Raw genomic sequence first — 456348 nt, 5'->3', positions numbered from 1 at the left:
AGCAGAACAGGGCATACCGAGGCCTGGTTACCTCGTAAATACACCCAGAAATCAATAACTGCAAACGATAACTCGTACGCACTGGCAGCTTAATTGCTGTTAGCTCCTCAACGCTTCTTCCCTGGGGCGGGCCGTTAAAAGCTGAGGAGTCATTTACAGGGAATCGCGCTATAACGGGTCACTTGAAGTAGCGCTAAATCTAAGGTGAATCGCTGGTACGTAACGTGCACGTCCGTGCCGTACTGGTTAAATTAAATGATAGTGCTAAGTATGTAGAACTGTCTGTAGAGTGCTTGCGGACGCGGGTTCGATTCCCGCCGTCTCCACCACCGAACAAAAAAAATGGGTTCCAAACGCAAGTTTGGGGCCCATTTTTTTTGTTCGATTGCGCAGACTGTGGAATCGAATCCGCGTCCGTCCCCGACGGACGCGGGGCTTTTGCGGGAATTCGGCGAGCACTGCTCGCCGCCGCAAAAGCGGGTTGCGCTTGCAAGCGCAACCCTCTCCGATTCGTCCATTCCGAAAATCGCCTTTGGCGATTTTCCGCGTGCGTTATCTATCTCTGTAGCGACCCACTGAATTCCTGCTCACGTCATAACTGAGGAAATTACCAGCACGAAGATCCGCGCATCCCCATATCAATACGCCCCATTAAGTAGAAAAAATCTTCTACTTCATTTCTATTCTTGCTATCATGGCCCGACTCCTCCCCCACTACGCGGCCAGCGTACCTTATGCGAAAAATACTCTTCATGATTCTTCTGGGCGCCGCCCTCTCGGCGCAAGCTGCCGAAAGCTGGCTGCTGCAACTTGACCGCTGGGGCAATCCTTCCTTCATGACCCTGCATCTGCAGGATGAGGGCGGAAAGCTGTCCGGCACGCTCGACGGCGACAGTTTGACCGGCACACGCAAGAATGGCCAGATTCTGCTGAGCGTCACCGACAAGGACGGCAAGCGCTACGAGTACAAAGGCAGTGGCGATGCCAGCCGCCTGCAGGGCAGCGCGAATTTTCCGGACACGAATGATGCAAAAGCGCGCGCCAGCCATACCTTCACCGCCCGCCGACTGCCGGAGCGGCCATCCAACGCGCGCCAGCGGCATGAGTTCCAGCCCAAGGACTATGCGAACGAATTCAGCGCCACCCGCACACCGGTGCTGACGGTCTGGCCCGGCGACACCATCCACACCACCACCATCGATTCCGGCGGCGGCGACGAGCGCGGCGTAACGCGTGCGCTGTACGGCAATCCGCAGACCGGCCCCTTCTTCGTGATGGGCGCGGAAGCGGGCGACACCCTGGTCGTCCGCCTGCTCAAACTGAAGTTGAACCGCGACTACGCGGACAGCCTGGACGACATCGTCGGCCGCGCACGGACGGTGGGCCTGGCGGCCCGCGCCACGGCGCTGGGCAAGCCGGTGCGCTGGAAGCTGGACCTCGAGCGTGGCCTGGCTAGCCCCGAGCGCCCGGGCGATACCTTGCGCGGCTTTGCCGTCCCGGTCCGCCCCATGCTGGGCGGCCTGGCGGTGGCTCCGCCCGATGGACCCGCCGTGTCCACCGGCGATACCGGCCGCTTCGGCGGCAATATGGATTTCAACGAAGTCGTCAAAGGCAACACAGTCTACCTTCCGGTGCAACAGCCCGGCGCCCTACTCTACCTGGGCGACGCGCACGCGCTCCAGGGCGACGGCGAAACCTCGCAGTACGCGCTTGAAACTTCGATGGAGGTGGAGTTCCGCGTGGAAGTCATCAAGGGCAAGGCGATCGGCATGCCGCGCGTTGAATCGCCGACGCACATCATGACGCTGGGCCAGGCAGGCTCGCTGGATGACGCCCTGCGCGCGGCCACTGCCGGCATGACGCAATGGCTGGAGCAGGACTACGGCCTCAGCCTGTCGGACAGCGCCGTGGTGCTGGGCAGCGCGGTCCAATACACGGTCGCCAACCTGGCCGGCCGCAGCGTCGGCGTCGCTGCGAAAATCAGGAAAGACCTGCTGCCGCGCCGCTGACTACCCATTTCTATCCAATTAAGCAGCATAGCCATCCTGAAAATCCAGAAAGATTGCGCAATCATGTAGCGAATTTATTGTGCTATTGTTCGATTCCCGTCAGTTCATGATTGCGCAAACATGTTCGCTTCCAAGATCAAAGGCCTCCGCTGGTGGATGATCAGCCTGATCATGCTGGGGGCGGTCATCAACTATCTCACGCGCAGCACGCTGGCAGTCTCGGCTCCCACCCTGCTCGCCGAACTGCACATCACCACCCAGGAATACTCATACATCACGGCCGCCTTCCAGGGCGCCATCATGCTGCAGCCGCTGTGCGGCTATGTGCTGGACGTGATCGGCCTGAAATTCGGCTTTGCCATGTTCGCGGCGGCGTGGTCCGTCATCTGCATGGCGCACGGCATGGCAACGAACTGGCAATCGCTGGCCGTCCTGCGGGGCCTGCTGGGCTTGGCCGAAGGCTCGGCCAACCCGGCCGGCATGAAAGCCGTGTCCGAATGGTTCCCTGCCAAGGAGCGCGGACTGGCGGGCGGCATTTTCAATATCGGCGCGTCCTTCGGCTCCATGCTGGCGCCGCCGCTGGTGGTGTGGGCGATTCTGCATTACAACTGGCAGTCGGCCTTCGTCATCACCGGCGCGCTGGGCCTGGTGTGGGTGGCGGCCTGGCTGCTGCTGTACGACGCGCCGGCGCGCCACCGCCGCCTGTCGCAAGCCGAGGCGCAGCATATCGCCGCAGGCCAGGAGCAGCACCTGCAAGGCGACGGCACGCGCCCGTCCATCCTCAGCATCCTCAAGATGCGCAATTTCTGGGGCATCGCCCTGCCCCGCTTCCTGGCCGACCCGGCCTGGGGCACGCTGTCGTTCTGGGTGCCGCTGTACCTGACCACGGTGCGCCATTTCGACCTGATGCAAATCGCCATGTTCGCTTGGCTGCCCTTCCTGGCCGCCGACCTGGGCTGCCTGTTCGGGCCGCTCGTGGTGCTGGCGCTGCAAAAGCGCGGCGTGCGCCTGATTAATGCGCGGCGCGGCGCCTTCACGCTGGGCGCCTGCATGATGATGGGCGTGGCCTTTGTCGGCTTCGTTGACAGCCCTTATGCGGCGATCGCCTTGCTGAGCCTGGCAGGCTTTGCGCACCAGACCTTGTCCGTCACCGTCATCACCATGTCGTCCGACCTGTTCCGGCGCAACGAGGTGGCCACCGTGGCGGGCATGTGCGGCACCTTCGGCAACCTGGGCCTGCTGATCTTTTCGCTGCTGATAGGCGGACTGATGGCCAGCGTGGGCTACACGCCGTTTTTTGTCAGCCTCGCCGTGCTCGACCTGCTCGCCGCCGCGCTGCTGTGGACCTTGGTCCGTGAACCTTCGCATACTCTGCAACACTAGCCATGATACAAAACCCCATCCTGCCGGGCTTCAATCCCGACCCGTCCATCGTCCGTGTGGGCGATGACTATTACATCGCCACCTCCACCTTCGAGTGGTATCCCGGCGTGCAGATCCACCACTCGCGCGACCTGGTGAACTGGCGCCTGCTAAGCCGCCCGCTCACGCGCGCCAGCCAGCTCAACATGCTGGGCGCGCCGGACTCCTGCGGCGTGTGGGCGCCCTGCCTGACCTACGCGGACGGCCTGTTCTGGCTGATCTACACCGACGTCAAGCGCTATGGCCGCACCTCCACCGGCGGCGCCAGCGGCAGCGCTTCGCTGCGCGACTTCCACAACTACCTGGTGACCAGCCCGTCCATTGACGGCCCCTGGTCCGATCCGGTCTACCTCAACAGCAGCGGCTTCGACCCCTCGCTGTTCCATGACGACGACGGCCGCAAGTACCTGCTGAACCAACTGTGGGACCACCGTCCGGGCAGCAACCGCTTCAACGGCATCGTGATGCAGGAATACTCGGTACAGGAAGGCAAGCTGATCGGCCGCCGCGAGAACATCTTCAAGGGTACGCCGCATGGGCTGACTGAGGGTCCCCACATCTACAAGCGCAAGGGCTACTACTACCTGCTCACCGCCGAGGGCGGCACCGGCTGGAACCACGGCGTGACCATGGCGCGTTCGCGCGATCTGCACGGGCCGTATGAGCTGCATCCCGACCAGACCATTCTCAGTGCGCGCAACCGCCCGGACGCCGCGCTGCAGCGCGCCGGCCATGGCGACCTGGTCGAGACGCAAGACGGCCAGACTTATATGGTGTATCTGTGCGGACGGCCGCTGCGCAACCGGGGCACCTGCACGCTGGGGCGCGAGACCGCCATCCAGCGCATGGTGTGGGGCGAAGACGGCTGGCTGCGCACCGAGGACGGGCAAGGCACGCCGCAGCTGCAGGCCGCCGCGCCCGGCTTGCCGGAGCACCGCTTTGCCGCCAAGCCTGAGCGCGAGGATTTCGATGCGGCCCAGTTGCCTATCGCTTTCCAGTGGCTGCGCACGCCGTGGCCGGAGGAGCTGTTCAGCCTGACCGAGCGGCCGGGGCATCTGCGCTTGTACGGCCGCGAAACGCTGGGCAGCCAGTTCCGGCAGGCGCTGGTGGCGCGGCGCCAGCAGGCGCACTGCTATAGCGCGGCCACCGTGGTGGAGTTCGAGCCCGAGCATTACCAGCAGCAGGCGGGCCTGGTGTGCTATTACGGCGGCGCCAAGTTCCACTACCTCTACATCACGCACGACGAGACGGTGGGCAAGCACTTGCGCGTGATGAGCAGCCTGCCCAACCACGTGCAGACCGACACCTTCACCGCCCCCATTCCGCTGCCGGCCGGCGTTCCGGTGCAGCTGCGGGTGGAAGTAGACGAGGAGCGCCTGTATTTCGGCTATCGAGTGGACGGCGGCGATTGGCAATGGCTGCCGCAGCAGTTCGACGCCAGCATTTTGTCGGACGAAGCCAACGCCCCCGGCCAGCCCAACTTCACCGGCACATTTGTGGGCATGGCCTGCCAGGACATGTCGGGCAGCGGCTTGCACGCCGATTTCGACTACTTCGAGTACCGCGAGCGGCCGTATTGCGTCAATCCCATGCTATAGGAGCTTTATCTGGACTTCGCCGGCACGAATCCTATACTCCTTGTACCCACGCGTAAGCAAATGAGGAGACCATCATGGACGCATATGAACCACGGCGCCGTAAATTCGAGCAACAGACCCACTCGGGCACCACTAGCGCCGGCAGCATGGGCGCAGGCGGCACGGGCGGCAGCAGCCAGTCCGGCGCCAGCGGCACGGCCGCGCCCGGCAACAGCCAATCCGCCGGCCGCACCGACGATTTGCTGTCCGGCTGCGTCAGCGAAGACCAACGCGCCGAAGGCTTCCAGCGCGACTGCAACGCCGACGCCCTGCGTCAGGGCCTGCAGACGCAAAGCACGCCCCGCAGAGGCGGCAATCGACAGTAGAAATCGACAGGATGCTGCAATTTAAAGGATCAGTGACTGCCAACACCCGCAGGACTTAATCCCTATCAAACGCGAAGCTATGGTGTCGCCATCAAGGAGAACACATGAGCGAAGTCTACCTAAGCCATGCCGGATATACGGGATCGGTGGAAGTCAGCCTGGAGGATGACTGCCTGTTCGGAAAAATCCTTCAGATCAGTGATCTGGTGACTTATGAAGCGGATACGGTGGGTGGCCTGAGAGCAGCGTTTATTGAGTCCGTGCAGTACTACATCGAAAAGTGCAAGCAAGATGGCCTCGATCCAGAGCGGCCCGATCCCGGACGGCCACTGGCCGCCACGCCGTCCTGATTGCTGGTATTGCAGCAACGGCCTGCATGGTTTTGTGCTTTCGGGCAAAATGGATGGATTGCCAACGAGAGGACCTGACCATGATTTACGAAGTTGCAGAAATCCAGATCAAACCGGACACCAACGCCGCCTTCGAAGCGGCCGTGCAGCAAGCGGTGCCGCTGTTCAAGCGCGCCAAAGGCTGCGAGGCGATGCGCCTGGAGCGCATCATCGAGCGGCCCGATACCTATCACCTGGTCATCAACTGGGCCACGCTGGAAAACCATACCGTCGATTTCCGCGGCAGCGAAGACTTCCAGGCCTGGCGCGCGCTGGTGGGCGGCTTCTTTGCGCAGCCGCCTAAAGTGGAGCACACCGAAACCGTCATCACCGGATTCTAAGCAAGGCCGAAAGCGGCGACACAGCGCGCCGCTTTCGCGCACAATCCAGCCATCACGCACACCAGGAGCACGCCGTCATGGCCCATACTATTCACCGCAATTTCATGTCGCAGGAAGACGCCGAGGCCGCGCATGGCGCGCTGCTGGCCGCAGGCTTCCCGGCCAATGCCCTCAAGCTCGCGCCGCACCGCGCGCGCGAACAGAGCACCACCGTCAGCGCGGTCGACAATATCTTCAATTCCCTCACACCGGACGACGTAGACCGCACCGACGAGCGGCGCCCGCGCCCGGTCGCCCTGCTCAGCGTGGACACGCTGGACGACGAACAGCGCGAACAGGCCGAGTCCATCCTGCAGCGCCACAACGCCATCGACGCCTGAGCCCGGCCCGCCGCTCACCCATCGCCGGCCAGCAGTTTCAAGCCGATCAGCCCGCCGATAATGGCGGCCAGGCAGGCCACGCGCGCCGGAGAGGCAGCGTCGCCCAGAAAAACGATGCCAACCAGGGCAGTCCCGACGGCGCCAATGCCTGTCCATACCGCATAAGCCGTCCCCACTGGCAGCGCGCGCAACGATACCGACAGCAGCCAGATACTGGCAATCCCCAGCACAGCGGTCGCCACGCCCGGCAGCGGCCGGGTAAAGCCCTGCGACCATTTCATTCCCAACGCGAATGCAATCTCCAACAGCCCGGCAATTGCCAGGTAAATCCAAGCCATGATCATTCCTTGAAAAACCACCGCAGCACGCGGTCAGGCAGCGATTGTGCGATGCGGCGGCGGGCGCGTGTTAGCGGCGCGTGGCGGCGCCAACGGCCAGACTGGCGCCGGTTTCGGCCAATGGCCAGCCTGCTGCTGCAAGCTCCCCCGGCATGGCTGGCCGCCGCGCATATTTGGCTGAAATTGACGCTTTGTATCACTTTCAGCCACAGCCTGCGCGGCAGATAATGAGTCATCGAAACCACTCCCAGGAGTTCTTCATGCAAGCTGCCAACCCCAATATCAGCGCCGCCGCCCTGCCCGCCGGGCGCTCATCCATCCAGCATCTGCCAGTCAACCTGTTTGCTTCGGTCATGGGTCTGTCCGGCCTGGCCCTGGCCTGGCGGCTCGCAGCCAAGACATTCGGCGCCGACATCGCAATCGCCAATGGCATCGGCATGCTGGCCATCACCGCCTTCCTGCTGCTCGCAGCAGGCTATCTGGTGAAAGCAGCCAGCTATCCGGACGCCGTGTGCAAGGAGTTCACGCATCCGGTCGCCGGGAATTTCTTCGGCACAATCACCATCTCCCTCTTGCTGCTGTCCACCTTGCTGGACCGCTACAGCCCCGTGCTGCAGCAGGCTGTATGGACCATGGGCGTGGCAAGCACCATCGTGCTCAGCTTTATCGTAGTCAACCGCCTTCTGCGCGGGAGCGCCGCAACAGGCAGCGCCGTTCCCGCCTGGCTGATCCCCGGCGTGGCCACGCTGGACATCGCCGTCACCGGCGCCACCATGCCGATGCCATGGGCGTATGAAGTGAATATGCTGGCCGTGGCCATCGGCAGCGTGCTGGCCGTGGTGTTCTTCGTACTGATCTTCTCGCGCCTGGTGCACAGCGAAGCCCTGCCCGCCGGCATGACACCTTCGCTGATGATACTGATCGCCCCTTTCGAAGTCGGTTTCCTGGCCTACGTCAACCTGATGCACCAAGCCGACATGTTCGCCTCCATGCTGTTCTACTTCGGCCTGTTCATGTTCGTGGTGGTGTCGCTGCGCGTGTTCCGCCCCTCGGTGCGGTTCGCCGCCTCCTGGTGGGCCATCGGCTTCCCGCTGGCCGCCCTATCGAACGCCGCCCTGAAGTACGCTGACGCCACCGGCAGCGGCGTGCACGCAGTGCTGGCCGCCGCCCTGCTGGCCTTCCTTACCGGCGCCATTGCCACTCTGCTGGTGCGCACGCTTCATGCGCTGTTCACCGGCAAACTGCTCACAGCCTGAGCCCAGAGGAGCACACCATGCGTATCGCCTTGTTGATCTTCCCCGGCGTGCAAATGCTGGACGCGGTCGGCCCGCTCGAAGTGTTCAGCGAAGCCGCGCGCCAAGCCGGCAAACCGGACGCCTATCAGCTTGAACTGGTGGCGCCGCAAGCGGGGCCGGTCCAGGCATCGAACGGCATGGCGCTGATTGCCAGCGCGGCGATGGATGCAGTCGACGGCGGCATCGATACGCTGCTGGTGGCGGGCAGTCCGCACATCGACGCGCTGGACGACCAGGCAGCACTGCTGGAATGGCTGCGCACCCAGGCAGGCCAGGTGCGGCGGCTCGGGTCCGTCTGCAGCGGCGCCTTCCTGCTGGCGCGAGCCGGCCTGCTGGACGGCAAACACGTCACCACCCACTGGAACAGTTCCGCCAAGCTGGCGCGCAAGCATCCCAAGGTGCATGTAGAGGCGGACCAGATTTATGTGCGTGACGGTACCCTGTACACCTCCGCCGGCGTCAGCGCCGGCATGGACCTTGCGCTGGCCCTGGTGGAGGAAGACCTCGGACGCGAAACGGCGCTGAACACCGCGCGCGAACTGGTGATGTTCCTAAAGCGGCCGGGCGGACAATCGCAATTCAGCGCGCACCTGGCCGCGCAATCGTCCGAGCGCAGTGCGATACGAGAGGTTCAGGAATGGGTGCTGGCCAGCCTGGCCGAACCGATGTCGGTGGACGATATGGCGGCGCGCGCCGGCATGAGCACGCGCAATTTCTCGCGCCTGTTCAAACAGGACACCGGCATGACGCCGGCCGACTTCGTCGAGGGCGCCCGCATCGACGCCGCCCGTCGTCTGCTGGAAGACACCGCCAATCCGCTCAAGCGCGTGGCCGCGTGGAGCGGTTTCGGCAACCCGAATGGACTGCGGCGCGCGTTCCAGCGCCGACTGGGCGTCACACCCGGCGACTACCGGATGCGCTTCCAGAAGACGGCGAACTAAGCCGGGTGGTGGAACACCTGGCGCAGATAGGCCAGGAAGGTCTCGTCCTTGCACATGGTTTTGCCCGGCGAATCCGACAGCTTGGCCACCGACTGGCCGTTGCAGCGCACCAGCTTCATGACGATGTTGAGCGGCGTAAGGCCGACGTCGTTGGTGAGATTGGTGCCGATGCCAAAGCCGGTCATGATGCGGCCCGCGAAATGGCGGTACAGGCTGAAGGCGGTCGGCAGGTCCAGACCGTCCGAGAACACCAGGCGCTTGGTGTTGGCGTCGATGCGCAGCGCCGCGTAGTGCGCCAGCGCCTTCTCACCCCACAGCAGCGGGTCGCCCGAATCGTGGCGCAGGCCGTCGAACAGCTTGGCGAAGTACAGGTCGAAGTCGTCCAGGAAGGCGTCCATGCCCACCACGTCGGTCAGCGCCACGCCCAGGTCGCCCCGGTACTCCTGCACCCAGTCCTCCAGCGCGGCCTTCTGGAAGTCGCGCAGGCGCACGCCGAAAGCCTGGAAGGACTGCATGTACTCGTGCGCCATGGTCCCGATGGGCACCGTGCCCAGGCGCTTGGCCAGGTAGACATTGGACGTGCCCTTGAAATACTGCGGCACCTCCGCCGCCAGGCGCAGCACCACCTCATCGTGCCACTCGGCCGAGAAGCGGCGGCGCAGGCCGAAGTCGGAAAACTCGAAGGGATGGCGCAAGCCCGGCTGCAGGCCGAAGGCCTTCAGCGACGCGATCTTGTCGAGCAGGCGCTCGCGGCCCTCGGCCAAGGCGCCGGGCTGGTCGAAGCGGCGGAAGTACAGTTCGTTGACGATGTAGAGCACGAAGATCTCGAAGCCCATCACGTGCACCTGCGGCCCCACCGCGCGGATGGCCAGCGTCTCGCCAACGACCTCCACCTGGATGAATTTGCGCTGGAAGCGGAACACCGCCAGGAAGTCCACGAAGTCCGGCTTCATGTAGCGCAGCGAACGCAGGTAGTCCAGCTCGTCGTCGGCAAAGGACATGGCGCACAAATGGTCCAGCTGCGCGTTGACCTCGTCGGCCAGCTCGGCCAGCGGGAACACCGGCGTATTCCGGCACAGGAACTCATACTCGGCATGCGCGCCGGGATGGCTGTGCAGCAAAGCCTGCCACATGCTGAATTTATACAGGTCGGTTTCAAGCAGGCTGCGTACTACGGGGATCATCAAATCGTTCTCCTGTCGGCCAGTGTAGGCATCAGCGGCCGGCATTGAGCAGCAGCTCCTGCAGCACGTCGCCCGACTGCGCCAGGCGCACGCCGGATTCTTCCATCTCCTCCAGGAAGTCCTGGTACTGGTCGCAGAAACCGGCCACGGGGCTCATGCAGTCGGTGATCAGCACCAGGCGGCGCAAGCCCTCCTCACCGAAGCGCGCCGCGAACTGCGCGGCGATATGCTCGGCGGTCGCCTTCACGCAATGGCTGCCGGCCTCGCCGGCGATGTAGACCAGATCGGCCTCGGCCAGGCGATCGATCAGCGCCTGGTTCAGCTGCGTGTCCGGATCCGCGCTGTCGGGCACCTCGGCCATCACGGCCGAATAGTGCTCGGTCCAGGGATTGGAGCCCTTGGTAATCTTGGCGACGGTGCCGAGCGCGGCGTCCTCCCAGCGGTTATAGGCCGAGCGCACGTCCTCGTGCACATTGTGGCCCCAGGAGCCGATCTCGCAGTGCACCGGCCAGATCATCAAGCGGTAGCGTTCGGCCTGTTCCAGCGCATCCAGATAGGCGAGCGCGCGCGGCAAGGCGGCGCTGTCGCGCGGCAGGAACTTCTTCTCGCGCACGTCGGCGGCGGTGATCTGTGTAAAGGGTTCAGGCGCGGCGCCCTCCGCGTTGAGCCAGAAGCCGGGATGCGCGATGTCGTAGCGGTGGTGGGAATCGAGCGTAACGCTGATGGCCGTCAAGCCGTGGCGGCCACGGTTGATCAGGCCGGCCAGGCGCAGCATATCCTGGTGCGCGCCGGGGACCGGCAGCGCGGGCGCATGCACGCCCTTGGTCGCCGGATTCTCCGGCAAATAAGCCGGCGGCAGATCGCAAAAATCATTTTGCGGATCAATAACGAGCAGATGCAGTTTGCGTTTCATGGGCAGGCTCCGGGGCACGATAGCCCCATGATACCTTCCGCCAAGAATTCCTACAAAACGCCACGGATTCCTACAAGCGACCTGAGCCGCATTTCCCCCAATTCGGGGTCAGACCCCGAAGTGGTGCGAATGCGGCTCAGCTTGCTTAGGCGGCGACCAGGTCGTCGATCGACTTCCGGCTCTTGGCCAGGGTGTCGGCGACGGCTTGCTCGCCCATGGCGACGCCTTCGGCCTGGATGAAGGTGACGTCGGTCATGCCCAGGAAGCCCAGCACGGCGCGCAGGTAGGTGCTCAGGTGGTCGTAGGCGGAGGCAGGGCCTTCGCTGTAGACGCCGCCGGCGGCGGTGAAGACGTAGACTTTCTTGCCTTTCAGCTGGCCTTCAGGGCCGTTGGCGCCGTACACAAAGGTCACGCCGGCACGGGCAATGTGGTCGATCCAGGCTTTCAGCGTGGAGCTGACCGAGAAGTTGTACATCGGCGCGCCGATCACGATCACGTCCGCTGCCTGCACTTCGGCTACCAGGGTGTCCGAGGTCTTGACGGTGTAGGCCTGGTCGGCGTTGCGCGCTTCGGCCGGGGTGAAGAAGGCGCCCATCATCTGTTCGGTCAGGTGCGGCACCGGGTTGGCGGCCAGGTCGCGCTCGACAACGGTGTCGGACGGGTTGGCGGCTTTCCATTTGGCGATGAATTCGGCCGACAGCTGACGCGACAGGGAACCGGAATTACGCACGCTGCTGTTGATGTAAAGTACGTTTGCCATGATGCTGCTCCTTCAATATGTGGGACCCGGCTGGGATTGCATGCATCTTAGTTCGGGTTTAATATCGAGGAAATACAGTAAATTTCTATCGATAGTATCGATTTTTTAGATCATGAGAGATCCCGGCCTTCCCTCCCTGGACCAGCTGCGCGTGTTCATCGCCGTTATCGACCATGGCGGTTTCGCGCATGCGGCGCGCGCGCTGCACCGCACGCAGTCGGTCATCAGCTACACCATCGCCAACCTGGAGGAGCAGCTCAATATCGCGCTGCTGGACCGCAGCAAGCGCAAGCCCACGCTCACCGAGGCGGGCCGCGCGCTATTGGCCGATGCACGCGCCGTGTCGATGAAGGTGGACAGCATGCGCTCGCGCGCCAAGGCGCTGTCGGCAGGGCTGGAGGCGGAGGTGTCGCTGGTGGTGGATGTGATGTTCCCTACTTGCCTGCTGGTGCGCATCCTGAACGACTTCCAGCAGACCTATCCCACCGTGGCGATGCGCTTGCGCACCGAGGCGCTGGGCGCGGTGACGCAGCTGGTGCTGGAGCGGGTGTGCCATATCGGCATTTGCGGCGGCGTGATCGCGCCGCCGGACGCCATCGAGCGCCGCGCGGCCGGCGAGGTGACCATGATGCCGGTGTGCGCACCGGACCATCCGCTGGCCAAAATCGAGGGCAAGATTCCGGCGGCGGCGCTGCGCGACCATATGCAGCTGGTGCTGACGGACCGCAGCCAGCTCACCGCCGGCAAGGACTTCGGCGTGGTGGGCCTGCGCAACTGGCGCCTGGGGGACCTGGCGTCCAAGCACGCGCTGCTGCGCGGCGGCCTGGGATGGGGCAGCATGCCGCACGCCCTGATCTACGATGATTTAAGCAACGGCCGCCTGGTGCAGCTCGATATCGCCGACGGCAAGGCCTTCCAGTATCCGCTCTTCGTGATCCACCGCAGCGACGAGGAGCCGGGGCCTGCCGGCCGCTGGCTGATGCAGCAGTTCTTCGACCTTGACCACAGCCTGCCGCACGGCGCCTATTGAAGCGCTGCCTGCGCGTCCTTAGCGTAGCGCGGTGGCGGGCAGCGAGAGCTTGCGCAGGCGGGCGCGGTTGCCCTTGATCCAGGAGGCGATCTCGCCGGCCGGCATGGGGCGCGCGATCAGATAGCCTTGCGCCAGTTCGCAGCCCAGCTCGCGCAGCAGCGCCCAGTCGCTCAGTTTTTCCACGCCTTCGGCCACCGTGGTCACACCCAGGCGCTGGCCCATTTCGATGGCGCTTTCCAGGATCACGCGCCGGTTCGGGCGCTGCGATGCGCCGTCCACGAACATGCGGTCTATCTTCAGCTCCGTGAACGGGCAGCGCGACAACTGCTGGATCGAGGAGTAGCCTATGCCGTAGTCGTCCATCGCCAGGCCGTAGCCTTTCAGCCGCAGCCTCGCCACGTTGGCCAGCGCCTGCGCCAGGTTGTTCATCACCATGGTCTCGGTGATCTCCCAGATCACCAGCTCGGGCGAAATGCCATACGACTCCACCAGCTCATCGAGCTTGTCGATAAAGCCGCGCTCGGCCAGGATGTCTGCCGAGAGGTTGATCGACACCTTCATCGACGTCAGGCCGATGCGCTGCCACTCCACCAGCCGCGCCAGCGACTGCTGCACGATGGACAGCGTGAAGCCCGCCATCAGCGGCGTGCCTTCGATGCAGGAGATGAAGTGCCACGGCGCCAGCAGCCCCTGCTCGGGATGCTCCCAGCGCGCCAGCGCTTCCAGGCCTTTGATCAGGCCGGAGCTCATCGATATCTTGGGCTGGAACACCGGCACGAACTGCGATGCGGCCAGTGCCTGCTCCAGGTCTTCCAGCCGCAGGTCGGGACGTTCCAGCACCGCCGCCGGGCTTTGCCGCACCTGGCCCACGCGCCGCAGCAGCACGTTGAGGTCGTCCATCATCACCGGCTTGAGCAGGGTGCCGAGCAGATTCAGGCCGGTGTTGTCGGCGTCCATGTTCTCCACGATCTCGAGCAGGCGCGGGTCGCGCGCGCTCATGACGATCAGGCTGTCGGTCTGTTTGCGTTCGTTCAGGTGGCGTATCAGTTCTATGCCGTCCATGCGTGGCATGTCCAGGTCGGTCAGCACCAGCTGCACACCCTGCTGGCCGCTGCTGCGCAGGTGCTGGTCCAGCACTTCCAACGCGTCCTCGCCGTTCCAGGCTTCCAGCACCAGGCCGAAGCCCAGCGAACGCAGCATGCTCACCATGTGGGTGCGCTGCACGGCGCTGTCTTCCACCACCAGCGCGGTATGGGTGGACCAGTCTTTCATGCGCCACCCCGCTGCGCCATGATTTCGCGGTCGATGGCGCCCAGCGGCACGATCTTGTCGACCGCGCCCAGCTTTACCGCCTCCATAGGCATGCCGTACACCACACAACTTTTTTCGTCCTGCGCCACGGTGCGCGCGCCGGCCTTGCGCATCTCCAGCATGCCGGCGGCGCCGTCGTCGCCCATGCCGGTCATGATCACGCCCAGCGCGTTGGCGCCCGCGCACTTGGCCACGGAGCGGAACAGCACATCCACCGAGGGCCGGTGGCGGTTTACCAGCGGGCCGTCTATCACGTCCACGTAGTACTGGTTGCCGTTGCGGCGCAACAGCATATGCTTGCCGCCCGGCGCGATCAGGGCCAGGCCGGGACGCAGTTGGTCATTACTTTCAGCCTCCTTGACGGTGATGGCGCACAGGCTATCCAGCCGGGCCGCGAAGGCCGCCGTGAACTTCTCCGGCATGTGCTGCACGATGACGATGCCGGGCGCATGGGCCGGCAGCGCCGCCAGCAACTCCTCCAGCGCCTGGGTACCGCCGGTGGAGGTGCCTATCGCCACCAGCGGTTCGGTGCGCACCGAGACGGCGCCCGCCGCCGGCGCGAGGATGGCGTCGGCGGTGAATTTTTCCGGGGCCGGCGGCAGCGGGCCGTATTTGCGGGTGGCCCCGGCAGGCGCCGGCTTGGCTGGCCGCGCGGTCTTTGCCGCCGGCGCAATCGCCGCTTTCGGCGTGCTGCCCGCAGCCATGCGCACCGCTGCGATCAGTTCGTCCGCGTGGCCGTGCAGGTATTCGCGCACGTTCAGGCGCGGGCGGTTGATCACCGCCACCGCGCCGGCCGATAGCGCCTCCACCGAGAGCTGCGTGCTGTCGGCCGTCATGGACGAGCAGATCACCACCGGCACCGGCTTGTCCGCCATGATCTTGCGCAGGAAGGTCAGGCCGTCCATGCGCGGCATTTCGATGTCGAGCACCACCACGTCCGGCCAGCTCAGGCGCATGCGCTCCATCGCCAGCAGCGGATCGGCCACCGCGTGCAGCACCTCTATGCCCGGCGCGCCATTCAGCAGCGCGCTCAGTACCTGCCGCACCACCGCTGAATCGTCAACGACCAGGACCTGGATGTTTTTCATGGTGCGGTCTTAGGGCTTGCGGTAGATCGACGGCGCCACCATGGCCACGTCGTTGTTGATGTCGTTCAGGCTTTCGGAGTGGCCGATGAACAGGTAGCCGCCGGGCTTGAGCAGCTGCGCCACGCGCGCCACAACCTGGCGCTTGGTGTCGGTGCTGAAGTAGATCAGCACATTGCGCAGGAAGATCACGTCGAAGCTGCCCAACTGCGGCAAGGCCGTGTTCAGATTCATCTCAAGGAACTGCACCCGCTTGCGCAGCGGGCGCTGCACCAGCAGCGTGCCCGCGTACTGGTCCATGCCTTTCAGGCAGAAGCGCTGCAGGTACTCGCGCGGGATATTTCCGGTGCGTTCCATGGGGTAGTGGCCGTAGCGCGCCTTCTGCAGCACGCGGGTGCTGATGTCGGTGGCGGTGATTTCCCAGGCCTGGTCGGCCAGCACGTCGGCCAGCACCATGGCGATGCTGTAGGGCTCTTCGCCGGTGGAACAGGCAGCGCTCCACACGCGCAGAGACTGGCTGCGTCCACGCGCTTCCTGCGCCACCTTGCGCAGCAAGTCGAAGTGCTTGTTCTCGCGGAAGAAATAGGTCTCGTTGGTGGTCAGCAGGTCCACCGCCAGCTGCGCCTCGCCCGGCTCCTGGCCGCTCGATAGCAGCTTGAAATAGTCGCCGTAGGACTTCACGCGGTGGTGCTGCAGCCGCTTGGACAAGCGGCCGCTGACCAGCGCCTTTTTGCTGGGCGCCATCGTGATGCCGGCGGCTTCAAAAATGAATCGCTGGAACTGCGCGAACTCGTGGTCGCTGATGGCGTCTGGCGTCATGGTGGGATTCCGGTTTGGCGGCAGTTCGGCGGTCAGGCTTCGACCGCCAGGGCGCGCTCGCCTACCCCGGCCAGCGCGCTGATTTCGTCCACCGACAGCACCTGGCTGGCGTCAAGCAGGATCACGAACTTGCCGTTCACCTTGCCCATGCCGGCGATGAAGTCGCTGCGGATGCGCGCGCCGAAGGACGGCGCCGGCTCGATGTCGGCGGCGGCAATCTCCAGCACTGCGTTGACGGCGTCCACCATCACGCCTATCACCTGCTGCTCGCCGCCCTGCGCCACTTCAACGATGATGATGCAGGTGCGCTTGGTGGCCACGCTGGCCTCGCGGCCGAAACGCGCCGCCAGGTCCATCACCGGCACCACGGCGCCGCGCAGGTTGATCACGCCGCGTATGGCTTCCGGCATCATCGGCACCGAGGTCAGTCCTGCGTATTCAATGATCTCCTTCACCGCCAGGATGCCGATCGCATAGATCTCGCCGCCCAGCATGAAGGTCAGGTACTGCCGGGGCTCCGCACCCAGTGCCGGTGCGCCTTGCGGCGCGCCGGCGGAGACATGGGTCATGGCGTTCATATGCTGGTCTCCCGCTCAGAATTTGGTGAAGTGCGCTTCATCCGGCTCGCCGTCCGGGAAGTGCGCTGTGCTCACATGGCCGCCCGATGGCGCGGCCAGCTTGCGGCCGCCGGCCTTGGCGGCGGGACGGCGCATGGGCGCCACGTTGGCGCGGTGCTGCACCGGCGCGGCCGACGCGCCGGACACGCGGAAGAAGGCGATGGCGGCCTGCAGTTCCTCGGCCTGGCTGCTCATCTCTTCGGCGGTGGAGGCCAGTTCTTCGGAGCCGGCGGCGTTCTGCTGGGTGGTGCTGGACAGCTGGCCGACGGCCGCGTTGATCTGGCCCACGCCGGACGATTGCTCTTCGGACGCGGCGGTGATTTCCTGCACCAGGTCCGAGGTCTTCTTGATGTTGGGGACCATGGAGTTGAGCAGCTCGCCGGCGCGTTCGGCCAGGCTCACGCTGCTGGCCGCCACTTCGCCGATTTCCTGCGCCGCCACCTGCGAACGCTCGGCCAGCTTGCGCACCTCGGCCGCCACCACGGCGAAGCCCTTGCCGTGCTCACCGGCGCGCGCCGCTTCGATGGCCGCGTTCAGCGCCAGCAGATTGGTCTGGTAGGCGATGTCGTCGATGATGACGATCTTGTTGGCGATCTGCTTCATGGCCGCCACGGTTTCCTTCACCGCCGCACCGCCTTCGGTGGCTTCCATGGCGGCCTTGCTGGCCATGGCGTCGGTCACTTTGGCGTTCTCGGTGTTCTGGGCGATGGAGGCCGTCATTTCCTCGACCGAGGCGCTGGTCTGCTCCACGCCGGCCGCCTGCTCGCTGGCCGCTTGCGACAGCGACTGCGCGGTGGCGCTCACTTCTTCGGACGCGCCGGCCAGCACCTGCGCGCCGTTGGTCACTTCGGCAACCACTTGCGACAGCTTGTCCACCATCTGCTTCATCGAGTACAGCAGGCTGCTGCGGTCGCCGTCCTTGACGCGGATGTCCAGCGCCAGGTTGCCGCCTGCGACTTCGCTGACGATCTGCGCAGCGTAGTCAGGCTCGCCGCCCAGCTGGCGCAGCAGGCTGCGGATCAGCAGCCAGGACAGCAGTATGCCGAAGGCCAGGCCGCCCGCGATCAGGCCCACATTGAGCTTGAAGGCCGCGTCGTATTTCTCCAGCGCGCCCTCGTATTCCTGCTTGGCGACGTTTTCCTGCAGGTCGCGCAGCTTGCCCAAGGCGTCGAAGGCAGGGTTGAACAGCTTGTCGAGCGTTCCGAAGTTTTCCTTGGCGGCGGCGCCATTGCCGCTCTTCAGCAGCGAGATCACCTGGTTGCGCTTCTCGTCATAGGCAGCCCAGGAGGTGGTGAAATCAGCCACCAGGCGCTTCTCCTCCGTGGTCAGGCTGGTGGCGGCATAATCGGCCCAGTTCTTCTTGACCACGCCGTCGTATTTGACGACCGCCTGCAGCGACTGATCCAGGTCGGCGGCGTTGGTCGCGCCTATGGCTTGCGACACGCGGTAGCGCACGCGCAGGCCGGCTTCGGTCACTTTGCCCAGCTGGACCAGGGCCACGGTGCGGTCTTCGTACACGGTCTTCAGTTTCTCATTGCTGAAGGACATGCCGCTGACGCCCGAGTAGCCAATACCCAGCATGATGACGGACAGGATCGCTACGAGCAGGCCAAGACGGACGGCTACCGATAATTTATTAAACATGTTCATCTCCAAAGAAATCCTGAAATTTTTAAGCTGCGTGCTGCTGAATCTGATGCAAGTGCGACTGCGACTGCGACTGCAATGGCGCATGGCCGCCGCCGGCCTGCTGCAGCAGCGCCGCCACGTCCAGGATCAGCGCCACTTCGCCGCTGCCCAGGATGGTGGAGCCGCTGATGCAGCGCACCCCGCTGAACACGGGGCTGAGCGGTTTGATCACGGTCTGGAATTCGCCCAGCAGGGTGTCGACCACCAGCCCGGCGCGCTGCCCGGCGTGCTTGATCACCACGATGGACTCGCGCCGCCCCGCCGTTCCCTGCGCGCCGAACAGCTCGCGCAAGCGCACGAAGGGCAGCACCTGGCCGCGCAGATTGGCGTAGTCCTGTCCCGGCTCGGCGGCGAACTCGATGCATTCCTCTATGGTGTCGAGCGGGATCACATAGGTGGACTTGCCCAGGCCGACCAGGAAGCCGTCGATAATGGCCAGCGTCAGCGGCAGGCGCACGGTGACGATGGTGCCCCGGCCTTCGGTGCTGTCTATGCCCACGCTGCCGCGCAGCGCGTTGATGTTGCGCTTGACCACGTCCATGCCCACGCCGCGCCCGGACAGATTGGTCACCTGTTCGGCGGTGGAGAAGCCGGGCTCGAAAATCAGCGCGTAGATTTCGCTGTCGCTCATCTTGCGATCCGCTTCCACCAGGCCGCGCTCGACCGCCTTGGCGAAGATGCGCTCCTTCTTCAAGCCGCCGCCGTCGTCGCTCACTTCAATGACGATGCTGCCCGAGTCGTGGAAGGCGTTCAGCTTCACCGTGCCGCGCGCGGGCTTGCCGGCCGCGCGGCGCTGCTCGGCCGGTTCGATGCCGTGGTCGATGGCGTTGCGCACCAGGTGCATCAGCGGGTCGCCGATCTTCTCCACCACGGTCTTGTCCAGCTCCGCATCCTCGCCGTTGACGACCAGGCCAATATCCTTGCCCAGCTCGCGCGACACGTCGTGCACCACGCGCTGGAAGCGGTTGAAGGTGGCGCCTATCTTCACCATGCGCAGCTGCAGCGCGCTGTCGCGCACCTCCTCCACCAGCGTGGACAGGCGCGAAGTGCTTTCCTGCAGTTCGCTGTTGCGCACGCGGCGCGCGATCAGGTTGGCCGAGGCGCCCGCGATAATCAGTTCGCCCACCAGGTTGATCAGGTGGTCCAGCTTGTCGGCGTCCACGCGCACGGTGCGCGCCTCGGCCGGTTTCTGTTCTGCTGCCTGGCCCTGCTTCTGCTTGTTCAGCGCGGCGGCCACCACTTCCGGCTCCACCGTGCCCTGGCCCACCAGGATGGCGCCCAGGGGCGCGCTGGCCGCTTGCGCGCTGCCGTTCCCGCCCGGGCTCCAGTTGGCGGCGTCCAGCTGCTGGTCCAGCGCCACGCTCAGTTCGCGCGCCGTCACGCTGCCGCAGCGCACCAGGATTTCTCCCAGACGGCCGGCGCGCTCCGGCAGTTCGCGGATCAGCTGCACGTATTCTTCGATGCGGCTGCGCGGCGGCACAATGCGCAGCGTGCAGTCGTCCTGCACGAACTCGAACACGGCTTCGATGGTGGCCTTGTCGGCCGCGCTGTCGAAGGCGATTTCAAAGCCCAGGTAGCAGGCTTCGGGGTCCATCTGCTCGTTCTCCGGCATCGCGTCCGGCAGGGTGGCGATGGCGGTGATGCGGCCGATCTGGTTCAGGTAGCGCAGGAAGGACATCGGGTCCATGCCGTTGCGCAGCACGTCCGGGCCGAAGCGCAGCGAGATATGCCAGTGGTCGCCGTCGGCGCCGCTGCCCGCCATGCGTTCCACGCTGTCCGTCTCGGCGCTTACGGCGACGGCGCCGCCGCCGGAAACGGTGTGCGCTTGCTCTGCGCCCAGGTAGGCGGACAACTGCCGCAGCAAGGGCGCGCCGCGCTCCAGGGTGGCGGCGTCGGCGCTGGTCTGGCCGGCTTCCACCGCGTCCGTCATGCTGCCGATATGGTCGCAGCAGGACAGCAGCAGGCTGACCAGCCGGCTGTCCGTCTCCACGGCGCCGGCGCGCACTTCATCGAGCACGCTTTCCAGCACATGGGTGAAGGCCACGATGTGGTCCAGGCTGAACAAGCCGGCCGAGCCCTTGATGGTGTGGGCGGCGCGGAAGATGGCGTTCACCGCTTCCAGCTTGTCGCCATGGCGCCCCAGCGACAGCAGCGCGTTTTCCATGTCCTCCAGCAGCTCGCGGCTCTCCGCGATGAAGGTTTGCAGTGCGTCGTCGAGGTTCATGCCGCGCTCCCTTTGCCGCGTTCGGCCGCCATCACCAGCGGGTCGCCGAACCACGCGGCCAGGTCCAGCAGCTCGAACACGTCCAGCACGGCGGGGCTGTGCGCCACCAGGCGCAGCTCGCGCTGCAGCTGCAGGGCGGTGCGCTTGGCCAGCATCAGCAGCTGCACGCCGGCGGTGTCGATCTCGGTCACGCCGGCCAGGTCCACTTCCAGCACCTGGGCGTGCGCATGTGCATGACGCACGGCGCCCAGCAGAGCATCTTTCAGCTCGGCTGCGCGGTAGATGTTCAGGTCGCCTTCAATAAACAGCAGACCCGGCTCGGTTTCACCTGGCATGGCGGCTCCCGGTTATGGCAGGCAGAGTTTTTGCACCGCGCCCAGCAGCACCTCGGGCTTGAAGGGCTTGACCACCCAGGCGCGCGCACCGGCCGCCTGGCCTTCGCGTTTCTTGGCTTCCTGCGACTCGGTGGTGAGCATGATCACCGGGGTGAATTTGTGGCTGGCCTGCTGCTTCAGCTCGCGCACAAAGGTGATGCCGTCCATATTGGGCATGTTCACGTCGCACACGATCAGGTTGATCTTCTTGTCGCCCAGCTTGCTCAGCGCGATCTGGCCGTCGGCCGCCTCGATCACGTCGTAGCCCGCGCTTTTCAGCGCAATGCCAACGACCTGCCGCAGCGAAGCGGAATCGTCTACTACCATTATGGTCTTGGCCATACCCTACTCCTTAAAAGAACGTGACTTCATCAGCCGGCGCGGGCAGCGCCGCCGCTTGTTGCGTGCCGGCCGGGCCGGTCTGCCGGTCCAGCGCGTATTCCTCCGCCATGGCATAGGTCTTTTCCAGCGAGGCCAGCAGCCCGGCCGCGTCGAGCGGCTGCAGCTGGCGGTCCTGGGTGTAGCTGTCGCAGTTCTGCTCCAGCGCGCTGCGCAGCAGGTCGATGTTCTGCTTCACATGGCTCATGATCTGGGTCACGCGGTCCTGGAATTGCAGCTGCACCAGCGCTTCCCCCACTTCGTACTGGATGCCCACGCTTTCTTCCTTCAGCAGATTGCTGGACTGGACCAGGGCGTCGGTCACGCCGCGAAAACCGTCGAGCACGCTGGCAATGGCTTCCTCGGACAGCCGTGTCGATTCCTCCTCCAGCGCGCCCGATTGCTGCGCCGCCTGGGTGGTGGCGACAATCGCGCTGCTGACCAGCGCCACCTTCTCGGCGATGCGGCGGCCGGTGTCGGCCGACTGGTTGGACAGCATGCGCACTTCCTTGGCCACCACGGCGAATCCGCGTCCGCGCTCGCCGGCGCGCGCCGCCTCGATGGCGGCGTTCAGCGCCAGCAGATTGGTCTGCGCGGCGATGCTGGCGACGTCGGCCGCCATGTCCTTCAGTTCGCGCACGAACTGGCCCAGGCCGTTCACCTTGTCCAGCATGGCGGCCTTGCTTTCGGTGGCCGAACGCAGCGAAGCGACCACGCCTTGCAGCTCGCGCTCGCTGTTGGCGAACACCGTCACCAGGCCGTCGCCGCCGTCCATGGAGGCGGTGGCCACGCTGGAGGCGCCCACCGCCTGGTCCAGGCGCTCGACAATGCCGCCGAAGCGGCCGGCCAGCGCCGCCACCGCCTCGTCCATCTGCGTAATGGAATTTTCAATATGGCGCGACCAGATCGGCGCCACCGACGCGCCCAGCGCGCGCTGGCCGTCCAGGTACTGGTCCACCGAGTCGTGGAAGGTGCTTTGCATGGATTTGAAATACAGGCCGCTGCCGTAGCCGCAGCCCACCAGCAGCAGCACCGTGAGCAGGCCGGCCAGGCTGAAGCCGCTGAAGGCCAGCACCGCGATGGCGGCCAGCAGGGCCAGGCCGAGCGGGAGTAGCAGACAGGAATGGCTGCGCACAAAATTATTCACTGCTGGAATTCTCCAAGGAAGGCGCCGCCCGTCCATTCGGGTGGCTAGCCTAGCGACTGTATCCAGCAGGGAACACTCTGTAACCTGTACTTTGGTACAGTGTGACATTTCCCGCATGCACTAAAGTACAAGTTACAGTACCCGCCCCAGCCATTACAGTGTCGTTATGGCTAGGGATAAAAACATGATCGACATTTTCCTGCTGCCCGGCGAGTACTTCGTCGGCGGGCCGGAATACCGCATCCGCACCCTGCTCGGGTCATGCGTTTCGATTACCCTGTGGCATCCGGTGCGGCGCATCGGCACCATGTCGCATTTCCTGTTGTCCGCACGCAACTCCTCGAAGGAAGCCGGCTTGAACAGCCGCTACGGCGAGGAGGCGCTGGAACTGATGCTGGCCGAGTTGCGCAGCATGGGGGTGGAGCCCAGCGAATGCCAGGCCAAGATTTTCGGGGGCAGCAAGATGTTCCCCGGGCTGGAGGACCGCAGGGCCGGCAATATCGGGCGCCAGAACGGCGAAGTGGCGCTGCGCCTGCTGCGCGCGCACGGCATCCCCATCGTGTCCGAGAGCCTGTACGGCGTGGGGCACCGCAGCATTATTTTCGACATCAGCAGCGGCCACGTGTGGAGCCGCCAGGCGCAGCCGGAGGAAGCGGCTACGCTGTTCCCGGGCTATGCAGCTTTGACTTGAGGCGGCGCACTTCCTCGCACAGGTCCACCACCAGGGCGGCCAGTTCCTCGTCGGCCTCGAAGTCGCGCTCCACGCGCAGCAGGTTGAGCGCGCGCCGCAGCTCGCCGCTGGCAAAGCGCCACGCCTGCGGCGACGCCATCGCCGCGCCCGCCGTATCGACCACGATGGCCGCCCCTTCCGCGCTGCACAGCAGCGCCCCGCTGCTGACATGGCGCAGCACCCATTCCGGTTCCACAGCGCAGGCGCGCGCCAGTTCTTCCAGGGTCAGCGCCGCGTCGTCCAGCAACTCGCCGTGTATCTGCATAATCACGCTCCCATGCCGGCGCGCGGGTTGAAGTCCAGCTCGCGCGCCATGGTTTCATACAGCTGGCGCGCCCGCTCGGTATCGGCGGGCGGCAGCACCAGCTCCAGCATCAGGTAAAGATCGCCGCCCGGCGTGCCGGCCTGGGCCTGCGCGCGCGAAGGCGGTATGCCGCGCCCTTTCAGCCGCAGCTTGCGCCCGCCCTGCGATTTGGGCGGCACAGTCACCGTCACCCGGCCCGAGGGCGTGGCCACGTCGATCTGCGCGCCCAGCGCGGCCTCCCACGGCGCCACCGGCACCGTCTGGTAGACGTCGCGCCCTTCGGCGCGGTAGCGCGGGTCGGGCCGGAAACGGATTTCCAGGTAGAGGTCGCCCGACGGTCCGCCGCCGCCGCCGGGGTGGCCCTGGCCGGACAGGCGCAGCTGCTGGCCTGCCGTAATGCCTTGCGGGATGTTCACGTCCAGCGTGCGCTCGCGCGTGACGGCGCGGCCATGCGCGTCCTCCTCCTGCAGGCGGACGCTGACGGTGCGGCTGGCGCCCTGGTAGGCGTCGGCCAGGTCGATTTCCAGGCCGGCGTGGCTGTCCTCGCCGCGCTGCTGCTGAGGCCGGCCCGGACGGCCCCGGCGGCCGCCGCCGATATTGGCGAACAGGTCGGCGAAGAAGTCGCTGTCGAAGCCGCCTGGCCCACCGCCCATGCCGCCCATGCCGCCGCCCTGGCCGGCGCGGCTGCCCCAGTCCGGCGGCGGACGGAATTCCTGGCCGGCGCGGTACTGGCCGTTGCCCAGCGCGTCGTAGGCGGCGCGTTTTTCCGCGTCGCCCAGCACGCCGTAGGCTTCGTTCAATTCCTTGGTTTTCTTGTCCGCGTCCGCTTCCTTGCTGACGTCCGGATGGTATTTGCGCACCAGCTTGCGGTACGCTTTCTTGATCTCGTCGGCGCTGGCGGTCTTGGGGACGCCCAGCGCCTGGTAGTAGTCCTTGTATTCCACGATGGCGTATCTCCCGCTGCCCTGTCCGGCCAAAATGCCGGGGTCAGACCCGATGGGTCTGACCCCAGATTCTACTGCAGCCTTAGCGGATGCGGCGCAGCGATGAGGGCTTGTCGTTCATCGGCCCCAAGTTGTCGTAGCGGCCGGGGCCGTAGACAACGCACTGGCCGCCGAAATTGTCATGCTCGCACAGCTGCCACTGGCCTTCGTAAATGACCATGGAACTGGCGCGGTCGTTGAAGTCGGCCGCGCGCAGGCTGCGCATCTCGCCCTGGAAGGATACGCGGCGGCCTTCAAAGCGCGCGTGCTCGAACAGTTCGATCGGGTCAGGGCGATTGAAGCCGGGCTGGCCGCCTGGGCCACGGTCGTCGCGGCGCTCGCGCCATTCTTCGCGGCGCTCGGCGCGGTCGTCGCGGCCATCGCCGTCGCGGTCGCGGAAGCCGCCGCCATTGCCGCGTCCGCCTCGCTCGATCTGGCGCAGCGAGGAAATGCTGTTGTTGAAGCGGCGCAGGTCATTGTGCTGGCCGCGCTCGAACACGGCGCAGTAGCCGCCGAAGTCCTTGTGTTCGCACACCTCCCACACGCCCGAATGCACGATCAGGCTCGAGGTGCGGTCGTTGAAGCCGGCGTCGCGCAGGTCGCGCGCGCCATCGCGGATGGTCACTTCCTCGCCGCGGAAATTATCGCGCGAGAACAGCGTGATCTCGCCGGCATGGGCGGCGGCGATCTGGCTCAGCAGGGCGGCCGCGAAGGCCAGGGTCTTGAGGGCAGTGTGTTTCATATTATTAGCTCCGTAGTTTTCTTCTCATCCAGCGCTCGATGCTTTCTATCAACGAATCAGCCGGAGCATCAGCCTACACGACTGTGTAACAAATTCCTACTGCGCCCATCCAGGTAGCTAGTAGAATCGTTGCTTTCGCTCCAAGATTTCCGTCCATGCCAACCACCTTCACCCTGCCCAATATCCGCACCGAAGCCGCCGCCCTGTGGAAGCTGGCCTGGCCGGTGCTGGTGGGCCAGCTGGCGACGGTGGGCATGGCCGTGGCCGACGTGGCCATGACCGGCCACGCCAGCGCGGACGAGCTGGCGGCCGTGTCGCTGGGCGCGTCGATCTGGTCCATCATCCTGGTCACCGTCAGCGGCACCATGATGGCGATTAACAGCGTGGTCGCGCACGAAGTGGGCGCCGGCGCCTTCGGCACCATCCCGCACTCGGTGCGGCAGGCGCTGTGGAAGGCGCTGGGCGTGGGCGTGATCGCCGCGCTGCTGGCCAACCTGGCCACGCTGCTGTTCAACCACCTCTACCTGGCGCCCGAGATCAATGCGCGCGCCTCGCTGTTCGTGCACATCATCAGCCTGGGCCTGCCGCCGTTCGCGGCCTACCGCGCGCTGTACGGCTACTCCACCTCCATCAACCAGACCAAGCCGGTGATGGTGATCGCCCTGCTGGGGCTGGCGTTCAACGTGGTGGTCAACTGGCTGCTGATTTTCGGCCGCTTCGGCCTGCCCAAGCTGGGCGGCATAGGCTGCGCGGTGGCCACCGCCGGCTGCATGTGGCTGATGCTGGGGGCCATGGTGTTCTGGATACGCCAGGCCCCCGCCTACCGCCAGACCTATCCCTTCACGCACTGGGAATGGCCGCACTGGCCGGAAATCCGCAGCATGCTCAAGCTGGGCCTGCCCATCGGCGTGACCTATTTCGCCGAGGTGAGCGCGTTTGGCGCCGTCAGCCTGCTGGTGGCGCGCTTCGGCGTGGTGGTGGTGTCGGCGCACCAGATCGCGCTCAACTTCGCCTCGCTGGTGTTCATGGTGCCGCTCAGCTTCGGCATCGGCCTCATCACGCGGGTGGGCCAGGCCATGGGCGAAGGCAATCCGGCGCGCGCCCGCTTCGCCTCCTGGGTCGGCGTGTCCATGTCGCTCATCTTCGCGCTGCTGTCGGCCATCTTCATCGCCGTGTTCCGGCACCAGATCGCCGCCGCCTACACCTCGGACCCGGCGGTGCAGGCGCTGTGCGTGCAGCTGCTGCTGTTCGCCGCGCTGTTCCAGCTGTCCGACGCCACCCAGGTGGCCACCTCCTGCGCCATCCGCGGCTACAAGGTCACGCGCCAGCCCATGCAGATCCAGCTGCTGGCGTTCTGGGTGTTCGCGCTGCCGCTGGGCTATGTGCTGGGCCTGGCGCCGCAATGGCTGCGCGACTTGCACCTGGCGCCCGCCGCGCCCATGGCCGCCGACGGCTTCTGGATAGGCCTGGTGCTGGGACTGACCATCGCCGCCGTGCTGCTCACCTGGTCGCTGCACCGGCTGTCGCTGCGGCGTTTGCAGGCCTGAGGGGCCGCGCTCAGGCGCCGAATGAACCACGGTTTTTCGGCGCGTTTTCCAAATCCCAGCAGTGCGCCACTCTGGTATTGTCTTGCCCACACGAACATTTCGGGACCACACATGCGCTTTATTCTCTCCTTCCTGGCATTGGCAGCAGCCATGCCCGTCCATGCTGAACGTCTGACCCTGGACCGCATCTACGGCGACCAGGCCCTGGCCGGCGCCGGTGTGCGCAGCCTGAAGGTGTCGCCGGACGGCGCCCGCGTCACCTTCCTGCGCGGCCGCGACGACAACCAGTACCAGCTGGACCTGTGGGAATTCAATATGAAGGACAAGACCCAGCACCGCCTGGTCGACTCCAAGACCCTGGTGCCCGAGGAAAACCTGTCCGACGCGGAAAAAGCCAAGCGCGAGCGCGAACGCACCGCCAGCCTGAAAGGCATCCTGAGCTACAGCTGGTCGCCGGACGGCAAGCAGCTGCTGGTGCCCATCGCCGGCAACCTCTACCTGATCGACACGGCCAAGCCGGACGCGGCCCGCCTGGTGGCCTCCGGCGCCGTGCTGGACCCGAAAATTTCGCCGCAGGGCCGCTATGTGTCCTTCGTGCGCAACCAGAACCTGTTCGTGATCGACCTGTCCACCGGCAAGGAGCGCCAGCTCACCACCGACGGCGCCGGCCAGGTCCACAACGGCGAAGCCGAATTCATCGCCCAGGAAGAAATGGGCCAGCGCACCGGCTACTACTGGGCGCCGGACGACAGCGCCATCGCCTACAAGCGCTATGACGAAAGCCAGGTGCCGGTGGCGCGCCGCTTTGAAATCTACGCCGACCGCACCGACGTGGTCGAACAGCGCTACCCGGCCGCAGGCGACCCCAACGTGACCGTGCAGCTGAAAATCGTTTCCCCGGCCAGCGGCGAAACGCGCGACGTGGACCTGGGCGGCAACCCGGACATCTACCTGGTGCGCGCCGACTGGAGCGGCAACAGCAAGGCCCTGCTGTACCAGCGCCAGAGCCGCGACCAGAAGACCCTGGAACTGGTGTCGGTGGACGCCGCCACGCTAAAACAGCGCGTGCTGCTGACCGAAAAATCGGACACCTGGACCACCATCCACGACGACCTGCGCTTCCTGAAAAACCGCGACGCCTTCATCTGGTCGTCCGAGCGCAGCGGCCGCAACCACCTCTACCTGTACAGCCTGGACGGCAAGCTGCTGCACGCCATCAGCAAGGGCGAGTGGGGCATCGACAACGTGCTGGCGGTGGACGAGAAGGCCGGCAAGGTCTACATCGCCTCCAACCGCGACGCCGTGGTCGACAAGCAGACCTACGTGCTGGCCCTGGACGGCAGCACGGCCGACAAGCCCAAACGCATCACCCAGGGCGACGGCTGGCACGACGCCTCCTTCTCGCGCAACGGCGAAGTCTTCGTCGACACCTACTCCAGCCCCAGCATTCCGCCGCAGGTCAGCATCCGCCGTCCGGACGGCAGCATGGTGGACTGGCTGGAGCACAACGAGCTGAACGACAAGCACCCCTACGCCAAGTTCCAGGCCGACCACCTGCCCACCGAGTTCGGCACCCTGCCCGCCAAAGACGGCCAGACCCTGTACTACTCGATGATCAAGCCCTACAAGTTTGACGCCAGCAAGCGCTACCCGGTCTACCTGTCCACCTACGGCGGCCCGCACTCGCAGCACGTGTCGCGTAAATGGGGCAACTACTTCGACCAGTACATGGCGCAGCAAGGCTTCGTGGTGTTCCGCCTGGACAACCGCGGCTCCTCGCGCCGCGAGCGCGTCTTCACCGACGCCAACTACAAGCGGCTGGGCACGGTGGAAGTGGAAGACCAATTGGCCGGCGTGGAATGGCTGGGCAAGCAAAGCTTCGTGGACGCCAAGCGCATCGGCGTATTCGGCTGGAGCTACGGCGGCTTCATGACCTTGCGCCTGCTGTCGCAAGCGTCGGACAAGATCGCCATGGGCGTGTCGGTGGCGCCGGTGACGGACTGGAAACTGTACGACACCCACTACACCGAACAGTTCATGAGCACGCCGAAGGACAACGCCGAAGGCTACAAGCAGGCCAGCATCTTCCCGCACGTGGACGGCCTGAAGTCGCCGCTGCTGCTGATGCACGGCATGGCCGACGACAACGTACTGTTCACCAACACCACGCGCATGATAGACGCGCTGGTCAAGCGCAACGTCCGTTTCGAGCTGATGACCTACCCCGGCGCCAAGCACGGCATCTCCGGCACCACCAGCCAGCGCCACGTGTACGGCAACATCGAAGCCTTCTTCAAGAAGAACCTCAAGCCCGATACGGTGCAATAAAACAAAAAAGGGGTCAGGGTTAATTAATCCTTCCGGAAAAACTAACCCTGACCCCATTTTGCTTGCCAGAGAGCCCGCGTACTGCGGGCTTTTTTATGGCTTAGCGGTTGCCGCGGTCGATGGCGTCCTTGACTGCTTCCTTGGCGTCGCCTACGCCTTTTTGCAGCTTGCCTTCGGACTGCTTGGCCAGGCCCTTGGCCTGCTGCTCGGAGCTGCCCACCAGCTTGCCAGCTTCTTCCTGAACTTTACCGGCGATGTCTTTCGCTTTACCTTTGACTTGGTCCTTGTTCATGATGCTCTCCTTGGTTGGTTAGGCTCACACGCAGATGCGGTGTGCTGGAGTGCATCCTATCCTTTGAGCATGCCTGCTTCTGTACGCCAGCGCACGCTAACGGTCCATCAGGCTATCGGCTTGCGCCACAGGCTGGCCAGCCAGGGCTGCTGCTCGCGCGGCAGGCCGGGCGGACGGTAGTAATGGCCGAGCGGCTCGAAGCCGGCGGCGGTCAGATAGCGTTCCCAGGTTTCGTAGTCGTAATAGCTGCCGTAGCGCGGGCCGTTCCAGCCTTCGCGGTTGTCGCCGCGCGGGTTGGAACTAAACAGCACGCCGTCCGGCTTCAGGGCGGCGTACAGGCGCAGCAGCACGTCCGGCAAGGCGGCGCTGGGGATGTGGAACAGGGAGGCGTTGGCGAAGATGCCGTCGAAGGCGCCGGCGGGCAGGTCCAGCGCCACGAAGTCCTGGCGCCAGACCTCGCAGCCGCTCCATTCCCGCGCCATGCGGACAAACTCCGCCGAGCCGTCGACGCCGACGGCAACATGGCCCAGTTCGGTGAAAGTCTTGAGATCGCGCCCCGGCCCGCATCCCAGGTCGAGGATGCGGTACGGGGTTGCGGACCGGATGGCGCCCAGCAGCGCCGACACGTTCTGGCTCACGTCGTGGTCGCGCGTGCCCTCGAAAAACTGCTGCGCGCTGTGTTCGTAGTGCCGCAGCGTGGCCTGCGTGATCCGCGTGATGCTGTCGATGTCTTTGTCCGGTTCCATCCCCCTACTTTACCAGACGCGCACGCGCTGCTCCGGCGCCAGGTACAACTGCTGCCCTGGCTGCACATTGAAAGCCTTGTACCAGGCGTCCAGATTGCGCACGGTGTAGGTGCGCCATTTCGAGGGCGCGTGTCCGTCCGTCATCACCTGGCGGCGCAGCGACTGCTCGCGCGCCAGCCCGCGCCAGCTCTGCGCGTAGCCCAGGAAGAAGTCGCGGTCGTCGGCTTGCGGATTGGCGGCCTTGAAGGCGTCGTAGGACGCGGCCAGGCCGGCCAGGTCGGACAGGTTCTCGCTCAGCGTCAGCTGGCCGTTGATGGGCAGGTCGGCAAACGGCTTGTAGGCGGAGTACTGCGCCACCAGCGCGCCGGAGGCGGTCTTGAAGTGCGCCGCGTCGGACGGGGTCCACCAGTCGCGCAGGCGGCCCTGGGAGTCGAACTGGGAGCCGGTGTCGTCAAAGCTGTGGCTGATTTCATGGCCGATGACCGAACCGATGGCGCCGTAGTTCAGCGCGTCCGGCCCTTTAGGATCGAAGAACGGCGGCTGCAGTATGGCGGCCGGGAAATTCAGCGCGTTCTGCATCGGCATATTCACGGCGTTCACCAGTTGCGGCGGCATGCACCATTCCTTGCTGTCGACCGGCTGGTGCAGCTTGGCCAGCTGCTGCTGGTAGTGCAGCCTGGAGGCGCGCTCGGCGTTGCCGTGGGCGTCGTCCGCTTTCACGGCCAGCGGACCGTAGGAGGTGAATTTATCGGGATAGCCGACGCCGACGTAGAGCGCGTCCAGCTTGGCGTGCGCTTCCTTGCGGGTGGCGGGCGCCATCCAGTCCAGCTTGTCGATGCGGACGTGGAAGGCTTGCACGATATTGCTGACCATGTGCTGCAGCTTGGCCTTGGCCTCCGGCGGGAAATAGGTGGAGACGTAGAGTTTGCCCACCGCGTCCGGCATGCCGTCGTTGACGGCGGCCAGGGCGCGCTTCCAGCGCACCGCCATTTGCGGCGTGCCGCCCAGCGTGCGGCCGTAGAAGTCGAAATGCTGCTCGGTGTAGGCTTGCGGCAAGTGGCCGGCGCTGGTGTTGATGGCGTGGAAGGCGAGGAAGTCTTTCCAGGCGTCCAGCGAACACTCTTTCACCAGCGCGGCCACGCCCACCACGGCGCTGGGGTGCCACAGGATGAAGCTTTGCTGCTTGCCCAGGCCTGCGTATTTGAGGAACAGCTTCCAGTCCATGCCGGGCGCTTTCTGGCTGAAATCGGCCACGGTCCAGGTGTTATTGGCTTTCATGACGTCGGCCGAGTCTTCGCGGCTGGCGTGGGTCAGCGCCAGCTTGCGCTCCAGTTCAAACACGCGGGCGGCGCGGGTTTCCGGGTCGCTATAGCCGGCCAGCTTGAACATGGCGGCGATGTGGGCCTGGTAGGCGGTGCGCAGCTTGTGCATGCGCTCGTTGTCTTCCAGGTAGTAGACGCGGTCCGGCAGGCCCAGGCCGCCCTGCAGCAGGTAAGGCATGTTGCGCTTGGGGTCGTTCAGGCCCTGGGCCACCCACAGGCCGAAGATGTTTTCGGTATGGAATTCGGTGGCGTTGAGCGGATCGACGTCGGCGCGCACGGTGGCGGCCAGCATCCTGGTCAGCTCGGTCTTGTCGGCGATGGCGCCGATTTTTTTCAGCGCCGGCCGCAGCGGCTCCACGCCCTTGGCTTCAATCGCGGCCTCGTTCATGAAGGCCAGGTAGTAATCGCTCACTTTGCGCGCTTCCGCGCCAGCGTGCTTGTCGCCCTGCACCGCTTCGATCAGCTTGATGATGCGCTGGTTGGTGTCTTCGGCCAGTTGGGCCATCGAGCTCCAGCTGCCCCGGTCGGCCGGGATCTGGGTGGTTGCCAGCCAGTTGCCGTTGGCGTAGGCAAAGAAGTCGTCGCCAGGCAGCAGCGCGGCCTTGGCGGCGGAGACCGGCGCGTCTGCCTGGGCCGCATAGCAAGGGGCCAGCGCCTGGAGGGCGCCGGCCAGCGCGAAGCCGAGTACGGTCTTGATGGGTGCGTGCATGTCTTGTTCCTGTTGTTGTGTTTTTAAACGGCGTGGTACGCCAGACTCCACTCTAAGCAAGCGCACAGCGGGAAGCCAGCGCCGCGCGACAGACTGCAAAATATGGGGATGCACTGCAGAATACGGGGAATGCGGTGCATCCATGCTACGCACAGTGCAAAAAGGCCACAACGAAACAAGGAATCCCTATATAGTTCACTTACAGCAACGCATACAAAACAAGGAGAGCCCCCTATGAAACTTGAAGCCCTTTTCCAGAACCCGACTGCGTTGCCTACGGCTCCCAAAGTTGTCGAAGAACTGATCAGCAGCTTTGATAAAGCCAGCGTTTCCACCGAGGAAATCGCGAAGAAACTGTCCGCCGATCCCGTCCTGAGCGCCAAGCTGCTGCGCCTGGCCAACTCGGCCTACTACCATGTCTCGCGCAGCATCGGCACGGTGGAAGACGCCGTGCTCATGCTGGGCTTTGTCACCGTGCGCACGCTGGTGATCAGCTCCGGCCTGGTCAGCGGCTTCAAAACGGTGCCCGGCCTGGACCTGAAGCAATTCTGGCGCTACAGCCTGTACACCGCCTGCTCGGCCAAGTGGATCGCCAAAAAGACCAAGGAAAATACCGACCTCGCCTTCACCATCGGCATGATGCACGCCATCGGCCAGCTGGTGATGCACGCCGCCATGCCGGAACAGGCCATGCAGCTGGACAAGGTCGCCGGCCCGCTGGACTCGCGCCGCCTGGACGCCGAACAAGCGTCGCTGGCCTACACCTTTGCCGACGTGGGCGCTGAGCTGGCCAAGCGCTGGAAGTTCCCGGAAGCCTTCTCCGAGACCATCATGGCCTTCCCCGACCCGATGAACCACGAGCACGGCACCCGCCTGGCCGGCATCATCCACCTGGCCGCCTGGCGCGCGCGGGTCGAGGAAAACAAGCTGACGGACGAGGAAATCGAAGCCTGCTATCCGACCGAGATCGCCGAAGAGCTGGGCCTGGAGCCGAACGCGCTGATCGACGACATGCCGCCGCCTAGCGAGCTGAGCGCCGGTCTGGAAGAACTGGTCAAGTAAGAATCACGCCCCGCCCCCGAGGCCGGCGCCGCCCTTCGAGGCCGCGCCGGCCTTGTCTTTTTCACCACCCCAAAAATAATTTCAAAATATTTTTAAAAAACCCTAAAGTTCCCGAACGGCATGACGTTAATCCAGACAAGCAGTAATCCATTTTTACTTTTCAGGATGCGCCATGACCTCCAACGAAGTGCTCGCCATGTACGAAAATGTTGCCACCTTGACCAATAACATGGTGATGGCAGCGCGCGCAAGCGACTGGGAGAGCCTGGGCCGCCTGGAAAACCAGACCGCCGTGGCCACCGCGACCGTAGCGGCGGGCGCCACCGTGGCCCCGCTGGAAGGCGCCGCCCGCCAGCGCAAGATCGACCTGCTCAAGCAAATCCTGGCCAACGACCGCGCCGTGCGCGACGTCACCGAGCCATGGCTGAACCGCGTTCCCGGCATGCCGCAATAAGCCGCCCCGCCCCAACGACAAAAGCGCCTTCACGGCGCTTTTTTATTTCCATAGCCGAAAAAAGGGGTCAGACCCCTTTTGGCTTTTCGGCAAGGCTTACATGCTTATTGGCTGATTGCTACGCGCAGGGAGAGGGCGATGCCTTTGGCGGCCTGGCGGATTTCGTCCAGCGAGGGGAAGCTGGGGGCGATGCGGATGTGGCTGTCTTCGGGGTCCAGTCCGTAGGGATAGGCGGCGCCGGCCGGGGTCAGCGTGATGCCGGCTTCCTTGGCCAGCGCGATGGTGCGCTTGGCGGCGCCCGGCGGGGTGACCAGGTCGATGAAGTAGCCGCCCTTGGGACGGGTCCAGCTTACGCCGGGCACGCTGCCGAGATGCTCTTCGAACAGGGCCAGCACGGTGTCGAACTTGGGCTTGAGCAGCGCGCGGTGCTGCTCCATCAGCGCTTCGACCGTGGCCTTGTTTTTCAGGAAACGCACGTGGCGCAGCTGGTTGACCTTGTCCGGGCCGATGCTGCGGATGCCGGAATGCTTGGTCCACCAGGCGATATTGGCCGGCGACGCGGCCAGCGCGGCCACGCCGGAGCCTGCCCAGCTGACCTTGGAGCTGGACGCGAACACGATGGCGCGGTCCGGATTGCCGGCCTTGGCACACTCGTCCAGGATATTGGCCATGCAGATTTTCTCGTCGCCCAGGTGGTGGAAGCGGTAGGCGTCGTCCCACATCAGGCGGAAGTCGGGGGCGGCGGTTTTCATCGCGGCCAGGCGGCGCACCACCTCGTCCGAGTAGACCACGCCGCCCGGGTTGCTGTACTTTGGCACGCACCACATGCCCTTGATGCTGGCGTCCGAGGCCACCAGGCGCTCGACCAGGTCCATGTCCAGGCCGTCTTCCGTCATCGGAATGTTGACCATCTTGATGCCGCGCTGTTCGCAGATGGCGAAGTGGCGGTCGTAGCCCGGTACCGGGCACAGGAAGGTGACCGGCTGCGCGCCCATCCACGGCGCATGGCCGGGCACGCCCAGCAGCAGGCTGTAGACGATCACGTCGTGCATCAGCGACAGGCTGGCGCTGCTGTCGACCACCACTTGCGCGGCCGGCACGTCCAGCAGTTCGCCGAACAGGGCGCGCGCTTCGGGCAGGCCCACGCCGCCGCCGTAGTTGCGGGTGTCGGTGCCGTCGTGCGCGGCGTAGCCGTCCAGCGCGGCCATCAGCGCGTTGGACAGGTCCAGCTGTTCAGGCGCGGGCTTGCCGCGCGACATGTCGAGTTTCAGGCCGAGTTGCTTGAATTCGTCGTATTGGGACTGTAATGGTGCGGTGCTCATGATGCCTTTCCTGGGGATTGAAAGCGGGTGCGCAGTGCGCGGGCACCACCCAGCGCCTGTCGCCAGGCGGGAGCGCTGGCGGATGCTGGTTTAGCTGGACTGAGGGGGATGGGTGCAGCAAAGCACGGCATGAGTATATCGCGTTTCGCGCCGCACTGCCGAGGCCGCCCTTATGGCGGTTATTCTTTTTCGGGTATGGCGGCTTCGGCAGGCGCAGGCTCGGCTTCGGCGGCTATTTTGTCCTTGCGCCAGCCTTGCCAGACCTTCAGCGGGGCGGTGGAGAATTTGATCTTCTTGCGGCGGATCAGGTAGTACAGCAGGCCGCCAAGCAGCGCCAGCAGCAGGACGCCGCCTATCACCATGGTGGTGGTGTTCACGCCGCCGGGCTCGCGTTTCTTTTTGCCGTTGGCCTTGGGCGGCGTGGACGCGGGAGTAACAGCGTCTGCCTTGTTCGCCGCCTCGGGCGCGCTGGCGGCGGCAGAAGCGCCGGCCGATGCTGCGGCAGCCGTCTCGCTGGCGGACGCGGCCGACGCCGCGGCTGATGCGGCCGAGGCAGCAGCAGGCGCGGCGGCTGTTGCGGCGCCCGCCCCCAGCGCGGCCTGCAATTGCTTGACCTTGCCTTCCAGATCGATCAGTTTGGTCTTCAGTTCAGCATTGGTCTGGTCCAGCGCGAGGCATTGCTGGGCCTCGCCGTCCGGCTGCCCTGCGGCGCAGACGCCCGCCTTGGCGCCGGCTTTGCTTTTGGCGACACGCGGCTCCGGGCCGAGCTTGATGGGCACAGCAGCCGGCCCCGGCTTAACCTCGGCGCCGGCCTGCTCAGCTGCGGGGCCGGTGTTGCCGACCGTGCCGCCGGCCGCATCACGCGCCGCGTTCGCCGCTGCGCGCATCCTGGCCGCGCGCAAGGCCGCTGCGCGGTTGGCCGCCGCTTGGGCGTCCTGCGCGCCGCGTTCCGCCTCGGACAAGCCGCCCGCAGACGGCGCGGCAAGCTGAGGCCGTGGTGCGGGCAGCGGCGCGGGCGCAGGCAAAGGCGCAGGTTCGGGCGTCAGCCACAAGGTTGCCGACCGCACGCTGGCCCGCGCCCCCGTCCCCAGTTCCACAAACAGATGCAGCAATTCCGCATCCACCGGCTGGAAAGTCGTCAAATGCAGAAACTGCCGGTTGTCGCGCTTCACCACCGTCATACGCAGCGACGACAGCACCGGATTCATGCGCACATTCGCGCCCTGGTACACATTCGCCCCCGCCAGCCTGACCTGCACGCCTGCCAGATCCTCCGGCGCCAGCATCACCAGCTCTATGTCGGCCGACAATTGCTGCCCTATGTGCGAACGCACCACCACGTCGCCCAGCTCGGCCGCCAGGGAAGCGGACGACAGGACGGCTGCCAGCACAAGGCCGCCGGCGCGAAGGGCAAGAAAACGGTAAGGACGACGCTGCATGTATTCGGGGTCGCTAAGCTGCGAATTTCTAAAGTGTAACAGTCTTAACGGCTGGAATTTTCCGTTTTGAAGTCCTGCGCCGGAAATTGGACTCTGCGCTACACTAATTGCATATTCCACCATGACAGAGGCATCCATGAGCATCCGTACCGAGCGCGACAGTTTTGGACCTATCGACGTCCCCGCCGGGCAGCTGTGGGGCGCGCAAACCCAGCGCTCGCTGGAACACTTCGCCATCTCCACCGAACGCATGCCGCCCGAGCTGATCCATGCGCTGGCCAGCGTCAAGCGCGCCGCCGCGCGCGTCAACCTGGACCTGGGCCTGCTGGACGAAGCCAAGGCCGGCGCCATCACCCAGGCGGCCGACGAGGTGCTGGCGGGCAAGCACCCAAGCGAATTCCCGCTGGCCGTGTGGCAAACCGGTTCCGGCACCCAGTCCAATATGAATATGAACGAGGTGCTGGCCAACCGGGGCTCCGAGATCCTGGGCGGCGAGCGCGGCGAAAAGCGCTTGCTGCACCCGAACGACCATGTGAACATGGGCCAGTCGTCCAACGACATCTTCCCCACCGCCATCCACGTCGCCTCGGCCAACGCGCTGGCGCACACCGTGCTGCCGGCGCTGCGCGACCTGCGCGCCACGCTGGACGCCAAGGCCAAGGCCTTCGCCGGCATCGTCAAGATCGGCCGCACCCATTTGCAGGACGCCACGCCGCTGACCCTGGGCCAGGAATTTTCCGGCTATGTGGCGCAGCTGGACTACGCGGACCTGGGCATCACCGCCGCCCTGCCCCCGCTGCTGGAACTGGCCGCCGGCGGCACGGCGGTGGGCACCGGCCTGAACGCGCATCCGGAATACGCCACCCGCATCGCAGCCGAGCTGGCGGACCGCCTGCAGCTGCCGTTCCAGACCGCCGACAATAAATTCGCCGCGCTGGCCGGGCACGACGCGCTGGTGGCGGCCCACGGCGCCATGAAAACCCTGGCGACCGCGCTGATGAAAATCGCCAACGACGTGCGCTGGATGGCGTCCGGTCCGCGCTCCGGCCTCGGCGAGATCACCATCCCGGAAAACGAACCGGGCAGCTCCATCATGCCAGGCAAGGTCAACCCTACCCAGTGCGAAGCCGTTACCATGCTGTGCTGCCAGGTGTTCGGCAACGACGTGGCCATTACCGTCGGCGGCGCCTCGGGCAATTTCGAGCTGAACGTCTACAAGCCATTGATCGCGCACAACTTCCTGCAAAGCGCGCGCCTGCTGGGCGATGGCATGCGCAGCTTCGATCACCATTGCGCCCAGGGCATAGAGCCCAATCTGGGCCGTATCAGCGAGCTGATGGAGCGTTCGCTGATGCTGGTCACTGCGCTGGCGCCGCATATCGGCTATGATCGCGCCGCGCAAATCGCCAAGAAAGCGCAGCATGAGGGCACAACGCTGAAGGAAGCGGCGCTGGCGCTGGGTTTTGTCAGCGCCGAACAGTTTGAACGGTGGATAGTTCCGCTGGAGATGACGCAACCCAACGCCCATGGGTGATTTTTTTAATAACTGAACTACAAGTCATCGCGACTGAGGATAAAATAAATGCAAAAGGTTAGTTTTGAACTGACGTCGGAATTCATCGAATTGAACCAGCTGTTGAAGAATGTCGGCCTGTGCGACAGCGGCGGCGCCGGCAAGGTGCTGGTGGCCAGCGGCCAGGTGAAGGTCGACGGCAAGCAGGAGTTGCGCAAGACCTGCAAAATACGCGCAGGCCAGCAAGTAAGCGTAGGCGATGTGCGCATCAGCGTTCTCGGCGACAGCGGTGCGGACGGCGCTTGATAGAGCAAATTTACTTGCATTTGAGCAATCTGCCGCTAAGCTGAAAGCGGGACGGGCCGTGCCTGTTCCGCAAAATAGTGCTCAACCAGCTGGAGGGGGAGGCGCCATGGACGGCCCTGAACAGAAGCTGCAAAACCAGGAGCGCCTGATCGGCGATTTGCGGCAGGTCATCGAGAACGCGGAAGAACTCCTGAAAAATACCGACCAGTGCACCAGCGCGCTGTACCAGAGCGCGCGCGCCAAACTCACCCAGGCGCTGCTGGCCGCCACCGAAGAACTGGCGCGGTTTGAAGACGCGCAACTGGCCCGCATGATCGCCGCCACCCACTCCGCCAACCTGCAATTCCACGACATCAGCGGCGAGGCCAAGCTGATGCGCGCCTTCCGCTAAATCCGGCCCTGGCGCTGGCGCGCAATCAGCGAGTCCAGCGAAAAGCGGCCCGGCCCGAACGCCACCAGCACCAGCAGCATCACGCCCCAGAAGAAATGGTCGTTGACCGCGGCCGGGCATTCAAAACTGAACAGCTGCGGGTAGGACAGCACCGCCACCGCGTTGACAAAGAACAACGCCAGCGCCGCCGGGCGCGAAAACAATCCTACGAACAGCAGCAGCGGCAGCACCAGTTCGCCGCCCGCGCCCATGTAGGCGGCCAAGTCCGGCGGCAACAGCGGCACTTTGTATTCGTCGTGGAACAGCGCCAGCGTGGCGCTCCAGTCGTTCAGCTTGGCCAGTCCGGCTTTCATGAACTGCCAGCCCACGTACAGGCGCAGCGCCAGGCTGGCCACGGAGCCGCCCCAGTCGCTCAGCGCGGCGTCGTAGCGGGTGGACAGGCGATGCAATGCAAACAGATTTTTCATGTTGGTCTCGTTTCAGTCGGGAGGCAGCCGGAGCTGCGGGTTCAAGCTATGGTGCTGAACACGGCGTGCTCCAGCCATTGCTGCAAATGCGCGGCAACGTCGAAGGTTTCGTCGATATCGAAGGAGGCATCCAGCGCGGCGCCGAAGTTGCCGCCGCCGTGCAGCACGGCCAAGGCGGCGTGGCTGGCCGGACTCAGGGGCAGCACTTCCGTCTTCCAGCGCGGGCGGGCGATCAGCGCATGGCTGGGCGCTTCCATCACCCCGGGGAACGGCGGGCCATCGGGCTGATGGGCTTGCCATAGCTGCACCACGCTGTAATCGAAGGCGAGCGGGATGCACGCTGGCCGCAGCGCCAGACAGGCGTCCTCGATTGCTTCGGGTGGCACGGCGGCCAGATCGGCGGCGGTCATGGCGGGCGCGTCGGCGGCGTAATGGGCGCGGTGCAGCGACCATTCCAGGCGGGCCATGTCGGGCAGGTAAGGCAGCTCGGCCGTGTGCGGGAAGGTGCGCAGGAAACTGGCGAATTCGGCGCCGAACTGGTTCAGGTCGCCGCTGGAGGACGGGTGGGCGCGGCCGTATTCGGCACTCAGCGCGTCGAAGAATTCCTCGCCCACCAGTTGCGCGATCACCGGGTAGGCGCTGGATAAAGTCTTGCGCCAGGTGACGGTGAGGTTGCCGCGATACAGGGCGTAGCCATGCTCCTTGCCCTCGCCCTGGAAGGCCGCCAGCGCCGGGGCGGACTCGGCAATGTTGAGCAGGCCGGCGGCGAAGGCTTGCTGAGAGGCGGCCAGCGCGTCGCCATCGGCAGAGGCGGCGGCAGGCGCCGCTTGCAGCGGCGCAAAGCTTACGCCGGCGCTACCGGCGGCACCAGCACCCTGCCCTGCCGCCACGCGCTCGGCGATGGCGGCGGCCTTGTCCGCTTCGGCCAGCAGCACGTCCAGCGCAGGAATATCGGTATCCCACTCAATCAGCGTGGGCAGCGGGCCGAAGCGGCGCAGGGCCGCCTCGTACAAGACCCAGACGGGCGCGGCGACTTGCGCGCCGTGGTGGTCGATCACCGCGTCCGGTGTCGCCAGGTGACCGGCCAGGTGGAACTCGCCCACCGTGCCCGGCGCAATCGCGGCGATGGCGGCCAGCGCGTCCTCGCCGTGGTTGCATTGATTCACATACAGATTATTGATGTCCAGCAGCAGCCCGCAACCGGTGCGCCGCGCCAAGGCTGCCAAAAACTCCGCCTCGCTCATCGCATCGTCGCGGAAGCGCACATAGGTGGACACGTTTTCCAGCAATATCCTGCGCTGCAGCTTGTCCTGCACGCGATGCACGCGCTCGCTGAGCAAGTCCAGCGCGGCGGCGTTGAGCGCCAGCGGCAGCAGGTCGTTCAAATGCCGCCCGAACACCGCGCCCCAGCTCAAATGCTCGGACACCAGCGCCGGCTGCACCGCCCGCACCAGCACCCGCACACGCTCAAGATGCTGCTCGGAAAAGCCGCGCGCAGAACCCAGTCCCAGCCCCACGCCATGCAAGCTGAGCGGATAGTCGCGCCGCAATTCCTGCAGCACATGCCAGTCCCATCCGCCCTGGTCGAGATAGTTCTCGGTGTGGACTTCCAGCCAGCCGGCGCGCGGCCGCTGCTCCAGGAACTGGCGGTAATGCGGCGCCCTCAGGCCGACGCCGGCGCCCAGGGCATGGGCCGGATGGGCGCTGTGCGGCATGGCGAGGGCTCCGTGGTCCGCAGGTGATTACTTGGCTGGCGCGGTGGTCTTGCCGCCGGCTTTTTCGCACGTGCCCTTGGCCACGTACTTCCACTCGGTCGGCGCGTTGTCGGCCTTGGCTTGTCCGGCGCAGGAATGCGAGCCGTTGGACGAAGCGCAATCATTCTGGCCGGCTTTGACCACGCCGAAGCATTTTTCCTTGTCGCCGGCTGGTTCCATGCCTGCCGAGGCGCTAACGGAAGCGGCGCTGCAGACGGTTGCCAGGGCTGCGGCGATCAGGGCTTGACGCTTGTTCATGTGTATCTCCTTTGGGTAAGTTATCGTTTCCAGTGCGCAGAAATCTGCGGCTGAAGCATAGTCGCGCACTGTGCCAGCATCCTTACACATTTTTTTAGATTTACAAAAAGAAAAAGCCCGGAGTCACCGAGGCAGTGAATCCGGGCTAGCTGGTGCGCGCGGGGCGCGTCAGGACATTAAGCGGCTGGTGCTGCTTTTTTGGCCTTTTTGTGTGCGGCTTTCTTGTGCGTTGCCTTCTTGTGCACGGCTTTCTTGTGCATTGGAGCGGCAGCAGGTTCAGCGGCGGCGACAGGCGCCTGTGCAAAAGCGGTGCCCATGGCGAAGGTGGCGGCGATAGCAGCGGCGATCAGTTTCTTCATTTGGTGTTCCCTCGATGTTGTCCGTAAGAATTCCTACGTAGGGCATTAACGCCGCACGCCGGGAATCTGTTGACGTGATTTTGAAGAGATTGTGAAACTTTTTTTGCGTTTGCAAACAATAGCGGGCGCGCCTGCCCGCAAGCAGGCAGGGTGCCGCCGGATACTACGCGGTGGTGTTGATGGTGTTGCCGAGATTCGAAGGCAGATTCGACGCCTTGGGTACGGGCGGGATCGCTTCAATCAGCGCCTGCGCGCTGGAAGCCTGGATGTCCTGGGCTTTTTTCTGCACGGCCACAGCCACGTCTTGCTTGGTGCCGGTATCGGCAATGCTGGTTGCCAACCGGGCAATTCCTGTAACGTCCATGACTTCCTCCACTATGGGCTATCCCCTGTTTACGGACGTTTTTTTGCAAGCTTTAGGCCGCCGGTGAAATAATTTTTATGCGCTGGGCCAGCCAGGCCAGGATGGTGGGGCGATGGTTCAGGTCCAGCCAGGCCAGGCCATCGCGCAATCCAGGGGGCGCAGGCTGGTCGGAGGCGACCGCCACGATGTTCGGGTCGGCCGGATACAGGGGCGCGCGGCCAGTGTCCGGGCGGTAGACCTCCAGCTTGTCGAAAGGATAGGACTTGAAGCCTTCAACCAGGGTCAGGTCGGCTGGCGCCAGGCGGGCCAACTGCTCGTCCAGCGTGGGCTCGGGCGCGCCGCGCAGCTCTTGGATAATGGCGAAACGGAATGGCGACGCCACCATCACTTCGGCCGCGCCCGCCATGCGCAGGCGGGCGGAATCCTTGCGCGGCGGCTCCAGTTCCAGGTCATGATGGCTATGCTTGATGACGTTGACGCGCAAGCCTTGCGCTGCCAGTTGCGCCACCAGAAACTCCAGCAGCGTGGTCTTGCCGCTGCCCGAAGTGCCGACGATGCCGACGACATTGCCGGGGAGCGGGGGATGTTCTGGATGCATCAGGGATTCTTTCAGTACGGCACGCGGTAGCGGTAGCCTTTGAAGGTGAAGATGGCGGCCTTGGGCAGCAGTTTCTCGAGTACCAGGCCGGGAGCCACCTCCTCGCCTTCGTGGCGCAGGATTTTGTCGATCAGCACCAGGCGGTCGGCGGGGTTGCGCGAGTACATATAGCCGCCCATGGTGATCTGCGGGATGCTGCGCTGGATAGGTTCGGGCAGGTCGCGCAGCAGCTGGACGGGTTCCTCGGGGGCTTCGGCGGCGCGCGGCGCGGGTGCCGGAGGCTGCGCCTTTGCCGGCTCGGGAGCAATCTGCGCTTGCGGCGCGGCGGGTGCGCTTGCAGCGGGCCGGGCCAGCGGCGCGGGAGCCGGGACTGGCACAGGCGCGGCCTGATGCGCCGGGGCAACAGACGCTTGCGCTGGAGCGGCAACGGGCGGCGCAGGCGGCACGGCGGAAGGCAAGGGCACCGCAGCAGACGGCGCTGCGGCGGGCGCATCCAGCGCGGCTGGCGGCACAGGCTGAGAAACAGGCGCAGGCGATGCCGCCACAGGTGCAGTGGCTGCCACTTGCGCCGCACTGGTCAGAACGGCAGGCGCAGGCTGCTGGCGCCAAAGCAGTACGGCGGCGCCCACGATTACAACGGCGCCGGCCGCCAGCGCCAGCGGCTTCCAGCGCGCGCCGCCTGTGCCGCGCGGAACGGCCGCATCGAGCGTCGGCGCATGGATGGTCGGCGTGGCGCCCAGCTGGCGTTCGGCCTGCGCCTTCTTGAGCGCTTCCAGAATGTACGACATATTATTTCCCCGCCACGGCAACGCCGGGCTTTGCTGGTGCCAGCAGGCGCGGTTCATTCACGCCGCCGAGCTGATTCAGCCTGATGAAAGTCTTCGGTCCCGCCACGCCATCGGCCTTCAGATTCTGGCTGAGCTGGAACTCGCGCAACAGGCGCTGGGTCTCCGCGTCCATGGGGCGGTTCTCCTGGGGCGGCTTGCCGCCGTGCAGGGACGCCAGCCGCTTGGCCAGCCAGTCCACGTCCGGCCCGTGATCGCCCGCCGACACCTCGTCGCGCCAGCCGCGCGGCGCGCGCCACAGCGTAATGAAGCTGCCGTCGAAGCGGCTGGCCAGCGCATCCAATCGCACGGTCTCGCGTTTGCCCGCGATGTCCAGCGTGGCGCCCTGCCCGTCCATCGCCGTCAGCATCGCGAAGCGCGGCGTGGTTGGGTCGTCGATCAGCTTCAACACGACCGGACGGTCCAGCAGGCGCACATCATCCAGGCCGCCCTTGCCGAACAGGCAGCGCAAATTCTGCTTCGCCGCCGCCGGGCAAAACTCCCCGGACGGAACAGTTTGTCCCCACAGCGCTGCCATCTGCCGCAACGCCACGTCCGATGTCGCCGCCACGGTGCCTGACCCCGCCAAATTGGCGACTCCTGACCCCGGCGCGGCGGCGCCGCCATTCACAACGGCGCCGGATTGCGGCATTTTGGCGGCGCCTGACCCTGCCACATTGGCAGTTCCTGGCCCCGCCATGGGCACGGAATGCGGCATCAGTTGCCAAGCGGCGATGGCGGTGAGGACGGCGCCGGCCAGGACGCCGGCGGCGATGGGGAGCCATGGCCGCGCCACGGTCGCTGCGCCCGTTTCGGTGGCGAACACTTCCGCTGCGGCGCGCCGCAGGATTTTGCGCGTGACTTGCTGCGCGTTTTCCACGTAGGCGCCCAGCATGGCGCGGTCGCACAGCAGGTTGATGCGGCGCGGAACGCCCTTCGTCAGCTGGTGGATCTGCTGCATCAGCCCGCCCGGGAACGGCGCCACGCCCACCGCGCCCGCCACCGCCAGCCGGTGCCCGATATAGCTGCCGGTTTCCTCCACCGACAGCGAGCCCAGGTGATAGCGCGCGATCACGCGCTGCGCCAGCTGCTCCAGCTCCGGCCGGGCCAGCATGGACCGCAGCTCGGGCTGGCCGATCAGGATGATTTGCAGCAGCTTGCGCTCGCTGGTCTCCAGGTTGGTCAGCAGGCGCAGCTGCTCGAGCACGTCGGCCGACAGGTTCTGCGCCTCGTCGATAATCAGCACATTGTTGCGGCCCTGCGCGTGGCTGGCCAGCAGGTGCTGGTTGATCGCGTCCACATAGCCCTTCACGCTGACCGCCCCCGCGCCCTGCGGCGGCAGCGTGATGCGGAACTCGTCGCAGACCGACAGCAGCAGCTCCTCCACCGTCAGCTTGGGATTGAAGATATAGCCCAGCTGGCAATTCTCGGGAATCTGCTCCATGAAGCAGCGGCACACGGTGGTTTTGCCGGCGCCGATTTCGCCGGTCAGCAGCACGAAGCCGCCGCCGCTGCCAACGCCGTACAGCAGGTGCGCCAGCGCTTCGCGGTGGCGTTCGCTCATGTACAGATAGCGCGGGTCGGGCGCGATGGAAAACGGCGATTGTTTCAGATTGAAAAATTGCGTGTACATGTAGTCCCTGGATGAGCACCACCGCAGCGCAGGCCCGCCGTCAGCGCAAGGCAGGCGGCAGCGGCTTGAACTTGGCGCAGTATATCTTCGCCCTGCGGTCGGCATACACGATGCGGCTGCCGGGCTTGGCTTCCCGCACCGGGTAGCGCGAACTGTCAATTTTCGCATACCGCAGCCCATCCTGGGCGATGATGGCTTCTTCCAGCTTTTCCGGCGTGCTTTCAACCACCGCGCCGACGAACACCATGGGCCAGCTGTCGTCGCTGACGATCACTTCCACGATCTCGGTGCCCCACAGCCGCGCGTCCTGGGTGCGGAACCACCAAGCGCCGCCTTCGCGCTTGTAGGGCGGCCCGAAGAACTTGACCATGTAGTCGTAGTAGAAACGGTTGCTGGTTTCGTCGCGGCACAGCAGGCCGCTGCCGATGACCGTGCCAAAGGTGGTGGGCGGCGCGGCCTGCGCGGCCGAAGCGGCCAACAGCAGGCTCAACACCAGTGCGCGCAGCGCGGACGGTGGGGTGTAAGACGGCATTGCTAGATTTTGGACATCCAGGCGCGGTTGGCGCTGATCTTGGCCTTGGCAGCGGCCGGCAAGGCATCGTAGCAGCCCGGATATTGCTTGAGCGCGCTCTCCCGCACCTCCTTCTGCAAGCCGTTAATCAGGAAAACATAGAGGATGCCGCCTTCACTCGTTTTCTTGGTCCCTATGTATTTGATCATGCTCTTTCTCCTTCCCGGCTTGGCATTCGCTCCGCCGGCGTCGCTCTGCAGCCATTATGACAGCTATAAGCGTGGCCATCAGCAATTGAGTGGCTATGCCGCTACACAACTTTACGGACTGAAACGGCAAAAGCTGTAGGGTGGTGATTATTGCCAGCAACAAAATTGTGCATTGCGATTATGCGTCTTTTTCTGCCCAATCCCGCTGTATACACTGGCAAGTATCGATGAGGAAACACCCCATCACCACACTTCCACAAGGAGCAAGACCATGAAATCGCTGAAACTGATCGCCGCCCTGACCGTTCTGGCCACTTCCTCGGCATTCGCATCCGACGCCCCCAAAGCCGAAGCTGAAGCCGCCGCCCGCCCTGCGCCCGTGTTGCTGGCCAGCGCCGCCACCCCGGCCGCCGCCGCCGCCGTGCCTGCCGCGCTGGCGAAAAAGGATGCCGGCCGCTCGCGCGCCGAAGTCCAGCGCGAAGCCGCCGAAGCGGTGCGTACCTATGAAAACACGCTGTCCAAGGACCTGAGCTTCTACACCAAATAAGCCGGCCCGGACCGGCCGCGCGGCCGGTTGTGGCCCGATCGCGGGCCGCATGCATTTCAGCGCCGCTATTTTGCAGTTGATCCCGCGAATTTGCGCTTTCGTCCCTTTCCGCCCACCGCCGCGCGCTTTTTATCTTATTGTTCACACACTTCCCCGCCCCTCCGGGCAAACCACTACAGTGAAAACAATATGAATAAGCTGATCAAACAAACAGCCCTGGTTACCGCCCTCGCCCTGGGAGGCGCCATCGCCCTGCCCGGCCACGCGGACACGCCCGCCGCCAACGCCCATGTCACCGAGTCGCGCCCCGTGGCCGCCTTTACGGCCATCGAACTGGCCGGCCCCTACAACGTGGAAATCAAGGACGACGGCGGCCGCGCCGTGGAAGTGCGCGGCACCCGCAAGCAGCTGGACGGCCTGGAAACCGTGGTCGAGAACGGCACGCTGATCGTGCGCCCCGTCAAGCGCAACGGCTTCTCCTTCCACTTTGGCAAAAGCATGGAACCGCCCACCGTGCGCATCAGCGCGGCCGGCCTGAAAAGCCTGATCGCCTCCGGCAGCGGCGACGTGCGCGCCGACCAGCTCAAAGGCACGCAGTTCGCCCTGACCGCCAGCGGCTCCGGCGACGTGGACGCCAGCGGCGCCGTGGGCAGCCTGGTGGTGCGCTCCGGCGGCAGCGGCGACCTGGACATGCGCCACCTGAAAACCGGCAGCATGAATCTGCAGATGAGCGGTTCCGGCGACGTGCAGGCCGGCGCCATCAGCCTGGACCTGAACGCCGAACTGAGTGGTTCCGGCGACCTGGAAGCGCAGGAACTGCACACCAACACCGTCAACGCGCTGATGCGCAGCTCCGGCAGCGTGACGCTGGGCGGCAGCAGCAAGGAAATCCGCGCCGAAATCTCCGGCTCCGGCGACCTGGAAGCCTGCGACTTGTCGGTGGAGAACGCCAGCGCCATGCTGCGCAGCTCCGGCAACGCCTGCATCGCAGGCAATATCAAGAAATTCGACGCCGAAGTGCATGGCTCCGGCGACCTGAGCGCGCGCGGACTGGCCAGCAACAATGTGCGCGTGATCCTGGACAGCTCGGGCAATGTGGAACTGTCCGGCAGCAGCAACACGCTGAGCGCGGAAGTGAACGGCTCCGGCGACCTGGACGCCAAAGGCCTGGTGGTGGCGCGCGCCGTCACCCGCAACCGCGGCCCCGGCAATATCTACCTGAAAAAAGTCAGCGACACGCTGGACGCGGAAGTGCGCGGCTCCGGTGAACTGAAAACCACCACCGAATGCCGCGACGTGAAAGTGACCATGAGCGGTCCCGGCCAGGTCCATCTGGACGGCAACACGGCCAACCTGAACGCCCGCCTGACCGGCTCCGGCAACCTGCAGGCGCGCGGCCTGGTGGCCAAGCAGGCCGACGTGGTGGTGCGCGGCCCGGGCACCGCCTGGGTCAATGTGCAGGGCAAGCTGAACGCAGAAGGCAAACCCTCCAGCGCGGACGGCGCCCGCATGGTGATGATAGACCGCAGCGGCGTCCGCCCCAGCCGCGACAATTAACGGTGGTGGCGGGCCTGCGGGTCCGCCCAGCCCGACTTACCCGAACGCCCGGCCCAGAGCCGGGCGTTCTGCATTTGGCCGTGCGGCGGGTTACGGCTTGCTCCTAAGCCGCCAAAATTGGCATTATTCAAGACCACATTCCCCGTCCGCGTCACAAAATAACTCTGCGTTATAAAACAATAACTTAGGCCGCAATTGTCGGCTTGGAAAGCAAGTCCACTTCACTCAAATACAATACCAGTTAAATACCTGTTGACAAGCTGGTTGGCCGACCATATAGTGCCCCACAGCTCCTCACACAGACATGAACATGATCGAATTCCTAATCGGCGTCGACGGCGGCGGCAGCGGTACCAGGGTGCGTTTAATGCGCAGCAACGGCGCCGCGCTGGGCGAAGGCGACAGCGGCCCTTCCGGCCTGCTGCACGGCATCAAGAACGCCTGGTCCTCGGTGGAGGATGCGGCCGGCAAAGCCTTCAAGGCCAGCGGCCTGGACTACCCGGCGCGCGAGCGCATCGCCATCGGCCTCGGCCTGGCCGGCGTGCACAACCGCCAGTGGGCCGCCAACTTCGTGGCCGCCAATCCCGGCTACGCGGCGGTGGCGCTGGAAACCGACGCCTACACCACCGTGCTGGGCGCCCACCAGGGCCAGCCCGGCGCCATCATCGCGCTCGGCACCGGCAGCGTGGGCGAGATCCTGCTGGCCGACGGCAGCCGCAAGGAAGTGGGCGGCTGGGGCTTCCCGGCCGGCGACGAAGCCGGCGGCGCCTGGATAGGACTGCGCGCCATCAACCATATCCAGCAAGTGATAGACGGCCGCGCCGAAGGCGGCGCCTTCGCGGCGTCCGTCATCAACGCCTGCGGCGGCGAACGCAACGCCATCCAGGTCTGGCTGGCCAATGCCACGCAGACGCACTACGCGCACCTGGCCCGCATCGTGCTCCAGCATGCGGACACGGACGAAGTGGCGCGCGCCATCCTGCTCGAAGCGGGCCGCCAGGTGGCCCTGATCGCACAGGCGCTGGACGCCGGCGGCAAGCTGCCGATCGCCCTGTGCGGCGGGCTGGGCGAGCCGCTGCGCAGCTACCTGCCGTCCGAGCTGCTGCGCCGCATCGTCGCGCCGCGGGGCGATTCCGCAGCCGGCGCGCTGCGGCTGATCCAGCAGCACCTGCAGCAAAACCAACCTCAATCCTGAACAGGGAGCAGCCGTGTTAGACCAGTTGAGCGACTTCAGGCCGGACCACGAAAGCGACACGCCGCTGTACATGCAGCTGGCGAACAAGCTGTCCGACGGCATCGCCAGCGGCGACTGGCGCGCCAACGAAGCCCTGCCGTCCGAGCGCGTGCTGTCCGACATGCTGGACATCTCGCGGGTCACGGCGCGCAAGGCCATCGACATGCTGTGCGACCGCGGCATGCTGACCCGCAAGCGCGGCTCCGGCACCTACATCACCCCCAAGCTGGAACAGCCGCTGTCGCGCCTGACCAGCTTCTCCGAGGAGCTGCGCCAGCGCGGCTTCACGGCCGGCTCGCGCTGGCTGCAGCGCGAGATCGGCGTGGCCGCGCCGCTGGAACTGCTGTCGCTGGGGCTGTCGCCCAACATGCCGGTGGCGCGCCTCAAGCGCCTGCGCACGGCGGACGACGTGGTGATGGCGATAGAAACCACCACCATCCCGGCCGCCTACATGCCCAACCCGCACAGCGTGACCGGTTCGCTGTACGGCTTTTTGGAAGCCAACGGCACGGTGCCGATGCGCGCGCTGCAGCACATCCGCGCGGTCAACGCCACCACGGAACAAGCCAAGCTGGCCAATATCCAGCCTGGTGTCGCCATGCTGCACATTACACGCGTGAGTTATTTGGAAAACGGCGCAGCGGTGGAGCTTACGCACTCCTACTGCCGCAGCGATTATTATGAATTTGTAGCGGAGTCGCGCAGATGAGCGATGTAACGATCCAAGGCAATATCCTGACCCCGGCCGGCTGGCTGAGCGGCGCAATCTCCTTCGGCGAACGCATCGCCGGCATACAAGGCGCAGCGGCCGACCCGCAACTGAACGGCGACGATTACATTATCCCCGGCTTTATCGACCTGCACGTGCATGGCGGCGCCGGCAAGGACGTGATGGAAGGCGGCGACGCGGTGCACGCCATCGCCCGCATCCATGCGCGGCACGGCACCACCAGCATGCTCGCCACCACCATGACCGCGCCGCCGGAAGACATCGACCTGGCGCTGACGGCCATCGGCAAAGCCGTGCGCCAGCGCGGCAAGAACGAAGCGCGCGTGCTGGGCGCCCACCTCGAAGGCCCCTACATCAACTCCGGCAAGCTCGGTGCGCAGCCCAATTTCGCGCGCGCCGCCACGCTGGCCGAAGTGCAGCGCCTGGAGACGATGGCGCCGCTGCGCGTGATCACCGTCGCGCCGGAAATCGCCGGCCACCTCGGCCTGGTGCGCGAACTGGCCGACGAAGGCATGCGCGTGCAGATCGGCCACACGCTGGGCTCCTACGAAGACGGCGTGGCCGCCCTCGAGCACGGCGCGGCCGGCTTCACCCACCTGTTCAACGCCATGAGCGGCCTGCACCACCGCGAGCCCGGCATGGTGGGCGCCGCGCTGGCGCACGCCGAATACGCCGAACTGATACCGGACCTGCTGCACGTGCATCCGGGCGCCATCAAGACCGCGCTGCGCGCCATCCCGCGCCTGTACTGCGTGACCGACTCCACCGCCGCCACCGGCATGCCGGACGGCGAATACATGCTGGGCCGGCACACCGTGCACAAGTGCATGGGCGGCGTGCGCCTGCCCGACGGCACGCTGGCCGGCAGCACCCTCACACTGGACCAGGCGCTGCGCAACCTGGTCGGACTCGGACTGGACCTGGCGGACGCCTCGGCCCGCGTCTCAACCCATGCTGCCGACTACCTCGGCCTGCAAGAACGCGGCCGCCTGGTGGCTGGCGCGTATGCCGATCTGGTGGTGCTGGATCGGGATCTCAAACTCAAAGCCGTATATATCGAAGGAGAACGTTGTGACCTCAATGATGCTTAAAGAAGCCCTGTCCGCCGCAGAATGCGTCGCGCTGCAACTGGCGAACGACGCTGACCGCTACGCGGAGCTGGGACGCAAATTGAGGAGCACGCCCTTCTCGACCGCACTGACCGTGGCGCGCGGCAGCTCCGACCACGCCTGCAACTACATCGCCTACCTGATCATGGCGCGCCTGGGCCGCGTGGTGGCCTCGCTGCCGATGTCGCTGGTGACGCTGCACAAATCGCCGCTGATCACGCGCGACACGCTGACCATCGCCGTATCGCAGTCCGGCCAGAGCCCGGACGTGGTCGAGCCTATCCGCTACTTCCGCGACGGCGGCGCCACCACCGTGGCGCTGGTGAACGACATAGCCTCCCCCTTGGCGGAAGCGGCCGAATGGTCCATGCCGCTGCGCGCAGGCAAAGAACAAAGCGTGGCAGCCACCAAGAGCTTCATCACCTCGCTGGTCGCCGGCGCGCGCCTGGTGGCCCAATGGCAGAACGACCCCGAGCTGCTGGCCGGCCTGCAGGCACTGCCCGAATCGCTGCTGAAGGCCACCGAAGCCGACTGGTCGCCTGCCCTCGAAGTGCTGGCCCCGGCCAAGAACATCATGGTGGTGGGACGCGGCATCAGCTTCCCGGTGGCGCTGGAATCCGCGCTCAAATTCAAGGAAACCTCGGCGCTGCAAGCCGAAGCGTTCAGCGGCGCCGAGATCAAGCACGGCCCGATGGCGCTGATCGAAGAAGGCTACCCGCTGCTGATCTTCGCCACGCGCGGCCCGACGCAAGCAGGCCTGCTGGCCCTGGCCGACGAAATGCGCGGCCGCGGCGCCCGCGTGCTGCTGGCAGCACCGGACGACGTCGCCCAGCGCGACCTGACCCTGCCGGTTGCCGCCACGCCGGACCTGGACCCCATCGTCGCGATCCAGGCCTTCTACGTGATGGCAGCCAAGCTGTCCGCCGCGCGCGGCCTGGACCCGGACCGTCCGCGCCACCTCAGCAAAGTCACCAAGACCAACTAAACACTGGCGGGTTACGGCTGCGCCTAACCCACCCTACGCCTCGCCCGGTTTCGCGGAGCATCGTAGGGCGGGTTAGCGCTGAAAGCGCGTAACCCGCCGCCCCTGGACCATCGATGAAAATCAAATTACTGCTGACAGCATTGATGGCCCTGGGCGCGGCAACGCTGGCGGCGGCTGTGCCGCCGATCCAGAAAATCGAATTCTGGACCTTCAGCATGAAGCCCAAATTCACGCCCTACTTCGAAGGCCTGGCGCGCAGCTATGAAGCAACGCACCCCGGCATCAAGATCGAATGGGTAGACTTCCCCTGGGACATTATCCAGACCAAGCTGGTGACGCGCATCGTGGCCGGCACGCCGCCCGCGCTGGTCAACCTGAACGTGCCGTGGGCCGACGAATTCGCGCGTGACGGCCTGCTCACGCCGGTGGACGAACTGCTGCAAGGCGCGCGCCACCGCTACCTCGCCAGCACGCTGGAAGACCTCACCTTCGGCGGCAAGACCTACGGCTTCCCGATGTACAGCAACGTCGCCGTCATCAGCTACAACACCGACATCTTCAAGGCCGCAGGACTGACGCGCGCCCCGAACAGCCTGGACGAACAGCTGGCCTTCGCGCGCCAGATCGCGCAGCGCACCGGCAAGGCCGGACTGTGCCCCGCGCTGTCCAAGATCGACGGCCTGATGATGCAGCAAGGCCTGGCCGTCATCAAAGACGGCCGCGCCGCCTTCAACTCGCCGGCGCACGTGGCGCTGGTGGCCAAGCTGGCGGCAACGTACAAGGCAGGCGGCCTGCTGAAAGACAGCCTGTTCGCCGAAGACAATTTCCCCGCCGCGATTGACGCCTACAAAGGCGGCCGCCTCGGCATGCTGCTCGCGCCGCCCACGGCGGTGAAGCGCATCGAGACCGATGCAAAAGACATCTACGCCAAGACCGGCGTGGCTCCCGCGCCGCTGGGACCGACCGGCATTGCCGACGGCGGCTGGCTGGTGCACTTCGCCGTGCCTGCCGGCGTGGACAAAAAACTGCTGCCGCAGATAGGCGAGTTCGCCCGCTACCTGACCAACGACGCGAACCAGCTCGCGTTCGCCAGGCTGGCCAGCGTCTACCCCGCCGCCGCCGAAGCGGCGCGCGACCCGTTCTTCCTGGCCGTGCCGCCCAAGGCCGGCGCCGCCGAAAAAGCCGTCAGCGCCGGTGCCGTCTCGATGCCGCACTCGCACACGCTCTACGTCTCCGGCGTGACCGACTACGACGAACTGCGCCGCTCGCTGGTGAAAGCCGTCGAAGCCGGCGTCACCGGCCGCCAGGACATCCAGCAAGCCCTCGACGCCGCCGCCGCCATCTGGAACAAAAAGCTCTCGCGCCAAAGCAAGCTGAGCCGCATTTCCCCCATCCGGGGTCAGACCCCAAGCGAAAAAAATGCGGCTCAGCTCGTTTCCGCGCAGAACGCAAAAAATGGCCCTGCGCGGCTTGCCGCAGCGACAGTTTTACCCGCGACGGCAGCGGCTTCACTCTGGGACGCAGACGAGCTGAGCCGCATTGCGCGCGCGTGGGGTCTGACCCCGGAGGTAAAAAATGCGGCTCAGGCTGCTTCGGTGGGGCAACAGTTTTGAGCGCGCGGCGGACAACTTTGACGGCGTGGCTGTTCCTGGCGCCGGCGCTGGTTTTGCTGGCGGCGTTTTCGTTCTGGCCGGTGGGCTTCGGCTCTTATCTGGCCTTTACCGATTACAGCCTGATCCGCCCGACGTCGTGGGTGGGGCTGGATAATTTCCGCTATATCTTCGATAACGAGATGTTCGTCACCGGCCTGAAAAACTCGCTGGTGTTCCTGCTCATGGTGCCCTTCGTGCAGGTCGGCGCGCTCGGCCTGGCGGTGCTGGTCAACAACCGCCTGCCCGGCATCCGCCTCTTCCGGGCGGCCTTCTATGTCCCCGTCGTGACCACCGTGTCCGTGGTCGGCATCATGTGGGGCTTTATGTTCCATGAGCAGGGCGCGCTCAATTATGTGCTGATGGCGCTGCGCTTCGTGGATGCCCCCATCGGCTGGCTGTCGAACGATACCCTGGCCCTGTTCTGCATCATGTTCGTCACCCTGTGGCGCGGCCTGGGCTGGTATATGGTGATGTACCTGGCCGCCTTGCAGGCCGTCCCGGCCGAGATGCAGGAGGCCGCCATCCTCGACGGCGCGAACCGCTGGCAGCGCTTCTGGAAAATCACCGTGCCCATGCTGCGCCCCACCATCATGGTCTGCACCATCCTGTCCGTGCTGGCCGCGCTGAAGGCTTACCAGGAGGTGGACGTGCTCACGCAAGGCGGCCCGATGAACTCCACCTTCACCGCGCTGTACTACTCCTATGACCAGGGCCTGAAGCACCTGAAGCTGCCGCGCGCGCTGGCCGCGAGCTTCGTGGTCTCCGTCTTCTGCGTCGGCATCGCCATGCTGTGCCTGCGCTACCTGAAACCGGGGCGGAAATGAAGACCCGCACCGTCCTGCACTACGCCGTGCTGTGCGCCATCGCGCTGGTGTGCGTGTTCCCCTTCTGGTGGACAGTGGTGACGGCCTTGTCCACCGAGGGTAATATCTTCGCCTTCCCGCCCACCTTCTGGCCCAAGTCTCCTTCGCTGGAGAACTTCGAGGAGGCCTTCCGCGTCATCCCCTTCCTGGCCTTTTTCAAGAACTCGGTCCTGATCGCGGCCTTCACGGTGTTCTGGAAACTGGCGCTGTGCTCCATGGCGGCCTATCCGCTGGCCCGCATGCACTTCAAGGGCCGCCGCCTGGTGTTCGGCCTGATCCTGGCCACGCTGGTGCTGCCGTCCGAGGTGAACTTCCTGGTCAACTTCATCACCGTCACGAAACTGAGCCTGGTCGATACCTACGCCGGCGTGATCCTGCCCAACGTCGTGACGGCGGTCGCCATCCTGCTGCTCAAGCAGGCCTTCGAGGAGGTGCCGCAGGACCTGATCGACGCGGCCCGCGTGGATGGCGCCTCCGAGTGGATCATCTTCACCCGCATCATGCTGCCGCTGATCGCGCCCTGGCTGGCCACGGTCGGCATCCTGACGGCGGTGGAGGCATGGAATGAATACATCTGGCCATCCATCGTGATGAGCAAGCCTGACGAGTTTCCGCTGTCGGTGGGCGTGCTGTATTTGCGCGGCACCTTCGGCAGCAGCACCCGCGTGATCGCCGCTGGCACGGTGCTCACCATCCTGCCCACGCTGGCAGCCTTCCTTTTCACTCAACGATATTTCATGCGCGGCATGGACGGAGCAGTCAAATGAATCACCAGGAATTACGCAAAATCGCCGGTCAACTGATTATGATCCGCTTCCCCGGCACCGTGCTGGATGCGGACACCGCTGACTTCATCCGCACCAACAGCATACGCGGCGTGTGCCTGTTCCGCGGGAACATGACCGACTCCGTCCAGCTGGCCAAGCTCACCGCCGACCTGCGCGCCGTGATGGGCCCGGACGCGCTGATCGCCATCGACCAGGAAGGCGGCGCCGTGGTGCGCTCGACCTGGGTGCCGGCGCCGCCTGCGGCCATGGGCCTGGGCGCGGCCGACGATACCGACCTGGCCTACCGCACCGGCGCCGCCGTGGCGCGCGCGGTCAAGTCGCTGGGTTTCAACTGGAACTTCGCGCCGGTGCTGGACCTGAACAACAATCCGCACAACCCGGTGATCGCAGAGCGTTCCTTCGGCGCCGAGCCGCAGCGCGCCGCCGAACTGGCCATGGCCTGGATGGCGGGCAGCCATGCCGAAGGCGTGGCCTGCTGCGTCAAGCACTTCCCCGGCCACGGCGACACCCACGTCGATTCGCACCGCGACCTGCCCACCGTGGACAAGCCCTTGTCCGTGCTGGAGAACTTCGAGTTCAAGCCCTTCCAGCTGGCCGCCCCGCTGGCGCCGGCGATGATGACGGCGCACATCGTCTACCCGTCCATCGACGCCGATAATCCGGCCACCATGTCGCCCGCCATCCTGGACGGCCTGCTGCGCAAGCAGTGGAACTACCGTGGCGTGATCATCACCGACGGCATGGACATGCACGCCATCGCCGGCCGCTACGGCGTGGGCAACGCCGCCGTGCGCGCGCTGGTGGCAGGCGCGGACATGGTGATGGCCCTGGGCACCCCGGAAACGCAGGATGAAACGCTGGACGCCATCGCCGCCGCGCTGGCCGACGGCTCGCTGCCGCAGTCCGCCGTGGACGAGCGCCTGGCGCGCCTGGCAGCGCTGGCGCAAGCCTATCCCTGCGCGCCGCGCGCCTACACGGAAGACGCGGCCGACCGCGTGGTGATGACCGAGGGCTGGCGCCGCAGCCTGAGCGCGCGCGGCGATCCGCAGCGCCCGGCCGCCGGCGCCAAGGTGCGCCTGGTGGCGCGCCAGGACGTGGTCAGCGACGGCGTGTCCGAGGCGGGCGTGCCGGCCGCCGTGGTGGCCGCCACGCTGGGCAAGCTGTACGACGTGGAACTGGTCACCTATTCCGACGCCGACGCCTTCGACTGGTCCACCCTGCCGCAGGACGGCCGCTACACCATGCTGGCCTCGACTTCACGCCTGCGCTACGGCGCCCGGCCGCGCGCGACCTGGAAGCCGGACCTGCACCTGGCGCTGTGGAATCCCTACCAGGCGCTCGACATCGACGCGCCCGCGCTGATGACCTACGGCTTTGCCGCGCCCGCGCTGGAAGCGGTCAACGCCTGGCTGTCCGGCGAGCTGGAAGCGCAGGGCCGCTGCCCGGTGCCCGGCTTCGAGTAAGGCAGGCATGGCGGCTTACGCGCGCTCTGCGCGCCAACCCGCCCTACGATATGACCAATAACCGCAAACCGTAGGGCGGGTTAGGCCATAGGCCGTAACCCGCCGTGCCGGCGCCGGAATAACAACGACAGGACGACACAACCATGGAAAAACCCGCCATCCGCAGCCCGCTAGCCTGGGTCCCCACGCTGTATTTCGCGCAGGGCCTGCCCTTCTTCGCCGTCGCGCTGATCGCCAGCCTGATGCTGAAGTCCATGGGCGTGCCGAACGACGACATCGCGCACTGGACCGCCTACATCGGCTTCGCCTGGGTGTTCAAGCCGCTGTGGAGTCCCTTCCTGGAACTGGCCAGCAGCAAGAAGATCATCGTGGTCGGCTTCCAGCTGGCCGGCGGCGTGTGCCTGGGTCTGGTGGCGCTGGCGCTGCAGCTGCCGTTCTGGCTGTCCGCCTGCGTGGCGGTGCTGGCCCTGGTGGCGATCTGCTCGGCCACCCACGACATCGCCTGCGACGGCCTGTACATCGCCAGCCTGAGCGAAAAGCAGCAGGCCGAATACGCCGGCTGGACCGGCACCTTCTTCAACGCCGGCCGCTTCATCTCGCTGGGCGGCCTGGTGATCCTGGCCGGCTACCTGGAAAAATCGCAGGGCGTGGTGCCCGCCTGGACCATCATCTTCTGCATCCTGGCCGCCACCATGATCGCGCTCGGCCTGTACCACAGCTGGGCGCTGCCGCCGGCGAAGAACGTCGTCGCGCCGGACACCACGGCGGCCGGCATCGCCAGCACGCTGAAGGACGTCATCATCGACTACGTCAGCAAGCCGGGCATCTGGGTCTCCATCCTGTTCATCATCCTGTTCCGCGCCGGCGAGGCGCAGATCCAGACCATAGGCCCGCTGTTCCTGCGCGAAGCGCGCAACCTCGGCGGCCTGGGGCTGAGCACCTCCGAAGTGGGCGCCGTGTACGGCACCACCGGCACCATCGCCTTTATCGTCGGCTCCATCGCGGGCGGCTACTTCACCTCCTGGCTCAGCCTCAAGCGCGCCATCCTGTGGCTGATTTTGGCGGTCAACCTGCCCAATGTGGCGTTCTATTTCCTGTCCACCTACCAGCCCACCGACCTCACCGTGATCGGCGTGGCGCTGAGCGCCGAAATGTTCGGCTACGGCTTCGGCTTCGTCGGCATCATCCTGTACATGATGCAGGTGGTCGCGCCGGGCAAATACCAGACCGCGCACTACGCCTTCTCCACCGGCGTGATGCAGCTCGGCTTTGTGCTGTTCAAGTACGTGAGCGGCACCATCCAGCTGGCGCTCGGCTACCAGAAGTTCTTTATCTGGGTGCTGCTCTCGGCCATCCCTGTGGCGGTGCTGTCGCAGCTGATACCGATGGTCTCGCGCGCGAGCAAGGCCGAACCGTCGGCGCCGGCGCAAGAGCCGGCAACCGCGAGCTAAGCCCATGTCCAGTGTCAGCCTGAAAGGCGTCGTCAAGCACTACGACGCCAAGCAGCCCGTCATCCACGGCGTGGACCTGGACATCGCCGACGGCGAGTTCGTGGTCTTCGTCGGGCCGTCCGGCTGCGGCAAGTCCACCCTGCTGCGCATGATCGCGGGCCTGGAAAGCATCAGCGGCGGCGAGCTGCGCATCGGCGAGCGCGTGGCCAACGAGGTGGCGCCGGCCGAACGCGGCATCGCCATGGTGTTCCAGTCCTATGCGCTGTATCCGCACATGACGGTGTACGAGAACATGGCCTTCGCCCTCAAGCTGGCTGGCCACAAGCCGGCCGAGGTGCAGCAGATGGTGGAGCGCGCCGCCGCCATCCTGCAGCTCACGCCCCTGCTCAAGCGCAAGCCGAAGGAGCTGTCCGGCGGCCAGCGCCAGCGCGTGGCGATAGGCCGCGCCATCGTCCGCAAGCCGCAGGTGTTCCTGTTCGACGAGCCGCTGTCCAACCTGGACGCCAGCCTGCGCGTGCAGATGCGGGTGGAGATCAGCCGCCTGCACCAGGAGCTGAAAACCACCATGATCTACGTGACGCACGACCAGGTGGAAGCGATGACGCTGGGCCAGCGCATCGTGGTGTTCAACGGCGGGCGCATCGAACAGGTGGGCACGCCGCTGGAGCTGTACAACAGCCCGGCCAATCTGTTCGTGGCGGGCTTCCTCGGCTCGCCGAAGATGAACTTCATCCCCGGCGAGGTGCTGGCGGCCGCGCCGCATTACGTGGCGGTGCAGCTGGCCGGCGGCGCCATCGTGGAAGTGGCGGCGCAAGGCTGCGGCGGCGCGGCGGGCGACGCCCAGCGCGGCGACGCGGTCACCATCGGCATCCGCGCCGAGCACGTGGCGCTGCGCCGGGCCGCCGTGCTGGAAGACCAGCTGCTGCCGCCGGAGGACAACCTGGTGGACGCCGCCGTGGGCCACGTCGAAAACCTGGGCGACCTGTCCATCGTCTACGCGGCCCTGCCGGGCGTGGCGGACATGGCGGCCGTCAAGCAGCCCGCCGACGGCATGCAAGCCGCGCCCGGCGCTGCGGTGCGCCTGCATCTGCCGGCCGCGCGCTGCATGCTGTTCAACACGGAAGGCCTGGCCTATCCCCGCGCCGTGTAACAGCGGTTACAATTCACGCACTTTTGAAACCCGGCGCCTATCCCGATTTATGGGAGAATACGCGTTTGTCTCTATTTAGATTGAAGGATTATCCATGTCCAAGTTTCGTTTCGCACGTACCAGCCTGATCGTGGCCGCACTCGGCCTGAACTTCGCACCGGCCCTGGTGGCCGGCGTGCACGCCGCCGAGAAGGCCGCGCCCGCACCGGAAGCACCGAAGCCCGACACCGTGCGTCCTGAACTGTTCAAACTGATGGACCCGGCCCAGATCAAGGAGCTGATGACCGCCAAGAATTACGCCGAAGTCCAGAACCGCATCACCCAGGCCGAAGCGCTGCCCAACCTGACCCCATACGAAGTGTTCGTGCTGAACCGCATGAAAGTGTCGCTGGGTTCGGTCACCGCCAACAACGTCATGACCATCCAGGGCCTGGAAGCGGTACTGGCCTCGGGCAAGCTGCCGGCAGCCGACCAGGGCGACTTCATCCAGGCGCTGGGCAATCTGTACTACAACGGCAAGGACTATCCGAAAGCCATCGCCACCTTTAACAAGTACGCCGAAGTCACCGGCGACAGCGCCAAGCTGCGTCCTTACGTGCTGCGCGCCTACTACTTCAACAACGACTTCGCCACCGCCAAGGCCGAACTGCTGAAGGACCTGGAAGCCAACACCAAGGCCGGCAAAGCGCCGTCGCTGGAAGAACTGCAGCTGCTGGCCAACACCGGCGCCAAGTCCAAGGACACCGCCACCTACCTGGTCGCCGTCGAGAAGCTGGTGCAGTACTACCCGACCGACGACTACTGGATCGACCTGCTGAGCCGCACCCAGGGCAAATCGACCTACTCGACCCGCTTCGCGCTGGACATCTACCGCCTGGAAAAAGCGGCAGTGTCGAAGATGTCGCAGGAAGACTATATGGAAATGGCTGAACTGGCGCTGCTGGCCGGCCAGCCGATCGAAGCGAAGAAAGCCATGGACGCAGGCTACGCCGTCGGCGTACTGGGCGTGGGCGGCAACGCGGACAAGCACAAGAAAATCAAGGCGCAAGCCGACAAGCAGGCTGCGGACGACGTGAAAAACATCGCCAGCGGCGAAGCCTCGGCCAAGAAATCGAAAGACGGCACCGGCCTGGTCAACCTGGGCTACGCCTACGTCACGCTGGAACAGTTCGACAAAGGTATCGACCTGATCCAGCAAGGCATCGCCAAGGGCGGCCTGAAAAACGCCGACGACGCCAAGCTGCGCCTGGGCTACTCCTACGCCATGGCCGGTAAGAAAGAAGACGCCATCAAAGTACTGGAAACCGTGCAAGGCGCCGACGGCCGCGCCGACCTGGCCCGCTACTGGATCCTGTGGGTCAACCGTCCAGCCGCTGGCGCAGCTGCAGCAGCCGCCGCCAAATAACTAAGTTGCTCCACCGCTAAATGGGGTCAGGGTTAATTATTTGATTAACCCTGACCCCTTTTTTTATCTGTCAATGCCACGCCTCCTCAGTCTCGACGCTTTCCGCGGCTTCGTCATCCTGGCCATGATCTGGGTGAACTATATCGCCGGCATGCCGGGCATTCCGTATTGGCTGGAGCATTCCAGCGCCAGGGCCGACGGCATTACCTTGCCGGACCTGGTGTTTCCGGCTTTCCTGTTTATCGTGGGGATTGCCATTCCGCTGGCGCTGAACCGGGAGCAAGGCCGCTTCAGTGCGGCGCTGATGGGACGCTTGCTATGGCGCGCGGGCAGCCTGATGGTGGCGGGCGTGGTGCTCGCCAACGCTTACCGCTACGACGCCTCCGCAGCCCTGCTGCCGCGCGCCGTGTACTTTATGCTGTTTTACGCGGCCATGATTTTGCTGTGGCGCCAGTCCGCACAGCGCGGCGCGGCCTTCTGGGCCGGGCTGGCGCTGATGCTGCTCCTGCTGGTGTCGTTCCGGGGTGAGCTGAACGCCGAGTTCAGCAGCGTCCACCTGCAGCATACGTGGTGGGGCATCCTGGGGATGATAGGCTGGGCTTATCTGCTGTGCAGCGTGGTCTATGTGGCCGTGGACGGCAAGCCGCCGCTGCTGATGGCGGCCCTGGTGCTGCTGATCGTGCTGTACATCGCCTGCACCGCCGGCATGCTGCCGCTGCCGCAGGCGTTGAATGATTTCGTCAATGTGCCGCAGGTGCTGGGCTCCACGTCGGCCAATGTGCTGGCGGGGACGCTGGTGGGAACGCTGTTCCTGCGCCGCGCACCGCAGGCCGCTGCTGGCGCTGTCCCGGCGGAGCTGCCGCCAGCCGCGCTTCATCGCCGCCGTATCGTGCTGATGGCAGCTTTCGCTATAGCGCTGTTCGGCGCGGGCATGCTGCTGCGCCCTCTGCACGGCATCAACAAGATCCAGGCGACCGAGGCGTACACGCTGGTGTGCTCTGGCCTGGTGCTGGCCCTGTTCCTGCTGTTCTATGTGCTGATCGACGTGCTGCAATGGCGCGCGTGGAGCGCGCTGCTGATGCCCGCCGGCGCGAACGCGCTGTTTGCCTATATCGCGCCGGACCTGTGGGAACAACTTGCGGCGCTGCTGCACTTGCCGCGCTTCTGGTGGCCTTTCCTGGCATCGGGCGGCGTTCCCGGTTTGCTGAACGCCGCCGCGATGAGCATGGCCATGATGGGACTGACCGTGCTGGCCAACCGCGCCGGCCTGCGCCTCAAGTTCTGAACTAGACCTTGACGTAGATCCTGCGGCGGTCCATCACGTAGCCCACCGCCCAGCAGGCCAGCATGAAGCTCACCGCGAACAGCAGCGACGCCACTTTGGGCGGCGCCAGGGACTGGAAGGTGTGCGCATAGAGCCAGTCATAGCCGTTGCCCTTGCCCGCCCGCGTCTTCACCAGGACCACCACCGCCAGCTCGGACAGCAGGTAGATGAACAGGGTGTTCTTGCCGAACACTTCGAAGAAGTAGGTCCAGCCACGCCGGCCGCGCATCTCGATCACATAAATCAGCAACGGCAGCACCAGCAGGTCCAGGCCTATCGTGAAGAGCACGTAGGAACTGGTCCACAGCTTCTTGTTGATCGGGAAGGCCAGGTCCCAGCTCAGCGCCGCGCCTACGCACACCACGCCCGCCATCATGAGCCTGGCCAGCGTTTCGTAGCTGGCGCCCTTGGCCAGTATCAGCCTGCCCGCGAAGTAGCCCGCGATGACGTTGACGGTGGCCGGGATGGTGCCCAGCATGCCTTCGGGATCGAACGGCAGGCCTTCGCCGTGGTACAAGTGGCGTTCGCCCAGCAGCCACAGGTCGAATCTGGCGGGCGCGTTGCCGGTGAGCGTGTAGTCGCCGCACAGCGCCAGCACCAGCCAGTAGCCAGGCAGCGCCAGCACGCTGTAGGCCAGCGCGCCCTTCTCTTTCCAGAAATGCAGGATCAACGTAGCCAATCCGAAGCAAAGGGCGATGCGCTGCAGCACGCCGGGGATGCGCGTGCCGGACAGCGGGATCAGGCCCCAGTTGCCTGCGCCGTCCACCGCCACGAAGGGGAACCAGAACAACAGGAAGCCGAGCAGGAAGATAATGGCGCTGCGCTTGCCCACCTTGGCCAGCACGGCGCCGTTGCCCATCTGCGCGTATTTGGGCAGCGCGAAGCTGAGCGCGTTGCCGACCACGAACAGGAAGGTGGGGAAGACCCAGTCGGTGGGCGTGAAGCCATGCCACTGGGCGTGCAGCAGCGGCGCGAAGACGGTGCTCCAATCGCCCGGCGTGTTCACGACAATCATCAGCGCAACGGTCAGGCCGCGCAGCACGTCCAGCGACAGGTAGCGGTTCGCAGCTGCGTTCACTTGCCGGCCTCCAGCGCGCGGGCATAGGCGCCGGGCGGCACGCCGGGCATGCCGCTGCAGGCGGCGTCCGCGCCCTTCACTTCGCTGCGGCAAGGCGTGTCGCGGTCCACCGACCAGAAATGCAGCCCGGCCAGTTTCAGCTTGCGCGCGCCGCGCGCCATCGCGTCCATGTCGGCCATGGTGAAGACGTTTTCCACCACGTCGTTCACGCCTATCATGGCGGTCAGTTCGATCTGGCTGTACGGCAGCTTGTACTTCTCATGCACGTTGCGCGCAGCCTGCAGCGCCGAGGCGCCCATGTCGCAGCGGCCCTTGCGCACCACGCACACGTCCTTCGCGGCGGGGCCGTAGTCCATTACCATGATGTTCAGCGCGTAGTCTTTCAGCCCGCTGCGGCGCACGGCGTCCAGCACGGTCTCCGCCATCTCGTTCAGGCTGCGGCGGCTGCCGTCCGACGCCGCATGTGTGGCGACGGTGAAGCTGAAGCGCAGCTGCGGGCGCCGCGCCTGGGCCGCCGCAATGCGCCGCACCAGCGAGTCCACTTGCTCCCTGGTCTGTCCCGCTTCGATATCGAAATCAATGCCGATCAGCTGCGGCGATTCGTAGCGCTTGATGAAACGCTCCATGCCCTCGTCACTGCCGCAGGTGAACACATTGCCCTGCCCGCCGGTGGAAATGATGTAGCCCACGCCGGCCGCTGCGAAAGCCGGCACGTTCGCATCCGCCACCGCCTGCGCCGGCTGCCCGCCCCAGTTCTCCTCGCCGCATTCGCCACTGGCGAAGGCCCAGGTCAGCGTCTGCTTGCTGTGGCCGAGGTAGGGCACGCGCTTGCCGTCCGGCGCCACGGTGATGACGTTGCTGGCGGGGTCGTTGTGCATCGCCAGGTGTTTGTAAGGGCTGTAGACCACGCGCGGCGAAGGCGAAGCCGCTTGCGCAGAACCGAGCACTGCGCACGCCAGCAGCGCCGTTTTAATCAGAAAATGCATTCCCGCTCCAATAAGAAAAAAGGCAGGGCCTCCGAAGAAGCCCTGCCCTGTATTGCGTCAGACTTCAGCCGGCATTACATCTTGCCGCGCACGCCCAGGAAGAACTGCTTGCCGTTCTTGTAGAAGGCGCGCGGCTGGTCCTTGGTGGTGGCGTAGGACTTCAGCAGCGGATCGTTCAGGTCCTTGCCTTCGAACGACAGCGTCAGGTTCTCGGTCAGGTTGTAGTTCAGCGCCAGCGACACGGTGCCCACGTCGTCCTGGTAGATCGCGCTGTTGCGGTCCAGGCCATTCAGGAAGGCCGAGCGGAAGCTGTAGTTCACACGCGCGCTGAACTTGTCGTTCTCGTAGAACACGCTGGCGTTGTACGAGTTCTTCGAGGTGCCGATCATGCTGCAATCGCCCAGGTCCGCGCAAGCCGATTTAGGCGCCTTGCCGGTTTCCTTGCCGTCAGCGTAGGTGTAGTTCACGCTGGCGCCGAAGCCGTTGCCCAGGTCCTGCGAGTACTGCAGCTCCACGCCTTTCACGCGGGCCTTGGTGTTCAGGGCCGAGCTCATGTTGTAGTTGGTGACCGAGTGCGTGGACTGGTTGAAGAACTGCGCAGTCGACGAACCGAAGGTCACGTAGGAGCCCAGGTGCATGTCATACACACTCATGGCGATCAGCGACTTCGGCATGAAGTACCACTCGATGCCCGCATCCACGTTGTTCGAGTAGATCGGCTTCAGGTTCGGATTGCCGCCGGTGCCCGAGAAGGTCAGGTCGTTCAGGCTCAGCGAACCGAGTGCGCCGAAGTCCGGACGCGCCAGGGTGCGGCTGGCCGCGCCGCGCAGCACCACGTTGCTGGCCAGGTCGGTGCGCAGGTTCAGGCTAGGCAGGAAGTCGTTGTAGGTCTTCGAGGTGTAGACCGGATTCCATACCGTGTTCGGCGAGCCGTTGGCCACGTCGATCTGGGTCTTCACGAAACGCACGCCGACGTTACCGGTAACCGCGCCCAGGTTCAGGTCGCCCATCGCGTAGGCCGCATGCGCTTTCTCGGCGATGGTGAACTCGTTCTGGTACGAATGGCTGTCGAACTTCACGTACTTGTCGCCCCATTCCTTCATCGAATCGGCGGTGAAGGTCCATGGGTTCTGCAGCACGTTGTCCAGCGGGCTGGTTGGGTAGGTCGTCAGGCCGGTAGGACGGTTGGCCAGCAGCGAACCCGCAGGCGCCACGGTGCCGGCCAGCCAGGTCAGCTGGCGGTCATGCTTGGCGGTGCGCAGGCCCATGCGGATGGTAGGCACCACGTCCCATGGGGTCTTGTAGGTGCCGTCCACCTGGCCGTAGGTTTCCTTGTCCTTGGCGGTGGTGTCCGATGCCCAGCCGCCGAAGAAGTCGGCGCCGGTGCGCGGGTTGAAGGTGCCGGCGTTGTCCACGGTGACGGTGGCCGGTGCGTCCAGGCCGTGCATGGTCAGGCTGGTGCCCGAGTAGGCCAGCCAGGCTTCGTAGCCATAGTCGCGCGCATAGCCGGTGCCGCGCGTGGTGCCGATCTGGCCGGTGATTTTCAGGTCGTCGCTGACGCGGTATTTCCAGTCCACGTTGACGAACTTCGAATCGCTGTACGAGCCGGGACGGGCGATGATGTCCTGCACCGACGGGCCCATATTGGCGCAGCTGGCGACCGGGCAGGTTTTCGGGAAGGTGATCGAGGTGATCTGGTTGCCCGAGATGGTGTAAGCCGACGGCACCACGCCGCCCACGCCGGACCAGTTGTTCGACAGCGGCTGGTATGGCGCCAGCATGAAGTTGGCGTTGACGTTGTCCGCGTCCAGGCGGGTGTACAGGCCGCTCACGTCGAAGCTGAAGTCGCTGTTGACTTTCACTTCCACGTCCACCATGCCGCCCTTGCGTTCGCGCTTCTGCTGGAACAGCGAGGAGCCGGTCAGCATGGACAGGTATTTGTTTTCGACTTCAGGATTTTTCGCGATCCAGTCCGGTGCGAAGCCCTTGGTCAGCTTGTCCCACCAGAGGAATTCCTGGCCCATGCGGCGCAGCGTGCGCTTCTCGTCGAACACCTGCACCAGCACGCCCAGGTTGTTTTCCTGGTTCTTCCAGTTGGCCAGCGCGCTCACTTGCAGGTCGGTCTTCTTGGCCGCGTCGCCGTAGGCGCCTTCGATGGAACCCATCAGGGTCAGCGGTTTCTTGAAGCTCAGCGGCTTGCGGGTTTCGATGTCCACGTTACCGGCGGCGCCGCCTTCGGTCAGATTGGCTTGCGCGCTCTTGTGCACGGTCACGCGGCCGATCAGTTCGGACGGGAACATCGAGTAGCTGACCGAACGGCCGCCGCCGGTGATGTTGGAGATGTACCAGTCGCCGCTGGAGACGGTGTGGCCGTTCAGCGTGGTCAGGGTCAGGTTGGACGGCGTGCCTTTCAGGCTGACGCGGTCGTTCTCGCCAAAGCCGCCTTCGGAGCCGCCGGCGGTGGCAACCGACACGCCAGGTACGCGCTGCAGCGAATCGGCGACGCTCTTGTCCGGCATCTTGCCCACGTCTTCGGCGGTGATCACTTCCACCAGCGAGTCGGCGTTACGCTTCTGGTTGATCGACTGCGCCAATGCGGCACGCACGCCGGTCACGGTCACGACCGCGTCGGGCGACTTGGATGCATCCTGCGCCATCGCGGCGGTGCTGGTGATCAGGATGGCGACCGCAGTGGCGATCGGTGTCAAATTGCGCTTCATGTACTCCCCCTTGATTGTGGCCTTCGTCGAAGGCCCTTCCGTTTTAAGTAGATCCTCTTGCAGACCGCCGCGCTCCCCGCGCCGCCCCGCAGATCCCTCTATACAACCACTTACAAAACCAATTCAACGCCAATATACAGCCATCCAATACCAGAGTACTACCAATTTTCGTATTTTTTTCACATGTTGTTTAAGCCACACAGACCACTTTGCCAATATTGACGTGCAGTTAGCGCTATCTCCCTCTGTACGGGCGAGGGCGTACCGCAAACCGCTGGCGTGCCGGTCTTTTTTTGGTATTATCGGATCGCCTAAGACGCAAGAAAGCGCACACGAATGCGCACACGGGGACAAGAGATGACATCGCTTGCAGAGATCATGCAGCACCTGGGGCAGACCAGTAGCCAGCCCCTGTACCAGCAGTTGCAGCGCGCGCTGCGCGAAGCGATAGACAAGCGCCTCTTCGGGCCGGAGGAGGCCCTGCCGGCGGAACGCCAGCTGGCCAACGACCTGTCGATTTCCCGCATCACGGTGCGCAAGGCCATCGACGGACTGGTGGACGAAGGCCTGCTGGTGCGGCGCGCCGGCTCGGGCAACTTCATCAACACGCGGATCGAAAAGAATTTCGCCAAGCTGACCTCTTTTTCGGAGGACATGCGCTCCCGCGGACGCACGCCGCGCAGCGTGTGGCTGAAACGTTCGGAGGGGACGGTGACGCCGGAGGAAGCGCTGCGGCTGCGGCTCAGTCCGGGCGCGCCGGTGTACCGCTTCAACCGCATCCGCTATGCGGACGACATGCCCATGTGCCTGGAATACGCCACCATCGTGGCGGACGCCCTGCCCTCGCTGGACGCGGTGGACGTGTCCATGTACGAGGCGCTGGAACTGGCCGGCAACCGCCCGGTGCGCGCCTTGCAGCGCCTGAGCGCCCTGCTGCTCACGGGCGAACAGGCCGCGCTGCTGCAGGCGAAGGAAGGCGATGCAGGGCTGGCGGTGGAACGGCTAGGCTTCCTGCGCGACGGCCGCGCCGTGGAGTTCTGCCGCTCCTACTTCCGCGGCGACATGTACGACTTCGTCGCCGAGCTGAGCACGCCGTAAAGCCGGCGGGTTACGGCGGCGCGCCGCCTAACCCGCCCTACGGTCCGCACACATCGCGCTTTCGTCACTTCCGTAGGGCGGGTTAGCGGCGTAGCCGCGTAACCCGCCATTGCGCCAACACTTACTTGGCCTTGGCCTGGTCGCCTGCGACCACCACGCTCAGCTTGTTCAGGTCCACCGCCTTGCGGAAGGCCGCGTTCACCTGCGCCGGCGTGAGCGCCTTGAGCTTGTCCTCGTAGGCCTGGCTCCAGGCGTAGGTGCGGTTCAGGTACAGGAAGTTGGCCCAGCCGCCGGCCAGCACATTGTCCTGCGAGCGATTCTGGATGCGCTGCTGCAGCATGCCGGACTTGGCGCCGGCCACTTCCGCCGCCGTAAAGCCGTCCTTCAGCGCGCGCGCCACTTCCTCGTGGATGGCCTGCTCCAGCTTCTTCAGGTTCTGCGGCGCGGCGATGGCCGAGATGCCCAGGTTGCTGGCGCGGTCCACGTCGCTCACACTCAGGCTCGAACCACCGCCATAGGACAGGCCGTCCTTCTGCCGGATGCGGTCCATCAGGCGCGACTTCAAGCCGCCTTCGCCGAGGATGTAGTTGGCCAGCTCCAGCGCCACGAAGTCCGCATCTTCGGTGTTCATGTCGATATTCACCTGCGCCGCGTAGAAGCCGTTCTCCTTGTCCGGCGCATTGATCGACGCGTGCAGCGGCGGGCGCTCCACGTTGACGCTCAGGATGCGCGCGTAATCGGGCTTGCTGGCCCAGTTGCCGAACTCCTCGGCCACCACCGCCTGCAGGGCCGCCGAATCGAAGTCACCCACCACGGCCAGCTCGCCGTGCGAGGCGCCGTAGAATTCGCGGTGGTAGGCCTTCAGCTGGTCCAGCGTCAGCGCCTTGATGGCCTCGATCTGCTCGTCCGTGTTCAGCGCGTAGCGCACGTCGCCCTTCGGATAGTTGTTGTAGTGCTTGGCCAGCGCCGTGGTGGCCAGCACCTGCGGCTCATTGCGCGACGCTTCCACGCCCACCAGCCATTGCTGGCGCAGCTGCTCGAACTCGGCCGCGTCGAAAGCCGGTTCCTTGAGCACGTGCGCGGCCAGGCGCAGCGCGTCGGCCAGGTGGCTGCGCGTAGTGTCGAACTGGTACACATTGCCGGACATCTTCAGCTTTTCCATCGCGTCCGCCAGTTGCGCGCGGCTGTACTTGCTGGTGCCGCGCGTGAGCATGTGGTTGACGGCGGCGGCCACCGTGGCCTTGCCGAACTGGTTCTTCTCGTCGCCCCAGTGCAGGCGCAGATTGACCGACACGGTCTCGCCCCGGTTCTTCTTGGTCAGCAGCGCCAGTTTCAGGCCGCCTATGGTTTTCAGTTCGGTGCGTTTCAGGATATTGGCCTGGCTGGGGTCGAACACCTCGGACACCAGCGTGTTTTCCTTGCCCTTGAAGTCCTGCATCACCTTCTCGATGGACGGCGCGGCGGTGATCTCGGCGCGCTGCGGCTCATCCTCCGGCAGGAAGCTGCCCACGGTGCGGTTGTCGCGCCGCAGGTAGTGCGCGGCGGCCTTGGCCACCTGCTGCGGCGTGACCTTGGCCAGGCTGTCGCGGCCCAGGAAGAGCAGGCGCCAGTCGCCCAGGGCGATCTGTTCGGACAGCGCCACGCCCACCTTCTGCGGGTCGTTCAAGGCCTTCTCTATGCTGTTGCCGACGTTGCGCCGCACGCGCTCCATTTCGTCCTCGCTGGGCGGCGTTTTGGCAAAGCCTTCCACCGCCGCGATCAGCTCCTCGCGCACCGGCTCTATGGGCTGGCCCGCCTTCACCACGGCGCCTATCAATTGCAGGCCCGGCGCGTAGCCGGTCTGGCCGAAGCTGAACACCTGCGCGGCCTTGCCGGTTTCCACCAGCGCCTTGTGCAGGCGGCCGTTCGGCGTGTCGTTCAGGATTTCGGACATGAAGGCGAGCGCGTCGCTGTCGTCATGCAGCGCGGCCGGGATCTTGTAGCCCAGCGCCACGATCTGGATGTCGCCCTTGCGGCGCACGGTGAAGGCGCGCTCGCCGTCCTGCGTGGGCTCCACGGTCCAGAAAGGCGGCAGCTTGCGCTTCGGTTTCGGGATGGCGCCGAAGGTCTTCGAAATCCAGGCCAGCGTCTGCGCCGGATCGAACTTGCCGGCCACCAGCAGCACCGCGTTGTCCGGCTGGTAGTAGGTGCGGTAGAAGGCCTGCAGGTTCTCGATCTTGACGTTCTCGATGTCGCTGCGGTTGCCTATGGTGGAGCGGCCGTAGCTGTGCCAGTCGTAGGCCACGCTCTGCATGCGCTTGAGCAGCACTTCGAAGGGGCTGTTTTCTCCGCTCTCGTACTCGTTGCGCACCACCGTCATTTCCGAGTCCAGGTCCTTTTTTGCGACGAAGGAATTGACCATGCGGTCCGCTTCCATATCGAGCGCCCATTTCAGGTTGTCGCCGCCGGCCTGGAACACCTCGTAGTAGTTGGTGCGGTCGTAGGACGTGGTGCCGTTGTACTCCATGCCGCGGTCGGCGAACTGCTGGGGTATGCTGCGGTTCTTCGGCGCGCCCTTGAACAGCATGTGCTCCAGCAGGTGGGCCATGCCGGTCTCGCCGTAGTTCTCGTGGCGCGAGCCGACCAGGTAGGTGACGTTGACGGTGACGGTGGGCTTGGAGGCGTCCGGGAACAGCAGCACTTTCAGGCCGTTCGGCAGCCGGTATTCGGTGATGCCCTCGACCGAGGGCCCTTTGACCGGGGCGGCCGGCGCGCTGCCGGCGGCGGAGGTGCTTGCAGGAAGCAGGGAGGCGCTGCACAGTAGCAGCGTAAAGGCGTAACCGGACTTGGAAAAATGCATAAGCGTTCGCAGGGCTGGCAAGTGAATGAGAGCCCTATCCTACGCCTATTTTTCTCCGGGCAGGGGCAGGAAGCAGGCGTCCACCACCTGCAAGCCGTTGTCCTTGGCGAAATTGAGAACGAAATGGTAGGCCATCGGTTCGAAGTCCCGCAGCGCTTCGTTCACCACCACCGCCTTGACGCCATTGATATGGGTCGGGCGCACGAAGGTGGAATAACCGAGATGCGAATCTCGGCCGCTGGTGCCTTCCGGACGGAAGCACGACATGACGCCGCACAGGCGGTCGGCCCAGTCGCTGGGACGGAACTGCCTGCCATCGGCGGTGATGCCAAGGATAAAGAACTCGTTGGCCAGTTCTTTGGGGGATTGAGCTGACTCGGCCATAGATACTCGCGGGACCTGGATGCGTGAAAAATCCTAGGTATTATATCTTATAGAAGACCTAAGAAGGTAAGTACTTGATTTGAAACACGCATTGGCGGCCGCGCTGTATGGTCCGCGACCGCCAATCCCGACATTGTAACCCGTTCCGGCTGTCGTTTTTCTTTCAGCACCGTTAGCCCAGCCAGACTGCGCCGGAAAGCAACAGCAGCAGCATCATCCACAACAGCAGCGCGCGCCAGACCAGGCCCACGGTGCTCTGCAGGGCGCGCACGCCCGGCTCCTCGCCCGGCAGCGCGTCGGACTCCATGTCCGAGCTGTCGACCACGGCCGCGTCGGCCGGCAGCACGCGCGCCGCGTTCTCGTGCGGCGTGCCCAGGCGCACGCCCATGGCGCCGCCGCCGGCGGCCAGGATGATGCCGCGCGCCTCGTCCGCCCAGCGGTGGGCGAAGTTGCGCCAGGCGTAGATGGCGTCCTCGAAATTGCCCACCACGGCGAAGGCCACGGCGGTCAGGCGCACGGGAATCCAGTCTATCCAGTAGAAGGCCTTGGTGGCGAACTCGCCGAAGGCCTCATTGCGCATGTGCTCGGGTTCGGTCCAGGCGCGCGCCAGGTATTCGGACACGCGGTACAGCACCGCGCCGGCCGGGCCGAGCGGCATCAGGAACCAGAAGAACACGCCGAACACATTGCGGTGCGTGGTGATCAGGGCTTTTTCCACGGCGATGCGCGAGATTTCGCCGGCCTCCATGCCCACCGTGTCGAGCTTGGTCCATTCGGCCAGCAGCGCGCGCGCGGCCGCCTCGTCGCCGGCGTTCAGGGCCAGCTGGATGGAGGTGAAATAGTGGCTGTAGTGGCGGAAGCCCAGCGTCAGGTAGACGATCAGCACATTCCATGCGAAGGCGGCCAGGAACCAGTCGTAGCGCAGCAGCACCCAGTAGATCAGCATGGTCGGCGCCATCAGGCTGAACATCATCAGGAACCAGCCCATGCGGCCATGCCTGGAGTCGCCCGCGTTGAACCACGCTTCCATGCGCACGGCCAGGCTCTTGATCTCGGCGTAGATGGGATTATCCGCCCGCAGGGGCTTCATCTGCTCGATCAGCAGCGCGCAAAGAATGGAAAGAAAAGTCATTAAACGTCCTTGAGATTGGCATTGCCGCAATGCCCGCTACGATAGCGCAGCGGCGCGCCGGAATCAAACTTATTAGCGATAACGTCACGCCCGCAAAAAGTGGAACAGGTTGCGCAGCATGCCGGCCGTGGCGCCCCAGATGTAGTAGCGCTGGTAAGGCATGGCGTAGAAGCTGCGCCGCCCGCTGGCCAGCTCGGCCGACAGGCGCTGGTGGTTGCTGCCGTCCATCAGGAAAGCCAGCGGCACCTCGAAGATTTCCGCCACTTCGCCGGAGTCGGCGCGCAGCTCGAACGGCGGGCGCAGCAGCGCCACCACCGGGGTCACGCTGTAGTTGGTGCCGGTGTGGTAGACCGGCAAGGCGCCGATCACTTCGGCATGGCGGCGGTCCAGGCCGATCTCCTCCCAGGCCTCGCGCAAGGCGGTGTCGGCCGGGCTGGCGTCGTACTCCTCGGTGCGGCCGCCGGGAAAGCTGATCTGGCCGGCGTGGCTGCTCAGGTGCTCGGTGCGCTGCGTGAGCAGCAGGCTCAGGCCTTCCGGGCGCTGCACCAGCGGCACCAGCACGGCGGCGGCCTTGGGCGCGGCCTGCGGCGTGAAGCTGGTTTCGGCGTCTTCCGGGGTCCACGGCGGCGGCGCGGCGAAGCGCGCGCGCAGCCAGCCCGCCTCCAGGCGCTCGGCCGGCACGGGAGGCTCGCCGGGAATGGCGTCGATGGGGAGTTGCTGCGGGTCGAACAATAGCTTGGCCATGCCACCTCCAAATAGCGAAAGGGCGCCAGCGGCGCCCTTTTGAAGGGACGCCACCCAGGCGCCCCTGCCCCAAACCCAAACGCGATTAAGCGCTTGCTTTTGCCGCTGCTGGGCGACGGTTTGGCAGTTTTTCTTTGATACGTGCCGATTTGCCCGAACGGTCGCGCAGGTAGTACAGCTTGGCGCGACGTACGTCACCGCGGCGTTTCACTTCGATCGAAGCGATCAGCGGGGAGTACAGCTGGAAGGTACGCTCAACGCCTTCGCCGGACGAGATCTTGCGAACGATGAAGTTCGAGTTCAGGCCACGGTTACGACGGGAGATGACCACGCCTTCGTATGCCTGGGCGCGCTTGCGGGTGCCTTCGACTACGTTGACGTTGACGATCACGGTGTCGCCAGGTGCAAATTCAGGGATGTTTTTGCCCAGGCGAGCAATTTCTTCTTGCTCGAGTTGTTGAATCAGGTTCATTTGATGACTCCAATTACCATCATGCCGGCGCGTACTAAACCCGGTAGAGGATGGGGTTAAACAAGCGGGCAACATGCCCGCCGTCTCTACTACAGTGCCGGTTTTTCTAAACCGGCCAAAAATTTCTCGTCCTGGCGCGTCAGCAAGCCTGCTGCGCGCGCCTTCGGCACTAAATCGGGGCGCTTGCGCGCGGTCGCTTCCAGCATGCGCTGGCGGCGCCATTTTTCTATCTCGGCGTGGTTGCCGCCCATCAGTACCGCGGGCACATCCTCGCCTTCGTAACTCACCGGCCGCGTGTAGTGCGGCGAATCGAGCAGGCCGTTGACAAAGCTGTCTTCGACCGCCGACGCCTCGGTGTTCAGCGCGCCCGGCAGCAGGCGCACCACCGCGTCCATCAATGCCATGGCCGGCAATTCGCCGCCCGACAGCACGAAGTCGCCCAGGCTGATTTCCTCATCGACGCAACGGTCGATCAGGCGCTGGTCCACCGCTTCGTAGCGGCCGCACAGTATCACCAGGCCGGGCTCGGCTTTGAGCTGCATCACGCGTTCGTGGGTCAGCTGCTTGCCTTGCGGCGACATGAACACCACGCGCGGCGCAGGCAAGCCGGCATCCACCTGGCGCTGCCTGGCGGCGCTGATCGCGGCCTCCAGCGGCTTGGCCAGCATCACCATGCCGGGGCCGCCGCCATAGGGGCGGTCATCCACGGTGCGGTGATTGTCGGTGGTGAAGTCGCGCGGATTCCACAGCGACAAATTCCACTTCTGCTGCTCGAACGCACGGCGGGTCACGCCCGATTGCGTCAGCGCGGCAAACATTTCCGGGAACAGCGTTACGACGTCAAATTGCATACAGGCTCCCGGATCAGTAATCCAGGCCCCAGTCCACCGTGATCTTTTTCGCTTCCTTGTCCACCGTAATGATGAACTGGTCCACAAATGGAATCAGGCGCTCTTGCGCCGCGGACTCGGCGTCGCCGGATTCCGCACTGACCGGAGCGGTGATGCGCAGTATCGACTGCGGACCATTGCTCATCATGTCGGCGACGACACCCAGGGCTTCACCCTGCAAATTCTCTACTGCCAGTCCGATCAGGTCGGACCAGTAAAACTCGCCGTCATCCAGCGTGGGGAACTGGCTGCGCGGGATGTACACGCCGGTGCCTTTCAGCGCCTCCGCGAGATCCCGGTCGGTCAGGCCGTCCAGCTGGGTCACGACGTCGCCGCCGTGCAGTTTCGCACGGCGCACGCTGACTTCGTGCAGGCTGGGTTTATCCAGCCACCAGGTCTGGGCATGCAACAAGGCATCCGCGTCGTCGGAAAAGGGGCGAACCCGGATTCCACCAGCTACGCCATAGGCGCCGGAGACAAAGCCCACTTGCACCAGATCGTCGGGGAGTTGCACCCCGGATGCCTTTATATCAGCCAAAACCTGAACGCCGAATTAGGCTGCTTTCTTGTTCGAAGCGACCAGGCGAGCAACGGCTGGGGACAGCTGTGCGCCGACGCCGATCCAGTGAGCCAGACGGTCTTCGGTAATCTTGAATGGTACTTCCTGACCCGAAGCCATTGGGTTGTAGAAGCCAACGCGCTCGATGAAACGGCCATCGCGGCGATTGCGCGAGTCGGTTGCAACGATGTTGAAGAATGGGCGCTTCTTGGCGCCTCCACGAGCTAAACGAATAACGACCATAATATTTCCAAAAAGTGTGCTGAGACGGAAAAAGCCGCAAATTATAGCGCGCTTTCTCATCCTCCAGCAAGCATTAATAACAATTGGGGTGGGTTTGGGGCAATCGAAGATTATCCCCCACTCTGTCCAGCAGGGCAAGCATTGTCTTTAAAAAGGGCTGGGCCGCGCGCGCATTTTGACCGATACTGGCCGTTCCGCCGTTTTTGCCGCCACTCCATGACTTCTAAGCACAAGAACAAGACTTTCGCCACCCTGCTGGCCTTCCTGCTGGGCGGCCTGGGCGCCCACCGCTTCTACCTGCGTGGCGTAAACGATACATGGGGCTGGGTGCATGCGTGCAGCCTGCCCGCCGTCGGCCTGGTGATGGCGGCCGCGCCGCAAGCGGACATTTACTACAAGCTGCTGCCGCTGTTTTTGTCCATGCTGGCGGGCTTCCTGCAAGCGCTGGTGCTGGGCCTGATGTCCGACGAGAAGTGGGACGCCACCTTCAACGCCGGCTCCGGCCGCAGCTCGGAGACGCGCTGGCCGCTGGCCGTGATCCTGGTGGCCACCATGCTGGTCGGCTGCGGCAGCCTCATCGCCACGATATCCCGGCTGTTTGACTTGCTGTACACTGGTGGCGCCTACGGCTGACCCAGCCTTCACCGCTTTCGCCACATGACGTTTCGCCTTACCGCCCTGCTGTGCGCCGCACTTTGCGCCGCCGCCCCGGCCCTCGCCGCCGACCGCCTGAACTGGGGCTGGTTCAATGCCGCCCCTTATATGATCGCCGAGGGCCCCGACAAGGGCCAGGGCATCTTCGACCAGATCCGCGTGCTGCTCAAGGAGGAAATGCCCGGCTACGAGCACAAGGACGTGCAGGCGCCCTTCCCGCGCATCTTCCAGGAGATCAAGAACGGCAATCCCTGGTGCTTTATCGGCGGCGTGAAAAACCCCGAGCGCGAGGCGCTGGCGTATTTCTCCGCCCCGGTGGCGGTGTTCTTGCCGTTTAAGGTGGTGGTGCGGCGCGACCGCCTGGCCGAGTTCGCCGGTCCGGCCGGCGCCAGCATCTCGCTGGCCGAGCTGATGGCACGCGACGGCGTGCGCACCAGCTATCTGCGCGGACGCTCCTTCTCGCCGCAGATCAACGCGCTGCTGGAGCAGCAGGCCAACCGCCAGTACCACTCCGAGTTCAACGAGGCGCTGCAGATGCTGCTGGCGCGGCGCCTGGACTACCTGCTCGAACTGCCCATTATCAGCACCTATTCGGCGCGCCAGCTGGGCCGCGACGGCGAGCTGGCCGCCATTCCCATCCGCGAGCATGGCGAACCGACCGTGAACCGCGTGATGTGCCCGCGCACCGAATGGGGCAAGCAGGTGGTGGCCAAGGTCAACGCGGTGCTGCACGCGCAGCGCAACACGGCACGCTACCGCGCCATCGTGGAGCGCTGGTCCGACGAGGAGTCGGTGCGCATCATCCGCGCCATCTACCCCACCCAGGTCCTGAAATCCGAATGAAAAGCAACCTGGCGGCGCGCCTGCTGCGCATTATCTTCGGCTGCTACTTCATCGTCACGCTGGTGGTCACCTGCGCGCAGCTGGCCGCCGAATACCGCCACACGCAGCAGCGCCTGTCCGAGGAGATCGGCGCCATGGAGCACACCTTCGGCCCCGGCATCACCGGCGCGCTGTGGCGCTTCAACGGCGAGGTGCTGGCCAGCATCGTCACCGGCGTGAAGGCGCTGCCCATCGTCATCGGCGTCAAGGTCGAGGACGAGCAAGGCAAGCTGATGCGCGCCATCGGCACCGTGGACGACGCGCAGGGCCGCCGCATGGAAGCCGGGCCGAACGGCGAGCTGGTGCCGGCCGCCGCGCCGGCGCTGCTGTTCGATCATATCTTCAGCCACAGCTTCCCCGCCGTCTACGTCGACGAGGCCGGCGAACGCCACCAGGTCGGACGCTGGACCATCTACTCCAGCCAGCAGGTGGTGGTGCGCCAGGTGGCCTACGGCTTCTTCCTGATCCTGGTGAACTCCGTCATCAAGACGCTGGCGCTGTGGTTCATCTTCCTCTACGTGATCAAGCGCACGCTGGGCCAGCCGCTGCGCCAGATGAGCGAGTTTGTCGGCCAGCTCAATATCGACAACATCGGCAACCGCCACTTTGTGCTCAAGGACAAGGGCGAGCACGAGCTGCACCAGCTGACCGACAAGCTGAACCAGATGGCCGACACCCTGCGCAAGTCCGTGGCCGAGAACGCCGCGCTGTATGCCGAACTCAAGCAAATGAACCACACGCTGGAGTCGCAGGTGGCCGAGCGCACCCGCGAGTTGCAGCGCGTGGCCAGCACCGACATGCTGACCGGCCTGCACAACCGGCGCAAGCTGGACGAGGTGCTGGGCCACGAGGTGGAGCGCGTGCAGCGCTACGGCGGCGGCCTGGCCGTGATCCTGCTCGACATCGACCACTTCAAGCAGACCAACGACAACTACGGCCATCCGGCCGGCGACCGCGTGCTGGCGGCGGTGGCCGCCATCCTGCGCACCGGCGCGCGCAGCATCGACAGCGTGGGCCGCTGGGGCGGCGAGGAATTCATGGTGATCTGCCCGCAAACCGAGCTGGACGGCGCACGCGCGCTGGCCGACATGCTGCGCCTGCGCATAGGGGCGGCCGACTTCCCCGAGGTGGGCCGCAAGACCTGCTCCTTCGGCGTGGCCGCGCTGGGTCCGGACGAAACACCGTCCTCGCTGGTGGCGCGCGCCGACGCGGCGCTGTACCGGGCCAAGCAGGCCGGCCGCAATGCGGTCGCGCACGATACGGTCGCATAATTGCTGTAAAGCTATTCTCAACGGTTATACTGGAGAAATAAACCAGTCACCGGAGAATGAAATGAATGTACGCGCCCTCACCCTGTCCTTGATGCTGGCCGGCATGGCAACCGCCGTGTCCGCCCAGCCCTACACCAAGGCGCAATACGCGGCCGACACCAAGCAGGCCGCCACCCGCTACGCTGAAGACAAAAAGCTGTGCGCCGAAGAAAGCAGCTCGAGCGCGCGCATGCAGTGCCAGCGCGACGCCAAGACCGAATACGACAAAGCGCTGGCGGCCGCCAAGGCCGACCTGAAGAACGCCGGCGCCAAGCCGGCCGCCTGCAATGACTGCGGCCGCGTGGTGGCGGTCAATGTGGTGGAGAAAAAAGGCGAAGGCAGCGCGGTCGGCGTGATCGCCGGCGGCGTGGCGGGCGCCCTGCTGGGCAACCAGGTGGGCGGCGGCAGCGGCCGCAAGCTGGCCACCATCGCCGGCGCGGCCGGCGGCGCCTACGCCGGCAACAAGGTGGAAGAACACGTCAAGACCACCAAGGCCTGGAACGTGAAAGTCCAGTACGACAACGGCACCCAGGGCGAGTTCAGCTTCGACAAGGATCCGGGCTACGCCAACGGCGATCTGGTGCGCAGCGCCAACGGCACCATCGTGCGCCGCTAAGCAAGCACCAGCGCCGCGCCTGGCTAGGCGCGGCGCGACAGCAGCAAACCGAGGCCGGCGCTGGCCAGCAGGCCGGCGCAGCCCCGGTTGAAGATGCGCTTGCCGCGCGGCTGCGCGAACCAGCGCCGCAAGTGCACACCCATCCACGCATAGGCGGCAATCGCCGCCATCTCCAATACCAGGAACAAAGCGCCCAGCACGGCGAACTGCGCCGCCATGGGCCGGGCCGGGTTGACGAACTGCGGCAGGAAGGCCGTGAAAATCAGGATGGCTTTCGGATTGCCCGCCGCGACCAGGAACTCCTGCCGCGCCAGCTGCATCAGTCCCACGGAAGGCGCGGCCGATTCCGCCTGTTCGCCCGGCGCCGCGCGCCACAGCTGGAAGGCCAGGTAGAACAGATACGCCGCCCCCACCGTCTTGATGCCGTAAAACAGCAGCTCCGACGTATGCAGCACCGCCGCCAGCCCGGCCGACGCCAGCGCAATCATGCCGCCGAACGCCAGCAAGCGCCCCGCTCCGGCGGCGCAGGCGCGCCGGAAACCATAACGGGTGGCATTGCTGATGGAGAGAAGATTATTCGGCCCCGGCGCCATATTCAGCGCGAAGCAGGCAGGCACAAACAGGGCAAGCGTGGACAGTTCCATGGGACCGCTCCAGAAAGTCGATCCCCATTCTACATCGTAGGGCGGGTTAGCAGGCTTTGCCTGCGTAACCCGCCAATACACGCGTTTCGACGGCGTCGGCGGGTTACGGCCCTGCCTAACCCGCCCTACGCCAGGGCTGGGATTGGCTTAGAACTGGTCTTCGCTCAGTGCCAGCACGCCGGCGCTGCCATCGATGATGGCGGTGCGCATGCCCGACGATTGCGCCAGGAAGTGGTCGGCGAAGAAGCGCGCGGTGACGATCTTGGCCTGGTAGAAGCTGGCGTCGCTGCTGCCGGCGTCCAGCTTCTGCTGCGAGATCACGGCGGCGCGCGCCATCTGCCAGCCGCCCAGCACGATGCCGGCCAGCTTCAGGTAGGTCACGCTGCCCGCGAACACGGCCTTGATGTCGGTCCTCATATTGCCCGCCACGTAGTCGACCACCGCTTCCAGGTCGGCCGCGCCTTGCGCCAGGTGCTTGCGGATCGCGGCGAAGTCCGCGCCGTCCAGCTTGGCCAGTTCCGCTTCCGTGGCGCGCACTTGCGCGATCAGGCCCTTGGCGACTTTGCCGCCGTCGCGCACGGTCTTGCGGCCCACCAGGTCGTTGGCCTGGATGGCGGTCGTCCCTTCGTAGATGGTCAGGATCTTGGCGTCGCGGTAGTGCTGCGCCGCGCCGGTTTCTTCGATGAAGCCCATGCCGCCATGCACCTGCACGCCGTCGCGCGCCACGTCCTGCGACAGCTCGGTCGACCAGCCTTTGATAATCGGCACCAGGTATTCATACACGGCCTGGTTCTCGGCGCGGGTGGCCGCGTCCGCGTGGTGGTGGGCCGCGTCGTACAGCGAGGCGCCGACGTAGGCCAGCGCGCGCGCCGCTTCTGTCTGCGAACGCATATTCATCAGCAAACGGCGCACGTCCGGATGGTGGATGATGGAGACCGGACCGGCGGAACCGGCCAGGTCGCGCGACTGTACGCGGTCCTTGGCGAAGGCCACCGCCTGCTGGTAGGCGTTCTCGGACAGGCCTATGCCCTGCATGCCCACGCCGAAGCGGGCCGCGTTCATCATGATGAACATGTATTCCAGGCCGCGGTTCTCTTCGCCCACCAGCGTGCCGATGGCGCCGCCGTTGTCGCCGAACTGCAGCACGGCGGTGGGGCTGGCCTTGATGCCCAGCTTGTGTTCGATCGACACGCAATGCGCGTCGTTGCGCGCGCCCAGCGAGCCGTCCGCGTTGACCATGAACTTGGGCACGATGAACAGCGAGATGCCCTTCACCCCTTCCGGCGCATTCGGCGTGCGCGCCAGCACCAGGTGGATGATGTTCTCGGCCATGTCGTGCTCGCCGTAGGTGATGAAGATCTTGGTGCCGAAGATCTTGTAGGTGCCGTCGTCCTGCGGCACGGCGCGGCTGCGCACGGCGGCCAGGTCGGAGCCGGCTTGCGGCTCGGTCAGGTTCATGGTGCCGGTCCACTTGCCGGTCACCAGCGGCTCCAGATAGGTCGCCTTCATCTCGTCACTGCCTGCGGTCAGCAGCGCTTCGATGGCGCCGTCCGACAGCAGCGCCACCAGCGCGAACGCCAGGTTGGCGCCGTGCAGCATCTCCACGCATGGCGTGCCGACCAGCTTGGGCAGGCCCTGGCCGCCGAAGTCGGCCGGATGCTGCAGGCCTTGCCAGCCAGCTTCGGCGAACTGCTTGAACGCTTCCTTGAAACCCTTGGAGGTGAAGACGTTGCCGTCCTTCCAGTAGCTCGGCTCCTTGTCGCCGGCGTGGTTCAGCGGCGCGATTTCGCCCGCGACGAATTTCGCGCTTTCTTCCAGCACGGCTTCCGCCGTTTCCGGGCTCGCGTCCTCGCAGCCAGGCAGCTGGCTCACGCCTTGCAGGTTGGCCAGTTCGTTCATCACGAACAGCATGTCTTTCAGGGGGGCTTGATAGCTCATCTTCTTCTCTCCAAGAAAAAGGCCACGCGGCGGCGCAGTGCCTTGCCAGCGTGGCCTCGGTACTTCCGCTTTGATTAACCCAGTTCTTTGACCAGTTCAGGCACGATGTCGAACAGATCGCCCACGATGCCGTAGTCGGCCACGGAGAAGATCGGCGCTTCTGGATCCTTGTTGATGGCGACGATGGTCTTCGAGTCCTTCATGCCGGCCAGGTGCTGGATCGCGCCGGAGATGCCGACGGCGATGTACAGCGACGGCGCCACGATCTTGCCGGTCTGGCCCACTTGCCAGTCGTTCGGCACGAAGCCCGCGTCCACGGCGGCGCGCGATGCGCCCATGGCTGCGCCCAGCTTGTCGGCCAGCGGCTCCAGCACTTTGAACGCTTCGCCCGAACCCATGCCACGGCCACCGGATACGATGATCTTGGCGGCGGTCAGCTCTGGACGGTCGGACTTGGCCAGCTCGCGGCCGACGAAGGACGATTTGCCCGAATCGCCAACAGCGGCGATGGTTTCGGTGGCGGCCGAACCGCCGGTGGCGGCAGCCGAGTCGAAACCGGTGGTGCGCACGGTGATGACTTTGACCTTGTCCGACGACTGCACGGTGGCGATCGCGTTGCCGGCGTAGATAGGACGCTCGAAGGTGTCCGGCGAGTCGACCTTGGTGATTTCCGAGATCTGGGCCACGTCCAGCTTGGCGGCCACGCGCGGCAGGATGTTCTTGCCGTAGGCGGTGGCTGGCGCCAGGATGTGCGAGTAAGCACCCGCAACCGCCAGCACCTGCTCGGCCACGTTCTCGGCCAGGCCATCGGCGAAGTGGGCGGCGTCGGCCAGCAGCACTTTGGACACGCCGGCGATCTGCGCGGCTTGCGCTGCGGCGGCGGCGGCGTTGGAACCGGCCACCAGCACGTGCACGTCGCCGCCGCACTGGGCAGCTGCGGTGATGGTGTGGTGGGTGCTGCCCTTCAGGCTGGCGTTGTCGTGTTCAGCAATAACTAATGCGACCATGTTGAATATCCTTTAGATGACTTTGGCTTCGGTGCGCAGTTTTGCGACCAGGGTTGCAACGTCCGGCACTTTGATGCCGGCGGAGCGCTTGGATGGCTCGGCAACTTTCAGGGTTTTCAGGCGCGGGGCCACGTCGACGCCCAGGTCTTCCGGCTTGACCACGTCCAGCGGCTTCTTCTTGGCCTTCATGATGTTGGGCAGCGTGACATAGCGCGGCTCGTTCAGGCGCAGGTCGGTGGTGATGATGGCCGGCAGCGTCAGCGCCAAGGTTTCCAGGCCGCCGTCCACTTCGCGGGTCACGGTGGCTTTGCCGTCTTCCAGCACCACTTTCGAGGCGAAGGTCGCTTGCGGCCAGCCCAGCAGGGCTGCCAGCATCTGGCCGGTCTGGTTGGAGTCGTCGTCGATGGCTTGCTTGCCCAGGATGACCAGCTGCGGCTGTTCCTTGTCGACCAGCGCTTTCAGCAGCTTGGCCACGGCCAGCGGTTCCAGTTCGGTCGTGGTCTCCACCAGGATGCCACGGTCCGCGCCGATCGCCATGCCGGTGCGCAGGGTTTCCTGGCACTGGGTCACGCCGCAGGACACTGCCACCACTTCGGTGACCTTGCCGGCTTCTTTCAGGCGGGTCGCTTCTTCCAGTGCGATCTCGTCGAACGGGTTCATCGACATTTTGACGTTGGCGATGTCCACGCCAGTGCCGTCGGATTTGACGCGCACCTTGACGTTGTAGTCGACCACGCGTTTGACGGGTACCAAGACTTTCATAGCTCTGCCTTTGGGAAAATTAATAAAGTGTGAACTGATATGTGGGCTAGATTATATGAGAAATTCAATCATCAGGCTGAATTAAAGCACGATCGTGCGTTTTTTTGCTAGTAGAAATCGTCTAATTACAACCTTGCGCATCACATCGTGGAGTGCCTGCCGACAAGGGAGCCAGCCCGGCTCCCTGCTGAGAAAGAACTGCTAGCTTACTTGCGTTGCATCAAAAATACAAATTCCGTACCGTGCTGTGCGTGCGACAGCAGCGCGTTGCCGGTTTGCTTGGCGAACGCCTGGAAGTCGCGCACGGAACCGGGGTCGGTCGCCATGATGCGCAGCACTTCGCCACTCTGCAGTTCGGCCAGGGCCTTTTTAGCCTTCAGAATCGGCAACGGGCAGTTCAAGCCCCGTGCATCGAGTTCTTTTTGAAATTCCATGATTTCGGTATCAACTAGGGTGTCGCTCATCAAAATCCCACAAATTGGTTGACCAGTTCTGCACAGTCTACTCCAATTCGGCGATTGTGACGCGGTGCACCAAAATAGTTCCTCTCTCGTTGCAAGTTCACAACGAGAGCAGTCATTAAATTAACAGTCCGCGCTTGCGCGCGGACTGCACTCTTGCTTGCTTTTCGCTCTTAAGCGCGCTGTTCCACCCATGCGGCAACGCCAGCCAGGGCGCCCGGCAGGGCTGCAGCATCGGTGCCGCCGGCTTGCGCCATATCGGGGCGTCCGCCACCTTTTCCGCCCACTTGCTGTGCAACAAAGTTCACAAGTTCGCCCGCCTTGACCTTGGAAGTGGCATCCGCAGTCACGCCGGCGATCAGGGAAACCTTGCCGTCGGCAACGCTGGCCAGCACGATGGCGGCGGTTTTCAGCTTGTCCTTCAGCTTGTCCATGGTCTCGCGCAGGGTGGCCACGTCGGCGCCTTCCAGCGTTGCCGCCAGCACCTTGATGCCCTTGATTTCCACGGCCTGCGTGGCCAGCTCGTCGCCCTGGCCGGAAGCCAGCTTCGATTTCAGCGCGGCCAGTTCCTTCTCCAGCGCCTTCACGTGATCCTGCACGGCGGCGATCTTCACGGTCAGCTCGTCCGGATTGGCCTTCAGCACGGCAGCGGCTTCGCCCAGCTTGCGGGTCAGGCCCTGCACCAGCGCCAGCGCGCCCTCGCCGGTCACCGCTTCCACGCGGCGGATGCCGGCTGCAACGCCGCCTTCCGACACGATCTTGAACAGGCCGATGTCGCCGGTGCGCTGCACGTGCACGCCGCCGCACAGCTCTTTCGAGGAGCCGATGTCCATCACGCGCACTTCGTCGCCGTACTTCTCGCCGAACAGCGCCATGGCGCCGTGCTTGACCGCGTCGTCAAACGACATATTGTGCGACTGGGTGGCCGCGTTCGCCAGGATCTCGGCATTCACGATGGCTTCCACCCTGGCGATTTCCTCGGCCGTCAGCGCAGCGTTGTGGCTGAAGTCGAAACGGGCTTTGTCCGGATCAACCAGCGAGCCCTTCTGCGACACGTGCGAACCCAGCACTTCGCGCAGGGCTTTGTGCATCAGGTGGGTGGCGGAGTGGTTGCGGATGGTGCGGCCGCGGCTGGCGGTGTCCACCTTGGCCGAGACGGCGTCGCCCACTTTCAGCGTGCCCTTGGACAGCACGCCGTGCTGGCCGAACACGTCCGCCTGGATCTTCAGCGTGTCTTCCACGTCGAACTGCGCGCCCGCGGTGGCGATCACGCCCTGGTCGCCCACCTGGCCGCCCGATTCAGCGTAGAAGGGCGTGGTGTCCAGCACCACGATGCCCTGCTCGCCCGCTTTCAGTTCCTGCACCGGCGCGCCGTTGGCGTACAGGGCGATCACTTTGGCGTCCTGCGCCAGCAGGTCGTAGCCGACGAACTTGGTCTTCTCGCCGCTGTATTCCACGTTGGCGGCCATCTTGAACTTGCCGGCGGCGCGCGCGGTCTTCTTCTGCTGCTCCATGGCGGCGTGGAAACCGGCCTCGTCCAGCGTCACTTCGCGTTCGCGGCAGATGTCGGCGGTCAGGTCCAGCGGGAAGCCGTAGGTGTCGTACAGCGTGAAGGCGGTGGCGCCGTCCAGGTTTTTCGCGTCCTTGGCCAGCTGCGCTTCCAGGATCTTCATGCCGTGTTCCAGCGTTTCGCCGAAACGCTCTTCCTCGGCCTTGAGCACCTGGGCCACGCGGGCGGCGGCTTCGTTCAGCTCGGGATAGGCGGTGCCCATCTCGGTGTTCAGGTCGGCCACCAGCTTGTAGAAGAAGGGCTTGGTCTGGCCCAGCTTGTGGCCGTGGCGCAGCGCGCGGCGGATGATGCGGCGCAGCACATAGCCGTGGCCTTCCGAGCCGGGGATGATGCCGTCGACGATCAGGAAGGAGGCGGCGCGGATGTGGTCGGCGATCACGCGCAGCGACTTCGATTCCAGGTCGGTGGCGCCGGTTTCGCGCGCGGCGGCCTTGATCAGGTTCTGGAACAGGTCGATTTCATAGTTGCTGTGCACGTGCTGCAGCACGGCGGCCAGGCGCTCCATGCCCATGCCGGTGTCCACGCACGGCTTCGGCAGCTTGTTCATATTGCCCGCTTCGTCGCGGTTGAACTGCATGAACACCAGGTTCCAGATCTCGATGAAGCGGTCGCCGTCTTCTTCCGGCGAGCCTGGAGGGCCGCCCCAGATGTCGGCGCCGTGGTCGTAGAAGATCTCGGTGCACGGGCCGCATGGGCCGACGTCGGCCATCTGCCAGAAGTTGTCCGACGCGTAGCGCGAACCCTTGTTGTCGCCGATGCGGATGATGCGCTCTTTCGGCACGCCGATCTCGTTGGCCCAGATGTCGTAGGCTTCGTCGTCCTCGATGTAGACGGTGACGGTCAGCTTCTCGGCCGGCAGCATGTAGACCTTGGTCAGCAGCTCCCAGGCGTAGTTGATGGCGTCGCGCTTGAAGTAGTCGCCGAAGCTGAAGTTGCCCAGCATTTCGAAGAAGGTGTGGTGGCGCGCGGTGTAGCCGACGTTTTCCAGGTCGTTGTGCTTGCCGCCGGCGCGCACGCAGCGCTGCACGGTGGTGGCGCGCGAATACGGGCGGCTGTCCAGACCCAGGAACACGTCCTTGAATTGAACCATGCCGGAGTTGGTCAACAGCATGGTCGGGTCATTGCCTGGCACCAGCGGGCTGGAACGGACGATCGTGTGACCCTTGGACTCGAAGAATTTAAGGAACTTCTCGCGGATTTCAGATGATTTCATGTCGTATTGGTTAAGTTGCTGGCTGGTGCAAAGGGTTGATTATACGTGAAGTGGCGGCCGGAAAATCAGAGCACAGCGTCGGATCGCCCGCTTGAGCGAAGCGCCGGGCGTTGCCGCCTTGCGACAAAGGCAAGAAAGCGCCGGCGAGCCGCAGCCAAGGGCCAGCATAATCCTTATACTGAAACTGCACTTGGCGCCCCGCCATCCGTCCCATCACACTGTGAAAGGCTGTCATGCTCAACCATCTCTTGCTGCGGACCAAGTTGATATTGCTGCTGGTGCTAGCCATCCTGGGCGTGGCCCTGGTGGGGGCGGCGGGCCTGGCCGGGCTGCGCAGCGCCAGCGCCGGGTTCGCCGAGGTGGCCGACGTGCGCCTGCCCTCGCTGGTGGGCCTGTACCAGATGAAACTGGGCAACCGCGAAGTGCGCATCGGCGCGCTGACCGTGTTCCGCCTGCTGGAAGACCCCAAAAACGTGGGCAAGATCGCGGCCCAGGCCGACGTGATGCGGGCCGGCTTCGCCGAAGTGGCGGCCGGACGCAAGATTTACGATCCCCTGCCCCAGACCGCCGAGGAAGCCGTGCTGTACAAGGACTTCCTGGCGGCGTGGGAACTGCGCCAGAAAGGCGGCGAGCGCGTGATCGCGGCGGCCGAGCGGCTGGCGCGCGGCGGCGACGCGGCCGCCATGAAGCTGGCCACCGAGGACTTCACCCAGGCCACCGTCGACGTGGCGCCCCATGTGGCCTCGGTGCAGGCGGCGCTGGACAAAATCGTGGCGCTCAACGTCAAGGTGGCCGAAACCGCCAACGCCGAAGCGGGCGCGGCCATTGCCGCCTCCCAGCGCAATATGGCGATTATCTTCGGCGTGGCGGCGCTGCTGGTGGCGGCGATGGGCATCCTCATCCTGCGCAACACGCTGCGCCAGCTGGGCGGCGACCCGGCTTACGCGGCCGGCATCGTCAACCGGGTGGCGGACGGCGACCTGACGGTGCAGATCGAGACCAGTTCCGGCGACCACGACAGCCTCCTGTACAGCATGAAAAACATGGTCGAGCGCCTGGCCGACGTGGTGGGCCGCGTCAACAGCAGCGCCGACGCGCTGGCCAGCGCCTCCGAACAGGTGAGCGGCACGGCGCAGTCGCTGTCGCAGGCCGCCACCGAACAGGCCGCCAGTGTGGAGGAAACCAGCGCCTCGGTCGAGCAGATGACGGCCTCGGTGGCGCAGAACACGGAGAACGCCCGCGTCACCGACAGCATGGCCAGCCAGGCCGCCGCCGAGGCGGTGGAAGGCGGCGGCGCGGTGGGCGGCACGGTGGACGCCATGCGCCAGATCGCCCGGAAAATCGGCATCATCGACGACATCGCCTACCAGACCAATCTGCTGGCGCTGAACGCCGCCATCGAGGCGGCGCGCGCGGGCGAGCACGGCAAGGGCTTCGCCGTGGTGGCGGCCGAGGTGCGCAAGCTGGCCGAGCGCTCGCAGGTGGCGGCGCAGGAAATCGGCGAAGTGGCGGGCAGCAGCGTGGACCTGGCGGAACGGGCCGGCAAGCTGCTCAGCCAGATGGTCCCCAATATCCAGCGCACCTCCGGCCTGGTGCAGGAGATCAGCGCCGCCTCGGAAGAGCAATCGACCGGGCTGGCGCAGATCAATTCGGCCATCAGCCAGCTCAGCCAGGCCACCCAGCAGAATGCAGCCGGCTCCGAGCAGCTGGCCGCCACCGCCGAGGAAATGAGCTCCCAGGCCGAAGACCTGCAGCGCACCATGGGATTCTTCAACACCGGCGCCGGCAAGGCCGCGCCGCGCCCGGCGCGCGCCGTCCGCAACACGGGGCGCCAGCCGGCCTCGGGCCGGCACAGCGGCGCGCCGCTGCAGGCGGCCGACTGGGAACCGGACCCGGCCAGCTTCGAGCGCTACTAGCCAGTCCTGGCGGGTTACGCGGCAGCGCCGCTAACCCGCCCTACACTGAGGACCAGGCGCTGGTGCATGTTGGCCCCCTCCGCAGCCGAGGACCAGGCACCGGGGCATGTAGGGCGGGTTAGCGCGTAGCGCGTAACCCGCCGCAGCCGGCAAAGCCCGGGCCGATCAGGTCGATGCGGTCGGTGCAGAAGCCGTCCACGCCCCAGGCCAGGATTTCCTGCGCGCGCTCGGGCGTGTTGACGGTGTAGCAGAACAGGCCGTAGCCGGCCGCCTTGACCGCCTGCGCCAGTTCCGGCGTCAGATGCTTCTGGTTGGTGTGGATGGCCACCGCCTCCAGCGCGGCCGCCTGCGCTTGCCAGCCGGCCGGAATAGTGTCGAACAGGCAGGCGCGCGGCACCTCCGGCGCGGCCTCGCGCGCGGCCGCCAGCGCCTCCATGCTGAAGGAGGACAGCAGCGGCACCGCCTTGGTGTCCCCGGCGCGCAGCTCCTCGCTGAAGCGGGCGCGCGTCTTCTGCGCCACCCAGCGCCCGGTGTCCGTTTCATGGCCAGGCACCGGCTTGATCTCGATATTCATCCAGATGCCCTGCGAGCGGCAGTAGTCGATGAACTCCGTGAACAGCGGCACCGTTTCGCCGGCGAACTGCGGCCCGAACCAGGCGCCCGCGTCCTTGCGCACCAGGTCCGAGGCCGGCGTGCGCGCCACATTGCCCTCGCCGGCCACGGTGCGGCCGAAATCCGGGTCGTGCATGATGACGCCGATGCCGTCCTTGGACAGCATCACGTCGAATTCGACCGCCTTGTAGCCGTAGGCCAGGCCGCAGCGCAACGCGGCTATCGTGTTCTCCGGCGCCAGCGTGCCGCCGCCCCGGTGCGCAAGTACTTTAGGATAGGGCCACATGGCGTCCTTTGTCAGAGCTCGGTTGATGTTGAAAACGCATGTCGCTTCTCTAGTATTCAAAACATACCACAAGACGTTAAGCTGGCGCTCTTGCTAAATCAACGAGGTGAAAGTGATGACTGTTGCCAAGGCCCTGGGCCACATCCGCGTACTGGACCTGAGCCGCGTGCTGGCCGGCCCGTGGTGCTCGCAGAACCTGGCCGACCTGGGCGCGGACGTGATCAAGATCGAGCGCCCCGGCAGCGGCGACGACACGCGCGCCTGGGGCCCGCCCTACGCGCGCGACGCGGACGGGCGCGACACCAGCGAAGCGGCCTACTACCTGGCCGCCAACCGGGGCAAGCGCTCCGTGACGGTGGACATCGCCAGCGCCGAGGGCCAGCAACTGATACGCGAACTGGCGGCGCAGTCCGACGTGGTGCTGGAGAACTACAAGGTGGGCCAGTTGAAGCGCTACGGCCTGGACTATGAATCGCTGAAGGCGGTCAAGCCGGACCTGGTGTACTGCTCCATCACCGGCTTCGGCCAGGACGGCCCGTATGCGCACCGCGCCGGCTACGACTTCCTGATCCAGGGCATGGGCGGGCTGATGTCGGTCACCGGCGAGCGCGACGACCTGCCCGGCGGCGGCCCGCAGAAAGCCGGCGTGGCGCTGGTGGACCTGATGACGGGCATGTACTCCACCATCGCCATCCAGGCCGCGCTGATGCACCGCGACCGCAGCGGCGAAGGCCAGTACATCGACATGGCGCTGCTGGACGTGCAGGTGGCCATGCTGGCCAATATGGGCAGCAACTACCTGAACAGCGGCAAGGCGCCCAAGCGCTGGGGCAATGCGCATCCGAATATCGTGCCCTACCAGACCTTCGCCTGCAGCGACGGCTACATCATCGTCGCCGCCGGCAACGACGGGCAGTACCAGAAGTTCGTGGAAGCGGGCGGACGCGCCGACCTGGCCACGCACGAGCGCTACGCCAGCAACCCGCTGCGCGTGCAGAACCGCGACGAGCTGGTGCCGATACTGGCCGAGATGGTGAAGGGCAAAACGCGCAGCGAATGGATAGAGCAGCTGGAAGCGGTGGGCGTGCCCTGCGGGCCGATCAACGACATCGGCGACGTCTACCAGAATCCGCAGGTGCAGGCGCGCGGCCTGGTGACGGAAACGCCGCATCCGTCGGCGGGCAAGGTCAAGCTGGTGCGCAGCCCGATGCGCTTGTCCGGCACGCCCACCGACGGCGGCAGCGCCCCGCCGCTGCTGGGCCAGCACACCGAAGAAGTGCTGCGCGAGCTGCTGGGCCGCAGCCCCGAAGACATCGGCGCGCTGAAAGGCAAAGGCGTGCTGTAACACATGGCGGGTTACGGGCTCCGCCCTAACCCGCCCTACGATACAACGATACAACGATACGCGATATCATACAAAACGTAGGGCGGGTTAGCACGCAGTGCGTAACCCGCCATGAGCCGCCGGCGGCCCCTCACCTCAAATCATGCTTCAACTCCGCCAGCTCGTCGTGCACGTGCTGGACCGCGCTGCGCATCTGCGCGGTCAGCGCCGGCATATTGCGGCACACGCGCTGCGCCCGCTCCCCCAATACATCCAGCTCATCCACCATCTTGCGCAAGCGCGTCACATCATAAGGCGCCACCACCTGCTGGGCCGCATCGGCCTGGCGGTCCAGCTTGTGGATGCAGTCGCGCAGCTCGCCCGGCAGATTGCGCTCGGCCGAGCAGGCTTGCGCCGCCTCCCCGATGGCGCGCCCCACCCGGTTGAATCGTTGCCGTATTTCATACTCTTGCAGCATGATCTCCTCCTTGCGGTGAGCAGGCACGGCGTGCCTGTCCGCTTTGGACAGCGATCTCAGCCCAAAGTTGCCGCAGCCAGCTTGAGCGGCCTCAAGCCGACCTGCCCAGCGAAGGTGTAAGCACTTGTTAAATTTATGACAAGCCGCCGCCAGCCGCGTTACATTTCGGAAATGACAATATTACCCCGCGACAAGTTCGGCCTGCTGCTGACCACGCTGCTGCACATGGCGCTGCTGGCCGCCCTGCTTGCGCGGCAGCACGCCGGCAGCCCGGCGCGCAGCGCAGACCGCAGCGCCATCGCGTGGATACTGCCTGCCGCGCCCAAGTCCAGTCAGGCCGCCGCCCCGGCCCAAGCCGCAGACCGCAGGCGGACCGCCATTACCGTGCCGCGCCAGCCGGTGCAGCCCAGCGTTCCCGCCAGCCGCGCGGCGGCGCAGGAGGCCGCAAGCGCAGACGCCGCAGCATCCGCGTTGCCGCCCGCATCCGCCACGGAAAACGAACCCGTCATCGGCGACCTGTCCGCCCAGCCCGCCGCTCCGCCCATGCCCGCAGCCGACCTGCTGCGCCTGACCTTGTACAACGCCGGCAAAGTGGACAATGAACTGCGCAAAGGCAAACTGGCGCCGCTGCTGCCAGCCAAGGACACCATACGAGGGAAGATCGACGCCGCCTTCGAAGCGGCGCACCAGGCCGTCAAACCCAAGTGGTACGAAGCGGCCAGAGTGAGCGAGATTTCCGCGCACGGCTCGCGCACCCGCGTCTACAAAATCCGCACCGCGCTGGGCACCTACTGCATCTCCGTGGCGGACCCCGGCAGCTCCATGGGCGGAACCAGGGGCCCGCTCTACAGCAACTGCCCCTGAAGGTCAGACCGCCATCACGCCGCCGCCAGCTGCGCAGGCTCAACCGGTGCGGCCGGGGCCAGATTGCGCAGGCGCAGGGCGATCAGCAGGGCGCCCGCCAGCCCGCAGCCGAGCACGGCCACAACGCCGGTCCAGCCCGCAACGCCCCAGGCCACGCCGGCCAGCCAGCCGATCACGGCCGAGCCGATATAGTAGAAGAACAGGTACAGCGCCGACGCCAGCGCCGAGGCCGACTGCGCACGCCGCCCCACCCAGCTGCTAGTGACGGAATGCGAAGCGAAGAAGCAGAACGTGAACAGCGCCAGCCCGCCGAAGATGAGCACCAGGTTGCCGCTCAGCGTAAGCAGCATGCCGCCCAGCATGGCCATCAGCAGCCACCACAGCACGCGGCGGCGGCCCAGCTTGTCGGCCAGGCGGCCGGCCCAGACGGAGCTGAACATGCCCAGCAGGTAAAGGAAGGAAATCGCGCCCACCAGGCTCTGGCTCAGGTCAAACGGCGCGCCCAGCAGGCGGAAACCGATAAAGTTGTAGGCGCTGACCATGCAGCCCATCAGCAAAAAGCCCATGCCGAACAGCCAGGGCATGCCGTCGTCGGTGAATTGGCGGCGCAGGCCGTTGCCCAGCTCGCGCAAGCCGCCCTGCGCAGGACGGAAATTGCGCGAACGCGGCAGGCTGCGGTAGAACTCGGCCGCCGCCAGCAGCCCGGCCACGCCCATGGCCGCCATGGCCGCGCGCCAGGAGAAGAAGTCGCTCATGACGGACACCAGGATGCGCCCAGCCATGCCGCCGAAAGCATTGCCGCCGATGAGCAAGCCCATCGACAAACCCAGCGAGCCCGGTTCCACTTCCTCGCTCAGATAGCTCATGGCCACGGCCGGCATGCCGCCCAGCGCAAAGCCCAGCAATGCGCGCATGACCAGGAACTGGCCATAGTTCTGCGCCACCGCGCACAGCACCGTCATCACGGCGGCGATGGTGAGCGCCGCGCCCATCAGCGGCTTGCGGCCAATGCGGTCGGACAACAGGCTGGACAGCAGCAGCGACACCGCCAGCGCCGCCGTCGAGACCGACAGCGCCAGGCTGCTCTGCGCCGCCGTCAGCGCGAATTCCCGGCCCAGCAGCGGCATCAGCGGCTGCACGCTGTACAGCAAGGCGAAACAGGAAAAACCGCTGAAAAACAATGCGCGGTTGGTGCGTTTGAATTGCGGCGACCCTGCGGTGATGCCCATGATGACGGCCCGGCTGATGAATGATGGCTTCATCTTAGGATTGTGCTGTATTACTGTCCAATATATATTTAAGTCGTTAGTAATACTTTAAAGCGATAACAATGGAACTGCGCCACCTGCGTTACTTCATCGCCGTAGCCGAAGAATTAAGTTTTACGCGCGCGGCCGAACGGCTGCACATCGGCCAGCCGCCGCTGAGCCAGCAGATCCAGGCGCTGGAGGCGGAAGTGGGCGCGCAGCTGCTCGAGCGCAGCAAGCGCTGGGTGCGGCTGACTGCCGCCGGGAAGCTATTCCTGGAAGACGCGCGCCGCGTGCTGGCGCTGTCCGAGCAGGCCAAGCTGACGGCGCGGCGGGCGCAGCGCGGCGAGGCGGGCGAATTGCGCATCGGCTTCACCTTCTCCACGCCGTTCACGCCGCTGTTCGCCACCGTCATCAACCGCTACCGCGCGCGCTACCCGGACGTGCTGCTGACCTTGCGCGAGCTGGCCACGCTGCCGCAGATCGCCATGCTGGAAAACCGCGAGCTGGACCTGGGCTTCGTGCGCCCTCCCGAGACCGCCATTCCGGACGCGGTGCGGCTGACGGTGCTGCGGCATGATCCGCTGATCGCCGTGCTGCCGGTGGGCTCGCCGCTGGCGCAAAAGGAGCAGGTGGAGATCCGCGACCTGCAGGGCCAGCCCTTCATCATGTATCCGAAGACGGCCGGCACCGGCATTTATCCGCAGATTTTCCGGCTGTGCAAGGAGGCGGGCTTTGCGCCGGACGTGGTGATGGAGGCGGGCGAAGCGTCCACCATGATCGGGCTGGTGGCGGCCGGCTGCGGCATCACCGTGCTGCCGGGCTCCTTCGACAGCATCCACATGGAAGGCGCCTGCTACCGGCCGCTGGCCGATCCCAGCGCCAACACCGTGCTGTCGCTGGCGCAGCGCAAGGACGCGCACGGCGCGCTGGTGGAAGGCTTTATCGCACTGGCGCGCGAAGCGGCCGGCGGTTTGTAAGCATTTGTTAATATGGAAAGATTTAACCGCCATCTCGGCTACATTGCCTGAATGACACATCAACGGCGCACGCCCACCGCATTCCTGCTGACCGCTGCGCTGCATCTGGCGCTGCTGTTTGCCTTGCTGTCGCCGCAGCACCGGCCGGCCCGGCCGCAGCGGGACGGGGACGCCATCCAGTGGCTGCTGCCAGCGCCGGCGCAGCAGAGCCGGCAGGCCAGCGCCGCGCCCGCTGTTCGCGCGCAGCGCCCTACCCCGCCGCCGCAGAGCGCAGCGCGCAAGGCAAAGCCGGACCCGGACCAATCCGCCGCCCCGGCGCCCGAGGCGGCTGCCGCGCCAGCGACGGCCCAGGCCGCACGGCCGGCGGACGACGTATTCGCGCCCGGCGCCCCGCCCGCCTCCGCCGGCGCGGCGCAGCTCGTGTTCAAATCAGGGTATGGGGCGGGATCGGTGGACCGCGACCTGCGCGGCGGCAAGGCGGCCCCGCTGGCGGACGGCGGCGGCGCGCTGCAGGCGAAAATCGACGAGGCCTTCAGCAAGGCGGTGGCGCGCAAATGGCACGATCCGGCCACGATACAGGAGATCTCCACGCCGTCCGACCGCGTGCGGGTCTACAAAATGACAACCAGCAGCGGCACGGTCTGCATCTCGATACCGGACCCCAGCCTGGAGAAAACCTACAAATACACCATCACCAACTGCCCGCGCGAAGACCGGCGGGGCACGGTCAGCCCCGCCGTCGCCAGGCCGCAGCGAACTCAGCCGTAGTCGGCTTCCAGCTCGGAACCGGCGTAGTTTTCCAGTTCGGCGAACAGGGTCTTCATGGCCGTGCGGCCGGGGATGTGCTGCAGCACCGTGCAGCTGTTGCGGTACACGGAGATGCGGTCCAGCAGCACCGGGTGGTGCTGCACCGGCACATTGGCCACCAGCGCGGCCCAGCCCGCCTCGAAGTCCGGCTTGGCCTTGCGCACCGCTTTCACGAAGCGCTCGAACTCCTTCTGCCCGGTGCGCGCCACGATGCGTCCGCCGCCCTCCACCGCGAAGATGATGGCCAGCGCGATCACGCCCTCGGCGTTCAGGTCGGTGTCGGTCACCGGGCCGCCGTCGTGGTGGCGGCGCAGCCAGCCCGCCAGGCGCACGATGGCCTGCACTTCCTTGCGCTGCTTGAGCAGCACATGGTAGCGCTCATGGCCGTTCCAGTTCTGGTTCGGGTCGGCCAGGCACAGGTCCACGAACAGGTCGCGCAGGCGGCGCTGCGTGTAGACCGGGTCCTGGTCGTATTCGCCCACCAGCGAGTCCTCCGGCATGGCGGCCAGTTCCTTGACGTGGCGGAAACCGGCCTGGAAGGCCGCCTCGGCGCCGTTGTCGACCAGGAAGTCCAGCGCCGCTTCGTCGCTGTCCACGCCCGGCACCAGCTCCAGCCCCAGCGACACGCCGCCCACCGCCAGCTGCAGCGCGCGCGCGATGCCGTCGGCGGTGCGGTCGTTGGTGAACTTCTCGGCCACCATGGCGGTGATGCCGGTCAGCTCGTCGGCCAGGATCACGGCCGCGTCCGGGCGCGTATCGCCCGGCAGCAGCTTGATGGCGCCCACCAGGCGCGGCAGGCTTTCCTTGACTAAAGCCGGCAGCATCAGGAGAAGATCCCCGTGCCCATGGAGCGGCGGGTGCTGGCCGCCTTCGGCGCGCTGCGGGTGCTCGGCACTTGCTTGCGCAGGCGGTACAGCAGTTCCTTGGTGCTGCGCTGCAGGAACTTCGGCTCCTCGTCCGGGTCGTCGCTGAACTCGGCGTCGGCCAGGTCGGCGCTGTGGCGGAAATCGGGGAACAGCTCGAACAGCGCGCGGTCCCAGCCGTCTTCGCTGGCTTGCGCCAGCGCCACGGCCAGCGGCACGATGTCGTTGTCGGCCGAGGTCAGGCCGCTCACGTAAGGCCCTTTCGAGATGATCTCGCCGGCCACTTCCAGGATCTCTTTCGGCGCCATCGAGAACAGCACGGCGAAGGCGGTGCAGCCGTGGTCGGTGGCCGACGCGGCTTGCAGCAGTTCCTGGCGGCGCGCCTCGTCCTCGGTGGAGAACACCACGCCGTGGATGTGGGCGAACAGCTGCTCGGCCAGGCGCTCCGGGTCGTCCTCGATCAGGTCGTCCGGGAAGGTGGCGGCGAAGAAGGCCAGGCTGTCGGCCCAGGCCTTGGGCGGCACCAGCAGCGTGGCCAGCGACATCTTGCCGCCGTCAAAGCCGGCCAGGTGCAGCGCGGTCACTTGCGGCGGGATGCTGCTCAGCACTTCGGCCACCGCGTAGTCGCCGAACTGGTCGGCCGCTTCGGCGAAGGCCTGCTCGGCATGGCCCAGCGAGCCGGCCAGCACCAGCTCGGTTACTTGCTTGCTCAGGGCGGGAAGATTTGCATCGGACATTAGCGGTCTCCTTCCTGGTCGAACATCTGCGCGAAATCGTCGGTCGCTTCGCCGGCTTCATCGTAGCCGTCCTCGTCGTCGCCGTCATCGTTGGCGGCCAGCTGGTCGAGCGAAGTATCTTCCTCGTCCCACAGGCGCGGATGCTTGTGCAGGCAGGCCGTGATGATGGCCTGGCGGCCGATTTCCGGGAAATTCCGCTCGATGGCGGCCAGCATCTTCGCCGGCTCGCCTTCCGGGCACTCGGCCAGCGCGAACACGCGCGCCGGGTCGCCGTCGTCGTATTCCTGGGCTTCGGCCAGCACCGCCTTGGGATTGGCGAACCTGATCACATCCACCAGCGCGAAAGCCATCATGTTCACGTCTTCGATGCCGCCGCCGCTGGCGTATTCCGACATCAGCGCATCGACCATCATTTTGTAGTTCTTGCGGTCCGGCGGGTCGCCCAGGATGCCTTCGATCTGGCCTTCCAGTTCGCGCGACTGGTAGGCGAATTCGTGGTGTACTTTTCTCATTGTTTACTCTTTTCCAATTACTCTGCGGGCAGGGTCACGCCGTGCAGGCCGAACACGGAACGCCACAGCTGGTAGGCTTCGGCTTCCGGGTCGATAATGATGCGGTGGTTGACGCTCTGGTTGTATTCTTCGCGTTTGACCGGGTCCGACAGGATCTCGTAGGCCTTGGTGATGGCCTTGAAGCGCACTTCCGCACCGGGGGCGGCGTTGCGGTCCGGGTGGTAGCGCATGGCCAGCGACCGGTAAACCTTCTTGATTTCCTCGTCAGAGGCATTAGGCGCCACACCCAGCACGTTGTATAAATTTTCCATTTGGGAAACTCCGTAAGGGTTGTATGCCAAGCTGTAAAGACGAATTATCCTATAGAAAAGCGTTCGCCGTCCCGCCACGCCGCTCGTCTACGGTAAAATGCCTGGGATCTGTCCCCTTTTCCCTGCCGCTTACATGAGCAACGACAAAAAAAATACCGCCCCTGCCGCACCGGCGCTGCCGTCCAATTTTCTGCGCGCCATCATCGAGTCCGACCTCGCTTCCGGCGCGCACGCGCGCGAAGGCATGCCCAGCGTGATCACCCGCTTCCCGCCGGAGCCGAACGGCTACCTGCACGTGGGCCACGCCAAGTCGATCTGCCTGAACTTCGGCCTGGCGCGCGACTACAACGGCCGCTGCCACCTGCGCTTCGACGACACCAATCCTGAGAAAGAAGAACAGGAATACGTCGACACCATCAAGGATAGCGTGCAGTGGCTCGGTTTCAGCTGGGACTGGCAAGGCCCGTCCGGCGTGGAGCACCATCTGCACCACGCGTCCGACTATTTCGACCAGCTCTACATCATGGCCGAGTACCTGATCGAGCAGGGCTACGCCTACGTGGACAGCCAGAGCGCCGACGACATGGCGGCCAACCGCGGCAACTTCAGCACGCCGGGCAAGAATTCGCCCTTCCGCGACCGTCCGCGCGCCGAGTCGCTGCAGATGTTCCGCGACATGAAGGCCGGCAAATACGCGAACGGCGAGCACATCCTGCGCGCCAAGATCAGCGAAGACGCGATGTCCTCGCCGAACATGAATATGCGCGATCCGGCAATTTACCGGATCCGGCACGAGCACCACGTGCGCACCGGCGACGCCTGGTGCATCTACCCGATGTACGACTACACGCACCCGATTTCGGACGCGCTGGAAAACATCACGCACTCGGTCTGCACGCTGGAGTTCCAGGACCACCGTCCCTTCTACGACTGGCTGCTGGAAACCCTGTCGGCCGGCGGCTTCTTCAAGATGCCGGTGCCGAAACAGTACGAATTCTCGCGCCTGAACCTGACCTACGTGATCACCTCCAAGCGCAAGCTGCGCCAGTTGGTGGACGAAAAAGTGGTGACCGGCTGGGACGACCCGCGCATGCCCACCATCGTCGGCCTGCGCCGCCGCGGCTACACGCCGGAAGCCATCCAGCTGTTCTGCGAGCGCATCGGCGTGACCAAGTCGGACGGATGGATCGACATGAGCACGCTGGAAGGCTGCCTGCGCGAAGACCTGGACCCGAAAGCGCCGCGCGCCACCGCCGTGCTGCGCCCGCTCAAGCTTATCGTCGAGAACTATCCTGAAGGCCAGAGCGAAGAGTGCACCTCGCCTGTCCACCCGCACCACCCGGAAATGGGCCTGCGCACCTTCCCGTTCACGCGCGAGCTGTGGATCGAAGAGGAAGACTTCATGGAAGCGCCGAGCAAGGGCTACTTCCGCTACTACCCGCCGGTCGGCGACCAGCCCGGCTCGCGCGTGCGCCTGCGCCACGGCTTCGTGACCGAGTGCACCGGCTATGACAAGGACGAGAACGGCAAAGTGACCGCCGTGCGCGTGAAATACTTCGAGGACAGCAAATCCGGCACCCCGGGTTCGGACACCTACAAGGTCAAGGGCAACATCCATTGGGTGTCCGCCGCCACCGCGCTGGAAGCCGAAGTGCGCCTGTACGACCGCCTGTTCACCGACCCGCAGCCGGACGCCGGCGGCAAGGACTTCCTGGCCGCGCTGAACCCGAACGCGCTGGAAACCGTCACCGCCTACCTGGAGCCGGGCATGCGCGGCACCGCCGCCGACCAGCGCTTCCAGTTCGAGCGCCACGGCTACTTTGTCGCGGACAGGGTCGATAGCCAGCCCGGCAAACCGGTGTTCAACCGCATTGTGACGCTGAAAGACAGCTGGTCAGCAAAATAGATACCAACTGCATACCTGTTTAGATTAAACCGCCTTCGGGCGGTTTTTTTTTGTGCGTAGCGCAACAGCCCCCCCTAATCGCCGGAAAAGATACTTGACGGAATCAATTGGCAATCTATATATTAAATTAACTTTTTACAAAGCAACATTGGGAACATGGGCGCCTTCATCGCACGAAAAAAACTGTTCTCACCCAGGCAACCTTTGTGGTGGACAGGCCTGCTGCTGTCGCTGGGTGTGGGCGCGGCGCTGCATGGCTTCACGTCCAATTCGCTGCAAGCCGAAGCAAGCGCGCGCTTCCGCACGCAGGCGCGCAGCAGCCAGTTCAATATTGCCACCGCCATCAAAGCCTATACCGACGTGCTGCGCGGCACGGCCAGCTACTTCCAGGCGGTCGACTCCATCACGCGCGAGAATTTCCACCGCTATGTGCAAGGCCTGGACCTGGCCCACAATTTCCCCGCCATCGTCAGCATCAATTTCGCCCAGCACGTGCCGGCCGGCCAGCGCGCCGCTTTCGAGCAGCATGTGCGCCGCAGCGCCCGCCCCGGCCTGGACGGCTACCCGGAGCTGGTGCTGAAGCCCGGCGACAGCCAGGCCGACGCGGCCATCCTGTCGCTGATCGAGCCCATTGCCGGCCTGGAAGCCAAGTTCGGCGTCGACATCGCGGCGCGGCCCGTCGTGGCCGAGTCGCTGGCGCAGTCGCGCGATACCGGCATGCTGAGCGCGTCGGGCCTGCCCATCGGCTTCGACCGCCTGCCCAACCGCCAGGCGCTGGCCATGCGGCTTCCGGTGTACCGCCCCGACCTGCCGATCAACACGGTGCCGGAGCGGCGCGCCGCCTACCTCGGTTCGGTGGGCATAGGCTTCAGCGTGAACCGGCTGGTGTCCGAGGCGCTGGCGGAAATTCCCGTGCGCAACGCGCGCCTGACGCTGCGCGACGTGAGCGAAGGCAGCCCCACCGCCGCCACGCTGCTGTACGACAGCGCCGACGCCAGCCCGGGCGGGGCCGGCAACGAGCGCATGATCACCTGCGTGCTGCCGATCGACTTCAACGGCCGCCAATGGCAGGCCACCTTCACCGCGCCCATGAGTTCGCTGTACTCGCGGGTGGACGCCCTGCTGCCGTGGCTGGCGCTGCTGACCGGTTTCGCCGGCACCATGCTGATGTACGCGCTGTTCCACACCCTGTCCTCGTCGCGCCTGCGCGCCATCCGCATGGCCAAGGACATGACGCGCGAGCTGCGCGAAAGTCAGGCCAAGCTGCAGCTATCGCACCACAAGCTGCGCCGCCTGGCCGCGCACGCCGAGCAGATCAAGGAGGAGGAGCGCAAGCGCATCGCGCGCGAGATCCACGACGACCTGGGCCAGAACCTGCTGGCGCTGCGCATCGAGGCGGACGTGCTGACCACCCGCACCAGCCACCGCCATTCGCGCCTGCACGAGCGCGCGCGCTGCACGCTGGCGCAGATCGACCACACCATCAAGAGCGTGCGCCAGATCATCAACGACCTGCGGCCCAATGTGCTGGACCTGGGCCTGAGCGCCGCCGTCGAGTGGCAGATCGAGCAGTTCCGACAGCGCAGCGGCATCGTGTGCGAGCTGATCGAACACAGTGCCGACATCGACCAGGGCATCGACGACAAGTGCGCCATTGCCTATTTCCGCATTTTGCAAGAGTCACTCAGCAACATCCTGCAGCACGCCAACGCCAGCATGGTACGGGTGGAACTGCGCCGCCAGGACGGCGTGCTCAGCATGAGCATCAGCGACAACGGCGTAGGGCTGCACGACCGCAGCCGCAACAAATTCGGCTCCTTCGGCCTGGTCGGCATCGAGGAGCGCGTGAGCATCCTCGGCGGCAGCTGCGCCATAGGCGGCAGTCCCAACGCCGGCACCACCATCCTCATTACCGTCCCCGTCCCCACTCTCCCGCCCGCCTACCCGCACCGCCTCGGGACCGTCTAGGCTGCGTCTAGGACAATTCTGTTGCGATTAGGAATTTACTGACGATAGCTTGCGATTTATCAAGAATGGGCTAGGGCAACTGGTCAAAAATCGTTCCTGTAGCACCCCATCCATCACGTTGAAAGGAACGAGCACATGAATGCGAACGACGACCTCAAGGCTATCGCGGCACTGGATCTGGAACCGATCAAGGTCAAACTGATGCACGAGGAATCCGGCGAAGGCTGGACGCTGGAACGTGCCAACGCCATCGAATTCGAATACCGGCGCTTCCTGATCCTGATGAAAAAATTCCCGCAGGAACAAACGGCCCCGCTGGTCGACGTCGACACCTTCTGGCACTACCACATCCTCGACACGATGAAGTACGCGGCCGACTGCGAGGCGGTGTTCGGCTACTTCCTGCACCACTTCCCGTATATCGGCCTGCGCGGCGAAGACGACATGGAAGCCCACCACCGCGTCGGCGAGCGCATGAAGGAACTGTACGAAGCCACCTTCGGCGAGGCCTATGTGCGCGGCGCGGCCAACCAGGCGGCGTTTTCAGGCGTGGCCACCCAGGCCGCCTTCTCCGGCGCCGCCGCCAAAACGGCGTTCTCGGGTGTGGCCGCCAAGATGGCCTTCTCGGGCGTGGCCGCCAAGGCCGCGTTTTCGGGCGTCGCCACCAAGGCAGCCTTCTCCGGCGTGGCGGCAAATACGGCCTTTTCCGGCGCGGCCGCCACCGCCGGGTTCTACACGGAACGTCCGCGCCTGCCTGCGAGCGCCTGATTAACTAGCGGATTGATAGTGTCGCGGGGGCAGCACAGCCCCCGCGCACGATTGAAAAACATCACTTGCATTCAGCAACAGCTTGCCTATACTAGGATTCGTTGATCTACATCAACACTCGTTCCCAGCTCCGAACGATCCTGCACCGGCCGCTTCGGCCCGACTCACCGCGTGCCCCCAATCCACTCGTCTCTCAGTAAAGGATGTCACTCATGATTTCTGCTGAACGCTTCCAAGCCATTGCCGACCTCGATCTGGAACCGATCAAGGTCAAACTGATGCATGAAGAATCCGGCGAGGGCTGGTCGCTGCAAAAAGCCAACGCCGTCGAATTCGAATACCGCCGCTTCCTGTACCTGATGAAGACTTTCCCGCAGGAACAGACTGCGCCGCTGATGGACGTGGACACCTTCTGGCACTACCACATCCTGGACACGATGAAATACGCGACGGACTGCCAGGCCGTGTTCGGCTACTTCCTGCATCACTTCCCCTACATCGGCCTGCGCGGCGAAGACGACGAGGCAGCGCACCACCGCGTGGGCGAGCGCATGAAGGAACTGTACGAAGCCACCTTCGGCGAAGACTACCTGCGCGCCGAAACGGCCTACTCGGGCGCGACGGCAGTGGCCTACTCGGGCGCGACGGCCCAGGAAGCCAAAACCGCCTACTCCGGCGCCACCGCGGTAGCCTATTCCGGCGCTACCGCCCAGCAAGCGAAGACCGCCTACTCGGGCGCGACAGTGGCCTACTCGGGTGCAACGACCCAGCAAGCCAAGACCGCTTACTCCGGCGCCACCGTGGCCTATTCGGGCGCCACCACCCAGCAGGCCAAGACCGCCTACTCGGGCGCGACCGTCGCCTATTCCGGCGCCACGGTAGCCTACTCCGGCGCAGTGCAGAAGCCGGCCCAGCCAGCCGCAGCGGCCGGCGACATGTACTCCGTGCGTCCGCGCATCACGCCGGCAGCGTAATTCCGGCGCAGCAATGAAAATGGCCCCCTCCTGTTGCCAGGCGGGGGCCATTGCATTTTTACGTGCGGCTTATCAGGCAGCCATCATCTCGCGCAGTTCACGGATGCTGAAATCGCTGATTTCATGCATGCGGATCAGGATGGTGGCGCCGATAGGCAGCGTGTTGTGGCGGATTTTGCTGATTACCGGCGGGGCCACTTCCAGGGCGCGCGACAGCGCCGCATCGTTCTTGAGCTGCAATTTTTCAATAATTGCGTCGAGGACCCGGTTCGGGTTGTAAGTTGCCGAAGCAGTAATTTCTTTAAGAGACGTCATCGGATTCGTTCAGGTTCGGGTCGTCTTCTTGGAAAAAAAACGACACATTGACAAAATATTTACCGGAAAAGTACGGGATGGACACTAGCCTACATAGGTCACTTGCTATGTTTTATAGCATCTAGGCCGTATGATACACGCTTTTATTGCCCAAAGGCCAATCCAGCACGAAAAAAGTGAGAATTAGAGAGAATCTTTCCCTACTTACTGTGCTAGGAAATGTTAAACGTGCTTTCCGGGCAAGACATAGTCAATGAGCAACCCTGTAACCGGCGGCCAGAAACAGCCACTCCACGGTCAGCAAGGCGCTGAGCTGGGCGATATTTCCTGGGAGCACAAAGGTGAACTGCGGGGAAGGGAAAACCGGACAGAGGGTGAGGCCGGCGCCGCCATCGATACCATTGCCGTATTGCCAACACCACCCCAGCTGCCTGCGGATTTCGTCCGGCGCCGGCGGCGGCCGCTGGGCCTGGCTGCGCTGCATCATATACGCGCGGACTTGTTCTTTGCTGGGGTGCGGGACGGGCTGCATGGCGTCTCCTGCCAAACTCTTATCGATTTATTATCTGCCTTTTTGCTTACACCTGCCTTTCAGTTGGCGCCAGCTGTTGTAAGCAGTCCACAACCCGTTCATAGCGCAAACGAACGCCCAGCTCGCTTTTCAGGCGCGTATTGCGCATGCGGCGCGACTCGGACATAAACGACAGCAAGGCCGGCGTGACCACCGCCGCCAGTTCGGCGCGCGGCAGGCGCGGCGGGCGCGGCAGGCGGAAGGCGTCCGCCACGGCGTCGAAATAGGCCGCCATTTTCATGTCGCTGTCGTCCACCGCGTGGTAGACCCGGTTCGGCGCGCCCCGGAACAGTGCGCGCGCAATGATGCGCGCCAGATCGTCCGCGTGGATGTGGTTGGTGTACACGTCGTCCTGCTCGAGCAGCGCGGGCGTGCCCAGGTCCAGGCGCTTGAGCGGCAGCCGGTCCGCCGCGTAGATGCCGGGCACGCGCAGGATGGACAGCGTGGCGCCGGTGCGCAGCGCCCAGCGCCGCAGCACCTGCTCCGCGTCCACCCGGCGCCTGGCGCGCGCATTGTGCGGCGCCACCGGACGGCTTTCGTCGAACCAGGCGCCGCCGCAATCGCCGTAAACACCGGTGGTGCTAATGTAAACCACGCGTCCGGCCTCGGGTAAAATGGCGGTCACATTGCGGCTGCGGCTGTCGCGCAGGCCCTCGGCGGGCGGCGGCGCCAGGTGCACCACGTAGTCCGCCAGCCCTTTCAGGCGGCGCAGGCTGGCCGGCTTATCCAGGTCGGCCACCAGCGGCACGGCGCCGGCGGCGCGCAGCTCGGCGCGCCGCGACGGCTGGCTGGTGACGGCGAAGATACGGAACCGCGCGCGCAGCAAGGGCAGCAGGCGCAGGCCTACGTCGCCGCAGCCCAGCACCAGCAGGCGCGGCCGGGCAATTTTTTTAGCGTTTGAGATTTTCATTTAAGGATTGTATGACTTTCCAGATTACTGTTCAGCCCAGCGGCCACCAATTCTCCTGCGACGAGGACGAAACCGTCCTGGCGGCGGCCATGCGCGCCGGCGTGGGGCTGCCGTATGGCTGCAAGAACGGCGCATGCAGCTCGTGCAAGGGCAAGGTCATCTCCGGCAGCGTGACGCACAAGGCGCACCAGGCGCGCGCGCTCACGCCGGAAGAGGAAGCGGCAGGCATGTCGCTGTTCTGCTGCGCCACGCCGCACGCCGACCTGGTGATCGAAGCGCGCGAAGTGGCGGGCAGCGGCGACTATCCGGTCAAGAAAATGCCGTCGCGCGTGTCCACCATAGAAAAAGTGGCGCCGGACGTGGTGGTGATCTCGCTGCAGCTGCCGGCCAATGAAACGCTGCAGTACCGCGCCGGCCAGTATATCGAGTTCCTGCTGCGCGACGGCAAGCGCCGCAGCTACAGCATGGCCACCGCGCCGGACAACGGCCCCATCACCCTGCACATCCGCCACATGCCGGGCGGCCTGTTCACCGACCAGGTGTTCTCCACCATGAAAGAGCGCGACATCCTGCGCTTCGAAGGCCCGCTGGGCACCTTCTTCGTGCGCGAGGACAGCGACAAGCCCATGGTGCTGCTGGCCTCGGGCACCGGCTTCGCGCCGATCAAGGCCATCGTCGAGCACCTGGTGCAAACCGGCTCCAAGCGCGCCATGACCTTGTACTGGGGCGGCCGCCGCCCGCAAGACCTGTATATGGACGCGCTGTGCCGCGAGTGGGCCGCCAAGCTGCCCAACTTTAACTACGTGCCGGTGGTGTCGAACGCCGAGGCGGAGGACAACTGGAGCGGCCGCACCGGCTTCGTGCACCAGGCCGTGATGGCCGACCTGCCCGACATGTCCGGCTACCAGGTCTATTCCTGCGGCGCGCCCATCATGGTGGAAACCGCCAAGGCCGACTTCGTGGCCAAGTGCGCGCTGCCGGAAGAAGAGTTCTACGCCGACGCCTTCACCACCGAAGCCGACCTGGCCGCCTTCTGACGCGGCGGGCCGGGCCGCCGGCAAGCGCAGTTGTCTGACATCAGGCACAATGATGGGCTACGCCAGCCCGTCATTGTCCTGATTGTCCCTATGTCCCGCTCTTCCGCCAACGGCTTCTCCGTCCTCCGACACCGCAATTTCGCTTTCTACCTGGCCGCGCGCGTGCTCGGCACGCTGGCCGTGCAGATGCAGCATGTGGCCATCGGCTGGCATGTGTATGCGCTGACCGGCAATCTGTACGACCTGGGCCTGATCGGCCTGGCGCAGTTCGCGCCCTTCCTGCTGCTGATCCTGCCCGCCGGCCACGTGGCCGACCGCTACAACCGCCGCAACATCATCGCCTTCTGCCTGGGCGCGCAGCTGCTGTGCGGTTTGCTGCTGCTGGGCTTCACCCTGACCGGGCTGGGCATTGTCTGGCCGGTGTTCCTCATCCTCACGCTGTTCGGCTGCGCGCGCGCCTTCATGATGCCGGCCACCCAGGCCGTGCTGGTGAACATGGTGCCGGCCGAGGACTTCAGCAAGGCCGTCGCGCTCAGCTCGTCCACCTTCCATATCGCCGTCATCCTCGGCCCCACGCTGGGCGGCCTGCTGTACTTCTACGGCCCCACCACGGTGTTCCTGGCCGCGTCCGCGCTGCTGGTGGTGGCGGTGGGGCTGATGTGCCTGACCAAGGCCGCGCCGCAGGCGGTGAGCAAGGAGCCGGCCAGCTGGCACAGCGTGCTGGAAGGCCTGCGCTTTGTGCTGTCGCGCCCGGTTGTGCTGGGGGCGATGTCGCTGGACCTGTTCGCGGTGCTGTTCGGCGGCGCCACCGCCCTGCTGCCGGCGCTGGCGGCCGACGTGCTGCACGTCGGCCCGAGCGGCCTGGGCCTGCTGCGCACCGCGCCCGGCGCCGGCGCCGCGCTGTGCTCGGTGGCGCTGGCCTTCTTCCCCATCACGCGCCGCGTGGGCCTGTGGATGTTCGGCGGCGTGGCGCTGTTCGGCGCCTGCACCGTGCTGCTGGGCTCGACCACCAGCTTCGCGCTGGCGCTGCTGGCCCTGCTGCTGATGGGCGCGGGCGACATGATCAGCGTCTACGTGCGCCACCTGCTGGTGCAGTACGAAACGCCGGACGAGATCCGCGGCCGCGTGAGCGCGGTCAACTCGGTTTTCATCGGCGCCTCCAACGAGCTGGGTGAATTCGAGTCCGGCGTGACGGCCGGCTGGCTGGGCCTGACCCGCGCGGTGGTGTTCGGCGGCGCTGCCACGCTGGCCGTCACCGGCCTGTGGAGCGTGCTGTTCCCGGTGCTGTCGCGCATGGACCGTTTCCCGCACGACGAACGCGAGGCGCAAGCCAAGGCGGCTTGATATGATGTCCGGATGAGAATATTTCCGGACCTGATACACCGCCGCCCCCACCTCGCCGTGGCCATCGTCCTCGGCGCGCTGAGCGGCCCGCTGCTGCCCGATAGCTGGCGCCTGGTCACGCGCATCCTGGCCTGCTGGGATGTGGCCGTGTGGGCCTACCTGGTCACCATGGGCTGGATGATGATGCGGGCCGACCACCGCAAGGTCAAGCGCGTGGCCGCCGCCGAGGACGAGCGCGGCCCCATGATACTGGCCGTGCTGTGCGTGGCGGCGCTGGTGAGCCTGATGGCCATAGGCTCCGAGCTGGCGGAGCTGCACGGCCAGCAGTTGCGCGATCACCTGCTCGAATATGCGCTGGTGGGGCTGACACTGATCGGCTCCTGGTTCCTGGTCGGCACCCTGTTCTGCTTCCACTACGCCCATCTGTACTACCAGACCACGCCCAACGCGCGCCCGCTGGAGTTTCCCGGCCCGCAGCACGAACCCGACTACTGGGACTTCCTGTACTTCTCCTTCACCATCGCGGTGGCCGCGCAGACCTCGGACGTCAGCGTCCGCAGCGCGGGCCTGCGCAAGCTGGTGCTGGGCCAGTCGGTGCTGAGCTTCTTCTTCAACCTCTTCATATTGGGGCTGTCGGTCAATATTGCAGCGGGGCTATTGAACAATTAAAAATAAAGTTGTGCCGGGCGGCAATCGGCTGGCAGACCCCGCCAAAAGGAGTAAGATGGCCTTGCGTACCCCTTACCGGGCATGCTTTGATGAACAAACGGGAGCAGTCTATGCAGATCAATGTCAACACCGATAAAACCATCGAACGTCATGCTTCCCTGGATGACCATGTACAAACCGTCGTCACCGCAGCCATCGGCCGCTTTGCCGAACACATCACCCGCGTCGAAGTCCACCTGAGCGACAACAACAGCCAGAAATCAGCGGACGGCGACAATCGTTGCCTGATGGAAGCGCGCGTTACCGGCTACCAGCCCATCGCCGTCAGCGACCACGCCGCCACGCTGCACCAGGCCATCAGCGGCGCCGCCGATAAACTCAAGCGCGCCATCGACAGCGCCCTGGGCCGCCTGAATGACAAGCGCCACGTGCCGCTGTCGCAAAGCTCGCTCGCCGCCGCCGAAGCAGCCGACGAAGAAACCAGCGAATAATCTCCCGCCATAGGACGCCGGCCGGCAGCGGCAGCCCGGGCTCGATGCCCGGGTTCAGCCGCCAGCCAGCCGGCGCAGGTAGCCCAGTCCTTCCAGCGCACGGCTGCCGTACCACGACATCATCTCCCCATCCACCAGCTGCACCGGCTTGCCGATCTGGCGCTCCAGCGCGTCCACGTGTTCCTCCGTGAAGCGGTAGGGCTCGGACGACAGCAGCACCTGGTCTATTTGCGCCAGCAGTTCCGGCGTCCAGTCGAAACGCGGATAGCGCTCGCTGCCCAACTGCGGCACGCTCCAGCCTATCTCGGCCAGCATGCGCGCGATATAAGTGTCGCTGGAGATGCTCATCCACGGATCCTGCCAGATGCAGTACAGCACGGTTTGCGGCGGCATGGGGCTGGCCTGGCGCATGTCCTGCAGGGCGGCGTACTCGGCCTCGAACGCGGCGCACCATGCCTCGGCCTGGTCCTGCGCGCAGAAAATGCCGCCCATCAGCCGCGCCAGCGCCAGGTTGTCGCGCGGCGCCAGCGGATGCGTCACCACCACGTGCGGCACGAACTCGGCCAGCGCGTCGGCCGTGGGCTTCTCGTTCTCGTCGATATTGACGATGACGTGGGTGGGCGCCAGCGCGCGGATCTTGTTCAGATTCACGTCCTTGGTGCCGCCCACCTTGGCAATCGCGCGCACGGTCTCGGTCGGATGGATGCAAAATCCAGTACGGCCCACCAGTTGCCCTGCCAGTCCCAGGTCGCACAGCAGCTCGGTGATGGACGGCACCAGGGACACGATGCGGGCGTTGGGGTCGGCGGGATGAGTCTGTCCCAGGGCGTCGGTAAAGAGCATTTTTCAGGGTGGCGGGTGGTTCGTCGCAGTATTGAAACACAAGGCCGACGCGCAGTGTTGGCGGACACGCCGTTGCGCTATGATTTGCTTCACAGTATCCAATATTTTTTCACCGGACTCTATCTTGAAGCAGATCACCACCTTTGCCGCGTCAGCCTACCGCATCGACGACTTGCAGCTGTTCCGCGATTCGGACGCCGCGCTGGCCGCGCGCTCGCTGGCGCATTGCCCCGTGGTGCAGCTGCAGCAGGGCGAATCCGTGAGCGACACCAGCCGCGCGCGCTTGTACATCGTGCTGAGCGGCGCGCTGTCCGTCACCGCCGACACCCGCACCGGCATGGCCGACGGCACCGTGAGCAAGGTGCTGCCGGGCGAAAGCGTGGGCGAACAGTCGGTGCTGGACGAGGAAGCCAATCTGTCGCTGATGACGGCGCTCGAGACCAGCGAGCTGCTGGTGGTGGAAGCGGAAATCGTATGGCGGTTGATCGACGAGTCGAACGGCGTGGCGCGCAACCTGCTGCGCCTGCTGTCCTTCCGCATCCGCGCGGCCAACGCGCAGCTGCGCCGGCGCCAGAAGCTGGGCGAGTTTTACCGCCAGATGTCGATGATAGACGGCCTGACCGGGCTGTACAACCGCGCCTGGCTGAATGACTTGCTGCCGGAAATGGTGGCCAGCGCGCACGGCGGCGGCAAGCCGCTGTCGCTCATCATGATAGACCTGGACCACTTCAAGAACTTCAACGACAGCCATGGCCACCTGGCCGGCGACCAGGCCTTGCGCGCGGCCGCGCAAGTGCTGAGCGGCGCCCTGCGTCCCTCCGACTGCGCGGTGCGCTATGGCGGCGAGGAAATGATGGTGCTGCTGCCGGACACCAATGTCAAGGTGGCGGTGGTGGTGGCCGAGCGCCTGTGCGAGCGGATACGGCAGGCCGTGGTGTTCCGCGACATGCGCTTGCCGCTGCCGCACATCACCGCGTCCCTGGGCGTGGCCAGCCTGCTGCCGGGCCAGGACGACCACGGCCTGATCGCCTCCGCCGACGCCGCCCTGTACCGCGCCAAGGACGGCGGCCGCAATCAGGTGGTGGTGCAGGAAACGCTGTTCTCGTGACGCACGCCATGGCGGGTTACGGCTGCGCCTAACCCGCCCTTGTATTATTCCATCTGCCCCGAAAACGGAACGTCGGGGCAGAGCAACTGGATGCCGTACCCGCCCTTGGTCGCCAAGATCGTGATGTAGATTTCGCAGCAGTTGCTCTTATTCCATTAAAGATCGAACAGTATCTTTGGCCCGGCGTGCCGTGAGCCCGCATTTGCAAGGTTGATCAGGAGAAGAGTAATGTTGTGTCTTGGTATAGATGTCGCCAAATTGAAGGTCGATTGCGCACTGCGCCTGGAAACGGGCAAACACCGTGCGAAAGTTGTAGAAAACACCCAGGCTGGCTTTGCCAAACTGGAAGCGTGGCTGCAGAGTCATACGGACGGGTTGCCCCATATCTGCATGGAGGCCACTGGCGTCTATTGGGAGGCGATCGCGGAGTTCTTTGCCCGTCGGGGCTACCGCGTCAGTGTCGTCAATCCGGCCCAGATCAAGGCGTTTTCCCAGGCGCAGCTGGTGCGCACCAAGACCGACCAGGTCGACGCCAAGGTCATTGCCGAGTTCTGCGCCAAGCATGGTCCGGAAGCATGGCAGCCGCCGCCGCTGAGCGAACAGGAATTGAAAGCGATGGTGCTGCGCCTGGATGCGCTGCTGGCCATGCAGACGCAGGAAACGAACCGCCTGGACGTGGCGCGCGAATCGGTCCGGGCCGATATCGAACAGCATATTGCCTGGCTCGGCGAGCAGATTAAACAGCTGCGCAAGCGCGTACGTGATCACATCAACGACGATCCCGACATGCGCGGCAGACGCGACTTACTCGATACCATTCCCGGTGTCGGGGACAATACCATTGCGTTACTGCTGGCCTATGGCATGCATGCCGGGCGCTTCGACAACGGCCGGCAGGCTGCCGCCTTTGCAGGCCTCGATCCGCGCCAACATGAGTCCGGATCAAGCGTGAAGCAGCGGCCCCGGATGTCCAAGATCGGCCACGCGCATCTGCGCAAAAATCTGTACATGCCGGCTATGGTGGCGCTGTACCGCACCGACTGGGGGCGCCAGTTCCGCACCCGCCTGGAAGCAGCAGGCAAGCCGGCCAAGCTGGTGATCGGCGCCATGATGCGCAAGCTCGTCCACGTTGCTTTCGGCGTCTTAAAATCTGGCAAACCATTCAATCAGGAGCTTCAAAACGCTTGACCGGCATAACAGTATCTACGGTGCAAAGACTCCGTATCCATCGTAGGGCGGGTTAGGCGCAGCGCGCCGTAACCCGCCAAGCGCCGCCTCAGGCCGGCGCGCGCTTGCTGTCGGCAAACTGCTGCAGCCCCTGCTGCACCAGCTCATAGGTCTTGTCGATATTGCTGGCCACGTCGCCGTTGAGCACCTGCAGGCCGTCGAGTATCCCGCGCGCCTCCTTGAAGCCGCGCTCTATACCGCCGCCTATGGTGTCCATGAACTTCTGCAGCACGGCCTCGTCGTCCAGCCCCTTGTTCTGTTCCTTGAACGCATCGAAAAACGCCGTGCTGAGCGACACGATGCGCCCCGCCGTCCCTTCCGGCGAATTATCCTGCCCGGCAGCGTTCTGGATCGCATCCGGACCGAAATCCGGCGCCAGCGCCTCGTTAATGCCGGTCAGCGCCGATTTGTAGAGCAGCGCCAGCGGCTCGTTGCCCGAGCCTATCGCCACCGAAATCGAGGCCTGCACGATGGACGCGTTCAGCTGCTGCCTGGCCTGCACGCGCGGCGGCGGCGCCGTATCGGCGGCGGCGCCGGCCTTGGCCAGCGGCTCGGCCGTCGCGCCCCCGGACTTCAATGTAGCGGGATTTACCATAATCGCTCTCCTAGTTTGCGCCATTCCCCTTTATCATATCGGCCAGAAAGCGGCGAACTGTAGCCGCATCCCCAACAAATAAACCGAATCCATGAGCCAGCAAACTTTCCTTTGGCACGACTATGAAACCTTCGGCGCGCAGCCGCGCCGCGACCGGCCAGCCCAGTTTGCCGCCATCCGCACCGACGCGGACCTCAACGAGATAGGCGAGCCTATCATGCTGTACTGCCAGCCGGCGCCCGACTTCCTGCCCGACCCGCAGTCCTGCCTGATCACCGGCATTACGCCGCAGCAATGCCTGGAATGGGGCGTGCCCGAGCACAAGTTCGCCGCCACCATCGAGCAGGCGTTCTCCCAGCCGGGCACCATAGGCGTGGGCTACAACACCATCCGCTTCGATGACGAAGTGACACGCTTCCTGTTCTGGCGCAACCTGTACGACCCGTATGCGCGCGAGTGGCAGAACCAGTGCGGCCGCTGGGACCTGCTGGACGTGGTGCGCATGACGTATGCGCTGCGCCCGGAAGGCATAGAATGGCCGCTGCGCGAGGACGGCAAGCCCAGCTTCCGCCTGGAGCACCTGGCCGCCGCCAACGGCCTGCTGCACGAGTCCGCGCACGACGCGCTGTCCGACGTGCGCGCCACCATAGGCCTGGCGCGCCTGATCAAGCAGAAGCAGCCCAAGCTGTGGGACTTCTGCTTTGCGCTGCACAAGAAAGACCGCGTGGCCGACGAGATCGGCATGCATTTGCTGCCCCATCTGCGCCAGCCTTTCCTGCACGTGTCCGGCATGTTCCCTGCCGAGCGCGGCTGCATCGGCCTGGTGTGGCCGCTGGGCACGCATCCGACCAACAAGAACGAGATCATCGTCTGGGACTGCGCCTACGATCCAAGCGAGCTGTACGGCCTGGACGCGGACACGGTGCGCATGCGCATGTTTACGCGCAGCAGCGAGCTGCCGGAAGGCGTGACGCGCTTGCCGATCAAGAGCGTGCATCTGAACAAGTCGCCCATGCTGGTGTCCAACCTCAAGACCCTGTCGCCGGCGATGGCGGCGCGCTGGGGCATAGACGTTGAGCAGGCCAAGCGCCACGCGCAGACTGCGGCGGCCGGGCCGGACCTCGGCGCGCTGTGGGCGCAGGTCTACCACCGTCCCGGCGCGGCCGAGCAGACGGATGTGGATGAGGACTTGTATGGCGGTTTTGTCGGCAAGGAAGACCGCCGCCTGCTCGACGCCATGCGCAAGGAATCGCCGGCCAAGCTGGCCTTGATGACGCCGCCCTTCGACGACCCACGCCTGGGCGAACTGGTGTTCCGCTACCGCGCGCGCAACTTCCCGCAGACCTTGAGCGAGCAGGAAGCCGAGCACTGGGAAGCGCACCGCGCCGCGCGCCTGTTCGACGGCGCGGCGGGGGCAAGGACGGTGGAGCAGCTGTTTGGCGAAATCGACCAGCTGTCCGAGACGGCCGACGAGCGCGGCGAGGAGATTCTCGGCGCGCTTTACGACTATGCGGAGATGGTGGCGCCGCAGCGTTATTGACGGAGCTGGCGGGTTAGGCGCATCGCGCCGTAACCCGCCGATGCTCAGCCTGCGCGGTGCGCGTTGATCGCGTCGCGCGTTTCCAGCGCCACGCGGCGCGCGGCCATGGCGAAGTCTTCGCCCGGCTGCTGCGCCGCATACAGAATGGCGCGCGAGGAATTGATCATCATGCCCGCGCCATTGGCGGTGCGGCCCGACTTCACGGTCGCTTCCACATCCCCGCCCTGCGCGCCGACACCCGGCACCAGCAGCGGCATGTCGCCGATAATCGCGCGCACCTGCGCCAGTTCTTCAGGGAAGGTGGCGCCGACCACCAGCGCGCACTGGCCATTGCTGTTCCACTTTTCCGCCACCAGGCGCGCCACGTGCTGGTACAGCGGCTTGCCGTCCACGTTCAGGAACTGCAGGTCCGAACCGCCGGCGTTCGACGTGCGGCACAGGATGATGACGCCGCGGTCGGCCCATTCCATATACGGCTCCACCGAATCCGAACCCATGTAGGGGTTCACGGTGACGGCGTCCGCGCCGTAGCGGTCATACGCTTCACGCGCGTACTGGCGCGCGGTGGCGCCGATGTCGCCGCGCTTGGCGTCCAGTATCAGCGGAATGTGCGGGTAGTTCTCGCGCGCATAGGCGCAGATGTCTTCCAGCTGGCGCTCGGCGCTGAGGGCGGCGAAATAGGCGATCTGCGGCTTGAAGGAGCAGGCCAGGTCGGCCGTCGCGTCGATGATCTCTTTGCAGAAATTGAAAATGCCGTTCGGGTCTTGCTGGAACTGGGGCGGCAGCTTGGCCATATCCGGGTCCAGGCCGACGCACAGCAGGGAGTCGTTGGCCGTCCATGCGGCATTCAGCTTATTAATAAAATTCACGGCCACCCCTCTCATAAAATGCAAACCCACCATTATAACGCCGGCGTGGGTGAAGTAAAATTCGCTCCATAGCCATCAACCCCTGGATAACAATATGAAACTCTCGCAAAAAGTAGCCATCGTCACCGGCGCAACCCAGGGCATCGGCCTCGCCTGCGCGCAGCGCCTGATCGCCGAAGGCGCCAAGGTCATGCTGGTGGACATCAAGCCGGAAGGCGCGCAAGCGGCTGAAACGCTGGGCGACCAGGCCCGCTTCTGCACCGCCGATGTGAGCCAGAAAGCCGACGTGGACGCCCTGGTCGCGGAAACCCTGGCGGCGTTCGGCCGCATCGATATCCTGATCAACAATGCCGGCGTGACCCACAAGGCCGATTTCCTCGACATTACCGAGGACGATTTCGACCGCGTCATGCGCATCAACCTGAAATCCATGTTCCTGTGCAGCCAGGCCGTGGCGCGCGAGATGGTCAAGCAGAAGAGCGGCTGCATCATCAATATGTCCAGCGTCAATTCCGAACTGGCGATACCGGACCAGGTGCCTTACGTGGTGTCCAAGGGCGGCATCAACCAGCTGACCAAGGTGATGGCGCTGAACCTGGCCCAGCACGGCATCCGCGTGAACGGCATCGGCCCCGGCACCATCCTGACCGAACTGGCCAAGAAAGCCGTGCTGGGCAGCCCGGAGGCGCGCCACACCATCCTGTCGCGCACGCCGATCGGCCGCTGCGGCGAGCCGGAGGAAGTGGCGTCCATCGCCGCCTTCCTGGCCAGCGACGACGCCTCCTACATGACGGGCCAGACCCTGTTCGTGGACGGCGGCCGCATGGCGCTGAACTACACGGTGCCGGTCAAGGATTGAGTTATATTGAAAAATTATGACTGATATGAAAAATGAAAATTAGACATATATGCTGTAGCGCAGCATAATTACACCTGTCTCCACTATTCTCCTCCAAGATAATAGTTTGAAGCCCGCTTTAACCAGCGGGCTTTTTTTTGCCCGTCTCTTGAGATTTGTCATGACGGCGTCATATGGGGTAGGTAAAGTTGCTTCATCTGCTGCACATGCAACCGATATGCGTGGCAAGCAGTAAGGTGCGCCTCGAGCGCACCACCCGAATTCTGTACGTGCGATCTCTGCTCTCTTGACCCGAATGGGTTTTTCCAGCCCGCTTTAACCAGCGGGTATTTTTTTGCCCGCGTGCTATCCTTGCGCTATGCGTTCCCTACTTCAGCAAGTCGTCCTGACGTCCTCCCACGCCCAGCTGCGCTACCGCGCGGCGCTGGCCCTTTACCTGATGATACTGGTGCTCGGTTCGATTCCCGGCGCCCGTAGCGACATCGGCACGGTCGCGTCCGGCCTGGTGCTGCACTCCTGCGCCTACGCCGGGCTGACCTTTTTGCTATTTACCGGCAGCACGGGCAGCGCCGCTTTGCGGGCCGTCAAGTCGGTAGCCACCATCATGGCCATGGGCGCTCTCGATGAGCTGGTGCAGAGCTTCCTGCCCTACCGCCATGGCGCCATATCGGACTGGGCGGTGGACACAGCCTCCGCCATCATCACGGCCAGCGTGCTGTGGCTGCTGTGGAGCCGCCGCCCGGCCGCTGCCTAAGAGGTCTCGTCTTTTCCTTCCGGATACTGCTGGCCGAATTCCAGCTCCCGCTGCCGGCTTTTCACATCCATGCCGATCTTGCGCAGGATGGCCCGCGTCTGCCGCTTGCGGCTGGCGCAGGCCAGGCTGCCGCTGGCTTTTTCCGCGTCCATCCGCATTTCCAGCAACTGCTCGGCTTTCGCCAGGCGCACCAGTCCATGCAATGCTTGCGCCAATACATAGTTTTGGCGCTTGTCTGAGTGCAGCCCGCAGGTAGCCGCCGTCAAATCTTCGATTACCTTGTCCGTCCTGCGTTTGAACATAGCCATTCCCTATGAGTTTCTGACACGCAATTATGGCCATGTATTTCGGGTAATCGTTTGATGCGCATCAAGGAGTGGCGTTTGAGGAGGAACGACTGCTGCCGGCCGCGATCCAAGCTATTCGAGCGGACGCTCGTATAACGGAGACCATCATGAACATAAAACATACTTTACTGGCTTGCGCGCTAATGGCGCTGGCAGGCTGCGCTTCGGACAGCCAGTGGCAGGGGAACGGGGGTACCAGTAGCACCAGCAACACCGGCAGCCAGGCCACGAGCAGTACCAGCAGTACTAGCAGCATGGCCGGCACTGCCGGGGCCAGCACCAGTCCAGGCATGCAAAGCACCGGCAGCGGCAGCGGCGTGGTGCAGTCTATCGACCAGATAACGCGGCAGGACGCCATGGCTATGGGCATGTCGATGGGCATGGCCAGCGGCGCCGCAGCGGCCGGCGGTACCATGGGTTCGCCCATGGACAAGGTCTACCGCATCACTGTGCGCATGGACGACGGCACCACGCAAACCGTGATGGCGGAAAGCATGCCGAGCTACAAAAACGGCGACCGCGTGCGCTACGCAAACGGCAGCGTCACGCGCGAATAGCCCGTAGGGCCGGCCTAGTAAATCTGTTCGACCTGGTAGCCGCGCTGGCGCAGCAGCTCGGGCACGCCCTGCTCGCCCAGCAAATGCAGCAGGCCGACGCCAACGAAGGCAGTCCGGTCCGCCTTCATGATGTTTTCGATCGAGGCAGCCATCTCGGGATTGCGCTTGCCCAGCAGGGTGCGTTCCATAAAGGCGGCGGACACGCTGCCGCCGCTCACCATCGATTGCCAGGCCGCGTTGATGCCTGGCGCATCCGCGCGGCTCCAGGCGTCGATCAGGCTGGAGGTCTTTTTCAGCGCCGCGCCGCTGGCCAGCTCGGCCAGGTTCTCACGCAGATAGGTTTCCTGCTGCGCGTCGTCCATGCTGGCAAACAGGCCCAGTTGATAATCCGCGCTCTCCAGCTCGCGCAGCGGCTTGCTTTGCTGCGCGGCGGCTTTCAGCAGGAACTGCTCCACGCCCTGGCTGCGCACATAGCCGTTGCGCTCGATTTCCGCGCCGACCAGCAAATTGGCCAGCAGCCACGGCCGGTACTGCTCCAGCTTGTCCAGCGACATGCCGGCGCGGCTCAGCGCCTGCTCCAGCAGCGCCAGCGTCTCACCCGACAGGTGCTTGCGGATGCTGTCGCCCTTGGGATAGCTGCCGTGGGCCGCCAGCGCCTGCTGGAATGGCTCGCTGGCGCGCACGTCCAGTTCCAGCACCAGCGCATTGGAATCGGCCAGCGCGCGCGTCACCTGCGGCTCCAGCGGGAAGAAGGTCTGCTTGCCCGCGTGCACGGTGCCGAACAGATAGCTGGTGCGGCCATCGTGCTGCACCTTGAACAGGGCGCCACGGCGCGGTGCATCCTCGACGGACGCGGCAATGGCGCCCACCGCCGGCGAGTGCGTGCTCATGTCCAGGGTGGCGCTCAGCGCAGGCTGGCAAACCGCCAACAGCAATGCACAAACTGACAATAATTTACGTCGCATGCAAAATCCCCTGCCGCTGATCGTTGACGATCCGGCATTGCAAATGATGATGTTGAAAAGATGAGGTTTCGGTAACGGCCGGCGTGAAAGTAAGCCTTATTGCTGCTGATGGTAAGGCTTATTTTTCCGCAAGGGAATACCTACTGCCACGTAGCCGCAAAATAAAACGCGGCGCGCCAACAAAGGCGCGCCGCGTCGATAACAAGGTGATACCAAACTGCGGAGTTTGCGGGTTTAACGTGCCAGTTCGACCAGCACAGCGGTGTACATCTGCAGGTTCAGCATCAACTGTTTGGTGGTGATGAACTCGTGCTCGGAATGGCCGGTGTATGGCGTGCCCGGCATGGCGGGACCGAAGGCCACCGCTTTGGGGAACAGACGCGAGTTGGTGCCGCCGCCTATCGATGTCGGTTTGGCATTCTGGATGCCGGTGTAATGCGAGAACACGTCCAGCAGCACCGGCACTTGCGGCGCGTCCCCCTGCACCCACGGCTCGCCGATCTGCATGGCGATGCTGGCCTGCTGCACATGCGTGCGCTTCCACTCGTCAAACGCCTGCTGGAACTCGGCCTGCAGCTGCGCCGTGGCCTTGCCGCGCGGGCGGCGCAGATTGATGTTCAGCTCGATGCCGCCGTCTTTCTGCTTGAGCACGGTTGGCGCCACCGTCATCGGCCCCATGAAATCGTCCCGGTAGGCGGCCTTGCCGAAGCGTTCGCCGTAGATGCCGGTGCCGACCAGGTCGTTCAGCATGGTCACCATGCCGGCCGCGGCCGTGGCCTTCCACGGCTGCACCTTGAGCGCGTCGGCCAGCATGCTGATGGCGTTGACGCCGTCTTCCGGCTTGGACGAGTGCGCGGACAGGCCCAGCGCGGTAATCTTAAGCTCGCGGCCCTGCCAGGCGTACTGGTAGCGCATGCCCTTCTGCCTGGCGGCCCGCGCGCGGATCTGCTTCTCCAGCGCGGGCGTGGCGTTGGCGATCACGGCGCTGGCGTCTTCCGGAATCTGGCTGCCGAAGAAGCCGCCCGCGAATTCGCGCAGCAGCGGCCCCTTGCCAGCCGCAGCAGGGACAGGCAGCGCAGGCATGGTTACTTTCACCATGCCCCAGCCCTTCTCGGCCGTCACCACCGGATATTCCGCGTCCAGCGTGATGTTCATCTGCGGCGGCACGTGGTCTTTCAGGAAAGCCTCCAGCGGCGCCCAGTCCGACTCCTCGGCCATGTAGACATACAGTTCCAGGCGCTTCTTGAGCGCCACCTTCTGGTCCTTGATCGCCTTCATCGCATACATGGCGGTGGCGATCGGGCCTTTGTCGTCCTCGGCGCCGCGCGCGATCAGGCGGCCCGGCTCGCTGGTGCTGTCCAGCTCGAACGGCGACTTGGCCCATTTGGCCGGGTTCACCGGCTGCACGTCGCCGTGCGTGATAATGCCGACCCGGTCCGCGCTCTCGCCGAGGCCGATCACCACCACGTAGCCGTGATCCTTGTAGTCCAGGCCCAGGCGCGCGGCCTCTTCCTTGAGCAGCTGCTTGAAGCCCAGGTGAGCGGGATTCTTGTCGGCCGTGATGGCCGGATCGGCGACCGTGTTATAGCTGACCATGGCGGCCAGCGCGGCGGTCATCTGCTGCGGATAAGTGTCCAGCGCGTAGCGGGCGGTGGCCGTGGCGGCGTCGCTCAAGGAGGCGGCCTGCACGGCCGGTTGGAACGCGGCCTGCACGAGCAGCGCCGTCATGGTAAGTTTCTTCAGCATTGTGTCCCGTCTTTGATGTTGGTGTGGATACCTTTAGTGTTTTGCAAGTGTAGCGGAAAGGCCATGCGCGCGTCAGGGCCTTCATTGAAACCCAGCCAGGCGTCGCCATATCCCAGCCATGATTCCATTTTCCATACTCGACCTCTCCCCCATCGCGCTAGGCAGCGATGCGTCCACTTCGCTGCGCAACACGCTGGACCTGGCGCAGCACGGCGAACGCTGGGGCTATAACCGCTACTGGCTGGCGGAACACCACGGCATGCCCGGCATTGCCAGCGCCGCCACTTCGGTGGTGATGGCGCACGTGGCCGGCGGCACCAAGACCATACGCGTGGGCGCGGGCGGCATCATGCTGCCCAACCACTCGCCGCTGGTGATCGCCGAGCAGTTCGGCACGCTGGAGGCGCTGCATCCGGGCCGCATCGACCTGGGCCTGGGCCGCGCGCCCGGCTCCGACCAGACCACCGCCCGCGCCTTGCGCCGCAACCTGGCGTCGGATTCGGACGAGTTCCCGCAGGACGTGCTGGAGCTGCAGGACTATATGTCGGACTCGCCGCGCCAGCACGTGCTGGCCGTGCCCGGCAAGGGCGCCAAGGTGCCGCTGTGGATACTGGGTTCCAGCCTGTTCGGCGCGCAGCTGGCGGCGCACCTCGGCCTGCCGTATGCGTTCGCCTCGCACTTCGCGCCGCAGCAGATGATGCAGGCGGTGGCGCTGTACCGCGCCAACTTCAAGCCGTCCGCGCAGCTCGCCCAGCCTTATGTGATGCTGGGCTTCAATGTGTTTGCGGCCGACACCGACGAGGAAGCGCAGCTGCTCGCCACGTCCATGCAGCAGGCCTTCGTCAACTTGCGCACCGGCCGCCCGTCGCAGCTGCCGCCGCCCATGGCCAACTACCGCGGCACGCTGGGCCAGCAGGAAAACGCCATGCTCGACTCGGTGCTGTCCTGCTCGGCGATCGGTTCGCCGGACACCGTGGCCAGCCAGCTGCAGGCCTTCATCAACAGCACCCGGCCGGACGAGCTGATGATCACCTCGCAAATCTTCGAGCACGCCAAGCGCCTGCATTCCTACGACATCACGGCCGGCATCCGGCAGCGGCTTGAGCCAGCGCAAACGCACCGGCCTTAGGCATTGATGTAGCTCTCCTGCCTGCTTAACTGGAATGGGGCGAATTGCCCGGCCACGCAGCAGGAGAGCACCATGAAAACCACATCCGCCATCCCACTGGCAATTGCCCTGCGTCTCGCTGCGCTGGCAGCGGCGGCCGCCATTGCCGGCGTGTGCTTCGCCGTGACGGCCGCGCCGCCCGGCGAAGCGGGCGCGCAGCAAGCGCAGCAAGCGCAGCAGCCTGCGCCTGCGGCCGGCGCCGGCGAGCATCCCACCAGCTACATGAAGGTGGACATCACCGAGGATTTCAACACCACGCTGGCCCGCATGCGCGCCGCGCGCGCCGGGCTGATGCAGCGCCAGCGCGAACTGCTGGCGCAGCGCTACGACCTGGCCAACCGTCCCAGCGGGGCCACCATGTTCCGTGGCAAGCCGGTGCAAGGCGGCGTGCGCGTCAAGCTGCCTGCGGGCGCCAGCTGGCAGCGGCTGGCCGAGCTTGATCCCGCCGAGATCCGCGCGCGCGACCTGTTCCCGGCCGGCTTCCTGCCGCTGCCGCATCCCAACCACGCGGAAGGCGGCATGCTGTTCCCGCAGTTCCACATCGACGAGATCAAGCGCCAGGAGCAGCGCGATCTGGGCCGCTTCGACCTCGATTTCGACCTGCCCGACCACTTCCTGCCCGAGTTCCCGGCGCCCATCTTCCTCACCACCCGCAGCGACCTGGGCGACGTCTCCGGCGGCAAGCTGCTCACCATCGACAACTTCCACGCCATGTTCAACGGCCTGCTCAATCCCAAGCAGCTGGAAGGCCTGCGCCTGCTGCTCACGCCCTTCCCGCAGCAGCAGTTCAACCAGACCGAGGACCGCCGCTCCGAGCGGCCCAGCCGGGGCGTGGCCTGCCTGGACTGCCACTCCAACGGCCACAGCAACGCCTCCACCCATCTGGTGGGCGACATGCGCCCGCAGATCTTCCGCCACCGCATCGACACGCCCACGCTGCGCGGCCTCAACGTGCAGCGCCTGTTCGGCTCGCAGCGCGCCCTGAAAACGGTGGAGGATTTCACCGAATTCGAGCAGCGCGCCGCCTACTTCGACGGCGATCCGGTCATCGCCACCAAGAAAGGCGTCAACCCGCTCGAGCGCGGCAGCCAGGTGCACTTCATGGCCGAGTTCCAGGCCCTGCTCGACTTCCCGCCCGCGCCCAAGCTCGGCATCGACGGCAAGCTCGATCCGCGCAAGGCCAGCGAAGCCGAGCTGCGCGGCCAGGCGCTGTTCTTCGGCAAGGCCCAGTGCGCCAGCTGCCACGCCGCGCCCTACTACACCGACAACTTGATGCACAACCTGAAAGCCGAGCGCTTCTACAAGCCGCGCATGATCAACGGCATGATGGCCACCGCAGACGGCCCCATCAAGACCTTCCCGCTGCGCGGCATCAAGGAATCCCCGCCCTACCTGCACGACGGCCGCCTGCTGACGCTGGAAGACACGGTGGAGTTCTTCAACCTCATCCTTGAAACCAAGCTCAGCGACAAAGAAAAATCCGACCTGACCGCCTTCCTGCGCACCTTGTAGCGCCGTATATCCCCCCGCCGCATATACCTCCTATATCGGCGGGCGCCTGCACGAATCGGGATTCCCCACTACAATGACTGTCCCGCTGTGCCCGCCTATCAATGAGCAGGGCGCTGGCACTTGTCGTTCGCCCCCAGGAGTCCCAGTTGACCACCCACCAAACCACAGCCATGCCCGGGATTTCCCCCGGCATGGTGCTGCTGCTGGCCACCGCCACCGGCCTCATCGTCGCCAACCTGTATTACGCGCAGCCGCTTGTCGGCCCCATCAGCCGCGCCACCGGCCTGTCGGCCGGCGCGGCCGGGCTCATCGTCACGCTGACGCAGATTGGCTACTGCCTCGGCATGATCTTCATCGTGCCGCTGGGCGACCTGATGGAGAACCGGCGCCTGATCGTCACCTGCCTGGCCGCCACCTCGCTGGCGCTGCTGACGGCCGCCAGCACCAGCAACGCCGCCCTGTTCCTGGCCGCCGCGCTGTGCATAGGCTTGGGCTCGGTGGCCGCGCAGGTCGTGGTGCCCTTCGCCTCCCACCTGGCGCCGCCGCACACGCGCGGCCAGACCGTGGGCAAGGTGGTGTCCGGCCTGCTGATGGGCATTATGCTGGCGCGCCCCGTGTCCAGCCTGGTCACGGACGCCTTCAACTGGCACGCCATCTTCGTGCTGTCGGCGATAGGCACGGCCTTGCTGGCACTGCTGCTGCACCGCAAGCTGCCGCAGCGCCAGCCCGTCGCCACCATGCCCTACGGCGCCCTGCTGGGCTCGATGTGGCGCCTGCTGGCAACCACGCCCATCCTGCGCCGCCGCGCGGCCTACCAGGCCTGCATGTTCGGCGCCTTCAGCCTGTTCTGGACCACCGTGCCGCTGGTGCTGGCCACGCCCTATTTCAATCTGTCGCAGACCGGCATCGCCATCTTCGCGCTGGCCGGCGTGGCGGGCGCCATCGCCTCGCCCTTCGCCGGCCGCCGCGCCGACCAGGGCAAGAGCCGCTCCACCACCGGCATGGCGCTGGCCGCCGCGCTGATCGCCTTCGGCGCGCCGCTGCTGCTGCAGGGCGGCCGCGTGTTCGACCTGGGCTTGCTGGTGGCCGCCTCCATCGTGCTGGACGCGGGCGTGTCCGCCAGCCTGGTCACCGGACAGCGCGCCATCTTCGCGCTGGGCGAGGACGTGCGCAGCCGCCTCAACGGCTTGTACATGGCGGTGTTTTTCTGCGGCGGCGCCATCGGTTCCTCGCTGGGCGCCTGGATGTATGCGCACCACGGCTGGCACGGCGTGCTGCTGACCGGACTGGCCTTCCCGCTGATCGCCACGCTGGTCTACGCAACCGAATTCATGGGCAGGAAACACGCCGCTCTCTCCTAAGCAAGAGCGGGGGCAGTCCTTATAGCAGACGTACAAATAAGGCAAAGCTGGCAAAGTGTGAACATACTTTGCCACCCCCTCTTTTCATGGAGAACACAATGTCCTACAACACCCTGCTGAACCCGCAAGACTGCGTCCTGGCGCTGATCGACCACCAGCCGCAAATGCTGTTTGGCACCATGTCGCACGAGCGCACCGCCCTGCTGCACAACGCGCAGATCCTGGCCAAGACCGCCAAGCTGTTCGGCGTGCCGACCATCCTCACCACCATCGCCTCCGAGACCTTCAGCGGCCACCTGATTCCGGAAATCCAGTCCGTGTTCCCGGACCAGAAGCCCATCGACCGTACCTCGATGAACTCGTGGGAAGACGAGGGCTTCAAGGCAGCGATCAAGGCCACCGGCCGCAAGCGCGTCATCATCGCCGGCCTGTGGACCGAGGTGTGCGTGACCTTCCCTACGCTGCAGATGCTGGCCGAAGGCTATGAGATTTTCGTGCCGACCGACGCTTGCGGCGACACCACCGTGGAAGCGCACGAGCGCGCCGTACAGCGCATGGTGCAGGCCGGCGCCACGCCGACCAACTCGCTGCAATGGATGTGCGAACTGCAGCGCGACTGGGCGCGCGGCGAGACCTACGACGGCTGCATGGACATCTTCAAGGCCCACTCGGCCTACGGCATCGGCGTCCGCTACGCCAAGCAGATCCTGGGCGAGCACGCCAACGAAGGCGGCAAGTAATAAGCCGGCGGGTTACGCGGGCAAGGCCCGCTAACCCGCCCTGCGCGATCACTGTGCGCTTGCAGGGTTGCGCAGCACCACCGTGCCGGCCATGTAGTCGTGCACGGCGCGGCGGCGCTTGTTGAACAGCATGGTGATGAACTCGCCCCAGATCCAGATCTGCAAGGCCGTGTTCACGGGCGGGTACCACAGCGGCGCCTGCTCCACCAGCGCGGTGTTCATGCCCATGAAGCCGAGCGACAAGTACAAATCATCCCCCATCGCCAGCGCGGCCATCGCCAGCGCCACCGACGCCAGCGCGCTCAGCGCAAACATCACCGAATAGCGCAGCATGGCCGCCTTGCCGGTCACCGCAGCGCCGTCCACCATCGCCACGCGGATCTTCATCATCAGTTTGCCCGGCGTGCCGCCGTAGCGCTTCAGCAGGTAGACGTTGAACCACAGGCCGAACAGCAAGCCCGGCACCAGCCACAGCGCATGGAAATAGCGCGTCTTGGTGCTGAGGAAGAGCACGATGCCGGTCAGCGGCAGCAAGCACAGCGCATCCAGCCAGAACGCGCCAAAGCGTCGCCAGAAGCCCGCGTACTGCAGCTCGCCCGAAGCCGGGCCGGCATCGGTTCCATCAAAAACAGTTTGCGGAGTTTGGTAGGGATTGGTGCTTTCCATGAGAACGGGCGCCTGAAATTAAAGAATAAATATTATCGTCTGAATATTTCATTCTGACAACTATGGCAAGGCGCCCCACCAAAACAACTGATCTATGACGCAGAGCAAGGCCCCAGCTGACACTGAGCCGGAAAATGGAGAATCTATCCAAGGAGGCTGCGTGCCCACTATCTCCAAATTTTGCGGGATGATTATTCGCATGTATTTTCTGGACACCAAGCATCACAATGAACCGCACATTCACGTTCAGCATCAGGAGAAACATAGTGTCATCCTGATTCCATCAGGTCGCTTAATCGATGGAAAACTCGAAACAAAGCGCCTCGGCCAGCTTCAAAAATGGATTAAACTTCATGAACAGGAATTGATGAAGAATTGGACCCACGCCGTGAAAGGCGAACAGATCTTTCCAATAGCACCTCTGTAAGGTAGGTATCCATGCTGCCAGCCATTGTCGCCGTCGCACCATTGCCGAACTATCGTTTGTCGCTGAAATTTGCAAATGGCGAAAGCAAGACCTTCGATATGCAGGCTTACCTGGATTACGCCGTTTATCGCCCGCTGTTGGATAAACAGCTATTTGCCCATGTCTACATTGAAGGCGGCACCGTAGCGTGGTCGGACGCTATCGATATGGCGCCGGAGACCCTGTATCTGGAATCCAGATAGCCGCACCAGCGGCCTCGCTCCATCACACTTTCACGAACCAGCGCTTGCGCCACATGAGCCAGGCCACGCCGAACATGACGGCGTTGAACAGCAGCGCGTGCAGCAGCGAGGCCGCTTGCGGCTGCAAGGGCAGCGCCTTGATGGGCGCGTACAGCAGGGCGCCCAGCGAGCGCTGCGTGCCGTCTTCCTGCGCGAACTTGATGAAGCCCAGCATTTTGGCCACCAGGCCGGACAAGGCGAAAATGAACAGCGCGTTCATGCCGTAGATGATGAAGAACGCCGATCCGCTTTGCGCCTTCGCGCGCAGCCACCGCGAGGGGTTGGCGTCCAGCAGCCAGTAGAATACCGAGAACATCAGCAGCGCCCAGCCGCTGATGAACAGGCAATAGGAAGTGGTCCACAAGCTCTTGTTGATCGGCATGAGCACCACGTCCAGCATGGCGCCCGCCAGCAGCAGCGCCAGGCCGGCCAGCATCATCCACGCGGTCTGCTCGCTGCGTTCGCGACCGGACATCAGCCAGCGCCCGGCCAGCACGCCGATCAGCTGGCTGCACAGCGCGGGGATGGTGGTGAACAGCCCTTCCGGGTCCCAGGTTTTCGATTGCACCCACATATGGCCGCTCAGGAACTGGCGGTCCAGCCAGGCGCCGAAGTCGCGGCCCGGCTCCAGCACGCCGGCCGCCACCACGCCGTTCACGTCCGGCACCGGGACCAGCAGCATCACCGCGCTGTAGAACGCCAGCAGGCCGGCTATCCACCAGATGATTTGCCGCCAGTTGAAGTAGACCACCAGCGGCGCCGCCAGCATGGTGCACAGCGCGATCCGCTGCAGCACGCCGGGAATGCGCACGCTGGCCAGGTCGAAGCGCGGAATGTAGTTGAGCAGAAAGCCGATCAGGAAAATCAGCAGCGCGCGCTTGAACAGCTTGCGCAGCAAGGCGCCCTTGTCCGCGCCCGCGTCGGCCGCGCGGCCCAGCGAGAACGCCATCGAGATGCCGCCGATGAACAGGAAGAAGGGGAAGATCCAGTCGGTGAAGGTCCAGCCGTTCCAGTGCGCGTGCGCGAGCTGGGAATACAGATTGCTCCAGTCGCCGGGATTATTCACCAGCAGCATGCTGGCGATGGTGAAGCCGCGGAAAGCGTCAAGTGAGGTCAGGCGGGTTGATGTCATGTGCTGTCTGTCGTCGCAAAAGAAAAGCCGCCCGGAGGCGGCTGGAGGGCTTTACTTGGCGCGGGCTTTGCCGAAGGCGTCGCCGGCTTTCCAGTCGGGCATCTTCGGCGCGTCCGCCACCATGCGGCCCAGGTTGAGCGCGAACTGGGCGTGCTGCGTCATGCCGGCCAGGTCCCAGCTCGGATCGTATTCATCCGACACCTGGTGGTAGCGCTTGCTGTACGCGGCGGCCTTGGCTTTCGCAGCCTCCTTGTCGCCCAGGTAGTCGCTGCCCGAGGTGATGGAGAACGCCGGCACGCCCACCTTGGCGAAGCTGAAATGGTCGCTGCGGAAGTAGCCGCCCGACAGGTCCGGCCTGGCTTCGGCGATCACCATCTTCATGGCCTTGGCAGTGGCTTCGGCCATCTTGCCCAGGTCGGTGCGTTCGCTGCCCTTGGCGCCGATGTCGCGCGTGACGCCGATGAAGTTCAGGCTGTCCAGGTTCAGGTTGGCGGCCGTCTTGGCCAGCGGCCACAACGGCGCGGTGGCGTAGGCTTCGCTGCCCAGCAGGCCCTGCTCCTCGGCGGCCACCCACAGGAACATCTGGCTGCGCTTGGCCGGATTGAGCGAGGCCTCCTTGGCCATGGCCAGCAGCGCGGCGCTGCCGGAGGCGTTGTCGACCGCGCCGTTGAATATCGTGTCGCCATCGGTGCCCTGCTTGCCCAGGTGGTCCCAGTGCGCGCTGTAGATCACCACTTCGTCTTTCAGCTTGGGATCGGTGCCCGGCACCACGCCGGCCACGTTGAACTGCTCGATACGACGCACGGCGGCCTTCATCTCGCCCGCCACTTTGGCTTTCAGCGGCACCGGCTGGAAGTCCTTGCTTTCGGCGGCGGCGCGCAGCGCGTCCAGGTCCTGGCCGGCGGCCTTGAACAGCGCGCGCGCGGTGTCATCGGTCAGCCAGCCTTGCAGGCCGGTACCAACGGCGCCTTGCGCCAGCTGGAAGCGTTCCACATTGTCCCAGCTGTTCTGGATCACGCTCCAGCCGTACGACGCGCTCGGCGTGGTGTGGATCAGCAGCACGCCGGCTGCGCCCTGGCGCGCCGCTTCTTCAAACTTGTAGGTCCAGCGGCCATAGTAGGTCAGCGCCTTGCCGCCGAAGCGCTCGGGCTGGGCGGCGGTCGGCTGCGGGTCGTTCACCATCATGACCAGCACTTTGCCTTTCAGGTCCTGGCCCTTGAAATCGTTCCAGCCTTCCTCCGGCGCGGTGGTGCCGTAGCCGACGAAGACCAGCTCCGCGTCCAGGCTGTGCAGGGCTTGCGCATCGCCCGGCGCCCACACCCAGTCCTTGCCGAAGGAGGCAGGCAGCGCGGCGCCGTTCGCTTCCAGGCGCAGCGAGCTGTCGGCCGGCAGTGACTTCACGCCCGCGATCTGCACCGCCTGGCGGAACCTCTTGCCGGACACCGGCTTCAGCCCGGCGGCCAGCGCCTGCGTCTCCAGGTAGGCCACGGTCAGGTCGCCGCCGCGCTGGCCGGTGCCGCGCCCTTCCAGCAGGTCGCTGGACAGGAAAGCCAGGTGGGCGCGCAATGGCGCCTCCTGTACTTTGGGCTGCTTTTGCTGGGCGGCTTTGGGCGCTGCCGCGTGGACGGGGAAGGCGAGCACGAGGCTGGCGGCAAGAACGGACGAGAACAGTTTCTGCATAGGGTCTGGTAAGAAGTCGGGGTAGGCAGCCGCATTGCTGCGCCGAGCATTGTATGCGAACTTCCCTGCTTGTCCATTGCGCGCTGCAGCAAGCGGCGGTTGACGCGCACCGCGCCGGTCGGGGATACTTTTCACATGACGTCAGCACTCCCCCCCTACATCGGCCCCTACATCGGCCGATTTGCGCCCTCGCCCACCGGCCCATTGCACCTCGGTTCACTGGTGGCGGCCATGGCCAGCTATCTGGACGCCAAGGTCCACCAGGGCCGCTGGCTGGTGCGCATTGAAGACCTGGACCGCGACCGCAACGTGGCGGGCGTGGATCAGCACATCCTGGCGTCGCTGCAACGCTGCGGCATGCAGTGGGACGGCGAGGTGACGTGGCAAACCCTGCGCACGGACCTGTACGAGGCGGCGCTGGCGCAGCTGGGCGATGCGGGCGCGGTCTATCCCTGTTCCTGTTCGCGCAAGGAGATCCAGGATTCGCAGCTGCGCCTGGGCCAGGCCTCCTCGGCACTGGTCTATCCGGGCACCTGCCGCAACGGCCTGGCGCCGGGCAAGGCGGCGCGCGCGGTGCGCTTGAAAACACCGCTGCGCACGGCGCCATCGCCGGACCGCGTAATCTGCTTTCACGACCGCTGGCACGGCAAGGTTTGCCAGGACCTGGCCGCCGAGGTGGGCGACTTCGTGATACGCCGCGCCGACGGCTTCTGGGCCTACCAGCTGGCGGTGGTGGTGGACGACGGCGCGCAAGGCGTCACCGACATCGTGCGCGGCGCGGACCTGCTTGACTCAACGCCGCGCCAGCTCTACCTGCAGGCGCTGCTCGGCCTGCCGCAGCCGCGCTACCTGCACGTGCCGGTGGTGGCCAACGCGGACGGCGAAAAGCTGTCCAAGCAGACCGGCGCGCAGGCTTTCGACAATGGCGCGCCGGTGGCGCAGCTGCTGGAGTCGGCGCTGCTGCCTGCGGCGCGCTTCCTGGGCCTGAATCTGCAGGCCGACAGCGTGGAGGCATTCTGGCGCGCGGCGGTACCCGCCTGGGAGCGTTTGCTGGCGGCGAAGGATCAGAGTTCCGGACCGCGCAGCGCCACGTAGTGCGCCAGGACCGTGTCATGCTCGCCGCTTTCGGCCAGCTTGGAGGCCGCGTAGCTGCGCGTGGTTTCCAGCATGCGGTAGCGCGCCGCGCCGGTGTCGGCCACCGTGGCGAGCATGGACTTGCTCACCAGGCTGGATAGCGCGTCCATCGCCTCCTCCAGCCCTTCCCTGCCGTCCGCGCCCATGCTCAGCGCCTCCTCCAGCGAAAAGCGGCGCCGGAACACCGACAGCCGGTGCAGCATATTGCGCTCGCCTTCGCCCAGCAGCGCGTAGCTCCAGTCCAGCGTCGCCTCCAGCGTGCGGTGCCTTACCTTGGCCGTGCGCCGCCCGCCCTTGAGCAGATAGCAGCAGTCGTCCAGCCGCGCCATCAGGCCGCGCATGCCCAGCAGCTCCACGCGCGCGGCGGCCAGTTCTATCGCCAGCGGTATGCCGTCCAGGCGGCGGCAGATGTCCGCGATCTGCGGCGCTTCGGCGTCTCCCAGCGCCAGCCCGGCGGCGCTGGCCTGCACGCGCTCGGCGAACAGCTGCACCGAGGGATAGACCATGGCTTGCGCCATTGTCAGCGGCGGCGCATCCGGCTCCGGCTCGGGCGGCAGCTCCAGCGCGGGCAGGCGGTGCACCCACTCGCCCTCCGCGCGCAGCGGCTCGCGGCTGGTGGCCAGCAGGCGCACGCCGGGCGCGCCGTGCAGCACCTGCTCGGCCAGCATCGAAACGGCTTCCAGCACATGCTCGCAGCTGTCCAGTATCAGCAGCAGGTGGTGGCCTTGCAGCGCGGCCACGATGGCGGCCATGCTCTTGGCCGCCGGATGCTCCATCACCAGCGCCGCAGCCAGCGCCTGCGGCACCTGGTCGGCACGCGTCAGCGAAGCCAGGTCGACGAACACCGTGCCTTGCCGCCAATGGGTCTGCATGCGCTCGGCCGCCGCCAGCGCCGCCGTGGTCTTGCCCATGCCGCCGGTGCCGACGATGGTGACGAAGCGCCTCTCGGACAGCTGCCGCTGCAGCGCCGCCACCGTCTGCTCGCGGCCGAAGATGCGGGTGGCGCAAGGCGGCAGGCCGTCGCTCTGCGGCAGATAGACCAGGTTCGCGGCGCCGCCGCCGTCGGCGCCGGCAGAGGCGGCGGGCGTTTCGGCGGCGCGCCGCACCACCGGGGTGATGAAGCAATAGCCGCGCCCCACCACGTTCTCGATATGCCGCTCGCCCAGCGTCTTGCGCAGCGCGGCCACGTGCACGCGCAGATTGCCTTCCTCGACCACGGTGTTGGGCCAGGCGCGCGCGATCAGCTGGTCCTTGGTGACGGTTTCGCCGGCGCGTTCGAGCAGCATGTGCAGGATGTCGATGGCGCGGCTGCCCAGGCGCAGCGGGCGGTCGTCCTCATAGAGCATGCGGCGCGCCGGAAAAAAACGGAACGAATTGAAGGCCAACACCGGTTCGCCTGCTTCTGTGGCGTCGTAAAACATACAGTCCTCTTATGACGCGATACGGTTTGAGCTTGCAGTATGCCAGCTACGCGTGTCTCCGGCATGACGTGAATGCACTCCAATGTGTCAATTGACACGTGGGCGGAACACCTGCGCTAGCGCGTGCGCCAGCTCCATCATGGAATACGGCTTGCGCAGCACCCCGCCCGCGCCGCCCTGCTGGGCCAGCGCCGCGCCCAGGTAGCCGCTGGCCAGCACCACCGGGATGCCTGCGCGCACGCCGCGCAGCGCGCGTATCAGTTCCGAGCCCGTCATGCCGGGCATGCGCTCGTCGGTAATGACGGCGTCGTAGCGCTCCGGCGCCGCCGCAAACGCCGCCAGCGCCTGCGCCGGCGAGGTGAACGCCGCGTGCTCATAGCCCAGGTCATCGAGCATGGCGCCGGCCAGGCGGGCCAGCGCCTCTTCGTCGTCCACCACCAGCACGCGCTGGCCCTGGCCGCGCGGCGGCAGGTCCGGCGCCGCGTCCGCGCCGCTGGCCGCCACGTCGCCGCAGCGCGGCAGGAAGACCGTGAAGGTGCTGCCCTCGCCTTCGCTGCTGGCCACGCTCACTGCGCCGCCCAGCTCGGTCACGATAGCGTGCACCAGCGACAGCCCCAGCCCGGTGCCCACGCCCGCGTCCTTGGTGGTGAAGAAGGGATCGAATATCCGCCCCAGGATGGCGGCGGGAATGCCGGCGCCGCTGTCGCTGACAGTCAGCACGATATGATCGGCCGCCGCCACGCTGCCTATGGTGGCAAAGGAAGGCGCGCTCATGCTGCGCGTTTCCAGCACCACCCGCAGCACGCCGCCGCCCGTCATGGCCTGCACGCCGTTCAGCATCAGGTTGCTGAGCACCTGGTGCACCTGGGTACAGTCGCCCAGGATGGCCGCGCGGCCGGCCTGCAGGCAGGCGCTCACCCGCACGCCGGGCGGCAGCTTGGCCGCCAGCTGGTCCAGCGCCTCGCGCGCCACCGCCTCCACGTGCACCGCCTCGCGTTCCCCCATGCCGCCCCGGCTGAAAGCCAGGATGCGGTCCACCAGCGCCCGCCCGCGCTCGCCCGCCGCCACGATGTGCCCCACGTCGCGCCGCAAACGGCTGCCTTCGGCCGCGTCGCGCAGGGCCATTTCGCCGTAGCCGAGTATGGCGGCGAGGATGTTGTTGAAGTCGTGCGCGATGCCGCCCGCCAGCGTGCCCATCGCCTCCAGGCGCTGCGCCAGCCGCAGCTGCTCCTCCAGGCGGTGGCGCTCGGTCACGTCGCTGACGGCGCCGGTCCAGCGCACCGGCGTGCCGGCCGCGTCGCGCTGGCACATGCCGGTCAGGTGTATCCAGCGCAGCTCGCCGCGCGGCAGCATGCGGATCTCCAGGTCGAAGCGCGCGCTGCGGCCGGCGAAATGCTCGGCCGCCGCCTTTTCCCATTTCGGCTTGTCCTCCGGGTAGAAGGGGAAACGCGCCAGGAAATCGGCGCGCCCGGCGAACACCGTGTCGGGCGCGAAGCCGTACAGCTCCAGCATGCGCGGCGAGCCGTAGAACTCGTCCTTGAGGATGTCCCAGTCCCAGTGGCCCTCGCCGGCGGCGCTCATGGCCAGGGCGTAGCGCTGCTCGGACGCGCGCAGCGCCATCTCGGTGCGGGTGCGGTCCGTCACGTCGGTGATGGCGGCGTTCCAGCGCAGCAGGCGGCCCTGCGGGTCGCGCGAACACATGCCGGTCAGTTTCAGCCAGCGCACTTCGCCGTCCACCACGATGCGCAGCTCCAGCTGCAGCCGGATGGCGCTGCCGGCGAAATGCCCGGACAGCTGGTCTATCATGCGCTGCCTGTCCTCCGGGTGGCAGGGGAAGCGCGCCAGGAAGTCGGCGCGGCCGCTGAACACCGTGTCCGGCGGCAGGCCGCACAGCTCAAGGTAGCGCGGCGAGGCGTAGAAGGTGTCGGTGGCCACCACCCAGTCGATATGGCCGTCGCCCGCCGCGTTTACGGCCAGCTCGAAACGCTCCTCCGAACGGCGCAGCGCCGCCATCGACATGCTGCGCTCGATGACGATGCCGGCCAGGTGCGAGAAGCGCGCGATCATGCTCTGCTGCAGCACGCTGGGCGGCAGCGCCAGGTGCGAATACACGCCGAAAGTGCCCAGCACCTTGCCGCCGCTGGCGAAGATGGGCATGGACCAGCAGGCGCGCAGGCCGTATTCCAGCGGCAGGCGGCGGTATTTGTCCCACAGCGGGTCGCTGGCGATGTCGGCCACGAAGACCGGCTCGCGGCGCCAGGCCGCCGTGCCGCAGGAACCCTCGCCCGGCCCCACCAGCACCGAGCCCTCCAGCGCCAGCATGAAGCCGGGCGGCATATTGGGCGCCGAGCCGGGACGCAGCAGCATGCCGTCTTCGTCCATCACCAGCAGCGAGCTGACCGCGTCGCCCGCCACCGCGTCGAACAAACGGCAGCAGGTGTCCAGGATGCCGCACAGCGGCTCGCCGCGCGCGATCATCTCCAGCAGCGATTTTTCGCCGGACAGCAGGCGCTCGTTGCGCTCGGCGGCGGCGCGCGCCCGCTCCAGCGTCTGCACCGCCTCGACCAGGCTGGCCGGCACGCCATGCGCGGCCAGCACGTGCGCCAGGCTGGCGCCGAGCAGGGGGTCGGATGCGGCGTCGGGCGCGGGCGCGTTGGGAATCTGGCGGTCCATATTGGGGAGCGGAAAGCGGGGTTTAACTGTGTCACAGTTATGCGCTGCCGTCAAAGCGGCAGTATGGCGTGCGAAACACCGAATATTTCAATTGACACGAAAGCCGATTGTTACAATTCTGTTACAATCTCACCTCGGCGGTATGCCGGTTTTCCAGGGAAGAACAATGTCAGGCGATGTGCATGTGCTGGTAGTGGATGATGATGAAGGCGTGCGCCAGATGATCGTCGACTACCTCGGCGACAACGACATCCGCACCACCGCCCTGCCCGACGGGCGCGGCGTGGACCGCGTGATGGCCGAAGACCTCGTCGACCTGCTGATCCTGGACCTGAAACTGCCCGGCGAGGACGGCATGCAGATCGCGCGCCGCCTGCGCGACGACTCCAACCTGCCCATCATCATGCTCACCGGCCGCAAGGACGAGGCGGACCGCGTGATGGGCCTGGAACTGGGCGCCGACGACTACCTGACCAAGCCCTTCTCGCCGCGCGAACTGCTGGCCCGCATCCGCGCGCTGCTGCGCCGCTCGCGCGCGCAGGAATCGGTGGCCGACGCCCTGGCGCGGGTGCGCGCCTACCGTTTCGGCGGCTGGGTGCTGAACGTGCGCCTGCGCAAGCTGACCACGCCCACCGGCGCGCCGGTGGCGCTGACCAACAACGAATTCAACCTGCTGGCCGCCTTCCTGGCCGCGCCGCAGCGCATCCTGTCGCGCGAGCAGCTGCTGGACATGTCGCGCATGCATAACGACGAGGTGTACGACCGCGCGGTCGATGTCCAGGTCGGCCGCCTGCGCAAAAAGCTGGAGCCGCAGCCGGGCAACGGCCCGCCCTTCATCCGCACCGAGCGCGGCGCCGGCTACCGCTTCACCGCCGAGGTGGAGGCGGTGCGCTAGAGGGAGGCGCATCTGCCTGTATACTGCGGCCATGACCGAATCCAACCCGCCCCGCTTCACCCCGCAAGGCCTGATACGCACCCCGGAACAGACCGCCATCCAGCTGGCCCAGAACAAGGTGGTGCTGATCGACGCCAACGCCGGCGCCGCCAAGACCACCACGCTGGCCCTGCGCATAGGCGAAGCGCTGGCGCGCAAGCTGCCGCCCGAGCAGATCCTGGCGCTGGTGTTCACGCCCGAAGCGCGCGATGTGATGCGCCAGCGCCTGCTCGATATCGGCATACCCTACGCCGCCGCCTCGCGCGTGGACGTGGCCACCTTCGAGGATTTCGCCGCGCGCATGCTGGCGCAAAGCGGCAGCGGCGCCGCCGAGCGCCTGCCGCAGGCGCGCCAGCTCAAGCCCTACGTGCTGCACGCGCTCGAGCGCGTGAGCGAGCGCTACACCGGCCAGGTGGAGTACCTCGACATCCGCACCCACAACATTGCGCTGTCGCAATTCCTGGACTTCCAGCTCACGCTGAAAGCCACCATGGCGCTGGACGCGGACCTGGAATACATGGAGCTGGAGGAAGCGGCCGAGCTGCTGAAAGTGCCGCTGACCGACTACCTGGCCACGCGCGAGTACGAAACCATGCGCCTGGGCGGCGACGACGGCGCGCAGTTCCGGGGACCGTTCGACGCCACCTACGACCTGGCCTGCCAGTTGTCGCAATCCGCCGAGTCCGCGCAGGCCCTGCCCGGCTACCGCGTGGTGGTGTGCGACGAGCTGCACGACCTGAACGAAGCCGCCTTCCGCATCCTGAACGCGCTGCTGGCGCGGCCGGACTGCTATTTCGTCGGCGCGGGCGACAAGGACCAGGTGATCTACACCAAGCTGGGCGCCAGCCAGGAATTCCTCGAGCACCGCTTCGCCCGCCTGTATCCGTCCCTGAAGCACTACCCGCTGACCTACACCTACCGCCACGGCCCGCACCTGGCCTACGCCATGCAAGAGTTCAAGAACAAGCCGGTGGAATCGAGCCTGCCGCTGCACACGGAAATCCGGCAGCTGCACTACACCGACGCCGACGGCTGCGGCGAGCAGGTCATTGCCGCCATCAAGGCCTGGAAGCGCGACGGCTACCCGCTGGAAGGCTGCGCCATCCTGCTGCGCGACCGGCACCAGTCCATCGCCGTGGAGAACGCGCTGCTGAAGGCGAAAATAGGCTACCGCACGCCCGCCATGGCGGGCTATCTGCAGCGCGACGAGATCCTGTTCCTGCGCGGCATGCTGGCCATCGCGCTGCGCGACCTGGAGGCGGTGAAGTCGCTGGAGGTGCGCGCCGCCATGGTGGAGGCGCTGGCCGTGTTCGGCGAAGTGCAGCTGGCGCCGGAGCGGCTCGAGATGGCCAAGCGCGAAGTGGCGCGCACGCCTTCGCTGCTGGGCGACTTCTACACGCTCTACATCAACGGCGGCGACGGCTACGGGGATCCCGCCCGCAGCGCCGGCGGCAGCGTGATGGCCGCCGCCATCCAGTACGCGGCCGGCCTGGACCCGGCCGTCAACGCGGCCGAGGCGCTGCGCGCCATCTGCGGCCAGATCAACCTGGAGCAGGCCGCCAAGCGCATCTTCGTGCGCCCCTACGAGGCCAGCGTGGTATCGAAATCGGTGGCGGGCTTCATCGCCTTTGCCGAGCACTCCGGCCAGACCCTGGCCGAGTTCTGGCAAACCCTGAACGCGGCCGAAGCCTTCGCCAGCCGCAAGCGCGAAAAAGACTATGTCACCCTGGACTGCGCCGGCAACGCCAAGGGCAAGGAGTTCGAGCACGTGATCCTGCCCTTCCTGGAGGCGGGCGAGTTCCCTAGCCCCATGTTCGCCGGCGGCGAGGAGGAAAACCTGTTCTACGTGGCCGCCACCCGCGCCAAGGCGCGCCTCACGCTGCTGTCCCCGTCCGAGGCGGCGCAGCGCAGCCCCTACCTGGCCCGCATGCGCCTGGCCGCCACCGCAGCGGCCGCCGAACAGGCCATCAACCGCAACAGTGAGGCTGTTCAACAACAAATCCCGGCCCGATATTATCTGAGCGCCACCATCCACGAGGCCCAGCAAGTGAAGGCGCTGGGCGCCAAGTTCGACTGGTCCCGCAAGGCGTGGTATGTGGAACCGGGGGTCGACCTGGCCCCGTTCAGCCGCTGGCTGCGCAGCTGATTCCGGACTGCTCATTCCTCAAGGTTATAGTTCCAGCAACAGAACTCATTATTCAGCCCGCTGCCGTTCATCAATACTGCCAATTGCATACCAATTTCAACAGGGAGAGCACGGCATGAATTTGAAGAAGAAACCGGTCGCGGCAGCCATTTCGATCGCACTGTGCGCCATGGCGGCGCCAACGTGGGCACAGCAGCAGGCGGCACAGCCGGCTGAGGACGCCAGCGTGCAAAAAGTCGAAGTGTCCGGCATCCGTGCCTCGCTGGCCAAGTCGCTCAGCGTGAAAAAAGACGCCAGCGCCAACGTGGAGGTGATCACCGCCGAAGACGTGGGCAAGATGCCGGACAAGAACCTGGCCGACTCGCTGCAGCGCCTGGCCGGTGTGGCCGTGCGTACCGACTACGACGAAGCCGAGAAAGTGTCCATGCGCGGCACCAACCCGGACATGTCGCTCATCCTGTTCAACGGCCACACCGTCTCCGGCGGCGACTGGTACGTGGCCGACCAGGGCTCCAGCAGCCGCAGCACCAGCCTGTCGCTGATGCCGTCCTCGGTGCTGAACCAGGCCATCGTCTACAAGACCTCGCAGGCCAACATCGTCGACGGCGGCATGGCCGGCACCATCAACGTGACCACCCGCAAGCCGCTGAACGAGAAAAACAGCTTCGGCGGCGTGATCCGCGCCGGCCTGACCTACGCCCAGCTGCCCGACAAGACCTCGCCCGACCTGAACGGCACCTTCAACTGGAAGAACGAGGACAACACCTTCGGCGTGATCACCCAGCTGTTCAAGGAAAAACGCTACGTCCGCCGCGACTCCGTGTCGCGCTTCGCCTACGGGGCCAGCAGCGGCTGGGACGTGATCAACACCAGCACCATGAAGGGCATTACCGATGCATCGCTGGCGGGCACCGGCCTGAAGGCGGCCGACCTGAACGGCGTGCGCATGCCGGGCTCGATGAGCTCGGAGTTCGTCGAAGGCGTGCGCGACCGCGCGGGCGGCATGCTGTCGCTGCAGTTCCGTCCCAACAAGGACCTGGACGTCACCGCCACCGGTTTCTACTCGGAAATGAAGGCTGAAAACAACGGCCGCCTGACCGCCGGCGCGATCTACAGCATGCTGCTGGGCAAGGGCGATCCGGTCGGCGGCGTGGCGGCGAGCAGCATCAACAACGGCCCCAACAACACGCCCATCTACGCGCAGATCCGCAACCCGGTCATCGTCAACGAAACCACCATGTACGGCCACCAGCTGCGCGTGCTGAAAAGCGCGGACATCGTCTTCCCGGACGGCAGCCCGCCCATGTACATCGGCAACTCGGAAGGCTTCTACCGCGAAGGCGCCAAAGCCACCAGCGGCTTCCTGGACCTGGACGGCAAATACCGCGTCAACAACGACCTGACCGTCAAGACCCTGCTCAGCACCACGCGCGGCATCGGCACCACCAAGGGCGACCAGGGCCTGACCTACGCCCGCTACGGCACCGGCATCTCCTACGGCCTGAACGGCCTGGAAGACGCGCCCAATTCGCACTACACCGGCGCCGGCAGCAATGTGCCCGGCCTGAATCCTGACGGCAGCGGCTACAAGCTGGTGGGCCGCACGATTTCCGGCATCCGCACCGAGGACAAGGAAAGCAGCGGCCAGCTCGACGCCGAGTACAAGCTCGACAAGGGCGTGTTCCAGTCCATCGAAACCGGCGTGCGCTTCTCCGACCACAAGCGCAACAGCCGCCGCTGGAGCCCGGCCTTCCGCAACGCCATCATCGCCACCGCGGACCCGAGCGGCGCCATCCCCTACCCGTCCGACTTCGGCAGCGACATCGGCGGCGGCAACTGGGACAACACCGGCTTCAGCTTCACGCCGGAGGCGCTCAAAGCCTATATGGCGGCCAACCTCAAGACCACCTCGGACGAGTGGGAACGCCGCGTGTCGACTGAAATCGACATGCGCGAGCGCCAGACCTCGGCCTACGCCATGCAGAACCTGGAAGGCGAAGGCTGGTCCGGCAATATCGGCCTGCGCTGGGTCCGCACCCGCATCAACGCGCAGATCCCGACCCCGATCCCGTCCGGCGCCTGCCAGCGCACCGAACCGGGCAAGCCGGCAACCGTCTGCGCCCTGTATCCGGGCGCCATCACCACCGCCGGCGAAGCGCAGTCCTACTACGACGGCGCGGTGTTCAATCCGAACAGCGGCGTGCTGTACTTCAAGACCCCCACCGACCGCACGTACAACAAGCTGCTGCCTAGCCTGAACCTGCGCTACGAGCTGGACAAGAACATGATCGCCCGCTTCGGCGCCAGCCGCACCATCGGCCGCCAGAACTACAACCTGCTGGGCAGCGGCTTCACTTCGCCCACCTGCGACGCGACCGGCTGCGTGGTGACCGGCCCGAACCCGGACCTGAAACCGCTGACCTCGGACAATCTGGACCTGTCCTGGGCCTGGTATTTCAAACCGCGCTCGCTGGTGTCGGTCAACGTGTTCCACTCCAAGATCGACGGCTACGTGAAAACCGGCGGCACCAATTCCGGCACCACCATCCAGCTACCCGATCCGCGCACGCCCAACGTGATCCAGACCTTCACGATCAACTCGTCCACGCAGCAGGGCGCCAAGATCAGCGGCATCGAGCTGTCGTATGAGCAGCCTATCTGGGGCGGCTTCGGCTTCCAGAGCAATGTGAGCCGCGCCAAGACCAAGGTCGACGACGGCCGCCCGATGGTGGGCGCGTCCGACTGGGCCGGCAACCTCGGCGCCTACTTCGAGAACGACGTGTTCAGCACCCGCCTGGTGGCCAACTACCGTGGCAAATACGTGAACTCGAGCACGGCGCCTGCGCCTAGCGCCAACAGCCAGGGCCTGTCCACTATCAACGGCGTGCTCATGCCGACCGCGCCTACCATGGCGGCCGGCGTGACCACCCTGGCCTTCTCGGCCAACTACACCTTCGCCAAGAACTGGCAAGTATCGTTCGACGCAACCAACCTGCTGAACCAGGTGCGCGCGCAGTACCGCTACAGTGAAGAAGAACAGCAGAAGGTCGACGTTTCCGGCCGCCAGTTCTATCTGAACCTGAAGTACAAGTTCTAAGCAGCACTGCGGATGAAGAGCCTGGGCCACAAGCCCAGGCTTTTTTTATTGGGCGGCGCTATTTGAAGGTAATGGCCTGGTTCAGCCGGGTGATCACCTCGTCCGGCACGCCCATGCCGCACATGATGTGGCGCTCGCTGCCGCGCGGCATATCCCTCAGCCGCAGCACGCGCAGCTTCTTCGCATGCTCGCCGCCGTGCGCCAGCAGGTAGCGCGCCTCGTCGTCGGACACGTACATGAAGTCGGCCAGGCCGGCGCTGATCGATTGCAGCATCTGCACCGGGGCACCGGTGGAAATGGACAGGGCCGGCTTGATGCGCGCCATCAGCCCGTCGATATGCACACCGTAGGAATAACTGTCCTTGACCAGCACGCGCGTGCCTGGCCGGCGCAGCACGCCCTCCAGCGTGGCGTCGTCGCCCACGCTGAAATCGGCGCGCGCCAGCAGCACCCAGTCCTTGTCGCGGTAGATCGGCTTGGTGAATTTGGCGTAGCGCTCGCGCTCCGGCGTGCGGAACCAGCCCAGCGCGCAGCTGCGCGCCTGCGGATCCTTCACCATCGCCAGCTGGCGGTTGGTGGGCAGCCGGGCCCACGTCACGGCGATGCCGGCCGCCTGGAAGGCTGCAGCGGCGGGCGTGCCGGTCAGCCCGGACGGCGCGCCGCCCTCGCCCGGCACCATGTAGGGCGGCCGGGTGTTATAGGTCGCAACGACAGCGCCTTCCGCGCAGGCGTCGGCCAGCGGCAAGGACAAGACGGCCAGCAGCAATGCACCGCGAGCGTTCATGACGAAATTGGCAAGTGGGAGAAACGCTAGTCTACACCGCAACGGCTGAGCTGAGACAGCAGGCGCTATAATCGCGGGTTTGCCGTTTGCCATAGACCACATGACCACCACCCACGCCCTGCCCGACACGCGTCCCGCCGTTGTTCTGCTGCACAGCTCCATGAGTTCCAAAGGCCAGTGGGCCGAGCTGATGGCCCAGCATGAAGCCAGCTTCCGCTTCATTGCCGTCGACCTGCTGGGCTACGGCAAATCGCCCTTCCCCACCGGCAGCGAAGGCAATTTCTCGCTGGCGCACGAAGTGGACGCTGTAAACGCCGCCATCGCAGGCAAGCTGGCGCCCACGGAAGCGTTCCACCTGGTCGGCCACTCCTACGGCGGCGCCACCGCACTGCGCATGGCGCGCCAGCTGCGGGCGCGCGTGACGTCGCTCGCGGTGTTCGAGCCGGTGGCCTTCCACCTGCTGTCCGAAGACGACGCGGCGCGCATCGAAATTGAAAACGTGGTGGCCGACATCCACGGCGCCACCGGCCCGCACGACGCGGCGCGCACCTTCATCGACTACTGGAACCGCGCCGGCGCCTTCGACGCGCTGCCGGAAGCGCAGCAACTGCGCTTTGCCGCGCAGATCGCCAAGGTCAAGCTGGACTTCCAGGCCCTGCTGGGCGAACCGGCCACGCTGGCCGACATGGCCGCGCTGGACATGCCCGCGCTGGTCCTGTCCGGCGAGCGCAGCCCGCAATCGACGCGCCGCGTCGCCGAACGCCTGGCCGCCGCGCTGCCCAACGGCGCCGCCGTCCAGACCAAAGGCGGCCACATGGCCCCCATCACCCACGCCGCCGTGGTCAACCCGCTGCTGGCCGCCTTCCTCTCCGGCGCCGAAATCACCAGCGCCTGAAAGCCTCACCGGCATCGCGACACTGCGTAGGGCGGGTTAGCGGCGCAGCCGCGTAACCCGCCGCAGCCGCCTACGCCCGCATCCGCCCCGTCCTCAACGCAATCGCCCAATCCGCCCGCCCATTACGCTCCGCCATCGCAGCGGCCGCCTCCCAGTCATAAGTCACGGCGACGTGCTCCACCTGCCAGCCCTGCGCCGTGCGCTCCACCAGCGCATAGCGCGCATGCGGCGTAAAGTTCTCCGCCACATGCGGAAAAGGATAGCCATCCTCATACGCCTGCAAGCCCACGCTGCCCGGATTCACAATCAGCCGCCCATCATCGAGCCGCATGCAGCGCGGAATATGCGTATGCCCGCACAAGATCAGCGACGCGCGCGCATCGCCGGCCCGCTCCAGCACCTCCGCATACGTGGCCTGCCGCTGCCCCTGCTCCGTCACCGTCTCCATGAAATACACCAGGTCATTGCCCGGCACCCCATGCACCAGCAGCACCTCGTGCTGCAACCGCAGCTCGGCAGGCAGCGCCCCTATCCAGGCCCGCTCGCCCTCGTCCAGCTGCTGATGCGCATACAGATCGGACGCCCCCATGCGCGCCGGATCATGCGTCAGCACCTGGCGCTCATGGTTGCCCGCGATGGTGGGCAGCCCCAGCGCCATCAGCCGCTGCGCCGTCTCGCGCGGCAGCAAGGGGCCGGACAAGATATCGCCCAGGTTCACCGTCAGATCCGCCCCGCGCCGCGCAATATCCGCCAGCACCGCCTCCAGCGCCCAAAGGTTTCCATGTATGTCCGAAATCGCCGCGACTCTCATGCTTGACCATCCCGCGCAAACGGATTCTGAATCCGTAATGAACCCTCAATCAACTGGCCATGCTGCATATCCTCTGAATAAAATATTTCGCAGCCCGCCTGCAATGCGGAAGCCACCATCAAGGCATCGAAGAACTGCATCTTGTATTTCTCCCTTAAAAGCAAACCTCGCTTATGCGTGTCCAAAGTTATCGGGAGCACCTCCACGCAAAGGCTCTCCAATGCGGACAGCAACTCCATGGCATTTTTCCAGTTGAATCTGCGGCGAAGAACCACGTTGCAGATTTCATTGAACACCTGAACACTGAGAAACATCGCTTCGCCGCCCAGTAAATTCAATGCAGCGTCGGCCTTGATATTGGACGCCAGTTCATCCCGCGTCAACGTTTCCCCAGGAGCCGGCTCCCTGCCGGCCAGCAAGTAAATCAGGACATTGGTATCGACAAAAAAATTAGCGCTCATTCGCTTCAAGCCGATCGAACTTGAAGTCGGCTGGGATGGTGCCCCGCAAGGCCCGGATGCGGGCAATAAGTTCAGCTTTGGCGGGCTTGCGGACCACCTCGAAAACACGCTCTCCGGCTACGTAAATATCGATATGGTCGCCCTCCTTCAGCTCCAGCGCCTGCACTACCGAGGCAGGTAAACGCACCGCCAGACTGTTCCCCCATTTTGCAACTTGCATGGCACACCTCCTGGATATACAACGTGCTTGCGTCTATCCTAGCGGCCCCGCCACGCAAGTCAAGCACGCGAGAATTAACCAGCCTGTAGAATGAAGGAATGAACTACCTCGCCCACATCTTCCTGGCCCGGCAGAGCGGCGCGGCCATGATAGGCGCCATGCTGGGCGACTTCGCCAAGGCGGACGTGCGCGGCGTGTACACGCCGGAGATCGAGCGCGAGATCATGCTGCACCGCTATATCGACAGCTATACCGACAGCCACCCGGCGGTAAAGGCGGCGGTGCAGCTGTTTGAAGGCCCGCGCCGGCGCTACGGCGGCATCGTGCTCGACGTGTTTTACGACCATCTGCTTACGCAGCGCTGGGACCAGTACAGCGACGTGCCCCGGCACGAGCTGATCGCCCGCTTCCACGACGCGCTGCGCGCCCATATGGACATGCTGCCGGAAAAGCTGCAAGCCATCGCGCCGCGCATCATCGAGCAGCAATGGCTGGCGGGGTATGAGGAACTGGCGGGCGTGGAAATGGCGGTCACGCGCATCTCCACGCGCTTGAGCCGCAACGGCCATCTGATGCGCGAAGGCCTGCAGGATCTGCGCCTGCACTACGCCGCCATTGCGGACGGCTTCGAGGCCTTCTTCCCCGACCTGGTGCGCTTTACCGACGAGCGGCGCGCCAGCCTGATTCAGGCAGCCAGCGAGGACACCACGTCGCGCAAGCTCGCCACTTCATAAGTGGGTACCGCCTCGGTGTCATTCGCCACGCGGCCGGGATTGAACCAGCAGCTCGCGATACCGTAGCGGTTCGCGCCGAGGATGTCGGCATCCAGGCGGTCGCCGACGATGACGGAATCGTCCTTGCTGGCGGCGCGCGCCATCCTGGCGGCGTATTCGAAGAAACGCACGTCCGGCTTGGCGTAGCCGCAGGCCTCGGATGTGGAAACGAAGGAAATGTACCGGCTCAGGCCGGAACTGGCGATGCGGCGGTTCTGGATATGCTCCACGCCGTTGGTGATGATGCCCACCTCGCCCACTGCGGCCAGCGTTTCGCACAGCTCGGTTGCGCCGTCGATCAGCACCACCGTGTCCGGCAGCGACTCCAGGTACAAGCGGCTGGCCAGTTCGGGATCGAGGTCAAGGCCATGCGCCTGGAAAGTGCTGCGGAAGCGCTCCACCTTCAGGAAGTCCTTGCTCACCTCGCCGCGCTCGAAGCTTTTCCAGAGCGCCACATTAATCGCCTGGTACTGCGTGAACAGCGGCTCCATGCCGTCGCTCAGGCCGAGCTCCTGCATGGTGCGGGTGAAGGAAAGTTTTTCGGAGGCCTTGAAGTCGAGCAGCGTGTCGTCGAGGTCAAAAAGGAACAGTCTATGCTTCATTGAGTTCGTGTAAACGTGAATCAATGTTGCATCGTAGCATGGCCAGCTAGTGTTGGCCGCCCTTCTTCCTCAGCGGCGAGCAGGACGGATGCGCCGCCTGGCCGGGATAATGCTCGGGACCGGTGGATTCGTCCACATGCTGCTTGGCGTACTGGATGCACAAGCTGCGCGCGCCGGCCGGCGTCCAGGCGTTCAGTTCGATTTCGTAATGCAGCGGCTCAGGCTGGTCGAGGGCGCGTATGGTCAGCGTGCAGTGCCATCTCGCGCTGGGCTTGCCGGTTTCCGCTTTTGCTACTGCACAGTTAATTTCAAACCCACGGTAAATATGTGATCGCATGCAGAGCCTAAATTCCCCGGAAATGATAGCCAGTGATAACGCATGAGCCCGCCGCCATAGGGCCGGCCCGCACTGTTCCGTTATCACTATAGCGGCAGCGCCGCGCGGCGCGCTGCACGTTTGCGCGGGGAAATCTAATGCGGCGGCCAGCAGCCGCTGACAGCCCCGCCGCAGTTCCGGTATCATTCGGCATGAACAAGATTTCTTTCCAACCGTTTGTCATTGGTGTCGCCGGCGGTAGCGGCAGTGGCAAGTCGACGGTGTCCCAGCAAGTGCTCGCGTCGTTTGGCGCGGATATGGTCTCGGTCGTGATGCAGGACGACTACTACTGCGACCAGACCCATCTCACCCCCGAAGTCCGCCGCCAGCAAAACTACGACCATCCGCAGGCTTTCGACTGGCCCCTGCTGGTCCAGCACGTCCAGGCCTTGCGCAATGGCGAAACCATCGCGATGCCGGAATACGACTTCACGCGCGACAACCGTTCCGACCGGACCATTGCAGTCAAGCCGGCCCCTGTGATCGTGATCGAGGGCCTGTTTGCCTTGTACGACGCGGACTTGCGCGACATGATGTCGTTGAAGCTCTTTGTCGATACCGCCTCGGACATCCGCTTCATCCGCCGCATGCAACGCGACATTACCGAGCGCGGCCGCTCGGTGGAGAGCGTCGTCGGACAGTACCTGGAAACGGTGCGCCCGATGCACAAGCAGTTTATCGAGCCGACCAAGCGCCACGCCGACGTCATCATTCCGCACGGCGCAAATGGCCCGGCGGTCGACATGATTACCACCAAGGTGGCGAGCGTTATCGGGCAGTTGAAGCGCCCCTGAAACGCATCGTGGATCAGCCGGCCCGTGACGGGGCGGCTGCGGTTCCGGTATCATTCGGCATGAATACGATTTCCTTCCAACCGTTTATTATTGGCGTCGCAGGCGGTAGCGGCAGTGGCAAGTCCACTGTGTCCCAGAAAGTGTTGGCCGCGTTTGGCGCCGACATGGTCTCAGTCGTGATGCAAGACGATTACTATTGCGATCAAACCCATCTCAGCCCCGAAGTCCGCGCACAGAAGAACTACGACCATCCCGAGGCGTTCGAATGGCCCTTGCTGGTGCAGCATGTGCAGGCCTTGCGCAATGGCCAGGCGATCGAGATGCCGGAGTACGACTTCACGCTCCACAACCGCTCCAACCGCACCATTCCGGTCAAGCCGGCGCCGGTCATCGTGATCGAAGGCCTGTTTGCCTTGTATGACGAGGACTTGCGCGACATGATGTCGCTGAAGATTTTTGTCGACACGGCTTCGGATATCCGCTTCATCCGCCGCATGCAAAGGGATATCACCGAACGCGGCCGTTCGGTGGAGAGCGTCGTCAGCCAGTATCTGGAAACGGTGCGCCCGATGCACAAGCAGTTCATCGAGCCGACCAAGCGCAATGCCGATGTGATTATTCCGCACGGCGCGAATGGGCCGGCGGTCGATATGATTACCACCAAGGTGGCGAGTGTTATTGGGCAGTTGCAGCAGAAGTAATATGGGAGCGCGCGCCTTCGGCGCGCGCCCGCAGATAGTCAAATTTCCCATCTTGCATGATTTTCAACTGGGACATTTTGTCTCGATGTATGGAAATTGCTTTTGTGTAGTATTCCTCTGGCAAATCACTCCTGCCAAAACGGCGTTTTGAGGTAGTGCTCCTCACAATGGATAGTGTCTAATAACAGCCTGGAATACTCAAAATGATGGAATGGATCCCGATAGTCTTAGTTGCGTTCAAGGTGTTCGTGCTCGGGACGGGCATGTTCTTCGCCATCAAGTGGCATTACGATCAAGGGACGAAGGCGAAGGACAAGGAGACGGAGAAGCGCGCAGTGCTGCGCGCGGGCGGCAAGGTGGTCGCAGTCTTCTTGCTATTGCTCATGAGCCTGGGGGTCGCTACCTTCGTCCTTGGTAACATGATAGGTTTGGACTTGTCCTTCCCATGATGCTGGAAAGCGCATTGCATTGGTGGCTTCGGATCCGTTGGGGATGCTTGTGGTGTGCGACTTCGATCAAGTACAGGCCTGAAGTAAGATCATCTACCATCAAGCGATACCGGACACGCCCTGATTCGGCATCGCACTTGTGCGGTTCGCCAATGTTCACGGAAATCATGACTTCGGTGCCGTCGACCGCAGCCATAAAATATTGCGATGTTATTAATCTCAGCGTCTCGTTCAGAATAGTGGTTCCCTAGTGCTTTTCCCGGTCGACACAAAAAAACCCGATGACCACCTCAGGGACGGGATGATGCGGCTGGGACAGCGGCCGGTGCTGGCGTGCCCACCACGGATCCAGCGTTGCGCACCGATGCATTGCCGCTCACCCCTCCCAGTGGCAAACTCAGGCCCACGTATAGTATGCGTCCGGGCACTGTATCCTCAGTAAGTCCGCGGGTCTGGCTCGACTGAGTCAGACGGCGCGGCGAGACCGACTGGAGCGCATCGCTGACGCGCGCATTCAACCTGATACGGTTGTCGACCCGGTGGCTCCAGGTAAAGTCCAGCCGTTTGGTGCGCTCGATCACGGTCTCGCCAAACACCCGCGGGGCGGTAATAGCGAGGGTGCCGCTGAATTGATTCGCAGGATCGTGATCGTAATTGAGGGCAATGCGCGGCTCGATGGCGTTAGCGCGCCGTATTATCGGCTTCTCGTTGAGGCGATACACCAACTGCTCGTAGCGGCGTAGATTGCCGGTCAACGCCAGTTGAAGCGAGGGAATAATCTTGCCGCGCAGCGAGTATTCGACGCCGACATTGTCGCGCGCACCGCCATTGACTCTGGTACTGCGTGTTTTGCCGTCCTCGAAGGTCTCAAGCACCGGCATGATCACATCCGTTTCGCGCCGCACGAAGGCCTTCAAGTCAGTACGCCAAGTGCCCAGCATCGTCTCGTACTGCGCTTCGAGGCTGTCGGTCTTCATGGGCAGCAGTTTAGGATTGCCACTGCTTTCGTAGCGATCACCGTATTTCCGCACGTATGGATCCAGATCGGTGGCCTGCGGTCGCTGGATGCGGCGCGCGTATTGCAGGCGCACGGTACTCGCTTTACCCAGCTTATAACTGGCGAAGGCGCTCGGCAGCCAGTTAAGGTAGCTGTTGTCGCCGAATTTCTCCATGGTGACGTGTTGTGCCTCGATCGCGGTGTGCTCAGTCCGCAGACCAGCCTTGACACTCCACAGCGCATTCAAACGCCATTCGTGGGTGACGTACAGGGCCAGCACACGCTCTTCCAGCGCGAAGCGATTGGTCTGATCGCGGTTGATCGTATCAACGCTGCTGCCCATAGGGCGAAAGGCGGAATAGCTGTCGGTCGTTTGCACGCTGTTAGTGGCCTTGAAGCCGGTGCTGGAGAAGCCCCTGGCGTCGCCACCCTCGTAGGCGCCGTTCAGTTCGAGCAAGCGGTTGGTGGTGTCGCGTCGGGTGCGATTGTCGCGGTTTGCTCGCGCGATTGTCATCTCTAGTTCGGTAACATCGGAAGCAGACTGGCTCTGACGCTGAGCCAAGCTGGTACGCACATCCAGCTTGATGCTTTCGCCGTTGTCGGGCTGCTTGCGTTCATAGGCGATGCCGGCTTCGTGGCCGCGGCTGCCGTAAGTCGACGCACTGTCGAAAAGGAGTTCCTGCCTGCCGCCGCCAGGACGGGGGTCGACATAGTTGTAGTGGGAGCGACTGTGCGCGTTATTGCTGCTGTTGTTGTAATTGGCGATGGCAGCCAGGCTATCGCGTGCATTCAGGTTGTAACGTAGCGTGGAGTCAATGCGGCTGTATGTTCCGTCGTTGACGCTTTGGCCGACGCTATTTGTGTGCGTGATGCCAGTCGGGAAGTAGCTTTCGGACTCGGTACGGCTGCTGCGACTGTCCTTACTGCGCGAGCTTGATGCATTGCCCTCAAGCGAAGCGTAGCCCCAGCCATAGCGACCACTCAGGTAACCCGAGTTGCGCCCTCCGGCACCCGCCGTGGCCGACGCGTTGCCGCTGCCGCCCGGCATCTGGTGGCGCCGCGAAATCAAATTGATGATGGCGCCGCCGCCGCCGTCACTACCGAATTCGGCGCCTGGGTTATTGATCACTTGAACCGACTCGTAGCGGGAAGCCGCCGTTGAGTTGATGGCGCTGGCGCGGTTTTCGCCTTCAAATTGCTGGACGCGTTTACCGTCCACCATGATCGTCACTTTGTCATTGCCGCGCAAGGCGACTGTGCCATTCGCATCGACAGAGACGGACGGCACATTGTTGAGGATGTCGCCGATGCTGGCGTTGGCCGTGGTCGGATTATTCTTGATATCGTAGACTTGGCGGTCAATTCGGTTGGTGGAGCGTTCGCCCACCACGTTAACGACTTGTATCTCGTCGGTCGGGGCCGCACTTGCCACGCTGTTCGAACTCGTGGCCGCGGTAGCGGCAGTGGCTTTGATGGGTGCACTGACTGTGACCGCTTTGACGGACGGCACCGCCGTTTTGGCGGCCTGCGCTGTGGCAGGTTTCTCCTGAGATTCGACCAACTCGGCCTGGGCCAGCGCAGGGGAACCCGCCACAGTCATGGCCACCAGGGTTGCGTACTTACATGTTTTCAAACGTCCTCCACCAAGTCGTTGTTATTGTTCTCATGTGTTCCCCCCCCCTTCGCCAAGTTTATGAATTGGAAGGGGCCGAAAGGTCAGACTTCCTTCCTATTCTGGCGATACCGCAGCGTAGGCCAGGATATCGCCAGGCTGGCAATCGAGCACTTCGCAAATTTTTTCTAGCGTATCGAAGCGAATTGCTTTGGCTTTGCCGGTTTTCAGCACCGACAAATTCTGCGCCGTGATTCCCACCAGTTCAGCCAGCGTATTGAGCCGCATCTTGCGCTGCGCAAGGACCACGTCCAGATTAACGATCAATGGCATATGGCCTCCTCAAATGGTGAGCGACGATTCCTGGTTCAGATCGCGTCCGATCTCCAGCGTCCATAGCAGCACGTACATCACGCCGAAAAACAGCATGCCGCTAATGAGTTCGTCGAACGGGAAACTGAGCGAATAAGACCCTCCACTTGTCATGACGTAAAGCGTCACACCGGCGCGCATTGCAATCTCGACTACGAACAAAGCGATGCCGTATCGCAGCGCCTTGCCTGCCGCGTCAAGCGCGCCCTGGTTGAAGACGTCGCCTGCGCTGAAATGGGCCATAAGCTTTCGGATATGAAACACCAGTAGTTGGGACAGCGCCAGGGCACACCAAAAAAACAAAACCAAGGCACATTGCGATGGGAGGGACAATTGAGTGCGCTCTAGTTTGGTGCCAAACAGGATAAACGTGCCGCTCCCGTAAAAAAATAGCAAAGATGCTGGCCAGCCCAGCCAAAGCAGATACCCAATCAGGGTGAGCAAGCGGCCCAGGTTGCGGCTCCATTGTTTGATCTTGCCGATTCGGTCATGCCGCTGCAGGTCCATCGTCGCCTCCTGTATGTTGAATAGGACACAATGCTGCCATGCGAAGCAGCGAAATGCAATCAATAATTATCGTTTAACGATAAATTTTAGTCGCAAATCAATTTTTTAGAAGAATTACGGCCCAGGCGGGCGATGACGATATGTTCCGAGCCGCAGTCGGCGACACAGGCGTTCGGATGGCGCACCGCCCGCAGGTAAGACGCCCTGATGGGCGCCGACGCCGCATGTCTGTTTGGTGCTCAGTCCGGCGTTGGGCTGGGTCGATTCAGAATAAGGATGGCGGAAGCCGTCGGCCTCGCAGAGCAGTATCCGTTGATCCTGGCCAGCCTGGTGAAACACTATAGCGAGCAGATCGCAAACTTCGTCCAATTCCAATTTTTCGCTGGTCTACGGACGTCCGAGGCCATCGCACTGGAGTGGCCCAACGTAGATTTCAATTCCGGCGAGGTACTGGTGCACGAAGTGATCGTCTACGAGCAAGCGCAGGATTCAACCAAGACATCAACGTCGCGCAAGGTGCGGCTCAACAGCGAAGCCATGGCGGCGCTGGAGCGACAGAAGAAGTTCACCTTCCTGGCCAGCGGCAAGGTCTTCCACGACCCGCTGTATAACGAGCCCTAGCTGCATGCGCGCATCACGAACTCGACGTTCTGGAAGACCACACTACGGTGCCTCGGCATTCACCTTCGCCGCGCGTACAACACGCGCCACACCTACGCGACGCTGGGCCTGATGGCCGGTGCAAACCAGGCGTTCATGGCCAATTGGGAACGAGAACTTACCCAACTCGGCCACGAGATCTGGCTCACCTATCCTAACGGCGATATTTTTGCGCGACAAGTAAAGCAGCAGTTCGATCTCCCAAAGTGCATCCTTCCCTTGCGAAACTTTGCGACCAGCCAAGTCAACATCGTAGCGTGCGATGCGCCTCAGAATTTCCAGCGCAGCCGGCTGCGCTCCAGCCTCAAGTATTGCCCCGATGACGCGCATGGCGTTGGCCGCGGCCACCATCGAACGCGTATCTTGCCCCTGTCCCGCCTCCCATTCCTTGGCGACAAAATGCGCGTGCTTCAGTATCCTCGCAAGTTCACTGGCCGAATTGATAGCGATACCCAATGAGCTGTAAAGGGCAGATACCTCGAAAGCAGACTTCGACAATGATGCGAACGTCGTAATCTGCGCGGCTGGCAGGCGCGTCCTGAAAGAACTAGGACGCAAATTGCCAGGTACCGGGTACCGCACCGAGTAAGTCAAACTCATCAACTTCTCCACATGAAATTGGCAGTAAGGAGGGGAATCAAGGTTCTCGGCGCGCTCAGCAAAAAGCTGTGGGCGTAGGGGCGCGCAGGGGAAAGTCAATTTTAGCCCTGAACTAGCCTCAGACCGAGCCAAATGCTGTGGAAATAAAAAAAGCCGACTTCTAAAAGTCGGCTTTTTCCTTTGCAAATCAATGACTTGCCATATTCTGGCGGAGAGGGGAAGTCTAATCATGACCTGAAAGCCGCATAGATACTGGCTTTTCCAGTCTTTAAAGAGACGGATACCGTCACCAATACCGTCAAAATTTCAAGCTGCAATCACCAGTCCTATCGGCCCACTATTTACCGGGAAAGCCGCCAACACTGGCAGAGAATTATTTTCGCCATGTTGGTGGGGTGCAACAGCTATGGCGACAGATGCTAAGACGATTCAGCATGTTAGGATGTAACCCGCGCCAGCAAGCACTGCTGGCGACGCACCTTCCTAATAGCCTCAGCCCTGCTTATGTCTCCAAATCTTGCCCATTTAGTTGCCGATTACCAAGCAGCAGTGCAACAGGCGCTTGTGCTTCTAGTAGATGCAGGCATTCCCCTGCCACCGTCAAATACGGCATGGGTCGGCACAGAAATCCCCCAACGTGGTCAGTTGGCGAACGGCGCGTCTTACTTCAAGCATGGCTATGGTTGCGCCGTTCGATTTTCCGAACATGCTGTGGACTTCGATTTTGGCAAGAACGGTGAAACTAACAGCTTCGACGCATGGCGGCTTGCAGCGTTTGCTGGTGACAGGCTCGCACGATATGGCTTCGCCGATGAGGCCGCTCTCAAGGACTCATTTCGAACGGCGGTAGACAAAGGCGAACTCGTTTACTCCGGCTACATCTTATATTACGTCACGCCATCACGTGATTAATGACTATTCAGCCGCATCACTATGATCTCTTCTGACCGAACTTGGTTTAAATATCCTGGAGCCTCGCCGCAGGCTCTGGACGCCTTGCGCGCAGCCGCCGGTGTTGAACTGCCGGATCAGTATTATGATTTTCTAGCATTCAGCAATGGTGGCGAAGGACCGCTACCAGTCTTCCCTTTCAACATTTGTCTTGACGCGGCAGAAGACGCGACAAAATTTAAAGTTCAAGGCAAGGCAGAGGAGTTTTTTCCCGGATTTTTCATATTCGGCGGCGATGGCGGCGGCGAATACATTGCTTTCGACACGCGACTTACCAAGCCGTGGCCTGTAGTCGCCATTGATATGACGAATATTCAGCTCTCGGAAAGTGTTAGTCCCGTAGCAGCAGACTTCGCTTCATTCATGAGCCTTGTCGGGATTGAGCCTGACTCCTGATTTACCTGTTATGTATAAGGATAGAGGAAAATGCTGCCGAAGTGGATGAACGCTCCCCCATGCGTACATTGTTATTTTTCTAGGACTCTGCATCTAGCGTCAGTTAGCGTCAAAAAATCCGCCCCCGCAAATCGATAACATGGCAATTAAATAAGGAGATTAAGATGGGTCGAGCTGAAGATTTATTTGCCCGCATCGAACGGGAGGGAATGGCATTCATCGACTCACTAATCGCAGATAAGCGCCATCAGAATTGCGCCGTTGCTCATTGGCTTCTCGTGATCGCGTTGATTCGGGAACAGGTATTTGCCGCTGCCGGTCAGCGTATGCAGCTCCCGCAACAGATCGAGCGCTTGCCGCGACAGGCAAACATGATGATCGGTCGTGTCAGGATTCACTGCCAGCTTGCCGCGCTTCATCCGGTGCCAAGGAATGATCCACTCGCCTTTCTCAAGGTCGATTTCACTCCAGGGCGTCTCGATCAGCTCGGACGTCCTGACGAACACCAGCAACATCAAACGAATAGCGATCCTCGTTGGCATGAACAAGCGCGCATCGTTCTTGTCCATCGCGGCCAAGAAGGCCGGAAGCTCATCGGGCGTAATCGCCGCGAAGTGGCCCGCCTTCACCGGCTTTAGACATCCTTCATGTCCGCAGCAGGATTGCGGTTCTCGATCCCTTGCTGACTCGCGTAGCTGAAGACACGGGCACAAGTCGCCTTGATGCGGTGGGCGATCTCGTGCGCGCCCCGGCTTTCGATCTTACGCAGTGCTGCGATCATGTGCTGATGCTTGATCGAGCCGATAGGCATGAAGCCAATCTCAGGGAAGATGTCGATCTCAAGATGCCGGATCGTGTCTTTGGCGGTGGACTCCCGCCAAGTCGCCAGCTTGTTCGCGTGCCATTCACGGGCGATCTTTTCAAACGTGTTGCCGTTCGCCTCGACCAGCTCGCGCTGGCGCTCTTTCTTCTGTTGGCTTGGGTCGATACCCTGTTCGAGCAGCTTGCGCGCCGCCATCCGCTTATCGCGTGCTTCCGCCAGGGTGACTTCGGGGTATTTGCCAAACGCCAGGGTGCGGCGCAGCTCGCCATACCTGTAGTCCATGCGCCAATACTTAGCGCCGTCTGTGTTAATAAGAAGATAAAGACCACCCCCATCCGTCATTTTGTAGGGCTTGTCTTTGGGCTTGGCGGTGCGCGGCTGGATATCGGTAAGGGGAACGGCAAGTTTGGGCATGTGACGGTATCTGCTTTGACGGCATGTTTCGATACCGTCAAAGATACTGTCAAAGTTGCTGGATTTCAATGGACACTAAAACACGTCCTGAAACGAAAAACCCGCGAACTCACTGGGAGTATCGCGGGCTTCTGGACATCTTGGGATGTCTTACTACTTGTTCCTGGCGGAGAGAGGGGGATTCGAACCCCCGATAGGCTATGAACCTATACACGCTTTCCAGGCGTGCGACTTCAACCACTCATCCACCTCTCCAGTTCTCTCGCATCGCTGCAAGAGGCGCACATTGTAGCAAAGATTCTTGAAAGTACCAATGTTTTTTGCGCGCCCCCTTCAGCCCGCTTAGGAGGCCTCTTTGAGCTGCTCCAGTATCGCCGGATTTTCCAGCGTGGAGACGTCCTGCGTTATCGTCTCGCCTTTGGCCAGCACGCGCAGCAGGCGGCGCATGATCTTGCCACTGCGCGTCTTGGGGAGGTTGTCGCCAAAGCGGATTTCTTTCGGCTTGGCGATCGGGCCGATCTCTTTCGCTACCCAGTTGCGCAGCTCGAGCGCCAGACGCTTGGCTTCTTCGCCGGTCGGACGCGCTTGCTTGAGCACCACGAAGGCGCAGATCGATTCGCCCGTGGTCTCGTCCGGCTTGCCGACCACCGCCGCTTCGGCCACCAGCGGGTTGGCGACCAGCGCGGATTCGATTTCCATCGTGCCCATGCGGTGGCCCGATACGTTGAGCACGTCGTCGATGCGGCCGGTGATGGTGAAGTAGCCGGTGTCCTTGTTGCGGATGGCGCCGTCGCCTGCCAGGTAGTATTTGCCGCCCAGCTCTTCGGGGAAGTAGCTGCTCTTGAAGCGCTCTGGGTTGTTCCAGATGGTGCGTATCATCGACGGCCACGGACGCTTGACCACCAGGATGCCGCCCTGCCCGTTCGGCACGTCGTGGCCGGCTTCGTCAACGATGGCGGTCATGATGCCCGGCAGCGGCAGGGTGCAGGAGCCCGGCACCATGGGCGTGGCGCCCGGCAGCGGCGTGATCATGTGGCCGCCGGTCTCGGTTTGCCAGAAGGTGTCCACGATGGGGCACTTCTCGCCGCCCACGTTTTTGTAGTACCACATCCATGCTTCCGGATTGATCGGCTCGCCCACCGTGCCGAGCAGGCGCAGCGAGCTCAGGTCGTAGTTCTTCGGGTGCACTTTCGGGTCCACGTCGGCGGCCTTGATCAGCGAGCGGATCGCGGTCGGCGCGGTGTAGAAGATGCTGACCTTGTGCTTGGCCACGGTCTCCCAGAAACGGCCGGCGTTCGGGAAGGTCGGGATGCCTTCGAAGATGATCTGCGTGGCGCCCACCGCCGTCGGGCCGTAGGCGATGTAGCTGTGGCCCGTTACCCAGCCGATGTCGGCGGTGCACCAGTACACGTCGGACGGCTTGATGTCGAAGGTCCATTTCATCGTCAGCGCGGCCCACAGCAAATAGCCGCCGGACGAGTGCTGCACGCCTTTCGGGGTGCCGGTGGAGCCGGACGTGTACAGGATGAACAGCGGGTGCTCCGCTTCCACCCATTCCGGTTCGCACACAGCGGACTGGCCTTCCACCAGCTCGTGCAGCCAGATGTCGCGGCCGGCCACGTGGGCCACCTCGCCGCCGGTGCGCTTGTAGACGATGACGTCCTTGATGGTGTCGCAGCCGCCCATGGTCAGCGCTTCGTCGACGATGGATTTCAGCGGCAGGCGCTTGCCGCCGCGCTGCTGTTCGTCGGCGGTGATGACGGCCACTGCGCCGGCGTCGATAATGCGCTCCTGCAGCGACTTGGCCGAGAAGCCGCCGAACACCACCGAGTGCGTGGCGCCGATGCGCGCGCAGGCCTGCATGGCGGCCACGCCTTCGACGGACATGCTCATGTAGATGATGACGCGGTCGCCCTTCTTGATGCCGCGCGACTTTAGGCCGTTGGCGAACTTGCACACTTTTTCGTGCAGCTCTTTGTAGGTGACGTTGGTGACGGCGCCGTCGTCGGCCTCGAAGATGATGGCGGTCTTGCCGCCGTTGCCGTTTTCAAGGTTGCGGTCCAGGCAGTTGTAGGACACGTTCAGCTTGCCGTCTTCGAACCATTTGTAGAACGGGGCGTCGTCTTCGTTCAGGGTGCGCGTGAACGGAACTTTCCAGTCCAGGTTCTCGCGCGCCAGGCGCGCCCAGAAACCTTCGTAGTCTTGCGATGCTTCGGTCCACAGGGCCTTGTAGGCGTCCATGCCGGACACGGTGGCTTGGGCTGCGAACTCCGCCGACGGCGCGAATACGCGCGATTCCTGCGGGCCTTGATGTTCTGTGGTCTGGGTGGTCATGCTAGGTCTCCATTGTGGTCATTGTTTGCAAACACCATAAGCGCTGCCGCTTACGGATGCCTTACATTGCCTGTGCATAGCCAAACTGGGCGGACTGACAACTTGGCTTTTTCACCAATTCTACGGCAGATCTGCCTGCGCCGGTGCCGTCGGCGTTGAGCGAGTGTAAAATGTCGGCAATTCAAACGCAGCCTACCGGAGCAAGCATTAATGTTGAAAGACCCGATGGAACAACCGCGCAATACGCAGTCGAGCAAACTGTCGCCGCTGCCCGCGTTTATTTTCATGTCGCGCTGGCTGCAGCTGCCGCTGTACCTGGGCCTGATCCTGGCGCAGTGCGTCTATGTGTTCCACTTCTGGGTGGAGCTCAAGGACCTGATCGGCGCCGCGCTGGGCAACGAGGCCGCGCTGGAGCACATCTTCCACGCTGTCGCCGTGGGCAACACGGTGCCGACCAAGCTCAATGAAACCACCATCATGCTGGTGGTGCTGGGCCTGATCGACGTGGTGATGATTTCCAACCTGCTGATCATGGTGATCGTGGGCGGCTACGAGACCTTTGTGTCGCGCATGCACCTGGAAGGCCATCCGGACCAGCCGGAGTGGCTGTCGCACGTGAACGCGTCGGTGCTGAAGACCAAGCTGGCCATGGCCATCGTCGGCATCTCGTCCATACACCTGCTGAAGACTTTTATCAACGCCAAGGAGTACGACGAGAAGGTGCTGGTCGCGCAGACCGCCATCCATATCGTATTCCTGCTGTCCACCATGGCTATCGCCTACACCGATAACCTGATGACGCGTACCCAGCACCTGACCAAGCCTCACTAAGCATTCCTTCCTCCAGCGAGAACACCATGACCATCATAAAGCAAGACGATCTGATTGAATCCATCGCAGCGGCGCTGCAGTACATCAGCTACTACCATCCGGCTGACTACATCCAGCACCTGGCGCGCGCTTATGAAGCCGAGCAAAGCCCGGCCGCGAAAGATGCGATCGCGCAGATCCTGACCAACTCGCGCATGTGCGCCGAAGGCAAGCGCCCTATCTGCCAGGACACCGGCATCGTCAACGTGTTCCTGAAGATCGGCATGGGCGTGCGCTTCGAAGGCTTCTCCGGCACCGTCACCGACGCCGTCAACGAAGGCGTGCGCCGCGCCTACAACTTCGCCGACAACAAGCTGCGCGCCTCCATCGTGGCCGACCCGCACTTCGAGCGCAAGAACACCAAGGACAACACGCCGGCCGTGGTGCACATGGAACTGGTCGAGGGCAATACCGTCGACGTAAGCGTGGCTGCCAAAGGCGGCGGCTCCGAGAACAAGACCAAGTTCGTGATGCTGAATCCTTCCGATTCGCTGATCGACTGGGTGCTGAAAACCGTGCCGCTGATGGGCGCGGGCTGGTGCCCTCCGGGCATGCTGGGCATCGGCATCGGCGGCTCCGCCGAGAAGGCGATGCTGATGGCCAAAGAGTCGCTGATGGAAGACATCGACATGTATGAGCTGAAGCAGCGCGGCCCACGCAACAAGACCGAAGAACTGCGCATCGAACTGTGCGACAAGATCAACGCGCTGGGCATCGGCGCGCAAGGCCTGGGCGGCCTGACGACGGTGCTGGACGTGAAGATCAATATGTACCCGACCCACGCCGCATCCAAGCCGGTCGCCATGATCCCGAACTGCGCCGCCACCCGCCACGCGCACTTCGTGCTGGACGGCTCCGGTCCTTCCTACATCGAACCGCCCAAGCTGTCGGACTGGCCGGACGTGAGCTGGAAGCCGGACACCGAGAAGTCCAAGCGCGTGAACCTGAACACGCTGACCAAGGAAGAAGTGGCATCGTGGACGCCGGGCCAGACCCTGCTGCTGAACGGCAAAATGCTGACCGGCCGCGACGCCGCGCACAAGCGCATCCAGGACATGCTGGCCAAGGGCGAACAGCTGCCGGTGGACTTCAAGAACCGCGTCATCTACTACGTCGGCCCGGTCGATCCGGTGCGCGACGAAGTGGTGGGCCCGGCCGGCCCAACCACCGCCACCCGCATGGACAAGTTCACCGACATGATGCTGGAGCAGACCGGCCTGATCGCCATGATCGGCAAGGCCGAACGCGGCCCCGCAGCCATCGAGTCCATCAAGAAGCACAAGTCGGCTTACCTGATGGCCGTGGGCGGCTCGGCTTACCTGGTGTCGAAAGCCATCAAGTCGGCCAAGGTGCTGGGCTTTGAAGACATGGGCATGGAAGCCATCTACGAGTTCGAAGTGGAAGACATGCCGGTCACCGTGGCCGTGGACGCGGGCGGCACCTCGGTGCACACCACCGGTCCGAAGGAATGGGCAGCCAAGATCGAGGCGCTGAACGTGCCTGTCGTGGTCAAGTAAGCCGCCACGTGATTCCTGTCCAGCCCTTCCCCACGCCGGCCGACGCGCCCATCGGCATCTTCGATTCCGGCGTGGGCGGACTATCGGTGCTGCGCCACGTGCGGGCGCAGCTGCCGCAGGAACACCTGGTCTACATCGCCGACTCCGGCTTTGCGCCGTATGGCGACAAGACGGAGGCGGTGGTGGTGGAGCGTTCGCTCGCCGTGGCAGCCTTCCTGGTGGCGCGCGGCGTGAAGGCGCTGGTAGTGGCCTGCAACACGGCCACCGTGGCCGCCATCAAGGCCATACGCGCGCACCATCCGGCCTTGCCAGTGGTGGGCGTGGAGCCGGGCCTGAAGCCGGGCGCCGCCGCCACCCGCAACGGCAAGGTTGGCGTACTGGCCACACAGCGCACGCTGTCGGGCGAAAAATTCCTGCTGCTGCGCGACCAGATCGCCGCCGCCACGCAAGCGCAGTTCCTGCTGCAGCCCTGCGTGGGCCTGGTGGACCTGATCGAACAGGGGCAGCTGGACACGGACGCCACGCGCGCCATGCTGGAGCGCTACGTCGCGCCGCTGGTGGCGCAAGGCGCGGACACGCTGGTGCTGGGCTGCACCCACTACCCCTTTGTGCAGGAAGCCATCGCGCGCGCCGTGGCGCAAGCCGGCGGCGCGGATGTGAAGCTGATCGACACCGGCGACGCCGTGGCGCGCCAGCTGGCGCGGCTGCTCGAAAGCGGCGGCCTGCAGCGTCCGGGCAGCGCCGGCCATCCGCCGCTGCTGCATGGCTACACCACCGGCGCGCAGGAAGCGCTGTCGTCGGCCTTCGTCCGCCTGCTGGCGATGACGGCGGACGTGGAATCGCTTAAAATCTAGGCAGTTTGGCGTTTTTCGAAAAAAATGCGCGACTAGCCTTTGCAAGATGCCGAATGGCCTAGTATAATTCGGCACCTGACGCGCAAACAGTGCTTCAGGCGAAGTAAATCAGTGGTGGCTGTAGCTCAGTTGGTAGAGTCCAGGATTGTGATTCCTGTTGTCGTGGGTTCGAGCCCCATCAGTCACCCCACAGAATTACGGCAAAAGCCCAGTCGATGACTGGGCTTTTTGCTTTTCCGCGACCAGTTCAGCGCCTCGTAGCCGCTCCTGCTACCCGATGCTCTCAGGTGAGAGCGTCTGTCTCCAATTCCGGCGCAGGCTGAACTTTCATCGGCGCGTCCTTGAATCGCTGCTCCGCCTGCCACATGTCATACGCGCTTTGCTCCGCCAGCCACAGGCGAGCCTCTCCACCGCGCGCCACCCCCAACCACGCCTCGATGCGCAAAGCCATTTCCGGCGAAATGGCCGCGCGGCCATTGAGCACGCGAGACAGCGTGACGCGATTAACATCCAGTTGCTGCGCCGCCTCAGTCACGGTCAACCTTAACGCCGGCAATACATCGTCGCGCAAGGTCAAGCCAGGATGCGGCGGGTTAAACATACGTGCCATTGGCAACTCCTCTCAATGGTAGTCCAGATAATTGACCAGAACGGCATCAACGCCGTCAAACATAAAAGTCATGCGCCAGTTGCCACTGACCTTCACTGAAAAATGCCCTTTGAATTCTCGCCCCTGCAACGGATGCAATGCCCATCCTGGCACATTCATACCAGCAGGTTCCGACGCCTCATTCAGGCGGCGCAGCATGGCTGCCAGACGCGGGGCATGAGCGGCTTGACCAAAGCTCACGGCGCCCCTACTTGCCAGGCTTGAGGCGGATCAAGGGTGGGTTTGCTGGTACTGGCGGTAACCGACGCTGGCGCGGTGGTCTTGCAGGGTTTGCCACAGGCGCGCCGCGTAGGCGGGGTGGCGGGCGTGGAAGGGGCGCGACAGCATCAGGTAGAGCGGGGTTTCGTCGAATGGACGGCCGGCGCGCTCCAGCAGGCCGGCGTAGCTGCGCGCGATCAGCTGCTCGGCTTCCGCTTCCATGGCGATCACGCCTTCCAGCCGCCCCGCCGCCAGCTTGCCGAAATTCGGCCCCAGCGACTTGGCGTTGTCGTCGTAGCGCACTTGCAGGCGCTGCAATTGCTCGATGATGACGGTGAAGCCCGACTCCACGCCGATGCGCCCTTCGCCCAGCCCGCTGAAACGCACACCGTCCCATTGCAGCGGCGCCCCTTTTTTGCGGTAGGTGTAGTAGCGCGGCGTGGCCACGGCCTTGTCGGCGTCCGGCAGCATGCCCGCCATGGGGAACACGGCGATTCCGGCGCGCTCGGGGGTATAGCCGCCTATCATGCCGTCCACCAGGCCGGTCCTCAATTCTTCGATGCAGCGGCGGCGCGGCGCTACCCGCAAGTCGAATTCCACGCCGGTGCTGCGCACGGCCAGCGCCATCAGGTATTGCAAATGTCCGCTGCCGTCGAGCCTGGAATATGGCGGATAGTCGATGTCGAGCGAGCAATAGCGGAAGCGCGCAGGCGTTCCCTCCGCCTGCGCCGGCAAGGCGAACAGCACCGCCAATAGCACGCACATCCTTCGCACCATGCATCGCTCCGAAATCAGGTCTTGCGCTAGCGTACCACGCCAATCGCACTCGCGGACAAGCACATCGGGCACTCTTTGCCTAGGGTGCGCACAGGCTAAATCGCCATAGTTTGACGGATTCGACATCGGCGTCGAATTCAGCCGCGTTAGCTCTGCAATACGGTACATTGGAAGCGCTAGGCACGCAGTATCGCCGGCAAAGTTGAGGGGACTGTTCGCTGCACCGGCCATGCCAGTGCAGCTTTTTTTATGCCGCAATGCGCGCCAACAGCGCGTTCAGGCGGGCCATGTCCACCGGCTTGACGAAGTGGTAGTCAAAGCCGGCCGCGTAGGCTTCGTTGCGGTCGCGCTCCTGGCCGTAGCCGGTGACGGCGATCAGCACCGCGCCGGCCGTTTCAGGCTGCTGCCGCAGCCGCCGCGCCAGCTCGTTGCCGTCGATGTCGGGCAGGCCGATGTCGAGCAGACAGATGTCCGGCCGCAGTTCGCGCGCCCGGTCCAGCGCCACCCGCGAGCTGTGCTCCACCGTGACGGCGTGGCCGGCGTCGGCCATCAGCATGCCCAGGGTTTCGGCCGCATCCACATTGTCGTCCACCACCAGCAGGCGCAGGCTGCGCGCCGCGGGCACCGCGGCGGCGCCCGCCGCGCTCTCGCCTGCGGCCGGCTGCGGCTCGGCCACCGGCAGGCGCAGGATGAAGGTGCTGCCCTTGCCGATGCCGTCGCTGTGCGCGGCCACGCTGCCCTGGTGCGCTTCGGCCAGGCGCTGCACCAGCGCCAGCCCCAGTCCCATGCCGCCCTGCGAACGGTCCAGGGTGCGCTGGTCCTGCGCAAACAGCTCGAAGGCGCGCGCCAGCAGCTCGGGCAGCATGCCCACGCCGTTGTCGCGCACGGTCACGGTGGCGCTGTCGCCGCGCAGGCTCAGGCGCAGTTCGACGAAGCCGTCTTCCGGGGTGTATTTGGCCGCGTTGTTGAGCAGGTTGGCGATCACCTGCACCAGGCGCTTCTTGTCGCCCAGCACATGGATGGCTTCGGGCGGCAGCAGCACGGAGAAGCGGTGGCGGCGCGCCTCCATCAGCGGGCGCGCCTGCTCGGCGGCGTAGCCCAGCACGTCGCGCAGGTCCAGCGTTTCCTTCTGCAGCGTCACCATGCCGCGCGTGACGCGCGACACATCCAGCAAATCATCGATCAACCCCGTCATATGCTTCACCTGGCGCGAAATCACTTCGCTGGTGCGCTTGACCGTGGCTTCGTCGAACTGGAAGTGGCGCAGCAGCTCGGCCGCCGTGCCGATGGGCGCTAGCGGGTTGCGCAGCTCGTGCGCCAGCATGGCCAGGAACTCGTCCTTGCGGCTGTCCGCGTCGCGCAGCGCGGCCTGGGCGCGCTTGCTGTGCTCGTGCTCGGAACGCAGCGCAGCCACGGCGCGGGCGCGCTCGGCGGCCTCCCAGGTGCGCTGCACCACGTCCTGGGTGATGGCGATGTCTTCGCGCGACCAGGCGCGCGGCGCGCCGTGCGCCAGGTTCAGCGCGCACATCACGCGCCCGGCCTGCAGCAGCGGCACCACCACGATGGCGGCCATGCCCAGCGCCAGGTAGGCGTCCGCATAGGCTGCGGTGCGGGGATCGGCGCGCACGTCGTCCACCACGAAGGGCTTGCCCTCGTTCAGGATGCCGATAATCTCGGGGCTGTAGTCGTCCAGGCGGGCGCTGCCGGGCAGCGGCGGCAAAGGCGGCAAGGCGGCGCCGTTCCAGGCGCCCTGCACGTAGGCGGTGCGGCTGGCCTCGTTAATCTCGGTGTAGAACACGCGCGCCACATGCAGGTAGTTGCCCAGCAGCTCGGTGGCGGCCGCCGTGATCTCGCCCGCGCCGCCCATGCCGCGCAGGCGGTCGGCGACGTCCAGCTGGAAGGCCTGGCGCCGGTTCAGCGCCACAAAGGCGCGCTCGGCCAGCACTTCGCGGGTGGACTCGGTGAGCACCAGCAGCACGCCTTCGACTTCGTTGCCGTCGTTCCAGATCGGGCTGTGGCAATGGGTGAAATAGGTTTCGCGCTGGCTGTGGCCGCGCTCGGGCGCGTAGCTGGCGTTTTCCACGTAATAGGTTTCGCCGGTCAGCACGTGCTCGACGATGGGCGCCATCTGCTCCCACATCTCGCGCCACCACTCCTTGGCGGAACGGCCCAGGTGGCCCGCATGCTTGCTGCCGAGTACTTGCGCAAAAGCATCATTGTGAAACGTGAGCAGCTCCGCGCCCCAGTGGATGGCCATGGGGAAGCGCGAGCCAAGCACGGTGCGCAGCACGGTCTGCAGGCTCAGCGGCCATTGTTCAGGCGGCCCCAGCGGCGAGCCGGTCCAGTCCAGGTTGCGCAGGCGCGCGCCGCATTCGCCGCCGCCTTCCAGGAAGGCGGGGCTGGGCGCGGCGGACGAGTAGGATACGTTGTTCATCATAGTGTTGGGAATTGCAAAAAAAGCACGCACCCCGCATCATACACTTAGTTGACAATTAGCATACCGGTCCCGCCCGGCCCGGCCAGCGGCCTGCCGGTAGGCTCCTGCGGTATAAAAACAACGATGCGCTCAAATAAACAGCACCGCACGCAGATATTACTGCCGCCACGGAACCGGCGGTGCTATGCTGGCCTCATAGCAAAAAGAAACTTAGCTTTCGTTTCACACAACATCATACCGTCACGCGCTGGCGGTATTTTTTTTGCTTGTTCTTGTCCGATGTCTTTCCCTAAGGCATTGATTTGACGCTACAATGTCAGCCTTCCCTGTAACACTTCCAAGCCCACCATGTCCGAAGAAAAAACCCTGTCCGCTGTCTCGACCTACAGCAAGGACACCCCGGTCGGCCATCCCGACGTCGACGGCCGCGCCGGTGTATTCGTGCCTACCGAAGAGTTCGACCTGGCCAACACCACCACCATCCGCAAAGGCGCCGGCATTGTTGGCTTCGGCAATCCGGACGGTTCGCTGACGGTGTATTTCGAAGCCAACCGCTTCGACGAGACCAGCTTGCACAAGTGGGAAAACAAGGCGCGCAAGGCCTACGACCGCATGGTGATGCGGGCGCCCACCGTGTCCAAGACCAAGATCGACGCGCGCATGCTGGAGCAGGTGGGCATTATTGACGGCCTGGGCATCAGCATCAAGCAGCCCGAGCGCCTGCAGCAGTGGCTGGCGCTGTCGAACGCGCTCGACACCGCGCCGGAAGGCCAGATTGTTGAGTGGAAAAAGTAAGACGAGGCATAGTCCTACAAGCGGATGGACGCTCCGCTGATGCCCGAATGCATTACCAATGCATAAGATGGTGACATAGCAAACATCCAACCGGAGCCCGCCATGTCACGCATCTGCCCCCTTACCGTAGGTACCCTGCTGATGGGTTTGGCCAGCGTATCGACCTGGCTCCTGCTTTCCGCCGATGTGCTGCACGAAGCATCCTTCTTCTTCGTGCACTGATCTCCAAGACGCTTAACGCCGGCGGCCGTAGCCATGGCCGCGGTGGCCCCAGTTCCCGAACACAAAATCCAGTCCTATCGTTACCGGCGGGTAGTAATACGCCGGCGCCGGCGCGTACAGCGGCGCCGCCACATACACGGGCGCTTGCGCATAGACCGGCTCGGTGGTGTACACCACGCGCGGCTGCTGCTGGGCGACAGGCTCGGTCGTATATTCCACCCGGGCATCCCCGCTTGCCGCGCCGCGCTGCACCGGCGTGACGGACACGGTATGCCACTCGTAAGGGTTGGCGGGTTTGGGATAATAAGCGGTGCTAGGCTGCGTGGCGCAGCCGGTCAGGGCCGCGAGGGCGGCCAGGGCAATAACGATTTTCATGGGAGGCTCCTGTTCCAGGCTTCTACTATATGAAAATTCGGCCCGTCTTGCCGCACTTTTACAGGCTGTTACAAGCATCAACGTTGCCGAAAAGCGTGGACGAAAAAAAACCGGCGCAAGCGCCGGTCCAAATACGCGCCGGCTCAGGCAAGCCGGCGCAGCAAACAATACAGCCTTAATCCAGCTTCCAGGCGTAGTCAACCTTGGTCCAGGTGGTGTCGGGCTTGCCGTCCTTGGTGCCCGGCTTGAACTTGCAGGCGCTCAGCGCCTTGATGGCCGCCTTGTCCAGGTTCTTGAAGCCGCTCGACTTCTCGACCTTGGAATCGAGCACGTCGCCGCCGGCCGACACCTGGAAGGACATCGACACGGTGCCCTGCTCTTCGTTCATCAGGGATGCCTTAGGATATTCGGCTTTGCAATTCTTGGCGTCGAAACTCGCCGGAACTTCTGCTGCAAACGCACCGCCCGATACGAGCACTGCCGCGATAACACTTAACCAACGCTGTTTAGTAGACATCTGATTTCCCCGAGTGCTTTTTTAAATTTGACTGGATAAAGCCGGCTGGAATTACAGCTTCCAGACGTAGTCGACTTTGGTCCAGGTTTGCGCCACGGCGCCATCCTTGGTGCCCGGCTTGAATTTGCAAGCGCTGATCGCTTTCAGGGCCGCCTTGTCCAGGTTCTTGAAGCCGCTCGATTTTTCAACTTTCGAGTCCAGCACATCACCGCCTGGCGAAACCAGGAAAGCCATCGAGACGGCGCCCTGTTCTTCGTTCAGCAGCGAGGCTTTGGGATATTCGGCTTTGCAGTTCTTGGCGTCGAACACGGCGGCAACTTCAGCGGAAAAAGCGGAGGTGCTCAGCAGAGCGGCGGCGATGAAACTGATCGAATGCTTGGTCATGATTTTGTAATTCCAAAAAGTTTAAAAAACTGTTCAGCGGCCGCTCCAGACGCGGCCACTGTCCTGAGTCTGTACGGCTTAGAATTCTTCCCACTCGTCGTTGCCAGCGGTGGCAGCGGCGATTTTCTTCGGCGCCGGCGCAGGTGCTGCAACGGCCTTTTTGACAGGGGCGCGTGCGGCGGTGCGGGCAACCGGCTTCTTCAGCGCTACCGGAGCGGCTGCGGCGGCAGGCGCGGCGGCCGGAGCGTAATGCTCGTGCTCGGACAGCTTGAAGATCGATACCACGCGGGCCAGTTCGCCAGCCTGGTCTTGCAGGCTTTGCGCGGCGGCGGCAGCTTCTTCCACCAGGGCGGCATTCTGCTGGGTCATGCTGTCCATCTCGATGATGGACTGGTTGACCTGCTCGATGCCGGCGCTCTGTTCCTGGCTGGCGGAAGCGATTTCGCCCATGATGTCGGTCACGCGGCGCACCGAGTCCACCACTTCGTCCATCGTCACGCCGGCCTGGCCGACCAGTTTCGAACCGCGTTCGACTTTCTCCACGGAGTCGCCGATCAGGGTCTTGATCTCTTTCGCAGCGCCAGCCGAACGCTGGGCCAGGTTGCGCACTTCGGACGCCACCACGGCGAAGCCGCGGCCTTGTTCGCCGGCACGGGCTGCTTCAACCGCAGCGTTCAGCGCCAGGATGTTGGTCTGGAAGGCGATGCCATCGATCACGCCGATGATGTCCACAATCTTGTTGGCCGATTCGTTGATCGAGCTCATGGTGTCCACCACTTGCGACACCACTTCGCCGCCCTTGCGTGCCACGTCGGACGCATTGGCTGCCAGCTGGTTGGCCTGGCGGGCGTTGTCGGCGTTCTGCTTCACGGTCGAGGTCAGTTCTTCCATGGCCGACGCGGTTTTCTCCAGCGACGAGGCCTGCATTTCGGTACGCGACGACAGGTCGATATTGCCGGCGGCGATTTCACGCGAGGCGGTGCCGATGGTCTCGGTGCCGGTGCGAACCTGGCCCACGATGCCCACCAGGCTGTCGCGCATTTCTTTCATTTCCACCAGCAGGCTGTCCTTGTCGGTCGAGCTGGTGTTGATGGAGACGGACAGGTCGCCGTTGGCGATGCTGCCGGCGATGGAGGCGGTGTAATCCGGCTCGCCGCCCAGCTGCTTCAGCAGGCCGCGGGTAATCACGATGGCGGCGCCAACGCTGATCACCACGGCCAGCAGGCCCATGAAGATCATGAAGGTGCGGGCGCTGGCGAAGCCTTCAGCCGCGTCCACCTGCACTTGCGCATTCAGTTTGTCTTCCAGCGCGCCCAGCTGATCCAGCGCATCCATCCACTTCTTCTGCGGCGGACGGATTTCCTTGATCATCACCTTGGTGGCGGCTTCAGCCTGGTTCGACAGCCACAGCTCGGAAGCCTTGGCGATCGCCGGCATGGTGGCGGCTTCGTGTTCCTTGACGGCGGCCATCAGGGACTTCTCTTCCGGGGTCACTTCCAGCGCGAACTGGGCTTCCAGTTTTTTCTGCGCGGCGGCGTACTTGTCCGACAGTTCCTTGATGCGCTTCATTTCCGGTTCCATATCGGCCGGGTCGCTCATCAGGGTCAGGGTGCGCAGCGAGCTGACGCGCTCGTTGACGTTGTTGCGCATGTCGATCACCAGGCGCGTCACCACATTGTTGAAGCTCACCACGTGATCCAGGCGGTCCTGGATCTGCGCCATGCGCACAATGCCGACGCCGGTCACGGCGATCAGGAACAGCAGCACCAACGCAAACCCGAGGCCCAGGCGCGTCCCCACTTTCATTTTTGCTAAATTCATTTCGGCTTCTTTGTAAGTGACACTATTGATTAGAAATTACCCAGATAAGGCGTCCGCTGCGCGCGGGAATACACCCATAAATCCCTTGCCGCTGCGCAAGTAATGACAGTAGCAAACAATGACTGCGAATGCAAAACTTGTGCTACGGGTCGTTACAATGTGTGGTTTTTCAGCGCAAATCCGCTGGAGAGGCCTGATGGCCGCTGTGAGTATGTGTGTATTTTATGAAATTATAGGGGAGAGTTTTGCCTCAAGGCAAGCAAAAACTGCCTGCAAAATACGCAACCTAACTTTCTGCGGAGAAATAGGCGAAACGCGAACTTTGCTTTGGACAAACTGTTGCGTTCAGACCGGCAAAGACAGGCGGGCAGCGGCTTCCAGCAGCAAGTTGGCGTCGCCGAGGGCGAGCTTTTTGGAGTCGGACAGGGTCTGGCGGAACAGGCGCGCGCCGGGCAGGCCTTGCATCAGGCCCAGCATGTGGCGCGTGATGCTGTTCAGCTTGAGGCCGCGCCCGCCGCCCTCTTTCGCCAACTGGGCCTGGATGTAGGGCACCATGGCGGCCAGCACCTGCTCGCGGGTCTTGGGCGCGGCGGCGTCGCCGTAGTAGCGCTGGTCGAAGGTCGCCATCAGGAAGGGGTTGTGGTAGGCCTCGCGGCCCAGCATGACGCCGTCCACGTGCTGCAGATGCAGGTCGATCTCGGCCTCGGTCTTCACGCCGCCGTTGATCAGGATCTCGAACTGCGGGAACTCGCGCTTGAGGCGGTAGGCGTATTCGTATTTGAGCGGCGGGATTTCGCGGTTTTCCTTGGGCGACAAGCCCTTCAGGATGGCGTTGCGGGCGTGCACGATAAAGGTCGAGCAGCCGGCCTCGGCGACGGTGCCGACGAAGTCGCGCACGAACTCATAGCTTTCGCTGTCGTCAATGCCGATGCGGTGCTTGACCGTCACGTCGATGGAGACGGCGTCGCGCATGGCTTTCACGCAGTCGGCCACCAGTTGCGGCTCGGCCATCAGGCAGGCGCCGAAAGCGCCCTTCTGCACGCGTTCGGACGGGCAGCCGCAATTGAGGTTGATCTCGTCGTAGCCCCATTTTTCGCCCAGCTTCGCGCTGGTGGCCAGGTCCGCAGGATCGCTGCCGCCCAGCTGCAGGGCGACCGGGTGCTCTTCCTCGTTAAAGCGCAGGTGGCGCTCCACGTCGCCGTAGACCAGGGCGCCGGTGGTCACCATTTCCGTGTACAGCCAGGTGTGCTTGGTGATTTCACGGTGGAACACGCGGCAGTGGCGGTCGGTCCAGTCCATCATCGGCGCGACGGACAGGCGGCGGCTCGGCAGCTTGCGGGCTGCGGTGGTGTCGGCGGTCGGGGCGGTGATGGTGGTCATGGCGGCAAAGTCGCGGAATCGAAAGGGGGCCGTCATTATACAGCGGAACGCCCGCCCCCGCCCCGCCGGCCGCCTCAGGCGATGATGTTCAAGCCGCCGTCCACATAGACGGTGCTGCCGGTCAGGCGCCTGGCGTAGGGCGAGGCAAGGTAGGCGCAGGTGTTGCCGACGTCGAAGATGTCCACCAGCTCGCCAATGGGCGCGCGCGCCACGGCGTCGCTCAGCAGCAGGCCGAAGTCTTTCAGGCCGGAGGCGGCCCGGGTTTGCAGCGGGCCGGGCGAAATGGCGTGCACGCGGATGCCTTGCGGCCCCAGCTCGTGCGCCAGGTAGCGGCAGGATGCTTCCAGCGCCGCCTTCACCGGCCCCATCACGTTGTAGTTGGGCACCACCTTGTCGGCGCCGTGGTAGCTCATGGCGAACATGGTGCCGCCTTCGCTCATCAGCGGCGCGGCCAGCTTGGCCATGCGCACGAAGGAGTGGCAGGAGACGTCCATCGCTTGCAGGAAGCCGTCCAGCGAGCAGTCCAGCAGGCCGCCTTGCAGGTCGGCCTTGGGCGCATACGCGATCGAGTGCACCAGGATGTCGAGGCTGCCCCAGCGTTCGCCGATGGCGGCGAACACCGCTTCCAGCTGGCCGGGCTGGGCAACGTCCAGCGGCAGCAGCAGCGCCGCGTCCAGCTCTTCGGCGATGGGGTCGACGTAGGGTTTGGCCTTGTTGTTCAGGTAGGTCAGCGCGATGTCCGCGCCCAGCTCGCGGAAGACCTTGGCGCAGCCGTAGGCGATGGAATGCTCGTTGGCCACGCCGACCACCAGCGCGCGGCGCCCTGCCAGTATGGGATAAACGGTTTCGACGCTCATGTCAGGCCTCCAGCAGGGATTGCGCGTGGCGCGCGATCATCAGTTCTTCGTTGGCGGGGACGACCCAGACCGGCACCGCGCTGCCGGCAGCGCTGATGCGGAAGGCGCCGCCTACGGCAGAGGCGGCGGCGGCCGGACCGGCGGCATTGGCGGCGGCGTCGAGCTGCACGCCCAGCCAGGCGGCGTCGCGGCCGACGGCGCTGCGCAGGGACGCGCTGTTCTCGCCTATGCCGCCCGAGAACACGATGCCGTCCAAGCCGCCCAGCGCCGCCGTCAGCGAGCCCAGTTCACGGCCGATGCGGTACACCATCAGGTCGATGGCGAGTTTGGCGCGCGGGTCGCTGCTGCGCTCCAGCGTGCGCATGTCGGACGAGATGCCGGATACGCCCAGCAAGCCCGATTGCTGGTACAGCAGGCGCTGGATATCACCCGGCGCCATCTTCAGTTCGTCCATCAGATACAGCACCACGCCGGGATCGACGCTGCCGCAGCGCGTGCCCATCGGCAGGCCGTCGATGGCGGTAAAGCCCATGGTGCTGGCCACGCTGCGCCCGCCGCGCATGGCGCACATGCTGGCGCCGTTGCCCAGGTGCGCCGCCACCACGCGCTTGCCTGCCAGCCGGCCGTCCAGCTCCGGCAGCACGCTGGCGATGTATTCATACGAGAGCCCGTGGAAGCCATAGCGCCGCACGCCCTGCTCCGTAATCTCGGGCGGCAGCGCGAAGGCTTGCGCCAGCGGCGGCTGCGCGGTGTGGAAGGCGGTGTCGAAGCAGCCCACCTGCAGCACCTGCGGCGCCAGCGCGAAGATGCTGCGCACCGGCGCCAGGTTGTGCGGCTGGTGCAGCGGCGCCAGCGGCGACAGCCGTTCCAGCCGCGCCACCACGTCCGCGTCCAGCTTCACAGGCCCGCTGAATTCCGTGCCGCCGTGGACGATGCGGTGCCCTATCGCCACCACGTTCAATCCGTCCAGATGGCCTTGCGCATACTGCACCAGGTAATGCATGGCTTCATCGTGCGCCAGCGGCGCGCCCGGCCACGCGTGCGAGGCGGACTCGCTGCCCGCCGCGTCCTGCGCCACGAAGCGGGTCTGCCCCGCGTACAGGTTCTCGATTTTTCCTTTGGCGCGCAACGCCAGCTCCGCCCCGGCGTACAGCGAGAACTTGATGCTGGACGAACCGGCATTGATGACGATGACCGCGTCGTCCGCGCGCATGGCCGCCACGGCCTAGCTCCCCAGCAGCCTGGCGCCGGCCAGCTTGCTGTGCGCGATCAGCGCGGCCACGGCGCACGAGGCCAGGCGCGCCTGCACCGAGTCGGCGCGGCTGGTCAGTATGACCGGCACGCGCGCGCCCAGCACTATGCCGGCCGCATCCGCGCCCGCCATGAAGGTCAGGCTCTTGGCCAGCACATTGCCGGTTTCCAGGTCCGGCACCAGCAGCACGTTGGCGCGCCCGGCCACCGGCGACTTGAGCTGCTTGACCTCGGCCGCCTCCATACTCACCGCATTGTCCAGCGCCAGCGGACCGTCCAGCAGCGCGCCGGTGATCTGGCCCCTGTCGGCCATCTTGCACAGCGCCGCCGCTTCTATGGTGGATGGAATTTTCGGATTCACCGTCTCCACAGCCGACAGGATGGCCACGCGCACCTCGTCGAAAGCCAGGATGTGCGCCAGGTCGATGGCGTTCTGCACGATGTCGACCTTGTCCGCCAGCGTGGGCGCGATATTGACGGCGGCGTCGGTGACGATCAGCGGCTCCGGGAAGCCCGGCACGTCCATCACAAAGCAATGGCTCAGGCGGCGCGAAGTACGCAAGCCGCCCTCGGCCTGCACGACGGCCGCCATCAGCTCGTCAGTGTGCAGGCTGCCCTTCATCAGCGCCGCTGCATGGCCCTCGCGCACCAGCTGCACGGCGCGCTGCGCCGACGCATGGCTGTGCTCCGTGGGAACGATGGCCAGGCTCGATATGTCCAGGCCCGCCTCGGCGGCGGCGGCGCGGATGCGCGCCTCCGGTCCCACCAGGATGGGGGTCATCAGACCCAAGCGCGCCGCGTCCAGCGCGCTCTCCAGCGCGTTGCGGTCGCAGGCATGCGCCACCGCCACCACCGGCGCTTCCACCGCTTGCGCGGCGGCGATCAGGCGGTCGTAATGCACATGCTGGCGGCTCTCGGCCGCCGCAGGGCTCATGCCTTCTCCTTGCCTGCGGCCTGGCCATCCAGCCCGATGCCGGGCGGATTGGCCGCCACCGCCGCCGCCACATTCAACGCCGCTGCGGCCGGTGCGCCGAACGCCATGGCCACGCGTTCCATGCGCTCGGCCGCTTCGCCGGACAGGGCGCCGGCCGCTCCGGCCACCTGGCGTACCACGTTGAGCGCGTCCGCCTTTTCATCGGCGTCGTCCGGCAGCAAAGCCGGCAGCGCGGTGAAGCCGGCCGCCTCGTCCCAGGACAGGATCTGCGCCTGCTGCTGCACCACTTCCTTGAAGCGCGTCAGCGACATCAGCTGGCCCGCGTGGCTGTGCGCGCGCAGCTCGCGCAGCGTGGCGTAAGCCCGCTCGTCGGCGGCACGCAGCTCCGGCGCGCGGAATATATACAGCAGCGCGCGCACAATGGCCTCCACCTTGCCGCCGATGGCAGCGGTTTCCACCAGCTTGGCGCGCGCCGACGCCACCACGGTTTCGCGCGCAATGTCGCGGCCCAGCTGGCGCACGCGCTGGTCGTCCGCGCGCAGGCCCACCAGCGCCTGCAGCACCGGTGAGCCGTACAGGTTCAGGAAGTAGCGCTCCACGGCGCTGTCGCGCACGTCGCGGTACTGGTCCAGCGTGGCCGCGATCTGGCGCGAGAACGCCTCCTGCATGGCGCTGAAGATATTGTTCGGCGCGGCCGGCTTGCGCTCGGCGCGCACCTTGTCCGCCAGCCCGGCTATGCCGTGCAGGAAGGGGTTCTTGCTGGAGTACACGCGGTAGCGCAGCCGATAGGGATGCATCTGGCGCAGCGCTTCGGCGCTCTGGTCATTGACGACGGCCGACAGCAGCGGGCGCACGAAGGTGCGGTACAGGCCCACGTTCACGTCCGACACCCGCGCCACGGCGGCGAAGCGGCGCTCGTCCTCGGCGTCGTTGCCGCCCAGCGCGCGCAGGTCGTCCAGGAAGCGGCGCTCGAAGCGCATCACGTAGTTGCCGGTGGCCAGCGCGGCGTTCAAGGTGTCCGGCGTTTTTTCGAGGAACACCGCCTCGTACAGGCCGGGCGGCAGCACGTCGATCAGGTCCATGGCGGAGGTGAATTCCTCGTGCTCCTTGTTGGCCACCGTGGCCGACACGAAGATGCCGAGGTGGCCTATGGTCTCGTGCATGGCGTAGATGATGGTCTGGCCGCTCATCGCCAGCGCCTCGTCGTCCTGGTACATGTCCAGCACCCAGCCCAGCGCCTGGTGCGGCGGCGTGATGTCGTCGCCCCAGGAGCAGAACACCACGATGGGCGACTTCACGTTGCGCAGGTCGATGCGGCGGCCGGTGGAGTCATGGATGGAGCCGGAGCTGAGGCGGTTGCCGACGAAGAGATTGTCGGCGATGTACTGCATCTCGGGCGCGTTCAGCAGCACCGGGTTGCCCCACCACTTTTCGAATTCCAGGAAGCGCTGCGCCTCGGTGTCCACCTGCGCGTACACCCGGTATTCCTTCTTCCACCAGGTGTTGGCCGGGTTCATGCTCTCGAAGTTGCTGACGAGGTTGGCGCCGTCGAAGATGCCGTTGCCCAGGTCGCCGGACAGCGCGGTCAGCCAGGTGCCGCCCAGCAGGCCGCCCAGGTAGCGCAAGGGGTTCTTGCCGTGCACGCCATTCCAGTAGGACAGCGGCGCGCCGGCCAGCACCAGCGGTCCCGGCAGGTCCGGGTTGAGGGCTGCGGTCATCATGATCTGCCAGCCGGCCTGGCAATTGCCGATCAGCGCGGGCTTGCCGTCCGCGTCCGGATGCAGCTCGGCCACCTTGGCGATAAAGCGCGCCTCGGCGCGGCACACGTCCTCTATGGTCTGGCCGCGCACCGGCTGCGGCAGGAAGCCGACGAAATAACAGGGATGGCCGGCGCGCAGCACCACGCCGATTTCGCTGTCGTGCTTCATGCCGCCTATGCCGGGGCCATGCCCGGCGCGCGGGTCGAACACGATGAAGGGACGCCGCGCCGCGTCCACCTCCACGCCATCCGGCGGGGTGATGCGCAGCAGGCCGTAGTTGACGGGGCGATCCAGGTCGCGGCCATCCATCACCACGTCGAATTCGAAGTTCAGCACATGGGGCGCTGCCTGCGCCACGCTCTCGGCATGGTCGTCGCCGCGCTGGCGCAGCACGTCCATGAACAGCACCGAGCGCTGCCAGGCGTCGATCCAGTATTCGCCGGCCTGGCGGGCGAGGTCGAAGGGACTGCCGGGCCATGCCGGCTGGAATACATTGCTTCTATCGTTCACGCTGAGCTCCCTTTACGGTTGTGCACTGCACCTACGACTTCCGGACAGGGATTCAGTATACCAGCAATAAAAAATAGACAAGAAACCGGCGATGCTATGGTGCGCCGCAAAATGACAAAAGCCGCCGCCCCTTGCGGGTGCGGCGGCTTTCATTCCAGGCTCAGCGATTACGCTTCGCGGGAAGCCTTCTTACGCTCGTGCTCTTTCAGGAAGCGCTTGCGCAGACGGATCGATTTCGGGGTGATTTCCACCAGTTCGTCGTCGTCGATGAATTCCACTGCGTATTCCAGCGACATCTGGATAGGCGGCACCAGGCGCACGGCTTCGTCGGTACCCGACGAACGCACGTTGGTCAGCTGCTTGCCCTTGATCGGGTTAACCACCAGATCGTTGTCGCGCGAGTGGATACCGATGATCATGCCTTCGTACACTGGGTCGTTGTGGACCACGAACATGCGGCCGCGATCCTGCAGTTTCCAGATGGCGTAGGCAACGGCGGCGCCGTCGTCCTGCGAGATCAGCACGCCGTTGCGGCGGCCGCCCAGTTCGCCCTTGCCGTTGTCGACCGGAGCGTAGGCGTCGAACACGTGGCTCATCAGGCCGGTGCCGCGGGTCAGGGTCATGAATTCGCCCTGGAAGCCGATCAGGCCACGCGCAGGAATACGGTATTCCAGGCGCACACGGCCTTTGCCGTCGGATTCCATGTTCTGCAGGTCGCCACGGCGGCGGCCCAGTTCTTCCATCACGCCGCCCTGGTTGGCTTCTTCAACGTCAACCGACAGCTGCTCGTACGGCTCGTGGCGCACGCCATCGACCATTTTGAACACCACGCGTGGACGGGAAACGGCCAGCTCGAAGCCTTCACGGCGCATGTTTTCGATCAGGATGGTCAGGTGCAGCTCGCCACGGCCCGATACTTCGAAGGTGGTGTCGTCTTCGGTTGGCGCAACGCGCAGGGCAACGTTGGCTTTCAGTTCTTTGTCCAGACGGTCGCGCAGCTGGCGCGAGGTCACGAACTTGCCTTCGCGGCCGGCCAGCGGCGAGTTGTTGACCATGAAGTTCATGGTCAGGGTAGGCTCGTCCACGGTCAGCATTGGCAGCGGGTCCGGGGTGTCCGGTGCGCACACGGTCGAACCGATGCCGATTTCTTCGATACCGTTGATCAGCACGATGTCGCCGGCAACAGCGTCGTCTACCAGCACGCGCTCCAGGCCCTTGAAGTTCAGCACCTGGTTGATGCGGCCTTTGATCGGGGTGGCGCCTGGGCCGTTCACAACCACAACGTCCTGGCCGGTTTTAACGCGGCCGCGGTTGATACGGCCAATGCCGATCTTGCCCACGTAGGACGAGTAGTCCAGCGAGGTGATTTGCATCTGCAGCGGACCGTCCGGATTGTCGTCGCGCACTGGCACGTGTTCCAGGATGGCGTCGAACAGCGGCTTCATGTCGCCCGAGCGCACGTCTTCGGTCAGGCCGGCGTAGCCGTTCAGGCCCGAAGCGTAAACGATAGGGAAGTCCAGCTGCTCATCGGTAGCGCCCAGCTTGTCGAACAGTTCGAAAGTCTGGTTGATCGCCCAGTCGGCGCGCGCGCCCGGACGGTCGACCTTGTTGACCACCACGATAGGCTTCAGGCCCAGGGCCAGCGCCTTGCGGGTCACGAAACGGGTCTGTGGCATCGGGCCTTCCTGGGCATCGACCAGCAGCAGAACCGAGTCCACCATCGACAGAACACGCTCCACTTCGCCGCCGAAGTCGGCGTGGCCTGGGGTGTCGACGATGTTGATGTGGGTGCCTTCGTACTCAACGGCGCAGTTCTTCGACAGAATCGTGATGCCGCGCTCTTTTTCGAGGTCGTTCGAGTCCATCACGCGGGTGTCGACCGCTTGGTTTTCACGGAAGGTGCCAGACTGCTTGAGCAGCTGGTCCACGAGGGTGGTTTTGCCGTGGTCAACGTGGGCGATGATGGCGATATTGCGAATTGCGCGTTTAGTAGTAGACATAGTCGTTGTATTTACAGAAAAACTGCGGAGTGAATGCGAATGCGATCACTGGAACCCACTATTATAGCACGTACCGCACCGCAATAAAAATCCTTTGCTGTGCACCTCTTTTTACACGGAACTTGAGCCGGATCAAACTCCGCGCATATTGCTGAGCGCGTTAACACCGAACTAATCTCCGCCCTACTATGCTTGCCGAATGATCAGACATCGGAGGCGGTATGGCCAGCGCGCGCAATCTCATCCTCTCGGCCACCCTGCTGGCGGACGGTCTGGGCCAGCAGCGAGGCCTTCGTGGTCGGCAATGCCGCTACCGAGGTGCTGAAGCGGGCCACCGGCCGCCTGCGGCCCAGTGAAACGGACGACCCCAACCGCTGGCACGCGGGCGGCAAGAGCTTCCCCAGCGGCCATGTGACGACGGCGGCGGCGCTGGTCACGCCCTTCATCCTCGAATATAAAGACGACCATCCCGCCGTGTGGCTGATGGCGGCGCTGCCGGTGTATGAAATGGTGTCGCGCGTGAAGACGCGCTCGCACTGGCAGACCGACGTGCTGGCCGGCGCCGCAGTGGGCGCGGCCAGCGGCTACCTGGCGCAGCGGAAAGGCCCCTTCGTCCTGCGCGCCATGCCGGGCGGCGTGTTCGTCGGCTTCGGGAAGCGCTTTTAAGCGGCGCCTGCGACGGAGATCAGGCGCTCGGGCGCCAGGATGTCGAACTCGCCCAACTGGGCGGTGCCGAGCAGCTTGTCGCCATGGTAGACGCGCACGCGGCCAGGTACCTGCTCCAGCTTGGGCACGGCCACGGCCGGCTCTTTGCCCAGCGGCAGGCGCTGGCCGTTGAGGAAGCGTTTGGCCAACTCATCGGTCAGCTGCACCGGCGGGAAGGACGACAGCAGCGCATCGACCGGCGCCAGCAGTTCCAGCGGCGTGGCATGGGCGGCCACCTCTTCCAGCGTAACGATATTGTCCATCGTCAGCTCGCCGACCTGGATGCGGCGCAGCGCGTTCAGGTGCGCGCCGCAGCCCAGCGCCGCGCCGATGTCTTCGCCCAGCACGCGGATATACGTACCCTTGCTGCACTTGACTTCCAGCTTCAAAAACGGTGCTTCGTAGCTGACGAATTCCAGCTTGTGGATAGTGACCGGGCGCGCTTCGCGCTCCAGCGTAATGCCGGCGCGCGCGTACTCGTACAGCGGCTTGCCGTCGCGCTTGAGCGCCGAGTACATGGGCGGCACCTGCTCGATGGGGCCGCGGAACCGCGCCAGCACGGCTTCGATCTGATCGCGCGTGACGTTCACGTCGCGCGTTTCGATGATCTGGCCTTCGGTGTCGCCGGTGTCCGAGCGCTGCCCCAGGTGCACGGTGGTCAGATAGGTCTTGTCGGCTTCCAGCAAGTCCTGCGAGAACTTGGTGGCTTCGCCAAAGCACAGCGGCAGCAGGCCGGTGGCGAAGGGGTCCAGCGTGCCGGTGTGGCCCGCCTTCTTCGCGTTCAGCATGCGCTTGGTCTTGATCAGCGCGTCGTTGGAGGACAGGCCGACCGGCTTGTCCAGCAGCAGCACGCCATCGACGATGTCGCGCACGCGTTTTACTTTTTGCTGATTCATTCGGCTTGGTCTTCGCCTTCAGCCTTGGGGGCGGCGTCGCCCTCGTCGTCCAGCGAGCGGGTCGAATTGGCCTGGTCGATCAGCGCCGACAGCTCCATGCCGCGCGAGGCCGACATGTCGTGGTGGAAGTGCAGCGACGGCAGCGTGTGGATGTGCAGGCGCTTGCCCAGCATATTGCGCAGGTAGCCGGAGGCCGCGTTCAGGCCGGCCAGCGTGTTCTTCACGGTTTCCGGATCGTCCTTCAGCATGGTGAAGTAGATCTTGGCGTGCGCGTAGTCCGGCGTGAGCTGGACTTCGGACAGCGTAATCATGCCGACGCGCGGGTCTTTCAGCTCGTAGGCGATCAGCACCGACAAATCCTTCTGGATCTGGTCGGCGACGCGCAAGCCGCGCGCGGGGATGGTTTTGCTATGTTTTGCCATGATGTGTTACCTAAAAAAAATTGGCGGGTCAATAAAACCGGGGGCACGCCCCGGTTTCACTGACCCGCCAGTGCGCCGACCGCTATTACAGCGTACGGGCGATTTCCTGCACTTCGAACACTTCCAGGGTGTCGCCAACCTGGATTTCGTTGTAGTTCTTCAGCGACAAGCCGCATTCCAGACCGGCGCGGACTTCTTTCGCGTCGTCCTTGAAGCGCTTGAGGGAGTCGATCTCGCCGGTCCACAGCACGATGTTGTTGCGCAGCAGGCGGACGGACGAGGAACGCTTGACCACACCGTCGGTAACCAGGCAGCCCGCAATCGCGCCGACCTTGGAAACCAGGATGACCTGGCGTACTTCGACCTGGCCGGTGATCTGCTCGCGGCGCTCTGGCGCCAGCATGCCGGACAGCGCTGCCTTCACCTCTTCGATCGCGTCGTAGATGATGTTGTAGTAGCGGATGTCCACGCCGTTCGACTCGGCCAGCTTGCGCGCCTGTGCATCGGCACGGGCGTTGAAGCCGATGATGACCGCTTTCGAGGCCACCGCCAGGTTGACGTCCGATTCCGTGATGCCGCCCACCGCCGCGTGCACAACCTGTACGCGCACTTCGGAGGTCGACAGCTTCTGCAGCGAGGAAACCAGCGCTTCCTGCGAACCCTGCACGTCGGTCTTGACGATCAGCGGCAGATTCTTCACTTCGCCTTCGGCCATCTGTTCGAACATGTTCTCCAGCTTGGCCGCTTGCTGCTTGGCCAGCTTCACGTCGCGGAACTTACCTTGACGGAACAGGCCGATCTCACGGGCTTTACGCTCGTCAGCCATGACCATGACTTCTTCACCGGCGGCCGGCACTTCGGTCAGACCCTGGATTTCGACCGGGATCGAAGGACCGGCTTCCGACACGGCTTTGCCGTTCTCGTCCAGCATGGCGCGCACGCGGCCATACGAGGAGCCCGCCAGCACGACGTCGCCGCGCTTCAGCGTACCGGACTGGACCAGGATGGTGGCCACAGGGCCCTTGCCCTTGTCCAGGCGGGCTTCCACCACCAGGCCGCGCGCTGGCGCGTCGACCGGTGCTTTCAGTTCCAGCACTTCGGCTTGCAGCAGCACTTGCTCCAGCAGGTCGTCGATGCCCTGGCCGGTCTTGGCCGATACCGGCACGAACGGCGAATCGCCGCCGTATTCTTCCGGCACCACTTGTTCGGAGATCAGTTCCTGCGTCACGCGCTCCAGGTTGCCGCCCGGTTTGTCGATCTTGTTGATCGCCACCACCAGCGGTACGCCTGCAGCTTTTGCGTGGGCAATCGCCTCTTTCGTTTGCGGCATCACGCCGTCGTCCGCAGCCACCACCAGGATCACGATGTCGGTTGCCTTGGCGCCGCGGGCACGCATGGCCGTAAAGGCTTCGTGGCCCGGGGTATCCAGGAAGGTGATGGTGCCGCGCGGCGTGTCGACGTGGTATGCGCCGATATGCTGCGTAATGCCGCCGGCTTCGCCGGACGCCACTTTGGCGCGGCGGATGTAATCCAGCAGCGAGGTCTTGCCGTGGTCGACGTGACCCATGACGGTAACGACAGGAGCGCGCGAGGTGGACTCGAAGTGAGCGTGCTCACCCTGGTCCGCCAGCAGCGCTTCCGGATCGTCCTCGGCGGCGGGGTGGGCTTTGTGGCCCATCTCTTCCACCAGGATCATCGCGGTTTCCTGATCCAGCACCTGGTTGATGGTGCACATCTGGCCCAGCTTCATCAGCTGCTTGATGACCTCGGACGCCTTGACGGACATCTTGTGCGCCAGTTCGGCCACGGTGATGGTCTCCGGCACGTGCACATCTTTGACGATGGCTTCGGTCGGGGCCTGGAAATTGGTCTCGCGGTCGTCCGCATGCGAACCGCCACGGCGGCCGCCACGGCCACCGCTGCGCCAGCCGTCACGGCCACCGGCCGAACCGGTGTTGCCGCCACGGCCTTTGCCTGCGCCACCGCCAGGGGCGCCGCGCTTCTTGGCGTCGTCCTGCCAGGTCGACGACACATTGGCCGACTTGATGGATTTCTTGTCGCCGACGGCAGGCTTTTTATCGCCCGGCTTGTCGGTGGCCGGCTTCTTGTCGGCAGGCTTGTGCAGCGTGCCTTCGGCGGCCTTGGCCTTGACCGGCACCGGAGCCGGAGTAGGCTCGGGCGCTTTGATGGCGCGGCGCGGCGCGTTCATCATGGCTTTGATCTGGGCCACTTCGTCGGCCACGGCCTTGCGTGCGCGCTCGGTCGCGGCAGCGCGTTCGGCGGCTTCCTTGTTGGCCAGTTCGGCGGCTTTCTTCGCTTCTTCAGCGGCAGCGGCCTTCTTCGCTTCGGCGGCGGCGTCGACTACCACCGGCGCGGCTGCGGCGGCTGGCTTGTCGGCGGCGGCCTTGGCGGCGGCGGCGGCTTTCTTGGCTTCCGCGTCGGCGGCTTTCTTCGCTTCGGCTTCGGCGGCAGCGGCGGCTTGCGCCTGGGCTTCCTTTTCCGATTCCAGCTTGGCCAGGCGTTCCTGCTTCTCGCGCAGTTCCGCTTCCTGGCGTGCGATCAGCTCGGCCTGTTTGCGTGCGTCTTCCTCGCGGCGCGCCACTTCGGCGGCGTCCACCACCGGCGCGGCAGGCGCGGCGGCAGGCACCGGCTCGTCGCGCTGGACGAAGGTGCGTACTTTCTTCACCGCCACCTGGATGGTGCGCGATTTGCCGGTGGCGTCAGCCTGCTTGATCTCGGTGGTTTCCTTGCGGGTCAGCGTGATCTTTTTCTTTTCGGTGTCCGCAGCTGCGCCGTGGGTGCGGCGCAGGTGTTCCAGCAACTTATCCTTATCATCTTTCGACAATGGATCTGACGTCGAACTCTTTTCGACGCCAGCAGAACGCAGCTGCGTCAGCAGCAAATCTGCAGGCATCTTCAGTTCGGTGGCAAATTGGGCTACGTTGTTACTCGCCATTCAGTCCTCTTTTCTATGTGTCGCGGAGATGATAAAGATACTCAAATTATGCCTTTGCGGATTCGGCCGCCGACCAGGCTTTGGCTTGCAGGGCCTTGGCGCGGTCGTCGTACTTCGAGTCAACCAACTTCATCTCATCGTCGGTCACATCTTCAAATTCACTTGCAATCAGTGCACGGGCACGGTCGGCGGACAGGGCCAGGATGGCGCCAAATTCGTCGTAAGCCAGTGCGGCAAAAGCTTCTACGGTCTTGATACCAGCCAGACCCAGCTTGCCGGCGGTGATGCGGTCCATGCCTTCCAGACCGACCAATGCCTCGTCCATGCCTTCCAGACCTTCTTCCGAGGCGATCGCCTCGGTCACCAGCGCATCGCGTGCGCGGGTCCGCAATTCATTGACGGTATCTTCGTCGAACGCGTCGATTTCCAGCATTTCGGAGATCGGCACGTAAGCAATTTCTTCCAGGCTGGCAAAGCCCTCTTCCACCAGGATGTCGGCCACTTCCTGGTCGACGTCCAGTTTTTCCATGAACAGCGCGCGGATCGCGGCGGTTTCCTGGGCTGCCTTGTCGGCCGATTCCTCGGCCGTCATGATGTTGATCTTCCAGCCGGTCAGATCGGCGGCCAGGCGCACGTTCTGGCCCGAGCGGCCGATGGCGATGGCCAGGTTTTCTTCGTCGACCACGACGTCCATGGCGTGCTTCTCTTCATCGACCATGATGGACGACACATTGGCCGGGGCCAGCGCGCCGATCACGAACTGGGCCGGATCTTCCGACCACAGCACGATGTCCACGCGTTCGCCGCCCAGCTCGCCGGTAACAGCCTGCACGCGCGAACCGCGCATGCCGACGCAGGTGCCGATCGGGTCGATGCGCTTGTCGGCCGTGTAGACGGCGATCTTGGCGCGCACGCCGGCGTCGCGGGCTGCGGATTTAATTTCCAGCATGCCTTGTTCGATTTCCGGCACTTCCAGTTCGAACAGCTTCATGATGAAGTCCGGCGCGGTGCGCGACAGGATCACCTGCGGGCCGCGCATATTGCGGTCCACGCGCAGGATGAAGGCACGCACGCGGTCGCCGATACGCAGATTTTCCTTGGGGATCATCTGGTCGCGCGGCAGGCGCGCTTCGATCTTGCCGGACTCGACGATTGCATCGCCGCGTTCCATGCGCTTGATGGTGCCGGTCACGAGCGAGTCGCCGCGCTCCAGGAAGTCGGCCAGGATCTGTTCGCGCTCGGCATCGCGCACGCGCTGCAGGACCACCTGTTTGGTGTCCTGGGCGAAACGGCGCCCGAATTCCACGGATTCGATCGGCTCTTCGATGTGGTCGTCCACTTCGATGTCGGCGATTTGTTCTTTTGCTTCAAACAGCAGCACTTCCTGGTCAGGCAGCTGCAGGCCCGCTTCGTCGGGCACCACGTGCCAGCGGCGGAAGGATTCGAACTCGCCCGAATCGCGGTCGATCGAAACGCGGATGTCGACCTCGCCTTCGTAGCGCTTCTTCGTAGCTTGCGCCAGCGCAAATTCCAGCGCACCAAAGACCACGTCCTTGTCGACGTTCTTTTCACGCGCCAGCGCGTCCACCAATAACAAAACTTCGCGACTCATGCTTTGCGTCCCTTAAAATCCACCTGCGGCACCAAGCGTGCCTTATCCATATCGGCGAGCGTAAACTCCAACAGCGCCGGACCATCTTTACCTTCAAATTCCAATGCCAGCTGATCGCCCTGCGGCTCCTGCAGCACGCCCTCGAAGGACTTGCGGTTGGAGGTGCCCGGCATGGCGACTTTCAGCTTGACGATGGCTTCGCAACCAGCGAAGCGGGTGAAATCTTCCAGTTTGCGCAGCGGCCTGTCCAGGCCGGGCGAGGAGATTTCCAGCCGCTCGTAGTTGACGTTTTCGACCGTCAGCACATGGCTCAGCTGATGGCTGACCGTGGCGCAGTCCTCAACCGTGATCGGGCCTTTTTCGGCCGCATCCGCCGCGCTGAAATCGATATAGACGCGCAGCAGTCCGCGCTCGGCCCGTTCGACATCAACCAGCTCATAGCCCAGACCGGCGACGGTCTTTTCAATTAATTCCGGCAGTTGCAAAAAATTTCTCCGCTAAAAACGGTTCACCAAAAAAAAAATGGGCTATTGCCCATCTTCTTGTACTACCCAGCCAGATGAAAGCACTCTCGGCATTAAAACCAGCGAATCACTTTTCCTAGGCTGGTCATTATAACCGCCAATTGACTTCGCTGCAATGCCACATACCACAGTGGACACGCAAACAACAATCAAAACTACGCAAAAACCTGGCCTGGAGGCCGGGAAACCGCGGGGGCCAGCCCCATCGGGTCCGACCCCAGGATTCGGATTAGCCCTTGCGGCGGCGCGGCATGCCGTGGTCGGACGCGCCGCCACGCGGCTGCTGGTTGCCGCGGCGCTGGCCGCCGGCATTGCCGAAGCCGAAAGTGGTTTGCAGCGGGTCCGGCTGGCGCGGACCTTTCGGCGCCTTGCCTGCGCCGCCGGCGCCGGCAGCACCCTGGCCACGGCCAAGGCCGCCCTGCCCGCCACCGCCGCCCGGACGGCCGGAGCCGCCTGGACGGCCCGAACCGCCGCCTGGACGGCCATAACCGCCAGCCTGGCCGCCGCCCTGGCCTGCGCCGAAGTAGGCGCCCTGGCCACGGCCCTGGCCGCGTGGTGCTTGCGGGAAGGGGTCGGCGTTCTTATTGCTCACGTCCATGCGGTTGCCGTTCGGCTCGCCGTCATCGTGCTCGTCGCGGTCGCGGCGCGGCTTCTGGTTGCCGCGCTGGCCGCCCTGGCCTTGCCCCTGCGGACCACGGCCGCCTTGCGGGCCGCCCTGGGCGCGCTTCTGGCCGCCCTGGGCCGGCTGGTCGCCCGGCTGTTTTTTCTCCACGCCATACGCGGCCATCAGGTCGCGCACGGTGTTTTCCTCCATCTCGTCCCAGCGGCCGCGCTTCAGGTCGCTAGGCAAGGTCATGGCGCCGTAGCGGGTACGGATCAGGCGCGACACGGTCAGGCCGATGGCCTCGAACATGCGGCGCACCTCGCGGTTGCGGCCTTCGCTGATGACCACGCGGTACCAGCGGTTGATGCCTTCGCCGCCGCCGTCCGCGATCTTGGAGAAGTTGGCCAGGCCGTCTTCCAGCTCCACGCCGGCCAGCAGCTTCTGGCGCATGCCTTCTTCCAGCGTGCCCAGCGTGCGCACCGCGTATTCACGGTCGATGTTGTAGCGCGGGTGCATCAGGCGGTTGGCCAGATCGCCGGAGGTGGTGAACAGCAGCAGGCCTTCGGTGTTGAAGTCCAGGCGGCCGATGGCCAGCCATTTGCCGGCCTTCATGGTCGGCAGGCGGTCGAACACCGATGGACGGCCGTCCGGATCGTCGTGCGACACGATTTCGCCGGCAGGCTTGTGGTACACCAGCACGCGCGGCGGCTTCTTGCTCACCTTGCGGTGGATCAGCTTGCCGTTGATGCGCACGGCGTCGGTCGGCAGGATGCGCTGGCCGATGTGGGCAGGCTCGCCGTTCACCGACACGCGGCCGGCAACGATCAGGTCTTCCATGTCGCGGCGCGAACCCAGGCCGGCTTCGGCCAATACCTTGTGCAGCTTGGGCGCGTCGTCTTCGGCGGTCAGGTCGCGGCGCACGGCCTTGGCCGGCTGGCGGCCCTTGCCGGCTTCTTCGCTGTCGAAGGCGTCGGAGGTGGCATAGGCGAATGCGGCGTCCGCATCGCTCAGCTTGCCGCCCGCGTGGCCGCCCTGCCCTTGGGCGCCTGGACGCTGCTTGCCCTTTTTCTTGTTCTTGTTGCGGCCTTCGTTGCGCGGACCGCGCTCATGGCGCGGACCGGCCGGGGCTGCGCCCTCGCCTTCGGCGCCAGCGGCCACAACCGCGGCCGGCGCACCTTCCGCGCCCTCGGCGACGGGAGCCGCCACTGGCGCTGGACGGGTGAGTTCGCGCACGGCGCGCAGTTCGCGCATCTGGCGCGGGCCGCGCGGGCGGCGTTCGGATTTGCTGTCGCCATTGCCCGCAGCGGCTGGCGCGTCGCCGGATTCGGCGGCAGGAGCGGCTGCATCGGCCTTCGGCTTTTTGGCGCGCGGCGCTTTGGCCGGCGCGCCCTCGGCGGCGGCGGATTCGCCAGCGGCGGCAGGCGCGGCGGCGGCATCGGCAGCCTGGGCAGGCTTGGCGCGCGGCTTCTTCACGGGCGCGGCGGCCGCCGCATCGCCAGCATCGCCAGCATCGGCGGCAGGAGCGGCATCGGCCTTGGCCTTGCGCTTGGGCTTGGGTGCTTCGCCCGCGGCCAGCGCGCTCGGCGCATGCGCCTCGCCCTTGTCGGCTTCAATCTGCGCCTTGGTACGGCGCTTCGGCTTGGCAGCCAGGTCGGCGGCGGGTGCGCCGGCAGTCTCTTGGGTATCAGTGTTGTTCATTGTTCATTTCTTGGTTGTGCTCAGCGTCAACCGTCGTTTCTGGCGCAAGGGCGTGAGCCGGTGCCTCATTGATGGGCGACGCGGCGTGTTGCGCCGCTTTGTCAAAGTTCTCCTGCAGGGCTGCTTCCAGCGCTTCCATGTCGGGCGCGCCACCTCGCATATCGCTGATTTGCTGCAACGGTGGCAGCTGGGACAGCGAACTGAGTCCCAAATCATCCAAAAAGTGCTTGGTGGTGCCCAGCAGGGCGGGCCGTCCCAGCACGTCGCGGTAGCCGAGCACGTCCACCCAGCCACGGTCTTCCAGCATTTTGATCGTCTGCGAATTCACGGCCACGCCGCGAATCTCCTCGATGTCGCCGCGCGTCACCGGCTGGCGGTAGGCAATAATGGCCAGTGTTTCCAGCGTTGCGCGCGAGTATTTCTGCGGCTTTTCCGGGCTTAGCCGGTCCAGGTACAGCTTCATTTCCGGCCGGCTCTGGAAACGCCAGCCGCTGGCCAGGTTCACCACCTCGACGCCGCGGCCATCCCAGTCCAGCTTCAGTTCTTCCAGTATTTCCTTGATCGTATCGGCGCCCAGGCCCTCGTTGCGCGGCCTGCCCTGCTCATCGAGCTCCACAAACAGCTTCTTGAGGCTGTGCATGGACAAAGGCTCATGCGCGCATAGCAAAGCGGTTTCGAGGACTCTTTTCGCCTCAACTGTATTCATAGCTATCTTGTGTTTGCAATAAATGCAAGATGTGCCCGGGCCTTTGCGCGCTGGGCAGGGGCAGTACCGATGGGGATGGAGGTGTCAGGTCCAACTGCGGCAATTGTACCTGATAAAACTACGAAAGGGATAAATTGTCCAGACAGCCGTAACAAGAATTACGCCGAGGCAAGTCGATCGCTCAAGATTGCAGAAACACCAACGAAAGCCGGGTATTCAGCGGTGATGACGAAAGTCGGGATGCGGCCCAGGTACTGGGCGAAGCGGCCCTTCTGCTCGTAGCGGGCGCGGAAACCGGAACGGTCGAAGCGCGCGCCCAGGCGCGGCACGATGCCGCCGCCTATATAGATGCCGCCCTGCGCGCCCAGCGTCACGCCCAGGTTGCCGGCCACCGTGCCCAGCATGCAGCAGAAGGTTTCCACCACTTCGTCGCACAGCGCACTCTCGCCGTCGAGCGCGCGGCGCACGATTTCCGGCACGGCGATGTCTTCCCGCGCCACGCCGCGATGGGCGCAAAGCGCGCGGTAGATCAGTTCGATGCCCACGCCGGACATGAAGCGCTCGGCCGACACGTGCTCGAATTCCGTCCATGCATATTGCAGGATGGCGACCTCGGTCGGGTTGGCGGGCGAGAAGCTCACATGGCCGCCTTCGCTCAGCAGCGCGGTCCAGCCGCCGTCCTTGCCGGCGCATTTGCTCGGTATCAGGCCGGAAACGCCCAGGCCGGTGCCGGCGCCGATCAGGCCCAGCGGTGCGCCGGCTTGCGCCGTGCCGCCGCCCACCTGGCGCTTCTGTTCGTCCGACAGGAAAGGCAGCGAGCTGGCCAGGGCCGTAAAGTCGTTGACCACCACCAGCACCTCGAAGCCGCACGCGGCGCGCAGCGCCTCGATGGAGAATTCCCAGTGATGGTTGGTCATGCGCACGAAGTCGCCCGTCACCGGATTGGCGATGGCGATGGCGCCGTGCACGATGCCCGCGCCCGCCACCGCCTTCACGCCGGGCAGCGCCAGGTAGGCGCGCAGCGCGTCCGCCAGCGAGGGGTAGTCCGCGCAGGCCAGCACATTGATCTGTTGAATGCTACCGGGAGCCACTTCCAGCGCAAAGCGCGCATTGGTGCCGCCGACGTCCGCCAGCAAACGCGGGCCGCCTGGGAAGCCGGAATTTTGAGGGGAAGTGGGCTGGGCAGTCATGATGGCAATAAGAATCGTTGAGGCCTTAGCTTAATGGAAATCCCGGCGCAGGCGCAAGCATTCTTTGTAGTTTTAGTACATTCTCAAATTCAATGAGGTAAAAAACTGACGTCCTGCCAGATTTTCAACGTAGTATGACTACCCCGCAAAAGTAAAAAACCCCGGCCGCAGCCGGGGTTTTCCATGGGCGGCAAGTACGCCGGCCTAGCCGTGGGAAGCGGTCACCGCCGTCCCCTCCTCGTCGCGCGGACGGCGCAATTCGTGGGCGAATGCGGAGTTCCAGGCGTCCAGGCCGCCGTGCAGCGGCCGCGCATAGCTGTAGCCGCGCGCATGCATGAGCTTGGCCATATGGGCGGCGGTCACGTCGTTGGGGCAGCTGCAATACACAATAATGTGGCGGTCTTTCGGCAGCGACGCGATGACGGCCAGCGGATCGCCGTTGGCCAGCAGCGCGCCCGGCACGGCCGGTTCCAGCATCTGCGCCGTCACGCTGCGCGCGTCCACCATCACGGGGGCATGGCCGTCCACCAGCAGCTGGCGCAGCTCGTCCACGGTGATGCGTTCCATCTGCACGGCTTGCTGGAAGCGCTTGCGCTCCACATATTTGTACAGGATGAACAGCGCCAGCAGCACGCCCAGCACGCTCAGCGCGGTGCCGCCCATGGTGGACAGGATGTCCAGCACGTCGTCTATGCTCTGGTGGAAATAGGCGCCGATGGCGATGCCGGTGCCGGACCAGATCAGCCCACCGGGCACGCTGAAGCCGAGGAAGCGCGGATACGAGGTGCCCATGGCGCCCGACATGGGCGGCGCGATGGTGTTAAAACCGGGAATGAATTTGGCCACCAGCAGCGATTTCGGCCCCCAGCGGCGGAAGTTGTCCTCGGTCTGGCTGACGCAGTAGTCCGGCGACAGCGAGATGCGGCACAGCAGCTTCAGGATGCGCTTGCCGTAGCGGCGCCCGGCGCGGAACCAGAAAAAGTCGCTCACAGAGCAGGCCAGCAAGGCGGCCGCCAGCACACCGGCCCAATGCAGTTCGCCGTTGGCGGCAAGCGCGCCCGACACGATCAGCAAGGGGAACGCAGGTATGGGCAGGCCCATCTGTTCGATCAGGACGACCGCGAACACGATGAAGACACCGTATTCCTGCAGCAATGAGAGTAAGTTGGCCATGGTGACGCTATCTTATCCGAATTAGCCGAAATCGTGACGCGGGATCGCTCCAAGCAGCGCTTTGGTGTAAGGGTGGCGCGGATTGCGGTACAGCTCGTCCGAATCCGCCAGCTCCACCACCTCGCCCTGGTTCATCACCATCACCTGGTCTGAAATGTATTTCACCACCGACAAATCGTGCGAGATGAAGATATAGGACAAGCCGAACTCGTCCTGCAAATCCTGCAGCAGATTGAGCACCTGCGCCTGCACCGACACGTCCAGCGCCGACACCGACTCGTCGCAGACAAGGATTTCCGGCTTCATGGTCAGGCAGCGCGCAATGGCGATGCGCTGCCGCTGGCCGCCGGAAAACTCGTGCGGGTAGCGATGGAAGGCAAGTGCGGGCAAACCCACTTTTTCCAATAGCTGGTACGCGTTTTCCACACGTTCGCGCTCGTTGGCGCCGATATTGTGCAGCCGCATGGGCTCGAGCAGGATCTGGCCCACGGTGAAGCGCGGGTTCAGCGAGGCGTAGGGATTCTGGAAAATGATCTGGATGCGGCGCTTGTAGGCCATGTACTCGCTGGCCGGCATGGAGATCAGGTCCTTGCCCTCGAACATGGCGGTGCCGCCGGTGGCCTGGTGCAGGCGCAGCAGGGTCAGGCCGACCGTGGTCTTGCCGGAGCCGGACTCGCCCACCACGCCCAGGGTTTTACCGCGCGGCAGCTTGAACGACACGTCCTTGACCGCCTTGAACTCGCGCTTGCCGAACAGGCCCTCGCGCAGGAGGAAGCTCTTGCTGAGCTTGTCCACCACCAGCACGTGCTCGTCGTCCGGCGCGGTGCCGCGCGCGCGCTGGCGCAGTTCGATGCCGGCGCCGGCCTTGCCTTCCATATAGTCGTTAATGACGGGCAGGCGCCACGGGCGCGCGTCCAGCGACGGGCGGCAATGCAGCAGCGCGCGGGTGTAGCTGTCCTGCGGGTCGCCGAAGATCTGGCGCGTGGGGCCGGTTTCGCGCACCTCGCCGTGCCGCATGACGATCACATGGTCCGCGATTTCGCCCACCAGGCCCAGGTCGTGCGTGATGAACAGCACTGACATCTGGCGCTTCTTCTGCAGGCTGGCGATCAGCTCCATGATCTGTTTCTGGATGGTGACGTCCAGCGCCGTGGTGGGCTCGTCGGCGATCAGCAGTTGCGGCTCGCAGGCAATCGCCATGGCGATCATCACGCGCTGCTGCTGGCCGCCGGACATCTGGCTGGGATAGGCGTCGATCTTGCGTGCCGGGTCGGGAATGCCGACCTCGTCGAGCAGCGCCAGCGTGCGCGCCCGCGCCTCCTTCTTGTTCATGCCCATGTGCTGGCGCAGCACTTCGCCGATCTGGTAGCCCACCGTGAACACCGGGTTCAGCGAGGACATCGGTTCCTGGAAGATCATGGAGATGTCCTTGCCGCACATGCGGCGCCGCTCGGCGGTGCTCAGGCGCAGCACGTCCCGGCCCTGGAACAGGATGCTGCTGGCCGGGTCGATCAGGGTGGTGTCGGCCGGCAGCAGGCCCATCACCGCCAGCGAGCTGACCGATTTGCCGCTGCCCGATTCGCCCACCAGCGCCACGGTGCTGTTGCGCGGCACGGCGAAGCTGATGCCTTTCACGGCCTCGAAGGTGTTTTTCTTGTCGATGCGGAAGCGCACGCGCAGATCGCGCACTTCGAGCAGGTTGTGATCGATACTGTCCATTTACTTCACTTTCGGATCGAGGGCGTCGCGCAGCGCGTCGGTGAACAGGGAAAAGGCGGTGACCAGCAGCGCCATCGCGGTGGCGGCCGCCGTCAGCTGCCACCATTTTCCGAGGATGAGCTCGTTCTGCGCCTCGTTCAGCATGGAGCCCCAGCTGACCACGCCCACCGGCACGCCGAAGCCGAGGAAGCTGAGAATGACTTCGGCCTTGATGAAGCCCACCACCAGGATGGACATCTGCACCAGCGCCACGTGGCTGACATTGGGGAAGATGTGCGAGAACATCTTGCGCCAGCTGGAGGCGCCGATGGCGTCGGCCGCCATCACGTATTCGCGCGCCTTGTGCTTGATGTATTCGGCGCGTATCAAACGGTAGGGGCCGGTCCAGCCGGTCAGGCCGAGGATGAGCACGATGGTCATCACGCCCTTTTGCTGCAGCACGGCGGCCACCGTCAAGATCATCAGGATGGACGGGATGGAGGTGAAGATGCTGTAGAACCAGTTGAAGAAGTCGTCCACCAGGCCGCCGTAGAAGCCGGACACGGCGCCGAACAGCGTGCCCAGGCCTACCGCCACCAAGGCTGCAACCAGGCCGACCACGATGGAGGTTTCCGCGCCTTTGATGGTTTTCTTGATGACGTCGTGGCCCCATTTGTCGCCGCCGAAAGGCAGGCTGGGGAGGCGCTCGGCGGCCGGGCCGGCGGCGCCGGGGAGCTGGGCGCGCAGGGCTTTCAGGTCGTCGGCCAGGGGGTCGGCGACGCCGTGCATGTCGACCTCGGGGGCGGGGGCGCCTTGCAGGGCTTGCAGGTCTTCGGCCAGGGGGTCGAATTCGTTGGGCGGTGGCGGAGCCTGGCGGGTTACGCCCGGAGGGCTAACCCGCCCTACCCGCCCGGCGTCCGCTGGGCCGGCGGCGAAGCTGGGGGGGGCGTAGTTGATGCCGACTTCTTCTTCCCAGTCGGAGACGATCAGGCCGCTGGCCGAGAGCACCAGCAGCAGCATGAAGGCGCCGACGATGGCCAGGGCCACCATGGCCACGCGGTCGGCGCGCAAACGGCGCCAGGCGAGCGCCCACAATCCGGGCGCGGCGTGTGTGTTCTGCATCTGTACTTCCTTATTTCAACTGTACGCGGGGGTCGACCGCCTGGTACAGCAGGTCGGTGAGCAGGTTGAACACCATGGTGGCGATGGCCACGTACACGGTGATGGCTTTGATCACGGGAAAGTCGCTGCGCTCCACCGCCAGGATCACTTCGCGCCCGATGCCGGGAATGCCGAAGAAGCGCTCCAGCAGGAAGGCGCCGATCAAGAGCGCGGGCAGGTTGGCCATGACGTGCGTGATGATGGGGATGGCGGCGTTGCGCAGCACGTGCACCCACATCACGCGCGCCTCGCCCAGCCCCTTGGCGCGCGCGGTGCGCACATAATCCTGGTTGGCTTCGTCCAGCACGAAGCTGCGGTACAGCCGCAAGGTGGGCGCGATCGAGACCGCCAGGCCGATCAGGATGGGCAAGGTGGAATAGCGCAGCAGGTTGTCCCAGAAATTCTCGCCCCAGCCCTGCACCGGGAACAAGCCCATCTGGTAGGCGAAGCCGTACTGGAACACGATGATGTAGACCAGGATGGAAATCGACATGCCCACGGTGCAGGCTATCATCACGGCGCGGTCCAGCAGCGAGCCGCGCACGAAGGCGACGATCAGCGCCAGCGCAATGCCGATCAGCGTTTCCAGCAGCGTGAGCGGCACCAGCACCGTCAGCGACGGCCCCAGGCGCGTGGTGATGATGTTGGACACGGACTCGCCCGTGGCCCAGCTCTGGCCGAAGTCGAAGGTGGCGATCTGCTTCAGGAAGATGCCGAGCTGGACGTAGTAAGGCTGGTCCACGCCCAGCTGGCGCCGGATGTTGGCGATGCTTTCGGCGTTGGACATCTTGCCCGCCAAAATATAGGCCGGATCGCCGCCCACCCAGTTGAACAGCACGAACACCAGCAGCACCACGCCCAGCATGGTGGGCAGCATCTGCCACAGGCGGCGCAGAATATAGGCAAGCATCACTTCCTCTCAATATCGATATACGCCCATTCCTGGTGCAGGATGGGATGTTTCTTATAGCCCAGCACACTGCGCTGGGCCAGCATATTCCGGTAGCGCGCGTAGCCCATCATGGCGCCGCCGGTCGCTTCCAGGCGGCGCGCCATCTTGTGGTACAGCGCGTCGCGCCCGGCGCCGGCCGGCAGGCGCTTGCTGGTGGCGTACCAGGCGTCGTACTGCGCGTCCTGGTAGCAGCCGTTGTTGTTCTGGCCGATGTTGGGGCCGTAGAACAGCTGCATGAAATTATCGCCGTCCGGGTAGTCGGCTATCCACTGGTAATTGCGGGTCTGCAGCTTGCACAGCACCTCGGCCTTCAGAATGTCGGTGAAGATCATGCGCTCGTTCTCCAGGCGGATGCCGCCCAGCACCGGGTCGCGCATATTCCAGTAGAAATAGGTGATCTCGCGGTCGATCAGGCGCTTCCAGGAATAGACGTAGTCTGCCATGGTCAGCTCGCGCTGCCGGCCCTTGAAGGCCGGATCCGGGGTGAACAGCAGGCCGCGCTTCAGCCGTATCGTGTACGTCAGGTCGCGCGCCACGGCGGGATCGAAACTGGTTTCCGCGGCAGGCAGGATGTAGCGCAGCACTTTCACCGGCTCGGCCGATGACGCTGCTGCCGAGCTGAGCGCAAGGCCCAGCAGCAAAGCGGCCCGCCAGCGATGGACTGGTTTCATGCAGGTATATCCCAAGGTTATAGGAGCACCCGCTCCCCCACCATCATCCTTACCCCAGAAAAGCGCGCAAGAAAAAAATATGCTGCAACGCAATACCGGATCAGCACAAATGACTATCTTTCATAGATGAACGCAACGCAACATATCCGTATTAACACGGCAAGAGTGTGTTGTTTTTACGCACGGAAAAATGTGCTTTTCATTGACAATTCTTGGTGGCCGGTGCTTTGATGCGAACCCTCTCCGAAAACAATATGTGATTTTTGGAGAGAATTGTTGGTGTGCAACTAATTCAAGCCTCCTGCCGACGCCGCATCCGGGATCTTCCCCTGCGGCGCCAGCAGCGCTATGCCTTATTGCGCCCAAACGATACTTTTCTTGGGAGTTGTTTGTAATGATGATGGAAACGGTTTTATCCCGCTCGGTGCGCCTGATCTTCTCGGGCAGCGTAGTGGCGGCGGGCCTGATGGCCCAACAGGCTTATGCACAAGACGCCAACATCCAGCGCGTGGAAATCACGGGCTCGAGCATCAAACGCGCGACCGCGGAAACCGCGTCGCCTATCCAGGTCCTGACCAGCGACGACATGATGAAGTCGGGCAAGGCCACCGTGGCCGAGTACCTGCAGACTCTGTCGGCCGACGGCGCCGGCTCCCTGCCTACCGGCTTCGGTTCCGGCTTCGCCGCTGGCGCCACCGGCATCTCCCTGCGCGGCCTGGGCGCGACCTCCACCCTGGTACTGCTGAACGGCCGCCGCATGGCGCCTTTCGCGCGCGCCGACGACGGCCAGAAGAGCTTCACCGACCTGTCCACCATCCCGATGCAGATCGTTGAGCGCATCGAAGTGCTGAAAGACGGCGCTTCCTCGCTGTACGGCGCCGACGCCATCGCCGGCGTGGTCAACATCATCCTGAAGAAGGACTTCGAAGGCCTGCAGATCAAGGGCGACACCGGCGCTTCGCGCTACTCGGACGCCAAGCAGAACAAGATCTCGGTCACCGCCGGCAAGGGCAACCTGGACGACGACAAGTACAACATCGTCTTCAACGCCGAATACAGCCACACCGACGGCCTGCAGGCTTCCGACCGCGGCAACCGCGCCTGGATCGGCCACGGCGACATCCGCCCTTGGGGCTATGGCGTGGGCACCCAGTACGCTGGCGGCTACATCACCAACGGCGCTTCCTCGCCATCGCCTACCGGCGCCCTGCTGAACCCGAAAACCGGCCAGTACGTGTCGCTGCCGGGCTGCGCACAGTTCTCCAACGTCACCCCGCAAGATCCAAACGGCGGCTGCCTGTGGCACCAGGACAAGTTCCGCTCGATGAATCCAGAGATCGAATCGATCAACCTGTACTCGCGCGGCACCTTCCAGATCAACGCCGACCACCAGGCCTTCTTTGAAGCCGGCTACTCGGAGCGCGACACTGCCTTCACCCTGACCCCATCGTCGACCTCGTCGACCGTGGTGTTCCCGGGCCAGAACGGCGGCGCCAACCAGCTGATCAACTACGGCAACACCATCCTGATGGCTGCCAACCACCCGCAGAACCCGTACGGCGTGCCAGTGCGCGTGCGCTACTCGGCCTTCGACGTGGGCGCCAGCACCCGCAAGAACACCAACGAGTTCACCCGCTTCGTGGCCGGCCTGAAAGGCACCGTCAAGGGCTGGGACTATGAGACCGGCTTCACCTTCTCGCAGTCCAAGCTGAACCTGGACTGGAGCAATATGCTCAACATGAAGGCGCTGCAGTCGGCCCTGGGCGACCCAAGCTCCAAGCTGTTCCCGTACTACATCGGCGCGCAGGCGAACAAGAACCCGGCCTCGCTGTACGCAGCCCTGGTGACCAACGCCACCTCCGACTCCAGCACCAAGCTGGTGATCGCCGACTTCAAGGCTAGCCGCGAACTGTGGGCACTGCCAGGCGGCAAGATGGGTCTGGCCATCGGCGGCGAACACCGCCGCGAAACGCTGAACAACCCGTCCCTGTCCGGCACCTCGGACGGCTCCATCAACTCCAGCTACACCGCCGCGTTCGGCAAGAACAACGTGTCGGCCGTGTACGCCGAGGTACTGGCGCCGGTGCTGAAGACCGTGGAACTGACCGCAGCCCTGCGTTACGACCACTACGACCAGTTCAACTCGACCACCCCGAAACTGGGCGCGAAATGGACCCCGGCCAAGAACTTCGCTGTCCGCGGCACTTACACCGAAGGCTTCCGCGCACCTAGCGCGGCCGAGTCCAACGTGCTGAGCCAGGCAGTGGGCAGCGCCCCTGTGCGCGATCCTATCCGTTGCCCGGGCGGCACCCCGGCGGCCGGCGCTTCGCAGACCGACTGCTCGATCACCGTCAGCTCGATCAAGGTCGGCAACCCGAACCTGCAGCCTGAAGAGTCCAAGGGCTACACCCTGGGCATGGTCTGGGATCCGTTCGAAGGCAACAGCATTGCCGTGGACGCGTTCAAGATCAAGCGCAGCAACGAGATCAACCCGGTCTCCTACGCTGAAGCGGCGCAGTCGCCAACGGCCGTGCGCAACGACAACAACCTGAAGAACGCCGCCGGCCAGGTCATCCCTAACTCCGGCTCGCTGCTGGTGGTGTCGGGCGCCTACCGCAACTCGAGCTACACCGAAGTCACCGGCGTGGATCTGGACGTGAAACAGCGCCTGCGCCTGGGCGCATGGGGCAAAGCCGTCATCGGCCTGAACCTGACCCACATCTCGTCCTGGCTGCGCGCCGAGTCCGACACCGTGCAGTACCAGTTCGCTGGCACCCACGGCAACTGCGACACCTCGAACTGCGCCGGCACGCCGAAGAACAAGGCCACCCTGTCCGCTTCCTGGGACATCGGCGCCTGGAACTTCGCGTCCAACCTGAACTACCGCGACAGCATGAAGAACATCAAGTTTGAAGGCGACGTGTGCGCTTCCAAGTTTGCCGACGGCACCGTGGCCCCTAACGGCTGCAAACTGGCGTCCTTCACCACGCTGGACCTGTCGACCCGCTGGAACTTCAGCAAGAACCTGCAGCTGACCGCGTCCGTCGCCAACGTGCTGGACAAGATCGCTCCGCTGGATCCGCTGACCTACGGCGGCATGAGCTTCAACCCGATGGACGCTTCCGGCGCCATCGGCCGCTACTTCAAGGTCGGCGCAAACTACAGCTTCAAATAATTCATCATTTGAGGGCTTAGCCTGAAAAGGGCGGTGAGCGATCACCGCCCTTTTTGCATATAAGTGTCGCCAAAAACTAACGCATTTCCACGCAAGCGTTAAACCCGGCGGCGCCCCGAGCAACAAAGCTGCTACATCAAGTTACATGCCGTAGTCCGAATTTACTGGATGTTAGGGCTTGCCACAGCCATTTTCCCTGCCTGAACAACAACTATCGGTCCGCAAATAGGGGGATCACGTACATTGACAGCTGAACCCGGCTGATGATTTCATCGAACAATTGAGCAAATGCCTAGCCCTTTGCTCAACTGGAAACGGGAAAGTTGCGCACCAACTTGCCAGATGCAGGACGCTGCGCACATCCGTTCGAACATCTCAACAGTTGGAGGCTTTTAGTATGATGATGGAAACAGTTATGGCACGTTCCGTGCGCCTGATATTCTCGGGCAGCGTGGTTGCAGCAGGTCTGCTGGCAACGCCGGCGATGGCACAAGATGCCAACGCGAATGTCCAGCGCGTGGAAATTACCGGTTCGAGCATCAAGCGCGCTACCGCTGAGACGGCATCGCCGATCCAGCTGATCGGCCGCGAAGAGCTGCTGAAATCGGGCAAGGCGACCGTCGCCGAATACCTGCAGACCCTGACCGTGGACGGCGCCGGTTCGCTGCCTACCGGTTTCGGCAACGGTTTCGCCGCCGGCTCCACCGCCATCTCGCTGCGCGGCCTGGGCGCGACCTCCACCCTGGTACTGCTGAACGGCCGCCGCATGGCCCCGTTCGCCCGTGCCGACGACGGCCAGAAAAGCTTCACCGACCTGTCCACCGTGCCGATGCAAATCGTTGAGCGCATCGAGATCCTGAAGGACGGCGCCTCGTCGACCTACGGCGCGGACGCGATTGCCGGCGTGGTCAACATCATCCTGCGCAAGGACTTCGAAGGCCTGCAAGTAAAAGGCGACACCGGCACCTCGCGCTACAGCGACGCCAAGCAGAACAAGGCTTCCCTGTCCTTCGGCAAAGGCAACCTGGACAACGACAAGTACAACTTCGTGTTCAATGCCGAATACCAGCAGTCGGACAAGCTGAAAAACAGCGACCGCGGCGACCGCGGCCATATCGGCCACGGCGACCTGCGTCCTTACGGCTTCCCTATCGGCACCCAGTTTGCCAGCGGCTACATCAACGGCACCAACAACGCCACCGCCTCCCCGGTCGGCCTGCTGCGCGATCCGAAGACCACCAACTACGTCGCCCTGCCAGGCTGCTCGTCGCTGACCAGCGCCAGCCAGACCGGCGCCAACGGCGGCTGCGTCTGGTACGCCGACCAGTTCCGCGACATGCAGCCTGAGATCGAATCGATCAACCTGTACTCGCGCGGCACCTTCCAGATCAATGAAAACACCCAGGCTTACGTGGAAGCGGGCTATTCCAAGCGCGACACCTCGTTCACCCTGGTGCCGCCATCGGTCACCCCGACCGTGGCCTTCCCGCCGAACGCCGCCAACCCGCTGGGCTTCATCAACTACGGCAACCTGAACATCATGTCGGCCGCGCACCCGCAGAATCCTTACGGCGCGCCTATCCGCATCCGCTACACCGCGTTTGACGTCGGCCCAAGCACCCGCTCGGCCAACAACGAATTCAACCGCCTGGTCATCGGCGTCAAAGGTTCGGCCATGGGCTGGGACTACGACACCGGCTTCACCCACTCCGAGTCCAAGCTGCACCTGGACTACAGCAATATGCTGAACATGAAAGTGGTGGCGGCCGCCCTGGGCGATCCAACCTCGAAGTACTTCCCGTACTACATCGGCGCACAGGCCAACAAGAACCCGGCCTCGCTGTACGCAGCCATGGTGACCAACGCCACCTCCGATTCGACCACCAAGCTGAACGTGATCGACTTCAAGGCCTCGCGCGAGCTGTGGGCTCTGCCGGGCGGCAATATGGGGCTGGCAGTCGGCGCCGAGCACCGCCAGGAAAAACTGTCGAATCCTTCGCTGAAGGGTTCGGAAGACGGCTCGATCAACTCCAGCTACGTGGCAGCATTCGGCGACACCAAGGTGTCGGCGATCTACGCCGAGGTACTGGCGCCGGTGATCAAGAACGTCGAACTGAGCGCAGCCTTCCGCTACGACAAATACGACAACTTCAACTCCACCACGCCGAAGGTTGGCGCCAAGTGGACCCCGGTCAAGTCCTTCGCACTGCGCGGCACTTACACCGAAGGCTTCCGTGCACCAGGCGCGGCTGAAGGCTCGAAAGCATCGCAATCGACCGGCACCTCGACCGTGGCCGATCCGATCCGTTGCCCAGGCGGTAAAGTACCAGCCGCCGGCGGCGCCACCTCGACCGACTGCGGCATTCCTGTCGCCGCCGTGAAAGTGGGCGATCCTAACCTGCAACCAGAAACCTCCAAGGGCTACACCCTGGGCGTGGTATGGGACGTGCTGGCCGACACCGGCATCACCCTGGACGGCTGGAAGATCAAGCGCTCCAACGAGATCAACCCGCTGCCGTACAACGAAGCGGCCGCCCTGCCGACCGCAGTTCGCAACGACAACAACCTGGTCGTGAACGGCGTCGTGATCCCGAACTCGGGCACGCTGGTGCTGACCCAGGCCCCATACCGCAATTCGAGCTTCACCGAAATCAGCGGCGTGGACCTGGACATCAAGCAGCGCCTGCGCCTGGGCGCCTACGGCAAAGCCCAGCTGGGCCTGACCTGGACCCACGTGGCTTCGTGGAAGCGTCACGAGTCCGCCACCACCGTGTACCAGTTCGCTGGCACCCACGGCAACTGCGACACCTCGAACTGCGCCGGTACGCCTAAGGACAAGATCAACCTGACCGGCACCTGGGATATCGGCGACTGGAACTTCAACGGCATCGTGAACTACCGCGCCAAGATGAAGAACATCCTGTTCGAAGGCAATCCTTGCGCCTCCAACCTGGCCAACGGCCAGCCAGGCACCACCGACTGCCAGATCGCCTCGTTCACCACGCTGGACCTGTCGACCCGCTACAACTTCAGCAAACAGCTGACCTTGTTCGCGTCGATGAACAACGTGCTCGACAAGATCGCACCGCTGGATCCGCTGACCTACGGCGGCCTGAGCTACAACCCGATGGACGCGACCGGCGCCATCGGCCGCTACGTCAAAGTGGGCCTGAACTACAAATTCTTCTAATCGCCTGATTAGCTGAATCTGCCCGAGGGGCGGTGCGCAAGCACCGCCCCTTTTTCTTTTGACAAGCCTAGACAACTCACTTGCCAAAACCGTATCGAGTTGGCAGAAATACGTCGATTTTGACGAAAAACCCGAACAAAAATTGACAAGCCTGCGCAATCGGTGGTTTCATATCGCCCCTGTGATTTTTCGTGAGAATTACAGGGACCTGCAAAAACAGCAAGTTGACGTTCCCCCTATCGCATCAAGAGAAAGCTACAAAGCAATGATCAAAGAAACAGTATTGTCGCGCTCGCTGCGCGTCATGTTCGCGGGCGGCCTGGCACTGGGCATGCACGCAGCCAGCGCCCAGGACGCGGCGCCGGACGCCGCCATGCAGCGCGTGGAAATCACCGGCTCCAGCATCAAGCGCATCGCGGCGGAATCGTCGCTGCCGGTGCAGTCCTTCAGCCAGAAAGACATCAAGAAGTCCGGCGTGACCACGGTCACCGACTTCATCCAGCAACTGCCCGCCATGCAGGGCTTCTCCGTGGCGGCCGACTCGGTCGGCGGCGGCGGCGGCGGCGTGACCACCGCCTCCATCCACGACATCGGCGCGGCCTACACCCTGGTGCTGCTGAACGGCCGCCGCGTGGCGCCGTCCAACTCCGGCACCACCATCGACCTGAACTCGATCCCGCTGTCGGCCATCGAGCGCGTGGAAGTGCTGACCGACGGCGCCTCGGCCCTGTACGGCGCCGACGCGATCGCCGGCGTGGTCAACTTCATCCTGAAAAAAGGCGCCTCCCCGTGGGAAGTGAACGCCAAGGTCAACAGCCCCCAGAAATCCGGCGGCAAGAGCAACTCCATCAGCATCAGCAAGGGCTTCGGCGACTACGAGGACGACGGCTACAGCGTGTTCGTCTCGGCCAGCCATGACGAGCAGAAACAGCTGAAAGCCTCGCAGCGCGACTTCGCGCGCAGCGGCATCGTCAACTTCACCGACCCGAAAACCGGCAAGGCGCTGCAGTTCATCAACGGTTCCTCGCGCGCGCTGCCAGCCAACGCCGCCGTCAGCTACAAGAGCAGCGAAATCGATCCGGTCACCGGCCAGCCTATCGTCAAGAATGTCAACCTGAACCCATACGCGCTGTCGCACGGCGGCAAGTGCGCCACCAGCAACCTGGACTTCTACGCCGACGGCCAGTGCTACTACGATTCGCCGTCCACCATCGAGATCAACCCTGAATCGCAGCGCGACTCCATCTTCAGCTCGGGCAGCCTGAAGCTGGGCAACACCGGCTTCAAGGGCTTCTTCGACTTCGCCTACACCGAAGCGAAAATCGTCGCCAGCATCGCCCCTTACCCGGCCGACTTCAGCATCGCCAAGGGCTCGGCCCTGTACAACAAGTACATCCAGCCTTACCTGACGCCGGAACAGAAAGCCGGCGCCACCTCGGTGGTGGCCAAGTACCGCCTGTATGAAATGGGCAACCGCACCTACGACTACGGCACCAAGGCCACCCACCTGGTGGCGGGCGTGGACGGCCAGGCATTCGGCTGGGACATCAACTCGGCGGTGACCTACTCGAAGAACAAGCAGACCCAGAAATACGTGGGCGGCTTCCCGCTGGCCGACAAGTTCCAGGCCGCGCTGGACGCCGGCACCATCGATCCCTTCGGCTACGCCCAGGGCGAGATGCCGGCCTCCATGCGCAGCGCGCTGCTCGACACCGGCTTTAGCGGCACCTACAACACGCAGACCGTGGAAATGAAGGGCATCGACGCGCGCGCCTCGCGCGAAGTGTTCAAGCTGGCCGGCGGCAGCGCCCAGCTGGGCGTGGGCGCGGACTTCCGCAACACCGCCTTCCGCATCGACCAGGCCGACGTGGCCAAGCAGGCACAAATCCTGTTCGACAACGCCCAGGTGGACAGCAACTATGAGCGCAACAACGCCGGCGCCTACGCCGAGCTGATGATGCCGATCACCAAGAAGCTGGAAGCGACCGCCTCGGTGCGCTACGACCAGATCGGCGCCATCGACAACAACCTGACCGGCAAGGAAGTGGGCAGCAAGGAAAACGCCGCCACCTGGAAGGTCAGCACCAAGTACGCGGCCGCCAAGAACCTGATGCTGCGCGCAGCGGCAGGCACCGGCTTCCGCGCCGCCAGCATGACCGAGATCGCCGGTCCGCTGGAAGACTGGGGCGTCACCGGCGGCAACTACCAGTGCCCGCTGACTGCCGCCAACGGCATGGCCGGCCACCCGCTGGCGTCCTACTGCAACGGCGTGCAGCGCCAGCAGTTTGAAGCCTTCCAGGGCGGCAATCCGGAGCTGAAGCCGGAGAAGTCCAAGCAGTGGAGCGTGGGCTTTGTGTTCGAGCCTATCGACAGCCTGTCGATGGCGATCGACCTGTGGAACGTGGAAATCCGCGACCAGGTGACCGCCGTGTCCGAAGGCCTGATCTTTAAATACCCGGCCAAGTACGCCTCGCTGTTCACCACCAAGCACATCGGTTCGACCGGCGAGGACGTGCTGGCCATCAAGCTGCTGCCAATCAACATCGGCAAGGTGGAAAACCAGGGCGTCGACTACGACTTCACCCACAAGATGAAGCTGTTCGACGGCAAGCTGACCAGCCGCCTGGCCGGCACCTGGCTGCTCAAGTCGCGCTACACCACCCCGGGCACCGACGACCAGTGGGAAACCAGCCTGAACCGCTACGGCTCGAACGACAAGGTCAGCTTCCGCCACGTGGTGCGCGCCACCACCTCGCTGGAGACCGCCAAGTTCACCCACACGCTGGCCGCCAACTACCGCAACGGCTACAAGGACAAGCCGCAGTCGGAAGACGACTGCGCCGTCATCGTGGCCGGTTCGCCGGGCGCCTGCTACGGCATCACGCTGGACGTGCCGAGCTACACCACCTTCGACCTGCAGTCGGCCTACCGTCCGCTGAAGAACGTGGAGCTGACCGCCGGCATCATCAACCTGTTCGACCGCAATCCGCCGTTCACGCTGCGCAACACCGGTTCGCACCAGGTTGGCTACAACCCGTCCTACTCGAGCGCCCTGGGCCGCCAGTTCTACCTCAGCGGCTCGTACAAGTTCTGATGGGATCTGACGCCACGGCGTTGATGTAAGCACGAAAAGGCGCTGAGCAATCAGCGCCTTTTTTGATTTTACTCAACAGTTTCATTGCGGCGACCGCGCACACTGCCCTTTCCATAACAGAGGGAGCGCAGTCCATGATGAGAAAAACAGCAATCGCCCACGCGGCGCGCCTGGCGTGCACGCTGGGCCTGGGGGCGGTATCCGCCTGGACCCATGCGCAGGAGGCAGTGCAGCCAGCGGCGCAGCCCATGCCGCGCGTGGAAGTGACCGGCTCGTCGATCAAGCGCCTGGTGTCGGAAACGGCCAACCCCTTGACCGTGTTCAAGGCCGAGGACTTCGTCAAGCAAGGCCTGACCACGGCCCAGGAGGTGATGGACCGCATCCCCTCCAACAGCTCCAGCTTCAGCTCCGGCAACGTGGTGGGCGGCAACAGCTCCGGCCTGCCCACCGGCGGCCAGTCCAGCGCCGACCTGCGCGGCCTGGGCAGCGACAAGACCCTGGTGCTACTGAACGGCCGCCGCATCGCCAACCATCCCTACGACGGCGCCAGCGTCGACCTCAACATCATTCCGGTCAGCGCGCTGGAGCGGGTGGAAGTGCTGCGCGACGGCGCCTCGGCCATCTACGGCACCGACGCCATCGGCGGCGTCATCAACTTCATCACCCGGCGCTCGGTGCAGACCACCACCATCAGCGCCGAGGCCCTGCTGCCGCGCGCGCCCGGCGCCGACGAGCAGCGCGTCAACCTGTCCTCCGGCTTCGGCAACCTGGACCAGGACGGCTACAATGTGTTCGGCGTGTTCGACTGGCACAAGCTCGACATCCTGACCTCGCAGCAGCGCGCCTTCTCGCAGACCGGGGTGATTCCCTCGCGCGGCCTGAACCTGACCTCGGGCACCACCTTCCCCGGCAACTTCTTCGATCCGGGTTCCAACGTCACCGGCAATCCGGGCCGCGCGGCCGGCTGCGACCAGCCCTATTCCCTGCCCATCGGCGGCGGCGGCACCTGCCGCCAGGACTACACCCGCCTGATCGACGACCTGCCGGCGCAGAAGCAGACCGCCTTCTTCGGCAAGGCCAGCTTCAAGATCAACAACGAGCACCAGGCCAGCATCGAATACCTGCACGCCGAGAACGACGTGCTGTCGCACACCGCGCCGCCGCCGCAGACCGGGCTGATACTGCCCAGGACCAGCAAATACTACCCGGGCAATCCGGGCGGCGGCGTGCCCGCCATGCCCGGCCTGTCCGGCCAGCCGCTGTCGGTCAACTGGCGCCCCACCGAGGCCGGCCAGCGCGAGATCAACTCGCTGGGCGCGGCGGACCGCCTCAGCATAGGCGCCGAGGGCCTGATGCGCGGCTGGGAGTACAAGACCGGCTTCACGCTGTCGGAGAGCCGCTCGGCCGAATGGTTCACCGGCGGCTATGTGCGCGACGAATCGTTCGCGGCCGGTGTGTTCAACGGCATCCTCAATCCCTTCGGCCTGCAGGACGCGGCCGGCAAGGCCTACCTGGCCAGCACCGCGCTGCGCGGCAAGGTGCAGAACGGCAAAACCCGCAACACCGGCATCGACTTCAAGGCCAGCCGCGAGCTGTGGGAGCTGGCCGGCGGCAAGGCCGCCGTGGCCGTCGGCGGCGAGCTGCGCCGCGAGGAGGCGGACTTCTTCGTCAACCGCGACATCGCCGGCCAGGCCGCCAGCTCCGGCCTGTCCGGTTCGCAGTCCACGGCCGGCTCGCGCACCATCAAGGCCGTGTTCGGCGAGCTGAGTTTGCCGTTGGTCAAGGACCTGGACTTGCAGTTCGCCGCCCGCTTCGACGACTACAGCGACGCCGGCAACACCACCAACCCGAAGCTGGGCCTGCGCTACCAGCCCGGCAAGCAGGTGCTGCTGCGCGGCTCGGCCTCGACCGGCTTCCGCGCCCCCACGCTGTTCGAGAAGAACGCGCCGCGCTCCAGGAACGACACCAACAACACCTACAACGATCCGGTGCTGTGCCCCGGCGGCGTGCCGTCCTCCAACCCCGTCACCAACCCGCTGCGCGACTGCGACCTGCAGCAGTTCAAGCTGCAGGGCGGCAATCCGGACCTGAACCCGGAGAAGTCGCGCACCTTCGCGGCCGGCATCGTCCTCGAGCCCGTGCCGCAGGCCACGCTGGCGCTGGACTATTGGACCATCAAGCTCAAGGACAAGATCAACGCCCTGCCGGAGGAAGTCATCTACGGCAACTACGCCAAGTACAAGGACCGCTTCCTGCGCAACCCGGACGGTTCGCCGCTGGCCATCCTGGATCTGAAGGAGAACCTGGGCCGCGTCAACACCGACGGCGTGGACGTGTCGCTGACGCTGCGCTCGGGCGCCACCGCCTACGGCAACCTCACCTTCTCGCTGGACGGCACCTACGTCCACCAATACGAATACCAGGATGAGCGCGACGGCCCCTACACGCAGAACGTGGGCCGCTACGCCGCCAACAACCCGGTGTTCCGCTGGAAGCACAACGCGGCGCTGAACTGGCGCCTGGGCGTGTGGAGCGCCACCTTGGCGCAGTCCTTCAAGAGCGGCTACCAGGACCAGAACCTGGACATCGCGCCGCAGTTCCTCAACCACGTGCCGTCCTACAGCCTGTGGAACCTGACCGCCAGCTACAGCGGCATCGCTGGCCTGACGCTGACGGCCGGCGTGAAGAACCTGCTGGACAAGGAACCGCCCTTCTCCAACCAGGGCACGCTGTTCCAGAAAGGCTACGACCCACGCTACACCGACGCCGTGGGCCGCGCCCTCTATCTGCGCGGCAGCTACGCCTTCTGACGCCACGCCGCCGGCCCCGGCCGGCGGCTTCCCCTAGGCCGCATGTATCATTTTGTAGCAAAAAAGTGACATCCGCACATCTTCGTTACATTATTTACTATTTGCCAAAACCGTCAAACTACCACCTTTCTGCATAGTGACCATTTTTTACAATGATCACGTCATTACAAACACATACTGCGAAATTTCCACCTTTTAGCGTCTAAAGCCGAAAATCCGGCCGAATTATGACTGTTCAATAGACATACCGAAAAACTGGAAAATCACCAAAAACCACTAATTATTCACATTGACACGGTCTTGTCTGGATGATTACATGGACTAATGGCAAATCTTTGCCATCTATCAACGCACGTCAATACGGCCGCAGACGCCGTTTCAACAAATCTTGGGAGTAGTTAAATGATGCAAGAAACAATTTTGTCCCGTTCGGTACGCCTGATCTGCGCCGGTGGCCTGGTGCTGGGCATGCATGCCGCCCAGGCGCAATCGACGCCGGAAACTATCCAGCGCGTTGAAATCACCGGTTCCTCGCTGAAACGCGTCGACGCCGAAACCGCCCTGCCCGTGCAGGTCATGTCCAAGGCAGAAATCGCCCGCACCGGCGCGACCAGCACGCAAGAACTGCTGACCTCGATCTCCGCCCTGTCCTCCTCCGGTTCGACCCAGAACTCGACCGGCGCCGGCAGCTCCACCTACGGCCTGTCCTCGATCTCGCTGCGCGGCCTGGGTGCCGAGCGCACCCTGGTGCTGGTGAACGGCCGCCGCCTGGCCGCCTTCGCCGGCGGCGGCGGCGCCTCCGTCAACGTCAACGTGATTCCGCTTGCCGCCATTGAACGCGTCGAAGTGCTGAAAGACGGCGCTTCGGGCGTGTACGGTTCGGATGCCGTGGCCGGCGTGGTCAACTTCATCCTGTCCAAGTCCTTCAAAGGCGTGGAAGTAACCGGCGGCTACGGCTCGCCAACCGAAGGCGGCGGCGGCCAAAACTCGAAAGCGTCCATCACCGGCGGCCTGGGCGACCTGAGCACCGATGGCTACTCCGTCGTGGTGTCGGCTTCGTACGAAAAAGAAAAACTGCTGAAAGCAACCGACCGCTCCTACTCGGCCACCGGCAACAACCTGCCTTACTACGCTTCCGGCGCAACCGGCCAGGGCAACATCGAAGGCGCGATTGTTCCAGGCGCCTACCCGAACGACCGTCTGCCAGGCTTCGGCAATGCGCCAGGCACCGGCTACGGCAATCCGCTGGCCGACCAGGGCAAGTGCGATTCCATCCTGATGTACAAGAACGCGACCAACACCTCCAAGGGCACGCCATATTGCGCCTTCGACAGCGCCGCGTTCGTGGGCCTGATTCCCCAGCGCGAACTGAAAAACCTGACCGCCAATGGCGCCTTCAAGATCAACGCCGACCACGAGCTGTTCGCCGACGCGCTGTATTCGGAGTCCACCGTCACCCAGAGCTTCCAGGGCAGCCCGGTGCGCCGCTCCTTCCTGGAAACCGACGGCGAGTTCGCCAAGCAAAAAGTGCATCCAGCGCTGCTGCTGTACCCAAGCAATCCGGTGTACCAGTCGATCGCCGTGCCTTACCTGACCAAATACGGCAGCATCAAGGGCAACGAAAACTTCCTGACCCTGATCGGCAAGCCGCTGGCCATCACCAGCCGCGTGTTTGACTTCGGCAACCGCACCAGCGTCGACGAAGCCAAGCAGTCGCGCTTCGTCATCGGTTCGCGCGGCCAGGTATGGGGCCAGGACTACGAAGTGGCTGTCGCCAGCAACGAAAGCAAGATCCACGGCACCGTGCCGGCCGGCTACTTCTCGCAGGTCGCTTACGCCAAGATCATCAACGATCCGGCCAACAACTGGAACCCATGGGCGCCAGGCGCGGTCCAGACCGGCGCACTGGCCGAGAAGCTGAAATCGGCCCAGTACGCGGGCGACACCCTGGTGGGCAAATCGAAGAGCGACACCTTCGACGCCAAGATCTCGGGCGAGCTGCCGCAGTTCGCCGGCCTGACCGCGCAGTACGCGGTTGGCGCCCAGTCGCGCAAGGACAAGTTCCACACCAGCCCAAGCGCGGCACTGGAAACCGGCGACATCGCCGGCCTGGGCGGCAGCGTGCCACCAGTCAACAAGTCGCGCACCATCAACTCGGTGTTCGCAGAAGGCGGCGTGCCGCTGACCAAGACCCTGGACCTGGGCGTGGCGCTGCGCCGCGACGACTACAACGACGTCGGTGGCACCAACAACTACAAGGTGAACGGCCGCTGGCAGCCGCTGAAGTCGGTGCTGATCCGCGCCTCGGCCGGTTCGGGCTTCCGCGCCCCGACGCTGACCGATCTGTGGCAGCCGCAAACCACCGGCACTTCGGAGACCTTCAACGATCCGAAGACCGGCCAGTCGCAGCTGCAGGTGAACGCCGTGTCCGGCGGCAATCCGAATCTGAAGCCTGAAGAATCGAAGCAGCGTTCGGTCGGCATCGTGCTGTCGCCAGCCGACAACTTCACCTTCGGCGTGGACTGGTTCAAGATCAAGGTGTCCGACATCCTGGCCACGCCGTCGGCGCAGGAAGTGGTATCGGGCTTCCGCCGCGGCGACTCCGCCTACGCCAACCTGGTGAAACTGGCCGGCAACGACGTCGACCTGATCTACACCACGCTGGCCAACACCGGCAACGCCAACGTAGAAGGCCTGGACGTGTTCGCGCAGTTCCGCCAGAACACCGCCTACGGCCGCTTCGACATGACCATGAACGGCACCTACATGGACAAGTTCGACCAGACCAGCCCTGGCGGCACGATCTCGCACAAGGTCGGCACGCTGGTGGACCAGAATGGCGACCCGGTACTGGGCGCGCAGAACGGCGGCGTGGTCCTGCGCTGGAAGCACGCGCTGAGCGCAGGCTGGAGCCAGGGTCCGCTGTCGGCTACCCTGACCCAGAACTTCGCATCCAGCTATGAAACCGGCTTCCGCCAAGGCGACGGCCAGCGCAACTTCATCGGCGCCATGGCCACCTACGACGCCAACGTCACCTGGAAAGCCTGGAAATCGCTGGTGCTGAGCGCAGGCGTGCGCAACCTGTTCGACAAGCAGCCTGGCGTGTTCGTGCCAGTGTCGAACCAGTTCCAGGCCGGCTACGACATCAACCAATACGACCCACGCGGCCGCTTTGTGTACGTGTCCGCAGGCTACACCTTCAAGTAATCTGCGCAACATGAAAAAAGCCCGCTTCGTGCGGGCTTTTTTTTTAGCGCTTCAGTCAGTCCACATTGTGCAGGCGGCGCTGGCGCACGGCGGCGGCCAGGCCTTCCAGCACCTGCACGCTGCTGTCCCAGTCTATGCAGCCGTCGGTGATGGACTGGCCATAGGTCAGCTCCTTGCCCGGCACCAGGTCCTGGCGGCCTGCCACCAGGTGCGACTCCACCATCACGCCGACGATGCGCGCGTCGCCGCCGGCGATCTGGCCGGCGATGTCGGCGCACACCGGGATCTGGTTCTCCGGCTTTTTCGAGCTGTTGGCGTGCGAGGCGTCTATCATCAGGCGCGCCGCCAGGCCTTGCGCGGCGATGGCCTTGCAAGCCTCGTCCACGCTGGCCGCGTCGTAGTTCGGCGCCTTGCCGCCGCGCAGGATGATGTGGCAGTCCTCGTTGCCGTTGGTCGACACGATGGCCGAGTGGCCGCCCTTGGTCACCGACAGGAAGTGGTGCGGCTGCGAGGCGGCCTTGATGGCCTCGACGGCGATCTTGACGTTGCCGTCGGTGCCGTTCTTGAAGCCCACCGGGCAGGACAGGCCGGAGGCCAGCTCGCGGTGCACCTGCGACTCGGTGGTGCGGGCGCCGATCGCGCCCCAGCTGATCAGGTCGGCGATGTACTGCGGGCTGATCACATCCAGGTATTCGGTGCCGGCCGGCAGGCCCAGCTCGTTGATGTCGCGCAGCAGCTCGCGCGCCATGCGCAGGCCGTCGTTGATGCGGAAGCTGTTGTCCATGTAGGGATCGTTGATCATGCCCTTCCAGCCCACGGTGGTGCGCGGCTTCTCGAAGTACACCCGCATCACGATCTCCAGGTCCGCGCCCAGCTTCTCGCGCAGCGGCGCCAGGCGGCGCGCGTATTCCATGGCCGCTTTCGGGTCATGGATGGAGCATGGACCGATCACCACCATCAGGCGGTCGTCCTGGCCGTGCAGGATGCGGTGCAGCGCCACGCGCGCATTGGCGGCAGTGGCGCTGGCGGCCTCGGTGCAGGCGAACTCGCGGATCAGGTGCGAGGGGGGGACCAGTTCCTTCATTTCGCGGATGCGCAGGTCGTCGGTGCGTTGCATGGTATCTCCTGAAGTCTAAGGCTGAAAATCGTGGGCTAAAAAAAAACCGCCATCGCTGGCGGTTTGTCTGGGTCTGCTGGGATCTCGTTTTTGCTGCTACGTGAACCGGCCGCTACTCCACCGCCTTTGGGTTGGAATTGCTAAAGTAAAAATGGCCGGTAAAGAAAACGCAGAAGTGCATGGATGAAATCCTAAAAGGTTGCAACGACTATAGCAACAATTTGCAAGCTTTGGCAAGCAGTTTCCTTGATCCAGATCAGCACCCCCTCGCCCAAAGAAGGCAAGACTGCACAATCCTGCTTACCTTATGGAGAATGCAATGAAGAAACTGATCTTGCCCGGCCTGCTCAGTGTGCTGGGCCAGGCTTACGCGCAGGAAGCCGCCCAGCAGCCCATGCAGCGGGTGGAAATCACCGGCTCCAACATCCGCCGCGCCCAGGCCGAAACCGCCTCGCCGGTGCAGACGCTGAGCCGGGCCGATATCGAAAAATCCGGCAAGACCACGGTGGCCGAGCTGATGCAGACGCTGGCGGTGGACAACCAGGGCTCGGTGCCGATGACCTTCGGCGGCGGCTTCGCCTCGGGCGCGTCCGGCATCTCGCTGCGCGGCCTGGGCGCGGCCTCCACCCTGGTGCTGATCAACGGCCGCCGCGTGGCGCCCTACGGCCTGGCCGACGACGGCCAGAAAGTGTTCGCCGACCTGAACGTGATCCCGTCCGAAGCCATCGAACGGGTGGAAATCCTGAAGGACGGCGCCTCCGCCATCTACGGCTCGGACGCCATCGCCGGCGTGGTCAACGTGATACTGCGGCGCGACTTCCAGGGCACCACGGTGCGCGCCAGCCAGGGCGTGTCCGAAGAGCGCGACGGCCACGACACGCGCCTGGCCATTACCCACGGCATCGGCAGCCTGGATAGCGACCGCTACAACTTCATGGCCAGCCTGGAATACGGCCGCAAAGGCGCGGTCGCCAACAGCGCGCGCAGCGGCCGCCGCTACATCGGCCGCAGCGACCTGCGCGACTACGGCTTCTCGGCCCAGGAGACGCTGGGCGGCACCGGCGCCATCGTCAGCAACAACAACGCCGGCAGCGCGGTCAACGGCAATGTGCGCAATCCCGACACGCTGGACTACTACAGCCGCGGCAACCCGGCCGGCGCCGGCTTCACGCGCTTCTTCCCCGGCGCCGCCTGCGCCAACTTCACGCGCCACCCGCAGGGCGACCCCGGCGGCGGCTGCCTGATCGACGCGCAGCAGCAATACAGTGAAATCCAGCCCGAGCAGGAAACCGCCAACGCCTTCGCGCGCCTGAGCTACCAACTCAGTCCGGGCTGGCTGGCGTACAGCGAGCTGAACTTCTATCACAGCAATTCCACCGCCACCACCACGCCGTCCACCGTCAGCGCCTCGGTCGGCTACCCGGGCGGCCCGGTCAGCAACGCCGCCGTGCAGCTGGGCGCGGCCCATCCGGATAATCCCTACTTCGGCCGCGCCGCGCGGCTGCGCTACCTGGCGGCCGACGCCGGCCCGCGCGTGAGCCACGTGGGCTCGGACTTCACGCGCTTCGTGGCCGGCGCCAAGGGCAACTGGCAGCAGTGGGACATCGACGCCGCCTGGCTGTTCTCGCAAAACGAAGTGAGCAACACCCGCACCGGCTATCTGCAGCGCGACGTGGCCTTCGCCCTGCTCGACCCCAGCCCGGCCAATGTGGCGGCGGCGCGCGCGCGCAGCGCCGCCTACGCCGCGCTGCCGGCCGGCAGCTACTGGCGCATCGGCGAGAACGCCGGCCTGAATTCGGCCGCGCTGTACGGCGCGCTCTCGCCCACCATCGCCAACGACGCCGCCACCCGCATCAACCAGCTCGACGTGAAAGCCAGCCGCGAATTCGGCCAGCTGGCCGGCGGCGCGCTGGGCGTGGCGGTGGGCGCGGAATACCGGCGCGAATCGACCGAGCTGGCGCCCACCCAGGGCACGGAGATCGGCAACATCATCGGCCTGGGCTACTCGGCCTACAAGGGCAAGCGCAAGGCCAGCGCCGTGTACGCCGAGCTGCTGGCGCCGCTGCACAAGACGCTGGAGGCCTCGGCCGCGCTGCGCTACGACCATTTCTCCGACGTCGGCAATTCCTACACGCCGAAAGCGGGCCTGAAATGGACGCCGGTCAAGGAATTCGCGCTGCGCGGCACCTTCGCGCGCGGTTTCCGCGCCCCCAGCGCGGCCGAGAACGGCGTGGGCGGCCTGGCCGCCTTCTCCACCGCGGAGGACCCGGCGCGCTGCGCCTTGGGCGTGCAGGTGGCCTGCAACCCGGCCTCCATCGCCATCATCACCTCGCCCAACCCGGCGCTGGCGCCTGAGCGCTCGAAGAGCTACAGCGCCGGCGTGGTGTGGGATCCGCTGCCGCGCACCAGCGTGTCGCTGGACTTCTGGCAGATCAAGCGCAAGAACGAGATCAACCAGGAACAGACCGACGCGGCCATCGCGGCCGGCCATATCGCGCGCGACCCGTCCACCGCCGTCCTGCCGGGCGATCCGGGCGCCATCACGGCGGTGCTGGCGCGCTACGTCAACTCCAGCAACACCAAGGTGCGCGGGGCCGACCTGGACCTGCGCAAGACCTTCGGCATGGGCAGCTGGGGCACGCTGTCGGCGGACGCCAAGTGGACGCACCTGTTCAAATGGCTGCGCACGGAGACCGACGGTTCGCAGCGCGACTTCGCCGGCACGCACGGCAATTGCGACGTGACCAACTGCATCGGTACGCCGGACGACAGGGTGAACCTGAGCGCCACCTGGGAGCGCGACGCCTTGCGCCTGACGGCCAGCGCCAACTACCGGGGCAAGCTGGACAACACGCTGTTCAAGAACGACCCGGACGGCTGCGCCACCCACTTTGCCGACGGCACGGACGCGCCGCGCGGCTGCAAGCTGGCGTCGTTCACCACGGTGGACCTGACGGCGCGCTGGAGGGTCAGCGAGAAGATGGAGGTGACGGCGTCGGTGCAGAATCTGTTCGACAAGATTGCGCCGCTGGACCCGCTCACCTATGGCGCGGTGTCGTACAACCCGCTGGACTATAGCGGCGCGCTGGGGCGCTACTTCAATGTGGGGATGCGCTACAAGTTCTGATGGCGGTGGCGGGTTACGGCGTCCCGCCTAACCCGCCCTACGCCGGAAAATGCCTACGAATGCCGGCAATTCCGTAGGGCGGGTTAGAACCGCAGGTTCGTAACCCGCCAAGCGCGGCTTAAGCGGTGCCGCCAACGGTCACGCCGTCGAGGCGCAAGGTCGGCTGGCCCACGCCCACCGGCACGCTCTGGCCTTCCTTGCCGCACACGCCCACGCCCGAATCGAGCTTCATGTCGTTGCCTATCATGGACACGCGGTTGAGCACGTCCGGACCGTTGCCGATCAGCGTGGCGCCCTTGACCGGATAGGTGATCTTGCCGTCCTCGATCATATAGGCTTCGCTGGCCGAGAACACGAACTTGCCGTTCGTGATGTCGACCTGGCCGCCGCCGAAATTGACCGCGTACAGGCCGTTCTTGACCGAAGCCAGGATCTCGCCCGGGTCCTTGTCGCCGCCCAGCATATAGGTGTTGGTCATGCGCGGCATCGGCAGGTGGGCGAACGATTCGCGGCGCGCGTTGCCGGTCACGGGCATCTTCATCAGGCGCGCGTTCATGGTGTCCTGGATATAGCCCTTCAGGATGCCGTCCTCGATCAGCGTGGTGCACTGGCTCGGGTTGCCTTCATCGTCGATATTGAGCGAACCGCGGCGGTCCTTCAGCGTGCCGTCGTCCACCACGGTCACGCCCTTGGCGGCCACGCGCTCGCCGATGCGGCCCGAGAAGGTGGACGAACCCTTGCGGTTGAAGTCGCCCTCCAGGCCGTGGCCGATGGCTTCGTGCAGCAGGATGCCGGGCCAGCCCGGTCCCAGCACCACGGTCATCGGACCAGCCGGTGCAGGACGCGCGTCCAGGTTGACGATGGCCGATTTCACCGCGTCTTCCGCGTACTGCTCCAGCAGCTCGTCGCTGAAGTAGCCGTAGTCGTAGCGGCCGCCGCCGCCGGACGAACCCACCTCGCGGCGACCGTCCTGCTCGGCGATCACGGTCAGCGACACGCGCACCAGCGGGCGGATGTCGGCCGCCAGCACGCCGTCGCTGCGCACCACCAGCACCACGTCGTATTCACCGGCCAGGCCGGCCATCACCTGCACCACGCGCGGGTCCTTGGCGCGGGCCATTTTCTCCAGGCGCTCCAGCAGCTTGACCTTGGCGGTCGCGTCCAGCGAGGTCAGCGGGTCGTGCGGCAGGTAGAGCGAGCGGCCGCCCACCTGGGTCATGCCGCTGGCCACCTTGATCTTGCCGGCGCCGGCGCGGCCGATGGTGCGGGTTGCCGCCGCCGCTTCCATCAGCGCGCGTTCGGAAATGTCGTCCGAGTAGGCGAAGGCGGTCTTGTCGCCGGAAATGGCGCGCACGCCCACGCCCTGGTCGATGGAGAAGCTGCCGGTCTTGACGATGCCCTCTTCCAGGCTCCAGCCCTCGTTCTTGGTGAACTGGAAATACAGGTCGGCGTAGTCGACCTTGTGGGTGAACATGCTGGCCAGCGTTTTCAGCAGCTTGCCTTCGTCCAGGCCGAACGGCGTCAGCAGCAAATCGCGCGCGACGGCCAGGGTGGACAGATTGGGTTCGAATGGGATCATGATATTGCCTTGTGTGTGATGCTGCATTGTACTTTGAACCAGCGGCCAACGCCGGGGACAGACCCGCCGGGTCTGTCCCCGGGGGCCTACATGGTGCGGTGTTTCAGCGCCGGCAAGCTCTCGCGCACGCTGTCCATGAACAGCGCGTCCACCTCGCCGTGCACCACGCCCTCGCCCTCGGCCAGCACGGTTTTCACCGCGCCCCAGGGATCGACCAGCATGGAGTGGCCCCAGGTGCGGCGGCCGTTCTGGTGGGTGCCGCCCTGCGCCGCCGCCAGCACATAGCACTGGTTCTCGATGGCGCGCGCGCGCAGCAGGATTTCCCAGTGCGCCTGGCCGGTGGTGTAGGTGAAGGCGGCCGGCACCACGATCAGCGACACCGGCCCCATGGCGCGGAACAGCTCGGGGAAGCGCAGGTCGTAGCAGACCGACATGCCGACCTTGCCCACCGGCGTCTCCACCGTGCCGACATTGCGCCCCGGCACGATGGTGCGCGCCTCGTCATACGATTCGGTGCCCTTGGAAAAGCCGAACAGATGGATCTTGTCGTAGCGCCCCACGTGGCGGCCTTCGTCGTCATACACCAGCGTGGTGTTGACCACGCGGGCCGGATCGTCCGAGGCCAGCGGCAGCGTGCCGCCCAGCAGCCAGATGCTGTGGTGGCGCGCCATTTCGCTCATGAAATCCTGGATAGGCCCCTTGCCGAGCGGCTCAGCCACGGCCACCTTGTCGCCGTCGCTCAGGCCCATGATGGCCCAGTACTCGGGCAGCAGCACCAGCTTGGCGCCGGTGGCGGCCGCCTGCGCGATCAGGCGCCGCGCGGTGGCCAGGTTTTCGCCCACGGAAGGCGAGGAAATCATCTGTATCGCTGCGACGGTGTTCATGGGCATGTCCTTCCCGATGTCTTTATGGTTGAGCTTTCTGCGCGGCCGGCTTGTCCGGCCGCGCCGTTTCCAGCTTGGTGATGACCGGCGCCTTCCACGGCCCCGTCACCTGCATTTCATAGGTCAGCGCGCGCATCATCGGCTGGGCCAGGAACAGCTGGGCCAGATAGCTGCCCAGGCCGATCACCGGATTGACCGCCAGCGCGTACACCAGCGGCGCCGTGCCGAGATTGACCTCCGGCATCACCACCACGTGCAGATTGGCCGATTCGTTGGCGATGTCGGCGCTGCCGTCCATCAGCACAGTAGCGGCCACGCCGTGCATTTTCAAGTTGTCGGTCTTGACGATGCCCCGGTTGATGGCGGCGTTGGCGCTGATGCCGTCGAACGCCAGGCCTTCCGAGAAGACGTCGTGGAAGTCCAGCTTGAGCATGCGCGGCAGCGCCTGCAGGCTGAGCACGCCCAGCAGCTTGGCCGCGCCCGGATCCTGCTTGAGGAACTGGCCCTTCTCCACATTCATGCTGATCTGGCCGGACAGGCTGGGGATGTCCAGCGCATACGGCAGGCCCTTCCAGGAAATGTCGCCGCTCAGCTTGCCCTTGCCGTTGCGCAAGGTGTCGGCGAAACCGAAGCGGTCCAGCAGCTTGCCCGCGTTGGCGATGGCCAGCTCGAAATTGAGATTGGTGAGCGGCTGGCCGTCCTTGACCACCCAGCGCCCCGTGCCGTTCAGCTCGCCGTCCGCATTGATCAGCGACAGCTTGGACACGCGCCACTCGCGCGCCGAGGTGATCAGCGCATTATGCGCCTGCAGCTCCAGCCGGCCGAGCGGCTTGTTGAACAGTTCAAAGCGTTCCACCACCACGTCCAGCGCGGGAATGGTGGGCTGGGTGGCCTTGTTTTCCAGCAAATCCTTGACCTCGTTGGCCTGCGACTCGGGGATCACCAGCGAGGACAGGCGCGCCGTCACCTTGCCCACGCCCTGCCCGGTCGGCGATTCATTCCAGGTGATGTAGCCGTTCGCGTGGCGCGAGTCGATATTGGCCTGCCACTGATTTTTCTGGTGGCTCACGCCCACCACCACGTTCTCCAGCTTGCGCTCGCCGATCACCAGTTCGCCCGCGCGCGCGGCCATGGTGTCGGCCACCACGTACTGCGCCACGTCGGCGCCGCCGCTGCCGGCCGCCGCAGGCTCCTTGCCCGCGATGGCCTCGCCCAGCTCCAGCCACTGGTCCACATTGAGCGACTTCACATTGGCCTGCATCATCATGCCGCTGTCCGGCTCCGGCGCCGGCACATTGATGCCGATGCCGCCGCGCACCAGCTTCCACGCCTCCTTGCCCTGGCGCTGACGCTGGTAGGCGGCCGACAGGCCGGAACCGAGCGCCACGCGGATGTCGTCGCGCATCAGCCCGGCCTCGTTGGCGCCGGCGCCGTTCAGCACGAAATGCAGCGGCAGCGCGTCGCCTGCCCCCTTGGCCAGCGGCGCCGGGAAGTCCAGGCCCAGTCCGGCCAGCGTGGAATCGACGGTGACGGAATAATGGTGGTCGCGCGCCACCACCAGGCCGGTGTAGCGCGCGCTGCCGCTGATATGGCCGGCCACGCGCTGCATCTGCGGCGACGGCCAGGTCTTGCGCAGGCCCTCGGCCGTGACGGCGCCGCCCAGGCGCACCTGGATGCTGCCGTCGCGCTGGCTGCCGCCGGTGATGGACACCGGGCCGCCGATAAAGGTGCCCGCCAGCGCGTTCAGGTTCACGCCTTTTTCGTTGAACTCTATCTTGCCGGTGGAGCCCGCCACCACCGGCATGTCGTGCCACAGCACGATGTCGTTGCTGGCCAGCTGCAGCGCGCCCTGCACCTTGGAATCGTGCATATGGTTCAGCGGCAGCTGCAGCTTGAGCGCCAGCTTGGCGCTGCCGGTGGCCTGCGTTTCATCGGTGAAATGGCCTATCCATTCCAGCACCGGGCTGGCCGCCATGTAATTGAGGAATTCCTGCATAGGCCCGGCCGCGTTGCCGTCGATCTCCAGCACGCTGTCGTGCGAGGACAGGTCGGCGATCACGGCCTTCACGCCGCTCAGCGCCACGCCGCCGGTGGTGGCGGTGTCGCCCCGGATTTCCATGCGCGTGCCTTCGAAGGTGAAGCCGCCCTTGATATGCTCGGCCTGCGGCCACAGCGGCGACTTGCCGTCCTTGGCGTAGAAGCCGGGGTCGTAGTTGAGCTTGCCGTTGGTCAGGCGGCCGGTGACGCGGAACTCGCCCCTGGCGCGCTCGGCGGCGGTGGCGTTCTTGAACGGGAAATGCGCCAGGTCGCCGCGCAGGCGCAGCACCACGTCGTCCGCGCGGCCGTCCTCCAGCGCGCCGGTCAGCCAGTGCTGCAGATGGGGCGGGGTTTGCAGCGGCAGGTAGCGGCCTATCTTCTTCACGTCGAAGCCGTTCAGCTTGCCGGTAAAGTCGGCCAGGCCGGCGCTCTTGCCGTCCAGCGCCAGCACATGGCTGCCCGACAGCGACCCGTTCAGGCCGTCCTGCGAGAACTCCAGGTTTTCCAGCTCGACCTTGAGTTGTTCGTTGCCCTCGAAGGACCAGGACATGCGGCCGCGCAGCTTGTCGAACTGCATGGCCGCTTCTGCGAAATAGTCCGGCATCTGCAGCAGCAGCTGGTCGGCGTCCAGCGTGAAGCGGCCGCCTTTTTCGCTCGCTTCCAGCGTGCCGCTCAGGTGCTCGAAGCCGGGCAGCGCCGGCATGCCGCGCACGGCGGGCGTCTTGCCGTTCTTGGGCTGTGGCAGGCGCGCCGGACGCGGGCGCAGGCCCAGGCCGTCGAGCTGGGCCTTCACATGGTAGGACTGCAGCGCCGGATAGCTGCCGTACCAGCTGGCGGCCACGTCGCGCAGGCGGCCGGTGGGGGCCACGTCCTCCAGCGCGCTGCGCTGGCTGGCCGTCAGCGGCAGGCGTCCGGCCAGCGCGGCCAGGGTTTGCAGGTCCAGCACGCTGGCGTTGAGTTCCATGCGCGCGGGCGCCTTGGCGGTGGCCGCCACATAGCGCTCGGACAGTTCGGTGGGCGGCAGTTCGAGGCCGTCGCGGGTGCGCAGCGAGAAGTTGTTCAGGGTGACGCTGTGGCCCAGCACGCCGAACGCGGGCTGGCCGCTTTGCATGGCGGCGGGTATCTCTTCGCGGGCCGACACGCGGCCGCGCACGTCCACCAGGTCCAGCGGCTCCAAGTCCGGTCCCAGCCTGGCGGTCACGTCGGCCAGGCTGACGTCGGCGGTGAAGCCGGCCAGCTTGGCGTGGTCCAGCTTGATCCAGGCGCGCACCGAGCCCATGCCGGAGCTCAGGTCCAGCGGGTAGTCGATATGCTGCTTCCAGGCGGCCAGGTCGGCCTGGCGCACGTCGGCGTACAGCTCGCCCTGCCACAGCCGCACATCGGACTTGCGCACCGCGAAGGCGGGATGGATGAAATCGGCGCGCACGTCCAGCGGGCCGCCCAGCGCGGCCGGCGGCGTGGCGCGCAGCGAGAACTGGTGGCGGCGCCACTTATTGCGCAGCACCAGGCTCATGTCCTGCAGGCTCACGCGCGGCGTGCCGCGCAGCTGGTCGGTCCAGTCCAGCTGGCCTTCGCGCACGACGATTTCGCGCTGCGCCAGCAGCCAGTCGCCGCCCTTGCCGTCGCCCTTCTGGTTCAGGTCGATATGCGCGCCGGCCACGTAGAGCTTGCCGTCCGGCGTGCGCAGCACGTCCAGCTTGGGGCGTATCAGCTCGAGCGACTCGAAGCGCACATCGGCCGCCGCCACGCTCCACCAGGACAGCGTGGCCGACACGCTGGGCAGGGCCAGCACTTCGCGGCCCTGCTGGTCGCGCAGCACCACGTCGCCCAGGAACAGGGTGGGGTTCAGGCCGGACCAGGAGGCGTAGATGCGTTCTATGGTGACGGGATTGCCCAGCGCGCGGCTGGCCTGGCGCTCGATATCGCCCTTGTAGTGGTCGATATTGGGCAGCACCAGGTAGCGCAGCGCCAGCAGCAGGATGGCGAATGCAAAGTACAGCAACAGGGCTAACTTGACAGTAAAGCCCAGTACATGGTGGGTGGCCAGATTGCAGACGCGATAGGCGGAACGCAGCCGCTGCCAGCGCACGGCCAAGGGCACGCTGTCTGTCACGGTCTCCTCTGGATTTTGCATCAATAAGCTAATAATTCAGGCCCGGCGTCTAATAAATCGCTAAAATCGTCTCGTCTTAGCCTGCGCGTCCATTTTACCGCATAGGCTGGCGTCCCCACGCTCTGTTTATTACGTTGCAACACTAAGTTACTTTGCCGCCAATGACCTCAACCGCTCCCGCCCTCATCTCCGCCTCCCGTTACTACCAGCGCTGGATCAGCGCCGATCCGGGGCGGGCGGCCAAGGTGGATGCGCTGGCGCAATTATCGCTTGCCGGGATGGATTTTGCCGATTATTTGGCGCGCGAAGCGGCCGCCGGCCTGGACCAGCCCGCCGGCCAGCCCCTGCCGCTGCCGCGCGCCATGCGCCGCCTGCGCAATCTGCTGGTCTGCACCCTGATACGGCGCGACCTGGAAGGCCGGGCCGACCTGCATGAAGTGGTGACTGCCATGACGCGCTTCGCCGACTTCGCCATCCAGCAGCACGCGGCGGCGCTGCACGCGGAAATGGTGGCCCTGCACGGCCAGCCGGCCGGCCACGACAGCGGCGAGCCGCAGGAGCTGATGGTGCTGGCCATGGGCAAGCAGGGCGGCGGCGAGCTCAATGTGTCGTCCGACATCGACCTGATCTTTGTCTACCCGGAAGACGGCGACACCGTGGCCGGCCCCGGCCAGCGCTCGCTGTCCAACCATGAATTCTTCGTCCGCCTGGGCAAAAAGCTGATCGCCGCCCTGGCCGAGATCACCGAGGACGGCTACACCTTCCGCGTCGACATGGCGCTGCGCCCGAACGGCGGCTCCGGCCCGCTGGCCGCCAGCCTGAGCATGGTGGAGCAATATCTGATTGTGCAGGGCCGCGAATGGGAGCGCTACGCCTGGGTCAAGGCGCGCGCCGTCACCGGCACCCCGGCCGACATCGCCGCGCTGGACGCCATCGTGCGCCCCTTCGTGTTCCGCCGCTACCTGGACTTCGGCGTAATCGACGCCATCCGCAATATGCACGCCCAGATCCGCGCCGAGGTGAACCGCCAGGAGCGCCTGCACCCGGACCGCAGCAACAACGTCAAGCTGGGGCGCGGCGGCATCCGCGAAATCGAGTTCCTGGCCCAGGTGTTCCAGCTGATACGCGGCGGGCGCGACGCCACGCTGCGCGACCGCTCCACCCGCGCCACCTTGCGCATACTGCCGGAAAAAGGCTTGCTAACCACCGACATCGTGCTGCAACTGCTGGCTTCCTACACTTTCCTGCGCAACCTGGAGCACCGTCTGCAATACCTGGACGACGCCCAGACCCACACCCTGCCGCCCAACGAGGCCGACCAGCTGGTGGTGGCCCAGATGATGGGCTTGTCCGACGTGCCCGCCCTGCTGGCGCAAATCGAGGCGCACCGCAAGTTCGTGGCCGAGCAATTCGACGCCATGTTCGCCGAAAAAGCAGCGAACGGCCCGCAAGACGGCGACATCGACCCCGCCACCAGCAATGAATGCGCGGACCCGGACAACCTGGAGGCCATCCAGTCCCGCTTCGCCTCCCTGGGCTACGACGACCCGGCCGGCGCGGCCCAGCGCCTGGTGGCGACCTGGCAGGCGCCGCGCCTGCAGTCGCTGCCGGAGGCGAGCCGCAACCGCCTGGTGTCGCTGGTGAACGCGGCGCTGCCGCTGATCGCCCGCACCGCCGAGCAGTCCAGCGTGGGCAGCCAGCTGGTGACCCTGGGCAGCCTGCTCGACTTCCTGGAGGCCATCGCGCGCCGCTCGGCCTATCTGTCGCTGCTGACCGAGTACCCGCACACGCTGGAACGCGTGATCCGCATGATGCATGCCAGCGGCTGGGCCGCCAAATTCCTCACCAAGCACCCCATCCTGCTGGACGAGCTGCTGGACGACCGCATCCGCAACGCCGTGTTCGACGCGGCCCAGCTGGCCGAGGAGCTGGACGGCCAGCTGGCCGCCGCCGCCGGCGACACCGAGCGCCAGATGGACATCCTGCGCGAAGTCCACCACGCCCAGCTGTTCCACCTGCTGGCGCAGGACCTGGCGGGCGACCTCACCGTGGAAAAGCTGGCCGACCACCTGTCCGCGCTGGCCGACGTGATCGTGGCCGCCACCGTGCAGGCGGTCTGGAAGACGGTGGCCACCCGCCACCGCGAGGTGCCGCAGTTCGCGGTGATCGCCTACGGCAAGCTGGGCGGCAAGGAGCTGGGCTATATCTCGGACCTGGACGTGATCTTCCTGTTCGACGACGAGGACCAGGATGCGCCCGCCCAGTACGCCAAGCTGGCGCAGCGCTTTATCACCTGGATGACCTCGCACACCTCGGCCGGCCAGCTGTTCGACGTCGACATTGCGCTGCGCCCGGACGGCGCCAGCGGCATGCTGGTGTCCAGCGTGCAGGCATTCGAGCGCTACCAGGACAATTCGGCCTGGATCTGGGAGCACCAGGCGCTCACGCGCGCCCGCTTCTGCGCCGGCGACGCCGCCATCGGCCGGCGCTTCGAGCAGATCCGCTGCCAGGTGCTGCGGCGCGAGCGGCCGCTGGACGGCCCGCTGAAAACCGAGGTGCGCGCCATGCGCAAGAAAATGGCCGACGCCCGCCCCAACCGCTCCGAGCTGTTCGATTTAAAACAGGACGCGGGCGGCATGATAGACATTGAATTCATCGTCCAGTATCTTGTGTTACAGCATGCATCGACCTATTCACAATTGACGGGAAATGTGGGTAATATTGCGTTACTGAAAATGTGTGGCGAATTGGGCCTGATTAATCCGGCCCTTGCCGCCAGCGTGGCCGACGCTTACCGCCTGTTCCGCAAATTGCAGCACCAGATGCGCTTGCAGGGCCAGGAACAGGCCCGCGTCGATCCCGCGCGCGTTGCCAGCCAGGCCGGGCATGTTATCGAGCTGTGGAACGCCATATTGGAATAAGCAGCAGGAATTACGACCAGCAGTTCAATCCAAAAGGAGACACCGATGAAAATGTTTTTAGGCGGTATCGCAATCAGCCTGGGCTTGCTCGCAGCTCCGGCATATTCCGCGGAAAAAGGCACGGCCAACGAAGCCATGGCCATGGTGAAAAAAGCGGTCGCCCTGATTAAATCGGACGGCAAGGAAAAAGCCTTTGCCGCAATTTCCGACCCGAACAACAAGGATTTCCACGACCGCGACTTGTATATTTATGTCTACGATTTAAATGGCGTGGCCGTGGCCCATGGCGTGAATCAAAAACTGGTGGGCAAAAACCTGCTGGACATGAAGGATAACGAAGGCAAAGCCATGATCCAGGAAATGGTGAAGGTGGCCAAGGAAAAAGGCAGCGGCTGGGTTGATTTCAAATGGCCGAATCCGGTCAGCAAGGTGGTCGAAGCCAAATCCGGCTACGTGGAAAAAGCAGGCGACGTCCTGGTCGGCTCCGGCATTTACAAATAAGCGTTTCCCTACGTCATCCGGCGCCGCCCCCGCGGCGCTTTTTTTTCGCCCGTATGGTGCGCAAGGGACGCCAGTGTGCCCGATGCTGGCGCGATCGCGCCAATATCTGGCATAGATCAGCGGCAACTTGCCCATCTGCATACTGTGGCAAGCCCACAACATTGCCATCCGGCCTACGGCGCTCGATACAAATTGTAATACCTGTGTAATCCGCCATCCGCCTAGCTAAGTGAAACACTTACGCACATCGCGCAAGCACAAACAGCGCTGTCAAGGGCCGCTTTGTTTCAATTGCGTTACATAAGTACATTTGACACCCTATTCCACGCGGTGTCTGATAGACCGATTGGCAATCCCAGAAGGGCTGCTAATGCATCAGACACTCTTAAGGAAAAAAACTATGTTGATCGAGAAATCTTTGGCGCGCTCGCTGCGCGTCGTATTTTCCGGAGGCGCAGCGATTGTGGGCCTCGGCATGCTGGCCCAACCGGCCATCGCGCAAAATGCGCCTATCCAGCGCGTTGAAATCACCGGCTCGGCCATTAAACGCATCGACGCGGAAACCGCAGTGCCGGTCACCGTGGTTAAAATGGACGACCTGAAAAAACAGGGTATCACCACGATTGAACAGGTTATGTCCAACCTGAGCTCGGTTCAAACCAACCAGGGCACCAGCCAGGTTGTGGGCCTGAGCACCGGCGGCGCATCGTTCGCCGACCTGCGCGGCATAGGCGCAAATAAAACCCTGGTCCTGCTGAATGGCCGCCGCCTGGCGAATAACGCCTTCGACAGCTCGGCCCCCGACCTGAATATGATTCCATTCGCCGCGCTGGAGCGCGTCGAAGTATTGCGCGATGGCGCATCCTCGCTGTACGGTTCCGACGCGGTGGGCGGCGTGATTAACTTTATCACCCGTAAGGACTACACCGGCGTCACCGTTACCGGCGGCATCGATTCCCCGAATAAAAAAGGCGGCGGTTCCAACAGCGCCAATATCGGCGTAGGCTACGGCAATCTGGACACCGACGGCTTTAATATCTTCGCCATGGGCGACCACCAGGTGCAGCGCCGCATCAACGGCCTGCAGCGCGATTTCAACAAGCGCTATCCAGGCGGCCTGTCGCCAACCACCAGCCCGGCCAACTATTACCAGGACGGCAACAGCGGCAACCCTGCCGCGCCCAACTGCACCAGCTCGCCCAACCTGATCCCGGACGCCACCGGCAGCGGCTGCCAGATGACCACCTCCTCCTTCGTGGACTACATTCCCAAGAGCGAGCGCAACACCGGCCTGATCAAAGGCACGATGAAACTGAACGCCGACCACGAACTGGGCCTGGAATACCTGATCTCCAAGAACACCGTCGGTAGCCAGATCGCTCCCGTGCCATACGGCGGCCTGTACCAGAACCGCGTGCGTCCGGACGGCTCGCTGAATCCTTACTACCCTGGCAACCCTGGCGCGATCACCCCGAACGTGCCGCTGAGCCCGACCTACACCGAAGAAAACACCCCTGCCGGCGTGCTGCCGGGCTTCGTGCACGTGAAATGGCGCGACCTGCCGAACGGCTCGCGCGCAGGCGACGACGTGAACACCCAGCAGCGCTTCATCGCGTCGCTGAAGGGCACCGTGGCAGGCTGGGACTACGAGGCAGCCTTCACCTACAATGAAAACAAGGTGAAAAGCAATCTGCTCGGCTACAGCGACGGCGGCATCATCACCAAGGGCGTGCGCGACGGCGTGATCAACCCTTACGGCGAGCAAAGCGCCGCCGGCATGGCGCTGATCGAAAGCGCCGCGCTGAACGGCAATATCCAGAACGCCAAAGGCACGATGAAGGGCATCGACGCCCACGCCAGCCGCGAACTGGGCGACTGGTTCAGCGCCGGCCGTCCAGCCGCCCTGGCCATCGGCGGCCAGTTCGACAAGCAGGACTTCCACAGCGCGGCCAACACCGAGTACGCTGAAAAAGTGGTGGCCTCCACCGGTATCGACCCGAACACGCTGAACGAAGGTTCGCGCAAGGTCAGCGCCGTGTACGCCGAGCTGAACATGGCCCTGCTGAAGGACCTGGACGTGACCGCCGCCGTGCGTTACGACAAATACAACGACTTCGGCAACACCACCAATCCGAAGTTCGGCTTCCGCTACCAGCCGAACAAGACCGTGCTGCTGCGCGGCTCCTACTCGACCGGCTTCCGCGCCCCGTCGCTGTACGAGATCAACTCGGCCCAGACCTACACCAACACCAACCAGTACGACGATCCGGTCAACTGCCCGGGCGGCAACCCGATTCCGGGCAAGCCGGCGGCGGCCAACTGCCAGCAGCAGTTCCAGTCCCTGACGGGCGGCAACAAGGCGCTGGCGCCTGAAGAGTCGACCAACTACGCGCTGGGCATCGTCATCGAGCCGGTCAACAACCTGTCGATGAGCCTGGACCTGTGGAAGCTGAAACTGGAACACCAGATCGGCCAGCTGAACCAGGACGACGTGTTCGGCGACCCGGTCAAGTACGCCGCGCTGTTCCACCGCACCGCCTCCGGCAACCTGGCGACCGACGGTTCGCAGTGCCCCAACCCGCTGACCTGCGGCTATGTCGACCTGCGCACCCAGAACCTGGGCGGCGTGAACACCGACGGCCTGGACATCAGCGTGAACTACAAGTGGCGCAGCGCCGACTACGGCAACACCACCCTGGCTCTGAACAGCACCTATGTGCACAAGTATGAGTACCAGAACAACGACGGCGGCGAATGGCACCAGAACGTGGGCGTGTTCTCCGGCACCGGCCCGATCTTCCGCTGGCAGAACAACGCCAGTGTGAACTGGACCAAGGGCATCTGGGGCGCCGGCCTGTCCGCGCACTCGAAGACCGGCTATATCGACCAGGATCCTGAATTCCGCGTCGCTTCCTACACCACCTGGGACGGCTATGCGACCGCGAACTTCATGAAAAACCTGTCGCTGACGCTGGGCGTGCGCAATCTGTTCGACCGCACCCCGCCGCTGTCCTACCAGACCGAGACCTTCCAGGCTGGCTACGATCCGCGCTTCACCGATCCTAAGGGCCGCACCTTCTACGCCCGCGCCACCTACAACTTCTGATGTAGACGGGCGAAAAAAAACCTCCCGGACGCGAGTCCGGGAGGTTTTTTTACGTCTGAAGCAAATTACTTGGCAGTCATCAGCGCCACGGTGGTGTCCAGCATGCGGTTGCTGAAGCCCCACTCATTGTCGTACCACGACGAAACCTTGACCAGGCGGCCCGACACTTTGGTCAGGGTCGAGTCGAAGTTCGACGAAGCAGGATTGTGGTTGAAGTCGATCGATACCAGCGGTTCGGTCTGGTAGGTCAGCACTTCTTTCAGCGCGCCTTCGGAAGCGGCTTTCATCAGCGCGTTGACTTCGTCCACGGTGGTGTCGCGCGAGGCGATGAAGGACAGGTCGACCAGCGACACGTTGATGGTCGGCACGCGGATCGCGAAACCGTCCAGCTTGCCGTTCAGCTCAGGCAACACCAGGCCGACCGCGGCGGCGGCGCCGGTCTTGGTCGGGATCATGGACATGGTGGCCGAACGGGCGCGGCGCAGGTCTTCATGCATCACGTCGGACAGCACCTGGTCGTTGGTGTAGGCGTGCACGGTGGTCATCAGGCCGGTTTCGAGGCCGATGGCGTCGTGCAGGGGCTTGACCAGCGGGGCCAGGCAGTTGGTGGTGCAGGAAGCGTTCGAGATCACGGTGTCGGTGGACTTCAGCACGTGCTGGTTCACGCCGTACACGATGGTCGCGTCCACGTCCTTGCCGCCCGGTGCGGAGATGATGACTTTCTTGGCGCCGCCCTTCAGGTGGGCCGAAGCCTTTTCCTTGGTGGTGAAGAAGCCGGTGCACTCCAGCACCACGTCCACGCCCAGGTCGCCCCATGGGATTTCAGCCGGATTGCGCTGCGCGAAGACGCGGATCACGTCGCCGTTGACGATCATATTGTCGCCGTCCACCGTCACGGTGCCGGGGAACTTGCCGTGCGCGGTGTCGTAGCGGGTCAGGTGCGCGTTCGACTTGGCGTCGCCCAGGTCGTTAATGGCAACGATCTGGATGTCTTGCTTTTTGCCGCCTTCGTAGAAAGCACGCAGTACATTACGGCCGATGCGGCCATAGCCATTGATTGCTACTTTGATCGTCATACTAAGCTCCTGATGAAATAAAAAGGGTTAAGCAGTATTAGGCAACCAGAACGGATTTAACTTTGGCCACGACGTTTTCCACCGTGAAGCCGAAATGCTTGAACAGCACAGGCGCGGGAGCGGACTCGCCGAAGGTGTCGATGCCGACCACGGCGCCTTCCAGGCCCACGTATTTGTACCAGAAATCGGTCACGCCGGCTTCGATGGCGACGCGCGGCGTGCCTTTGGTCAATACGCTGGCCTTGTAGGCGGCGTCCTGGCGGTCGAACACGTCGGTCGACGGCATGGACACCACGCGCGCGGCGATGCCTTCGGCGGCCAGCGCGCTGGCGGCGTTGACGGCCAGTTCCACCTCGGAACCGGTGGCGATCAGGATGACCTTGGCGTCGGCCACGTCGTTCAGCACGTAGCCGCCCTTGGCGATATTGGCCACCACGGCGGCGCTGCGCTCCATGTACGGCAGGTTCTGGCGCGAGAAGATCAGGGTCGACGGGCCGTTCTTGCGCTTGACCGCTTCGCCCCATGCCACCATCGATTCGACGGTGTCGGCAGGACGCCAGTTGTCCAGGCCCGGAATCAGGCGCAGCGACGAGACGTGCTCGACGGACTGGTGGGTCGGGCCGTCTTCGCCCAGGCCGATGGAGTCGTGGGTGAACACGAACAGCGAGCGCTGCTTCATCAGGGCGGCCATGCGCAGGGCGTTGCGGCTGTAGTCCGAGAAGGTCAGGAAGGTGGCGCCGAACGGGATGTAGCCGCCGTGCAGGGCGACGCCGTTCATGATGGCGCTCATGCCGAACTCGCGCACGCCGTAGTTGATGTGGTTGCCGGTCTTGCCGGAACGCAGGTTGACGGACTCTTTCCAGTTGGTCAGGTTGGAGCCGGTCAGGTCGGCCGAGCCGCCCAGGAACTCAGGCAGCACGGGGGCCAGGGCCTGGATGGCGTTCTGGCTGGCCTTGCGGGTGGCGATGGTTTCTTTCTTGTCCACGCAGGCGGCCACGGCGGCGGCCAGGGTGGCGTCGAAATTGGCCGGCAGCTCGCCTGCCATGCGGCGCGCCAGTTCGGCGGCTTCCGCAGGGAACTTGGCGCTATATTCGGCGAATTTCGCGTTCCAGTCGGCTTCGTGCTGCGCGCCGGCGGCTTTCGCGTCCCACGCGGCGTACACGTCGGCAGGGATTTCGAACGGGGCCGGGGTCCAGCCGATGTACTCGCGCACGGCGGCGATTTCCTTGTCGCCCAGCGCGGCGCCGTGCACCTTGTCGCCGCCCTGCAGGTTGGGCGAGCCCTTGCCGATAATGGTCTTGCAGCAGATCAGCGTAGGCTTGTCGGATTGCTTCGCGGCGGCGATGGCGGCGTCGACCGCGGCAACGTCGTGGCCGTCGACGGCGCGGATCACGTTCCAGCCGTAGGCTTCGAAGCGTTTCGGGGTGTCGTCGGTGAACCAGCCTTCGACCTTGCCGTCGATGGAGATGCCGTTGTCGTCGTACAGGGCGATCAGTTTTTTCAGGCCCAGGGTGCCGGCCAGCGAGCACACTTCATGCGAAATGCCTTCCATCAGGCAGCCATCGCCCACGAAGGCGTAGGTATAGTGGTCCACCACGTCCAGGCCAGGCTTGTTGAACTCGGCCGCCAGCAGGTACTCGGCCAGCGCCATGCCGACCGCGTTGGCGATGCCCTGGCCCAGCGGGCCGGTGGTGGTTTCCACGCCCGGGGTGATGTCCACTTCCGGGTGGCCCGGGGTTTTCGAGTGCATCTGGCGGAAGGCGCGGATGTCGTCCATGGTCACGGCGTAGCCGGCCAGGTGCAGCAGCGCGTAGTGCAGCATGGAGCCGTGGCCGTTCGACAGCAGGAAGCGGTCGCGGTTCAGCCATTTCGGGTTGGCGGGATTGTGGCGGTGATGACCGCTCCACAGCGCGACAGCGATTTCAGCCATGCCCATGGGCATGCCTGGGTGGCCGGAATTGGCCTTCTGTACAGCGTCCATTGCCAGCGCGCGGATCGCGTTGGCCATTTGAGTGGTTGGGAGCGTAGTAGTCATCGTGGTGATTGCGGAAGGTTTGAAATAGGGTAAAGCCTGCTTGCTTGAACCAAGTATTTTACCAGACCGGGGGGCTGCCCATTAAAATTACGCATCCAATCGCACTCACCAAGGCCTCCGCATGCCCCGTTTCTACTGCCCGCAGCCGCTCGCCATCGGCCTCACCATCGACCTGCCGGAAGCGGTCGCCCACCATGTGCACGTGGTGCGCCTGGCCCCGGGCGAGGCCGTCACGCTGTTCAACGGCGACGGCGGCGAGTACACGGCGGTGCTGCAGACGGTGGAAAAACGCCGCGCCAGCGCCGAAATCAAAGCCCATACGGCGCGCGAGGCCGAACTGCCCTACGCGGTGACGGTGGCGCAGGCGCTGCCGGAAGCGTCCAAGATGGACTGGATTATCGAAAAAGCCGTGGAACTGGGCGCGGCCGCCTTCCAGCCGCTGGCCGCGCGCCGCTGCGTGGTCAGGCTGTCGGGCGATCGCGCTGAAAAGAAATTAGCACATTGGCAAGGCGTGATTATCTCGGCCTGCGAGCAAGCCGGCCGCAACCGGGTGCCGCAACTGGCACCGGTGGACGAGTTCAAGGACTGGATCGCGCAGCAAGACCTGCACCGCCGCGTGATCCTGACCCCGCGCGCCACCCAGTCGCTGGCCGACTGGGCGCGCCACCAGCCGCCGCAGGCGCTGACCATCATGGTCGGTCCCGAAGGCGGCTTCTCGGACGACGAGGAAAACCTGGCCGTCGCCCAGGGCGCGCTGCCCCTGTCCATGGGGCCGCGCATCCTGCGCACCGAGACGGCCGCGCTGGCCGCCCTGGCCGCATTGAATGCCAGCTGGGGCGGCATGTAAGGCGCTACATCAGAACTTGTAGTTGGCCTTGACGGTGAAGAAGCGGCCGCGCGCGCTGTGCAGCGCCGAGTTGTAGCCCGCCACCGAGTACGACGGATCGTACGGCGCCTTGGTATTGAACGCGTTGGCCACGTTAAACGTCAGCACGGTGTTGCGGAAGCCGGTGTAGGCATAGGCCAGGTCCAGCGTGGCCATGGACTTCACTTTGCACTCGGGATAGAACTTGGTGTAGTTCTCGTTGCGGTTGGCGCGGCCGTATTCGCAGTACGGCTCCTCGTACGGGCCAACCTTGCCGTCCTCCTGCACGCTGTAGGCCGCCATCATCGAAATCGACGAGATGTAGTTGGCGGTGGCCGTCAGGCTGTGCTGCTGGATGCTCCAGGTGGACGACAGCGACGCGCGCAGGCGCGGGATTTCGCCCACGCTGGTGGTGTCGTTGTAGACCGCGCCGTTGGTGCCGACCAGGTCTATCATCGGGTCGCCTTCGGACTGGGCCTTCTTGTAGCTCAGCGTGTAGCTGGCGTTCAGGCGGCTGGCCAGCTTGCCGTAGGCGCCCAGGTTGTTGCGCAGCGCCAGCTCCAGGTCGATGCCGCTGGTGCGGGTGCCGCCGGCATTGATGTAGGGCGTTTCAATGCTGATCAGCGGGCCCGAGTTCGGGATCAGGTTGTTGCTGGCGTCGCGCAGCCAGGTGCCCTGGTTCTGGTCACGCTTGACGCGGCTGGCCAGCTTGGGATCGTTGATCACCGCCACCGGCGACATCAGGTCGGTTTCCTTGTCCTTGCGGATGTTGTAGTAGTCGAACAGGATGTCGAAATTGTTCGCCGGCGAGAAGATCAGGCCGGCCGTGAAGCTCTTCGAGGTTTCCGGCACCAGGTCCTTGTTCGATGCGGCCACGCCCGACAGGCTCTTCAGGCAGTCGGTCGCGTCGGCGCCCGGCTTGCCGCAGCGCAGCTTGTCCTCGAAGCTGTTCAGGAAGTACTGCGTGCCGCCGTCCACCATCTGCGTCAGCGACGGCGCGCGGAAGCCTTCCGAGTAGGTGCCGCGCACGGCCAGGGTCGGGCTCACGGTCCACTTCACGCCCGCCTTGGGCGTGAAGCTGCCTGAGAAGCCGTCATATTTGTCGTAGCGGCCGGCCAGTTCCACGTCCACCGACTTGAGCACCGGCAGGCGCACCTCGGAGAACACCGAACGCACGTCGCGCTTGGCTTGCGAATACTGGTTGGCCAGGCCGATGATCTCGCCCTTGACGGTGCGCGCGTCCGGCACGATGCTCATTTTCTCCTGCTTCAGCTCGGCGCCCACGGCCAGGCCGATGGCGCCGCCGGCCAGCTGGCCCAGCTCGGTGCTGCCCTTGATGTCCCACTGGGTGATGCTGGCCTTGCCGTCCAGCGGCGAGTCCACCGTCACGCCCGGCGTGCCGGCAATGGTTTTCAGGGGCACGTTCTCGGTCACCAGGCGCTGCACGATAGGCAGGTACAGGAAGCCGTTCGACACCTGGTGGCGCTTGGACTCGTTGTACAGCAGGCCGGTATCCCAGTCCCAGTTGAAGTGGCTGCCCTTCAGGCCGGCCAGCAGACGGGTCGAGGTGTTTTCGTTCGAGCTGCCGCCCTTGGCGTCGGTGAAGCGGTAGTTGACCGCCACCGGCACCGCGCCGGCCGTGCCGCGGGTCGGGTTGTCCGGATGGTTCACGCCCAGGATGGGCTGGAAGCTGATGCCGGGTCCGTCTTTCGGGAACACCGTGGTCTTGTTGCGCGACAGGGTGCGCGACACGCCTGCGTATTCCAGCTCCGATTTGCTGTAAGACGCTTCGGCGAAGGCGCGGATATTGGCGTCCACCTTGAATTCGGCGCGCGCCAGCACGTTCGAGCTCTCCGCCTTGCCCTGCGCGTCCTCATACTGCCAGCCGTCGTAGTTGCAGAACTTGTTGCCGATCATGACGTCCGAGGCCAGCATCGGCACCAGCGCGGTGGAACCGGTGCGGATGTCGGCCGGGTTGCAGCTCAGGTCGGCCGACACATAGCGGTTGAAGGAGCCGCTGCCCAGGCGCGATTCCTTGAAGAACACCGGATACTGGCTCACGCTGCTGTAGTAGTTGCTCAGGCGCCCGTCCATGGCGCGCGACTGGTCGGCGTGCACGGCGCGCGCTTCGGCGATCGGGGTGCGGTCGCGCCGGGAGAAGTCGAAGGCGACGAAGGCGTTGAAGCGGTCCTCTTCCAGGTCGCCGAAACCGTAGGCGCCGCTGATGCCGCTGCGGCCGAAGTTGCCGTAGCCGTCCTGGCTGCGCTGGGCGGTGATGTCGCCGCCCTTGAAATTGCTCTTGGTGATGAAGTTAATTACGCCGGCAATCGCGTCCGAACCGTACACGGCCGAACCGCCGTCCTTCAGGATCTCGACGCGTTCCAGCGCCGACAGCGGGATGGAATTCAGGTCGTACTGGGTGGACTGGCCGGCGTTCGGGTCGGCGTAAGCGGCCGGCGACATGCGGCGGCCGTTGATCAGCACCAGCGTGGAAGCCGAACCCAGGTTGCGCAGCGAGGCGGTGGCCAGGCCCTTGGAGAAGCCGCCGTCGCGCGAGTCGACCTGGTTGGACGAACCGAGCGCGGGCACTTTGGCCATCAGGTCGGCGACGCTGACGGCGCCGGACTGCTCGATCTCTTTCTTGGAAATCACTTGCACCACCGACGGATTCTCCGTCGAAGTGCGCTTCAGGTTGGAACCGGTGACGATCACGCGCTCGATCGGCGCATCAGCCGCCGGGGCCGCTTGAATTTGCGCCGCCGCGAACTCGCTCCAGCCCGCGGTACCCAGCAGTGCAATGGCCTGCACTATCAATTTTTTCTTCACTTTTTCTCCAGTCGAGGAAAGACCGGCGGCGCCCTCGTGAGGCGCATTGCCAGCCATTAATCGGCCCGGCTGCGCTCCGACAGCAGGGTCCGTCGCCGAGTATAGACATAGCAATTCGTAAAGATTGTTACTTTCCGATGTTAACCGGATAATATTGTCAATTTACAACAGCACCAAAGTGGTGCAAGCCGCCACGCTGGACGGGCACCCTGCCCCGTGCTACGATTGCCGGTTACGCGCCGTGCGCGCGCACTATCACTCCCTATCAACCTGCTTGATAACTACAAGCACAGGAACCGCCATGCTCAGACTGAACGAAGTAAAGCTCCCGCTCGACCATACCGAAGAACAACTGACCGCCGCCATCCTGGCCCGCCTGCACATCGAGCCGGCCCAGCTGTCCGGCTACACGGTCTACAAGCGCAGCTACGACGCGCGCAAGAAGTCCGCCATCGTGCTGATCTACTCGCTAGACGTGGAAACCACCGCCGACGCCGCCATCCTCAAGGCCAATGCGCGCGACAGCCATTTGATGCCTTCGCCGGACACCAGCTATAAATATGTGGCGCAGAACGTCAACGCGAACGGCGCGCAGCCGCGCCCGGTGGTCATCGGCATGGGGCCGTGCGGCCTGTTCGCCGCGCTGATCCTGGCGCAGATGGGCCTCAAGCCCATCATCCTGGAACGCGGCAAGACCGTGCGCGAGCGCACCAAGGACACCTTCGGCTTCTGGCGCAAGCGCGAACTGAACCCGGAATCGAACGTGCAGTTCGGCGAAGGCGGCGCCGGCACCTTCTCGGACGGCAAGCTGTACAGCCAGATCAAGGATCCCAAGCACTACGGCCGCAAGGTGCTGACCGAGTTCGTCAAGGCCGGCGCGCCGGAGGAAATCATCTACGTCAGCAAGCCGCACATCGGCACTTTCCGACTAGTGAAAATGGTGGAAGCGATGCGCGAGGAAATCGTGTCACTGGGCGGCGAGATCCGCTTCTCGGCCAAGGTGGCCGACATCGAGATCGACGAGGCCAACGGCGAACGCCAGGTGCGCAGCCTGACCCTGGCCGACGGCGAACGCATCGCCACCGAGCACGTGGTGCTGGCCATCGGCCACAGCGCGCGCGACACTTTCGAGATGCTGTACGAGCGCGGCGTATTCATCGAGGCCAAGCCGTTTTCTATCGGCTTCCGGGTCGAGCACCCGCAGTCCATGATAGACGCCTGCCGCTTCGGCCCCAACGCCGGCCACCCCATCCTGGGCGCGGCCGACTACAAGCTGGTGCACCACGCCTCCAACGGCCGCGCGGTGTACAGCTTCTGCATGTGCCCGGGCGGCACCGTGGTGGCGGCCGCGTCCGAGCCGGGCCGCGTGGTGACCAACGGCATGAGCCAGTACTCGCGCGCCGAGCGCAACGCCAACAGCGCCATCGTGGTCAGTATTTCGCCGGAAGACTATCCTGGCCACCCGCTGGCCGGCATCGAGTTCCAGCGCAGGCTGGAGGAAAAAGCTTTCGAGCTGGGCGGCTCCAACTACAGCGCGCCGGGCCAGCTGATGGGCGACTTCGTGGCGGGCCGTCCGTCCACCGAGTTCGGCGCCGTGGTGCCTTCGTACAAGCCGCAGGTGCAGCTGACCGACCTGGCCACCATCCTGCCGGAGTTCGCGGTGACCGCGCTGCGCGAAGCCTTCCCGGCCTTCGACAAGCAGGTCAAGGGCTACTTCAAGCACGACGCGGTGCTGACCGGCCTGGAAACCCGCACCTCCTCGCCGATCCGCATCAAGCGCCGCGACGACGACCTGCAAAGCTTGAACACGCGCGGCCTGTTCCCGGCCGGCGAAGGCGCGGGCTACGCTGGCGGCATCCTGTCGGCCGGCGTGGACGGCATCAAGGTGGCCGAGGCGGTGGCGCTGTCGATGGCGGCCAAGGACTAATTCCGGGCAGGACGGCGTCTGGCGGCCGGCCCCCGGCTAGCGGCCGGCCTTCTGGGCGTCCAGCGCCGCGCGCGCGCGTTGCGTGGTGTCGTCGATCTCGCGCTGGCGCTGGCGGGCATCGTCCTCGGTTTTACGCGCCATGCCCACCGTGTAGACCCGGGTCGCCTCGGCCCAGGCGTCGTTGGCGGCAATCAGGCGCTTGGCGCGCGCACCCGCATCGGCCGCCACGGCCTCATACGCCTTGCTCATGCCCGAACGCGCCTGCTGCAGCTCGGTTACGCTCATCAGCTTGGCCAGGTCGGGCGGAATCGCCTTGCCGGGTGGTAGCGATGCGTCCAGATTCGCCACAAAGCGGTCATAGCACGCGCGCCAGGTCTTCATCGTGGCGCTGAGCGCCTTGATGTCGGGCTGCAGCACCGATTTCTCAGGGAACACCGGCTCGACACAGCCGAACTTCTCATATTTCACGTCGGCGCCGTCATACGCGCTGACATAGTAGGCAATTTCCGTCTTGCGCTTGCTGCGCAGCTGCATGGTCGCCAGCGATGCGGCGGCGTCCGCGTTGCCGCGCGCCTGGGCCTGCCGGAGCCAGTGCTCGGCCCGTTCCATATTCTCGGGCACGCCCTCGCCAAAGCCATACATTTCACCCAGCATCAGCTGCGCGTCCGGCTGGCCGGCCGGCGCCAGCTTGCTGAAGATGCGGAATGCGCTGGCATAGTCCTGCCGGTCCCATGCGGCCACGCCATCCGCCAACTCATCGGCACGGACCGCTGCCGACATCAGTACCAACATCAATAGCGCTAGCTGTTTTTTCATCACGCTCCCTATCCCAAGTAAAGTAAAAAGCCCGCATCGCTAGAAACGATGCGGGCTCATTCATGACATGCTTGCAGTAAGCACGAGCTCTATCAGAACTTGTGGTTGTACTCGGCAGTCAGTTTCACGCTGCGCGGATCGGTGGTGCTGATCACGCGTTCGAAGGTGTTGCGCAGGTTGTTGCCGTTGTTCCAGCGCTCTTCCACAGCCTGGGTGGTCTGCTCGTTGAAGACGTTGAAGATGTCCATCTTCAGCGACAGGCCCTTGACGATGTTAGGACGGTAGACCAGGTTCAGGTCCAGACGCTTGTCCCATGGCAGATTGCCCAGGGCGCCGCGCGGGGTCAGCACATTGGTCGCCACGGTCAGACCGCCGCAGTAGTGCGGACCGTTGCTGTAGTTAGGCGTGGTGCCGTCGAACAGGAAGCGGCCAACGCAGCTGTGTGGACGGCCGGCAGCCAGCAGCAGATTGCCGCCCACGGTCCACTCTTGCGCGACTTCGTAGAAGCCGTATGCCTTCACTTGGTGACGACGGTCATTGGCCAACGGACCATTGGCGCCGATCATCAGCTCCTTGTAGTCCCAGGTCTGGGTTGCAGCCACGTCGGTCTGGCCCACGTCGGACAGGGTCTGGCCTTCGGTGTTACCCGAGCTCTTCGACCAGGTGTAGTTCACCTTGCCGTACCAGCCGCCACGCAGTGGGTGCTCCAGGAAGAAGTCCAGGGCGCGGTATTTGCGTTCGGCTTTCGGGAAGCCCAGGTCGGCTGCGGACAGGTTGACCAGCGTCAGGTTCTTCGCGGTGCCGCCGTTGTTGGTCGAACCGCTGTAATCGACGTAGAAGGAATTGGCTTCGCCCGGATTGAAGTTGGCGCAACCGAAACCGGACCAGTTCGAGGTATCGATCTTGTTCGCGGCAGCATATTTCTCGAATGGACGGCCATCGCAGAAGTCGTCGATGGTCGAACCCAGTTTGCGGAAGGTGCCTTTCACGCCGAAGTTCAGGTCAGGCGAGAACGCGCGCTCGAAGCCCAGGGTGATTTCGTCCTGGTAGGTTGGCTTCAGATCCACTGCGGACAGGGTCTTCGGCTCCTTGGCCTGGCCGTATTCGTTGTTGCTCGAAGCCGGGGCGGACAGCTGGGTCAGGCCGGTAGGCGCACCGTTGGCATCCACACCGGTGTAGGCGAACGCCTGCGCGGTGAAGGTGGAACGGCCGGCGCCACGCACTGCCAGGTGGGTCGGGATTTGCAGGTGGTAACGGCCTGCGCTACCGAACACCTTGGTCGAAGCATCGCCGTTCATGTCCCACACTGCGCTCAGGCGCGGTGCGATCTGGTTCTTCTGCTCGATGTACTTGACGTGGTCGCCGTTCTGGTTGTCGAAGCCTTCGCGGCGCACACCTGCGGTGACCAGCAGGTTTTTGGTGACCTGCCAGCCGTCTTCGATGTACTGCGCGGTCTGATTCGAATACGCATCGGTCACGTCGGTGAACAGGTTCTTGGTCACGTAGTAACCCTGCTTGCCCAGCGGGCTGGTGCTGGTGCCCGGGCCTTTGGAGATGCCGCCGCCCAAGTCGAACGAAGCCATCGGATCGGCTGCATTGCGCAGGTAGGTCCAGGTGCCGCCGCCAATCGCCGATTCACCGGCGTTGTTCGAGCTCAGCTTGTTCTTGTCCAGACCAAAGCGAATCTTGTGCGTGCCCAGGCGGTATTCCAGGTCCAGGCGCAGCGACTCGATCTTATCCTTTGCGCCGGTAGGCAGAATGTTGCCGGTGGTGCTGGTGATGGTCTGCTTGTTGACGTAGTTGATGCCAGGCGCCATTGCGTCCGGCGCGAACGAGGCGACGAACAGGTTAGGATCGTAGCCTTCGAACTCGTTGATGTGCTTGGACTTCGAGCGGCCGTACAGGGCCTGGACGGTGAAGTCGTCGGTCAGATTGCCGGTGTACTTCAGGATCTGGACGTCGGCGCCGTTGTCGGCGATATTCTTCTCGACCTTCTTGGACGCGACCACATTGTCATGCGTATTCTTTTTAGGGTCGTAGCCGGTATTGGTGGTCTTGTTGGTCGGCGTATCGCCGATCAGCGACAGTTCCAGGCGATGGTTGTCGGTAATGTTCCAGTCGAACTTGCCGAAATAACGGTCAACCGTGCGCTTGGTGTTGTTCCAGCCGCCAGCCGGGGCGCCGTTCACGCGGATGCCGTTGATGGCGTCCGTGCCGTCGGTATTGGTGCGGGTGGTCTCGGCCGACAGGAACATGAACAGTTTATCCTGGATCAGCGGACCGCCTACGTAGGTGCCGTAACGGGTTTGCGTGCGGCTGTTGTCATGGCGGAAGCGGTAGACGCTGCCATCAGTGCCGGTGGGGCCGCCAAAATGGCCGGTATTGGCGAACTTCAGATCGCTCTGCTCGGAACGCAGACGGTTTGGCTCAATGCTGGCCATCGCGCCGAATTCCCAGTTGTTGGTACCGCTCTTGGTGGTGACGTTGACCACGCCGCCGACCGAACGGCCGAATTCAGCGCCGAAGCCGCCGGTCAGAATCTGCGCCTGGGCGATAGCGCCGAATGGCAGTTCCGAGGCGCCCAGCTGGGTCAGCGGGTTGGTGACAGGGAAACCGTTGATGTAGTACGCATTCTCAGATGCGCCGCCGCCTGCGAAGCTGGCGCCGCCTGCGTAACGGGGGTCGGCGCGCGTGGTGTTCGGCGCCAGCTGAATAATCGCGTCCACGTTCTGCGCGATAGGCAGTTTGGCCAGTTCACGCGAAGTGAACGTGGCGCCGTTGTTGGCGCTGGAAATGTCGATGCGGTTGCGGCGGCCCGTCACTTGCACGGCCTGCAGCGCTTCCGCGCCGAACACGGCTTCCGCACCCTGGCCGGCCAGCACCTCGACGGTGGCGGACGCGCCGGCAGTGGTCCCCTTCATCAGGGTGACGCTGTAGCGGCCGATAGGCAGGGCCGAGATGGAGAACGTGCCGCTGCCATCGACTGCGGTGGTTCGGGTTTGATTGGTGTCCAGGTTTTTGAACACGACGGTACTCGCCGCGCCTGGGGCAACCTTGCCGTAGATGTTACCGGACGCGTTCGACTGCGCCATGGCCGCCGGCGTAACGATAGCCGACATTGCAGAGGCCGCGAAGGCCAGCTGCAGCGCACGGACCAAAACTGTTTTCTTCAGCATATTTTTCCTAAGTGGTAAAAGCTAACGTAGTGCCTTGCTAAGGCGCCATTGGTTGCTTTGTTATTTATATGTTCCCGACTATTTGCAAAAGAGACGCTTCCAATCGCAGCGCAATTGGCCTTATTTAGACCAACTTCCGCTGCGATTAGATACAGATTCGACCATATGTAAAACTAGACTGTCAAACATGCAATCTTTCAGTTACTCCAAAAAACAACACAAGTTACATTTTGCTCAACGTTGTGTAACCATATGGTGCAGCGCGGCACGTTTTTAGTGCGCCAAATCCCCATTAAAGTGCCATTTTATGAGGAAAGACAGGTGAAAAATGCATATCATCGGGCCGCTTTGCTGCATGAAAAATAGGCAGCACTTGTAACCAAGGTAACTTTTGGTTGATGCAGACGGTGCCGGGAAAGTGGAATTTCGTGATGGAAAGAGACGGTCATCTTGTAGCTAAAACTCACAAAAACCGCCCTAAAAGAAGGGAAATTGATATTAAAAAATTATTCAAAAACACGATGAAAAAAGCCGTAAGCGCGTCTGCCGGATTACTATGGCGGTTAAAGGGGCAGAATATTGCGCTGCGGCGCAAACCTCAGTATTGATTTGAAAAGCGCGTTTTGGCGGCTATAGCCATCCGGCTTTGCGGAAGCGCCGGTACAAATACACGCAAGTGGCCGCCATCACGGCCAGGGCGGCCGGGTAGCCGTAGGGGGAGTCCAGCTCCGGCATGTGCTTGAAGTTCATGCCCCAGATGCCGGCGAATGCCGTCATTACGGCGAAAATGGCGGCGTAGGCGGCCAGCTTTTTGTTCACCTCGCCGTCGTCGATGGCCACCATGGACAGGTGCACCTGGATCGCGGTGCTGATGGTGTCGCGGATGGAATCGAGGGTGGCGCTAATGCGCAGCAAGTGGTCGTGCACGTCGCGGAAGTATTCCTGGGAGTCGGCGCAGACGGCCGGCACGCGGCCGCCGTGCAGCTTGCCCACCGCGTCCAGCAATGGCGCCACGGCGTGGCGCAGCGCCAGCGCCTTGCGCTTGAGCGCGTACAGCCGCACGATATTGGCGCGCTGCGCGCTTTGCACGAAGATGCGCTCCTCGATCTGCTCCAGCTCGGTCTCCATGGCGTCGGCGATGGGGAAATAGCGGTCCACCACGGCGTCCATAATGGCATACAGCACGAAGGCCGGGCCTTGCTTGAGCAAATGCGGCTCGCGCTCGGCGCGCGCCCGCACGCCCAGCAGGTCCTTGCTGCTGTTCTGCCGGTTCGACAGCACATAGTTGGGGCCAACGAAGACGTCGACCTCGCCCACTACAAGCTCGTCCGGATCGTCCGCGCTCGACTCCACCGTCTTGACCACCACGAACAGCGAATCGCCGTATTCCTCGATCTTGGGGCGCTGGTGGCCCCGGCTGGCGTCCTCCACGGCCAGTTCATGCAGGCCGAACTCCTCCTGCATGACGGCCAGCTCGCCCGCGTCGCCGTCGCGCAGCGCCACCCAGACAAAGCAGTCGCCGCGCGCCACGTAGTCGCTGATCGCGGCAACGGGCACGTCGGCCAGCTTACGTCCATCCTGGTAGGCAACACAATTGATCAGCATAGGGGGCGGCTCCGGCGGCAAAGCCGGAAGCTTAGCACGGCCACAGCGGCCCTGCTAATCGTCCTTGGCGCCGTCGATGCCCAGTTCGGCGATCTTGCGCGTGATGGTGTTGCGGCCTATGCCCAGGCGCACCGCCGCGTCGTTCTTGCGGCCATGCGTGTACTTCAGCGCCGTGCGTATCAGGGCCGACTCGAACTGCCGTCCCAGCACGTCCATCACCTCCTGCTGGCCGCTGGCCAGCATGCCGGCCGCCTGCAGCTCCAGCAGGCCCAGCCAGCTGTCGGCGCCGGCCGCGGCCAGCCCGCCATGGCCCGCGCCGGATGATGCCGCACCACCTGCCGCCCCACCCGCCGCCCCGCCCGCCTGCTCGGCCGGCAGCGCCAGCACCGTGCCGTGGTGCTGCATGGCGCCGTGCTCGTGCGCCGCGCCGGCCGGCGCGGCCAGGCTGACAGGCATCGCTGCGCTGCCGCCTGCCTGTTCCTGGGTCAGCTCCAGCGGCAGGTCCTTCACCTCCACGGTCTGCCCCGGCGCCATCACGGTGATCCAGTTGCACAGGTTTTCCAGCTGGCGCACATTGCCCGGCAGGTCCAGGCTGCACAGGAAGGCCAGCGCGCTGTCGCTCATGCGCTTGGCTTCCACGCCCAGCTGCTTGGCGCTCTGCACCAGGAAGTGCCGCACCAAAATGGGGATGTCCTCGCGGCGCTCCCTCAAACTGGGCAGGCGCAGGCGTATCACGTTCAGGCGGTGGTACAAGTCCTCGCGGAACAGGCCGTCGCGCACGCGCTGCTCCAGGTTCTGGTGCGTCGCGGTAATCACGCGCACATTGGCCTTCAGCGGCTGGTGCCCGCCCACGCGGTAGAAATGGCCGTCCGACAGCACGCGCAGCAAGCGGGTCTGCAAATCGAAGGGCATGTCGCCGATCTCGTCCAGGAACAGCGTGCCGTTCTCGGCCTGTTCGAAGCGGCCGCGCCGCGTGGTCTGGGCGCCGGTGAAGGCGCCGCGCTCATGGCCGAACAGCTCGGACTCGAGCAGGTCTTTCGGAATGGCGGCGGTGTTGAGGGCAATAAAGGGCTGGGCCGCGCGCGGGCTGTGCTTGTGCAGCGCGCGCGCCACCAGCTCCTTGCCGGTGCCGGACTCGCCGGTGATGAGCACCGTCACATTCGACTGCGACAGGCGGCCGATGGCGCGGAACACTTCCTGCATGGCCGGGGCCTGGCCGAGGATCTCGGGCGTCTCGGCCGGGCCGGACTCCACGCTGGTCTCACGCAGGCTCTCGTCCAGCGCGCGGCGGATCAGCTCGACGGCCTTGTCGATGTCGAAGGGCTTGGCCAGGTATTCGAAGGCGCCGCCCTGAAAGGCCGCCACCGCCGAGTCCAGGTCGGAGAAGGCGGTGATGATAATGACCGGCAGGCCGGGATGGCGCGACTTGACCAGCTGCAGCAGGTCCAGGCCGGAGTCGCCCGGCATGCGGATGTCGGACACCAGCACCTGCGGCGTCTCATGCTCCAGCGCGGCGATGGCGTCGCGCGCGTTGGCAAAACTCTTGGTGGCCAGGCTTTCCCTGGCCAAGGCTTTTTCCAGTACCCAGCGGATCGATTCGTCGTCGTCAACTATCCAGATTGGCTTCATGTGTTCTCAGTATCCCGCGGATGGATCAACAATCAAGGGACCCGGCCCCAATATCGCGCCGCGCCCGCTTATGGCAGGGGCAGCAAGATCCTGAAGTCCGTATATCCAGGCCGGCTCTCGCACTCGATCACGCCCATGTGCTGCTGCACAAAGGTCTGCGCCAAGGTCAGTCCCAAACCGCTGCCGCCCTCCCGGCCCGACACCAGCGGGTAGAAAATGCGGTCGCGGATCTGGGGTGCGATACCCGGTCCATTGTCGATGATATGCAAATCTAATGCCAGGTTGTAGCGCACCTTGGCCAGGGTCACCTGGCGCGCCACCCGCGTCTTCAAAACCAGCTCGGCGTCGCCCTGCTCAATGCGCTGCGACAGCGCCTGGGCGGCGTTGTGCGCGATGTTAAGTACGGTCTGGATCAGCTGCTCCTTGTCGCCACGGAACTCGGGGATGGAGGCGTCGTAGTCGCGCCGTATCGCCAGGCCGGAGGGGAACTCGGCCAGGATCAGGCTGCGCACGCGCTCGCATACTTCATGGATGTTGACGTCGCCCACGATGTGCGGGCGGCGGTGCGGCGCCAGCAGGCGGTCCACCAGCGTCTGCAGGCGGTCGGCCTCCTTGATGATGACCTGGGTGTACTCGCGCAGCTCGGCCAGGTGCAGCGGCGGCAGCTCCATCTCCAGCAGCTGCGCCGCGCCGCGTATGCCGCCCAGCGGATTCTTGATCTCGTGCGCCAGGTTGCGGATCAGCTCCTTGTTGACCTGGCTCTGGTCCAGGATGCGCTCCTCGCGGTCCAGCTTGAGCTGCTGCACGTTCTCGCGCAGCTCGATCAGGATGGCGCCCGGCGGCTCGTCCAGCGCCGACACGATGCTGTGCACCTGCAGCGGCTCCTTGCCGGCACGCTCCAGCGCCAGGTCCTGGCGCAGGTCGGAAAACTTGTGCGCGCGCGCCTGCGCGATGATATTGACCAGCTCGTCGGGATTGGAAAACAGCGCGGCGAACTTCTGGCCCGACAGCGCCTTGACCGAGCTTTCCAGCAGGTTCTCGGCGGCGGCGTTGACGTAGCTGATCATGCCCTCGGCGTCCAGCAGGATCACGGCCGAAGCCAGCAGCTCCAGCCCGGCCAGCGATTGCGGGCGCGCCAGCGCGGCCGCCGCGCGGGCGATATTGGTGACGATGCTCATGTGCCTCCCCTTGGGGGTGGTGCGGAAAAGGCCGGCGGAGAATCCGAACAGAATATCAGCGGATATTCTGGATCTCGCGCTTCAGCGCTTCCACGTTCTTCTCGGACCGGCTGATGCTGTCCTTCAGGCTGGCTACCCGTTCCTGGTATTTCGCATAATTGCGCTCGTCGCCGCGCCGCTCAGGCTCGCCGCCGTTGAACTCCTTGCGCAGCTCGCTCAGCTTGGCCAGCTCGCCGTTCAGCTCCTCCTGCAGGATCTGGCGGCGGTCGGCGTCGCGCGCCTTCTGCTCGCTGCTGTCCACGCGCGGGAAGTCGCCCGGCGTGGCGGCCGGAGGCGGCGCGCTGCGCGGCCTGGCGGCGTTCTCGGCGCGGCGCGCGGGGGCCGGGATCGCGCCCGGGATATCCAGCGGCTTGCAGTTGGCGTGCTTGCGGCTGTCGGTCAGCTCCTTGTGCCCGCTGGCGTCCACGCACAGGAAAATCTGTCCCTGGGCCGAGGCCAAACCAGAAGCGAACAACAATGCGATAGGTGCAAAATTCCAGGTAGTCATGCCCCGACTATACAACATCCGGTAAAAAAAACGCGAGGAGAGCAGCTGCTGTCCTCGCGTCTGGTTGCAGGCCGGCCGGAGCCGGCGCCGCGTCGCCTATTACAGCGAGTAGTACATGTCGAATTCGACCGGGTGCGTGGTCATGCGCATGCGGGTCACTTCGGTCATCTTCAGTTCGATGTAGGCATCGATCATCGAATCGGTGAACACGCCGCCGCGGGTCAGGAACTCGCGGTCCTTGTTCAGGTGATCCAGGGCTTCTTCCAGCGAAGCGCAGACGGTTGGGATCAGCGCGTCTTCTTCCGGTGGCAGATGGTACAGATCTTTCGATGCGGCTTCGCCCGGATGGATCTTGTTCTGCACGCCGTCCAGGCCGGCCATCATCAGTGCCGCGAAGCACAGGTATGGGTTTGCCAGTGGGTCTGGGAAGCGGGTTTCGATACGGCGGCCTTTAGGATTGGCCACGTGTGGAATACGGATCGAAGCCGAACGGTTGCGGGCCGAGTACGCCAGTTTCACTGGAGCCTCGTAGCCTGGCACCAGGCGCTTGTACGAGTTGGTGCCTGGGTTGGTGATCGCGTTCAGTGCCTTGGCGTGCTTGATGATGCCGCCGATGTAGTACAGCGCGAAGTCGGACAGGCCTGCATAGCCGTCGCCGGCGAACAGGTTTTTGCCGTCTTTCCAGATCGACTGGTGCACGTGCATGCCGGAACCGTTGTCGCCAACGATAGGCTTAGGCATGAAGGTGGCGGTTTTGCCGTAGCTGTGGGCCACGTTCCAGACCACATATTTCAGGTTCTGGGTCCAGTCGGCGCGCTCAACCAGGGTCGAGAACTTGGTGCCGATTTCGTTCTGGCCGGCGCCGGCCACTTCGTGGTGGTGCACTTCAACCGGGATGCCCAGCGATTCCAGGATCAGGCACATTTCCGAACGCATGTCCTGGAAGGAGTCCACTGGCGGCACCGGGAAGTAGCCGCCCTTGACGGTAGGACGGTGGCCGCTGTTGCCGCCTTCGATGTCCTTGTCGGTCGACCAGGAAGCTTCGTCGGAGTCGATCTGCACCTTGGCGCCCGACATGTCGATTTTCCATTTGACGGAATCGAAGATGAAGAACTCTGGCTCAGGACCGAAGTAGGCGGTGTCGCCCAGGCCCGACGATTTCAGGTAGGCTTCAGCGCGCTTGGCGATGGAGCGCGGGTCGCGGTCGTAGCCCTTGCCGTCCGACGGTTCGATCACGTCGCACTGCATGAACAGGGTGGTCTCTTCCATGAACGGGTCAATGTTCGCAGTTGCCGGGTCAGGCAGCAGGATCATGTCGGATGCTTCGATGCCTTTCCAGCCGGCGATCGAGGAGCCATCGAAGGCGTGACCGGATTCGAATTTGTCGATATCGAAGTGCGATACAGGCACGGTGACGTGCTGTTCTTTGCCGCGGGTGTCAGCAAAGCGGAAATCAACGAATTTCACTTCGTTATCTTGTACCATTTTCAATACATCTGCGGCGGTCAGTGCCATGCGTCTCTCCTAGTGAAAAAGTGGGGCAGCCCACGCTGTTGCGTGCAGCTTGAAACTCGTCAATCCTTAAAGCAGGAAGCGTGCCAGAAGATTTCCCCTCTTGCACTACTTTTGCGCATGAGCTTATGTGCACAATGTTGGTGCATATCCAAAATTATGCACCTCAACGGTGCGAAATTTTGGCATTTTGGAAAAATGCATCGGCATGGTGCAAAAAAACTTCCATGGACGATCGGGCACTATAATAAACGCAATATTGACAGCAGAAGTGGGAAATGTGCCATGAACAGTATTGCCGATATCCTCGCCCGGGCGCGCAGCCGCGACGCCGCCCTGCCCTACGCGGGCGCCGTCACGCCCGCCGAAGCGCACGCGCTGCTGGGCGCGGACAGCGCAGTGAAACTGATCGATGTGCGCACCAATGCCGAGCGCGACTGGGTGGGCCGGGTGGCCATCCCGGAGTCCCAGCATGGTGCAGTCCAATGGAGCACCTATCCGGGCGGCGTGCCGAATCCGCACTTCCTGGAACAGTTGGGGGCGGTGGCGAAGAAAGACGACGTGCTGCTGTTCCTGTGCCGCTCCGGCGTGCGCTCGCGCCATGCCGCCAAGCTGGCGACCGAGCACGGCTACACCCAGTGCTACGACATCCTGGAAGGCTTCGAAGGGGATAAGGACGCGGAAGGCCACCGCAAGCAGGTAGGCGGCTGGTGCAAGGCCGGGCTGCCGTGGCTGGGCGCCTAGACGGCACCGGCGGGTTACGGCGCTGCGCGCCTAACCCGCCGTCAGGCCCGGGACTTACAGGCTGTAGTTCAGGCGCGCGTACACGAAGCGGCCCGAGCGGCCGAACGGCGAGTAGTTCGAATATGGCGCGTTACCCGTCGTGTTGAGCGCAGCCGGATAGGCGTCCGGATACTGGTCGAACAGGTTGTCCGCACCCACCGCCAGCGACAGCTTCTTGGTGATGGCGTAGCGCCCTTCCAGGTCCACCAGCGTCTTGGCGCTCATCCAGAAGTCCAGCGCGGCCGTGGTGCCCGGCGCCAGGATCTTGCCGTAGCGCGTGGCGCGCGCCGTCACGCCGAAGTCGCCGTAGGACCAGGTGCTGCTGCCGATGAACTTGGTCTTGGGCGTGCCGTCGGTGAAGGTGAGCACGTTGACGCGGTCGAACAGCACCGGCGCCGGCGACAGCGCGGCCAGCTGGGCCGTCACAGGCACCTTGGTCACGTCGGTCTTGGTGTAGTTGCCCGCCACCGTGAAGTCCAGCTTGCCGTAGCCGTTGGTCTGCACCGGCCAGCTGGTGACGATGTCGATGCCCTTGGTGGTGGTGTCCACGCCGTTGATGAAGAAGCGTCCGCCGCCCACGCCGATAAAGCCCTGCTTGGTCAGGAAGTCCCGCACATTGGCCGCCGTCAAATTCTCGGACAGCACGATGCGGTCCTTGATCTTGATGTGGAAGGCGTCCGCCGTCACGTTCACCGCGCCCAGGCGCAGCACAGAGCCGACCGAGAAGTTGACCGATTTTTCCGCGTCCAGCGGCTTGGCGCCCAGCGCGATGGCGGCCGGGTGGCTAGGCTTGAAGGTGGTGATCTCGAACGGCACGCCGTTGATGAAGTTGGTCGAGGTCGACGTGAAGAACTGCTGCTGCGGCGAGGGCGCGCGGAAGCCGTTCTGCACCGAGCCGCGCAGCGCGAACTCGGGCACGAAGTCGTAGCGGCCGGCCAGCTTGCCGGACACGCTGTTGCCGAAGTCGGAGAAATGCTCGCCGCGGATGGCCACCGAGCCCAGGAACTGTTTGGTCAGGTTGGCTTCCAGGTCCACGTAGGCGCTGTAGGCCTTGCGGCTGTTGTCCGATTCGTCGGCCGGGCGGAAGCCGGGGAAGACCTGCGCACCCGGAGGCGCTGGCGTGCCGTTGGCCAGCACCTGGCCGCCGTAGCGCCACGAATCGGCTTCGCCGGCGAACAGTTTATAACCTTCGCGCCGCACTTCCGCGCCCACCGCCAGGTTGACCGGCGTAGCCAGGCCTGCGTCGAACTGGCGCACGCCGGACAGGTTCAGCGTCAGCTGGTCGTACCAGAAGCCGCCCGCGTCGAACACGGTTTTACTGGACGGGCCGATGGAGCGGTTCAGCGTGTTCTCGATGGTGTACTGCATCTTGTTCTTGCCGTAGCCGATGGACGCGTCCATATCCCACGCGCCGGCCTGCCAGGTCACGCCGCCGGTGGCGCTGTAGTCGTCCACGTCCGGCGCGATGATGGGCAGGAAGCCGTCCGGGTAGATGGAGATGATGTTCTGGTCCTGCAGGGCGCGGCGGAAGAAGCCGGCCGACTTGGCTTCGCGCTTCTGGTAGCTGGTCCAGCCGTACAGCTTGGCGCCGCCTTCCAGCGCATAGCCTGCGTTGGCGAAGATGGTGGACTGCTTCATCTCAGGCTCGCCGTACCAGGCGTTGAAGCGGTTGATGGTTTTCTCGCGCGGGTCGAAGGCGCCGTTCACCAGCGGGTATTGTTGGCGCACGTCGTAGCCGCTGCGCTCGGTGTGCTCCTGGTCCTTGTATTCGGCGGCGACGGTCAGGTAGCCGCTGTCGCCCAGCTCGAAGCCTTTCCAGCCGCTGACGGTGGCGGTGCCGCCGTCGTTGCGCTTGCGCGAGGTCTCCGTGCCCCAGGTGGCGCCGGTGGGCACCGCGCCGGCGATGAAGTCGTAGTCGGTGCGGCGCTGGCCGTAGGTGGCGGTGAATTCGCCGCCGGTCTTGTCGGTGCGCAGGCGCAGGTTGACCACGCCGGCAATCGCGTCCGAGCCGTATTGGGCGGAGGCGCCGTCGCGCAGCACTTCAATATTCTTGAGCATGGCCACCGGGATGGTGTTCATGTCCACCGAGGAGGAGCCGCGTCCGATGGTGCCGTTCAGGTTCACCAGCGAGGACGTGTGGCGTCGCTTGGAGTTCACCAGCACCAGCGTCTGGTCCGGAGCCAGGCCGCGCAGCGTGGCGGGGCGCACGGTATCGGTGCCGTCGGCCAGGCCGGGGCGCGGGAAATTCAGCGACGGCAGCGCCACCGACAGCGCCTGCGCGATTTCGGCCACGCCGGTGTTCTTGATGGTGTCGGCGCTGATGATGTCGACCGGCGAGGCGGTGTCGAGCGCGGTGCGGTTCGCCACGCGGGTGCCGGTGACGACCACGGTGGCCGAGTTGTCTGCTGCAGGAGTGGAGGAAGCTGGTGCGGATTGCGCGGCGGCGTGGCCGGAAGCGAACAGCGAAGCGATGGCGACTGCGAGTACTTGATTTCTCTGCATTGCAACTCCTAAGGTGGTTGAATTTTTTTGCTTTACTTAGTATCGCCTTGCCAAAAAAGTAAAGTCAAAACAATTGCAACCGCTCTGTCGCGCCACTGTAACAATTAAGTAATATTACGTATCGATCAGCCAGCCGGCGCGTCCTCCGCGTGCGCGCCCAGGATGCGCTGCCGCACCAGGTTGATATGGCTGCGCAGGCCGTACAAGTCGTCGGCGAAGGACAGCGGTATCGAAATCTGGTTCACCTTTTCCTCGATGTCGTTCAGGCGCTCGAGCTGCTCGGCGTGGACCTTGGCGCGCTGCTCCTGCGGCGCGGCGGCCAGCGCCTGCTCCACCGTGCGCAGCTGGCCGTACCAGCGGAACACGCGCGAGCGGATGCGCCACACGTACAGCGGCGGCACCACTTTCGACAGCGGCAGTATCAGCGCGCCCAGCGCCACCACCACCACCCACATGCGGTCGAAGAAATTGGCCAGCCAGAAGCTCATGTAGCGCTGCAGGAAAGGCGGGCCGTCCTTGTAGAACTTGGCCGCCTCGTGCGCCACCGGGATCTCGCTGTACTTGGGCGACGGGAACTGGCCCTGCTGCTGGAACCAGCCGGCGCCGCTGTGGATGGTGCTGGCGGCCTGCACCAGCAGGTCCACCAGCGCCGGATGCAAGTCGTCGCGCGCCACCAGCGTGGCGGTGGGCGCGATCAGGTGGTAGTCCTTGGCCGGCAGGTCGCGGCCCAGGTCCACGATCCCGCGCGGCAGCACCACGTGGGTCAGGAAAGGCAGGCGGCGCGTGTAGGCTTCGGCCTGGGTGAAGTCGAACAGCTTGATGCCGGGCGTGATCAGCAGCATCTGGATCAGCGGCGCGTCCGGCGCGGAGCTGAACACCAGGCCGTCGATGCGTTTTTCCAGCAGCTCCACGGTGGCGGGCGTGTTGGCCAGCGAGCTGACCTTGAGCTCGGACGGCTCCAGGCCATTGGCCTCGAGCACCTGCTTGAACAGGCGCGGCGCGCCGCTGCCCTCGGGGCCGAAATTGATGCGCAAGCCTTTCAGCTGCGTCAGGTCCTTGACCTTGACGTCCTCGCGCAGGAACAGCCAGAGCGGCTCGGTGAACAGGCTGCCCAGCGAGATCAGGCCTTTGCGCTCGGCCTCGTCCTGGCTGGTGGTGCCGCTTTGCAGGAAGGCGATGTCGGCCTCGCCGGCGGCCAGGCGCTGCAGGTTTTCGTAGGAGCCGGTGGACGGCTTGAGCACCACCTTGATGCCGTGCTTGCCCAGCAGGTCGGCGTATTTTTTGCCGAAGGCTTCGTAGGCGCCGTTTTCCTGGCCGGTGGAAAGCGTCACCACGCGCGGCGGCGCGGGGTCGACCAGCACATAGGCCAGCACGCAGGCGGCGGCGATGGCCAGGATGGTGGGACCGGCGGTGACGATCAGGTCCCGCACGGAAAAACGCGAGAACTTGAGGATCTTGGTCATGTGGTGGCGCATGGGTTTCATGGGGCTACACCATGCCAACAAATGAGCAAACATGCAAGGGGCGCGCGGTTTGGCGGGTTACGCTGCGCTAACCCGCCCTACGCATGCAAACGTAACGACTCGTAGGGCGGGTTAGGCGCGCAGCGCCGTAACCCGCCAACTCAGCCGCCGCAGGCGCGCAGCGGCGGCGTGGCGCCGCCGACAGCAGGCGCCAGCGAGGGCTTGGCGCCCGCTGCGCCAGTGTTGAGCGAAGCCGCCACCACGCCGGCCTTGGGCGCGGCGTTCGGTTCGATCAGCGGCATCAGGCTGGGCGCCAGCACCACCAGCAGCTGCACCGGCAGCGCGCTGGTGAAGTCGTAGTTCTTCGATTCCGGCCCGTGCACATAGGCCGTCATGCTGCCGAAGAAGCGCTCGCCGATATTGAACACAAAGGTGGCTGAGCGGTTCACGAAACGCGACTCGATCAGCCGTCCGCCGCCGCCGTACACGTCGAAGCGCTGATCGCCGGTGCCGGTCTTGCCGCCCACCGGGATAATGCTGCCGTCGCTTTTCACAAACGCGGCCTTGACGCGCTTGGCGGTGCCGTCCGACACCACTTCGCGGATCGCGTCCGCCGCGGCGCGCGCCACTTCCGGCGACAATATCTGTTCGTTGCTGGTGGGCTTGCCGCGCTTGAGCAGCGTTTCATACGGCGTGCCCGATGCGAAGTGCAGCGAAGTGATGCGCTGGCTGCTCTGGCGCACGCCGCCGTTGATGATAATGCCCATCATCTCGGCCAGCGCGGAAGGCCGGTCGGCCGAGGCGCCCAGCGTGGTGGCGTAGGACGGCACCAGCGACTCGAAGGGATAGCCCATCTTCTTCCATTGGCGGTGGATGGCCATGAAGCTCTCCATCTCCACCAGGCCGGCGATGCGCTTGTCCTGCGCGTGCTTGCGGTGGGTCTTGAACAGCCACTGGTAGACCTCCTGGCGTTCCTTCTCGCTGGCCGCCACGGCCTGCGCCATGGTGGCGTTTTCGTTGTTGCGCAGATAGGCCACCAGCCACAGCTCCAGCGGATGCACATTGGCCAGGTAGCCGCGGTCGGCCAGCGACCACTTGTCCATCGCGTACTGCTCGTACATCTTGGCGGCGCGGTCGTCCTGGATCTCGTTCTGCGACGGCAGGTTGTCGTTCAGGAAGGTGCTGAACTGCTCCACCGTGGCGTTCGGGTACAGGGTACGGTGGATATTGGCCAGGCGTACCGGCGTGGGGCGGATGCTGGCCACCAGGATCTTGTCCAGCTCGGCCTTCGGCTTGCCGCGGTACTTGGAATAGAAGCGGTACAGGAATTCCTTGCCTTCCTTGTCGGCGAAGCGCGCCAGGTAGTCGGCGCGGCGCGGGTCATCGGCGTCGGCCAGCAGCGAGGCGGAGGAGCCGGGCGCCTGGAACATGTAGTACTTCACCACGTCGCGCATCAGGCGCACGAACACCAGGTTGGTGGAGCGGCGCAGCGCTTCGCGCACGGTCAGGATGCGGCTGTCGTCCTCTTTCGAGAAGTTGCCGAAGGTGTGCACGCCGCCGCCGGTGAAGAAGCCCTCGCCCGGATTGCCGGAGTATTTGCGCTCCATGGCGTCGGCCAGCATGTCGGTCAGGCCGCGCTTGTCCGACGGATGCTCGAGCAGGTAGGCCACGGCCCACTGGCTCAGGCGGTCCTGCGGCGCCAGCACCTGCTTGCGCAGCTGGTCCGGACTCATGTCCTTGTAGCGCTTGTGCAGCTGGTCCACGATGTCCAGATAGGTCACCAGCGTGCGCAGCTTGGCGGTGGAGCCCAGGTCCAGCTTGGCGCCCTCGTTGATGTCCAGCGGCTGGTCGAAATTGTCGGTCTGCAGGCGCAGGAAGTTGGTGCCCTCGCCTTTTTCCAGCAAGGTGAAGCTGTACACCACATTGGCCGGGTCGCCGTTGCCCAGCATGCCTTTGCCGGTCAGGCCCGCCGCCTTGGCCATCTCGGGATCGCGCAGGTCGCGCAGCACCTGCGTCACCTTGCGCTGCGCTTGCGCGTCCAGCGTGCTGACCACGTTCAGGTCCAGCCGGTCCAGGTTGTACATGCGGTTGTCGCCCAGCAGATTGGCCAGGTGGTTGCGCACCGAATTCGAGGCCTTGCGCTCGACGAAGGACATGTCGGGCGCCGCCGCCAGGCCGTTGCCGGCGGCCGGATGCAGGCGTTCCTTCAGCGCCGCGTCGCGCAGCGCGGGAGTAATGATGCCGGCCTGCGCCAGCACGCGCAGATGGCTGTTGGCCAGCGTTTCCAGGTCGGCGTCGCCGGCGCCCAGGTAGTAGCTGGGGCGGCGCTGCGCGATCAGCAGGCTGAGGGCCTCCTTGAAGGCCAGCGCGCTGCCCGGCTGGTCCATCTTGCCGCCCAGCAGGCGGTTGACCTCCTTGAAGTCGCGCCCGTACCAGACCCACATGCCGTCGCCGATGCCGTTTACTTCGCCGTAGCCGGGCTTGGCCGACAGCGGCACCGTGTTCAGGTAGTCCACCACGATCTGGCGCCGCACGCCGCTGGTGTCCGGGCCGTACTGGTAGGCGCGCAGCGTGGCCGAGATCATCTGCTGCAGCTTGTCCTTCATCGAGCCGGTGCGGCCTTCCGGCGAGTGGCGGTATTTTTCAATCTGCGTGGCCAGCGTGCTGCCGCCGGCGGCGCGGTGGCCGCCCGCCACGGCGCTGACCGACTTCTCCAGCACCGCCTTGCTCAGGCGGTCCCACTCCACGGCCGGATTGCGCTTCGGATAGGTGTTGTCGAGCAGCTCGCGGTTCTCGATGAACAGCAGGCTTTGCACCAGCGCGGTCGGGGTTTCCTTGAAGCCGGGGTAGATGCGCTCGGGATAGCTGGCGGTGAACAGCGGCTCGGCGCGGCAGTCCACGATATTCAGGCCGGTGCGGGTTTTCTCGCGGTAGGTGGCGAAGATGCCCATGTCGGCCAGCTCAACCATCTTGGGCGAGAAGCGCGCCTGCGCCGCCACTTCGTAGTCGCGCGCTTTCAGCTTGCCCAGGTAGTCCGGCAGGTTGGCGTAGCCCAGGCGCTCGTCGTAAGGGCTGTCGTGCGGATAGCGGATGGCTTTGCTCGGGCCGGGCTCGACCTTGTAGCTGATCTTGCCCGCCAGTTCGGAGAAGAACTTGGCCTGCATGGACGAGGTGCGCATTTCCTGCAGCATCCACCAGATTGCCAGCGACAGCAGCACCAGCAGCAACAGGATGAAGGCGTTGCGCGAGCGCTTGCTCTTGGGCTTGCCGGGCTCGGACGCTTCCGGTTCGGCCGCCTGCGCATGCAGCAGCACGGCGGTTTGCGGCTGCGGCACCACGCGCAGACGGTTGCGGCGCTGGATGCCGATGGCCGCCGCACCTGCACGCAATTTACGCACTGCGCGCGCAACGATAAGGGGCCTGCGGAAACGTCGGTTATTGCTAGGGTTGCTTGACATGATATTACTTAAACCGTGCTGTATCAGTGGTACCGCTCTTGCTATCCATTGCACCACATCGGACCCGCACGCACAGGCTACCACGCCGATTATTTGATCTGCGCCCAGTCTTTTTCGCAAAAAAACAACGTATACCGCTGAGCCGTCATATGACGTCCTACAGCCGCGCGTACTCCACCTTCAGGCTGTCCAGCTCCGCGCACATCTGCGCATAGGCTTCGGCAGCCTGGCCCGGCTCGCCTTTCACGCCCAACTCGATATGGCGGCGCGTGTTGGCGTCGCCCACGCTGGGCAGGCTGAACACCTTGATGCGCGGGTACTGCGCTTCCAGCGCCACCATCAGCGGCGTCAGCGCCGACTCGGCCGCCTCATACACCAGCACGCCGTGTTCGGCGCGCGGCTCGCGGTTGAACAGGTCGGCGTAATGCGTGTCGAGCACCCATTCGATCATGGGCCAGGCCATGACCGGAAAGCCCGGCACAAAGTAGTGCGTGCCCAGCGCAAAGCCGGCCACGTTGTTGTAGGGATTGGGGATCAGCGCGGCGCCTTCGGCGAATTCCGCCATCTTCAGGCGGTGCAGGTTTTCCGCCGAGTCCAGGTCCACCGCCTGGCCGGCCTCGCGGCCCATTTGCAGGATGCGCTGCTGGATGTTCTGCTTGCCCTGTTCATGCAGCACCAGCGGCAGGCCCAGCGCGTCGGCGGCGGCCTGGCGCGTGTGGTCGTCCGGCGTGGCGCCTATGCCGCCGCAGGAGAACACGATGTCGCCGCTGGCGAAGCTGCGCTTGAGCGCGGCCGTGATGCGCGCCGGATCGTCGCCAAGATACTCGGCCCAGCCCAGCTGCAAGCCACGCGCGGCCAGCAACTGCACCACTTTGGGGAAGTGCTGATCGACGCGCTTGCCCGACAGGATCTCGTCGCCGATGATGATAAGTCCGATAGCCATAGCCCTGCCCTATTCTGTTGTTGTGCATGCGCGCTGCTGCTGCAGCGCCTCCAGGCAATAATACTCAAACCACAGGCCGGTGAAGATAAAAATCAGCACGTACAGCCAGATCGAGGCGGCCGCCAGGAAGGGGAAGAACACCACGGCGATCGTGGCGCCGCCCACCCACACCATGCCGGGTATGGCGCCGGCCACGCCGGACACCACGCCGATCGACATCAGCTGCCAGCGGTGCGCGCGGCGCAGTTCGGCGCGTTCGTCCTCGCTGGCGTAGTCGGCCAGCGCGTCGTAGCTCATCACGCGCTGCGTCAGCCAGCCCCACAGCAGCACCTGCACCAGCAGCGCGGCCGGCGGGAACAGGTACAGCGGCAGCGCCAGGAACCACACCAGCACGAAGATGGCAAAGCCGCCCAGCGCGGCGGCCACGCTGCCGGCGATGCTGCCGCCGCGCTTTTTCTCCAGCAGCGGATAGTGGCGTCCGCCCACGTGGCGCACCACGAAAGGCATGGCCGCCACGCCGATGAAGATCAGCGCCGTCAAAATCATCAGCGGCAGCAGCGTGAGCATGGCGATCAGCGGCGGCACCACGGTCTTGAGCACGCCCAGGCCGATCGCGTTGAGCCAGCTGCCGCTGGCGTCGAACAGCCCGTGCTCGACAAAGGCCGCGTGCAGATAGTCCACCATGGGCTGCAGGCAGAAGTACAGCAGCACCGCCCACAGCGCCACCGACAGCAGGAAGGGCACGATGCTCAGCATGAGCATCTTGCCGTGCAGCTGGGACAGCAGCGCGCGCCCGTAGGCGTTCAGTACCGCCTTCATTGTTCAACCTTCATTCAGTGGGCTCCTTGCCGAAGTTGTGCACCATGCGTTTGAGGCCCAGCCACTGCTGCTGCCAGAAGCCACGCCCGTACTCGCGGCCCGGCGTCACGCTGCCGTCCGGCGCGGTGCGCGGCAGCTGGTCGCGGATGCCGGTCTGCACAAACTCGGGCGTGAAATTGGCGGTGCGGAACAGCATGTCCCAGACCGGGAACAGCACCGCGAAATTGCAGCCGCCCAGCGTGCCCTTGCCTTTCGACTCGTGGCCCACGCCGATGGCGTGGTGCATGCGGTGGAAGCGCGGCGACACCAGCAGGCGCTCGCCGATGGCGCCGAAATGGATGCGCACATTGGCGTGCTGCAGGCTTTGCACCATGCGCGACAGCGACACCAGCAGCACATACTGCGCCGGCGGCACCCCCACGCCGATCGCCACCAGGGCCATGACGATGTCGCGCAGGATGTCGTCCAGCACGTGGTTGCGGTCGTCGCTCCACAGATTCATATTCATCTGGCTGTGGTGCAGGCTGTGCAGGCCCCACCACCAGTTGAACTGGTGCGAGGCGCGGTGGTACCAGTAATCGACGAAGTCCAGCAGCAGCAGATACAGCACGAAGCTGCCCAGCGGTCCCATCCCGGGGAACAGGCTTTCCAGGTTGAAGGGATGGACGTTCTCCAGGCGCAGCAAGGCGTTCAGGTGGTCCAGCAGCGGATCCAGCGTGAAGAAAATGACCACCGTGAACAGGCCGAGGCGGTGCAGCGCGGTGTAGATGAAGTCGTTCCAGCGCGCGCGCGGGTCGGTGAATTTATGCACCGGTATCATCGCCTCCATGGGCCGCAGCACCAGGAACAGCAGCACCATCTCGGCCAGGCCGATCAGCAGCCACTCCGTGCCTTCAAAGGCTTCCTCGGTGATGTCGCCCAGGCCCGCATAGAACAGGAAAGGCTGGATCACGGTTTCGAACAACCAGCCCTGGGCCATGCCCAGCCAGTCGCTTAAGAGTTGCATCATGGTTTTACAGTACGCTTGAATTGAGAGGCATAGTCAGGGTGTTCGCGCAGCGTGGCGAAGCAATAGCCCTTTTGTTTCAGTCCCGCGATCAGCGGTTCCAGGTTGGCCGGCGCCCACGGGTCCTTGCGCGACCAGATGCCCATGTGGGCCATGAAGATGTCGCCGCCGCGCAGTTCGTTCAGGGATTTTTGCAGCAGGACCGCGTTCGGCCAGGCCGCGCTGGACAGCTCGTCGCCCGAAAAGCCGGCCTTGGCCCAGCCCACGTGCGCGTAGCCGCAGGACTGCGCCGCGGCCAGGCTGCGCGGCGAGACCTTGCCGCCGGGTGCGCGCCAGATCGGATCGAGATGGCTGCCGGTGAGCTGCCGGAAGCGGCTATCGACGCGCTTGATCTCCTCGCAGTACTGGGCCGGGCTCCAGCTTTGCGCCTTGCCGGCGCCGGCGCCGAACTGCGGCTTGACCTGCAGCTTGCCGTCCGCGCCGTCCTTGAGCCAATAGACATGGTCGAAAGTGTGGGAACCGAAGGCATGGCCCTCGGCCACGCGCGCCTTCCAGAACGGCGCCCAGGACGGGTCCAGCGAATAGTCGCCGCGCACCGTTTTCTCGTTGGCGAGGAAGAAGGTGGCTTTGATCTGGTGCCGGTTCAGGGTCTGCGCGATCAGCTCGGCCTGGGACTGGCTGCCGGTGTCGAAGGTGAGGTAGATGGTGCCCTGGCACGCGGCCGCCGCGCCGGCGGCCGTGAACAGGGAAGCGATGAGGGCGGCTGCGCCGCCCGGTAGCAGCAGGCCGCTCATGGCAGGATCAGACGCGCGGCGAGGAATTGGCGAAGAACACGCCATGCGGCGAGCGGCCGACCGGGATCAGCTTGACCACCTTGCGGGTCGCCAGGTCCACCACGGCGACTTTCTTGATCCAGCGCAGCGTCACCCACATGGTTTTCTTGTCGTCGGTGATCTCCATGCAGTCCGGGCCGCCCGGCACATTGATGGTGCCCACGTTTTCCAGCGTCTTCTGGTCGATGATGTTGATGGTGTTCGACACGCGGTTGGACACATAAGTCATGCGGCCGTCGCCCAGCGCGCGGAAGTTGTGCGTGCCGTTGCCGGCCTTGATCTTCTTGACCGTCTTCTGGGTGCGCCAGTCGATCACTTCCACGTAGTCGCTGCCCATGATGCCGACCAGCAGGTGCTTGTCGTCCGGCGTCATCGAAATGCCGGCTGGCAGCTTGCCTACCGGCAGCGTCCACTTGATCTGCTGGGTTTTCAGGTCGATGCAGCTGATCTGGTCGCTGCCCTGCTGGGTGATGAAAGCCATGGTGCTGGCCGCGTCGAACGCGATATGGCTGGGCAGCTTGGGCAGCGGCAGGCGCTTGGACAGCGTGAAATTCTTGCCGTCGAACTTGTAGATGTCGATGCGGTCCAGGCGCAGCGAGGTCACCACGAACCACTTCTGGTCGGGCGAGAAGCCGATCTGGTAAGGATCGAGGATGTCCTTGATGGTGCGCTGGGCCTGGCCCGTCTTGGGATCAAGAAACACCAGCTCATTGCCCACCGAGCTGGCCACGATCAGGGACTTGTTGTCCGGCGTGGCCATCAGGTGGTGCGGCTCTTTGCCGACTGGGAAGGTGGACAGGGTCTTGTAGCTGGCCTGGTCCAGCAGCTGGACGGTGGCGTCGCGCGAATTGAGCACGACTACCACGTTCGCTTGCGCCGAACTGAGGGCGGAAACCAGGCAGACACTGGAAAATACGATGCGGCGGAGACTGCGGAACATGACGTGAATCGCTTCTGAATAGCAAAACCCTATTCTAAGTGCAAACCGCATCGGGTGAGGCGTAAATGGCGACAATAATGCTGGGGAATAGCGCCGAAGCGCGGCACCGACTACAATTAATGGCTAAGCTAACCAACAAAAGGAACATTATGTCCACTATCACCACCCCATCCGGCCTGCAATACGACGACGTCACCGTAGGCGAAGGCGCCGAAGCCAAAGCCGGCCAGAACGTTACCGTGCACTACACCGGCTGGCTGCGCAACGACGACGGCAGCAAGGGCTCGAAATTCGATTCGAGCAAGGACCGCAACGACCCGTTCGAATTCGCCCTGGGCGCCGGCATGGTGATCCGCGGCTGGGACGAAGGCGTGCAAGGCATGAAAATCGGCGGCACCCGCGTGCTGACCATCCCGGCCGAGCTGGGCTACGGCTCGCGCGGCGCCGGCGGCGTGATCCCGCCGAACGCCACCCTGATCTTTGAAGTGGAACTGCTGGGCGTGTGACGCCGGCCCGGCGGGTTACGGCGTTCCGCCTAACCCGCCCTACGCCCATAAGCACCACCAATATTTTCGGATGCGTAGGGCGGGTTAGGCGCGCAGCGCCGTAACCCGCCGCTCAGCGCAGCCACGCATTCTGCATGGCGTCCCGCTCGGCCGCCGCGTCCAGCGTGGCGCCGTTGCTGCGCTGCTCCACCACGGCCTGCACCGCCGCCGGCAATTCGGCGCGGGCAGGCTTGTCCGCCGCCGCTGGATACTGCACCAGCACCGGCAGCTTCCATCCCGCCGCTCCCTTGCACGCCAGCCCCGCCAGTCCCTGCGCTCCCGCGCCGCCATTGGCCGTAAAGCTGCGGCAATAGCCGCCGTCCACCGCCACATAGCTGCCCACGATGCGCACCGTGCCGCCGTACACGCCGCCCGCGCCGGACGGCGCCTGGTCCAGCGCCAGCGCCAGCCTGCCCTGCGCCAGCAGCGCGCCGTCGCGCCAGGCCACGCTGGGCGGCGCCTGCGGGTCCGGCTGCCAGTCGGCCAGGCCGAACTTGCCCAGCCCCACGCCCAGCGCCAGCACCGCCGCCAGCGCGCCCCACTCCAGCCACGACCAGCGCCAGCCCTTGCGCACCTTGCGCGCGGCCTGCTGGGTGGCGGCGCGGGTGGCGCGCACGGCCGCCAGCTGCACCACGGTGGCGCCCCGGCGCGGCGCGGCCAGGCGCTGCCGGGCCGCCTGGAAGCGGGCCAGGCGCTGCGCCAGCACGGCGTCGCGCAGCGCAGCCGCCTCCACGGCACGCCGGGTTGCCTGGTCCAGTTCACCGTCGGCGTATGCCATCAGGATGTCGTCCGAAAAGCTCATGATACGGTTCCTCGCTAGTTCCGATCATACCCCCACAGGCGCGGCAGGGGTAGCGGGCGTGACGCAAAATCGACGCAGGCCAACGCCCGTATGGCTTACTTTGGAAAATTCTGTCAGCAGATTCTTACTCCAGGCAATAATTATGTGCTAATCTGCGCGCTCTATTAACCAAGGAGGTAGTAATGAAAAAAGGCGAACTGATTGCAGAATTTGCTAAGCGTACCGAAATGTCGGGCGCAGCGGCCAACGACGCAGTGAACACTCTGATTGCCATCGTTACCGAGCGTCTGAAAAAGGGCGACACGGTCGGCATCACCGGCTTCGGCACCTTCTCCGTCGCCAAGCGTGCAGCACGCAAAGGCCGCAACCCTGCAACCGGCGAAGCGATCAAGATCGCCGCGTCCAAAACTCCGAAATTCTCCGCTGGCGCGACCCTGAAAGCGGCAGTGAACCCAGCCAAGAAGAAATAATCATTTCGGTGATTGGGTTCCCGGCCGGGCTTAGCCCGGCCATTTTTTTGCCCGCCGCTGCCGCGAGGCCGTAGGGCGGGTTAGGCGCCAGGCGCCGTAACCCGCCAACTCAAGCACAACCATCCATCAGCGCCAGCAACACCAGCTTTTCAAACTCGGGCGCAAAGCGGCGGATGATGTTGTCCGGGTCTTTCACCAGCGCGTCGTCGGTCACAATGCCGAACTGCACCCCGCCGTTGTAGGACAAAATCGAGACCCCCACACCGATATCGCCCGACTGCGGCACCCAGAACATGATCTGGTCCAGGCGGCTGCCGGCCAGGTAGAGCGGCGTTTGCGGCCCCGGCACATTGCTCATCACGGCGGTGGCCTTGCGCGCGAAGAAGTTCTGGATTTCGTTCTGCACCTGCTTGGGCGAGGCGCCCAGCACGCCCAGCACCGACATGGCCACCAGCGCCGTGTAGCTGCCCTTGAGCTCCGTCATGCGGCGCCGCACCTCCATCAGCCGCGCCACCGGATCGGCCACACCCACCGGCAGCACCAGCGGCACCAGGCCGAAAGCGTTGCCCAGGCGCTGCTGGCGGCTGGCCTTGCGCAGGTTGACCGGCACCATCACGCGCACTTCGCAATCGTCCGCCACCTCGTCGCCACAGTCCTTCAGATAGGCGCGGATGGCGCCGGCCACGCTGGCCATCAGCACGTCGTTCACCGAACAGCCATAGGCCTTGCTGACCGCCTTGATCTCGTCCAGCGGCAGCGGCTCGCTCCAGGATACATGCTTCTTGCCGTTCGGCTTGCCCTTCAGGCGGGTGGCGCTATCGTCGGCCATGGTGGTGAGCTTGACCGCGTCCGTGGTGAGCTGGGCGGCGGTCTGGCCGACGGCGGCCACGCGCCCGGCCACCTTGTCCAGGTCGGCCCACATGCTCATGGATTTGAGCAGCACCGACGAGGACAGGTCTATGGTCTTCACGCCGGCGGCGGTGATGGGGTTGAGTATCTGCTCCCAGGGATTGGCTTCGGCCTCGGCCACGGCGGCCGCGGCCGGCTTGGCGGGCTGCTCGTCCGGGTGCTGCCCGAACATGGACATGAACACGCCAACCAGCGCTATGCCGTCGGCGATGCAGTGGTGGATGCGCACAATCAGCGCCTGGCGCACCTTGCCGTCCTCGCCGATGCAGTTGTCCACCAGGTGCATCTGCCACAGCGGCCGCGCCGGGTCCAGCGGCTGCTGCGACAGCAGGCCCACCATGCGCTGCAGCGCCGCCTTGTTGCAGGCGCCGCCCTGGTCGTCCAGGCGGGTGTGCACCACGTGGTCGTCCAGGTCCACCTCGTCCTCCTCCCACCAGGAGCCGGCCAGGTCCGTCACCACGCGGCTGCGGAAGCGGCGGTAGGCCAGGAAGCGCGACTGCAGCGCCTCTTTCAGCCCGTCCACGCCGATAGCCTCGGCCATCATGGCCACGCCGACTATCATCATCTGGTTGCCTTCCGAGTCCATGCGCAGCCAGGCCGTATCCACGGTGGACATTTTTCTGCGGCCAAGCGCCGACAAGGCTTGTGACAGCATATTTGAGTTTCTCCTCTATAGTTTCCAGCCGGACGCGCCAGCACAGCATAATTTTTGTATTATGTGGCTTCTGCACGGACGTGCGCAAAGTTACTTTAGTGATATTACTCTAGGAGAGTTTATGAGTCTGCAAGAACAATTCGATCAGGCGATGGCCGATTCCAAAAACCTTCCGGAGCGTCCGGACAATATGACCCTGCTGAAGATCTACGCGCTGTTCAAGCAAGGCTCGGCCGGCGACGTGGAAGGCTCGCGTCCAGGCTTCACCGACATGGTGGGCCGCGCCAAATACGACGCCTGGGCCAACCTGAAAGGCACCTCCCAGGACGAGGCCAAGCAGCAGTACATCGACCTGATCGAAGAACTGAAGGCCGCATAAAACAAAAGCCCGCAGCAGCGGGCTTTTTCACAACTGGCGGCGCATCAGGCCGCGCCGAAAATCTTGGCCATCTTCTCGCTTGCCTTGCTCTGGATGACGGGCGCAAAGGCGCCGAACAAAAAGCCCAGCTTGATGGACATCTCCGCCTTGTGCTTGGTCAGCGTGAGCGTGCCGTTCACGCCGCTGCGCTCGAAGCGCAGCACGTCGCCTTCCCACTCGTATGCCAGGTCGAACTCCTCGGCCAGCTTCTCAGCGACCTTTTGTGCCGCGTCGCGGGCTTTTTTGGGCGTCAGGGTGTGTTCCTGAACGATATTGATATCTGCCACGAATATTCTCTCCTTGATCTGGGGCGGGCGCCATTTTACAGCAGGCGGAACGCGAGGATGGCCACGACCGTCGGCGGCAGCGCGCCGAGCAGCAGGCCCAGCGGACTGACGCAGCCGTCGCCGAAGTAGCGCTTGAGCAGCGCCATGCCGGCCGGATTGGGCGCGTTGGCGATCACCGTCAGGCCGCCGCCGGTGACGGCGCCGGTCACCAGCGCGTACTTGAAGTCGTCGCTCAGGCCCTCCACCAGTGAGCCCAGATAGGTCAGCGCGGCATTGTCGGTAACGGCCGTCAGCGCGGTGGCGCCGTAGTAGACCGCGCTGCTGCTCATGCTCATCAGCGCCTCCTGCAGCCACCACTGCTGCCGCCCGCCCAGCACCACCAGCCCGGCCAGGAAGAAGGCCACCATCAGGCCTTCGCGCAGCATCAGCCTGTCCTGGTGCCGCTCGTAGGCGTGCGCCACGCCGAGGAAGAACAGGAACAGGCCCATGAACACCGCGCTGTGGTGGGAAAACACCACCACGCCGGCCAGGAACAGCAGGTGCACCAGCACCAGCGCGGCGGGCACCGCCTCCTCCTTCACTTCGCCCGGCCCGATGCCGTCGCTGGGGTCGTCCAGCCGGCGCAGCTCGCGCGCAAACAGCAGGGCGGCGGCCACCGCGTTGAACAACACGGCGGCGGCCGCTTTCCAGCCGATGTGGCTGAGCATAAAGGCCGTGTCCCAGTGCCACTTGGCCGCCACCATCAGCACCGGCGGCGCGGCGAAGGGCGTGAGCGTGCCGCCTATCGACACGTTGACGAACAGCACGCCCAGCGTGGCGTATTGCAGGCGCGGCGAAATGCCGGCGGCGAAAATGCGGCGCGCCAGTATCAGCGCGCCCAGCGTCATGGCGGCCGGCTCGGTGATGAAGGAGCCCAGCAGCGGCACCACCGCCAGGATCACGATGTACGGCCCCATGCTGCCCGGCAGCGGCAGCGCGCGCGCCAGCAGGCCCACGGCGGCGGCCGTGGTCTGCAAGATGGGACGGGTGGCGGCGATCACCATGATGACGAACACGAACAGCGGCTCGGTGAAGTTGCGCCCGTCCAGATAGGCAATGGCGCCGTCCCTGCCCTGCAGCGCGAACATGCACAGCACCAGCACCAGCGCCCAGAAGCCGAACACCACCTCCACCTCGCCCAGCAAATGCCACAGTCCGGCGTGCGCCGGACGCGCGTGCGCCAGCCGCTCGAACAGCTTGGTGGAAAAGGTATGCGCAATGGCGATTGCGAACAAGGCCGCGCCAATGATGTCGATAGTGCCGGGTGCCACGCTGTCTCCTGTATGCCTGTGCTAGCGGCATTGTACGTCAGCGCCGTTTGCGCAAACGCAAATGGGCGCTGCCCGCGCCGGGCCACACTCTCTATTCGGCGCGCATCCGGCCGCCGGCCTTTCGAACTGGAGACGATTATGGAATCCGACGTGATAGAAACAGTGCTGACCCAGCCCAACCGCCTGCCGGTAGGCTACGTGCCGACACCGTCCGCACCGTACCGCGTGCACCGCAAAGCCGCCCAGGCCACCTTGCAGCCGGGGCGCCCGGGCCGCAGCACCAACGGCCTGGCGGCGGCGCCCTTCCCGGCCGGTTCGCGCGTGCTGATCTGGAAGCAGGACCCCTCGGTGACGGAGATGGGCACGCGCAAGACCTTCCTGCCCGGCGTGATCCTGGAAGGCCCGCGCGACGCCCGCATCGCCAGCGGCGCGCCGGGCATCTCCCCGGTCAGCCCGAACACCTTCGGCGACTTCATCATGCAGCCCAACACCGACCAGTTCGACGCCGTGCACACCTTCGCCGTGGTGCGCCAGACGCTGACCATGTACCAGCGCGCGCTGGCCACCGGCGGCGACGCCGCGCCGCTGCCCTGGCAGTGGAACAGCGCCAGCAACACCAATCCGCTGCAGGTCTTCCCGCACGGCCTGCCGGACGTGATGAACGCCTACTACAGCCGCGACGAGCGCGCCCTGAAATTCGGCGACTTCGTGCCCAGCGGCGCGAGCGAGCGCATGTACACCTGCCGCTCCTTCGACATCGTGGCGCACGAAACCGGGCACGCCGTGCTGGACGGCCTGAAGCCGCGCTGGCTGCTGAGCAACAACCCGCCGCAGACCGGCGGCCTGCACGAATCCTTCGGCGACCTGACCGCCATCTTCCTGACGCTGTCCCAGCTCGACCAGACCGAGGCCGTCATCGCCCAGACCAAGGCCGACCTGCACGACAAGACCTTCCTGGCCGACATGGCCGAACAGTTCGGCCTGGCGCTGGGCCGCCCCAACGGCCTGCGCAACGCGGACAACGACCTCAAGCTGTCCGACGCCGGCAACGAGGTGCACGCCATTTCGCAGGTGTTCACCGGCGCCATCTACGACATCCTGGCCGACATGTTCGCGCACGAACGCCACCCCGGCCTGGAGGACGACGCCGCCCTGCTGCACCGGGTGGGCGAATACCTGTGCGGCCTGGTGCTGCGCGCGCTGATGGCCGCGCCCGACCACAAGGCCACCTACGCCCACGTGGTGAACCAGATGCTGCGCATCGTGGCCGAGGACGGCAAGCCGGCCGAGTACGCCGGCTTTATCCGCGAGCGCTTCACCGTGCGCGAAGTCGTGATCGCGCCCGCGCATCCGCCCGCAGCCGAAGCCGCCGGCGCGCAGCAGGCCAACGGCGAAATGGCCGAACTGGCGCCCGCCGTGGAAGACCTGCCGGGCGCGCCGCAGGACAGGCGCGCCTGCTGCGGCACCATGAACAACGCCCAGTACTTCGAGCTGGAGGACGCGCTGGACCAGGAGCGCGCCGAGCTGGCGCGCTGGTGCCAGGGCTACGCCGCGCGCAACGGCGCTTGAAAAGCCCCCGCCTGCGCGCCACATTCGCCGCCCCATCCGCATTTGCTTATGCGCATAGTATCTAAGCAAAAAACCGGCGGCGAATTGTGGCGGCGCGCAAATTACCTTAAAATACAGTGCTTTGCCGTGCGACCAACATAGATAGGACTGTCATGACCCACGTAGTTACCGAATCTTGCATCAGCTGCCGTTACACCGACTGCGTCGATGTTTGCCCGGTAGATTGCTTCCGCGAAGGCCCGAACTTCCTGATTATCGATCCGGACGAGTGCATCGACTGCGCGGTCTGCGTGGCGGAATGCCCGGTAAACGCGATTTTCGCCGAGGAAGACGTGCCGGCCGACCAGGTGAAATTCATCAAGATCAACGCCGAACTGACGCACTGGCCTTCCATCACCAAGACCAAGGCGGCCCTGCCGGAAGCGGAACAATTCAAAGACGTCCAGGACAAGTTGCATCTGCTGAAGCGCTGATTCATCTGGTGAAATCGGGGCGCGCGCCGCGTCCCCCCAGCACCACATCTCGGACACATCCTACAGAAAAGCAGCGGAAACGCTGCTTTTTTTACTTTTTCTCCCGTATTATCTTTATACCCAGTGCCACTATGGTGGTGCCGGCGTGCCTTGCCTATGGTCATCGCAAAGTGCTTTACGTCATGGTCAAATATCCTATAATGGGTTCATGATTCCACCCACCGGGGCGCCCAAGTCCCCGATTATTACCCAGGAATATTTATGCTTTACCAACTGCACGAAATGCAACGCACATTCCTGACGCCGCTGATGCAATGGGCGGACGCGTCTTCCAAACTGTTCAGCAACCCAGTCTCTCCTCTGGCGCATACGCCATTTTCGCAGAGGATCGCAGCAGGTTACGAGCTGATGTACCGTTTGGGCAAAGAATACGAAAAACCGCCGTTCGGCATTGATAGCGTTACCGTCAACGGCAAAGAGACCCGCATCGTCGAGCACGTCGTGGTCAACAAGCCTTTCTGCCGCCTGATCCATTTCAAGAAAGACCTGAGCGACAAGGAAATCCGCGCGCTCAAGCAGCCCACCGTGCTGCTGGTGGCGCCGCTGTCCGGCCACCACTCCACGCTGCTGCGCGACACCGTGTCCGCGCTGCTGCAGGAGCAGGACGTCTACATCACCGACTGGACCGACGCCCGCATGGTGCCGCTGTCGGCCGGGCCGTTCCACCTGGACGACTATATTTTTTATGTCCAGGACTTTATCCGCCACCTGGGTCCGGACCTGCATGTGATTTCGGTCTGCCAGCCCACCGTGCCGGTACTGGCCGCCATCTCGCTGATGGCCACCGCCAAGGATCCGAAACTGCCGAAGACCATGACCATGATGGGCGGCCCGATCGACCCGCGCAAATCGCCGACGGCCGTGAACAACCTGGCCACCGAAAAGAAATTCTCGTGGTTTGAAAACACCGTGATCTACTCGGTGCCGCCTAACTACCCGGGCTTCGGCCGCAAGGTCTATCCGGGCTTCCTGCAGCACGCCGGCTTCATCGCCATGAATCCGGGCCGCCACGCGCAAAGCCACCGCGAGTTCTATATGCACCTGGTCACGGGCGACGACGAGCCGGCGGAGAGCCACCGCAAGTTCTACGACGAGTACAACGCCGTGCTGGACATGCCGGCCGAGTACTACCTGGACACCATCAAGACCGTGTTCCAGGACTTCTCGCTGCCGCAAGGTACATGGAAAGTGGGCGGCCAGCTGGTGCGTCCGCAGGACATCACGAATGTGGCGCTGTTCACCGTGGAAGGCGAGCTGGACGACATCTCCGGCGCCGGCCAGACCCAGGCCGCGCACGAACTGTGCTCCAACATTCCGGCCGACATGCAGCAGGACTTCGTCACGCCGGGCGCAGGCCACTACGGCATCTTCTCCGGCCGCCGCTGGCGCGAGATAGTCTGCCCCAAGATCAGCGAATTCATCCGCAAACACGGATAAGAGCAAATCCCCGGTCCGCCGGGGATTTTTTTTACCGAATCCCAAGGGACACCGTAGGGCGGGTTAGCAGCGCAGCTGCGTAAGCCGCCGAGCAGCCGCCCATCACGGCATCGGCAGCAGCGCCACCTCGTCGCCCATGCGGCGCCAGTACTCGCGCTCGACGTTCCCCAGGTCAAACTCCCTGGCCGCTTCATTGAACGCCCTCTGCAGTTTCAGCCCTTCCTCATTGCGCTTGAAGCACACATGCACCGACCGCTCCTTGAACAGCTGCTCGGAAAACACGATACGCTCGCGCTCGGTCCGGCTGAACGGCCCCCTGGCCAGCAAATGGCGCAGCACCCGCTTCTCGATCACGATGGCGGGGTAGCGTCCGGTCAGCAGCTTGCGCAGATTGGTCTCGTCGTTCACGCCCTCCTCCGCCCGCAGCTTTCCGGCCCGCGCCATGCCGTCGAACTGCTCGCCGTTCGAATAGCCCGCCACGGTGCCGATGCGCATGCCCTGCAAGTCCGCCAGCGATGCGGCCTGCACCGGCGCGTCCTTCAGGTAAGCCAGAACATTCCTGGTGCTGCCGATGGAGCTGGAAAAATGGCACAGCTTCTCGCGCTCGGGCGTGCGCCACACGGCCAGGAAACCGGCGTAGCCCGGATGGTGCAAGCCGATTTCCACGGTGCGCTTCCACGGAAAATAATCGATCCGCGCCGTGTAGCCGGCGCGCGCCAGCACGGCGTCCACAAAGGAGGCGGACAAGCCCTGGCCGGGCAGGGAATTGGTGACGAAGGGCGCCCAGTCCTCTGCGGCGAAGCGCAGCGGCGCCGGCGGAGCCGCCGAGGAAGGCAGGCAGAAAGCCAGCGAGGACGCCAGCACGGCGGCCGACAGCAAGCCGCTGCTCAGCCGCAGTCGCAGCCCGGTCGTCATCGTTCGCTCCGCATGCTTGCCCTATTTTCCATCCGGCTATGCTCCCACAAAATGTTACCGCTAGCAAATTGTTATTCCAAATCCACAAGATTCCCCGCACGCTGGAAGGTTTTTCCAGCCTGCCGCCCGCAGATATCGGATAATGCCATATTCATCACCACCGACTTAGCCGTGCCAGACGCCGCGCCTCCCTCCCTCGCCGACCGCATTGAAGACGCGCTGCCGCAAACGCAGTGCACCAAGTGCGGCTACAACGGCTGCCGCCCCTACGCCGAAGCGATCGCCGCCGGCAATGCGGGCATCAACCAGTGCCCCCCGGGCGGCGCCGAAGGCATCGCGCGCCTGTCGGCCGTCACCGGCTATCCCGTCATCCCGCTCAACCCGGTCAACGGCCTGGAGCGGCCGCGCGCGGTGGCCTATATCGACGAGGCGCTGTGCATAGGCTGCACGCTGTGCATCCAGGCCTGCCCGGTGGACGCCATCGTGGGCGCGGCCAAGCAGATGCACACCATCGTGCCGGAGCTGTGCACCGGCTGCGACCTGTGCGTGAACCCCTGCCCGGTGGACTGCATCGTCATGTTCCCGGTCACGGAGAGCACGGGCTGGCAAGCCTGGCCGCAGGCCGACGCCGACGCGGCGCGCGAGCGGCACGACTTCCGCGCCATGCGCTTGCGCCGCGAAAGCGAAGAGAACGACGCCCGGCTGGCGGCCAAGGCGGCGGAGAAAATGAAGGCGGTGGAAGCGCTGGATCCGGGCACGGCGGCCGGCGAAGCGGAGAAGGAACGCAAGCGCGCCATTATCGCCGCGGCGATGGAGCGCGCGCGCCTGAAGGCCGAAGCGGCAAAGAACGAGAAAACGGAATGAACGCAGCGAATGAATGCCACTAAGCGCCACGAAATCTTCAGCCGCCTGCGCGCGGCCAATCCCTCCCCGAAAACCGAGCTGGAATATACGACGCCGTTCGAGCTGCTGATCGCCGTGCTGCTGTCGGCGCAAGCGACCGACGTGGGCGTGAACAAGGCCACGCGGCGCTTGTATCCGGTGGCGAACACGCCGCAAGCCATGCTGGACCTGGGGCTGGACGAACTGACCGACTACATCAAGACCATAGGCCTGTACAAGACCAAGGCCAAGAACGTGCTGGCCACCTGCCAGATACTGGTGGACAAGCACGGCGGCGAAGTGCCGCGCACGCGCGAGGAGCTGGTGGAGCTGCCCGGCGTGGGCCGCAAGACCGCCAACGTGGTGCTCAACACGGCCTTCGGCGAGATCGCCATGGCGGTGGATACGCATATCTTCCGCGTGTCCAACCGCACCGGCATCGCGCCGGGCAAGAACGTGGACATCGTCGAGGAAAAGCTGATGAAGTTCGTGCCGAAAGAGTTCCTGCTGGACGCCCACCACTGGCTGATACTGCACGGCCGCTACACCTGCATGGCGCGCAAGCCGCAGTGCTGGAACTGCATCATCGCCGACCTGTGCGAGTTCAAGGGCAAGAGCCCGATTCCGGCCGGCGTCTAAAGGCGGGTTACGGCGCACGCGCCTAACCCGCCATTACAGCAGGACCATATTGTCCCGGTGTATCAGCTCGTGGCCTTCGAGGTAGCCGAGCACGGACTCGATCTCGGCCGACGGCTTGCGCTTGATCTTGCGCGCCTCCGCGCTGCTGTAGTTCGACAGCCCGCGCGCGACGGCGCTGCCGTCTTCCGCCACGCAGGTAATCACCGCGCCGCGTCCGAACTCGCCCTTCACGTCGATCACGCCGATAGGCAGCAGCGACTTGCCTTCCTTGCTCAGCTTTTGCACCGCGCCCGCGTCCAGCACCACCTGGCCGGCCGTGTGCAGATGGTCGGCCATCCACTGCTTGCGCGCCGTCAGGTGCCCGGTCTGCGCCGACAGCTCGGTGCCGATGGCTTCGCCGCCGGCCAGCCGCGTCAGCACATTTTCCTCGCGCCCGAACGCGATCACCGTATGCGCGCCGGACTTGGCGGCGCGCTTGGCCGCCAGGATCTTGGTCAGCATGCCGCCGCGCCCAAGGCTGGAGCCGGCGCCGCCCGCCATCGCCTCCAGCGCCAGGTCGCCGGCGCGGCCCTGCGCGATCAGGTAGGCCGACGGATCCTTGCGCGGGTCCGCGCTGAACAGGCCGCGCTGGTCGGTCAGGATGATCAGCGCGTCGGCCTCGATCAGGTTGGCTACCAGGGCGCCCAGGGTGTCGTTGTCACCGAACTTGATCTCGTCGGTGACCACGGTGTCGTTCTCGTTGATGATGGGGACTATGCCCAGGCGCAGCAAGGTGGTCAGCGTGGAGCGCGCGTTCAGGTAGCGTTCGCGGTCCGCCAGGTCGGCGTGGGTCAGCAGCACTTGCGCCGTGCCCAGCTGGTGGGCGCGGAAGCTGGTCTCGTAGATCTGCGCCAGGCCCATCTGGCCCACGGCGGCGCAGGCCTGCAGTTCGTGGATGTCGGTGGGGCGGGCCTCGAAGCCCAGGCGCAGCATGCCCTCGGCGATGGCGCCCGAGCTGACCAGCACCACTTCCTTGCCCAGCGCGCGCAAGGCGGCGATCTGGGCGGCCCAGCGCGCGATGGCGGCGTGGTCCAGGCCGCGCCCGTCGTTGGTGACCAGCGAGGAGCCGACCTTGATGATGATGCGGGTGGATTTCTGTATGACGGAATTCATGATGCGGCGGTTCTCACTCAATCAACTCGATAGTCCCGGCGCGCGCTGCGCTGCCAAGTCGTGCCTTGCTTGATTTTCGAAGGGCGGGTTGCCCTGCCTTGCCGCAGACAGCGCCGGCCCATGATGGCGGGCCGGCACTGTTGATGGGAATGCAAATCAGCGAATAGCTGATTATGCCGTTGTTGCAGAGTTATTGCGAGTTACTGAATCTCAGTAGCAACTCAGTCCCGGATTTTAGTCCAGGATTTTGAAACGGGGATCATCCGGATCGATCGAGGAAATGCCGCGCGCCTCTTCCGTCATCTGGGTTTCTTCGGCACGCTGTTCGCTGTGCTTCACTTGCTCCAGGTGCATATAGATGGCGTTGACCAGTTCCTGCGTGCCTTCGTGGCTCAGGGCGGAGATCTCGAACACCGGTCCCTTGAAACCGAACTTCTTCACGAAATCCTTCACGCGCTTGGCGCGTTCGGCTTCCGGTATCACGTCCAGCTTGTTGAGCACCAGCCAGCGCGGCTTGTCCACCAGCGCCTCGTCGTACTTCTTCAGTTCCTTGACCAGGGCCTTGGCTTCCTTGACCGGATCGGCGGCGTCCTCGAACGGGGCCAGGTCCACAATGTGCAGCAGCAGGCCGGTACGCTGCAGGTGGCGCAGGAACTGGTGGCCCAGGCCGGCGCCTTCGGCGGCGCCTTCGATCAGGCCGGGAATGTCGGCGATGACGAAGGATTTTTCATGCGACACGCGCACCACGCCCAGGTTCGGGTGCAGCGTCGTGAACGGGTAATCGGCGATCTTCGGCTTGGCGTTGGACACGGCCGTGATGAAAGTGGACTTGCCGGCGTTCGGCATGCCCAGCAGGCCGACGTCGGCCAGCACTTTCAATTCCAGGCGCAGCTCGCGGCGCATCCCTTCCTTGCCTTCGGTCTTCTGGCGCGGCGCACGGTTCGTCGACGTTTTGAAGTGGATATTGCCCCAGCCGCCCTCGCCGCCCAGCGCCAGCAATTCAGTCTGGCCGTGCTCGGTCATGTCGGCGATGATGTCGCCGTTGACTTCGTCGATGATCAGGGTGCCCACCGGCATGCGCAGGTAGATATCGTCCGCGCCCTTGCCGTAGCAATCCGAGCCGCGGCCCGATTCGCCGTCCTTGGCGCGGTGCATTTTCGAATAGCGGTAGTCGACCAGGGTGTTGACGTTGCGGTCGGCGATGGCCCAGATGGAGCCGCCTTTGCCGCCGTCGCCGCCGTCAGGGCCGCCGAAGGGGCGGAACTTCTCACGGCAGAAAGAGGCGCAGCCGTTGCCGCCGCTGCCGGCGATCACTTCAATTCGTGCTTCGTCGATAAACTTCATAATGTGCCGCCATAAAACTAAAAAGGCTCTACCGTTGGCAGAGCCTTTCGATTGAAGGCTTGCGCCTTACTTTGCGTGGTAGCGCTGTATTAAGCGGCTACTACGGTCACGAACTGGTGCGAGTCCGGGCCTTTGACAACGAACTTCACCTTGCCGTCCACCAGGGCGAACAGGGTGTGGTCCTTGCCGGTGCCTACGCCTTCGCCAGCGCGCACTGGGGTGCCGCGTTGACGAATGATGATGCCGCCAGCATTGATCGATTGACCGCCGTACACTTTAACGCCCAGGCGTTTTGATTCCGAGTCGCGGCCGTTGCGGGTTGTGCCGCCGCCTTTTTTGTGTGCCATTTATTAGCTCCTAAATTAGCTGTAGTTAAAGACGACGATTAGCCGTTGATCGAAACGATCTGGATTTCGGTGTAGTTCTGGCGATGGCCCTGATGCTTCTGGTAATGCTTACGACGACGCATTTTGAAGATCTTGACCTTGTCGTGACGACCTTGGGAAACTACTTTCACCTGAACCGTAGCACCTGCGACCAGGGGCGTGCCAAACTTGATGGCTTCGCCCTCGCCAACCGCGAGTACTTGATCGATGGTGAGTTCGGAACCAATGTCAGCAGGTATCTGTTCTACTTTGAGTTTTTCGCCAGCGACAACTTTATACTGTTTGCCACCGGTTTTTATGACCGCGTACATGATTTGAAACCTCATCAAATGTTAAAAGAATCCTCCGCTGCGTACCGCAGAACAACAGTGTGGAACGGGGAGAACCTGCGATTATACACAAACTGAAAATTTGCGTCAAAGAGTATTCCAAATTCTTGGCGAGCATGGTATGTCGGCAATATTGCCGCCGGGCCGGGGCGGCGGACTTGCCAAGCCGACATCCCCTATGGCAATCGCCACCACAGCCGGGGCATGACGTATAATCGCGGCACTTCACTCACCCTTGCAGGTTTGCCTTGTCTGCCGCTACCCAACACGCCAACTCCAACACCATCACCCAGACCATCGCCGCCGATATGGACGCGGTGAATGTGGTGATCCGCCAGCGCCTGCACTCCGAAGTGCCGCTGGTTAACCAGATCGCGGAATATATCATCAGCGCCGGCGGCAAGCGCATCCGTCCCGTGCTCGTGCTGCTGGTGGCCAACGCCTACTCTTATCAAGGCGCGGCCCACCACGAGCTGGCCGCCGTGGTCGAATTCATCCACACCGCCACCCTGCTGCACGACGACGTGGTGGACGAATCGTCGCTGCGCCGCGGGCGCGCCACCGCCAACGCCCTGTTCGGCAACGCCGCCTCGGTGCTGGTGGGCGACTTCCTGTACTCGCGCGCCTTCCAGATGATGGTCTCGCTGAACAGCATGCGCGTGATGCAGATCCTGTCGGACGCCACCAATGTGATCGCCGAAGGCGAAGTATTGCAACTGCTTAACATGCACGACCCGGACGTGAGCGAGGAGCGCTACCTGCAGGTGATCCGCTCCAAGACCGCCAAGCTGTTCGAAGCGGCGGCCGAGCTGGGTGCGCTGATCTCCGGCGCCAATGACGAGCAGATCGCCGCCGCCGGCGAATACGGCCGCTCGCTGGGCACCGCCTTCCAGCTGATCGACGACGTGCTCGACTACGCCGGCGACGCCGCCGAGATCGGCAAGAACGTGGGCGACGACCTGCGCGAAGGCAAGCCGACGCTGCCGCTGATCTGGCTGATGAGCCACGGCACCGAAGAGCAGCGCCAGCTGGTGCGCTCCTGCATCGAGAATGGCGACGAGCAGCACTTCGACACCATCCTTGCCGCCATCACCGGCAGCGGCGCGCTGGACTACACCCGCCGCGCCGCCGAAGTGGCCGCCGAGCGCGCCGCCGACGCCGTCTCCGGCCTGCCCGCCAGCGTCTACAAAGACGCCCTGCTGCAACTGGCCCGCTTCGCCGTCGACCGCACCCACTAAGCAGCTTGCCGTCAACCAAAAAGGGGGCAGGGTTAGTTTTCTCGCGTGGGAAAACTAACCCTGACCCCTTTTTGGTTTTTGGCTACGGAATGGCTACAGGATTTCGTGGACCAGCGCGGGCGGGCGGCACAGGCGCACGCCTTTGGCGGTGACGACGAAGGGGCGGTTGATGAGGCTGGGATGCGCCATCATGGCGTCCAGCAGGGCGGCGTCGCCCAGGCTGGGGTCGGCCAGGCCGAGCTGGTCGTACAGCTCGCCCTTGTCGCGCATGGCGCCGCGCACCGTCAGCCCGGCTTGCGCAATCAGCTCTTGCAGGCGCGCGCGCGTGGGCGGCGCGTTCAGGTAGTCGATAATCTCGGGCTCGACGCCGCTCTCGCGTATCAGCGCCAGCGCGCCGCGCGAATTGCTGCAGGCGTTGTTGTGGTAGATGGTGATGGCCATGGCCGCCTCCTGTGGTTCGTTGAGGCGGCCATGCTAGGCGATACGGGACGGCTGCGCAAGCACCCGTCCCGCCCCCGGCTCAGAAGCGCACGAAATTGCTGTCGTCCGGCTCGGTCTCGACCACCAGGGTGCGCGTGCTGGGCGCGCTCCGGCCGCGCACCGGCGCGGTGGCGGCGCGGCGCGGCGGCGGACGCCGGTCGCTGCCTTCCACCCGGAAGAAGGCCACCGCCTGCTGCAGCTGCTCGGCCTGGCCGCTCATCTCCTCGGCGGTGGCGGCCAGCTCTTCGGAACTGGAGGCGTTCTGCTGGGTGGTCTGGCTGAGCTGGCCTATCGCGGAGTTGATCTGCGCCACGCCGCTCGATTGCTCTTCGGACGCGGCCGTGATCTCCTGCACCAGGTCGGAGGTTTTCTTGATGCTCGGCACCATCTCGTCGAGCAGCTTGCCGGCTTTTTGCGCCAGCTCCACGCTGCTGCCGGCCACTTCGCTGATCTCCTGCGCCGCCACCTGCGAGCGCTCGGCCAGCTTGCGCACCTCGGCCGCCACCACGGCGAAGCCCTTGCCGTGCTCGCCCGCCCGCGCCGCCTCGATGGCCGCGTTCAGCGCCAGCAGATTGGTCTGGTAGGCAATGTCGTCGATGATGCTGATTTTCTTGGCGATCTGCGTCATCGCTTCCACCGTGGATTTCACGGCCGAGCCGCCCTCGGCGGCCTGGGCCGAGGCCTGGCCGGCCATGCTGTCGGTCACCTTGGCGTTCTCGGTGTTCTGCGCAATCGAAGCGGTCATCTGCTCGACCGAGGCGCTGGTTTCCTCCACGCCAGCGGCCTGCTCGCTGGCCGCCTGCGACAGCGACTGCGCGGTGGCGGAGATTTCCTCGGAAGCGCTGGCCAGCGCCTGGGCGCCGCTGCTCACCTCGGTCAGCACCGAGGACAGCTTGTCTATCATGGTTTTCATGGCGAACAGCAGGCTGGCCTTGTCGCCGGGCCGCAGGTCGACCTGCACCATCAGGTCGCCGCGCGCCACTTCGTTGACGATGCGCGCCGCGTAAGCCGGCTCGCCGCCGATCTGCTGCAGCAGCTTGTCCACCATCTGCTTCATCGAATACAACAGGCTGCTGGTGTCGCCCGGCCGCAGCTGCACGTCGACCGCGAAATTGCCCTGCGCCACTTCATGCACAATGCCCGCCGCATACGCCGGCTCCCCGCCCAGCTGGCGCAGCACACCGCTCAGTATCATCCAGCCTATGCCTATCAGCAGCAGCAGCGCCAGCGCGGCGGCGGCGTACATCAAGGTGAGCGCGCGGTTGGAGGACTCTTCAGCGTTGGCCACGGCGGCGGTGCCGTATTTCTCGTTGAGCTCGACCACCTTGCCCAGCGAGGCTTCGGCCGCGTCAAACAGCTGGCGCTGCGCGGTCAGCTCGGTGTGCATGGCGGCGAACGCGTCCTTGCGTTTCTCGGCGCTGCCGGCGCGGCCCACCTCGGCCGCCATCTGGTCGTAGCGCGTATCGGCCGCCTTCCACGCGTCCCATTCCTTGACGAACTGCTTCCACAACACCGCCTCCTCGGTTTCCTGCGGCAGCGCGTCGTAGATTTTCCAGGCCTTGTCCACGCGCGCGTTGAACTCCTGCTTGCGCTTGAGCAGCCGGTCCACCTCGACAAACTCGTCGGGATAGGCCGCCACCGCGTCGATGGCCCGGCTGGCCGAGCGCAGCGCCGTCATGCCCTGGTTGATGGTTTGCAGGCTGAGCACGGAGGGCAGCTTGTTGCGGCCCACGTCGTCCAGCATCACGCGGTCGTGCTGCATGCCGCGTATACCGATCGCCATCACGATCAGCAGGGCCAGCAGGCTCACGCCCACCAGGGTGATCAGCTTGGCACGCACCGTCATGTTATTGAGCATAGAGCCTCCTTAGGCGGGCGCGGCGGCAACCTGCGCCATCGCTTCCAGTTCGGACACGGACAGCACCTGGTCGGTGTTGAGCAGGATCACGAACTTGCCGTTGACCTTGCCCATGCCGGCGATGAATTCGGCACGGATGCGGGCGCCGAACTGCGGCGCCTTTTCGATGTCCGCCGGCGGAATGTCGATCACGGCGTTGACCGCGTCCACCATCACGCCCACCACCTGCTGCTCGCCGTCCGCGTCGATCTCGACAATGACGATGGCGGTGCGCTTGCCGATCTGCGTGGCGGGGCGGCCGAAACGCGCCGCGAGGTCCATCACCGGCACCACCGCGCCGCGCAGATTGATCACGCCGCGCACGCACTCGGGCATCAGCGGCACCGTGGTCAGGCCCTCGTACTCGATGATTTCCTTGATGGCCAGGATGCCGATGGCGAACACTTCGCCGCCCAGCATAAAGGTCAGGAACTGGGCCGACTCCTGTACTGCGGCCGGCGGCGTGCCCCGGCCTGCTTGCACCATAGCTGTCATGATGGTCTCCTTGTTGTTGTGTTCAGGCGGCCAGCTGCGGGGTGTCGGCCGAACCGCCGCCTCCGCCGCCGCGCCCGACGATGGCCGGCACGTCCAGGATCAGGGCCACCTCGCCGCTGCCCAGGATGGTCGAGCCGCTGATGCAGCGCAGCTGGCTGAACATGCGCCCCAGCGGCTTGATGACGGTCTGGAATTCGCCGTGCAGCGCGTCCACCACCAGGCCGATGCGCTGGCCCTGGTGCTTCACGACCACGATGCTTTCGCGCCGCGGCGGCGGCGTGCTGACGCCGAACAGCGAACGCAGCCGGATGAAGGGCAGCACCTGGCCGCGCAGATTGGTGTAGTCGTGGCCGGGCTCGGCGGCGAATTCGATGCATTCATCGATCATGTCCAGCGGCACCACGAAGGTGGCCGTGCCCAGGCCAACCAGGAAGCCGTCGATAATGGCCAGCGTCAGCGGCAGGCGCACGGTGACCGTGGTGCCCAGGCCGGGCGCGCTGTCCACCATGACGGTGCCGCGCAGCGCGGTGATGTTGCGCTTGACCACGTCCATGCCCACGCCGCGCCCGGACAGATTGGTGATGGCGGCCGCGGTGGAGAAGCCCGGCTCGAAGATCAGGCCGTAGATTTCCTGGTCGCTCAGCTTGCGGTCCGGCTCGATCAGCCCGCGCTCGATGGCCTTGGCCAGGATGCGCTCGCGGTCCAGGCCGCCACCGTCGTCGCTCACTTCGATGACGATGCTGCCCGAGTCGTGGAAGGCGTTCAGGCGCACGGTGCCGCGCAGCGGCTTGCCGCGCTCGGCGCGCAGCTCGGCCGGTTCGATACCGTGGTCGATGGCGTTGCGCACCAGGTGGGTCAGCGGGTCGCCGATTTTCTCCACCACGGTCTTGTCCAGTTCGGTGTCCTCGCCGCTCACGGCCAGGCCGATGTCCTTGCCGATTTCGCGCGCCACGTCGTGCACCACGCGCTGGAAGCGGTTGAAGGTGGCGCCGATTTTCACCATGCGCAACTGCAGCGCCGAATCGCGCACCTGCTCCACCAGGTCGCTCAGCATGGAGGTGCATTCGAGCAGCTCGCTGTTGCGCACCTGGCGCGCGATCAGGTTGGCCGAAGCGCCCACGATAATCAGCTCGCCCACCAGGTTGATCAAGAGGTCCAGCTTGTCGGCGTCCACGCGGATGGAGCGGCTTTCGGCCGGCTTGGGATCGCCGCCCTGCTTCTGCTTGCTCAGCGCGGCCTCCACCATGGCCGGCTCGGCCGTGCCCTGCCCCACCAGGATCGCGCCCAGCGGCGGCGCGGCGGCCGGCGAGTGGCCGGCGGCCGCCTGCACCTGCAGCGCCGCGTCCAGTTCGCGCTGGGTGATGCAGCCGCAGCGCACCAGGATGTCGCCCAGCAGCGCCTTCTGCTCGGGCAACTCGCGGATCAGGCGCACATACTCCTCGACCCGGCTGCGCGGCGGCAGGATGTGCAGGGTGCAGGAGTCCTGCACGAATTCGAACACGCCTTCGATGGCGGCCTTGTCGGCCTCGGTTTCCAGCGCGATTTCAAAGCCCAGGTAGCAGGTCTCGGGGTCCATCTGCTCGGCGGCGGGGATGGCGTCGGCCAGCGTGACGATGCCGACGATGCGGCCGATCTGGCCCAGGTAGCGGATAAAGGACAGCGGGTCCATGCCGTCGCGCAGCACGTCGGGACCGAAGCGCAGCGACAGGTGCCAGGCGTCGCTGGAGCCGCCCGGCTCGCCCATGCGCTCCACGCCGGGGTGGTCTTCCGCCACCAGCGCGCCGCCTTCGCCATGGCTGGCCTGGCCATGGCCGCCGTCGGCTGGCTGGCCCATCTGCGCGCGCAGCTGGACGATCAGCGGCTTGCCCTCGGCCAGCATGGCGGCGTCGGCCTCGGTCTGGCCCGCCGCCAGCGCCGTGATCATGCCCGACAGGTGGTCGCAGCAGGACAGCAGCAGCACGATCAGTTCGTCGCTCAGCGCCAGCTTGCCGTCGCGCACCTCATCGAGCAGGCTTTCCACCACGTGGGTGAATTCCACGATATGGTCCAGGCTGAACAGCCCGGCCGAGCCCTTGATGGTGTGGGCCGCGCGGAAGATGGCGTGCACCGCCTCGTCGCCCCCGCCCTCGCCGGAGTGGCCCGCGTTGAGCAACGCGTTCTCCATGTCCTCCAGCAGTTCGCGGCTTTCCAGGATGAAGGTTTGTAGCGCCAGGTCCAAGTCCATCGTTTTGCCTCCAGAGAGGGTACGGCAGTGCGGGGGGAGTGCTCGGTGATGCGCTTAGTGATCCTTGCGCGGAGCCATCAGCAGGGCGTCGCCGAACCAGGCGCCCAGGTCCAGCAGTTCAAACACGTCCAGCACGGCCGGGCTGTGGCCGGTGAGGCGCAGCTCGCGCTTGTCGGCGCGCGCGGCCTGCTTGGCCAGCATCAGCACCTGCAGGCCGGCGCTGTCGACTTCGGTCACGCCGGCCAGGTCGACCTCCAGGCTGGTGCTGCGCTGCAGCTCGCCCAGCAGCAGGGTCTTCAGGTCGGCCGCGCGGTAGATATTCAGTTCGCCGTCGATGGCGATGCGGGCCGCGCTCACGGCAGCACCAGCTTCTGCACCGCCCCCAGCAGCACTTCCGGCTTGAAGGGCTTGACCACCCAGGCCTTGGCGCCGGCCGCCTGGCCTTCGCGCTTTTTCGCCTCCTGCGACTCGGTGGTCAGCATGATGACGGGGGTGAACTTGTAATTGGGTAGCTGCTTGATTTCCTTGACGAAGGTAATCCCATCCATATTGGGCATGTTGACGTCGCACACCACCAGGTTGACCTTCTGTCCGGTCAGCTTGGACAGCGCATCCATGCCGTCGCGCGCTTCGATCACGTCATAACCCGCGCTTTTCAGCGCAATGCCGACCACCTGCCGCAGCGAGGCTGAATCGTCGATGACCATGATGGTTTTTGCCATAGTGCTTCCCTAGAAAAATGTCACTTCGTCGGACGGTGCCGCGATCGCTTTCTGATCGCCCCGGTGCACAGCGTGCTCCTCGGCCATTGCATAGGTTTTCTCCAGCTCGCCCAGCAGCGCATTGGCGTGCGGCGCCTCCAGTGTAGCGCCATGCTGAAATTGGCGGCGGTTCTCGTCAAGCAAACTGGGCAAAAGCCCGATATTGTGGCTCACATGCCCCAGAACCTGGCTCACGCGGTCCTGGAATTGCAGCTGCACCAGCGCCTCTCCCACTTCCCCTTTGATAGTGACGCTCTCCTGCTTGAGCAGTTCGGACGACTGCGCCATGGCGTCGGTGAGGTTGCGGAACTCGCGCAGCACCGCGTCGATGGTGCCTTCGGATGATTGCATGGCCTGGTCCTCGGCCGCGCTCGATTCGGTGGCGGCCTTGCAGGCGGATACGATGGCGCTGCTGATCTTGCCCACGCGGTCGCTGATGCTGCGGCCGGTTTCGGCCGAGCGGTTGGACAGGTTGCGCACCTCCTGCGCCACCACGGCGAAGCCGCGTCCGGCCGGGCCGGCGCGCGCCGCCTCGATGGCCGCGTTCAGCGCCAGCAGATTGGTCTGCGCGGCAATGCTGGCCACGCCCTCGGCCATGTCGCGCAGCTCGCGCGTGAACTGCTCCAGTTCGCGGATGCGGGTCAGCATGGCGTGCTTGGAGGCCAGCGCCGATTTCATGGTGGCGACCACCTCGCCCAGCTGGCGTTCGCTGTGCGTGAACACCTGGCTCAGGGAGGCGCCATCCTGGCTGTCGGCGGCGGCGCTGGACAGGCGCAGCGTGTCGTCCAGCTTGTCGACGATGGTGGAGAAGCGGCTGGCCAGTTCGGACACCGCCTCTTCCATCTGGCTGCGCGAGGATTCGATGTGGCGGCACCAGACCGGCGTGACTTCCTCGGCGAACTGCTGGCGGCCGTCAAGATAGTCATGCACTTCGGCGCGCGGGTCGGACTTGCCGCCGCTGAGCTGCAGCCAGGCGTAGGCGCCTGCGGCGAGGAAGGCCAGCGCCCCCAGGATGCCATACCAGCCGCCGTGGGGCCAGAACAGCGCCATCAGGGCGCCGGCGAGAGCGAGGGCGGCCGGATAGTTGCGGCCGCCGGTATTGTCCAGAAGTGAGTTCAATGGGCGTCTTCTCAGGGTGGGAGAACTTCAAACCATGTCATGCACACTGCCGTATCATTCTATCAAAAAGGTATTTGCCTTATGCAATATCAATGCGCTTGTACCAAAAAACCACGCTTGCACGAAAAACGTGCAGTGTTGCCATGGCGATTCAGCATCGTTGCCATTTCCGTCATTTTCTGCTGTAATTTAGCCCTGCACCGTCGGGGTGTGGCTCAGCCTGGTAGAGCGCTGCGTTCGGGACGCAGAGGCCGGAGGTTCGAATCCTCTCACCCCGACCAAGCGTGCGGGCACGACGGCCTTTCCGCAGGATGAAGATGCTAATAGAAGCTGAGCAATGGGATCGCGCAGTCGTCAGTCTTTACGACACCATATTACAACCCGATACCCTGCCGTCCGAGCTGGCGAAGCTCAATCGCATGCTCGACTCGGATGTCTGCCATCTGCTCGGCCTGGCGCCGGACGGCGAAATGGTCACCAACATCCTCACTGAAGCCAGCTATGCGGATTCGGTAGCCGACTATGCCAATTTCGTCGACCTCGATCCGCGCCGCAACTACTTCGATACGCAGCCCATCGGCGCGGCCAACCGGTGCAGCAAGCTGTTTAACGAGCGCTTCGCCAGCCGCAGCGCGTTCTACCAGGATTACCTACGGCCCCACGGCCTGCGCTATATCGTCGGCTCATGCCTGTACCGCAGCGCGGCACAGACCGTCTTCGTGGGCTTCAACCACGGCCGGGGCAGACAGGCGTTTTCCGATGCCGACGAAGCCATGTTCGGCAAAGTGTGCCGGCACCTCAGCACCGTCGTGGCGAGCCAGATCCATACCCAGTCGCTCAGCCAGGCCATCCATTCCGGCGAGCAGGCGCTGTCGTCGCTGCAGCAGGGGGTGATGGGCGTAAACGGCAAGGGCGGGATTTGCTACCTGAACCGCTACGCGGAACAGCATGTGCCCAAGGCCGAGCTGGAATCGGGCGCCTTGGCGGAAGGCGGCGCCCTGATGGCGCTGGTGCGCCGAGTGCGCGGCGACGGCTTGCCGCATAGCGCCCTGCTCGCGCCGCAGCCACCGTTGCCGAAGCAGCACGTGACGGCCTTTCCCGCCCGTCCTGCGGAGCGCGCGCTGATGCTGTGGGAGCAGCGCGCCGAGGTGGTGCTGGTCTTCAACGCCGGTGATCGCCGGGCAAGCGCGCGCCCCAGCCAGCTCATCGCCTGGTTCGGCCTCTCGCCGGCAGAGTCGCGGCTGGCACATGAGCTGGGGGCCGGCTGCACCGTTGACCAGTACGCAAGCAAGTACGCCATCAGCGTCGCCACCGCGCGCACGCAGCTGCGCGCGGTGCTGAAAAAAACCCGGGCGCCGCGCCTTCAGGATCTCATCCGGCTGCTGGCAAGCCTGCCTGTATAAAATCATCACTTTTGATGATGCCGCAGCGGCCGCGCCCGATGCACTATCTCACCGGTCTATACTCTTGTGAGGTATCCGAATGCCACCGTTTTCCACATCCCGCTTCCTTCTTCCATTCATCGCGCTGCTGGCGGCCAGTGCCGCCATCGCTGCGGACGGCGCCGCCAACGTCACGCGGCAAAACCTGCGGCCCATTGGAGAGTACATCCCGTACTATGCAGTCAACGAGGGCGACGAGAAACTGAATGCGGCCAATCTTGCCGCCATACGCGGCATGTACTGGTCCAAGGCGGCGCGCGACCATGCATTGTTGGCCTACGACTTTCTTCCGGCTTATCGCCAGGAAAAAGACACGTTCAAACGCGCCGATTTGCTCAAGGCCAGCACCGCGCAGCTCGACAGTGCGTACAAGGCGAGCCAAGGCAGCGTGCTTTATGCGGTGCACCGGCCCGATACCGGGGGGCTGGTGGTGGGGCGCTACGACGCCGCGCAACGCGGCTTTGAAGTCTCCCTGCGTGCGAACCAAGGGGAAGGCTACAGCTGGAACAAGCCCAACGAGAGCGGCACCAAGCCCGATCCCAAGTGGGTGGTAACGCTGGTTGGCGCCTGGACGAATCAGCGCGCCCACGAGGCAAAACCCTTCTACCACCCGAAGAGCGAGGGCGAAGCGCGCGAGATCGAAAACCGGCTGTCGTCCATCGTCACCACCAATGCGACGTCGGCCTACTTGCCATGCATTTATCTCGGCCACATCGTCAAATCGGTGGGCAGCGACTGGCGCGAGCCGGCGACCTCCTATCTGGTGGTCGATGCCGTGGTGGCGCTGAGTCCCAAAGACGGCAAGCCCCTGTTCACGATAGACCGCAAGGATCTTGGCGACGTGATCAGAATCGACAAGCCCCAGCTGGCGAAGGTGCTGGAGGTGGAGCCTACGAAAAGGCCCAGCGCGAGGTTTATGTAAGCGCCGCAGTCTCGAAGCCGCGCCCGCGCATGATTGCCGCAACGCAATCCAATACGCTACACTAGGCGGCTTTGAAAACTGAAAATATCGAACATGCGTCCCTTCCTGCGTAACGCCAGCCTGCTGACCACACTCGTTTTCGTCCTGGCAGGCTGCGGCGGCGGGGCCGGCAGCGAGACGGCACCGGCGGCGCAGCAGCGGCTGCGCCAGTCCGCGGCCGCCCAGCCCGGCGCCGCCCTCATCGTGCTCAACGGCGCGCGCGCCAATTACAGCATCAGCAAAACCGCCGACGGCTACCTGGTCACCGACAACCGCGGCAGCGAAGCGCCGCGCACGGTGGCCGCCACCGCGCGCCTGCGCTTCAGCGACATTTCGCTCACCTTCGATCTGGACGGCGTTCCCGGCCAGGCCTACCGCCTCTACCGGGCCGCCTTCGCGCGCACGCCGGACGTATCAGGGCTAGGCTACTGGATGGGCGTGCTCGACCGTGGCTATGGCCTGGTCAACGTGGCCCAGGGCTTTGTCGGCTCGGCCGAGTTCATCAACCTGTACGCCGGCGCCACCACGAATAGCGCCATCGTCACCCAGTTCTATAAAAACGTCCTGAACCGCGAAGGCGACGCCGTCGGCCAAGCCTACTGGGTCAATATCCTCGACAGCAAAGCCGCCTCCGTGGCCGCCGTGCTGGCCAGTTTCAGCGACAGCCCGGAAAACATCAACGCCACCGCCGCCGTTGTGCAAAACGGCATCGCCTACCTCGAAGCCGGCGTAGCCTACGACGGCATGCCGGCCAGCTTCCCGCTGCGCGCGGCCTACCACCAGCGCGTCTTCGCCGGCGGTACGGACTACCTGACCATTTCGGGCGACTGCAGCGGCTACGCGGCCTTCAGCAACGCGCTGCCGGGCGCCGGCAGCTTCGAGGGCGGCAGCGCGCTGCTGGCGCAAACCAGTGTCAGCGTGGGCCTGACGACCTGCTACCCCGCCAGCCTGGGCTGGAACAGCATCGACTATTTCGACGGCAGCGACGCCCTGCTCGGCCACGCCGAGCCCGGCAGCGAATACGACGTCAGCACGGGCGAGCAGCGCAGCCTGCCGGCAGCGGCCAGGATCGGCGACCAGGGCATCTACGCCACCCAGGCGCGCTACGCCAGCAGTGCCAAGCAAGGCAGCCCCGGCAAGCGCGTGCTGAGCTACGCGCTGGAAGCGGACGGCAACTCGCGCACCAGCGCCATCCTGAAACTGACGGCGGTGCACAGCGACGCGAGCGGCGCCACGGCCCTGACCCGCGTTGCCCGCTACCGCATCGGCAGCGACGGCTCGCTGGCGCAGCTGGCCGTGGACGAGACCTATTCCAGCGGCGTCCACCTGCTCTACACGCAATCCCCCGCCAGCGCCCAGCCAGCGGCGCTGACGGTGACCGACACCCTGCCCGGCAGCGGCGCCGCCGCCCAGAACGGCCAGACGCTGACCGTCAACTACACCGGCTGGCTGTACGATCCGGCCGCACCCGGCTTCAAGGGCGCGCAATTCGATTCCTCGAGCGGACGCGGCCCCTTCAGCTTCACGCTGGGCCAGGGCGCTGTCATCCAGGGCTGGGACCAGGGCATGCAGGGCATGCGGGTGGGCGGCAAGCGCACCCTGCTCATTCCAAGCAGCATGGGCTACGGCACCAGCGGCGCGGGCGCGTCGATTCCGGGCAACGCGGCCCTGGTGTTCGAAGTGGAAATGGTCAGCCTGAGGTAACGCGGTTCGCCAGCGCCTCGCCGCGCTCAAACGCGGTGAAGCTGGCGATGGTGGTCTGCATGATCTGGCCGATGGCTTCCTCCGTGAAGAACGCCTGGTGGCCGGTGACGATCACATTGGGAAAAGACACCAGCCGCTGGATCACGTCGTCGCGAATAATGGCCGAGGACAGGTCCTGGAAAAACAGGCTGGCTTCCTGCTCGTAGACGTCGATCGCCAGGCCGCCCAGCTGGCCGGTCTTGAGCGCCTCGGTGGCGGCCACGGTATCGACCAGGCCGCCCCGGCTGGTATTGATCAGGATGCTGCCGCGCTTGGCGCGCGCCAGCGCGGCAGCGTTGACGATGTGGCGGGTGTCCTCGGTCAGCGGACAGTGCAGCGACACCACGTCGCTGCAGGCCAGCAATTCCTCAACCGGGACATAGCGCCCTCCCATCTCCTCGAAGGCGGCCGACGGATAGCGGTCGTAGCCGACCACGGCGCAGCCGAAGCCCAGCATGATGCGCGCGAAGATGGTGCCGATCTTGCCGGTGCCGATCACGCCCACCGTTTTGCCGTGCAGGTCGAAGCCCATCAGGCCATCGAGGTCGAAATTGCCTTCGCGCGTGCGGACGCTGGCGCGGGCGATTTTGCGGTTGACCGCCAGCAGCAGGCCGACTGCAAACTCGGCCACCGAATACGGTGAGTACTCGGCCACGCGCACCACGGCAATGCCATGCCGCTCGGCGGCGGCAATGTCGATCTGGTTGTAGCCGGTGGAACGGGTGGCCACCAGCAGCGTGCCCTGCGCGGCCAGCAGCGCCAGCACCTCGGCGTCCACCGTGTCGTTGACGAAGACGCACACCGCCGCGCAGCCGGCGGCCAGCGGCGCGCTCGCCGCCGTCAGGCGCTCATCCAGAAAAAGCAGCTCATGGCCCGCCTCCACGTTGGCGCGCGCCAGCATGGTCTTGTCGTAGCGGCGCGCACTGAATACGGCTGCCTTCATTAAATCAGGCCGTGGCGGAAGTAGGCGCGGGGACTGGAGACGGGCAGGTCGGACACTGCCAGCGTGGGCGCCAGGCCTTGCTGGTCGGCAACGCGGATCTTGCCTTCAGGACCCAGCACGCGCGCGATCACGCCCTGGTTCACGCCTATGCTGTTCAGGAAGTCCTCCGCCGCTGGCGTGCCGATGTCGCGCTGGACCTCCAGCGCCTGCCGCACTACGTACTCCAGGGAATGCCAGCCGGAAGTTTCAGACGTGGCCTGGGATTTTTCGCGTCGGTCGTGCTCGGGAGTCATGTCAGCCTCGCTCAGCATTGGTGGAAAGTCATGATTCCATATTACTGCATCCACTGTGGCTGAGCACGCAAAAATGACCCTCGGGCGCGACTATTTTGTTGCACTGCACATCACGGCGCGGCAGCCGCGAACGTGAGCGTAAAGCGGGTCTGTCCCGCCGCGGCCTCGACCGCTGCCGTGCCGCCGTGCAGTTCCATGATGGCGCGCACGATGGCCAGCCCCAGCCCGGTCGAACCGTCCGCATTGCCGCGCGCCGGGTCGGCGCGGTAAAAGCGCTCGAACAGATGCGGCAGGTGTTCCGGCGCAATCGGCGCGCCCGCATTGGCTACGCTGATCAAGGCCGTACCGGCGCCCCGCTCGGCCCGCAGCACAATGACGCTGCCCTCGTCGGCATGGCGCACCGCGTTCGATAGCAGGTTGGCCAGCGCGCGCCGCAGCAGGCCGGCATCGGCCAGCACCGCGCAGTCCCCCTCGCACACTATGCGCAGCCCGCGCTCCTCGGCGGCGCCCTCGAACAGCCCCGCCATCTTGCGCATCGCTTCCAGTGCGGACTGCGGCTGGCGGGCCGGCAGCAGCTCTTCCTGCCCTGCGCGCGCCAGGAACAGCATGCTCTCGATCATGCGCGCCAGCCGCTCCAGCTCTTCGATGTTCGATACGATCAGCTGCTCGTACTCCGCCGCGCTGCGCACCTGGCCCAGCATGACCTGGCTCTGCCCGAGCAAGTTGGTCACCGGCGTGCGGAATTCGTGCGCAAGGTCGGCGGAAAATCCCGACAGCCGCGCATAGCCTTGCTGCAGGCGCTCCAGCATGGCATTGAGCGCGGCAATCAGCGGTTCCAGTTCGGACGGCGCCTTGCCGGGGTCGAGCCGCTGCGCCAGCGTGCCCGGGCGGACCTGCGCCGCATGGGCCGCAACCACCCGCAACGGGCGCAGGCCGCGATGCAGCAGCAAGGCCGCGCACAAGGCGGCGGCCAGCGCGCTGACGGCGGAGGCGGCGGCAATCTGGCGCCGATAGCGGGTAAACAGCGCGGCACGCTCGGCATACACGCGGGCCACGGTGACGGTCACCTCGCCGGCGCCCATGCGGGCCGTGGCGGACACCACCCGGCCCGGATCGCCCCGGCTGCTGGTCCAATCCGCAATGGCTGCACGGTCCGCCGTTGCGCCGGCCGAAGGCGGCGCCGGATAGCGCTCGCCGCTGGCATTGATATCGGCCAGTATGGCGCCGTCCGGGGCCACGAAGCGCACCAGCGAGTTCTCCTGGCCGCTCATGGTGTCGCGGAAGAATTCCGGCTGATTGCGTATCAGTTCAGCGGCGCCGGGGCGCCCCAGCAGTATTTGCACCTGGCGCAGCTTGCCCATCAGCTGGATGTCGTCGCGCCGCTCGATCTCGTCCACGAACGCGCGGTACAAATAGGTGCCAAGGGCGGCGGCGGCCAGCGCCACAATCAGCATGAACATGGCCGTCACGCGCACCGCCAGCGAGTTGCGCCAGGCTTTCATGGCGCGGACGCCTCCACCTCGCACACATAGCCCATGCCGCGCCGGGTGTGGATCAGCTTTTGCTGGAAGGGGTCGTCGATCTTGCGCCGCAGGCGGCGCACGGCGGCGTCAATCACATTGGTGTCGCTGTCGAAGTTCATGTCCCATACCTGCGAAGCGATCAGCGAACGTGACAAAACCTGTCCCTGGCGCCGCGCCAGCAAGTGCAGCAAGGCGAATTCCTGCGACGTGAGCGTGACGGCGGCGCCGCTGCGGCGCACGCGCCGGCGCAGCACGTCGATCTCCATGTCGCCAATGCGCAGCACTTCCTCTTCGCGCACAGGCCCGCGCCGCAGCAGCGTGCGGATGCGCGCCACCAGCTCCACAAAGGCGAAGGGCTTGACCAGGTAGTCGTCGGCGCCCAGTTCCAGCCCGCGCACGCGGTCCTGCACTTCGTCGCGCGCGGTGAGGAACAGCACCGGGATTTGCTCGGTCGCAGGGTCGGCGCGCAAGGCCTCCAGCACCTGCCATCCGTCCATGCCGGGCAACATGATGTCGAGCACGATCAACTCGGTTTCGCCTTCGCGCGCCAGCGCCAGGCCATCGCGCCCGGTGCGGGCAAGCCGCACCGCGAAGCCGGACTCGCTCAGGCCGCGCAGCAGGTAGTCGCCGGTTTTCGGCTCGTCTTCGATGATCAGGATGGGCATGGCGGCGGACGCAGTCAAACGGCCATTCTACCCCCGCGCGCAGCACGCCAACATGACGAAATTATCATCTGGCGATCATCTTGCCGTCGGTGTCGCAATGCCACAATCCGGCTTCAATCACCTGAACGAGGACAGCATGTTGAAACCCGCCCTTATGCTAACCGGCGCGCTGCTTGGCGCCACGGCCGCGCTGCCGGCCGCCGCGCAGTTGCTCCGGCAGCCTGTACTCACGCTGGACAGCGCCAACAGGCTTGCCGCCGGCGCCATCGACGCCTGCCGGGGCAAGGGACGCGGCATCGTGGTGGCCGTGCTGGACCGGGGCGGGCAGCTGCTGGCCCTGCAGCGCGCCGAAGCGGCCGGTCCGCACAATATCGAAGCAGGCCGCCGCAAGGCTTACACCGCCCTGTCCACGCAGACGGCCACGCTGGACCTGGCGCGCCAGGCCGCAGCCGATCCCGATGCGCGCAACCTGAACACGCTGCCGGAACTGCTGCTGCTCGGCGGTGGCGTACCGCTGACGGTGCAGGGCCAGGCCGTAGGCGCGGTGGGCGTGGCGGGCGGCGGCGGCGCCGTCAACGACCACGCCTGCGCGATGGCCGCCATTGCCGCCGTGCCAGCGCTCGACCAGGCCGGCGCCGCCAAGCCTTCCCCTTCCACCCACCCTTAGGAGCACACCATGCCACAGATCAAACACCTTGCCTTCAGCCTTGCCCTCGCCCTGGCGGCGGCCGCGGCCGCCGCCAATCCACTCAGCGTGCACGTGCTGGACCTGCAAAACGGCCAGCCCACCGAAGGCATCCGCGTCACGCTGGAGCAGCGCAGCGGCGAGCAATGGCGCGCGCTGGCCAATGGCGTCACCAACGCGCAGGGCCGCATCGCCGCCCTGTATCCGGACGAGAAGACCATCGCGGCGGGCGAATACCGCATCGTCTTCGAGACCGGCGAGCACTACACGAAGCAAGGCAAGCAGACGTTCTTCCCGCGCATACCGGTGGAGTTCAAGGTGGACGCGCCGGCGCAGCACTATCACATTCCGCTGCTGCTCAGCCCTTACGGTTATTCCACCTATCGCGGCAATTAAAGCCTTGCGCCGGCGGGCCGCCGCCGCACTCAGAACAGATTGCCCTGTGACGTAGTCAGGCCGGCAAAGCTGTCGTTCAAGGGCAGCAGGATGGCGTCGGCGATGGGCTGCAGTTGCTTGGTCAGGTAGTGCTCATAGTCGATGCCGGACTTCACCACTTCCAGCGGCTCGGCGCCGCTGGTGGTCATCAAATAGCTGATCCAGCCGCCGTTCTGGTAGCGCTGCGGCCGCTGCAAGGACTTGTTGTAGTCGTCGGCCAGGCGCGCCGCGCGCACCTGCGGCGGCACGTTCACCTGGTATTCGTCCAGCCGGTGCCGCAGGCGCTTGCGGTACACCAGCAGCTCGTCGAACTCGCCCGAGACGGTCTTGCGCGCGTAGTCTCGCACATAGTCCTGGTAGGGCTGGTTGCGGAAGATGCGGTTGAACAGCCCTTTCTGGAATTCGTGCGCCAGTGGCGTCCAGTCGCTGCGCGCCACCTCCAGGCCGCGATAAATCACCTCCTCCTCGCCCTTGCCGTTCACGCTCAGGCCCGCGTAGCGCTTCTTGCTGCCGGTATCGGTGCCGCGTATGGTGGGCATGAAGAACTTGCGGTAGTGGGTGTCGAACTCAATCTCCAGCTGGCTGTCCAGGCCCAGCTCGCGCTTGAGCTTTTCCTTCCACCATGCGTTGATATGGTCCACCAGACCCTGCCCGATGGCGATGGCCGCGTCGTCCGCGTATTCTTTTTTCAGCCAGATGAAAATGGAATCCGTGTCGCCGTAGATCACGTCGTAGCCGGCCGCCTCCACCAGCTCGCGCGTGAGCTTCATCATCTCGTGCCCGCGCAGCGTGACCGAGGACACCAGCTTGGGATTGAAGAAGCGGCAGTCGGGCGAGCCCAGCACGCCGCAGAAGGAGTTCATCAGCAGCTTGAGCGCCTGCGACAGCGCTTCGTTCTTCTGCCGCTTGGCCTCGTCGCGCCCGGCCGACAGGGCGTTGACGATGGCGGGCAGGCAGTGTTTCTCGCGCGAGAACACGGCGCCGCGGAAACCGGGTATGCCTTGCTGCGCATCGGCCGCCGCGCCTTCGATCAGCCCCACCGGATCGACCATGAAGGTGCGGATGATGGAGGGGTACAGGCTTTTGTAGTCCAGCACCACCACCGAGTCGTACAGGCCGGGCTTGGAGTCCATCACGAAACCGCCGGGCGACGGTCCCACTTCGATGTCGCCGACACTGGGCGCCACGTAGCCTTCGCGGTGCATGCGCGGGAGGTAGTGGTGGCCGAAGGCGGCGATGGAGCCGCCGAAGTGGTCGGCCTGCAGCCCGGTCACGTGCGAACGCTCGAGGATGAAGGCCATCAGCCGCGCCTTGTCGAAGATGCGCGTCACCAGCTCGCAGTCCTTCAGGTTGTACAGCGCCAGCGCGGGCTTGTCTTCGCGGAAGCGGCGCTCGATCTCGGCCATCTTGTCGTAGGCGTCGCCGATGTCCTTGCCCTCGCCCAGCATGGTTTGCGCCACGTTCTCCAGGCTGAAGGACGGGAAAGTCCACGAGGCTGCGCGCAGCGCTTCGATGCCGTCCAGCGCGATGCGCCCGGCCAGGGACGCGAACACGTACTCCTGCTTGGCGTGGTGCTTGCGCCAGTCGATCTGCCTGCCCTCGCGGCCCAGCAGCAGCGGCACCTTGTGCTTGTCGGCGTTCTTTTGCAGCACGCGCAGGTCGAACTGCACCAGGCTCCAGCCCACGATCACGTCCGGGTCGTGCTGCTGAAACCAGGCGTTCAGCTTTTCTATCAGCTGGCGCGGCGTGGCGCAATACTCCAGTGCGAAATCAAGCTGCGGCGATGTCTCGGGTGCGGCGCCCAGCATGTAGACCTGGCGCTGGCCGCAGCCTTCCAGCGCGATGGAATACAGGTCTTCGTAGGCGCTGGTTTCTATGTCGAGCGACACCATTCTGAGCGCGGGCCGGTACTCCGGCGCGGGCTTGAGCTTGCAGCCGGTGATGGTGTGCCCGCGCTGCTCGCCGCCCGCGATCTGCACGGTGGCGGTAATGAAGCGCTCCATCAGGTAACGTTCGGGCGGGCGGATGTCGGCTTCGTAGAGCTTGATGCCGTGCTCGCGCAGGGTGCGCTCCAGCGCCGTCAGCTGCTTGTAGTGGCTGGTGTAGATGCCCACCACCGGCTGCTGGCTGAAGGTCTTCAGCGGCAGTTCGCGCACCTCGGCGCGCTGCTGGCCGGACAGGCCGAGCTGCGCCTCGATGGCCGCGCGCTGGCCCGCCTCGGCGAAGGCGACGGATGTCTGGGCCTCCAGCCTCACCTTGCGCGGTCCCTCGTCCGTGGCCAGCCAGAATTCGATCTCGGTGCCGTCGCGGGTGTCGCGCCAATGGCGGGTCAGGATGAAGCCTTGCTGGAAAGTCGGAGCCACGGGTGCGGTGTTTGTATGCGATGCCAGGATTATACTGTATATAAACCCAGCCCACCTTTGCCGGCCGCCTTGCGCCGCCGTGCATTACAATGTTGGCAATATTAGTCCTGGATTGCCGACCATGACACGCTACGCGCTCTGCCTCGCCCCGCTCCTGCTGCTGCACGGCGCCGCCAACGCCGCCGCCACCTTCCAGGTGCATGCGGACACCATCACCACGCCCAGCCCCAACAGCCAGAACGTACCGCCGCCCAGCAGCAGCGACATGCAGGTGGTGCTGGGCGACAGTTACCTGAGCGTGCAGACCGCGCAACAAATCCAGATCTACGACTTCGCCAAGCGCCGCCGCATCGAGATCGACCGCGCCGCCAAGACCTATACCGACTATTCGCTGTACGACACGGTGGGCTTCCGCGAAATGGAGCTGCGCAACCGCGCCGTCATTTCCAAGGCGCTCGCTTCCGTGAAGGAGAACATGACGCCGGTGACGCCGGTGGACGAGCAGCACACGCTGTCGATCACGCTAACCGAGGCTCCCGCTTCCGCATCTGCGCCTGCGGCGCCTGAAACGCAACCTGCGCTGGAGCGCAACGAAGCCGGCGGCGCCGCGCGCTACAGCATCGCCGGCGCCGAACTGTTGCGCGCATCGCTCAAGGGCACGTCCATCAGCGCGGCCGACGCCGCGCGCTTCGCGCAATTCCTGCGCTACCAGTTCGGCGGCCACCCGCTGGTGCTGCGCGAGCTGCAGCAGCGCGCCAGCATACCGGCCACGCTGGATTTGCATTACAGGAGCTACACCGGCGGCGCCGAACAAAAGCTGGCCATCAGCGCCGTGGCAGCCGCCCCCGCGCTGGCCGCTGGCTATGACCTGAACGCCTACAGCAAGCGCGCCGCCATCCAGCCCGCGCTGGACCAGTTGCTCGACCAGGCCACCGCAGGCGCCTTCGGCATGCAGGCCAGGCTGAACAAGCTGGCCGCCGAACGCCAGCAGGCCTTCACCGACAAGCGCGGCGTGGAGGCGATGCTGATCACCAGCGAGCAGACCTTCGTGAGCGGAAAATATCCCGGCCCCGCCACGCCGTAGCAGATCGCCATCATCCGCAACGATCCCGACCAGGCCCGCCTGGCGGCCGCCATCCAGGCCCGCAACAAGGCCGACTTGCCGGCCGCCATCGCCACGCTGCGCGAACTGCGCGCGAAGACCAGCCGTCCCTACCTGCTCAAGGTGTTCGAGGCCAACCACCATGTGGCACTGGGCGACCTGAAGACGGCCACCGCGCTGTTCATCGAAGCGCTGCAAGCCAATCCCTACATGGCCAGCGCGTACAAGGACCTGGGCGACACGCTGCTGCGCAGCTTCGACATGGCGCACGGCTGGCGTTGCTGGGACATAGGCCGCCAGCTGGCGCCAGCCTTCCCTAACTTCCGCGCCGTGGACCAGTACGAAGCCACGCTGGCCAAAAACCATCCCGAGTATTTCTAGTCCAGGCAGCCGGGCAGCGCCAGCCAGAAGGTGCTGCCCAGGCCGGGCGTGCTGACCACGCCCAGTTCTCCGCCCATCTTTTCAACCAGGTGGCGCGTCATCACCAGCCCCAGCCCCGTGCCTTCCTGCGTGCCGCCTTCCTGCCCCAGCCGGTTGAAAGGCTGGAACATGGCCGCCAGCTGCGCTTCGCTAAGCCCGGCGCCGGTGTCCTGCACCGAGACGCGCAGCCGCTCTGTGTCTATCTCGGTGCAGTGCACGGTGACGCTGCCGTGGTCGCGGTTGTATTTGATGGCGTTGGAGAGCAGATTGATCAGCACCTGCTTGAGGCGCACGCGGTCGGCGGTGACGCTGGCCTGCTCCGGCACCGCCATGCGCATCTCCACGCCGCGCAGGCGCGCCAGCGGGTCCACCAGGGTGCGGCACTCCTGCAGCACGTGCGCCAGCGGCACCTGTTCGGGCTCCAGCGTGAGCGCGCCCGACTCCACTTTTGCCAGGTCCAGGATATCGTTGATAAGCCGCAGCAGGTGGCGCGAGGCTTGCAGGATATTCCCGGCAAACTGCTTCTTCTGCGCTGCTGTCGAGGGCAACTGCTCGGACGAGAGGATTTGCGAGAAGCCCAGGATGGCGTTGAGCGGCGTGCGCAGCTCGTGGCTCATATTCGACAGAAAAGCCGACTTGGCCTCGTTGGCGCGATCCGCCTGCAGGCGCGCCGCCTGCAGCTCCTCGTTGATGCGCACCAGTTGCACCGCGTGCTCACGCAGGCGCAGCTCCAGGCTGGCGTTCATGATGCGCAGCTTGCGCGTTTCCAGCGCGCGCGCCAGCACCGGCAAAATGGCCGACACGCGGAAGGGCTTGAGCACATAATCCAGCGCGCCCACCTGCATGGCTTGCACCGCCGAGCCTATGCTGCCCTCGCCGGTCATGATGACGCAGGCCAGGTCGGCGTCGATGGCGCGCGCCGCCTGCACCACCGCAATGCCGTCCAGGCCGGGCATCATCAGGTCCGCCAGCAGCAGCTGGAAGCGCTGGCCGCCGCTCTCCGCCGCCTGCATCAGCCGCAGCGCCGCTTCGCCCGAGCTGCAGCCCACGGTTTCATAGCCGTACTGGCTCAGCGTGTCGCACAGGGCGCGCATTTGCGCCAGCTCGTCGTCCGCGATCAGGATACGGATGGCCTCCTCCACCAGCAGTTGCTCCATCTCAGGCCTCCTCGCCGCAGCAGGCCGCCAGCGCTTCGCGCAGCTCGCTCAGCTTGGGCGGCTTGCCCAGCACGCGGTCCACGTGCACCGGCAAATCTCCCTCGGCCACAATGCGCTGGCCCCAGCCGGTCAGCAGTATCACCGGCGTGGCGGGCGACATGTCCTTGATCGCCTCCGCCACCTTGCGTCCGTCCACGTAAGGCATGCCCAGGTCCGTGATCACCAGCGCATATGGCTCGCCGCGCGCTTGCGCCGCGCGGAAGGAATCGATGCCGTTCTGGCCGCCGTCGGCCGCCGTCACCGCATGGCCGTCGCGCTCGAGGATGTCGCGCAGCGACTTGAGCACCAGCGGGTCGTCGTCCACCGCCAGGATGCGCACGCTGTGCCGCAGCGCCGCGGCCTGCCGTGGCGGCGCAGCCGTGACCGCCGCGGCAGGCAAGGGGAAGGCCAGCCGCATCAGCGTGCCCTGCCCCGGCGCGGTGACAATGTCGATCTGCGCACCATGCCGCTCCACCATGCCGTACACCATGGCCAGCCCCAGGCCGGTGCCGCGCTCGCCCTTGGTGGTGAAGAAGGGTTCCAGGCAGCGCCGCCGCGTGTCCTCGTCCATGCCTACGCCGCCGTCGCCCACTTCGATGCAGACGCGGCGCGCGCCGTCCACCCGCGTGCGCAGGGTCAGCTGCCCGCCATCCGGCATGGCGTCCACCGCGTTGAACACCAGGTTGGTCAGCGCCTCGCGGATCTCGCCCTCCACGCCCATGATGGATGGCAGTCCCGGCGCGGCCTCCAGCGCCAACCGGATGGTGATGCCGCGCTGCTGCGGCATATCGTTCCAGCGCGCGCGCGTCAGATCCGCCACCTGCTGCAGCAGCGCGCCGGCGTCCAGCGGCGCCAGGCTGGCCTGCGGCTCGCGCAGGCGGTAGAACTCGCGCATGCGCGCCACCGTGGCCGCCACGTCGTCGATGGCGCGCTTGATCACCTGCAGGCTGGAACGCGCGCGCTCGCTCAGCCCGGCCTCGGTTTCCAGCAGCGACTCGGTGTACAGCACCACCGGCGAAATGGCGTTGTTGATGTCGTGCGCGATGCCGCTGGCCATCTGGCCCAGCGCGCGCAGGCGCTCCTGCTGCAGCGAGGCTTGCTGCGTCTGGCGCATTTCGTCATAAGCCGCTTGCAGCGCGGCGTACAACTCGCTCTGCTTGGAGGCCAGGGCCACGTGCTCGCTGAGCTGGCGCAGGAATTCGCATTCGCCGCTGGAAAAGCTGTGCGGCGCACGGCGCGCCGCCACCAGCACGCCGAACACGTGGCTTTCCACCAGCAGCGGCGCCAGCACCAGCGCGCGCAGGCCGCCGCCGGCCAGGCGCTGCGGGAATGGAAAGTCAACCTCGGCGATGTCGCTCTCGTACACCAGCGCGCCGCGCACGCAGCGCGACAGGCCGTTTTCATCGATGTCGATATAGCCGCGCTCCGCCACCGGCATGGCCATGGCCAGCGCCGCCCCTTGCAGGCCGACGCAGCTCACCAGCAGCCGCCCGCTGCCGTGGTCCACCAGGCAGATGCAGCCGAAATCGATCGGCAGCTGGTCCTCCAGCGAACGCACCACCACCTGGAAAATGCTGCGCAAGTCCTGCCGCTCGCCGATGGAGCGGGTGATCTGGTGCAGCAAGTTGAGGCGCTGCAGCTGCGCCGTGGTGCGCGCCTCGGCCTGCTGGCGCACGCCCATTTCGGCCTGCAGGGCGCCGTTCAGACCGGCCAGTTCGTCGCGCGACACGGTGGTTTGCTGCAGCCGTTCGGTCATGCCGTCGAAGGCGCGCGCCAGATCGCCGATCTCGTCGCGCGTGCTCACGTCCAGCCGGAAGTCCAGCGCGCCGGCGCCCACCCGCGCCGTGCCCTCGCGCAGCCGGTCCAGCGGGCGCGCCACGCTGCGGTAGCCCAGCCAGGTGGTGCCGGCCACCGCCAGCAGCGCCAGCGCGCCGAACACCGCCACCGTCACGCTGGCGCGGCGCTGCGCGTCCAGCAGCTCCTGCCGGCTCAGCTCGGACAGGCGCAGCACGTCCGAGATCATGGTCTGCATCTTGTTGCCGATCTGCCCGGCCAGGCGCGACTCGAATTCGTCCGCCACCGCGCGCTGCGGTGTGCCCAGCGGCGGCTTGTCGGGCTGCGCGGCCAGGGTGCCGAACAGGCGCTCCAGGCTGGAATGGGTGTGCTCCAGGCCGGCCAGCAGCGCGGCCTCTTCGCGGGTGTCGAAGGCGCCGGCCTGCGCCATCAGCCTGGCCAGCGAGCCGCTGCGCAGCTGCCACTGCGCCTCCGAACGCTCCTCGTGGCGCAGCACGAATTCCAGCGTGAGGTAGCGCAGCGCCGTCACCGCGTTGAGCATCTCGTCGGCGGTTTCGTTCTTGTCGAGTTCCTGCTGCACGCGCTGCGAGGCGCCCAGCAGCACGGCGACGATCAAGGCCACGATGGCCGCCGAGAACCAGCCCATCAGCTGAAAACGCGTCGCCAGTTTCACGGTGTCTCCCTCACAGTATCCCCTTCAGTGGATGACCGTCACGGCCGCGGGCGCCACCGCCTTCAGCGGCTGGTAGTCCAGCGCGCCGAGGAAGTTGGGCACCTTGCCGGCGGGCGCCAGCCGGTTCGCCATCGCCCAGCGGCTCTGGTCCTCCAGCCCCACCAGCAGCGCCTGGTCCAGGCCGACGGCGAAGCGGTAGGTGGGCCACAGCTCGCGCCATTTGTCGCTGCCGCTTTGCAGCACCGCGCCGGTCATGGCCTGCGCCGCCTGCGGCTGCTCGGCACAGTAGCGGTTGCCGTCGATAAGGGCGCGCAGCAGCTTCCTGATGGTGTCCTGGTGATCGCGCACATAGCCGTGCGCGCCGACGATGTTGTAGGGGATCTCGTACAGGTCGTCGGTGTCGAACATGACGCCGTTGCGGCCCAGCTGCTTGAGCAGCGCATCCAGATAGGGCTCCCAGCCGGACACCGCATCGACATCCCCGCGCAGCAGCGCACCGGCGAACTCCTCCGGCTTGAGGTGGACCATGGCCACATCGGCCGCCGCCAGGTGCTGGCGGTTGAGGAAGGCGTTCAGCACGAAATGGCTGGAGGTGCCCGGCGTGACGCCGACGCGCTTGCCCTTCAGGCTGGCAGGCAGGGTCACGCCGTGGTCCTTGCGGCCGACGATGCCGTGGTCGCGCTCGGCGCGGAAATAGGTCGCCACCACCGTCACCGGCACCTGCTCCAGCACCGCGAACATAATGGGAATGTCGGCCACCGTGGCCAGGTGGGCGCGGCCCTGCAAGGCTGCCTGCAGCGCCGCCTTGCCGCTGGTGTGCGGCTGGATCTGCGCGGCGATGCCCTGGCGCGCGAAATAGCCCTGCTGCTGCGCCGCCAGCACGGGACACATGGCCACATAACTGGTGTTGGTGGCCAGTATCAGCGGCTCCAGCGGACCGGCGGCGCCAGCGCTGTGCCACCACCAGGCAGCCGCCCCCAGTCCCGCCAGCAAAGCCAGAGCCGCCGCTGCGCGCCGCGCCGTCTGTTTGGTCATGGTGTATCTCCGTGGAAACGAAGCTAACCGGTCCAGCTTACACAATCGCTGCCACGATGTAACAATTCAAGGATTGCCCTTTAGCTAAGGGATCGCCCGGCTAGCATGGCGCTAGCCGCCTGTGGCCGCTACTGATACATGCTTATACAAATCAGGCCCGGCACATACGCTAGAATGCCCGCTCAACCTTGCCCTTTCCCATAAGAAACGATGCGAACTTTTGCTCTCTCCGCGCTGGGCGCGGCCCTGTGCGCTGCGCTGGCGATCCCTGCCGCAGCCCAGACCCAGACTCCTACCCCTATCACGCTGGACCAGGCCATGTCCCATCCGGACTGGCTGGGCACGCCGGTGGAAACCGCCTGGTGGAGCTGGGACGGCAAGCAGGTCTACTACAAACAGAAGCGCGCCGGCTCGCCGCTGCGCGACACCTTCGAGGCTGCCGCCCGCGCCGGCCTGGCGCCGCGCAAGGTGGCCGACAGCGAACTCGCCAAGCTCGACAGCGCCAGCGTGCACTACAGCCGCGACCATAGCCGCGCCCTGCTGCTGCGCAACGGCGACCTGTTCGAGCGCGACCTGAAATCCGGCGCGCTGACGCAGATCAGCAAGGGCGCCACGCCGGCGCCGCAGGCGGCGCGCTACTCGGCCGACGGCCGCAGCGTGCAGTTCCGCGTCGGCCACGACTGGTTCAGCTGGAACCGCGCCGAGCGCCTGCTGTCGCCGGTGGCGCTGCCGCGCACCGCGAAAGACCCGGCCGCCGCGCCCGACGGCACGCCGCTGGAAGCGTCCATGCGCGACATGCAGCTGCGCCTGATCGCCACGCTGAAGCGCCAGAAGGACGACAAGGATGCGCTGCGCGAACGCGGCGACGCCGAGCGCGCGGCCGACGCCACGCGCGGCCCGCAGCCGATCTACCTGGGCGACAAAGTGGTGATCGACGCCAGCTCGCTGTCGCCGGACGGCCGCTACCTGGTGCTCGCCACCTCGCTCAAGGGCGACAAGGGCCGCATCGGCAAAATGCCGCGCTACGTGACCGAGTCCGGCTACGAGGAAACGGACGACGAGCGCACCCGCGTGGGCCGCGACATGCCCAAAACGCAGACCCTGAAACTGGTGGACCTGCAAACCCGCGCCGTGCAGGACATCAAGCTCGACGCCCTGCCCGGCATCGCCACCGACCCGCTGGCGGCCATGCGCGAAGCGCAGAAGCTGCCAGCGCTGAAGGGCAACCGCCCGGTGCGCCTGGACGACGAAAGCGACGGCGGCATCTCCTGGACCGACAACGGCGCCAAGGTGGCCGTGATGCTGCGCGCGGTCGACAATAAAGACCGCTGGATCGCCGCCATCGACCTGCCTGCCGCCGCGCTGAAGCCGCTGCACCGCGTCAGCGACACGGCCTGGGTGAACGGCAGCTACAACGAATTCGGCTGGCTGCCGGACAACGCCACGCTGTGGTTCCTGTCCGAGGAAAGCGGCTACTCCCACCTGTACACCCTGGGCGCGGATGGCAAGCAGCGCGCACTCACGCAAGGCAACTGGGAAGCGACGCGCGTGACCTGGTCCGCCAACGCCAGCACCGCCTTCGTGCTGTGCAACCGCAAGACGCCGGGCGAATACGAAGTGTGCGCCGTCAACGCCAAGGACGCGTCGGTGCGCGAAGTGACCGCGCTGGAAGGCGGCGTGGAGCAGTACGCCGTGTCGCCGGACGAGCGCAAGCTGCTGGTGCACTACTCGTCGGCCTATGTGCCGGCGCAGATCGCCACCGTGGCCGTTGCGGCCAGCGGCGCCGGCGCCGCCGTCAAGCTGACCGACACCCGCACGCCGGACTACAAGGCGCGCAACTGGGTGCAGCCGCAGCTGGTGGCGGTGCCGTCCACGCACGGCGCGGGTCCGATCTGGTCCAAGCTGTACCGCCCGGCCACGCTGGAAGCGGGCAAGAAGTACCCCATCGTGATGTTCGTGCACGGCGCGGGCTATCTGCAAAACACCACCAAGCGCTTCCCGGTCTACTTCCGCGAGCAGATGTTCCACAACCTGCTGGTTGAAAAAGGCTACATCGTGCTGGACATGGACTACCGCGCCTCGAAAGGCTACGGCCGCGACTGGCGCACGGCGATCTACCGCCAGATGGGCCATCCGGAACTGGACGACTATGTGGACGGCCTGAACTGGATGGTGGCGCAGCACCAGGGCGACCCCGCCAATGTCGGCGTCTACGGCGGCAGCTACGGCGGCTTCATGACCTTTATGGCGCTGCTGCGCGAGCCGGGCAAATTCAAGTCCGGCGCGGCGCTGCGCCCGGTCACCGACTGGACCACCTACAACCACGAGTACACCGCCAACATCCTGAACACGCCGGAGCTGGACCCCGAAGCGTACAAGAAATCGTCGCCGATCGAATACGCCGAGAAGCTGCAAGGCAATCTGCTGATCGCGCACGGCATGGTGGACGACAATGTGTTCTACCAGGATTCGGTGCGCATGGCGCAGCGTTTCATCGAGCTGAAGAAGGACAACTGGGAATTGGCCAGCTACCCGCTCGAGCGCCACGCCTACCTGCAGCCGGAAAGCTGGTACGACCAGTACCGCCGCATCTACCAGCTGTTTGAACGCACGCTGAAGAAATAAGAACCAAGGCCGGGACGATGCTCCCGGCCTTTTAATTTATTCAAACACTTGCTTGAGCGACTGCGCCTCCATCAGCGCATCGCTCCAGGCCGTCAACTGCTCAGCGCTGGCCTTGGCCAGCTTCTTCCGCGCAGTTTGCGGCAGCGGCCCGAACCGCTGTGTAAGCAGTCGCTCCAACAACGCGGCTGCACCTTCCTTGCGGCCTTGCAGAATGCCTTTCTCCAGGCCTTTCTCGAGGCCTTTCTGCCAGCCTTTGTCCATGAATGACTGCTCCAACGGCGTGATCCATTCCATTTTGCGCTCCTTTTCCATCTGGAGAACAGCCTGCCAGTAACGGTCCTGATGCGTCGCGGGCAAGGCCATCATCCAGTTGATCACATTGAACAACACAATTATGCGCCGTTTGCTCCAGCCATGCCGGTACAGTAGCTTGGTCAACTGCCACTTTGCAACGTAGAGCTGGTCCGCATCGTGACGGGCTTGCTGCGTGCGCAAGTGCGCCAGCGTAATCCAGGCAAAAGGGTTGTGGGAGGCCAGCAATGCATCGGTCCTGTCGGCATAATCCAGCAGCTTGGCGGTGGCAAAAGATATGCCCATTACAGTACCCAGTATCTGATTATGGAAGGCGTGCGGTTGCCAGCCCGGATCATCGTCCGCCAGCAACACCAGGCTGGCCACCGGCCGCGCATATTCCTTGAAGATGCGGTAGTTATAGTCGAGTACGCGCCGCGCCAGCGATGCATCGCGCTGCGCTTGAACCTCAACGGGGATCAGCACCCATTGCACGCTGCCGTCACGCAGGCATACCTCCACCAGCTTGTCGGCCACCATGCCGTCCGGAGCGTCGCCAAAACCGATACTCGCAAGTTCCTTGTCGCGCAAGCGCGGCCGTTTTGACCAGTCGATCTGAATGCAGAGTTCGGCGAAGAAGAAGGCCATGAAAGCCCGGAAGGCATGCGTCAGCGCCCTCTTCCAGGGCAAATCGAAACGCGCGGGCGGAGCGATATTGGGCATGCCCCCAGTCTACGGTCGCGCCCTGCCTGAGCATATTGACGAAAGACAAAACCCAGGCACATTCCGCGCGGGCCACGGCGTAAGGCGCTGCGATGCGCGGCGCGGCGAATTGATATACATTGCTGGTTCCCGGATTTTCAAGGACACCCAATGATCACCTGCCACCTGCGCTACATCATCGATGCGGACAAGCTGCCGGAATTTGAACACTACGCCCGCTTGTGGATACCGCTGGTCGAGAAACTGGGCGGCATCCACCACGGCTACCTGATGCCCAGCGAAGGCGCCAGCGACGTCGCGCTGGCCTCGTTCTCGTTCGAGTCACTGGCCGCCTACGAACAGTACCGCATCGCGGCCGCCAGCGACGAGGAATGTATCGCGGCAGTCGACTACTACAAGCAGACCAAGTGCTTCCTCAGCTACGAGCGCTCGTTCTTCCGTCCGGTGTTTCGCTCAGCTCTCAGCGCGCCACGCTGCTGGGCAGATCCGCGAAATCTTCGGTTTTTTCCAGGATCTGCCAGGTCGCCAGCAGGGCCGGCGGCGGCACGATCAGCTTGCGCGCCACCAGGTCCAGCCAGCCGCCGGCGCTGGTGATGCGCGCGGCCAGCTTGCCGTCGCCGCGATAGATGTCGCTGCGCAGCAGCCAGCGGCTGCCGTCCTCGGACATGCCCGCCAGGCCCAGCGTCACCGTGATCGGCTCCAGCAGCATCACTTCCTTGAAGTAGGCGATATCGTCCTTCATCACCACCGGGCCGATGTTCTGGCGCTTGAATTCGCCCATGCTGAAGCCGTTCTCCGACAGGAACAGCATGCGCACGTCGCCCGCCTTGTCCAGAAAGGCCGTGTTGCGCATATGGCTGTTGAAATCCATATCGCCCCAGCCAGCCATCATCTTCTTTTCAAACATGGCCATCCCCCTATGCTCCATAGCTTGTGTAGACAAAGCCGTTGCCCACCAGCGCAACGGCGGCACTCATATTTTCGGCGCTTTCGCTGAAGGACGTCAGCACGTCCGCCCGCGATGCACCGTGTTCCAGGACGGTGTTCCAATAACTGACACCGCCGGCGTCGCCTTCGCGGTGCAGCACGTTGCGGTACAGGCCGTCGACGAACGCCGCATTGCCGGGGTTGGCGCCGTAATGCTGCTGGAACTCCGCACTGCCGATAAAGCCCTGCGCCACGTCGCCCAGCTTGGTGCCGTGTTCCAGCACCGAGATCCAGTAGCCCAGGCCCGCCTTGTCCGGCGCACGGTCCAACGCTGCCCGGTACAGGCGGAAAGCGCGGCCGACGTCGCCGTCCATGCTGAGCGCGACCACATCGCTGCTGCCGGTGAAGAAAATCCGGTCGATATTGGACAGTGTATCGGCGCCGACGCCGGCTTTGGATATCAGGAACTTCCCCGGGCCGAAGGCACTGTAAATGCTGTAGTCGCCAACGCTCCCTTTATACACGATGGTATCGCGCTCGCCCTGGGTGCCGCTGTACGTGGTATTCGCAAGCCTGCCGCCTTGCACTGCGCCTTTGCTGGCCAGCGTGCTGACGTCCATGCCTGAAATGGTAGCGGCGCTGGCGGCATTGCCGGCCAGGTCAACGACGCTGCCGGCGCTCATCTTTAAGGTGTAACTCGCAGGGAAGAGCACGTGGCTGGGCTGCATCGTCACGGCCGAACCCGACACAGTGACCCGGCCGGCTTGCTGCATGTCGAACGTCTCAAGCACGGTGCCCGAACTGTCGAGCAGGCTGATCACGCCGGTGCCAGCCCGGACCGGCTCATCGAAAGTCAATATGAGAGGGCCATCAACTGCGCCTGCGCCATTGCTGACCCGGGGTGCAATGGTATCGGTCATGGTCATCGACAGGCTGTAGTTCAGTTTCTCGCCTTGCGGCAAAGTGGCGAAACTGCCGGTCTCGATACGAATGTAGTTGTAGCCATCGCTGCTGGAGCCGAGAAATGTCAGGGTGCCGTTGTCCGGGTTCCAGTTGCCGCTTGTTTGGCCATCCTTGTCGACCACGGCCAGCGCGGGCCGCGCGCCGGCCGCCAGGAGCTGCTGCTCCGCCGTAACATTCAACTTGATCTTGTAGGTCACGCCCTGCTGCGCAGCGAACTTGAAGTAGTCCCGGTCATACAGATAGTCCAGCCTTCCGCTGGCCTGTCCCGCCGCATTGAATGCAAGCGCCGAAGCCCTGCTGTTGGCGATGTCATCCGCCACAGGTGTTACGCTGAGCGTGTAGTCGCCCACCTGGCTGCCTTTCACTTGCACGTAGTAGCGCCCGGTCTGGTACGGTGCCACCGGCTCGCCCAGCGGCGCGCTCTTGTAGAAATCAAGCTCAGTGCTATAGATCGCCATCCCGGTGTAGCCCGTGCTCGGGAACACTGTCAGGTCCAGGCGCTGCCCTGCCGGACTGCCGGGACCCGGCACCAGCGCAAAGTTGTAGCCCACGCTGCTGTCCAGGTCCATCTGGAACCAATCGCGGTCGCCGGCCGTATCAATCCGCCCGGCAACGCTGCCATACAGGGCCAGGCGGCCGGTGGTAGATGCGTCGCTGCTGTAGTCGTCTGCCATGCCTGTCTTCACCGTTTCACTGTTGCAAAAAAGTAATTATAACGGATGTGTTACTTTGTGGCAACAATAACAACGACAGCAACTTAGGCCAGGAAGTCGGCCAGCGTCAGTGCGACGATTTTAGTCGCTTTGCGCAGATCGTCCAGCGCCAGGCGCTCGTCGGCTTTCTTGGCGTTGGATTCGGGCACGGTGCGCGGGCCGGCGCCGTACAGCACCGCCGGGATGCCCTGCTCGCCGTACAGGCGCGCGTCGGCGTACAGCGGCGTGCCGACGGCGGGAATGTCTTCACCCAGGATGGCCCTGGCGTTCTTCTGGATGTTGGCCACGATCTGCTCTGTACCCGGCTGCGGGCGCAGCGCGTGCGACAGCAGCAGGCGCTTGATCTCGATGCGGATGCCGGGCTCGCCGCGCACCGCGTCCTCGATCAGCGCGCGCACCTGCGCTTCCACCGCCACCGGATCTTCTTCCGGAATCATGCGGCGGTCCATCTTCATCACCACTTTGCCGGGCACCACGTTGGTGTTGGTGCCGCCGTCGATGCGGCCCACCAGCATGGTCGGGCTGTCGATGCCGGGCACTTTGGACTTCACCTTCTTCAACTCCGCCACCTGGGTGTAGAGCGCATTCAGGATCTTGGTGGCCGCTTGCAGCGCGTCGTGGCCGGTCTCCGGCATGGCGCCGTGGCCGGACTTGCCGTGCACGGTGATCTCGAACTGCAAGCAGGCGTTGTGGGCGGTGACGATGCTGTAGCTGAAGCCCGCCGCGATGACAAAATCAGGCTTGGTGAGCTTTTGCTCCAACAGCCAGCCCGGTCCCAGCAGGCCGCCGAATTCCTCGTCGTAGGTGAAGTGCAGTTCCAGCTGTCCCTTGAGCGGCACGCCCAGCGCTTCCAGCGCGCGCGCGGCGAAGATGTAGGTGGCGAAGTCGCACTTGGAGACGGCGGCGGCGCGGCCATAGATGTAGCCGTTGTCGACCACGCCGCCGTAGGGCGGATAGGTCCAGCCTTCGCCGGGCGGCACCACGTCGCCGTGCGCGTTCAGCGCCACGGTGGGGCCGCCGTCCGCATAGGGACGGCGCACGATCAGGTTGGTGATGCTCTCCATGCCGTAGTCATGCACCTGCTGCGCGGGCACGGCGTGCTTCTCGGCCTGCCAGCCGTAGGCCTGCACCGCTTCGGCGACCATGTCCGCGTGCGGCGCGTTGTTGCCGGGCGGTGTGTCGGTGGGCACGCGCAGCACCTGCTGCAGGAAGGCGACTTCTTCGTCGAAGTGGGCGTCGATCCACTGGATCAGTTGTTCTTGCTTGCTCATGTTCTTCCTCTTGGACGTGGGGCTTACTTCGCGCCGGACTCGAACCAGGCAGCCACTTGGGCGCGTTCGTCGTCGGTCATATTGGTCAGGTTAGCCAGCGGCATGGCTTTCAACTGCACCGCCTGCTTGTAGATCTTCTCGGCATTCTGGCGCACTTCCGCCTCGTTCTCCAGCATGATGCCGGCCGGCGCGGCGGCAAAGCCGGGCTGCGTGGGCGCCACCGCGTGGCAGGATACGCAGCGCTGCGCCAGGATGGCCTGCACTTTGCCGAACTGCGAAACCGCAAGCGGCGCGGCGGCGGCCGAAGCCGCGCGGGCAGCCGGCGGCGGCGGTGCAATCGCCACCGCCACGGCGATCAGGATCGCCACGCCGATGGCCGGATAGCGCCACTCGACGCGGCCCTTGTGGCGCAGGTTGAAGAAGTGGCGGATAAACACGCCCGCCGCCATGATGGCCGCCAGCACCAGCCAGGCGTGGTCGTGGCGGTAGGTCATGGCGTAGTGGTTGCTGATCATGATGAACAGCACCGGCAAGGTGAAGTAGTTGTTATGCACGCTGCGCTGCTTGGCGCGCTGGCCATGCACCGGGTCCGGCAGGCCGCCCGCCGCCATGGCCGCCACCATCTTGCGCTGGCCGGGGATAATCAGCATCAGCACATTGGCCACCATGATGGTGCCTATCATCGCGCCCACGTGGATGTAGGCCGCGCGGCCGCTGAGGAAATGCGTCAGCACCCAGGCCGCCGCCACCAGCAGCGCAAACACCACCACGCCGAACCAGAAGTCATGCTTGCCCAGCGGGGAGCGGCACAGCAGGTCGTACACGGTCCAGCCCACCACCAGCGAAGCGATGCCCAGGCCCACGGCCTGCAGGCTGCTCAGGTCCGCCACGGATTTGTCCACCATCATGGCCTGGGCGTTGAAATAGTAGGCGATGGTCAGCAGCGCGAAGCCCGACAGCCAGGTGGTGTAAGCTTCCCATTTGAACCAGTGCAGCTCCTTGGGCAGCTCGGCCGGCGCCACCAGGTACTTCTGCGGGTTGTAGAATCCGCCGCCGTGCACGGCCCACAACTCGCCCGACACGCCCTTCTTCGCCAGCTCGGAGCCGGGCGCCGGCGGACGGATGGAGTTGTCCAGCCAGACGAAATAAAACGAGGCGCCTATCCAGGCGATACCGGTAATGATGTGCAGCCAGCGCACGATCAGGTTCAGCCACTCGAGGCCGTAAGGGATCAGATAGGCAAAAACTTCCATGGATTCCTCAAGAATAAAGTAGCGGCAATTTACAGAAGATAAACGGTTTTCGTCCCTGCATCATGAAATATATCGTATATTTCTCATATCCGATCTGATATAAAGCCAGCCTATGTCCAGCCTGCCCAAAAATCTCGATCTGCACCTGATCCGCATCCTCTACCTGCTGCTGGTGGAGAAGAATGTGTCGCGCGTTGCGCTCAAGCTGAATCAGCCGCAGCCATCGATCTCCGCCTCCCTGCGCAAGCTGCGCGAACTGACCGGCGACCCGCTGCTGGTGCGCGGCGCGCGCGGCATGGTGCCCACCCAGCACGGCGAGAGCCTGCTCAAGCCCGCCAAGCGCATCCTCGATGAAACGGAAAACCTGTTCATCAAGAAGACGCCCTTCGTGCCGCAGGAGGAAGCGCGCACCTTCCACATCGCCGCGCCGGACTATCTGGACACGCAGTTCCTGCCCAATGTGGTGTCGCTGCTGCGGCGCGGCTCGCCGCTCAGCCGCATCGTCATCCACGGCCTGGGGCCGGGCGTGGACTATGTGCGCCTGCTGTCGGACGGAGACCTGGACCTGGTGATCGCCAACTGGGACGAGCCGCCCGAGCACCTGCACATGTCCAAGCTGTTCGAAGACCCCATCATCTGCGCCATGCACGCGGCCGCGCCCTACGCCAAGCGCACCGCCAGCGACGCCATGACGGCCGAGGACTACCTGTCGCTGCCGCACGTGGCGCCGTCGCAGCTGCTGCCCGGCTACCACGGCGTGATCGACTCCTTCCTCGAGCGCCAGAACATGCGCCGCAACGTGGTGGTGGAATCGGCCTACTTCGGCCTCATTCCCTACATGCTGACGCAGACCGACCTGGTGCTGACCACCGGCCGCCAGTTCATCCGCTTCCATGAAAAGACGCTGCCGCTGAAAACCTACACGGTGCCGATCAAGTTCCCGCCGATGCGCTTCTACCAGCTGTGGCACGAGCGCGTGCACGGCGCGCCCGAGCACAAATGGCTGCGCGACCAGGTCAGCGAGGCGGCGAAAGGGCTGCTGAAGTGATAAGGGTCATAGGCTCCGGCATATAGCCCGCCTGTCCCGGCAGTTATATGATCGAAGCTCCAAGGATGGATATCACGATGACTACACTCTCCGAACTCAATAGCTGCGACGTTTCCACTTTCGCCGAGCGCCTGCACGGCATCTACGAGCACTCGCCCTGGATACCCCAGCGCGCAGCGGCGGGCCGTCCCTACGCCAGCGTGGCGGCGCTCAAGCAGGCCTTGCAGGCGGAAGTGGCCAGGGCAAGCAACGACGAACAACTGGGCTTGATCCGCGCCCACCCGGAATTGGCAGGCAAGGCCGCCATCGCCGGCGAGCTGACGGCAGAATCGACCAATGAACAGGCGCGTTCCGGCCTGAACCTGTGCAGCGCCGAGGAATTCGCCACGCTGCACAAGCTGAATGCGGACTACAACGCCAAGTTCGGCTTCCCCTTCATCCTGGCCGTGAAAGGCCCCACCGGCAACGGCCTGACGCGCCAGCAGATCATCGCCACCTTCACGCGCCGCTCGCGCAACCAGGTGGCGGACGAACAGCAGGAGTGCCTGCGCCAGATCCACCGCATCGCCGAAATGCGCATCAACGACCTGCTGGGCGTGAAGATGGACTTCGGCCCCGCCATCATGCAATGGTCGGAAGACCTGGCGCAGTGGAGCGACGACGAGCACGGCCTGACCTGCGCCTACATGACGGACGCGCACCGCAAATCCGCCGCCCAGCTGGCGGCGTGGATGCGCGAAGCGGGCATGGAAGTGGAGATCGACAACGTGGGCAACGTGGTGGGCCGCTACCTGAGCGGCGCAGCCGGCGCCAAGACGCTGATGACGGGATCGCATTACGACACCGTGCGCAACGGCGGCAAGTACGACGGCCGCCTCGGCATCCTGCTGCCGCTCGCCATCGTCAAGAGCCTGCACGCGAAGGGTGAAAAGCTGCCGTTCGACTTTGAGATTGTCGGCTTTGCCGAAGAAGAAGGCGTGCGTTTCCGCTCCACTTTCCTGGGCAGTAACGCCATCACCGGCCGCTTCGACATGGGCCTGCTGGAGCAGCTGGACGCGGACGGCGTGAGCATGCGCACGGCGCTGGAGGCTGCGGGCCACAACGTGCAGGCCATTCCCGCCATCGCGCGCGACCCGGCAAAACTGCTGGCCTTCGTGGAAGTGCATATCGAACAAGGGCCGGTGCTGCTGCAGCGCGGCCTGCCGCTGGGCGTGGTCACCGCCATCGCGGGCAGTTCGCGCTACCTGGTGGAACTGCACGGCCTGGCCAGCCATGCCGGCACCACGCCCATGACCATGCGCAAGGACGCTGCTGCTGCTGCGGCCGAAATCGTGCTGCTGGTCGAGCAGCGCTGCGGCACGGCCGAGGCCCTGGTGGGCACCGTTGGGCAGCTGCAGGTGCCGAATGGTTCGGTCAACGTGATCCCGGGCGCGTGCAAGCTGTCGCTCGACATCCGCGCGGCGGACGACGCGGTGCGCAAGGCGGCGGTGCAGGACGTCCTCGACGGCATCGCGGCGATCTGCGAGCGGCGCCAGGTTGAATTCAAGCTGGAGAAAGTGGTGGAAGCCAGCGCAGCCCCCTGCGCGCCATGGCTGATGGACCAGCTGGGCGCAGCGGTCGAGCGCACCGGCCTGCCGCGTTTCGACCTGCTGTCCGGTGCCGGTCACGACGCCATGGCCATGGCCGCCATCACCGACGTGGCCATGCTGTTCACGCGCTGCGGCAACGGCGGCATCAGCCACAACCCGCTGGAAACCATGACCGCCGACGACGCCGAAATCGCCGCCCAGGCGCTGCTGGACTTCCTGCGCAGCTTTGAGCCCAAGGCACGTTGAGACTGGCCCTGCCCAGACCTCACACGGCCGCCATCTCCCGGCTGTAGCTCCGCGTTGCATCGACCAGGCTGCGCGTGTAGGGGTGGGTGGCGCCGCCGTTGCTGAGCGAGGCGCTGTCAAGCGTGTCGACGATGCGGCCTTGCTGCATCACCGCCACGCGGTCGCACAGGTGCACCACCACGCCCAGGTCGTGCGTCACCAGGATGTAGGTCAGGCCGTCGCGCGCGCGCAGCTCGGCCAGCAGGTTCAGGATCTCGGCCTGCACCGACACGTCCAGCGCGGACGTGGGCTCGTCCAGCAGCAGGATGCGCGGCTCCAGTATCAGCGCGCGCGCGATCGCCACGCGCTGCCGCTGGCCGCCCGACATCTGGTGCGGGTAGCGGTAGCGGAAGGACTCATTCAGGCCCACCTTCAGCAGCATCTGCCGCACCCGCTCGCCGATGTTGTCCATCTTGTGGATCTTCAGCGGCTCGGACAGCGCCGTGTCCACAGTGTGGCGCGGATGCAGCGAGCCGTAAGGATCCTGGAACACCATCTGCATCAGCCGGCAGCGTTCGCGGTCTATCTTGCGGCCCAGCGGCTGGCCGGCGATAGCCATCTCCCCTTCCCAGTGCGAGTACAGCCCGGCCAGGCAGCGCAGCACCGTGCTCTTGCCGGAGCCCGATTCACCCACCAGCCCGAATACCTCGCCCTCCTTCACCGAGAAGCCCACTTCGTTCAATACCTTGTTGCGCTGGCCGCCGCTGCCGAAGGACAGCGCCAGTTCATTTACCGTGATCATGAATCGAACTCCTAATTGGTGAGCCAGGCGGGATCGCGCTGCAGCACCGGCAACACCGGGCGCCGCACGTCTATGCTGGGCAGCGCGGCCAGCAGGCCGCGGGTGTAAGGATGCTGGGCGTGGTCCAGGTCCGCCGCCGCGATGGACTCCACCACGCGGCCCGCATACATCACCAGCACGCGGTCGCAGAAGTGGCGCACCAGGTTCAGGTCGTGGCTGATGAAGACCAGGCCCAGGTCGCGCTGGCCCACCAGGTCGTCCAGCACGGACAGCACTTGCGCGCGCACAGACACGTCCAGCGCCGATGTGGGCTCGTCGGCGATCACAACTTCCGGATTCGGGATCAGCATCATCGCAATCATGATGCGCTGGCCCATGCCGCCGGAGATCTCGTGCGGATAGCGCTCGTACACGCGCTGAGGTTCGCGGATGCGCACCTGCTCCAGCATGGCGATGACCCGCTCGCGCACCTCGGCGCGCGGCAGGCGCCGGCCGCTCTCGTGCGCCACCAGGGCTTCTGCGATCTGGTCGCCCACCTTCATCACCGGGTTCAGCGAATACTTGGGGTCCTGCATGATCATGGACATGCGCTGGCCGCGTATGGCGCGCATCTGCTTTTCGCCGGCCTGCAGCAGGTCGGTATCGCCGAAGCGCAGCACGCGCGCGTCGATGCGGGCGCTAGCTGGGTGCAGCTTCAGCAGCGTGCGGCCCACGGTCGATTTGCCGGAGCCGGATTCGCCGACGATGGCCAGCTTCTCGCGCCCCAGCTTGAACGACACGCCGCGCACCGCGTCCACCAGTCCGTCGCGCGTGGCGAAGCGCACGCTCAGGTCTTCCACTTCCAGCTTGGTCTCTGTGTTTGTCATCATTGGTCCTTGTCAGCTGCGTGGATCGAACACGTCGCGCAGGCCGTCGCCCAGCAGGTTGAAGGCCAGGCTCACCACCATGATGGCGGCGCCGGGCATGGCCACCAGCCACCAGCACTCCATCATGTAGCGGCGTCCGGCCGAGATCATGGCGCCCCACTCGGCCGACGGCGGCTGCGCGCCCAGGCCGAGGAAGCCCAGGCCCGCAGCTGTGAGGATGATGCCGGCCATATTCATGGTCAGCCGCACCAGCACCGAGGACAGGCACAGCGGCGCAATGTGCCGCACCAGGATGCGCAGCGGCGAAGCGCCCTGCAGCTGCACGGCCGCCACGAAGTCGGCCTTGCGCAGGGTGCGCGTTTCGGCGCGCGCCAGGCGGGCGATGGGCGGCCAGGCGGTGAGCGCGATGGCGATCACCGCGTGCTCCAGGCCCGGCCCGAGCGCGGCCACGAAGGCCAGCGCCAGCACCAGGCTGGGGAAGGAAATGAAGATGTCGGTGATGCGCATGAACAGCGTATCCACCCAGCCGCCGAAGTAGCCGGAAGTGGCACCCACCGCCAGCCCCACCGGGCCGACCACGATGGTGACCAGGCCCACGATGTACAAGGTGGTGCGGGCGCCGTAGACCAGGCGGCTGAAGGTGTCGCGGCCGTATTCGTCGGTGCCGAACCAGTGCGCGGCGCCGGGCGCCTGCAAGGTAACGGCCAAGTCCTGGCGCAGCGGGTCGTGGGTGGCGATCCAGGGCGCGAAGCAGGCTACCGCGATCAGCAGCAGGATCACGATCAGGCCCGCGAGCGTCATGGGATTGAGCAGCAGGTGGCGCAGTGCGCGCCGCAGCGATTCGCGCAGCGCGGAGCCGGCGGTGGCGGGGCCGGCCGCGCGCGGCGATGGCGGCGTGGCGGGGGCGGCGTCCGGCTTCGGCGCGGCAGTCATGGTAGGTGTCAGCATCAGTGCATCCGTGGGTCGAAAACTTGGTACAAGGCGTCCGAGACGAGATTAAGCGTGACGAAGATGACGCCGACCAGCAGCACGCATCCCATCACCGAATTCATATCGCCCAGCAGCAGGCTGTTGGTCAGGTACTGGCCGAAGCCCGGCCAGGCGAACACGGTCTCGATCAGCACCGCGCCCTCCAGCAGGCCGCCGTAGGCCAGCGCGACGATGGTAAGCAGCTGAACCAGGATGTTGCGGAAGGCGTGGCGCCAGATCACAGCCGCCTCGGACAGCCCCTTCACGCGCGCCGTGAGGATGTACTCCTGCGACAGCTGCGCCAGCATGAAGCTGCGCGTCATGCGGCTGATGTAGGCCATCGAGTGCAGGCCCAGGATGCAGGCCGGCAGCAGGATATGCTTGACGCTGTTGGCGAAGGCGTCCCAGTTCCCGGCCAGCAGCGTGTCGATCAGCAGCAGGCCGGTGACGGAGGGGATGGCGCCGTCGTACATCAGCGCGATGCGCCCGGAGCCGCCGGCCCAGCCCAGCCAGGCGTAGAACACCAGCAGTCCCATCATGGCGAACCAGAACACCGGCGTGGAGTGGCCCGCCAGGCTGATGACGCGCACCACATGGTCCACCAGGCGGCCGCGCCGGCTGGCGGCCCAGACGCCCAGCGGCACGCCGGCCAGCACGCCGAGCACGATGGCCAGCGTGGCCAGTTCCACCGTGGCCGGGAACACCCGCGCTATGTCTGCGCTGACGGCGTTCCCGGTCAGCAGCGAGGTGCCGAGGTTACCGTGCGCCAGCTCGCCCAGGTAGCGGCCGAACTGCATCCACAGCGGCTGGTCCAGGCCCAGGCGCGCCGCAGCCTGCTGGTAGGTGGACGCGTCCGCGTCCGGCCCGACGATGGAGAGCACCGGATCGATCGGCATCACGCGGCCGATGAAGAAGGTCAGCACCAGCAAGCCGCACAACGTGGCCAGGGTGCTCAGCAAACGCGTTCGCATGGTGCCGGCGCGCGCCCAGAAAGCTTTCATGTCTTGTCTCCCTTGTTATTTTGGCGGGCGTCTAATCTTTGTAGACGTCCCGCAGGTGGGTGGTGGCGGACGGGTGTCCCACGTAGCCGTGCACCCGCTTGCTCAGCACCACGGTCTCCAGCATCTGCGAGATGGGCTGGATGGCGCCCACTTCGCTGTCGTACAGCTGCTGCACTTCTCGGTACATGGCGTTCTGCGTGTCGGGGTCGCGCTCGCGCACCGCCTGCTCGATCAGCCGGTTGATTTCCTGGCTGTGGAAGGAAGTGCGCCAGCCCTGGAAGTTGGTCAGCTTGGCGGCGTCGCGGTTGTCCGGGTTGTAGACCAGCGCGCGCAGGTTGGCGTGCGGATGCGGCTCCACGCCGCCGCCGCCCCGCCCCACCACGATTTCGAATTTGCGGTCGCGCATGGCGCCATACACCTGGTTGCCGGTGCCGGACTGGATGCTGGCTTCGATGCCGGCCTGCGCCAGCGTGCCTTGCAGCGCGGTGGCGATATTGATCATGGGCGGATCGGACAGCACCTTGATGGTGGTGCGGAAGCCGTTCGGGTAGCCCGCCTCGGCCAGCAGCTTTTTCGCCGCCGGCACGTCCAGCTTGTAGCCCGGATCGGGCAGCGTGGCCGCCAGGCCTATCATCACCGGGCGCTGATGCGCCACGCCGTAGTGCGGCATGATGGCCTTGTTGATGCCGTCGTAGTCGATCAGCTTGCGCAGCGCCAGGCGCACGCGCTTGTCGGCGAACTTGGCGTCCTTCATGCTCACCGCCACGTAGTAGGAGGTGCCGCGCAGCACCGGCTGCACCACCGCGCTGGCGTCGTGCCGCAGCGCTTCGATGTCGGGACCGGCCATGCCGGCCGCCAGGTCCACGTCGCCGCGCGAGATCATGAAGCGCAGCGACAGCGACTCCGGCACGTGCCGCATCACCATGCGGCGCAGCTTGGCCGGGCCGCGCCAATAGGCGTCGTAGCGGTCCAGCAGCATGGCGTCCTTGGCGCGCCACTCGGTCAGCGCGTAGGGGCCGGAACCGGCGGCGTGCGTCAGCAGCCAGGCCGCGCCCAGGTCGCCGTTCTTTTCGTGCGACAGCACCGTGTCGCGGTCCAGGATGGCGGCGCTGACCGAGGTGCCCAGCGTGTACAGCACCATCTTCGGGTCGGTCGGCTCGGGCAGCGTGATGCGCAGGGTGCGCGCGTCCACCGCCTGGATCAGGCGCTCGGCGTTGCCGGCGCTGAAGCCGTAGCTTTTCCACGGCGAGGCCATGGCCAGGTTCAGCTTGAGCACGCGCTGCAACGACCAGGCCGCGTCGGCGGCGGTGAGCGCGCGACCGCTCTGGAAGCGCGCGTCGCCGCGCAGCGTCAGGGTCAGGCTCATGCCGTCGGGTGCGATCTCCCAGCGCTCGGCCAGCGCGGGATGCACCTTGCTCAGGTCATGCGGGTCCAGCTCCACCAGGTAGTCGTACAGGTTGGCCACCACGCCCAGCACGTCGTTGCCAGTGGCGCCGGCAGGGTCCAGCGACAGCAGGTTGTTCATGTTCATGCCGATCACCAGCTGGTCGCGCGGGGTAGCGGCCAGCGCAGGTGCGCCCGGCAGCGCCAGCGCCACGGCCACGGCCAGCGCGCACGCACGTTTGATTGCACGTTTCATGGCCGGGCCTTAGTAGGATTCCACGGTGCTCGCCGCGATGTAGTCGAAGTCGATGTCTTCGCCCAGGCCAGGCTGCTGCGACAGGTGCACAAAGCCGTCGGCGTCCATCGCGTCCGGCAGGCTGCGCAGATAGGCCGGCGGCACGTCGTAGTCCAGGAAGGGATGCAGCAGGCCGCGCTCGTACCACTCGCAGTTCTTGATGGCGGCGGTGACGGCCAGGTTGGCCGCGCCGTTGCCGTGCACTTCGCAGTTCATGCCGAAGGCGTCCGCCAGCGCCGCCACCTTCATGGTCGGCGTGATGCCGCCCACGCCCGGCACGCCGGCGCGCAGGATGTCGCAGGCGCCGGCCTGCACCCAGTCGGCGCGGCTGTGGTGCTTGCCCGAGATCGACTCCGGCCCCACGATGGGGATGTCGAGCTGGTTGGCCAGCCAGGCATAGGACGCGATGCTTTGCTCGTTCATCATCTCCTCGAACCAAGCGAAGTTGAGCCGTTCCAGCGCGCGGCCTATGGTGAGCGCGTCGCCGCGGCTGTACCAATGATACCCGTCCAGCATCAGCGCCACGTCCGGACCGACCGCCTCGCGCACTGCGGCGCAGGCCTTGATGTCCATCGCCACGCTGGGCGCGAAGGAGACCGGCGGCATCCAGGTATGCAGCTTGATGGCCTTGTAGCCGCGCTCCACCAGCTTGACCGCGAAGGCCGCGTATTCGTCCGGCGTGGACAGGCCGCCTTTCAGCTCGTCGCCGCACATGGTGCTGCCGTAGGCCGGCACCTTGTCGCGGTAGGCGCCCAGCAGCTTGTACACCGGCGTGTTCAGCGCGCGGCCCGCCAGGTCCCACAGCGCCTGCTCGATCACGGCCAGCGCGCGGTCGGTGAGCTGGCCGGCGCTGCCGCGCTGCCAGTGCACCAGGTCCTGCCACAGGCGCTCGCGGTCGAATGGATCCTGCCCGATCAGCACCTTGCGGGCGAACGCCTCCAGGATGTGCGGACGCACCACTTCCGGCGGGCCGAAGGCGTAGCCCTTGCTGCCGTCGTCGGCGGTGATGGTGATCATAGCCATGTTGGCGCGCTTCTCCGGGCCGGGATGGGAATGTCCCGCGCTATCGACGCTGCGGCTGGTCAGATAGTGGAACACGGTTCCTTGTACTCGTTCGATTTTCATGTGCTGTCTCGCATTGGGTTCAAAAAAGGGTGGGCGCACCGCGTTTGCGTTGCGGCGGCGCGCCCGCCAAAAGGGCCGGGGCCGGCCTTAAAACTCGTAACTGATCCTGGCGTTGAACGCGCGGCCAATCGGGCTGGCGATGTTGTTGGCGTAGGCAGTCGAATTCGAATTGGTGACGGGCGGCGCGGTGTCGAACAGATTGCTCACGCCTCCGGTCACGGTGATGTGCTTGAAGCCTTTGTAGGAAGCGGTCAGGTTCCACACCGAGTAGGGCTTGATGTCGCGGAAGTACTCGGGCGCCACGTTGTTCAGGTCGTGGTAGCCGGTGTTGAAGTTCTGCGTCAGCTGCGAGAACCAGTCGCCCTTGGCCCACGACATGCGCAGCGTGTGCTTCCAGCGGAAGGTGTAGGTGGGGCTGGCGCTGACGTTGCCCGAACCGACCGAACCGAAGCGGCCCAGGTTGGAAATCCACACGCCGTCCTTCTCGTTCTGGTTCTCGAACTGGTGCACATAGGTGCCGTCCAGGCCGATCTTGAAGTCGCCCACGGGCTGGCGCGGGAAGCCGTAGCTGAAGCCCACGTCCACGCCGCTGGTGCGCAGGTCGCCCAGGTTCATCACGGTGTTCTTCACGTAGGCCAGCGAACGGTCCGCGTTGCGCACGAACAGCTCGGTGTACTTGGCCGGGTTGGTGAAGATGGCGTTCTGCGGCAGCTGGCCGATGCTGTTGCGGAAGTGGATATTGTAGTAGTCCAGCGACAGCATCATATTGCGCATCGGTTCCAGCACCACGCCCAGCGTCAGGCTGCGCGACTTCTCCGGCAGCACATCCGGATTGCTGCCCTGCTGCACCGGCAGCAGCGCATTGCAGACGATGAGCGGATTGGCGCCGGGCACCGCCTTGCCGGTTCCCGCCAGGCCCGGCGTGCCGGGGCACAGCAGCGGATCGTCCCAGCGGCTGGTGGTGAGCGCGGTGGCGCCGGGCAGGCGGTAGCCATAGCGGTCGAACAGCGTGGGCGCGCGGAAGCCGGTGCTGGCCGAGCCGCGTAGCATCAGGTTCTTCAAAGGCTGGTAGCGGAAGCTGGCTTTCGGATTGACGGTGTTGCCAAAGTCCGAATAGCGGTCGGCGCGCGCGGCCACGTTGAAGTCCAGCTCCTTGGTCACAGGCAGGTCGGTCTCCACGAACAGCGCGCTGATGTTGCGCTGGCCGGCGGCGTAGCTGGGCAGGCGGTTCTGGTAGGGCACGTCGATCACGCCGTCCAGCGCGCGGTCCTTGTTGCCGTCGTGGTGGAACTCGGCGCCGGTGGCCAGGGTTAGCGCGCCGCCGCCCAGCTGCATCAGCTCGCGCGTCACGGTCAGGTCAACGCCGGTGTAGAGATTGGTGGTGTGGCGGATCTGGCCGCCGTCGGCCGAGATGTCCTTCAGGTAGGCCAGACCGGCCGCGCTCTGCGTGCCGAAGGGATTCAAGATGCCGTTGCGCACGCCGGCCTGCAGTTTCAGGCCGTTCACATAGCCCTGGCGGAACCAGGAATCGCGCTCGCCGGCGCCGTAGATGAAGCCCAGGCGGTAGTCCCACTGGCCGATGCGGCCTTCGTCCGCCACCACCAGGCGCGTGGCCTGCTGCTGGTCGCGCGCGATGGCAGGCCCCAGTTCGGCCACGCTCCAGGACACGTTCAGCGTGGAGCCGTTCAGGCCCGGAATGGCGGGCACGCCGGCCGAGCCGCCCGGGTAGTATGGGCTGCTCGGCGTGATCTGCGCCACCGCGCCGTTGAAGCCCACCGTGGTGCTGGGCGCGCGCTGCGTGGTGATGTGTTCTTTCGCGTACAGCAGCTCGGCCGTCACCAGGTGGTCTTCGGACAGCTTCAGGCTGCCCTTGGTGAAGAAGGTGGTTTGCGAGTTGGCCGGCAGCGCCAGCACATAGTAGTTGGCGTTCTGGATGCAGGTGTTGCGCAGCGCCGGCGTGGAGTACGGCGGCGTGCAGCCGGCCGAGAAATAGGGATTGCCGGTGATGCCGGTGCTGGGCGAAAAAATATTGGCCGGCTGCGCGTAGCTGCCGGTGGTGGCGCGCGGCGCGATGCCCAGCTCGGCCAGCCGTTCGGGGCTGGTCAGCTCCGGGCGGTCGTTGGCGTCCAGCGCGGTGCGCTTGTGCGTGTCCACCGTGGCGTAGATATTCCAGCCGTCCGTTTCCAGATTGCCGATGCCGCCCAACACGCTCAGGCGGTGTTCGCGGCCGCCGCCGGAGGCCTCCGGCACGACGCCCTGCGCGGTGACGTTCAGGCCATTGTAGGTGCGCTTGGTGATGAAGTTGACCACGCCGCCGATGGCGTCGGTGCCGTAGGTGGAGGAGGCGCCGTCGCGCAGCACTTCCACGCGGTTCAGAGCGCTCATCGGTATCATGTCGACGTTGACGAAGCCGTTGCTGAGCGGTTCGTTGACCATGCGGCGGCCGTTGAGCAGCACCAGCGTGCGGTTGATGCCGATGCCGCGCATATTCATGTTGGTGCCGGCGCCGGCGGCGGAAGGCACGTTGGTGGAAGCGACCGGCATGGACGTCACCACGTCGGCCACCGTGGTCAGGGCGGCGTTGGCGAATTCGTCGGCCTTGACGGTGGTGACCGGCAAAGCCATTTCGCTGGCCACGCGCTTGATGGTGGAACCGGTGACTTCCACCTTCTGCATGGGCGCGGCGGCGGCGGCCGCTTCGGTCTGCTGCGCGGCGGCCTGCCCGGCCAGGGTCAGGACGGCAAGGGCAATGGATGTGCGGGCCAGGCGGTGCGGGGATGTGCGGGTGCGGTGTTGCATGGTTGTCTCCTCCATGGTGTAAGAATTTTCTTCTTCACGTCGGCGGAGGATCATGCGTTGCCGCGCTGTCCTTTTTGTCTCGCCGTAACGCTGGTAGTGCCGGCCCCAAGTTATCGGTCGTCTGACAACTTGGAAGCAAGTATAATCATCACTTTTAGAAAACGCAACTTGTGTTTTGAGACCCAGCCCATCCATGGAATCAAGCCGCCCCATCACCCCCCTCCCAAAATCGCGCTCGCTGGCGCACGGCGTCGTCAGCTATGTTGCAGACCTGATCAAGGACGGCCGCATTGCGCCGGGCGAGAAAGTACCGTCGGAGGCCGAGATCATCCGCGCGCTGGGCGTCAGCCGCTCGGTGGTGCGGGAGGCAATTTCGCATATGCAGGCGGCCGGCATGGTGGAGACGCGCCAGGGCGTGGGCACCTTTGTGCTGGGCCGCGCGCCGCAGCACATGGGGCTGGGCGCCAAGTCCGGGATGACGAAAGAGGACGTGCTGTCCATACTGGAGTTGCGCATCAGCCTGGAGACCGAAGCCGCAGGACTGGCGGCCAACCGCCGCAGCGAGCCCCAGTTGGCGCGCATCCGCGCGGCGCTGGACGCCTTCCTGGCTCGCTGCAACAGCGGCGGCGAAACAGCAACAGCGGACACGCAATACCACCTGTCGATTGCGCAGGCGGCCAACAACCCCTACCTGCACGATGTGCTGAGCCACATCAACCTGGAACTGCTGCCGCAGGCGCGCCAGACCTCGGCCCACATTCCGCGCGACGCACCGGAGATCTACCTTGAGCGGGTGCGGCGCGAGCACGAGGACATCTACAGCGCCATCGCGCGCCAGGATCCCGAATCGGCGCGCGCCGCCATGCGCACCCACCTCAGCAACAGCCGCGAGCGCCTGCGGCGCGCGCACGAGCAATACGAAGCAAGCAAAGACCGCTGAACGGCCCGGCCCGATACTCTTGCATCGGGCATTTTTTTCGCGACAGCCTGTCAGACGTCTGATATGCTATGGCGAAAAAAAGACGGCAATCTTGCCGTCTCAAGCCAAGAAAATTAGCGGTAAGTAACGCTATTTGCCTCGCCCAGCCATTCCAGATGGGCAAAGTTGTTCAAATAGCTCAAGCTGGTCTTGCCCGGGCGGTGCTGCAGCCTGGTCACCGAGCAATTGGCGATGGACCAGTTCAGCTCCAGTGTCTTGTGGTCGGGCAGGTCCAGCAGGTGCTGGCAGAGCGCCGAAATAGTGCCGCCGGAGGTGAACACCACCGTCGTTTCCGATTCCGCGCCCTGCTCCGTCAGGCGCTCCAGCGCGCCCACGCAGCGCGCCTGGAAGGCTTTCCAGCTCTCCGTGTAGTCGCCGTCATGCGCGCCGCCCATCCAGCGCTGCATCGCCGCGACAAAGATATGCTCGAAGGCGTGCTTGGGGTCCGGCTGGAGCGCAGCGTAAGCGCGGAATTCCTCCGGCGAGGAAAATTCCGGGCAGTGCCTGACCAGTACTTCCACATGGTTGAATTCCGCAAAGCCCGGATCGGTCAGCCATTCCGTGTCGGCCAGCAGCGGCTTCGGCAGTTCGGACAAGCAGGTATCAGCCGTCTGCCGGTGGCGCACCATGCCGCCACAGACCACGCGCTGGAAAATCTGGCGGCTGTTGGCGAACCATTGCCCCAGCAGGCGCGACTGCTCAAAACCCAGCGGCGACAGCTGGTCGTAATTGGCCGATCCGAACGAGGCTTGGCCGTGGCGAACCAGATAAATTTGTCCCATCCCGCGTGCTCCGTGTAACAAAAAGAATGAAACACAGCTTAGCCTGCGGTGTAGAATTCATCAAATGAATAGTATTAATGCTTCCCAATAAAACTCATGCATATAGCCAAAGTCGACCTGAATCTGTTCGTCGTGTTCGACGCCATCTACACGGAGGGCAGCCTGACGCGCGCCAGCCTGAAGATGAATCTGACGCAGCCCGCCATCAGCCACGCGCTGGCGCGCCTGCGCACCCTGCTCAACGACGCGCTGTTTGAACGCCAGGGCCATGTGATGGTGCCGACGCCGCTGGCGCGCAGCATCATCGAGCCGGTGCGGCAGGCGCTGCGCGGCTTTGAAGTCACGCTGAACGGCGCCGAACGCTTCGACCCTGCCACCAGTGAACGCACCTTCACGCTCGCCATGCGCGACGTGGTGGAGCCGACCATATTGCCGCCGCTGATGGCGCGCATCGCGCAGGCCGCGCCGTCGGTGGGCGTGAACGCGCTGCGCGTGGCGCGCGGCGACCTGGAAGGCGAGCTGGCGGCGGGCAGCATCGACGCGGCCATCGATTTGCTGCTGCCGCTGTCCAAGGATATCCGCCAGATGCGGCTGCCGTCCGACCAGACCGTGGTGCTGGTGCGCGCAGGGCATCCACAGGTGCAGCATGCGCTGGACCTGGAGATGTATTTGCGGCAGGAGCACATCCAGGTCAGCTCGCGGCGCAGCGGGCCCAGCCTGGAGGACGTGGAACTGAGCCGGCGCGGCCTGCAGCGCCGCATCCGCATGCGCTGCCAGCACTACTACACCGCCTGCACAGTGGTAAGCCAGACCGATTTGCTGCTGACCATGCCGGAGCGCTACGGGCAGGTGCTGAACCAGCAGTTCGGCCACCAGCTGCTGGCGCTGCCGCTGGAACTGGCGCATATCGACAACCAGCTGTACTGGCACGCCAACGTCGACAGCGACCCCGCCAACCGCTGGCTGCGCGAGCAGATAGCCGAGGTGCTGAATACTCTGCCTTGACGCATGGCGGGTTACGGCTGCGCCTAACCCGCCCTACGAAGTCATTGCGTGCCTCGATCCCGTAGGGCGGGTTAGGTGCAAAGCACCGTAACCCGCCAAGCGCCGCCGACACTTAGTGCCAGGCCGCGTCCAGCGCCAGGTGCATGCCTAGCAAAAGCAGCGCGAACAGGAAGCAGCGCCGGAACAGCTCGGGCGCCATGCGGCTGCGCAGGCGCTGCCCCAGCAGCATGCCGGCCACCGCCGGCAGCTGCGCCACAAACGACATTCCCGCCGCCGCCGGCTGCCACGCGCCGCGCGCCGCCAGCGACACCGCCAGCGCCACGGTGGACACGGTGAACGCCAAACCCATCGCCTGCACCAGCTCATCCTTCTCCAGTTCCAGCGCCTGCAGATACGGCACGGCCGGTATCACGAACACGCCGGTGGCCGCCGTGATGGCGCCGGTCAGCGCCCCGATAGCCGGCGACATCACGCCTTCGCTGCCGCGCAAACGCCAGCGCAGCGACAGCAGCCCCATGGCCGCGTACGCCACCAGCGCCACGCCCAGCGCACCGCTGGCCATCTTCGCATCGACCGCCAGCGCCCCGCCCACCAGCGTGCCCGCGCCGGTGCCGATGCAGATACCTGCCATCATGGGCCACAAGCGCTGCCACAGCGGATACACCGGCGAGCCGGACAGCAGCTGCCACACATTCGTCAAAAGCGAAGGCACGATCAGCAGCGCCGCAGCCTCCACCGGCGACATGACCAGGCTAAGCATGGCCACCGCCACGGTCGGCAGTCCCATGCCGGTTACGCCTTTAACCATTCCCGCAAGCAGGAACACCACGGTGATGTAGATGATATTTTCCATGGCCCCCAGTCTGGCACGGCGCCACGGCGGCGAAAATGTGGAATATACTCAGCCTGCCTACGGCTGATCCGAAGGCTAACCCGGAAACCACCATGCGATTCGACCTCACCGATCTGCGCCTGTTCCTGCACGTAGCCGAAAGCGGCAGCATCACCTCCGGCGCCGAACAGTCGCACCTGGCGCTGGCCTCGGCCAGCGCGCGCATACGCGGCATGGAGGAAGCGCTGGGCGTGCCGCTGCTGGAGCGCGGCAGGCGCGGCGTGGAAACCACGGAAGCGGGCCGCACGCTGCTGCACCACGCGCGCATGATCACGCAGCAAATGGAGAAGATGCGCGCCGACCTCGGCGAGTACGCATCCGGCCTGAAAGGGCATGTGCGGGTGATGTGCAACACCTCCGCGCTGGCCGAGTTCCTGCCGGACGCGCTGGCGGGCTTCATGGCGGCGCATCCGCAAGTGAATATCGACCTCGAGGAACGCCTCAGCTACGACATCGTGCAAGCCATCAAGGACGGCCTGGCCGACATCGGCGTGATCGCGGACTCGGTGGACAGCACCGGCCTGGAAACCCATCCCTTCCGCGACGACAGGCTGGTGCTGGCGATGTCGCCCCGCCACCCGCTGGCCGCGCAGCTGAAACGCAAGCGCAGCATGGCCTTCACGGACGCGCTGGGCTACGACTTCATCGGCCTGGCGGGCGACAGCGCGCTGCACAAATACATCGCCGGCCACGCCGCGCGGCTGGGCAAGCGCCTGACCTACCGCGTGCGCCTGCGCAGCCTGGACGCGGTCTGCCGCATGGCCGCCAGCGGCGCCGGGCTGGCGGTGCTGCCCGAATCAGCCGTGCTGCGCTCAAGCGGCGCAATGGACATCCGCCACGTCCACCTCACCGATCCGTGGGCCGTGCGCAAGCTGCTGATCTGCGTTCGCCACTACGCCGACCTGCCCGGCTACGCCCGGGAACTGGTGGATGCGCTACGCCGCGCCGCCGGCGCTCAAACCGACAAGGTGCGCTGAGCCGCCTGGCTGATCGCTTGCGTAATCGGGTGGCTGATGCGGCGCTCGGTGGTAATGGCGTAGACGCGCTCGCGCAGCGTGGGAATGCTGCCCACCACAGCCACGCCGTACTGCTGGCACACGCGCCCCGCAATGGCGGCCGGCACGAAGAACAGGCCTGCGCCGGACTGGCCGAAGGCCTTGATCATGGCGCTGTCATCGAACTCGCCCACCACGTGCGGATGGGCGACATGCTCCTGCAGCCATTGCATCAGCTTGGGGCGCACTGCGAAGTCCTCGCCCGGCAGTAGCAGCGGCGCGTGGTTCAGGCAATCCGGGAAAGCGCCGCGCAAGCTGGCGGCCAGCGCCGGAGCGGCCAGCACCTGCAGCTGGCTTTCGCCCAGCAGGTGGCTGTAGCCGCGCACATGCAGGTGGCTGGGCATGGCGCGGTCGGCGATGATGAGGTCCAGCTTGTGCACCGCCAGGTCAGCCAGTAAGGCTTCCATGCGCCCTTCGCGGCAGATCAGCCGCGTCGGCGACGGCAGGGACAGCGCGGGCGCCACCAGCTCGCAGGCGATGGCCTTGGACACCGAATCGGAAACGCCGACACGGAAGGTGGCGTTGGCCGCGCCGGCCTGGTCGCGCACCACTTCCAGCAGCTCGTCGCCTGAACGGAAAATCTCCTCCGCGTGGTGCAGCATGCGCTGCCCGGTGTCCGTCAGCTCCAGCCGCCGCCCAACGCGGCGGAACAGCTCCACGCCCAGCGTGTCTGCGAACTCGCTCAGCTGGCCGGAAATGGACTGCGGCGTCAGGTGCAGCTGCTCCGCCGCCTTGGCGATGCTGCCGGTGCGCGCCACCATCCAGAAATAGCGCAGATGCTTGAAGTTGAGCGTGGTCATGGCGGTCTATCATCCATTTTTTCGATGTATCGGCCAAGTATATTCGAATTGTTCGATGTCAGTTCCATGCTTACCATGGTCTTTCTACAAGGAGGTGGATATGAACGGCCTGGAGCAGTTTGCGACGGCGCCCATGTGGGCTGGCTTCGTCGTCTTCGTGCTGGCGATGCTGGCGCTCGATCTGTATGTCTTCGGCGGCGACAAGGCGCACAAGGTCACTGTGCGCGAGGCGGGCACGTGGTCGCTGATCTGGTTTTCGCTCGCACTGCTGTTCAACGCCGGCCTGTGGTGGTATCTGCAGGGCGCCGTGGGACCGGAAATCGCCGAGCGCAAGGCGCTGGAATTCCTGTCGGGCTACCTGATCGAAAAGGCGCTCTCGGTCGACAACATCTTCATCTTCCTGCTGATCTTCTCGTCCTTCCACGTGAAGCCCGAATACCAGCGCCGCGTGCTGATCTACGGCGTGCTGGGCGCCATCGTGATGCGCGCCGTGATGATCATGGCGGGCGCCTGGGTGGTGAGTGAATTCAGCTGGATGCTGTACGTGTTCGGCGCCTTCCTGGCCATCACCGGCATCCGCATGATGGTGGCGGCCGACCACGAACCGGACCTGCAGAAGAATCCCGTGCTGCGCCTTGCGCGCCGCCACCTGCGCGTGTCGGAGGGCGACCATGGCGAGAAGTTCTTCGTCTTCAAGGACGGCCTGCGTTATGTGACGCCGCTGTTCCTGGTGCTGATCCTGATCGAGGCGACCGACCTGGTGTTCGCGGTGGATTCGATTCCGGCCATTTTCGCCATCACGTCGGACCCGTTCATCGTGTTCACGTCGAACATGTTTGCGATCCTGGGCTTGCGGGCGCTGTACTTCCTGCTGGCCGATATCGCAGGGCGCTTCCACCTGCTGAAGTACGGCCTGGCGCTGGTGCTGATCTTTATCGGCGCGAAGATGCTGATCATGCCGTGGTTCCACATGCCGGTGCATATCTCGCTGGCCGTGGTGGCGACGCTGATCGCGGGCAGCGTGCTGGCAAGCCTTTATGCCACCCGCAAGAGCAACAACTAACCCACACACAAGGAGCAGCACAATGCGACATTACCAACCCAACAGCGCCAGCGCGGCTGGCCGCATCCTGGCCCTGGCCATGGTGGTGGACGGCCATATGGCGCCGTCCGAACTGCGCGCACTGGAACGTTCACGCCTGCTGGAGCACATCGATATCGATATGGACAGCTTCCACGACCTGGTGCAGGAGCTGTGCTACGACCTGCTGGCCTGCAATGTGAAGAACGACTACGTGGAGCTCGATCCCGGCACCACGGACCTGCTGCTGGCGGACATCACGGATTCGGAGCTGCGCCGCGAACTGCTGCGCGCCATGTGGAATATCGCCGACGCCGACGGCGTGCTGGCCGACGGCGAGGCCAAGCTGCTGGCACGCGCCTGCGTGATATGGGCCGCCGAGGCGCGCTTTATCACGGAGCCGGATCTGGCGGAGTAAGCCGCGCGCCGGTGTGGTTCAGGCGCCGGCAGCGGCTTGCGGCGCGGCCGGGCAGGCAGGCGTGGCGCCGCTGGCTTGTGCGCGGACGGCTTGCGAGATGCCGGCCGCGATGCGGGCGACGGCGCGGCGGTGGCCTGCCACCAGCGCGTCGTAGCCCGCCGCCACGGGTTCGCTGGCGAAGGTGCGGCAGGTCAGTACTTTGCTGCTGCCGCTGCCGCCGATCCTGCGCACGCTCCAAACCGCGTCCACCAGCGCGTACTGGCCGGGCGCGGATTCGAAGCGCTGCACATTGGTGCTGATGCGGTAGACCGTGGCCTGCTCCGGCGTCGGCGTGCGGAACACGTCGATGGCGCCCAATTCGGCCGTTACGCCGAGCGACAGCGCCTGCCCGATCTCCGAGGCCAGCGGCGCCGCCCAGCGCTCCTGCTCCAGCAGTTCCACCCTGCCCGCGCCGCTCGTCACCACGAGCTGATTGCGGCTGACCTGCTGCGGCACGGACACCGCCTGCAGCTCGATGTACAGCGGCGTCTTCGCCTGAGCGCCGCCGGCATCGGCAGGGGATGCGGTGGAAGGCGGGGCGCCCGCAGTCAGGCTGTAGAAGCGCTCCACCGGCAGCGAGCTGGCGCAGCCGCTCAGCAGCGCGGTAGCGGCAAATGCAGAAAGTGCGGCAGCAAATGCGGCGGCGCTTGCGGTTGCGGCGTCACGGAAATACTGCGTCATTTCTTGTCTCCTTGCTTGCCCCGTATCAGCGATTCGGGATGGCGTTCCAGATAGTCGGACAGCGCGTTCAGCGATTGCAGCGTCTGCGTCAGCTGCTGCAGCGCTTCGCGCAGGTCGGACTGCACCGGCGAATCCTTTTGCAGCAATTGCTCCGCCGTGCCGAAGGTCTGCTTCGCCGCGCCCAGCGTGTTCTTCATCTCCGGCACTACCTGCGTGTCGAGCTGCTTGAACAGCGCGTTGGCGTTCTTCAGCGTGGCGTTCAGGTTGTTGCCGATGTCGGCGAACGGCACCTGGTCCAGTTTGCGCGCGATGCTGGAAATCTGCGTCTGCAATTCCTCCAGGCTGTTCGGTATCGTGGGCAGCTCCATCGGATACTGGTCCACGTCCAGCTTGACCTGCGCCGAATTGGGGAAGAAGTCGAGCGCGATATACAGCTGTCCGGTGAGCAGGTTCCCGGTGCGCAGCTGCGCGCGCAAGCCGCGACTCACCATGCGCTCCAGCACCTCGGAACCGGCCTTGCCCTCCGGGTCCGCCGCCAGCGCCTGCTGGAAGCGCTTGCCCAGCCGCGCCGGATACAGGTCCACCGTCACCGGCATGCGGAAGCTCTTCTTCTTCGGATCGTATTCCACGCCCACCGAGCGCACCTCGCCCAGCACGATGCCCCGGAAGTCCACCGTGGCGCCGGGCGACAGGCCGCGCAGCGACTGGTCGAAATAGAACACGCTCGGTATCGGCTGCCCATCCGGCTCGCGCATGGCGCTGGCCTGGTCGTCCGCCAGCAGGAACTCGGAGCCGCTGGGCGCCACCGCAGCGGGTTTCTGGCCGCTCAGCGATTCGAAGGCTATACCGCCCACCAGCAGGGCCGCCAGCGACTGCGTATTGAGCTTGAAGCCCGACGAGTCCAGGCGCAGGTCCACGCCGCTCGCGTGCCACCAGCGCGTGTTCCGGCCCACGTGCTGGTCATACGGCGCGTTCACGAATACCCGCATCGACACGCCCGTGCCCTTGGGCTCCAGCGCAAAGTCGATCACCTGCCCCACCTGGATGCGGCGGTAGAACACCGGCGAGCCGATATCGATCGAACCCAGGGTGTCCGCATGCAGCGTAAACTGGCTGCCCTTCTGGTCCACCGTGACCGGCGGCGCGCGTTCCAGGCCGGTGAATTTTTCAGCGCCCAGCGCGCCCTTGCCCGCGTCCACGCCGATGTAGGCGCCGGACAGCAGCGTGCCCAGGCCAGAAACCCCGCTGGCGCCCACGCGCGGCCGCACCACCCAGAAACGCGTGTCGGCCGCCGTGAAGCGCTTGGCGTCCTTGCTCATGTCTATGGTCACCAGCACCCTGGACAGGTCCGGGTGCAGCGCAATGGTGCGCACGATGCCGATGTCCACGTCCTTGTATTTCACCTTGGTCTTGCCGGCCTCCAGGCCGTCGCCGCTGCGGAAACTCACTTCCACCGTCGGCCCCTGGTCCAGCACCGACTTCGCCACCAGCCCCAGGCCGATCAGCGCGGCCAGCAGCGGCACCAGCCACACCAGCGAAGGCAGCCAGCGGCTGGCCTTCTCCACTTGCGGCTCGGGCAGGACGGGATGTTCGCCTTCGTGTTCAGGCATTCTTTTCTCCAGATTTCTTGTGATCCACCGCGTCCCATATCAAACGCGGATCGAACTGCATGGACGCCAGCATGGTCAGCACCACCACGGCGCAAAAGGCCAGCGCGCCCGGCCCGGCGGTAATCACGGCCAGCGAACTGAAACGCACCAGTCCCACCGTCAGCGTGATGACGAAGATATCGAGCATGGACCAGCGGCCCACGAACTCCACCAGGCGGTACAGCATCGTGCGCTGGCGCGGCCGCCAGCGCGAGCCGCGCTGCGAGGTGGTGGCCAGCAGCGCCAGCGCAACCAGCTTCGCCACCGGCACCACGATGCTGGCGATGAAGATGATGGTGGCCAGCGCGGGCGAACCGCTGTTCCAGAAGTAGACCACGCCGCTGATGATGGTGTCGTCCTCCTTGCCGAACAGCGAGTGCGTGTACATCACGGGCAGCAGGTTGGCGGGAATGTAGAGGATGGCAGCGCCCAGCAGCAGCGCCCAGGTGCGGCTGATGCTGTCCGGCAGGCGGCGGTGCAAGGTGCTGCCGCAGCGCGCGCAATGTTGCCGCTGTCCGTGTTCTTTGCCGCTGTCGGCCGCCACCAGGCCGCAGGCATGGCAGGCCAGCGGCGGACGCGCGCCTTCCAGCGCCTTGTAGCGCATGGGCCGGTCCTGCGGCGGCGTCCCCTGCGCCGCCAGGCCATCGCCCATCAGCCACAGCGCGCGCGGGTCGAAGGACACCACCACCGTCAGCAGCAGCGTCAGCGCGCCGAAGGCGAACAGGCCGGGCTGGGCCACCACCTTCGCCAGGCTGGTCATCTTGATGAGCGTGATCAGGATGCCTATCATCAGCACCTCCGTCATACCCCACTGGCGCGCCTTGCGCACCGCCCGCAGCAGGCGGTGGAAGCCGGGCGGCTGGTAGCCGGCGCGCAGCGCCAGCGTGACGTACAGCAGCGCGCCCAGTTCAATGGCGGGGAACACAAAGGTGAACAGCAGCACGCTCACCGCCACGGCCTGCATCTGCTCCTGCCACAGCACGCGGATGGCGCCCAGCAGCGTGGCGCTGACGGTGTAGCCGTTCACGTCCAGTTCAACAATGGGGAAAAATTGCGCTATCAGGAAAACAATGATGGCGCCCAGCGTGATGGCGGCAACCCGGTTGAGCCTGGGCGGTGCGCCGCGGTACAGCACCGAGCCGCAGCGCACGCAGCGCGCCTTCTCGCGCGGCGCCAGCGGGCGGCGGCGGTAGAGCACACCGCAATCATGGCAGCTGATCAGATCATTTCTTTGCACGGATATCTATACACGTGGGCCAGCTTGCATCATACGGGAAAAGCGGCCAGCGACGCCTGCTCGATGAAAGCCTGCAGCGCGTCCGGCGGCAGCGGCCTGCTGTACAGATAACCCTGGAACAGATGGCAGCCGCCCTCGCGTATCAGCTCCAGCTGCGCTTCCGTCTCCACGCCTTCGGCCATCACTTCGATGCGCAGCGCCTTGCCCAGCCCCGCGATGGTATGCACGATGGCCTTGCCATGGCGGCCGCTGTCCGCGTCCCACACAAAGGAGCGGTCTATCTTGAGCTGCTCCAGCGGCAGCCGGTGCAGATACGACAGCGAGGAATAGCCGGTGCCGAAATCGTCCAGCGAAAAGCCCACGCCCTCGGTCCGCAGCAGCTCCATGCGCGCTATCGTCGCTTCCACATCCTTCAGCAGCAGGCTCTCGGTCAGCTCCAGCTTGAGCCGGTCGGCGCGGGCGCCGGTCTCGGCCAACGCAGCCAGCACCTGCTCCACGAAGTCCGGCCGGTGGAACTGCTGCGCGCTCACGTTGACCGCCATGCGCAGCTGCGCAGTGCGCGCATCGTCCGCCCAGCGCGCCAACTGCGCGCAGGCGGTGCGCAGCACCCAGCTGCCGAGCGGGATGATGATGCCGGTTTCCTCGGTGAGCGCAATGAACTCGCCCGGCGGCACCATGCCGCGCTGCGGATGGCGCCAGCGCAGCAGCGCCTCGGCGCCCGTCATCTGGCGGCGCAGGTCGCACTGCGGCTGGTAGTGCAGCTCGAACTGGCCCTCGCCCAGCGCCTGCCGCAAGTCCGCCTCCAGCGCCGCGCGCGCCGCCACGCGCTGCTCCATGCCGGCCTCGAACCAGGTGCTGGTGTTGCGCCCCGCCGCCTTGGACTGGTACATGGCCAGGTCGGCCCGCTTCAGCACTTCCTCGATGCTGCCGCTGGTGCTGTCCAGAATGGTCACGCCCACGCTGGGCGTGCTGTAGTGCAGAACGCCGGCGATATCGAAGGGCAGGTCGAAGGCGTGCAGGACCTTGTCAGCCACTTCGCGCGCATGCAGCGCCGCCGCCTCGCCGCCCTCGCCCATCTCCTCCAGCAGCACCACAAACTCGTCGCCGCCGAAGCGCGCCACCGTGTCGCTGGAACGCACCGATTGCAGCAGGCGCTGGCCTACCTGCTGCAGCAGCATATCGCCCTTGTCATGTCCGCGCGCGTCGTTGACGGATTTGAAGTTGTCGAGATCGATGAACAGCACCGCTCCGCAATGCAGGGTGCGGCGGAAGCGCTCCAGCGCGCGGCCTATGCGGTCCATCAGCAGCTGGCGGTTGGGCAGGCCGGTCAGGCGGTCGTAGAAAGCCAGCTGGTGGAACTCGGCCTCCTGCGCCTTGCGCGTGCTGATGTCGAGGAAGTAGATCGCCAGGCCCTCCTCCGAAGGATAGGCCCGCACCTCGGTCCACAAATCCAGCGGTGCGTAATATTCCTCGAACAGCACGGAAGTGCGCGTGGCGATGGCGCGGTGGTAGGCCTGGTAATACGGCCCGCCCACCGCTTCCGGGAATTTCTCCCAGATGTTCATGCCGATGACTTCCTCACGCGTGCAGTGCAGCAGGCGTTCGGCTTCGCGGTTGATGAAGGTGAGGCGCCAGTCCCGGTCCAGCATCAGGAAGGCGTCGGAGATATTATCGAGAGTGCATGCGAGGAGCGCGCCCAGCCGCTGGGCATCCGCATCGGAACACGGCGGGCGCGGGTCGCTCATTGCATGGCTCTTGCCCTCTCCAGCATGGCGTGCAGCAGCACGTTGCAGCCGGCTTCGAGGTGCTCGGGTTTCGCATCCTCGATTTCGTTGTGGCTGATCCCGTCCTTGCACGGAACGAAGATCATGCCGGCCGGCGCCACGCGCGCGGCATAGATCGCGTCATGTCCCGCACCGGAGACCACGTCCATGGTGGAGTATCCCAGGCTGGCCGTCGCGCTGCGCACCGCCTCCACGCAGTCCGGATGGAAGGGACACGGCGGATAATAGGAAACGCGCTCGATCTTGATGCCGAGCCTAGTCTCCTGGCGGGTTTTTTCGATAAAGGCCAACATTTCCTCGTGCATGGTGTTGAGCAGCTCATCATTCACATTGCGCAAATCTATACTGAATTTTACCTCGCCCGGGATGACGTTGCGGCTATTTGGGAAAACCTGCATCATGCCCACCGTGCCCCGGCCATAAGGAGGGTAGCGGTTTGCTATCGAAACGACTTCCTGGATGATGCGGGTGGACACCTGCATCGCATCCTTCCGCAGATGCATGGGCGTCGGCCCGGCGTGCGCTTCCATGCCGGTGACGGTGCAGTCGTACCAGGACAGCCCCATCACCGCGGGCACCACGCCGATCACCTTGCCCTCGTCCTCCAGCACCGGGCCTTGCTCGATGTGGGTCTCGAAATAAGCGCCGATGGGATGCTGGCCCGGCACCTGGTCGCCCTTATAGCCTATGCGCTCCAGTTCCTCGCCCACCGTCTTGCCGTCCACGTCCCTGGCGGCGTACGCGTGCTCCAGCGTGAAGGCGCCGCAGAACACGCCGGAGCCCATCATCACCGGCACGAAACGCGAGCCCTCCTCGTTGGTCCAGAACGCCACCTCGATGGGCGCCTCGGTCTGCACGCCGTGGTCGTTCAATGTGCGCACCACCTCTATGCCGGCCAGCACGCCGTAATTGCCGTCGAATTTGCCGCCGGTGGGCTGGGTGTCGATATGGCTGCCCGTCATGATGGGCGGCAGCGCGTTGTTGCGGCCGTCGCGGCGCATGAACACATTGCCGATCTGGTCGATGGTGATGCTCATGCCGGCTTCCTTCGCCCAGCCAACCACCAGGTCGCGGCCCTGCTTGTCCAGGTCCGTCAGGGTCAGGCGCTTGACGCCGCCCTTTTCCGTCGCGCCGATCTTGGCCAGTTCCATCAGCGAGGCCCACAGGCGGTCGCCGTTTACACGCAATTCGTTCATATCAGACTCCTTAGATGCTTGTGATCGGTTTGACGGCTCACGCCGCATGCGGCTCCGGCGGGTTACGCGGTGCCCGCTAACCCGCCCTACGTGGCGGTGACTGGTTTGAATGCCGGACGGTCGATATGGCGGCCCGCGCCTTCAACCGCGCGCAGCTCGCCCGCGTGCCAGACGATCTTGCCGGCCGCCAGCGTGGTCGACGGAATGCCTTTCACCGTGCGCCCTTCGAATACATTGAATCCGCCCTTGTTGTGCTGGGTCTTGGCTGAAATCGTGCGCGTGCCCTGCGGGTCCCACACCACGATATCCGCATCCGAACCCACCGCGATCAGTCCCTTGCGCGGGTAGATATTGAAGATCTGCGCCGCATTGGCCGACGTCACCTTGACGAACTCGGACGGAGTGAGCCGTCCAGTGTTCACGCCCGCATCCCAGATCACCGCCATGCGGTCTTCCACGCCGCCGCAGCCGTTCGGAATCTTGCTGAAGTCGTTCTTCCCGGCCGCCTTCTGTTCGGCGCAGAACGTGCAGTGGTCCGTGGCCGTGGTGTGCAGATTCCCGCCTTGCAGGCCATGCCACAGCGCGGCCTGGTGCTGCTTGCTGCGGAACGGTGGGCTCATCACGTGCGCAGCGGCGAACTCGAAGTCCTCGCTCTGGTACACGCTGTCGTCAATAATCAAATGCCCGGCCAGCGCTTCGCCGTACACGCGCTGCCCGTTGGCGCGCGCCCGCGTGATCGCCTCCAGCGATTCCTGGCAAGACACGTGCACAATGTAGACCGGCGTGTGAAGCACATCAGCAATCGCAATGGCGCGGTTGGCCGCTTCGGCTTCCACTGCCGGCGGACGCGAAAGCGGATGCGAGCTTGGCCCCGTCAGCCCCTGGCGTATCAGGTCCTGCTGCAGCTGATAGACCAGTTCCCCGTTCTCCGCGTGCACGGTGGGAATGGCGCCCAGTTCCAGGCAGCGGCGGAAGCTTTTCACCAGCGTCTCGTCGTCCGCCATGATGGCGTTCTTATAGGCCATGAAGTGCTTGAAGCTGTTCACGCCGTGGTCGCGCACCAGCGTGCCCATGTCGCGATGCACGCTCTCGTCCCACCAGGTGATGGCGACGTGGAAGGTGTAGTCGCCGGCCGCCTTCTGCGCCCAGCCGCGCCACTGGTGGTAAGCCTCCATCAGCGACTGCTGCGGACTGGGAATCACGAAATCGATAATGGTGGTGGTGCCGCCGGCCAGGCCCGCCGCCGTGCCGGTGAAGAAATCGTCAGCCGTCACGGTGCCCATGAAGGGCAAATTCATGTGCGTGTGAGGATCTATCCCTCCCGGCATCACATACTGGCCGCTGGCGTCGATCACCGTGGCGGATGCGGGCGCATCCAGGTTTTCGCCAACGGCGACGATCTTGTCGCCGAAGCACAGCACATCGGCCTTGAATGCCCGGTCGGCATTGACCACGGTGCCGCCGCGAATAATGATGCTCATATTGCGCTTCTCCAAAACGGGGTTGTGTGACTACGGTTGTGCGGCCGGCCGCAGCGCTGCGGGCGCGCGGCCCTTCATCATGACGCCGTAGACCAGCGCCGAGATGGCAATGCCGACAAACCAGGCATAGGTATAAATCGTTTTGAACACATCGGCCACGCCGGGGAAGGACGCCGGGAAGGCGGCGTTCAGGAAGCCGGGAATATTCGGCGCCACGCCCACGATGAAGGCGGCGATGGCCGCAAGGTTCCAGCCGCTGCCATAGGAATACTGGCCGTCTTCGCGGTAGAGCTGCTCCACGTTGAGTTCCGTCTTGCGGATGAAGTAGTAATCGATGATGAGGATGCCCGCGATGGGACCGAGCAGCGCCGAGTAGCCGATCAGCCAGGTGAAGATATAGCCCTGGGTGGACTCCAGCAGCTTCCACGGCATCATGACGATGGCAATGGAGGCGGTGAGATAGCCGCCCGCGCGGTAGCTGATGCGCTTGGGCGCCAGCGCGGAAAAGTCATACGCAGGCCCCACCAGGTTGGCGGCCAGGTTCACGCTGACGGTGTCGATCAGCAGTATCACCAGCGCCACCAGCACGGCCACGCCGGTCATGCGGCTGGCCAGGTCCACCGGGTCCCAGATCGCTTTGCCGTACAGAACCACCGTTGCCGACGTGACGATCACCGCGAGCGCGGCCAGCAGGCCCATAGGCACAGGCAGGCCCACGGTCTGGCCGACCAGCTGGTCGCGCTGGGTCTTGGCGAAGCGGGTGAAGTCCGGGATGTTCAGCGCCAGCGTGGCCCAGAAGCCTACCATGGCCGTCAGCGAGGGCCAGAAGGTGGACCAGAACTGGCCGGCCTTCTTGCCGCCTTCCACGAATTGCGAAGGCTGGTCCAGCAGCGGGCCGAAGCCGCCCGCCTTCTGGTAGACCCAGCCGAGCAGAACGAAGCAGATCAGGATTTTCAGCGGCGCGGTGTAGGTCTCCAGTTTGCGGATGGCGTCCATGCCGTGCACGATGTACCAGAACTGGATGGCCCAGAAGGCCAGGAAGCACAGCAGCTGCATGCCGTTGATGCCCAGGCCGGCGATCTTGGCGCCGCCGATCTCGCCGCCCAGCAGCACGCCGATCAGCGTGTAGATCATCTGGCCGCCGAACCAGGTCTGGATGCCGTACCAGCCGCAGGCGACGATGGCGCGCATCAGCGCCGGCAGCCGCGCGCCGGAGGTGCCGAAGGAGGCGCGCGCCAGCACGGCGTACGGGATGCCGTACTTGGTGCCGGCGTGGCCGATGGCCAGCATGGGCAGCAGGACGATGGCATTGGCGAGGAACACCGTGAAGACGGCCTGGTAGGCGGACATGCCGCCTTCGATCAGGCTGGCCGACAAGGTGTAGGCCGGGATGCACATCACCATGCCGACCCACAGGGCGGCAAAGTGGTACCAGCGCCAGGTGCGCTGCGCGGCGCTGGTGGGCGCCAGGTCTTCGTTCCAGAGTTGGGTGCTGCCGGACAAGTCATTGCTCACTGCATCTCTCCCGGGAAGTTGCGGCTTATTGGCGGGTTACGAGCTTCGCTCTAACCCGCCCTACGTCGCCTGGTGATTCGTAGGGCGGGGTTAGGCGGCACGCCGTAACCCGCCATATCTTACGCGGCTTTGACCTCGCGGCGCGGGTTGCGCGGGTCCTGCGTCCAATTCATGTAGGGCTTGCCGGTATCCTGCGGCACCATGGTGATGCAGCCCTGCACGGGACAGGTGATTTCGCACAGGTTGCAGCCCACGCATTCCTCCTTGATCACCTCGTAGGTTCGCACGCCCGCCGCATCGATCAGCTGCGCAATGGACTGGTGCGAGGTGTCCTCGCAGGCCACGTAGCAGCGGCCGCATTTGATGCAGTCGTCCTGGTTGATCTGCGCAATCACCTGGTAGTTCATGTCCAGGTATTTCCAGTCCGTGGTGTTCGGCACCGCCTTGCCCATGAACTCGCCGATGTTCTTGTAGCCCTTCTCGTCCATCCAGCGCGACAGGCCGTCCTTCATCTCCTCCACGATGCGGAAGCCGTGCAGCATGGCCGCCGTGCACACCTGCACGCAGCCCGCGCCCAGCGCGATGAACTCGGCCGCGTCCTGCCAGTTGCCGATGCCGCCTATGCCGGAGATCGGCAAGCCCTTGGTCTGCGGATCGCGCGCGATCTCGGCCACCATGTTCAGCGCGATCGGCTTGACCGCCGAACCGCAGTAGCCGCCGTGCGTGCTGGCGTTGCCGACGGCGGGGAAGGCCACCATGCGGTCCAGGTCCAGGTGGGTGATGGAGTTGATGGTGTTGATCAGCGATACCGCATCCGCCCCGCCGTTGTGGGCGGCGCGTGCAGGCGCCCGCACGTCGGTGATGTTGGGCGTGAGTTTCACGATCACCGGCAGCTTGGTGTGCGTCTTGCACCAGCGCGTCACCATTTCAACGTACTCGGGCACCTGGCCCACGGCCGCGCCCATGCCGCGTTCCGGCATGCCGTGCGGGCAGCCGAAGTTCAGCTCGATGCCGTCCGCGCCGGTGGCTTCCACCAGCGGCAGGATGTCGGCCCACAGCTTCTCCTCGCAAGGCAGCATCAGCGACACCACGATGGCACGGTCCGGCCAGGCTTTCTTCACCTCCGTGATTTCGCGCAGGTTGATCTCAAGCGAGCGGTCGGTAATCAGCTCGATATTGTTGAAGCCCAGGACTTCGCGGTTCTTGCCGTAGTGCGCCGAATAGCGCGACGATACATTGACGGCGGCCGGGTCTTCGCCCAGCGTTTTCCACACCACGCCGCCCCACCCTGCCTCGAATGCGCGCACCACGTTGTAAGCCTTGTCGGTCGGCGGCGCGGAAGCCAGCCAGAACGGGTTGGGCGATTTGATGCCGCAGAAATTTACGCTCAGATCGGCCATTATGCAGCCTCCACTTTCAGAAGTATGTCTTGATGTATCGCTTGCGCGGCCAGCTTCCCGTGCTGCACCGCCTGCACCGTCAGGTCCTGCCCCGGCGCCACGCAGTCGCCGCCGGCATACACGCCGGGCACCACGGTGCGGTAGAACTCGTCCACGTGGATCTTGTCGCCGTCGCGCGCAATGGTGGACGCCATCGGGTCCGACAGGCTGGCGCCGTCCAGGCTCTGGCCGATGGCCTTGAACACCGCGTCGGCCGGCAGCTCGAAGGTGATGCCCGTGCCTTTCAATTTGCCGTTGTCCAGCACCGTGTTCTCGAAACGCATGCCGCACACACGGCCGTCTCCGTCCAGCAGTACCCGCTGCGGCGCGGCCCAGGTACGCATGCGCACCTGGTTGGCCTTGGCGATCTCCTGCTCGTGGTGGGTGGCGCTCATGTCGTCGAAGCCGCGGCGGTACACCAGCGTCACTTCCTCCGCGCCCAGGCGCTGGATCTGCACCGCCATATCGACGGCGGTGTTGCCCGCGCCGATGACGATGGCGCGGCGCGGCACACGCAGCTTGCTCAGGTCATCCGCCTGGCGCAGCTCGGAGATATAGTCCACGGCGGCCAGCAGGCCGGGCGCTTCCTCTCCGGTCAAACCCAGCGCGCGGCTGGCGCCCAGGCCCAGGCCCAGGAACACCGCGTCATATTGCGCGTGCAGGTCTTTAAGCTGCACGTTGCCGCCCAGCGTCTGGCCGTGGCGCACTTCGATTCCGCCTATGCCGAGCAGGAACTCCACTTCCTTCTGAGCGTAGTCGTTGGTCAGCTTGTACTTGGCGATGCCGTATTCATTCAGGCCGCCGGATTTCTCCTGCGCCTCGTAGATCACCACGTCGTTGCCCAGCATTGCCAGGCGGTGCGCGCAGGACAGGCCTGCGGGGCCTGCGCCCACCACGGCGATGGTCTTGCCGGTGGACGGCGCGCGCTGGAAGGGATGGTCCTTCAGCGTCATGTTGTCGAGCGCGTAGCGCTGCAGCAGGCCGATTTTCACCGGCTGGCCTTCGGCGTCGTCGTTGCGTACGCAGGCGTCCTCGCACAGGATTTCGGTGGGACAGACGCGCGAGCAGCTGCCGCCCAGGATGTTCTGCTTGAGGATGCCGACCGCCGCGCCGTTCACGTTGTGGTCGTGGATGTTGCGGATGAAGCTGGCCACGTCGATCTCGGATGGGCAGATGCGGGTGCACGGCGCGTCGTAGCAGTACAGGCAGCGCGCGCTCTCTATCGCGGCCTGGCGCGCGTTCAGCGGCGGCGCCAGGTCGGTGAAGTGTTCGCCCAACTCGGCGTTCGTGGCTTTGGGCTGCGGTAGGTGTGTGAGTGTGGCGATCATGTTTTTAATCCCAAGGAAAATTCTGAAGTCAGCCCCGTGAGGCTGGCCTCGGCAGTCAAAGTCACTTCATCTGCGGAAATGCAAATTCCGCGCCAGCGCTGGCGGTGTTCGGCCAGCGCTGCATCACGGCCTTGTGGCGCGTGTAGAAACGCACGCCTTCCGGACCGTAGGCATGATGGTCGCCGAACAGGCTGCGCTTCCATCCGCCGAAACTGTTGAAGGCCATCGGCACCGGCAGCGGCACGTTCACGCCCACCATGCCCACCTGGATCTGGCGCACGAATTCGCGCGCCACGCCGCCGTCGCGCGTGAAGATGGCCACGCCGTTGCCGTACTCGTTGCTGTTGATGAGTTCCACCGCGTGCACCACGTCCGGACAGCGCATCACGCACAGCACGGGGCCGAAGATCTCTTCCTTGTAGATGGTCATATCCGGCGTCACATGGTCGAACAAGGTGCCGCCGACAAAGAAGCCTTTCTCGCGTCCCGGCACTTTGAAATCGCGTCCGTCGACCACCAGCGTGGCGCCCTGCTCCACGCCTTCGCCGATCAGGCGCTCGATGCGCTGCTTGGCTGCGCTCGTGACCACAGGCCCCATTTCGGCGCCTGCCTCCATGCCGTCGCGTACTTTCAGTGCGGCGGTGCGCTGTTTCAGTGCACCTATCAGCTTGTCGCCCGCGTCGCCGACGGCCACCACCACCGAGATCGCCATGCAGCGCTCGCCGGCCGAGCCGTAGGCCGCGCCCATCAGCGCATCCACGGCCATGTCCATGTCCGCGTCCGGCATCACCACCATGTGGTTCTTGGCGCCGCCCAAGGCCTGCACGCGCTTGCCGTTTGCGCTGCCGCGCGCGTAGATGTATTCGGCGATAGGCGTGGATCCGACGAAGCTCACCGCCTGCACCACGGGATGGTCCAGCAGCGCGTCGACCGTCACCTTGTCGCCCTGGATCACGTTGAACACGCCGTCCGGCAGGCCCGCTTCCTTCAGCAGCCTGGCATGCAGCAGCGAGGGCGACGGATCGCGCTCGGAAGGCTTGAGCACAAAGGTGTTGCCGCAGGCGATGGCGACCGGGAACATCCACATCGGCACCATCACCGGGAAGTTGAACGGCGTGATGCCGGCCACCACGCCCAGCGGCTGGCGCATGGACCATGCGTCGATGCCGCGCGAGATCTGGTCGGTGAATTCGCCTTTCAGCATTTGCGGTATGCCCACCGCGAACTCCACCATCTCGATGCCGCGCGCCACTTCGCCTTGCGCGTCGCTGAAGGTCTTGCCATGCTCGCGGGTGAGCATGGCGGCGAATTCGTCGGTGTGCTGCTGGCACAGCTGCAAATACTTGAACAGCACGCGCGCGCGCGTCAGCGGCGGCGTGGCGGACCAGGACGGGAAGGCTGCAGCGGCGGCCTGCACGGCCGCATCCACTTCCTCCGCCGTGCCCAGCGCCACGCGCGCAACCGGCTCGCCCAGCGCGGGGTTGTACACGTCGCCGTAACGGCCGCTGTGCGTATCAACCTTGCCGCCGTTGATGTAATGGGTAATGGTGTCTAAATCGCTCATGCTGCTTGCTCCGGTCAGGCCAACAGGGAGTCGGCCGAAATATAGGGGTAGCCCAGGCCATGCGCCACCGCTTCATAGGTGACATGGCCCTGGCATACGTTCAATCCGTTCTTCAAATGCGGGTTCGCCTGCAGCGCGCGTTTCCAGCCCTTGTCGGCCAGCGCCACGGCGTGCGCGATGGTGGCGTTGTTCAGCGCGAAGGTAGACGTGCGCGCCACCGCGCCCGGCATGTTCGCCACGCAGTAATGCACCACGCCGTCCACGATAAAGGTGGGCTGCTCGTGCGTGGTGGCGTGCGATGTTTCGAAGCTGCCGCCCTGGTCGATGGCCACGTCCACCACCACCGCGCCCTTCTTCATGCGCGAGATCATGTCCCTGGTCACCAGCTTGGGCGCGGCCGCGCCGGGCACCAGCACGCCGCCTATCACCAGGTCCGCGTCCAGCACCGCTTCTTCGATGGTGTGCGCGTTGGAATACATGGTGGAGACGCGGTTGCCGAACACCAGGTCCAGCTGGCGCAGGCGGTCCACGCTTTTGTCGAGGACCGTTACGCGCGCACCCATGCCCACTGCGATCTGCAGCGCATTGGTGCCCACCACGCCGGCGCCGATAATGGCCACGTGGCCCGGCGCCACGCCCGGCACGCCGCCCAGCAGCAGGCCCATGCCGCCCTTGGATTTCTCCAGGTGCGCGGCGCCGGCCTGGATGGACATGCGGCCCGCCACTTCGCTCATCGGCGCCAGCAGCGGCAAGCCGCCGTTCGCGCCGGTGATGGTTTCATACGCCAGGCAGACCGCGCCGGATTTCACCAGCGCGCGGGTCTGCTCAGGGTCCGGCGCCAGGTGCAGATAGGTGTACAGGATCTGGCCTTCGCGCAGCATGGCGCACTCCTGCGGCTGCGGCTCCTTCACTTTGACGATCATCTCCGCGCGGGCGAAGATTTCTGCCGCCGTATCGATAATGGAAGCGCCCGAGCCTTCGTACATCGAGTCGGTCAGACCGATGGCCGCGCCTGCGTTTTTTTGCACCAGAACCTGGTGTCCGCGCAGGACCAGCTCTTTCACGCTGGCCGGGGTAAGGCCAACGCGCGATTCCTGATTTTTGATCTCTTTCGGTACGCCTACCAGCATGGCTGTCTCCTTTTAGATTCTGGGGTCAGACCCGATGGGGTCTGACCCCTGCCTTTAGTCGAGATTCTTCAACACCTTCGCCAACTTTCCGAACAACTCGTCAATATGCTTTTTCTCGAACACCAGTGGTGGCGACAGCGCGATGATGTCGCCGGTGGTGCGTATCAAAATGCCGTCCGCGAATGCCTTCTTGAACGCATTGAAGGCGCGCGCGCCGGGCTTGCCTTCGATGGGCGCCAGCTCGATGCCGGCGATCAGGCCGATGCTGCGGATGTCGATCACGTGCGGCAGGCCTTTCAGCGAATGCACCGCGTCGGCCCAGTATTCCTGCAGGCCCTTGGCGTGCTCCAGGATGTTCTGCTCCTTGAACACTTCCAGCGTCGCCAGCGAAGCGGCGCAGGCCACCGGGTGGCCCGAGTAGGTGTAGCCGTGGAACAGCTCTATGCCGGCCGGCGCTTCCATGAAGGCGTCGTGGATGAATTTCTTGGAGAACACCGCGCCCATCGGGATCACGCCGTTGGTCAGGCCTTTGGCGGTGGTCATCATGTCCGGCTCCACGCCGAAGTAGTCGGCGGCGAACGGCGTGGCGAGGCGGCCGAATCCGGTGATCACTTCGTCGAAGATGAGCAGGATGCCGTGCTTGGTGCACAGCTCGCGCAAGCGCTTCAGATAGCCCTTGGGCGGGATCAGCACGCCGGTGGACCCGGCCACCGGCTCCACGATCACCGCCGCGATGGTGGACGCGTCGTGCAGCGCGACGATGCGTTCCAGTTCGTCGGCCAGGTTGGCGCCGTGCTCAGGCTCGCCGCGCGTGTAGGCGTTCTTCTCCAGGTTGTGCGTGTGCGGCAGGTGGTCCACGCCGGGCAGCATTACGCCGTAAGGCTTGCGGTTGCCGGCGATGCCGCCCACCGAGATGCCGCCGAAGCCCACACCGTGGTAGCCGCGCTCGCGGCCGATCAGGCGGGTGCGGCTCGCCTCGCCGCGCGCCTTGTGGTAGGCCAGCGCGATCTTGAGCGCCGTGTCCACCGCTTCCGAACCGGAGTTGGTGTAGAACACATGGCCGAACTTGTGGTTGCTGTACTCCATCAGCTTTTCGGCCAGGTCAAAGGCGGCCGGGTGGCCCATCTGGAAGGTGGGCGCGAAATCGAGCTGGCCTATCATTTCGCGCACCGCCGCCACAATCTTCGGCTGCGCGTGGCCGCAGGGTACGCACCAGAGGCCCGCCGTGCCGTCCAGGATGGCGTTGCCGTCCACGTCCTTGTAGTACACGCCTTCCGCCGACACCAGCAGGCGCGGGTTGGCTTTGAAATCGCGGTTGTTCGTAAACGGCATCCAGAAGGACGACATGGATGCTGGGCGGGACTCGTTCATGCATTTCTCCTTAATTTTTTACAAACCGTAAAAATCTTTACCAGTTGGCAAAATCATGGTGCAATAATAGTCAGCGGCTTCACTATGGCACAGATACACAATCAGCAAAACCAGCCAACCGTACAGGTTACAAAAACAATACAGTTTTGATATAACTTTATTTGGAAACCAAGAATGGATGAGCTAACGGCAGCGCAGGAAGCAGGCTGCGCCCCCGGCGAAGGCGGCGGCTGGCCCGTGCTGGCCATAGAGCGGACGCGCAAAGGCAGCCTGGTGGACCAGATCGTTTCCGCCATTACGGCCATGGTAGCCCGCCGGGAGTTGCGCATCGGCACAAAAATGCCGTCGGTTAGACAATTCGCAAAGTGTAATGGCGTGTCCACCTTTACAGTTGTCGAGTCCTACGACCGCCTGGTCACGCTGGGCCTGCTGTCTTCGCGCCGCGGTTCGGGCTATTTCGTGGCCCGCCAGGACGTGCCCGCCACCTTGCTGCCGCAGCCCCTCCACCCCGCCCCGGTCCACATCGACGCGCTCACGCCCGAGCTGTATTCCGGCGTGTCCGAAGCGCTGCCGGTGGGCGCGGGCTGGCTGCCGCCCGAGCTGTACGGCGAGGACACCATCCTCGACGCGGTGCGCCAGGCCATGCGCATTCCCGCCAACCGCCTGCGCGGCTACGGCCATCCGCTCGGCTTTCCCACGCTGCGCCAGCACATGGCGGCGGTGCTGAGCGACGAGCTGTATCCGGTGGAGCCGGAGCAGATCCTGCTCACGCACGGCGCCACCCACGCTTTCGACCTGGTGCTGCGCACGCTCACCAAGCCGGGCGACACGGTGCTGGTGGAAGATCCGGGCTACAGCAACCTGCTGTCGCTGATACGCCACCACGGCTGCATCCCGGTCGGCATACCGCGCGGCGCGAATGGCCTGGACATGGCCGTGCTGGCCGAGCAGGCCAGGCTCCACAGCCCCAAGCTCATGTTCGTCAACACCGTGCTGCAAAACCCGCTCGGCACTTCGCTCACGCACGCGCAGGCGCACCGCCTGCTGGCATTGGCCGAGCAGTTCGACTTCTGGCTGGTGGAGGACGACATCTACCGCGAGCTCACGCCGCGCGGCGAGGCTTCGCTGGCGGCCATGGACGGCCTGCGGCGCGTGATACGCGTGGGCAGCTTCTCCAAGACGCTGTCGCCGGTGCTGCGGGTGGGTTCCATCTCGGCCTCGGGCTCGCTGCTGCCCGAACTGCTGCGTGTGAAGATGCTGGCCGGGCTGACCACCTCCGAGATCAACGAGCGCGCCGTGTTCCACGCGGTGACCGCGCGGCCCTACAAGCGCATGGTGGAAAAGCTGGTCAGCCAGCTGGAGGAAAGCCGCGCGCGCAGCACCGAGAACCTGGCGGCGGCCGGACTGCGGCCGCTGGCCCAGGCGCGCGGCGGCATGTTCGTCAGCGCCGGCTGGGAGCAGGCGCCCACGCCCGAACTGAATGGCAAGACCATCGCCGACCTGGCGCTCAAGTCCGGCATCCTGCTGTCGCCGGGCGAATTTTTCATGCTGCGCCCCTGCGCCAGCATCTGGTTCCGCTTCAACGCAGCCTACAGCGACAGCGCGCAGCTGCGCCAGTTCCTGCAATCCGTCCAACCTCGCTAGAAAGTACGCCATGCCAGAAGTGAAACTGAATATGGTTCCAGGCCTTGCTGCCGCGCCCAAGGTGAAGCGGCGCGTGATCAACCGCGACAAGCTGGAATCGGACATCGCCGCCGTGGCGGTGCGCATGTTCGCCGAATGCGGCTACGAGGGCACGTCCATCGCCGCCATCGCCGAAGCGGCCGACATGTCCAAGCAAAACCTCATGTACTACTACCCCACCAAGCAGGCGCTCTACCAGCGCGTGCTGGACGACGTGCTGGACGACTGGCTGCAGCGCATGGAAAGCCTGGCCGACGAGGAGCACGAACCTGGCGAAGTGCTGCGCGCCTACATCCAGGCCAAGCTGCGCTTTTCGCGCGAGCAGCCGTGGGCGTCCAAGGTGTATGCGATGGAAATCATCAGCGGCGCGCAGCTGTACGGCGAGCAGATCAAAAGCCGCGTGGTGCCGCTGCTGCGCAAGGATATCGACGTGTTTGAGAAGTGGATCGCGGCGGGACGCATCGCGCCGCTGAACGCCACCCATTTGATCTTCATGATCTGGGCGATGACGCAGTCCTACGCCGATTTCTCGGCGCAGATGGCGCTGGTGCTGGACAAGAAGCAGCTCACCCGCAAGGATTACGACGACGGCGAGGCCACCATCGTGCGCATGGTGCTGGCGACGATCAGCGCGCCCGGCTGACCGCGCTGCGGCGGCGGCCGAGCAGGCCCATCACGCCCAGGCCGGCGGCGAGCAGCGCCATGCTGGCCGGCTCCGGCGCGGCGGCCGAAGGACGGCCCGCCAGACCATTATTGCTGCCTGGCAGCGTGCCGGTAAAGCTCTGCAGGTGGATTTCGGCGCGCTGGTCCAGGCCGTTGACGTAGACGCCGCCTTCGATATTCTGGTTATTGGTCAGATAAGCGCCGGTGGCCAGCAGCGAGCCGCCCCACTGGCTGTTGACGGTGAGATCGGTGGCGTTGTAGAAGTTCCACAGCAGCTGGCTGCCGTACTGCTGCGCCGAGCCGCCCAGGAAATTGGCGCCCAGGCTGGCGCTCTGGACGTCGGTGTTCAGGATGACGGTTTTGGCGCCGTTCAGGTTGAAACGGAACTCGCCCTTGGTGAACAGTACGGTATCGATGGCGGTCAGGTCGAACACGGCCAGGCCGTTCGCGTTGACCACCGCGTTGAAGATGGCCAGGTTGCCGTCGAAGGTCACGCTGCTGCCGGTGCTGCCCAGGGTTTTCAGGCTGGACGACAGGCCGCCCAGCACGCTGCCGAAGTTGGTGGAAGTCGATGCGGCAAGGTTGGCGAGCATGAGCTCGTCCGGCGTGGAAAGCTTGCCGCCGTTGAAGTTGTTGCCGCTGCTTGCCCCTTCCACATAAGCCTTGCCGTTCAGGTTGCTGTTGCTGGCGCCGCCCTTGATGACGCTGCTGCCCTGGTTGACGGTGGAGTTGCTCAGGCCGCCGCCGATCACGGCGCCCAGGCCGTTCACCTTGACGTTGCTGGCCGAGCCGGCCACGGTCAGGCCGGCGTAGCTGGAAGCCGGGGTGTCGTTGACGTGCTGCACGTAGTCGCCGCCGGACAAGGCGCCGCCCACATAGGTGCGGCCGTCGGTATGCGAGCTGGACGTGGCGCTGCCCAGCACCACGGTATTAAACTGCTTCAGGATCTCCGTGGCCGACAGGGCCGTGGCGTGCGCAGCCGCCGGCAGCAGGCCGGTAGCGGCCAGGACGAGCGTGGTAAGAAGGGAGCGGAAAGGCATCAATTTGACCTCTTTTGCAACTTTGATTGATTTGCATTAAAGTAACACTATGTGTAATTTTAGCACGATAGTGCCTTTTGGGAATTTAAATTAACCGGTAGAAATATGGCAAGCTTGCCCAAGATCACACTGAAAACCGAGCGCCTGGTGCTGCGCCACATCGAGGAGGCGGACGCGGCCGCCCTGTTCGGCATCTATTCGGACCCAGAGACCATGCGCTACTGGAGCAGCCCGCCGTGGCAGGAGCAGGCCCAGGCACAAGCCCACGTGGCCATGACGCTGGCCGGCTACGCGGACGGCTCCATCTTCACCATGGGCCTGACCCTCCCGGCGACGGGCGAGCTGATAGGCGTGTGCCGTTTGCACCAATTCAACCGCCAGAACCGGCGCTGCGAGATGGGCTACATCCTGTCGCGTGCGCACTGGGGCAAGGGTTATATGCAGGAAGCCATCGCGGCCACCATCAGCCACGGCTTCCAGGCCTTCGACCTGCACCGCATCGAAGCCGACGTGGACCCGCGCAACACCGCCTCGGCCGCGCTGCTCAAGCGCCTGCATTTCGTGCACGAAGGCCATTTGCGCCAGCGCTGGATCGTGGACGGCGAAATCTGCGACACCGACTTCTTCGGCCTGCTGCGCGCGGACTGGGAAGCGCAGCGCGGAACTTAGCCGGCCCAGTCCGGCGCAATTCGCCGCCCCCTGCGCGCAGCTTATCCCGCAGAAATGCCGATTCGTCGGAAAGCGGCTGCGCCGCCCGGAGCCGCTTGATACATTGTGACCATACCAACCACGGAGGTCACTATGAAAACCATCAACCGCACCATCGGCGGCGTGTTCCGCGAAGTAGGCCTGGCAGCCCAGCAGATCGGCCGCGCTTTCACCCGCGCCCTGTCGCGCATGTCCTGGCCTGCCCTGCTGGCAAGCTGCATAATGATGGCGCTGCTGCTGACCATTCTGCCGCTGGCGCTGACGCTGTTCGCCATCTTCCTGCTGCTGAAGATCGCCATCGCGCTGATCGCCGGCCACAATGCCAGCAAGCACGTGCACGAGAACAAAGAGCAATAAGCAAAGCGCAACAAGCAAAGCAACCTGAGCAAGGACTACTGAAATGGCATTCAGCCGCACCAAAAAAGGCACCCGCAGCCTGTTCGCTTTCATCGGCGAAGTGGGAGACACCGCCCGCACCCTGTGGTGGAACTTCTTCGACTGGCTGGCCCAGGTTGAATGGCGAAAACTGGCCGTCATCGCCCTGGTGGCGCTGATGCTGAGCGCACCGTTCCGGCTCGGCGAATCGGTCGCGATGCTCATCGTCTTTTCGGTCGGCCTGAAAGTGCTGGCGGGCGGCAAGCGCCGCGCCGAAGGCGAGGCCCGCGTGGCCGAGCAGCAGGCCGGCACGGAAACGCTGGAGCGCCGTCTGGTGGAAGCGCAAATGGCCGCGCTGCAAGCCCAGGTCGAGCCGCACTTCCTGTTCAACACGCTGGCCCTGATCGGCCAGCTGATCGAAACCGATCCGCCGCAAGCGGCCAAGATCCACGCCCACCTGATCGATTACCTGCGCGCCACCCTGCCGCAGATGCGCGCCAAGGGCAACGGCACGCTGGGCCGCCAGATCGAGCTGTCGCGGGCCTACCTGGCCATCATGCAGGCCCGCATGCGGGAACGGCTGGCCGTGTCCATCGACGTGGCGCCCGACCTGCTGAGCGCGTCCTTCCCGCCGATGATGCTGCAGACGCTGATCGAGAACGCCATCAAGCACGGCCTGGAACCCAAGGTGGAAGGCGGCCGCATCGACATCCGCGCCAGCGCCAGCAGCACCGCCGCCGGCAATGTGCTGCAGATCGAAGTGCAGGACGACGGCGTGGGCTTCGACGTGCACGCCGGCGACGGCCTGGGCCTGACCAATATCCGCGAGCGCCTGCGCCTGCTGTACGGCAGCCGCGCCCAGCTCATCATTGAAGCACCGCTGGACGGCGGCGCCCGCGCCATCATCCGCATGCCCTTCGCGCCAGACATTTTTGCCGGAAGCAAACTGTAATGAAGACCCCGACCGCCATCATCGCCGACGACGAAGAGCCGATGCGCCAGCTGCTGCGCGCCCGCCTGCACGAAGCCTGGCCGCAGCTGCAGATCGTGGCCGAGGCCGCCAACGGCGTGGAAGCCATCGCGCTGACCGGGCTGCACCAGCCGGACATCGTCTTCCTCGACATCCGCATGCCCGGCCTGTCCGGCATCGAAGCGGCGCGCATGCTGTTCAACCGCTGCCACATCGTCTTCGTCACCGCCTACGACCAGTACGCCATCGAGGCCTTCGAGCAAGGCGCGCTGGACTACCTGCTCAAGCCGGCCGGCGGCGAGCGCCTGAAGACCACTTGCGAACGGCTGCAGGCGCGGCTTGGCAAATCGCCCGACAATATCGAGCGCCAGTTGACGCAGTTGCTGGCGCACACGGCGCAGCGCAAGCCGCAGGAATTCCTGAAATGGATACAGGCCCAGGTGGGCACCAGCCTGCGCATGATCAGCACGCGCGAAGTGCTGTTCTTCCGCGCCGATGAAAAATACACGCGGGTGCAGACGCTGGAAGGCGAAGTGCTGATCCGCAAGACGCTGAAAGAGCTGGAAGACGAGCTGGACCCGAAAGAATTCTGGCGCATCCACCGCTCCACGCTGGTGCGCGTGGACGCCATCGCCGAAGTCAAGCGCGACCTGCGCGGCCGCCAGATGGTACGCGTGTGCAATTCGGACGAGGAACTCGAGGTCAGCCGGGGCAACACGCATTTGTTCCAGCAGATGTAGCAAACGCGTACACGCCGCACTGCAACAACTTGCTCCGCTCCGGGTGCTGGTCTATATTATTCGGACTAGCCTCACACCACTCAGGGGGAGCACATGTCCAGCATACCGAAGAACACCCGCGCCACCATCACGCCGTGTCTGCGCTACCGCGACGCGCCCGCCGCCATAGAATGGCTGTGCCGCACTTTAGGTTTCGAGCGGGCACTGGTTGTTCCGAACGAAGACGGCACCATCGCGCATGCGCAGCTTAGCTACGGCAACGGCATGGTGATGCTCAGCTCCATCTTCAACACCGAGTTCGGCGAGCTCATGGCGCAGCCGGCCGACACCGGCATGAAGGTCACCCAGTGCTGCTACCTGGTGGTCAACGACGCCGACCTGGTGCACCAGCGCGCGGTCGACGCGGGCGCGCCCATCATCATGCCGCTCAAGGACGAGGCCTACGGCGGGCGCGGCTTCACCTGCCGCGACCCGGAAGGCCAGTTGTGGAGCGTGGGCACTTACGACCCGTGGGCCAGTGCATGAGCGACGAACTGGCAATCCGGCGCGTGATCGCCGCATGGATGGAGGCGACCCGCGCGGGCGATGTGGAGAAGGTGCTCAAGCTGATGACGCCGGACGCGGTCTTCCTGGTGGCAGGCCAGCCGCCCATGCATGGGCGCGACGGCTTCGGCGCCGGCCTGCGCGCGCTGCTGGCCACGCACCGCATCGAATCGGACAGCACGGTGGACGAGGTGGAGGTTTGCGGCGACATGGCCTGGTGCCGCACCACGCTGGAAGTGCGCGTGCTGCCGCTGGCCGAAGGCGGCAAGGCCATGCGCCGCGCGGGGCATACCTTGTCCATCTTCCGCAGGAATAGCGAAGGCGCGTGGCAGCTGGCGCGCGATGCGAATATGCTGGCGCCGGTGGCGTAAGCGGCGGGTTACGCGCCCTGCGCTAACCCGCCCTACGTTGCAGCTAAGCGGCTAACGACGCGATCAGTCCACTATCGGCCACCTGCACCGGCCGTATGCGTATCAAATGCCGGTACAGGGGCGGCATGGACTGGCAGATCCGTTCCAGCGCCTGCTGCGGCAGCGAGGGATGCACATATTGGAACTGCGCCGGATTCGACTCCGGCAGTTCGCCCTCCATGGTCGAGCCATACGCGCCCAGTTCCATGAAGCTCAGGGCGCCGTCGTCCGGCCCGTTGGCAAACACAAACGTGCCGTCCTTCGGATGGCCCAGGTACTGGCGTACTTCCTCGCGCTGCGCCGCGCTGGCGCCGTCCATCAGCTTGTAGCGCAGTTGCGCATAAGCGCGCGTGCACTCCATGAACGCCGTGCGTATGCCCGACTTGTTGCGCCGTCCCGGCATGCACAGCAACAGATTGCCAAAGGAGTCCAGCAGCGCCACGGCGTCGCCCTTCCCGCCCATCACCTTGTCGCGCGCCATGGCCTTTTTCAGGGCCGGCGCCAGGCTTGCGTCCGGCCGCTGCGGCGCGCAGCGCACCGAGAGCGCCTCCGGATACACCTTCTTCAGCGCGCACAGGATGGCGTGCTTGGGCGACAGCGTGGCCGGGTCTTTCAGTTCCTCGCGCGGCGGGTCGGCATTGAACAGCGCCATCGCTCCCTTCGCCGTGGCCTCGAACACCAGCGAGCACAAGGCCTGCGTCGGCTCGCTGATGGTCTTCCCGATAAAGAAGGACTTCGGCGCCATGCCGTGCGCGGCGCGCGCGTACTGCGAGTCGCCCAGCACCGCCGGGTAGCCGAAGGTGGACCGGGCCTGCGCGCGCAAGCCTTCCGGCAGCGCGTCGAAGGAAGCGCTGCTGTCGTAATTGATGCCCGCGTTGGCGTCGGTGGCCGCCACCAGCACGTTGAAGCCACCGGCCAGGATGGCGCCGGTGCACATGCAGCAAGGGTCGAGCGAGGTGACGATGGTGATGTCCTTCGGCTCGGGCAGCGGCGTGCCCTTGGCGCGCTCGGCGTGATACCAGTCGATCAGCTGGCGCTCGCCGTGCGCGGTGGGGTCGTACACCATGCCCTGGCGGATGACGTTGTTGTGCAGCGACTTGAGCACCTTGCCGGTTTGATCCAGCATGGCGCCACCGACGCCGAAAGTCCCCTGCGTCTTCGCCACGATGGCCTCGGCCGCCGCAACGGCGACCGCAGCCTGAACGTCGATTACCTTCTTCAAGATGCTTACTTCTTCTTCAGGTCCGCGCCGCCGAAGGCGTTCGGCAGCTGGGCCGCCGCGGTGGTCTCGAAGACGTCGCCCTTCAGGTTGGCCAGCACCACCGGCAGCTCGTTGCCGCCCAGTTCCAGCGTCACCTGGCGGCAGGCGCCGCACGGCGCGATAGGACCGTCGGTCTCGCCGATCACGGCCAGCTTGTCGAAATCGCCCGGCTTGTAGCCGTGCGCGATGGCGCTGAAGAAGGCGGTGCGCTCGGCGCAGTTGCACAGGCCGTAGGACGCGTTCTCCACGTTACAGCCGTGGAAAACCTTGCCGTCATTGGTCAGCAGCGCAGCGCCGACCTTGAAGTTCGAGTAAGGCGTGTAGGCTTTCAGGCGGGCCTGCGCGGCTTCGGCGATCAGTTGTTCGTTGTTCATTGAGGAATCCTTGAGAACCTGGGGTCAGACCCATCGGGTCTGACCCCGGCCCTTCGATGGTGTTATGGACGGATGGTACGGTAGATGACCGGGTTGGCGGCGGGCGCGGTGTCGGCGATGGTGTAGGCTGCCTGGATCTGCGCCACGGCGGCTTGCGCTGCCGCTTCGGTGCGGGCATGCACCCTGGCCAGCGGCTGGCCGGCTTGCACCGGCTGGCCCAGTTCGACCAGGTCGGTAAGGCCGACGGCGAAGTCGATCTTGTCGGTCGGCACGCGGCGGCCGCCGCCCAGCGACACCACGGCCAGGCCGATTTCGCGGCACACGGTCTTGGACGCAAAGCCGGACGACAGCGCAGGCACGTCCACCACAACAGGCGCATGCTCCAGGTGCTTGTCCATATTCGTCATCAGGTCGGACGGGCCGCCCAGCGCGGTCACCATGCGCGCAAAGCGCTCGGCGGCTTCGCCGGAGTCCAGCGCGTGCTGCAGCTTGGCGCGCGCTTCGGTTTCGGTGGCGGCCAGCTTGCCCAGCACCAGCATCTCCGCGCACAGCGACATGGTCACTTCATGCAGGCGCGCCGGACGGGATTTGCCGGTCAGGTAGTCGATGGCGCCGCGCACTTCCAGCGCATTGCCGGCCCATGGCGACAGCGATTCGTTCATATCGGTCAGCAGCGCGGAGGTCAGCGTGCCGGCGCCGTTGCCGACGGTGACAATGCTCTCGGCCAGGTCCACCGATTTTTCGTAGCTCGGCATGAAGGCGCCGGAGCCCACTTTCACGTCCATGGCCAACACGTCCAGGCCAGCCGACAGCTTCTTCGACAGGATGGAGCCGGTGATCATGGCCACCGATTCCACCGTCGCGGTCACGTCGCGGATGGAGTAGAAGCGCTTGTCGGACGGCGCCAGCGAGGCGGTCTGGCCGATGATGGCCACGCCCACTTCGCGCACCACCTGGCGGAACTTGTCGTTGTCCGGCACGGTGGAGTAGCCGGGGATGGAGTCGAACTTGTCCAGCGTGCCGCCGGTGTGGCCCAGGCCACGGCCGGAGATCATGGGCACGAAGCCGCCGCAGGCTGCGATCATGGGGCCGAGCATCAGCGAGACCACGTCGCCCACGCCGCCGGTGGAGTGCTTGTCCATCACCGGGCCGGGCAGGTTCAGGGATTTCCATTCCAGCACCTGGCCGGAATCGCGCATGGCCAGGGTGAAGGCCACGCGTTCGTCCATGTTCATGTCATTGAAGAAGACGGCCATGGCCAGCGCGGCGATCTGCCCTTCGCTGACACTGCCGTCGGTAATGCCGCGCACGAAGAACTGGATTTCTTCGGCAGTCAGGGCGCCCTTGTCGCGCTTTTTGCGGATGATCTCTTGAGTGAGGAACATGGCTTTTTTCTCTTCTTTGTAAGGTATTTGGGGCCGCAGGCCAGGGTCTGGTCTGCGGCCCCTTTGGCGGGTTACGCTGCGCTAACCCGCCCTACGTGCTTGCGCGGCGCGGGTGCGTCTTGCGTAGGGCGGGTTAGCCGAAGGCGTAACCCGCCAACATTAGACGCCGTATGGAATCCAGATGTTTTTCACTTGCGAGGCATGCGCCAGGACTGCGCGGCCGCCCACCTGCGCGGTGCTGTACCAGTCGCGGCCTTTGGCGCCGCCGGTCCAGGTGCGCTTGAGCGACGCTGCCGACAGGCGCTCCACTTCGGCGCAGCCTTCGGCCGAACCGTCATGGCGCCATACGGCGTCGATGTCCGAGTGCGAAGCCAGCGTGCGCGCCAGTTCGTCCGCCGAACCGGTGACGATGTTGACCACGCCGCCCGGCAGGTCGGACGTATCGAACACCTGGTACAGATCCGTTGCCGACAGCGGATGCGCTTCCGAAGGCACGACCACCACGCGGTTGCCCACTGCAATCGCAGGGGCCACCAGCGAGATGAAGCCCAGCAGCGGCGACTCGTTCGGCGCCACGATGCCGATCACGCCGATGGCTTCGTTCAGCGCCACGGTAATGCCGTGCATAGGCGGCTGGTGCGCCAGGCCGTCGTACTTGTCGGCCCACGCCGCCCAGTAGAACAGGCGCTCGATGGCCGCTTGCACTTCCTTCTCCGGATTCTTCGCGCCGGTCATCGCGCCGATGCGGGCAGCGAATTCCTCGCCGCGCGCGGCCAGGTTTTCTGCGATGTAGAACAGCACTTGCGCGCGGTTGTGCGCGGTGGCCTTGGTCCAGCCGGTGGCCTTGTGCGCGGCTTCCACGGCGTTGCGGATGTCCTTGCGGTTGCCTTCGCCCACTTCGCCGATGAACTTGCCGTCCGCGCCGTGGATGGCGCGGCTGTAGGCGCCGTCAGGGCGGGCCTGCTTGCCGCCGATGTACAGCTTGGCGGTGCGGTCGATGGCGAATGCGTCGGCGGCGGCAGGAGCTGCCTTGGCTTTCGCAGGCGCTGCAAGCACAGGTGCGGCAGGACGCGCGTCTTCCGACACGGGCACCAGGTATTCGTACATGCCTTCGCGGCCGCCTTCACGGCCGTAGCCGGATTCGCGGTAGCCGCCGAAGCCGCAAGCGGCGTCGAACTGGTTGGCGGTGTTGATCCATACCACGCCGGCCTTGATCTGCGGCGCCACGTCCAGCGCCAGCGAGATGTTCTCGGTCCATACGCAGGAGGCCAGGCCGTACACGGTGTTGTTGGCCAGCTGTACCGCTTCAGGCGGGGTGCGGAAGCTCATCGCCACCAGCACGGGGCCGAAGATTTCGGCTTGCGCCACGGCGGCGGAGGTCGATGCGCCGGTGATCAGCGTAGGCGGGAACCAGGAGCCGTCGGCCGGGATCTGGCAGCCGGCAGGCTGGTACACGGTGCAGCCTTCGCTGCGGGCCGATTCCACCAGGCCGGCGATGCGCTGCTGCTGCACCGGATCGACCAGGGCGCCGATGTCCATCGACTTGTCCAGCGGCGAACCGAGGCGCAGGTTGTCCATGCGCGCGCGCAGCTTGTTCAGGAAGCGCTCTTCCACGGATTCCTGCACCAGCAGGCGCGAACCGGCGCAGCAGACCTGGCCCTGGTTGAACCAGATGGAATCGACCAGGCCTTCGACTGCGGCGTCCAGGTCTGCATCTTCGAAGACGATGAAGGGCGACTTGCCGCCCAGTTCCAGCGACAGCTTCTTGCCGCTGCCTGCGGTGGCCTGGCGGATCAGGCGGCCCACTTCGGTGGAGCCGGTGAAGGCCAGCTTGTCGATGCCTGCATGGTTGACGATGGCTTCGCCCACGCGGCCGTCGCCGGTGACGATGTTGACCACGCCGGCAGGCACGCCTGCCTGCACGCAGATGTCCGCGAACAGCATGGCGGTCAGCGAAGTGAATTCGGCCGGTTTGAACACGACCGTGTTACCGGCGGCCAGCGCAGGAGCGATTTTCCACGCCAGCATAAGGAGAGGGAAATTCCATGGGACGATCTGGCCTACCACGCCCACCGGGCGGTGGTTGGCGAATTCTTCGTCCTGCAGCTGTGCCCAGCCTGCGTGGTAGTAGAAGTGGCGCGCCACCAGCGGCAGGTCGGCGTCGCGGGTTTCGCGGATGGTCTTGCCGTTGTCCAGCGTTTCCAGCACGGCGAACAGGCGCGAATGCTTCTGCATCAGGCGCGCGATCGAGTACAGGATCTTGGCGCGGCCATGGCCGCCCAGGCCTTGCCAGCCCGGCTGCGCGCGGCGCGCGGCTGCCACGGCGCGGTCGACGTCGTCGCCGGTCGCCTGCGTCAGCTTGGCCAGCTCTTTGCCGTCGGCCGGATTGTTCGATGCGAAGGTTTCACCGGCGTCGCTCCAGGCGTTGTCGATGAACAGGCCGAACTGGCGGCCTTTCTGGTCCAGCCACGCTTGCGCTTCTTTCTGGCTTTCTGGTGCCGGGCCGTATTCCATGGTATTGAGGATCTCGTTGATAGTTGGCATAGCGGTGTCTTCTCGATGTTCTTTACGGTTGCGCGTGACGGTGGGCAGCGGAGTAGTTGCCGGTGACGTAGTGCTCGAGCTGGCGCTCGATGTCGGTCAGCAGGCTCGATGCGCCGATGCGGAACAGGTGCGGCTCCAGCCACTCATTGCCCAGTTCTTCCTTCATCACGGTCATGTATTGCAGGGCGCCCTTCGCGGTGCCCACGCCGCCCGCAGGCTTGTAGCCGATCTTGAAGCCGGTCTGCTCGTAGAACTCGCGGATCGCGCGCACCATCACCAGCGACACGGGAATGGTGGCGTTCACGCCTTCCTTGCCGGTGGAGGTCTTGATGAAGTCCGCGCCTGCCATCATGCAAACCCACGAAGCCTTGGCCACGTTTTCCAGCGTCACCAGGTCGCCGGTGGCCAGGATGGCCTTCACGTGCGCTTCGCCGCAGGCTTTGCGGTAAGCCAGCATTTCGTCGTACAGCGCTTGCCAGTTGCCGGTCAGGACGTGCTGGCGGGTGATGACGATGTCGATCTCAGTGGCGCCTGCGGCCACGCTCAGTTCAATCTCGCGCACCTTGGTTTCCATGCTGGTCAGGCCCGCAGGGAAGCCGGTCGATACGGCGGCGATAGGCAGGCGGCCTTGCAGCACCTGCACGGCAGGCTTGATCATCTCGTGGTACACGCACACGGCGCCGGTGGTCACGTTCAGGTCTTGCAGGCCCAGCGCTTCCACCAGGTCCGAACGCAGCGGACGCATGGCCTTCATGCACAGGCGCTCGACGCGGCCCGGGGTGTCGTCGCCCGACAGCGTGGTCAGGTCGATCAGGCCGATGGCCTTGACCAGCCAGGCGGCCTGGTACTCTTTCTTCACCGAGCGGCGGTTCGCCAGCGAGGCGGCGCGGCGGTCGGCCGCCGCCTTGTTCACGTGGATATGGTTCAGCCAGCTCAGGTCGAGGGCCATTGCCTCGGTGCGCTTGAAGTCGTGCGGGATGGTCATAGGAGGTTGGTTCCGTTGGAAAGTGGTTTCACGCCCAGGTGGTGGGCCAGCGTCTGGCCGATGTCGGAGAAGGTTTCCGAGATGCCGAGCGGGCGCCCTTGCACGCCTGGACCGAAGAAGATCATCGGGATATGTTCGCGGGTGTGGTCCGAGCCGGGCGAGGTGGGATCGCAGCCGTGGTCGGCGGTAATCACGCACAGGTCGCCGTCCTTCATCTTGGCGAAGAACTCGGGCAGGCGGGCGTCCATTTCATGCAGCGCGTTCGAATAGCCTGCCACGTCGCGGCGGTGGCCGAAGGACTGGTCGAAGTCGACGAAGTTGACGAAGGTGAGCGACTTGTCGCCCGCCTCGTCCTGCACTTTCAGCAACGCGTCGAACAGGGCCATATTGTCCGGGCCCTTCACCACGCGGCTCACGCCTTGCGCGGCGTAGATGTCGCTGATCTTGCCCAGGGCGATCACTTCGCCGCCTTCGTTCTTCACATGGTCCAGCAGCGTGGGCGCGTGCGGCGGAATGGCGTAGTCGTGGCGGTTGGAGGTGCGCTTGTAGTTGCCGTTGGCGCCCACGAATGGACGCGCGATGATGCGGCCGATGTTGTAGGGCTTGACCAGCTCATAGGCCTTCTCGCACATATCGTACAGGCGCTCCAGGCCGAAGTGCTCTTCGTGGCAGGCGATCTGCAGCACGGAGTCGGCGGAGGTGTAGAGGATAGGCTTGCCGCTTGCAACGCTCTCGTCGCCCAACTCATTGATGATGGTGGTGCCGGAAGCGTGGCAGTTGCCCAGGAAACCCGGCACGCCGGTCAGTTCCTGCAGCTTGTCGGTCAGCTCTTTCGGGAAGGACGGCACGGTCTTGGGGAAGTAGCCCCAGTCGAACAGCACCGGCACGCCGGCGATTTCCCAGTGGCCGCTCTGCGTGTCCTTGCCGGTCGATTGTTCGCGCGCCGCGCCATAGGCTGCGGTGAAGCCGTCGCGCAGCGGGAAGCCTTCGGCCCACTGGCCGCTGGCTTCGTGGGCGGCAGCGGCCAGGCCCAGTTTTTCCATGTTCGGCAGCGACATCGGCTTGCCTTCCCTGGCAGCCCATGCGGCGATATGGCCGAAGGTGTTGGTGGCGCTGTCGCCGTATTTGCCAGCGTCGGGCGTTGCGCCCAGGCCGAAGGAGTCCAGTAGGAGGATGAATGCGCGTGACATGATAGGCTCGCTCAAAAGGTCAGTTTATGCCGAATAAAGCACAGGGGCGGTCCAGCCGCCCCTTTTCTTATTACGCCTTAGGCGTTTTTGCCACGTTTTCCACGAAGGCCAGGATCAGCTTGATCAGGCTTTCGGCGCCGATGGCGGCGTACTTCAGGGTCTGCTCGTGCGACAGCGGGAACGGCGACAGGCCTTCGGCCAGGTTGGTAATGACGGACACGCCGACCACCTTCAGGCCACAGTGGCGCGCAGGCACCACTTCCGGCACCACCGACATGCCCACCACGTCCGCGCCCAGCGTTTTGAAGGCGCGGATTTCGGCCGGGGTTTCGAAGTTCGGACCGGCGTAGGCGATGTAGACGCCGTCATGCAGCGTGATGGCCTGCTCGGCTGCGGTGCTCTTCAGCAGATTGCGCAGGTCGGCGTCGTAGGCGTTGGCCATGCTGAAGAAGCGCGGGCCGAAGCGTTCGTCGTTCGGGCCTATCATCGGGGTGCCCGGCAGGAAGTTGATGTGGTCGGTCAGCGCCACCAGCGAGCCGGCGTCCACTTCAGGACGCAGCGAACCGGCCGCGTTGGTCACGAACAGGAAGTCCACGCCCAGCAGTTTCAGCGTGCGCACGGCGGAGGTCATCACGCCCAGGCCGTAGCCTTCGTAGAAATGGCCGCGGCCTTTCAGGCACACCATCTGCACGCCGTTCAGGGTGCCCAGCACCATGGCGCCGGCGTGGCCGTGCACGGTGGAGATGGGGAAGCCCGGCAGCTCGTCGAAACCGATAGTCACCGCGTCCGTCATTTGCTCCGCCAGTACGCCCAGGCCGGAACCCAGGATCATGGCCAGGCGTGGCTGGAAGTTCGCTGGCATGCGCGAACGGACGATGGCGGCGGCCTGGAATGGAGAATTGTTAGACATGGTTATCCTCGTTTTAAGTGTTTTATCTGTGAGTTTTGGGCTGCTGCGCGGGGAATGTGACTTACGGCTATACAGGCGACACTATGCCTGAGCCCTATATGTATGGCAAATACCATTTTTCTTGGTCATTTATATGAAAGTCGTATAAATTAGGGGCTGCGCCTCTTTTTTCAGCATTTGACACTGCACGGACATATGTTTACGATGAAAGACAAATGTTTACAAGGCCACCGCCCGTGACGGACACATCCAAAAAAGAGCAGCTCTACGAGCTGATCCGCGCCAACCCCTTCGTCTCCCAGCAAGACCTGGCCGTCGAGCTGCGCCTGTCGCGCTCGGCCGTGGCCGGCCACATCGCCAGCCTGATACGCGAACGCCGCCTGCTCGGCCGCGCCTACGTGCTGCCGGATAAACGCCCTGTACTCTGTATAGGCGCTGCCAACCTGGACCGCAAGTTGCGCACGCTGGAAACGCTGCAAATGGGCACCTCCAATCCGGCCTACGCCGAGGAAGTGCATGGCGGCGTGGCCCGCAACATCGCCGAGAACCTGGCCCGCCTCGGCCTGCCGTCCGCCCTGCTCACCGCCGTGGGCGACGACACGGCCGGCCACTCGCTGCTGCAACAGGCCGAGACGGCCGGCATCGACACGCGCGGCACGCTGCGCCTGAACAATACCTACAGCGGCACCTACACCGCCGTGCTGGACGAGCGCGGCGAAATGGTGCTGGCCCTGGCCGACATGGCGCTGTACGACCAGATGACGCCGGACTTCCTGGCCAGCCGCACGCCGCAGCGCGGCGGCGCCGCGATGGTGGTGGCCGACCTGAACCTGCCGCTGGACAGCGTGGCCGCCCTGCTGCAGGACGCGCAGCGCGACGCCCTGCCGCTCATTATCGTGGCCGTGTCCCAGCCCAAGATGGCGCGCCTGCCGCAAGACCTGCACGGCCTGCGCCTGCTGGTGCTCAACCGCGGAGAACTGGAAACCCGCGTGGGCCGCGCCCTGCCAGACGAAGCCGCGCTGGCGCAAGCCTGCCGCGAAGTGCAGGCGCAAGGCGCGCAGGACCTCATCATCACCTGCGGCGGCGAAGGCGTGTTCCATACCGGCTCGCACACCGGCGCGGAAGGCCTGGGCTGGCTGCCGGCCCCGCAAGTGGACGTAGTGGACGTGACCGGCGCCGGCGACGCCTTTGCCGCCGGCGTGTGCTGGTCCATCTACCAGGGCAACGGCGACCTCACGCTGGCCTGCCGCCGTGGCCTGAAAGTGGCCGCCATGACGCTGGAAAGTCCGGACACCGTCTCCCCCCTGCTGGCCGCCGACATTCTCGACGAGATCAACGAATTCCACTTTTAGGAAACCACCATGCACCAATTCCTCTCCTACTCGGCCGAAGTGGCCAACGCGCGCGCAGCGGGCAAACCCGTCGTGGCGCTGGAATCGACCATCATCTCGCACGGCATGCCTTACCCGCAGAACGTGCAGACCGCGCAGGAAGTTGAACAGATCATCCGCGACGCGGGCGCCGTGCCGGCCACCATCGCCATCATCGGCGGCAAGATCTGCATCGGCCTCTCGCCCGAGCAGCTGGAATTGCTGGGCAACTCGCCGGACGCCATGAAGGTGAGCCGCCGCGACCTGCCCTACGTGCTCTCGACCGGCAAGCTGGGCGCCACCACCGTGGCCGCCACCATGATCTGCGCCGAGCTGGCGGGCATCCATGTCTTCGTCACCGGCGGCATCGGCGGCGTGCACCGTGGCGCCGAGACCAGCTTCGACATCTCGGCCGACCTGCAGGAGCTGGCGCGGACTTCGGTGGCCGTGGTGTGCGCGGGCGTGAAGTCCATCCTCGACATCGGCCTCACGCTGGAATACCTGGAGACGCACGGCGTGCCGGTGGTGAGCGTAGGCCAGCCCGGATTCCCGGCCTTCTTCACGCGCGAAAGCGGCTTCAACGCCGACTTCCAGCTCGATACGCCGGCCGAGCAGGCCTCCTTCATCAACACCAAGTGGAAGCTGGGCCTGAAGGGCGGCGTGGTGGTGAGCGCGCCGGTGCCGCAAGACCAGGCCATGCCGAAGGCGGAGATCGACGCCATCACCGCGCAGGCGCTGGGCGAAGCGGCGGCGGGCGGCGTCACCGGCAAGAAGGTCACACCCTTCCTGCTGGCGCGCATCAAGCAGCTGACCGAGGGCCGCAGCCTGGCCACCAATATCGCCCTGGTAAAGAACAACGCCCGCGTCGGCGCCGAACTGGCGCGCGCACTGCTGGAGCACCCCGTCGTATAACGAAGGCCTGCCATGTCCATCGATCTGAAACAACTAAAGTACTTTCTCGCCGTTGCAGAAGAAAAGAGTTTCAGCCGCGCTGCGGAACGGCTGCACATATCGCAACCGCCGCTGAGCCAGCAGATCATGAAGCTGGAAAGTGAACTGGGCGTGCGCCTGTTCGCGCGCACCACGCGCACCTTCGAGCTGACGGTGGCGGGCAAGGCGCTGATGTCCGAAGCGTCCGAGCTGCTGGCCAAGATGCGCATGACCATAGACACCATCCGCCAGATCGACCGTGGCGAAGTGGGCCGGCTGCGCGTGGGCATCGTGGGTTCGGCGATGTGGGGGCCTATCCCCTCGCTGCTGGAGGAATTCCAGAGCAAGTTCCCGCGCGTGACGTGGACCATCCATGAATTCGGACCGACGGTGCAGTACGACGCGCTGCGCGCCAAGCAGATCGACGTGGGCTTCTGGCGCGAGCCGAAACTGAACGAGGACGACCTGCGCAACGACAACCTGCGCCAGGAGCTGTGCTTCCGCGAGAACGTGTGCGTGGCGCTGAACGAGCACCACCCGCTGGCCAAGCAGGACGCGATCGAGCTGACCGACATCGCCAACGAGCCTATGCTGACGCTGGCGCTCGACAAGTCGGCCTTCCCGCGCTACCTGATCCAGTGCTGCGTGAAGGCGGGCTTCCAGCCCACCATCTTCCAGGAGGCGTCCGAGCCGCAGACGCTGCTGGCCATGGTGGGCGCGGGGCTGGGCGTGGCACTGCTGCCAGAGACCACCAGCCGCATCGGCTGGCCGGGCGTGGTGTTCGTGCCGATCCGCACCAACCCGCCGTCGGCCAATCTGTACATCACCTACACCACGCTGGACGACGCGCCGGTGGTGCGCGCTTTCCTCAACATCCTCAAGCCCGCCACGTGACTGCCGGCGGGTTACGCTCCGCTAACCCGCCCTACGCGACCCATGCGCCCCATGCGAACTACCTGAACCACGCGAACCACCCGAACCACGCGAACACGTAGGGCGGGTTAGGCGGAACGCCGTAACCCGCCAGCGGTGACGCGGCTACTGCGTCGCCCCGCCCTGCACGCGCACATCGGCCACGGTGGCGAGCGTGGTGCGCACCGCGATGCGCAGGCCTTCAATCATATCCGCCAGCGCCATGCTGGCCGCACCCGGGTGCGCCGCCGCCTGCTGGGGCAAATATGGAATGTGGATGAACCCCGCCCGCATCGCCCTCCGCCCCTTCGCTGCGGCATGCATCAGCCCATAAAACACGTGGTTGCACACAAAAGTGCCCGCCGTCTGCGACACCGAAGCAGGCAGCCCCGCTTCCCGCAGCGCGCCCACGATGGCCTTGATCGGCAGCGTGGAAAAATACGCCGCCGGGCCGCCCGGCACAATGGCCTCGTCCACCAGCTGCTGCTGACGGTTGTCCCTGATCGGCGCGTCGTCCACATTGATGGCCACGCGTTCCACAGACAAGTCGCAGCGCCCGCCCGCCTGCCCCACCGCGATCACCACCGCAGGATGAAGCTCCGCCACCGCCTGCGCCATCGCCTCGTTGGCCTCGCCGAACACGCAGGGCAACTGGCGCGCCACCACGCGGAAGCCGTCCTCGCTCCAGCCGTCCAGCGCGCGCACGGCTTCCCAGGCGGGGTTGATGGTCTCTTGGTTAAACGGCTCGAAGCCGGTCAGCAGTATCGTTTTCATCGTCAATAGTTCATCAGGAAGTACAACAGCAGTATATTCGCCCCCAGCAGCGGCAGCGCAGTGGGGATCTGGGCCTTGATGACGGCGTGCTTGTCGTGCAGGTCCAGCAGCGCGGCGGGCACAATGTTGAAGTTGGCGGCCATGGGCGTCATCAGCGTGCCGCAGTAGCCGCTGAACATGCCGATGGCGGCCATGACCGCCGGATTGGCGCCGTACACGTTCACCAGCACGGGTATGCCGACGCCGCCCGCCATCACAGGGAAAGCGGCGAAGCCGTTGCCCATGACAATGGTGAACAGCGCCATGCCGCCGCAGTACACGGCCACCGCCACCAGCTTGTAGTCCATATTGATGTAGGAGGTGCTGACGTGGGCCACGGCCTTGCCCACGCCCGCCTCCGTGAACAGCAGCCCAAGCACGGCCAGCATGTGCGGCAGAACGATGGCCCAGCCCATGGCGTCGACCAGGCGCCGCTGCTCGCGCGCGGCCTGCAGCGGTGTGGCGCGCAGCATAACGCAGGCAACCGCCACCGCGATCACCGAGGCGCAGCCCAGCGCGGCCAGGGTGAGGTGCTTCTGCTCGAACAGGAAAAGGCCGCCCAGCTTGACGTCCTTGAGCAAGGTGGCGCAGGCCATGGTGACGCCGGGGATGATGAGCGCGGGCACGAACAGCTTGTTGCCCAAGCGCTGGGCGCTGCTGCGGCGCTCGGACTCGGGCAGATTATTCGGCGCGCCCATGCGCACGCCGCCAAAGCCGGCCAGCAGCGCCATGGTGATCATGATGGCGCCCGCCGTCGCTTCCGGCAGCGCTTCGCCAGCCAGATAAATTGCGGCGTACAGCGCCCAGAACAGCGCCGTCGTGTGGCGGCGCGGGTTGCTGCGGTCGGCCAGCGTGAGCAGCGCGATCAGCGCCAGCACGGCGCCCAGCAGCAGGTAAAAGTATTCCAGCTTGAAGATCATGGCTGGCCTCCGCTCGGCAGCGGAGCGGCTGCACCTGCTGCGGCCTTGCCTGCGGCGGCAAGCAGCTCGCTTTCAATTTCGCGGTCCAGGCGGCGCAAGCGCCAGGCGTGGATGATGTAGGCCGTCACGGCGGTGGGTATGCCCCACATGGCCACGTGCAGCGGGTCAACCTCGATGCCCTCCCCTCGCAGGATGGTCTGCATCAGCACGATGGCGCCGAAGGCCACGAAGATGTCCTCGCCGAAGAACAGGCCCACGTTGTCCGTGGCGGCGGCCATGGCGCGCACGCGCTGGCGCAGGCGTTCGCTCAGGCCCGGGTGGCGCAGCTCGGCCGCCGCTTCCGCCATCGGCGCCACCAGCGGCCGCACCATGTTCGGATGCCCGCCCAGGCTGGTCAGCCCGCCGGCGGCGGACAATTCGCGCACCGTCAGGTAGACAATCAGTATGCGCCCCGCCGTCGCCGCCTTCACGCGGGCGATGGCGGCCTGCGCGTGCTCGCGCAAGCCGTAGCGCTCCAGCAGGCCGATCGCGGCCAGCGGCAGCAGATAGATCAGCGGCAGGTTGCGCGTCTTGACGAAGGCCCTGCCCAGCGACGCCAGCAAGGCCTCCACCGGCATCATGGCGGCGAAGCCCGTTGTGAAGCACGCCGCCGCCACCACCAGCACCGGATGCGCGCGCAGCAAAAAGCCCACCACGATCACCGCCACGCCCAGCAAGGGCCATAAACTTACCGCTGTCTGCATCCCGCCGCTCCTGAAAGTAAAAAAGCCCGCACATCTTACGATGCGCGGGCTTCGCCAACGAAGAACTTATTAGAAGTTCGCTTTGAACTGCACGCCGTAGGTGCGCGGTTCGTTGACGATACCGGTCAGGTTGTTGAAGTCGATCGCGGCGATGACTTGCTCGCGGCCGGTGATGTTGCGGCCGTAAGCGGCGACTTCGTACTTGCCGTCAGCCCATTTGTAGCCGGCGCGCAGGCCGCCTTCCAGCATGGATTTGGCTTTGTATTCCTTCGCTTCGTACAGGAACATATTGTATTTGTCGCGGTAAGCCCAGTCGGTGTAGGCGTAGAACTCGCCGTTGGCCACAGGAGTGCTGTAGCGCAGCGTGAAGTTGCCCACCCACTTGGGCGCGCGCGGCAGCGGGTTGCCGTTGATCAGCGCAACCGTGGAGCCGCCGATGGTCTTGGTTGGGTTGGTGACGGTGCAGCCATTGCCGCATGGCGCCACGAACAGGCCTGCGTCCTTGATCTCGGTGTCGTTGTAGCTGCCGCCGATGGTGGCGCGCCATTCTTCCGAGATAATGGCTTGCATGTCCAGCTCGAAGCCCTGGCCTTCAGCCTTGTCCGCATTGACCAGGCGGTTCTGGTTGACGGCGCCCGAACCTGCGGTCAGCTGCAGGTCTTTCACGCGGTACTTGAACACCGAAGCCGACAGGCGCGCACGCTTGTTCAGGAAGTCCTGCTTGATACCGGCTTCCACCGACAGGTTCTTCTCCGAATCGCCCACCGAGATGGTGTCGCCGAACAGCACGCGGCCCTGGATCGACGGAGCGCGGTAGCCGGTCGCAATGCGGCCGTACACGTTGGTGTTCTTGTCGATCTCGTAGTTGGTGCTCAGGTCCCAGCTGATGTTGGTGTCTTTCGGATGCGCGAACAGCGGGCCGACGTTCTTGCCGCCGAAGGGAGTCAGCGTGCGGGCTGCCACGAAGTCCTTCTTGTCGTCGGTGTAGCGCACGCCGGCGCGCACTTTCCAAACGTCGCTCAGCGCGTAGTTGACGGAGCCGAAGGCCGCCCACGAGCGCGAGTTCTGGGTCTGCTGTGCATAGCCGTTGACTACGCCGCCGCCCAGGGTGTCGAAGTTGAAGCTGTCGACAACGATGTCTTCCTTGAAGTAGTACACGCCGCCGATCCACTGCAGGCGGTCCTTGGTGTTGGACTCGACGCGGAACTCTTGCGAGATCTGCTTGTGGTCCGGCAGGCCGTCGGCGGTTTCGGAGGTGAACGGGATGAAGGCAGGAGCCGGGCCGGAGGTGGCGCCGGAACCGTAGCCGCCGTCCACGTCGGCGCGGCTGTAGAACTTGGCCTTCTCGTAGCCGGTGATGGAGTGCAGCGTCATCGTCGGCAGGTCGTAGCGCAGGGTCAGGCTGGAGCCGGTGACTTTCAGCTTCTGGGTGTTGAAGCCGTCGGTCGGGTAGCGGCCATAGTCAAAGCCGTCCACGATCTCGTTGGTGCCCTTCTTGATGATGCCGGCGCGGAACAGGGTGGCGCTGCCGTCCATGTCGCGGTGGTGCACATTGAACAGGGCGCTGAAGTCCTTGTTAGGCTTGAACGCCACCTGCACGCGGGCCGCGTTGTCCTTGTAGCCTTCGAAGTCCTGAGTGCCGGTGATGCGCGGGTTGTGCACGCGGTCGTCGCGCGACTGCGATTGCAGCGATACGCGGGCGCTGATCATCTCGTTGATCGGCAGGTTGAAGGCGCCTTCGGCATTGAACACGCCGTCCTTGCCGAAGCCGGCCGACACATAGCCTTCCTGCTTGTTGGTCGGCTTGACCGAGTCGAACTTGATCACGCCGGCTGGCGAGTTGCGGCCGAACAGCGTACCTTGCGGGCCGCGCAGCACTTCAATCTGTTCCACGTCGAAGACCGGGAAGCCTTTCAGCATCGGCGACTCCTGCACCACGCCGTCGTACACCAGGCCCACAGGCTGGGAGGCGTTCAGGTCGAAGTCGGTGTTGCCCAGGCCGCGGATGTAGAAGCGCGGGAAGGAACGGCCGAAGTCCGATTCCACGTTCAGCGACGGGGTACGGCCGGACATGAAGCGGATGTCGTCGCCGCCAGCGGTCAGCACGTCCAGCTTTTCGCCTTTCATGGTGGAGATGGCCATAGGCACATCCTTGATGTTTTCCGAGCGGCGCGCTGCCGTCACGATCACCGTTTCAAGCTGGCCGGCTTGCGCCTTGGCGTCGGCTTGGGCGGCTTCCTGGGCCATCGCGCCTTGCAGCGGGAAGGCGCCGGCGATCGCCAGGGCGATCAGCGTGCGGGACGCGTACTTACTTTTTGTCATCATGAACCAGCTCCTAGCAGGGATTGCTTTACAAAAAACCAATAAAATCGTTACAAGGGCGAATCCTAGCATGAAACCTTTTAACTGGAAATTACGGCGCAATAGATTCAATTTATATGATTCACATATAAATAAACAATAAAAAACGTATTTGCCATACATATACCGGCTCATGCATAGTAAGTGGCTATCCAACCGTCATGCGGACCACTTATATAGTGCATTGCGGCGAGAGTGCCGCAGAGGGTGGCAAGGCGGTGGCGGCGAGGTGGAAGCGGCGTGCCGATTTGGCAAGAGCAAACGGCAACAGCATGAAAAAGCAACAACGTAAAATAAATTTTGGGCTTTATACAATGTTGCAGCAGCACGACAAGGCGGCGACACAATATGACCAAGTTTCACGCTTTTGATGCGATGCAGGAAAAACAATAAATCGGGGCATTGCCTCTAAAAAACAGCCCAAGTTACATGTTCTGGCCGCAAAAAATATACAATATCGAACTTCCAGGAGCCTACTCATGAAAATCAAACAACTCAGTCTGACGATCGCCGCCATGTGCGTGGCAGCTGGCGCCTGCGCCGCTGACCCGAAACTGGCCATCGTCTACGACGCGGGCGGCAAGTTCGACAAGTCGTTCAACCAGTCCGCTTCCGAAGGCGCCGCGCGCTTCAAGAAAGACACCAACATCAGCTTCCTCGAAGCGCAAGCCAGCAGCGACACGCAAGCCGAGCAGGTTCTGCGCGGCCTGGCCCGCAAGAATATGGACCTGATCGCCTCCATCGGCTTCGCGCAAACGCAAGCGGTGCAGAAGGTCGCCAAGGAATTTCCGAAAGTCCGCTTCGTGCTGATCGACGGCGTGGCGCAAGGCGCCAACGTGAACTCGATCACCTTCAAGGAAGAAGAAGGTTCCTACCTGGTGGGCGTGGCCGGCGTGATGGCCTCCAAGAGCAAGAAGCTGGGCTTCATCGGCGGCATCGACATTCCGCTGATCCGCACCTTCGCCTGCGGCTACGCGCAAGGCGCGAAAGCCACCGACAAGAAAGCGGAAGTATTCCAGAACATGGTGGGCACCACCTCGGCCGCATGGAACGATCCGGCCAAGGGCGGCGAACTGGCGCGCTCGCAGTTCGAACGCGGCGTGGACGTGGTGTTCGCAGTGGCCGGCGGCTCGGGCATGGGCACGCTGCAGACGGCCAAGGAAAAAGGCAAGCTGTCGATCGGCGTCGATTCCAACCAGAACAGCCTGTACCCAGGCAGCGTGCTGACCTCCATGGTCAAGCGCATCGACAATGCCGTGTATGATTCCTTCATGCAGATGAAGAACGGCACCTGGAAAGCCGGCGTACTGGCCAAGGGCCTGAAAGAAGGCGGCGTGGACTGGGCTCTCGATGAGCACAACCGCAAGCTGATCACCCCGGAAATCGAAAAGAAAGTCCTGGGCGTGCGCAAAGACATTATCGACGGCAAAGTAAAAGTGATCGACTACCGTACTGGCAACAGCTGCCCGGTCTAATCACGTGATTCAAAAAGAGAACGCGCCGGCGGGTTTTCCCGTCCGGCGCGTTTTTCAGTCATAGCAACCATCATCCAGTGATCCTATGCACCCAGCAGTAGAATTTCGCGGCATCTCCAAGCAGTTCGGAGCGGTCAAGGCGAACACGGACGTCAGCTTCAGCATCGCCAAGGGCGCCATTCATGGCCTGGTGGGCGAGAACGGCGCCGGCAAATCGACCCTGATGAGCATCCTGTACGGATATTACCGCGCCGACGGCGGGGAGATCCTGCTCGACGGCCAGGCCCGCAACATCCACAGCAGCCACGAGGCCATCCATCTCGGCATCGGCATGGTGCACCAGCACTTCATGCTGGTCGAGAACATGACCGTGCTCGACAACGTGATGCTGGGCGCGGAAGGCGGCTTCAAGCTGGCCAACAAGCGCGCCGCGGTGGAGGCGCAGCTGCGCGAGATCTGCACGCGCTACCGCCTGGACGTCGATCCGCTGGCCACCATCCACGACCTGTCCGTGGGCGCCCAGCAGCGCGTGGAGATCCTCAAGCAGATCTACCGCAGCGCCAACATCCTGATCCTGGACGAGCCGACCGCCGTGCTGACCGCGCAGGAGACCGAGTCGCTGTTCGACATCCTGCGCCTGTTCAAGGAGCAGGGCAAGACCATCATCCTGATCACGCACAAGCTGCAGGAAATCCTCGACATCACCGACACCGTGACCGTGATGCGCGGCGGCCGCGTGGTGGGTGCGGTGGAAACCGCGCAGACCTCGAAAGAGGCGCTGGCCAATATGATGGTGGGCCGCCCGATTGAGAACAACCTGCCGCGCGGCGCCTACAATCCCGGCGCGCCGGTGCTGGAAGTGCGCGACCTGCAGCTGACCGACGACCAGGGCGTGGTCCTGCTGGACAAGCTCAATTTCACGCTGCGCGCGGGCGAGATCGTCGCCATCGCCGGCGTGTCCGGCAACGGCCAGAGCGAGCTGATGGAAATCCTGTCCGGCATGCGTTTGCCCACCTCGGGCCAGGTGGACTTCCAGGGCAAGGCCCTGCCCTACGCGGGCCGCTCGGACGCCGACGGCCTGCCGCTGGAGTTCCGCCACCTGGGCATAGGCCATGTGCCGGAAGACCGCCTGCGCGACGGCGTGATCAAGAACTTCTCGGTCATGCACAACACCTTCTTCGGCTACCAGGACCGCGTGAAAAACGGCTGGGGCCTGATCGACTTCAAGGGCGTGGCCGAGCGCTGCGCCGGCCTGCTGAAGGCCTTCGACGTGCGTCCTGCCAATCCGGACCTGCGCATCGGCCTGCTCTCCGGCGGCAACCAGCAGAAAGTGGTGATCGCGCGCGAAGTGCTGGCGAGCCCGAAGCTGATGCTGGTGGGCCAGCCCACGCGCGGCGTGGACATCGGCACCATCGAGTCCATCCACACCCAGCTGCTCGCCCTGCGCGACGCGGGCGTGGCCATCCTGCTGGTCTCCGTGGAGCTGGAAGAAGTGCGCGCGCTGGCGGACCGCATCCTGGTCATGTGCGGCGGCAGCATCACCGGCGAACTGAAAATCGACGAATTCGACACCACCCGCATCGGCTTGCTGATGGGCGGGATGCATAAATCATGAACACTAACGATATGCCACGCTGGGCGACAGCCTTTGTCCTGCCCTTACTGAACCTGCTGTCGGCGCTGCTGGTGGCGGCCCTGGTGATCCACCTGCTCGGTGAAGATCCGCTGGACTCCCTGCGCATCCTGATCAACAGCGCCATCGTCAACCCCGAAGGCCTGAGCTACACGCTGTTCTACGCCTCCACCTTTATCTTCACCGGCCTGTCGGTGTCGATCGCCATGCAGGCCGGCCTGTTCAACATCGGCTCCGAAGGCCAGATGTATATCGGCGGCCTGGGGCTGACCATCGCCATGCTGGCCCTGGACGCATCGCTGCCGTGGTGGCTGCTGATCCCCTGCGGCATAGTCGGCGCGGCCCTCTTCGGCGCGCTGTGGGGCTTCCTGCCCGGCTACCTGCAAGCCAAGCGCGGCAGCCACATCGTGGTGACCACGATTATGTTCAACTTCATCGCCGCGTCGCTGATGAACTTCTTCATCGTGAAATACATGATACCGGCGGGCGAGCAGAACACCGCCAGCCGCGTGTTCTCGGCCGCCGCCGAAATGCCGCGCCTGAACACCTGGTTCCCGGTGCTGGGCGACACGCCGCTCAACGTAAGCTTCCTGCTGGCCATCGTGGCGCTGGCCATCTACGGCCTGGTGGTCACGCGTTCGGCCTGGGGCTACAAGCTGCGCGCCACCGGCTTGAACAAGCACGCCGCGCACTACGCCGGCATCCGCATCAGCAAGATGATCATCGTCGTCATGCTGATTTCGGGCGCACTGGCCGGCCTGGGTTCGGTCAACTCCATCATGGGCTCGACCCACTACCTGTCGCTCAACTTCGTCGGCGGCGCCGGCTTCGTCGGCATCGCGATTGCGCTGATGGGCCGCCAGCACCCGGTCGGCATCTTCCTGTCGGCCGTGCTGTTCGGCGCACTGATCCAGGGCGGCTTCGACCTGTCGCTGGAAAAACCGAACATTCCGACCGAAACCTTTATCTTCATCCAGGGCCTGATCATCCTGTTCTGCGGCGCCATGGAGAACTTCTACGCACCAGCCATCATGAAGCTGATCAAGGCCAAGGGGTAATGACATGACTTTTGAAGACCTGCATATCGGCAGCATCCTGGTATCGACCGTGCGCAACGCGCCGGTGCTGATTTTCGCCGCCATGGCCGGCCTGTTCGCGGAGCGCTCCGGCGTGATCGACATCGGCCTGGAAGGCAAGATCCTGGCCTCGGCCTTCGTGTCGGCGGCGGTGGCCTTCGCCACGCAGAACCCGTGGTACGGCGTGGCCGCCGGCGTGGCCGTGTCGGTGGCGCTGGCCACCTTGCAAGGCTATGTCAGCATCACGCAAAAGGGCAACCAGCTGGTGGCCGGCATCGCCATCAACATCGCCATGAGCGGGCTGACCTTCGTGGTGGCCCAGTTCTTCTTCCAGCAGGGCGGCCGCACGCCGGACCTGGGCCAGGCGCGCCTGTTCGACGTGGTGCTGCCGGGCAGCGCCGCCATCGTGGACGTGCCCTTCCTGGGCTGGCTGTACACCAAGCTGATAGGCGGCCATTCGGTGCTGGTCTACCTGGCCTTCGCGCTGGTGCCGCTGGTGCACTGGGTGCTGTACCACACCCGCTTCGGCCTGCGCCTGCGCGCCTGCGGCGAGAATCCGCATGCGGCCGATGCAGCCGGCGTGTCGGTGGAATGGACGCGCTACAAGGCCATGCTGATCGCCGGCGTGCTGTGCTCGTTCTCGGGCGCCTACCTGGCCATCGTGCAGAGCGGCTTCTTCCTGCGCGACATGTCGGCCGGCGCCGGCTACCTGGCGCTGACCGCCATGGTGTTCGGCAACTGGCGTCCGCTGTACACCTTCTTCGGCTGCCTGATGTTCGGCTTCTTCGGCGCGGTGCAGATCCAGATCGAAGGCGTGGACCTGCCGGTGGTGGGCCGCATTCCCGGCTCGCTGATCCAGATGGTGCCGTATGTCGTCACCGTGATCGTGCTGGCCGGCCTGATGGCCAAATCCGTGGCGCCCAAAGCCATCGGTGTACCGTTCGTCAAATCGCGCTAGCGCGCACGCAATGGCGGGTTACGGAGCAGCGCTCCTAACCCGCCCTACGCGCTGTCCCATTGCCAATTCGGCAATCCTGCGCAACAATGGGGCACGATCCCTGACCACACGTGCCCATGACCTTCGGCGTCTACCTCTCCTCACTGGCCTTCGCCGTGCTGTCCGCCTACCTCTGGCGGCGCCAGCGGGTGCTGCGGCGCGAGGCCTTTATCCGCAGCTATGTGCTGCCGAAAGGCCTGTTCGAAAAGCTGATGAAGAAGCATCCGCAGCTCACAATCAAGGATTGCCAGCTGGTCGCGCACGGCTTGCGGCAGTTCTTCCTGGCGCACCTGAAAAGCGGCAGGATGTATGTGTCGATGCCGTCGCAGGTGGCCGACGACCTGTGGCATGAGCTGATCCTGTACACCAAGAACTACCAGCAGTTCTGCCAGCAGGCCTTCGGCCGCTTCCTGCATCACACGCCCGCCATCGTGCTGAGCAAGGGCCAGCGCGGCAACGACGGCATCCGCCGCTGCTGGCGCTATGTGTGCATGGAGGAGAACATCAATCCGAACGCGCCGACCCGTTTGCCGCTGCTGTTCGCGCTGGACGGCAAGTTCAACATCAACGAAGGCTTCCTCTACGTGCCGGACTGCCACGGCGTGCGCCGCAGCGACGACAGCGGCGGCGTCTATTGCGGCGCAGACCTCGGCAGCGGGCACTCGCTCAGCGACGGCGGCAGCGGCTGCAGCAGCGATTCCGGTTCCTGCGGCAGCGGCGGAAGCGATGGCGGCGGTGGCGGAGATAGCGGCGGCGACAGCGGCTGCGGTGGCGGCGGCTGCGGCGGGGGTGGCGATTGACGGCGCTGCCCGTATAATGCCACCCATGGAAAAAATCAAAACCCATCTACTGGCCCGCATCTGCTGGCTCGCCTTTGGCGGCGTCATGGCCGCCACGCGCCTGCTCGACGGCGTACAGCACAACTCCACCGGCATGACGGTCACCGGCATAGGCTGGCTGCTGCTGGGCATACTGTGGTTCCTCAGCCCGCTCATCATCGGCAAGAAGAAAAGCGAAATGGCGCAGCAGCAGCGCGAGGCGGCGATAGGTTCGGACAGCCTGCGCAACAAGCTGCTGTTCGCCGCCGCCGGCTGCGTGGCCGTGGGCATGGTGCTGCGCTACGGCTTCGGTAATTAACCAGATTCAAGCTGGCGCGCCCGCCGCGTGAGCGCTTCTATACTGGCCCGATCCCACTCAAGGAGCGAGCCATGGAATTCCAACGAGGCAGACTGTTTGACCACGTGCACCTGCGCGTGGCCGATGTGGACGCGAGCAAGCGTTTCTACCGGGCGGCGTTCGGCGCGCTCGGTCTGGCGGACGAAATGGTTGAAGGCGAAGGCAACTTCTATCTCGACGATTTGTATGTCGACAAGGCCGACGGTCCCGTCTCCCATGTCCACCTGGCCTTTATCGCCAAAGACCGCGAAACCGTGCAGGCCTTCCACCGGGCCGTGCTGGCCGCCGGCGGGCGCGACAACGGCCCGCCGGGCGAGCGCGACTACCATCCCGGCTACTACGCCGCCTTCGCCTTCGACCCGGATGGCAACAACATCGAAGCCGTCTTCCACGGGCCGTTCAGGCGCTCGGCCGAATCCGTGGTCTTCACGCCCACGCAATAGCGCTTACACTGGCGTATCTTCAATGTCAGCAACCGGGGAGCGCCCATGAGTCCCAAACTTGGCAACGGCAAGATCTGCTACATCCTGCTGCCGGCAATCGACCCGGCCGTTTCCGCGGCCTTCTACGAGCGCGTGTTCGGCTGGGAGATACGGCGGCGCGACAACGGCGAACTCACTTTCAATGACGGCGTGGGCGAAGTGAGCGGCGCCTGGGTCACCGGACAGCCGCCCGCCGACCCGGCCGGCAACATCATGGGCTTGTACCAGGAGCCCACCCTGGCTTGAGGGAGCAGAAATTGACGGCGTACTTCAGGCTCAGCCGGGCTTAGGGGGCACAAATAACTCCACAGAGACAAAAAAGAGTTCACTCAAGCGCTGCGCCATCGCCGCATCAATAGGCAAAGAGCCAGCGATCACCGCAGCCAATGTTTCGCTCGCAGAAAGCCGGAGTTCTTCAAAGCCTATTTGTGCAGCCATTTCGTTCATTGCTAAGCCCGTCCCCTAGACCGCCGGCTCCATTTGTCGCATTCTGCATGCGTTAGAATTTATCGAATTATAACCATAGCGGAATCAAAATATAGCAATTCCTCTCACGCCTTGATACCAACGACCTTCGTCAGCCAATCCACGCGATTCTTACTGCATGTTCAATGGACAGTAAAAAATTACTTTTCCGGATTGTTCCCGCATATCTGCTTGCAAATATTTTCGTGTTCAATTTCGAATCTATCAAGTTCGTTACTTTCCTCCTGCTCTATCTCCTTTATTTTTCCGGGATCTTTTTCCAATCTTTTCTTACTATTGATGCTCTTCATTTTATCTTCATGACGAGAAATGGCTAAAGGAGCAGAGTCTGATGCCATGCATCGACGGGTACATTCAGCCCGCGTAGTGCTTTTCATTTGTGCTTGGGCAGCATGTTCTGCTGAAATAAGTAGGAAAAGTATAAGTACTGTTTTTTTCATTTTGTTTCTCGATTGCAGTTGATTTATTTAAAATTTGCCAGGCGCAAAGTTCAATGTATACATCTTGCGTTAGAGCTTGTGCCGATGTAAGAATAGCCGAACTTTCCAATCATACTAATATCTCAACAAGACACAGGTAATGAGTCCTGCCACCTAGGTTTTAGTCTACACACAGCTTATGCAGTTTGACAGAGCGAAGCCCCAGCCCGCACGACCAATCAATAAATTTCCCCCAAGAGAATTTTAGGGAATAGTATTCTTGCATAAATTGACAAAAATATTGCTTCCATTCTGAAAAAATTTTTATAATTGTAACAATGTGTGATTTTCTAATGTGCGCGATGTAGTATTGCGAGACAGAGAGGTATAAATAATCACTGAAATATAACAAGCGCACACTTAGGCGGGTGCCGTTTCGATGTAGTACGTGAGGCATTCGTGCAATGCTGACACGCCAACGCAAAGAGCTGCTGCTCAAAATCCTGCGCGAGGACGGCCAGATCGTGGCCAAAACGCTGAGTGAAAAGCTGGGCCTGTCCGAGGACACCATACGCCGCGACCTGCGCGAACTGGCCAAGGAAGGCCTGCTCGAGCGCGTGCACGGCGGCGCCCTGCCCGCCTCGCCGGCCATGGGCAACTTCGCCCAGCGCCAGCAGATTTCCGCCGACTGCAAGCCCGCCATCGGCCGCGCCGCCGCCGCCATGGTGCGGCCCGGCCAGGTGGTGTTTATCGACGGTGGCACCACGGCGGTCCAGGTGGCGCGCCACCTGCCGCACGACCTGCGCGCCGTGGTGGTAACGCACAGCCCCAGTATCGCCGTGGAGCTGGCCGAACATCCCACGGTGGAAGTGATCATGCTGGGCGGCCGCCTGTTCAAGCATTCCATCGTCGGCGTGGACGAAGCGCTGCTGGCGTCTTACCGCAACATGGAAATCGCTATCACATTAGCAACTTAAATCATTAACAATGTAAAATAGGCCATTCTCCCACCATCCACATGGAGCCAGACATGAGCCACGCCGCGACCGCCTTCCGCCAACTGCACCAGGGGCCGCAGCTGCTGCGCCTGGCCAACGCCTGGGACGCGGGCAGCGCCCGACTGATCGAAAGCCTGGGCGCGTCCGCCGTGGCCACCACCAGCGCCGGCCTGGCCTGGTCGCTGGGCTATGCCGACGGGCACAATATGCCAGCCAGCGCCGCCATCGCCGCCACCCAGAACATCGTGCGCGGGCTGCGCGTGCCGCTTACCGTGGACATGGAAAACGGCTATTCGGACAACCCGGCCGCCGTCGCCGCCTACATCATGCTGCTGACGGACAGCGGCGTGGCGGGCATCAATATCGAAGACGGCGGCGATGCGCCCGACCTGCTGGCGCGCAAGGTGGAGGCCATCAAAAAAGCGGCCGTCACAGACGGCGTGGACATCTTCGTCAACGTGCGCACCGACGTCTACCTGCGCGGCCTGGCGCCGGAAGGCAAGCGCGTGCAGGAAGTGCTGGCGCGCGCGCAAACCTACCGTTCGGCCGGCGCGGACGGCCTGTTCGTGCCCGGCATCTGCCTGCCGGACGAGATCCGCCAGGTGGCCGCCGGCGCGGGCCTGCCGCTGAACGTGATGGACTGGCCGAGCGTGCCGGCGGCGGACGAACTGGCGGCGCTGGGCGTGCGGCGTTTCAGTGCCGGTTCCGGCATTGCGCAGGCGCTGTGGGGCGCGGCGCGCGAAATGGCGCAAAGCTTCCTCGACAGCGGCAACAGCGGCCCGCTGGCGCAGAAGGCCATGAGCTATGCAGACATCCAGAATCGGTTCCTGGGCCGGCCGACGAAGTAGCCTAAGTGAGAGAGGAAGAACTGCCGCGTTAGCAACGCGCGCGCGTGCAGTGCTTGCTGGCAGCCAGCCGCGCTGGCACACTGGTGCATGGCCAGTTCCTCCCCTCCCCGCAGACGTTTTCTCCAAGGTACGCTGAGCAGCTGCCTGCTGCCCATGCTCGCCGACGCCCATGCGGGCAAGGCGGTGCAGGTGGTGACGTATCCGCGCCACGTGGACACGGTGAACGAGCGCTACGACTACGACTGGCTGGTGCTGCGCACCGCGCTGGAAAAGTCCGCGCACGCCTTCGGGCCGTTCGAGCTGCGGCAGCTGGACGAGGCCATGTCGCCGCAGCGGGTCAAGCAGGAGCTGGCCCTGCCGCAAGGCCGCATCAATGTGCTGGCGCGCGCCTCCACGCCGGAGATGGAGCAGGACTTGCTGCCCATCCGCATCCCTATCGATAAAGGCCTGCTCGGCTTTCGCGTGTTCTTTGTGCGCGCCGCCGACCTGCCCCGTTTCGCTGCCGTGCGCAGCGTGCAGGACTTGCGCGCCCTGAACGCGGGCCTGGGCAAGGACTGGGCCGATGTATCCATCCTGCGCGCGGCCGGCATCCCGGTGGTGGAAGGCTCGTTCGAGAGCCTGATCCCCATGCTGATGGCGGGCCGCTTCGATTTCTATTCGCGCGGCGTGGACGAAGCCCCCCTGGAACTGCGCCAGTACCAGCAGCGCTTTCCGCAACTGGCGCTGGAGCCCACGCTGATGCTGCACTATCCGCTGCCGCGCTACATCTTCCTACGGCGCGACGCCGAAGGCGAACGGCTGGCCAGGCGCATCAAGGCCGGGCTGGAGACCATGGTGCAGGACGGCACGCTGAACGCGCTATTCCGCCAGCACAAAGGCCCCGTGATCGAGCGCTGCAAGCTGGACAAGCGCCGCCTGCTGACCATACGCAATCCCCGCATCTCGCCCACCGCCCCGCTGAACCGGCCGGAACTCTGGTACCGGCCGCTGGAGGGGAAGTAGGCGCCAGGCTTATTTGACTGCCGGCTCGGGCCAGATGGCCTGCAGCAGCGACGCCAGGTGGTAGCCGCCTTTCACCAGCTGCTCCTTGGCGATGGCCGACGACGGCACCGGGTAGTTGTCCGGCACGTTCAGCTGCCATACGGTGTAGACGGTGCCGTTGCGGCTGGTCTGCTTGCCGGCCGGGCCGACGGTCACGTCGGCGTGGGCGGCCTTGGCGACCACCAGCGCGTCGTTGGCCCACTGGTAAGGCCAGCTGGCAGGGTCGCCCGTGTTGGCCGCCACGGCGGGCTTGCCGGCGATGGCGATCTGCGCAAACTGCTCCGGCGTGCGCGCGCTCACGCGGCGCATGGCGTAGTCCACCACGGTGGTGTCCCAGTAGGAGTGGAAAGGCTTGGTCTTCGGACCGGGCTTGGCCTCGCCGGCCGGTTTCGCGGCCTCGCCTTCTTTCGGCGGCGCTGCGGGTATCAGCGCGGTGCCGCTGGCGTTGATCTTGTCGTCGTCCAGCAGCATATTGTTGCCGCCCTGCGGATTGAAGATGTTCACGCCGTCGATCTGCTCCTGCTTGAGCGGCACCACGAACACGCCTTCCTTGCTGATGAAGGCCGAGCCCACGTGCAGCGGCTGGTGCACATCGCCCGCAAGGTGGGTCAGCAGCAGCAAGGCCTGGCGCTTGGTGAACTTGTGCGGGTTGACGGCCGCGCCGTCCTTGCCCTGCAATACCCAGATCGCCTGGCGCAGCGACTGCACGATGTCGTGTTCCTCGGTGCCCACGCCGTGGTCGTGGTACTCGTCCAGTTGGAAGGGCACGTCGGTGTAGTGGTATTCGCTGTGCTTGGGATTGGCGGCCGTGTAGTCGGTCATCTCCGTGGTTTGCGGGCCGCAGTAGGTGCCCTTCACGCAGTCCATCCAGCTGGCGACCTTCTCCAGGCTCTCGCCCGGCAGCAGCAGCGCGCGCACCTGCTTCTCGGCGTAGCTGCCCTTGATCAGCTGGTCGGCGATGGAACCGACGATGCGGTGGCCGTCATTGCCCCAGGCCAGCGCGTTGGTCGACACAAAGGCGGCGCCCAGCGCCAGCGCGCATGCGAGCTTCTTCATCATTCTTCTTTTCCTTTACTTGGTTTCGGATAGTTCTTGTTCACGTCCAGCGGCGCGGCGTAAGGCGAGTCCCACAGCTGCTGGTGCAGCGCGGCGACGCGCTGCGCCATCTTCTCGCTGCGCAGCACCACTTCCAGGTTGCGCGACAGGTCGAAGTAGCCGCCCGCCCAGTTGCTGGTACCCACCCAGGCCAGCTTGCCGTCTATGCTCATGGTCTTGCTGTGGATGACGCGCGCGAAGGGAATGAAGCCGTCCGAGGCCTTGGGCAAGGTCACCACGCGGATCTCCACATTGGGCAGCAGGGCCAGGCTTTTCAGGTAGGCGATGGCGGGCGCTTCGGTGTTCCAGTTGGAGACCATCAGCTTGATCTTCACGCCGCGCTGCGCGGCCGCGCGCAGCGCGTTGTCCACCACCGGATAGTAGGGACGCGTGCCTTTCGGCCCGTAGCTGAGCGGCGCGTAGTCCAGCAGCTGCACCCGCACCTCGCTTTGCGCTTCTTCCAGCAGGGCCGGCAGGCCGCGCTCGGAATCGGCCACGCCGGGCGGGTTGTAGGCGTAGGGGCTGGCCATCAGGAAGGCGTCCGGCGCGTAGTTGGCGCTGGCCGAGGCGGTGCCGATTTCGGTGGCGCGCAGGCCGCGCGCCAGGCGCGCCTGGGCGTTCCAGTCCTGGTCGAAAATAGCCTGGATCTGCTTGACCACTTTGCCGTCGGTGATGCGCAGGCCGGTTTCGTGGATGTGGGTGAAGGAGCGCCAGTCGAAGTTCTGGCTGCCCACGTAGGCAGCGGCGTGATCCACCACCAGGTACTTGGCGTGGATGATGCCGTTGCCGGTGAGCTGGTTGAAATCGAGTATGCGCAGCTCCAGGTTGGGGATGGCTTTCAAGCGTTCGATGGTGGGCGCTTCGGACAGGCCCACGCCTTTTTTGTCGAGCAGGAAGCGGATCTTCACGCCGCGCTTGCCCGCCGCCTCCAGGCGCTCGAACACTTTCTCGAAGGCGCTGCCTTCCCGCACCACGGCATAGAACTGGCCAATGGCGATGTCGTGCCTGGCGTTGTCGAACAGCTCGCTCCACACGGCGGCCGCATCGCGCAGGTCCGGATTGGCGAGCGCGGTTTCCACCGGCGTGGTCAGCACCAGCTCGTAGCCGGGGATGTTGAAGTCGGCGTGGGCGCTGCCGACGCCGGCCGCCAGCATTGCGGTGAGTAAGAGTTTGCGCATGGTGTGGCTCCTGGTTTACTTGATACGCTGGATGCGGCCCGCCTGCTGCTCGGAACCGGCTGGCTTGCCGTCGCGGTCGCGCTGGGCCAGGTAGGCGGCCAGGGCGTCGATGTCGCGGATAGGCGTTGGTGCGCGGCTGGCGCCGCGCGCGAAGGTCGGGAAGTAGTCGCCGCCTTCGGCAAGGAAGTGGTTGGTCACCACGCGGTAGCTGGCGCCATCCTCGATGCGCACGCCGTGCAGCAGCACGCTGCCCGGTACCAGGCGCTGGCCTTCCGGCTGGCTGGCGTCCCACTGGTAGGTAAAGCCGTCCGACACCTGCAGCAGGCCGCGCGTGACGCTGCGCCCTTGCAGCCACTGCTCTTCCAGCAGCGCACGGATCTGCGCGCCGGTCAGGTTCATCACGTCCAGCGTGTTACCGAAGGGCAGGACGGCGTGCAGGTGCGCCAGCGTGGCGTTGTTGCCCTGGCTGGTGAGCAGGTCCTGGCGCAAGCCGCCGCGGTTCATAAAGGCGATCTGCGCGCCGAAAGGCTTGCCGGCGGCCAGCATGGAATCCGCCACCAGGTCGCCAATGGCCGACTCGCTGCTGTCGTCGCCGGTGGCGCGCGCCACCTTGGCCACGGCCAGGCGCGCCACCGGTTTGCCCAGCACCTCGTCGCTGCGCCGGCGCACGCTGGCCATATAGGCCGCCATGGCCGGGTCGGCCGGATATTGATCCTGCTTCATCACCACGTTGCGGGCGCTGGTTTCCAGCACGGTGTTGCTGGCCGTGTCCACGCTCAGGCGGATGCGCGACATCACGTGGCCGGCCGTCTCGGCCTGCGTCACCAGGCGGCCGTCCACGCGGCACAGATAGCCTTTGTGCGAGTGGCCGCTGATGACCACCTTGATGGCGGGGTCGAGGCGCTTGACCAGGTCCACGATCTCGCCCTTCAGGTTCGGGCAGTCCGGCTGGTCCAGCGCGTCGGTGGTGCGGCCGCCCTGGTGGATCAGGGCCACGAACACGTTCACGCCCTGGGCGCGCAGCTCGGGCAGCGCGCGGTTGATGGCTTGCGCCTCGTCGCCGAACTGCAGGCCGGCGATACCGGAGGCCAGCACCACCTGGGCGGTGTCCTTCAGCACGGCGCCGATAAAGCCCACCTTCACGCCGTGCGCTTCCTGCACGCTGTAGGCCGGCAGAAAGGGTTTGTTGGTGACCATGTCCACCACGTTGGCGGCCAGGTACTGGAATTTGGCGCCGGGGTAGACCGGCTCGAACTTGCAGGCCTTGTCCGGGCGCGGCGAGACGCAGCCGCCCTTCTGCTGGCGCAGCAGCTCGGCGCGGCCGGCGTCGAATTCGTGGTTGCCCACCGAGGTCGCCTGCAGGCCCAGCAGGTTGAGCGCGCCCAGCGTGGTTTCGTCGGCCCACATCGAAGAGATGGCGGGGCTGGCGCCGATCAGGTCGCCCGCCCCCACCAGCAGCAGCTCGCGGTCTTCCGCGCGCCAGGCTTGCAGCGCGGCGGCGATGGTGTCGATGCCGCCGGCCAGCTCGCTGCGCTCGAAGCCCCAGGAATTGGTGTAGCTGAATTTGCTCGGCAGGATATTGCCGTGGAAGTCGTTCAGCGTGGCGATGTTGATGTCCACCACGGTGGCGGGACGCTGGCTGGCGCAGCCGGCCAGCAGGGCCGCCAGGGCCAGGACTAGCGCCGGGGCGGAGGATTTAAATGGATGGTTCATTGCAGGGACGAGGCCGGTAATCGGATATTGTACCGCCCGCAGCGGCCCGCAGGCAGGCGCAGCGGCTGGCGAAACGTTACGTTACAGAACAGAACGGAATAAAAAAACGGCTGGTGTCGCCACCAGCCGTTCTTGTTCAGACTACGTCAGACTAAGTCAGCAGCGAGATTAGAACTCGTACTTGACGGTAGCCTGGATCGCCCACTGGGACTCGCCTTTTTCCTGGCGGGTTACCAGCTCTTCGGTGGTGCGGACGTTGTAGATGTAACGGCCTTGGGCGTCGATACCTACGTAGTCAACAAAGCTGCGCACCTGGCCGCCGGCGGACTGGAAGGCCACTTCATTGATACGGCCCCACTTCTTGTTGATCATGTTGCCAACGTTCAGGAAGTCCAGCGAGAAGATGCCTTTGTGGCGTGGCCAGAAACCTGGCACTTCTTGCGTGACTTTCATGTCGATGCTGTTGGTCCATGGCGAGAAGTCGGTGTTGCGGCCAACCACGCCGCCCTTGTATTTCGCCAGGGCGCCGTTGGCGTCAACCACTTTCCAGAACGCCTCTTCCGTGGCAGCGCGGGCAGCCGGGGTGGCGCCGAAGAAGGCCACTTCACCCGAACCTGGTGCTTTCGGGATGTACATCAGGTCGTTGCCGGCCAGGCCGTCGCCGTTCAAGTCGTTGTTGATGGTCCAGCTGAACGGTTTGCCGGTGCGGCCTTCGTAGAACAGACCGAAGCCGGTCTTGTAGCTGCCGAAGAACGCTTTCTGCCAGCTCACGTTGGCCGAGATGCGGTCCTTGACCAGGTAGTTCGAGTTGGAAGCGACGTTCTCGTTCGGATCGAACGATGCACGGCCGCCCCAGTTCGAGCTGGAGGTCGAGGAGGTCAGCGGCGACACTTCGGTCGCGTCGGTGTAGGTGTACGCTACGCCCCAGCCCAGGCCGGCACGCATAGGCGCTTTTACCGACAGGGTCAGCAGGTTGCCGGCGCCGCCCGAGGTACGGGTGGCTTGCAGCACCTGGCCGAAGGACGCGTTGCTTTGCGCCTTGTTGCGGGTGTCCGGGCAAGCCGAGCCGCCCACTGCGCCGCCGGTGGCGGTGTAGCAGGTCGGCAGGTAGCCGGAGTTGGTCCAGAACAGCGGACGGCCGTCGCTACCGGTCTTGGTCGGTGCGCCCAGGTTCAGCTCTTTGTAGTAGATGCCGTCCTTGGTCTTGGTGCGCAGGTATTCCGCGCCGAAGACCAGGCCCATGAATGGCAGCTCATGTTCGAACGCCAGGTTGCCCTTCCACACCGATGGCTGCGCCATGTCGGAGCTGATGGTGTCGACCTTCATCGCCGGAATGGTGCTGACCACGTTGGTCGGCTGCTTGGTCGGATCGGCGCTGAAGAAGCCACCGGTGGTCGGGCAGGTGCCGGCCGCGAACGTGCAGGTGATGTTGCGGATCACCATGCCGGTGTTCTGGAACGGGTTGCCCAGCCAGACCGACAGGGCCGCGCCCTGGAACAGGCCGGCGCCGCCACGCAGCTGCGTTGGACGCTCGGAGTCGAACTTGTAGTTGAAGCCGACGCGCGGCTGGTACAGGTTCTGGCCGTCGATGGTGCGGGTGTTGTCGATGCCGAAACCGCCGGTCTGGCGGCCGCTGACCAGCGGGCCGGTGGCCAGTGCTGCGGTCGGGTTGGCGACCGGCACGTCGCCGATGCGGGAGCCGTCCACGCGCAGGCCGGCCGTGACGGTCAGCTGGCGGTTGACGGTCCAGGTGTCCTGCAGGAACAGGCCGATGTTTTTCAGCTCGAAGCGGGCGATCGCGTCATCCAGGGTTTTGCCCGGGATGGCTGCCTGCAGCGTGTACGACGAAGGACGGCCCTTGCTGAAGTTCTCCAGCACGGCGGCGGCATGCGCGGCCGAGGTGGCGGTGGAGCAGTTGATGGCGCCGAAGGAGTACGTGAACGTCGCGCTGCTGTTGATACAGGCGAAGGTGTAGTTGCCGTTGACGTTCTGCAGGAAGGCGTTGTAGATCTCGTTCTTGCTGTAGTCGGTGCCGAACTTCAGGTCGTGCTCGCCCAGCTGCCAGTTGGCGCCTGCGTAGAAGTCCTGGGTCTTGGTGTTCAGCACGTTTTTCTGACGGCTCTGCTCGGTGCCGAAGTTGGCGAAGCGGTTGCCGGTCGACAGGCCAGCCGGCGAACCGTCAGGCAGCGCGCCCGAGAACTGCAGGCCGATGGCCGGCAGGTAGGCGTTGTTCTTCGGCACGGAGTCGTACTTGCGGGTCGACGCGTTCACTTCGGTCGAGAAGGTCGGGGTCCATTCGGCGGTCCAGCGGCCGACCAGGGTGGTCAGCGACTTCTCTTGCGCGTACCAGTAGGAGCTCAGCGATACACCGGTCGCCGAGAAGCCTGGGAAGATAGGCTCGGACTGTTCGGTTTTGGTGTAGCGCAGCATGGCGCGCTGGTCATCGGTGATGTTCCAGTCCAGCTTCAGCAGCTTGTCTTCGGACTTGAACTTGGTGCCGGTCGGAACTTCCGAGGTACCGATGTCCATGCCGTATTTGTCTTTGGCGATGGCGGCGGCGCTGTCGAGCACCGACTTGGAGATGGCCACGGTGGTCAGGCCGCTGCCGACCACGCCGAAGGCCGGCGAGTTGCGGCTGCTTTCGGATTTTTCGTAGTTCGCGAACAGGAACAGTTTGTCCTGGATCAGCGGGCCGCCCAGGGTGATGCCCTTGGTAGTGTCTTTCGACGGCGGCGCGTCGAAGTAGGAATCGGTGGCGCTGTTGTAGCGGTCGCCGGCCATCTTGTTGTTGCGGAACACGTAGTAAACGCTGCCCTTGACCGTGTTGGTACCGGACTTGGTCACCGCGTTGATGTTGGCGCCGGTGTAGCCCTTCTGGGTCACATCGTAATTGGCCACGTTGACCTGCACCGACTGGATCGCCTCGACCGAGATCGGCTGCTTGCCGGTGGCGGTGCCGCTGGCTTCCAGGCCGAAGGTGTCATTCACGGCCACGCCGTCAATGGTCATCGAGTTGTAGCGCGAGTTCTGGCCGGCCACGGAGATTTCGCCGCGTTCCTTGTCGGTCTGCGACAGGCGCGGGTCGACCCGGGCGTAGTCCTGCAGGCTGCGCGAGATCGAAGCCTGGGTTGCCAGTTCGGTCGCGCTGATGCTGGTGCCGGCGCCCATATTGGTGCGGTTGAAGGTTTCCGAACGGCGGCCGGTAATGGCCACGGTCTGGATCGACGCGCCCAGCACGGCGTCCACGGCGGCCGTTTCAGCCACTTCCACGAACACGTTTTCACGTTTTTCGCTGACGCCGTTCTTGGTGATGGTGATCGTGTAAGGACCGCCGGCGCGCAGGCCACGGGCTACATAACGGCCGTCCGCGTCGGTCACCACGCTGCTGACCGAACCCGATTCCGTGTGCACGATGGTCACGGCTGCGCCAGCGGCTGGCTTGCCGTCGTTGGACGAAATGCGGCCGGAAATGGCCGACGTGGTGTTCTGAGCGAACGACGGTGCCGCCGCGAGCGCGATAGACAGACTGAGCGCGATCTGCGTCAATCGTAGCCGTTTGTGCTTGATCATTGTATAACCCCAAAAAAGACTAATATTATTGAAGTGCTGACGGCCGTCCTGTAGGCCGGCCGGGCATTTCCTCTTTACTGTGCTGCAAACCGGGACCGGCGCCGCGCTGGCAAAACGCCGGGAAAAATTCTTCTGTAGCGTAACGAATGAGTCTACTTTGGCAATGTTTCAGGAGCGTGACATCGCCCACTGCAGGTATGACAAAAAACAATTGCAACATGGCACTTTTGCAATGCTGATCTCACTATGCATGAAGCAAAAATGCATGACAAATTCGTTTTTCTTCGTGGATTCAGATCCAAAACCTATAAATCAGACGATTTAAGTCGGACGGCTGAACTCGGAGTAAGGGATTAGGCGGAATTATAAAGTTGGCTGAAAATAATTCATGGACTAAATGACAAAAGGACGCAGAAAAGCGTCCCATGTGTGGCGTGATGACCACAACGTTTCAGAAAAAACATTGCAAAAATGCCACTCGGCGCGCTAGGCGCACCGCGCGTTACCGCTTGATTACAAGTGTTTTACAACCGTTAATTTCCCGCCTTGTGCAGCGAAGACGCAACATCCGCCTCGAATTTGGCGAACTTGCCGTCCAATGCCTTGAGCAGGCGCTGCTTGTCCGGAGCGGACAGGAAGCTGTAGCGGATGCTGTCATATGACAGCTTTTTGACTTCGGCGTAATTGGTCTTGTAGCGGCTGGCGAACAGCACGTACTCGTTGGCCAGATTATTACGCGATACACCCGCGTCGTCGGTGGAGATGACAAAGGGCACGCCATACTTGCGGTACAGTGTGACAGGATGGGCGTCGCCCTTGATGCCCAGGATGAAGTCATTGCTGGTCAAATTCACTTCCACCGCAATGCCGCGCTCGCGCATGGCCTGCATGGTGGCCAGCGCGTTGGACTCGTGGGCGATGTCCATGCCGTGGCCGATGCGGCTGGCGCCGGCCACGTTGATGGCGTCCGCGATGTGCGACTGCAGCCCTTCCGGCGGCACCATGCCCAGCGCCAGCTCGCCCGCGTGCAGCGACAGCTTCACGTCCGGGTATTTGGCTTTCAGGAATTTGAACATCTGCATGTGCAGCTTGTAGTCGCGCATGGAGACGTAGGTGCTCTCCTGGCCCACGATATTCACGCCCACCACTTTCGGGTTCTCCCGCGCCAGCTTGAAGGCCGACACCATGGACGAGAACACCTGCGACGGCGACAGGAAGCGCAGCACGAAAGGCTGGTAGCGCATGGTGAACTGCGCGTCGTCTATGCCGGCGGTGGAGGTGTCGACGTTTTTCTTGTAGGCGTCCAGCCAGCCGTTCCAGCCGGCGTCCTTGTCCAGCACCGGCAGCAGCGCTTCCAGGCGCGCGTTCAGGGCGGCCGCGTCCAGGCCCTGGACCAGCACGGCCTTGTCGAAATCGGCATTGGCGGTGAACGGCGCCAGCTCGAACACGGTCTCGATATAACTCAGGTTTTCATTGATGGCGCGCTGCTTGAGCGTGCGCAGGCCGTCTGCGGTGTTGGTCGAGGCGACGGCGTTGAAGTAGCCGAAGGTGTCGAAGAAGGTGCGGTCGGGCGGGGTTTGCTGGCCGCTGTGGTTGTAGAAGTCCTTGGTGCCCCAGCGCTGCAGCAGTTCGGCCAGCATGGTGTTGTCCAGCATGACGGCTTCGCCCGTGATGCAGGTGCGCGTGGCCGGCGAAGCGGCGCGCTCCAGCGCCAGCTTGCCGGCGTCGGTTTCGATCTGATAGCTGTTCTTGTGGACGCAATAGCCTTGCTTGTCCACCCACTGCAGGAACTGCTCGGCGTAGATGGCGCCGGAATAGTGGTGATGCAAGTCGCCGCCCTTGGGCATCATTGTAAAAAATAAAGTCAGCTCGGCCGATTTCGGCTGGGCGCCCGAAACCAGGGACGCGAAGTGGCGGCTGGTAGCCTGCTCGTTGGCGCCGGGCGCCGCCTTCTGCGCATGCGCATTGCAAGCGGCCGCCACGGCCAGCGCCATCATCAGTTTCGGGAAAGTATGCTTCATCGAGAGCCCTTGGTTGGTTATGCGCGGCGGTGAACCTCCCGGCCGGCGGAATAGGTGGCGGCCACGGTGCGGTCGTCGCCCAGCAGGGCCAGCGCGAACAGCAGCTCTTCCAGGCTTTCGGTGTGGCCCGTGCGGCGCGCCAGCAGCGGCGTCGCTTTCGGGTCCAGCACCACGAAATCGGCCTCCGCGCCTGCCGCGAAACTGCCTATCGTGCCTTCCAGCTGCATGCTGCGCGCAGCGCCCAGCGTGGCCAGGTAGAACATGCGCAGCGCCGGCAGATAACTGCCTTTCAAGCGCGCTACTTTATAGGCTTCGTTCATGGTTTGCAACATGGAGAAGGAAGTGCCCGCCCCCACGTCCGTGGCCAGCGACAGCAGCATGCCCGCCTGGTCGGCGCGCTCGAAGTCGAACAGGCCGCTGCCCAGGAACAGGTTGGAGGTCGGGCAGACGGCGGCGGCGGCCTGGGTCTCGGCCATGCGGCGGCGGTCGCCCTCGTCCAGCCAGATGCAGTGGCCGTACATGGCGCGCGGACGCAGCATGCCGTAACTGTCGTACACGTCCAGATAGCTGCGCGCCTGCGGGAACAGCTCGCGCACCCATTTCACCTCATCCTCGTTTTCGGACACGTGGGTCTGGATGTAGGTGTCCGGATAGGCGCGCGCCAGCTCGCCGGCCACGCCCAGCTGCGCCTCGGTGGAGGTGGGCGCGAAACGCGGCGTGATCGCGTACTGCGCGCGGCCCCGGTTGTGCCAGCGCTTGATCAGGTCTTCGCTTTCGCGGCCGCCGGTTTCCGCGCAGTCCTGCAGGAAGGTGGGGCAATGGCGGTCCATCAGCACCTTGCCGGCCACCATGCGCAGATTGCGCTTCTCGCTCGCCTCGAAGAAAGCGTCCACCGATTGCGGGTGCACGGTGCAATACACCATGGCCGTGGTGGTGCCCACGCGCAGCAGCTCGTCCAGGAAAAACTCCGCCGTGGCGGCGGCGTGCGCCGGATCCTCGAACTGGCGCTCGGTGGGAAAGGTGTAGGTGTTCAGCCAGGGCAGCAGGCCGGGCGCCGGCGAGGCGATCATATCGGTCTGCGGGTAGTGCACGTGGGTGTCGATAAAGCCGGGCGTGATCACCTTGCCGCGATAGTCGTGTACCTGCGTGCCGGGCGGCAGCGTGGGGTGCAGCGCGGCGTAGTCGCCGGCAGCCAGCACCTTGCCGTCCGCGACGACCAGCAGGCCGTCCTCGTGCCAGTGATGGGCGTCGGGCGTGAAGGCCGGATCGGCGTGAAAATGCAGCAAGCCTGCTCGGTAGGCTTGCACCTGGGTCGTTTGCATAAGGAGCTTTCTAAACTTTGTATTGCGTGGAACCGGCTGCGCGCAGCAGGGTCGCGGTCTGGCTGAGTGGTTTCGGCATGCGTTCGGCGTCCTGCTGCTCCCACACGCCCAGCAGCTGAGCACACACGGAGGCGGCGATGACGGCGGGCGCCTTGTTGGTGATGCCTGCGATGCCGATCGGGCACACCATGGCATCGATGCGGGCCTGGTCTATGCCCTTGGCCTGCAGCCTGTGCTCGAACTGCATGCGTTTGGTCTTGGAGCCGATCAGGCCGAACCAGTACGCGTCCTGGCGCTGCAGGATGGTTTCGGTCAGGCGCTGGTCGAGCGCGTGGTTATGGGTCAGCACCAGGTAGCTGCTGTTGGGCGGCGCCTCGGCCACGCAGGCTTCGGGCAGCTCGCTCGCTTCCACCGTGACGTTGGCGGGGATATCGGCGGGGAACATGTCCTCGCGTTCGTCCACCCAGGTGACGGTGCACGGCAGCGCGGCCAGCGCGCGCACGATGGCGGCGCCGACGTGGCCTGCGCCGAACAGGGTCAGATGCGCGCGCGGCGCCAGGATGGGATCGACCATCCAGCGGCGGCCGGAGGCGTCCTGCATCAAATGCGCGCCACGGTCGCGCGCGAACTCGGGACCCGAGCCGGACATGGGCTGGCCGTGCATGTCGAACAGCGCGACGGCGGCGGGGCCGTCGACGGCGGTCAGGCGCCAGCAGTCTTCGCGGCGGCGCTCGCGCAGGGTGGCGAGCACGGCGCCCAGGCGCGTGTCCACGCGCTCGAACAGCAGGTAGACCACGCCGCCGCAGCACTGCCCCAGGCTGGGGCCGAGCGCAAAGCGTTCATAGCGCACCGCCTGCCCTGCCAGCATCTCGCGGGCGATGTCGATGGCGCGCATTTCCAGGTGGCCGCCACCTATGGTGTCGAACTCGCGCTCCGCCGTCACCAGCATCTTGGTGCCGGCTTCGCGCGGGCCGGAGCCTTCCACGCGCGCCACGGTGATCAGCACGGAGGGCGCCGAGGGATCTGTCAGCCAGTCGCTCATATCATTTCACTGCCGCTTCAACAGCGGCAATGGCCTTGAGGATTTCTTCGGAGGTGGCTGGCGCATTCAGCGGCGGATTGACCTTGTGGCCGCCCACCGACGAGATGGCGTCGCGAATGGCGAAGAACACCGAGAACGGCAGCAGCAGCGGCGGCTCGCCCACGGCCTTGGAGCGGTGGATGCTGTCCTCCACGTTGCGGTTCTCGAACAGGCGCACGCGGAAGTCCTCCGGGCAGTCGGAAACGCCGGGAATCTTGTAGGTGGACGGCGCATGCGTCATCAGCTTGCCGCCCTCGTTCCACCACAGCTGCTCGGTGGTGAGCCAGCCCATGCCCTGGATGAAAGCACCCTCCACCTGGCCGATGTCGATGGCCGGATTCAGCGACTGGCCCGCGTCGTACAGCGCGTCGGCGCGCAGCAGCTTCCATTCGCCGGTCAGCGTGTCCACCACCACTTCGGATACGGCGGCGCCGTAAGCGTAGTAGGAGAACGGGTGGCCGTTCATGGTCTTCGGATCCCAGTGCAGGTGCGGCGTGGCGTAGAAGCCGTCCGACCACAGCTGCACGCGCGCCAGGTAGGCCTTCTGCACCAGCTCCGGGAAGGGCACGGTGTGGCCGTTGACGTGGATCTTGTTATCGAAGAACAGCACCTCGGCCGTATCGCCGCCATACAGCTTGACCGCGTAGGCAGCCAGCCGCTCGCGGATCTGGCGCGCGGCGTCCTGCGCCGCCTTGCCGTTCAGGTCCGCGCCGGTGGAAGCCGCGGTTGCGGAAGTGTTGGCGACCTTGCTGGTGTCCGTGGCGGTGATGCGCACGTGCTCCATGTCCAGGCCCAGTTCATGCGCCACCACTTGCAGCACCTTGGTGTTGATGCCCTGCCCCATCTCCGTGCCGCCGTGGTTGACCAGCACCGAACCGTCCACGTAGACGTGCACCAGCGCGCCCGCCTGGTTCAGATGCGTGACGTTGAAGGCGATGCCGAATTTGAGCGGCGTGAGCGCCAGCCCTTTCTTCAGCAGCGGGCTGGTGGCGTTGTACGCCGCCACGGCCTCGCGGCGCGCGCGGTATTCGCTGCTCTGCTCCAGCTCCGCCGTCAGCTCGGCGATCACGTTGTCCACGATGACCTGGCCGTAAGGCGTGACGTTGCGCTCGTCCTTGCCGTAGAAATTCAGGCGACGGATATCGTAGGCATCCTGTCCCAGGTCGCGCGCGATCTCGTCGATGATGTACTCGATGGCGATGGCGCCCTGCGGGCCGCCAAAGCCACGGAAAGCCGTGTTGGACTGCGTATTGGTCTTGCCGCAGGCGGCGCGGATGTCCACGTCGCTCAGGTAGTAGGTATTGTCGAAGTGGCAGACCGCGCGCGTGGCGACGGGGCCGGACAGGTCGGCCGAGTAGCCTGCCCGCGACACCATGTCCACCTTGGCGGCGATGATCTTGCCGTCGTCGCCGTAACCCACTTCGTACTCGTAGTAGAAGCAGTGGCGCTTGCCGGTGACGAGCATGTCGTCGTCGCGGTCGGCGCGCAGCTTGACCGGGCGGCCGGACTTCTTCGCAGCGATGGCCGCCGCCGCGCACCACAGCGCGGACTGCGACTCCTTGCCGCCGAAGCCCCCGCCCATGCGGCGGCACTCCACCTGCACGTTATGCGAATGCACGCCCAGCGCATGCGCCACCACGTGCTGCATCTCGCTCGGATGCTGCGTGGAACACAGCACCTGCATGCCGTTCTGCTCTTGCGGAATGGCGTAGGCGATCTGGCCTTCCAGGTAGAACTGCTCCTGGCCGCCGACGTACAGCGTGCCTTTCACCGTGCGCGGCGCCTGCTCGAACGCGGCCTGATAATCGCCGCGCTGCAAGCGCATGGGCGGCAGCACATAGGACTGCGCTGCCTTGGCGGCTTGCGGCGTCAGGATGGCAGGCAGCTCTTCATACGTGACGCTGGCGCGGCGCGCGGCGCGGCGGGCGTTGTCGTGCGTGTCCGCCACCACGATGAAGATGGGCTGGCCCACGTATTCCACCTTGCCTGCCGACAGGATGGGATCGTCATGGATGATGGGGCCGCAGTCATTGGTGCCGGGGATGTCCTGCGCCGTGTACACGGCGACCACGCCGGGCGCGGCACGCACCGCGTCCAGGTCCATGGCGGTGATGTTGGCGTGCGGCTTGGACGACAGGCCTAGCGCCGCGTGCAGCGTGCCGCGCAGCTCGGGAATGTCGTCCGTGTAGGTGGCCTGGCCGAGCACGTGCAGCGCTGCCGATTCATGCGGCTTGCCCAGGCCGACGGCGGTCCACGCCATGGCTTTGATATCGCTTGCGCCGGGATGGTTCATGATGGTCCTTTCAGGCGCGCAAAGAAAAAGCGTTGACAGCGTTGGCCGCGAGCGGCGCGTCCAGCCGGGTTTCAAACCAGAAGCGGCGCAGCAGGTTCTGCGCGGTTTTCATGCGGTATTCGCTCGAAGCGCGCATATCGCTCAGCGGCTGGTAGTCCTGCGCCAGCGCGTCCATGGCCAGGGCGAGATTCGCTTCGCTCCAGGGCTTGCCGTTCAAGGCGGCTTCGGCCAGCGCGGCGCGCTTGGGCGTGGCGGCCATGCCGCCGAAGGCGATGCGGGCTTCGCGCACCACGCCGCCGTCCAGCGTAAAGGCAAAAGCGGCGCAGACGGCGGAGATATCCTGGTCGAAGCGCTTGGCCAGCTTGTAGGTGCGGAACTGCACGTCCGCGCGCGGCAGCGGCACACGCACGGCTTGCACGAATTCGTCGGCGCGCAGGTCTTTCTTCTGGTAGCCGAGATAGAGCGCTTCCAGCGGCAGCGTGCGCGTGCCCGCAGGTCCGCGCAGCACCACTTCGCTGCCCAGCGCTATCATCCACGGCATGGAGTCGCCGATGGGGGAACCGTTGGCGACATTGCCGCCCAGCGTGCCCGCGTTACGGATGGGCAGCGAGGCAAAGCGCTGCCACATTTCGCCAAGTTGATCGGGATAGTGCTGGCACAGTGCCGCGTATGCGTCGTTCAGCGATACGCCGGCGCCGATTTCCAGCATGCCGCCGTCGACGGTCACGGTTTTCAGCGCGTCCACGTGGCCGAGATAAATGATGTCGTTCAGCTCGCGCATCTGCTTGGTCACCCACAGGCCCACGTCGGTGGAGCCGGCCAGTATCAGCGCAGAAGGGCGGCTGGCGCGCAGCGCGCTCAGTTCATCCAGCGTGCGTGGGGCATGGAAGTGGCGCTCGCCCACGCTGTAAGTGGCCAGCTTGTCGCGCTTGAGCGCTTCCAGCTGCTGCGCCACGGCGGCACGGTCGAATTCCACCTTGGGCAGCTCGGTCATGCGCTGGGCCGCATCGATGATGGGGCGGTAGCCAGTGCAGCGGCACAGATTGCCGGACAGGGCGTCGTCCACTTCCTTGCGGGCGCAGGGTTGAGCGTCGTTTTTGAGGTACATGCCCCACAGCGACATGGCGAAACCGGGCGTGCAGAAACCGCATTGGGAGCCGTGGCATTCCACCAGTGCCTGTTGCACCGGGTGCAGCGCGCCGTCCGGCTGCTGCAGGTCTTCCACCGTGAACAGGGCTTTGCCGTCCAGCGTGGGCGTGAACTGGATGCAGGAGTTGACCGCCTTCAGTTCAACCTGGCCGTCCACCAGCGAGCCGACCACCACCGTGCAGGCGCCGCAGTCGCCCTCGGCGCAGCCTTCCTTGGTGCCGGTGCAATGCAAATCCTCGCGCAAATGCTGCAGCACGGTCTGCGTCGGCGAGGCCGTGCTCACTTCGTGCACGGCGCCCCGGTAGTAAAAACGAATCGGTTCTGACATTGTAGCCTCGGCGTTATCCCAGATTACAAGATTAGCAGTTCACGGGCCTCGTTACTTATATTATTCCGATGATGTCGGATATCTTCCAATTCAACTACTGGGGTCAGACCCGACGGGTCTGACCCCGGCCTTTAAAACGGATGGGTCGCGTGCCAGTGCTCGGCGATGTCGATGCGGCGCGTAATCCACACTTTGTCGTGGCTCTGCACATAGTCGAGGAAGCGCGCCAGCGCGGCGGCGCGGCCGGGGCGGCCCACCAGGCGGCAATGCAGGCCGATGGACAGCATCTTCGGCTGGTTCAGGCCGTTCGGATCGCCCTCGGCGTACAGGGTGTCGAAGGCGTCCTTCAGGTAGTCGAAGAACTGGGTGCCGGAGTTGAAACCCTGCATGGCGGCGAAGCGCATGTCGTTGGTGTCCAGCGTGTAAGGCACGATCAGTTGCTGGCTCACCACGTCCAGGCCCGCCGCGTCCTTGTGCGCCACCGGCAGCCAGAACGGCAAGTCGTCGCCGTAATGGTCGGCGTCGTAGCGGAAGCCGCCGTGTTCCAGCACCAGCTTGTGGGTGTTCGGCGAATCGCGGCCCGTGTACCAGCCCTGCGGCGCGCTGCCGGTCAGCTCCTTGATGATCTCGACCGCCTCCTTCATGTGGGCGCGCTCGGTGGCCTCGTCCACGTTCTGGTAGGAAATCCAGCGCAGGCCGTGGCAGGCGATTTCGTGCTTCAGTTCCAGGAAGGCGGCCACCGCCTCCGGGTTGCGCTTGAGCGCCATGGAGACGCCGAAAATGGTCAGCGGCAGCTTGCGGTCCTCGAACATGCGCAGCAGCCGCCACAAGCCGGCGCGCGAGCCATACTCGTAGATGCTCTCCATGCTAAGGTGGCGCATCGGAAACGCCGCAGCGCCTATGATCTCGGACAGGAAAGTTTCGGAAGCGGGGTCGCCGTGCAGGACGTTGTTCTCGCCCCCTTCTTCGTAATTGAGGACGAACTGCAGCGCCACGCGGGCGCCGCCCGGCCATTGCGCATGGGGTGGCGTGCGGCCGTAGCCGGTCATATCGCGGGGGTAGTTGTCGTAAGTGCTCATCCGCCAATAATATATGGCATTGCCGACATCAGTATAAGATTTATACGATATCGTGATTCACTCAACGAATATAGGATGCATTATGGGAAAACTCAGTACGCACGTGCTCGACACATCGGCCGGCAAGCCGGGCGCGGGAGTGAAAGTGGCGCTGTTCGAGGTCAAGCCTGAAGGCAAGGTCTTGCTGAAGATGGACATCACCAACGCCGACGGCCGCTGCGCCGGCCCGCTGCTGGAAGGCGACACCATGAAGGCCGGCCAGTACGAGCTGGTGTTCAACGCCGGCGACTACTTCGCTGCCCAGGGCGTGGAACTGCCGTCGCCGCGCTTTATCGACCTCGTCACGCTGGCCTTCGGCATTGCCGACCCGGCGCAGAACTACCACGTGCCGCTGGTGGTGTCGCCTTGGTCCTACTCCACCTACCGGGGCAGCTGATGCAGCGCCGGGACTTCCTGGGCGCTGCCGCCCTCGCCCCCTTCGTCAGCCTGGACGCCTTCGCCGCCGATGCCACCGTGCCCGCCTTCGCGGCGCTGGAAAAAGACCTGGGCGGCCGCCTGGGCGTGGCCGCCATCAACCTGTCCAACGGCAAGCAGGCCGGCCACCGCGCCGGCGAACGCTTCCCGCTGTGCAGCACCTTCAAGGCCGTGCTGGCCGCCGCCATCTTGCAGCGCAGCGCCAGCGATCCGTCGCTGCTGCAGCGGCGTATCCACTACACCGAAAAAGACCTGGTGCCGCACGCGCCCATCACCGGCGAGCGCATCGCCAAGGGCATGACGGTGGAGGATCTGTGCGCCGCCACGGTGCAATACAGCGACAACCCTGCCGCCAATCTGCTGATGAAAGTGCTGGGCGGCCCGGAAGCGGTGACGGCCTTCGCGCGCAGCGTAGGCGACACCGAATTCCGCCTCGACCGCTGGGAAACCGAGCTCAACACCGCCATCCCCGGCGACCCGCGCGACACCACCACGCCGCAAGCGATGATGCGCAGCCTGCAAGCGCTGGTGGTGGGCGACGCCCTGCCCGCGCCGCAGCGCCAGCAGCTCAAGGAATGGCTGGTAGGCAACACCACCGGCGGCAAGATGATACGCGCCGGCACGCCGGCCGGCTGGACCGTGGGCGACAAGACCGGCGGCGGCGCCTACGGCGCGCGCAACGACATCGCCGTGATCTGGCCGCCCGGTAAAGCGCCCATCGTCATCGCCATCTACACAGCGCATGGCCAGGAAGACGCCAAGTACCGCGAAGACATCATCGCCGGCGCCACCCGCGCCGCCATCGCGCTGGTGGCCGAAGCATAAGCCGGTGCGGCGGGTTACGGCGCCCTGCGCCTAACCCGCCCTACGCGATCGTCATAAGCCTAGGAACCGTAGGGCGGGTTAGGCGCGCCGCGCCGTAACCCGCCAAGCGCCACCGCTACCTGCCATACTTCTGTATCAGCCGCGCCAGCAAATAAACGCGCGGTCCGATGCTGTCCACCTCCGCGTATTCCTCCGGCGTATGGATGGCGCCGCCGACGATGCCCAGGCCGTCTATGGTCGCTACGCCGGCGGCATAGGTCAGGCTGGAATCGGCCGCGCCGCCGGAGCTTTCCAGCGTCAGCTTGCGCCCCAGTTCCGCGTAGACCGCCTGCGCCTTGGCAGCGACGGCGTCCGTGACCGGACTTTTCGGCATGGGCGGGAAGCCCCGGCGCAACTTGGCGCTGACCTTGGTGTCCGGTATCAAATGGTTGGCCGAGATGCGCGCCAGGTCCTGCTCGACGCGGTCGAATTCTTCCGGCACGGCCACGCGCACGTCCGCCTGCACCGCCGCGTGGTCCGGGATCACGTTGCTGCGCTCGCCCGATTTGATGACCGTGAAATTAACCGTGGTCTGCTTGCTGGCGTCCGCCAGCTTGGATAGCTGCAGCATCTGGTGCGCCGCTTCCATGGCCGCGTTGCGGCCCGAGTCCGGCGCCACGCCCGCGTGCGCTGCCTTGCCGCTCACTTCCAGCTCGATCTCGCCGCTGCCTTTGCGCACCACCACCAGGCCGTCGGCTGGGCGGCCGGGCTCCAGGTTCAGCGCCACGTCATGCTCCCTGGCCAGCTTCTCCATCAGCGTGCGCGTGCCGTGCGAGCCGGTTTCCTCGTTGGTGTTGAGCAGCACGGTGATCTTGCCGTAGCCCGCGTAGCCGGACTGCTTCAGCACTTTCAGCGCCGCCAGCGCCACCACGATACCGCCCTTGTCATCCATGATGCCGGGGCCGTAGGCGCGCGCGCCGTCGATGCGGAACGGACGCGCGGCGGCTGCGCCGTCCGGGAACACGGTGTCCATATGCGCCACCAGCAGGATGCGGCCTTTGCCGGTGCCGGCCAGCGTGGCCTGGATGTTGCGGCTCTGCGCAGGCGCGGCCGGGAAGGTTTCCACCTTGAAGCCCAGCCGCACCAGCTCCTCCTGCGCGATGGCGCCAACACGGTCCAGCCCGGCCCCATTGAAGGTGCCCGAGTCGATATTGACCAGCCGCTCCAGCAGCTTCAACGCCTCCGGCCTGGATTGCTCAGCCTTGGCCAGCAGCGCCTGGTCCGGCTTGCCCGCTTCGGCCGCTAGAGCATTCCCCGCCGCGAGCGCGAGCAACGCCATCAAGGCGCCCTTAACCACACCAGCCTGTTTGCCCATCCTGCCCCCCCAGAAAGTTAGCGGAATCGTCCCCACCCTTGCGTATGCAGCTTGCGGCCGGGCTGGGTCGAGCATATTATTGAACGAAATAATACGTCAAATAATGCACCAAATAATGTCATCTCAGGTATAAATATGGCGCTTACAAATTCCATCTTCGCTTCCACAACGGTCAGCATTACGGAGCTGCGCCGCAATCCTGGCGCCGTCATTGAGGAGGCTGGCGGAATGCCCGTTGCGATACTGAACCACAATCGCCCAGCCGCCTATCTGGTTCCTGCGGAAGCGTTCGAGGCCATCCTGGAAAAACTGGAAGATCTCGACCTTGCCGAATTAGTCCGCCAGCGAAGAGGGGGCAAGACTGTGAAAGTCTCCCTCGATGACTTATAGCCTCGAATTCAACGAAGACCGAGCCTCATGTGCCCTCGGCCAGGCTGCATGGGCCGGATATGCACAACGTGTACACAATCAAACTGCGTGACCTCGGATACCGCCTGGTCTACGAAGTCATAGACCAGACGATTACCGTGCTCGTATTGAGCGTTGCCAAACGCGACAAGGGCCAGGCATATACGCTGGCAACGCGGAGGCGAACCTGATCCTTGTTATTGCGCGGTGAACCGGGCCAGCTGGCCGCTGTCGCCGCTCAGGATGAGTGTTTTGCCTTCCACTTGCCAGGTGCGGGTGGCGTCCAGTGCTTGCAGGTAGGCGTTCTCCTGCTTGCCGCTGGCGTCGTCCAGGCAGGCGCGGCGGGTGGAGGCAAGCGGCCCCATCTTCAGGGACTTGCCGCTCCACTGGTAGGCGCCGGTGAAGTTGTTGCAGCCGCCGCTGCCCGTTACCATGCCTTTCGCTGCGTCGAAGTTCAGCGACTGCTTGCCGCCCGGCTGGCCGCCCAGCTCGGCGAGCTGCCACGAGGTGCCTGTCAGCGAGGCGCCCGACGCTGCAGCGCCGCCTCCACTGGTGCTGCAGCCGGCGGCCAGCGCCAGTACGCCGCCAGCGGCGGCGGCCATCATCCATTTGCCCAAAGTTTGCATAGCGCGCTCCTTTCAGATGTGTTGCATACGAAACACTTAGATACCATGGAATGGGAAATACTGTCGTATAGTTAGCCTTAGCAGTTCCGCCACTCAACTTTACAGGAATACGACATGAAGAAAATTATTGCTGTTATCGCTGCTTTCGGTTTCGCCGCGTCCGCCTTTGCCGCGCCCGCGTCCGCCCCGGCATCGGCGTCTGCGTCCGCATCGGCGGCAGCTTCGGCGCCGAAGAATTCGCAGCAGTCCAAAATGGCGACCTGCAATGCCGACGCGGCCGGCAAAAAGGGCGACGAACGCAAGGCTTTCATGAAGGAGTGCTTGAGCGCCAAGCCTGCCGCCCCCGTCACCCAGCAAGACAAAATGAAAACCTGCAACGCCGACGCCACCGGCAAGAAAGGCGATGAACGCAAAGCCTTCATGAAGGAATGCCTGAGCGCGAAGAAGTAAGCGCCTATGACGCCAGCATACTCCCCCTGGTTTTTGCTGCTGCTCGCCATCCCCATCCTGTTGCTGGGGGAATGGCTACTGAAGCGGATACCGCTGCTGGCGCGCATTAATATTCCTGTCCCCGTCGCAGGCGGGCTGCTGTTCAGCGCGGCCTGCCTGTGCATCAATTTATCCGGTCTGGCCACGGTCAGTTTCGGCACCAAGGTCAGCGCCGGATGGTGGACCTGGCTGGTGACACCCGATATCGAATGGCTGGCGCGTCCGGCCAAGAATCTCAATTTGCCGCTGCTGATCGCCTTCTTCACTTGCGTGGGACTGGGCGCGCCGCTGCGCATGCTGCTGGGCGGCGGACGCATGCTGGTCGTGCTGCTGCTGGCGACCACGGTGCTGGCGGCGGTGCAGAATGCGGCCGGCGCGGCGGTGGCCGTTGCCCTGGGCGCGCCTGCCCTGCTGGGCGTGGCTTGCGGCTCGCTCACGCTGGTGGGCGGGCACGGCACGGCGCTGGGATTCGCGTCGCGCTTCGAGCAGGCCGGGCTGGCGTCGGCCGCCGCCATCGGCGCTTCCGCCGCCACCTTCGGGCTGGTTGCCGGGGCGCTGCTGTCCGGGCCACTGGGAGCGTGGCTGCTGCGCAAGGTCTCGCCGATTCCAGCGCGGGAAACGGCAGCGATCGCCCAGGACGGCACGGCCGGCACGGCGGCGGCTGGCGCTACCGGCGCGGCTGGCCGGCCCGCTGCGGCGCCTGCGGTAGCGAATTTTGTAGCGGACGTGCGCGCGCTGGCGGCGCTGGGGCGCGGAGCGGTGCTGCACCTGCTGCTGGTGGCGGCCTGCGTGAAAGCCGGCGCCTGGGTGAGCTTCGGCCTGGACCGCGCCGGCGCCGCCCTGCCCGCCTATATGGGCGCGCTGCTGGTGGGCTTTGCGGTGCGCGCCATCCATGACGCGCTGGGCGGCGGCTGGCTGCGCGGCGAGACCATCGCGCGCATCGCGGCGGTGCTGCTGCCGCTGTTCCTGGCCGTCACGCTGGCCTCGCTGAACCTGGCCGACCTGGCCACGGTGGCCGGCCCCATGCTCGCCATCCTGGCCGTCAATATCGCGCTTACGCTGCTGTTCTGCGCCGCCGTGGTGTGGCCGCTGCTGGGCCGCAATCACGAGGCGGGCGTGGCCACGGCAGGCCTGGCGGGCTACGGCATCGGCTCCACCGCCACCGCAGTGGCCGCCATGGACGCCATTACGCGCCAGCGCGGCCCCGCGCCGCGCGCCACCACCATCGTGCCACCCACCGGAGGCTTCCTGATCGACCTGACCAATGCGCCGGTGATCAGCGCCTTCCTGCGCATGCTGAGCTGACACCGCGCCCCGCAGCTTACTTCAGCAGCCCTTCGTACCAGCTCTTCTTGCTCTTCTCCACGATCACCGCCTGGTAAGCGCCGATGTCCAGCGCCCCCACCGCCGGGCGCTGCATGCCGCTGGCCGGGTGCTTGTACTGCATGATGGGCCGCAGCGCCACGCCGGACGGCAGCATGGGCGGCTCCGCGCCCGCGTTGATGATTTTCGCGTTCTCGGTCGGCACCAGCACGTAGTTGGCGCGGTCGACGAAGTCCACCTCCATTGCCGCATAGTTGTGCTTGTCCACCGCGCCGGCCTGGTTGGTGATGATGCCCTTGCCTGCGAAGATATTGTTCTGGATGTGCGCGCGCGCCTTCACGCGTTCGTGCACCCGCACAAACACGCCGTTGCGCTTGTCGTCGTTGAGGAAGGTGTTGTTCATCACGTACAGCATGTCGTTCGCGCCGCTGGCCTCATTGCCGTAGGCGAGCAGGGTGTTGTTGTCGTTGTCGGCCGGCTGCTCGATGATGTTGCCCATCACATAGGCCGCGCCCGCGTTGGGCAGGTCGATCTCGAAGCTGGGCCGGCCGGCGGCGGTGCTGCCTTTTTCTCCCGGCGCCAGGCTGGAAAAGCGGTTGTAGATAATGGTGTTGATGCGCGCGCGCGACTTCAGGTTGTGGCCGATGTTGGCGTCGTGCGAGAAGTTGAAGCGGAAGGTCAGGCTGGCCACGTCGCCCACATAGACGTTGTGGGTCTGGCCGCTGCCGTCGCCGTTGTGGCCGAACTCGCTGTTTTCAATCACGATGCGGCTGGTGGGCGAGGCCCCGGTCAGCACGCCGTTTTCGTTGTCGTGCAGGAAGCTGTTCTTCAGCGTGAAGTTGCTGCCTTCGATGCGTAGCGCGGCGCCGTTCTTGTCGGCCACCCTGGTGTTGAAGATCTCCACGTTCTCCACCGTCACATCGTTGCCGGCGATAATCCAGGCACCCTTGCCTTCCGCCCCGCGCCCCTGCGCGTCGATGCGGACCCGGCCGCGCATGCCTCGGATGGTGAGGAAGTTGGGCGCAATGCGGCACAGCTCGCCCGGATACGCGCCGGCTTCAATCTCCACCGTGTCGCCGCTGCGGGCGGCCGCAAAGGCCAGGCAGGGCCGCGCATACGCCATGCCGGGGCCTACCGTCAGGGTGGCGGCCTGGGCGGACGGTGCGCAGCAGAGCGCCGAGGCGAGCGCCAGGGCAGACGACGCCAGGGCGCGAACGCGAGGTCGATTCATGCCGAAACTCCTTAGTGGTGTGATAGGCAATTGTAACCTTGCAGCTTGCACCCCGGCTGGGCTTGACTTAAAATCCACAATTCTGAAGCAGCATTGTGCTGCTTCCCGCTCTGGGCCGGTCACGCCTGACCAGTTACACCCCATCATGCCTGTTTCTTCACGGTGACCCTTGGATACCGTTCCCATATGGGCGCAATTTCTTGCGCTTGCTTTCCTGATACTATGCTCGGCGTTCTTCGCCATGGCCGAAACCGCCCTGATGGCGGCCAACCGCTACCGTTTGCGCCACCAGGCCAAGCGCGGCAGCCGGCGCGCCGTGGCCACCCTGTGGCTGCTGGACCGCACTGACAAGCTGCTGTCGCTGGTGCTGATCGCCAATACGCTGATCAACGCCACCGCCATCGCCCTGGTCACGGCCATCGTCATCCACACCTTCGGCTACGACGAATGGCTGATCGTCGCTTCCACCGCCTGCATGACCTTCTTGCTGGTGGTGTTCGCCGAAATCTCGCCCAAGATGATAGGCGCGACCTACCCCGAGCAGATCGCCCTGCCCACGGCCACCATCCTGAGGCCCATGATGGCGGCGGCCAAGCCGGTGATCTGGTTCACCAACCTGTTCGTGGGCGTGGTGCTCAAGCTGTTCCGCGTCAAGATGGGCACGCCGCTGCGCGACACCCGCTTGTCGCCCGAGGAGCTGCGCTCGCTGGTGCTCGAAGGCGGCAACTTCATTCCGCAAAAACACAAAAGCATCCTGCTCAACCTGTTCGACCTGGAAGCCATTTCGGTGGAGGACGTGATGACGCCGCGCGCCCAGATCGAGGCGCTGAACCTGGCCGCGCCGGTGGAGGAGATCAAGCAGCAGCTGACCACCTGCTACCACAACAAGCTGCCGGTCTACGAAGGCGAGATCAACCAGATCATCGGCATCCTGCATGTGCGCAAGGCGATGGCGCTGCTGACGCAGGACGAGGAGCTGAGCGCCGAGCACTTCCGCGCTCTGCTGTCGGAGCCCTACTTCATTCCGCAGGACACCGGCGTGTTCGCCCAGCTGCAGTACTTCCAGGAGAACAAGGAGCGCCTGGGCATCATCGTCGACGAGTACGGCGAAGTGCAGGGCCTGGTGACGCTGGACGATATCATCGAGGAAATGATCGGTGAATTTACGACATCAACTCCGGGCGCCGCGCGCGCCGACAGCTTCAGCTGGACCGCGTCCGGCGACTGCCTGCTCGACGGCACCACGGCCTTGCGTGACATCAATAAGCGTCTGGGATTAAACTTCCCGCTGGATGGGCCGAAAACATTGAATGGCGTGCTGCTCGAATATTTGCAGGAAATTCCGGAGGCGGCCATCAGCGTGCGGCTCGGCGGCTGCGTGGTGGAAGTGGTGCAAGTGCAGAACCAGGCCATCAAAGTCGTGAAATTGATACGGGCGGGCTAGGAAGGTGGGCCGCTAGCCGCGCACGGTACGCATGCCGCTTTACAAAAGTGATGCCCACGGGCATCATCCGGTGGATGGCCCCAGAGCCAGCCTCCTTATGTAGTCTTTCCTGACAGCGCGCTTCTATGGCAGCAGTTCAACCCAATACGGCGTCCAGCGCCCCCATGGCGGGACTGGCGCGGGCCTTGATGCAAGCCGGCCGGCTCACGCCCGCGCAGGCGGATGCGCTGCAAAAGAAGGCGCAGGCCGACAAGCTGCCGTTTATCGACACGCTGCTGGCCAGCAACACCATCCAGGCCCGCGATCTGGCCTACTTCTGTTCGGAAACGTTCGCCTATCCGCTGATGGACCTGGCCGCCTTCAGCATCGACGCGCTGCCGCCCAAGATCATCGACGCCAAGCTGATGCAGACGCAGCGCGTGGTGGCGCTGGCCAAGCGCGGCAACAAGATGTCGGTGGCCATTTCGGACCCGACCAATATCCAGGCGCTGGACCAGATCAAGTTCCAGACCGAGTCCTCGGTGGAACCGGTGATCGTGGCGCACGACGCCCTGCTGGCCATGCTGGCCAGCCTGAACCGCAGCGCCGAACAAAGCCTGACCGAGCTGGCCGGCGACGAGCAGGACATCCAGTTCGCCGAGGAAAACGAAGCGCCGTCGGCCGCCGCCGAGCAGGCCGCCAACGAGGTGGAAGACGCGCCCATCGTGCGCTTCCTCAACAAGATGCTGATGGACGCGGTGGGCATGGGCGCCTCGGACTTGCATTTCGAACCCTTCGAGAAGTTCTACCGCATCCGCTTCCGCGTGGACGGCGTGCTGCTGGAGCACGCGCAGCCGCCGGTGTCGATCAAGGACAAGCTGGTGTCGCGCATCAAGGTGCTGGCCAAGCTGGATATCTCGGAAAAGCGCGTGCCGCAGGACGGCCGCATGCGTCTGATCGTCTCGCCCACCAAGACCATCGATTTGCGCGTGTCCACGCTGCCCACGCTGTTCGGCGAAAAAACCGTGATGCGTATCCTGGACGCGACCCAGGCCCAGATGGGCATCGACTCGCTGGGCTACGACCCGGACCAGAAGGAAATCCTGCTGGACGCCATCCAGCGCCCCTACGGCATGGTGCTGGTGACCGGGCCGACCGGCTCGGGCAAGACGGTGTCGCTGTACACCTGCCTGAACATCCTGAACAAGCCCGGCATCAACATCTCCACCGCCGAGGATCCGGCCGAGATCAACCTGCCGGGCGTGAACCAGGTGAACGTGAACGACCGCGCCGGGCTGACCTTCCCGGTGGCGCTGAAATCCTTCCTGCGCCAGGATCCGGACATCATCATGGTGGGCGAGATCCGCGACCTGGAAACGGCCGACATCGCCATCAAGGCGGCGCAGACCGGCCACATGGTGTTCTCCACGCTGCACACCAACGACGCGCCGTCCACGCTGACGCGGCTGATGAATATGGGCGTGGCGCCGTTCAACATCGCCTCCTCGGTGGTGCTGATCACGGCGCAGCGCCTGGCGCGCCGCCTGTGCACCTGCAAGCAGCCGGTGGAGATCTCCAACGAGCTGCTGCTGAAAGCGGGCTACAAGCCGGAGGAGCTGGACGGCAGCTGGAAGCCCTACGGCCCGGTGGGCTGCGAGCGCTGCAACGGCGGCGGCTACAAGGGCCGGGTCGGCATCTACCAGATCATGCCGATCACCCCGGCCATCGAGAGCATCATCCTGGCGCACGGCAACTCGATGCAGATTGCGGCCCAGTCGGAAAGCGAAGGCGTGAAGTCCTTGCGCCAGTCCGGCCTGGTCAAAGTGAAAAACGGGCTGACCAGCCTCGAGGAAGTCCTCGGCTGCACCAATGAATAGGAAGTAAATCATGGCCACAACCAGCACCCCGGGCAGCCCGGTCAAGGAATCGGTCTTCGCCTGGGAAGGCAAGGACAAAACCGGCAAGACCGTGCGCGGCGAGCTGCGTGCCGGCGGCGAGGCCGTGGTCAACGTGACCTTGCGGCGCCAGGGCATCATGGTGACCAAGGTCAAGAAGAAGGTCTACCGCAGCGGCAAGAAGGTCACCGAGAAAGACATTTCCCTGTTCACGCGGCAGCTGGCCACCATGATGAAGGCCGGCGTGCCGCTGCTGCAGTCCTTCGACATCGTCGGCAAAGGCCACGCCAACCCGTCGGTGGCCAAGCTGGTGATGGACCTGCGCGCCGACATCGAGACCGGCACCAGCCTGAACCAGGCCTTCCGCAAGTTCCCGCTGTATTTCGACCCGCTGTTCTGCAACCTGGTGGGCGCCGGCGAACAGGCCGGCATCCTGGAAGACCTGCTGACGCGGCTGGCGATCTACAAGGAAAAGACGCTGGCCATGAAGGGCAAGATCAAGTCCGCCCTGACCTACCCGGTGTCCATCCTGGGCGTGGCCTTCATCGTCACGGCCGTCATCATGATCTGGGTGGTGCCGGCGTTCAAGCAGGTGTTCGCCAGCTTCGGCGCCGACCTGCCCGCGCCCACGCTGGCGGTGATGGCCATCTCCGAATTCTTCGTGTCCTACTGGTATCTGATCTTCGGTGGCCTGTTCGGCTCGCTGTATTTCTTCTTCCAGGCCTGGAAGCGCTCGCCGCAGGTGCAGCGCTTTATGGACGTGACCCTGCTCAAGCTGCCCATCTTCGGCGAGGTGATACGCAAGGCCACCATCGCGCGCTGGACGCGCACGCTGGCCACCATGTTCGCCGCCGGCGTGCCGCTGGTGGAGTCGCTCGACTCGGTGGGCGGCGCGTCGGGCAACATCGTCTACCTTGAAGCGACGCGCCGCATCCAGAAGGAAGTGAGCACCGGCACCAGCCTGACGGTGGCCATGCAGAACGCCGACGTGTTCCCGAATATGGTGACGCAGATGGTCTCCATCGGCGAGGAATCCGGCTCGCTGGACGCCATGCTGGGCAAGGTGGCCGACTTCTTCGAGGACGAAGTGGACGAGGCCGTGGCCTCGCTGTCGAGCCTGATGGAGCCGCTCATCATGGTCATCCTGGGCGTGCTGATCGGCGGCCTGGTGATTGCCATGTACCTGCCCATCTTCAAGCTTGGGTCGGTGGTGTAAGGGGCGCAGCCCTACTGCGCGGCCCAGCCGCCGTCCATATTGAGGGCCGCGCCGCGGATCTGGTCGGCCGCCGCGCTGCACAGGAACACGGCCAGCGCGCCGATCTGCTCGGGCGTGGCGAATTCCTGCGAGGGCTGCTTTTCGCCCAGCAGCTTGGCGCGCGCTTCGTCCGCGCTCAGGGCGGCGCGCGCGGCCAGGTCGTCGATCTGCTTCTGCACCAGCGGCGTCAGCACCCAGCCCGGGCAGATGGCGTTGCAAGTCACCCCAGTGCGCGCATTCTCCAGCGCCACCGCCTTGGTCAGCCCCACCACGCCATGCTTGGCCGCCACATAGGCCGACTTGTTCACCGACGCCACCAGCCCGTGCACCGAGGCCACGTTGATGATGCGTCCCCAGCCGCGCTGCTGCATCTGCGGCAGCGCCGCGCGGATGGCGTGGAAGTTGGACGACAGGTTGATGGCCATGATGCGGTCCCACTGCTCCAGCGGAAACTCGTGCACCGGCGCCGTGTGCTGGATGCCGGCGTTGTTGACCAGGATGTCGACCGCGCCAAAGGCCGCCGTGGCTTCGGCCACCATGGCCGCGATCTGCTCCGGCTGGGCCATGTCGGCCGCGCTGTGCCGCACCTGCACGCCCAGCGCGCGCAGTTCGGCGGCGATGGTTTCAATCTCTGCCGCGTCGCCGAAGCCGTTCAGCATGACGTTGGCGCCCTGCGAGGCCAGCGCGCGGGCAATGCCCAGGCCGATGCCGCTGGTGGAGCCGGTGACGATGGCGGATTTGTTCTTCAACATGGCAAGCTCCTTAGTAAATGCCGAACGCGTAGTAGGTGCCGATGACCACGAACACGGCCATGGTCTTGATGCAGGTGACGGCGAAGATGTCGCCGTAGGACACCTTGTGCGTCAGCCCGCTGACGGCCAGCAGGGTAATCACCGCGCCGTTGTGCGGCAGCGTGTCCATGCCGCCGCTGGCCATGGCGGCCACCCGGTGCAGCACTTCCATCGGAATATGCGCGGCGGTGGCGGCCTGGATGAAGGTGTCCGACATGGCGGCCAGCGCAATGCTCATGCCGCCCGACGCCGAGCCCGTGATGCCAGCCAGCGAGGTGACAGCGATCGCTTCGTTGACCAGGGGATTGGGCACGGCGCGCAGCGCGTCCGCCACCACCAGGAAGCCCGGCAGGCCGGCGATGACGGCGCCAAAGCCGTACTCGGAGGCGGTGTTCATGGACGCCAGCAGCGCGCCCGAGATGGCCAGCTTGCTGCCCTCGGCGAAGCGGCGGCGCACGGTGCCGAAAGCCAGCAGCAGTACGCTGGCGATACCCACCAGCAGCGCCGCTTCCACGGCCCAGATGGCCGCCACTTTCGACACTTCGGTCACGACGGGCTTGGCCGCGCCAGCCAGCTGCAGGCTGTGGCTCTTGCCGTAGTAGAGCGGAATCATCACGGTGAAGACCTTGTTCAGCACGCCCACCAGCACCAGCGGCAGCAGCGCCAGCACCGGATGCGGCAGGGTCTGCTGCGTGAACTCCTCCGGCTCGTTGCTGTGGCCCGTGCCGTAGCCCTCGCCCTTGGCCAGCGCCTGGCGGCGGCGCCATTCCAGGTAGGCCAGGCCCACAGTCAGGATGAACACGGAACCGATCACGCCCAGCCAGGGCGCGGCCCAGGTGTCGGTCTGGAAAAAGGAGGTCGGGATGATGTTCTGGATCTGCGGCGTGCCGGGCAGCGCGTCCATGGTGAAGGTGAAGGCGCCCAGCGCGATGGTGCCGGGGATCAGGCGCTTGGGGATGTTACTTTGCCTGAACATCTCGGCCGCGAAGGGATAGACGGCGAACACCACCACGAACAGCGACACGCCGCCGTAGGTCAGCACCGCGCACACCAGCACGATGGCCAGCATGGCGCGCTCGCGCCCCACCAGCCGGATGATCAGCGCCACGATGGACTTGGAAAAGCCGGACAGTTCGATCACCTTGCCGAACACCGCGCCCAGCAGGAAGACCGGGAAATACAGTTTGACGAAGCCCACCATCTTGTCCATGAAGACGCTGGTGAACATGGGCGGCACCAGGCCGGGATCGGTCAGCAGCACGGCCAGCATGGCCGCCACCGGGGCAAACAGGATGACGCTGAAGCCGCGGTAGGCGACCACCATCAGGAAGACCAGCGCCAGCAGCACAATCAGAAAACTCATACACACTCCAAGGCATAACGTAGAACGTTGTCTAAAGCACTATCCATGCCTGGAGCACAAAACCCTGTAAATTCAAGCAGTTAGATATAAGCGCTGGTGATGCCGGGGTGAGGCTGAAATGCATATTGTCTGGATAGGCGGACAAACTACGCAAAACTACGCAGAAAAACGTCCGGAAATCCAGACATTGTGTATGGAACACTGGACAGTTCACGCGACCGGGGCCAGAATCAGCCTTTTTGCCTGGCCGCCGCAATGGACTTGATGCACTGGTTTACCGAAAATCCGGGCGCAGGCGGACTGCGCCACCTGGCCATTCCCAAACTGCTGGAGCGGCTGGACGCACTGTGCGAAGGCACCATCGCGGTCGACACCGAAGCCCGCATCGTCTGGTGCAACGACAAATACCTGCAAATGCTGGGCTATAGCGACCCGCAATCCCTGCTGGGCCGCGACGTGGAGGAGATCATCCCAAACAGCCTGATGCGCCAGGTGGTCAAGAGCGGCGAGCCCATCCTGCTCGACCTGATGGCCTTCGGCAGCGAAACCTTTGTGGTGTCGCGCCTGCCGCTGACCGGGCCGGACGGCAAAGTGATAGGCGCGGTCGGCATCTGCCTGTACGACAAGCTGCACCACTTGAAGCCGCTGCTGGGCAAGTTCTCGCAATTGCAGGACGAGCTGGCGGAAACCCGGCGCCTGCTGGTGCAGGATCGCCGCCCGCGCTACACCCTGGCCAGCTATGTGGGCAACAGCCCGGCCAGCCTGGACGTGAAGCGCCAGGCGCGGCGCGCGGCGCAACTGGGCAGCACCGTGCTGCTGCTGGGCGAAACCGGCACCGGCAAGGAACTGCTGGCGCAAGCCATCCACGCCAGCTCGGCGCGCGCCAGCCAGCCCTTTATCGCCGTGAACGCCGCCGCCATTCCCGAAGCGCTGCTCGAGTCCGAATTCTTCGGCGCCGCGCCGGGCGCCTACACCGGCGCCGACAAGCGCGGCCGCGATGGCAAGTTCAAGCTGGCGCACGGCGGCACCCTGTTCCTGGACGAGGTGGGCGACATGCCGCTGCAGATCCAGGCCAAGCTGCTGCGCGTGCTGCAGGAGCAGGAGGTGGAGCCGCTGGGCTCGAACAAGGTGATCAAGGTGGACGTGCGCATCATCGCCGCCACCAGCATCGACCTGGTGCAGGCGCTGGCCCAAGGGCGGCTGCGGCGCGACCTGTACTACCGGCTGAACGTGCTGTCCATCACGCTGCCGCCGCTGCGCGAGCGCATCGCCGACCTGGAAGCGCTGTGCGAAGGCGCGCTGGAGCAGATCGCCGAGCGCACCGGCATGGCGCGGCGCGAACTGACGCCGGGCGCCCTGCAGCGCCTGGGCGGCTACGACTGGCCCGGCAATGTGCGCGAGCTGCGCAACGTGCTGGAAAAGGCCGTGCTGCACAGCGACAACCGGCGCCTGGTGGCGGACGACTTCGACACCATCCTGCCCCGGCTGGCGGCGGCCAGGACGGGCGCGCCTGGTGTGGTGCAGCCGCTGGCGCAGGCGGTGGCGGCAGCCGAACGCGGCGCCATCGAAGCGGCCCTGGCGGCGGCCGGCGGCAAGAAAACCGAGGCCGCGCGCCTGCTCGGCATTTCGCGCGCCACCCTCTATGAAAAAATGGCGCTGCTGCAACTGTTTTGAGGCCCGCCCTGCCTTATACTGTCCCCACATAAAAACCAACGGAACCCTAGCGATGCAGGATATCTTGCTGTTTGCCCCGCCCGCCACCCTGATCGCCGCCATCGCGGCCGGCATCTTCGGCCTGCTGATCGGCAGCTTCCTGAACGTCGTTATCCACCGCGTGCCCATCATGATGCAACGCGAGTCGGACAACTACGTGGCGTCCGAAATGGGCAAGGAACTGCCGCACACCGAACGCTACAACCTGGTGGTGCCGCGCTCGGCCTGCCCGCACTGCAAGCACCAGATCACCGCGCTGGAAAACATCCCCGTCGCCAGCTACCTGGTGCTGGGCGGGAAATGCAGCAACTGCAAGGCGCCGATCTCGCCGCGCTACCCCATTATCGAAGCGCTGACCGGTCTGCTGTCGGCAGCCCTGGTGTGGCAGTTTGGCAGCGGCTGGATGGGCCTGGCCACCCTGCTGTTCGCCTACATGCTGATCGCCATGACCTTTATCGACGCCGACACCCAGCTGCTGCCGGACGACCTGACCCTGCCGCTGCTGTGGGCCGGCCTGCTGATCAACATCAACGGCACCTTCGTGCCGCTGCAGGACGCCGTGATAGGAGCGGCGGCCGGCTACCTGGCGCTGTGGTCCATCTACTGGCTGTTCAAGCTGGCCACCGGCAAGGAAGGCATGGGCTACGGCGACTTCAAACTGCTGGGCGCGCTGGGTGCCTGGCTGGGCTGGGCGACGCTGCCGACCATTATCCTGCTGTCGTCCGTGGTGGGCGCGGTGGTGGGCATCAGCCTGATGGTGTTCGCCAAGCGCGGCCGCAACAACCCCATTCCCTTCGGTCCCTACCTGGCGGTGGCCGGCCTGATCACGCTGATGTACGGCGGCCCGCTGGCGGCCTTCACCTCCAGCGTGCTGGGCCATTAAGCGCACGTGGACAAGACGGTAAAATTCAGCGTCGGCCTGACCGGCGGCATCGGCAGCGGCAAGAGCGCGGTGGCCACGCGCTTCGCCGCGCTGGGCGCCACCATTGTCGACACCGACCGCATCGCGCACAGCATGACGGTGGCCGGCGGCCCGGCCATGCCGGCCCTGGTGGCCGAATTCGGCCCCGAATTCGCCGACGCCAGCGGCGCCATGGACCGCGCCCGCATGCGCGCGCTGGTGTTCAGCGACGCCACCGCCAAGGCCAGGCTGGAAGCCATCCTGCACCCCATGATACGCAGCGCCGCCGAAGCGGCGGGCGCGGCCGCCACCGGCCCCTATGTGATCTACGACGTGCCGCTGCTGGTCGAGTCCGGCAGCTGGCGCAGCCGGGTGCAGCGCGTGCTGGTGGTGGACTGCCCGGAGGCGACGCAGGTGGCGCGCGTGATGGCGCGCAACCAGATGACGGCCAGCCAGGTGCAAGCCATTATGGCGGCGCAGGCGCCGCGCTCCGCACGATTGGCGGCAGCGGACGATATCATTAATAATGAGGGGGATTTAACCGCACTGGACCCGCAAATTGCGCGATTACACCATTTATACCTGGCATTTTCGGCAGGAACGATAACAATACCATCGCAACGTTTGTAATTTTGCTTCGCTTGGTTCAGAATCACGGAATTCTTTGCAGGCCCATCTATAGAGGGAAGTCATTTTGATTGTCTACGAATACCCTTTCAACGAGCGCATACGCACGTTGTTGCGGCTGGAAGACCTGTACGAGAAATTCAAGTTCTTTGTGCATCAAGAACACCCCATGCAGCACCACGTCGCGCTGGCCACGATCTTCGACATGCTCGAAGTGGCAGGCCGGGCGGACCTCAAGTCGGACCTGCTGCAGGAACTGGAGCGCCAGCGCCAGACATTGCTGAGCTACCGTTCCAACCCGAATGTACAGGCTGAAACGCTGGACGCCATCCTGTCCGAAGTGGACAGCGTGAGCAGCGCCCTGGTCGCCGCGCAAGGCAAAACCGGCCAGAACGTGCGCGACAACGAATGGCTGATGAGCATACGCGGCCGCACCATCATCCCCGGCGGCGCCTGCGAATTCGACCTGCCGTCCTACTACGCCTGGCAAAAACGCAGCGCCGAGCAGCGCTTCAACGACATCGCCGGCTGGTTCGCCCCGCTGGCGCCGCTGTTCGACGCCCTGGCCCTGGTGCTGCGCCTGCTGCGCGACTCGGGCGGCCCGGTTAAAATGATCGCCAACGCCGGCAGCTACCAGCAAATGCTGCAAGGCAAGGTCTACCAGATGCTGCGGCTGACCCTGGATGAAAGCATGGGCGCGATACCGGAAATATCGGCCAATAAATATATGCTGTGGGTCAGATTCACCACCCAAGGCGGCGATCTGAAACCCAAGCCGCTGGAAGAAGATGTACCATTCGAGCTCACGCTCTGTAATTTTTAAAGAACCGCCATGACCGTAGTTGATTGCCCAACCTGCTCCGCCAAAGTGGAGTGGACTGAAAAAAACAAATACCGCCCCTTCTGTTCCGAACGGTGCAAACAAATCGACCTGGGCGCCTGGGCCGAGGAAAAATACGCCATTCCCGCCGCTCCGCCCCGCGATCCCCTCGACGAAGAATAAGCGGTCAGGGTTAGTTTTCCGGTACCGGGAAACTAACCCTGACCCCTTTTTTGGCTACGGCAAGGCTGTTGGGTCGTGGCGGATCTGGTCCAGCCATTCGAGCAGCGGTATCGTGGCGGGCAGCAACGGCTCCAGGCCGACCGTGCCTTGCCACGCGAAGGCCTGCCCTTCCAGGCTCTGCGGTTCGCCGTGCCAGTCGCGGCTGATGTAGAAATGCAGCCGCACGTGGGCGTGCGGGTACACGTATTCCACGCCGCACCATTCCTGCGCGCTGTTCACCGTCAGCCCCAGCTCTTCCACAAACTCCCGTTTCAGCGCCTCGAGCACCGTCTCGCCCGGATCGACTTTGCCACCGGGGAATTCCCAGTAGCCGTCATAGGGCTTGCCCGCCGGGCGCTGGCCCAGCAGCACGTCGCCGTTCGGCTTGATCAGGATGCCGACTGCGACGTCCACTTTCTTGTCAGTCATTCACTTGCTTTCTTCGGGTAGTTTGCCGGCGTAGTCCTTGGCGAACTGCCAGGCCACGCGGCCGGAACGCGAACCGCGCTGCAGCGCCCAGCGCAGGGCGTCGCCGCGTGCCGCTTCCGCCTGCTCCGGCGTGCAGCCGAAGCTGGCCAGCCAGTGGGCGCAGATGTCGAGGTAGTCGTCCTGCTTGAAGGCGTAGAACGACAGCCACAGGCCGAAGCGCTCGGACAGGGAGATCTTCTCTTCCACCGTCTCGCCGGGATGCAGGTCGCCGTCCTCGTCGTGCTTGTAGCTCATGTTGTCGGCCATGCGCTCCGGCATCAGGTGGCGCCGGTTGGAGGTGGCGTAGATCAGCACGTTGTTGGACTGGGCAGCGATGGAGCCGTCCAGCGCCACTTTCAGCGCCTTGTAGCCGCTCTCGCCTTCCTCGAAGGACAAGTCGTCGCAGAAGATGATGAAGCGCTCGGGGCGGCCCGCCACCAGGTCCACGATATCCGGCAGCTCGGCCAGGTCGGCCTTGTCGACTTCGATCAAACGCAGGCCATCTTTCGCGAACTGGTTCAAACAGGCCTTGATCAGCGACGATTTGCCGGTGCCGCGTGCGCCCGTCAGCAGCACGTTGTTGGCCGGGCGGCCGGACACGAACTGGCGCGTATTCTGCTCGATGGCGGCTTTTTGCGGGGCGATGTTGTGCAGATCGTCCAGCGCGATGCTGGACACGTGCGCCACCGCCTGCAGATGGCTGACGCCGCCGTTGCGGCGCCGCCAGCGGTAGGCGTAGCCCAGCTTCCAGTCCGGCTCGCGCGGGGCTTGCGGCAGGATGGCTTCCACCCTTTGCAGCAGGGCCTCGGCGCGCACCAGGAATTGTTCGAGGGGCGTCGCCATATCAGGAACGGTAGTCGGCGTTGATGCTGACGTAGTCGTGCGACAGGTCGCAGGTGTAGACGGTGGCGGCCGCGCCGCCGCGCGCCAGCTTCACGCGCACCGCGATTTCGCTCTGCTTCATCACGCGCTGGCCGTCTTCTTCCTTGTAGTCCGGGTTGCGGCCGCCGTTCTTGGCCACCCACACGTCGTCCAGGTAGAGGTTGAGCTTGCTCACGTCCAGATCGTCCACGCCGGCGTAGCCGATGGCGGCCAGGATGCGGCCCAGGTTGGGGTCGGACGCGAAGAAGGCGGTTTTCACCAGCGGCGAGTGGGCGATGGAGTACGCGATCTTGCGGCATTCTTCCACGTTCTTGCCGTCTTCCACCGTAATCGTCATGAACTTGGTGGCGCCTTCGCCGTCGCGGATGATGGCTTGCGCCAGGAACACGGACAGCTCGGTGACGGCGGCGGCCAGGGCCTTGTATTCCGGCGAATCGACCGAGTTCACTTCCAGCGTGCCGGCGCCGGTGGCGACCAGCATGAAGGAGTCGTTGGTCGAGGTGTCGCCGTCGATGGTGATGCAGTTGAAGGACTGGTCGGCGGCCTGCTTGACCAGCACGTCCAGCACCGGCTGCGCCACTTTGGCGTCGAAGGCCAGGAAGCCCAGCATGGTGGCCATGTTCGGCTTGATCATGCCGGCGCCCTTGGAGATGCCGGTGAGCGTGACCTTGTGGCCGGCGATGTCCACCGTGCGCGAGCCGGCTTTCGGCTGGGTGTCGGTGGTCATGATGGCTTCGGCGGCATTGAACCAGTTGTCGGCGGTCAGGTTGGCGACGGCGTTCGGCAGGCCGGCCACGATGCGGTCCACCGGCAGCGGCTCGAGGATCACGCCGGTCGAGAACGGCAGGATCTGGCCCGCTTCGCAGCCCAGCAGCTCAGCCAGCGCCGAGCAGCTCTGCTGCGCGCGCGCCAGGCCTTCTTCGCCGGTGCCGGCGTTGGCGTTGCCGGTGTTGACCATCAGTGCGCGGATGGGCGCGCCGCCGGCGTTCACGGCCGCCAGGTTGGCCTTCGAGATCTGCACCGGCGCGGCGCAGAAGCGGTTCAGCGTGAACACGCCGGACACGGTGGCGCCCGGCGCCAGGCGCAGCACCAGCAAGTCCTTGCGGTTCGGCTTTTTGATGCCGGCTTCGGCAAAACCGATCTCGATGCCGGCAACCGGCTTCAGATCTGCAGCGACAGGAATGGGGGAATTGACGGCCATGTGGGTTCTCGGGCTAGTGTAAGGGAAGCCGTTATTGTAATGCCTGTTGCCAGCGCACGCGGATTACTACTTTCGGTTAAAACCCCACCTCCTACTGTTTTTTTCCAAACCTTGAAAGTTCGGCCAAAAACACAGAAAACTTGCCGAAAAATTCATAAAACCGTACTAAAAAGCGACAAAAATCTAGAGGCTTTGTTCAGTACAACGTTTTCATAATCATGCCTTGAAGAAAATTCATCTAAGGTAGGCAACGCATGCGGCGCTCCGGGCTGGCCGCTCTTTTGAAAAATAAAGTGATTGGAACCCTTACCGATGAAAAAGCAACTTCTAGTAGCATCCGTCCTCGCTGCCTGCAGCGCCATGCAGGCCCAGGCCGGCTCGCTGGACGACGGCAACCTGAGCATCAGCGGTTTCGGCACCCTGGCAGTGGCCAAGAGCGACACCGACACCGCCCAGTTCGCGCGCTACAACCAGGCCACCGGCGTGGGCGACAGCCCGCGCATCGGCCTGGACAGCAACCTCGGCCTGCAAGCGAGCTACAAGATCAACGACTGGCTGTCCGGCACCGCGCAGGTGCTGACGCGCAAGAACACCAGCCCCAGCTTCACCAGCGACCTGACCTGGGCCTTCCTGAAAATGAAGGTCAACGACGAGATCAATGTCCGCGTGGGCCGCATGGTCATGCCGGCCTTCCTGATTTCCGACTACCAGAACGTGGGCTACGCCAACACCATGATGCGGCCGCCGATTGAAGTCTACGGCCAGGATCCGATCGAAAACGTGGACGGCGTGGACCTGAACTACCAGCACGCCTTCGGCGACACCAACTTCACCGCGCAGGCCTTCGCCGGCTCCAGCCGCGGCAAGCTGTTCGTGCCGACCGCCGGCGGCTCCGTGGCCAAGTACCGCGCGCCGGCCCAGGGCGTGAGCCTGGCCGTCGAGCACGGCCCCGTGACCGTGCGCCTGGGCCATCTGCGCGCAGAACTGAACAGCGACAACCTGCTGCCGATCAACAGCCTGGCCGCCACCCTGAAGCAAGTGGGCTTCGGCCAACTGGGCCAGGATCTGGGCATCGTCGAGGGCAAGAAGATGAGCTTCACCTCGCTGGGCCTGGCGCTGGACTGGAACAATATCGTGGTCCAGACCGAATACGCGATGCGCCGCGCGCACGACCCGGTCTACATCCCGGAAACCAATTCCTGGTACGCCATGGGCGCCTACCGCTTCGGCAAAGTGCTGCCCTACTTCGCGCACGCCGCCAGCAAGGGCTCGGGCAGCTCCATCACCGTGCCGGCCGCGCTGGCCAAGATTCCTGCGCTGAACGCCGCCGTCAACAACCTGCTGATCTCGCCCGAGCAGTCGACCAACCTGGTCGGCGTGCGCTGGGACTTCGCCAAGTCGCTCGCGCTCAAGGTGCAGGTGGACCGCGTCAAGCCCAAGGTCAAGTCGGGCCAGCTGATCTTCACGCCGGCCGCCGGCCAAAAAGACAGCGTGACCGTGGTCGCAGCCGGTCTGGATTTCGTATTCTAAGGTGACTTCATGAAAAAAACGCTCCCAGCCCTGATCCTGGCCGTCCTCGCCGCCGCCGCCCTGCCCGCGTCCGCCGAAACGGTCGTGATCGTCAACAAGGCCAACCCGGCCACGCGCATGTTCTCCGAGCAGGCATCCCAGTTCTTCCTCGGCAAATCGACCATGTTCACGCCGGTGGACCAGGCCGAAGGCTCGCATATCCGCAACGACTTCTACCAGAAAGTGGCCGACAAGGACGCGGCCCAGGTGAAGGCGCTGTGGTCCAAGCTGGTGTTTACCGGCAAGGCCACGCCGCCCAAGGAATACAAATCCAACGCCGACGTGAAAAAGGCGGGGGCCGACGATCCCAAGGCCATCGGCTACATCGACAAATCCGCCGTCGACGACACGGTGAAGGTGATCTTGACACTCCCTTAACATTGTTGCATGCGGTATATTGCTGTCTGGGGACGCGGGGCGTCCAGGACAGCAAGGAGTGGGTGTGAGTCTATCGCTGCGGGCGAAGTTTCTGTTGTTGAGCGCCATCGTGCAGGCCATGGTGGTGGCGCTGTTGATCGGCAACAGCCAGCGCGTGATGGACAGCGCGGTCGGCAAGAACGCCGAGCGCGTGGCGCACGAATACGCGGTCACACTCAATCTCACCCTCAGCCCCTACGCCATCCGCGGCCGCCTTAGCGAACTGAACGACTACTGGACCGAGATGCTGTCCGATCCCCAGGACAGCTTCGTGCGCTACATCATCGTGCTGGACCAGAACGACGTGCCGCTGGCCACCGCCGGCGAGCATCCGCCCGCGCTGCCGGCCGCGCTGCGCAACGGCACCGCGCCGGCCATGAACGGGGTGCGCACCTGGCAGGTCGGCAGCACGCTGCACGCGCGCGCGCCCATGCTGCTCAAGGACAACCAGATCGGCTCGCTCAATTTCGGCCTCTCGACCAGCGAGCTGGACAAGGCGCGCGAGGAAGTCTTCCTGCAATCGGGCCTGATCTCGCTGGTGGGCCTGGGGCTGGGCGTGCTGCTGTTCTACGCCTTCACGCAAGGCATAGGGCGGCGCCTGCGCGCCCTCACCGGCCAGGCCGGGCAGCTGATGAAAACCGCCTTCGGCCGCAACCTGCCGGACGGCGACGGCGACGAGATCGAAGTCTACGCGCGCTCGCTCAACTCGATGAGCGTGGCGCTGCGCGAACGCGTGCTGCAGCTGGAAGCGTCGCAACAGCGCCTGTCCGAATCGGAAGCGCGCTTCAAGACCCTGTTCGACATGGCGCCGCTACCGCTCAGCGTGACCGACCGCAACGGCCGCATCATCGGCGCCAACCAGGCCCTGACCAGCACCTTCGGCTACACCGAGGAACAGCTGATCGGCCAGCGCTCGGACAGCTTCACCTTCTGGGGCGCGCCGGAAGAGCGCGAGCGCATCTGGCAGCTGTATATGCGCCACGGCGCGGTGCACGGCGAAGTGGCGAATATGGCGCTGCGCGGCGGCGGCACCGGCCGGCTGGCGATCTGGTCGTCCTCGCTGACCCTGGACGGCGTGGACGCCATTATCTGGGCGCTGCTGGACATGACGGCCGAACTCAACGCCAAACAGGAACTGGAAGAACTGAACGCCTCGCTGGAGCGCCGCGTGAGCGAGCGCTCGGCCGAGCTGGAGCGCGCCAACGGCGACCTGTCGCACGCGCTGCAGACCCTGCAGCGCACCCAGCACGACCTGATCGCGGCGGAAAAAATGGCCTCGCTCGGTTCGCTGGTGGCCGGCATCGCGCACGAGCTGAACACCCCGATCGGCAACAGCCTGCTGGCCTCGACCGCGCTGGGCGACCGGGTGGTGGAATTCGAAGCCATGCTCAGCGGCGGCACGCTGCGCCGCTCCACGCTGAGCGCCTACAACGAGGAAGTGAAGCTGGCCTCTAACCTGATCTCCGGCTCGCTCAACAAGGCGGCCAACCTGATCGCCTCCTTCAAGCAGATCGCGGTGGACCAGACCAACGACCAGCGCCGCGTGTTCAACCTGCTGGCGGTGGTGCTGGACACGGCGGCCACCTACGTGCCGCGCCTGCGCCGCGCCAACTGCGGCACCGCCTTCCACGTGCCGCAGGGCCTGGCGCTGGACTCCTACCCGGGCAGCTGGTACCAGGTCTTCAACAACCTGATCAACAACGCGCTGGCGCACGCCTTCGAAGACCGCAGCGACGGCACCATCAGCATCAGCGCACGCGAACTGGACGGCGGCATGGTGGAGATCGTCTTCAGCGACAACGGCGCCGGCATGGCCGAAGAAGTGCGGCGCCACGTGTTCGACCCCTTCTTCACCACCAAGATGGGGCGCGGCGGCACGGGCCTGGGCATGAACATCGTGTACAACATCGTCACCGGCATGCTGGGCGGGCGCGTCACGGTGGCGTCGCAGCCGGGCCAGGGCACGGCGGTGCGCATCGTGGTGCCGCGCAGCTCGCCGGTGCGGGCCGGCTAGGGCGGCGCGCCGGCCGGCGCCATGCCGGCCGCGCGCCGCACTGCGGCGCTGAACTCCTCCAGCTTGAACGGCTTGGCCAGGTAATCGTCCATGCCGGCTTCCAGGCAGCGCTGGCGGTCGCCCTCGACGGCGCTGGCGGTGAGCGCCACCACCGGCAGGCGCGGCAGGCCTGCGGCCGCCTCGTGCGCGCGCCAGCGGCGCGTGGCCTCGTAGCCGTCCATCAGCGGCATCATGCAGTCCATCAGCACCAGGTCGTAGCCGCCGCGCGCCATGGCGGCCAGGGCCTGCTCGCCGTTGGCCGCGTCGTCCACCTCGCAGCCCAGGCGGGCGAGCAGGATGCGCGCCAACTGGCGGTTCATCTCGGTGTCCTCGGCCAGCAGCACGCGCAGCGGCGCGGCGGCGCCGGCCGGCCTGTCAGCCGCCGCCGCCGGCCGGGAAGCGGGCGGCGGCGCCGCGGCCGGCGCGGCGGCGCTGGTCGGCAGCGCAAAGCTGAAACAGGCGCCCTCGCCGCGTGCGCTGACGCAGGAGATTTCGCCGCCCATCAGCTGTACCAGGCGCTTGCAGATGGCCAGGCCCAGGCCCGTGCCGCCGTACTGGCGGCTGATGGTGTCGTCGGCCTGGATAAAGGGCTCGAACAGGCGGCCCTGCTCGGCCGGACTGATGCCGATGCCGCTGTCGCGCACCTCGAACCCCAGGCGCAGGCGGCCCGGCTGGCTGTCCGGGCGCGCCGCCAGCGCCACCGTCACCTGTCCGGCCGGCGTGAACTTGATGGCGTTGCTGACCAGGTTGCCCAGCACCTGGCGCACGCGCACCGGATCGCCCCATACCCAGGGCGGCACGCCGCGCTCGATGGCGGCCTCGAGCTGCAAGCCCTTCTTGGCGGCGGCCGCGCGGTGCAGCTCGAGCACGCTGCGCACCAGCCGGGCCGGGTCGTAGCTGCTATTGATGAATTCCATGTGGCCGGATTCGATCTTGGAGAAATCCAGGATCTCGTTGATGATGCGCAGCAGGTCCAGCGCGCCGCTGTGCACATTGCCCGCGTAGCCGCGCTGCGCCGCGTCCAGCCGGGTTTCCAACAGCAGCTCGGACATGCCGACGATGCCGTTCATGGGCGTGCGGATCTCGTGGCTCATCATGGCCAGGAAGCGCGACTTGGCTTCGCTGGCCGCGTCGGCACGCGCCTTCAGGTGCAGCGCCAGCTCGGCGTCGCGTTCGCGCCGCTTGAGGATGACGGCCATGGCGGCGAACGCCGCCGCCAGCGCCGCCCCGGCCAGCACGGCGATACCGCCCAGCAGGCGCGCAATGCGGCGCCAGCCGTCCAGGAACAGGTCCTCGGTCACCGTCAGGTTGACGATCAGCGGATAGTTGCGCACCTTGCGCACGGCGCCCATGCGGAACACTTCCTGGTTGCCGGCCGCCATGCGCGGGCCGCGCTGCAGCACCACGCCGCTGTCGCGCCCGGAGGCGATCACCGCGCGCGTGCTGCCGTTGCTGACCTCCTTGCCCATCAACTGCTCGACCATGGGCCAGCGCGCCAGCAGCGCGTAGTCGCTGCGGTACAGGGAAATGGCGGCGTGCTCGCCAACGCTGACATTGCGGAAAAACGCGCTGAAGAAGTCGCATGAAATGCCCACCAGGGCCACGCCCAGGAAGCGGCCGTCGGGCGCGGCCAGGCGCCGGCTCAGATAGAAGGTCCACTGGCCATTGCCCTTGTTGCGCACAGGTTTGCTGATGAAGTCGCCGCCGGCGCCGCCGCGGTGGTAGAGGAAGTAGTCGCGTTCGGCCAGGTTGATGGCCGGCGCCGGCCAGGCGCGCGTGAAATTGAGCACGGCGCCGTCCGCGCCGACGATGGTGGCCACGTCCACCTGGGGCACGCCGCTGGCCTTGTCGCGCATCATCTGGAACACCGCCTCGCCCCCCATGGCCAGGCGCAGCGCCTCCGGCGTGCGGGGCGCGGCGCGCTGCACGGCGTCGTCCAGGCTGTCGAGCACAAGGTAGGCCGAGGCCATGGACTGGGACACCGTCTCCGCCAGCACCAGCGACTGGTTGTCGAGCTGCTTGCGCCAGTCGTCGATCGCGCGCTCGTGCAGCACCCAGCCCACCGCGACAGTGACGCCGCCCAGCAGCAGCAGCAGCGCCAGGCCGACCAGGGCGATGCGGCGGTGCGCGCGGTCGCGGCGGAACCAGCGCCGCCACGTGACCTGTGGCAGTCCGGAGGCCGGCATGCTAGCGCACCTCGCCGTCGGCCAGGCTGCGCCGCACCTCGTCGAGCGCGGCGCCGAACAGCTGCGCCAGGCCGGCGGCGGCCGGTGCCAGCGCTGCGCTCTGGCCGGCCCGCGCCTGCGCCTCCAGCGCCTGCAGCGCCGCGCTCAGCGGGCCGGCGCCCACCAGCGTGGTGCTGCCCTTGAGCGCGTGCGCCGCGTAGGCCGCCGCGCCGCAGTCGCCGCTGCGCAGCGCGCGCTGCAGCTGCTCGTGCATGGGCGGCGCCACGTCCAGGTAGGTCAGGGTCAGGCTGCGGCAGGCGTCGGCGTCGCCGCCGACGGCCTGCAGCAAGACGTTCAGATCGATATGGCGATAGGATGGCAAGGCGGCTCCGTCTAGTGCACCGCGCCCAAGGGCAGCGCGAAGGAAAAGGTGGCGCCTTGGCCGGGCGCCGAGCGCAGCGCCATGCGCCCGCCCATCAGTTCAACCAGCGCCGCCGCCAGCGCCAGGCCCAGGCCGGCGCCGTCGCGCTTGCGCGCCGGGCCGTCGTCGGCCTGGAAGAAGCGCTCGAACACGCGCCGCTGCAGCGCGGCCGGCACGCCGTCGCCGCTGTCGCTGACCGAGAACGCCACGCCGCCGTCGGCGGCCTCGATGCGCAGGCGCACCGCGCCGCTCTCGGCGTGGGCCACGGCATTGCCGAGCAGCCGCTCCAGCACGCGCGCCAGCTTGGCGCGGTCGCAGCCGACCCGCTCCGGCAGCGCCGGGTCCAGTTCGCAGCTGAGGACCACCCGGCGCACCGCCGCCGCCTCGGCCTGCCCGGCCAGCGCGGCCTCGGCCAGTTCGCGCAGCGAGGCCGGCGCCAGGTTGAGCGGCGTGCTGCCGGCGTCCAGCGCGCTCAGTTCCAGCACCGACTCGACCAGCGCCAGCTGGCGCTGGCCGCATTCGGCGATCACGCCGGCGAACTGGCCGACGCGGCTGGCGCCGGCCTCCTCCATGATCAGTTCGGCGTAGCCCAGCACGCCGTTCAGCGGCGTGCGCAGTTCGTGCGACATATTGGCCAGGAAGCGCGCCTTGGCGCGCGCGGCCGCCAGCGCCTCCTCGCGGCTGCGCACCAGGCGCCCGATCAGCAGGTGCAGGCCGAAGGCGCACAGCACGATCACCGCCGTGCTCAGGCCGACCTGCAGCAGGTCGCGGTTGCGCGCGGCGTAATAATGCGCCAGGCTTTCCTCCTCGTCCAGGCCGACCGCCACGTACAGCGGGTACTGCTCGACCTTGGCGTAGGCATACAGGCGGCGCCTGCCGTCGACCAGGCTGGTGGCGGTCAGATGGCCACGCGCGGCCTGGCGCATGGCGGCCACCACCGGGCTGGCCGACAGGTCGGCGCCCATGCCTTCGTCGCCATCGGCGCGGCGCACCCGCACGATGCCGTCGGCGCCGATCAGGGCGATGGCGCCGTGGCGGCCAATGTCGACGTCGTGGTACAAGCGGGTGAAGTAATACGGGTCCATCGACACCACCACCACGCCGCCGAAGCCGCCGCCGGGCGCGGCGATGCGGCGCGTGATCTGCAGCGACCATTTCTTCGACACCCGGCCCAGCACGGGCACGCTGATATAAATGTCGTCGGCGGCGCTGTCGCGGTGGGCGCGCACGTGCGGCCGGTCCGACAGGTTGAGCGGCTGGAAGGGCTTGCTCGACAGCGCGACATCGCCGTTGCCGTCGATAATGGTCAGCAGATTGTAGACACTGGGGGAAGGCAGGCCCGCCTCGAGCTCATGGGCCAGGTCAAGCCGCCCGCCCTGCGTGGCGTAGCGGCCGCGCAGATAGACGGCGGCCTGGTCGGCCGCGTCCACGGTGCGCGCGGCGTGCTCCTCGAACACCCGCGCCAGGCTGGCCGCCTCGCGCTGCGCGTCGGCCAGCTCGCCGGCGCGCAGCTGGCCCAGCTGCGCCAGCGTCACGCCCCACACCACCGCCACCAGCAGCAACGCGAACATGGCCAGCAGCAGGCGCGCGTCGAGCCGGTCCATCACACCTTGCCTGGTCATGCCCTCTCCTTGCGGCCCGGGCGGGGTGGCGCCCGGGTCAAATAATCAAATTAAACGAATTTCTCAATTTAATTATATTTTATTCCGCAGCCTTTGTGCGCAGCACGCGCGCAAATATCCGCGCAGCTCGTCGAAATTGACCGGCTTGCTGAAAAACACCACGCCGTCGGGCACGCCGCCGCGCGCCGCCAGCGCCTCCGGCGCCAGGCCGGACAGGATGGCGATGTGCATCTCGGCCAGTTCCGGGTAGCCCAGGATGGTCTTGATCATCTCGTAGCCGTCCAGGCCGTCCATGACGATGTCGGCCAGCAGCACGTCCGGCTTGTGGCTGGCGATCTCGATCAGCGCCTGGTAGCCGTTCTCGCAGAAGCGCACCGTCAGCGGCAGCCCCCATAGCGCCAGTTGGTGCTGGTACAGGGCGCGCTGCATCGGATTGTCCTCCACCACCAGCACCGACACCGTCGCGGCCGCCGCCTGCGGGACGGACGGCGCGACCGCCCCGCCCGAAGCGGCGGCGCGGTAGGCCTGCACCGCCGACAGCGGGATGCGGCGGTGCCCGCCCTTGGTCTTCCAGGCCTCGATCACGCCGGCCTCGACCAGCTGTTGCACGGAAGAGACGGAAATACCCAGCAGTTCAGCCGCGCGCTGGGTCGTGCAGACCTCCTCGGCAGCGCTGTCGACAGGCTTCATGGATGGGCCGCCGCGTCTGGCGCAGTTATCGATAGAAAAAACAAATTAAACATTTTTACCAAATTAATCAATTTTTATATAGAATTGTTTCCAGGATGCAGCTCCGCCGGTCCCGCAGCACATTATGGGCCTGAAGCGGCGCGCCGCAAAGCACATCACAACCGGAAACCACCATGAAACTGAGCCATCTGAACATCGCACCCCGCCTCGCGCTGGGCTTCGGCGCCGTCATCGCACTGCTGATGCTGCAGGTGGGACTGTCTTATGCGCACATGCACAGCCTGGCCGACGAACTGTCACTGATCGGCGCGGACCGCTACCCCAAGGTGGCGCAGGCCCAGCGCATCAAGGACGGCGTCAACGCCACCGCGCAGCGCCTCTGCAATCTGCTGCTGATGACAGAGCCAGCCGCCGTGGCCGCCGAGCGCGCCGGCATCGTGCGCAGCGCGGCAGACCTTGACACCGCCTTCGGCGCGCTCGAACACCTGAGCGCCGGCGAACAGGACAAGTCCCAGCTGGAGGTGCTGCAGGCCGGCTTCGTCAGCCAGCGCCAGCGCTTCCTGGCCGCGCTGGACCAGCAGCAGCCCGCGCAGGCGCTGGCCATTTTGCTGAAGGACGTGCGTCCGGCCCAGCTGCGCTACGCGGAACGCCTGGATGCGCTGATTGAACGCCAGACCAAGCTGATGGCCGACGACGAGCTGAGCGCAGAGCACGAGACCACCGTCGCCACCACCCAGCTGCTGGCGCTGGCCGCGGTGGCCGCTGCGCTGGCCGCGGGGATAGGCGTGCTCATCAGCCGCAGCGTCACCACTCCGCTGGCGCGCGCCGTGCGCTTGGCCGAGCGCGTCGCGGACGGCGACCTCAGCTGCAAAATCGAGAGCGGCGGCCGCGACGAGACGGCGCGCCTGCTGCAGGCGCTGGCCGCCATGAACGAGCGCCTGGCCGGCCTGGTGCGCCAGGTGCGCGACGGCGCCGCCGCCATCGCCACGGCGTCCGCCGAAATCGAGTCGGGCAACCTGGACCTGTCGGCGCGCACCGAACAGCAGGCCGGCGCCCTGGAAGAGACCGCCTCGTCGATGGAAGAGCTCACCTCCACGGTGCAGCAAAACGCCGACAACGCGCGCCAAGCCAACCAGCTGGCCGTGACCGCCTCCGGCGTGGCCGAGCGCAGCGGCGCTGTGGTCGGCCGGGTGGTCGACACCATGGGCGCGATCCAGGCCAGTTCGGCCAAAATGGCCGACATCATCGGCGTGATCGACGGCATCGCCTTCCAGACCAACATCCTGGCCCTGAACGCGGCGGTGGAAGCGGCCCGCGCCGGCGAGCAGGGGCGCGGTTTCGCGGTGGTGGCCAGCGAGGTGCGCAACCTGGCGCACCGCTCGGCGGCGGCGGCCAAGGAGATCAAGAACCTGATCGGCGCCTCGCAGGCCCAGATCGACAACGGCGGCAGCCTGGCGCAGCAGGCCGGCGAGACCATGAAGGAAGTGGTGGCCTGCGTGCGGCGCGTGACCGGCATCATGGGCGAAATCCAGGCCGCCAGCCAGGAGCAGCGCGCCGGCATCGAACAGATCAACCAGGCCGTCACCGAGATGGACGGCGTGACGCAGCAGAACGCCGCGCTGGTCGAGCAGGCCGCCGCCGCCTCCGGCGCGTTGCGCGAGCAGGCCGCCGCTCTTGCCACGACCATCGAGGTATTCAAACTGGACGCGGCCGAAACCCCGCGTCCGCCCCGCGCCGTGCCGGCGGGCCGGCCGCGCGCCGCCGTGCTGGCCCTGGCCTGAAACCGGCGCTTCCCTCTACCCTACAAGGAGAACCACCATGTCCCTCCCACTTGCGCCAGCCCAGGCGGGCGCCATCGATCCGCTGTATGTTCGGCTGGGCATGATTACGCGCGGCGTGCACGACACCCTGTCGGCGCTGCGCGTCGGCCTGGACGCCGAAACGGGCGCCATGCAGGCCGCGCTGCACCGGACCCAGCCCGACGCCAACCTGACCAGCCTGCTGGCGCTGCGCCTGCTGGCCCAGCTCGAGCGCACGGAGACCGACCTGATGCACCTGCTGGCCGACAGCCAGCGCAAGGGCAGGATGGCGCGCCGTGGCAGCGCTGCCGGACACTGCATCGACGAACTGCTGGGCAGTGCGGCGCGATGACGGCCGCACAGACGCAGGCATACACGGCGCCGCCCATGCAGGTGCTGATCGTCGATGACGACCCGGTCAACCTGGACCTGTTTGCGCACATGCTCGCCGCGCTGCCCGGCGTGGCGCCGGTGCGCGCCGGCACGCCGGAACAGGCGCTGGACTGGTGCCGCGCGCACCAGCCGGACGCGGTGCTGCTCGACTACATGATGCCCGGCATGGACGGTATGCAATTCCTCGAACGCTTCCGCGCGCTGCCCGGGCTGGACACGGTGCCGGTGATGATGATCACCGCCGACACCGGGCTGGCGGTGCGCCATCGCGCGCTAGAGGACAGCGCCAACGACTTCCTGACCAAGCCGGTCAACAAGACCGAGCTGCGGGCGCGGGTGCGCAATATGCTGACACTGCGCTCGGCCCAGCTCAGCAAGATGAACCAGGCCGCCGGCGAACTGGCCGCCCAGCAGTCCGAAGCGGTGCAGCAGCTGGTGCGCGCGGCCGCCTTCCGCGACCCGGAAACCGGCGCCCACCTGCAGCGCATGGCCCACTACGCCCGCCTGATCGCGGCCGGGCTGGGCTGGCCGGAGCCGCAGCAGGCGCTGCTGCTGGCGGCCGCGCCCATGCACGACATCGGCAAGGTCGGCATTCCCGACCACATCCTGCTCAAGCCGGGCCGGCTGGACGCGGCGGAAATGGCCATCATGCGCGGCCACTCGGCCATCGGCGCCGCCATCCTCGGCACGGCCGCCACGCCGCTGCTGGGCATGGCGGCCGCCATCGCCCTGTGCCACCACGAGCGCTATGACGGCCAGGGTTACCCGGCCGGCCTGCGCGGCGACGCCATTCCGCAGGCCGCGCGCATCGCCGCCGTCGCCGACGTGTTCGACGCGCTGACCTCGGCCCGCCCCTACAAGGCAGCGTGGCCGCTGGAACGGGCCGAAGCCTTCCTGCGCGAGCAGCGTGGCGCCCATTTCGACCCGGCCTGCGTGGACGCCTTGCTGGCCGGCTGGGACGAAGTGCTGGCCATCCACCAGCGATTCCAGGACTAGCCCATGAAAGAGCTGATCGATTTCACCGAACTGGAAGCGGCCGGCCTGCTGCCCGAGCCGCCCGCCGCCGTGCAAGCCCTGCTGCCGCTGTGCCGCGACGGCGCCGACCTGGCGGCGCTGGCCGCCGCCATCGCGCGCCAGCCGCGCCTGTCCGCCGGCCTGGCCAGGCTGGCCGGCCACGACGGCGCGGCCAGCGCCGCCGCCCTGGCCGCGCTGGGGCCGGCCGTGGTGCAGCAGATGACGCTCGCACTGGGCATGCTCGGCGCCCACCGGCGCGGCCCCTGCAGCGCCTTCGCCTACCCGCAATACTGGTCGCGCGCACTGGCGCTGGCCTGCGCCGCGCAGCAGCTGGGCGGCGCAACGGCCCGGGCCGCCCTGTTCAGCGCGGGCCTGCTGGCCGGCTGCGGGCAGCTCGGGCTGGCCAGCTCGCGTCCGCGCTCCTACGCCAAGCTGCTGCGCGAAGCAGAGGCGGCGCGCTGGCAGCCCGACGTCCTGCTGGCCATGGAGGAGGCGCGCTACTGCTACAACCACCTGAAACTGGGCGCGGCCATGCTGCGCCACTGGAACGTGGCGCCGTCCCTGGCCGAAGCCGTCCAGCATCTGGACGCGCCCGAACAATGCGCCACCGCCCCGGCGCGCGCCTTGGCCCGGCAGCTGCACCTGGCGCAGCAGGTGGCCCAGGTGTGCGCTGCGGACCCGGAGCAGCGCGCCGAACTGCTGCCGGAGCTGGCCGCCACCGGCGCCCTGCTGGAACTGAACGTGCCGGCCTTGCTCGCGCTTACCGAGCGCGCCGGCCTGGCCTGGCGCCGCTGGTGCGTGGCGCTCGACCTGCCCTGCGTCCAGCGGCCGCGCCCCGCCGCCGCCGCCCCCATTTATCGCCAACCAGAGAGGAGACCCACATGACCACCACCGGCCCCTGCGGCGGCGGCGCCGCCCACCTGTTCGACACGCTGATCAAGGAGCAGCATTTGAAGAACGACGCCGCGCTGTGCCGCGCCGCCGGCATCGGTCCGCCGCTGATGAGCAAGATGCGCAACGGCCGCCAGCGCGTCAGCGCCGAAGTGATGCTGCGCCTGCACGAAGCCTTCGGCATGCCATTCGCCACGCAGCGCCTGCTGCTGGCGTGCGACAGCAGCTATCCGCACCGCCCGCACCTCCGCCGCGCCGGCGCGCAGCAGCAGGCCGAAGCCGCCCAAGCGGCAGGCTGAGGCGCCGGCAGCGCGCAAAAAAAAACCCGCCATAAGGCGGGGATGGAGACTAGCTGCCGCCACGGGCCGCGCAGCCTGCTGCTGCTGCGCGCCGCCCGGCCCGCATCAAGCCAGCTTGCCGTGGCAAGCCTTGAACTTCTTGCCGCTGCCGCAAGGGCAAGGGTCGTTGCGGCCAACGCGCAGGCCGCCGTCGTCCGCCGACGCGGGCGCCGCGGTTGGCGCCAGCAACTCCTCAGGCGCCGCATTCGGATTGAAGTCCGCGTGCTGGTAATGCACATTCTCCAGGTGGGTGGCCTGCATGGCCGCTTCGGCCGCGTCGATTTCCTCGCGCGACTGGATGCGCACCGTCATCACATGGCGCACCACCTCGTTCTTGATCATGTCCAGCATCTGGCCGAACAGCTCGAAGGCCTCGCGCTTGTACTCCTGCTTCGGATTCTTCTGCGCATAGCCGCGCAGATGGATACCCTGGCGCAGGTGGTCCAGCGCCGCCAGATGCTCGCGCCAGTGGCTGTCCACGCTTTGCAGCATGACATTGCGCTCGAAGCCGCCAAAGGCGTCCTTGCCCACGATGTCGATCTTGGCCTGGTACACGGCGTCGGCCGCAGCCAGCACCTTCTCCAGCACTTCGTCGTCGGTCAGGCTGGCGTCGGCCGCCAGGGCGGCCTGCAGATCCACCTGCACCTGCCACTCGGTGGCCAGGGCCGCTTCCAGGCCGCGGATATTCCACTGCTCCTCGACCGACTCCTCCGGCACGAACTCGCGCACGATGTCGGTGAACATGCCATGGCGCAGCGACTGGATCATCTCCGAGATATCGGTCGCTTCCAGCAGCTCGTTACGCTGCTGGTAAATCACCTTGCGCTGGTCATTGGCGACGTCGTCATACTCCAGCAGCTGTTTGCGGATATCGAAGTTGCGCGCCTCGACCTTGCGCTGCGCCGACTCGATGGAACGGGACACGATGCCCGCCTCGATCGGTTCGCCTTCCGGCATTTTCAGGCGGTCCATCACGGCGCGCACGCGGTCGCCCGCGAAGATGCGCAGCAAAGGATCGTCCAGCGACAGGAAGAAGCGCGACATGCCGGGATCGCCCTGGCGCGCCGCGCGGCCGCGCAGCTGGTTGTCGACGCGGCGCGACTCGTGGCGCTCGGTGCCGACGATGTGCAGGCCGCCGGCAGCGACCACCTGCTCGTGCAGCGCCTGCCAGCCCGCGCGCAGCGCCTGGGCTTGGGCGGCCTTGTCGGCGTCGCTCAGTTCCGGATTCGCTTCGATGAACTTGATCTGGCTTTCCACATTGCCGCCCAGGACGATGTCGGTGCCTCGGCCCGCCATATTGGTGGCGATGGTGATGGCTTTCGGGCTGCCGGCCTGGGAGATGATCTCCGCTTCGCGGGCGTGCTGCTTGGCGTTCAGGACGTTGTGCGGCAGGCCGCCCTTGGTCAGGATGCCCGACAGCAGCTCCGAGTTCTCGATCGAGGTGGTACCCACCAGCACCGGCTGGCCGCGGTCGTAGCACTCGCGGATTTCCAGCAGCATGGCGTTGTACTTTTCCTGGTTGGTCTTGTAGACCTGATCCTGCTTGTCCTTGCGCGCCGACGGGCGGTTAGGCGGGATCACCACGGTTTCCAGGCCGTAGATCTCCTGGAATTCATACGCTTCGGTATCGGCCGTACCGGTCATGCCGGCCAGCTTGGCGTACATGCGGAAGTAGTTCTGGAAGGTGATCGAGGCCAGGGTCTGGTTCTCGTTCTGGATCTTCACGCCTTCCTTGGCTTCCACCGCCTGGTGCAAGCCGTCGGACCAGCGGCGGCCCGTCATCAGGCGGCCGGTGAATTCATCGACGATCACCACTTCATTGTTCTGCACCACGTAGTGCTGATCCTTGAAGTACAGCGCGTGCGCGCGCAGGGCCGCGTACAGATGGTGCACCAGCGTGATGTTGGCCGAATCGTAGAGCGAGGCGCCTTCCGGCAGCAGGCCCATTTGCACCAGGATGGCCTCGGCCTTCTCGTGGCCGGCTTCGGTCAGCAGCACCGAGTGCGCCTTCTCGTCCTTGGTGTAATCGCCGGGCACTTCAACGCTGCCCTTGCCGTCCGGAGTTTCCTCGCCAACCTGGCGGGTCAGCATCTTCGGCACTTCATTGATCTTGTAATACAGATCGGTGTGGTTTTCGGCCTGGCCGGAGATGATCAGCGGCGTGCGGGCCTCGTCGATCAGGATGGAGTCCACCTCGTCGACGATGCCGAAGTTCAGCGCGCGCTGTACGCGGTCGCGTGCCTCGAAGACCATATTGTCGCGCAGGTAATCGAAGCCGAATTCGTTGTTGGTGCCGTAGGTGATGTCGGCCGCGTAGGCGGACTGCTTGGCGGCGTGCTCCATCTGCGACAGGTTGATGCCGGTGGACAGGCCGAGCCAGTTGTACAGCTTGCCCATGGTTTCGGCATCGCGCTGGGCCAGGTAGTCATTGACGGTGACGATATGGACGCCCTTGCCCGACAGCGCGTTCAGATAGGCCGGCAGGGTCGCGGTCAGGGTCTTGCCCTCGCCGGTGCCCATTTCGGCGATCTTACCGTAATGCAGCACCATGCCGCCGATCAGCTGGACATCGAAGTGGCGCATCTTGAAGACGCGCTTGGACGCCTCGCGGCAGACCGCGAAGGCCTCCGGCAGGATGGCGTCCAGCGCCTCGCCGCCGGCGATGCGTTCCTTGAAGGCCGGGGTTTTCGCCTGCAGCTCGGCATCCGACAGCTTCTCCATGGCCGGCTCGAGCGCATTGATTTCGCGTACCGTTTTTTGATATTGCTTGAGCAGACGCTGGTTGCGGCTGCCGAAAATCTGGGTCAGTAAGGACATTGGTTAACGCCGTTAAAAAAAGCTAGGGTGTAGGGTGCTCAGCTTGCCAAGGGCAAAAGACCGATGATTTTATCATGCCGTCCGGCCAAGGTTGGGTTATTGCCCCGTATAACAATAGCCAGTATGGTAACAAACTCGGATTTTCCCGCCACTTTCAGCCCATTCCTACAAGCGAGCTGAGCCGCACTCTCCCCAATCCGGGGTCAGACCCCGAAGGAGGGCGAATGCGGCTCAGCTCGCTTGGGGCGGGCGGCGGGCTGTGGTATGTTTCGGGCCATGCGCTTATTCAATTCCCTCAATCAAGGCCGCTCGCCCAAGGTGGCGACGGACTTTCTGAAAAGAAATGACAAGATGGCGGCCCTGCTGCCGGCCATCGAGCGCATGGCCGCGCTGCAGAAGGATTGCGCCGCCACCCTGCCCAGCATGTTCAGCCATTGCGAAATCCTGGCGTTCGAGGACGGCCATCTGCTGCTGTCCACCCCCAGCTCGGCCGTGGCGGCCAAGCTCAAACAGCAGCTGCCGAAATTACAAGATACGCTGCAGCAGCGCGGGTGGCAGATTAACAACATCCGCCTGCGGGTGCAGATGATGAAGGCGGCCGACATCAAGCCGCAGATGCGCACGCTGAGCCTGCCGCCCGCTGCCGTCACCGCCTTCGAGGAATTGAGCAAGTCGCTCGAGCAGAGCAAGCAGAACGGCCACCTGATCGAAGCGCTGCAGCTACTGGTGCAGCGCCGCCGCGACCGGCCCGATTACTGATTCAGGTCCCACTCGTGCGTCATCTGGCGCACATAGGAATCCGGCGCCGACTCCACCGTGTCGTAAGTCACCACTTCATACGACGACGGATCGGCCAGCAGCGCGCGCAGCAGCTGGTTGTTCAGCGCGTGGCCCGATTTGTGCGCCTCGTAGCCCGCCACCAGCGGGTGGCCGACCAGGTACAAATCGCCGATCGCGTCCAGGATCTTGTGGCGCACGAACTCGTCGTCATAGCGCAGGCCGTCCGCGTTCAGGATGCGGTACTCGTCCATCACGATGGCGTTCTCCAGCGAGCCGCCGCGCGCCAGGCCTATGCCGCGCAGCATCTCCACGTCCTGCATAAAGCCGAAGGTGCGCGCGCGGGCAATCGCCTGCACATAGGTGACGTCGCCGAAATCGATGCTGGCGCGCTGCGCCGTGCCGTCCACCGCCGGGTGGTTGAATTCAATGAAGAAGTCCAGCTTGAAGCCGTCGTGCGGCACCAGGCGGGCCCACTTCTCGTTGCCCGGTTTGCCTTCTCGCACTTCCACCGGTTTGAGCACGCGGATGAATTTCTTGGCCGCGTCCTGCTCCTGCACGCCGGCCTGCTGCAGCAGGTAGACGAAGGACGAGGCCGAGCCGTCCATGATGGGGATTTCCTCGGCGCTCACGTCCACGTACAGATTGTCGATGCCCAGGCCGGCGCAAGCCGACATCAGGTGCTCGACGGTGGAGATGCGCACGTCGCCCTTGCTCAGCACGGTGGCCATGCGGGTATCGGTCACGCCCATGGCCGAGGCCGGGAACTCCACCGGCGGCTCCTGGTCCACGCGGCGGAACACGACGCCCACGCCGGGCGCGGCCGGACGCAGCGTCAGCACCACCTTGGTGCCCGAGTGCAGGCCCACGCCGGTGGTGCAGACTTTTTCTTTGATGGTGCGTTGTTTTAGCATCCGCAAATTATATCGGAGATGCCGCTGCCCCGCCCCGGCCAGGCGAGCTGAGCCGCATTTCGCGCAATTTGGGGTCAGACCCCGAAGTGGAGTAAATGCGGCTCAGGCTGCTAGGGGTGCTCGGCTTCGGCGTGCACCGCTTCGCGCCGCACCAGGTAGATGCCGCTGCCGATGATGATGGCCGCGCCCAGCAGGGTGTAGCCGTCCGGCAGCGTGTTCCACAGCAGCCAGTCGATCGCCACGCCCCAGGCCAGCGCCGAGTATTCGAACGGCGCCACGATCGAGGCCTTGCCCATGCTGAAGGCGATGGTGATGGCCAGCTGGCCGAAAAAACCGCTCAGCGCCAGCCCGGCGATAATCAGCCAGTCCTGCGGCCGTATCGCCACCCAGCCCTGCCAGCACATGGCCACCGAACCGGTCCCCATCATCACCAGCAGCCAGAACATGATGTGCTCGCTGGCGTCGCTGCGGCTCAATATGCGGCTGGCGATGGCCGACACCGCGTAGCACGCCGCCGAGCCCAGCACCGCCAGCCCGGCCAGCGAAATAAAGCTGGCGCCGTCCGGCCGCAGCACCACCAACACCCCGCCCAGCCCGACCACGATGGCGGCCCACTGCATGGCGTCCACCTTTTCCTTCAGGATGAACACCGACAGCGCCGTGATCAGCGCCGGCGCGATAAAGAAGATCGAATACGTGTCGGCCAGCGGCAGGCTTTTCAGCGCGTAGGCGAACATGGTGAGCATGCCGATGCCGAGCACGCCGCGCAGCAGCTGCAGCGGCCAGCGCACCCGCAAAATGCCGCCGAACTTGCCGCGGTAGGCCATATAGGCGCACACCAGTGGCAGCGACGACAGCGAGCGCAGCGCCGTCACCTGCATGGCGGGATAGTGGGCGGACAGCAGTTTCATCGCCGTGTCCATCAGCGCGAACATGGCGACAGCGATCAGCATGGCGTAGATGCTGCGCAGGTTTTCGGCTTGCGGGGTCAGAGGAGCTCCTTGCGCGTGGCGTCGTGAGGGGCGCCCGATTATAGCAAGTGCGCGAGTGTTGCGTTTACGCACCGCGTCCGCCGCGCAGCGACTTTATTCCGCGCCGCGCCCGGGCAGTGTGACAAAGCACGTGTTTTTGCGGGCTGGCGCGGCGGTATCATGGCAGGCATCCTCCCCACCAAGGAAATAAATGCCGTTCTGCCAGCAATGCGGATCCCAAGCCTCGTCCACCGCAGACTTCTGTTTCAACTGCGGCGCCGACGTCGCGGCTTCGGCGCTGGCCCTGCCCGGCCTGCCCGACGGCTGGAAAGCCATCTTCGCGGCCCTGCAGAAAGGCGGCGGCGTGGACCTGCCGCAATCAATCGAGCTGAGCCTGGCCGAACGGGCGCAGGTGCTGTTCAATCCCTGGGCTTTCCTGTTCGGGCCGTTCTACTACGTGGCCAAGGGCATGGCGCGCAAGGCGCTGGTGCTGACGGCGCTGGCGGCGCTGCTGGTGTGCGCCGCGCGCCTGCTGTTCGGCGCGCTCGGCCTGCACAGTGTGATGGCGTCGGCACTGCTGTGCTTCATCCCCTCCGCCCTGTTCGCCACCCGCGCCAATGTCGACTACTTCAAGAAGATGGTGCTGGACGACGACGGCTGGCTGTAAGCGGCGCCGCCGCGCCGCGCCGGTAAGCGCCGGGGCCGACGCCGTAGCTGCGCTTGAACACGCGGTTGAACGCGGCCTCGGACTGGTAGCCCACCTGCTCGGCTATCTGCCCGGCCGGCAGCCGCCCTTGCGCCAGCAGGGCCGCCGCCCTGGCCATGCGCGTCTGCGTCAGCACCGCCGCCGGCGTGCTGCCGGCAGCCTTCAGGAACAGCCGCGCGAACGTGGCGCGCGACATGTGGCACAGGCCGGCCAGTTCTTCCAGCGTCCACGGCTTTTCCGGCTCGGCCAGCATGGCCAGCAGCGCCGCCTGCAGCCGCTGCTCGGCCAGCAGCGCAAACAGGCCCGGCATGGCCGAGGCCTGCTCCAGCCAGGCCCGCATCAGCAGCGCGAACAGAGCCGACGCCAGCTGCGACACCACGGCCCGCGCGCCTGGACGGACGGTCTCGGTCTCCACCCGCAGCATCGCCATCAGCGACTGCAGGCCGGCGAAGTCGTCGCGCCCCGCCGTGCGCACGTGGATCAGCTCGGGCAGCGCGGCAAGCAGCGGATGAGGGCCGCCAGCGCCGAACTCCAGCCGCCCGCACAGGATGTCGGTGGCCTCCCCCTGGCCGCCGTTCTCGTACACGCGCACCACCTGCCCGCTCTCGAACGCGCGCGGCACCGGCGGCTGCGCGGCAGGATCGTCGGTGTGCAGCTTGTGCGGCGACCCGTGCGGGAACAGCAGGATGTCGCCCGCCTGCACCGCGATGCCGCGCTGCGCGCCCACCTCCAGCCAGCCGCCGCCGCTCACCACCAGGTGATACGGCGCCACTCCGGCCGGCTCGGCCGGCTGGTCCAGCACCCAGGGCGCGCCGAAATGGCAGCGGATGTCCAGCGCGGTCTGCACCGGATACAGCGACAGCAAGCGGCTTAAAGCTCCCATGGGACTCTCCGATTGAGACGATTAAGCAAATTTTAGCGCATTTCAGGCATTAAAAGATTCACCCAAGCGGCCTAAACTTCTTTCCATGCCGACACACAAACCAGTCGGTCCCACACTGAGAGGAAATATCATGAGCCGTCTGCACACCATCGCCACCACCGAAGCCACCGGCCACGCCGCCCAGCTGTTCACCGCCATCAAAGGCGCCATCGGCATGGTGCCGAACGCCTACGTGGCGGTTGGCAGCAACAGCCCGGTCGCCCTGGAAGCCGCCCTCAACCTGGACGGCGCGCTGAAAAAATCCAGCCTGAGCGTCAAGGAAATCGAGATCATCAAGCTGGCCATCAGCGAAGACGCGGGCTGTGACTACTGCCTGGCCGCGCACACGCTGATGGGCGCGAAAGCCGGCCTGAGCCGCCCCGCCATCCTGGCCGTGCGCAAAGGCGGCGCCTCCGGCGACGACCGCGCCGACGCGCTGGCCGCCTTTGCCCACACCCTGGCGCGCAGCAGCGGCACGGTGCCGGCCGAAGCCGTGGCCGCCGTGAAGGCGGCCGGCTACAGCGACGCCCAAATCGTCGACACCCTGCTCGCCATCGCCAGCATCACCTTCACCAACCTGGTGAACCGCGTGAACGACACGGCGCTGGATTTCCCGGCAGCGGATTGATAGACGGCGGAGAAACGCTTGCGGGAGATGTGGCACGCAGCCCGCAAGCTGCGGTAATATTACCGCCATGCCTACCCCTACCGACCTCCCGCTCTACATCGTCAAAGAATCCCCCATCCACGGGCGCGGCGTGTTCGCGCGCGAGGACATTCCGCCGGGCACGCGCATTATCGAATACACCGGCGAGCGCATCAGCAGCGACGAGTCGGCGCGGCGGGCGGAAGCGGGGGGCGGCCCCATCAACCACACCTTCTTCTTCAGCCTGGAGGACGGCAGCCTGATCGACGGCGGCAGCGGCGGCAACGACGCGCGCTGGATCAACCACGCCTGCGAACCCAACTGCGAAGCCTACGAGGAAGACGGCAAGGTCTTCATCTACTCGCTGCACCACATCGACGCCGGCGAGGAACTGAACTACAACTACGCGCTGATCTACGAGGCGCGCCACACGCCCGCCGTCAAGCGCGCCTTCGCCTGCTACTGCGGCGCGCCGTCCTGCACCGGCGTCATGCTCGCGCCCAAGCGCCGCAGCCGCAAGCCCGCCAAAAGCGACGCGCACAGCGCCACCTGATCCATTCCGTTCAAGGGTAGCGTTTGCGCGCATGGATGACGTTCAAGGCATAAACCGAGGATACGTCCTCGTAAAAGACAACAATGTAATTTTTGTGCGCCACCAGCTCGAAGGTGCCGGCTACCCGGCCGGGACGCCGAGGGAAATTTGGATCAGCTAACTTGTCGACCTGTTCGTCGATACGCAGCCACAAATCAACAGCTGCGCGCGGATTGCTCCTGGCGATATAGCGTTCGATATCATCCAGATCCTCCTGGTAGCTGCGGCTACGCAGAACGCGCTTCATGGCGCGTCTCGTTGCATCCTTTTGTTTGTCCTGAGCAGTTCCCAATCATCCGGGGCATAGATGGTATTGCTGCCGTCCTCGAGCCCAGACAGAGCTTTCCGAATGGCATGGCTGGCGGCATCATTACCAGCGATGTGAACATCGCTAATCCCGGCGTCCCGCAATAGCTGCAACGCTTCCCCTGGCTCTGTGAAGCGCCTCGCCAGCCGGTGCAAGCCGCCCCCTGCGACGATCTGCACTTCGAACCCGGCGCCATCCGCCTGCAAAGTTATCGAATCCACCCGTCCTGCGGCGTGGTCCTGCTGTAGTTGTTCCAGGGTCAGAAATTGCATGGCAGCCTCCGTGCTCAAATTATGCAAGCACGCCACGATCATACCTTGATATTTCACCAGCCAATAAAACAAAAACGGCGCCATCGGTGCCGTTGTGCTTTGCTGCGGGAGAGCCGGGATTACAGCTGGCCCAGCAGGGTTTCCGCGTTCGAGACTTCGAACTTGCCGCCCTGCTCGATGTTGAGCTGGGTGACCACGCCGTCTTCCACCAGCAGCGAGTAGCGCTGCGAGCGGGTGCCCATGCCGAACTTGCTGAAGTCGGCGTCCAGGCCCAGGGCCTTGGAGTAGGCGGCGTTGCCGTCGGCCATCATGCGCACGGTGCCGGTGGCTTTCTGGTCGCGGCCCCAGGCGCCCATGACGAAGGCGTCGTTCACGCTGATGCACCAGATCTCGTCCACGCCCTTGGCTTTCAGCTCGGCCGCGTGCTTCACATAGCCCGGCACGTGCTGCGCCGAGCAGGTTGGGGTGTAGGCGCCCGGCAGGCCGAAGATGGCGATCTTCTTGCCCTTGACCAGGTCTTCCACCTTGAAGGTGTTCGGACCCAGCGAGCAGCCTTCGGTTTCGGTTTCGATGAATTCGGACAGGGTGCCTTCCGGCAGTTTGTCGCCGATCTTGATGGTCATGGTGACTCCTTTTGTATGGTTGTGAAAAAGCCGCGCCAGGCGCGGCTTGCCTCTGGCAAGAACTCGAAGTATGCCAGAGGTTGGAGGAATGCGTCGGCTGCGCGCTTAGTCGGCTTGCTTGCGCAGGAAGGCCGGGATGTCGTAGGTTTCCATGCCCGACTTCTGCAGCGCGTTCACCTGCTCGGAAGCCGATTCGCGGCGCCATACCGCAGGCGCCTTCATGCCGTCGAAGGCTTGCGCGCCGCCGCCCGAGATGCCGCCGCCCACGCCGCCCATCGTCACCGACGAGGTCACGGCGCCGCCGCCCAGCGCTGCCTGCGGCGCATTGTGGGTGCCGGTGCGCAGCATAGGCTGCTGGACCAGCTGCACATGCTTCTTGGCTTTGCCCAGGCCGGTGGCCACCACGGTCACGCGGATCGCGTCGCCCATCTCGTCGTCGTAGGCGATGCCCTGTGCGATCGACGCGTCCGGCGCGGCGAAGGCGCGCACGGCGGCCATGACTTCCTTGATCTCTTTACCTTTCAGGCCGCGCGAGGCGGTCACGTTGACCAGCACGCCGCGCGCGCCGGACAGGTCCACGCCGTCCAGCAGCGGCGAAGCCACGGCCTGCTCGGCGGCGATGCGCGCGCGGTCCACGCCGGAGGCGGTGGCGGTGCCCATCATGGCTTTGCCCTGCTCGCCCATGATGGTCTTCACGTCGTTGAAGTCGACGTTGATATGGCCAGGCACGTTGATGATCTCGGCAATACCGGCGACGGCGTTGTTGAGCACATCGTCGGCGTGCTGCAGCCACTCGATCAGCGATTCGTCTTCATAGATCTCTTCCAGCTTCTCGTTCAGGATCACGATCAGCGAGTCGACGTTGGCGGCCAGCTGCTCCAGGCCTTCGTCGGCGATGTCCATGCACTTCTGGCCTTCGTGCGAGAACGGCTTGGACACCACGGCCACGGTCAGCGCGCCCATGGCCTTGGCCACTTCGGCCACGATAGGCGCGGCGCCGGTGCCGGTGCCGCCGCCCATGCCGGCGGCGATGAACACCATGTGCGCGCCGCGCAGCGCGTCTTCAATGCGCGCGCGCGATTCTTCGGCCAGCTTGCGGCCCACTTCCGGTTTCATGCCCGCGCCCAGGCCGGTCTCGCCGATCTGGATGATGTTGCCGGCCTTCGAGGCCGACAGCGCTTGCGCGTCGGTGTTGGCGGCGATGAATTCCACGCCGCTCATGCCCTTGTTGATCATGTGCTGAACTGCATTGCCACCTGCTCCGCCGACGCCGACGACCTTGATGACGGTGCCCAAAGCTGCGTTATCGACCATATCAAACTCCATGATGTGCTCCTATCAGAATGCCGTTTTCAATCGCCAGTCCTCATATCGTTAGGAGAGCTGGGGATTGAAAACTGCGGTTTCAATTAAAAATTATATTAAGTTCAAAAACCGTCAAAACCAATGCAACACTAAAACCACATACTTCAGAAATTACCGAGGAACCATTCCTTCATGCGCTGCCATACCGCTTTCACCGACCCATCCTGGCGCGTAACGATATGGCCGCGCAGGTACTGCTTTTTCGCTTCCAGCAGCAGGCCAAGCACGGTGGCGTAGCGCGGGCTGCGCACCACGTCGGCGAGCTGGCCGCGATAGTCCGGCGTGCCCATGCGCGCCGGTTTCAGGAAAATGTCTTCCGCCATTTCCACCATGCCCGGCATGATGGAGGTGCCGCCGGTGAGCACGATGCCCGACGACAGCACGCCCTCGTAGCCCGATTCGCGCACCACCTGGTGCACCATGGCGAACAGCTCTTCCACGCGCGGCTCGATCACGGCCGCCAGCGCCTGGCGCGACAGGTTGCGCGGGCCGCGGTCGCCCAGTCCCGGCACTTCCAGGTGCTCGCCCGGATCGGCCAGCACCTGCTTGGCCACGCCGTAGCGGATCTTGATCTCTTCCGCTTCCGAGGTCGGCGTGCGCAGCGCCATCGCGATGTCGTTGGTGATCTGGTCGCCGGCGATGGGGATCACCGCCGTGTGGCGGATGGCGCCGTCCGAGAACACCGCCACGTCGGTGGTGCCGCCGCCGATGTCGATCAGCACCACGCCCAGTTCCTTCTCGTCCGGCGTGAGCACCGCGTCGGCCGAGGCCATGGGCTGCAGTATCAGGTCCGATACTTCCAGCCCGCAGCGGCGCACGCACTTGACGATGTTCTGCACCGCGCTCACCGCGCCGGTGACGATGTGTACTTTCACTTCCAGGCGGATGCCGCTCATGCCGATAGGCTCGCGCACGTCTTCCTGGCTGTCGACGATGAATTCCTGCGGCACCGTGTGCAGCAATTGCTGGTCGGTCGGGATATTAACCGCCTTGGCCGTTTCGATGACGCGCGCCACGTCGGTGGCCGTCACTTCCTTGTCCTTGATGGCCACCATGCCGCTCGAATTGAAGGAGCGGATATGGCTGCCCGCGATGCCGGCGTACACGTTGCGGATCTTGCAGTCGGCCATCAGCTCGGCTTCCTCCAGCGCGCGCTGGATGGACTCGACGGTCGCTTCGATGTTAACCACCACGCCCTTCTTCAAGCCCTTCGATTCGTGCTGGCCCAGCCCGATCACTTCATGGCGTCCATCGCCCATCACCTCGGCCACCACGGCCACCACTTTCGAGGTGCCGATGTCGAGGCCGACGATCAGGTTTTTCGCGTCTTTTGTCATTTCATTTGCCTGCTTTATATGCTTTAAAGTGTCTGTGCCTGCCGTGCTTAGCGTGCTTATTTCGCGTACTTATTTCGTTTTCTTGCCTTCCGGCGGAATCTTCAGTCCCGCTGCGCTGAGCGCCAATCCGTTCTGGTACCGCATGTCTATCGTCTCTATGTTCTGCACCCGGTTCGCCAGCTGCGGCCAGATGCCCACCAGCCGGTCCACCCTTTCCTTCAGCGTGGACCTGGTCTGCTCGCGGCCCAGCTCCACGCTCATGCCGTTGTCCAGCTTCACGGTCCACGCGTAGCGGCCCGACAGGTCCAGCGCCTGCGGCTCCAGCTGCGCCGGCGCGAACCACGCTTTCAGTTCACCGAAGCGCGACAACACTTCCTTCTCGCTGCCTTCCGGTCCGGAGAAGGCGGGCAGCTCATGGTCTTCCTCCGCCTCGGCCAGGTTGGCGGTGAACACGTCGCCCTTGGTCGAGAGCAGGCGGCCGTCCTCGCCCCAGGTGCCCAGCGCCTCGTGCTCCTCCAGCGCTACCACCAGCTGGTCCGGCCATTCGCGGCGCACCGTGGCGCGGCGCACCCAGGGCACGGATTCGAAAGCCTGCCGCACCGAGTCCAGGTTGGTGGTGAAGAAGTTGCCCCGGATGCGGCCCGAGGTTCCCGCTTGCAGCGTCAGGTGGTTCACATGGCGCAGGTCCGTGCGGTCCATGGTCTCCACGCGGATCGCGCGCAGGTTGAACATCGGCCGCTGCGACACCCACCACACGCCGGAAGCCGCGCAAGCCAGCACCACCGCGGCAAAAATGCCGCTGGCGGTTGCGTTCAAGGCTCTCGCGTCTTGCCACATGCTGCCTACCCCTTCATCTTCAGTCGTGCCGAGCGCAGTATCTCCACGCACAGCTGCTCATAGCTGATGCCTTCCGCGCGCGCCGCCATCGGCACCAGCGAGTGGCTGGTCATGCCCGGCGAGGTGTTCACTTCCAGCAGGAAGGGCTTGTTGTCGGCCACGCGCAGCAGCACGTCGACCCGGCCCCAGCCCTCGCAGCCCAGCGAGCGGTAGGCCTGCACGGCGATGCGCTGCATTTCGGCGGTCAGCGCCGCGTCCAGCACGGCGGGGCAGAAATACTGCGTGTCGTCGGTGAAGTACTTGTTCTGGTAGTCGTAATTGCCCTGCGGCGCGACGATCTCAACGATGGGCAGCGCGCGCGCGTTGACACCGGTGCCCAGGACTGCGACGGTAAATTCGCGGCCGGTGACGAATTCCTCGGCCAGCACCGAGTCGTCCAGCGCTGCGGCGATGTCGTAGGCCGCCTTGAAATCGGCCGCCTGCTCCACCTTGGTGATGCCGATGGTCGAGCCTTCGTGAGGCGGTTTGACGATCAGCGGCAGGCCCAGGCTGGCCGCCACTTTGTCCAGGTCCGAGTTCGCGTTGAGCACGGCGTACTTCGGCGTGGGCAGGTGTTCGGCCAGCCACAGGATCTTGGTGGTGATCTTGTCCATGCCCACCGAGCTGGCCATCACGCCGCTGCCGGTGTAAGGAATACCCAGCAGTTCCAGCGCGCCTTGCAGGCTGCCGTCTTCGCCGAAGCGGCCGTGCAGCGCGATGAACACGCGGTCGAAGTTCTCAGCGGCCAGCTCGGCGAGCGAACGCTGGCCGGGGTCGAAGGCGTGGGCGTCTATGCCCTGGCTTTGCAGCGCGGCCAGCACGCCGGAACCGGACATGATGGACACATCGCGCTCGGCCGAACGGCCGCCGAACAGCACGCCGACTTTGCCGAAAGCTTGCGCTTCTTGCGCGGAGAGGAATTGAGTCGCGTTCACTTCTTAGGCCTTCGTGTAAGTAGACAGTTTTGCAGGGACGCCGCTGATCGAGCCTGCGCCCATGGTGAGCACGACGTCGCCGTCGCGCACCACGTTCATGATGGTTTCCGGCATGTCGGCGATGTTCTCCACGAACACCGGCTCGACCTTGCCGCGCGCGCGGATGGCGTGCGCCAGCGAGCGGCCGTCGGCCGCCACGATGGGCTGCTCGCCGGCCGCGTACACGTCGGCCAGCACCAGCACGTCCACGCTGGAGAGCACGCGGGCGAAGTCCTCGAACAGGTCGCGCGTGCGGCTGTAGCGGTGCGGCTGGAACGCCAGCACCAGGCGGCGGCCCGGATAGGCGGCACGCGCGGCGGCCAGCGTGACTTCCGTTTCCACCGGGTGGTGGCCGAAATCGTCCACCAGCGCGAAGGCGCCCTTGGCCTGGTCGCCCTGGATGGCGGTCTCGCCGTAGCGCGTGAAGCGGCGGCCCACGCCCGCGAAGCCGGCCAGGCCGGCCTGGGTGGCGCTGTCCTCGATGCCGATTTCGCGCGCGATGGCGACCGCCGAGCAGGCGTTCAGCACGTTGTGCATGCCGGGCTGGTTGAGCACCACGTCCAGGTCCGGATAGCCTTCCTGCAGCACGGTGAAATGCATCTGCACGCCCACGGCGCGCGCGTTCACGGCGCGCACTTCGGCGTCCTCGCTGAAGCCGTAGGTGGTGATGGGCTTGGTCACGTGCGGGATGATGCTGCGCACATGCACGTCGTCGATGCACAGCATGGCGCGGCCGTAGAACGGCAGGCGGTGCGTGAAGTGGACGAAGGCCTGCTTCAGTTTTTCGAAGTCGTGCTCATACGTTTCCATATGGTCGGCGTCGATATTGGTGATGACTTCTATCATCGGCGTCAGGTTCAGGAAGGACGCGTCCGACTCGTCGGCCTCGGCCACCAGATAGTCGCCGGTGCCCAGCTTGGCGTTGGCGCCGGCTGCGGTCAGGCGGCCGCCGATCACAAAGGTCGGGTCCAGGCCGCCCTGCGCCAGCACCGAGGCCACCAGGCTGGTGGTGGTGGTCTTGCCGTGCGTGCCGGCGATGGCGATGCCGCGCTTCAGGCGCATCAGCTCGCCCAGCATCACCGCGCGCGGGACGATGGGGATCTTGCGCGCGCGCGCCGCCACCACTTCCGGATTGTCGGCCTTGACGGCGGTGGACGTGACCACCGCGTCGGCGTTGCCTATATGGGTTTCTGCGTGGCCCTGGTGCACGGTGGCGCCCATGTCGATCAGGCGCTGCGTGACGGCGTTGGCGCCCAGGTCCGAGCCCGATACGTTGTAGCCCAGCGTGAGCAGCACTTCGGCTATGCCGCTCATGCCGCTGCCGCCGATGCCGACGAAATGTATGTTTTTGACTTTGTGCTTCATGTTAGTTCTTCCAGTACTTGTGCGATCGCGTTGTTCGCGTCGCGCTTGCCCGCCTTGCGGGCCGCCACGGCCATGGTCTGGCAGGCGCCGCGCGTGAGCGTCTCCAGCAGGGTTGCCAGGCTGCGCGGGTTCATTTCCGTCTGCGGCATATGGATGGAGGCGTTCTGCTTGGCCATCCACTGCGCGTTGTCGCGCTGGTGGCTGGTGGTGGACGCCACCAGCGGCACCAGCACGCTCGCCACGCCGGCCGCCGTCAGTTCGGACACGGTGATGGCGCCTGCGCGGCAAATCACCAGGTCCGCCTCGGCGTAGGCTCGCGCCATGTCCTCGATAAAGTCGACCACCCTGGCCTGCACGCCCGCTTCGGCGTAGCCTGCGCGCAGCGCGTCGATATTCTTTTTGCCCGACTGGTGCGTCACCACCGGGCGCTGCGCCTCGGGGATCAGCGCCAGCGCGGCGGGCAGGTTGTCGTTCAGCGCTTTGGCGCCCAGGCTGCCACCCACCACCAGCACGCGCAAGGCGCCGCTGCGGCCCTCGAAGCGCGCTTCGGGCGCGGCCATGTCCAGGATCTCCTGGCGCACCGGATTGCCGGTGACGACGGCCTTGCTGGCCGCCGCGCCGAAATCGGCCGGGAAGCCGAAGCACACGCGCCCGGCGAAAGGCGCCAGCGTTTTATTCGACAGCAGTAGCGCCGCGTCCGCGTTCACCAGCACCATGGGCACGCCGCGCAGGCGCGCCATCAGGCCGCCCGGCACGGTGACGTAGCCGCCCATGCCCAGCACCGCGTCCGGCTTGCGCTGGCCCAGGAAGCGGAAGCAGTCGGCGAAGGCGGCCAGCATCTTCAGCGCGCCGCCCAGGCTGTGCTTGATGCCCTTGCCGCGCATGCCGGAGAAGTTGATGGTGTCGATCGCGATGCCGTGCTTGGGCACCAGCTCCTGCTCCATGCCGTGGCTCGTACCCAGCCAGCTCACTTCCCAGCCGCGCGCGCGCATGGCCTGCGCAATCGCCAGGCCGGGGAAAATGTGGCCGCCGGTGCCGGCTGCCATAATCATCAGTCGTTTCATATTCTGCCGCCGCGCATCAGGACCCGGTTCTCGTAGTCGATCCGAAGCAGGATCGCGAGTCCGACGCAGTTAATCATAATGCCGGTGCCGCCGTAGCTCATCAGCGGCAGGGTCAGGCCCTTGGTAGGCAGCAGGCCAAGGTTCACGCCCATATTGATGAAGGTCTGCACGCCGATCCAGATGCCGATGCCCTTGGCCGCGAGGCCGGCAAAGGTCTGGTCGATGGCGATGGCCTGGCGGCCGATGTCGAAGGCGCGCTTGACCACCCAGTAGAACATGGCCACCACGCACAGCACGCCGGCCAGGCCCAGCTCCTCGCCGATCACGGCCAGCAGGAAGTCGGTGTGCGCTTCCGGCAGGTAGTGCAGCTTTTCCAGGCTGCCGCCCAGGCCAACGCCAAAAATCTCGCCGCGCCCGAAAGCGATCAGCGAGTGCGTCAGCTGGTAAGCCTTGTTCAGCGCATTGTCCTCTTCCCAGGGATTCAGATAGGCGAAGAAACGGTCGCGCCGGAATTTGGACAGCGCGATGATGGCCACGAATATCGTCACCAGCATGGCGCCTATGCCGCCGAACCAGATGGCGTTGATACCGCCCAGGAACAGGATGCCCATGGCGATGCAGACGATCACGCCAAAAGCGCCCAGGTCGGGTTCGAGCAGCAGCAGCAGGCCGACGAAGCTCACCGCCAGCGCCATCGGCATAAAGCCCTTGGTCAGCTTGTGCATGTATTCCTGCTTGCGCACGGTGTAGTCGGCCGCGTACAGCACGATCACCACCTTCATCAGCTCGGACGGCTGGAAGTTGAACACCTTCAGCGACAGCCAGCGGCGCCCGCCGTTCACCACCACGCCCAGGCCGGGTATCAGCACCGCCATCAGCAGCACCAGCGTGCCGATGAACAGATAGGGCGCGGTGCGCTGCCACACGGCGACGGGAATGCGGAAGGTCATCAGCCCCACCAGCACCGAGATGCCGATAAAACTGGCCTGGCGCACCAGGAAGTAGTTGTTCTTGTAGGCAGCGTACTTGGGCGAGTCCGGCAGCGAGATCGAGGCCGAATACACCATCACCATCCCCAGCAGCATGAGGATCAGCACCACCCACACCAGCAGCTGGTCGTACTCCATCATCTTCGACGGGCGCGCGCGGCTGTCGATGGCCGTGGAACCCGTGGAGGAAGAGGAGAAGCGGAATGGCAGCTGGAAGGCCATGGATCAGATCTCCTGCCCGGCGTCGAGCGCGATGTCGCGCACGGTGTCGATGAAGACCTGCGCGCGGTGCGCGTAGTTCTTGAACATGTCCAGGCTGGCGCAGGCCGGCGACAGCAGCACGGCGTCGCCAGGCTTGGCCAGCTTGGCGGCCAGGCGCACGGCGGACGGCAGGTCGGTGCCGCAGTCGGCCAGGTCGATGCCGGCTTCCACCACGCCGCCTTGCTCCAGCGCGGCGCGCAGCGCCGGCGCATCGCGGCCGATCAGCATCACCGCGCGCACGTAGCGCGACACGGGTTCGGCCAGCGGATCGAACGCCTGGCCCTTGCCGTCGCCGCCGGCGATCAGCAGCAAACGCTGGCCGGCGCCGGTGAAGCTCTTGCCCAGGCCGTTCAGCGCGGCCACGGTGGCGCCCACGTTGGTGCCCTTGCTGTCGTCGTAGTATTCCACGCCGTCGATGGCGGCCACCAGCTCGACGCGGTGCGGCTCGCCGCGATATTCGCGCAGGCCGTGCAGCAGCGGCGCGAACGGCAGGCCGATGGCGCGGCACAGCGCCAGCGCGGCCAGCGCGTTGGAGGCATTGTGCAGGCCACGGATCTGCAGCGCGTCCGACGGCATCAGGTTCTTGACGGTGGTGGCCACAGGTTCCGGGGCCGGATCGTTCTTCTTGCGCTTTTTCGGCGGCTCCGCGTCCTCGTCCGGCACGGCGGTTGCCAGCCAGTGGATGCCGCGCTCGTTGTGCAGGCCGAAGCTGCCCGCTTCCGCCGGTTCGCCGGTGCCGAAGCTGACGTTCTCGCCGACCGGATTGGCCATGCGCATCACGGTGGCGTCATCGCGGTTCAGCACGCGCACGGTGCCGGCGCCGAAGATGCGGGCCTTGTCGGCGGCGTAGGCGTCCATCGAGCCGTGCCAGTCCAGGTGGTCCTGGGTCACGTTCAATACGGTGGCGGCGTCCGCCTGCAGGCTGAAGGTGGTGTGCAACTGGAAGCTGGACAGCTCGAGCACCCAAACCTGCGGCAGTGCATCGGCCTCGATCACTTCACGCAGCACGTCCAGCGCGGCCGGGCTGATATTGCCCGCCACGCGCACGCTGAAGCCTGCGCGCTGGCACAGCTGGCCGGTCAGGCTGGTGACGGTGGTCTTGCCGTTGGTGCCGGTGATGGCGATGACTTTCGGCGCGTAGCCGCGTTCTTCCTTCAGCGACGCCAGCGCCTGGGCGAACAGTTCGATCTCGCCCCACACGGGAATGCTCACGGCGGCTGCGGCGCGCATCAGGTCGGCCACGTCGCCTTGCGGGGCGAGGCCGGGGCTGATGGCGACGAAGTCGGTGTCGTACAGCAGCGCGATGTCCAGGCGGCCGCCGATGAATTCGGCGTCCGGCACGGCGGCCTTCAGGGCGGCCAGGCGGTCGGCCACGGCGCTCTCGGCGCGCGTGTCGGCCACGCGCACGCGCGCGCCGCCACGGGCCAGCCATAGCGCCATCGCCAGGCCGGATTCGCCCAGCCCGAGTACCAACACCCGTTTGCCGTCGTAGCTCATCAGCGCAGTTTCAAGGTAGACAGGCCAACCAGTACCAGCATCATCGTCACAATCCAGAAACGGACGACGACCTGGGTCTCTTTCCAGCCCTTTTGTTCAAAGTGGTGGTGCAGCGGCGCCATGAGGAAGACGCGGCGGCCGGTGCCGTAGCGCTTCTTGGTGTATTTGAACCAGCCCACCTGGATAATCACGGACACGGTTTCAGCCACGAAGATGCCGCCCATGATGAACAGCACGATTTCCTGGCGCACGATGACGGCGATGGTGCCGAGCGCGCCGCCCAGCGCCAGCGCGCCCACGTCGCCCATGAACACTTGCGCGGGGTGCGTGTTATACCAGAGGAAGGCCAGGCCGGCCCCCGCCATGGCGCCGCAGAAGATGATGAGCTCACCGGCGCCGGGAATGTGCGGAATGAACAGGTATTTGGCGTACACGGTGCTGCCGGTCAGGTAGGCGAACAGGCCGAGCGCCGAGCCCACCATCACGGTCGGCATGATGGCCAGGCCGTCCAGGCCGTCGGTGAAGTTCACGGCGTTGCTGGTGCCGACGATGACGCAGTAGGTCAGCGCGATAAAGCCCCACACGCCCAGCGGATAGCTGATGGTTTTAAAGAACGGCACGATCAGGTCGGCCTTGGGCGGCAGGTCCATGGAGAAGCCGGACTGCACCCAGGCGAAGAACAGCTCGAACACCTTGGCCGGCGTGGGTGCGGACACCGAGAACGCCAGGTACAGCGCGGCGCCTATGCCCACCAGCGACTGCCAGAAATATTTTTCGCCGGAGCGCATGCCTTCCGGATCCTGGCGCACCACCTTGCGGTAGTCGTCCACCCAGCCCACCGCGCCGAAGCCGATGGTGACCACGATCACCGGCCAGATCAGACGGTTCGACCAGTCGCACCACAGCAGCGTGGACACGCCGATGGCGATCAGCAGCAGCACGCCGCCCATGGTGGGCGTGCCGTGTTTTTTCAAATGCGTTTGCGGACCGTCGGTGCGCACGGCCTGGCCGTACTTCATGGCGGTCAGCTTGCGGATCACGGACGGGCCGGCCCACAGGCCGATGATCAGCGCCGTGATGGTGGCGAACACCGCGCGCGCGGTGATGAAGTTGAATACCCGCAGGGGACCGAAGTCGTCCTGGAACATTTGTGCGAGCCAGAGCAGCATGATTAGTGAGTTCCTTTGTTAGCTTGTTGCGATCCAATCAAATGCTGCACGACCCGTTCCATTTTCATGAAGCGGGAGCCCTTGATCAATACGGTTGCATCCGGCGTTGCTGCTGCGTCCACGGCAGCGAGCAGCGCGTCGAATTCTTCAAAATGGCGCACTGTGCCAGCCGCGCCGGGGTTGCTCATGTGGCGCGCCAGCTCTCCGGTAACGAGGACGTGTTCCAGGTTCTTGCTGGCGGCGTAGGCGGCGATCTCCTCGTGGAATTCCCGGCCCTGCGCGCCCACTTCGCCCATGTCCCCCAGCACCAGCACGCGCGGCGCGGGGGCTTTGGCCAGCACGTCGATGGCGGCGCGCACGGAGTCAGGGTTTGCGTTGTAGCTGTCATCGATGACGACGGCGCCGTTCAGCGCGGCCTTTTTCTGCAGGCGGCCGCTGACAGGCGCAAAAGTGTCCAAGCCCAGCTTGATATGCTCGGCGCTGACGCCGGCGGCGTAAGTGCAGGCCACGGCGGCCAGCGCGTTCAGCACGTTGTGCTCGCCCGCCGCCTGCAGCGCGACAAAGAACTGCAGCGGATCGCCTTCGCTCTCGCGCACGGTGATAAACATCTGGTTGCCGAAGTCGCCCGCGCGGAAGGTGCACGAGACATTGGCTTCCTTGGTCAGGCCGAAGGTCAGCGTGCTGCGGCCGGCGGCCAGCTCGCGCCAGACCGGCGTGAATTCGTCGTGCTGCGGGAAAACGGCCACGCCGTCCGCAGGCAGCGCGGCCAGCACGGCGCCGTTTTCGCGCGCCACCGCTTCCACCGTGTGCATGAATTCCTGGTGCTCGCGCTGGGCGTTGTTCACCAGGGCGATGGTGGGCTCGGCGATGGCGCTCAGGCGGCCGATCTCGCCGGGGTGGTTCATGCCCAGTTCAATCACGGCCGACTGGTGCGCCGCGTCCAGGCGGAACAGCGTGAGCGGCACGCCGATTTCGTTATTCAGGTTGCCGCGCGTGGCCAGGCGGCCGTCCTCGCCGTGCGCCGCCGCCAGGATGGAGGCGATCATTTCCTTGACCGTGGTCTTGCCGTTGCTGCCGGTAACGCCGATGACGGGCAGCGCGTACTGCTTGCGCCAGTAGTTGGCGATGCGGCCCAGCGCGGCCAGCGTGTCCGGCACCAGCAGGGCCGGCAGGGTCCAGCCCTGCGGCAGGCGTTCGGCCACGACGGCGGCAACGCCCTTGCCCGCCACGGCGTTGGGGCCGTCCAGCAGGAAATCGTGGGCGTCGAAGTTCTCGCCGCGCAGGGCGACGAACAGCGAGCCGGCAGGCGTGCTGCGGCTGTCGGTGGAAACGCCGTCGAATGCGACAGCGTCGGGCGTGGCTGCGGAAGCGCCCGGCGCAAACGTCGCGCCGGGAATCGCCGCCAGCAGCTGGGCCAGTGTTGCGTGCATCAATTGGTCCTCATCATGGTGAGGCGGGCCGACAGCGCCAGCTGGGCATGGTCCGCGTCCGAGAACGGGATCTTGCGGCCCTTGATTTCCTGGTAGGCCTCATGGCCCTTCCCGGCCAGCAGGATCACGTCCGGCTTGGCGGCGTGCTTGATGGCCGACAGGATGGCGGCGGCGCGGTCGTCCACCGTCTGGAATACGGAGGTCGGGTGGCTGGCGTCCATGCCCGCGATAATCTGTTCAATGATGGCGTGCGGATCTTCGCTGCGCGGATTGTCGCTGGTGACCACCACGTGCTCGGCGATCTGCGCCACGCGGCCCATCTGCGGGCGCTTGCCCGGGTCGCGGTCGCCGCCGCAGCCGAACACGCACCACAGCTGGCCGCCGCGCTCCTGCGCCACGACGCGCAGCGTTTCCAGCGTCTTCTCCAGCGCGTCCGGCGTGTGGGCATAGTCCACCACCACCATGGGCGCCTCGTTGCCGCCAATCTGCTGCATGCGGCCCGGCGCCGAGGTCAGGCCTTCGATGGCTTCCACGGCGGCGCGCAGGGTGGCGCCCTTGACCAGCAAGGCGCCCAGCACCGCCAGCGCGTTGCTGATGTTGAACTGGCCCACCAGGTGGGTCTTCACCAAGGTGCTGCCTTGCGGCGTGTCGAGGTGGAATTCGGTGCCGGCGCTGCGGGTGCGCAGCTGGCTGGCGCGCAGCATGTCCACGCCGGGCAGGTCCGGCAGCTCGGCCGCGTCGCGCAGCGTGTAGCCGACCACGCGGTCCTTGCGCGCGGTGATGCGGTCCGCCAGGCGGCGGCCCATGGCGTCGTCCAGGTTCACCACCGAGGCTTGCAGGCCGGGGCTGTCGAACAGCTTGGTCTTGGCCGCCTCGTAGGCTTCCATGGTGCCGTGGTGGTCCAGGTGGTCGCGCGTGAGGTTGGTGAACAGCGCCACGTCGAAGTGCATGCCGTCGGTGCGGCCCAGGTCCAGGCCGATGGAGGTGACTTCGATCGCCAGCGCGGTGGCGCCCAGGTCGCGCGTTTCGGCCAGTTTCTGCGCCAGCAGCACGGCGTCCGGCGTGGTGTAGCCGGTGGGGTCGAACTCCACTTCACCGCGCGCGCGCGACATTCCCACGCCCAGCGTGCCGATGACGGCGGTAAGGTCGCCCAGGCGGCTCAGCGCCTGGCCCAGCCACACGGCGCACGAGGTCTTGCCGTTGGTGCCGGTGACGGCCACGGTGTACATGCTGGCGTCCGGATAATTATAGAAGGCCTGCGCGATGGGGCCGGAGCGGCGCTTCAGGTCCTTGACGGCGAGGTGCGGCACATTCCACGCGGCGTCGTCCCAGGGATAGGCTTGCGCGCCCTGCTCTTCGTAGACAATGCCGGCGGCGCCCTGCTCGATGGCGGCGGCGATGTAGCCGCGCCCGTCCTTGCCGTCGCCGGGATAGGCGAAGAACACATCGCCCGGTTTGACGCGGCGCGAATCGGAGACCAATTGCCCGTTGGGCACCGTCTGTTTGATCCAGTTGCTGATTTCGTTAGGTGTCATGGGCGCTCTTACATTACGTCCGCCCCGCCGTCGGCAGGGATGACAATTTCAGTGACGGACGAATCCGGCGGAACGTTCAGCGAACGCAGCGCATTGGCCGCAACGGCGGCAAACGTAGGCGCCGCGACCTGGCCGCCGTAGTGGCCGCCCTGCGTAGGTTCGTCGATCATGACAGCGATGATGAAGCGCGGATTCGACATCGGCACCATGCCGACGAAGGAGCCGATGTATTTGCGCGGCATGGCGTAGCGGCCGTTTTCCACCTTGTAGGCGGTGCCGGTTTTGCCGCCTGCGCGGTAGCCTGGAATCTGCGCCTGCTTGGCGGTGCCGTCCTTGCCGGACACAACGGTCTCCAGCATGGCGCGCATCTGTTCCGCGGTCTTGGGCTTGATGATCTGCTGCCCCACCGGCGGCTCCGTCACCTTCTGGAAGGACAGCGGTATGGTGTCGCCGTTACGCGCAAACATCATGTAGGAACGTGCCAGCTGGATCAGCGACACCGAAATGCCGTTACCGTAGCTCATGGTGGCCTGCTCGATGGGGCGCCACGATTTGTAAGGACGCACGCGGCCGGCCACCGCGCCGGGGAAGCCCCACTTCGGCTGCTGGCCGAAGCCTACCTTGGTGAACATCTCCCACATCTCCTGCGAGGGCATGCTGAGCGCGATTTTCGAGGTGCCGATATTGGACGACATTTCGATAATCTGCTGCACGTTGATCACGCCGTGGCCCTTGGTGTCGCTGATGGTGCGGTCCAGGATGGTGTACTTGCCGGCGCCGGTGTCGATATAGGAATTCGGGTTCACGCGGCCGCTGTCCAGCGCCAGCGCCACGGTGATGGGTTTGAGCGTGGAGCCGGGCTCGAAGGTGTCGGTCATGACGCGGTTGCGCAGCTGCGCGCCGGTCAGCGAGCGGCGGTCGTTCGGGTCGTAGCTCGGGTAGTTGGCCAGCGCCAGCACTTCGCCGGTGTGCACGTCCAGCACCACCGCGCCGCCGGCCTTGGCCTTGAACTTCTCCACCGCGCCCTTGAGCTGGGTGTAGGCGATGTACTGGATCTTGCTGTCCACCGACAGCGTCAAATCCTTGCCGTCGTGCGGCTCGTGGATGGAGCCCACGTCCTCGACGATGTGGCCCAGGCGGTCCTTGATCACGCGGCGGCTGCCGGTGGCGCCCTGCAGCGTCTTCTGCTGCGCCAGCTCCATGCTCTCCTGGCCCACGTCCTCCACGTTGGTGAAGCCCACCACGTGGGTCATCACTTCGCCTTGCGGGTAGAAGCGCTTGTATTCCTTGCGCGCTTCGATGCCTTCGATTTTCAGTTCGGCGATCTTGGCCGCCACGTCCATCTCCACCTGGCGTTTCAGGTAGACCAGGTCGCGGTCGGAATCGAGCTTCTTGCGCAGGTCCGCCTCGTTCATTTCAAGCAGGGCGGCCAGCGCGCGGATTTTCTCGGGCGGCGCGGCCAGCACGTCGTCCGGTATCGCCCAGATGGCTTTCACCGGCACCGACGACGCCAGCACCTGGCCGTTGCGGTCGGTGATCTTGCCGCGCGTGGCGGGCAGCTCCAGCGTGAAGGCGTAGCGCGCCTCGCCCTGCTTTTGCAGGAACTGGGTCGACACGCCTTGCAGCCACAGGGCGCGCACTGCCAGCGCGGCGAAAGCGGCGAACAGCACGAACAGCACCACGCGCGAACGCCACGGCGGCAGGCTGACCGCCAGCATCGGGTTCTTCGTGAATGGCATGCCCTTCGAGCGTGCCACGCGTGCGCTGTTTGCTCCGCCGCCTGCCCGCATTACTTGTCCCCTTGCGTCAGGTATTGCGTGCGGTTCGGCGTGAGCTGCGTCATGTTCAGGTCGCGGCGGGCGATTTCCTCGATACGGGCGTGCTTGCCCAGCTTGGACTGGTCCAGCTGCAGCTGCGCCCAGTCGATATCGAGCTGGCGCGCCTTCGCTTGCGCGCGCTCCAGGTCGATAAACAGGTGGCGCGCCTGGTACTGCGCGTTCACCAGCGAGAGCGCGCAGCCGACCAGGAAGGCCGCCAGGACGAGGTTGATCTTGAAACTCACGCAGCCGCCTTGTCGTCATACGGCAGGCGGCGCGCCACGCGCATCACCGCCGAGCGGGCGCGCGGGTTGGCTTCCACCTCAGCGTCGGATGGCTTGATCTTGCCCAGCAGCTTGAGCTCCGGCTGCGGCAGGTCCGCCGCGCGGATGGGCAGGCGGCGGTCCGGCTGCGGCACATTGGCCTTGGACGCGAAGAAGCGCTTGACCATGCGGTCTTCCAGCGAATGGAAGCTGATGATGGCCAGGATGCCGCCCGGCGCCACGCAGTCGTAGGCGTGGGTCAGTCCGGCTTCGAGATCCTCAAGCTCCTTATTGATGTGAATCCGGATAGCCTGAAAAGTCCGGGTGGCCGGGTCCTTGCCCTTTTCACGGGTCTTGACCGCCCCTGCCACGATACCGGCAAGCTGTCGTGTGGTTGAAATTGGCTCGACTGCCCGGCGAGCAACAATCGCCTTTGCAATCTGAAAAGCAAACCGTTCTTCCCCATATTCTTTTATCACCTTTTCCAGTGTCTCTACTGTTTCGGTAGCCAGCCATTCCGCGGCCGACTGGCCACGGGTGGTATCCATGCGCATGTCGAGCGGACCATCGTTGCGGAAACTGAAGCCACGGGCGGCGTCGTCCACCTGCGGCGAAGAGATGCCCAGGTCCAACAGCACGCCGTCCACCTTGGGCATGGCGCGCTCTTGCAGCGCTTCGGCCATGGTGGCGAAACTGTCGTGCACGATCTGGAAACGGGGATCGGTGATTTGTTCGGCGGTGGCGATGGCCTGCAGGTCCTTGTCGAAGGCCAGCAGGCGGCCTTGCGCGCCCAGGCGCGACAGGATCAGGCGGCTGTGGCCGCCACGGCCGAAAGTGCCGTCTATATAGAGGCCGTTGGCGCGCTCGCCCTCAAGCTGGAGCGCGTCCACCGCCTCGTCTAGCAGCACCGTACGATGCTGGAATTCTGGCACCGCAACTGAAGTCATTTTGGGCGGGCCTTAGAAAGAAAAATCGGAAAGCGCGTCGGGCATGCCGACGTCGATGGTTTGCTGCTCGTTTTCGGCACGGCGGGCCGGATCCCAGATCTCGAAATGGGTCAGCATGCCGGACAGCACGACCTCGCGGCCCAGGCCGACGGCGTCGCGCAGCTCGGGCGCCACCAGGATGCGGCCGGCCGAGTCCATTTCCACGTCGCTGGCGTTGCCCAGCAGAATGCGCTGCCAGCCGCGGGCCGACATCGGCCAGGCGGCGATCTGGTCGCGCTTGGCTTCCCACACGTGGCGCGGGTACATCAGCAGGCAGCCGTCCGGGTGCTTGGTAAGCGTGAGGCGTCCTTCGCACTGGATAGCCAGTGCGTCGCGATGCTTGGCCGGGATGGACATCCTGCCTTTCGCATCGAGAGTGATCGCGGAAGCGCCTTGAAACACGTATTACCTTTTAAGTAGTGGGGCTGAAAAAGAGGGCGGAAAATCCCACAAAACTACACTTTTTCACACAGTTGCCCACTTTAGAGGATGGAAAGATAGTGGTCAAGCGCTTTCCAATTGGAAAAACATGGATTTTATTAATGAAATTAAGGACTTAGCGTCGTTCCTTGATGCAAGCTCAAGTAAAAATGTGTCGTGAAATTAGAGACTTACATCCGATACTGAAAGTGCTATCTCATCAATGTTCCGCTGCTTGGGTCTAGTCTCAGGGTGAAAAAGATGTCAAGAAAAAATTGAAAAATAACCATAAGGTTGCCAGTAGACAACAGAGCCGTAGCAATTCGACAACAGCAGCGGGCGGCGCCAAGCAAGCTTGGCAAGGGCGGACAGGAGGGTGATTTTCTGTGGGATTTGGCACTCTGCCGCGCTTTGCGCGCGATCAGGCAGGACGAAGAATCTTGGGATCAAACCAGTGCTGAACTTTTCCTTCTGACTGCCATTGCGATAACTTGTATAGACAATTTTAAGCCCGGCGGTGCGGGCTGGACCTCTCGATATTATACGCAAAGGCACGCGCAAGGCGCGCCTGTTTGCACCCCGGAGAGGGGTGCATTACAGCAGCGGAGGACGCCCGGCCTCAGGCGGCGCGCCGCAGCGCCGGCGCCTGGACCGGCACAGCGATGGCGGAACGGCGCGGCGCGGTACGCGGCGCGACGGAGCGCGCGGAACCGGCGCTTTCCAGCGTGAAGATGCTGACCAGGGCATCCAGGCCGCCCGCCTGGGTACGCATGCTTTGCGAGGCGGCAGTCGCCTCCTCGACCAGCGCCGCGTTCTGCTGGGTAACTGCATCCATCTCGGCGATGGCGCGGTTCACCTGCTCGATGCCGGCGCTCTGCTGCTGCCCGGCCACGGTGATTTCGCCCATGATGGCCGTCACCCGGCGCACGCTCTGCACCACCTCATTCATGGTTTCGCCGGCCTGGCTGACCAGCATGCTTCCCGCCTCCACCTGGTTCACCGAGTCGCCGATCAGGGTCTTGATCTCCTTGGCGGCGGCAGCCGAGCGCTGCGCCAGGCTGCGTACTTCCGTCGCCACCACGGCAAAGCCACGGCCCTGCTCGCCCGCGCGGGCCGCTTCCACGGCCGCGTTCAGGGCCAGGATATTGGTCTGGAAGGCAATCCCGTCGATAACGCCGATAATGTCCACGATCTTGCGGGCCGAGGCATTGATGCTGCCCATGGTCTCCACCACCTGCCCCACCACGGCGCCGCCTTTTTCAGCGATGCCGGACGCGTCCAACGCCAGCTGGTTGGCCTGGCGCGCGCTGGCCGAATTGTGCTTCACGGCCGTGGTCAGCTCCTCCATCGCGGCGGCGGTCTCCTCCAGCGAACTGGCTTGCTGCTCGGTGCGGGCCGACAGGTCCAGGTTGCCGGCCACGATCTGGTCCGAGGCGCTGGCGATGGTGTCGGTGGCCACGCGCACCTGGCCGACGATATTGGCCAGGCTTTCGCGCATGCTGCCCATGGCCAGCAGCAGGCTGCCGCCGTCGCCGGGCGCGGTATGCACCTCGACCGACAGTTCGCCGGCGGCGATGCGGCCGGCGATCTCGGCCGCGTACTCCGGCTCGCCGCCCAGGCGGCGCGTCAGCCAGCGGGTGATCAGGGCGGCGCCCAGCGCGCCCAGGGCCACACTCGCGGCCAGCAGCGAAATAATCCATACGCGCGCCGAGGCATAGACGTCGGCGCCGTGGCGGGCGGCGTCCACGCCGCCTTCGCCGTACAGGTCCACCAGCTTGTCGACCTGGGCGCGCAGCGCCA

404 protein-coding genes, 3 tRNA genes, 1 other RNA gene and 1 pseudogene (2 of these 409 only partly in view) are annotated in these 456348 nt (G+C 64.9%); 167 read left to right on the top strand and 242 right to left on the bottom strand.

The genetic code is table 11. The features are described 5' to 3' along the window. The 8 genes from ssrA to KT882_RS09035 all read left to right on the top strand — a co-directional run. Positions 1-329: a transfer-messenger RNA gene (gene ssrA / locus KT882_RS09070) on the top strand (it extends 31 nt beyond the left edge of the window). 423 nt (positions 330-752) lie between these two features. Beyond that, entirely contained in the window at positions 753-2009 is a 1257-nt protein-coding gene (locus KT882_RS09065; protein WP_228895401.1) for an acetamidase/formamidase family protein, read from the top strand. A 120-nt stretch (positions 2010-2129) separates the two neighbouring features. Continuing rightward, positions 2130-3392 (top strand): MFS transporter, encoded by a 1263-nt coding sequence (locus KT882_RS09060; protein WP_228895399.1) that lies wholly within the window; start codon positions 2130-2132, stop codon positions 3390-3392. Positions 3393-3394: 2 nt separating this feature from the next. Beyond that, positions 3395-5029 carry a glycoside hydrolase family 43 protein gene (locus KT882_RS09055; RefSeq protein WP_228895397.1) on the top strand — a complete coding sequence of 545 codons (1635 nt, stop codon included), beginning with the start codon at positions 3395-3397 and terminating at the stop codon, positions 5027-5029. Between the two features lie 74 nt (positions 5030-5103). Next, positions 5104-5394, top strand: a complete 291-nt coding sequence (locus KT882_RS09050; RefSeq protein WP_161072398.1) for a hypothetical protein — start codon at positions 5104-5106, stop codon at positions 5392-5394. Between the two features lie 104 nt (positions 5395-5498). After that, on the top strand, positions 5499-5744 hold the full coding sequence (locus tag KT882_RS09045) for a hypothetical protein (RefSeq protein ID WP_161072399.1): 246 nt from the start codon (positions 5499-5501) through the stop codon (positions 5742-5744). Positions 5745-5824: 80 nt separating this feature from the next. Then, the gene (locus tag KT882_RS09040; RefSeq protein WP_161072400.1) at positions 5825-6124 is read left to right on the top strand and encodes an antibiotic biosynthesis monooxygenase family protein; all 300 of its coding nucleotides are present in this window, start codon (positions 5825-5827) and stop codon (positions 6122-6124) included. Positions 6125-6201: 77 nt separating this feature from the next. Continuing rightward, positions 6202-6504 carry a hypothetical protein gene (locus tag KT882_RS09035; RefSeq protein ID WP_228895394.1) on the top strand — a complete coding sequence of 101 codons (303 nt, stop codon included), beginning with the start codon at positions 6202-6204 and terminating at the stop codon, positions 6502-6504. Between the two features lie 14 nt (positions 6505-6518). On the opposite strand, the gene KT882_RS09030 is transcribed toward KT882_RS09035, so the two are convergent. Next, entirely contained in the window at positions 6519-6842 is a 324-nt protein-coding gene (locus KT882_RS09030; protein ID WP_161072402.1) for a DMT family transporter, read from the bottom strand. A 260-nt stretch (positions 6843-7102) separates the two neighbouring features. On the opposite strand from KT882_RS09030, the gene KT882_RS09025 reads away from it, so the two are divergent. Both KT882_RS09025 and KT882_RS09020 read left to right on the top strand, forming a co-directional pair. Beyond that, complete coding sequence (locus KT882_RS09025; RefSeq protein WP_161072403.1) at positions 7103-8098, top strand: SLAC1 anion channel family protein; 996 nt, start codon at positions 7103-7105, stop codon at positions 8096-8098. A 17-nt stretch (positions 8099-8115) separates the two neighbouring features. Further along, the gene (locus tag KT882_RS09020) at positions 8116-9078 is read left to right on the top strand and encodes a GlxA family transcriptional regulator (protein ID WP_228895392.1); all 963 of its coding nucleotides are present in this window, start codon (positions 8116-8118) and stop codon (positions 9076-9078) included. Here KT882_RS09020 and pncB read toward each other — a convergent pair. From pncB to KT882_RS09005, 3 genes are all read right to left on the bottom strand, one after another. Continuing rightward, positions 9075-10262 carry a nicotinate phosphoribosyltransferase gene (pncB, locus tag KT882_RS09015; RefSeq protein ID WP_187358692.1) on the bottom strand — a complete coding sequence of 396 codons (1188 nt, stop codon included), beginning with the start codon at positions 10260-10262 and terminating at the stop codon, positions 9075-9077. The two genes, KT882_RS09020 and pncB, sit on opposite strands and share 4 nt — an antisense overlap. Before the next feature lie 31 nt (positions 10263-10293). Further along, the gene (locus KT882_RS09010) at positions 10294-11175 is read right to left on the bottom strand and encodes a cysteine hydrolase family protein (protein WP_228895390.1); all 882 of its coding nucleotides are present in this window, start codon (positions 11173-11175) and stop codon (positions 10294-10296) included. Between the two features lie 145 nt (positions 11176-11320). After that, positions 11321-11935: an FMN-dependent NADH-azoreductase gene (locus tag KT882_RS09005; RefSeq protein WP_161072407.1), complete on the bottom strand. Its 615-nt coding sequence runs from the start codon at positions 11933-11935 to the stop codon at positions 11321-11323. Positions 11936-12047: 112 nt separating this feature from the next. On the opposite strand from KT882_RS09005, the gene KT882_RS09000 reads away from it, so the two are divergent. Next, positions 12048-12965 carry a LysR family transcriptional regulator gene (locus tag KT882_RS09000; RefSeq protein ID WP_161072408.1) on the top strand — a complete coding sequence of 306 codons (918 nt, stop codon included), beginning with the start codon at positions 12048-12050 and terminating at the stop codon, positions 12963-12965. Positions 12966-12983: 18 nt separating this feature from the next. On the opposite strand, the gene KT882_RS08995 is transcribed toward KT882_RS09000, so the two are convergent. From KT882_RS08995 to KT882_RS08955, 9 genes are read right to left on the bottom strand one after another with little or no spacing between them, the layout of a single operon-like run. Further along, complete coding sequence (locus KT882_RS08995; RefSeq protein ID WP_228895387.1) at positions 12984-14237, bottom strand: EAL domain-containing response regulator; 1254 nt, start codon at positions 14235-14237, stop codon at positions 12984-12986. Further along, positions 14234-15364 (bottom strand): protein-glutamate methylesterase/protein-glutamine glutaminase, encoded by a 1131-nt coding sequence (locus KT882_RS08990; protein ID WP_228895385.1) that lies wholly within the window; start codon positions 15362-15364, stop codon positions 14234-14236. Before KT882_RS08990 ends, KT882_RS08995 begins: the two co-directional genes overlap by 4 nt. A 9-nt stretch (positions 15365-15373) precedes the next feature. Then, positions 15374-16180, bottom strand: a complete 807-nt coding sequence (locus KT882_RS08985) for a CheR family methyltransferase (RefSeq protein WP_228895384.1) — start codon at positions 16178-16180, stop codon at positions 15374-15376. A 32-nt stretch (positions 16181-16212) separates the two neighbouring features. Then, positions 16213-16749, bottom strand: coding sequence for a chemotaxis protein CheW (locus KT882_RS08980; RefSeq protein WP_228896584.1), 537 nt, complete (start codon positions 16747-16749; stop codon positions 16213-16215). A gap of 24 nt (positions 16750-16773) precedes the next feature. Continuing rightward, complete coding sequence (locus KT882_RS08975; protein WP_161072412.1) at positions 16774-18441, bottom strand: methyl-accepting chemotaxis protein; 1668 nt, start codon at positions 18439-18441, stop codon at positions 16774-16776. A gap of 28 nt (positions 18442-18469) precedes the next feature. After that, positions 18470-20710, bottom strand: a complete 2241-nt coding sequence (locus tag KT882_RS08970) for a chemotaxis protein CheA (protein WP_161072413.1) — start codon at positions 20708-20710, stop codon at positions 18470-18472. After that, positions 20707-21045 carry an STAS domain-containing protein gene (locus tag KT882_RS08965; RefSeq protein WP_161072414.1) on the bottom strand — a complete coding sequence of 113 codons (339 nt, stop codon included), beginning with the start codon at positions 21043-21045 and terminating at the stop codon, positions 20707-20709. Before KT882_RS08965 ends, KT882_RS08970 begins: the two co-directional genes overlap by 4 nt. A gap of 12 nt (positions 21046-21057) precedes the next feature. Then, positions 21058-21426: a response regulator gene (locus KT882_RS08960; protein WP_107877119.1), complete on the bottom strand. Its 369-nt coding sequence runs from the start codon at positions 21424-21426 to the stop codon at positions 21058-21060. Positions 21427-21436: 10 nt separating this feature from the next. Continuing rightward, complete coding sequence (locus KT882_RS08955; RefSeq protein WP_228895381.1) at positions 21437-22609, bottom strand: methyl-accepting chemotaxis protein; 1173 nt, start codon at positions 22607-22609, stop codon at positions 21437-21439. Positions 22610-22793: 184 nt separating this feature from the next. On the opposite strand from KT882_RS08955, the gene KT882_RS08950 reads away from it, so the two are divergent. Next, entirely contained in the window at positions 22794-23300 is a 507-nt protein-coding gene (locus KT882_RS08950) for a chemotaxis protein CheD (protein WP_228895379.1), read from the top strand. Here KT882_RS08950 and KT882_RS08945 read toward each other — a convergent pair. The 3 genes from KT882_RS08945 to KT882_RS08935 form a co-directional block, all read right to left on the bottom strand. After that, a complete protein-coding gene (locus KT882_RS08945; protein WP_161072416.1) occupies positions 23266-23604 on the bottom strand; it encodes a MerR family transcriptional regulator in 339 nt (112 codons plus the stop codon). The genes KT882_RS08950 and KT882_RS08945 overlap by 35 nt on opposite strands. A 2-nt stretch (positions 23605-23606) precedes the next feature. Then, a complete protein-coding gene (locus KT882_RS08940; protein WP_161072417.1) occupies positions 23607-24587 on the bottom strand; it encodes a DnaJ C-terminal domain-containing protein in 981 nt (326 codons plus the stop codon). An 82-nt stretch (positions 24588-24669) separates the two neighbouring features. After that, positions 24670-25368, bottom strand: coding sequence for a beta/gamma crystallin-related protein (locus tag KT882_RS08935; RefSeq protein ID WP_161072418.1), 699 nt, complete (start codon positions 25366-25368; stop codon positions 24670-24672). A gap of 155 nt (positions 25369-25523) precedes the next feature. On the opposite strand from KT882_RS08935, the gene KT882_RS08930 reads away from it, so the two are divergent. Both KT882_RS08930 and KT882_RS08925 read left to right on the top strand, forming a co-directional pair. Further along, positions 25524-26915 (top strand): MATE family efflux transporter, encoded by a 1392-nt coding sequence (locus KT882_RS08930; RefSeq protein WP_161072419.1) that lies wholly within the window; start codon positions 25524-25526, stop codon positions 26913-26915. A gap of 111 nt (positions 26916-27026) precedes the next feature. After that, positions 27027-29243 (top strand): S9 family peptidase, encoded by a 2217-nt coding sequence (locus tag KT882_RS08925; RefSeq protein ID WP_228895377.1) that lies wholly within the window; start codon positions 27027-27029, stop codon positions 29241-29243. A gap of 100 nt (positions 29244-29343) precedes the next feature. On the opposite strand, the gene KT882_RS08920 is transcribed toward KT882_RS08925, so the two are convergent. From KT882_RS08920 to KT882_RS08910, 3 genes are all read right to left on the bottom strand, one after another. Beyond that, on the bottom strand, positions 29344-29535 hold the full coding sequence (locus KT882_RS08920) for a CsbD family protein (protein WP_107877867.1): 192 nt from the start codon (positions 29533-29535) through the stop codon (positions 29344-29346). A 107-nt stretch (positions 29536-29642) separates the two neighbouring features. Further along, entirely contained in the window at positions 29643-30281 is a 639-nt protein-coding gene (locus KT882_RS08915; protein ID WP_228895375.1) for a class I SAM-dependent methyltransferase, read from the bottom strand. A gap of 9 nt (positions 30282-30290) precedes the next feature. After that, the gene (locus KT882_RS08910; RefSeq protein WP_228895374.1) at positions 30291-32312 is read right to left on the bottom strand and encodes a M13 family metallopeptidase; all 2022 of its coding nucleotides are present in this window, start codon (positions 32310-32312) and stop codon (positions 30291-30293) included. 234 nt (positions 32313-32546) lie between these two features. Between KT882_RS08910 and KT882_RS08905 the strand changes: the two genes are divergently transcribed. Continuing rightward, positions 32547-33374 carry an HDOD domain-containing protein gene (locus KT882_RS08905; RefSeq protein WP_161072424.1) on the top strand — a complete coding sequence of 276 codons (828 nt, stop codon included), beginning with the start codon at positions 32547-32549 and terminating at the stop codon, positions 33372-33374. Between the two features lie 172 nt (positions 33375-33546). Then, a complete protein-coding gene (locus KT882_RS08900) occupies positions 33547-33828 on the top strand; it encodes a flagellar protein FliT (protein WP_228895371.1) in 282 nt (93 codons plus the stop codon). A 104-nt stretch (positions 33829-33932) separates the two neighbouring features. Here the strand turns inward: KT882_RS08900 and KT882_RS08895 are convergent, their stop codons facing one another. Both KT882_RS08895 and KT882_RS08890 read right to left on the bottom strand, forming a co-directional pair. Next, positions 33933-35150, bottom strand: coding sequence for an aminotransferase class I/II-fold pyridoxal phosphate-dependent enzyme (locus tag KT882_RS08895; protein ID WP_228895369.1), 1218 nt, complete (start codon positions 35148-35150; stop codon positions 33933-33935). A 179-nt stretch (positions 35151-35329) separates the two neighbouring features. Continuing rightward, positions 35330-36541 carry a type IV pilus assembly protein FimV gene (locus tag KT882_RS08890; protein ID WP_228895367.1) on the bottom strand — a complete coding sequence of 404 codons (1212 nt, stop codon included), beginning with the start codon at positions 36539-36541 and terminating at the stop codon, positions 35330-35332. A 184-nt stretch (positions 36542-36725) separates the two neighbouring features. On the opposite strand from KT882_RS08890, the gene fumC reads away from it, so the two are divergent. From fumC to KT882_RS08875, 3 genes are all read left to right on the top strand, one after another. Further along, positions 36726-38123: a class II fumarate hydratase gene (fumC, locus tag KT882_RS08885; RefSeq protein WP_161072428.1), complete on the top strand. Its 1398-nt coding sequence runs from the start codon at positions 36726-36728 to the stop codon at positions 38121-38123. Between the two features lie 48 nt (positions 38124-38171). Then, positions 38172-38408, top strand: a complete 237-nt coding sequence (locus tag KT882_RS08880; protein WP_161072429.1) for an RNA-binding S4 domain-containing protein — start codon at positions 38172-38174, stop codon at positions 38406-38408. A gap of 106 nt (positions 38409-38514) precedes the next feature. Further along, a complete protein-coding gene (locus KT882_RS08875) occupies positions 38515-38799 on the top strand; it encodes a DUF883 domain-containing protein (protein WP_161072430.1) in 285 nt (94 codons plus the stop codon). On the opposite strand, the gene KT882_RS08870 is transcribed toward KT882_RS08875, so the two are convergent. From KT882_RS08870 to KT882_RS08825, 10 genes are all read right to left on the bottom strand, one after another. Next, entirely contained in the window at positions 38796-39266 is a 471-nt protein-coding gene (locus KT882_RS08870; RefSeq protein WP_228895366.1) for a DoxX family protein, read from the bottom strand. The two genes, KT882_RS08875 and KT882_RS08870, sit on opposite strands and share 4 nt — an antisense overlap. Before the next feature lie 41 nt (positions 39267-39307). Further along, on the bottom strand, positions 39308-40981 hold the full coding sequence (bufB, locus tag KT882_RS08865) for an MNIO family bufferin maturase (RefSeq protein ID WP_228895364.1): 1674 nt from the start codon (positions 40979-40981) through the stop codon (positions 39308-39310). Positions 40982-41008: 27 nt separating this feature from the next. Beyond that, a complete protein-coding gene (locus tag KT882_RS08860; RefSeq protein WP_161072433.1) occupies positions 41009-41278 on the bottom strand; it encodes a BufA1 family periplasmic bufferin-type metallophore in 270 nt (89 codons plus the stop codon). Positions 41279-41454: 176 nt separating this feature from the next. Next, positions 41455-41637 (bottom strand): hypothetical protein, encoded by a 183-nt coding sequence (locus tag KT882_RS08855; protein WP_228895362.1) that lies wholly within the window; start codon positions 41635-41637, stop codon positions 41455-41457. 163 nt (positions 41638-41800) lie between these two features. Then, on the bottom strand, positions 41801-41977 hold the full coding sequence (locus tag KT882_RS08850) for a YjfB family protein (protein WP_228895360.1): 177 nt from the start codon (positions 41975-41977) through the stop codon (positions 41801-41803). Between the two features lie 76 nt (positions 41978-42053). Beyond that, on the bottom strand, positions 42054-42599 hold the full coding sequence (gene mobB / locus KT882_RS08845; RefSeq protein ID WP_228895358.1) for a molybdopterin-guanine dinucleotide biosynthesis protein B: 546 nt from the start codon (positions 42597-42599) through the stop codon (positions 42054-42056). Between the two features lie 11 nt (positions 42600-42610). Beyond that, positions 42611-43387 carry a general secretion pathway protein GspB gene (locus KT882_RS08840; RefSeq protein WP_161072437.1) on the bottom strand — a complete coding sequence of 259 codons (777 nt, stop codon included), beginning with the start codon at positions 43385-43387 and terminating at the stop codon, positions 42611-42613. Position 43388: 1 nt separating this feature from the next. After that, entirely contained in the window at positions 43389-45056 is a 1668-nt protein-coding gene (locus KT882_RS08835; protein ID WP_161072438.1) for an AAA family ATPase, read from the bottom strand. Between the two features lie 40 nt (positions 45057-45096). Next, positions 45097-45588, bottom strand: a complete 492-nt coding sequence (locus KT882_RS08830; RefSeq protein ID WP_228895356.1) for a hypothetical protein — start codon at positions 45586-45588, stop codon at positions 45097-45099. A gap of 2 nt (positions 45589-45590) precedes the next feature. After that, on the bottom strand, positions 45591-45776 hold the full coding sequence (locus KT882_RS08825) for a hypothetical protein (RefSeq protein WP_161072440.1): 186 nt from the start codon (positions 45774-45776) through the stop codon (positions 45591-45593). 271 nt (positions 45777-46047) lie between these two features. On the opposite strand from KT882_RS08825, the gene KT882_RS08820 reads away from it, so the two are divergent. The 14 genes from KT882_RS08820 (at position 46048) to KT882_RS08755 (ending at position 61995) form a co-directional block, all read left to right on the top strand. Beyond that, positions 46048-46323: a hypothetical protein gene (locus tag KT882_RS08820; RefSeq protein WP_228895355.1), complete on the top strand. Its 276-nt coding sequence runs from the start codon at positions 46048-46050 to the stop codon at positions 46321-46323. Between the two features lie 189 nt (positions 46324-46512). Further along, positions 46513-47880, top strand: a complete 1368-nt coding sequence (locus tag KT882_RS08815) for a GIN domain-containing protein (protein ID WP_228895353.1) — start codon at positions 46513-46515, stop codon at positions 47878-47880. Between the two features lie 310 nt (positions 47881-48190). Continuing rightward, positions 48191-49075: a BadF/BadG/BcrA/BcrD ATPase family protein gene (locus tag KT882_RS08810; protein ID WP_161072443.1), complete on the top strand. Its 885-nt coding sequence runs from the start codon at positions 48191-48193 to the stop codon at positions 49073-49075. A 13-nt stretch (positions 49076-49088) separates the two neighbouring features. Then, positions 49089-49823: a GntR family transcriptional regulator gene (locus tag KT882_RS08805; RefSeq protein ID WP_161072444.1), complete on the top strand. Its 735-nt coding sequence runs from the start codon at positions 49089-49091 to the stop codon at positions 49821-49823. Continuing rightward, the gene (nagA, locus tag KT882_RS08800) at positions 49820-50935 is read left to right on the top strand and encodes an N-acetylglucosamine-6-phosphate deacetylase (RefSeq protein WP_161072445.1); all 1116 of its coding nucleotides are present in this window, start codon (positions 49820-49822) and stop codon (positions 50933-50935) included. The genes KT882_RS08805 and nagA overlap by 4 nt, the downstream gene beginning before the upstream one ends. Then, positions 50925-51938: an SIS domain-containing protein gene (locus tag KT882_RS08795; protein ID WP_161072446.1), complete on the top strand. Its 1014-nt coding sequence runs from the start codon at positions 50925-50927 to the stop codon at positions 51936-51938. Before nagA ends, KT882_RS08795 begins: the two co-directional genes overlap by 11 nt. A gap of 113 nt (positions 51939-52051) precedes the next feature. Beyond that, positions 52052-53551: an ABC transporter substrate-binding protein gene (locus tag KT882_RS08790; RefSeq protein ID WP_228895351.1), complete on the top strand. Its 1500-nt coding sequence runs from the start codon at positions 52052-52054 to the stop codon at positions 53549-53551. 17 nt (positions 53552-53568) lie between these two features. After that, positions 53569-54414, top strand: a complete 846-nt coding sequence (locus KT882_RS08785; protein WP_228895349.1) for a carbohydrate ABC transporter permease — start codon at positions 53569-53571, stop codon at positions 54412-54414. Further along, a complete protein-coding gene (locus KT882_RS08780) occupies positions 54411-55220 on the top strand; it encodes a carbohydrate ABC transporter permease (RefSeq protein WP_161072448.1) in 810 nt (269 codons plus the stop codon). Before KT882_RS08785 ends, KT882_RS08780 begins: the two co-directional genes overlap by 4 nt. Then, positions 55217-56704 carry a beta-N-acetylhexosaminidase gene (nagZ, locus tag KT882_RS08775; RefSeq protein WP_228895347.1) on the top strand — a complete coding sequence of 496 codons (1488 nt, stop codon included), beginning with the start codon at positions 55217-55219 and terminating at the stop codon, positions 56702-56704. The genes KT882_RS08780 and nagZ overlap by 4 nt, the downstream gene beginning before the upstream one ends. A 143-nt stretch (positions 56705-56847) precedes the next feature. After that, positions 56848-58155 carry an MFS transporter gene (locus KT882_RS08770; protein ID WP_161072450.1) on the top strand — a complete coding sequence of 436 codons (1308 nt, stop codon included), beginning with the start codon at positions 56848-56850 and terminating at the stop codon, positions 58153-58155. A gap of 4 nt (positions 58156-58159) precedes the next feature. Continuing rightward, a complete protein-coding gene (locus KT882_RS08765) occupies positions 58160-59305 on the top strand; it encodes an ABC transporter ATP-binding protein (RefSeq protein WP_161072451.1) in 1146 nt (381 codons plus the stop codon). Between the two features lie 94 nt (positions 59306-59399). After that, the gene (locus KT882_RS08760) at positions 59400-60710 is read left to right on the top strand and encodes a tetratricopeptide repeat protein (RefSeq protein WP_228895345.1); all 1311 of its coding nucleotides are present in this window, start codon (positions 59400-59402) and stop codon (positions 60708-60710) included. 73 nt (positions 60711-60783) lie between these two features. After that, complete coding sequence (locus KT882_RS08755; RefSeq protein ID WP_228895343.1) at positions 60784-61995, top strand: DUF5009 domain-containing protein; 1212 nt, start codon at positions 60784-60786, stop codon at positions 61993-61995. 1 nt (position 61996) lies between these two features. On the opposite strand, the gene KT882_RS08750 is transcribed toward KT882_RS08755, so the two are convergent. The 3 genes from KT882_RS08750 to KT882_RS08740 form a co-directional block, all read right to left on the bottom strand. Continuing rightward, the gene (locus tag KT882_RS08750; RefSeq protein ID WP_228895341.1) at positions 61997-63112 is read right to left on the bottom strand and encodes an acyltransferase family protein; all 1116 of its coding nucleotides are present in this window, start codon (positions 63110-63112) and stop codon (positions 61997-61999) included. Beyond that, the gene (locus tag KT882_RS08745) at positions 63109-64098 is read right to left on the bottom strand and encodes a glycoside hydrolase family 18 protein (protein WP_228895339.1); all 990 of its coding nucleotides are present in this window, start codon (positions 64096-64098) and stop codon (positions 63109-63111) included. Before KT882_RS08745 ends, KT882_RS08750 begins: the two co-directional genes overlap by 4 nt. 74 nt (positions 64099-64172) lie before the next feature. Next, positions 64173-66818: a TonB-dependent receptor gene (locus KT882_RS08740; RefSeq protein WP_161072456.1), complete on the bottom strand. Its 2646-nt coding sequence runs from the start codon at positions 66816-66818 to the stop codon at positions 64173-64175. 357 nt (positions 66819-67175) lie between these two features. Between KT882_RS08740 and KT882_RS08735 the strand changes: the two genes are divergently transcribed. Further along, on the top strand, positions 67176-67916 hold the full coding sequence (locus KT882_RS08735) for a GntR family transcriptional regulator (RefSeq protein ID WP_228895336.1): 741 nt from the start codon (positions 67176-67178) through the stop codon (positions 67914-67916). Positions 67917-68037: 121 nt separating this feature from the next. On the opposite strand, the gene KT882_RS08730 is transcribed toward KT882_RS08735, so the two are convergent. The 8 genes from KT882_RS08730 to rpsP all read right to left on the bottom strand — a co-directional run bounded on the left by KT882_RS08730 (position 68038) and on the right by rpsP (position 75179). After that, positions 68038-70755, bottom strand: coding sequence for a M16 family metallopeptidase (locus tag KT882_RS08730; protein ID WP_161072460.1), 2718 nt, complete (start codon positions 70753-70755; stop codon positions 68038-68040). A 45-nt stretch (positions 70756-70800) separates the two neighbouring features. After that, positions 70801-71139, bottom strand: a complete 339-nt coding sequence (locus KT882_RS08725; protein ID WP_056403193.1) for a DUF3579 domain-containing protein — start codon at positions 71137-71139, stop codon at positions 70801-70803. Positions 71140-71311: 172 nt separating this feature from the next. After that, a complete protein-coding gene (locus KT882_RS08720; RefSeq protein WP_161072461.1) occupies positions 71312-72271 on the bottom strand; it encodes a CobD/CbiB family protein in 960 nt (319 codons plus the stop codon). 84 nt (positions 72272-72355) lie between these two features. Further along, complete coding sequence (locus KT882_RS08715; RefSeq protein WP_161072462.1) at positions 72356-73015, bottom strand: CoA pyrophosphatase; 660 nt, start codon at positions 73013-73015, stop codon at positions 72356-72358. A gap of 85 nt (positions 73016-73100) precedes the next feature. Then, positions 73101-73487: a 50S ribosomal protein L19 gene (gene rplS / locus KT882_RS08710; RefSeq protein WP_056403202.1), complete on the bottom strand. Its 387-nt coding sequence runs from the start codon at positions 73485-73487 to the stop codon at positions 73101-73103. 89 nt (positions 73488-73576) lie between these two features. Beyond that, entirely contained in the window at positions 73577-74338 is a 762-nt protein-coding gene (gene trmD / locus KT882_RS08705) for a tRNA (guanosine(37)-N1)-methyltransferase TrmD (RefSeq protein WP_161072463.1), read from the bottom strand. 13 nt (positions 74339-74351) lie between these two features. Further along, positions 74352-74891 carry a ribosome maturation factor RimM gene (gene rimM, locus KT882_RS08700; RefSeq protein ID WP_228895334.1) on the bottom strand — a complete coding sequence of 180 codons (540 nt, stop codon included), beginning with the start codon at positions 74889-74891 and terminating at the stop codon, positions 74352-74354. Between the two features lie 39 nt (positions 74892-74930). Next, positions 74931-75179, bottom strand: coding sequence for a 30S ribosomal protein S16 (rpsP, locus tag KT882_RS08695; protein ID WP_056403210.1), 249 nt, complete (start codon positions 75177-75179; stop codon positions 74931-74933). Between the two features lie 216 nt (positions 75180-75395). Between rpsP and KT882_RS08690 the strand changes: the two genes are divergently transcribed. The 4 genes from KT882_RS08690 to KT882_RS08675 all read left to right on the top strand — a co-directional run bounded on the left by KT882_RS08690 (position 75396) and on the right by KT882_RS08675 (position 78641). Beyond that, a complete protein-coding gene (locus KT882_RS08690) occupies positions 75396-75812 on the top strand; it encodes an NINE protein (RefSeq protein ID WP_161072465.1) in 417 nt (138 codons plus the stop codon). Positions 75813-75836: 24 nt separating this feature from the next. Next, positions 75837-76676 (top strand): TIGR02285 family protein, encoded by an 840-nt coding sequence (locus KT882_RS08685; RefSeq protein WP_161072466.1) that lies wholly within the window; start codon positions 75837-75839, stop codon positions 76674-76676. Further along, positions 76673-77986, top strand: coding sequence for a GGDEF domain-containing protein (locus tag KT882_RS08680; RefSeq protein WP_228895332.1), 1314 nt, complete (start codon positions 76673-76675; stop codon positions 77984-77986). Before KT882_RS08685 ends, KT882_RS08680 begins: the two co-directional genes overlap by 4 nt. Positions 77987-78047: 61 nt before the next feature. Continuing rightward, positions 78048-78641: an outer membrane lipoprotein gene (locus KT882_RS08675; protein WP_161072468.1), complete on the top strand. Its 594-nt coding sequence runs from the start codon at positions 78048-78050 to the stop codon at positions 78639-78641. A 23-nt stretch (positions 78642-78664) separates the two neighbouring features. On the opposite strand, the gene KT882_RS08670 is transcribed toward KT882_RS08675, so the two are convergent. The 6 genes from KT882_RS08670 to alaS all read right to left on the bottom strand — a co-directional run bounded on the left by KT882_RS08670 (position 78665) and on the right by alaS (position 86236). After that, entirely contained in the window at positions 78665-79285 is a 621-nt protein-coding gene (locus tag KT882_RS08670) for a LysE family translocator (protein WP_161072469.1), read from the bottom strand. A gap of 147 nt (positions 79286-79432) precedes the next feature. Next, positions 79433-81223 carry an acyl-CoA dehydrogenase gene (locus KT882_RS08665; protein ID WP_228895330.1) on the bottom strand — a complete coding sequence of 597 codons (1791 nt, stop codon included), beginning with the start codon at positions 81221-81223 and terminating at the stop codon, positions 79433-79435. A gap of 74 nt (positions 81224-81297) precedes the next feature. Continuing rightward, on the bottom strand, positions 81298-82230 hold the full coding sequence (locus KT882_RS08660; protein ID WP_161072471.1) for an electron transfer flavoprotein subunit alpha/FixB family protein: 933 nt from the start codon (positions 82228-82230) through the stop codon (positions 81298-81300). Positions 82231-82242: 12 nt separating this feature from the next. Then, positions 82243-82992 carry an electron transfer flavoprotein subunit beta/FixA family protein gene (locus tag KT882_RS08655; protein WP_228895329.1) on the bottom strand — a complete coding sequence of 250 codons (750 nt, stop codon included), beginning with the start codon at positions 82990-82992 and terminating at the stop codon, positions 82243-82245. A gap of 206 nt (positions 82993-83198) precedes the next feature. Further along, on the bottom strand, positions 83199-83426 hold the full coding sequence (locus tag KT882_RS08650) for a sulfurtransferase TusA family protein (protein ID WP_161072488.1): 228 nt from the start codon (positions 83424-83426) through the stop codon (positions 83199-83201). A 200-nt stretch (positions 83427-83626) separates the two neighbouring features. After that, positions 83627-86236 (bottom strand): alanine--tRNA ligase, encoded by a 2610-nt coding sequence (alaS, locus tag KT882_RS08645; protein ID WP_161072473.1) that lies wholly within the window; start codon positions 86234-86236, stop codon positions 83627-83629. A 233-nt stretch (positions 86237-86469) separates the two neighbouring features. On the opposite strand from alaS, the gene KT882_RS08640 reads away from it, so the two are divergent. Beyond that, the gene (locus KT882_RS08640; RefSeq protein WP_161072474.1) at positions 86470-88152 is read left to right on the top strand and encodes a methyl-accepting chemotaxis protein; all 1683 of its coding nucleotides are present in this window, start codon (positions 86470-86472) and stop codon (positions 88150-88152) included. A gap of 118 nt (positions 88153-88270) precedes the next feature. On the opposite strand, the gene ugpQ is transcribed toward KT882_RS08640, so the two are convergent. Next, positions 88271-89050, bottom strand: coding sequence for a glycerophosphodiester phosphodiesterase (gene ugpQ / locus KT882_RS08635; protein WP_228895326.1), 780 nt, complete (start codon positions 89048-89050; stop codon positions 88271-88273). A gap of 115 nt (positions 89051-89165) precedes the next feature. Between ugpQ and KT882_RS08630 the strand changes: the two genes are divergently transcribed. After that, positions 89166-90395 carry a CaiB/BaiF CoA transferase family protein gene (locus tag KT882_RS08630; protein WP_161072476.1) on the top strand — a complete coding sequence of 410 codons (1230 nt, stop codon included), beginning with the start codon at positions 89166-89168 and terminating at the stop codon, positions 90393-90395. 130 nt (positions 90396-90525) lie between these two features. Here the strand turns inward: KT882_RS08630 and KT882_RS08625 are convergent, their stop codons facing one another. Next, entirely contained in the window at positions 90526-90852 is a 327-nt protein-coding gene (locus KT882_RS08625) for a hypothetical protein (protein WP_161072477.1), read from the bottom strand. A gap of 171 nt (positions 90853-91023) precedes the next feature. On the opposite strand from KT882_RS08625, the gene KT882_RS08620 reads away from it, so the two are divergent. Then, a complete protein-coding gene (locus tag KT882_RS08620) occupies positions 91024-91716 on the top strand; it encodes a hypothetical protein (protein WP_228895324.1) in 693 nt (230 codons plus the stop codon). 14 nt (positions 91717-91730) lie between these two features. Here the strand turns inward: KT882_RS08620 and KT882_RS08615 are convergent, their stop codons facing one another. Further along, positions 91731-92978, bottom strand: a complete 1248-nt coding sequence (locus tag KT882_RS08615; RefSeq protein ID WP_161072479.1) for an MFS transporter — start codon at positions 92976-92978, stop codon at positions 91731-91733. A gap of 68 nt (positions 92979-93046) precedes the next feature. On the opposite strand from KT882_RS08615, the gene KT882_RS08610 reads away from it, so the two are divergent. Further along, on the top strand, positions 93047-93943 hold the full coding sequence (locus KT882_RS08610) for a LysR substrate-binding domain-containing protein (protein WP_161072480.1): 897 nt from the start codon (positions 93047-93049) through the stop codon (positions 93941-93943). 51 nt (positions 93944-93994) lie between these two features. Further along, positions 93995-94711 carry a hypothetical protein gene (locus tag KT882_RS08605; protein ID WP_228895322.1) on the top strand — a complete coding sequence of 239 codons (717 nt, stop codon included), beginning with the start codon at positions 93995-93997 and terminating at the stop codon, positions 94709-94711. Here the strand turns inward: KT882_RS08605 and KT882_RS08600 are convergent. From KT882_RS08600 to KT882_RS08585, 4 genes are read right to left on the bottom strand one after another with little or no spacing between them, the layout of a single operon-like run. Next, entirely contained in the window at positions 94702-95574 is an 873-nt protein-coding gene (locus KT882_RS08600; RefSeq protein ID WP_228895321.1) for a hypothetical protein, read from the bottom strand. The two genes, KT882_RS08605 and KT882_RS08600, sit on opposite strands and share 10 nt — an antisense overlap. Then, positions 95574-96350: a hypothetical protein gene (locus KT882_RS08595; RefSeq protein WP_161075568.1), complete on the bottom strand. Its 777-nt coding sequence runs from the start codon at positions 96348-96350 to the stop codon at positions 95574-95576. Before KT882_RS08595 ends, KT882_RS08600 begins: the two co-directional genes overlap by 1 nt. Then, positions 96350-96862, bottom strand: a complete 513-nt coding sequence (locus KT882_RS08590; protein ID WP_228895319.1) for a hypothetical protein — start codon at positions 96860-96862, stop codon at positions 96350-96352. Before KT882_RS08590 ends, KT882_RS08595 begins: the two co-directional genes overlap by 1 nt. Before the next feature lie 17 nt (positions 96863-96879). Further along, positions 96880-97173, bottom strand: a complete 294-nt coding sequence (locus tag KT882_RS08585) for a DnaJ domain-containing protein (protein WP_161075570.1) — start codon at positions 97171-97173, stop codon at positions 96880-96882. A 133-nt stretch (positions 97174-97306) separates the two neighbouring features. Between KT882_RS08585 and KT882_RS08580 the strand changes: the two genes are divergently transcribed. The 4 genes from KT882_RS08580 (at position 97307) to KT882_RS08565 (ending at position 102789) form a co-directional block, all read left to right on the top strand. After that, a complete protein-coding gene (locus KT882_RS08580) occupies positions 97307-99079 on the top strand; it encodes a glutamine--tRNA ligase/YqeY domain fusion protein (protein WP_161075571.1) in 1773 nt (590 codons plus the stop codon). A gap of 204 nt (positions 99080-99283) precedes the next feature. Then, positions 99284-101047: a CHASE domain-containing protein gene (locus tag KT882_RS08575; protein ID WP_228895317.1), complete on the top strand. Its 1764-nt coding sequence runs from the start codon at positions 99284-99286 to the stop codon at positions 101045-101047. Between the two features lie 135 nt (positions 101048-101182). Beyond that, positions 101183-101815, top strand: a complete 633-nt coding sequence (locus KT882_RS08570) for a glycine-rich domain-containing protein (RefSeq protein ID WP_161075573.1) — start codon at positions 101183-101185, stop codon at positions 101813-101815. Positions 101816-102027: 212 nt separating this feature from the next. Next, positions 102028-102789: a glycine-rich domain-containing protein gene (locus tag KT882_RS08565; RefSeq protein WP_161075574.1), complete on the top strand. Its 762-nt coding sequence runs from the start codon at positions 102028-102030 to the stop codon at positions 102787-102789. 72 nt (positions 102790-102861) lie between these two features. Here the strand turns inward: KT882_RS08565 and KT882_RS08560 are convergent, their stop codons facing one another. The 3 genes from KT882_RS08560 to KT882_RS08550 all read right to left on the bottom strand — a co-directional run bounded on the left by KT882_RS08560 (position 102862) and on the right by KT882_RS08550 (position 104585). Continuing rightward, entirely contained in the window at positions 102862-103104 is a 243-nt protein-coding gene (locus tag KT882_RS08560) for a hypothetical protein (protein ID WP_056403290.1), read from the bottom strand. A gap of 250 nt (positions 103105-103354) precedes the next feature. After that, positions 103355-103636 (bottom strand): hypothetical protein, encoded by a 282-nt coding sequence (locus KT882_RS08555; protein ID WP_161075575.1) that lies wholly within the window; start codon positions 103634-103636, stop codon positions 103355-103357. 46 nt (positions 103637-103682) lie between these two features. Continuing rightward, positions 103683-104585 (bottom strand): NAD-dependent epimerase/dehydratase family protein, encoded by a 903-nt coding sequence (locus KT882_RS08550; protein ID WP_161075576.1) that lies wholly within the window; start codon positions 104583-104585, stop codon positions 103683-103685. Positions 104586-104596: 11 nt separating this feature from the next. On the opposite strand from KT882_RS08550, the gene KT882_RS08545 reads away from it, so the two are divergent. The 4 genes from KT882_RS08545 to KT882_RS08530 all read left to right on the top strand — a co-directional run bounded on the left by KT882_RS08545 (position 104597) and on the right by KT882_RS08530 (position 108126). Further along, positions 104597-105622: a CDP-6-deoxy-delta-3,4-glucoseen reductase gene (locus KT882_RS08545; protein WP_161075577.1), complete on the top strand. Its 1026-nt coding sequence runs from the start codon at positions 104597-104599 to the stop codon at positions 105620-105622. 90 nt (positions 105623-105712) lie between these two features. Then, entirely contained in the window at positions 105713-106966 is a 1254-nt protein-coding gene (locus tag KT882_RS08540) for an MFS transporter (RefSeq protein ID WP_161075578.1), read from the top strand. A gap of 12 nt (positions 106967-106978) precedes the next feature. Next, positions 106979-107635, top strand: coding sequence for a DUF1345 domain-containing protein (locus KT882_RS08535; RefSeq protein ID WP_228895316.1), 657 nt, complete (start codon positions 106979-106981; stop codon positions 107633-107635). Positions 107636-107745: 110 nt separating this feature from the next. Beyond that, the gene (locus tag KT882_RS08530) at positions 107746-108126 is read left to right on the top strand and encodes an HPF/RaiA family ribosome-associated protein (protein WP_161075580.1); all 381 of its coding nucleotides are present in this window, start codon (positions 107746-107748) and stop codon (positions 108124-108126) included. Positions 108127-108180: 54 nt separating this feature from the next. Here KT882_RS08530 and KT882_RS08525 read toward each other — a convergent pair whose 3' ends face one another. Then, the gene (locus tag KT882_RS08525; RefSeq protein ID WP_228895314.1) at positions 108181-108969 is read right to left on the bottom strand and encodes a helical backbone metal receptor; all 789 of its coding nucleotides are present in this window, start codon (positions 108967-108969) and stop codon (positions 108181-108183) included. 124 nt (positions 108970-109093) lie between these two features. On the opposite strand from KT882_RS08525, the gene KT882_RS08520 reads away from it, so the two are divergent. Continuing rightward, the gene (locus tag KT882_RS08520) at positions 109094-110077 is read left to right on the top strand and encodes a GGDEF domain-containing protein (protein WP_161075582.1); all 984 of its coding nucleotides are present in this window, start codon (positions 109094-109096) and stop codon (positions 110075-110077) included. 228 nt (positions 110078-110305) lie between these two features. Further along, positions 110306-111265, top strand: coding sequence for an IS110 family RNA-guided transposase (locus tag KT882_RS08515; RefSeq protein WP_228893647.1), 960 nt, complete (start codon positions 110306-110308; stop codon positions 111263-111265). A gap of 88 nt (positions 111266-111353) precedes the next feature. Here KT882_RS08515 and KT882_RS08510 read toward each other — a convergent pair whose 3' ends face one another. Further along, positions 111354-111899, bottom strand: a complete 546-nt coding sequence (locus KT882_RS08510) for a DUF5610 domain-containing protein (protein WP_161073234.1) — start codon at positions 111897-111899, stop codon at positions 111354-111356. Between the two features lie 91 nt (positions 111900-111990). On the opposite strand from KT882_RS08510, the gene sbcB reads away from it, so the two are divergent. Further along, the gene (gene sbcB / locus KT882_RS08505; RefSeq protein WP_161073235.1) at positions 111991-113439 is read left to right on the top strand and encodes an exodeoxyribonuclease I; all 1449 of its coding nucleotides are present in this window, start codon (positions 111991-111993) and stop codon (positions 113437-113439) included. A gap of 44 nt (positions 113440-113483) precedes the next feature. Here sbcB and pyrF read toward each other — a convergent pair whose 3' ends face one another. Next, positions 113484-114308, bottom strand: a complete 825-nt coding sequence (pyrF, locus tag KT882_RS08500) for an orotidine-5'-phosphate decarboxylase (protein WP_161073236.1) — start codon at positions 114306-114308, stop codon at positions 113484-113486. Between the two features lie 94 nt (positions 114309-114402). Here pyrF and KT882_RS08495 point away from each other — a divergent pair, with 94 nt between their 5' ends. Both KT882_RS08495 and KT882_RS08490 read left to right on the top strand, forming a co-directional pair. Beyond that, the gene (locus tag KT882_RS08495; RefSeq protein ID WP_161073237.1) at positions 114403-115167 is read left to right on the top strand and encodes an SDR family NAD(P)-dependent oxidoreductase; all 765 of its coding nucleotides are present in this window, start codon (positions 114403-114405) and stop codon (positions 115165-115167) included. A 358-nt stretch (positions 115168-115525) separates the two neighbouring features. Continuing rightward, positions 115526-115921: a VanZ family protein gene (locus KT882_RS08490; RefSeq protein ID WP_161073238.1), complete on the top strand. Its 396-nt coding sequence runs from the start codon at positions 115526-115528 to the stop codon at positions 115919-115921. Here KT882_RS08490 and KT882_RS08485 read toward each other — a convergent pair. Next, on the bottom strand, positions 115918-116223 hold the full coding sequence (locus KT882_RS08485) for a hypothetical protein (RefSeq protein WP_228895313.1): 306 nt from the start codon (positions 116221-116223) through the stop codon (positions 115918-115920). The two genes, KT882_RS08490 and KT882_RS08485, sit on opposite strands and share 4 nt — an antisense overlap. 152 nt (positions 116224-116375) lie before the next feature. Here KT882_RS08485 and KT882_RS08480 point away from each other — a divergent pair, with 152 nt between their 5' ends. Continuing rightward, positions 116376-116825 carry a hypothetical protein gene (locus KT882_RS08480; RefSeq protein ID WP_228895311.1) on the top strand — a complete coding sequence of 150 codons (450 nt, stop codon included), beginning with the start codon at positions 116376-116378 and terminating at the stop codon, positions 116823-116825. Between the two features lie 14 nt (positions 116826-116839). Here KT882_RS08480 and KT882_RS08475 read toward each other — a convergent pair whose 3' ends face one another. Beyond that, entirely contained in the window at positions 116840-117754 is a 915-nt protein-coding gene (locus tag KT882_RS08475) for a TraB/GumN family protein (protein WP_228895309.1), read from the bottom strand. A gap of 270 nt (positions 117755-118024) precedes the next feature. Continuing rightward, positions 118025-119536 (bottom strand): dipeptidase, encoded by a 1512-nt coding sequence (locus tag KT882_RS08470; RefSeq protein ID WP_228895308.1) that lies wholly within the window; start codon positions 119534-119536, stop codon positions 118025-118027. A 118-nt stretch (positions 119537-119654) separates the two neighbouring features. Here KT882_RS08470 and KT882_RS08465 point away from each other — a divergent pair, with 118 nt between their 5' ends. From KT882_RS08465 to KT882_RS08450, 4 genes are all read left to right on the top strand, one after another. Continuing rightward, positions 119655-120665, top strand: coding sequence for an LLM class flavin-dependent oxidoreductase (locus KT882_RS08465; protein ID WP_161073243.1), 1011 nt, complete (start codon positions 119655-119657; stop codon positions 120663-120665). 72 nt (positions 120666-120737) lie between these two features. After that, complete coding sequence (locus KT882_RS08460; RefSeq protein ID WP_161073244.1) at positions 120738-122216, top strand: cytochrome B6; 1479 nt, start codon at positions 120738-120740, stop codon at positions 122214-122216. 191 nt (positions 122217-122407) lie between these two features. Next, on the top strand, positions 122408-123577 hold the full coding sequence (locus KT882_RS08455; protein WP_161073315.1) for an MFS transporter: 1170 nt from the start codon (positions 122408-122410) through the stop codon (positions 123575-123577). Positions 123578-123675: 98 nt separating this feature from the next. Further along, on the top strand, positions 123676-124317 hold the full coding sequence (locus tag KT882_RS08450) for a hydrolase (RefSeq protein WP_161073245.1): 642 nt from the start codon (positions 123676-123678) through the stop codon (positions 124315-124317). Positions 124318-124365: 48 nt separating this feature from the next. Here the strand turns inward: KT882_RS08450 and KT882_RS08445 are convergent, their stop codons facing one another. Further along, a complete protein-coding gene (locus tag KT882_RS08445) occupies positions 124366-124983 on the bottom strand; it encodes an RDD family protein (RefSeq protein WP_161073246.1) in 618 nt (205 codons plus the stop codon). Between the two features lie 94 nt (positions 124984-125077). Here KT882_RS08445 and KT882_RS08440 point away from each other — a divergent pair, with 94 nt between their 5' ends. Together KT882_RS08440 and KT882_RS08435 are read left to right on the top strand one after the other, a co-directional pair. Then, on the top strand, positions 125078-125410 hold the full coding sequence (locus tag KT882_RS08440; RefSeq protein WP_187358745.1) for a DUF4160 domain-containing protein: 333 nt from the start codon (positions 125078-125080) through the stop codon (positions 125408-125410). 11 nt (positions 125411-125421) lie between these two features. Continuing rightward, on the top strand, positions 125422-125652 hold the full coding sequence (locus tag KT882_RS08435) for a DUF2442 domain-containing protein (protein ID WP_161073247.1): 231 nt from the start codon (positions 125422-125424) through the stop codon (positions 125650-125652). 22 nt (positions 125653-125674) lie between these two features. Here the strand turns inward: KT882_RS08435 and KT882_RS08430 are convergent, their stop codons facing one another. Further along, entirely contained in the window at positions 125675-126823 is a 1149-nt protein-coding gene (locus KT882_RS08430; RefSeq protein WP_228895306.1) for an acyltransferase family protein, read from the bottom strand. 51 nt (positions 126824-126874) lie between these two features. Further along, a complete protein-coding gene (locus tag KT882_RS08425) occupies positions 126875-128503 on the bottom strand; it encodes a M28 family peptidase (RefSeq protein WP_228895304.1) in 1629 nt (542 codons plus the stop codon). Between the two features lie 135 nt (positions 128504-128638). On the opposite strand from KT882_RS08425, the gene gluQRS reads away from it, so the two are divergent. After that, positions 128639-129598 carry a tRNA glutamyl-Q(34) synthetase GluQRS gene (gluQRS, locus tag KT882_RS08420; RefSeq protein ID WP_228895302.1) on the top strand — a complete coding sequence of 320 codons (960 nt, stop codon included), beginning with the start codon at positions 128639-128641 and terminating at the stop codon, positions 129596-129598. On the opposite strand, the gene KT882_RS08415 is transcribed toward gluQRS, so the two are convergent. Further along, positions 129568-130983 (bottom strand): ATP-binding protein, encoded by a 1416-nt coding sequence (locus KT882_RS08415; RefSeq protein WP_161073251.1) that lies wholly within the window; start codon positions 130981-130983, stop codon positions 129568-129570. The genes gluQRS and KT882_RS08415 overlap by 31 nt on opposite strands. A gap of 162 nt (positions 130984-131145) precedes the next feature. Continuing rightward, entirely contained in the window at positions 131146-133731 is a 2586-nt protein-coding gene (locus KT882_RS08410; protein WP_161073252.1) for an ATP-binding protein, read from the bottom strand. Between the two features lie 166 nt (positions 133732-133897). On the opposite strand from KT882_RS08410, the gene KT882_RS08405 reads away from it, so the two are divergent. From KT882_RS08405 to KT882_RS08395, 3 genes are all read left to right on the top strand, one after another. Beyond that, the gene (locus tag KT882_RS08405; protein ID WP_228895299.1) at positions 133898-134626 is read left to right on the top strand and encodes a response regulator; all 729 of its coding nucleotides are present in this window, start codon (positions 133898-133900) and stop codon (positions 134624-134626) included. Between the two features lie 31 nt (positions 134627-134657). Continuing rightward, complete coding sequence (locus KT882_RS08400) at positions 134658-136811, top strand: ATP-dependent helicase (RefSeq protein WP_228895297.1); 2154 nt, start codon at positions 134658-134660, stop codon at positions 136809-136811. Between the two features lie 115 nt (positions 136812-136926). Next, positions 136927-139908 carry a TonB-dependent receptor gene (locus tag KT882_RS08395; RefSeq protein ID WP_228895296.1) on the top strand — a complete coding sequence of 994 codons (2982 nt, stop codon included), beginning with the start codon at positions 136927-136929 and terminating at the stop codon, positions 139906-139908. A gap of 58 nt (positions 139909-139966) precedes the next feature. Here the strand turns inward: KT882_RS08395 and KT882_RS08390 are convergent, their stop codons facing one another. Continuing rightward, on the bottom strand, positions 139967-140692 hold the full coding sequence (locus KT882_RS08390) for a transporter substrate-binding domain-containing protein (protein WP_228895294.1): 726 nt from the start codon (positions 140690-140692) through the stop codon (positions 139967-139969). Between the two features lie 100 nt (positions 140693-140792). Here KT882_RS08390 and KT882_RS08385 point away from each other — a divergent pair, with 100 nt between their 5' ends. Continuing rightward, complete coding sequence (locus tag KT882_RS08385) at positions 140793-141587, top strand: alpha/beta fold hydrolase (RefSeq protein ID WP_161073256.1); 795 nt, start codon at positions 140793-140795, stop codon at positions 141585-141587. Positions 141588-141657: 70 nt separating this feature from the next. On the opposite strand, the gene KT882_RS08380 is transcribed toward KT882_RS08385, so the two are convergent. The 3 genes from KT882_RS08380 to KT882_RS08370 are packed head-to-tail and all read right to left on the bottom strand — an operon-like array spanning position 141658 to position 143079. Then, a complete protein-coding gene (locus tag KT882_RS08380; RefSeq protein ID WP_228895292.1) occupies positions 141658-142398 on the bottom strand; it encodes a metallophosphoesterase family protein in 741 nt (246 codons plus the stop codon). Next, positions 142395-142859 carry a PIN domain-containing protein gene (locus KT882_RS08375; protein WP_228895289.1) on the bottom strand — a complete coding sequence of 155 codons (465 nt, stop codon included), beginning with the start codon at positions 142857-142859 and terminating at the stop codon, positions 142395-142397. Before KT882_RS08375 ends, KT882_RS08380 begins: the two co-directional genes overlap by 4 nt. Further along, entirely contained in the window at positions 142849-143079 is a 231-nt protein-coding gene (locus KT882_RS08370) for an AbrB/MazE/SpoVT family DNA-binding domain-containing protein (protein ID WP_228895288.1), read from the bottom strand. Before KT882_RS08370 ends, KT882_RS08375 begins: the two co-directional genes overlap by 11 nt. 98 nt (positions 143080-143177) lie before the next feature. On the opposite strand from KT882_RS08370, the gene KT882_RS08365 reads away from it, so the two are divergent. Then, on the top strand, positions 143178-143813 hold the full coding sequence (locus KT882_RS08365) for an acyl carrier protein phosphodiesterase (protein WP_228895285.1): 636 nt from the start codon (positions 143178-143180) through the stop codon (positions 143811-143813). Here KT882_RS08365 and KT882_RS08360 read toward each other — a convergent pair. Together KT882_RS08360 and KT882_RS08355 are read right to left on the bottom strand one after the other, a co-directional pair. Beyond that, positions 143765-144454 (bottom strand): YjjG family noncanonical pyrimidine nucleotidase, encoded by a 690-nt coding sequence (locus KT882_RS08360; RefSeq protein ID WP_228895283.1) that lies wholly within the window; start codon positions 144452-144454, stop codon positions 143765-143767. The genes KT882_RS08365 and KT882_RS08360 overlap by 49 nt on opposite strands. A gap of 46 nt (positions 144455-144500) precedes the next feature. Beyond that, the gene (locus tag KT882_RS08355) at positions 144501-144791 is read right to left on the bottom strand and encodes a hypothetical protein (RefSeq protein WP_161073260.1); all 291 of its coding nucleotides are present in this window, start codon (positions 144789-144791) and stop codon (positions 144501-144503) included. A 191-nt stretch (positions 144792-144982) separates the two neighbouring features. Between KT882_RS08355 and udk (KT882_RS08350) the strand changes: the two genes are divergently transcribed. The 3 genes from udk (KT882_RS08350) (at position 144983) to KT882_RS08340 (ending at position 146774) form a co-directional block, all read left to right on the top strand. Continuing rightward, positions 144983-145624, top strand: a complete 642-nt coding sequence (gene udk / locus KT882_RS08350) for a uridine kinase (RefSeq protein WP_161073261.1) — start codon at positions 144983-144985, stop codon at positions 145622-145624. An 8-nt stretch (positions 145625-145632) separates the two neighbouring features. Further along, positions 145633-146325 carry a uridine kinase gene (udk, locus tag KT882_RS08345; protein ID WP_228895281.1) on the top strand — a complete coding sequence of 231 codons (693 nt, stop codon included), beginning with the start codon at positions 145633-145635 and terminating at the stop codon, positions 146323-146325. A gap of 203 nt (positions 146326-146528) precedes the next feature. After that, positions 146529-146774 (top strand): hypothetical protein, encoded by a 246-nt coding sequence (locus KT882_RS08340; RefSeq protein WP_161073262.1) that lies wholly within the window; start codon positions 146529-146531, stop codon positions 146772-146774. Between the two features lie 290 nt (positions 146775-147064). Here KT882_RS08340 and KT882_RS08335 read toward each other — a convergent pair whose 3' ends face one another. From KT882_RS08335 to KT882_RS08325, 3 genes are all read right to left on the bottom strand, one after another. Further along, positions 147065-149404 carry a TonB-dependent receptor gene (locus tag KT882_RS08335; protein ID WP_228895279.1) on the bottom strand — a complete coding sequence of 780 codons (2340 nt, stop codon included), beginning with the start codon at positions 149402-149404 and terminating at the stop codon, positions 147065-147067. Between the two features lie 96 nt (positions 149405-149500). Next, positions 149501-149716 carry a helix-turn-helix domain-containing protein gene (locus KT882_RS08330; protein ID WP_161073264.1) on the bottom strand — a complete coding sequence of 72 codons (216 nt, stop codon included), beginning with the start codon at positions 149714-149716 and terminating at the stop codon, positions 149501-149503. 9 nt (positions 149717-149725) lie between these two features. Next, positions 149726-150262 carry a hypothetical protein gene (locus KT882_RS08325; RefSeq protein WP_161073265.1) on the bottom strand — a complete coding sequence of 179 codons (537 nt, stop codon included), beginning with the start codon at positions 150260-150262 and terminating at the stop codon, positions 149726-149728. A 207-nt stretch (positions 150263-150469) separates the two neighbouring features. Here KT882_RS08325 and KT882_RS08320 point away from each other — a divergent pair, with 207 nt between their 5' ends. Beyond that, entirely contained in the window at positions 150470-150883 is a 414-nt protein-coding gene (locus tag KT882_RS08320; protein WP_228895277.1) for a tyrosine-type recombinase/integrase, read from the top strand. A gap of 42 nt (positions 150884-150925) precedes the next feature. On the opposite strand, the gene KT882_RS08315 is transcribed toward KT882_RS08320, so the two are convergent. After that, positions 150926-151522, bottom strand: coding sequence for a hypothetical protein (locus tag KT882_RS08315; protein ID WP_161073267.1), 597 nt, complete (start codon positions 151520-151522; stop codon positions 150926-150928). 504 nt (positions 151523-152026) lie between these two features. Between KT882_RS08315 and KT882_RS08310 the strand changes: the two genes are divergently transcribed. Both KT882_RS08310 and KT882_RS08305 read left to right on the top strand, forming a co-directional pair. Then, positions 152027-152434: a DUF6896 domain-containing protein gene (locus tag KT882_RS08310; RefSeq protein ID WP_228895275.1), complete on the top strand. Its 408-nt coding sequence runs from the start codon at positions 152027-152029 to the stop codon at positions 152432-152434. A 21-nt stretch (positions 152435-152455) separates the two neighbouring features. After that, on the top strand, positions 152456-152869 hold the full coding sequence (locus KT882_RS08305) for an SMI1/KNR4 family protein (RefSeq protein WP_228895273.1): 414 nt from the start codon (positions 152456-152458) through the stop codon (positions 152867-152869). 227 nt (positions 152870-153096) lie between these two features. On the opposite strand, the gene KT882_RS08300 is transcribed toward KT882_RS08305, so the two are convergent. The 4 genes from KT882_RS08300 to acs form a co-directional block, all read right to left on the bottom strand. Further along, positions 153097-153498, bottom strand: coding sequence for a tyrosine-type recombinase/integrase (locus KT882_RS08300; RefSeq protein WP_228895271.1), 402 nt, complete (start codon positions 153496-153498; stop codon positions 153097-153099). A 5-nt stretch (positions 153499-153503) separates the two neighbouring features. Then, complete coding sequence (locus tag KT882_RS08295) at positions 153504-154106, bottom strand: tyrosine-type recombinase/integrase (RefSeq protein WP_228895269.1); 603 nt, start codon at positions 154104-154106, stop codon at positions 153504-153506. A 164-nt stretch (positions 154107-154270) separates the two neighbouring features. Continuing rightward, positions 154271-154361 (bottom strand) — tRNA-Ser (locus tag KT882_RS08290). An 87-nt stretch (positions 154362-154448) separates the two neighbouring features. Continuing rightward, positions 154449-156440, bottom strand: a complete 1992-nt coding sequence (gene acs / locus KT882_RS08285) for an acetate--CoA ligase (RefSeq protein ID WP_228895268.1) — start codon at positions 156438-156440, stop codon at positions 154449-154451. 225 nt (positions 156441-156665) lie between these two features. Here acs and KT882_RS08280 point away from each other — a divergent pair, with 225 nt between their 5' ends. From KT882_RS08280 to KT882_RS08265, 4 genes are all read left to right on the top strand, one after another. After that, positions 156666-157271: a TIGR00645 family protein gene (locus KT882_RS08280; RefSeq protein ID WP_161073269.1), complete on the top strand. Its 606-nt coding sequence runs from the start codon at positions 156666-156668 to the stop codon at positions 157269-157271. A 26-nt stretch (positions 157272-157297) separates the two neighbouring features. Beyond that, positions 157298-158827, top strand: a complete 1530-nt coding sequence (locus KT882_RS08275) for a fumarate hydratase (RefSeq protein WP_161073270.1) — start codon at positions 157298-157300, stop codon at positions 158825-158827. 8 nt (positions 158828-158835) lie between these two features. Further along, on the top strand, positions 158836-159681 hold the full coding sequence (gene murI, locus KT882_RS08270; protein WP_371869366.1) for a glutamate racemase: 846 nt from the start codon (positions 158836-158838) through the stop codon (positions 159679-159681). Between the two features lie 114 nt (positions 159682-159795). Next, positions 159796-159871 (top strand) — tRNA-His (locus KT882_RS08265). 93 nt (positions 159872-159964) lie between these two features. Here the strand turns inward: KT882_RS08265 and KT882_RS08260 are convergent. The 4 genes from KT882_RS08260 to KT882_RS08245 all read right to left on the bottom strand — a co-directional run bounded on the left by KT882_RS08260 (position 159965) and on the right by KT882_RS08245 (position 163763). Further along, positions 159965-160291 carry a HigA family addiction module antitoxin gene (locus tag KT882_RS08260; RefSeq protein ID WP_161073272.1) on the bottom strand — a complete coding sequence of 109 codons (327 nt, stop codon included), beginning with the start codon at positions 160289-160291 and terminating at the stop codon, positions 159965-159967. 12 nt (positions 160292-160303) lie between these two features. Further along, complete coding sequence (locus KT882_RS08255; RefSeq protein WP_228895266.1) at positions 160304-160531, bottom strand: type II toxin-antitoxin system RelE/ParE family toxin; 228 nt, start codon at positions 160529-160531, stop codon at positions 160304-160306. 30 nt (positions 160532-160561) lie between these two features. After that, positions 160562-161326, bottom strand: a complete 765-nt coding sequence (locus KT882_RS08250) for a substrate-binding periplasmic protein (protein WP_161073273.1) — start codon at positions 161324-161326, stop codon at positions 160562-160564. 247 nt (positions 161327-161573) lie between these two features. Beyond that, positions 161574-163763, bottom strand: a complete 2190-nt coding sequence (locus KT882_RS08245) for a hybrid sensor histidine kinase/response regulator (protein WP_228895264.1) — start codon at positions 163761-163763, stop codon at positions 161574-161576. Positions 163764-164111: 348 nt separating this feature from the next. On the opposite strand from KT882_RS08245, the gene KT882_RS08240 reads away from it, so the two are divergent. After that, complete coding sequence (locus KT882_RS08240; protein ID WP_161073274.1) at positions 164112-164558, top strand: hypothetical protein; 447 nt, start codon at positions 164112-164114, stop codon at positions 164556-164558. A 234-nt stretch (positions 164559-164792) separates the two neighbouring features. Here KT882_RS08240 and KT882_RS08235 read toward each other — a convergent pair whose 3' ends face one another. The 10 genes from KT882_RS08235 to typA all read right to left on the bottom strand — a co-directional run bounded on the left by KT882_RS08235 (position 164793) and on the right by typA (position 176569). Beyond that, positions 164793-165155: a hypothetical protein gene (locus KT882_RS08235; RefSeq protein WP_161073275.1), complete on the bottom strand. Its 363-nt coding sequence runs from the start codon at positions 165153-165155 to the stop codon at positions 164793-164795. A gap of 175 nt (positions 165156-165330) precedes the next feature. Further along, complete coding sequence (locus KT882_RS08230) at positions 165331-165672, bottom strand: energy transducer TonB (RefSeq protein WP_161073276.1); 342 nt, start codon at positions 165670-165672, stop codon at positions 165331-165333. A gap of 51 nt (positions 165673-165723) precedes the next feature. Continuing rightward, on the bottom strand, positions 165724-166056 hold the full coding sequence (locus KT882_RS08225) for an energy transducer TonB (protein ID WP_161073277.1): 333 nt from the start codon (positions 166054-166056) through the stop codon (positions 165724-165726). Between the two features lie 78 nt (positions 166057-166134). Then, positions 166135-167877, bottom strand: a complete 1743-nt coding sequence (locus KT882_RS08220) for a methyl-accepting chemotaxis protein (protein WP_228895261.1) — start codon at positions 167875-167877, stop codon at positions 166135-166137. 345 nt (positions 167878-168222) lie between these two features. Beyond that, on the bottom strand, positions 168223-169257 hold the full coding sequence (gene dusA / locus KT882_RS08215; RefSeq protein WP_161073278.1) for a tRNA dihydrouridine(20/20a) synthase DusA: 1035 nt from the start codon (positions 169255-169257) through the stop codon (positions 168223-168225). Between the two features lie 74 nt (positions 169258-169331). Next, positions 169332-170114 (bottom strand): enoyl-ACP reductase FabI, encoded by a 783-nt coding sequence (fabI, locus tag KT882_RS08210; protein ID WP_161073279.1) that lies wholly within the window; start codon positions 170112-170114, stop codon positions 169332-169334. Position 170115: 1 nt separating this feature from the next. Further along, entirely contained in the window at positions 170116-171327 is a 1212-nt protein-coding gene (locus KT882_RS08205) for an acetate/propionate family kinase (protein WP_228896578.1), read from the bottom strand. 12 nt (positions 171328-171339) lie between these two features. Further along, a complete protein-coding gene (locus KT882_RS08200) occupies positions 171340-172299 on the bottom strand; it encodes a phosphate acetyltransferase (protein ID WP_161073280.1) in 960 nt (319 codons plus the stop codon). Continuing rightward, the gene (locus KT882_RS08195) at positions 172296-174569 is read right to left on the bottom strand and encodes a DUF3141 domain-containing protein (protein WP_228895259.1); all 2274 of its coding nucleotides are present in this window, start codon (positions 174567-174569) and stop codon (positions 172296-172298) included. Before KT882_RS08195 ends, KT882_RS08200 begins: the two co-directional genes overlap by 4 nt. A 167-nt stretch (positions 174570-174736) precedes the next feature. Continuing rightward, positions 174737-176569 (bottom strand): translational GTPase TypA, encoded by a 1833-nt coding sequence (gene typA, locus KT882_RS08190; protein WP_161073281.1) that lies wholly within the window; start codon positions 176567-176569, stop codon positions 174737-174739. Positions 176570-176863: 294 nt separating this feature from the next. Here typA and KT882_RS08185 point away from each other — a divergent pair, with 294 nt between their 5' ends. Next, on the top strand, positions 176864-177235 hold the full coding sequence (locus tag KT882_RS08185) for a phosphatase PAP2 family protein (protein WP_161073282.1): 372 nt from the start codon (positions 176864-176866) through the stop codon (positions 177233-177235). Here the strand turns inward: KT882_RS08185 and truB are convergent. The 13 genes from truB to KT882_RS08120 form a co-directional block, all read right to left on the bottom strand. Beyond that, complete coding sequence (gene truB, locus KT882_RS08180; RefSeq protein WP_161073283.1) at positions 177232-178170, bottom strand: tRNA pseudouridine(55) synthase TruB; 939 nt, start codon at positions 178168-178170, stop codon at positions 177232-177234. The genes KT882_RS08185 and truB overlap by 4 nt on opposite strands. Next, complete coding sequence (rbfA, locus tag KT882_RS08175; RefSeq protein ID WP_161073284.1) at positions 178167-178592, bottom strand: 30S ribosome-binding factor RbfA; 426 nt, start codon at positions 178590-178592, stop codon at positions 178167-178169. Before rbfA ends, truB begins: the two co-directional genes overlap by 4 nt. A gap of 85 nt (positions 178593-178677) precedes the next feature. Further along, a complete protein-coding gene (gene infB, locus KT882_RS08170; RefSeq protein WP_228895256.1) occupies positions 178678-181548 on the bottom strand; it encodes a translation initiation factor IF-2 in 2871 nt (956 codons plus the stop codon). A 46-nt stretch (positions 181549-181594) separates the two neighbouring features. Beyond that, on the bottom strand, positions 181595-183160 hold the full coding sequence (gene nusA / locus KT882_RS08165; RefSeq protein ID WP_161073286.1) for a transcription termination factor NusA: 1566 nt from the start codon (positions 183158-183160) through the stop codon (positions 181595-181597). Then, positions 183157-183645 (bottom strand): ribosome maturation factor RimP, encoded by a 489-nt coding sequence (gene rimP / locus KT882_RS08160; RefSeq protein WP_056399542.1) that lies wholly within the window; start codon positions 183643-183645, stop codon positions 183157-183159. Before rimP ends, nusA begins: the two co-directional genes overlap by 4 nt. 268 nt (positions 183646-183913) lie before the next feature. Beyond that, the gene (locus KT882_RS08155; protein ID WP_228895254.1) at positions 183914-185986 is read right to left on the bottom strand and encodes a pseudouridine synthase; all 2073 of its coding nucleotides are present in this window, start codon (positions 185984-185986) and stop codon (positions 183914-183916) included. After that, a complete protein-coding gene (scpB, locus tag KT882_RS08150) occupies positions 185973-186692 on the bottom strand; it encodes an SMC-Scp complex subunit ScpB (protein ID WP_228895253.1) in 720 nt (239 codons plus the stop codon). Before scpB ends, KT882_RS08155 begins: the two co-directional genes overlap by 14 nt. A 158-nt stretch (positions 186693-186850) precedes the next feature. Continuing rightward, positions 186851-187882 (bottom strand): glucokinase, encoded by a 1032-nt coding sequence (locus KT882_RS08145; RefSeq protein ID WP_228895251.1) that lies wholly within the window; start codon positions 187880-187882, stop codon positions 186851-186853. A 204-nt stretch (positions 187883-188086) separates the two neighbouring features. Beyond that, a complete protein-coding gene (locus tag KT882_RS08140; RefSeq protein ID WP_161073290.1) occupies positions 188087-189055 on the bottom strand; it encodes a VTT domain-containing protein in 969 nt (322 codons plus the stop codon). A 21-nt stretch (positions 189056-189076) separates the two neighbouring features. Next, positions 189077-190774: an ABC transporter ATP-binding protein gene (locus KT882_RS08135; protein WP_228895249.1), complete on the bottom strand. Its 1698-nt coding sequence runs from the start codon at positions 190772-190774 to the stop codon at positions 189077-189079. After that, complete coding sequence (locus KT882_RS08130) at positions 190775-191875, bottom strand: ABC transporter permease (RefSeq protein WP_228895247.1); 1101 nt, start codon at positions 191873-191875, stop codon at positions 190775-190777. 10 nt (positions 191876-191885) lie between these two features. Further along, the gene (locus tag KT882_RS08125; RefSeq protein ID WP_161073293.1) at positions 191886-192824 is read right to left on the bottom strand and encodes an ABC transporter permease; all 939 of its coding nucleotides are present in this window, start codon (positions 192822-192824) and stop codon (positions 191886-191888) included. Next, on the bottom strand, positions 192824-193537 hold the full coding sequence (locus KT882_RS08120) for a periplasmic substrate-binding domain-containing protein (RefSeq protein WP_161073294.1): 714 nt from the start codon (positions 193535-193537) through the stop codon (positions 192824-192826). The genes KT882_RS08125 and KT882_RS08120 overlap by 1 nt, the downstream gene beginning before the upstream one ends. Before the next feature lie 394 nt (positions 193538-193931). Between KT882_RS08120 and KT882_RS08115 the strand changes: the two genes are divergently transcribed. The 5 genes from KT882_RS08115 (at position 193932) to KT882_RS08095 (ending at position 209013) form a co-directional block, all read left to right on the top strand. Then, complete coding sequence (locus KT882_RS08115; RefSeq protein ID WP_228895245.1) at positions 193932-196712, top strand: TonB-dependent receptor; 2781 nt, start codon at positions 193932-193934, stop codon at positions 196710-196712. Between the two features lie 415 nt (positions 196713-197127). Beyond that, positions 197128-199902: a TonB-dependent receptor gene (locus KT882_RS08110; protein WP_161073295.1), complete on the top strand. Its 2775-nt coding sequence runs from the start codon at positions 197128-197130 to the stop codon at positions 199900-199902. Between the two features lie 265 nt (positions 199903-200167). Next, the gene (locus KT882_RS08105; RefSeq protein ID WP_228895243.1) at positions 200168-202996 is read left to right on the top strand and encodes a TonB-dependent receptor; all 2829 of its coding nucleotides are present in this window, start codon (positions 200168-200170) and stop codon (positions 202994-202996) included. A 134-nt stretch (positions 202997-203130) separates the two neighbouring features. Further along, positions 203131-205806, top strand: a complete 2676-nt coding sequence (locus tag KT882_RS08100) for a TonB-dependent receptor (protein ID WP_228895241.1) — start codon at positions 203131-203133, stop codon at positions 205804-205806. A 402-nt stretch (positions 205807-206208) separates the two neighbouring features. After that, complete coding sequence (locus KT882_RS08095) at positions 206209-209013, top strand: TonB-dependent receptor domain-containing protein (protein WP_161073298.1); 2805 nt, start codon at positions 206209-206211, stop codon at positions 209011-209013. Between the two features lie 55 nt (positions 209014-209068). Here KT882_RS08095 and aroG read toward each other — a convergent pair whose 3' ends face one another. After that, positions 209069-210130: a 3-deoxy-7-phosphoheptulonate synthase AroG gene (gene aroG, locus KT882_RS08090; RefSeq protein ID WP_161073299.1), complete on the bottom strand. Its 1062-nt coding sequence runs from the start codon at positions 210128-210130 to the stop codon at positions 209069-209071. A 319-nt stretch (positions 210131-210449) separates the two neighbouring features. Here aroG and KT882_RS08085 point away from each other — a divergent pair, with 319 nt between their 5' ends. Continuing rightward, positions 210450-213257, top strand: coding sequence for a TonB-dependent receptor (locus KT882_RS08085; RefSeq protein ID WP_228895239.1), 2808 nt, complete (start codon positions 210450-210452; stop codon positions 213255-213257). 118 nt (positions 213258-213375) lie between these two features. On the opposite strand, the gene tldD is transcribed toward KT882_RS08085, so the two are convergent. The 3 genes from tldD to KT882_RS08070 form a co-directional block, all read right to left on the bottom strand. Next, positions 213376-214836, bottom strand: coding sequence for a metalloprotease TldD (gene tldD, locus KT882_RS08080; RefSeq protein ID WP_228895236.1), 1461 nt, complete (start codon positions 214834-214836; stop codon positions 213376-213378). 86 nt (positions 214837-214922) lie between these two features. Beyond that, complete coding sequence (locus tag KT882_RS08075) at positions 214923-215720, bottom strand: carbon-nitrogen hydrolase family protein (protein ID WP_228895234.1); 798 nt, start codon at positions 215718-215720, stop codon at positions 214923-214925. A gap of 22 nt (positions 215721-215742) precedes the next feature. Further along, positions 215743-219870: a YhdP family protein gene (locus KT882_RS08070; protein ID WP_321170342.1), complete on the bottom strand. Its 4128-nt coding sequence runs from the start codon at positions 219868-219870 to the stop codon at positions 215743-215745. Between the two features lie 161 nt (positions 219871-220031). Between KT882_RS08070 and glnE the strand changes: the two genes are divergently transcribed. From glnE to KT882_RS08055, 3 genes are all read left to right on the top strand, one after another. After that, positions 220032-222791, top strand: coding sequence for a bifunctional [glutamate--ammonia ligase]-adenylyl-L-tyrosine phosphorylase/[glutamate--ammonia-ligase] adenylyltransferase (glnE, locus tag KT882_RS08065; RefSeq protein ID WP_228895230.1), 2760 nt, complete (start codon positions 220032-220034; stop codon positions 222789-222791). Positions 222792-222836: 45 nt separating this feature from the next. Beyond that, positions 222837-223292 carry a cache domain-containing protein gene (locus KT882_RS08060; protein ID WP_161073305.1) on the top strand — a complete coding sequence of 152 codons (456 nt, stop codon included), beginning with the start codon at positions 222837-222839 and terminating at the stop codon, positions 223290-223292. Between the two features lie 400 nt (positions 223293-223692). After that, the gene (locus KT882_RS08055; RefSeq protein WP_161073306.1) at positions 223693-226398 is read left to right on the top strand and encodes a TonB-dependent receptor; all 2706 of its coding nucleotides are present in this window, start codon (positions 223693-223695) and stop codon (positions 226396-226398) included. Positions 226399-226463: 65 nt separating this feature from the next. Here the strand turns inward: KT882_RS08055 and gap are convergent, their stop codons facing one another. After that, positions 226464-227474 carry a type I glyceraldehyde-3-phosphate dehydrogenase gene (gene gap / locus KT882_RS08050; protein WP_161073307.1) on the bottom strand — a complete coding sequence of 337 codons (1011 nt, stop codon included), beginning with the start codon at positions 227472-227474 and terminating at the stop codon, positions 226464-226466. A gap of 37 nt (positions 227475-227511) precedes the next feature. Then, positions 227512-229482 carry a transketolase gene (gene tkt / locus KT882_RS08045; RefSeq protein ID WP_228895229.1) on the bottom strand — a complete coding sequence of 657 codons (1971 nt, stop codon included), beginning with the start codon at positions 229480-229482 and terminating at the stop codon, positions 227512-227514. Between the two features lie 148 nt (positions 229483-229630). Here tkt and KT882_RS08040 point away from each other — a divergent pair, with 148 nt between their 5' ends. Then, complete coding sequence (locus KT882_RS08040; protein WP_228895227.1) at positions 229631-230356, top strand: 16S rRNA (uracil(1498)-N(3))-methyltransferase; 726 nt, start codon at positions 229631-229633, stop codon at positions 230354-230356. A 9-nt stretch (positions 230357-230365) separates the two neighbouring features. Here KT882_RS08040 and KT882_RS08035 read toward each other — a convergent pair whose 3' ends face one another. Next, positions 230366-233200, bottom strand: coding sequence for a TonB-dependent receptor (locus tag KT882_RS08035; RefSeq protein ID WP_228895225.1), 2835 nt, complete (start codon positions 233198-233200; stop codon positions 230366-230368). 301 nt (positions 233201-233501) lie between these two features. Here KT882_RS08035 and KT882_RS08030 point away from each other — a divergent pair, with 301 nt between their 5' ends. Next, positions 233502-235127 carry an NAD(P)/FAD-dependent oxidoreductase gene (locus tag KT882_RS08030; RefSeq protein WP_228895223.1) on the top strand — a complete coding sequence of 542 codons (1626 nt, stop codon included), beginning with the start codon at positions 233502-233504 and terminating at the stop codon, positions 235125-235127. A 36-nt stretch (positions 235128-235163) separates the two neighbouring features. On the opposite strand, the gene KT882_RS08025 is transcribed toward KT882_RS08030, so the two are convergent. Beyond that, the gene (locus KT882_RS08025) at positions 235164-235943 is read right to left on the bottom strand and encodes a tetratricopeptide repeat protein (RefSeq protein WP_228895221.1); all 780 of its coding nucleotides are present in this window, start codon (positions 235941-235943) and stop codon (positions 235164-235166) included. 92 nt (positions 235944-236035) lie between these two features. After that, positions 236036-239119, bottom strand: a complete 3084-nt coding sequence (locus KT882_RS08020) for a TonB-dependent receptor (RefSeq protein WP_228895219.1) — start codon at positions 239117-239119, stop codon at positions 236036-236038. Between the two features lie 431 nt (positions 239120-239550). Here KT882_RS08020 and KT882_RS08015 point away from each other — a divergent pair, with 431 nt between their 5' ends. Further along, complete coding sequence (locus KT882_RS08015; protein ID WP_228895218.1) at positions 239551-239727, top strand: hypothetical protein; 177 nt, start codon at positions 239551-239553, stop codon at positions 239725-239727. Between the two features lie 22 nt (positions 239728-239749). On the opposite strand, the gene KT882_RS08010 is transcribed toward KT882_RS08015, so the two are convergent. From KT882_RS08010 to glnA, 5 genes are all read right to left on the bottom strand, one after another. Further along, a complete protein-coding gene (locus KT882_RS08010) occupies positions 239750-240724 on the bottom strand; it encodes a magnesium and cobalt transport protein CorA (protein ID WP_228895216.1) in 975 nt (324 codons plus the stop codon). Positions 240725-240778: 54 nt separating this feature from the next. After that, positions 240779-242353 carry a nitrogen regulation protein NR(I) gene (gene ntrC, locus KT882_RS08005; protein WP_228895214.1) on the bottom strand — a complete coding sequence of 525 codons (1575 nt, stop codon included), beginning with the start codon at positions 242351-242353 and terminating at the stop codon, positions 240779-240781. Between the two features lie 68 nt (positions 242354-242421). Beyond that, on the bottom strand, positions 242422-243531 hold the full coding sequence (gene glnL / locus KT882_RS08000) for a nitrogen regulation protein NR(II) (protein ID WP_161075545.1): 1110 nt from the start codon (positions 243529-243531) through the stop codon (positions 242422-242424). Between the two features lie 55 nt (positions 243532-243586). Beyond that, positions 243587-244078, bottom strand: coding sequence for a DUF4124 domain-containing protein (locus tag KT882_RS07995; protein WP_161075544.1), 492 nt, complete (start codon positions 244076-244078; stop codon positions 243587-243589). A 99-nt stretch (positions 244079-244177) separates the two neighbouring features. Beyond that, positions 244178-245593, bottom strand: coding sequence for a type I glutamate--ammonia ligase (gene glnA / locus KT882_RS07990; protein ID WP_161075543.1), 1416 nt, complete (start codon positions 245591-245593; stop codon positions 244178-244180). Between the two features lie 282 nt (positions 245594-245875). Between glnA and KT882_RS07985 the strand changes: the two genes are divergently transcribed. Then, entirely contained in the window at positions 245876-246334 is a 459-nt protein-coding gene (locus tag KT882_RS07985; RefSeq protein ID WP_228895213.1) for a rhodanese-like domain-containing protein, read from the top strand. Between the two features lie 54 nt (positions 246335-246388). On the opposite strand, the gene KT882_RS07980 is transcribed toward KT882_RS07985, so the two are convergent. The 8 genes from KT882_RS07980 to KT882_RS07945 form a co-directional block, all read right to left on the bottom strand. After that, positions 246389-248875 carry a TonB-dependent receptor plug domain-containing protein gene (locus KT882_RS07980; RefSeq protein ID WP_161075541.1) on the bottom strand — a complete coding sequence of 829 codons (2487 nt, stop codon included), beginning with the start codon at positions 248873-248875 and terminating at the stop codon, positions 246389-246391. 125 nt (positions 248876-249000) lie between these two features. Continuing rightward, positions 249001-250338 carry a TAXI family TRAP transporter solute-binding subunit gene (locus KT882_RS07975; protein WP_161075546.1) on the bottom strand — a complete coding sequence of 446 codons (1338 nt, stop codon included), beginning with the start codon at positions 250336-250338 and terminating at the stop codon, positions 249001-249003. Between the two features lie 161 nt (positions 250339-250499). Next, positions 250500-253652, bottom strand: a complete 3153-nt coding sequence (locus KT882_RS07970) for a transglycosylase domain-containing protein (RefSeq protein WP_228896575.1) — start codon at positions 253650-253652, stop codon at positions 250500-250502. A 301-nt stretch (positions 253653-253953) separates the two neighbouring features. After that, on the bottom strand, positions 253954-254739 hold the full coding sequence (locus KT882_RS07965; protein ID WP_161075539.1) for a competence/damage-inducible protein A: 786 nt from the start codon (positions 254737-254739) through the stop codon (positions 253954-253956). A 9-nt stretch (positions 254740-254748) separates the two neighbouring features. Further along, entirely contained in the window at positions 254749-255558 is an 810-nt protein-coding gene (locus tag KT882_RS07960; RefSeq protein WP_161075538.1) for an EI24 domain-containing protein, read from the bottom strand. A gap of 10 nt (positions 255559-255568) precedes the next feature. After that, positions 255569-256567 (bottom strand): sterol desaturase family protein, encoded by a 999-nt coding sequence (locus tag KT882_RS07955; protein WP_161075537.1) that lies wholly within the window; start codon positions 256565-256567, stop codon positions 255569-255571. Further along, positions 256564-257358, bottom strand: coding sequence for a polysaccharide deacetylase family protein (locus KT882_RS07950; protein WP_161075536.1), 795 nt, complete (start codon positions 257356-257358; stop codon positions 256564-256566). The genes KT882_RS07955 and KT882_RS07950 overlap by 4 nt, the downstream gene beginning before the upstream one ends. Before the next feature lie 7 nt (positions 257359-257365). Then, entirely contained in the window at positions 257366-258337 is a 972-nt protein-coding gene (locus KT882_RS07945; protein ID WP_161075535.1) for a YVTN family beta-propeller repeat protein, read from the bottom strand. 149 nt (positions 258338-258486) lie between these two features. Between KT882_RS07945 and KT882_RS07940 the strand changes: the two genes are divergently transcribed. Continuing rightward, positions 258487-258843: an FKBP-type peptidyl-prolyl cis-trans isomerase gene (locus tag KT882_RS07940; protein WP_161075534.1), complete on the top strand. Its 357-nt coding sequence runs from the start codon at positions 258487-258489 to the stop codon at positions 258841-258843. 112 nt (positions 258844-258955) lie between these two features. Here KT882_RS07940 and KT882_RS07935 read toward each other — a convergent pair whose 3' ends face one another. After that, positions 258956-259684 (bottom strand): hypothetical protein, encoded by a 729-nt coding sequence (locus tag KT882_RS07935; protein ID WP_228895211.1) that lies wholly within the window; start codon positions 259682-259684, stop codon positions 258956-258958. Between the two features lie 182 nt (positions 259685-259866). Here KT882_RS07935 and KT882_RS07930 point away from each other — a divergent pair, with 182 nt between their 5' ends. Further along, a complete protein-coding gene (locus tag KT882_RS07930) occupies positions 259867-260154 on the top strand; it encodes an HU family DNA-binding protein (RefSeq protein ID WP_132136728.1) in 288 nt (95 codons plus the stop codon). Positions 260155-260263: 109 nt separating this feature from the next. On the opposite strand, the gene KT882_RS07925 is transcribed toward KT882_RS07930, so the two are convergent. Then, positions 260264-261718 (bottom strand): wax ester/triacylglycerol synthase family O-acyltransferase, encoded by a 1455-nt coding sequence (locus KT882_RS07925; protein ID WP_267478644.1) that lies wholly within the window; start codon positions 261716-261718, stop codon positions 260264-260266. 121 nt (positions 261719-261839) lie between these two features. Here KT882_RS07925 and KT882_RS07920 point away from each other — a divergent pair, with 121 nt between their 5' ends. After that, positions 261840-262097, top strand: a complete 258-nt coding sequence (locus tag KT882_RS07920; protein ID WP_161072490.1) for an acyl-CoA-binding protein — start codon at positions 261840-261842, stop codon at positions 262095-262097. 44 nt (positions 262098-262141) lie between these two features. Here KT882_RS07920 and KT882_RS07915 read toward each other — a convergent pair whose 3' ends face one another. Together KT882_RS07915 and KT882_RS07910 are read right to left on the bottom strand one after the other, a co-directional pair. After that, positions 262142-262423: a polyhydroxyalkanoic acid system family protein gene (locus KT882_RS07915; protein ID WP_161072491.1), complete on the bottom strand. Its 282-nt coding sequence runs from the start codon at positions 262421-262423 to the stop codon at positions 262142-262144. Positions 262424-262458: 35 nt separating this feature from the next. Then, positions 262459-263733, bottom strand: a complete 1275-nt coding sequence (locus KT882_RS07910; protein WP_161072492.1) for a putative Na+/H+ antiporter — start codon at positions 263731-263733, stop codon at positions 262459-262461. A gap of 138 nt (positions 263734-263871) precedes the next feature. Between KT882_RS07910 and KT882_RS07905 the strand changes: the two genes are divergently transcribed. The 3 genes from KT882_RS07905 to KT882_RS07895 all read left to right on the top strand — a co-directional run bounded on the left by KT882_RS07905 (position 263872) and on the right by KT882_RS07895 (position 267272). Next, positions 263872-265302 carry a gluzincin family metallopeptidase gene (locus KT882_RS07905; protein ID WP_161072493.1) on the top strand — a complete coding sequence of 477 codons (1431 nt, stop codon included), beginning with the start codon at positions 263872-263874 and terminating at the stop codon, positions 265300-265302. Between the two features lie 152 nt (positions 265303-265454). After that, entirely contained in the window at positions 265455-265775 is a 321-nt protein-coding gene (gene fdxA / locus KT882_RS07900) for a ferredoxin FdxA (protein WP_161072494.1), read from the top strand. Positions 265776-266036: 261 nt separating this feature from the next. Then, complete coding sequence (locus tag KT882_RS07895) at positions 266037-267272, top strand: polyhydroxyalkanoate depolymerase (RefSeq protein ID WP_161072495.1); 1236 nt, start codon at positions 266037-266039, stop codon at positions 267270-267272. Positions 267273-267374: 102 nt separating this feature from the next. On the opposite strand, the gene KT882_RS07890 is transcribed toward KT882_RS07895, so the two are convergent. Further along, positions 267375-268187, bottom strand: coding sequence for a substrate-binding periplasmic protein (locus tag KT882_RS07890; RefSeq protein ID WP_228895208.1), 813 nt, complete (start codon positions 268185-268187; stop codon positions 267375-267377). A gap of 171 nt (positions 268188-268358) precedes the next feature. Between KT882_RS07890 and rsxB the strand changes: the two genes are divergently transcribed. Beyond that, positions 268359-269051 (top strand): electron transport complex subunit RsxB, encoded by a 693-nt coding sequence (gene rsxB / locus KT882_RS07885; protein ID WP_228895207.1) that lies wholly within the window; start codon positions 268359-268361, stop codon positions 269049-269051. A 9-nt stretch (positions 269052-269060) separates the two neighbouring features. Then, complete coding sequence (gene nth / locus KT882_RS07880; protein WP_228895204.1) at positions 269061-269708, top strand: endonuclease III; 648 nt, start codon at positions 269061-269063, stop codon at positions 269706-269708. A gap of 33 nt (positions 269709-269741) precedes the next feature. Here the strand turns inward: nth and proB are convergent, their stop codons facing one another. The 4 genes from proB to rplU all read right to left on the bottom strand — a co-directional run bounded on the left by proB (position 269742) and on the right by rplU (position 272901). Further along, positions 269742-270860, bottom strand: a complete 1119-nt coding sequence (gene proB, locus KT882_RS07875; protein WP_161072499.1) for a glutamate 5-kinase — start codon at positions 270858-270860, stop codon at positions 269742-269744. A gap of 234 nt (positions 270861-271094) precedes the next feature. Beyond that, positions 271095-272204, bottom strand: coding sequence for a GTPase ObgE (gene obgE / locus KT882_RS07870; protein ID WP_161072500.1), 1110 nt, complete (start codon positions 272202-272204; stop codon positions 271095-271097). A gap of 89 nt (positions 272205-272293) precedes the next feature. Continuing rightward, positions 272294-272551, bottom strand: a complete 258-nt coding sequence (gene rpmA, locus KT882_RS07865; RefSeq protein WP_161072501.1) for a 50S ribosomal protein L27 — start codon at positions 272549-272551, stop codon at positions 272294-272296. 38 nt (positions 272552-272589) lie between these two features. Beyond that, positions 272590-272901: a 50S ribosomal protein L21 gene (gene rplU, locus KT882_RS07860; protein ID WP_057153473.1), complete on the bottom strand. Its 312-nt coding sequence runs from the start codon at positions 272899-272901 to the stop codon at positions 272590-272592. A gap of 266 nt (positions 272902-273167) precedes the next feature. On the opposite strand from rplU, the gene ispB reads away from it, so the two are divergent. Then, positions 273168-274157 (top strand): octaprenyl diphosphate synthase, encoded by a 990-nt coding sequence (gene ispB, locus KT882_RS07855; RefSeq protein WP_161072502.1) that lies wholly within the window; start codon positions 273168-273170, stop codon positions 274155-274157. Positions 274158-274250: 93 nt separating this feature from the next. Here the strand turns inward: ispB and arsC are convergent, their stop codons facing one another. The 7 genes from arsC to KT882_RS07820 all read right to left on the bottom strand — a co-directional run bounded on the left by arsC (position 274251) and on the right by KT882_RS07820 (position 281133). Then, on the bottom strand, positions 274251-274598 hold the full coding sequence (arsC, locus tag KT882_RS07850) for an arsenate reductase (glutaredoxin) (protein WP_161072503.1): 348 nt from the start codon (positions 274596-274598) through the stop codon (positions 274251-274253). A 79-nt stretch (positions 274599-274677) separates the two neighbouring features. Beyond that, complete coding sequence (locus tag KT882_RS07845; protein WP_228895202.1) at positions 274678-276495, bottom strand: HAMP domain-containing methyl-accepting chemotaxis protein; 1818 nt, start codon at positions 276493-276495, stop codon at positions 274678-274680. A 9-nt stretch (positions 276496-276504) separates the two neighbouring features. Then, on the bottom strand, positions 276505-277029 hold the full coding sequence (locus KT882_RS07840) for a chemotaxis protein CheW (RefSeq protein WP_228895200.1): 525 nt from the start codon (positions 277027-277029) through the stop codon (positions 276505-276507). A gap of 22 nt (positions 277030-277051) precedes the next feature. Further along, a complete protein-coding gene (locus KT882_RS07835) occupies positions 277052-279253 on the bottom strand; it encodes a chemotaxis protein CheA (protein WP_228895198.1) in 2202 nt (733 codons plus the stop codon). Between the two features lie 54 nt (positions 279254-279307). Continuing rightward, the gene (locus KT882_RS07830) at positions 279308-279610 is read right to left on the bottom strand and encodes an STAS domain-containing protein (protein WP_161072507.1); all 303 of its coding nucleotides are present in this window, start codon (positions 279608-279610) and stop codon (positions 279308-279310) included. Next, complete coding sequence (locus KT882_RS07825) at positions 279607-279975, bottom strand: response regulator (RefSeq protein ID WP_107876323.1); 369 nt, start codon at positions 279973-279975, stop codon at positions 279607-279609. Before KT882_RS07825 ends, KT882_RS07830 begins: the two co-directional genes overlap by 4 nt. Positions 279976-279984: 9 nt before the next feature. Beyond that, a complete protein-coding gene (locus tag KT882_RS07820; RefSeq protein ID WP_228895196.1) occupies positions 279985-281133 on the bottom strand; it encodes a methyl-accepting chemotaxis protein in 1149 nt (382 codons plus the stop codon). Between the two features lie 204 nt (positions 281134-281337). On the opposite strand from KT882_RS07820, the gene KT882_RS07815 reads away from it, so the two are divergent. The 4 genes from KT882_RS07815 to KT882_RS07800 all read left to right on the top strand — a co-directional run bounded on the left by KT882_RS07815 (position 281338) and on the right by KT882_RS07800 (position 285240). Beyond that, a tRNA-Pro gene (locus KT882_RS07815) sits at positions 281338-281414 on the top strand. A gap of 36 nt (positions 281415-281450) precedes the next feature. Continuing rightward, positions 281451-282536 (top strand): helix-turn-helix transcriptional regulator, encoded by a 1086-nt coding sequence (locus tag KT882_RS07810; RefSeq protein WP_228895194.1) that lies wholly within the window; start codon positions 281451-281453, stop codon positions 282534-282536. Positions 282537-282615: 79 nt separating this feature from the next. Then, on the top strand, positions 282616-283497 hold the full coding sequence (locus KT882_RS07805) for a hypothetical protein (RefSeq protein ID WP_228895192.1): 882 nt from the start codon (positions 282616-282618) through the stop codon (positions 283495-283497). A gap of 93 nt (positions 283498-283590) precedes the next feature. After that, a complete protein-coding gene (locus KT882_RS07800) occupies positions 283591-285240 on the top strand; it encodes an FKBP-type peptidyl-prolyl cis-trans isomerase (protein WP_161072510.1) in 1650 nt (549 codons plus the stop codon). Here the strand turns inward: KT882_RS07800 and KT882_RS07795 are convergent. From KT882_RS07795 to KT882_RS07780, 4 genes are all read right to left on the bottom strand, one after another. Then, a complete protein-coding gene (locus tag KT882_RS07795) occupies positions 285227-286222 on the bottom strand; it encodes a 2-hydroxyacid dehydrogenase (protein WP_228895190.1) in 996 nt (331 codons plus the stop codon). The genes KT882_RS07800 and KT882_RS07795 overlap by 14 nt on opposite strands. Further along, on the bottom strand, positions 286222-286515 hold the full coding sequence (locus tag KT882_RS07790) for a hypothetical protein (protein WP_228895188.1): 294 nt from the start codon (positions 286513-286515) through the stop codon (positions 286222-286224). The genes KT882_RS07795 and KT882_RS07790 overlap by 1 nt, the downstream gene beginning before the upstream one ends. Before the next feature lie 110 nt (positions 286516-286625). Beyond that, on the bottom strand, positions 286626-288017 hold the full coding sequence (locus KT882_RS07785; protein WP_161072513.1) for a heavy metal sensor histidine kinase: 1392 nt from the start codon (positions 288015-288017) through the stop codon (positions 286626-286628). Beyond that, positions 288014-288703, bottom strand: coding sequence for a heavy metal response regulator transcription factor (locus tag KT882_RS07780; protein ID WP_228896570.1), 690 nt, complete (start codon positions 288701-288703; stop codon positions 288014-288016). The genes KT882_RS07785 and KT882_RS07780 overlap by 4 nt, the downstream gene beginning before the upstream one ends. 136 nt (positions 288704-288839) lie before the next feature. On the opposite strand from KT882_RS07780, the gene KT882_RS07775 reads away from it, so the two are divergent. Together KT882_RS07775 and uraH (KT882_RS07770) are read left to right on the top strand one after the other, a co-directional pair. Next, positions 288840-289370, top strand: coding sequence for a GlcG/HbpS family heme-binding protein (locus KT882_RS07775; RefSeq protein ID WP_161072618.1), 531 nt, complete (start codon positions 288840-288842; stop codon positions 289368-289370). Positions 289371-289379: 9 nt separating this feature from the next. After that, the gene (gene uraH / locus KT882_RS07770) at positions 289380-289784 is read left to right on the top strand and encodes a hydroxyisourate hydrolase (protein WP_228895186.1); all 405 of its coding nucleotides are present in this window, start codon (positions 289380-289382) and stop codon (positions 289782-289784) included. A gap of 29 nt (positions 289785-289813) precedes the next feature. Here the strand turns inward: uraH (KT882_RS07770) and KT882_RS07765 are convergent, their stop codons facing one another. Further along, positions 289814-292186: a DNA polymerase II gene (locus KT882_RS07765; protein WP_228895184.1), complete on the bottom strand. Its 2373-nt coding sequence runs from the start codon at positions 292184-292186 to the stop codon at positions 289814-289816. Between the two features lie 121 nt (positions 292187-292307). On the opposite strand from KT882_RS07765, the gene KT882_RS07760 reads away from it, so the two are divergent. Next, a complete protein-coding gene (locus KT882_RS07760; RefSeq protein WP_228895182.1) occupies positions 292308-293270 on the top strand; it encodes a hypothetical protein in 963 nt (320 codons plus the stop codon). Positions 293271-293345: 75 nt separating this feature from the next. Beyond that, positions 293346-293669 (top strand): tetratricopeptide repeat protein, encoded by a 324-nt coding sequence (locus KT882_RS07755; protein ID WP_228895179.1) that lies wholly within the window; start codon positions 293346-293348, stop codon positions 293667-293669. On the opposite strand, the gene KT882_RS07750 is transcribed toward KT882_RS07755, so the two are convergent. The 3 genes from KT882_RS07750 to KT882_RS07740 are packed head-to-tail and all read right to left on the bottom strand — an operon-like array spanning position 293666 to position 298406. Then, entirely contained in the window at positions 293666-294865 is a 1200-nt protein-coding gene (locus KT882_RS07750; protein ID WP_161072517.1) for a hybrid sensor histidine kinase/response regulator, read from the bottom strand. The two genes, KT882_RS07755 and KT882_RS07750, sit on opposite strands and share 4 nt — an antisense overlap. A 1-nt stretch (position 294866) precedes the next feature. Next, positions 294867-297371: an ATP-binding protein gene (locus tag KT882_RS07745; RefSeq protein ID WP_228895177.1), complete on the bottom strand. Its 2505-nt coding sequence runs from the start codon at positions 297369-297371 to the stop codon at positions 294867-294869. 24 nt (positions 297372-297395) lie between these two features. Further along, positions 297396-298406, bottom strand: coding sequence for an ABC transporter substrate-binding protein (locus KT882_RS07740; RefSeq protein ID WP_161072518.1), 1011 nt, complete (start codon positions 298404-298406; stop codon positions 297396-297398). 210 nt (positions 298407-298616) lie between these two features. Here KT882_RS07740 and KT882_RS07735 point away from each other — a divergent pair, with 210 nt between their 5' ends. Further along, positions 298617-301031: a S9 family peptidase gene (locus tag KT882_RS07735; protein ID WP_228895175.1), complete on the top strand. Its 2415-nt coding sequence runs from the start codon at positions 298617-298619 to the stop codon at positions 301029-301031. A gap of 36 nt (positions 301032-301067) precedes the next feature. On the opposite strand, the gene KT882_RS07730 is transcribed toward KT882_RS07735, so the two are convergent. Next, positions 301068-302045 carry a DUF4351 domain-containing protein gene (locus tag KT882_RS07730; protein WP_228895173.1) on the bottom strand — a complete coding sequence of 326 codons (978 nt, stop codon included), beginning with the start codon at positions 302043-302045 and terminating at the stop codon, positions 301068-301070. 150 nt (positions 302046-302195) lie between these two features. On the opposite strand from KT882_RS07730, the pseudogene KT882_RS07725 reads away from it, so the two are divergent. Then, positions 302196-302495: pseudogene (locus KT882_RS07725) on the top strand (NIPSNAP family protein); the annotation flags it as partial. Positions 302496-302505: 10 nt separating this feature from the next. Here the strand turns inward: KT882_RS07725 and KT882_RS07720 are convergent. The 4 genes from KT882_RS07720 to KT882_RS07705 all read right to left on the bottom strand — a co-directional run bounded on the left by KT882_RS07720 (position 302506) and on the right by KT882_RS07705 (position 307172). Further along, positions 302506-302952 carry a thioesterase family protein gene (locus tag KT882_RS07720; protein WP_228895171.1) on the bottom strand — a complete coding sequence of 149 codons (447 nt, stop codon included), beginning with the start codon at positions 302950-302952 and terminating at the stop codon, positions 302506-302508. Between the two features lie 10 nt (positions 302953-302962). Beyond that, positions 302963-304609 carry a DUF4214 domain-containing protein gene (locus KT882_RS07715; protein ID WP_228895169.1) on the bottom strand — a complete coding sequence of 549 codons (1647 nt, stop codon included), beginning with the start codon at positions 304607-304609 and terminating at the stop codon, positions 302963-302965. An 83-nt stretch (positions 304610-304692) separates the two neighbouring features. Beyond that, positions 304693-305919 (bottom strand): M20/M25/M40 family metallo-hydrolase, encoded by a 1227-nt coding sequence (locus KT882_RS07710; protein WP_161072524.1) that lies wholly within the window; start codon positions 305917-305919, stop codon positions 304693-304695. A gap of 23 nt (positions 305920-305942) precedes the next feature. Then, positions 305943-307172 (bottom strand): urate hydroxylase PuuD, encoded by a 1230-nt coding sequence (locus KT882_RS07705; protein WP_228895167.1) that lies wholly within the window; start codon positions 307170-307172, stop codon positions 305943-305945. Between the two features lie 112 nt (positions 307173-307284). Here KT882_RS07705 and KT882_RS07700 point away from each other — a divergent pair, with 112 nt between their 5' ends. Together KT882_RS07700 and KT882_RS07695 are read left to right on the top strand one after the other, a co-directional pair. Then, on the top strand, positions 307285-308220 hold the full coding sequence (locus KT882_RS07700) for a LysR substrate-binding domain-containing protein (protein ID WP_161072526.1): 936 nt from the start codon (positions 307285-307287) through the stop codon (positions 308218-308220). Between the two features lie 77 nt (positions 308221-308297). Continuing rightward, complete coding sequence (locus tag KT882_RS07695) at positions 308298-310055, top strand: allantoate amidohydrolase (RefSeq protein WP_161072527.1); 1758 nt, start codon at positions 308298-308300, stop codon at positions 310053-310055. A gap of 19 nt (positions 310056-310074) precedes the next feature. Here the strand turns inward: KT882_RS07695 and KT882_RS07690 are convergent, their stop codons facing one another. The 7 genes from KT882_RS07690 to KT882_RS07660 all read right to left on the bottom strand — a co-directional run bounded on the left by KT882_RS07690 (position 310075) and on the right by KT882_RS07660 (position 319274). After that, complete coding sequence (locus tag KT882_RS07690) at positions 310075-310836, bottom strand: ABC transporter ATP-binding protein (protein WP_161072528.1); 762 nt, start codon at positions 310834-310836, stop codon at positions 310075-310077. Between the two features lie 11 nt (positions 310837-310847). Then, entirely contained in the window at positions 310848-311705 is an 858-nt protein-coding gene (locus tag KT882_RS07685; RefSeq protein ID WP_407682035.1) for an ABC transporter ATP-binding protein, read from the bottom strand. 9 nt (positions 311706-311714) lie between these two features. Continuing rightward, entirely contained in the window at positions 311715-312650 is a 936-nt protein-coding gene (locus KT882_RS07680; protein WP_228895165.1) for an ABC transporter permease, read from the bottom strand. Next, entirely contained in the window at positions 312650-313672 is a 1023-nt protein-coding gene (locus tag KT882_RS07675; protein WP_161072529.1) for an ABC transporter permease, read from the bottom strand. The genes KT882_RS07680 and KT882_RS07675 overlap by 1 nt, the downstream gene beginning before the upstream one ends. Positions 313673-313703: 31 nt before the next feature. After that, the gene (locus KT882_RS07670; protein ID WP_228895164.1) at positions 313704-315311 is read right to left on the bottom strand and encodes an ABC transporter substrate-binding protein; all 1608 of its coding nucleotides are present in this window, start codon (positions 315309-315311) and stop codon (positions 313704-313706) included. 9 nt (positions 315312-315320) lie between these two features. After that, positions 315321-316475: a mandelate racemase family protein gene (locus KT882_RS07665; protein ID WP_161072531.1), complete on the bottom strand. Its 1155-nt coding sequence runs from the start codon at positions 316473-316475 to the stop codon at positions 315321-315323. Between the two features lie 87 nt (positions 316476-316562). Further along, entirely contained in the window at positions 316563-319274 is a 2712-nt protein-coding gene (locus KT882_RS07660; protein ID WP_228895163.1) for a TonB-dependent receptor plug domain-containing protein, read from the bottom strand. Between the two features lie 193 nt (positions 319275-319467). Here KT882_RS07660 and KT882_RS07655 point away from each other — a divergent pair, with 193 nt between their 5' ends. Next, positions 319468-320214, top strand: coding sequence for a FadR/GntR family transcriptional regulator (locus KT882_RS07655; RefSeq protein WP_161072533.1), 747 nt, complete (start codon positions 319468-319470; stop codon positions 320212-320214). A gap of 113 nt (positions 320215-320327) precedes the next feature. Here the strand turns inward: KT882_RS07655 and KT882_RS07650 are convergent, their stop codons facing one another. Further along, positions 320328-321035 (bottom strand): histidine phosphatase family protein, encoded by a 708-nt coding sequence (locus KT882_RS07650; RefSeq protein WP_228895161.1) that lies wholly within the window; start codon positions 321033-321035, stop codon positions 320328-320330. 96 nt (positions 321036-321131) lie between these two features. Here KT882_RS07650 and KT882_RS07645 point away from each other — a divergent pair, with 96 nt between their 5' ends. Next, the gene (locus KT882_RS07645) at positions 321132-322040 is read left to right on the top strand and encodes a LysR family transcriptional regulator (protein WP_161072535.1); all 909 of its coding nucleotides are present in this window, start codon (positions 321132-321134) and stop codon (positions 322038-322040) included. 112 nt (positions 322041-322152) lie between these two features. Here the strand turns inward: KT882_RS07645 and KT882_RS07640 are convergent, their stop codons facing one another. Beyond that, positions 322153-322893 (bottom strand): sulfite exporter TauE/SafE family protein, encoded by a 741-nt coding sequence (locus KT882_RS07640; RefSeq protein ID WP_161072536.1) that lies wholly within the window; start codon positions 322891-322893, stop codon positions 322153-322155. A gap of 92 nt (positions 322894-322985) precedes the next feature. On the opposite strand from KT882_RS07640, the gene KT882_RS07635 reads away from it, so the two are divergent. Continuing rightward, entirely contained in the window at positions 322986-323909 is a 924-nt protein-coding gene (locus KT882_RS07635) for a LysR family transcriptional regulator (protein ID WP_228895159.1), read from the top strand. Here KT882_RS07635 and nhaR read toward each other — a convergent pair. Continuing rightward, complete coding sequence (gene nhaR / locus KT882_RS07630; protein WP_161072538.1) at positions 323888-324787, bottom strand: transcriptional activator NhaR; 900 nt, start codon at positions 324785-324787, stop codon at positions 323888-323890. The genes KT882_RS07635 and nhaR overlap by 22 nt on opposite strands. Before the next feature lie 100 nt (positions 324788-324887). Here nhaR and KT882_RS07625 point away from each other — a divergent pair, with 100 nt between their 5' ends. Then, positions 324888-325850 carry a TerC family protein gene (locus KT882_RS07625; protein WP_161072539.1) on the top strand — a complete coding sequence of 321 codons (963 nt, stop codon included), beginning with the start codon at positions 324888-324890 and terminating at the stop codon, positions 325848-325850. 22 nt (positions 325851-325872) lie between these two features. Beyond that, entirely contained in the window at positions 325873-326286 is a 414-nt protein-coding gene (locus KT882_RS07620) for a tellurite resistance TerB family protein (RefSeq protein ID WP_161072540.1), read from the top strand. A gap of 18 nt (positions 326287-326304) precedes the next feature. On the opposite strand, the gene KT882_RS07615 is transcribed toward KT882_RS07620, so the two are convergent. The 12 genes from KT882_RS07615 to KT882_RS07560 all read right to left on the bottom strand — a co-directional run bounded on the left by KT882_RS07615 (position 326305) and on the right by KT882_RS07560 (position 342700). After that, a complete protein-coding gene (locus tag KT882_RS07615; RefSeq protein WP_228895157.1) occupies positions 326305-327006 on the bottom strand; it encodes a PqiC family protein in 702 nt (233 codons plus the stop codon). After that, entirely contained in the window at positions 327003-328616 is a 1614-nt protein-coding gene (locus KT882_RS07610; protein WP_161072542.1) for a PqiB family protein, read from the bottom strand. The genes KT882_RS07615 and KT882_RS07610 overlap by 4 nt, the downstream gene beginning before the upstream one ends. Next, a complete protein-coding gene (locus KT882_RS07605) occupies positions 328609-329892 on the bottom strand; it encodes a paraquat-inducible protein A (RefSeq protein WP_228895156.1) in 1284 nt (427 codons plus the stop codon). Before KT882_RS07605 ends, KT882_RS07610 begins: the two co-directional genes overlap by 8 nt. 29 nt (positions 329893-329921) lie before the next feature. Further along, positions 329922-331637 carry a putative bifunctional diguanylate cyclase/phosphodiesterase gene (locus tag KT882_RS07600; RefSeq protein ID WP_161072544.1) on the bottom strand — a complete coding sequence of 572 codons (1716 nt, stop codon included), beginning with the start codon at positions 331635-331637 and terminating at the stop codon, positions 329922-329924. Further along, the gene (locus KT882_RS07595; protein WP_161072545.1) at positions 331634-332872 is read right to left on the bottom strand and encodes a Zn-dependent hydrolase; all 1239 of its coding nucleotides are present in this window, start codon (positions 332870-332872) and stop codon (positions 331634-331636) included. The genes KT882_RS07600 and KT882_RS07595 overlap by 4 nt, the downstream gene beginning before the upstream one ends. Before the next feature lie 86 nt (positions 332873-332958). Next, positions 332959-334353 (bottom strand): dihydropyrimidinase, encoded by a 1395-nt coding sequence (hydA, locus tag KT882_RS07590; protein WP_228895154.1) that lies wholly within the window; start codon positions 334351-334353, stop codon positions 332959-332961. A 30-nt stretch (positions 334354-334383) separates the two neighbouring features. Then, positions 334384-335868, bottom strand: a complete 1485-nt coding sequence (locus KT882_RS07585; RefSeq protein ID WP_161072547.1) for an NCS1 family nucleobase:cation symporter-1 — start codon at positions 335866-335868, stop codon at positions 334384-334386. Positions 335869-335987: 119 nt separating this feature from the next. Then, on the bottom strand, positions 335988-337268 hold the full coding sequence (gene preA, locus KT882_RS07580) for an NAD-dependent dihydropyrimidine dehydrogenase subunit PreA (RefSeq protein WP_228895152.1): 1281 nt from the start codon (positions 337266-337268) through the stop codon (positions 335988-335990). Further along, on the bottom strand, positions 337268-338635 hold the full coding sequence (locus KT882_RS07575) for an NAD(P)-dependent oxidoreductase (protein ID WP_161072549.1): 1368 nt from the start codon (positions 338633-338635) through the stop codon (positions 337268-337270). Before KT882_RS07575 ends, preA begins: the two co-directional genes overlap by 1 nt. 61 nt (positions 338636-338696) lie before the next feature. Further along, positions 338697-340199, bottom strand: a complete 1503-nt coding sequence (locus tag KT882_RS07570; RefSeq protein WP_161072550.1) for a CoA-acylating methylmalonate-semialdehyde dehydrogenase — start codon at positions 340197-340199, stop codon at positions 338697-338699. Positions 340200-340213: 14 nt separating this feature from the next. Continuing rightward, positions 340214-341329: an alanine dehydrogenase gene (ald, locus tag KT882_RS07565; RefSeq protein WP_228895150.1), complete on the bottom strand. Its 1116-nt coding sequence runs from the start codon at positions 341327-341329 to the stop codon at positions 340214-340216. Positions 341330-341383: 54 nt separating this feature from the next. Then, positions 341384-342700, bottom strand: a complete 1317-nt coding sequence (locus KT882_RS07560; protein WP_161072552.1) for an aspartate aminotransferase family protein — start codon at positions 342698-342700, stop codon at positions 341384-341386. A gap of 174 nt (positions 342701-342874) precedes the next feature. On the opposite strand from KT882_RS07560, the gene KT882_RS07555 reads away from it, so the two are divergent. Together KT882_RS07555 and KT882_RS07550 are read left to right on the top strand one after the other, a co-directional pair. Beyond that, positions 342875-344344 (top strand): aminotransferase-like domain-containing protein, encoded by a 1470-nt coding sequence (locus KT882_RS07555; protein ID WP_161072553.1) that lies wholly within the window; start codon positions 342875-342877, stop codon positions 344342-344344. A gap of 10 nt (positions 344345-344354) precedes the next feature. After that, positions 344355-345026 (top strand): TetR/AcrR family transcriptional regulator, encoded by a 672-nt coding sequence (locus tag KT882_RS07550; protein ID WP_228895148.1) that lies wholly within the window; start codon positions 344355-344357, stop codon positions 345024-345026. Here KT882_RS07550 and KT882_RS07545 read toward each other — a convergent pair. Further along, positions 345010-346086, bottom strand: coding sequence for a collagen-binding domain-containing protein (locus KT882_RS07545; RefSeq protein WP_228895146.1), 1077 nt, complete (start codon positions 346084-346086; stop codon positions 345010-345012). The genes KT882_RS07550 and KT882_RS07545 overlap by 17 nt on opposite strands. 105 nt (positions 346087-346191) lie before the next feature. On the opposite strand from KT882_RS07545, the gene KT882_RS07540 reads away from it, so the two are divergent. The 6 genes from KT882_RS07540 (at position 346192) to KT882_RS07515 (ending at position 349793) form a co-directional block, all read left to right on the top strand. Next, the gene (locus tag KT882_RS07540; RefSeq protein ID WP_161072556.1) at positions 346192-346755 is read left to right on the top strand and encodes a GNAT family N-acetyltransferase; all 564 of its coding nucleotides are present in this window, start codon (positions 346192-346194) and stop codon (positions 346753-346755) included. Positions 346756-346887: 132 nt separating this feature from the next. Next, a complete protein-coding gene (locus KT882_RS07535; RefSeq protein WP_187358700.1) occupies positions 346888-347151 on the top strand; it encodes a hypothetical protein in 264 nt (87 codons plus the stop codon). A gap of 43 nt (positions 347152-347194) precedes the next feature. Next, positions 347195-348121: a sensor histidine kinase gene (locus tag KT882_RS07530; protein WP_161072557.1), complete on the top strand. Its 927-nt coding sequence runs from the start codon at positions 347195-347197 to the stop codon at positions 348119-348121. Then, positions 348121-348879, top strand: coding sequence for a LytR/AlgR family response regulator transcription factor (locus KT882_RS07525; RefSeq protein ID WP_228895144.1), 759 nt, complete (start codon positions 348121-348123; stop codon positions 348877-348879). The genes KT882_RS07530 and KT882_RS07525 overlap by 1 nt, the downstream gene beginning before the upstream one ends. A gap of 93 nt (positions 348880-348972) precedes the next feature. Then, a complete protein-coding gene (locus tag KT882_RS07520; protein WP_161072559.1) occupies positions 348973-349404 on the top strand; it encodes a VOC family protein in 432 nt (143 codons plus the stop codon). After that, the gene (locus tag KT882_RS07515; RefSeq protein WP_161072560.1) at positions 349401-349793 is read left to right on the top strand and encodes a YybH family protein; all 393 of its coding nucleotides are present in this window, start codon (positions 349401-349403) and stop codon (positions 349791-349793) included. The genes KT882_RS07520 and KT882_RS07515 overlap by 4 nt, the downstream gene beginning before the upstream one ends. 43 nt (positions 349794-349836) lie before the next feature. Here KT882_RS07515 and KT882_RS07510 read toward each other — a convergent pair whose 3' ends face one another. The 7 genes from KT882_RS07510 to xapA all read right to left on the bottom strand — a co-directional run bounded on the left by KT882_RS07510 (position 349837) and on the right by xapA (position 358481). After that, positions 349837-351054: a nucleoside deaminase gene (locus KT882_RS07510; protein WP_161072561.1), complete on the bottom strand. Its 1218-nt coding sequence runs from the start codon at positions 351052-351054 to the stop codon at positions 349837-349839. A 5-nt stretch (positions 351055-351059) separates the two neighbouring features. Further along, positions 351060-351467, bottom strand: coding sequence for a cytidine deaminase (locus KT882_RS07505; protein ID WP_161072562.1), 408 nt, complete (start codon positions 351465-351467; stop codon positions 351060-351062). A 62-nt stretch (positions 351468-351529) separates the two neighbouring features. Further along, positions 351530-352852, bottom strand: coding sequence for a thymidine phosphorylase (gene deoA / locus KT882_RS07500; protein WP_161072563.1), 1323 nt, complete (start codon positions 352850-352852; stop codon positions 351530-351532). 159 nt (positions 352853-353011) lie between these two features. After that, positions 353012-355396, bottom strand: coding sequence for an aldehyde dehydrogenase family protein (locus tag KT882_RS07495; protein WP_371869355.1), 2385 nt, complete (start codon positions 355394-355396; stop codon positions 353012-353014). 22 nt (positions 355397-355418) lie between these two features. Beyond that, the gene (gene deoC, locus KT882_RS07490) at positions 355419-356381 is read right to left on the bottom strand and encodes a deoxyribose-phosphate aldolase (protein WP_228895142.1); all 963 of its coding nucleotides are present in this window, start codon (positions 356379-356381) and stop codon (positions 355419-355421) included. Next, positions 356378-357571 (bottom strand): phosphopentomutase, encoded by a 1194-nt coding sequence (locus tag KT882_RS07485; RefSeq protein WP_161072565.1) that lies wholly within the window; start codon positions 357569-357571, stop codon positions 356378-356380. Before KT882_RS07485 ends, deoC begins: the two co-directional genes overlap by 4 nt. Positions 357572-357641: 70 nt before the next feature. Then, complete coding sequence (xapA, locus tag KT882_RS07480; RefSeq protein ID WP_161072566.1) at positions 357642-358481, bottom strand: xanthosine phosphorylase; 840 nt, start codon at positions 358479-358481, stop codon at positions 357642-357644. Positions 358482-358717: 236 nt separating this feature from the next. On the opposite strand from xapA, the gene KT882_RS07475 reads away from it, so the two are divergent. From KT882_RS07475 to KT882_RS07465, 3 genes are read left to right on the top strand one after another with little or no spacing between them, the layout of a single operon-like run. Next, positions 358718-359833 (top strand): carbohydrate kinase, encoded by a 1116-nt coding sequence (locus tag KT882_RS07475; protein ID WP_228895140.1) that lies wholly within the window; start codon positions 358718-358720, stop codon positions 359831-359833. Positions 359834-359842: 9 nt separating this feature from the next. Further along, on the top strand, positions 359843-360763 hold the full coding sequence (locus KT882_RS07470) for a pseudouridine-5'-phosphate glycosidase (RefSeq protein WP_161072568.1): 921 nt from the start codon (positions 359843-359845) through the stop codon (positions 360761-360763). A gap of 12 nt (positions 360764-360775) precedes the next feature. Further along, complete coding sequence (locus tag KT882_RS07465) at positions 360776-361675, top strand: LysR family transcriptional regulator (RefSeq protein ID WP_161072569.1); 900 nt, start codon at positions 360776-360778, stop codon at positions 361673-361675. A 144-nt stretch (positions 361676-361819) separates the two neighbouring features. Here the strand turns inward: KT882_RS07465 and pcp are convergent, their stop codons facing one another. The 4 genes from pcp to KT882_RS07445 form a co-directional block, all read right to left on the bottom strand. Beyond that, positions 361820-362467, bottom strand: coding sequence for a pyroglutamyl-peptidase I (gene pcp, locus KT882_RS07460; protein ID WP_228895138.1), 648 nt, complete (start codon positions 362465-362467; stop codon positions 361820-361822). 2 nt (positions 362468-362469) lie between these two features. After that, complete coding sequence (locus tag KT882_RS07455; RefSeq protein WP_161072571.1) at positions 362470-363426, bottom strand: DUF979 domain-containing protein; 957 nt, start codon at positions 363424-363426, stop codon at positions 362470-362472. Next, entirely contained in the window at positions 363423-364169 is a 747-nt protein-coding gene (locus KT882_RS07450; protein WP_228895136.1) for a DUF969 domain-containing protein, read from the bottom strand. The genes KT882_RS07455 and KT882_RS07450 overlap by 4 nt, the downstream gene beginning before the upstream one ends. A 69-nt stretch (positions 364170-364238) precedes the next feature. Beyond that, positions 364239-366491 (bottom strand): TonB-dependent receptor, encoded by a 2253-nt coding sequence (locus KT882_RS07445; RefSeq protein ID WP_228896566.1) that lies wholly within the window; start codon positions 366489-366491, stop codon positions 364239-364241. Positions 366492-367009: 518 nt separating this feature from the next. Here KT882_RS07445 and KT882_RS07440 point away from each other — a divergent pair. The 8 genes from KT882_RS07440 (at position 367010) to KT882_RS07405 (ending at position 373615) form a co-directional block, all read left to right on the top strand. After that, on the top strand, positions 367010-368005 hold the full coding sequence (locus tag KT882_RS07440) for a BMP family lipoprotein (protein WP_161072573.1): 996 nt from the start codon (positions 367010-367012) through the stop codon (positions 368003-368005). 85 nt (positions 368006-368090) lie between these two features. After that, positions 368091-369620 (top strand): ABC transporter ATP-binding protein, encoded by a 1530-nt coding sequence (locus KT882_RS07435; protein WP_161072574.1) that lies wholly within the window; start codon positions 368091-368093, stop codon positions 369618-369620. Further along, a complete protein-coding gene (locus tag KT882_RS07430; protein WP_161072575.1) occupies positions 369617-370696 on the top strand; it encodes an ABC transporter permease in 1080 nt (359 codons plus the stop codon). Before KT882_RS07435 ends, KT882_RS07430 begins: the two co-directional genes overlap by 4 nt. Before the next feature lie 4 nt (positions 370697-370700). After that, positions 370701-371672 (top strand): ABC transporter permease, encoded by a 972-nt coding sequence (locus KT882_RS07425; protein ID WP_228895134.1) that lies wholly within the window; start codon positions 370701-370703, stop codon positions 371670-371672. 116 nt (positions 371673-371788) lie between these two features. Continuing rightward, entirely contained in the window at positions 371789-372511 is a 723-nt protein-coding gene (locus KT882_RS07420) for a glycine-rich domain-containing protein (protein ID WP_228896564.1), read from the top strand. Positions 372512-372536: 25 nt separating this feature from the next. Beyond that, a complete protein-coding gene (locus tag KT882_RS07415) occupies positions 372537-372848 on the top strand; it encodes a hypothetical protein (protein ID WP_161072577.1) in 312 nt (103 codons plus the stop codon). 71 nt (positions 372849-372919) lie between these two features. Beyond that, positions 372920-373330, top strand: a complete 411-nt coding sequence (locus tag KT882_RS07410; protein ID WP_161072578.1) for a VOC family protein — start codon at positions 372920-372922, stop codon at positions 373328-373330. 45 nt (positions 373331-373375) lie between these two features. Then, positions 373376-373615, top strand: coding sequence for a VOC family protein (locus KT882_RS07405; RefSeq protein ID WP_161072579.1), 240 nt, complete (start codon positions 373376-373378; stop codon positions 373613-373615). Between the two features lie 30 nt (positions 373616-373645). Here the strand turns inward: KT882_RS07405 and KT882_RS07400 are convergent, their stop codons facing one another. Both KT882_RS07400 and KT882_RS07395 read right to left on the bottom strand, forming a co-directional pair. Beyond that, entirely contained in the window at positions 373646-373816 is a 171-nt protein-coding gene (locus KT882_RS07400; protein WP_161072580.1) for a hypothetical protein, read from the bottom strand. 179 nt (positions 373817-373995) lie between these two features. Then, a complete protein-coding gene (locus KT882_RS07395; RefSeq protein WP_228895132.1) occupies positions 373996-374295 on the bottom strand; it encodes a hypothetical protein in 300 nt (99 codons plus the stop codon). A 443-nt stretch (positions 374296-374738) separates the two neighbouring features. On the opposite strand from KT882_RS07395, the gene KT882_RS07390 reads away from it, so the two are divergent. The 3 genes from KT882_RS07390 to KT882_RS07380 all read left to right on the top strand — a co-directional run bounded on the left by KT882_RS07390 (position 374739) and on the right by KT882_RS07380 (position 377122). Further along, positions 374739-375251 (top strand): DeoR/GlpR family DNA-binding transcription regulator, encoded by a 513-nt coding sequence (locus tag KT882_RS07390; RefSeq protein WP_267478643.1) that lies wholly within the window; start codon positions 374739-374741, stop codon positions 375249-375251. A gap of 53 nt (positions 375252-375304) precedes the next feature. Beyond that, positions 375305-376120, top strand: a complete 816-nt coding sequence (locus KT882_RS07385) for an isocitrate lyase/PEP mutase family protein (RefSeq protein WP_228895130.1) — start codon at positions 375305-375307, stop codon at positions 376118-376120. Between the two features lie 153 nt (positions 376121-376273). Further along, on the top strand, positions 376274-377122 hold the full coding sequence (locus KT882_RS07380) for a hypothetical protein (protein WP_228895128.1): 849 nt from the start codon (positions 376274-376276) through the stop codon (positions 377120-377122). Positions 377123-377131: 9 nt separating this feature from the next. On the opposite strand, the gene KT882_RS07375 is transcribed toward KT882_RS07380, so the two are convergent. From KT882_RS07375 to puuE, 10 genes are all read right to left on the bottom strand, one after another. After that, entirely contained in the window at positions 377132-378217 is a 1086-nt protein-coding gene (locus tag KT882_RS07375; protein WP_228896561.1) for a S1/P1 nuclease, read from the bottom strand. After that, positions 378217-379434 carry a phospholipase D-like domain-containing protein gene (locus KT882_RS07370; protein WP_228895127.1) on the bottom strand — a complete coding sequence of 406 codons (1218 nt, stop codon included), beginning with the start codon at positions 379432-379434 and terminating at the stop codon, positions 378217-378219. Before KT882_RS07370 ends, KT882_RS07375 begins: the two co-directional genes overlap by 1 nt. 15 nt (positions 379435-379449) lie before the next feature. Beyond that, positions 379450-381147: a bifunctional metallophosphatase/5'-nucleotidase gene (locus KT882_RS07365; RefSeq protein WP_228895124.1), complete on the bottom strand. Its 1698-nt coding sequence runs from the start codon at positions 381145-381147 to the stop codon at positions 379450-379452. A gap of 168 nt (positions 381148-381315) precedes the next feature. Next, positions 381316-384717, bottom strand: coding sequence for a TonB-dependent receptor (locus tag KT882_RS07360; protein ID WP_228895122.1), 3402 nt, complete (start codon positions 384715-384717; stop codon positions 381316-381318). A gap of 533 nt (positions 384718-385250) precedes the next feature. Continuing rightward, on the bottom strand, positions 385251-386738 hold the full coding sequence (locus KT882_RS07355) for an adenosine deaminase family protein (protein WP_161072587.1): 1488 nt from the start codon (positions 386736-386738) through the stop codon (positions 385251-385253). A 17-nt stretch (positions 386739-386755) separates the two neighbouring features. Beyond that, positions 386756-388060, bottom strand: coding sequence for a guanine deaminase (gene guaD, locus KT882_RS07350; RefSeq protein ID WP_228895121.1), 1305 nt, complete (start codon positions 388058-388060; stop codon positions 386756-386758). 10 nt (positions 388061-388070) lie between these two features. Then, positions 388071-389102 carry a xanthine dehydrogenase accessory protein XdhC gene (gene xdhC / locus KT882_RS07345; RefSeq protein ID WP_161072589.1) on the bottom strand — a complete coding sequence of 344 codons (1032 nt, stop codon included), beginning with the start codon at positions 389100-389102 and terminating at the stop codon, positions 388071-388073. 1 nt (position 389103) lies between these two features. Then, the gene (gene xdhB / locus KT882_RS07340) at positions 389104-391434 is read right to left on the bottom strand and encodes a xanthine dehydrogenase molybdopterin binding subunit (protein WP_161072590.1); all 2331 of its coding nucleotides are present in this window, start codon (positions 391432-391434) and stop codon (positions 389104-389106) included. Positions 391435-391444: 10 nt separating this feature from the next. Then, positions 391445-392911 carry a xanthine dehydrogenase small subunit gene (gene xdhA, locus KT882_RS07335; protein ID WP_161072591.1) on the bottom strand — a complete coding sequence of 489 codons (1467 nt, stop codon included), beginning with the start codon at positions 392909-392911 and terminating at the stop codon, positions 391445-391447. A 131-nt stretch (positions 392912-393042) separates the two neighbouring features. Further along, the gene (puuE, locus tag KT882_RS07330) at positions 393043-393990 is read right to left on the bottom strand and encodes an allantoinase PuuE (protein ID WP_161072592.1); all 948 of its coding nucleotides are present in this window, start codon (positions 393988-393990) and stop codon (positions 393043-393045) included. Between the two features lie 82 nt (positions 393991-394072). On the opposite strand from puuE, the gene uraH (KT882_RS07325) reads away from it, so the two are divergent. Further along, positions 394073-394426, top strand: coding sequence for a hydroxyisourate hydrolase (gene uraH, locus KT882_RS07325; protein ID WP_161072593.1), 354 nt, complete (start codon positions 394073-394075; stop codon positions 394424-394426). Next, a complete protein-coding gene (gene bla / locus KT882_RS07320; RefSeq protein WP_228895118.1) occupies positions 394426-395289 on the top strand; it encodes a class A beta-lactamase in 864 nt (287 codons plus the stop codon). The genes uraH (KT882_RS07325) and bla overlap by 1 nt, the downstream gene beginning before the upstream one ends. 115 nt (positions 395290-395404) lie before the next feature. On the opposite strand, the gene KT882_RS07315 is transcribed toward bla, so the two are convergent. Then, entirely contained in the window at positions 395405-396607 is a 1203-nt protein-coding gene (locus KT882_RS07315) for a glutamate carboxypeptidase (protein WP_228895117.1), read from the bottom strand. A 171-nt stretch (positions 396608-396778) separates the two neighbouring features. On the opposite strand from KT882_RS07315, the gene KT882_RS07310 reads away from it, so the two are divergent. After that, complete coding sequence (locus KT882_RS07310; protein ID WP_161072596.1) at positions 396779-397033, top strand: type II toxin-antitoxin system Phd/YefM family antitoxin; 255 nt, start codon at positions 396779-396781, stop codon at positions 397031-397033. 215 nt (positions 397034-397248) lie between these two features. On the opposite strand, the gene KT882_RS07305 is transcribed toward KT882_RS07310, so the two are convergent. Beyond that, complete coding sequence (locus tag KT882_RS07305) at positions 397249-397677, bottom strand: META domain-containing protein (RefSeq protein ID WP_161072597.1); 429 nt, start codon at positions 397675-397677, stop codon at positions 397249-397251. 114 nt (positions 397678-397791) lie between these two features. Between KT882_RS07305 and KT882_RS07300 the strand changes: the two genes are divergently transcribed. Both KT882_RS07300 and KT882_RS07295 read left to right on the top strand, forming a co-directional pair. Further along, on the top strand, positions 397792-398127 hold the full coding sequence (locus KT882_RS07300) for a PsiF family protein (protein WP_228895115.1): 336 nt from the start codon (positions 397792-397794) through the stop codon (positions 398125-398127). Between the two features lie 6 nt (positions 398128-398133). After that, entirely contained in the window at positions 398134-399471 is a 1338-nt protein-coding gene (locus tag KT882_RS07295; protein WP_228895113.1) for a sodium/glutamate symporter, read from the top strand. Positions 399472-399487: 16 nt separating this feature from the next. Here KT882_RS07295 and KT882_RS07290 read toward each other — a convergent pair whose 3' ends face one another. Further along, positions 399488-400720 (bottom strand): right-handed parallel beta-helix repeat-containing protein, encoded by a 1233-nt coding sequence (locus KT882_RS07290; protein WP_228895112.1) that lies wholly within the window; start codon positions 400718-400720, stop codon positions 399488-399490. Positions 400721-400889: 169 nt separating this feature from the next. Here KT882_RS07290 and KT882_RS07285 point away from each other — a divergent pair, with 169 nt between their 5' ends. From KT882_RS07285 to KT882_RS07275, 3 genes are all read left to right on the top strand, one after another. Next, positions 400890-402164, top strand: coding sequence for an HlyC/CorC family transporter (locus KT882_RS07285; RefSeq protein ID WP_161072600.1), 1275 nt, complete (start codon positions 400890-400892; stop codon positions 402162-402164). Positions 402165-402289: 125 nt separating this feature from the next. Then, on the top strand, positions 402290-404020 hold the full coding sequence (gene pilB, locus KT882_RS07280; RefSeq protein ID WP_161072601.1) for a type IV-A pilus assembly ATPase PilB: 1731 nt from the start codon (positions 402290-402292) through the stop codon (positions 404018-404020). A gap of 10 nt (positions 404021-404030) precedes the next feature. Then, positions 404031-405254 carry a type II secretion system F family protein gene (locus KT882_RS07275; RefSeq protein ID WP_161072602.1) on the top strand — a complete coding sequence of 408 codons (1224 nt, stop codon included), beginning with the start codon at positions 404031-404033 and terminating at the stop codon, positions 405252-405254. An 11-nt stretch (positions 405255-405265) separates the two neighbouring features. Here KT882_RS07275 and KT882_RS07270 read toward each other — a convergent pair whose 3' ends face one another. Further along, positions 405266-406045 carry a 3-hydroxybutyrate dehydrogenase gene (locus tag KT882_RS07270; RefSeq protein ID WP_161072603.1) on the bottom strand — a complete coding sequence of 260 codons (780 nt, stop codon included), beginning with the start codon at positions 406043-406045 and terminating at the stop codon, positions 405266-405268. A 10-nt stretch (positions 406046-406055) separates the two neighbouring features. After that, the gene (locus KT882_RS07265; RefSeq protein WP_161072604.1) at positions 406056-407447 is read right to left on the bottom strand and encodes a GntP family permease; all 1392 of its coding nucleotides are present in this window, start codon (positions 407445-407447) and stop codon (positions 406056-406058) included. A gap of 255 nt (positions 407448-407702) precedes the next feature. On the opposite strand from KT882_RS07265, the gene KT882_RS07260 reads away from it, so the two are divergent. From KT882_RS07260 to yacG, 5 genes are all read left to right on the top strand, one after another. After that, entirely contained in the window at positions 407703-409121 is a 1419-nt protein-coding gene (locus tag KT882_RS07260) for a sigma-54 interaction domain-containing protein (RefSeq protein WP_228895111.1), read from the top strand. A 52-nt stretch (positions 409122-409173) separates the two neighbouring features. Beyond that, on the top strand, positions 409174-410043 hold the full coding sequence (locus tag KT882_RS07255) for a prepilin peptidase (RefSeq protein ID WP_161072605.1): 870 nt from the start codon (positions 409174-409176) through the stop codon (positions 410041-410043). Between the two features lie 6 nt (positions 410044-410049). Continuing rightward, the gene (coaE, locus tag KT882_RS07250; protein ID WP_161072606.1) at positions 410050-410691 is read left to right on the top strand and encodes a dephospho-CoA kinase; all 642 of its coding nucleotides are present in this window, start codon (positions 410050-410052) and stop codon (positions 410689-410691) included. Positions 410692-410755: 64 nt separating this feature from the next. Further along, positions 410756-411511 carry a cell division protein ZapD gene (gene zapD / locus KT882_RS07245; RefSeq protein ID WP_228895110.1) on the top strand — a complete coding sequence of 252 codons (756 nt, stop codon included), beginning with the start codon at positions 410756-410758 and terminating at the stop codon, positions 411509-411511. 9 nt (positions 411512-411520) lie between these two features. Beyond that, on the top strand, positions 411521-411691 hold the full coding sequence (gene yacG / locus KT882_RS07240; RefSeq protein ID WP_228895108.1) for a DNA gyrase inhibitor YacG: 171 nt from the start codon (positions 411521-411523) through the stop codon (positions 411689-411691). 54 nt (positions 411692-411745) lie between these two features. Here the strand turns inward: yacG and mutT are convergent, their stop codons facing one another. Genes mutT through argJ form a run of 3 tightly spaced genes read right to left on the bottom strand, consistent with a single transcriptional unit; the run spans position 411746 to position 414281 of the window. After that, entirely contained in the window at positions 411746-412159 is a 414-nt protein-coding gene (gene mutT, locus KT882_RS07235; RefSeq protein WP_161072609.1) for an 8-oxo-dGTP diphosphatase MutT, read from the bottom strand. After that, positions 412160-413041, bottom strand: a complete 882-nt coding sequence (locus KT882_RS07230; RefSeq protein ID WP_228895106.1) for an ATP-binding protein — start codon at positions 413039-413041, stop codon at positions 412160-412162. It abuts the gene before it with no gap. A 1-nt stretch (position 413042) separates the two neighbouring features. Then, positions 413043-414281, bottom strand: a complete 1239-nt coding sequence (gene argJ / locus KT882_RS07225; RefSeq protein ID WP_161072611.1) for a bifunctional glutamate N-acetyltransferase/amino-acid acetyltransferase ArgJ — start codon at positions 414279-414281, stop codon at positions 413043-413045. Between the two features lie 312 nt (positions 414282-414593). On the opposite strand from argJ, the gene KT882_RS07220 reads away from it, so the two are divergent. From KT882_RS07220 to KT882_RS07210, 3 genes are all read left to right on the top strand, one after another. Then, positions 414594-415811 carry a porin gene (locus tag KT882_RS07220; protein ID WP_161072612.1) on the top strand — a complete coding sequence of 406 codons (1218 nt, stop codon included), beginning with the start codon at positions 414594-414596 and terminating at the stop codon, positions 415809-415811. A 9-nt stretch (positions 415812-415820) separates the two neighbouring features. Beyond that, positions 415821-416228 (top strand): type 2 periplasmic-binding domain-containing protein, encoded by a 408-nt coding sequence (locus tag KT882_RS07215; protein WP_228895104.1) that lies wholly within the window; start codon positions 415821-415823, stop codon positions 416226-416228. A 64-nt stretch (positions 416229-416292) separates the two neighbouring features. Next, a complete protein-coding gene (locus KT882_RS07210; protein ID WP_228895102.1) occupies positions 416293-418281 on the top strand; it encodes a PAS domain-containing sensor histidine kinase in 1989 nt (662 codons plus the stop codon). On the opposite strand, the gene KT882_RS07205 is transcribed toward KT882_RS07210, so the two are convergent. From KT882_RS07205 to KT882_RS07190, 4 genes are all read right to left on the bottom strand, one after another. Beyond that, complete coding sequence (locus tag KT882_RS07205) at positions 418278-420506, bottom strand: hybrid sensor histidine kinase/response regulator (RefSeq protein ID WP_228895100.1); 2229 nt, start codon at positions 420504-420506, stop codon at positions 418278-418280. The genes KT882_RS07210 and KT882_RS07205 overlap by 4 nt on opposite strands. Position 420507: 1 nt before the next feature. Next, complete coding sequence (locus KT882_RS07200) at positions 420508-420867, bottom strand: Hpt domain-containing protein (RefSeq protein WP_228895098.1); 360 nt, start codon at positions 420865-420867, stop codon at positions 420508-420510. A gap of 11 nt (positions 420868-420878) precedes the next feature. Continuing rightward, positions 420879-422528 (bottom strand): cache domain-containing sensor histidine kinase, encoded by a 1650-nt coding sequence (locus KT882_RS07195; RefSeq protein ID WP_228895095.1) that lies wholly within the window; start codon positions 422526-422528, stop codon positions 420879-420881. A gap of 72 nt (positions 422529-422600) precedes the next feature. Then, the gene (locus KT882_RS07190; RefSeq protein ID WP_161075687.1) at positions 422601-423218 is read right to left on the bottom strand and encodes a response regulator; all 618 of its coding nucleotides are present in this window, start codon (positions 423216-423218) and stop codon (positions 422601-422603) included. A gap of 173 nt (positions 423219-423391) precedes the next feature. Here KT882_RS07190 and KT882_RS30760 point away from each other — a divergent pair, with 173 nt between their 5' ends. From KT882_RS30760 to KT882_RS07160, 5 genes are read left to right on the top strand one after another with little or no spacing between them, the layout of a single operon-like run. Continuing rightward, complete coding sequence (locus KT882_RS30760) at positions 423392-424999, top strand: methyl-accepting chemotaxis protein (RefSeq protein WP_321170333.1); 1608 nt, start codon at positions 423392-423394, stop codon at positions 424997-424999. Positions 425000-425036: 37 nt separating this feature from the next. Next, positions 425037-425369: a hypothetical protein gene (locus KT882_RS07175; protein WP_228895093.1), complete on the top strand. Its 333-nt coding sequence runs from the start codon at positions 425037-425039 to the stop codon at positions 425367-425369. A gap of 35 nt (positions 425370-425404) precedes the next feature. Further along, a complete protein-coding gene (locus KT882_RS07170; protein ID WP_228896559.1) occupies positions 425405-426406 on the top strand; it encodes a response regulator in 1002 nt (333 codons plus the stop codon). 3 nt (positions 426407-426409) lie between these two features. After that, entirely contained in the window at positions 426410-427309 is a 900-nt protein-coding gene (locus KT882_RS07165; RefSeq protein ID WP_228895091.1) for an HDOD domain-containing protein, read from the top strand. Beyond that, positions 427306-427614: a helix-turn-helix domain-containing protein gene (locus KT882_RS07160; RefSeq protein WP_228895089.1), complete on the top strand. Its 309-nt coding sequence runs from the start codon at positions 427306-427308 to the stop codon at positions 427612-427614. Before KT882_RS07165 ends, KT882_RS07160 begins: the two co-directional genes overlap by 4 nt. A gap of 105 nt (positions 427615-427719) precedes the next feature. Here KT882_RS07160 and secA read toward each other — a convergent pair whose 3' ends face one another. Then, positions 427720-430470 carry a preprotein translocase subunit SecA gene (gene secA / locus KT882_RS07155; protein ID WP_161071555.1) on the bottom strand — a complete coding sequence of 917 codons (2751 nt, stop codon included), beginning with the start codon at positions 430468-430470 and terminating at the stop codon, positions 427720-427722. Between the two features lie 276 nt (positions 430471-430746). On the opposite strand from secA, the gene KT882_RS07150 reads away from it, so the two are divergent. Beyond that, on the top strand, positions 430747-431229 hold the full coding sequence (locus KT882_RS07150) for a DciA family protein (RefSeq protein WP_228895087.1): 483 nt from the start codon (positions 430747-430749) through the stop codon (positions 431227-431229). On the opposite strand, the gene lpxC is transcribed toward KT882_RS07150, so the two are convergent. Then, the gene (gene lpxC, locus KT882_RS07145; RefSeq protein ID WP_161071557.1) at positions 431223-432161 is read right to left on the bottom strand and encodes a UDP-3-O-acyl-N-acetylglucosamine deacetylase; all 939 of its coding nucleotides are present in this window, start codon (positions 432159-432161) and stop codon (positions 431223-431225) included. The genes KT882_RS07150 and lpxC overlap by 7 nt on opposite strands. A 110-nt stretch (positions 432162-432271) precedes the next feature. Next, a complete protein-coding gene (locus tag KT882_RS07140; RefSeq protein ID WP_161071558.1) occupies positions 432272-433114 on the bottom strand; it encodes a DMT family transporter in 843 nt (280 codons plus the stop codon). Between the two features lie 229 nt (positions 433115-433343). Here KT882_RS07140 and KT882_RS07135 point away from each other — a divergent pair, with 229 nt between their 5' ends. Then, entirely contained in the window at positions 433344-433799 is a 456-nt protein-coding gene (locus KT882_RS07135; RefSeq protein WP_161071559.1) for a DUF2628 domain-containing protein, read from the top strand. Here the strand turns inward: KT882_RS07135 and KT882_RS07130 are convergent. Continuing rightward, the gene (locus KT882_RS07130; RefSeq protein WP_228895085.1) at positions 433762-434721 is read right to left on the bottom strand and encodes an AraC family transcriptional regulator; all 960 of its coding nucleotides are present in this window, start codon (positions 434719-434721) and stop codon (positions 433762-433764) included. The two genes, KT882_RS07135 and KT882_RS07130, sit on opposite strands and share 38 nt — an antisense overlap. Positions 434722-434851: 130 nt before the next feature. Here KT882_RS07130 and KT882_RS07125 point away from each other — a divergent pair, with 130 nt between their 5' ends. Beyond that, entirely contained in the window at positions 434852-435388 is a 537-nt protein-coding gene (locus KT882_RS07125; RefSeq protein WP_161071561.1) for a carboxymuconolactone decarboxylase family protein, read from the top strand. A 67-nt stretch (positions 435389-435455) separates the two neighbouring features. Further along, positions 435456-435959, top strand: a complete 504-nt coding sequence (locus KT882_RS07120) for an SET domain-containing protein (protein ID WP_161071562.1) — start codon at positions 435456-435458, stop codon at positions 435957-435959. 10 nt (positions 435960-435969) lie between these two features. Here KT882_RS07120 and KT882_RS07115 read toward each other — a convergent pair whose 3' ends face one another. The 19 genes from KT882_RS07115 to KT882_RS30755 all read right to left on the bottom strand — a co-directional run. Next, a complete protein-coding gene (locus tag KT882_RS07115) occupies positions 435970-436245 on the bottom strand; it encodes a type II toxin-antitoxin system RelE/ParE family toxin (protein WP_161071563.1) in 276 nt (91 codons plus the stop codon). Next, the gene (locus KT882_RS07110; protein WP_161071564.1) at positions 436242-436577 is read right to left on the bottom strand and encodes a hypothetical protein; all 336 of its coding nucleotides are present in this window, start codon (positions 436575-436577) and stop codon (positions 436242-436244) included. Before KT882_RS07110 ends, KT882_RS07115 begins: the two co-directional genes overlap by 4 nt. A gap of 119 nt (positions 436578-436696) precedes the next feature. Further along, positions 436697-437200: a peroxiredoxin gene (locus KT882_RS07105; RefSeq protein ID WP_161071565.1), complete on the bottom strand. Its 504-nt coding sequence runs from the start codon at positions 437198-437200 to the stop codon at positions 436697-436699. A 105-nt stretch (positions 437201-437305) separates the two neighbouring features. Beyond that, positions 437306-438526: a cell division protein FtsZ gene (gene ftsZ, locus KT882_RS07100; protein WP_161071566.1), complete on the bottom strand. Its 1221-nt coding sequence runs from the start codon at positions 438524-438526 to the stop codon at positions 437306-437308. A gap of 143 nt (positions 438527-438669) precedes the next feature. Beyond that, entirely contained in the window at positions 438670-439902 is a 1233-nt protein-coding gene (gene ftsA, locus KT882_RS07095; RefSeq protein ID WP_056398831.1) for a cell division protein FtsA, read from the bottom strand. Positions 439903-439971: 69 nt separating this feature from the next. Then, a complete protein-coding gene (locus KT882_RS07090; protein ID WP_228895084.1) occupies positions 439972-440739 on the bottom strand; it encodes a cell division protein FtsQ/DivIB in 768 nt (255 codons plus the stop codon). A 5-nt stretch (positions 440740-440744) separates the two neighbouring features. Then, entirely contained in the window at positions 440745-441713 is a 969-nt protein-coding gene (locus tag KT882_RS07085; protein WP_161071568.1) for a D-alanine--D-alanine ligase, read from the bottom strand. A 3-nt stretch (positions 441714-441716) separates the two neighbouring features. Beyond that, the gene (gene murC / locus KT882_RS07080; protein ID WP_161071569.1) at positions 441717-443117 is read right to left on the bottom strand and encodes a UDP-N-acetylmuramate--L-alanine ligase; all 1401 of its coding nucleotides are present in this window, start codon (positions 443115-443117) and stop codon (positions 441717-441719) included. Continuing rightward, on the bottom strand, positions 443114-444181 hold the full coding sequence (murG, locus tag KT882_RS07075) for an undecaprenyldiphospho-muramoylpentapeptide beta-N-acetylglucosaminyltransferase (RefSeq protein WP_228895082.1): 1068 nt from the start codon (positions 444179-444181) through the stop codon (positions 443114-443116). The genes murC and murG overlap by 4 nt, the downstream gene beginning before the upstream one ends. Beyond that, entirely contained in the window at positions 444178-445392 is a 1215-nt protein-coding gene (gene ftsW / locus KT882_RS07070; RefSeq protein WP_161071571.1) for a putative lipid II flippase FtsW, read from the bottom strand. The genes murG and ftsW overlap by 4 nt, the downstream gene beginning before the upstream one ends. Positions 445393-445395: 3 nt before the next feature. Then, complete coding sequence (gene murD, locus KT882_RS07065) at positions 445396-446928, bottom strand: UDP-N-acetylmuramoyl-L-alanine--D-glutamate ligase (RefSeq protein ID WP_228895080.1); 1533 nt, start codon at positions 446926-446928, stop codon at positions 445396-445398. Continuing rightward, positions 446928-448097: a phospho-N-acetylmuramoyl-pentapeptide-transferase gene (gene mraY, locus KT882_RS07060; RefSeq protein ID WP_161071573.1), complete on the bottom strand. Its 1170-nt coding sequence runs from the start codon at positions 448095-448097 to the stop codon at positions 446928-446930. Before mraY ends, murD begins: the two co-directional genes overlap by 1 nt. 2 nt (positions 448098-448099) lie before the next feature. Next, the gene (locus KT882_RS07055; protein ID WP_228895078.1) at positions 448100-449527 is read right to left on the bottom strand and encodes a UDP-N-acetylmuramoyl-tripeptide--D-alanyl-D-alanine ligase; all 1428 of its coding nucleotides are present in this window, start codon (positions 449525-449527) and stop codon (positions 448100-448102) included. After that, positions 449527-451062, bottom strand: a complete 1536-nt coding sequence (locus KT882_RS07050; protein WP_161071575.1) for a UDP-N-acetylmuramoyl-L-alanyl-D-glutamate--2,6-diaminopimelate ligase — start codon at positions 451060-451062, stop codon at positions 449527-449529. Before KT882_RS07050 ends, KT882_RS07055 begins: the two co-directional genes overlap by 1 nt. Positions 451063-451070: 8 nt before the next feature. Continuing rightward, a complete protein-coding gene (locus KT882_RS07045; RefSeq protein WP_161071576.1) occupies positions 451071-452852 on the bottom strand; it encodes a peptidoglycan D,D-transpeptidase FtsI family protein in 1782 nt (593 codons plus the stop codon). Beyond that, positions 452852-453124: a cell division protein FtsL gene (ftsL, locus tag KT882_RS07040; RefSeq protein ID WP_161071577.1), complete on the bottom strand. Its 273-nt coding sequence runs from the start codon at positions 453122-453124 to the stop codon at positions 452852-452854. Before ftsL ends, KT882_RS07045 begins: the two co-directional genes overlap by 1 nt. Further along, positions 453121-454089, bottom strand: a complete 969-nt coding sequence (rsmH, locus tag KT882_RS07035) for a 16S rRNA (cytosine(1402)-N(4))-methyltransferase RsmH (protein WP_161071578.1) — start codon at positions 454087-454089, stop codon at positions 453121-453123. The genes ftsL and rsmH overlap by 4 nt, the downstream gene beginning before the upstream one ends. A gap of 12 nt (positions 454090-454101) precedes the next feature. Further along, positions 454102-454530 (bottom strand): division/cell wall cluster transcriptional repressor MraZ, encoded by a 429-nt coding sequence (mraZ, locus tag KT882_RS07030; protein ID WP_161071579.1) that lies wholly within the window; start codon positions 454528-454530, stop codon positions 454102-454104. Between the two features lie 637 nt (positions 454531-455167). Next, positions 455168-456348 carry the 3' portion of a methyl-accepting chemotaxis protein gene (locus KT882_RS30755; protein ID WP_321170332.1) on the bottom strand. Its footprint extends 472 nt past the window's final position, so only the last 1181 of its 1653 coding nucleotides appear in the window; its start codon lies beyond the right edge, outside the window; its stop codon occupies positions 455168-455170.

Origin of the sequence: Pseudoduganella aquatica (assembly GCF_020865585.1) — a bacterium.
Lineage (GTDB): Bacteria > Pseudomonadota > Gammaproteobacteria > Burkholderiales > Burkholderiaceae_D > Rugamonas > Rugamonas aquatica_A.
Note: the sequence above shows the minus strand (reverse complement) of the source record. Positions and strands in the feature narration are given on the sequence as shown.

What these genes read in the sequence shown, in the direction of transcription:
- KT882_RS09065 (WP_228895401.1), top strand. Translation starts at nt 753, where the DNA reads ATGATTCTTCTGGGCGCCGCCCTCTCGGCGCAAGCTGCCGAAAGCTGG.
- KT882_RS09060 (WP_228895399.1), top strand. Translation starts at nt 2,130, where the DNA reads ATGTTCGCTTCCAAGATCAAAGGCCTCCGCTGGTGGATGATCAGCCTG.
- KT882_RS09055 (WP_228895397.1), top strand. Translation starts at nt 3,395, where the DNA reads ATGATACAAAACCCCATCCTGCCGGGCTTCAATCCCGACCCGTCCATC.
- KT882_RS09050 (WP_161072398.1), top strand. Translation starts at nt 5,104, where the DNA reads ATGGACGCATATGAACCACGGCGCCGTAAATTCGAGCAACAGACCCAC.
- KT882_RS09045 (WP_161072399.1), top strand. Translation starts at nt 5,499, where the DNA reads ATGAGCGAAGTCTACCTAAGCCATGCCGGATATACGGGATCGGTGGAA.
- KT882_RS09040 (WP_161072400.1), top strand. Translation starts at nt 5,825, where the DNA reads ATGATTTACGAAGTTGCAGAAATCCAGATCAAACCGGACACCAACGCC.
- KT882_RS09035 (WP_228895394.1), top strand. Translation starts at nt 6,202, where the DNA reads ATGGCCCATACTATTCACCGCAATTTCATGTCGCAGGAAGACGCCGAG.
- KT882_RS09030 (WP_161072402.1), bottom strand. Translation starts at nt 6,842, where the DNA reads ATGGCTTGGATTTACCTGGCAATTGCCGGGCTGTTGGAGATTGCATTC.
- KT882_RS09025 (WP_161072403.1), top strand. Translation starts at nt 7,103, where the DNA reads ATGCAAGCTGCCAACCCCAATATCAGCGCCGCCGCCCTGCCCGCCGGG.
- KT882_RS09020 (WP_228895392.1), top strand. Translation starts at nt 8,116, where the DNA reads ATGCGTATCGCCTTGTTGATCTTCCCCGGCGTGCAAATGCTGGACGCG.
- pncB (WP_187358692.1), bottom strand. Translation starts at nt 10,262, where the DNA reads ATGATCCCCGTAGTACGCAGCCTGCTTGAAACCGACCTGTATAAATTC.
- KT882_RS09010 (WP_228895390.1), bottom strand. Translation starts at nt 11,175, where the DNA reads ATGAAACGCAAACTGCATCTGCTCGTTATTGATCCGCAAAATGATTTT.
- KT882_RS09005 (WP_161072407.1), bottom strand. Translation starts at nt 11,935, where the DNA reads ATGGCAAACGTACTTTACATCAACAGCAGCGTGCGTAATTCCGGTTCC.
- KT882_RS09000 (WP_161072408.1), top strand. Translation starts at nt 12,048, where the DNA reads ATGAGAGATCCCGGCCTTCCCTCCCTGGACCAGCTGCGCGTGTTCATC.
- KT882_RS08995 (WP_228895387.1), bottom strand. Translation starts at nt 14,237, where the DNA reads ATGAAAGACTGGTCCACCCATACCGCGCTGGTGGTGGAAGACAGCGCC.
- KT882_RS08990 (WP_228895385.1), bottom strand. Translation starts at nt 15,364, where the DNA reads ATGAAAAACATCCAGGTCCTGGTCGTTGACGATTCAGCGGTGGTGCGG.
- KT882_RS08985 (WP_228895384.1), bottom strand. Translation starts at nt 16,180, where the DNA reads ATGACGCCAGACGCCATCAGCGACCACGAGTTCGCGCAGTTCCAGCGA.
- KT882_RS08980 (WP_228896584.1), bottom strand. Translation starts at nt 16,749, where the DNA reads ATGACCCATGTCTCCGCCGGCGCGCCGCAAGGCGCACCGGCACTGGGT.
- KT882_RS08975 (WP_161072412.1), bottom strand. Translation starts at nt 18,441, where the DNA reads ATGTTTAATAAATTATCGGTAGCCGTCCGTCTTGGCCTGCTCGTAGCG.
- KT882_RS08970 (WP_161072413.1), bottom strand. Translation starts at nt 20,710, where the DNA reads ATGAACCTCGACGACGCACTGCAAACCTTCATCGCGGAGAGCCGCGAG.
- KT882_RS08965 (WP_161072414.1), bottom strand. Translation starts at nt 21,045, where the DNA reads ATGCCAGGTGAAACCGAGCCGGGTCTGCTGTTTATTGAAGGCGACCTG.
- KT882_RS08960 (WP_107877119.1), bottom strand. Translation starts at nt 21,426, where the DNA reads ATGGCCAAGACCATAATGGTAGTAGACGATTCCGCTTCGCTGCGGCAG.
- KT882_RS08950 (WP_228895379.1), top strand. Translation starts at nt 22,794, where the DNA reads ATGATCGACATTTTCCTGCTGCCCGGCGAGTACTTCGTCGGCGGGCCG.
- KT882_RS08945 (WP_161072416.1), bottom strand. Translation starts at nt 23,604, where the DNA reads ATGCAGATACACGGCGAGTTGCTGGACGACGCGGCGCTGACCCTGGAA.
- KT882_RS08935 (WP_161072418.1), bottom strand. Translation starts at nt 25,368, where the DNA reads ATGAAACACACTGCCCTCAAGACCCTGGCCTTCGCGGCCGCCCTGCTG.
- KT882_RS08930 (WP_161072419.1), top strand. Translation starts at nt 25,524, where the DNA reads ATGCCAACCACCTTCACCCTGCCCAATATCCGCACCGAAGCCGCCGCC.
- KT882_RS08925 (WP_228895377.1), top strand. Translation starts at nt 27,027, where the DNA reads ATGCGCTTTATTCTCTCCTTCCTGGCATTGGCAGCAGCCATGCCCGTC.
- KT882_RS08920 (WP_107877867.1), bottom strand. Translation starts at nt 29,535, where the DNA reads ATGAACAAGGACCAAGTCAAAGGTAAAGCGAAAGACATCGCCGGTAAA.
- KT882_RS08915 (WP_228895375.1), bottom strand. Translation starts at nt 30,281, where the DNA reads ATGGAACCGGACAAAGACATCGACAGCATCACGCGGATCACGCAGGCC.
- KT882_RS08910 (WP_228895374.1), bottom strand. Translation starts at nt 32,312, where the DNA reads ATGCACGCACCCATCAAGACCGTACTCGGCTTCGCGCTGGCCGGCGCC.
- KT882_RS08905 (WP_161072424.1), top strand. Translation starts at nt 32,547, where the DNA reads ATGAAACTTGAAGCCCTTTTCCAGAACCCGACTGCGTTGCCTACGGCT.
- KT882_RS08900 (WP_228895371.1), top strand. Translation starts at nt 33,547, where the DNA reads ATGACCTCCAACGAAGTGCTCGCCATGTACGAAAATGTTGCCACCTTG.
- KT882_RS08895 (WP_228895369.1), bottom strand. Translation starts at nt 35,150, where the DNA reads ATGAGCACCGCACCATTACAGTCCCAATACGACGAATTCAAGCAACTC.
- fumC (WP_161072428.1), top strand. Translation starts at nt 36,726, where the DNA reads ATGAGCATCCGTACCGAGCGCGACAGTTTTGGACCTATCGACGTCCCC.
- KT882_RS08880 (WP_161072429.1), top strand. Translation starts at nt 38,172, where the DNA reads ATGCAAAAGGTTAGTTTTGAACTGACGTCGGAATTCATCGAATTGAAC.
- KT882_RS08875 (WP_161072430.1), top strand. Translation starts at nt 38,515, where the DNA reads ATGGACGGCCCTGAACAGAAGCTGCAAAACCAGGAGCGCCTGATCGGC.
- KT882_RS08870 (WP_228895366.1), bottom strand. Translation starts at nt 39,266, where the DNA reads ATGAAAAATCTGTTTGCATTGCATCGCCTGTCCACCCGCTACGACGCC.
- bufB (WP_228895364.1), bottom strand. Translation starts at nt 40,981, where the DNA reads ATGCCGCACAGCGCCCATCCGGCCCATGCCCTGGGCGCCGGCGTCGGC.
- KT882_RS08860 (WP_161072433.1), bottom strand. Translation starts at nt 41,278, where the DNA reads ATGAACAAGCGTCAAGCCCTGATCGCCGCAGCCCTGGCAACCGTCTGC.
- KT882_RS08855 (WP_228895362.1), bottom strand. Translation starts at nt 41,637, where the DNA reads ATGAAGAAACTGATCGCCGCTGCTATCGCCGCCACCTTCGCCATGGGC.
- mobB (WP_228895358.1), bottom strand. Translation starts at nt 42,599, where the DNA reads ATGCATCCAGAACATCCCCCGCTCCCCGGCAATGTCGTCGGCATCGTC.
- KT882_RS08840 (WP_161072437.1), bottom strand. Translation starts at nt 43,387, where the DNA reads ATGTCGTACATTCTGGAAGCGCTCAAGAAGGCGCAGGCCGAACGCCAG.
- KT882_RS08835 (WP_161072438.1), bottom strand. Translation starts at nt 45,056, where the DNA reads ATGTACACGCAATTTTTCAATCTGAAACAATCGCCGTTTTCCATCGCG.
- KT882_RS08830 (WP_228895356.1), bottom strand. Translation starts at nt 45,588, where the DNA reads ATGCCGTCTTACACCCCACCGTCCGCGCTGCGCGCACTGGTGTTGAGC.
- KT882_RS08825 (WP_161072440.1), bottom strand. Translation starts at nt 45,776, where the DNA reads ATGATCAAATACATAGGGACCAAGAAAACGAGTGAAGGCGGCATCCTC.
- KT882_RS08820 (WP_228895355.1), top strand. Translation starts at nt 46,048, where the DNA reads ATGAAATCGCTGAAACTGATCGCCGCCCTGACCGTTCTGGCCACTTCC.
- KT882_RS08815 (WP_228895353.1), top strand. Translation starts at nt 46,513, where the DNA reads ATGAATAAGCTGATCAAACAAACAGCCCTGGTTACCGCCCTCGCCCTG.
- KT882_RS08810 (WP_161072443.1), top strand. Translation starts at nt 48,191, where the DNA reads ATGATCGAATTCCTAATCGGCGTCGACGGCGGCGGCAGCGGTACCAGG.
- nagA (WP_161072445.1), top strand. Translation starts at nt 49,820, where the DNA reads ATGAGCGATGTAACGATCCAAGGCAATATCCTGACCCCGGCCGGCTGG.
- KT882_RS08795 (WP_161072446.1), top strand. Translation starts at nt 50,925, where the DNA reads ATGATGCTTAAAGAAGCCCTGTCCGCCGCAGAATGCGTCGCGCTGCAA.
- KT882_RS08790 (WP_228895351.1), top strand. Translation starts at nt 52,052, where the DNA reads ATGAAAATCAAATTACTGCTGACAGCATTGATGGCCCTGGGCGCGGCA.
- KT882_RS08780 (WP_161072448.1), top strand. Translation starts at nt 54,411, where the DNA reads ATGAAGACCCGCACCGTCCTGCACTACGCCGTGCTGTGCGCCATCGCG.
- nagZ (WP_228895347.1), top strand. Translation starts at nt 55,217, where the DNA reads ATGAATCACCAGGAATTACGCAAAATCGCCGGTCAACTGATTATGATC.
- KT882_RS08770 (WP_161072450.1), top strand. Translation starts at nt 56,848, where the DNA reads ATGGAAAAACCCGCCATCCGCAGCCCGCTAGCCTGGGTCCCCACGCTG.
- KT882_RS08765 (WP_161072451.1), top strand. Translation starts at nt 58,160, where the DNA reads ATGTCCAGTGTCAGCCTGAAAGGCGTCGTCAAGCACTACGACGCCAAG.
- KT882_RS08760 (WP_228895345.1), top strand. Translation starts at nt 59,400, where the DNA reads ATGTCCAAGTTTCGTTTCGCACGTACCAGCCTGATCGTGGCCGCACTC.
- KT882_RS08755 (WP_228895343.1), top strand. Translation starts at nt 60,784, where the DNA reads ATGCCACGCCTCCTCAGTCTCGACGCTTTCCGCGGCTTCGTCATCCTG.
- KT882_RS08745 (WP_228895339.1), bottom strand. Translation starts at nt 64,098, where the DNA reads ATGCATTTTCTGATTAAAACGGCGCTGCTGGCGTGCGCAGTGCTCGGT.
- KT882_RS08740 (WP_161072456.1), bottom strand. Translation starts at nt 66,818, where the DNA reads ATGAAGCGCAATTTGACACCGATCGCCACTGCGGTCGCCATCCTGATC.
- KT882_RS08735 (WP_228895336.1), top strand. Translation starts at nt 67,176, where the DNA reads ATGACATCGCTTGCAGAGATCATGCAGCACCTGGGGCAGACCAGTAGC.
- KT882_RS08730 (WP_161072460.1), bottom strand. Translation starts at nt 70,755, where the DNA reads ATGCATTTTTCCAAGTCCGGTTACGCCTTTACGCTGCTACTGTGCAGC.
- KT882_RS08725 (WP_056403193.1), bottom strand. Translation starts at nt 71,139, where the DNA reads ATGGCCGAGTCAGCTCAATCCCCCAAAGAACTGGCCAACGAGTTCTTT.
- KT882_RS08720 (WP_161072461.1), bottom strand. Translation starts at nt 72,271, where the DNA reads ATGACTTTTCTTTCCATTCTTTGCGCGCTGCTGATCGAGCAGATGAAG.
- KT882_RS08715 (WP_161072462.1), bottom strand. Translation starts at nt 73,015, where the DNA reads ATGGCCAAGCTATTGTTCGACCCGCAGCAACTCCCCATCGACGCCATT.
- rplS (WP_056403202.1), bottom strand. Translation starts at nt 73,487, where the DNA reads ATGAACCTGATTCAACAACTCGAGCAAGAAGAAATTGCTCGCCTGGGC.
- trmD (WP_161072463.1), bottom strand. Translation starts at nt 74,338, where the DNA reads ATGCAATTTGACGTCGTAACGCTGTTCCCGGAAATGTTTGCCGCGCTG.
- rpsP (WP_056403210.1), bottom strand. Translation starts at nt 75,179, where the DNA reads ATGGTCGTTATTCGTTTAGCTCGTGGAGGCGCCAAGAAGCGCCCATTC.
- KT882_RS08690 (WP_161072465.1), top strand. Translation starts at nt 75,396, where the DNA reads ATGACTTCTAAGCACAAGAACAAGACTTTCGCCACCCTGCTGGCCTTC.
- KT882_RS08685 (WP_161072466.1), top strand. Translation starts at nt 75,837, where the DNA reads ATGACGTTTCGCCTTACCGCCCTGCTGTGCGCCGCACTTTGCGCCGCC.
- KT882_RS08680 (WP_228895332.1), top strand. Translation starts at nt 76,673, where the DNA reads ATGAAAAGCAACCTGGCGGCGCGCCTGCTGCGCATTATCTTCGGCTGC.
- KT882_RS08675 (WP_161072468.1), top strand. Translation starts at nt 78,048, where the DNA reads ATGAATGTACGCGCCCTCACCCTGTCCTTGATGCTGGCCGGCATGGCA.
- KT882_RS08670 (WP_161072469.1), bottom strand. Translation starts at nt 79,285, where the DNA reads ATGGAACTGTCCACGCTTGCCCTGTTTGTGCCTGCCTGCTTCGCGCTG.
- KT882_RS08665 (WP_228895330.1), bottom strand. Translation starts at nt 81,223, where the DNA reads ATGAGCTATCAAGCCCCCCTGAAAGACATGCTGTTCGTGATGAACGAA.
- KT882_RS08660 (WP_161072471.1), bottom strand. Translation starts at nt 82,230, where the DNA reads ATGGTCGCATTAGTTATTGCTGAACACGACAACGCCAGCCTGAAGGGC.
- KT882_RS08655 (WP_228895329.1), bottom strand. Translation starts at nt 82,992, where the DNA reads ATGAAAGTCTTGGTACCCGTCAAACGCGTGGTCGACTACAACGTCAAG.
- KT882_RS08650 (WP_161072488.1), bottom strand. Translation starts at nt 83,426, where the DNA reads ATGGAATTTCAAAAAGAACTCGATGCACGGGGCTTGAACTGCCCGTTG.
- alaS (WP_161072473.1), bottom strand. Translation starts at nt 86,236, where the DNA reads ATGAAATCATCTGAAATCCGCGAGAAGTTCCTTAAATTCTTCGAGTCC.
- KT882_RS08640 (WP_161072474.1), top strand. Translation starts at nt 86,470, where the DNA reads ATGCTCAACCATCTCTTGCTGCGGACCAAGTTGATATTGCTGCTGGTG.
- ugpQ (WP_228895326.1), bottom strand. Translation starts at nt 89,050, where the DNA reads ATGTGGCCCTATCCTAAAGTACTTGCGCACCGGGGCGGCGGCACGCTG.
- KT882_RS08630 (WP_161072476.1), top strand. Translation starts at nt 89,166, where the DNA reads ATGACTGTTGCCAAGGCCCTGGGCCACATCCGCGTACTGGACCTGAGC.
- KT882_RS08625 (WP_161072477.1), bottom strand. Translation starts at nt 90,852, where the DNA reads ATGCTGCAAGAGTATGAAATACGGCAACGATTCAACCGGGTGGGGCGC.
- KT882_RS08620 (WP_228895324.1), top strand. Translation starts at nt 91,024, where the DNA reads ATGACAATATTACCCCGCGACAAGTTCGGCCTGCTGCTGACCACGCTG.
- KT882_RS08615 (WP_161072479.1), bottom strand. Translation starts at nt 92,978, where the DNA reads ATGAAGCCATCATTCATCAGCCGGGCCGTCATCATGGGCATCACCGCA.
- KT882_RS08610 (WP_161072480.1), top strand. Translation starts at nt 93,047, where the DNA reads ATGGAACTGCGCCACCTGCGTTACTTCATCGCCGTAGCCGAAGAATTA.
- KT882_RS08605 (WP_228895322.1), top strand. Translation starts at nt 93,995, where the DNA reads ATGACACATCAACGGCGCACGCCCACCGCATTCCTGCTGACCGCTGCG.
- KT882_RS08600 (WP_228895321.1), bottom strand. Translation starts at nt 95,574, where the DNA reads ATGCTGCCGGCTTTAGTCAAGGAAAGCCTGCCGCGCCTGGTGGGCGCC.
- KT882_RS08595 (WP_161075568.1), bottom strand. Translation starts at nt 96,350, where the DNA reads ATGTCCGATGCAAATCTTCCCGCCCTGAGCAAGCAAGTAACCGAGCTG.
- KT882_RS08590 (WP_228895319.1), bottom strand. Translation starts at nt 96,862, where the DNA reads ATGAGAAAAGTACACCACGAATTCGCCTACCAGTCGCGCGAACTGGAA.
- KT882_RS08585 (WP_161075570.1), bottom strand. Translation starts at nt 97,173, where the DNA reads ATGGAAAATTTATACAACGTGCTGGGTGTGGCGCCTAATGCCTCTGAC.
- KT882_RS08580 (WP_161075571.1), top strand. Translation starts at nt 97,307, where the DNA reads ATGAGCAACGACAAAAAAAATACCGCCCCTGCCGCACCGGCGCTGCCG.
- KT882_RS08570 (WP_161075573.1), top strand. Translation starts at nt 101,183, where the DNA reads ATGAATGCGAACGACGACCTCAAGGCTATCGCGGCACTGGATCTGGAA.
- KT882_RS08565 (WP_161075574.1), top strand. Translation starts at nt 102,028, where the DNA reads ATGATTTCTGCTGAACGCTTCCAAGCCATTGCCGACCTCGATCTGGAA.
- KT882_RS08560 (WP_056403290.1), bottom strand. Translation starts at nt 103,104, where the DNA reads ATGACGTCTCTTAAAGAAATTACTGCTTCGGCAACTTACAACCCGAAC.
- KT882_RS08555 (WP_161075575.1), bottom strand. Translation starts at nt 103,636, where the DNA reads ATGCAGCCCGTCCCGCACCCCAGCAAAGAACAAGTCCGCGCGTATATG.
- KT882_RS08550 (WP_161075576.1), bottom strand. Translation starts at nt 104,585, where the DNA reads ATGAAAATCTCAAACGCTAAAAAAATTGCCCGGCCGCGCCTGCTGGTG.
- KT882_RS08545 (WP_161075577.1), top strand. Translation starts at nt 104,597, where the DNA reads ATGACTTTCCAGATTACTGTTCAGCCCAGCGGCCACCAATTCTCCTGC.
- KT882_RS08540 (WP_161075578.1), top strand. Translation starts at nt 105,713, where the DNA reads ATGTCCCGCTCTTCCGCCAACGGCTTCTCCGTCCTCCGACACCGCAAT.
- KT882_RS08535 (WP_228895316.1), top strand. Translation starts at nt 106,979, where the DNA reads ATGAGAATATTTCCGGACCTGATACACCGCCGCCCCCACCTCGCCGTG.
- KT882_RS08530 (WP_161075580.1), top strand. Translation starts at nt 107,746, where the DNA reads ATGCAGATCAATGTCAACACCGATAAAACCATCGAACGTCATGCTTCC.
- KT882_RS08525 (WP_228895314.1), bottom strand. Translation starts at nt 108,969, where the DNA reads ATGCTCTTTACCGACGCCCTGGGACAGACTCATCCCGCCGACCCCAAC.
- KT882_RS08515 (WP_228893647.1), top strand. Translation starts at nt 110,306, where the DNA reads ATGTTGTGTCTTGGTATAGATGTCGCCAAATTGAAGGTCGATTGCGCA.
- KT882_RS08510 (WP_161073234.1), bottom strand. Translation starts at nt 111,899, where the DNA reads ATGGTAAATCCCGCTACATTGAAGTCCGGGGGCGCGACGGCCGAGCCG.
- sbcB (WP_161073235.1), top strand. Translation starts at nt 111,991, where the DNA reads ATGAGCCAGCAAACTTTCCTTTGGCACGACTATGAAACCTTCGGCGCG.
- KT882_RS08495 (WP_161073237.1), top strand. Translation starts at nt 114,403, where the DNA reads ATGAAACTCTCGCAAAAAGTAGCCATCGTCACCGGCGCAACCCAGGGC.
- KT882_RS08490 (WP_161073238.1), top strand. Translation starts at nt 115,526, where the DNA reads ATGCGTTCCCTACTTCAGCAAGTCGTCCTGACGTCCTCCCACGCCCAG.
- KT882_RS08485 (WP_228895313.1), bottom strand. Translation starts at nt 116,223, where the DNA reads ATGTTCAAACGCAGGACGGACAAGGTAATCGAAGATTTGACGGCGGCT.
- KT882_RS08480 (WP_228895311.1), top strand. Translation starts at nt 116,376, where the DNA reads ATGAACATAAAACATACTTTACTGGCTTGCGCGCTAATGGCGCTGGCA.
- KT882_RS08470 (WP_228895308.1), bottom strand. Translation starts at nt 119,536, where the DNA reads ATGCTGAAGAAACTTACCATGACGGCGCTGCTCGTGCAGGCCGCGTTC.
- KT882_RS08465 (WP_161073243.1), top strand. Translation starts at nt 119,655, where the DNA reads ATGATTCCATTTTCCATACTCGACCTCTCCCCCATCGCGCTAGGCAGC.
- KT882_RS08460 (WP_161073244.1), top strand. Translation starts at nt 120,738, where the DNA reads ATGAAAACCACATCCGCCATCCCACTGGCAATTGCCCTGCGTCTCGCT.
- KT882_RS08455 (WP_161073315.1), top strand. Translation starts at nt 122,408, where the DNA reads ATGGTGCTGCTGCTGGCCACCGCCACCGGCCTCATCGTCGCCAACCTG.
- KT882_RS08450 (WP_161073245.1), top strand. Translation starts at nt 123,676, where the DNA reads ATGTCCTACAACACCCTGCTGAACCCGCAAGACTGCGTCCTGGCGCTG.
- KT882_RS08445 (WP_161073246.1), bottom strand. Translation starts at nt 124,983, where the DNA reads ATGGAAAGCACCAATCCCTACCAAACTCCGCAAACTGTTTTTGATGGA.
- KT882_RS08440 (WP_187358745.1), top strand. Translation starts at nt 125,078, where the DNA reads ATGACGCAGAGCAAGGCCCCAGCTGACACTGAGCCGGAAAATGGAGAA.
- KT882_RS08435 (WP_161073247.1), top strand. Translation starts at nt 125,422, where the DNA reads ATGCTGCCAGCCATTGTCGCCGTCGCACCATTGCCGAACTATCGTTTG.
- KT882_RS08430 (WP_228895306.1), bottom strand. Translation starts at nt 126,823, where the DNA reads ATGACATCAACCCGCCTGACCTCACTTGACGCTTTCCGCGGCTTCACC.
- KT882_RS08425 (WP_228895304.1), bottom strand. Translation starts at nt 128,503, where the DNA reads ATGCAGAAACTGTTCTCGTCCGTTCTTGCCGCCAGCCTCGTGCTCGCC.
- gluQRS (WP_228895302.1), top strand. Translation starts at nt 128,639, where the DNA reads ATGACGTCAGCACTCCCCCCCTACATCGGCCCCTACATCGGCCGATTT.
- KT882_RS08415 (WP_161073251.1), bottom strand. Translation starts at nt 130,983, where the DNA reads ATGCTCTATGAGGACGACCGCCCGCTGCGCCTGGGCAGCCGCGCCATC.
- KT882_RS08410 (WP_161073252.1), bottom strand. Translation starts at nt 133,731, where the DNA reads ATGGACCGCCAGATTCCCAACGCGCCCGCGCCCGACGCCGCATCCGAC.
- KT882_RS08405 (WP_228895299.1), top strand. Translation starts at nt 133,898, where the DNA reads ATGTCAGGCGATGTGCATGTGCTGGTAGTGGATGATGATGAAGGCGTG.
- KT882_RS08400 (WP_228895297.1), top strand. Translation starts at nt 134,658, where the DNA reads ATGACCGAATCCAACCCGCCCCGCTTCACCCCGCAAGGCCTGATACGC.
- KT882_RS08395 (WP_228895296.1), top strand. Translation starts at nt 136,927, where the DNA reads ATGAATTTGAAGAAGAAACCGGTCGCGGCAGCCATTTCGATCGCACTG.
- KT882_RS08390 (WP_228895294.1), bottom strand. Translation starts at nt 140,692, where the DNA reads ATGAACGCTCGCGGTGCATTGCTGCTGGCCGTCTTGTCCTTGCCGCTG.
- KT882_RS08385 (WP_161073256.1), top strand. Translation starts at nt 140,793, where the DNA reads ATGACCACCACCCACGCCCTGCCCGACACGCGTCCCGCCGTTGTTCTG.
- KT882_RS08380 (WP_228895292.1), bottom strand. Translation starts at nt 142,398, where the DNA reads ATGAGAGTCGCGGCGATTTCGGACATACATGGAAACCTTTGGGCGCTG.
- KT882_RS08375 (WP_228895289.1), bottom strand. Translation starts at nt 142,859, where the DNA reads ATGAGCGCTAATTTTTTTGTCGATACCAATGTCCTGATTTACTTGCTG.
- KT882_RS08370 (WP_228895288.1), bottom strand. Translation starts at nt 143,079, where the DNA reads ATGCAAGTTGCAAAATGGGGGAACAGTCTGGCGGTGCGTTTACCTGCC.
- KT882_RS08365 (WP_228895285.1), top strand. Translation starts at nt 143,178, where the DNA reads ATGAACTACCTCGCCCACATCTTCCTGGCCCGGCAGAGCGGCGCGGCC.
- KT882_RS08360 (WP_228895283.1), bottom strand. Translation starts at nt 144,454, where the DNA reads ATGAAGCATAGACTGTTCCTTTTTGACCTCGACGACACGCTGCTCGAC.
- KT882_RS08355 (WP_161073260.1), bottom strand. Translation starts at nt 144,791, where the DNA reads ATGCGATCACATATTTACCGTGGGTTTGAAATTAACTGTGCAGTAGCA.
- udk (WP_161073261.1), top strand. Translation starts at nt 144,983, where the DNA reads ATGAACAAGATTTCTTTCCAACCGTTTGTCATTGGTGTCGCCGGCGGT.
- KT882_RS08340 (WP_161073262.1), top strand. Translation starts at nt 146,529, where the DNA reads ATGATGGAATGGATCCCGATAGTCTTAGTTGCGTTCAAGGTGTTCGTG.
- KT882_RS08330 (WP_161073264.1), bottom strand. Translation starts at nt 149,716, where the DNA reads ATGCCATTGATCGTTAATCTGGACGTGGTCCTTGCGCAGCGCAAGATG.
- KT882_RS08325 (WP_161073265.1), bottom strand. Translation starts at nt 150,262, where the DNA reads ATGGACCTGCAGCGGCATGACCGAATCGGCAAGATCAAACAATGGAGC.
- KT882_RS08320 (WP_228895277.1), top strand. Translation starts at nt 150,470, where the DNA reads ATGGGCGCCGACGCCGCATGTCTGTTTGGTGCTCAGTCCGGCGTTGGG.
- KT882_RS08315 (WP_161073267.1), bottom strand. Translation starts at nt 151,522, where the DNA reads ATGAGTTTGACTTACTCGGTGCGGTACCCGGTACCTGGCAATTTGCGT.
- KT882_RS08310 (WP_228895275.1), top strand. Translation starts at nt 152,027, where the DNA reads ATGTCTCCAAATCTTGCCCATTTAGTTGCCGATTACCAAGCAGCAGTG.
- KT882_RS08305 (WP_228895273.1), top strand. Translation starts at nt 152,456, where the DNA reads ATGATCTCTTCTGACCGAACTTGGTTTAAATATCCTGGAGCCTCGCCG.
- KT882_RS08295 (WP_228895269.1), bottom strand. Translation starts at nt 154,106, where the DNA reads ATGCCCAAACTTGCCGTTCCCCTTACCGATATCCAGCCGCGCACCGCC.
- acs (WP_228895268.1), bottom strand. Translation starts at nt 156,440, where the DNA reads ATGACCACCCAGACCACAGAACATCAAGGCCCGCAGGAATCGCGCGTA.
- KT882_RS08280 (WP_161073269.1), top strand. Translation starts at nt 156,666, where the DNA reads ATGGAACAACCGCGCAATACGCAGTCGAGCAAACTGTCGCCGCTGCCC.
- KT882_RS08275 (WP_161073270.1), top strand. Translation starts at nt 157,298, where the DNA reads ATGACCATCATAAAGCAAGACGATCTGATTGAATCCATCGCAGCGGCG.
- KT882_RS08260 (WP_161073272.1), bottom strand. Translation starts at nt 160,291, where the DNA reads ATGGCACGTATGTTTAACCCGCCGCATCCTGGCTTGACCTTGCGCGAC.
- KT882_RS08250 (WP_161073273.1), bottom strand. Translation starts at nt 161,326, where the DNA reads ATGGTGCGAAGGATGTGCGTGCTATTGGCGGTGCTGTTCGCCTTGCCG.
- KT882_RS08245 (WP_228895264.1), bottom strand. Translation starts at nt 163,763, where the DNA reads ATGATGAACAACGTATCCTACTCGTCCGCCGCGCCCAGCCCCGCCTTC.
- KT882_RS08240 (WP_161073274.1), top strand. Translation starts at nt 164,112, where the DNA reads ATGTCCGAAGAAAAAACCCTGTCCGCTGTCTCGACCTACAGCAAGGAC.
- KT882_RS08235 (WP_161073275.1), bottom strand. Translation starts at nt 165,155, where the DNA reads ATGAAAATCGTTATTGCCCTGGCCGCCCTCGCGGCCCTGACCGGCTGC.
- KT882_RS08230 (WP_161073276.1), bottom strand. Translation starts at nt 165,672, where the DNA reads ATGTCTACTAAACAGCGTTGGTTAAGTGTTATCGCGGCAGTGCTCGTA.
- KT882_RS08225 (WP_161073277.1), bottom strand. Translation starts at nt 166,056, where the DNA reads ATGACCAAGCATTCGATCAGTTTCATCGCCGCCGCTCTGCTGAGCACC.
- KT882_RS08220 (WP_228895261.1), bottom strand. Translation starts at nt 167,877, where the DNA reads ATGAATTTAGCAAAAATGAAAGTGGGGACGCGCCTGGGCCTCGGGTTT.
- dusA (WP_161073278.1), bottom strand. Translation starts at nt 169,257, where the DNA reads ATGACCACCATCACCGCCCCGACCGCCGACACCACCGCAGCCCGCAAG.
- fabI (WP_161073279.1), bottom strand. Translation starts at nt 170,114, where the DNA reads ATGAGCGTCGAAACCGTTTATCCCATACTGGCAGGGCGCCGCGCGCTG.
- KT882_RS08205 (WP_228896578.1), bottom strand. Translation starts at nt 171,327, where the DNA reads ATGCGCGCGGACGACGCGGTCATCGTCATCAATGCCGGTTCGTCCAGC.
- KT882_RS08200 (WP_161073280.1), bottom strand. Translation starts at nt 172,299, where the DNA reads ATGAGCCCTGCGGCGGCCGAGAGCCGCCAGCATGTGCATTACGACCGC.
- typA (WP_161073281.1), bottom strand. Translation starts at nt 176,569, where the DNA reads ATGTCTACTACTAAACGCGCAATTCGCAATATCGCCATCATCGCCCAC.
- truB (WP_161073283.1), bottom strand. Translation starts at nt 178,170, where the DNA reads ATGAATCAGCAAAAAGTAAAACGCGTGCGCGACATCGTCGATGGCGTG.
- rbfA (WP_161073284.1), bottom strand. Translation starts at nt 178,592, where the DNA reads ATGGCAAAACATAGCAAAACCATCCCCGCGCGCGGCTTGCGCGTCGCC.
- infB (WP_228895256.1), bottom strand. Translation starts at nt 181,548, where the DNA reads ATGGCGAGTAACAACGTAGCCCAATTTGCCACCGAACTGAAGATGCCT.
- nusA (WP_161073286.1), bottom strand. Translation starts at nt 183,160, where the DNA reads ATGAGTCGCGAAGTTTTGTTATTGGTGGACGCGCTGGCGCGTGAAAAG.
- KT882_RS08155 (WP_228895254.1), bottom strand. Translation starts at nt 185,986, where the DNA reads ATGAACAACACTGATACCCAAGAGACTGCCGGCGCACCCGCCGCCGAC.
- scpB (WP_228895253.1), bottom strand. Translation starts at nt 186,692, where the DNA reads ATGAATACAGTTGAGGCGAAAAGAGTCCTCGAAACCGCTTTGCTATGC.
- KT882_RS08145 (WP_228895251.1), bottom strand. Translation starts at nt 187,882, where the DNA reads ATGACTGCCCAGCCCACTTCCCCTCAAAATTCCGGCTTCCCAGGCGGC.
- KT882_RS08140 (WP_161073290.1), bottom strand. Translation starts at nt 189,055, where the DNA reads ATGGCCAACTTACTCTCATTGCTGCAGGAATACGGTGTCTTCATCGTG.
- KT882_RS08135 (WP_228895249.1), bottom strand. Translation starts at nt 190,774, where the DNA reads ATGGACAGTATCGATCACAACCTGCTCGAAGTGCGCGATCTGCGCGTG.
- KT882_RS08130 (WP_228895247.1), bottom strand. Translation starts at nt 191,875, where the DNA reads ATGCAGAACACACACGCCGCGCCCGGATTGTGGGCGCTCGCCTGGCGC.
- KT882_RS08125 (WP_161073293.1), bottom strand. Translation starts at nt 192,824, where the DNA reads ATGCTTGCCTATATTCTGCGCCGCCTGTGGCAGATGCTGCCCACCATG.
- KT882_RS08120 (WP_161073294.1), bottom strand. Translation starts at nt 193,537, where the DNA reads ATGAAACCAGTCCATCGCTGGCGGGCCGCTTTGCTGCTGGGCCTTGCG.
- KT882_RS08115 (WP_228895245.1), top strand. Translation starts at nt 193,932, where the DNA reads ATGATGATGGAAACGGTTTTATCCCGCTCGGTGCGCCTGATCTTCTCG.
- KT882_RS08110 (WP_161073295.1), top strand. Translation starts at nt 197,128, where the DNA reads ATGGCACGTTCCGTGCGCCTGATATTCTCGGGCAGCGTGGTTGCAGCA.
- KT882_RS08105 (WP_228895243.1), top strand. Translation starts at nt 200,168, where the DNA reads ATGATCAAAGAAACAGTATTGTCGCGCTCGCTGCGCGTCATGTTCGCG.
- KT882_RS08100 (WP_228895241.1), top strand. Translation starts at nt 203,131, where the DNA reads ATGATGAGAAAAACAGCAATCGCCCACGCGGCGCGCCTGGCGTGCACG.
- KT882_RS08095 (WP_161073298.1), top strand. Translation starts at nt 206,209, where the DNA reads ATGATGCAAGAAACAATTTTGTCCCGTTCGGTACGCCTGATCTGCGCC.
- aroG (WP_161073299.1), bottom strand. Translation starts at nt 210,130, where the DNA reads ATGCAACGCACCGACGACCTGCGCATCCGCGAAATGAAGGAACTGGTC.
- KT882_RS08085 (WP_228895239.1), top strand. Translation starts at nt 210,450, where the DNA reads ATGAAGAAACTGATCTTGCCCGGCCTGCTCAGTGTGCTGGGCCAGGCT.
- tldD (WP_228895236.1), bottom strand. Translation starts at nt 214,836, where the DNA reads ATGATCCCATTCGAACCCAATCTGTCCACCCTGGCCGTCGCGCGCGAT.
- KT882_RS08075 (WP_228895234.1), bottom strand. Translation starts at nt 215,720, where the DNA reads ATGAACACCGTCGCAGCGATACAGATGATTTCCTCGCCTTCCGTGGGC.
- glnE (WP_228895230.1), top strand. Translation starts at nt 220,032, where the DNA reads ATGACCTCAACCGCTCCCGCCCTCATCTCCGCCTCCCGTTACTACCAG.
- KT882_RS08060 (WP_161073305.1), top strand. Translation starts at nt 222,837, where the DNA reads ATGAAAATGTTTTTAGGCGGTATCGCAATCAGCCTGGGCTTGCTCGCA.
- KT882_RS08055 (WP_161073306.1), top strand. Translation starts at nt 223,693, where the DNA reads ATGTTGATCGAGAAATCTTTGGCGCGCTCGCTGCGCGTCGTATTTTCC.
- gap (WP_161073307.1), bottom strand. Translation starts at nt 227,474, where the DNA reads ATGACGATCAAAGTAGCAATCAATGGCTATGGCCGCATCGGCCGTAAT.
- tkt (WP_228895229.1), bottom strand. Translation starts at nt 229,482, where the DNA reads ATGGCCAACGCGATCCGCGCGCTGGCAATGGACGCTGTACAGAAGGCC.
- KT882_RS08040 (WP_228895227.1), top strand. Translation starts at nt 229,631, where the DNA reads ATGCCCCGTTTCTACTGCCCGCAGCCGCTCGCCATCGGCCTCACCATC.
- KT882_RS08030 (WP_228895223.1), top strand. Translation starts at nt 233,502, where the DNA reads ATGCTCAGACTGAACGAAGTAAAGCTCCCGCTCGACCATACCGAAGAA.
- KT882_RS08025 (WP_228895221.1), bottom strand. Translation starts at nt 235,943, where the DNA reads ATGAAAAAACAGCTAGCGCTATTGATGTTGGTACTGATGTCGGCAGCG.
- KT882_RS08020 (WP_228895219.1), bottom strand. Translation starts at nt 239,119, where the DNA reads ATGCTGAAGAAAACAGTTTTGGTCCGTGCGCTGCAGCTGGCCTTCGCG.
- KT882_RS08015 (WP_228895218.1), top strand. Translation starts at nt 239,551, where the DNA reads ATGGAAAGAGACGGTCATCTTGTAGCTAAAACTCACAAAAACCGCCCT.
- KT882_RS08010 (WP_228895216.1), bottom strand. Translation starts at nt 240,724, where the DNA reads ATGCTGATCAATTGTGTTGCCTACCAGGATGGACGTAAGCTGGCCGAC.
- ntrC (WP_228895214.1), bottom strand. Translation starts at nt 242,353, where the DNA reads ATGAAGCCAATCTGGATAGTTGACGACGACGAATCGATCCGCTGGGTA.
- glnL (WP_161075545.1), bottom strand. Translation starts at nt 243,531, where the DNA reads ATGAGCATCGTCACCAATATCGCCCGCGCGGCGGCCGCGCTGGCGCGC.
- KT882_RS07995 (WP_161075544.1), bottom strand. Translation starts at nt 244,078, where the DNA reads ATGACTACCTGGAATTTTGCACCTATCGCATTGTTGTTCGCTTCTGGT.
- glnA (WP_161075543.1), bottom strand. Translation starts at nt 245,593, where the DNA reads ATGGCACTGACCGCCGCAGATGTATTGAAAATGGTACAAGATAACGAA.
- KT882_RS07985 (WP_228895213.1), top strand. Translation starts at nt 245,876, where the DNA reads ATGAACAGTATTGCCGATATCCTCGCCCGGGCGCGCAGCCGCGACGCC.
- KT882_RS07980 (WP_161075541.1), bottom strand. Translation starts at nt 248,875, where the DNA reads ATGCAGAGAAATCAAGTACTCGCAGTCGCCATCGCTTCGCTGTTCGCT.
- KT882_RS07975 (WP_161075546.1), bottom strand. Translation starts at nt 250,338, where the DNA reads ATGACCAAGATCCTCAAGTTCTCGCGTTTTTCCGTGCGGGACCTGATC.
- KT882_RS07965 (WP_161075539.1), bottom strand. Translation starts at nt 254,739, where the DNA reads ATGGCTATCGGACTTATCATCATCGGCGACGAGATCCTGTCGGGCAAG.
- KT882_RS07960 (WP_161075538.1), bottom strand. Translation starts at nt 255,558, where the DNA reads ATGAAGGCGGTACTGAACGCCTACGGGCGCGCGCTGCTGTCCCAGCTG.
- KT882_RS07955 (WP_161075537.1), bottom strand. Translation starts at nt 256,567, where the DNA reads ATGATGCAACTCTTAAGCGACTGGCTGGGCATGGCCCAGGGCTGGTTG.
- KT882_RS07950 (WP_161075536.1), bottom strand. Translation starts at nt 257,358, where the DNA reads ATGAGCGGCCTGCTGCTACCGGGCGGCGCAGCCGCCCTCATCGCTTCC.
- KT882_RS07945 (WP_161075535.1), bottom strand. Translation starts at nt 258,337, where the DNA reads ATGTTCCGCAGTCTCCGCCGCATCGTATTTTCCAGTGTCTGCCTGGTT.
- KT882_RS07940 (WP_161075534.1), top strand. Translation starts at nt 258,487, where the DNA reads ATGTCCACTATCACCACCCCATCCGGCCTGCAATACGACGACGTCACC.
- KT882_RS07935 (WP_228895211.1), bottom strand. Translation starts at nt 259,684, where the DNA reads ATGAGCTTTTCGGACGACATCCTGATGGCATACGCCGACGGTGAACTG.
- KT882_RS07930 (WP_132136728.1), top strand. Translation starts at nt 259,867, where the DNA reads ATGAAAAAAGGCGAACTGATTGCAGAATTTGCTAAGCGTACCGAAATG.
- KT882_RS07925 (WP_267478644.1), bottom strand. Translation starts at nt 261,718, where the DNA reads ATGCTGTCACAAGCCTTGTCGGCGCTTGGCCGCAGAAAAATGTCCACC.
- KT882_RS07920 (WP_161072490.1), top strand. Translation starts at nt 261,840, where the DNA reads ATGAGTCTGCAAGAACAATTCGATCAGGCGATGGCCGATTCCAAAAAC.
- KT882_RS07905 (WP_161072493.1), top strand. Translation starts at nt 263,872, where the DNA reads ATGGAATCCGACGTGATAGAAACAGTGCTGACCCAGCCCAACCGCCTG.
- fdxA (WP_161072494.1), top strand. Translation starts at nt 265,455, where the DNA reads ATGACCCACGTAGTTACCGAATCTTGCATCAGCTGCCGTTACACCGAC.
- KT882_RS07895 (WP_161072495.1), top strand. Translation starts at nt 266,037, where the DNA reads ATGCTTTACCAACTGCACGAAATGCAACGCACATTCCTGACGCCGCTG.
- KT882_RS07890 (WP_228895208.1), bottom strand. Translation starts at nt 268,187, where the DNA reads ATGACGACCGGGCTGCGACTGCGGCTGAGCAGCGGCTTGCTGTCGGCC.
- nth (WP_228895204.1), top strand. Translation starts at nt 269,061, where the DNA reads ATGAATGCCACTAAGCGCCACGAAATCTTCAGCCGCCTGCGCGCGGCC.
- proB (WP_161072499.1), bottom strand. Translation starts at nt 270,860, where the DNA reads ATGAATTCCGTCATACAGAAATCCACCCGCATCATCATCAAGGTCGGC.
- obgE (WP_161072500.1), bottom strand. Translation starts at nt 272,204, where the DNA reads ATGAAGTTTATCGACGAAGCACGAATTGAAGTGATCGCCGGCAGCGGC.
- rpmA (WP_161072501.1), bottom strand. Translation starts at nt 272,551, where the DNA reads ATGGCACACAAAAAAGGCGGCGGCACAACCCGCAACGGCCGCGACTCG.
- rplU (WP_057153473.1), bottom strand. Translation starts at nt 272,901, where the DNA reads ATGTACGCGGTCATAAAAACCGGTGGCAAACAGTATAAAGTTGTCGCT.
- arsC (WP_161072503.1), bottom strand. Translation starts at nt 274,598, where the DNA reads ATGGCCATCACCATCTACCACAACAACGCCTGCAGCAATTCGCGCGGC.
- KT882_RS07845 (WP_228895202.1), bottom strand. Translation starts at nt 276,495, where the DNA reads ATGCTCAATAACATGACGGTGCGTGCCAAGCTGATCACCCTGGTGGGC.
- KT882_RS07840 (WP_228895200.1), bottom strand. Translation starts at nt 277,029, where the DNA reads ATGACAGCTATGGTGCAAGCAGGCCGGGGCACGCCGCCGGCCGCAGTA.
- KT882_RS07835 (WP_228895198.1), bottom strand. Translation starts at nt 279,253, where the DNA reads ATGGACTTGGACCTGGCGCTACAAACCTTCATCCTGGAAAGCCGCGAA.
- KT882_RS07825 (WP_107876323.1), bottom strand. Translation starts at nt 279,975, where the DNA reads ATGGCAAAAACCATCATGGTCATCGACGATTCAGCCTCGCTGCGGCAG.
- KT882_RS07810 (WP_228895194.1), top strand. Translation starts at nt 281,451, where the DNA reads ATGCTAATAGAAGCTGAGCAATGGGATCGCGCAGTCGTCAGTCTTTAC.
- KT882_RS07805 (WP_228895192.1), top strand. Translation starts at nt 282,616, where the DNA reads ATGCCACCGTTTTCCACATCCCGCTTCCTTCTTCCATTCATCGCGCTG.
- KT882_RS07800 (WP_161072510.1), top strand. Translation starts at nt 283,591, where the DNA reads ATGCGTCCCTTCCTGCGTAACGCCAGCCTGCTGACCACACTCGTTTTC.
- KT882_RS07795 (WP_228895190.1), bottom strand. Translation starts at nt 286,222, where the DNA reads ATGAAGGCAGCCGTATTCAGTGCGCGCCGCTACGACAAGACCATGCTG.
- KT882_RS07790 (WP_228895188.1), bottom strand. Translation starts at nt 286,515, where the DNA reads ATGACTCCCGAGCACGACCGACGCGAAAAATCCCAGGCCACGTCTGAA.
- KT882_RS07785 (WP_161072513.1), bottom strand. Translation starts at nt 288,017, where the DNA reads ATGAAAGCCTGGCGCAACTCGCTGGCGGTGCGCGTGACGGCCATGTTC.
- KT882_RS07780 (WP_228896570.1), bottom strand. Translation starts at nt 288,703, where the DNA reads ATGCCCATCCTGATCATCGAAGACGAGCCGAAAACCGGCGACTACCTG.
- KT882_RS07775 (WP_161072618.1), top strand. Translation starts at nt 288,840, where the DNA reads ATGTTGAAACCCGCCCTTATGCTAACCGGCGCGCTGCTTGGCGCCACG.
- uraH (WP_228895186.1), top strand. Translation starts at nt 289,380, where the DNA reads ATGCCACAGATCAAACACCTTGCCTTCAGCCTTGCCCTCGCCCTGGCG.
- KT882_RS07760 (WP_228895182.1), top strand. Translation starts at nt 292,308, where the DNA reads ATGACACGCTACGCGCTCTGCCTCGCCCCGCTCCTGCTGCTGCACGGC.
- KT882_RS07750 (WP_161072517.1), bottom strand. Translation starts at nt 294,865, where the DNA reads ATGGAGCAACTGCTGGTGGAGGAGGCCATCCGTATCCTGATCGCGGAC.
- KT882_RS07740 (WP_161072518.1), bottom strand. Translation starts at nt 298,406, where the DNA reads ATGACCAAACAGACGGCGCGGCGCGCAGCGGCGGCTCTGGCTTTGCTG.
- KT882_RS07735 (WP_228895175.1), top strand. Translation starts at nt 298,617, where the DNA reads ATGCGAACTTTTGCTCTCTCCGCGCTGGGCGCGGCCCTGTGCGCTGCG.
- KT882_RS07730 (WP_228895173.1), bottom strand. Translation starts at nt 302,045, where the DNA reads ATGCCCAATATCGCTCCGCCCGCGCGTTTCGATTTGCCCTGGAAGAGG.
- KT882_RS07720 (WP_228895171.1), bottom strand. Translation starts at nt 302,952, where the DNA reads ATGTTTGAAAAGAAGATGATGGCTGGCTGGGGCGATATGGATTTCAAC.
- KT882_RS07715 (WP_228895169.1), bottom strand. Translation starts at nt 304,609, where the DNA reads ATGGCAGACGACTACAGCAGCGACGCATCTACCACCGGCCGCCTGGCC.
- KT882_RS07710 (WP_161072524.1), bottom strand. Translation starts at nt 305,919, where the DNA reads ATGAGCAAGCAAGAACAACTGATCCAGTGGATCGACGCCCACTTCGAC.
- KT882_RS07705 (WP_228895167.1), bottom strand. Translation starts at nt 307,172, where the DNA reads ATGGAAGTTTTTGCCTATCTGATCCCTTACGGCCTCGAGTGGCTGAAC.
- KT882_RS07700 (WP_161072526.1), top strand. Translation starts at nt 307,285, where the DNA reads ATGTCCAGCCTGCCCAAAAATCTCGATCTGCACCTGATCCGCATCCTC.
- KT882_RS07695 (WP_161072527.1), top strand. Translation starts at nt 308,298, where the DNA reads ATGACTACACTCTCCGAACTCAATAGCTGCGACGTTTCCACTTTCGCC.
- KT882_RS07690 (WP_161072528.1), bottom strand. Translation starts at nt 310,836, where the DNA reads ATGATCACGGTAAATGAACTGGCGCTGTCCTTCGGCAGCGGCGGCCAG.
- KT882_RS07685 (WP_407682035.1), bottom strand. Translation starts at nt 311,705, where the DNA reads ATGATGACAAACACAGAGACCAAGCTGGAAGTGGAAGACCTGAGCGTG.
- KT882_RS07680 (WP_228895165.1), bottom strand. Translation starts at nt 312,650, where the DNA reads ATGCTGACACCTACCATGACTGCCGCGCCGAAGCCGGACGCCGCCCCC.
- KT882_RS07675 (WP_161072529.1), bottom strand. Translation starts at nt 313,672, where the DNA reads ATGAAAGCTTTCTGGGCGCGCGCCGGCACCATGCGAACGCGTTTGCTG.
- KT882_RS07670 (WP_228895164.1), bottom strand. Translation starts at nt 315,311, where the DNA reads ATGAAACGTGCAATCAAACGTGCGTGCGCGCTGGCCGTGGCCGTGGCG.
- KT882_RS07665 (WP_161072531.1), bottom strand. Translation starts at nt 316,475, where the DNA reads ATGAAAATCGAACGAGTACAAGGAACCGTGTTCCACTATCTGACCAGC.
- KT882_RS07660 (WP_228895163.1), bottom strand. Translation starts at nt 319,274, where the DNA reads ATGCAACACCGCACCCGCACATCCCCGCACCGCCTGGCCCGCACATCC.
- KT882_RS07655 (WP_161072533.1), top strand. Translation starts at nt 319,468, where the DNA reads ATGGAATCAAGCCGCCCCATCACCCCCCTCCCAAAATCGCGCTCGCTG.
- KT882_RS07650 (WP_228895161.1), bottom strand. Translation starts at nt 321,035, where the DNA reads ATGGGACAAATTTATCTGGTTCGCCACGGCCAAGCCTCGTTCGGATCG.
- KT882_RS07645 (WP_161072535.1), top strand. Translation starts at nt 321,132, where the DNA reads ATGCATATAGCCAAAGTCGACCTGAATCTGTTCGTCGTGTTCGACGCC.
- KT882_RS07640 (WP_161072536.1), bottom strand. Translation starts at nt 322,893, where the DNA reads ATGGAAAATATCATCTACATCACCGTGGTGTTCCTGCTTGCGGGAATG.
- KT882_RS07635 (WP_228895159.1), top strand. Translation starts at nt 322,986, where the DNA reads ATGCGATTCGACCTCACCGATCTGCGCCTGTTCCTGCACGTAGCCGAA.
- nhaR (WP_161072538.1), bottom strand. Translation starts at nt 324,787, where the DNA reads ATGACCACGCTCAACTTCAAGCATCTGCGCTATTTCTGGATGGTGGCG.
- KT882_RS07625 (WP_161072539.1), top strand. Translation starts at nt 324,888, where the DNA reads ATGAACGGCCTGGAGCAGTTTGCGACGGCGCCCATGTGGGCTGGCTTC.
- KT882_RS07620 (WP_161072540.1), top strand. Translation starts at nt 325,873, where the DNA reads ATGCGACATTACCAACCCAACAGCGCCAGCGCGGCTGGCCGCATCCTG.
- KT882_RS07615 (WP_228895157.1), bottom strand. Translation starts at nt 327,006, where the DNA reads ATGACGCAGTATTTCCGTGACGCCGCAACCGCAAGCGCCGCCGCATTT.
- KT882_RS07610 (WP_161072542.1), bottom strand. Translation starts at nt 328,616, where the DNA reads ATGCCTGAACACGAAGGCGAACATCCCGTCCTGCCCGAGCCGCAAGTG.
- KT882_RS07600 (WP_161072544.1), bottom strand. Translation starts at nt 331,637, where the DNA reads ATGAGCGACCCGCGCCCGCCGTGTTCCGATGCGGATGCCCAGCGGCTG.
- KT882_RS07595 (WP_161072545.1), bottom strand. Translation starts at nt 332,872, where the DNA reads ATGAACGAATTGCGTGTAAACGGCGACCGCCTGTGGGCCTCGCTGATG.
- hydA (WP_228895154.1), bottom strand. Translation starts at nt 334,353, where the DNA reads ATGAGCATCATTATTCGCGGCGGCACCGTGGTCAATGCCGACCGGGCA.
- preA (WP_228895152.1), bottom strand. Translation starts at nt 337,268, where the DNA reads ATGGCCGATCTGAGCGTAAATTTCTGCGGCATCAAATCGCCCAACCCG.
- KT882_RS07575 (WP_161072549.1), bottom strand. Translation starts at nt 338,635, where the DNA reads ATGATCGCCACACTCACACACCTACCGCAGCCCAAAGCCACGAACGCC.
- KT882_RS07570 (WP_161072550.1), bottom strand. Translation starts at nt 340,199, where the DNA reads ATGAGCGATTTAGACACCATTACCCATTACATCAACGGCGGCAAGGTT.
- ald (WP_228895150.1), bottom strand. Translation starts at nt 341,329, where the DNA reads ATGCTGGTAGGCGTACCGAAAGAGATCAAAAATCAGGAATCGCGCGTT.
- KT882_RS07560 (WP_161072552.1), bottom strand. Translation starts at nt 342,700, where the DNA reads ATGAACGAGTCCCGCCCAGCATCCATGTCGTCCTTCTGGATGCCGTTT.
- KT882_RS07555 (WP_161072553.1), top strand. Translation starts at nt 342,875, where the DNA reads ATGGATGAGCTAACGGCAGCGCAGGAAGCAGGCTGCGCCCCCGGCGAA.
- KT882_RS07550 (WP_228895148.1), top strand. Translation starts at nt 344,355, where the DNA reads ATGCCAGAAGTGAAACTGAATATGGTTCCAGGCCTTGCTGCCGCGCCC.
- KT882_RS07545 (WP_228895146.1), bottom strand. Translation starts at nt 346,086, where the DNA reads ATGCCTTTCCGCTCCCTTCTTACCACGCTCGTCCTGGCCGCTACCGGC.
- KT882_RS07540 (WP_161072556.1), top strand. Translation starts at nt 346,192, where the DNA reads ATGGCAAGCTTGCCCAAGATCACACTGAAAACCGAGCGCCTGGTGCTG.
- KT882_RS07535 (WP_187358700.1), top strand. Translation starts at nt 346,888, where the DNA reads ATGAAAACCATCAACCGCACCATCGGCGGCGTGTTCCGCGAAGTAGGC.
- KT882_RS07530 (WP_161072557.1), top strand. Translation starts at nt 347,195, where the DNA reads ATGGCATTCAGCCGCACCAAAAAAGGCACCCGCAGCCTGTTCGCTTTC.
- KT882_RS07525 (WP_228895144.1), top strand. Translation starts at nt 348,121, where the DNA reads ATGAAGACCCCGACCGCCATCATCGCCGACGACGAAGAGCCGATGCGC.
- KT882_RS07520 (WP_161072559.1), top strand. Translation starts at nt 348,973, where the DNA reads ATGTCCAGCATACCGAAGAACACCCGCGCCACCATCACGCCGTGTCTG.
- KT882_RS07515 (WP_161072560.1), top strand. Translation starts at nt 349,401, where the DNA reads ATGAGCGACGAACTGGCAATCCGGCGCGTGATCGCCGCATGGATGGAG.
- KT882_RS07505 (WP_161072562.1), bottom strand. Translation starts at nt 351,467, where the DNA reads ATGAACAACGAACAACTGATCGCCGAAGCCGCGCAGGCCCGCCTGAAA.
- deoA (WP_161072563.1), bottom strand. Translation starts at nt 352,852, where the DNA reads ATGTTCCTCACTCAAGAGATCATCCGCAAAAAGCGCGACAAGGGCGCC.
- KT882_RS07495 (WP_371869355.1), bottom strand. Translation starts at nt 355,396, where the DNA reads ATGCCAACTATCAACGAGATCCTCAATACCATGGAATACGGCCCGGCA.
- deoC (WP_228895142.1), bottom strand. Translation starts at nt 356,381, where the DNA reads ATGACCATCCCGCACGACTTCAAGCGCACCGAGGCAATGGCCCTCGAC.
- KT882_RS07485 (WP_161072565.1), bottom strand. Translation starts at nt 357,571, where the DNA reads ATGTCACGCGCATTCATCCTCCTACTGGACTCCTTCGGCCTGGGCGCA.
- xapA (WP_161072566.1), bottom strand. Translation starts at nt 358,481, where the DNA reads ATGTCTAACAATTCTCCATTCCAGGCCGCCGCCATCGTCCGTTCGCGC.
- KT882_RS07470 (WP_161072568.1), top strand. Translation starts at nt 359,843, where the DNA reads ATGCACCAATTCCTCTCCTACTCGGCCGAAGTGGCCAACGCGCGCGCA.
- KT882_RS07465 (WP_161072569.1), top strand. Translation starts at nt 360,776, where the DNA reads ATGTCCATCGATCTGAAACAACTAAAGTACTTTCTCGCCGTTGCAGAA.
- pcp (WP_228895138.1), bottom strand. Translation starts at nt 362,467, where the DNA reads ATGAAAACGATACTGCTGACCGGCTTCGAGCCGTTTAACCAAGAGACC.
- KT882_RS07455 (WP_161072571.1), bottom strand. Translation starts at nt 363,426, where the DNA reads ATGATCTTCAAGCTGGAATACTTTTACCTGCTGCTGGGCGCCGTGCTG.
- KT882_RS07450 (WP_228895136.1), bottom strand. Translation starts at nt 364,169, where the DNA reads ATGCAGACAGCGGTAAGTTTATGGCCCTTGCTGGGCGTGGCGGTGATC.
- KT882_RS07445 (WP_228896566.1), bottom strand. Translation starts at nt 366,491, where the DNA reads ATGACAAAAAGTAAGTACGCGTCCCGCACGCTGATCGCCCTGGCGATC.
- KT882_RS07440 (WP_161072573.1), top strand. Translation starts at nt 367,010, where the DNA reads ATGAAAATCAAACAACTCAGTCTGACGATCGCCGCCATGTGCGTGGCA.
- KT882_RS07435 (WP_161072574.1), top strand. Translation starts at nt 368,091, where the DNA reads ATGCACCCAGCAGTAGAATTTCGCGGCATCTCCAAGCAGTTCGGAGCG.
- KT882_RS07430 (WP_161072575.1), top strand. Translation starts at nt 369,617, where the DNA reads ATGAACACTAACGATATGCCACGCTGGGCGACAGCCTTTGTCCTGCCC.
- KT882_RS07425 (WP_228895134.1), top strand. Translation starts at nt 370,701, where the DNA reads ATGACTTTTGAAGACCTGCATATCGGCAGCATCCTGGTATCGACCGTG.
- KT882_RS07420 (WP_228896564.1), top strand. Translation starts at nt 371,789, where the DNA reads ATGACCTTCGGCGTCTACCTCTCCTCACTGGCCTTCGCCGTGCTGTCC.
- KT882_RS07415 (WP_161072577.1), top strand. Translation starts at nt 372,537, where the DNA reads ATGGAAAAAATCAAAACCCATCTACTGGCCCGCATCTGCTGGCTCGCC.
- KT882_RS07410 (WP_161072578.1), top strand. Translation starts at nt 372,920, where the DNA reads ATGGAATTCCAACGAGGCAGACTGTTTGACCACGTGCACCTGCGCGTG.
- KT882_RS07405 (WP_161072579.1), top strand. Translation starts at nt 373,376, where the DNA reads ATGAGTCCCAAACTTGGCAACGGCAAGATCTGCTACATCCTGCTGCCG.
- KT882_RS07400 (WP_161072580.1), bottom strand. Translation starts at nt 373,816, where the DNA reads ATGAACGAAATGGCTGCACAAATAGGCTTTGAAGAACTCCGGCTTTCT.
- KT882_RS07395 (WP_228895132.1), bottom strand. Translation starts at nt 374,295, where the DNA reads ATGAAAAAAACAGTACTTATACTTTTCCTACTTATTTCAGCAGAACAT.
- KT882_RS07390 (WP_267478643.1), top strand. Translation starts at nt 374,739, where the DNA reads ATGCTGACACGCCAACGCAAAGAGCTGCTGCTCAAAATCCTGCGCGAG.
- KT882_RS07385 (WP_228895130.1), top strand. Translation starts at nt 375,305, where the DNA reads ATGAGCCACGCCGCGACCGCCTTCCGCCAACTGCACCAGGGGCCGCAG.
- KT882_RS07380 (WP_228895128.1), top strand. Translation starts at nt 376,274, where the DNA reads ATGCTCGCCGACGCCCATGCGGGCAAGGCGGTGCAGGTGGTGACGTAT.
- KT882_RS07375 (WP_228896561.1), bottom strand. Translation starts at nt 378,217, where the DNA reads ATGAAGAAGCTCGCATGCGCGCTGGCGCTGGGCGCCGCCTTTGTGTCG.
- KT882_RS07370 (WP_228895127.1), bottom strand. Translation starts at nt 379,434, where the DNA reads ATGCGCAAACTCTTACTCACCGCAATGCTGGCGGCCGGCGTCGGCAGC.
- KT882_RS07365 (WP_228895124.1), bottom strand. Translation starts at nt 381,147, where the DNA reads ATGAACCATCCATTTAAATCCTCCGCCCCGGCGCTAGTCCTGGCCCTG.
- KT882_RS07360 (WP_228895122.1), bottom strand. Translation starts at nt 384,717, where the DNA reads ATGATCAAGCACAAACGGCTACGATTGACGCAGATCGCGCTCAGTCTG.
- KT882_RS07355 (WP_161072587.1), bottom strand. Translation starts at nt 386,738, where the DNA reads ATGAAGCATACTTTCCCGAAACTGATGATGGCGCTGGCCGTGGCGGCC.
- guaD (WP_228895121.1), bottom strand. Translation starts at nt 388,060, where the DNA reads ATGCAAACGACCCAGGTGCAAGCCTACCGAGCAGGCTTGCTGCATTTT.
- xdhC (WP_161072589.1), bottom strand. Translation starts at nt 389,102, where the DNA reads ATGAGCGACTGGCTGACAGATCCCTCGGCGCCCTCCGTGCTGATCACC.
- xdhB (WP_161072590.1), bottom strand. Translation starts at nt 391,434, where the DNA reads ATGAACCATCCCGGCGCAAGCGATATCAAAGCCATGGCGTGGACCGCC.
- xdhA (WP_161072591.1), bottom strand. Translation starts at nt 392,911, where the DNA reads ATGTCAGAACCGATTCGTTTTTACTACCGGGGCGCCGTGCACGAAGTG.
- puuE (WP_161072592.1), bottom strand. Translation starts at nt 393,990, where the DNA reads ATGAGCACTTACGACAACTACCCCCGCGATATGACCGGCTACGGCCGC.
- uraH (WP_161072593.1), top strand. Translation starts at nt 394,073, where the DNA reads ATGGGAAAACTCAGTACGCACGTGCTCGACACATCGGCCGGCAAGCCG.
- bla (WP_228895118.1), top strand. Translation starts at nt 394,426, where the DNA reads ATGCAGCGCCGGGACTTCCTGGGCGCTGCCGCCCTCGCCCCCTTCGTC.
- KT882_RS07315 (WP_228895117.1), bottom strand. Translation starts at nt 396,607, where the DNA reads ATGGCGTTGCTCGCGCTCGCGGCGGGGAATGCTCTAGCGGCCGAAGCG.
- KT882_RS07310 (WP_161072596.1), top strand. Translation starts at nt 396,779, where the DNA reads ATGGCGCTTACAAATTCCATCTTCGCTTCCACAACGGTCAGCATTACG.
- KT882_RS07305 (WP_161072597.1), bottom strand. Translation starts at nt 397,677, where the DNA reads ATGCAAACTTTGGGCAAATGGATGATGGCCGCCGCCGCTGGCGGCGTA.
- KT882_RS07300 (WP_228895115.1), top strand. Translation starts at nt 397,792, where the DNA reads ATGAAGAAAATTATTGCTGTTATCGCTGCTTTCGGTTTCGCCGCGTCC.
- KT882_RS07295 (WP_228895113.1), top strand. Translation starts at nt 398,134, where the DNA reads ATGACGCCAGCATACTCCCCCTGGTTTTTGCTGCTGCTCGCCATCCCC.
- KT882_RS07290 (WP_228895112.1), bottom strand. Translation starts at nt 400,720, where the DNA reads ATGAATCGACCTCGCGTTCGCGCCCTGGCGTCGTCTGCCCTGGCGCTC.
- pilB (WP_161072601.1), top strand. Translation starts at nt 402,290, where the DNA reads ATGGCAGCAGTTCAACCCAATACGGCGTCCAGCGCCCCCATGGCGGGA.
- KT882_RS07275 (WP_161072602.1), top strand. Translation starts at nt 404,031, where the DNA reads ATGGCCACAACCAGCACCCCGGGCAGCCCGGTCAAGGAATCGGTCTTC.
- KT882_RS07270 (WP_161072603.1), bottom strand. Translation starts at nt 406,045, where the DNA reads ATGTTGAAGAACAAATCCGCCATCGTCACCGGCTCCACCAGCGGCATC.
- KT882_RS07265 (WP_161072604.1), bottom strand. Translation starts at nt 407,447, where the DNA reads ATGAGTTTTCTGATTGTGCTGCTGGCGCTGGTCTTCCTGATGGTGGTC.
- KT882_RS07260 (WP_228895111.1), top strand. Translation starts at nt 407,703, where the DNA reads ATGGACTTGATGCACTGGTTTACCGAAAATCCGGGCGCAGGCGGACTG.
- KT882_RS07255 (WP_161072605.1), top strand. Translation starts at nt 409,174, where the DNA reads ATGCAGGATATCTTGCTGTTTGCCCCGCCCGCCACCCTGATCGCCGCC.
- yacG (WP_228895108.1), top strand. Translation starts at nt 411,521, where the DNA reads ATGACCGTAGTTGATTGCCCAACCTGCTCCGCCAAAGTGGAGTGGACT.
- mutT (WP_161072609.1), bottom strand. Translation starts at nt 412,159, where the DNA reads ATGACTGACAAGAAAGTGGACGTCGCAGTCGGCATCCTGATCAAGCCG.
- KT882_RS07230 (WP_228895106.1), bottom strand. Translation starts at nt 413,041, where the DNA reads ATGGCGACGCCCCTCGAACAATTCCTGGTGCGCGCCGAGGCCCTGCTG.
- argJ (WP_161072611.1), bottom strand. Translation starts at nt 414,281, where the DNA reads ATGGCCGTCAATTCCCCCATTCCTGTCGCTGCAGATCTGAAGCCGGTT.
- KT882_RS07220 (WP_161072612.1), top strand. Translation starts at nt 414,594, where the DNA reads ATGAAAAAGCAACTTCTAGTAGCATCCGTCCTCGCTGCCTGCAGCGCC.
- KT882_RS07215 (WP_228895104.1), top strand. Translation starts at nt 415,821, where the DNA reads ATGAAAAAAACGCTCCCAGCCCTGATCCTGGCCGTCCTCGCCGCCGCC.
- KT882_RS07205 (WP_228895100.1), bottom strand. Translation starts at nt 420,506, where the DNA reads ATGCCGGCCTCCGGACTGCCACAGGTCACGTGGCGGCGCTGGTTCCGC.
- KT882_RS07195 (WP_228895095.1), bottom strand. Translation starts at nt 422,528, where the DNA reads ATGACCAGGCAAGGTGTGATGGACCGGCTCGACGCGCGCCTGCTGCTG.
- KT882_RS07190 (WP_161075687.1), bottom strand. Translation starts at nt 423,218, where the DNA reads ATGAAGCCTGTCGACAGCGCTGCCGAGGAGGTCTGCACGACCCAGCGC.
- KT882_RS30760 (WP_321170333.1), top strand. Translation starts at nt 423,392, where the DNA reads ATGAAACTGAGCCATCTGAACATCGCACCCCGCCTCGCGCTGGGCTTC.
- KT882_RS07175 (WP_228895093.1), top strand. Translation starts at nt 425,037, where the DNA reads ATGTCCCTCCCACTTGCGCCAGCCCAGGCGGGCGCCATCGATCCGCTG.
- KT882_RS07170 (WP_228896559.1), top strand. Translation starts at nt 425,405, where the DNA reads ATGCAGGTGCTGATCGTCGATGACGACCCGGTCAACCTGGACCTGTTT.
- KT882_RS07165 (WP_228895091.1), top strand. Translation starts at nt 426,410, where the DNA reads ATGAAAGAGCTGATCGATTTCACCGAACTGGAAGCGGCCGGCCTGCTG.
- KT882_RS07160 (WP_228895089.1), top strand. Translation starts at nt 427,306, where the DNA reads ATGACCACCACCGGCCCCTGCGGCGGCGGCGCCGCCCACCTGTTCGAC.
- secA (WP_161071555.1), bottom strand. Translation starts at nt 430,470, where the DNA reads ATGTCCTTACTGACCCAGATTTTCGGCAGCCGCAACCAGCGTCTGCTC.
- KT882_RS07150 (WP_228895087.1), top strand. Translation starts at nt 430,747, where the DNA reads ATGCGCTTATTCAATTCCCTCAATCAAGGCCGCTCGCCCAAGGTGGCG.
- lpxC (WP_161071557.1), bottom strand. Translation starts at nt 432,161, where the DNA reads ATGCTAAAACAACGCACCATCAAAGAAAAAGTCTGCACCACCGGCGTG.
- KT882_RS07140 (WP_161071558.1), bottom strand. Translation starts at nt 433,114, where the DNA reads ATGCTGATCGCTGTCGCCATGTTCGCGCTGATGGACACGGCGATGAAA.
- KT882_RS07135 (WP_161071559.1), top strand. Translation starts at nt 433,344, where the DNA reads ATGCCGTTCTGCCAGCAATGCGGATCCCAAGCCTCGTCCACCGCAGAC.
- KT882_RS07130 (WP_228895085.1), bottom strand. Translation starts at nt 434,721, where the DNA reads ATGGGAGCTTTAAGCCGCTTGCTGTCGCTGTATCCGGTGCAGACCGCG.
- KT882_RS07125 (WP_161071561.1), top strand. Translation starts at nt 434,852, where the DNA reads ATGAGCCGTCTGCACACCATCGCCACCACCGAAGCCACCGGCCACGCC.
- KT882_RS07120 (WP_161071562.1), top strand. Translation starts at nt 435,456, where the DNA reads ATGCCTACCCCTACCGACCTCCCGCTCTACATCGTCAAAGAATCCCCC.
- KT882_RS07115 (WP_161071563.1), bottom strand. Translation starts at nt 436,245, where the DNA reads ATGAAGCGCGTTCTGCGTAGCCGCAGCTACCAGGAGGATCTGGATGAT.
- KT882_RS07110 (WP_161071564.1), bottom strand. Translation starts at nt 436,577, where the DNA reads ATGCAATTTCTGACCCTGGAACAACTACAGCAGGACCACGCCGCAGGA.
- KT882_RS07105 (WP_161071565.1), bottom strand. Translation starts at nt 437,200, where the DNA reads ATGACCATCAAGATCGGCGACAAACTGCCGGAAGGCACCCTGTCCGAA.
- ftsZ (WP_161071566.1), bottom strand. Translation starts at nt 438,526, where the DNA reads ATGGAGTTTGATATGGTCGATAACGCAGCTTTGGGCACCGTCATCAAG.
- ftsA (WP_056398831.1), bottom strand. Translation starts at nt 439,902, where the DNA reads ATGACAAAAGACGCGAAAAACCTGATCGTCGGCCTCGACATCGGCACC.
- KT882_RS07090 (WP_228895084.1), bottom strand. Translation starts at nt 440,739, where the DNA reads ATGTGGCAAGACGCGAGAGCCTTGAACGCAACCGCCAGCGGCATTTTT.
- murC (WP_161071569.1), bottom strand. Translation starts at nt 443,117, where the DNA reads ATGAAGCACAAAGTCAAAAACATACATTTCGTCGGCATCGGCGGCAGC.
- murG (WP_228895082.1), bottom strand. Translation starts at nt 444,181, where the DNA reads ATGAAACGACTGATGATTATGGCAGCCGGCACCGGCGGCCACATTTTC.
- ftsW (WP_161071571.1), bottom strand. Translation starts at nt 445,392, where the DNA reads ATGGCCTTCCAGCTGCCATTCCGCTTCTCCTCTTCCTCCACGGGTTCC.
- murD (WP_228895080.1), bottom strand. Translation starts at nt 446,928, where the DNA reads ATGAGCTACGACGGCAAACGGGTGTTGGTACTCGGGCTGGGCGAATCC.
- mraY (WP_161071573.1), bottom strand. Translation starts at nt 448,097, where the DNA reads ATGCTGCTCTGGCTCGCACAAATGTTCCAGGACGACTTCGGTCCCCTG.
- KT882_RS07055 (WP_228895078.1), bottom strand. Translation starts at nt 449,527, where the DNA reads ATGCACGCAACACTGGCCCAGCTGCTGGCGGCGATTCCCGGCGCGACG.
- KT882_RS07050 (WP_161071575.1), bottom strand. Translation starts at nt 451,062, where the DNA reads ATGACACCTAACGAAATCAGCAACTGGATCAAACAGACGGTGCCCAAC.
- KT882_RS07045 (WP_161071576.1), bottom strand. Translation starts at nt 452,852, where the DNA reads ATGCGGGCAGGCGGCGGAGCAAACAGCGCACGCGTGGCACGCTCGAAG.
- rsmH (WP_161071578.1), bottom strand. Translation starts at nt 454,089, where the DNA reads ATGACTTCAGTTGCGGTGCCAGAATTCCAGCATCGTACGGTGCTGCTA.